436 protein-coding genes, 4 tRNA genes, 6 pseudogenes and 1 CRISPR repeat array (2 of these 447 only partly in view) are annotated in these 448,880 nt (G+C 63.7%); of the genes and pseudogenes, 206 read left to right on the forward strand and 240 right to left on the reverse strand.

All coding sequences use genetic code 11. The features are described 5' to 3' along the window. Together AAFF19_RS07355 and AAFF19_RS07360 are read right to left on the reverse strand one after the other, a co-directional pair. On the reverse strand, nt 1-477 hold the beginning of the coding sequence (locus tag AAFF19_RS07355) for a nucleoside-diphosphate sugar epimerase/dehydratase (protein ID WP_182119440.1). It extends 1,437 nt beyond the left edge of the window; 477 of the gene's 1,914 nt are visible here — the first part of the coding sequence; the start codon lies at nt 475-477; its stop codon lies beyond the left edge, outside the window. 40 nt (nt 478-517) lie between these two features. Then, the gene (locus AAFF19_RS07360; protein ID WP_182119441.1) at nt 518-1,159 is read right to left on the reverse strand and encodes an LON peptidase substrate-binding domain-containing protein; all 642 of its coding nucleotides are present in this window, start codon (nt 1,157-1,159) and stop codon (nt 518-520) included. Nucleotides 1,160-1,238: 79 nt separating this feature from the next. Between AAFF19_RS07360 and AAFF19_RS07365 the strand changes: the two genes are divergently transcribed. Next, nucleotides 1,239-1,787, forward strand: coding sequence for a YggT family protein (locus AAFF19_RS07365; protein ID WP_182119442.1), 549 nt, complete (start codon nt 1,239-1,241; stop codon nt 1,785-1,787). A 107-nt stretch (nt 1,788-1,894) separates the two neighbouring features. On the opposite strand, the gene accD is transcribed toward AAFF19_RS07365, so the two are convergent. From accD to AAFF19_RS07430, 13 genes are all read right to left on the reverse strand, one after another. Then, nucleotides 1,895-2,767 (reverse strand): acetyl-CoA carboxylase, carboxyltransferase subunit beta, encoded by an 873-nt coding sequence (accD, locus tag AAFF19_RS07370; RefSeq protein WP_182119443.1) that lies wholly within the window; start codon nt 2,765-2,767, stop codon nt 1,895-1,897. Between the two features lie 114 nt (nt 2,768-2,881). After that, a complete protein-coding gene (gene trpA, locus AAFF19_RS07375) occupies nt 2,882-3,691 on the reverse strand; it encodes a tryptophan synthase subunit alpha (protein ID WP_008903930.1) in 810 nt (269 codons plus the stop codon). After that, the gene (trpB, locus tag AAFF19_RS07380; protein ID WP_182119444.1) at nt 3,692-4,975 is read right to left on the reverse strand and encodes a tryptophan synthase subunit beta; all 1,284 of its coding nucleotides are present in this window, start codon (nt 4,973-4,975) and stop codon (nt 3,692-3,694) included. It abuts the gene before it with no gap. After that, a complete protein-coding gene (locus AAFF19_RS07385; RefSeq protein WP_182119445.1) occupies nt 4,953-5,711 on the reverse strand; it encodes a phosphoribosylanthranilate isomerase in 759 nt (252 codons plus the stop codon). Before AAFF19_RS07385 ends, trpB begins: the two co-directional genes overlap by 23 nt. Next, entirely contained in the window at nt 5,708-6,529 is an 822-nt protein-coding gene (gene truA / locus AAFF19_RS07390; protein WP_182119446.1) for a tRNA pseudouridine(38-40) synthase TruA, read from the reverse strand. Before truA ends, AAFF19_RS07385 begins: the two co-directional genes overlap by 4 nt. A gap of 49 nt (nt 6,530-6,578) precedes the next feature. Beyond that, the gene (locus tag AAFF19_RS07395) at nt 6,579-9,230 is read right to left on the reverse strand and encodes a FimV/HubP family polar landmark protein (RefSeq protein ID WP_182119447.1); all 2,652 of its coding nucleotides are present in this window, start codon (nt 9,228-9,230) and stop codon (nt 6,579-6,581) included. 286 nt (nt 9,231-9,516) lie between these two features. Next, the gene (gene asd / locus AAFF19_RS07400) at nt 9,517-10,674 is read right to left on the reverse strand and encodes an aspartate-semialdehyde dehydrogenase (RefSeq protein WP_182119448.1); all 1,158 of its coding nucleotides are present in this window, start codon (nt 10,672-10,674) and stop codon (nt 9,517-9,519) included. A gap of 361 nt (nt 10,675-11,035) precedes the next feature. Further along, entirely contained in the window at nt 11,036-12,106 is a 1,071-nt protein-coding gene (gene leuB / locus AAFF19_RS07405; RefSeq protein WP_182119449.1) for a 3-isopropylmalate dehydrogenase, read from the reverse strand. An 88-nt stretch (nt 12,107-12,194) separates the two neighbouring features. Continuing rightward, nucleotides 12,195-12,845 (reverse strand): 3-isopropylmalate dehydratase small subunit, encoded by a 651-nt coding sequence (leuD, locus tag AAFF19_RS07410; protein ID WP_182119450.1) that lies wholly within the window; start codon nt 12,843-12,845, stop codon nt 12,195-12,197. An 11-nt stretch (nt 12,846-12,856) separates the two neighbouring features. Further along, entirely contained in the window at nt 12,857-12,982 is a 126-nt protein-coding gene (locus AAFF19_RS07415; protein WP_008903921.1) for an entericidin A/B family lipoprotein, read from the reverse strand. Between the two features lie 11 nt (nt 12,983-12,993). Beyond that, entirely contained in the window at nt 12,994-14,415 is a 1,422-nt protein-coding gene (gene leuC / locus AAFF19_RS07420) for a 3-isopropylmalate dehydratase large subunit (protein WP_182119451.1), read from the reverse strand. Between the two features lie 22 nt (nt 14,416-14,437). Beyond that, nucleotides 14,438-15,394: a LysR family transcriptional regulator gene (locus AAFF19_RS07425; protein WP_008903919.1), complete on the reverse strand. Its 957-nt coding sequence runs from the start codon at nt 15,392-15,394 to the stop codon at nt 14,438-14,440. Nucleotides 15,395-15,618: 224 nt separating this feature from the next. Then, nucleotides 15,619-16,983, reverse strand: coding sequence for an MBL fold metallo-hydrolase (locus AAFF19_RS07430; protein ID WP_182119452.1), 1,365 nt, complete (start codon nt 16,981-16,983; stop codon nt 15,619-15,621). 22 nt (nt 16,984-17,005) lie between these two features. Here AAFF19_RS07430 and AAFF19_RS07435 point away from each other — a divergent pair, with 22 nt between their 5' ends. Further along, the gene (locus AAFF19_RS07435) at nt 17,006-17,143 is read left to right on the forward strand and encodes a hypothetical protein (RefSeq protein ID WP_342721607.1); all 138 of its coding nucleotides are present in this window, start codon (nt 17,006-17,008) and stop codon (nt 17,141-17,143) included. Here the strand turns inward: AAFF19_RS07435 and dnaJ are convergent. The 3 genes from dnaJ to grpE all read right to left on the reverse strand — a co-directional run bounded on the left by dnaJ (nt 17,136) and on the right by grpE (nt 20,962). Next, nucleotides 17,136-18,278 (reverse strand): molecular chaperone DnaJ, encoded by a 1,143-nt coding sequence (gene dnaJ, locus AAFF19_RS07440; RefSeq protein WP_182119453.1) that lies wholly within the window; start codon nt 18,276-18,278, stop codon nt 17,136-17,138. The genes AAFF19_RS07435 and dnaJ overlap by 8 nt on opposite strands. An 85-nt stretch (nt 18,279-18,363) precedes the next feature. Then, nucleotides 18,364-20,313 (reverse strand): molecular chaperone DnaK, encoded by a 1,950-nt coding sequence (gene dnaK / locus AAFF19_RS07445; protein WP_008903916.1) that lies wholly within the window; start codon nt 20,311-20,313, stop codon nt 18,364-18,366. A 97-nt stretch (nt 20,314-20,410) separates the two neighbouring features. Continuing rightward, complete coding sequence (grpE, locus tag AAFF19_RS07450) at nt 20,411-20,962, reverse strand: nucleotide exchange factor GrpE (RefSeq protein ID WP_008903914.1); 552 nt, start codon at nt 20,960-20,962, stop codon at nt 20,411-20,413. Between the two features lie 358 nt (nt 20,963-21,320). Here grpE and rpsF point away from each other — a divergent pair, with 358 nt between their 5' ends. The 5 genes from rpsF to dnaB all read left to right on the forward strand — a co-directional run bounded on the left by rpsF (nt 21,321) and on the right by dnaB (nt 24,388). Next, nucleotides 21,321-21,737 carry a 30S ribosomal protein S6 gene (gene rpsF / locus AAFF19_RS07455; RefSeq protein ID WP_182119454.1) on the forward strand — a complete coding sequence of 139 codons (417 nt, stop codon included), beginning with the start codon at nt 21,321-21,323 and terminating at the stop codon, nt 21,735-21,737. Nucleotides 21,738-21,752: 15 nt separating this feature from the next. After that, nucleotides 21,753-22,043: a primosomal replication protein N gene (gene priB, locus AAFF19_RS07460; protein ID WP_034693348.1), complete on the forward strand. Its 291-nt coding sequence runs from the start codon at nt 21,753-21,755 to the stop codon at nt 22,041-22,043. Nucleotides 22,044-22,060: 17 nt separating this feature from the next. Continuing rightward, nucleotides 22,061-22,342 (forward strand): 30S ribosomal protein S18, encoded by a 282-nt coding sequence (gene rpsR / locus AAFF19_RS07465; RefSeq protein WP_005795932.1) that lies wholly within the window; start codon nt 22,061-22,063, stop codon nt 22,340-22,342. A 12-nt stretch (nt 22,343-22,354) separates the two neighbouring features. Further along, nucleotides 22,355-22,807 carry a 50S ribosomal protein L9 gene (gene rplI / locus AAFF19_RS07470; protein WP_008903910.1) on the forward strand — a complete coding sequence of 151 codons (453 nt, stop codon included), beginning with the start codon at nt 22,355-22,357 and terminating at the stop codon, nt 22,805-22,807. A 168-nt stretch (nt 22,808-22,975) separates the two neighbouring features. After that, nucleotides 22,976-24,388 carry a replicative DNA helicase gene (dnaB, locus tag AAFF19_RS07475; protein ID WP_008903909.1) on the forward strand — a complete coding sequence of 471 codons (1,413 nt, stop codon included), beginning with the start codon at nt 22,976-22,978 and terminating at the stop codon, nt 24,386-24,388. Between the two features lie 103 nt (nt 24,389-24,491). Here dnaB and AAFF19_RS07480 read toward each other — a convergent pair whose 3' ends face one another. From AAFF19_RS07480 to AAFF19_RS07495, 4 genes are all read right to left on the reverse strand, one after another. Further along, entirely contained in the window at nt 24,492-24,881 is a 390-nt protein-coding gene (locus AAFF19_RS07480; RefSeq protein WP_008906304.1) for a hypothetical protein, read from the reverse strand. A 16-nt stretch (nt 24,882-24,897) separates the two neighbouring features. After that, nucleotides 24,898-26,670 (reverse strand): PhoH family protein, encoded by a 1,773-nt coding sequence (locus AAFF19_RS07485; RefSeq protein WP_182119455.1) that lies wholly within the window; start codon nt 26,668-26,670, stop codon nt 24,898-24,900. Between the two features lie 187 nt (nt 26,671-26,857). Beyond that, on the reverse strand, nt 26,858-27,343 hold the full coding sequence (locus AAFF19_RS07490) for a peroxiredoxin (RefSeq protein ID WP_008906306.1): 486 nt from the start codon (nt 27,341-27,343) through the stop codon (nt 26,858-26,860). A gap of 202 nt (nt 27,344-27,545) precedes the next feature. Beyond that, nucleotides 27,546-27,917 (reverse strand): Mth938-like domain-containing protein, encoded by a 372-nt coding sequence (locus AAFF19_RS07495; RefSeq protein ID WP_342721608.1) that lies wholly within the window; start codon nt 27,915-27,917, stop codon nt 27,546-27,548. A 151-nt stretch (nt 27,918-28,068) separates the two neighbouring features. Between AAFF19_RS07495 and AAFF19_RS07500 the strand changes: the two genes are divergently transcribed. The 6 genes from AAFF19_RS07500 to moaD all read left to right on the forward strand — a co-directional run bounded on the left by AAFF19_RS07500 (nt 28,069) and on the right by moaD (nt 34,367). Next, nucleotides 28,069-29,313 (forward strand): pyridoxal phosphate-dependent aminotransferase, encoded by a 1,245-nt coding sequence (locus tag AAFF19_RS07500; RefSeq protein ID WP_008906308.1) that lies wholly within the window; start codon nt 28,069-28,071, stop codon nt 29,311-29,313. A 71-nt stretch (nt 29,314-29,384) separates the two neighbouring features. Then, entirely contained in the window at nt 29,385-30,719 is a 1,335-nt protein-coding gene (locus tag AAFF19_RS07505) for a homoserine dehydrogenase (RefSeq protein WP_008906309.1), read from the forward strand. 15 nt (nt 30,720-30,734) lie between these two features. Beyond that, nucleotides 30,735-32,180: a threonine synthase gene (gene thrC, locus AAFF19_RS07510; RefSeq protein WP_342721609.1), complete on the forward strand. Its 1,446-nt coding sequence runs from the start codon at nt 30,735-30,737 to the stop codon at nt 32,178-32,180. Between the two features lie 119 nt (nt 32,181-32,299). Continuing rightward, nucleotides 32,300-32,866, forward strand: a complete 567-nt coding sequence (gene mobB, locus AAFF19_RS07515) for a molybdopterin-guanine dinucleotide biosynthesis protein B (RefSeq protein ID WP_182119458.1) — start codon at nt 32,300-32,302, stop codon at nt 32,864-32,866. Next, on the forward strand, nt 32,863-34,119 hold the full coding sequence (glp, locus tag AAFF19_RS07520) for a gephyrin-like molybdotransferase Glp (RefSeq protein WP_342721836.1): 1,257 nt from the start codon (nt 32,863-32,865) through the stop codon (nt 34,117-34,119). The genes mobB and glp overlap by 4 nt, the downstream gene beginning before the upstream one ends. Continuing rightward, nucleotides 34,116-34,367, forward strand: a complete 252-nt coding sequence (gene moaD / locus AAFF19_RS07525) for a molybdopterin converting factor subunit 1 (RefSeq protein WP_008906313.1) — start codon at nt 34,116-34,118, stop codon at nt 34,365-34,367. Before glp ends, moaD begins: the two co-directional genes overlap by 4 nt. On the opposite strand, the gene dapA is transcribed toward moaD, so the two are convergent. From dapA to AAFF19_RS07540, 3 genes are all read right to left on the reverse strand, one after another. Then, entirely contained in the window at nt 34,354-35,241 is an 888-nt protein-coding gene (gene dapA, locus AAFF19_RS07530; RefSeq protein ID WP_342721610.1) for a 4-hydroxy-tetrahydrodipicolinate synthase, read from the reverse strand. The two genes, moaD and dapA, sit on opposite strands and share 14 nt — an antisense overlap. A 265-nt stretch (nt 35,242-35,506) precedes the next feature. Next, nucleotides 35,507-35,884 carry a hypothetical protein gene (locus AAFF19_RS07535; RefSeq protein WP_008906316.1) on the reverse strand — a complete coding sequence of 126 codons (378 nt, stop codon included), beginning with the start codon at nt 35,882-35,884 and terminating at the stop codon, nt 35,507-35,509. A 7-nt stretch (nt 35,885-35,891) separates the two neighbouring features. Beyond that, nucleotides 35,892-36,146: a hypothetical protein gene (locus AAFF19_RS07540; RefSeq protein WP_008906317.1), complete on the reverse strand. Its 255-nt coding sequence runs from the start codon at nt 36,144-36,146 to the stop codon at nt 35,892-35,894. Between the two features lie 87 nt (nt 36,147-36,233). Between AAFF19_RS07540 and AAFF19_RS07545 the strand changes: the two genes are divergently transcribed. The 5 genes from AAFF19_RS07545 to AAFF19_RS07565 all read left to right on the forward strand — a co-directional run bounded on the left by AAFF19_RS07545 (nt 36,234) and on the right by AAFF19_RS07565 (nt 41,743). Further along, the gene (locus AAFF19_RS07545; RefSeq protein ID WP_008906318.1) at nt 36,234-36,464 is read left to right on the forward strand and encodes a hypothetical protein; all 231 of its coding nucleotides are present in this window, start codon (nt 36,234-36,236) and stop codon (nt 36,462-36,464) included. Between the two features lie 46 nt (nt 36,465-36,510). Further along, entirely contained in the window at nt 36,511-36,987 is a 477-nt protein-coding gene (locus AAFF19_RS07550; protein ID WP_008906319.1) for a molybdenum cofactor biosynthesis protein MoaE, read from the forward strand. Between the two features lie 208 nt (nt 36,988-37,195). After that, the gene (clpB, locus tag AAFF19_RS07555; protein WP_342721611.1) at nt 37,196-39,802 is read left to right on the forward strand and encodes an ATP-dependent chaperone ClpB; all 2,607 of its coding nucleotides are present in this window, start codon (nt 37,196-37,198) and stop codon (nt 39,800-39,802) included. 63 nt (nt 39,803-39,865) lie between these two features. Continuing rightward, a complete protein-coding gene (locus AAFF19_RS07560) occupies nt 39,866-40,222 on the forward strand; it encodes a hypothetical protein (protein WP_008906321.1) in 357 nt (118 codons plus the stop codon). 81 nt (nt 40,223-40,303) lie between these two features. Continuing rightward, nucleotides 40,304-41,743 carry a coniferyl aldehyde dehydrogenase gene (locus AAFF19_RS07565; RefSeq protein WP_182119463.1) on the forward strand — a complete coding sequence of 480 codons (1,440 nt, stop codon included), beginning with the start codon at nt 40,304-40,306 and terminating at the stop codon, nt 41,741-41,743. Here AAFF19_RS07565 and AAFF19_RS07570 read toward each other — a convergent pair. Then, entirely contained in the window at nt 41,715-43,559 is a 1,845-nt protein-coding gene (locus AAFF19_RS07570) for a hybrid sensor histidine kinase/response regulator (RefSeq protein WP_342721613.1), read from the reverse strand. The two genes, AAFF19_RS07565 and AAFF19_RS07570, sit on opposite strands and share 29 nt — an antisense overlap. Beyond that, the gene (locus AAFF19_RS07575) at nt 43,546-44,181 is read right to left on the reverse strand and encodes a response regulator transcription factor (protein ID WP_008906324.1); all 636 of its coding nucleotides are present in this window, start codon (nt 44,179-44,181) and stop codon (nt 43,546-43,548) included. The genes AAFF19_RS07570 and AAFF19_RS07575 overlap by 14 nt, the downstream gene beginning before the upstream one ends. A gap of 175 nt (nt 44,182-44,356) precedes the next feature. Here AAFF19_RS07575 and AAFF19_RS07580 point away from each other — a divergent pair, with 175 nt between their 5' ends. The 3 genes from AAFF19_RS07580 (at nt 44,357) to AAFF19_RS07590 (ending at nt 47,013) form a co-directional block, all read left to right on the forward strand. Further along, the gene (locus AAFF19_RS07580) at nt 44,357-44,953 is read left to right on the forward strand and encodes a hypothetical protein (RefSeq protein WP_342721614.1); all 597 of its coding nucleotides are present in this window, start codon (nt 44,357-44,359) and stop codon (nt 44,951-44,953) included. Between the two features lie 176 nt (nt 44,954-45,129). After that, a complete protein-coding gene (locus AAFF19_RS07585) occupies nt 45,130-45,651 on the forward strand; it encodes a GNAT family N-acetyltransferase (protein ID WP_008906326.1) in 522 nt (173 codons plus the stop codon). A 192-nt stretch (nt 45,652-45,843) separates the two neighbouring features. Further along, nucleotides 45,844-47,013 (forward strand): class I SAM-dependent methyltransferase, encoded by a 1,170-nt coding sequence (locus tag AAFF19_RS07590; protein ID WP_182119466.1) that lies wholly within the window; start codon nt 45,844-45,846, stop codon nt 47,011-47,013. Between the two features lie 69 nt (nt 47,014-47,082). Here the strand turns inward: AAFF19_RS07590 and AAFF19_RS07595 are convergent, their stop codons facing one another. Continuing rightward, nucleotides 47,083-47,637 (reverse strand): hypothetical protein, encoded by a 555-nt coding sequence (locus tag AAFF19_RS07595; protein WP_182119467.1) that lies wholly within the window; start codon nt 47,635-47,637, stop codon nt 47,083-47,085. Between the two features lie 245 nt (nt 47,638-47,882). On the opposite strand from AAFF19_RS07595, the gene AAFF19_RS07600 reads away from it, so the two are divergent. Next, nucleotides 47,883-48,836 (forward strand): tRNA-dihydrouridine synthase, encoded by a 954-nt coding sequence (locus AAFF19_RS07600; RefSeq protein WP_182119468.1) that lies wholly within the window; start codon nt 47,883-47,885, stop codon nt 48,834-48,836. Between the two features lie 14 nt (nt 48,837-48,850). Here the strand turns inward: AAFF19_RS07600 and AAFF19_RS07605 are convergent, their stop codons facing one another. The 8 genes from AAFF19_RS07605 to AAFF19_RS07640 form a co-directional block, all read right to left on the reverse strand. Next, nucleotides 48,851-50,737, reverse strand: a complete 1,887-nt coding sequence (locus AAFF19_RS07605) for a phospholipase D-like domain-containing protein (protein ID WP_182119469.1) — start codon at nt 50,735-50,737, stop codon at nt 48,851-48,853. A gap of 115 nt (nt 50,738-50,852) precedes the next feature. Beyond that, nucleotides 50,853-51,941 (reverse strand): bifunctional diaminohydroxyphosphoribosylaminopyrimidine deaminase/5-amino-6-(5-phosphoribosylamino)uracil reductase RibD, encoded by a 1,089-nt coding sequence (gene ribD, locus AAFF19_RS07610; RefSeq protein WP_246330896.1) that lies wholly within the window; start codon nt 51,939-51,941, stop codon nt 50,853-50,855. Nucleotides 51,942-51,990: 49 nt separating this feature from the next. Further along, nucleotides 51,991-52,413: a type IV pilin protein gene (locus AAFF19_RS07615; protein WP_182119471.1), complete on the reverse strand. Its 423-nt coding sequence runs from the start codon at nt 52,411-52,413 to the stop codon at nt 51,991-51,993. Between the two features lie 28 nt (nt 52,414-52,441). Further along, a complete protein-coding gene (locus AAFF19_RS07620) occupies nt 52,442-56,059 on the reverse strand; it encodes a PilC/PilY family type IV pilus protein (RefSeq protein ID WP_182119472.1) in 3,618 nt (1,205 codons plus the stop codon). A gap of 81 nt (nt 56,060-56,140) precedes the next feature. After that, nucleotides 56,141-56,962 carry a PilX N-terminal domain-containing pilus assembly protein gene (locus tag AAFF19_RS07625; protein ID WP_342721615.1) on the reverse strand — a complete coding sequence of 274 codons (822 nt, stop codon included), beginning with the start codon at nt 56,960-56,962 and terminating at the stop codon, nt 56,141-56,143. 34 nt (nt 56,963-56,996) lie between these two features. Further along, entirely contained in the window at nt 56,997-57,875 is an 879-nt protein-coding gene (locus tag AAFF19_RS07630) for a PilW family protein (protein ID WP_182119474.1), read from the reverse strand. A gap of 41 nt (nt 57,876-57,916) precedes the next feature. Continuing rightward, the gene (pilV, locus tag AAFF19_RS07635) at nt 57,917-58,558 is read right to left on the reverse strand and encodes a type IV pilus modification protein PilV (protein ID WP_182119475.1); all 642 of its coding nucleotides are present in this window, start codon (nt 58,556-58,558) and stop codon (nt 57,917-57,919) included. 5 nt (nt 58,559-58,563) lie between these two features. Next, nucleotides 58,564-59,145: a GspH/FimT family pseudopilin gene (locus tag AAFF19_RS07640; RefSeq protein WP_182119476.1), complete on the reverse strand. Its 582-nt coding sequence runs from the start codon at nt 59,143-59,145 to the stop codon at nt 58,564-58,566. Between the two features lie 622 nt (nt 59,146-59,767). Between AAFF19_RS07640 and rpsO the strand changes: the two genes are divergently transcribed. The 22 genes from rpsO to AAFF19_RS07750 all read left to right on the forward strand — a co-directional run bounded on the left by rpsO (nt 59,768) and on the right by AAFF19_RS07750 (nt 80,311). After that, nucleotides 59,768-60,034: a 30S ribosomal protein S15 gene (rpsO, locus tag AAFF19_RS07645; RefSeq protein ID WP_005793232.1), complete on the forward strand. Its 267-nt coding sequence runs from the start codon at nt 59,768-59,770 to the stop codon at nt 60,032-60,034. A 207-nt stretch (nt 60,035-60,241) separates the two neighbouring features. Further along, nucleotides 60,242-62,494 carry a polyribonucleotide nucleotidyltransferase gene (gene pnp, locus AAFF19_RS07650; RefSeq protein WP_182119477.1) on the forward strand — a complete coding sequence of 751 codons (2,253 nt, stop codon included), beginning with the start codon at nt 60,242-60,244 and terminating at the stop codon, nt 62,492-62,494. A gap of 93 nt (nt 62,495-62,587) precedes the next feature. Next, nucleotides 62,588-63,574 (forward strand): NAD(P)H-quinone oxidoreductase, encoded by a 987-nt coding sequence (locus AAFF19_RS07655; RefSeq protein ID WP_342721618.1) that lies wholly within the window; start codon nt 62,588-62,590, stop codon nt 63,572-63,574. Further along, nucleotides 63,568-64,326, forward strand: coding sequence for a triose-phosphate isomerase (tpiA, locus tag AAFF19_RS07660; protein ID WP_182119479.1), 759 nt, complete (start codon nt 63,568-63,570; stop codon nt 64,324-64,326). The genes AAFF19_RS07655 and tpiA overlap by 7 nt, the downstream gene beginning before the upstream one ends. 40 nt (nt 64,327-64,366) lie before the next feature. Next, nucleotides 64,367-64,741 (forward strand): preprotein translocase subunit SecG, encoded by a 375-nt coding sequence (secG, locus tag AAFF19_RS07665; RefSeq protein ID WP_008906342.1) that lies wholly within the window; start codon nt 64,367-64,369, stop codon nt 64,739-64,741. 114 nt (nt 64,742-64,855) lie between these two features. Further along, a tRNA-Leu gene (locus AAFF19_RS07670) sits at nt 64,856-64,940 on the forward strand. 73 nt (nt 64,941-65,013) lie between these two features. Then, nucleotides 65,014-65,373, forward strand: coding sequence for an NADH-quinone oxidoreductase subunit A (locus AAFF19_RS07675; protein ID WP_008906343.1), 360 nt, complete (start codon nt 65,014-65,016; stop codon nt 65,371-65,373). 24 nt (nt 65,374-65,397) lie between these two features. Continuing rightward, nucleotides 65,398-65,877: an NADH-quinone oxidoreductase subunit B gene (locus tag AAFF19_RS07680; protein WP_007849129.1), complete on the forward strand. Its 480-nt coding sequence runs from the start codon at nt 65,398-65,400 to the stop codon at nt 65,875-65,877. Nucleotides 65,878-65,887: 10 nt separating this feature from the next. After that, on the forward strand, nt 65,888-66,496 hold the full coding sequence (locus tag AAFF19_RS07685; RefSeq protein WP_008906344.1) for an NADH-quinone oxidoreductase subunit C: 609 nt from the start codon (nt 65,888-65,890) through the stop codon (nt 66,494-66,496). Between the two features lie 26 nt (nt 66,497-66,522). Next, complete coding sequence (locus AAFF19_RS07690; RefSeq protein WP_182119480.1) at nt 66,523-67,776, forward strand: NADH-quinone oxidoreductase subunit D; 1,254 nt, start codon at nt 66,523-66,525, stop codon at nt 67,774-67,776. Then, nucleotides 67,773-68,261, forward strand: coding sequence for an NADH-quinone oxidoreductase subunit NuoE (nuoE, locus tag AAFF19_RS07695; RefSeq protein WP_008906346.1), 489 nt, complete (start codon nt 67,773-67,775; stop codon nt 68,259-68,261). Before AAFF19_RS07690 ends, nuoE begins: the two co-directional genes overlap by 4 nt. Beyond that, nucleotides 68,261-69,616: an NADH-quinone oxidoreductase subunit NuoF gene (gene nuoF / locus AAFF19_RS07700; RefSeq protein ID WP_182119481.1), complete on the forward strand. Its 1,356-nt coding sequence runs from the start codon at nt 68,261-68,263 to the stop codon at nt 69,614-69,616. The genes nuoE and nuoF overlap by 1 nt, the downstream gene beginning before the upstream one ends. Nucleotides 69,617-69,630: 14 nt before the next feature. Further along, nucleotides 69,631-71,766, forward strand: coding sequence for an NADH-quinone oxidoreductase subunit NuoG (gene nuoG, locus AAFF19_RS07705; RefSeq protein ID WP_182119482.1), 2,136 nt, complete (start codon nt 69,631-69,633; stop codon nt 71,764-71,766). After that, on the forward strand, nt 71,763-72,845 hold the full coding sequence (gene nuoH, locus AAFF19_RS07710; protein ID WP_008906349.1) for an NADH-quinone oxidoreductase subunit NuoH: 1,083 nt from the start codon (nt 71,763-71,765) through the stop codon (nt 72,843-72,845). Before nuoG ends, nuoH begins: the two co-directional genes overlap by 4 nt. Before the next feature lie 12 nt (nt 72,846-72,857). Beyond that, nucleotides 72,858-73,370 carry an NADH-quinone oxidoreductase subunit NuoI gene (gene nuoI, locus AAFF19_RS07715; RefSeq protein ID WP_008906350.1) on the forward strand — a complete coding sequence of 171 codons (513 nt, stop codon included), beginning with the start codon at nt 72,858-72,860 and terminating at the stop codon, nt 73,368-73,370. 51 nt (nt 73,371-73,421) lie between these two features. Then, a complete protein-coding gene (locus AAFF19_RS07720) occupies nt 73,422-74,090 on the forward strand; it encodes an NADH-quinone oxidoreductase subunit J (protein ID WP_182119483.1) in 669 nt (222 codons plus the stop codon). Then, nucleotides 74,087-74,395: an NADH-quinone oxidoreductase subunit NuoK gene (gene nuoK, locus AAFF19_RS07725; RefSeq protein WP_005793248.1), complete on the forward strand. Its 309-nt coding sequence runs from the start codon at nt 74,087-74,089 to the stop codon at nt 74,393-74,395. The genes AAFF19_RS07720 and nuoK overlap by 4 nt, the downstream gene beginning before the upstream one ends. 31 nt (nt 74,396-74,426) lie before the next feature. Beyond that, nucleotides 74,427-76,472 carry an NADH-quinone oxidoreductase subunit L gene (gene nuoL / locus AAFF19_RS07730; protein WP_342721619.1) on the forward strand — a complete coding sequence of 682 codons (2,046 nt, stop codon included), beginning with the start codon at nt 74,427-74,429 and terminating at the stop codon, nt 76,470-76,472. 12 nt (nt 76,473-76,484) lie between these two features. Further along, complete coding sequence (locus AAFF19_RS07735) at nt 76,485-77,960, forward strand: NADH-quinone oxidoreductase subunit M (RefSeq protein WP_008906353.1); 1,476 nt, start codon at nt 76,485-76,487, stop codon at nt 77,958-77,960. A gap of 13 nt (nt 77,961-77,973) precedes the next feature. Then, entirely contained in the window at nt 77,974-79,467 is a 1,494-nt protein-coding gene (gene nuoN / locus AAFF19_RS07740) for an NADH-quinone oxidoreductase subunit NuoN (protein WP_342721620.1), read from the forward strand. A gap of 25 nt (nt 79,468-79,492) precedes the next feature. Further along, complete coding sequence (locus tag AAFF19_RS07745; protein ID WP_034695246.1) at nt 79,493-79,798, forward strand: DUF2818 family protein; 306 nt, start codon at nt 79,493-79,495, stop codon at nt 79,796-79,798. Between the two features lie 27 nt (nt 79,799-79,825). Beyond that, a complete protein-coding gene (locus AAFF19_RS07750; RefSeq protein WP_008906356.1) occupies nt 79,826-80,311 on the forward strand; it encodes a DUF1178 family protein in 486 nt (161 codons plus the stop codon). A gap of 166 nt (nt 80,312-80,477) precedes the next feature. On the opposite strand, the gene AAFF19_RS07755 is transcribed toward AAFF19_RS07750, so the two are convergent. After that, nucleotides 80,478-82,295 carry an ABC transporter transmembrane domain-containing protein gene (locus AAFF19_RS07755; protein ID WP_342721621.1) on the reverse strand — a complete coding sequence of 606 codons (1,818 nt, stop codon included), beginning with the start codon at nt 82,293-82,295 and terminating at the stop codon, nt 80,478-80,480. 331 nt (nt 82,296-82,626) lie between these two features. Between AAFF19_RS07755 and AAFF19_RS07760 the strand changes: the two genes are divergently transcribed. From AAFF19_RS07760 to AAFF19_RS07780, 5 genes are all read left to right on the forward strand, one after another. Further along, a complete protein-coding gene (locus AAFF19_RS07760) occupies nt 82,627-83,397 on the forward strand; it encodes an ABC transporter ATP-binding protein (protein WP_008906358.1) in 771 nt (256 codons plus the stop codon). A 1-nt stretch (nt 83,398) separates the two neighbouring features. Then, entirely contained in the window at nt 83,399-84,124 is a 726-nt protein-coding gene (locus AAFF19_RS07765) for an ABC transporter ATP-binding protein (protein ID WP_008906359.1), read from the forward strand. A gap of 54 nt (nt 84,125-84,178) precedes the next feature. After that, entirely contained in the window at nt 84,179-85,375 is a 1,197-nt protein-coding gene (locus tag AAFF19_RS07770; RefSeq protein WP_008906360.1) for an ABC transporter substrate-binding protein, read from the forward strand. 100 nt (nt 85,376-85,475) lie between these two features. After that, nucleotides 85,476-86,360 carry a branched-chain amino acid ABC transporter permease gene (locus AAFF19_RS07775; protein ID WP_034695228.1) on the forward strand — a complete coding sequence of 295 codons (885 nt, stop codon included), beginning with the start codon at nt 85,476-85,478 and terminating at the stop codon, nt 86,358-86,360. A 12-nt stretch (nt 86,361-86,372) separates the two neighbouring features. After that, the gene (locus AAFF19_RS07780; RefSeq protein WP_008906362.1) at nt 86,373-87,371 is read left to right on the forward strand and encodes a branched-chain amino acid ABC transporter permease; all 999 of its coding nucleotides are present in this window, start codon (nt 86,373-86,375) and stop codon (nt 87,369-87,371) included. A gap of 99 nt (nt 87,372-87,470) precedes the next feature. On the opposite strand, the gene AAFF19_RS07785 is transcribed toward AAFF19_RS07780, so the two are convergent. The 4 genes from AAFF19_RS07785 to AAFF19_RS07800 form a co-directional block, all read right to left on the reverse strand. After that, nucleotides 87,471-88,544 carry a carotenoid 1,2-hydratase gene (locus AAFF19_RS07785; protein ID WP_342721837.1) on the reverse strand — a complete coding sequence of 358 codons (1,074 nt, stop codon included), beginning with the start codon at nt 88,542-88,544 and terminating at the stop codon, nt 87,471-87,473. A gap of 120 nt (nt 88,545-88,664) precedes the next feature. Further along, the gene (locus tag AAFF19_RS07790; protein ID WP_342721622.1) at nt 88,665-89,720 is read right to left on the reverse strand and encodes a PLP-dependent cysteine synthase family protein; all 1,056 of its coding nucleotides are present in this window, start codon (nt 89,718-89,720) and stop codon (nt 88,665-88,667) included. A gap of 139 nt (nt 89,721-89,859) precedes the next feature. Continuing rightward, a complete protein-coding gene (locus AAFF19_RS07795) occupies nt 89,860-90,258 on the reverse strand; it encodes a hypothetical protein (protein WP_008906365.1) in 399 nt (132 codons plus the stop codon). A 275-nt stretch (nt 90,259-90,533) separates the two neighbouring features. After that, entirely contained in the window at nt 90,534-93,206 is a 2,673-nt protein-coding gene (locus AAFF19_RS07800) for an FtsX-like permease family protein (protein WP_342721623.1), read from the reverse strand. A gap of 158 nt (nt 93,207-93,364) precedes the next feature. Between AAFF19_RS07800 and AAFF19_RS07805 the strand changes: the two genes are divergently transcribed. Then, nucleotides 93,365-93,793 carry an Hsp20/alpha crystallin family protein gene (locus AAFF19_RS07805; protein WP_008906367.1) on the forward strand — a complete coding sequence of 143 codons (429 nt, stop codon included), beginning with the start codon at nt 93,365-93,367 and terminating at the stop codon, nt 93,791-93,793. Between the two features lie 37 nt (nt 93,794-93,830). On the opposite strand, the gene AAFF19_RS07810 is transcribed toward AAFF19_RS07805, so the two are convergent. From AAFF19_RS07810 to gdhA, 6 genes are all read right to left on the reverse strand, one after another. Continuing rightward, entirely contained in the window at nt 93,831-94,484 is a 654-nt protein-coding gene (locus AAFF19_RS07810) for an ABC transporter ATP-binding protein (RefSeq protein WP_342721624.1), read from the reverse strand. After that, complete coding sequence (miaA, locus tag AAFF19_RS07815; protein WP_342721838.1) at nt 94,481-95,491, reverse strand: tRNA (adenosine(37)-N6)-dimethylallyltransferase MiaA; 1,011 nt, start codon at nt 95,489-95,491, stop codon at nt 94,481-94,483. Before miaA ends, AAFF19_RS07810 begins: the two co-directional genes overlap by 4 nt. Then, nucleotides 95,484-96,725 carry a multidrug effflux MFS transporter gene (locus AAFF19_RS07820; protein ID WP_182119492.1) on the reverse strand — a complete coding sequence of 414 codons (1,242 nt, stop codon included), beginning with the start codon at nt 96,723-96,725 and terminating at the stop codon, nt 95,484-95,486. Before AAFF19_RS07820 ends, miaA begins: the two co-directional genes overlap by 8 nt. Nucleotides 96,726-96,884: 159 nt before the next feature. Then, nucleotides 96,885-97,718, reverse strand: a complete 834-nt coding sequence (locus AAFF19_RS07825; protein WP_342721625.1) for an alpha/beta fold hydrolase — start codon at nt 97,716-97,718, stop codon at nt 96,885-96,887. A gap of 58 nt (nt 97,719-97,776) precedes the next feature. Beyond that, nucleotides 97,777-98,910 carry a PilT/PilU family type 4a pilus ATPase gene (locus AAFF19_RS07830; protein WP_342721626.1) on the reverse strand — a complete coding sequence of 378 codons (1,134 nt, stop codon included), beginning with the start codon at nt 98,908-98,910 and terminating at the stop codon, nt 97,777-97,779. A gap of 121 nt (nt 98,911-99,031) precedes the next feature. Continuing rightward, entirely contained in the window at nt 99,032-100,375 is a 1,344-nt protein-coding gene (gene gdhA, locus AAFF19_RS07835; protein ID WP_008906373.1) for an NADP-specific glutamate dehydrogenase, read from the reverse strand. Nucleotides 100,376-100,641: 266 nt separating this feature from the next. Between gdhA and AAFF19_RS07840 the strand changes: the two genes are divergently transcribed. Further along, on the forward strand, nt 100,642-101,811 hold the full coding sequence (locus AAFF19_RS07840; protein ID WP_342721627.1) for a glycerophosphodiester phosphodiesterase: 1,170 nt from the start codon (nt 100,642-100,644) through the stop codon (nt 101,809-101,811). Between the two features lie 173 nt (nt 101,812-101,984). On the opposite strand, the gene mutL is transcribed toward AAFF19_RS07840, so the two are convergent. Next, a complete protein-coding gene (gene mutL / locus AAFF19_RS07845) occupies nt 101,985-104,006 on the reverse strand; it encodes a DNA mismatch repair endonuclease MutL (RefSeq protein ID WP_342721628.1) in 2,022 nt (673 codons plus the stop codon). Nucleotides 104,007-104,116: 110 nt separating this feature from the next. Here mutL and AAFF19_RS07850 point away from each other — a divergent pair, with 110 nt between their 5' ends. After that, nucleotides 104,117-104,773, forward strand: coding sequence for a DedA family protein (locus AAFF19_RS07850; protein ID WP_008906376.1), 657 nt, complete (start codon nt 104,117-104,119; stop codon nt 104,771-104,773). Between the two features lie 110 nt (nt 104,774-104,883). Here the strand turns inward: AAFF19_RS07850 and AAFF19_RS07855 are convergent, their stop codons facing one another. From AAFF19_RS07855 to cyoA, 7 genes are all read right to left on the reverse strand, one after another. Beyond that, nucleotides 104,884-105,441, reverse strand: a complete 558-nt coding sequence (locus AAFF19_RS07855; RefSeq protein WP_008906377.1) for a response regulator transcription factor — start codon at nt 105,439-105,441, stop codon at nt 104,884-104,886. A gap of 4 nt (nt 105,442-105,445) precedes the next feature. Further along, the gene (locus AAFF19_RS07860) at nt 105,446-106,774 is read right to left on the reverse strand and encodes an ATP-binding protein (RefSeq protein WP_182119498.1); all 1,329 of its coding nucleotides are present in this window, start codon (nt 106,772-106,774) and stop codon (nt 105,446-105,448) included. Then, on the reverse strand, nt 106,755-107,498 hold the full coding sequence (locus AAFF19_RS07865) for an SURF1 family protein (protein ID WP_342721839.1): 744 nt from the start codon (nt 107,496-107,498) through the stop codon (nt 106,755-106,757). The genes AAFF19_RS07860 and AAFF19_RS07865 overlap by 20 nt, the downstream gene beginning before the upstream one ends. 68 nt (nt 107,499-107,566) lie before the next feature. Then, nucleotides 107,567-107,995: a cytochrome o ubiquinol oxidase subunit IV gene (gene cyoD / locus AAFF19_RS07870; protein WP_342721629.1), complete on the reverse strand. Its 429-nt coding sequence runs from the start codon at nt 107,993-107,995 to the stop codon at nt 107,567-107,569. Next, complete coding sequence (gene cyoC / locus AAFF19_RS07875) at nt 107,996-108,628, reverse strand: cytochrome o ubiquinol oxidase subunit III (protein WP_342721630.1); 633 nt, start codon at nt 108,626-108,628, stop codon at nt 107,996-107,998. Then, nucleotides 108,621-110,624 carry a cytochrome o ubiquinol oxidase subunit I gene (gene cyoB / locus AAFF19_RS07880; protein ID WP_342721631.1) on the reverse strand — a complete coding sequence of 668 codons (2,004 nt, stop codon included), beginning with the start codon at nt 110,622-110,624 and terminating at the stop codon, nt 108,621-108,623. The genes cyoC and cyoB overlap by 8 nt, the downstream gene beginning before the upstream one ends. Nucleotides 110,625-110,691: 67 nt before the next feature. Further along, nucleotides 110,692-111,747: a ubiquinol oxidase subunit II gene (gene cyoA / locus AAFF19_RS07885; RefSeq protein WP_342721632.1), complete on the reverse strand. Its 1,056-nt coding sequence runs from the start codon at nt 111,745-111,747 to the stop codon at nt 110,692-110,694. Between the two features lie 248 nt (nt 111,748-111,995). On the opposite strand from cyoA, the gene AAFF19_RS07890 reads away from it, so the two are divergent. Next, nucleotides 111,996-113,336, forward strand: a complete 1,341-nt coding sequence (locus AAFF19_RS07890) for an MFS transporter (protein ID WP_342721633.1) — start codon at nt 111,996-111,998, stop codon at nt 113,334-113,336. 34 nt (nt 113,337-113,370) lie between these two features. Here AAFF19_RS07890 and AAFF19_RS07895 read toward each other — a convergent pair whose 3' ends face one another. The 3 genes from AAFF19_RS07895 to AAFF19_RS07905 all read right to left on the reverse strand — a co-directional run bounded on the left by AAFF19_RS07895 (nt 113,371) and on the right by AAFF19_RS07905 (nt 115,358). Continuing rightward, nucleotides 113,371-113,586 (reverse strand): hypothetical protein, encoded by a 216-nt coding sequence (locus tag AAFF19_RS07895; protein ID WP_342721634.1) that lies wholly within the window; start codon nt 113,584-113,586, stop codon nt 113,371-113,373. Between the two features lie 126 nt (nt 113,587-113,712). Further along, nucleotides 113,713-114,657, reverse strand: a complete 945-nt coding sequence (locus AAFF19_RS07900; RefSeq protein WP_182119504.1) for a DMT family transporter — start codon at nt 114,655-114,657, stop codon at nt 113,713-113,715. Nucleotides 114,658-114,854: 197 nt separating this feature from the next. Then, nucleotides 114,855-115,358: an MgtC/SapB family protein gene (locus AAFF19_RS07905; RefSeq protein ID WP_008906387.1), complete on the reverse strand. Its 504-nt coding sequence runs from the start codon at nt 115,356-115,358 to the stop codon at nt 114,855-114,857. A 415-nt stretch (nt 115,359-115,773) separates the two neighbouring features. Between AAFF19_RS07905 and AAFF19_RS07910 the strand changes: the two genes are divergently transcribed. Further along, a complete protein-coding gene (locus AAFF19_RS07910) occupies nt 115,774-116,364 on the forward strand; it encodes an NAD(P)H-dependent oxidoreductase (RefSeq protein WP_008906388.1) in 591 nt (196 codons plus the stop codon). Between the two features lie 43 nt (nt 116,365-116,407). Here the strand turns inward: AAFF19_RS07910 and AAFF19_RS07915 are convergent, their stop codons facing one another. Together AAFF19_RS07915 and AAFF19_RS07920 are read right to left on the reverse strand one after the other, a co-directional pair. After that, nucleotides 116,408-117,358 carry a nitronate monooxygenase gene (locus tag AAFF19_RS07915; protein ID WP_008906389.1) on the reverse strand — a complete coding sequence of 317 codons (951 nt, stop codon included), beginning with the start codon at nt 117,356-117,358 and terminating at the stop codon, nt 116,408-116,410. Between the two features lie 69 nt (nt 117,359-117,427). Beyond that, on the reverse strand, nt 117,428-118,219 hold the full coding sequence (locus tag AAFF19_RS07920; protein WP_008906390.1) for a pseudouridine synthase: 792 nt from the start codon (nt 118,217-118,219) through the stop codon (nt 117,428-117,430). A 97-nt stretch (nt 118,220-118,316) separates the two neighbouring features. Between AAFF19_RS07920 and AAFF19_RS07925 the strand changes: the two genes are divergently transcribed. Next, nucleotides 118,317-118,652 (forward strand): ankyrin repeat domain-containing protein, encoded by a 336-nt coding sequence (locus tag AAFF19_RS07925; protein WP_034695233.1) that lies wholly within the window; start codon nt 118,317-118,319, stop codon nt 118,650-118,652. Nucleotides 118,653-118,753: 101 nt separating this feature from the next. On the opposite strand, the gene AAFF19_RS07930 is transcribed toward AAFF19_RS07925, so the two are convergent. Next, nucleotides 118,754-119,233 carry a TerB family tellurite resistance protein gene (locus AAFF19_RS07930; protein WP_008906392.1) on the reverse strand — a complete coding sequence of 160 codons (480 nt, stop codon included), beginning with the start codon at nt 119,231-119,233 and terminating at the stop codon, nt 118,754-118,756. A gap of 92 nt (nt 119,234-119,325) precedes the next feature. Between AAFF19_RS07930 and AAFF19_RS07935 the strand changes: the two genes are divergently transcribed. Beyond that, nucleotides 119,326-120,255, forward strand: coding sequence for a phosphoesterase (locus tag AAFF19_RS07935; RefSeq protein WP_342721635.1), 930 nt, complete (start codon nt 119,326-119,328; stop codon nt 120,253-120,255). Nucleotides 120,256-120,272: 17 nt separating this feature from the next. On the opposite strand, the gene AAFF19_RS07940 is transcribed toward AAFF19_RS07935, so the two are convergent. Continuing rightward, complete coding sequence (locus tag AAFF19_RS07940; RefSeq protein WP_342721636.1) at nt 120,273-120,707, reverse strand: thermonuclease family protein; 435 nt, start codon at nt 120,705-120,707, stop codon at nt 120,273-120,275. Nucleotides 120,708-120,934: 227 nt separating this feature from the next. On the opposite strand from AAFF19_RS07940, the gene AAFF19_RS07945 reads away from it, so the two are divergent. Then, a complete protein-coding gene (locus tag AAFF19_RS07945; RefSeq protein ID WP_008906395.1) occupies nt 120,935-121,504 on the forward strand; it encodes a DUF2242 domain-containing protein in 570 nt (189 codons plus the stop codon). Nucleotides 121,505-121,588: 84 nt separating this feature from the next. Here AAFF19_RS07945 and AAFF19_RS07950 read toward each other — a convergent pair whose 3' ends face one another. From AAFF19_RS07950 to AAFF19_RS07965, 4 genes are read right to left on the reverse strand one after another with little or no spacing between them, the layout of a single operon-like run. Then, nucleotides 121,589-122,512, reverse strand: coding sequence for a dioxygenase (locus AAFF19_RS07950; RefSeq protein ID WP_342721637.1), 924 nt, complete (start codon nt 122,510-122,512; stop codon nt 121,589-121,591). 46 nt (nt 122,513-122,558) lie between these two features. Continuing rightward, nucleotides 122,559-123,539, reverse strand: a complete 981-nt coding sequence (locus tag AAFF19_RS07955; RefSeq protein WP_342721638.1) for a tripartite tricarboxylate transporter substrate binding protein — start codon at nt 123,537-123,539, stop codon at nt 122,559-122,561. A gap of 37 nt (nt 123,540-123,576) precedes the next feature. Then, nucleotides 123,577-123,852, reverse strand: a complete 276-nt coding sequence (gene catC, locus AAFF19_RS07960; protein ID WP_182119510.1) for a muconolactone Delta-isomerase — start codon at nt 123,850-123,852, stop codon at nt 123,577-123,579. 11 nt (nt 123,853-123,863) lie between these two features. Next, nucleotides 123,864-125,045: a muconate cycloisomerase family protein gene (locus tag AAFF19_RS07965; RefSeq protein WP_182119511.1), complete on the reverse strand. Its 1,182-nt coding sequence runs from the start codon at nt 125,043-125,045 to the stop codon at nt 123,864-123,866. Nucleotides 125,046-125,203: 158 nt separating this feature from the next. On the opposite strand from AAFF19_RS07965, the gene AAFF19_RS07970 reads away from it, so the two are divergent. Next, entirely contained in the window at nt 125,204-126,076 is an 873-nt protein-coding gene (locus AAFF19_RS07970) for a LysR substrate-binding domain-containing protein (protein WP_182119512.1), read from the forward strand. 22 nt (nt 126,077-126,098) lie between these two features. Here AAFF19_RS07970 and AAFF19_RS07975 read toward each other — a convergent pair whose 3' ends face one another. Further along, the gene (locus AAFF19_RS07975; protein ID WP_342721639.1) at nt 126,099-126,866 is read right to left on the reverse strand and encodes an alpha/beta fold hydrolase; all 768 of its coding nucleotides are present in this window, start codon (nt 126,864-126,866) and stop codon (nt 126,099-126,101) included. 90 nt (nt 126,867-126,956) lie between these two features. Beyond that, complete coding sequence (locus AAFF19_RS07980; protein ID WP_342721640.1) at nt 126,957-127,508, reverse strand: pseudouridine synthase; 552 nt, start codon at nt 127,506-127,508, stop codon at nt 126,957-126,959. A 220-nt stretch (nt 127,509-127,728) separates the two neighbouring features. Between AAFF19_RS07980 and gltS the strand changes: the two genes are divergently transcribed. After that, complete coding sequence (gene gltS, locus AAFF19_RS07985) at nt 127,729-128,952, forward strand: sodium/glutamate symporter (RefSeq protein ID WP_008906403.1); 1,224 nt, start codon at nt 127,729-127,731, stop codon at nt 128,950-128,952. A 164-nt stretch (nt 128,953-129,116) separates the two neighbouring features. On the opposite strand, the gene AAFF19_RS07990 is transcribed toward gltS, so the two are convergent. Further along, a complete protein-coding gene (locus tag AAFF19_RS07990) occupies nt 129,117-130,049 on the reverse strand; it encodes a peptidoglycan DD-metalloendopeptidase family protein (RefSeq protein WP_008906404.1) in 933 nt (310 codons plus the stop codon). A gap of 177 nt (nt 130,050-130,226) precedes the next feature. On the opposite strand from AAFF19_RS07990, the gene AAFF19_RS07995 reads away from it, so the two are divergent. Next, nucleotides 130,227-131,489 carry a phospholipase D-like domain-containing protein gene (locus AAFF19_RS07995; protein ID WP_008906405.1) on the forward strand — a complete coding sequence of 421 codons (1,263 nt, stop codon included), beginning with the start codon at nt 130,227-130,229 and terminating at the stop codon, nt 131,487-131,489. 24 nt (nt 131,490-131,513) lie between these two features. Here AAFF19_RS07995 and AAFF19_RS08000 read toward each other — a convergent pair whose 3' ends face one another. After that, the gene (locus AAFF19_RS08000) at nt 131,514-131,762 is read right to left on the reverse strand and encodes a hypothetical protein (protein ID WP_008906406.1); all 249 of its coding nucleotides are present in this window, start codon (nt 131,760-131,762) and stop codon (nt 131,514-131,516) included. Between the two features lie 62 nt (nt 131,763-131,824). Beyond that, nucleotides 131,825-132,151: a DUF2322 family protein gene (locus AAFF19_RS08005; protein WP_008906407.1), complete on the reverse strand. Its 327-nt coding sequence runs from the start codon at nt 132,149-132,151 to the stop codon at nt 131,825-131,827. A gap of 122 nt (nt 132,152-132,273) precedes the next feature. On the opposite strand from AAFF19_RS08005, the gene AAFF19_RS08010 reads away from it, so the two are divergent. Beyond that, nucleotides 132,274-133,239: an IS30 family transposase gene (locus AAFF19_RS08010; RefSeq protein WP_342721641.1), complete on the forward strand. Its 966-nt coding sequence runs from the start codon at nt 132,274-132,276 to the stop codon at nt 133,237-133,239. A 117-nt stretch (nt 133,240-133,356) separates the two neighbouring features. On the opposite strand, the gene AAFF19_RS08015 is transcribed toward AAFF19_RS08010, so the two are convergent. From AAFF19_RS08015 to AAFF19_RS08025, 3 genes are read right to left on the reverse strand one after another with little or no spacing between them, the layout of a single operon-like run. Next, entirely contained in the window at nt 133,357-133,686 is a 330-nt protein-coding gene (locus AAFF19_RS08015) for a hypothetical protein (protein ID WP_342721642.1), read from the reverse strand. Between the two features lie 31 nt (nt 133,687-133,717). Next, nucleotides 133,718-134,704, reverse strand: a complete 987-nt coding sequence (locus AAFF19_RS08020; RefSeq protein WP_342721643.1) for an FHA domain-containing protein — start codon at nt 134,702-134,704, stop codon at nt 133,718-133,720. Next, the gene (locus AAFF19_RS08025; RefSeq protein ID WP_008906410.1) at nt 134,701-136,119 is read right to left on the reverse strand and encodes a serine protease; all 1,419 of its coding nucleotides are present in this window, start codon (nt 136,117-136,119) and stop codon (nt 134,701-134,703) included. The genes AAFF19_RS08020 and AAFF19_RS08025 overlap by 4 nt, the downstream gene beginning before the upstream one ends. 71 nt (nt 136,120-136,190) lie before the next feature. On the opposite strand from AAFF19_RS08025, the gene AAFF19_RS08030 reads away from it, so the two are divergent. Beyond that, nucleotides 136,191-137,138 carry a M14 family metallocarboxypeptidase gene (locus AAFF19_RS08030; protein WP_342721644.1) on the forward strand — a complete coding sequence of 316 codons (948 nt, stop codon included), beginning with the start codon at nt 136,191-136,193 and terminating at the stop codon, nt 137,136-137,138. Nucleotides 137,139-137,301: 163 nt separating this feature from the next. Here AAFF19_RS08030 and AAFF19_RS08035 read toward each other — a convergent pair whose 3' ends face one another. From AAFF19_RS08035 to AAFF19_RS08080, 10 genes are all read right to left on the reverse strand, one after another. After that, nucleotides 137,302-137,649 (reverse strand): DUF86 domain-containing protein, encoded by a 348-nt coding sequence (locus AAFF19_RS08035; protein ID WP_182119520.1) that lies wholly within the window; start codon nt 137,647-137,649, stop codon nt 137,302-137,304. After that, nucleotides 137,646-137,936 carry a nucleotidyltransferase family protein gene (locus AAFF19_RS08040; protein ID WP_182119521.1) on the reverse strand — a complete coding sequence of 97 codons (291 nt, stop codon included), beginning with the start codon at nt 137,934-137,936 and terminating at the stop codon, nt 137,646-137,648. The genes AAFF19_RS08035 and AAFF19_RS08040 overlap by 4 nt, the downstream gene beginning before the upstream one ends. Nucleotides 137,937-138,059: 123 nt before the next feature. After that, nucleotides 138,060-138,359, reverse strand: coding sequence for a hypothetical protein (locus tag AAFF19_RS08045; protein ID WP_182119522.1), 300 nt, complete (start codon nt 138,357-138,359; stop codon nt 138,060-138,062). A 265-nt stretch (nt 138,360-138,624) separates the two neighbouring features. Continuing rightward, complete coding sequence (locus tag AAFF19_RS08050; RefSeq protein WP_182119523.1) at nt 138,625-139,032, reverse strand: hypothetical protein; 408 nt, start codon at nt 139,030-139,032, stop codon at nt 138,625-138,627. Continuing rightward, nucleotides 139,013-139,636, reverse strand: a complete 624-nt coding sequence (locus AAFF19_RS08055) for a nucleotidyltransferase domain-containing protein (protein ID WP_342721645.1) — start codon at nt 139,634-139,636, stop codon at nt 139,013-139,015. The genes AAFF19_RS08050 and AAFF19_RS08055 overlap by 20 nt, the downstream gene beginning before the upstream one ends. A 132-nt stretch (nt 139,637-139,768) precedes the next feature. Then, complete coding sequence (locus AAFF19_RS08060; protein ID WP_342721646.1) at nt 139,769-140,059, reverse strand: nucleotidyltransferase family protein; 291 nt, start codon at nt 140,057-140,059, stop codon at nt 139,769-139,771. A 249-nt stretch (nt 140,060-140,308) separates the two neighbouring features. Continuing rightward, complete coding sequence (locus AAFF19_RS08065; protein ID WP_342721647.1) at nt 140,309-140,749, reverse strand: hypothetical protein; 441 nt, start codon at nt 140,747-140,749, stop codon at nt 140,309-140,311. Between the two features lie 83 nt (nt 140,750-140,832). Further along, entirely contained in the window at nt 140,833-141,900 is a 1,068-nt protein-coding gene (locus AAFF19_RS08070) for a DUF262 domain-containing protein (RefSeq protein WP_342721648.1), read from the reverse strand. A 397-nt stretch (nt 141,901-142,297) separates the two neighbouring features. After that, a complete protein-coding gene (locus AAFF19_RS08075) occupies nt 142,298-142,906 on the reverse strand; it encodes a zeta toxin family protein (protein ID WP_342721649.1) in 609 nt (202 codons plus the stop codon). A gap of 3 nt (nt 142,907-142,909) precedes the next feature. Next, the gene (locus AAFF19_RS08080; protein WP_342721650.1) at nt 142,910-144,757 is read right to left on the reverse strand and encodes a glutamine--tRNA ligase/YqeY domain fusion protein; all 1,848 of its coding nucleotides are present in this window, start codon (nt 144,755-144,757) and stop codon (nt 142,910-142,912) included. Between the two features lie 172 nt (nt 144,758-144,929). Here AAFF19_RS08080 and AAFF19_RS08085 point away from each other — a divergent pair, with 172 nt between their 5' ends. The 6 genes from AAFF19_RS08085 to AAFF19_RS08110 all read left to right on the forward strand — a co-directional run bounded on the left by AAFF19_RS08085 (nt 144,930) and on the right by AAFF19_RS08110 (nt 149,186). Further along, complete coding sequence (locus AAFF19_RS08085) at nt 144,930-145,283, forward strand: hypothetical protein (RefSeq protein ID WP_055393575.1); 354 nt, start codon at nt 144,930-144,932, stop codon at nt 145,281-145,283. 235 nt (nt 145,284-145,518) lie between these two features. Beyond that, nucleotides 145,519-145,995, forward strand: coding sequence for a type II 3-dehydroquinate dehydratase (gene aroQ, locus AAFF19_RS08090; RefSeq protein ID WP_010460374.1), 477 nt, complete (start codon nt 145,519-145,521; stop codon nt 145,993-145,995). Nucleotides 145,996-146,025: 30 nt separating this feature from the next. Beyond that, entirely contained in the window at nt 146,026-146,442 is a 417-nt protein-coding gene (gene arfB, locus AAFF19_RS08095; protein WP_228894420.1) for an alternative ribosome rescue aminoacyl-tRNA hydrolase ArfB, read from the forward strand. Nucleotides 146,443-146,587: 145 nt separating this feature from the next. After that, nucleotides 146,588-147,430, forward strand: coding sequence for a class III extradiol ring-cleavage dioxygenase (locus AAFF19_RS08100; protein WP_342721651.1), 843 nt, complete (start codon nt 146,588-146,590; stop codon nt 147,428-147,430). 37 nt (nt 147,431-147,467) lie between these two features. Next, nucleotides 147,468-148,139 (forward strand): dienelactone hydrolase family protein, encoded by a 672-nt coding sequence (locus AAFF19_RS08105; protein ID WP_055393569.1) that lies wholly within the window; start codon nt 147,468-147,470, stop codon nt 148,137-148,139. Nucleotides 148,140-148,289: 150 nt separating this feature from the next. Beyond that, nucleotides 148,290-149,186 carry a DUF3014 domain-containing protein gene (locus AAFF19_RS08110; protein WP_342721652.1) on the forward strand — a complete coding sequence of 299 codons (897 nt, stop codon included), beginning with the start codon at nt 148,290-148,292 and terminating at the stop codon, nt 149,184-149,186. A 27-nt stretch (nt 149,187-149,213) separates the two neighbouring features. On the opposite strand, the gene AAFF19_RS08115 is transcribed toward AAFF19_RS08110, so the two are convergent. After that, nucleotides 149,214-149,681, reverse strand: coding sequence for an Lrp/AsnC family transcriptional regulator (locus tag AAFF19_RS08115; RefSeq protein WP_008903283.1), 468 nt, complete (start codon nt 149,679-149,681; stop codon nt 149,214-149,216). Between the two features lie 127 nt (nt 149,682-149,808). On the opposite strand from AAFF19_RS08115, the gene AAFF19_RS08120 reads away from it, so the two are divergent. After that, nucleotides 149,809-151,080, forward strand: a complete 1,272-nt coding sequence (locus tag AAFF19_RS08120) for a methionine gamma-lyase (protein ID WP_342721653.1) — start codon at nt 149,809-149,811, stop codon at nt 151,078-151,080. Here the strand turns inward: AAFF19_RS08120 and AAFF19_RS08125 are convergent. After that, nucleotides 151,028-151,501, reverse strand: coding sequence for an Lrp/AsnC family transcriptional regulator (locus tag AAFF19_RS08125; RefSeq protein WP_342721654.1), 474 nt, complete (start codon nt 151,499-151,501; stop codon nt 151,028-151,030). The genes AAFF19_RS08120 and AAFF19_RS08125 overlap by 53 nt on opposite strands. A 103-nt stretch (nt 151,502-151,604) precedes the next feature. On the opposite strand from AAFF19_RS08125, the gene mdeB reads away from it, so the two are divergent. Further along, complete coding sequence (mdeB, locus tag AAFF19_RS08130; protein ID WP_342721655.1) at nt 151,605-154,265, forward strand: alpha-ketoglutarate dehydrogenase; 2,661 nt, start codon at nt 151,605-151,607, stop codon at nt 154,263-154,265. A 79-nt stretch (nt 154,266-154,344) separates the two neighbouring features. Here the strand turns inward: mdeB and AAFF19_RS08135 are convergent, their stop codons facing one another. From AAFF19_RS08135 to AAFF19_RS08160, 6 genes are all read right to left on the reverse strand, one after another. Then, on the reverse strand, nt 154,345-155,181 hold the full coding sequence (locus tag AAFF19_RS08135) for a M90 family metallopeptidase (RefSeq protein ID WP_342721656.1): 837 nt from the start codon (nt 155,179-155,181) through the stop codon (nt 154,345-154,347). Between the two features lie 40 nt (nt 155,182-155,221). After that, complete coding sequence (locus AAFF19_RS08140; RefSeq protein ID WP_342721657.1) at nt 155,222-156,007, reverse strand: UDP-2,3-diacylglucosamine diphosphatase; 786 nt, start codon at nt 156,005-156,007, stop codon at nt 155,222-155,224. Nucleotides 156,008-156,192: 185 nt separating this feature from the next. Further along, nucleotides 156,193-156,699, reverse strand: coding sequence for a peptidylprolyl isomerase (locus tag AAFF19_RS08145; RefSeq protein ID WP_121507002.1), 507 nt, complete (start codon nt 156,697-156,699; stop codon nt 156,193-156,195). 29 nt (nt 156,700-156,728) lie between these two features. Then, the gene (locus AAFF19_RS08150) at nt 156,729-157,310 is read right to left on the reverse strand and encodes a peptidylprolyl isomerase (RefSeq protein WP_342721658.1); all 582 of its coding nucleotides are present in this window, start codon (nt 157,308-157,310) and stop codon (nt 156,729-156,731) included. Continuing rightward, complete coding sequence (locus AAFF19_RS08155; protein WP_342721659.1) at nt 157,307-158,581, reverse strand: L,D-transpeptidase family protein; 1,275 nt, start codon at nt 158,579-158,581, stop codon at nt 157,307-157,309. The genes AAFF19_RS08150 and AAFF19_RS08155 overlap by 4 nt, the downstream gene beginning before the upstream one ends. A gap of 78 nt (nt 158,582-158,659) precedes the next feature. After that, nucleotides 158,660-159,745, reverse strand: a complete 1,086-nt coding sequence (locus AAFF19_RS08160; protein ID WP_342721660.1) for a tetratricopeptide repeat protein — start codon at nt 159,743-159,745, stop codon at nt 158,660-158,662. Nucleotides 159,746-159,953: 208 nt separating this feature from the next. On the opposite strand from AAFF19_RS08160, the gene cysS reads away from it, so the two are divergent. From cysS to AAFF19_RS08190, 6 genes are all read left to right on the forward strand, one after another. Next, a complete protein-coding gene (gene cysS / locus AAFF19_RS08165; RefSeq protein ID WP_342721661.1) occupies nt 159,954-161,333 on the forward strand; it encodes a cysteine--tRNA ligase in 1,380 nt (459 codons plus the stop codon). Between the two features lie 65 nt (nt 161,334-161,398). Then, nucleotides 161,399-162,052 carry a DNA-3-methyladenine glycosylase 2 family protein gene (locus AAFF19_RS08170; protein WP_342721840.1) on the forward strand — a complete coding sequence of 218 codons (654 nt, stop codon included), beginning with the start codon at nt 161,399-161,401 and terminating at the stop codon, nt 162,050-162,052. A gap of 98 nt (nt 162,053-162,150) precedes the next feature. Further along, nucleotides 162,151-163,128: an acetyl-CoA carboxylase carboxyltransferase subunit alpha gene (locus tag AAFF19_RS08175; RefSeq protein WP_008903295.1), complete on the forward strand. Its 978-nt coding sequence runs from the start codon at nt 162,151-162,153 to the stop codon at nt 163,126-163,128. 165 nt (nt 163,129-163,293) lie between these two features. Then, nucleotides 163,294-165,144 (forward strand): methyl-accepting chemotaxis protein, encoded by a 1,851-nt coding sequence (locus tag AAFF19_RS08180; RefSeq protein ID WP_342721662.1) that lies wholly within the window; start codon nt 163,294-163,296, stop codon nt 165,142-165,144. Between the two features lie 136 nt (nt 165,145-165,280). Continuing rightward, nucleotides 165,281-166,246, forward strand: coding sequence for a tRNA lysidine(34) synthetase TilS (gene tilS / locus AAFF19_RS08185; protein ID WP_342721663.1), 966 nt, complete (start codon nt 165,281-165,283; stop codon nt 166,244-166,246). Nucleotides 166,247-166,434: 188 nt separating this feature from the next. Continuing rightward, nucleotides 166,435-166,527 (forward strand) — tRNA-Ser (locus AAFF19_RS08190). 757 nt (nt 166,528-167,284) lie between these two features. Here AAFF19_RS08190 and AAFF19_RS08195 read toward each other — a convergent pair. Continuing rightward, entirely contained in the window at nt 167,285-168,364 is a 1,080-nt protein-coding gene (locus AAFF19_RS08195; protein WP_008903298.1) for an IS630 family transposase, read from the reverse strand. Nucleotides 168,365-168,645: 281 nt separating this feature from the next. Between AAFF19_RS08195 and cas3 the strand changes: the two genes are divergently transcribed. Genes cas3 through cas2e form a run of 8 tightly spaced genes read left to right on the forward strand, consistent with a single transcriptional unit; the run spans nt 168,646 to nt 176,947 of the window. Beyond that, nucleotides 168,646-171,288, forward strand: a complete 2,643-nt coding sequence (gene cas3 / locus AAFF19_RS08200) for a CRISPR-associated helicase Cas3' (protein ID WP_034692854.1) — start codon at nt 168,646-168,648, stop codon at nt 171,286-171,288. Nucleotides 171,289-171,311: 23 nt separating this feature from the next. Further along, entirely contained in the window at nt 171,312-172,808 is a 1,497-nt protein-coding gene (casA, locus tag AAFF19_RS08205) for a type I-E CRISPR-associated protein Cse1/CasA (protein WP_008903300.1), read from the forward strand. A gap of 3 nt (nt 172,809-172,811) precedes the next feature. Further along, entirely contained in the window at nt 172,812-173,348 is a 537-nt protein-coding gene (gene casB / locus AAFF19_RS08210; RefSeq protein ID WP_342721664.1) for a type I-E CRISPR-associated protein Cse2/CasB, read from the forward strand. Beyond that, on the forward strand, nt 173,345-173,989 hold the full coding sequence (cas6e, locus tag AAFF19_RS08215) for a type I-E CRISPR-associated protein Cas6/Cse3/CasE (protein WP_008903303.1): 645 nt from the start codon (nt 173,345-173,347) through the stop codon (nt 173,987-173,989). Before casB ends, cas6e begins: the two co-directional genes overlap by 4 nt. 29 nt (nt 173,990-174,018) lie before the next feature. Next, nucleotides 174,019-175,065 (forward strand): type I-E CRISPR-associated protein Cas7/Cse4/CasC, encoded by a 1,047-nt coding sequence (gene cas7e / locus AAFF19_RS08220; protein ID WP_342721665.1) that lies wholly within the window; start codon nt 174,019-174,021, stop codon nt 175,063-175,065. A gap of 8 nt (nt 175,066-175,073) precedes the next feature. After that, nucleotides 175,074-175,802 (forward strand): type I-E CRISPR-associated protein Cas5/CasD, encoded by a 729-nt coding sequence (cas5e, locus tag AAFF19_RS08225; RefSeq protein WP_008903305.1) that lies wholly within the window; start codon nt 175,074-175,076, stop codon nt 175,800-175,802. Nucleotides 175,803-175,806: 4 nt separating this feature from the next. Beyond that, nucleotides 175,807-176,682 carry a type I-E CRISPR-associated endonuclease Cas1e gene (gene cas1e, locus AAFF19_RS08230; protein ID WP_008903306.1) on the forward strand — a complete coding sequence of 292 codons (876 nt, stop codon included), beginning with the start codon at nt 175,807-175,809 and terminating at the stop codon, nt 176,680-176,682. A 25-nt stretch (nt 176,683-176,707) separates the two neighbouring features. Next, entirely contained in the window at nt 176,708-176,947 is a 240-nt protein-coding gene (gene cas2e / locus AAFF19_RS08235; RefSeq protein ID WP_034692855.1) for a type I-E CRISPR-associated endoribonuclease Cas2e, read from the forward strand. Between the two features lie 47 nt (nt 176,948-176,994). Continuing rightward, a CRISPR array of direct repeats spans nt 176,995-178,913; the repeat unit is 28 nt; unit sequence GTCTTCCCCACGCCCGTGGGGGTGTTTC. 56 nt (nt 178,914-178,969) lie between these two features. On the opposite strand, the gene AAFF19_RS08240 is transcribed toward cas2e, so the two are convergent. From AAFF19_RS08240 to AAFF19_RS08255, 4 genes are all read right to left on the reverse strand, one after another. Beyond that, nucleotides 178,970-179,374, reverse strand: coding sequence for a hypothetical protein (locus AAFF19_RS08240; protein ID WP_342721666.1), 405 nt, complete (start codon nt 179,372-179,374; stop codon nt 178,970-178,972). Between the two features lie 46 nt (nt 179,375-179,420). After that, nucleotides 179,421-179,798: a hypothetical protein gene (locus AAFF19_RS08245; RefSeq protein ID WP_342721667.1), complete on the reverse strand. Its 378-nt coding sequence runs from the start codon at nt 179,796-179,798 to the stop codon at nt 179,421-179,423. 128 nt (nt 179,799-179,926) lie between these two features. After that, nucleotides 179,927-180,256 (reverse strand): hypothetical protein, encoded by a 330-nt coding sequence (locus AAFF19_RS08250; RefSeq protein WP_342721668.1) that lies wholly within the window; start codon nt 180,254-180,256, stop codon nt 179,927-179,929. Next, entirely contained in the window at nt 180,240-181,277 is a 1,038-nt protein-coding gene (locus tag AAFF19_RS08255) for a PRTRC system protein D (protein WP_342721669.1), read from the reverse strand. The genes AAFF19_RS08250 and AAFF19_RS08255 overlap by 17 nt, the downstream gene beginning before the upstream one ends. Nucleotides 181,278-182,768: 1,491 nt before the next feature. On the opposite strand from AAFF19_RS08255, the gene AAFF19_RS08260 reads away from it, so the two are divergent. Further along, complete coding sequence (locus AAFF19_RS08260; protein ID WP_342721670.1) at nt 182,769-184,034, forward strand: integrase domain-containing protein; 1,266 nt, start codon at nt 182,769-182,771, stop codon at nt 184,032-184,034. Here AAFF19_RS08260 and AAFF19_RS08265 read toward each other — a convergent pair. From AAFF19_RS08265 to AAFF19_RS08300, 8 genes are all read right to left on the reverse strand, one after another. Next, the gene (locus AAFF19_RS08265; protein ID WP_342721841.1) at nt 183,979-184,197 is read right to left on the reverse strand and encodes a DUF3141 domain-containing protein; all 219 of its coding nucleotides are present in this window, start codon (nt 184,195-184,197) and stop codon (nt 183,979-183,981) included. The genes AAFF19_RS08260 and AAFF19_RS08265 overlap by 56 nt on opposite strands. Before the next feature lie 164 nt (nt 184,198-184,361). Continuing rightward, nucleotides 184,362-185,012, reverse strand: a complete 651-nt coding sequence (locus tag AAFF19_RS08270) for an isoprenylcysteine carboxylmethyltransferase family protein (protein WP_008905336.1) — start codon at nt 185,010-185,012, stop codon at nt 184,362-184,364. Continuing rightward, nucleotides 185,009-185,293, reverse strand: coding sequence for a DUF2933 domain-containing protein (locus AAFF19_RS08275; RefSeq protein WP_008905335.1), 285 nt, complete (start codon nt 185,291-185,293; stop codon nt 185,009-185,011). The genes AAFF19_RS08270 and AAFF19_RS08275 overlap by 4 nt, the downstream gene beginning before the upstream one ends. 23 nt (nt 185,294-185,316) lie before the next feature. Further along, on the reverse strand, nt 185,317-185,577 hold the full coding sequence (locus AAFF19_RS08280) for a DUF5676 family membrane protein (protein ID WP_008905334.1): 261 nt from the start codon (nt 185,575-185,577) through the stop codon (nt 185,317-185,319). 10 nt (nt 185,578-185,587) lie between these two features. Further along, a complete protein-coding gene (locus AAFF19_RS08285; protein WP_034694499.1) occupies nt 185,588-186,022 on the reverse strand; it encodes a hypothetical protein in 435 nt (144 codons plus the stop codon). A 115-nt stretch (nt 186,023-186,137) separates the two neighbouring features. Continuing rightward, complete coding sequence (locus tag AAFF19_RS08290) at nt 186,138-186,551, reverse strand: hypothetical protein (RefSeq protein WP_139019381.1); 414 nt, start codon at nt 186,549-186,551, stop codon at nt 186,138-186,140. A gap of 292 nt (nt 186,552-186,843) precedes the next feature. Further along, the gene (gene cueR, locus AAFF19_RS08295; RefSeq protein ID WP_008905331.1) at nt 186,844-187,323 is read right to left on the reverse strand and encodes a Cu(I)-responsive transcriptional regulator; all 480 of its coding nucleotides are present in this window, start codon (nt 187,321-187,323) and stop codon (nt 186,844-186,846) included. Continuing rightward, complete coding sequence (locus tag AAFF19_RS08300) at nt 187,320-189,767, reverse strand: heavy metal translocating P-type ATPase (RefSeq protein WP_008905330.1); 2,448 nt, start codon at nt 189,765-189,767, stop codon at nt 187,320-187,322. Before AAFF19_RS08300 ends, cueR begins: the two co-directional genes overlap by 4 nt. A 168-nt stretch (nt 189,768-189,935) precedes the next feature. Between AAFF19_RS08300 and AAFF19_RS08305 the strand changes: the two genes are divergently transcribed. Next, complete coding sequence (locus tag AAFF19_RS08305) at nt 189,936-190,130, forward strand: heavy-metal-associated domain-containing protein (RefSeq protein ID WP_008905329.1); 195 nt, start codon at nt 189,936-189,938, stop codon at nt 190,128-190,130. Between the two features lie 366 nt (nt 190,131-190,496). Here the strand turns inward: AAFF19_RS08305 and AAFF19_RS08310 are convergent, their stop codons facing one another. Both AAFF19_RS08310 and AAFF19_RS08315 read right to left on the reverse strand, forming a co-directional pair. Then, nucleotides 190,497-192,875 (reverse strand): heavy metal translocating P-type ATPase, encoded by a 2,379-nt coding sequence (locus tag AAFF19_RS08310; protein WP_182120593.1) that lies wholly within the window; start codon nt 192,873-192,875, stop codon nt 190,497-190,499. A gap of 100 nt (nt 192,876-192,975) precedes the next feature. Beyond that, the gene (locus AAFF19_RS08315; protein WP_342721671.1) at nt 192,976-193,917 is read right to left on the reverse strand and encodes a YncE family protein; all 942 of its coding nucleotides are present in this window, start codon (nt 193,915-193,917) and stop codon (nt 192,976-192,978) included. A 450-nt stretch (nt 193,918-194,367) separates the two neighbouring features. Between AAFF19_RS08315 and AAFF19_RS08320 the strand changes: the two genes are divergently transcribed. The 6 genes from AAFF19_RS08320 to AAFF19_RS08345 all read left to right on the forward strand — a co-directional run bounded on the left by AAFF19_RS08320 (nt 194,368) and on the right by AAFF19_RS08345 (nt 203,062). Beyond that, a complete protein-coding gene (locus tag AAFF19_RS08320; RefSeq protein ID WP_008905325.1) occupies nt 194,368-196,797 on the forward strand; it encodes a hypothetical protein in 2,430 nt (809 codons plus the stop codon). 14 nt (nt 196,798-196,811) lie between these two features. Further along, on the forward strand, nt 196,812-198,170 hold the full coding sequence (locus tag AAFF19_RS08325; protein ID WP_008905324.1) for an MBL fold metallo-hydrolase: 1,359 nt from the start codon (nt 196,812-196,814) through the stop codon (nt 198,168-198,170). Beyond that, entirely contained in the window at nt 198,167-199,696 is a 1,530-nt protein-coding gene (locus AAFF19_RS08330; protein WP_008905323.1) for a thymidine phosphorylase family protein, read from the forward strand. Before AAFF19_RS08325 ends, AAFF19_RS08330 begins: the two co-directional genes overlap by 4 nt. Then, a complete protein-coding gene (locus AAFF19_RS08335; protein ID WP_342721672.1) occupies nt 199,693-200,592 on the forward strand; it encodes a ribose-phosphate pyrophosphokinase in 900 nt (299 codons plus the stop codon). The genes AAFF19_RS08330 and AAFF19_RS08335 overlap by 4 nt, the downstream gene beginning before the upstream one ends. Before the next feature lie 253 nt (nt 200,593-200,845). After that, nucleotides 200,846-202,474 carry a hypothetical protein gene (locus AAFF19_RS08340; RefSeq protein WP_034694480.1) on the forward strand — a complete coding sequence of 543 codons (1,629 nt, stop codon included), beginning with the start codon at nt 200,846-200,848 and terminating at the stop codon, nt 202,472-202,474. Nucleotides 202,475-202,642: 168 nt separating this feature from the next. Further along, complete coding sequence (locus AAFF19_RS08345; protein WP_008905320.1) at nt 202,643-203,062, forward strand: hypothetical protein; 420 nt, start codon at nt 202,643-202,645, stop codon at nt 203,060-203,062. A 47-nt stretch (nt 203,063-203,109) separates the two neighbouring features. On the opposite strand, the gene AAFF19_RS08350 is transcribed toward AAFF19_RS08345, so the two are convergent. Continuing rightward, entirely contained in the window at nt 203,110-204,384 is a 1,275-nt protein-coding gene (locus AAFF19_RS08350; RefSeq protein ID WP_008905319.1) for a DUF4010 domain-containing protein, read from the reverse strand. Between the two features lie 232 nt (nt 204,385-204,616). Here AAFF19_RS08350 and AAFF19_RS08355 point away from each other — a divergent pair, with 232 nt between their 5' ends. Beyond that, nucleotides 204,617-205,276: a DUF6629 family protein gene (locus AAFF19_RS08355; RefSeq protein WP_008905318.1), complete on the forward strand. Its 660-nt coding sequence runs from the start codon at nt 204,617-204,619 to the stop codon at nt 205,274-205,276. After that, nucleotides 205,273-206,463: an MFS transporter gene (locus AAFF19_RS08360; protein ID WP_008905317.1), complete on the forward strand. Its 1,191-nt coding sequence runs from the start codon at nt 205,273-205,275 to the stop codon at nt 206,461-206,463. The genes AAFF19_RS08355 and AAFF19_RS08360 overlap by 4 nt, the downstream gene beginning before the upstream one ends. 22 nt (nt 206,464-206,485) lie before the next feature. Here AAFF19_RS08360 and AAFF19_RS08365 read toward each other — a convergent pair whose 3' ends face one another. Both AAFF19_RS08365 and merR read right to left on the reverse strand, forming a co-directional pair. Beyond that, nucleotides 206,486-206,791, reverse strand: a complete 306-nt coding sequence (locus AAFF19_RS08365; protein WP_008905316.1) for a lactate dehydrogenase — start codon at nt 206,789-206,791, stop codon at nt 206,486-206,488. A 36-nt stretch (nt 206,792-206,827) separates the two neighbouring features. Then, nucleotides 206,828-207,283, reverse strand: a complete 456-nt coding sequence (gene merR, locus AAFF19_RS08370; protein WP_008905315.1) for an Hg(II)-responsive transcriptional regulator — start codon at nt 207,281-207,283, stop codon at nt 206,828-206,830. 74 nt (nt 207,284-207,357) lie between these two features. Between merR and merT the strand changes: the two genes are divergently transcribed. The 4 genes from merT to AAFF19_RS08390 all read left to right on the forward strand — a co-directional run bounded on the left by merT (nt 207,358) and on the right by AAFF19_RS08390 (nt 210,223). Next, a complete protein-coding gene (merT, locus tag AAFF19_RS08375) occupies nt 207,358-207,708 on the forward strand; it encodes a mercuric ion transporter MerT (RefSeq protein ID WP_008905314.1) in 351 nt (116 codons plus the stop codon). Nucleotides 207,709-207,723: 15 nt separating this feature from the next. Beyond that, nucleotides 207,724-208,002, forward strand: a complete 279-nt coding sequence (merP, locus tag AAFF19_RS08380; protein WP_008905313.1) for a mercury resistance system periplasmic binding protein MerP — start codon at nt 207,724-207,726, stop codon at nt 208,000-208,002. A 56-nt stretch (nt 208,003-208,058) separates the two neighbouring features. Next, entirely contained in the window at nt 208,059-209,744 is a 1,686-nt protein-coding gene (gene merA / locus AAFF19_RS08385; protein ID WP_008905312.1) for a mercury(II) reductase, read from the forward strand. Nucleotides 209,745-210,001: 257 nt separating this feature from the next. Next, the gene (locus tag AAFF19_RS08390) at nt 210,002-210,223 is read left to right on the forward strand and encodes a hypothetical protein (RefSeq protein WP_008905311.1); all 222 of its coding nucleotides are present in this window, start codon (nt 210,002-210,004) and stop codon (nt 210,221-210,223) included. Between the two features lie 199 nt (nt 210,224-210,422). Here AAFF19_RS08390 and AAFF19_RS08395 read toward each other — a convergent pair whose 3' ends face one another. The 8 genes from AAFF19_RS08395 to AAFF19_RS08430 form a co-directional block, all read right to left on the reverse strand. After that, a complete protein-coding gene (locus AAFF19_RS08395) occupies nt 210,423-211,487 on the reverse strand; it encodes a type II glyceraldehyde-3-phosphate dehydrogenase (RefSeq protein ID WP_034694474.1) in 1,065 nt (354 codons plus the stop codon). A gap of 20 nt (nt 211,488-211,507) precedes the next feature. Then, on the reverse strand, nt 211,508-213,916 hold the full coding sequence (locus AAFF19_RS08400; protein WP_008905309.1) for a copper-translocating P-type ATPase: 2,409 nt from the start codon (nt 213,914-213,916) through the stop codon (nt 211,508-211,510). A 17-nt stretch (nt 213,917-213,933) separates the two neighbouring features. After that, nucleotides 213,934-215,109 (reverse strand): acetate/propionate family kinase, encoded by a 1,176-nt coding sequence (locus AAFF19_RS08405; RefSeq protein ID WP_008905308.1) that lies wholly within the window; start codon nt 215,107-215,109, stop codon nt 213,934-213,936. A 163-nt stretch (nt 215,110-215,272) separates the two neighbouring features. Continuing rightward, nucleotides 215,273-215,614: a copper-binding protein gene (locus tag AAFF19_RS08410; protein WP_008905307.1), complete on the reverse strand. Its 342-nt coding sequence runs from the start codon at nt 215,612-215,614 to the stop codon at nt 215,273-215,275. 39 nt (nt 215,615-215,653) lie between these two features. Then, the gene (locus tag AAFF19_RS08415) at nt 215,654-216,139 is read right to left on the reverse strand and encodes a cupredoxin family protein (protein ID WP_342721673.1); all 486 of its coding nucleotides are present in this window, start codon (nt 216,137-216,139) and stop codon (nt 215,654-215,656) included. Nucleotides 216,140-216,178: 39 nt separating this feature from the next. Next, nucleotides 216,179-217,591: a copper oxidase gene (locus AAFF19_RS08420; RefSeq protein WP_034693458.1), complete on the reverse strand. Its 1,413-nt coding sequence runs from the start codon at nt 217,589-217,591 to the stop codon at nt 216,179-216,181. Between the two features lie 19 nt (nt 217,592-217,610). After that, nucleotides 217,611-219,044 (reverse strand): TolC family protein, encoded by a 1,434-nt coding sequence (locus AAFF19_RS08425; protein ID WP_342721674.1) that lies wholly within the window; start codon nt 219,042-219,044, stop codon nt 217,611-217,613. Next, nucleotides 219,041-219,358 (reverse strand): hypothetical protein, encoded by a 318-nt coding sequence (locus AAFF19_RS08430; protein ID WP_008904060.1) that lies wholly within the window; start codon nt 219,356-219,358, stop codon nt 219,041-219,043. The genes AAFF19_RS08425 and AAFF19_RS08430 overlap by 4 nt, the downstream gene beginning before the upstream one ends. Nucleotides 219,359-219,504: 146 nt before the next feature. On the opposite strand from AAFF19_RS08430, the gene AAFF19_RS08435 reads away from it, so the two are divergent. From AAFF19_RS08435 to AAFF19_RS08445, 3 genes are all read left to right on the forward strand, one after another. Then, nucleotides 219,505-220,191 carry a heavy metal response regulator transcription factor gene (locus AAFF19_RS08435; protein ID WP_008904059.1) on the forward strand — a complete coding sequence of 229 codons (687 nt, stop codon included), beginning with the start codon at nt 219,505-219,507 and terminating at the stop codon, nt 220,189-220,191. Next, entirely contained in the window at nt 220,188-221,567 is a 1,380-nt protein-coding gene (locus AAFF19_RS08440) for a heavy metal sensor histidine kinase (RefSeq protein ID WP_008904058.1), read from the forward strand. The genes AAFF19_RS08435 and AAFF19_RS08440 overlap by 4 nt, the downstream gene beginning before the upstream one ends. A gap of 220 nt (nt 221,568-221,787) precedes the next feature. Beyond that, on the forward strand, nt 221,788-222,843 hold the full coding sequence (locus AAFF19_RS08445; RefSeq protein ID WP_008904057.1) for a DMT family transporter: 1,056 nt from the start codon (nt 221,788-221,790) through the stop codon (nt 222,841-222,843). A 346-nt stretch (nt 222,844-223,189) separates the two neighbouring features. On the opposite strand, the gene AAFF19_RS08450 is transcribed toward AAFF19_RS08445, so the two are convergent. Continuing rightward, nucleotides 223,190-224,275 (reverse strand): IS630 family transposase, encoded by a 1,086-nt coding sequence (locus AAFF19_RS08450; RefSeq protein WP_342720328.1) that lies wholly within the window; start codon nt 224,273-224,275, stop codon nt 223,190-223,192. 110 nt (nt 224,276-224,385) lie between these two features. After that, on the reverse strand, nt 224,386-224,901 hold the full coding sequence (locus AAFF19_RS08455; protein ID WP_008904056.1) for a DUF4148 domain-containing protein: 516 nt from the start codon (nt 224,899-224,901) through the stop codon (nt 224,386-224,388). Between the two features lie 524 nt (nt 224,902-225,425). On the opposite strand from AAFF19_RS08455, the pseudogene AAFF19_RS08460 reads away from it, so the two are divergent. The 5 genes and pseudogenes from AAFF19_RS08460 to AAFF19_RS08480 form a co-directional block, all read left to right on the forward strand. Next, nucleotides 225,426-225,611 (forward strand): annotated as a pseudogene (locus AAFF19_RS08460) (DNA/RNA non-specific endonuclease); the annotation flags it as partial. Between the two features lie 81 nt (nt 225,612-225,692). After that, the gene (locus AAFF19_RS08465; RefSeq protein WP_008905898.1) at nt 225,693-225,950 is read left to right on the forward strand and encodes a hypothetical protein; all 258 of its coding nucleotides are present in this window, start codon (nt 225,693-225,695) and stop codon (nt 225,948-225,950) included. A gap of 52 nt (nt 225,951-226,002) precedes the next feature. Continuing rightward, the gene (locus AAFF19_RS08470; RefSeq protein ID WP_342721675.1) at nt 226,003-226,443 is read left to right on the forward strand and encodes an HAD domain-containing protein; all 441 of its coding nucleotides are present in this window, start codon (nt 226,003-226,005) and stop codon (nt 226,441-226,443) included. Between the two features lie 171 nt (nt 226,444-226,614). Continuing rightward, nucleotides 226,615-227,277, forward strand: a complete 663-nt coding sequence (locus tag AAFF19_RS08475) for a hypothetical protein (protein WP_050813867.1) — start codon at nt 226,615-226,617, stop codon at nt 227,275-227,277. 61 nt (nt 227,278-227,338) lie between these two features. Further along, nucleotides 227,339-227,710 carry a hypothetical protein gene (locus tag AAFF19_RS08480; RefSeq protein WP_034694852.1) on the forward strand — a complete coding sequence of 124 codons (372 nt, stop codon included), beginning with the start codon at nt 227,339-227,341 and terminating at the stop codon, nt 227,708-227,710. Nucleotides 227,711-227,750: 40 nt separating this feature from the next. Here AAFF19_RS08480 and AAFF19_RS08485 read toward each other — a convergent pair whose 3' ends face one another. The 4 genes and pseudogenes from AAFF19_RS08485 to AAFF19_RS08500 all read right to left on the reverse strand — a co-directional run bounded on the left by AAFF19_RS08485 (nt 227,751) and on the right by AAFF19_RS08500 (nt 230,261). Beyond that, on the reverse strand, nt 227,751-228,116 hold the full coding sequence (locus tag AAFF19_RS08485; protein WP_237707273.1) for an antitoxin Xre/MbcA/ParS toxin-binding domain-containing protein: 366 nt from the start codon (nt 228,114-228,116) through the stop codon (nt 227,751-227,753). 513 nt (nt 228,117-228,629) lie between these two features. Then, nucleotides 228,630-229,076: an HAD domain-containing protein gene (locus AAFF19_RS08490; RefSeq protein ID WP_342721676.1), complete on the reverse strand. Its 447-nt coding sequence runs from the start codon at nt 229,074-229,076 to the stop codon at nt 228,630-228,632. 52 nt (nt 229,077-229,128) lie between these two features. Continuing rightward, on the reverse strand, nt 229,129-229,386 hold the full coding sequence (locus tag AAFF19_RS08495; RefSeq protein WP_008905898.1) for a hypothetical protein: 258 nt from the start codon (nt 229,384-229,386) through the stop codon (nt 229,129-229,131). 81 nt (nt 229,387-229,467) lie between these two features. Continuing rightward, nucleotides 229,468-230,261 (reverse strand): annotated as a pseudogene (locus tag AAFF19_RS08500) (DNA/RNA non-specific endonuclease). Nucleotides 230,262-230,675: 414 nt separating this feature from the next. Here AAFF19_RS08500 and AAFF19_RS08505 point away from each other — a divergent pair. Then, the gene (locus AAFF19_RS08505) at nt 230,676-231,026 is read left to right on the forward strand and encodes a DUF4148 domain-containing protein (RefSeq protein ID WP_008904206.1); all 351 of its coding nucleotides are present in this window, start codon (nt 230,676-230,678) and stop codon (nt 231,024-231,026) included. 407 nt (nt 231,027-231,433) lie between these two features. Here the strand turns inward: AAFF19_RS08505 and AAFF19_RS08510 are convergent. After that, nucleotides 231,434-231,622, reverse strand: a pseudogene (locus AAFF19_RS08510) (ATP-binding protein); the annotation flags it as partial. Nucleotides 231,623-231,693: 71 nt separating this feature from the next. On the opposite strand from AAFF19_RS08510, the gene AAFF19_RS08515 reads away from it, so the two are divergent. Then, entirely contained in the window at nt 231,694-233,232 is a 1,539-nt protein-coding gene (locus AAFF19_RS08515) for an IS3 family transposase (protein WP_342721677.1), read from the forward strand. A 199-nt stretch (nt 233,233-233,431) separates the two neighbouring features. On the opposite strand, the gene istB (AAFF19_RS08520) is transcribed toward AAFF19_RS08515, so the two are convergent. Both istB (AAFF19_RS08520) and istA (AAFF19_RS08525) read right to left on the reverse strand, forming a co-directional pair. Then, nucleotides 233,432-234,217: an IS21-like element helper ATPase IstB gene (gene istB / locus AAFF19_RS08520; RefSeq protein ID WP_006402486.1), complete on the reverse strand. Its 786-nt coding sequence runs from the start codon at nt 234,215-234,217 to the stop codon at nt 233,432-233,434. Then, nucleotides 234,210-235,409, reverse strand: a pseudogene (gene istA, locus AAFF19_RS08525) (IS21 family transposase); the annotation flags it as partial. The pseudogene istA (AAFF19_RS08525) and the gene istB (AAFF19_RS08520), both read right to left, overlap by 8 nt. 254 nt (nt 235,410-235,663) lie before the next feature. On the opposite strand from istA (AAFF19_RS08525), the gene AAFF19_RS08530 reads away from it, so the two are divergent. Continuing rightward, nucleotides 235,664-236,095, forward strand: coding sequence for a MerR family transcriptional regulator (locus AAFF19_RS08530; protein ID WP_008903037.1), 432 nt, complete (start codon nt 235,664-235,666; stop codon nt 236,093-236,095). Here AAFF19_RS08530 and AAFF19_RS08535 read toward each other — a convergent pair. The 6 genes from AAFF19_RS08535 to AAFF19_RS08560 all read right to left on the reverse strand — a co-directional run bounded on the left by AAFF19_RS08535 (nt 236,092) and on the right by AAFF19_RS08560 (nt 246,322). Further along, complete coding sequence (locus AAFF19_RS08535) at nt 236,092-236,328, reverse strand: hypothetical protein (RefSeq protein ID WP_008903036.1); 237 nt, start codon at nt 236,326-236,328, stop codon at nt 236,092-236,094. The genes AAFF19_RS08530 and AAFF19_RS08535 overlap by 4 nt on opposite strands. A gap of 350 nt (nt 236,329-236,678) precedes the next feature. Next, nucleotides 236,679-239,810: an efflux RND transporter permease subunit gene (locus AAFF19_RS08540; protein ID WP_008903035.1), complete on the reverse strand. Its 3,132-nt coding sequence runs from the start codon at nt 239,808-239,810 to the stop codon at nt 236,679-236,681. Nucleotides 239,811-239,825: 15 nt separating this feature from the next. Then, nucleotides 239,826-241,430 (reverse strand): efflux RND transporter periplasmic adaptor subunit, encoded by a 1,605-nt coding sequence (locus AAFF19_RS08545; RefSeq protein ID WP_034692618.1) that lies wholly within the window; start codon nt 241,428-241,430, stop codon nt 239,826-239,828. After that, nucleotides 241,427-242,701, reverse strand: a complete 1,275-nt coding sequence (locus AAFF19_RS08550; RefSeq protein ID WP_342721678.1) for a TolC family protein — start codon at nt 242,699-242,701, stop codon at nt 241,427-241,429. Before AAFF19_RS08550 ends, AAFF19_RS08545 begins: the two co-directional genes overlap by 4 nt. After that, on the reverse strand, nt 242,701-242,946 hold the full coding sequence (locus AAFF19_RS08555; RefSeq protein ID WP_034692621.1) for a DUF2789 family protein: 246 nt from the start codon (nt 242,944-242,946) through the stop codon (nt 242,701-242,703). Before AAFF19_RS08555 ends, AAFF19_RS08550 begins: the two co-directional genes overlap by 1 nt. 679 nt (nt 242,947-243,625) lie before the next feature. Continuing rightward, the gene (locus AAFF19_RS08560; RefSeq protein ID WP_342721679.1) at nt 243,626-246,322 is read right to left on the reverse strand and encodes a heavy metal translocating P-type ATPase; all 2,697 of its coding nucleotides are present in this window, start codon (nt 246,320-246,322) and stop codon (nt 243,626-243,628) included. Nucleotides 246,323-246,539: 217 nt separating this feature from the next. Between AAFF19_RS08560 and AAFF19_RS08565 the strand changes: the two genes are divergently transcribed. Beyond that, nucleotides 246,540-246,842, forward strand: coding sequence for a hypothetical protein (locus AAFF19_RS08565; protein ID WP_008903021.1), 303 nt, complete (start codon nt 246,540-246,542; stop codon nt 246,840-246,842). A gap of 94 nt (nt 246,843-246,936) precedes the next feature. Here AAFF19_RS08565 and AAFF19_RS08570 read toward each other — a convergent pair whose 3' ends face one another. The 15 genes and pseudogenes from AAFF19_RS08570 to AAFF19_RS08640 all read right to left on the reverse strand — a co-directional run bounded on the left by AAFF19_RS08570 (nt 246,937) and on the right by AAFF19_RS08640 (nt 256,402). Further along, a complete protein-coding gene (locus tag AAFF19_RS08570; RefSeq protein WP_008903022.1) occupies nt 246,937-247,443 on the reverse strand; it encodes a cytochrome c in 507 nt (168 codons plus the stop codon). Nucleotide 247,444: 1 nt separating this feature from the next. Then, on the reverse strand, nt 247,445-247,723 hold the full coding sequence (locus tag AAFF19_RS08575; protein WP_008903023.1) for a heavy metal-associated domain-containing protein: 279 nt from the start codon (nt 247,721-247,723) through the stop codon (nt 247,445-247,447). A gap of 41 nt (nt 247,724-247,764) precedes the next feature. After that, entirely contained in the window at nt 247,765-248,397 is a 633-nt protein-coding gene (locus AAFF19_RS08580) for an isoprenylcysteine carboxylmethyltransferase family protein (protein ID WP_008903024.1), read from the reverse strand. Nucleotides 248,398-248,402: 5 nt separating this feature from the next. Then, nucleotides 248,403-248,684: a DUF2933 domain-containing protein gene (locus AAFF19_RS08585; protein ID WP_008903025.1), complete on the reverse strand. Its 282-nt coding sequence runs from the start codon at nt 248,682-248,684 to the stop codon at nt 248,403-248,405. A gap of 9 nt (nt 248,685-248,693) precedes the next feature. Further along, complete coding sequence (locus AAFF19_RS08590) at nt 248,694-249,158, reverse strand: hypothetical protein (RefSeq protein ID WP_008903026.1); 465 nt, start codon at nt 249,156-249,158, stop codon at nt 248,694-248,696. Nucleotides 249,159-249,244: 86 nt separating this feature from the next. Next, the gene (locus AAFF19_RS08595) at nt 249,245-249,592 is read right to left on the reverse strand and encodes a copper-binding protein (protein ID WP_008903027.1); all 348 of its coding nucleotides are present in this window, start codon (nt 249,590-249,592) and stop codon (nt 249,245-249,247) included. Beyond that, a complete protein-coding gene (locus tag AAFF19_RS08600) occupies nt 249,589-250,071 on the reverse strand; it encodes a DUF411 domain-containing protein (RefSeq protein ID WP_034692607.1) in 483 nt (160 codons plus the stop codon). Before AAFF19_RS08600 ends, AAFF19_RS08595 begins: the two co-directional genes overlap by 4 nt. Before the next feature lie 35 nt (nt 250,072-250,106). After that, entirely contained in the window at nt 250,107-250,601 is a 495-nt protein-coding gene (locus AAFF19_RS08605) for a cupredoxin family protein (protein WP_008903029.1), read from the reverse strand. A 27-nt stretch (nt 250,602-250,628) separates the two neighbouring features. After that, nucleotides 250,629-250,919: pseudogene (locus AAFF19_RS08610) on the reverse strand (copper oxidase); the annotation flags it as partial. 204 nt (nt 250,920-251,123) lie between these two features. Beyond that, entirely contained in the window at nt 251,124-252,230 is a 1,107-nt protein-coding gene (locus tag AAFF19_RS08615) for an IS5 family transposase (RefSeq protein WP_342721680.1), read from the reverse strand. Between the two features lie 195 nt (nt 252,231-252,425). Further along, on the reverse strand, nt 252,426-252,764 hold the full coding sequence (locus tag AAFF19_RS08620; protein WP_008904052.1) for a copper-binding protein: 339 nt from the start codon (nt 252,762-252,764) through the stop codon (nt 252,426-252,428). Between the two features lie 41 nt (nt 252,765-252,805). Continuing rightward, nucleotides 252,806-253,291 (reverse strand): cupredoxin family protein, encoded by a 486-nt coding sequence (locus AAFF19_RS08625; protein ID WP_056423453.1) that lies wholly within the window; start codon nt 253,289-253,291, stop codon nt 252,806-252,808. A gap of 39 nt (nt 253,292-253,330) precedes the next feature. Further along, a complete protein-coding gene (locus AAFF19_RS08630; RefSeq protein ID WP_034693458.1) occupies nt 253,331-254,743 on the reverse strand; it encodes a copper oxidase in 1,413 nt (470 codons plus the stop codon). 19 nt (nt 254,744-254,762) lie between these two features. After that, nucleotides 254,763-256,196, reverse strand: coding sequence for a TolC family protein (locus AAFF19_RS08635; protein ID WP_182121107.1), 1,434 nt, complete (start codon nt 256,194-256,196; stop codon nt 254,763-254,765). Continuing rightward, complete coding sequence (locus AAFF19_RS08640) at nt 256,193-256,402, reverse strand: hypothetical protein (protein WP_233559558.1); 210 nt, start codon at nt 256,400-256,402, stop codon at nt 256,193-256,195. The genes AAFF19_RS08635 and AAFF19_RS08640 overlap by 4 nt, the downstream gene beginning before the upstream one ends. Nucleotides 256,403-256,655: 253 nt before the next feature. On the opposite strand from AAFF19_RS08640, the gene AAFF19_RS08645 reads away from it, so the two are divergent. From AAFF19_RS08645 to istB (AAFF19_RS08675), 7 genes are all read left to right on the forward strand, one after another. Further along, entirely contained in the window at nt 256,656-257,342 is a 687-nt protein-coding gene (locus AAFF19_RS08645) for a heavy metal response regulator transcription factor (protein ID WP_008904068.1), read from the forward strand. Continuing rightward, entirely contained in the window at nt 257,339-258,745 is a 1,407-nt protein-coding gene (locus tag AAFF19_RS08650) for a heavy metal sensor histidine kinase (protein WP_008904067.1), read from the forward strand. The genes AAFF19_RS08645 and AAFF19_RS08650 overlap by 4 nt, the downstream gene beginning before the upstream one ends. Then, nucleotides 258,738-260,000 carry a hypothetical protein gene (locus AAFF19_RS08655; RefSeq protein ID WP_008904066.1) on the forward strand — a complete coding sequence of 421 codons (1,263 nt, stop codon included), beginning with the start codon at nt 258,738-258,740 and terminating at the stop codon, nt 259,998-260,000. The genes AAFF19_RS08650 and AAFF19_RS08655 overlap by 8 nt, the downstream gene beginning before the upstream one ends. Nucleotides 260,001-260,244: 244 nt before the next feature. Next, complete coding sequence (locus AAFF19_RS08660) at nt 260,245-260,547, forward strand: flagellar hook-basal body complex protein FliE (RefSeq protein ID WP_008904065.1); 303 nt, start codon at nt 260,245-260,247, stop codon at nt 260,545-260,547. A gap of 120 nt (nt 260,548-260,667) precedes the next feature. Further along, a complete protein-coding gene (locus tag AAFF19_RS08665; RefSeq protein WP_342721681.1) occupies nt 260,668-260,928 on the forward strand; it encodes a hypothetical protein in 261 nt (86 codons plus the stop codon). 77 nt (nt 260,929-261,005) lie between these two features. Next, nucleotides 261,006-262,532 carry an IS21 family transposase gene (istA, locus tag AAFF19_RS08670; protein WP_342721842.1) on the forward strand — a complete coding sequence of 509 codons (1,527 nt, stop codon included), beginning with the start codon at nt 261,006-261,008 and terminating at the stop codon, nt 262,530-262,532. Continuing rightward, nucleotides 262,525-263,310 carry an IS21-like element helper ATPase IstB gene (gene istB, locus AAFF19_RS08675; protein WP_024815605.1) on the forward strand — a complete coding sequence of 262 codons (786 nt, stop codon included), beginning with the start codon at nt 262,525-262,527 and terminating at the stop codon, nt 263,308-263,310. Before istA (AAFF19_RS08670) ends, istB (AAFF19_RS08675) begins: the two co-directional genes overlap by 8 nt. Nucleotides 263,311-263,468: 158 nt before the next feature. Here the strand turns inward: istB (AAFF19_RS08675) and AAFF19_RS08680 are convergent, their stop codons facing one another. Next, nucleotides 263,469-263,636 (reverse strand): hypothetical protein, encoded by a 168-nt coding sequence (locus AAFF19_RS08680; RefSeq protein WP_342721682.1) that lies wholly within the window; start codon nt 263,634-263,636, stop codon nt 263,469-263,471. A 354-nt stretch (nt 263,637-263,990) separates the two neighbouring features. Here AAFF19_RS08680 and AAFF19_RS08685 point away from each other — a divergent pair, with 354 nt between their 5' ends. The 3 genes from AAFF19_RS08685 (at nt 263,991) to AAFF19_RS08695 (ending at nt 265,313) form a co-directional block, all read left to right on the forward strand. Beyond that, complete coding sequence (locus AAFF19_RS08685; RefSeq protein ID WP_342721683.1) at nt 263,991-264,323, forward strand: hypothetical protein; 333 nt, start codon at nt 263,991-263,993, stop codon at nt 264,321-264,323. A 187-nt stretch (nt 264,324-264,510) separates the two neighbouring features. Then, entirely contained in the window at nt 264,511-264,789 is a 279-nt protein-coding gene (locus AAFF19_RS08690) for a hypothetical protein (RefSeq protein ID WP_182121153.1), read from the forward strand. A gap of 257 nt (nt 264,790-265,046) precedes the next feature. Then, nucleotides 265,047-265,313 carry a hypothetical protein gene (locus tag AAFF19_RS08695; RefSeq protein ID WP_342721684.1) on the forward strand — a complete coding sequence of 89 codons (267 nt, stop codon included), beginning with the start codon at nt 265,047-265,049 and terminating at the stop codon, nt 265,311-265,313. A 15-nt stretch (nt 265,314-265,328) separates the two neighbouring features. Here AAFF19_RS08695 and AAFF19_RS08700 read toward each other — a convergent pair whose 3' ends face one another. Continuing rightward, nucleotides 265,329-266,141, reverse strand: coding sequence for a PD-(D/E)XK nuclease-like domain-containing protein (locus AAFF19_RS08700; protein ID WP_182121155.1), 813 nt, complete (start codon nt 266,139-266,141; stop codon nt 265,329-265,331). A gap of 197 nt (nt 266,142-266,338) precedes the next feature. Between AAFF19_RS08700 and AAFF19_RS08705 the strand changes: the two genes are divergently transcribed. After that, a complete protein-coding gene (locus AAFF19_RS08705) occupies nt 266,339-267,268 on the forward strand; it encodes a hypothetical protein (protein ID WP_182121156.1) in 930 nt (309 codons plus the stop codon). Between the two features lie 290 nt (nt 267,269-267,558). On the opposite strand, the gene AAFF19_RS08710 is transcribed toward AAFF19_RS08705, so the two are convergent. From AAFF19_RS08710 to AAFF19_RS08725, 4 genes are all read right to left on the reverse strand, one after another. Continuing rightward, nucleotides 267,559-268,584, reverse strand: coding sequence for a site-specific integrase (locus tag AAFF19_RS08710; protein ID WP_182120858.1), 1,026 nt, complete (start codon nt 268,582-268,584; stop codon nt 267,559-267,561). Nucleotides 268,585-269,331: 747 nt separating this feature from the next. Next, nucleotides 269,332-269,775, reverse strand: a complete 444-nt coding sequence (locus AAFF19_RS08715) for a S4 domain-containing protein (protein ID WP_182120859.1) — start codon at nt 269,773-269,775, stop codon at nt 269,332-269,334. Then, nucleotides 269,772-271,238 carry a sensor histidine kinase gene (locus AAFF19_RS08720; protein WP_182120860.1) on the reverse strand — a complete coding sequence of 489 codons (1,467 nt, stop codon included), beginning with the start codon at nt 271,236-271,238 and terminating at the stop codon, nt 269,772-269,774. Before AAFF19_RS08720 ends, AAFF19_RS08715 begins: the two co-directional genes overlap by 4 nt. Next, nucleotides 271,235-271,921 carry a response regulator transcription factor gene (locus AAFF19_RS08725; RefSeq protein ID WP_342721685.1) on the reverse strand — a complete coding sequence of 229 codons (687 nt, stop codon included), beginning with the start codon at nt 271,919-271,921 and terminating at the stop codon, nt 271,235-271,237. Before AAFF19_RS08725 ends, AAFF19_RS08720 begins: the two co-directional genes overlap by 4 nt. Before the next feature lie 125 nt (nt 271,922-272,046). On the opposite strand from AAFF19_RS08725, the gene AAFF19_RS08730 reads away from it, so the two are divergent. From AAFF19_RS08730 to AAFF19_RS08835, 22 genes are all read left to right on the forward strand, one after another. After that, nucleotides 272,047-273,006, forward strand: a complete 960-nt coding sequence (locus AAFF19_RS08730; protein WP_182120862.1) for a tripartite tricarboxylate transporter substrate-binding protein — start codon at nt 272,047-272,049, stop codon at nt 273,004-273,006. 110 nt (nt 273,007-273,116) lie between these two features. Further along, nucleotides 273,117-273,635 carry a tripartite tricarboxylate transporter TctB family protein gene (locus AAFF19_RS08735; RefSeq protein WP_182120863.1) on the forward strand — a complete coding sequence of 173 codons (519 nt, stop codon included), beginning with the start codon at nt 273,117-273,119 and terminating at the stop codon, nt 273,633-273,635. A 2-nt stretch (nt 273,636-273,637) separates the two neighbouring features. After that, complete coding sequence (locus AAFF19_RS08740) at nt 273,638-275,143, forward strand: tripartite tricarboxylate transporter permease (protein WP_182120864.1); 1,506 nt, start codon at nt 273,638-273,640, stop codon at nt 275,141-275,143. A gap of 192 nt (nt 275,144-275,335) precedes the next feature. After that, a complete protein-coding gene (locus AAFF19_RS08745) occupies nt 275,336-276,847 on the forward strand; it encodes a sigma 54-interacting transcriptional regulator (RefSeq protein WP_182120865.1) in 1,512 nt (503 codons plus the stop codon). Between the two features lie 161 nt (nt 276,848-277,008). Continuing rightward, nucleotides 277,009-278,199 carry a substrate-binding domain-containing protein gene (locus AAFF19_RS08750; protein ID WP_182120866.1) on the forward strand — a complete coding sequence of 397 codons (1,191 nt, stop codon included), beginning with the start codon at nt 277,009-277,011 and terminating at the stop codon, nt 278,197-278,199. A gap of 183 nt (nt 278,200-278,382) precedes the next feature. Beyond that, nucleotides 278,383-279,567, forward strand: a complete 1,185-nt coding sequence (locus AAFF19_RS08755) for a substrate-binding domain-containing protein (protein WP_182120867.1) — start codon at nt 278,383-278,385, stop codon at nt 279,565-279,567. A 159-nt stretch (nt 279,568-279,726) separates the two neighbouring features. Continuing rightward, nucleotides 279,727-281,214, forward strand: a complete 1,488-nt coding sequence (locus tag AAFF19_RS08760; RefSeq protein ID WP_342721686.1) for a PHB depolymerase family esterase — start codon at nt 279,727-279,729, stop codon at nt 281,212-281,214. Nucleotides 281,215-281,311: 97 nt separating this feature from the next. Then, the gene (locus AAFF19_RS08765; RefSeq protein ID WP_342721687.1) at nt 281,312-282,094 is read left to right on the forward strand and encodes an ABC transporter ATP-binding protein; all 783 of its coding nucleotides are present in this window, start codon (nt 281,312-281,314) and stop codon (nt 282,092-282,094) included. Next, on the forward strand, nt 282,091-282,819 hold the full coding sequence (locus tag AAFF19_RS08770) for an ABC transporter ATP-binding protein (RefSeq protein WP_342721688.1): 729 nt from the start codon (nt 282,091-282,093) through the stop codon (nt 282,817-282,819). Before AAFF19_RS08765 ends, AAFF19_RS08770 begins: the two co-directional genes overlap by 4 nt. 115 nt (nt 282,820-282,934) lie before the next feature. After that, complete coding sequence (locus AAFF19_RS08775; RefSeq protein WP_342721689.1) at nt 282,935-283,921, forward strand: branched-chain amino acid ABC transporter permease; 987 nt, start codon at nt 282,935-282,937, stop codon at nt 283,919-283,921. A 13-nt stretch (nt 283,922-283,934) separates the two neighbouring features. After that, nucleotides 283,935-285,008 carry a branched-chain amino acid ABC transporter permease gene (locus AAFF19_RS08780; RefSeq protein ID WP_342721690.1) on the forward strand — a complete coding sequence of 358 codons (1,074 nt, stop codon included), beginning with the start codon at nt 283,935-283,937 and terminating at the stop codon, nt 285,006-285,008. Nucleotides 285,009-285,100: 92 nt separating this feature from the next. Then, nucleotides 285,101-287,245, forward strand: a complete 2,145-nt coding sequence (locus tag AAFF19_RS08785; RefSeq protein WP_342721691.1) for a D-(-)-3-hydroxybutyrate oligomer hydrolase — start codon at nt 285,101-285,103, stop codon at nt 287,243-287,245. A gap of 83 nt (nt 287,246-287,328) precedes the next feature. Further along, complete coding sequence (locus AAFF19_RS08790; protein WP_182120874.1) at nt 287,329-288,504, forward strand: ABC transporter substrate-binding protein; 1,176 nt, start codon at nt 287,329-287,331, stop codon at nt 288,502-288,504. Between the two features lie 77 nt (nt 288,505-288,581). Beyond that, nucleotides 288,582-289,472, forward strand: a complete 891-nt coding sequence (locus tag AAFF19_RS08795) for an alpha/beta hydrolase (RefSeq protein ID WP_342721692.1) — start codon at nt 288,582-288,584, stop codon at nt 289,470-289,472. Nucleotides 289,473-289,495: 23 nt separating this feature from the next. Then, nucleotides 289,496-290,986, forward strand: coding sequence for a methyl-accepting chemotaxis protein (locus tag AAFF19_RS08800; protein ID WP_342721693.1), 1,491 nt, complete (start codon nt 289,496-289,498; stop codon nt 290,984-290,986). 167 nt (nt 290,987-291,153) lie between these two features. Further along, on the forward strand, nt 291,154-291,741 hold the full coding sequence (locus AAFF19_RS08805; RefSeq protein ID WP_342721694.1) for a lipocalin family protein: 588 nt from the start codon (nt 291,154-291,156) through the stop codon (nt 291,739-291,741). Then, nucleotides 291,738-292,754 (forward strand): FAD-dependent oxidoreductase, encoded by a 1,017-nt coding sequence (locus tag AAFF19_RS08810; RefSeq protein WP_342721695.1) that lies wholly within the window; start codon nt 291,738-291,740, stop codon nt 292,752-292,754. Before AAFF19_RS08805 ends, AAFF19_RS08810 begins: the two co-directional genes overlap by 4 nt. An 18-nt stretch (nt 292,755-292,772) precedes the next feature. Continuing rightward, nucleotides 292,773-292,946, forward strand: a complete 174-nt coding sequence (locus AAFF19_RS08815; RefSeq protein WP_008905536.1) for a DUF2256 domain-containing protein — start codon at nt 292,773-292,775, stop codon at nt 292,944-292,946. Next, nucleotides 292,943-294,259 (forward strand): DASH family cryptochrome, encoded by a 1,317-nt coding sequence (locus tag AAFF19_RS08820; RefSeq protein WP_342721696.1) that lies wholly within the window; start codon nt 292,943-292,945, stop codon nt 294,257-294,259. The genes AAFF19_RS08815 and AAFF19_RS08820 overlap by 4 nt, the downstream gene beginning before the upstream one ends. Next, on the forward strand, nt 294,256-295,803 hold the full coding sequence (locus AAFF19_RS08825) for a cryptochrome/photolyase family protein (protein WP_342721697.1): 1,548 nt from the start codon (nt 294,256-294,258) through the stop codon (nt 295,801-295,803). Before AAFF19_RS08820 ends, AAFF19_RS08825 begins: the two co-directional genes overlap by 4 nt. Before the next feature lie 47 nt (nt 295,804-295,850). After that, nucleotides 295,851-296,588, forward strand: a complete 738-nt coding sequence (locus AAFF19_RS08830; protein WP_342721698.1) for an SDR family NAD(P)-dependent oxidoreductase — start codon at nt 295,851-295,853, stop codon at nt 296,586-296,588. A gap of 134 nt (nt 296,589-296,722) precedes the next feature. Continuing rightward, nucleotides 296,723-297,751 (forward strand): phosphotransferase, encoded by a 1,029-nt coding sequence (locus AAFF19_RS08835; protein WP_342721699.1) that lies wholly within the window; start codon nt 296,723-296,725, stop codon nt 297,749-297,751. 33 nt (nt 297,752-297,784) lie between these two features. Here the strand turns inward: AAFF19_RS08835 and map are convergent, their stop codons facing one another. Together map and AAFF19_RS08845 are read right to left on the reverse strand one after the other, a co-directional pair. Beyond that, nucleotides 297,785-298,585 carry a type I methionyl aminopeptidase gene (gene map, locus AAFF19_RS08840; RefSeq protein ID WP_342721700.1) on the reverse strand — a complete coding sequence of 267 codons (801 nt, stop codon included), beginning with the start codon at nt 298,583-298,585 and terminating at the stop codon, nt 297,785-297,787. Continuing rightward, nucleotides 298,585-298,857, reverse strand: a complete 273-nt coding sequence (locus AAFF19_RS08845; RefSeq protein ID WP_008905530.1) for a ParD-like family protein — start codon at nt 298,855-298,857, stop codon at nt 298,585-298,587. The genes map and AAFF19_RS08845 overlap by 1 nt, the downstream gene beginning before the upstream one ends. Before the next feature lie 380 nt (nt 298,858-299,237). Between AAFF19_RS08845 and AAFF19_RS08850 the strand changes: the two genes are divergently transcribed. The 4 genes from AAFF19_RS08850 to AAFF19_RS08865 are packed head-to-tail and all read left to right on the forward strand — an operon-like array spanning nt 299,238 to nt 303,356. Beyond that, nucleotides 299,238-299,651, forward strand: coding sequence for a PepSY domain-containing protein (locus tag AAFF19_RS08850; RefSeq protein WP_182120884.1), 414 nt, complete (start codon nt 299,238-299,240; stop codon nt 299,649-299,651). Between the two features lie 25 nt (nt 299,652-299,676). After that, nucleotides 299,677-300,153 (forward strand): DUF2271 domain-containing protein, encoded by a 477-nt coding sequence (locus AAFF19_RS08855; protein WP_342721701.1) that lies wholly within the window; start codon nt 299,677-299,679, stop codon nt 300,151-300,153. A 10-nt stretch (nt 300,154-300,163) separates the two neighbouring features. Then, nucleotides 300,164-302,371 carry a PepSY domain-containing protein gene (locus tag AAFF19_RS08860; RefSeq protein ID WP_342721702.1) on the forward strand — a complete coding sequence of 736 codons (2,208 nt, stop codon included), beginning with the start codon at nt 300,164-300,166 and terminating at the stop codon, nt 302,369-302,371. After that, complete coding sequence (locus AAFF19_RS08865; RefSeq protein WP_342721703.1) at nt 302,352-303,356, forward strand: FAD:protein FMN transferase; 1,005 nt, start codon at nt 302,352-302,354, stop codon at nt 303,354-303,356. Before AAFF19_RS08860 ends, AAFF19_RS08865 begins: the two co-directional genes overlap by 20 nt. A gap of 237 nt (nt 303,357-303,593) precedes the next feature. Here the strand turns inward: AAFF19_RS08865 and AAFF19_RS08870 are convergent, their stop codons facing one another. Then, a complete protein-coding gene (locus AAFF19_RS08870; RefSeq protein WP_342721704.1) occupies nt 303,594-304,475 on the reverse strand; it encodes a LysR family transcriptional regulator in 882 nt (293 codons plus the stop codon). 119 nt (nt 304,476-304,594) lie between these two features. Between AAFF19_RS08870 and AAFF19_RS08875 the strand changes: the two genes are divergently transcribed. The 5 genes from AAFF19_RS08875 (at nt 304,595) to AAFF19_RS08895 (ending at nt 308,649) form a co-directional block, all read left to right on the forward strand. Then, nucleotides 304,595-305,272 (forward strand): class I SAM-dependent methyltransferase, encoded by a 678-nt coding sequence (locus tag AAFF19_RS08875; RefSeq protein WP_342721705.1) that lies wholly within the window; start codon nt 304,595-304,597, stop codon nt 305,270-305,272. Between the two features lie 114 nt (nt 305,273-305,386). After that, a complete protein-coding gene (locus AAFF19_RS08880; RefSeq protein ID WP_342721706.1) occupies nt 305,387-305,959 on the forward strand; it encodes a hypothetical protein in 573 nt (190 codons plus the stop codon). Between the two features lie 41 nt (nt 305,960-306,000). After that, nucleotides 306,001-306,414 carry a hypothetical protein gene (locus AAFF19_RS08885; RefSeq protein ID WP_237707264.1) on the forward strand — a complete coding sequence of 138 codons (414 nt, stop codon included), beginning with the start codon at nt 306,001-306,003 and terminating at the stop codon, nt 306,412-306,414. Nucleotides 306,415-306,588: 174 nt separating this feature from the next. Further along, nucleotides 306,589-307,464 carry an alpha/beta hydrolase gene (locus tag AAFF19_RS08890; RefSeq protein ID WP_008905520.1) on the forward strand — a complete coding sequence of 292 codons (876 nt, stop codon included), beginning with the start codon at nt 306,589-306,591 and terminating at the stop codon, nt 307,462-307,464. A gap of 300 nt (nt 307,465-307,764) precedes the next feature. Further along, nucleotides 307,765-308,649, forward strand: a complete 885-nt coding sequence (locus AAFF19_RS08895) for an alpha/beta hydrolase (protein ID WP_342721707.1) — start codon at nt 307,765-307,767, stop codon at nt 308,647-308,649. 373 nt (nt 308,650-309,022) lie between these two features. On the opposite strand, the gene AAFF19_RS08900 is transcribed toward AAFF19_RS08895, so the two are convergent. Together AAFF19_RS08900 and AAFF19_RS08905 are read right to left on the reverse strand one after the other, a co-directional pair. After that, a complete protein-coding gene (locus AAFF19_RS08900) occupies nt 309,023-310,087 on the reverse strand; it encodes an alkene reductase (RefSeq protein ID WP_342721708.1) in 1,065 nt (354 codons plus the stop codon). 216 nt (nt 310,088-310,303) lie between these two features. After that, nucleotides 310,304-311,266 (reverse strand): helix-turn-helix domain-containing protein, encoded by a 963-nt coding sequence (locus tag AAFF19_RS08905; protein ID WP_342721843.1) that lies wholly within the window; start codon nt 311,264-311,266, stop codon nt 310,304-310,306. A 117-nt stretch (nt 311,267-311,383) separates the two neighbouring features. Between AAFF19_RS08905 and AAFF19_RS08910 the strand changes: the two genes are divergently transcribed. After that, nucleotides 311,384-311,686: an antibiotic biosynthesis monooxygenase gene (locus tag AAFF19_RS08910; RefSeq protein WP_342721709.1), complete on the forward strand. Its 303-nt coding sequence runs from the start codon at nt 311,384-311,386 to the stop codon at nt 311,684-311,686. A gap of 339 nt (nt 311,687-312,025) precedes the next feature. Here AAFF19_RS08910 and AAFF19_RS08915 read toward each other — a convergent pair whose 3' ends face one another. Together AAFF19_RS08915 and hemH are read right to left on the reverse strand one after the other, a co-directional pair. After that, on the reverse strand, nt 312,026-314,518 hold the full coding sequence (locus AAFF19_RS08915; RefSeq protein WP_342721710.1) for an AAA family ATPase: 2,493 nt from the start codon (nt 314,516-314,518) through the stop codon (nt 312,026-312,028). A gap of 129 nt (nt 314,519-314,647) precedes the next feature. Continuing rightward, complete coding sequence (hemH, locus tag AAFF19_RS08920; RefSeq protein WP_342721711.1) at nt 314,648-315,763, reverse strand: ferrochelatase; 1,116 nt, start codon at nt 315,761-315,763, stop codon at nt 314,648-314,650. A gap of 59 nt (nt 315,764-315,822) precedes the next feature. On the opposite strand from hemH, the gene AAFF19_RS08925 reads away from it, so the two are divergent. The 3 genes from AAFF19_RS08925 (at nt 315,823) to AAFF19_RS08935 (ending at nt 317,741) form a co-directional block, all read left to right on the forward strand. Next, complete coding sequence (locus AAFF19_RS08925) at nt 315,823-316,572, forward strand: HAD-IA family hydrolase (protein WP_008906227.1); 750 nt, start codon at nt 315,823-315,825, stop codon at nt 316,570-316,572. Nucleotides 316,573-316,668: 96 nt separating this feature from the next. Next, the gene (locus AAFF19_RS08930) at nt 316,669-317,532 is read left to right on the forward strand and encodes a DUF2189 domain-containing protein (protein WP_008906226.1); all 864 of its coding nucleotides are present in this window, start codon (nt 316,669-316,671) and stop codon (nt 317,530-317,532) included. Next, nucleotides 317,529-317,741 carry a DUF2788 domain-containing protein gene (locus AAFF19_RS08935; protein WP_008906225.1) on the forward strand — a complete coding sequence of 71 codons (213 nt, stop codon included), beginning with the start codon at nt 317,529-317,531 and terminating at the stop codon, nt 317,739-317,741. Before AAFF19_RS08930 ends, AAFF19_RS08935 begins: the two co-directional genes overlap by 4 nt. A gap of 21 nt (nt 317,742-317,762) precedes the next feature. Here the strand turns inward: AAFF19_RS08935 and AAFF19_RS08940 are convergent, their stop codons facing one another. The 6 genes from AAFF19_RS08940 to msuE all read right to left on the reverse strand — a co-directional run bounded on the left by AAFF19_RS08940 (nt 317,763) and on the right by msuE (nt 325,982). After that, entirely contained in the window at nt 317,763-320,519 is a 2,757-nt protein-coding gene (locus AAFF19_RS08940) for a cation-transporting P-type ATPase (RefSeq protein WP_008906224.1), read from the reverse strand. Nucleotides 320,520-320,815: 296 nt separating this feature from the next. Further along, nucleotides 320,816-322,141, reverse strand: coding sequence for a hydroxysqualene dehydroxylase HpnE (gene hpnE / locus AAFF19_RS08945; protein WP_008906223.1), 1,326 nt, complete (start codon nt 322,139-322,141; stop codon nt 320,816-320,818). Between the two features lie 28 nt (nt 322,142-322,169). Beyond that, on the reverse strand, nt 322,170-323,009 hold the full coding sequence (gene hpnD / locus AAFF19_RS08950) for a presqualene diphosphate synthase HpnD (protein WP_008906222.1): 840 nt from the start codon (nt 323,007-323,009) through the stop codon (nt 322,170-322,172). Nucleotides 323,010-323,231: 222 nt separating this feature from the next. After that, nucleotides 323,232-324,344 (reverse strand): methionine synthase, encoded by a 1,113-nt coding sequence (locus tag AAFF19_RS08955; RefSeq protein WP_236749287.1) that lies wholly within the window; start codon nt 324,342-324,344, stop codon nt 323,232-323,234. 28 nt (nt 324,345-324,372) lie between these two features. Beyond that, nucleotides 324,373-325,356, reverse strand: a complete 984-nt coding sequence (locus AAFF19_RS08960; protein WP_086914294.1) for a DUF1852 domain-containing protein — start codon at nt 325,354-325,356, stop codon at nt 324,373-324,375. Nucleotides 325,357-325,400: 44 nt separating this feature from the next. Continuing rightward, nucleotides 325,401-325,982, reverse strand: a complete 582-nt coding sequence (gene msuE / locus AAFF19_RS08965) for an FMN reductase (protein ID WP_086914295.1) — start codon at nt 325,980-325,982, stop codon at nt 325,401-325,403. Between the two features lie 123 nt (nt 325,983-326,105). On the opposite strand from msuE, the gene AAFF19_RS08970 reads away from it, so the two are divergent. Further along, nucleotides 326,106-327,023, forward strand: a complete 918-nt coding sequence (locus tag AAFF19_RS08970; protein WP_086914296.1) for a LysR family transcriptional regulator — start codon at nt 326,106-326,108, stop codon at nt 327,021-327,023. A 40-nt stretch (nt 327,024-327,063) separates the two neighbouring features. On the opposite strand, the gene AAFF19_RS08975 is transcribed toward AAFF19_RS08970, so the two are convergent. Genes AAFF19_RS08975 through AAFF19_RS08995 form a run of 5 tightly spaced genes read right to left on the reverse strand, consistent with a single transcriptional unit; the run spans nt 327,064 to nt 333,359 of the window. After that, entirely contained in the window at nt 327,064-327,924 is an 861-nt protein-coding gene (locus tag AAFF19_RS08975; RefSeq protein WP_086914297.1) for an isocitrate lyase/PEP mutase family protein, read from the reverse strand. A gap of 14 nt (nt 327,925-327,938) precedes the next feature. Continuing rightward, nucleotides 327,939-329,132 carry a 2-methylaconitate cis-trans isomerase PrpF gene (prpF, locus tag AAFF19_RS08980; RefSeq protein WP_086914298.1) on the reverse strand — a complete coding sequence of 398 codons (1,194 nt, stop codon included), beginning with the start codon at nt 329,130-329,132 and terminating at the stop codon, nt 327,939-327,941. 23 nt (nt 329,133-329,155) lie between these two features. After that, entirely contained in the window at nt 329,156-331,783 is a 2,628-nt protein-coding gene (acnD, locus tag AAFF19_RS08985) for a Fe/S-dependent 2-methylisocitrate dehydratase AcnD (protein ID WP_086914306.1), read from the reverse strand. A gap of 20 nt (nt 331,784-331,803) precedes the next feature. Continuing rightward, complete coding sequence (prpC, locus tag AAFF19_RS08990; protein ID WP_086914299.1) at nt 331,804-332,967, reverse strand: 2-methylcitrate synthase; 1,164 nt, start codon at nt 332,965-332,967, stop codon at nt 331,804-331,806. Further along, on the reverse strand, nt 332,964-333,359 hold the full coding sequence (locus AAFF19_RS08995; RefSeq protein ID WP_086914300.1) for a hotdog domain-containing protein: 396 nt from the start codon (nt 333,357-333,359) through the stop codon (nt 332,964-332,966). Before AAFF19_RS08995 ends, prpC begins: the two co-directional genes overlap by 4 nt. A 120-nt stretch (nt 333,360-333,479) precedes the next feature. On the opposite strand from AAFF19_RS08995, the gene AAFF19_RS09000 reads away from it, so the two are divergent. Beyond that, a complete protein-coding gene (locus AAFF19_RS09000) occupies nt 333,480-334,892 on the forward strand; it encodes a short-chain fatty acyl-CoA regulator family protein (RefSeq protein WP_086928896.1) in 1,413 nt (470 codons plus the stop codon). A 228-nt stretch (nt 334,893-335,120) separates the two neighbouring features. On the opposite strand, the gene AAFF19_RS09005 is transcribed toward AAFF19_RS09000, so the two are convergent. Genes AAFF19_RS09005 through AAFF19_RS09015 form a run of 3 tightly spaced genes read right to left on the reverse strand, consistent with a single transcriptional unit; the run spans nt 335,121 to nt 338,381 of the window. Continuing rightward, nucleotides 335,121-336,140, reverse strand: coding sequence for a tyrosine-type recombinase/integrase (locus AAFF19_RS09005; RefSeq protein WP_008903159.1), 1,020 nt, complete (start codon nt 336,138-336,140; stop codon nt 335,121-335,123). Then, nucleotides 336,133-337,134: a tyrosine-type recombinase/integrase gene (locus AAFF19_RS09010; RefSeq protein ID WP_092699375.1), complete on the reverse strand. Its 1,002-nt coding sequence runs from the start codon at nt 337,132-337,134 to the stop codon at nt 336,133-336,135. Before AAFF19_RS09010 ends, AAFF19_RS09005 begins: the two co-directional genes overlap by 8 nt. Then, nucleotides 337,131-338,381: a site-specific integrase gene (locus tag AAFF19_RS09015; protein WP_235516236.1), complete on the reverse strand. Its 1,251-nt coding sequence runs from the start codon at nt 338,379-338,381 to the stop codon at nt 337,131-337,133. Before AAFF19_RS09015 ends, AAFF19_RS09010 begins: the two co-directional genes overlap by 4 nt. 388 nt (nt 338,382-338,769) lie before the next feature. Here AAFF19_RS09015 and AAFF19_RS09020 point away from each other — a divergent pair, with 388 nt between their 5' ends. Continuing rightward, nucleotides 338,770-340,728, forward strand: coding sequence for an AAA family ATPase (locus AAFF19_RS09020; protein WP_342721712.1), 1,959 nt, complete (start codon nt 338,770-338,772; stop codon nt 340,726-340,728). Between the two features lie 244 nt (nt 340,729-340,972). Here AAFF19_RS09020 and AAFF19_RS09025 read toward each other — a convergent pair whose 3' ends face one another. After that, nucleotides 340,973-342,382 carry an L-serine ammonia-lyase gene (locus AAFF19_RS09025; protein WP_008906218.1) on the reverse strand — a complete coding sequence of 470 codons (1,410 nt, stop codon included), beginning with the start codon at nt 342,380-342,382 and terminating at the stop codon, nt 340,973-340,975. Nucleotides 342,383-342,783: 401 nt separating this feature from the next. Next, entirely contained in the window at nt 342,784-343,701 is a 918-nt protein-coding gene (hpnC, locus tag AAFF19_RS09030) for a squalene synthase HpnC (RefSeq protein ID WP_342721713.1), read from the reverse strand. A 186-nt stretch (nt 343,702-343,887) separates the two neighbouring features. Between hpnC and AAFF19_RS09035 the strand changes: the two genes are divergently transcribed. The 13 genes from AAFF19_RS09035 to AAFF19_RS09095 all read left to right on the forward strand — a co-directional run bounded on the left by AAFF19_RS09035 (nt 343,888) and on the right by AAFF19_RS09095 (nt 362,668). Next, the gene (locus AAFF19_RS09035) at nt 343,888-345,114 is read left to right on the forward strand and encodes an efflux RND transporter periplasmic adaptor subunit (protein WP_342721714.1); all 1,227 of its coding nucleotides are present in this window, start codon (nt 343,888-343,890) and stop codon (nt 345,112-345,114) included. Between the two features lie 8 nt (nt 345,115-345,122). Next, the gene (locus AAFF19_RS09040) at nt 345,123-348,305 is read left to right on the forward strand and encodes an efflux RND transporter permease subunit (protein ID WP_342721715.1); all 3,183 of its coding nucleotides are present in this window, start codon (nt 345,123-345,125) and stop codon (nt 348,303-348,305) included. Nucleotides 348,306-348,395: 90 nt separating this feature from the next. Further along, nucleotides 348,396-348,482, forward strand: a tRNA-Leu gene (locus AAFF19_RS09045). 75 nt (nt 348,483-348,557) lie between these two features. Beyond that, complete coding sequence (tig, locus tag AAFF19_RS09050; RefSeq protein ID WP_182118989.1) at nt 348,558-349,871, forward strand: trigger factor; 1,314 nt, start codon at nt 348,558-348,560, stop codon at nt 349,869-349,871. Nucleotides 349,872-350,003: 132 nt separating this feature from the next. After that, nucleotides 350,004-350,612, forward strand: a complete 609-nt coding sequence (gene clpP / locus AAFF19_RS09055; protein ID WP_034695109.1) for an ATP-dependent Clp endopeptidase proteolytic subunit ClpP — start codon at nt 350,004-350,006, stop codon at nt 350,610-350,612. Between the two features lie 102 nt (nt 350,613-350,714). Then, a complete protein-coding gene (gene clpX / locus AAFF19_RS09060) occupies nt 350,715-351,980 on the forward strand; it encodes an ATP-dependent Clp protease ATP-binding subunit ClpX (protein WP_008906212.1) in 1,266 nt (421 codons plus the stop codon). Between the two features lie 126 nt (nt 351,981-352,106). Then, entirely contained in the window at nt 352,107-354,548 is a 2,442-nt protein-coding gene (lon, locus tag AAFF19_RS09065; protein WP_034695106.1) for an endopeptidase La, read from the forward strand. Nucleotides 354,549-354,633: 85 nt separating this feature from the next. Continuing rightward, nucleotides 354,634-354,709: transfer RNA gene (locus tag AAFF19_RS09070), tRNA-Gly, on the forward strand. 231 nt (nt 354,710-354,940) lie between these two features. After that, complete coding sequence (locus AAFF19_RS09075) at nt 354,941-356,740, forward strand: integrase arm-type DNA-binding domain-containing protein (RefSeq protein WP_051952837.1); 1,800 nt, start codon at nt 354,941-354,943, stop codon at nt 356,738-356,740. Nucleotides 356,741-356,883: 143 nt separating this feature from the next. Beyond that, complete coding sequence (locus AAFF19_RS09080) at nt 356,884-358,422, forward strand: IS3 family transposase (RefSeq protein ID WP_342721716.1); 1,539 nt, start codon at nt 356,884-356,886, stop codon at nt 358,420-358,422. A gap of 122 nt (nt 358,423-358,544) precedes the next feature. Continuing rightward, nucleotides 358,545-360,620 (forward strand): acetate--CoA ligase family protein, encoded by a 2,076-nt coding sequence (locus AAFF19_RS09085; protein WP_342721717.1) that lies wholly within the window; start codon nt 358,545-358,547, stop codon nt 360,618-360,620. A 48-nt stretch (nt 360,621-360,668) separates the two neighbouring features. Then, nucleotides 360,669-361,724, forward strand: a complete 1,056-nt coding sequence (locus AAFF19_RS09090; protein WP_038201307.1) for a cupin domain-containing protein — start codon at nt 360,669-360,671, stop codon at nt 361,722-361,724. Between the two features lie 17 nt (nt 361,725-361,741). Continuing rightward, nucleotides 361,742-362,668: a VOC family protein gene (locus AAFF19_RS09095; RefSeq protein WP_038201310.1), complete on the forward strand. Its 927-nt coding sequence runs from the start codon at nt 361,742-361,744 to the stop codon at nt 362,666-362,668. A 306-nt stretch (nt 362,669-362,974) separates the two neighbouring features. On the opposite strand, the gene AAFF19_RS09100 is transcribed toward AAFF19_RS09095, so the two are convergent. Continuing rightward, the gene (locus AAFF19_RS09100; protein WP_038201314.1) at nt 362,975-363,601 is read right to left on the reverse strand and encodes a LysR substrate-binding domain-containing protein; all 627 of its coding nucleotides are present in this window, start codon (nt 363,599-363,601) and stop codon (nt 362,975-362,977) included. Between the two features lie 339 nt (nt 363,602-363,940). On the opposite strand from AAFF19_RS09100, the gene AAFF19_RS09105 reads away from it, so the two are divergent. After that, the gene (locus AAFF19_RS09105; RefSeq protein ID WP_038201317.1) at nt 363,941-364,246 is read left to right on the forward strand and encodes a helix-turn-helix transcriptional regulator; all 306 of its coding nucleotides are present in this window, start codon (nt 363,941-363,943) and stop codon (nt 364,244-364,246) included. A 29-nt stretch (nt 364,247-364,275) separates the two neighbouring features. On the opposite strand, the gene mobH is transcribed toward AAFF19_RS09105, so the two are convergent. Continuing rightward, nucleotides 364,276-366,132, reverse strand: coding sequence for a MobH family relaxase (gene mobH / locus AAFF19_RS09110; protein ID WP_038201320.1), 1,857 nt, complete (start codon nt 366,130-366,132; stop codon nt 364,276-364,278). A gap of 337 nt (nt 366,133-366,469) precedes the next feature. Between mobH and AAFF19_RS09115 the strand changes: the two genes are divergently transcribed. From AAFF19_RS09115 to AAFF19_RS09125, 3 genes are all read left to right on the forward strand, one after another. Continuing rightward, complete coding sequence (locus tag AAFF19_RS09115; RefSeq protein ID WP_038201807.1) at nt 366,470-367,096, forward strand: hypothetical protein; 627 nt, start codon at nt 366,470-366,472, stop codon at nt 367,094-367,096. Nucleotides 367,097-367,108: 12 nt separating this feature from the next. Beyond that, a complete protein-coding gene (locus AAFF19_RS09120; protein WP_038201323.1) occupies nt 367,109-367,741 on the forward strand; it encodes an RES family NAD+ phosphorylase in 633 nt (210 codons plus the stop codon). An 85-nt stretch (nt 367,742-367,826) separates the two neighbouring features. Continuing rightward, complete coding sequence (locus tag AAFF19_RS09125; RefSeq protein WP_038201325.1) at nt 367,827-368,186, forward strand: DUF3742 family protein; 360 nt, start codon at nt 367,827-367,829, stop codon at nt 368,184-368,186. 18 nt (nt 368,187-368,204) lie between these two features. Here the strand turns inward: AAFF19_RS09125 and AAFF19_RS09130 are convergent, their stop codons facing one another. From AAFF19_RS09130 to AAFF19_RS09150, 5 genes are read right to left on the reverse strand one after another with little or no spacing between them, the layout of a single operon-like run. Next, the gene (locus AAFF19_RS09130; protein ID WP_342721719.1) at nt 368,205-369,752 is read right to left on the reverse strand and encodes a conjugal transfer protein TraG N-terminal domain-containing protein; all 1,548 of its coding nucleotides are present in this window, start codon (nt 369,750-369,752) and stop codon (nt 368,205-368,207) included. 15 nt (nt 369,753-369,767) lie between these two features. Next, nucleotides 369,768-370,124 (reverse strand): hypothetical protein, encoded by a 357-nt coding sequence (locus AAFF19_RS09135; RefSeq protein WP_038201810.1) that lies wholly within the window; start codon nt 370,122-370,124, stop codon nt 369,768-369,770. 5 nt (nt 370,125-370,129) lie between these two features. After that, a complete protein-coding gene (locus AAFF19_RS09140; protein ID WP_038201330.1) occupies nt 370,130-371,524 on the reverse strand; it encodes an integrating conjugative element protein in 1,395 nt (464 codons plus the stop codon). Between the two features lie 10 nt (nt 371,525-371,534). Beyond that, nucleotides 371,535-372,482 carry a TIGR03756 family integrating conjugative element protein gene (locus tag AAFF19_RS09145; protein WP_038201813.1) on the reverse strand — a complete coding sequence of 316 codons (948 nt, stop codon included), beginning with the start codon at nt 372,480-372,482 and terminating at the stop codon, nt 371,535-371,537. Further along, nucleotides 372,482-372,865: a TIGR03757 family integrating conjugative element protein gene (locus AAFF19_RS09150; RefSeq protein WP_342665580.1), complete on the reverse strand. Its 384-nt coding sequence runs from the start codon at nt 372,863-372,865 to the stop codon at nt 372,482-372,484. The genes AAFF19_RS09145 and AAFF19_RS09150 overlap by 1 nt, the downstream gene beginning before the upstream one ends. Nucleotides 372,866-373,103: 238 nt before the next feature. On the opposite strand from AAFF19_RS09150, the gene AAFF19_RS09155 reads away from it, so the two are divergent. Next, on the forward strand, nt 373,104-373,442 hold the full coding sequence (locus AAFF19_RS09155) for an HU family DNA-binding protein (RefSeq protein ID WP_281173388.1): 339 nt from the start codon (nt 373,104-373,106) through the stop codon (nt 373,440-373,442). A gap of 100 nt (nt 373,443-373,542) precedes the next feature. Continuing rightward, nucleotides 373,543-374,025 (forward strand): helix-turn-helix transcriptional regulator, encoded by a 483-nt coding sequence (locus tag AAFF19_RS09160; protein WP_038201338.1) that lies wholly within the window; start codon nt 373,543-373,545, stop codon nt 374,023-374,025. Nucleotides 374,026-374,074: 49 nt separating this feature from the next. Here the strand turns inward: AAFF19_RS09160 and AAFF19_RS09165 are convergent, their stop codons facing one another. From AAFF19_RS09165 to AAFF19_RS09210, 10 genes are read right to left on the reverse strand one after another with little or no spacing between them, the layout of a single operon-like run. After that, nucleotides 374,075-374,851, reverse strand: a complete 777-nt coding sequence (locus AAFF19_RS09165; protein WP_038201341.1) for a DsbA family protein — start codon at nt 374,849-374,851, stop codon at nt 374,075-374,077. A gap of 15 nt (nt 374,852-374,866) precedes the next feature. Continuing rightward, entirely contained in the window at nt 374,867-377,785 is a 2,919-nt protein-coding gene (locus tag AAFF19_RS09170; protein ID WP_038201343.1) for a conjugative transfer ATPase, read from the reverse strand. Next, a complete protein-coding gene (locus AAFF19_RS09175) occupies nt 377,785-378,237 on the reverse strand; it encodes a TIGR03751 family conjugal transfer lipoprotein (RefSeq protein WP_038201346.1) in 453 nt (150 codons plus the stop codon). The genes AAFF19_RS09170 and AAFF19_RS09175 overlap by 1 nt, the downstream gene beginning before the upstream one ends. Continuing rightward, nucleotides 378,218-379,627: a TIGR03752 family integrating conjugative element protein gene (locus AAFF19_RS09180; protein ID WP_038201349.1), complete on the reverse strand. Its 1,410-nt coding sequence runs from the start codon at nt 379,625-379,627 to the stop codon at nt 378,218-378,220. Before AAFF19_RS09180 ends, AAFF19_RS09175 begins: the two co-directional genes overlap by 20 nt. Continuing rightward, the gene (locus AAFF19_RS09185; RefSeq protein ID WP_038201816.1) at nt 379,617-380,534 is read right to left on the reverse strand and encodes a TIGR03749 family integrating conjugative element protein; all 918 of its coding nucleotides are present in this window, start codon (nt 380,532-380,534) and stop codon (nt 379,617-379,619) included. The genes AAFF19_RS09180 and AAFF19_RS09185 overlap by 11 nt, the downstream gene beginning before the upstream one ends. A gap of 5 nt (nt 380,535-380,539) precedes the next feature. Further along, a complete protein-coding gene (locus AAFF19_RS09190) occupies nt 380,540-381,232 on the reverse strand; it encodes a PFL_4703 family integrating conjugative element protein (RefSeq protein WP_038201351.1) in 693 nt (230 codons plus the stop codon). Next, complete coding sequence (locus tag AAFF19_RS09195) at nt 381,229-381,639, reverse strand: TIGR03750 family conjugal transfer protein (protein ID WP_038201354.1); 411 nt, start codon at nt 381,637-381,639, stop codon at nt 381,229-381,231. Before AAFF19_RS09195 ends, AAFF19_RS09190 begins: the two co-directional genes overlap by 4 nt. A 13-nt stretch (nt 381,640-381,652) precedes the next feature. Then, on the reverse strand, nt 381,653-382,012 hold the full coding sequence (locus tag AAFF19_RS09200; protein ID WP_038201357.1) for a TIGR03745 family integrating conjugative element membrane protein: 360 nt from the start codon (nt 382,010-382,012) through the stop codon (nt 381,653-381,655). A gap of 16 nt (nt 382,013-382,028) precedes the next feature. Next, nucleotides 382,029-382,262 (reverse strand): TIGR03758 family integrating conjugative element protein, encoded by a 234-nt coding sequence (locus tag AAFF19_RS09205; protein WP_342721720.1) that lies wholly within the window; start codon nt 382,260-382,262, stop codon nt 382,029-382,031. Then, nucleotides 382,259-382,642 carry an RAQPRD family integrative conjugative element protein gene (locus tag AAFF19_RS09210; protein ID WP_038201362.1) on the reverse strand — a complete coding sequence of 128 codons (384 nt, stop codon included), beginning with the start codon at nt 382,640-382,642 and terminating at the stop codon, nt 382,259-382,261. The genes AAFF19_RS09205 and AAFF19_RS09210 overlap by 4 nt, the downstream gene beginning before the upstream one ends. A 234-nt stretch (nt 382,643-382,876) precedes the next feature. On the opposite strand from AAFF19_RS09210, the gene AAFF19_RS09215 reads away from it, so the two are divergent. After that, nucleotides 382,877-383,230: a hypothetical protein gene (locus AAFF19_RS09215; RefSeq protein ID WP_245610630.1), complete on the forward strand. Its 354-nt coding sequence runs from the start codon at nt 382,877-382,879 to the stop codon at nt 383,228-383,230. A 38-nt stretch (nt 383,231-383,268) separates the two neighbouring features. On the opposite strand, the gene AAFF19_RS09220 is transcribed toward AAFF19_RS09215, so the two are convergent. Genes AAFF19_RS09220 through AAFF19_RS09250 form a run of 7 tightly spaced genes read right to left on the reverse strand, consistent with a single transcriptional unit; the run spans nt 383,269 to nt 389,322 of the window. Next, the gene (locus tag AAFF19_RS09220) at nt 383,269-384,030 is read right to left on the reverse strand and encodes a TIGR03747 family integrating conjugative element membrane protein (RefSeq protein ID WP_038201367.1); all 762 of its coding nucleotides are present in this window, start codon (nt 384,028-384,030) and stop codon (nt 383,269-383,271) included. Continuing rightward, on the reverse strand, nt 384,027-386,219 hold the full coding sequence (traD, locus tag AAFF19_RS09225; protein WP_038201370.1) for a type IV conjugative transfer system coupling protein TraD: 2,193 nt from the start codon (nt 386,217-386,219) through the stop codon (nt 384,027-384,029). The genes AAFF19_RS09220 and traD overlap by 4 nt, the downstream gene beginning before the upstream one ends. Nucleotides 386,220-386,223: 4 nt before the next feature. Next, nucleotides 386,224-386,781, reverse strand: coding sequence for an integrating conjugative element protein (locus AAFF19_RS09230; protein WP_038201373.1), 558 nt, complete (start codon nt 386,779-386,781; stop codon nt 386,224-386,226). Further along, nucleotides 386,778-387,383 carry a transglycosylase SLT domain-containing protein gene (locus AAFF19_RS09235; RefSeq protein WP_082753608.1) on the reverse strand — a complete coding sequence of 202 codons (606 nt, stop codon included), beginning with the start codon at nt 387,381-387,383 and terminating at the stop codon, nt 386,778-386,780. Before AAFF19_RS09235 ends, AAFF19_RS09230 begins: the two co-directional genes overlap by 4 nt. Then, nucleotides 387,365-388,105 carry a TIGR03759 family integrating conjugative element protein gene (locus AAFF19_RS09240; RefSeq protein WP_038201376.1) on the reverse strand — a complete coding sequence of 247 codons (741 nt, stop codon included), beginning with the start codon at nt 388,103-388,105 and terminating at the stop codon, nt 387,365-387,367. Before AAFF19_RS09240 ends, AAFF19_RS09235 begins: the two co-directional genes overlap by 19 nt. A gap of 12 nt (nt 388,106-388,117) precedes the next feature. Next, nucleotides 388,118-388,759: a hypothetical protein gene (locus AAFF19_RS09245; protein ID WP_038201379.1), complete on the reverse strand. Its 642-nt coding sequence runs from the start codon at nt 388,757-388,759 to the stop codon at nt 388,118-388,120. After that, nucleotides 388,756-389,322, reverse strand: a complete 567-nt coding sequence (locus tag AAFF19_RS09250; protein ID WP_038201382.1) for a PilL N-terminal domain-containing protein — start codon at nt 389,320-389,322, stop codon at nt 388,756-388,758. Before AAFF19_RS09250 ends, AAFF19_RS09245 begins: the two co-directional genes overlap by 4 nt. A gap of 254 nt (nt 389,323-389,576) precedes the next feature. Between AAFF19_RS09250 and AAFF19_RS09255 the strand changes: the two genes are divergently transcribed. Then, nucleotides 389,577-390,389 carry a type IV toxin-antitoxin system AbiEi family antitoxin gene (locus AAFF19_RS09255; RefSeq protein ID WP_342721721.1) on the forward strand — a complete coding sequence of 271 codons (813 nt, stop codon included), beginning with the start codon at nt 389,577-389,579 and terminating at the stop codon, nt 390,387-390,389. Continuing rightward, nucleotides 390,389-391,240 (forward strand): nucleotidyl transferase AbiEii/AbiGii toxin family protein, encoded by an 852-nt coding sequence (locus tag AAFF19_RS09260; RefSeq protein WP_051952845.1) that lies wholly within the window; start codon nt 390,389-390,391, stop codon nt 391,238-391,240. Before AAFF19_RS09255 ends, AAFF19_RS09260 begins: the two co-directional genes overlap by 1 nt. Before the next feature lie 58 nt (nt 391,241-391,298). Here AAFF19_RS09260 and AAFF19_RS09265 read toward each other — a convergent pair whose 3' ends face one another. From AAFF19_RS09265 to AAFF19_RS09445, 37 genes and pseudogenes are all read right to left on the reverse strand, one after another. Beyond that, a complete protein-coding gene (locus AAFF19_RS09265; RefSeq protein ID WP_038201384.1) occupies nt 391,299-392,168 on the reverse strand; it encodes a hypothetical protein in 870 nt (289 codons plus the stop codon). A gap of 112 nt (nt 392,169-392,280) precedes the next feature. Then, nucleotides 392,281-394,563 (reverse strand): helicase-related protein, encoded by a 2,283-nt coding sequence (locus tag AAFF19_RS09270; protein ID WP_038201387.1) that lies wholly within the window; start codon nt 394,561-394,563, stop codon nt 392,281-392,283. Nucleotides 394,564-394,675: 112 nt separating this feature from the next. Next, nucleotides 394,676-394,987, reverse strand: coding sequence for a hypothetical protein (locus AAFF19_RS09275; RefSeq protein ID WP_038201390.1), 312 nt, complete (start codon nt 394,985-394,987; stop codon nt 394,676-394,678). Nucleotides 394,988-395,085: 98 nt separating this feature from the next. After that, on the reverse strand, nt 395,086-395,403 hold the full coding sequence (locus tag AAFF19_RS09280) for a methyltransferase (protein WP_342721722.1): 318 nt from the start codon (nt 395,401-395,403) through the stop codon (nt 395,086-395,088). Between the two features lie 52 nt (nt 395,404-395,455). Next, nucleotides 395,456-396,634 (reverse strand): DUF6094 domain-containing protein, encoded by a 1,179-nt coding sequence (locus tag AAFF19_RS09285; protein ID WP_281173386.1) that lies wholly within the window; start codon nt 396,632-396,634, stop codon nt 395,456-395,458. 14 nt (nt 396,635-396,648) lie between these two features. After that, on the reverse strand, nt 396,649-397,305 hold the full coding sequence (locus AAFF19_RS09290; protein ID WP_038201402.1) for a hypothetical protein: 657 nt from the start codon (nt 397,303-397,305) through the stop codon (nt 396,649-396,651). A 114-nt stretch (nt 397,306-397,419) separates the two neighbouring features. Next, nucleotides 397,420-397,761: a hypothetical protein gene (locus AAFF19_RS09295; protein ID WP_038201405.1), complete on the reverse strand. Its 342-nt coding sequence runs from the start codon at nt 397,759-397,761 to the stop codon at nt 397,420-397,422. A 76-nt stretch (nt 397,762-397,837) separates the two neighbouring features. Beyond that, on the reverse strand, nt 397,838-398,245 hold the full coding sequence (locus AAFF19_RS09300; protein WP_038201408.1) for a hypothetical protein: 408 nt from the start codon (nt 398,243-398,245) through the stop codon (nt 397,838-397,840). A 100-nt stretch (nt 398,246-398,345) separates the two neighbouring features. Beyond that, nucleotides 398,346-398,669, reverse strand: coding sequence for a hypothetical protein (locus AAFF19_RS09305; RefSeq protein WP_038201825.1), 324 nt, complete (start codon nt 398,667-398,669; stop codon nt 398,346-398,348). Nucleotides 398,670-398,764: 95 nt separating this feature from the next. Next, a complete protein-coding gene (locus AAFF19_RS09310; protein WP_038201411.1) occupies nt 398,765-399,454 on the reverse strand; it encodes a DUF3275 family protein in 690 nt (229 codons plus the stop codon). A gap of 57 nt (nt 399,455-399,511) precedes the next feature. Then, nucleotides 399,512-400,429: a DUF3577 domain-containing protein gene (locus tag AAFF19_RS09315; protein ID WP_038201414.1), complete on the reverse strand. Its 918-nt coding sequence runs from the start codon at nt 400,427-400,429 to the stop codon at nt 399,512-399,514. A gap of 439 nt (nt 400,430-400,868) precedes the next feature. After that, nucleotides 400,869-401,708, reverse strand: coding sequence for a phosphoadenosine phosphosulfate reductase family protein (locus AAFF19_RS09320; protein WP_038201417.1), 840 nt, complete (start codon nt 401,706-401,708; stop codon nt 400,869-400,871). A gap of 266 nt (nt 401,709-401,974) precedes the next feature. After that, a complete protein-coding gene (locus AAFF19_RS09325; RefSeq protein ID WP_038201420.1) occupies nt 401,975-402,787 on the reverse strand; it encodes a hypothetical protein in 813 nt (270 codons plus the stop codon). 423 nt (nt 402,788-403,210) lie between these two features. After that, on the reverse strand, nt 403,211-403,516 hold the full coding sequence (locus AAFF19_RS09330; RefSeq protein WP_038201423.1) for a hypothetical protein: 306 nt from the start codon (nt 403,514-403,516) through the stop codon (nt 403,211-403,213). Between the two features lie 117 nt (nt 403,517-403,633). Beyond that, nucleotides 403,634-403,912: a hypothetical protein gene (locus tag AAFF19_RS09335; protein WP_038201426.1), complete on the reverse strand. Its 279-nt coding sequence runs from the start codon at nt 403,910-403,912 to the stop codon at nt 403,634-403,636. Between the two features lie 96 nt (nt 403,913-404,008). After that, nucleotides 404,009-404,725 carry a hypothetical protein gene (locus AAFF19_RS09340; RefSeq protein WP_038201429.1) on the reverse strand — a complete coding sequence of 239 codons (717 nt, stop codon included), beginning with the start codon at nt 404,723-404,725 and terminating at the stop codon, nt 404,009-404,011. Nucleotides 404,726-404,806: 81 nt separating this feature from the next. Next, nucleotides 404,807-405,511, reverse strand: a complete 705-nt coding sequence (locus AAFF19_RS09345; protein WP_038201432.1) for a hypothetical protein — start codon at nt 405,509-405,511, stop codon at nt 404,807-404,809. A gap of 109 nt (nt 405,512-405,620) precedes the next feature. Next, the gene (locus AAFF19_RS09350; RefSeq protein ID WP_038201435.1) at nt 405,621-406,088 is read right to left on the reverse strand and encodes a hypothetical protein; all 468 of its coding nucleotides are present in this window, start codon (nt 406,086-406,088) and stop codon (nt 405,621-405,623) included. A 100-nt stretch (nt 406,089-406,188) separates the two neighbouring features. After that, nucleotides 406,189-406,581 (reverse strand): hypothetical protein, encoded by a 393-nt coding sequence (locus tag AAFF19_RS09355; protein ID WP_038201438.1) that lies wholly within the window; start codon nt 406,579-406,581, stop codon nt 406,189-406,191. Between the two features lie 26 nt (nt 406,582-406,607). Next, nucleotides 406,608-406,832 (reverse strand): hypothetical protein, encoded by a 225-nt coding sequence (locus AAFF19_RS09360; protein ID WP_038201441.1) that lies wholly within the window; start codon nt 406,830-406,832, stop codon nt 406,608-406,610. 336 nt (nt 406,833-407,168) lie between these two features. Then, nucleotides 407,169-407,726, reverse strand: a complete 558-nt coding sequence (locus AAFF19_RS09365) for a hypothetical protein (protein ID WP_038201445.1) — start codon at nt 407,724-407,726, stop codon at nt 407,169-407,171. 317 nt (nt 407,727-408,043) lie between these two features. Then, nucleotides 408,044-409,621, reverse strand: coding sequence for an ATP-binding protein (locus AAFF19_RS09370; RefSeq protein ID WP_038201447.1), 1,578 nt, complete (start codon nt 409,619-409,621; stop codon nt 408,044-408,046). Between the two features lie 307 nt (nt 409,622-409,928). Then, nucleotides 409,929-411,428, reverse strand: coding sequence for a DNA cytosine methyltransferase (locus tag AAFF19_RS09375; protein ID WP_038201450.1), 1,500 nt, complete (start codon nt 411,426-411,428; stop codon nt 409,929-409,931). 539 nt (nt 411,429-411,967) lie between these two features. Further along, nucleotides 411,968-414,010 (reverse strand): DNA topoisomerase III, encoded by a 2,043-nt coding sequence (locus tag AAFF19_RS09380; protein WP_038201453.1) that lies wholly within the window; start codon nt 414,008-414,010, stop codon nt 411,968-411,970. A gap of 278 nt (nt 414,011-414,288) precedes the next feature. Further along, nucleotides 414,289-414,729: a single-stranded DNA-binding protein gene (locus AAFF19_RS09385; RefSeq protein ID WP_038201456.1), complete on the reverse strand. Its 441-nt coding sequence runs from the start codon at nt 414,727-414,729 to the stop codon at nt 414,289-414,291. Nucleotides 414,730-414,773: 44 nt separating this feature from the next. Further along, nucleotides 414,774-415,724: a site-specific DNA-methyltransferase gene (locus AAFF19_RS09390; RefSeq protein WP_051952847.1), complete on the reverse strand. Its 951-nt coding sequence runs from the start codon at nt 415,722-415,724 to the stop codon at nt 414,774-414,776. Next, the gene (locus AAFF19_RS09395) at nt 415,724-416,260 is read right to left on the reverse strand and encodes a DUF3158 family protein (RefSeq protein ID WP_038201460.1); all 537 of its coding nucleotides are present in this window, start codon (nt 416,258-416,260) and stop codon (nt 415,724-415,726) included. Before AAFF19_RS09395 ends, AAFF19_RS09390 begins: the two co-directional genes overlap by 1 nt. Continuing rightward, a complete protein-coding gene (locus AAFF19_RS09400) occupies nt 416,257-417,036 on the reverse strand; it encodes a PFL_4669 family integrating conjugative element protein (RefSeq protein ID WP_038201462.1) in 780 nt (259 codons plus the stop codon). Before AAFF19_RS09400 ends, AAFF19_RS09395 begins: the two co-directional genes overlap by 4 nt. A gap of 461 nt (nt 417,037-417,497) precedes the next feature. Then, nucleotides 417,498-418,682: an STY4528 family pathogenicity island replication protein gene (locus AAFF19_RS09405; protein ID WP_038201463.1), complete on the reverse strand. Its 1,185-nt coding sequence runs from the start codon at nt 418,680-418,682 to the stop codon at nt 417,498-417,500. 9 nt (nt 418,683-418,691) lie between these two features. After that, nucleotides 418,692-419,252 (reverse strand): DUF2857 domain-containing protein, encoded by a 561-nt coding sequence (locus AAFF19_RS09410; RefSeq protein WP_038201465.1) that lies wholly within the window; start codon nt 419,250-419,252, stop codon nt 418,692-418,694. 14 nt (nt 419,253-419,266) lie between these two features. Next, nucleotides 419,267-420,904: a ParB family protein gene (locus tag AAFF19_RS09415; RefSeq protein WP_038201467.1), complete on the reverse strand. Its 1,638-nt coding sequence runs from the start codon at nt 420,902-420,904 to the stop codon at nt 419,267-419,269. Continuing rightward, nucleotides 420,897-421,148 (reverse strand): hypothetical protein, encoded by a 252-nt coding sequence (locus tag AAFF19_RS09420; protein ID WP_038201470.1) that lies wholly within the window; start codon nt 421,146-421,148, stop codon nt 420,897-420,899. Before AAFF19_RS09420 ends, AAFF19_RS09415 begins: the two co-directional genes overlap by 8 nt. Continuing rightward, nucleotides 421,132-422,010, reverse strand: a complete 879-nt coding sequence (locus AAFF19_RS09425) for a ParA family protein (RefSeq protein WP_038201473.1) — start codon at nt 422,008-422,010, stop codon at nt 421,132-421,134. The genes AAFF19_RS09420 and AAFF19_RS09425 overlap by 17 nt, the downstream gene beginning before the upstream one ends. Before the next feature lie 43 nt (nt 422,011-422,053). Further along, nucleotides 422,054-422,272: an AlpA family transcriptional regulator gene (locus AAFF19_RS09430; protein WP_060986721.1), complete on the reverse strand. Its 219-nt coding sequence runs from the start codon at nt 422,270-422,272 to the stop codon at nt 422,054-422,056. A 124-nt stretch (nt 422,273-422,396) separates the two neighbouring features. Further along, on the reverse strand, nt 422,397-423,155 hold the full coding sequence (locus tag AAFF19_RS09435; protein ID WP_038201479.1) for a hypothetical protein: 759 nt from the start codon (nt 423,153-423,155) through the stop codon (nt 422,397-422,399). A gap of 537 nt (nt 423,156-423,692) precedes the next feature. Beyond that, nucleotides 423,693-424,604, reverse strand: a complete 912-nt coding sequence (locus AAFF19_RS09440; RefSeq protein ID WP_038201483.1) for a LysR substrate-binding domain-containing protein — start codon at nt 424,602-424,604, stop codon at nt 423,693-423,695. Between the two features lie 581 nt (nt 424,605-425,185). Beyond that, nucleotides 425,186-425,331 (reverse strand): annotated as a pseudogene (locus AAFF19_RS09445) (IS5/IS1182 family transposase); the annotation flags it as partial. Nucleotides 425,332-425,955: 624 nt separating this feature from the next. Here AAFF19_RS09445 and AAFF19_RS09450 point away from each other — a divergent pair. The 10 genes from AAFF19_RS09450 (at nt 425,956) to AAFF19_RS09495 (ending at nt 433,930) form a co-directional block, all read left to right on the forward strand. Continuing rightward, nucleotides 425,956-426,105 (forward strand): hypothetical protein, encoded by a 150-nt coding sequence (locus AAFF19_RS09450; RefSeq protein WP_210436291.1) that lies wholly within the window; start codon nt 425,956-425,958, stop codon nt 426,103-426,105. A 16-nt stretch (nt 426,106-426,121) separates the two neighbouring features. Next, nucleotides 426,122-426,466 (forward strand): 2Fe-2S iron-sulfur cluster binding domain-containing protein, encoded by a 345-nt coding sequence (locus AAFF19_RS09455; RefSeq protein ID WP_060987790.1) that lies wholly within the window; start codon nt 426,122-426,124, stop codon nt 426,464-426,466. 27 nt (nt 426,467-426,493) lie between these two features. After that, on the forward strand, nt 426,494-427,426 hold the full coding sequence (locus AAFF19_RS09460; RefSeq protein ID WP_038201486.1) for a catechol 2,3-dioxygenase: 933 nt from the start codon (nt 426,494-426,496) through the stop codon (nt 427,424-427,426). A 10-nt stretch (nt 427,427-427,436) separates the two neighbouring features. Next, complete coding sequence (locus tag AAFF19_RS09465; RefSeq protein WP_038201489.1) at nt 427,437-428,891, forward strand: 2-hydroxymuconic semialdehyde dehydrogenase; 1,455 nt, start codon at nt 427,437-427,439, stop codon at nt 428,889-428,891. A 49-nt stretch (nt 428,892-428,940) separates the two neighbouring features. Further along, nucleotides 428,941-429,723, forward strand: coding sequence for a 2-oxopent-4-enoate hydratase (gene dmpE, locus AAFF19_RS09470; RefSeq protein WP_038201491.1), 783 nt, complete (start codon nt 428,941-428,943; stop codon nt 429,721-429,723). A gap of 14 nt (nt 429,724-429,737) precedes the next feature. Then, nucleotides 429,738-430,661, forward strand: a complete 924-nt coding sequence (locus tag AAFF19_RS09475) for an acetaldehyde dehydrogenase (acetylating) (RefSeq protein WP_038201493.1) — start codon at nt 429,738-429,740, stop codon at nt 430,659-430,661. 12 nt (nt 430,662-430,673) lie between these two features. Beyond that, complete coding sequence (gene dmpG, locus AAFF19_RS09480) at nt 430,674-431,777, forward strand: 4-hydroxy-2-oxovalerate aldolase (RefSeq protein WP_281173387.1); 1,104 nt, start codon at nt 430,674-430,676, stop codon at nt 431,775-431,777. After that, on the forward strand, nt 431,774-432,562 hold the full coding sequence (dmpH, locus tag AAFF19_RS09485) for a 2-oxo-3-hexenedioate decarboxylase (protein WP_038201495.1): 789 nt from the start codon (nt 431,774-431,776) through the stop codon (nt 432,560-432,562). Before dmpG ends, dmpH begins: the two co-directional genes overlap by 4 nt. 19 nt (nt 432,563-432,581) lie before the next feature. Then, nucleotides 432,582-432,773 carry a 2-hydroxymuconate tautomerase gene (locus tag AAFF19_RS09490; RefSeq protein WP_038201497.1) on the forward strand — a complete coding sequence of 64 codons (192 nt, stop codon included), beginning with the start codon at nt 432,582-432,584 and terminating at the stop codon, nt 432,771-432,773. Nucleotides 432,774-433,147: 374 nt separating this feature from the next. Next, a complete protein-coding gene (locus AAFF19_RS09495) occupies nt 433,148-433,930 on the forward strand; it encodes a helix-turn-helix domain-containing protein (RefSeq protein WP_038201500.1) in 783 nt (260 codons plus the stop codon). 31 nt (nt 433,931-433,961) lie between these two features. Here the strand turns inward: AAFF19_RS09495 and AAFF19_RS09500 are convergent, their stop codons facing one another. Continuing rightward, nucleotides 433,962-434,321, reverse strand: coding sequence for a VOC family protein (locus tag AAFF19_RS09500; protein WP_038201502.1), 360 nt, complete (start codon nt 434,319-434,321; stop codon nt 433,962-433,964). Nucleotides 434,322-434,446: 125 nt separating this feature from the next. Here AAFF19_RS09500 and AAFF19_RS09505 point away from each other — a divergent pair, with 125 nt between their 5' ends. The 5 genes from AAFF19_RS09505 (at nt 434,447) to AAFF19_RS09525 (ending at nt 439,652) form a co-directional block, all read left to right on the forward strand. Next, nucleotides 434,447-435,553: a flavin reductase gene (locus AAFF19_RS09505; protein WP_038201505.1), complete on the forward strand. Its 1,107-nt coding sequence runs from the start codon at nt 434,447-434,449 to the stop codon at nt 435,551-435,553. 92 nt (nt 435,554-435,645) lie between these two features. Then, nucleotides 435,646-436,668 (forward strand): LLM class flavin-dependent oxidoreductase, encoded by a 1,023-nt coding sequence (locus AAFF19_RS09510; RefSeq protein ID WP_038201508.1) that lies wholly within the window; start codon nt 435,646-435,648, stop codon nt 436,666-436,668. Nucleotides 436,669-436,695: 27 nt separating this feature from the next. Further along, nucleotides 436,696-437,505 (forward strand): alpha/beta hydrolase, encoded by an 810-nt coding sequence (locus tag AAFF19_RS09515; protein WP_169748278.1) that lies wholly within the window; start codon nt 436,696-436,698, stop codon nt 437,503-437,505. A gap of 141 nt (nt 437,506-437,646) precedes the next feature. Then, the gene (locus tag AAFF19_RS09520; RefSeq protein ID WP_051952854.1) at nt 437,647-438,627 is read left to right on the forward strand and encodes a tripartite tricarboxylate transporter substrate binding protein; all 981 of its coding nucleotides are present in this window, start codon (nt 437,647-437,649) and stop codon (nt 438,625-438,627) included. A gap of 38 nt (nt 438,628-438,665) precedes the next feature. Continuing rightward, the gene (locus AAFF19_RS09525; RefSeq protein ID WP_038201829.1) at nt 438,666-439,652 is read left to right on the forward strand and encodes an NAD(P)H-quinone oxidoreductase; all 987 of its coding nucleotides are present in this window, start codon (nt 438,666-438,668) and stop codon (nt 439,650-439,652) included. A gap of 243 nt (nt 439,653-439,895) precedes the next feature. On the opposite strand, the gene AAFF19_RS09530 is transcribed toward AAFF19_RS09525, so the two are convergent. Next, nucleotides 439,896-440,801 carry a LysR family transcriptional regulator gene (locus tag AAFF19_RS09530; RefSeq protein WP_038201831.1) on the reverse strand — a complete coding sequence of 302 codons (906 nt, stop codon included), beginning with the start codon at nt 440,799-440,801 and terminating at the stop codon, nt 439,896-439,898. 111 nt (nt 440,802-440,912) lie between these two features. Here AAFF19_RS09530 and AAFF19_RS09535 point away from each other — a divergent pair, with 111 nt between their 5' ends. The 10 genes from AAFF19_RS09535 to AAFF19_RS09580 all read left to right on the forward strand — a co-directional run. Then, the gene (locus AAFF19_RS09535) at nt 440,913-441,899 is read left to right on the forward strand and encodes a 2Fe-2S iron-sulfur cluster-binding protein (RefSeq protein WP_038201514.1); all 987 of its coding nucleotides are present in this window, start codon (nt 440,913-440,915) and stop codon (nt 441,897-441,899) included. 43 nt (nt 441,900-441,942) lie between these two features. Then, complete coding sequence (locus tag AAFF19_RS09540) at nt 441,943-443,205, forward strand: aromatic ring-hydroxylating dioxygenase subunit alpha (protein WP_038201517.1); 1,263 nt, start codon at nt 441,943-441,945, stop codon at nt 443,203-443,205. A gap of 2 nt (nt 443,206-443,207) precedes the next feature. Further along, nucleotides 443,208-443,693 carry an aromatic-ring-hydroxylating dioxygenase subunit beta gene (locus AAFF19_RS09545; protein ID WP_038201520.1) on the forward strand — a complete coding sequence of 162 codons (486 nt, stop codon included), beginning with the start codon at nt 443,208-443,210 and terminating at the stop codon, nt 443,691-443,693. Nucleotides 443,694-443,703: 10 nt separating this feature from the next. Continuing rightward, on the forward strand, nt 443,704-444,018 hold the full coding sequence (locus AAFF19_RS09550; protein WP_038201523.1) for a non-heme iron oxygenase ferredoxin subunit: 315 nt from the start codon (nt 443,704-443,706) through the stop codon (nt 444,016-444,018). 95 nt (nt 444,019-444,113) lie between these two features. Further along, entirely contained in the window at nt 444,114-445,286 is a 1,173-nt protein-coding gene (locus AAFF19_RS09555) for an ABC transporter substrate-binding protein (protein WP_038201526.1), read from the forward strand. A gap of 3 nt (nt 445,287-445,289) precedes the next feature. Beyond that, nucleotides 445,290-446,216, forward strand: a complete 927-nt coding sequence (locus AAFF19_RS09560) for a branched-chain amino acid ABC transporter permease (RefSeq protein ID WP_038201529.1) — start codon at nt 445,290-445,292, stop codon at nt 446,214-446,216. Further along, a complete protein-coding gene (locus tag AAFF19_RS09565; RefSeq protein WP_038201532.1) occupies nt 446,213-447,193 on the forward strand; it encodes a branched-chain amino acid ABC transporter permease in 981 nt (326 codons plus the stop codon). Before AAFF19_RS09560 ends, AAFF19_RS09565 begins: the two co-directional genes overlap by 4 nt. Next, entirely contained in the window at nt 447,190-447,948 is a 759-nt protein-coding gene (locus AAFF19_RS09570) for an ABC transporter ATP-binding protein (protein ID WP_038201535.1), read from the forward strand. Before AAFF19_RS09565 ends, AAFF19_RS09570 begins: the two co-directional genes overlap by 4 nt. Beyond that, entirely contained in the window at nt 447,945-448,658 is a 714-nt protein-coding gene (locus tag AAFF19_RS09575) for an ABC transporter ATP-binding protein (RefSeq protein WP_038201538.1), read from the forward strand. The genes AAFF19_RS09570 and AAFF19_RS09575 overlap by 4 nt, the downstream gene beginning before the upstream one ends. A gap of 36 nt (nt 448,659-448,694) precedes the next feature. Continuing rightward, nucleotides 448,695-448,880: the 5' end (the start) of a hemerythrin domain-containing protein gene (locus AAFF19_RS09580; RefSeq protein ID WP_038201541.1), read on the forward strand. Its footprint extends 399 nt past the window's final position; only the first 186 of its 585 coding nucleotides appear in the window; it begins with the start codon at nt 448,695-448,697; its stop codon lies off the right edge, out of view.

The following is a 448,880-nucleotide window of genomic DNA, read 5'->3' on the forward strand; positions in this document are numbered from 1 at the left end:
CCCCGCCGCAGTCTGCGCACCTGCGCTGCCGGCGCCGTAGATCAGCAGACGGTACGGTGCGTGGCGGCTGCGCCCCGCCAGCGCCAGCCACCCCAGCGCACGGCTGGCACCCACCAGAAGCATGAACAGCAGGGGCTGGAGGATGCCCACGCTGCGGGGCACGCCCTCCCACTGGGCGGCCAGCAGGCAGCCCAGCAACAGGGCGCCGTAGATGGCCACGGCCTTGCCCGTGGTGATGAGCGCCGTGATCCCCGTGTAGCGGAAGATGGCCCGGTACAGCCCCAGCCTGGCAAAAATCGGGAAGGCCAGCGCCGGTGCCAGCGCATATGCCAGCCACTGCAGCCCCTCGGGCCAGTGGGGCGTCTCCAGCCGCAGCGTGAAGGCCAGCCACATTGCGATGAGGCCCAGGCAGATGTCCATGGCCACCACCACCAGACGCTTGGCGGCGCGCGACCAGCCCAGGATGCGGTTCAGCATGGGCAAAGGGGAGAAGTGAGGGTGACGGCAGTCCGGCGGCTCATTGCGTGGGGGCGATTCCGGTCCGTTCCAGCACATCGGCCACCAGTTCCAGCCGCACGAGCGGGTTGTCCAGCTCCATCAGGCGCTGCTTGAGTTCCAGGGGCACTGGCAACAGCTCGCACCAGCGGTTGGCCACCCAGCCGCAGTCGCCCAGCTGGGCTGCCGTGGGTGCCACCACGCCGGGTGCGTGCGGGTCGCGCTGCTTCAGGGTGTGCAGCACCTGGGCGAGCGCCGAAGAAGCCGTTTTGAGGTCGTCCGGTACCGGCACGGCCAGATCCTGGTCAAGGAGATCCACATCGGCAATCCACAGGCCATGGGGCAGGTGGCTGCGCCGGGTGATGCGAAAGCGCTGGCTGCCTCGGCACAGCAGGGTGATCAGGCCGGGCTGGGGCGTGTCGATCTGCTCGATGACGGCCAGGGTGCCCACATCGTTGAACTGTTCTTCGGGGGCGCCTGCCTGGCGCACCTCGCGGCCTTGCGTGAGGGCCACCACGCCAAACGGCGCGCCCGCCTGGTGGCATTTGCGCACCATGTCCAGATAGCGCACCTCGAACACGCGCAGCGCCAGCAGGCCGCCGGGGAACAGCACGGAGCCGAGGGGAAAAAGGGGCAGGGATGACAGGGTGAGGGCTTGTGTCATGGAGAGGGTGACGCCTTGGCCCGCTATCATCCCATGGCACAGCCTGCTTTCGCGGCGGCGCCTTATTTTTGTCTCGCCCATGCTCTACCAGATCGCTTCTTTCCTGCTCGATGTTGTGGGGGGGCTCCTCACCGGGGCCTGCCTGCTCAGGCTGTACATGCAGTGGCAGCGGATACCGTTTTCCAACCCCGTCGGCGGGCTGGTGTTTGCGCTGACGGACTGGCTCATCATGCCGCTGCGCCGTGTGATCCCGCCCGTGGGGCGCTGGGATGTGTCGAGCCTGGTGGCCGCGGCGCTGCTGCAGCTGGCCCAGTATTTCTTGCTGACCCTGCTGCTCGGCGCCGCGTCGGCATGGGCCTGGCTGCCATGGCTGGCGTTGTTCGGGCTGGCGCGGGTGGCGGTGTCGGGGCTGATCGGCCTGTTGATCGTTTACGCCGTGATGTCGTGGGTGCAGGCGCGGTCACCCTTGGCCGATGTGATTGCCCGGCTGTGCGAGCCCGTCCTGCGGCCGTTTCGCCGCATCATCCCGCTGGTGGGCGGCATCGACCTGTCGCCGCTGGCCGTGCTGGTGTTGCTGCAGGTGGCCATGATCGTGCTGGGTCATCTGCAGGCCAGCGTCATGCGCTGATCTGAAAATATCATTCAAATTGGCCTCCAGCGCTTGTCCATCAAGCGCCGGCAGCTACTAAAAATGTAGCATTTGAATGCCGCGGGCCGCGCGGCAAGCCAGGTTTGTTACATCACCGCATCGGCCGGCAAACGCTGCAGAATCGCCAGGCTGCTGGCCACGGTGTTGCGCAGTTCGCGGCGGTCGCAGATGAAGTCGACCGCACCCTTGGTCTGCAGGAACTCGGCACGCTGGAAGCCTTCGGGCAGGGTCACGCGCACCGTGGATTCGATCACGCGCGGGCCGGCAAAGCCGATCAGTGCCTTGGGCTCGGCGATCACGATGTCGCCTACAAATGCAAAACCTGCGCTCACGCCGCCCATGGTGGGGTCGGTCAGCACGCTGATGTAGGGCAGGCCCTTCTTGGCCAGGCGGGTCAGCGCTGCGTTGGTCTTGGCCATTTGCATCAGTGACAGCAAACCTTCCTGCATGCGTGCGCCGCCGGTGGCGGTAAAGCAGATGAAGGGCACCTTCTGCTCGATGGCGGTCTCCACGCCGCGCACAAAACGCTCGCCCACCACGGAGCCCATGGAGCCGCCCATGAAGTCAAACTCGAAGCACGCTGCCACCACGTTGATGCTCTTGACCGCGCCGCCCATGACGATGAGGGCATCGGTCTCGCCGGTGTTCTCCAGGGCTTCTTTCAGGCGCTCGGGGTATTTGCGGCTGTCCTTGAACTTGAGGGCATCCACCGGCAGCACTTCCTGGCCGATCTCGTAGCGGCCCTCGGCATCCAGAAAGGCGTCCAGCCGCGCGCGGGCGCCAATGCGGTGGTGGTGGCTGCAGGTGGGGCACACGTTCTGGTTGTGCTCCAGGTCGGCCTTGTACAGCACGGTTTCGCAGCTCGGGCACTTGATCCACAGCCCTTCCGGCACCTGGCGGCGCTCGGTGGGGTCGGTTTGCTGGATCTTGGAGGGCAGAAGTTTTTCGAGCCAGGACATGGTGTTCTCCTCTTCAGTGGCTCGGCCTGCCTGGGCGCTGGGGGCAAGCCGGATTGAATTTGTGGCGCGCCACGCCCCAGTGGGTGGGCTGGCGCGCCGGGCTGCATTATGCGACTAGGCGTCCAGGGCCTTGCGGATGCCGCGCAGGAAGTCGATGGTCAGGGGCACCACCTTGGCGTGCTCCTGGTCTTCAATCAGCTGGATGATGCGGCTGCCGATGACCACGGCATCGGCCACCTTGCCAATGGCCTGGGCGGTGGCCGCGTCGCGAATGCCAAAGCCCACACCCACGGGGATCGTCACGTGCTGGCGGATGCGGGGCAGCATCTGCTCCACGGCTGCCGTGTCCAGCGCGCCAGAGCCCGTTACGCCCTTGAGCGATACGTAGTACACGTAGCCGCTGGCCACGCGCGCCACCTCGGCCATGCGTTCATCCGTGCTGGTGGGGGCCAGCAGGAAGATCAGGTCCATGCCGTGCGCGCGCAGGCTGGCGGCAAAGGCTTCGCACTCTTCGGGCGGGTAGTCCACGATGAGGACGCCGTCCACGCCCGCTGCCGCGGAGTCGCGCACAAACGCACCTTCACCGTGCTTCTGGTCGTAGCGTTCCACGGGGTTGGCGTAGCCCATCAGCACCACGGGTGTGGTGTTGTTGCGCTTGCGGAACTCGCGCACATGGTCGAGCACCTGCACCATGCCAATGCCCAGGCTGAGGGCTTTTTCGCCCGCCTTTTGAATCACCGGGCCATCGGCCATGGGGTCGGAAAAGGGCACGCCCAGCTCAATCACGTCGGCACCGGCCTCCACCATGCCGTGCATAAGTGCAGGGGTGATGTCGGCGAATGGGAAGCCGGCGGTCACATAAGGAATCAGGGCCTTGCGACCCTGCGCTTGCAGGGCCGAGAAGGTGGATGCGATGCGGCTCATTTATTTCACCACCTTGATGGGTTGCTCGCCGCCCTTGACGGACTGCCCCTGGCAGCTGGGGCGGCAGTAAAAATCGGCGCCGCTCAGGTCGGCCACGGTGCCGATGTCCTTGTCGCCACGGCCCGAGAGGTTGACCAGGATCGATTGGTCAGGGCGCATGGTTTTGGCCAGTTTCATGGCGTAGGCCACGGCATGGCTGGATTCGAGCGCGGGGATGATGCCCTCAGTGCGGCACAGGTAGTGAAAGGCTTCCAGAGCCTCCTTGTCGGTGATGCCGACGTATTCGGCGCGGCCGATTTCCTGCAACCAGGCGTGCTCCGGGCCCACGCCGGGGTAGTCCAGGCCCGCGCTGATGCTGTGGGTTTCGGTGATCTGGCCGTTGTCATCCTGCAGGATGAAGGTGCGGTTGCCGTGCAGCACGCCCGCGCTGCCCTTTTGCAGCGAAGCGGAGTGCCGGCCGGACTCCAGCCCTTCACCCGCAGCCTCCACGCCGATGAGGCGCGTTTTCTCGAACGGAATGTAGGGGTGGAAGATGCCCATGGCATTGCTGCCGCCGCCGACACAGGCGATCACGGCGTCGGGTTGCTGGCCCAGCACCTTCTGCTCGGCCAGCATGGCGGGCATCTGCTCGATGCACTCCTTGCCGATCACGCTCTGGAAGTCGCGCACCATCATGGGGTAGGGGTGCGGGCCTGCCACGGTGCCGATGATGTAAAAGGTGTTGTCCACATTCGCCACCCAGTCGCGCATGGCGTCGTTCAGGGCGTCTTTCAGGGTCTTGCTGCCGGATTCCACAGGCACCACGGTGGCGCCCAGCAGCTTCATGCGGTACACGTTGGGGCTCTGGCGCTTGACGTCCTCTGCACCCATGTACACCACACATTCAAGCCCATACCGGGCGCAGATGGTGGCTGTGGCCACACCGTGCTGCCCAGCGCCCGTTTCGGCAATCACGCGGGGCTTGCCCATGCGCTTGGCGAGCATGGCCTGGCCGATCACGTTGTTGATCTTGTGGGCGCCGGTGTGGTTCAGATCCTCGCGCTTGAGGTAGATCTGCGCGCCACCCATCTCAAAGCTGGTGCGGGCTGCGTGGTAGATGGGCGAAGGGCGGCCCACAAAGTGCTTGAGCTCATAGTGAAACTCGGCCAAAAACTCCGGGTCGTTCTGGTAGCGCGCGTAGGCCTCGCGCAGTTCCTGGATGGCGTGGGTCAGGGTTTCGCTGACGAAGCTGCCGCCGTAGGGGCCGAAGTGGCCCGAGGGATCAGGTTGCTGATAGGAATTCATGGGGGTTCTTTGCAAGTTGTGCATCGGCCGCGCGCACGGCGGCAACGAAGCGTTGGATCTTGTCGGCGTCCTTGATGCCCTTGACGGGCTTGCCATCGGGGCCATCGGCTTCGACGCCGGAACTGACATCAACCGCCAGCGAGAGACCCCGCGGGCGGACTTGCAAAATGCCATCGGTCACGTTTGCAGGCGTGAGTCCACCAGACAAAACGAGGTGAGAGCTGACGCTTGGTGGAAGGAGTGACCAATTGAATGCCTTGCCGCCGCCGCCAAAACCTTCGACATGGGCGTCGAGCAGGATGGCTTGGGCGTGAGAGTAATCGTGGGCGTATTTTACGAGGTCAAACTGCGCCGCTCCGTCGCCCAGGGGAATTCGGGCCGCACGCAGGTAGGGGCGGGCGCCCTGGCCGGTGGCTGCCAGGCAGTCCTGCGGCGACTCATCACCGTGGAATTGGATGGTAGCGCCCGCAATCAAAGCGCTGGCAGCTATCACATTGGTAGCGATTTCGTTCACGAACAGCAACACCGGCGTGACAAAGGGTGGCAGGCGCCGGGCAAGCTGGGCTGCGCGCTCAGGCGTGACCGCGCGCGGACTGCTGGCGTAGAGAACGAATCCCACGGCGTCGGCGCCCGCAGCTACAGCGGCGTCCACGTCCTGTTCGCGTGTCAGTCCACAGATCTTGATGCGGGTGCGCGCGGCAGCGGGCCGTAGCGAGGATGTTTCCGTGGCTTTCATGGCAGCCAATCATACGCAGCCGTGCGCTGGGGCAGGCCCCAGTGGGCTTCGTAGACCGGGCCCTGAAAATACAGCCCATCCGGCGAAAACGTGGGCGCTGCAGCATCGCGCGATTTGGCGGCGAGGACCTGCGCAATCCATTCCGGCGGCTGGTTGCCCTGGCCCACGGCAATCAGGCAGCCCATGATGTTGCGGATCATGTGGTGCAAAAAAGCGTTGGCTTCGAACTCAAAGCGCCAGTAGCAGGGGCTCCAGCCCAGCTCCGGGTGGGGCTCACCCATGCCCCGGCGCGTGATGTCGATGCGCTGCAGGGTCTTGACGGGGGTCTTGGCCTGGCACGCCGACGCACGAAACGAGGTGAAATCATGCTCGCCCAGCAGGTAGTGGGCAGCTTGCCGCATCGCCTGGTGGTCCAGGGGATGGAACACCCAGCCCACCCGCCCGGCGTCCACACTCGGCCGCACGGGGGACTGCAGCAGCACATAGGCGTAGCGGCGCGCCACCGCGCTGGCGCGGGCATGGAAGCCATCCGGCACAGGCTGGGCCCATTGCACGGCGATATCGGCAGGTAGAAAGGTGTTGGTGCCACGCACCCAGGAGGAGGCGGGGCGGTTCAGGTGCGTGTCAAAGTGCACGACCTGCATCAATCCATGGACCCCCGCGTCGGTGCGGCCTGCACACAAGGTACTGACAGGGTGCGTAGCAAAGCGGCCCAGGGCCGCTTCGAGTTTGTCTTGGATGGTGTTGCCAGACAGCTGGCTTTGCCAGCCGCTATAGGCCTGTCCGTTGTAGCTGACTCCCAGCGCCACCCGTGTCATGGGGCGGCCTGGGCGAGGGGCAAATGCAAGGCTGGCGGACGCGGGCGCATCAACCCAGTTCAGCCAGCATGCGCTGGGCCCGGGTCTTGAGGGCGCCGCTGGACTCTGCCACCACTTCTTCGATCAGTGTGCGGGCGCCATCGGTGTCGCCAATGGCGTTGAACTCTTCGGCCAACGCCAGTTTGGTGGCCAAGGGGTCATCCTGGGCCGCTGCAGAGCCGTCATCGACGAACTCCGCCACCGGCGCCGACGCGACGGGCACGGGGGCTGCCATCGGCTTCGACGGGGCGTTCAGGTCCAGCGACAGCTCTCCCAGGTCAAACTCCATGGGCCCGGAGTCCTTGGCATCGGCTGAGAGGGGCATGGGCCCTGAGGGCGCCATGCTCAGATCGTCCGCGCTAGGAAAATCAAGGTCTGCCACTGGCGGTGGAGCCATCATGGGACTTGGGGCCGTGTCCTGGGCATTCCAGGCGGGAGCCGCAGCAGAAGGCAACTCGGGCAGTTCCAGCTCCGGGCGCAAGGTCTGGGGTTCGTCGCGGGCCGCGTCGGCGGCGGGGCGCATTGCGGTCGTGGACGCTGCTGCCGCAGCAGCGGCTGCGAACCCGCCGGGAGGTGGCGTGGTGCCAGGCGCATCACTCAGCGCATCGTCGGGCAGGTCGAGATCCAGGTCCAGGTCGAGATCGGGCGGCAGTGCCGCTGTGGCCGCAGCGCCAGCTGCACCGCTGTAGGTGCTGGGGAAACCGCCTGGGGGCAGCGAAGGAGACTCATCCTCAGCCGAGCCTGGACGGCCGCCTGGCTGGTACATCGGGTTCTCGGGGTCCAGATCGCGACCCAGTTCAGCAATGCGGTTCCAGTCCGGGCCTTCGCCCTGGGTGAGCTTGAACACGTCCCCTGCCACAGCTTCCAGTGCCTTGCGGTCCTGGCGTTTGGCATAGATTTCGCCGAGCTTGACATGAACCGACACACGGGCGGGATTGTGGCGGATCGCCTCCTTGAGGATTTCCTCGGCCTGCAGGTCGCGGCCATAGGCCAGGTACACGTCGGCTTCGGCCACGGGGTCCACGTCGCCACCGGCATCCAGCTGGCTCGGTGAGTAGGCCATGGACGACCCGGTGGTCATTTCACTGTTGGCGGTATCCACACGCTGGCCGCCACTGGCGCCAAAGAATGAGTCGGGCTGGATACGGCTTTCGAGGAACGAGCTGTCTACGCCGGCGTTCTGGCGGCGACGCTGCACCACACGGTATGCGCCATAACCCAGCAACAGGGCCAGAAGCCCGCCACCGGCAAGCGGCAGAATCGGGTCTTCCATGAGCCCTGCCATGAAGCCCGGTTCTTCCACGGGCGCTGGCACGGGTACGGGAACTGGCGTGGGAACCGGGGCAGGTGCCGAGGCAGCAGGCTCCGGTGATGAAGCTGCCTCGGAGGCGGTTTCTGCGGGAATGGCGCTTTCCCCTGGCGCGCTGGCGGGCGACTCGGAGGAAGAGGCTGCAGCGAGGGGTTCAGCAGGCGCCGCAGGGGTCGCCGGCACAGCCGGGACCTGGACAGCCACGCCCGCGGGGGAGCTGGCAGCGCCCCCCGCGGGTGCTGGCGCGGCGGCACCCGCAGCGGCGGATGCGGCGCCGATCTTGTTCAGGTCGGTAATGTTCTTGGAAAGCTCCGCCATCCGCGTTGCCGCCTCGCTGGCCTGCTTTTCCTTGGCAAGCTCATCCTCGGCAGCCTTTTGACCGGTGACCGAGCCTTTGGACAGGGTCAGCTTGTCGGGGGCGGCGGTGGCGGGTCTCTTGTCTTCTACGCGGGTCTGCACGGTGCCAGTTGCAGAGCGTTCTGCCGCAGCCACCGCTGTGGTGGGGGCTGCGCCGGCCAGCTTGCGGCGGAATTCGTTGAAATCCCTGGCTTGCGCTGCAAGGATCTGGCGCGCTTCCGGTGCGGGGGTGGCCTGTGCAGCAGCCTCATCGGGCATCTGGAGCACGGCACCCGCCTTGAGGCGATTCACATTGCCCTGAATGAAAGCATCGGGGTTGGCGCGCATCATCGCCACCAGCATCTGGTCGAGCGACACGCCCGCCGGGCGGTAGGCATTGGCAATGCGGCCTGCGGTGTCTCCGGACTGCACGCGGACACCGTCCGCGGGGGCCGGACGCGCGGCCGCAGGGCTCTGGCGCGGCGCAGAGGGGGTGGCCGCCGGAGCCTCACTGCTGCGCGCGACCGATGGGGCACGCACCGTGGGTGCTGGCGCCGCAGGGGAGGCAGAAATCTGGGGTGAAGCGGTGACCGCTGGGGCGCTGCGGCGCAATGCCGGTGGGTCCAGCAGCATGGTGTAGCTGCGCACGATGCGCCCGGTGCCCCAGTTGGCATCCAGCACCAGGTCCAGGAAGGGTTCATTCACCGGGCGGTCACTGCTCAGTCGCAGCACGGCGGTTCCATCGGGACGACGCTGCAGACGGATCTGCAGGTTGCTCATGGTAGGCGTGTATTCCATCCCCTGGGCGCGAAAGACTTCCGGGGTGGCGGTGGTGGCGCGCAGCGTGTCTGCTTCGGCCGGGGTGATCTGGGGGAGTTCGATTTCTGCGCGCAGAGGTTCGCCCAGGGCAGACTGCACGGTGATGCGGCCCAACGCCAGGGCCGAGGCGTCGCCAGCGTAAAAGCCGGCCGACGCAACGGCCGCAGCCGCCAGGACAGAGAATTTCCAACGATGCATGTTTGCCAACAGCTGATTAGGTTTTTGTGCGGCTCGGTCGAGCGGTGCTTTTTTTCTCATGGTCTGGTCCCGCCCCGGCGCGTGAAAATATGTAAAAAGCACCATAGCATCAATGTTTTGCACTGACAAGCTGAGGTGCTGCCGAAGCTTTGAGTGAGGTCCGGCTGCACCAAATTGGGGCAATTAATTGTTGCCAATTGCCAACGCGGCGTAACCGAGTGTGTCGGAAGCCTGGGCGCAAAAAAGCGCGCGCAACAGGGTTGCGCGCGCTGGCCGGGGGTGAGAATCAGGCGTTGAGCAGGATGCGCAGCATACGGCGCAGGGGCTCCGCAGCCCCCCACAGCAGCTGGTCGCCAATGGTGAAGGCGCCCACATATTCCGGGCCCATGGCCAGCTTGCGGATGCGGCCCACGGGGATGGTCATGGTGCCGGTCACGGCGACAGGTGTCAGGTCTTTAATGGTGGCTTCGCGCGTGTTGGGCACCACCTTCACCCACTCGTTGTCGGCAGCGATCATGGCTTCGATGTCCGCCACGGGCACATCCTTCTTGAGCTTGAAGGTCAGCGCCTGGCTGTGGCAGCGCATGGCGCCCACGCGCACACAGAAGCCGTCCACCGGGATGGCGGCGGTGCTGAAACCTTCGCCCTGGCCCAGGATCTTGTTGGTTTCGGCCATGCCCTTCCATTCTTCCTTGGACATGCCCCAGCCAGGCTCGTCCTGGCTCTTCCCGATTCCCAGGTCCTTGTCGATCCAGGGGATCAGCGAGCCACCCAGGGGCACGCCGAAGTTGGCGGTTTCCGTGGCGCTCAGGCTGCGCTGCTTGGCGATGACCTTGCGGTCGATTTCCAGGATGGCGCTCTTGGGGTCGTCGAGCAGCGCCTTCACTTCGGCGTTCAGCGTGCCGTACTGCGTGAGCAGCTCGCGCATGTGCTGCGCGCCGCCGCCCGAGGCTGCCTGGTAGGTCTGGGTGCTCATCCACTCCACCAGCCCCGCCTTGTACAGCGCGCCCACGCCCATCAGCATGCAGCTCACGGTGCAGTTGCCACCGACCCAGTTCTTGCCGCCATTGGCCAGCGCGTCCTTGATGACGGGCATGTTGACGGGGTCCAGGATGATGACTGCGTCCTTTTCCATGCGCAGGGTGGACGCAGCATCGATCCAGTGGCCGTTCCAGCCCGTGGCGCGCAGCTTGGGGAACACTTCGGATGTGTAGTCGCCACCCTGGGCCGTGATGATGATGTCGCAGCGCTTGAGGGCGTCGATGTTGAACGCGTCCTGCAGGGTCGTTTCGTTCCTGGCCTGCGCAGGGGCCTTGCCGCCTGCATTGGAGGTGGAGAAGAACAATGGCTCGATCAGGTCGAAGTCTTTTTCTTCGACCATGCGGTCCATCAACACCGAGCCGACCATGCCGCGCCAGCCGACCAAACCTACCAACTTGCTCATTTCAACGCCCCTTTCAGATTAAGAAACAGTGCCCGACCGGGACTGACTTCTGCCCCGGCTCGTCTAGGCCAGGGAGGGCGCACGACGATACCGGAGCTGGGTCAGCCCTTAATAATGGTCGTGGTTTTGGTGGTGATTGCGCGCGCGGCCACACCAGCCTGGCAGGCGGATGCATGGTTCAGGGCGAACGGCAGGGCGGCAAACATGGACACGGATTCTACCGGATGGACGCTTTCGCTTGGCTTGCAGATACGCGAGGGGACCCATCTCCCACTGCTCCAGCCCAGCTTGCAGGCCAGAAACGAAAAAAGGCGACTCGCAGGAGTCGCCTCGGGTGCCAGGCGTAACGGCAGGCGATCTGCTATCGCAGCGCCTTCACCACCGCATCGCCCATCTGCGCCGTGCCCACCTTGGTGGTGCCTTCGCTGTAGATGTCGGGCGTGCGCAGGCCCTGCGCCAATACGTTCTGTACGGCGGCTTCGATGCGCTGGGCCGCTTCTTCCTGCTTCAGGCTGAAGCGCAGCATCATGGCCGCAGACAGAATAGTGGCCAGCGGGTTGGCCACGCCCTTGCCCGCGATGTCGGGCGCGCTGCCGTGGCTGGGTTCGTACAGGCCCTGGTTGCTGCTGTTCAGGCTGGCCGAGGGCAGCATGCCGATGGAGCCGGTGAGCATGGAGGCTTCGTCCGAAAGGATGTCGCCGAACATGTTGCCGGTGACCACCACGTCAAACGCCTTGGGGGCCTTGACCAGTTGCATGGCCGCGTTGTCCACGTACATGTGCTGCAGCTCGACGTCGGGGTATTCCTTGTGCACATCGGTGACCACGTCCTTCCAGAACTGGAAGGTTTCGAGCACGTTGGCCTTGTCCACGCTGGTGACCTTCTTGTTGCGCTTGCGGGCGGCCTGGAAGGCCACGTGGGCGATGCGTTCGATCTCGGGGCGGCTGTAGCGCATGGTGTCAAACGCTTCTTCGGCACCGGGGAAGTGGCCGTCAGTGGCCACGCGGCGGCCGCGCGGCTGGCCGAAGTAGATGTCGCCCGTCAGCTCGCGGATGATGAGGATGTCGAGGCCAGCGATCAGCTCAGGCTTTAGGCTCGATGCGCTCACCAGTTGCTCGTAGCAAATGGCGGGGCGAAAGTTGGCGAAGAGCCCCAGGTTCTTGCGCAGGCCCAGGATCGCCTGCTCGGGGCGCAGCGGGCGGTCGAGTTTGTCGTACTTCCAGTCGCCCACGGCGCCGAACAGGATGGCGTCGGACTCCTTGGCGAGCTTGAGCGTGGACTCGGGCAGCGGGTGGCCGTGTGCGTCGTAGGCGGCGCCGCCGACCAAGGCCGATTCCATCTCGAACTTCAGGTCCAGGGCTTCCAGAACCTTGACGGCTTCGGAGACGATTTCGGTACCGATGCCGTCACCCGGCAGAACTGCGATTTTCATGAAGTTTGCTTTGATTTTGATAGCTGCTAGCGCTTATCCAGTAAGCGCTAGAGGCCAATTTGTCTGGTGTTTTGATGCCTGCGGTGCCTTACGACACCATGGTGTGCGCAAGCCAGGGCTTGGTGGCCAGACGCTGGGCTTCAAAGGCCTTGATCTTGTCGGACTGGCGCAGGGTCAGGCCGATGTCGTCAAAACCGTTGAGCAGGCAGTATTTGCGGAAAGCCTGCACCTCGAACGGGATCTCTTCACCCTGCGGGCGAAGAATCACCTGGCGTTCCAAGTCGATGGTGAGCTGGTAGCCGGGGAAGGCGTGCACTTCGTCAAACAGCTGGGCCACCGTGGCCTCGGGCAGCACGATGGGCAAGAGGCCGTTCTTGAAGCAGTTGTTGAAGAAGATGTCGGCAAAACTCGGCGCGATCACGGCGCGAAAGCCGTACTGGTCCAGCGCCCAGGGGGCGTGTTCGCGGCTGGAGCCGCAGCCAAAATTCTTGCGCGCCAGCAGGATGGAGGCGCCTGCATAGCGCGGCTGGTTCAGCACGAAGTCGGGGTTGGGCTTGCGGCTGGCCGGGTCCTGGCCCGGCTCGCCGTGGTCCAGGTAGCGCCACTCATCAAACAGGTTCACGCCGAAGCCGGTCTTCTTGATCGACTTCAGAAACTGCTTGGGGATGATCGCGTCGGTGTCGACGTTCTCGCGGTCCATCGGGGCCACAAGGCCCTGGAGCTTGGTGAATTTCTGCATGACGTTCTTTGTTACTTGGCGGCGCGCTCAAGCGCGCCTCCGGCCCGTTGAACGTCCTGGCCTACGCCCTTGACGGTGTTGCAGCCGGCCAGCACGAAAGCGGCGGACAGGGCGATGAGGGTGGCAATCTTCTTCATGGCGGTCTCCTTTAGGCGAATTGGCGAATGTCCACAAAATGACCGTGCACGGCGGCGGCTGCTGCCATGGCGGGGCTGACGAGATGGGTGCGGCCACCAGCGCCCTGGCGGCCCTCAAAGTTGCGGTTGGAGGTAGAGGCGCAGCGCTCGCCCGGCTCCAGGCGGTCGGCGTTCATGGCCAGGCACATGCTGCAGCCGGGTTCGCGCCACTCAAAACCTGCAGCCACAAAAATCTTATCGAGGCCTTCGCGCTCGGCCTGTTCTTTGACGAGGCCAGAGCCCGGCACCACCATGGCCAGCTTCACGTTGCTGGCCACCTTGCGGCCCAGGTTCTTCACCACAGCGGCGGCTTCGCGCATGTCTTCGATGCGGCTGTTGGTGCAACTGCCGATGAACACCTTGTCGATGGTGATGTCGTTGATCGCCTTGCCGGGCGTGAGGCCCATGTAGGTCAACGCGCGCTCGATGGCGCCGCGCTTGTTGGCGTCCTTTTCCTTGTCGGGGTCGGGCACGCGGGCGTCCACGCCCAGCACCATCTCGGGGCTGGTGCCCCAGGTGACCTGCGGCACGATCTCGGAGGCGTCGAGCTTTACCACGGTGTCGAATTGGGCATCGGGGTCGGAGTGCAGCGTCTTCCAGTACGCCACGGCCTGGTCCCATTCCACGCCCGTGGGCGACAGGGGGCGGCCTTTGACATATTCAATGGTCTTGTCGTCCACCGCCACCAGGCCCGCGCGCGCGCCGCCTTCGATGGCCATGTTGCACACGGTCATGCGGCCTTCCATGCTCATCGCGCGGAAGACGGAGCCTGCAAATTCGATGGTGTAGCCCGTGCCGCCGGCGGTGCCGATCTTGCCGATGATGGCCAGCACCACGTCCTTGGGCGTCACGCCCTTGGCGAGCGTGCCGTCCACCTGCACCAGCATGTTCTTGGCCTTCTTGGCCAGCAGCGTCTGCGTGGCCATCACATGCTCGACCTCGGAGGTGCCGATGCCGTGGGCCAGCGCTCCGAAAGCGCCGTGGGTGGATGTGTGCGAGTCGCCGCACACCACGGTCATGCCCGGAAGCGTGGCGCCGTTTTCAGGGCCGATGACGTGCACGATGCCCTGGCGCTTGTGCATGAAGGGGAAGAACGCGGCGGGCGAGATCTGCGCCATGTTGTCGTTCAGCGTGGTGATCTGTTCCTTGCTGATCGGGTCGGTGATGCCGTCGTAGCCGTTTTCCCAGCCGGTGGTGGGCGTATTGTGGTCGGCGGTGGCCACGATGGAGCTCATGCGCCACACCTTGCGGCCCGCCTCGCGCAGGCCTTCAAACGCCTGGGGGCTGGTCACCTCGTGCACCAGATGCCGGTCGATGTAGAGGATGGACGTGCCGTCCTCTTCGGTGTGGACGACATGCTCGTCCCAGATCTTGTCGTACAGCGTGCGTCCCATGGCGTGGCTTTCTTTCTGCTTTTCAGGTGGGTGATTGGATTTTAGTGTCGGGGTCTGGCCGTGGTGACAGGTGTTCCACCAGCAGCCGCGCCGTGACGGGCAGGGCGTCGAAGTCGCGGGCCACCACACGCAGCTCGCGGTGGGCCCAGGCGTCGGTCAGCGCTATGGCCTGCAGGTTGCCCACGCCGCGCATCAGCGCAAACGCCCGGTCGGGCAGCAGGCCCACGCCCAGGCCGTTGTCGATCATGCGGCACATGGCATCGAGCCCCGTGACCTGGATGCGCTGGCGCAGCGGGCGCCCTGCGGCAGCAGCAGCGGCGCGCATGGCCAGGCTGATGCTGCTGTTGGCGTGCAGGCCCACGATGTCCCAGTCCAGCACTTCTTCAAAATTGATAGCTGTCAGCGCAGACAGGGCGTGCGCCCGGGGCACTACAAGCACCAGATTGTCGGCGCGGTAGGGGCGGCTTTGCAGCGGCAGGGCGCCCCCGCCGCTCGCCATGCCCACGTTGCAGATGCCCAGGTCGGCCGCGCCTTCCTGCACGGCATGCAGCACGTCGCTGGAGAGGTGCTCCTGCAGGTCGATCTTGATCTGGCTGTGTTCGCGCGCAAAGGCGCCCAGGTCTTCGGGCAGAAACTGAAAGATGGCCGAGATGTTGGCGTGCATGCGCACATGGCCGCGCACGCCGTCGGCATATTCGCTGAGCTCGCCCTGCATGCGCTCCAGCCCAAACAGCACGGTGCGCGCGTGGTGCAGCAGGCTCTCGCCCGCGGGGGTGAGCGTCACGCCCCGGCTGTGGCGGTACAGCAGCTGCGTGTCCACGGCCGCTTCCAGGTCAGACAGGCGCTTGCTGACGGCCGATGCGGCAATGAACTCACGCTCGGCCGCGCGCCCAATGCTGCCGAGCTCGCACACCGCTACAAACAGTTGCAGCGAGGTCAGGTCGATGCGGCGCGCAAAGCTGCGCTCGGAGCTTTTCATGGATGGGGTGGGTCTTCTTGTTTCACGAAGACTTTGTATTTTCCACCTATTTATTCGATGTTGTCATCGCCGAATGCGATGGTAATCATCGTGCATGGGGGCAGTTGATTAAAAAAGTGAGCTGCCTGCGCTTGATTCAAAAGGGTTTCAGGCACTTTTCATGCTGAAAACCAATAAATACAGGCGCAAGCAGCTCCTTTTTTTGAAGCAGCAGGCTGGCGTGGCTACGCAGCCAGCGTGCTGCCGTGTTCCGGCACCGCGGCCCGCCAGCGCAGTTCGTGCTCGATCCGCTGGCGCAGCATGTCGGCGGCACCCATTTCGCCATGCACCACATACACCTGGTCGGGCGCGTGGCCCATGCTGCGCAGCCAGGCGATGAGCTGGTTGCCGTCGGCATGGGCGGATGCGGACGACAGCCGCACCACCTCGGCCCGCACGGCCACGTTCTGGCTGTGGATGCGGATGGTCTTTTCTCCATCGGCCAGACGCGCCCCGCGTGTGCCGGGCGCCTGGTGGCCGGTCAGGATGATCATGTTGCGGTGGTCACCCGCATGCAGTGCCAGGTGGTGCAGCACGCGGCCGCCGGTGGCCATGCCGCTGGCCGACAGAATGACCATGGGGCCGTGCAGTTTGGCCAGGCCCTTGGATTGCTCGGTGGTCTGGACCATGGTGGCCCCGTGCTCCAGGGCGTGGACTTCACGGCTGCTCAAACGGTGTTCCTGCATGTGGTGCTGGAACAGGCCGGTGGTGCTGACGGCCATGGGGCTGTCCAGAAACACCTTGAGCGATGCGGGCACCGCCCCCTGCGCCTTGAGCAGGCCGATGGCATGCAGCACGACCTGCGCGCGCCCCACGGCGAACACCGGTACCACGGCAATGCCGCCGCGCGCTGCCAGGCGCTGAAGGGCGGGGCCCAGTTCGTCGAGCAGGCCTTCGGGCGGGTGCTCGCGGTCGCCATAGGTGGATTCGATGAGCACCGTGTCGGCCTGGGGCGGCGCATCGGGAGGGTTCATGAGCAGGTCATCGGGCCGGCCCAGGTCGCCCGAGAACAGAATGCGCCGCCCGCCCACCTCCAGCAGCACGCTGGCGGCGCCCAGGATGTGGCCAGCGGGCGAGAAGGTCACACGCCAGCCGGGCAGGGGCTCGAACGCCTTGTGAAATGGGTGAATCTGGAACTGTTTGAGGCAGTGCAGCGCATCCAGCCGGGTGTAGAGCGGCAGGGCCGGGCTGTGGCTGCTGAGCTTGTGGCGATTGAGAAAGGCCGCGTCTTCTTCTTGCAGGTGCCCGCTGTCGGGCAGCAGGATGGTGCAGAGGTCACGCGTGCCCGGCGTGCAGTGGATGGCGCGGGTGTAGCCGTCACGCGCCAGAAGAGGCAGGTAGCCGCTGTGGTCCAGGTGGGCGTGGGTGAGCACCACGGCGTCGATCTGGTGCGGCGTGACAGGCAGCGGCTGCCAGTTGCGCAGGCGCAGTTGCTTGTAGCCCTGGAACAGGCCGCAATCGACCAGCATGCTCTTGCCGTTGTAGCGCACCAGGTATTTGGAGCCGGTGACGGTGCCGGAGCCACCCAGAAAGGTGATGTTGACGTCCATGTGCCAATGCTCCGGTTGTTCGATGATGGGTTTCATCGTACTGCGCCGGGCGGCGAAAGCCTGCGGCCACTGGTTATTTCTTGCCTTGCATCAAGAAAAAACCGCCTGGGGCGCAAGGCCGCAGGCGGTGATCGCGGTATTGCCGGTCCCGGTCAGCTGAAGAAATTCTTCAGCCGGTCCGTCCAGCTCTCGCCGCTGGGTGAATGGCGCGCGCCGCCCTTCTTGAGGGAATCTTCGAGCTCGCGCAGCAGTTTGCGCTGGTGCTCGGTCAGCTTCACGGGTGTCTCGACTGCAATGTGGCAGTACAGGTCGCCCGGGTAGCTGGCGCGCACGCCCTTGATGCCTTTGCCGCGCAGGCGGAACTGCTTGCCGGCCTGGGTGCCTTCGGGGATGTCGATGGCGGCCTTGCCTTGCAGCGTGGGCACTTCGATCTCGCCGCCCAGCGCCGCTGTGATGAAGCTCACCGGCACCTGGCAGTGCAGGTCGTCACCGTCGCGCTCGAAGATGTCGTGCTTCTTCAGGCGGATCTCGATGTACAGGTCGCCCGGTGGGCCGCCATTCGTGCCCGGCTCGCCGTTGCCGGTGGAGCGGATGCGCATGCCGTCGTCGATGCCCGCAGGGATCTTCACTTCCAGCGTCTTTTGCTTCTTGAGCTTGCCCTGGCCATGGCAGGTGGTGCAGGGCTCGGGAATGATCTTGCCCGTGCCCCGGCAGTGCGGGCAGGTCTGCTGCACGCTGAAGAAGCCCTGGCGCATCTGCACCGTGCCTGCACCCTGGCAGGTGCCGCAGGTCTTGGCGCTGGTGCCGGGTTTGGCGCCGCTGCCGTGGCAGGTGTCGCAGCTCTCCCACGAGGGGATGCGGATCTGCGCATCCTTGCCGCGCGCGGCTTCCTCCAGGGTGATCTCCATGGCGTAGCTGAGGTCGCTGCCCCGGTACACCTGACGCCCACCTGCACCGCGCCGCCCACCTTGCTGGCCGAACATGTCGCCAAAGATGTCGCCGAAAGCCTCGGCAAATCCGCCAAAACCTTCTGCGCCCGGGCCCCCGGGGCCGCGCATGTTGGGGTCCACGCCCGCGTGGCCATACTGGTCGTACGCCGCCCGCTTTTGCGGGTCGGAGAGCATCTCATAGGCCTCCTTGGCCTCCTTGAATTTCTCTTCGGCAGGCTTGGCCGCGTCCCCCTGATTGCGGTCAGGGTGGTGCTTCATCGCCAGCTTGCGATAAGCCTTCTTGATCTCTTCATCCGAGGCGTTCTTGGGAACGCCCAGGATTTCGTAAAAGTCTCGTTTGGACATAGTGATTCAGAACCCGGTTGGAACAGGAACGCCGCGCAGCTCCCTCAAGAGCATTGCGCGGCGGCTCGGGTCAACGGGGGCTCGCTCAGCCCTTCTTGACTTCCTTGACTTCGGCGTCGACGACGTTGTCGTCGTCAGCAGGCTTGGCCGAAGACGCGGACGCCGAGGCGCCTGCGTCGGCAGCACCAGCAGCCTGGGCCGCTTGCGCTGCCTGGGAGTCTGCATACATCTTCTCGCCCAGCTTCTGGCTGGCAGCCATCAGCGCGGTCGTCTTCTCGTCAATCGCGGCCTTGTCTTCGCCTTTCAGAACGTCTTCCAGCGCCTTCACGGCAGCGGTGATCGCGTCTTTTTCGCCCGCGTCGAGCTTGTCGCCGTGTTCGGCCAGGCTCTTGTTCACGCTGTGCACGGCGGCTTCGCCCTGGTTGCGGGCCTGCACCAGCTCAAGCTTCTTCTTGTCGTCGGCGGCGTTGAGCTCGGCGTCCTTCACCATCTGCTGAATCTCTTCTTCCGACAGGCCCGAGTTGGCCTTGATGGTGATCTTGTTTTCCTTGCCCGTGCCCTTGTCCTTGGCGCCTACGTGCAGGATGCCGTTGGCGTCGATGTCGAACGACACTTCGATCTGTGGCACGCCGCGCGCTGCAGGTGGGATGCCCTCGAGATTGAACTCGCCCAGGAGCTTGTTGCCCGACGCCATTTCACGTTCGCCCTGGTAGACCTTGATGGTCACGGCAGGCTGGTTGTCATCGGCCGTCGAGTAGGTTTGTGCGAACTTGGTCGGGATGGTCGTGTTCTTCTGGATCATCTTGGTCATCACGCCACCCAGGGTTTCAATGCCCAGCGACAGCGGAGTCACGTCCAGCAGCAGCACGTCCTTGCGGTCACCCGACAGCACCTGGCCCTGAATGGCGGCGCCCACGGCCACGGCTTCATCGGGGTTCACATCCTTGCGGGGGTCCTTGCCGAAGAATTCCTTGACCTTCTCCTGCACCTTGGGCATGCGGGTCATGCCGCCCACCAGGATCACGTCATGGATGTCGGACACCGACACGCCAGCGTCCTTGATGGCCATGCGGCAAGGAGCGATGGTGCGTTCAATCAGTTCTTCCACCAGGGCTTCGAGCTTGGAACGCGTGAGCTTGATGTTCAGGTGCTTGGGGCCCGATGCATCGGCCGTGACGTAAGGCAGGTTGATGTCGGTCGAGGCCGAGTTCGACAGTTCGATCTTGGCCTTTTCGGCCGCTTCCTTCAGGCGCTGCAGTGCCAGAACGTCGTTCTTGAGGTTGACGCCCGATTCCTTCTTGAACTCGTCAATGATGTAGTCGATGATGCGCTGGTCGAAGTCTTCGCCGCCCAGGAACGTATCGCCGTTGGTGGACAGCACTTCAAACTGCTTTTCGCCGTCCACGTCGGCGATTTCGATGATCGACACGTCGAACGTGCCGCCGCCCAGGTCATATACGGCGATCTTGCGGTCGCCCTTTTCCTGCTTGTCCAGGCCAAAGGCCAGGGCCGCTGCGGTGGGTTCGTTGATGATGCGCTTGACGTCCAGGCCCGCAATGCGGCCGGCGTCCTTGGTGGCCTGGCGCTGTGCGTCGTTGAAGTACGCGGGCACGGTGATGACGGCTTCCGTCACGGGCTCGCCCAGGTAGTCTTCGGCGGTCTTCTTCATCTTGCGCAGGATGTCGGCAGACACCTGTTGGGCCGACAGCTTGTTGCCGCGCACTTCGATCCAGGCGTCGCCGTTGTCGGCGGCCACGATCTTGTAGGGCATCAGGTCGATGTCCTTTTGCACTTCTTTTTCGGTGAACTTGCGGCCGATCAGGCGCTTGACGGCGTACAGCGTGTTCTTGGGATTGGTCACGGCCTGGCGCTTGGCCGAGGCACCGACGAGGATCTCGCCGTCTTCCTGGTAGGCCACGATGGAGGGCGTGGTGCGCGCGCCTTCGCTGTTTTCAATCACGCGGGTCGTGTTGCCCTCCATGATGGAGACGCAGCTGTTGGTCGTACCCAGGTCAATGCCGATGATTTTTCCCATGATTATTCTCCGAATGTTTGAATGGTTTGGATGGCTAGTAACTTGTGGATAACCTGCAGGGGTTCAAGTCGTCCGTGCTGATTTATTTGAGGTTTTCTTACTTGGGAGCCGCGACGGTCACCAGTGCCGGGCGCAGCACGCGGTCAGCAATCACATAACCCTTTTGCAGCACGGCCACGACGGTGTTGGCTTCCTGCTCGGCGGGCACCACGCTGATGGCCTGGTGCTGGTGGGGGTCGAACTTGGCTCCGGCCTCTGGATTGATGGCCAGCACCTTATTGCGCTCCAGAGCCGATGTCAGCTGCCGCAAAGTGGCGTCCGAACCCTCGCGCAATTGCTGGGCGGTGGCCTCCTTGATGGCCAGGGCTGCATCCAGGCTGTCGCAGACCGGCAGCATGCTCTCTGCAAAGCTTTCGATACCGAACTTGCGTGCCTTGGAGACTTCGTCCTCTGCACGGCGGCGGGCGTTTTCGGCCTCCGCCTTGGCGCGCAGGAACTGGTCGGCCAGATCGGCGCTTTTGGCCTTGAGCTCGGCCAGCTCGCCCTGCAGACGCGCCAGCTCATCGGATGTGTGGGCAGCCATGGCGGCCTCGACTTCTTCGGGGGCAGGGTTGTTCTGGGACGCGGTGGTTTGGCTGTTATCTGACATGTCTTGATCTGTAAGAGGTGAATGAATCAGTCGACGCGCAAGCAGTACGCGCGGCATCTGGGGATGCCCCGCCTTAAATCAAGGCCTGCGCCAGGGATATGTCGTGGCTGGCCGTATGGTTCGGAGCATCCAGGTGTAGGGCATGTCGGCCCGCCATCCTGATTTGCAAGAGCCGAACGAGTGTATCGCCCGGTTTTCCGGGTTCGTAGCGCTGCAAAGCCTTCGGTCTCGCCAAGCCCCTGCGTGGATTGGCGCAGCGCGGAGTGTACAAGCGGCAGCGGCCGGGCTATAATCGCAGGCTTTCCCTTGCCACACCACTTCTGGACGCGGTGGGTGGTCTTACCCAAAAGGAGTCTGCATGCGTCATTACGAAATCATTTTGTTGATCCATCCGGATCAAAGCGAACAAGTTCCAGCCATGCTGGAGCGCTACAAGGGCATGATCACCGCTGGCGGTGGCAAGGTGCACCGTGTGGAAGACTGGGGCCGTCGTCAACTGGCGTACCTGATCAACAAGCTGGCCAAGGCCCACTACCTGTGCGTGAACATCGAAGCCGACCAGGCCGTGATGGCTGAACTGGAGCACGCCTTCAAGTTCAACGACGCCGTGCTGCGCCACCTCACCGTTCAAAAGAAGAAGGCCGATACGGGTCCATCTTCCATGATGAAGACCGTTGAGCGCGAAGAAGCCCGCAAGGCCAGCCAGGCTGAATACGCAGCTGCCGGCGGTGAGCGCGGCGAACGCCAGGACCGTGGCGAGCGCGCCGAGCGCTGATCCATCCTCGTTGGAGTGGAGAACCGCGTCGTCTTGACCGCTTGTATCGCAGAGGCTGAACCCCTGCGCTACACACCCGCCGGATTACCTGCCCTTTCGCTGCGCCTCGAACACGAGTCCCGGCAAAACGAAGCAGGCCACCCCCGCGAAGTCAAGGCCGCCATGAAGGCCATTGCTTTTGGAGCGATGGCCGAGCGACTGGCACGGCAGAACATCGGAAGTCTCTGGACTTTTGAGGGATTTCTGGCCAACCCGCGCAATGGCAAGACCGCAGTGCTGCACATCCAGGATATTCAACAAAATTAATTTTCAAGGGGTCCGCAATGGCCACGTTCAAGAAGTTCAACAAAGACAAGCGCCCAAAGCGCAACACCCAGTCCCTGCTGTTCAAGCGCAAGCGCTTTTGCCGCTTCACGGTGACCGGTGTTGAAGAAATCGACTACAAGGATGTCGACACGCTGCGCGATTTCATCGCCGAAAACGGCAAGATCATCCCCGCACGCCTGACCGGCACGCGCGCCATCTTCCAGCGTCAGCTGAACACCGCCATCAAGCGCGCACGCTTCCTGGCCCTGGTGCCTTACAGCGACCAGCACAAGATCTAAGGAGCACAACCCATGCAAATCATCCTGCTCGACAAGGTTGTGAACCTCGGCAACCTCGGTGAAATCGTCAAGGTCAAGGACGGCTACGCCCGCAACTTCCTGATCCCTTCGGGCCGCGCCCGTCGCGCCACCGAAGCCAACAAGGCTGAGTTCGAAGCCAAGCGCGTCGAACTCGAAAAGGCGGCGGCTGCCAAGCTGGCAGAAGCCCAGGCCCAAGGCGAAAAGCTGGCCGGCACCACCGTCAAGCTGACGCAAAAGGCTGGCGTCGATGGCCGTCTGTTTGGTTCCGTGACCAACCACGACATCGCCGAAGAGCTGAACAAGCAAGGCTACAAGGTTGCCAAGTCGCAAGTTCGCCTGCCCAACGGCCCCATCAAGGTTGTGAGCGAAAGCACCGTGTCGGTGGCCCTGCACACCGACGTGGTGGTGGACGTGACCGTGTCGGTCTACGGCGAAACCGCCTGAGATTCACTTCGGTGTTTCACGCAAAGCCGCCTTCGGGCGGCTTTTGTTTTTGTGCTGCACTGGTTTGTACACGCTTGCCCACCGGTTGCCCCAACCTTATCCACAGACTTGTGCCATGACGGCGCGCCGCACGGGCGCTAGCATGCCGGGTTAGCTCCGAGGATTCCCATGTCTGCCGTTTTCCCCCCGCTTGACGATGGCTTCACGCCCGTGCCGGACCGTGAAATTGCCCAGCTGCGTGTGCCACCGCACTCCATCGAGGCCGAATCCAGCGTGCTGGGCGGACTGCTGCTGGACAACAACGCCTGGGACCGTGTGGGCGACCTGCTGGTGGAGAGCCATTTCTACCGCCATGAACACCAGATGATCTACACGGCCATCGGCGCGCTTATCAACGCCAGCAAGCCTGCCGATGTGATCACCGTGTTCGAGCACCTGCAAAACCAGGGCAAGGCGCAGGAGATGGGCGGGCTGACCTATCTGAACAACCTGGCGCAGTACGTGCCCAGCGCCAGCAACATCCGGCGCTATGCCGAGATCGTGCGCGAGCGCGCCATCCTGCGCAAACTGGTCACGGCCAGCGACGAGATTTCCACCAACGCCTTCAACCCGCAGGGCAAGACGGTGGAGCGTATCCTGGATGAAGCCGAGGCCAGGATCTTTGCCATTGGCGAAGAGGGCTCGCGCACCAAGCAAGGCTTCCAGTCGCTCGACACCCTGGTGATCGACCTGCTCGACCGCGTGCAGGAGATGGCGGACAACCCCGTGGACGTCACTGGCGTACCCACCGGCTTTGCCGATCTCGACCGGATGACCAGTGGCCTGCAGGCCGGTGACATGGTGGTGCTGGCGGCGCGCCCGTCCATGGGCAAGACCTCGTTTGCCGTGAACATCGCCGAGCACGTGGCCCTCAACGAAGGTCTGCCGGTCGCCATCTTCTCTATGGAAATGGGCGCCGCACAGCTGGCGGTGCGTATCGTGGGCTCGATTGGCCGGGTGAATCAGGGCAACCTGCGCACCGGCAAGCTCACCGACGACGAATGGCCACGCCTGACCGAAGCCATCGAAAAGCTGCGCACCGTGTCGCTGCACATCGACGAAACCCCGGGCCTCACACCGAGCGAACTGCGCGCCAATGCGCGGCGCCTGGCGCGCCAGTGCGGCAAGCTGGGCCTGATCGTGGTGGACTACCTGCAGCTCATGAGCGGCTCAGGCTCATCGGGCTCGGACAACCGGGCCACGGAGCTGGGCGAAATTTCCCGGGGCCTCAAGATGCTGGCCAAGGAGCTGCAGTGCCCGGTGATCGCGCTGTCGCAGCTCAACCGCTCGGTGGAGCAGCGCACCGACAAGCGCCCCATGATGTCCGACCTGCGCGAATCCGGCGCCATCGAGCAGGATGCGGACATCATCATGTTCATCTACCGCGACGACTACTACAACAAGGACTCCAAGGAGCCCAACGTGGCCGAGGTCATCATCGGCAAGCAGCGGAACGGACCCACCGGCACGATCAAGCTGTTCTTCCAGAAAAACCAGACACGGTTCGAGAACCTGGCGATGGGGTCGGGTGACGATTTTTAAGCACAAAAATAGCCGCTAACGCTTTATCCATAAGCGCCAGCAGCTATCAAATCAGAAGCAATCTCACAGGGCCGCTATGCAGTTGCAAGCGGCGGCATACAGGCTATTGCTGAATCACCCACACCAGAAGGCTCAAGCCCAATGCGCCCAGGGCGAGCGTGGCCAGTGTGAGGCGTTGATTGCGCTGGCGCAGGGCCTCGACGGCTTTGATGACCACCGCGTTCTGCTCGGCCAGGGACTGGATCAGCGCAGCAGAGTCCCGCTGCTCCTGCTCCAGTTGCGCCACACGGTCACGCAACTGCTGAAGCTGCACGGCATGGGGGGCGGGCGAGGTGTTGTCGTCACCCGTGGTCAGTGAACCTGATGCTGCAGGGTCGGCGCGGTCTGCGCCCGTTTTGCCCATCAGCTTCTTGGCAGCCTGCAGGATCTGGGGCGTTGCCTCAATGACATCGCCCCAGGGCACCAGCTTCAGCGCGGTCATCCACAACGCCATGGTCAGATGCCCTTGCTCAAAGCACTTCGCTGGCGAAATCCGCCAGGCGTGAGCGTTCGCCGCGCGCCAGCGTGATGTGCCCGCTGTGTGGCCAGCCCTTGAAGCGATCCACCGCGTAGGTCAGGCCAGAAGAACCTTCGGTGAGGTACGGCGTATCGATCTGCGCCAGGTTGCCCATGCAGATGATCTTGGTGCCGGGGCCCGCACGGGTGATGAGCGTCTTCATCTGCTTGGGCGTGAGGTTCTGTGCCTCGTCGATGATCACGTATTTGTTCAGGAAGGTGCGCCCGCGCATGAAATTCATGCTCTTGATCTTGATGCGGCTGCGGATGAGCTCGTTGGTGGCGGCGCGGCCCCATTCGCCCGCGTTCCCGCCGTCGCCCTTGGCCAGGAATTCGAGGTTGTCGTCCAGTGCGCCCATCCAGGGGCCCATCTTTTCCTCTTCGGTGCCGGGCAAAAAGCCGATGTCCTCGCCCACGCTCACCGTGGCGCGGGTCATGATGATCTCGGTGTAGCGGCGGTCGTCCAGCACCTGGGTCAAGCCTGCGGCCAGGGCCAGCAGGGTCTTGCCGGTGCCGGCCGTGCCAGTCAGGGTCACGAAGTCGATCTCGGGGTCCATGAGCAGGTTCATGGCGTAGTTCTGCTCGCGGTTGCGTGTGGTCACGCCCCACACCGCGTTCTTGGCAGAGCCGTAGTCCTTGAGGGTCTGCAGCACGGCCGTCTTTTCGCGGATCTCGCTCACGCGCGCAAACAGGCTGGGCTCGCCGGGGGCCTCGAAGTACACGAACTGGTTGATCATCAGCTGCGGCACGATGGGGCCGCCGATGCGGTAGTAGGTGTGCGCGCCGCTTTGCCAGCTTTCCACGTTCTTGCCGCTCTTGGCCCAGAAGTCAGGCGGCAGTGCGAGCACGCCGGCGTACAGCAGGTCGCCGTCTTCCAGCGTCTTGTCGTTCTGGTAGTCCTCGGCCGAAAGGCCCAGGGCGCGCGCCTTCACGCGCATGTTGATGTCCTTGGACACCAACACCACCTCGCGGGGCGCATGCAGCTTGGACAAAGCCTCCAGCACTCCCAGGATCTGATTGTCGGCCTTGCCGGGCGGCAGGCTCGTGGGCAGGCTGTAGTTCAGCGGCGCGGTCTGGAAGTACAGGCAGCCGCCCGCCGCCTTCTGGCCGGTGGCATCCAGGCGCAGGCCCCGGGCCATGTCCGCCCCCTGGGTGGCCACGAGCGCGTCCAGCGTGCGGCTCGCCTGGCGGCCGTTGCGGGCGACTTCGGTCATGCCCTTCTTGTGGCCGTCCAGCTCCTCCAGCACGATCATGGGCAGGAAGATGTCGTGCTCTTCAAAGCGGAACAGGCTGGTGGGATCGTGCAGCAGCACGTTGGTGTCCAGCACAAAAAGTTTGGTCGGGCCTTGGGATGCGGTCTTTTTGCTGCGCGTGGTGGACGGGTTGGGGGCTGCCTCGCTCGCTGCCGCAGGGGTGGCACTTTGGGTGCGCGCCTTGCGCGTGCTGGTGCTGCGTGCAGCGGGTGGTGCTACGGGCTCGGGGGTGCGGGCGCGCGTTTCCACCTGAACCAGCGGGGCCGTGCTCGGTGCTGTGGTGGTCGAGGCCACGCTGTCCGCCTTGCGCCCGGCGCGGGCTACGGGCGTTGCCCGCGAAGGAGCAGGTGCCGGTGCAGATGCCACGAGGGGCTCGTTGGCCGAAGGCTGCGCGACCCGGGGGCGGGCCGTGATTTCATAGGCTTCTGGCGCAAGGAGTGCAGCGCGCCGGCTGGGGGCGGGGGGCAGGGGCATGGTGGCAGGCCTCGGTCTGTAGAGGAAAAAAGGGGTCAGAAAGCAAAAAGCCGCCTGGAGGCCAAGGCGGCTTTTGGGAGGAGGGCAGGCATTGCGATAACCAGGGGCATAAAACCATTATGCCTACGACGGATGTCTTGCCCGGGCAAAACAGGCGTCGTGTCGCGCAGATGCCCCAATGTGCAGATCAGGCGGCCTTTTTAAGGGCCTTGATGGATTTGACGGCTTTGAGGACGTCATCCACGTGGCCGGGCACCTTGAGGCCGCGCCACTCCTGCACCAGCAGGCCATCGGGGCCGACGAGGAAGGTGCTGCGCTCAATGCCCTTGACCTTCTTGCCGTACATGATCTTGTTCTTGACCACACCGAACATGTGGCACATTTTTTCTTCGGTGTCTGCGATGAGCTCAAAGGGCAGTTCGAGCTTTTCCTTGAAATCATCGTGCGACTTCATGTTGTCGCGGGACACGCCGAACACGGCGGCACCCGCCTTCACGAAATCCTTGTACTTGTCGCGAAACTGCATGGCCTCCGTGGTGCAGCCCGGCGTGTTGTCCTTGGGATAGAAGTAGAGAACCAGAATTTGGCCAAGGTGGGAGGTGTTGGAGACCTTGAGTCCACCGGTAGCGTTGGCTTCAAATTCAGGGAGGGGTTTGTTGACAACGATCGCCATATCACTTCAATCTCTCAGGATGTAGTCGTTGGTAAGCCGGGGGAGTGGGTGTGTTATTGCTCTTGGTGGTGCCCCCGACCGCAACCGGCGATTTTACCCCGATTTCACCCTTCGGCCAAATGTAAGGCAGTGTGTCCGGCACGGAGAGCCGGGCATTCGGACGGCGTTTTGCCCAGGTTCCGCCACACGGCGGGGCGGCGCGTCAGGCTTCCAGAATCAGCGCAGCCACCACGTTGCGCCCTTCGCTGGCCAGGATGTTGTATGTGCGGCAGGCGGCCGGGGTGTCCATGGTTTCCAGCCCCAGCCGACGGGCAATGAGTGGGGCGAGCCACGCAGGTGGGGGAAACCGGTTGCGGGTGCCACTGCCAAAGATGACCAGCTCTGCCTCCAGGGTGGCCAGTTGCGCGAAGTGTTCGGGCGTCAGGTCTTCAAAGCGCGTGCAGGGCCAGGCCTGGCGCAACCCTGTGGAGCCGATGATGACGCTGTGCGTGATCCTCTCGGCGTCCACACCGATCCATCCGGGGCCATAACCGCTGATGGTTTGCGCGTTCGAACGGTCGGGCTGGAATTTCATGGGTGTTGGCGTGGGTTGCAGCCGCTGGCACTGCGTGGGGGCAGGGGCGCTGGGCCCGGGGGGCGCTTGGGATCTGTGGTCAAATTATAGGTTTCGCCGGGGCGCCAGCCGCTCTGGACGCCATCTGACCCCACAGCACCACCGTCAGCGCATGAAAACCGTCCAAAAATCCGCCAAGCTCGCCAACGTCTGCTACGACATCCGGGGGCCCATCATGGACGCGGCCAAGCAGATGGAGGAAGACGGCCACAAGATCATCAAGCTCAACATCGGCAATCTGGCGGTGTTCGGCTTTGATGCACCCGAAGAGATCCAGCTGGACATGATCCGCAACCTGCCCAACTCGGCCGGTTACTCGGACAGCAAGGGGATCTTCGCTGCACGCAAGGCGGTGATGCACGAGACGCAGAAGCAGGGCATCAAGGGCGTGATGCTGGACGACATCTACCTGGGCAACGGCGCCAGCGAGCTGATCGTGATGGCCACCAACGCGCTGCTGGACAACGGCGACGAGCTGCTCCTGCCCTCGCCCGACTACCCGCTGTGGACGGCCGCCGCCAGCCTGTCGGGCGGCACACCCGTGCATTACATCTGCGATGAAGCCAATGGCTGGATGCCCGATCTGGCCGACATCCGCGCCAAGATCACGCCCCGCACCAAGGGCATCGTGGTCATCAACCCCAACAACCCCACCGGCGCGCTGTATTCCGACGAGCTGCTCAAAGGCATCGTCGCCATTGCGCGCGAGCATGGCCTCGTGATCTTCGCCGACGAGGTATACGACAAGGTGCTGTACGACGGCGCCAAGCACACGGCCATTGCATCCCTGAGCGAGGACGTGCTCACGCTCACCTTCAACTCGCTGTCCAAAAGCTACCGCTCGTGCGGCTACCGCGCAGGCTGGCTGGTGGTGTCGGGCGACAAGAAACCCGCCCGGGACTACATCGAGGGCTTGAACATGCTCTCGAACATGCGCCTGTGTGCCAACGTGCCCGGGCAGTGGGCCGTGCAGACGGCTCTGGGCGGCTACCAGAGCATCAACGAACTGGTGGGTGAGGGCGGCCGCCTGCGCAAGCAGCGCGACCTGGCCTATGAGCTGATCACCGCCATCCCGGGTGTGACCTGCGTGAAGCCGCGTGCGGCCCTCTACATGTTCCCCCGCCTGGACCCGGCCGTGTACCCCATCGAGGACGACCAGCAGTTCTTCCTGCAGCTGCTGCAGGAGACCAAGGTCATGCTGGTGCAGGGCACGGGCTTCAACTGGGCCGCGCCGGATCACTTCCGCATCGTGTTCCTGCCACACGAAGACGACCTGCGCGATGCCATTGGCCGCGTGGCGCGCTTCCTTGAGCAATACCGCAAACGCTGCGGCACGGATGTGCGGCTGGTCGGCTGAAACCCATTTATTGATAGCTGTCAGCGCTTGATGGACAAGCGCTGTAGCCCATTTTGACTGGTAGAAATTCCATGAAACCCATCCAAGTAGGCCTTCTGGGCATTGGCACCGTTGGCAGCGGCGTGTTCAACGTGTTGCAACGCAACCAGGACGAAATCAGCCGCCGCGCCGGTCGTGGCATCGAGATCACCATGGTGGCCGATCTGGACGTTGAACGTGCCAGGTCGGTGGTGGGTGCTGGCATCCAGGTGGTCAATGACGCCCGCGCCATCATTGCCAACCCGGACATCGATATCGTCATCGAGCTCATCGGCGGCTATGGCATTGCGCGAGGCCTGGTGCTGGAGGCGATTGCCGCCGGCAAGCACGTGGTCACTGCGAACAAGGCGCTGCTGGCCGTGCATGGCACCGAAATTTTTGCCGCAGCCTCCGCCAAGGGCGTGATGGTGGCTTTTGAAGCCGCCGTGGCCGGTGGCATCCCCATCATCAAGGCGCTGCGCGAAGGCCTCACGGCCAACCGCATCCAGTGGATCGCCGGCATCATCAACGGCACCACCAACTTCATCCTGTCCGAGATGCGCAGCAAGGGCCTGGACTTTGACGTGGTGCTCAAGGAAGCCCAGCGCCTGGGCTACGCTGAGGCCGACCCGACCTTCGACATCGAAGGCGTGGACGCCGCGCACAAGGTCACCATCATGTCCGCCATTGCCTTCGGCATTCCCGTGCAGTTCGACAAGGCGTATGTGGAGGGCATCACCCAGCTCGGTGCCGCTGACATCAAGTACGCCGAGCAGCTGGGCTACCGCATCAAGCTGCTGGGCATCACCAAGCGCGCTGAAAAGGGGATCGAGCTGCGCGTGCACCCCAGCCTGGTGCCTTCCAAACGCCTGATCGCCAATGTGGAAGGCGCGATGAATGCCGTGGTGGTGCAGGGCGATGCCGTGGGCACCACGCTGTACTACGGCAAGGGCGCGGGCAGCGAGCCCACCGCCAGCGCCGTCATTGCCGACCTGGTGGACATTGCCCGCCTGCACACGGCCGACCCCGAGCATCGCGTGCCGCACCTGGCCTTCCAGCCGAATACGCTGAGCGACGCCATGGATGCCCTGCCTGTGCTGCCCATGAGCGAAGTGGTCACCAGCTACTACCTGCGCCTGCGCGTGGCCGACCAGGCCGGCGTGCTGGCCAAGGTCACGGGCCTGCTGGCCGAGGCCGGCGTGAGCATCGACGCCGTGCTGCAGCGTGAGGCCGATGAAGTAGGGGGTGAAGGATCGACCCAGACCGACCTCATCATCCTGACCCACGACACCCGCGAAGGCACCATGGATACCGTCATCTCCCAGATGCAGGCGCTGCCCACCGTGCTCGCGCCCATCACGCGCATCCGCAAGGAAGAGCTGAACTAGGGAAACGACAAAGCCATGCTGTACCTCTCCACACGCGGCCACGCCGACCGCAAACATTTCTGCGACATCCTGCTCGAAGGCCTGGCGCCCGACGGCGGCCTGTACCTGCCCGAGCACTACCCGCAGGTGAGCGACGCCATGCTGACAAAGCTGCGCAAGGCCTACCACGAGCAAGGCTACGCCGAGCTGGCCTTCCAGATCCTGTCGCTCTACATCGATGACATCCCCGCCGCCGACCTGAAGGCCCTGTGCGCCAAGACGTACACGGCCGAGGTGTTTGGCACCGGCGAGATCGTGCCCCTGCGCCACCTGGAAGACGGCCTGTGGCTCGAAGCCCTGTCCAACGGCCCCACGCTGGCCTTCAAGGACATGGCCATGCAGCTCTTGGGCAACCTGTTTGAGTACGAGCTCAAGCGCCGTGGCGAGCAGCTCAACATTTTGGGTGCCACCAGCGGCGACACCGGCAGCGCGGCCGAATACGCCATGCGTGGCAAAGAAGGCGTGCGCGTCTTCATGACCAGCCCGCACGGTCGCATGAGCGCCTTTCAGCAGGCGCAGATGTTCAGCCTGCAGGACGCCAACATCCACAACATTGCCATCGAAGGTGTGTTCGACGACTGCCAGGACATTGTCAAGGCCGTGAGCAACGACCTGGCCTTCAAGCGCAAGTACAAGATCGGCACCGTCAACTCCATCAACTGGGCGCGCCTGCTGGCCCAGGTGGTGTATTACTTTGCGGGCTACATCCAGGCCACCGAGACCAACGACCAGAAGGTCAGCTTCACGGTGCCCAGCGGCAACTTTGGCAACGTGTGTGCGGGCCATGTGGCGCGCATGATGGGCCTGCCCATTGCCAAGCTGGTGGTGGCCACCAACGAGAACGACGTGCTCGACGAATTTTTCCGCACCGGCGTATACCGCGTGCGCAGCAGCGCTGACACGCACGAAACGTCCAGCCCCTCGATGGACATCAGCAAGGCCAGCAACTTCGAGCGTTTCATATTCGACCTGCTGGGCCGCAACGGCCAGCGCACCAAGGCCTTGTTCAGCGCTGCGCTGCAAACCTATGGCCGTTTCGATCTGAGCGCCGAGCCGCTGTTTGCCGATGCCGCCACCAAATACGGTTTTGAAAGCGGCAAGAGCACCCACGCCGACCGGCTGGCCACCATCCGCGACACGTTCGAGCGCCACGGCGTCACCATCGATACCCACACTGCCGACGGCGTGAAGGTGGCGCGCGAGCACCACAGCGATGCCAAGGTGCCCATGATCGTGCTGGAGACCGCGCTGCCCATCAAGTTCGCCGAGACCATTGTCGAGGCCCTGGGTCATGCGCCCGAGCGGCCTTCCAGGTTTGCCGGCATTGAAGACCTGCCCAAACGCGTGCAGGTGATGCCGGCCGATGCAGCACTGGTCAAGGCCTACATCGAGCGCCACTGCGCCCCGGCTGTACTGGGCTAGTAGCGCCAGGGCCGCCCACCCACCGTGCGGGGCGGCCGGTTTGATATGAAATATGCCCCTGGCGCTTATCTGGTATGCGCTAGCAGCTATAAAAGCAATAGCTACCCAAGGAGCAATGGATGAAAGTTGTAGGTTTTGCCGGCTTTTCCGGCAGTGGCAAGACCACGCTGGTCGAGCAGCTGATCCCCGAGCTGCGGCTGCGCGGGCTGCGTGTGTCGGTGGTCAAGCATGCCCACCACAGCTTTGATGTGGACCACCCCGGCAAGGACACCTACCGCCACCGCGAGGCGGGCGCCTTCGAGGTGGTCGCCGCATCCGACAAGCGCCTGATGCTGGTGCGCGAGTTCGAGCAGCCCGCCACGCTCAGCGTGCACCACCTGCTGGCCGAGCTGTACCAGGGCGTGGACTGGGTGCTGGTGGAGGGGTTCAAGGAGAGCGACCTGCTGAAGGTCGAAGTCTGGCGCGCCCCGGAGCCCGGCCAGATGGCCAGGCCCCTGCGTTACCCTGACGACGATTTTGTGGTGGCCGTGGCCACCGATGCGCCCCAGCAGCTACCGCCCACGCAGTTGCCCATCCTCGATCTGAATGCACCCGCCCAGGTGGTGGACTGGCTGATCCAGTACGAGCACCGCTTTGAATACGACTGGGAGCTTCACGGAGGGCTGTTGCCGTGCGCCCCCCAATGAAGCCGCTCAAGCCGCTGGACGAGGCACTGGCCGACCTGTTGACCCGGGCCGTGCCCTTGGGCGATGCCGAGACCGTGACCAGCTTTGACGCCGATGGCCGCGTGCTGGCGCACGACTGCGTCTCGGCCCTGCAGGTGCCGCCCGAGGACAACAGCTCCATGGACGGCTACGCCGTGCGCTGCGCCGACGTGCCGTCCGCCGGCGTGGTGCTGCCGGTGTCGCAGCGCATTCCCGCCGGCAGTGCGGGCGATGCCCTGGCACCCGGCACGGCCGCGCGCATCTTCACCGGCGCGCCCGTGCCCGCAGGTGCCGATGCCATCCTGATGCAGGAAGACTGCGAGGCCTTGCCCGGCGCGGCCGACGGCCTGGGCCAGGTGCGCATCAACACCGTGCCCAAGTCGGGCCAGTGGATTCGCAGAGCAGGGGAGGACATCACCCGGGGGGCGGTGGTGCTTTCGGCTGGTACACGCCTCACACCGGCCGAGCTGGGCCTGGCCGCCAGCATTGGCCTGCACCAGTTGCAGGTGGCGCGCCGCCCGCGCGTGGCGCTGTTCTCCACGGGCGATGAACTCGTGATGCCCGGCGAGGTGCCGCCCGAGCAGATGCGGCCCGGTGCCATCTACAACAGCAACCGTTTCTTTCTGCGCGCCATGCTGCTGCGCCTGGGTTGCGAGGTGACCGACTTTGGCATCGTGCCCGACCGGCGCGAGGCCACCATCGACGCCCTGCGCACCGCCAGTGCTGCGCACGACCTCATCCTGACCAGTGGCGGCGTGAGCGTGGGCGAGGAAGACCACATCAAGCCCGCCGTGGAGGCGCTGGGTACGCTGGAGTTGTGGCAGCTGGCCATGAAGCCCGGCAAGCCCTTTGCGTACGGCCAGATCCCGCGCAGTGGAAACGATGACAGCGGTGCCGCGCACTTCATGGGCCTGCCCGGTAACCCGGTGTCGAGCTTTCTGACCTTTGCGCTGCTGGTGCGCCCGTTTGTGTTGCGCCTGCAGGGCGTGAAGGACGTTGCTCCTCAATCCATAGCTGCCCGCGCTGATTTCGCCTGGCCAAAAGCCGATAAACGCCGCGAATTTCTGCGCGTGCGCCACAACGCTGCGGGCGGGCTGGACCTGTTCCACAACCAGAGCTCGGGCGTGCTCACCTCGGCCGCCTGGGGCGATGGTGTGGTGGACAACCCGGCCGGCCAGACCATTGCGGCCGACGACACGGTGCGCTTCATCGCTTTTGCGGAGCTGCTGTCATGAAGATATCCGTCCGTTATTTCGCCTCCATCCGCGAGGCCATCGGCACCGGGCACGAGGCAGTGGACACGGCCGCGGCCACGCTGGGCGAGCTGCGCGATGAACTCATCGCCCGCGGTGGTGCGCACGCCAGCAGCCTTGCACGCGGCCGTGCCGTGCGCATGGCGCTCAACCAGACCCTGAGCGATGAATCCGCCGCCCTGGCCGATGGGGCCGAAGTGGCGTTTTTCCCGCCGGTCACAGGCGGCTGACCTCCGCTGCGGCTTGTACGCGCTGCGCCAGTGCGGGTGACGCTGGCAACATCGGCGCGCGCAGCTCGTTGCGCATCCAGCCGGCCCGCGCCAGCACGGCCTTGAGCGGGGCGGGGTTGGGTTCCGCAAAACAGGTTTCTATCCAGGGCTGCAAGGTCTGCCATAGGTGGCGGGCCTCAGGCAAATCGCCCACGCGCAGCTGTTCCACCAGCTCCACGAAACGCTGCGTCTGCCAGTGCGCGCTGGCGGCAATGGCGCCGTGCCCGCCCAGGGCCAGGGTGGTGAACATCTGCGCGTCTTCGCCCGCCAGCACGGCCAGGCGCCCGTCCGCGATCAGCGCCTGGGTCTTGGCGGTGTTGCCGCCACAGTCCTTGATGGCACGGATGTGCGGGTGCCCGGCCAGGGCCAGCAGGGTCTCGGTGGCCAGCGCGGCGCCCGTGCGGTAGGGGATGTCATAGACCACCAGGGGCGCGGCGCTGGCATCGGCCAGGGTGCGGAACCACAGCAACAGGCCCTCTTGCGAGGGGCGGATGTAGTGCGGCGCGGGCACCAGCAGCCCGGCCAGTGGGTATTGCGCCAGAGCGTTCACCCATTCCACCGTCTGGCCCATGTGGTAGCCCGACAGGCCCATCACCACAGGCAGACCCTGCGCGGCGCCGAGCACGGTTTCCAGCACGGCCAGCTGCTCGGTCTTGTCGAGCGCGGCGGCCTCACCCGTGGAGCCACAGGCCACAAAGCCCGCGACGCCTTGCCGAGTCAGCGTGGTGGTTAACGCCGCGAGGGCAGGGTGGTCCACGGCGTCGTCCTTGAACGGCGTGACCAGGGGAATCCAGAGGCCCTGGAACGGGGTGGTGAGAGCGGGTGTTGAAGGCATGCGAGACGTCCTTGAGGTTCGACCGATGGAAGAACCGTCACAGGTGCGCGCACAGATTGCCGGGTGTCAAAAAGGGGGAGTTTTTGCCAAGGGGTTCCGTCGCTCATCCGGGACGGAACCACACAGCTCCGGTCAGATGAGCTGGGGTTTTTTGGCTTTGACCACGCACTGCAATGCCACCGCCGGTGCGGCGGGCATGGCGAAAAGGGTGTGCGTGGGCATGGGGCGCAGTATAGCCAGGCCCTGGCTGGCGCGGCAAACGCGCTCAGCGCCCCGACGCTCCAAGTCCGACAGGCTCCTGGCGGGGTACCTCGTCCACCGGCACAGGTTGCGGGGCCATCAGCAAAGGGCATTGCCACGCCAGCAGCTCGGCCAGCCGGGTGACGACCCACGTTGCTTCGGCCACCGACACGCCCGATTCGGCCGTGCACAGCCCGGCATGGATGCGCTGCAGGATCTCGGTTTCAGACGGCGCCTGCACGTGGTAGAGCGTCTGCGCATGCTCCACCAGGTGGCCTGCCAGGTCTTCGCACAGCTCGTAGCGGGTGCGCACGGTGTCGGCCTTGTCCGTCAGGCGCCCCCGTGTGTCGGTGTACACGGCCATGAAGGAGGGGGGCACGTGGATCTGGTTGTCGTCGTCCATGGGGGGCTCAGTCGGGGGTGAACAGCCGCTCGAACCGGGCCTGGTCGGAGGCCAGCTCAAACGTCACCACCTGCCCCATCTTCATGTCCGACAGGCGGCAGGCGCCAAATAGCGTTGTTTTGCCTGCGAGTTCCATCACCTCCAGGTCAATGATCGCGTAGGGGTGGGGCACAAACACCTGGTGCTCGAAGACGTCGCGCACGGTGTTGCGCGGGGACGGGTAGAGCTTGTAGAGATCGGTCTGAATCGTTTGTGTGGCCATGGATTGAAAGGGCTTGGAAGATCGCGCACCGGATCGCATGCGGGTACAGTGCTGGCGAATCGTACAGACAAACGTTTTTATCCCTCTATGGCACGCAACAAAAGTGAATGGCCCGCCAAGGTACTGGCCCTGGTCAAGGGCGGCAATGTGAATGCTGCCATTGCGCAGATCAAGGTGGCTCCCACCGTGGGTGACGTCACGCGCCTGCAGGCACTGCTGGCGCAATTGCCCCCTTCGCCCGCACTGGCGCAGCTGAACAAGGTGGTGGAAGAAGAGCGCGCCCTGCTGGCGGCGCCGCGGCTGCACCGGTCGCCCTGACCAACTGCCTGTCTGAACACCACATGCCCCGCTGAGAAAACTTGCCATGACCTTGCCCCGCGTTTCCATCCAGACCGAGGACTTTGACCTCTCCACCGAAGTCGCTGCGCTGCGCCGTGAAAACAAAGGTATTGGCGCCGTGTGCAGCTTCATCGGCACGGTGCGTGACCGCAACGAGGGCGACCAGGTGTCCTCGATGGAGCTGGAGCACTACCCCGGCATGACCGAAAAATCCATCGAAGCCATGGTGGACGAGGCCTTCCGCCGTTTTGACATCTTCGGCGCGCGGGTGATTCACCGCGTGGGCCTGCTGCAGCCCCTGGACCAGATCGTGCTGGTGGCCGTCACCAGCGCCCACCGGGGCCAGAGCTTTCAGGCCTGTGAATTTTTGATGGACTACCTCAAGACCCAGGCGCCGTTCTGGAAGAAGGAAGAAACCCCCCAGGGCGCGCGCTGGGTGGATGCCCGCGTGAGCGACGACGCGGCGTTGGCGCGATGGGGCATCACCGCGACCAATGCCTGATGCCGCACCCCCTGGTGTGGGGTGTAAATATCGGTCAAATTGGCCTCTATCGCTTGCTGGTAAAGCGCGAGTAGCTACTAAATTAGTAGTATTCGGGTAAGGCGACGCCGGGAGCGTTTGCTGACGCAGGTCAATCGGTGCGCAGGCGCAGTGTCTTGAAATCAGCCACCCCCCGCCTCAAGTGCTCTGCAATTCGGAGGACATCCACATGCGTCTCGACAAATTCACCACCAAGTTCCAGGAAGCCCTGAGCGATGCACAAAGCATTGCGCTGGGCAATGACCACGCCTACATCGAGCCCGTGCACATGCTCGTGGCCATGCTCAAGCAGGACGACGGACCCAAGGCGCTGCTGCAGCGTGCGGGCGCCAATGTGCCCGGCCTGCTGGCAGCCGCCGAGGCGGCCGTCGAGCGCCTGCCCCAGGTGCAGGGCAACGACCAGGTGCAGGGCGGCCCCGAGCTGGGCCGTGTGCTGCAGGCTACCGAGAAGGAAGCCATCAAGCGCGGCGACCAGTTCATCGCCAGCGAGCTGTTCTTGCTGGCCGTGATCGACAGCAAGGGCGAGGCCGCCAAGATCGCCAAGGACAATGGCCTCACACGCAAGAGCCTGGAGGCCGCCATTGAAGCCGTGCGCGGCGGCCAGAAGATGGACAGCGCAGAGGCCGAAGGCCAGCGCGGTGCCCTGGCCAAATACTGCCTGGACCTGACCGAGCGCGCCCGGCTGGGCAAGCTCGACCCGGTGATCGGCCGCGACGATGAAATCCGCCGCGCCATCCAGGTGCTGCAGCGCCGCACCAAGAACAACCCCGTGCTGATTGGCGAGCCCGGCGTGGGCAAGACCGCCATCGTCGAAGGCCTGGCCCAGCGCATCGTGGCGGGCGAGGTGCCCGAATCGCTCAAGAACAAGCGCGTCCTCTCACTGGACATGGCGGCCTTGCTAGCCGGTGCCAAGTACCGCGGCGAATTTGAAGAGCGCCTGAAAAGCGTGCTGAACGAGCTGGCCAAGGACGAAGGCCAGACCATCGTCTTCATCGACGAGTTGCACACCATGGTGGGCGCGGGCAAGGGCGAGGGCGCGATGGACGCGGGCAACATGCTCAAGCCCGCGCTGGCGCGTGGCGAGCTGCACTGCGTGGGTGCCACCACGCTCGACGAATACCGCAAGTACATCGAAAAAGACGCTGCGCTGGAGCGGCGTTTCCAGAAAATCCTGGTGGGTGAGCCCAGCGTGGAGGCCACCATCGCCATCCTGCGCGGCCTGCAGGAGAAGTACGAAGTGCACCATGGCGTGGACATCACCGACCCGGCCATCGTGGCTGCGGCCGAGCTGAGCCACCGCTACATCACTGACCGCTTTCTGCCCGACAAGGCGATTGACCTCATCGACGAGGCGGCGTCCAAGATCAAGATCGAGATGGACTCCAAGCCCGAGGTGATGGACCGCCTGGACCGCCGCCTGATCCAGCTGCAGATCGAGCGCGAAGCCGTGCGCCGCGAGAAGGACGAGTCCTCACAAAAGCGCTTTGCGCTCATTGAGGAAGAGATCACCAAGCTGCAAAAGGAAATCGCCGACTACGACGAGATCTGGCAGTCCGAAAAAGCCCAGGCGCAGGGCAGCGCCCATGTGCGCGAGGCCATTGACAAGCTCAAGTTCCAGATCGAAGAGTTCACCCGCAAGGGCGAATTCAACAAGGTGGCCGAGCTGCAATACGGCAAGCTGCCGGACCTGGAAAAGCAGCTGAAAGAAGCGCAGGCGCAAGAGGCCGGCAAGGACGGCGCCCCCGCCGCGCGCCGACTGCTGCGTACGCAAGTGGGTGCCGAAGAAATCGCTGAGGTGGTGAGCCGCGCCACGGGCATCCCCGTCGCTAAGATGATGCAGGGCGAAAAAGACAAGCTCCTGCAGATGGAGGCCAAGCTGCACGAGCGCGTGGTGGGCCAGCAAGAGGCGATTGCCGCCGTGGCCAACGCCATCCGCCGCTCGCGCTCGGGCCTGAGTGACCCGAACCGGCCCACGGGCTCGTTCCTGTTCCTCGGCCCCACGGGCGTGGGCAAGACCGAGCTGTGCAAGGCGCTGGCGGGCTTTCTGTTCGACAGCGAAGACCACCTGATCCGCATCGACATGAGCGAGTTCATGGAAAAGCATAGCGTTGCGCGCTTGATTGGCGCGCCTCCGGGCTATGTAGGCTATGAAGAAGGCGGCTACCTCACCGAAGCCGTGCGCCGCAAGCCCTACAGCGTGCTGCTGCTCGACGAGGTGGAAAAGGCCCACCCCGACGTGTTCAATGTACTGCTGCAGGTGCTGGACGATGGCCGTCTGACGGACGGACAGGGCCGCACCGTGGACTTCAAGAACACGGTGATCGTGATGACGAGCAACATTGGCTCGCACCTGATCCAGGCCATGGTGGGGCAGGACTCTGACGACATCAAGGAAGCGGTGTGGGGCGAGCTCAAGAACCACTTCCGGCCCGAGTTTTTGAACCGCATTGACGAAACCGTGGTGTTCCACGCGCTGGATGCGCAGCACATCGCCTCGATCGCCAGGATCCAGCTGCAGCTGCTGCAAACCCGGCTGGCGAAGATGGATTTGGAATTGCAGGTGTCCGATGCTGCCTTGGCAGAATTGGCCAAGGTGGGGTTCGACCCGGTGTTTGGTGCGCGGCCGCTCAAGCGGGCGATCCAGCAGCGCATCGAGAACCCGCTGTCCAAGCTGCTGCTTGAGGGCCAGTTCCCGCCCAAGAGCGTGATCGCTGTGAGCGTGAACCCGGTGCTGGAGCCGGGGGTGTTCCAGTTCAGCGCCGCGCCGCAGGGTTGACCGGGGCCGGGGAAAAGGGTCGAGCCCCTTTTCCCTTGCCCGAATGTGAAGGAGAGGTGTCGTTTGAATGAATTTGTTGCGGGCGTCCTGCGCCTGTTGCTGCGGGTCGTAGTCATTGCCATGGGGCTGGTGTTGTTTGCCAGCCTGCTGGTGGCTGTGATGGTGCTGGCGCTGGTGTGGTCGCTGCGGGCGGCCTGGGCGCGCATCACGGGCCGGCCCGTCACCCCGTGGGTGATGCGCATGGACCCGCGCACGGGCTTTCACACCGTGTTCCGCTCCACCGAACGCTGGACAACTGCCCGCCCGCGCTCGGCTGACGCAGCGCATGACGCCACCGACGAGGCTGCAGCGTCGCGCCGGGGTGGCGTGCTGCCGGGCGCCGCCGAGGTGACTGACGTCGAGGCGCGTGAAGTGCGTTGAGCGCCGACCTCCCCTCACAAACCCCTTCGCTGCACGTTCTGCCCGCGACACGATGCCCGGGGTGTCTTCTATGATCCGGGCATGACACCAGCCGATATCCACGCCCACTTCGATCTCCAGCGCCAGGCCAGCCGCGCCCATGTGGATGTGCCACTGCTCGTGCGCCGCGAGCGTCTCCTGCGCATCTCCAAAATGCTGGACGAGCACGGCGCCGTGCTGGCGGCCGCGGTGCAGGCAGACTTCGGCATGCGGTCGCCGCGCCTCACGGAAGTGGCTGATTTTTTCGTTCTGCGCACGCTGCTCTCGCACACGCTGAGCCATCTGGCGAAGTGGATGAAACCCCGCAAGGTGCGAACGCCCCTTTACCTGCAACCCGCGCATGCGTTCATCCAGCGCCAGCCGCTGGGCGTGGTGGGGGTGATTTCACCGTGGAACTACCCGGTGCAGCTGGCCCTGGCGCCCGCCATCACCGCGCTGGCAGCCGGCAACCGCGTGATGCTCAAGCCCAGCGAGTTGACACCCCACACCTCGGCCCAGCTGGCGTTGCTGGTGGCGCAGTTTTTCTCACCCGACGAGTTCTGCGTGGTGCAGGGCGATGCCAACCTGGCAGCCCTGTTTGCCTCGCTGCCGTTCGATCACCTGGTGTTTACCGGCTCCACCGCCGTGGGCCGCAAGGTGGCGCAGGCGGCAGCGCAGAACCTCACGCCCACCACGCTGGAACTGGGCGGCAAATCCCCCTGCATCATCGACGGCCACTGCGACATGCAGGACGCCGCCCTCAAGATTGCGCACGGCAAGCTGATCAACGCGGGGCAAACCTGCATTGCCCCCGACTACGTGCTGCTGCCGCGTGGCCGCGAGGGCGAGTTTGCGCAGGCCTACCGGGCTGCGGTGTCGCGCCTGTTCCCTACCATCGAGGGCAATGCCGACTACGCCTCCATCATCACGCCGCGCCACCACGCACGGCTGCGCACCATGCTGCAGCAGGCGCAGACGCAGGGCGCGGAGGTGCAGACCATCGACCCGGCTGCAGGCAAGCCCGCAGCCAGCACGGTGGGCACGCTGGGCGACGGCGCCAGCCGCCAGATGCTGCCCACGCTCGTGTTCGGCGCCACGTCGCAAATGCAGCTGATGCAGGAAGAGATCTTTGGTCCCATCCTGCCGGTGATCTCGTACGAGCGGCTGGACGACGCGGTTGCCCACATCAACGCCGAGCCCCGTCCCCTGGCGCTGTACTGGTTCGGCCAGAGCGAGTCGGTGCGCGACGACGTGCTTCGCCGCACCGTGAGCGGGGGTGTCACCGTGAACGACACCCTCATGCACATCGCCCATGACAACCTGCCCTTTGGCGGTGTGGGCGACAGTGGCTGGGGCGCATACCATGGCGAGCAGGGCTTTCTGCGCTTTTGCCACCAGAAGTCGGTGCTGGTGCAATCGCGCTGGGCCATGGGCTCGCTGTTCTACCCCCCCTATGGCGCCCGGTTCGACCAGGTCATGGGGCTGCTGCGGCGCTGGCTGTAGGCGCGGGGTTGCCCAGCGTGGGCTGCGCCATGAGCTGGACCATGGCATTGCGCAATTGCCCGGTGGACACCGGCTTGTGCAGCAGCAGCGCGGAGGTGGATTGCGCATCGCGCAGGCGCTGGGGCGAGGTGTCGCCGGTCAGGATGATGGCAGGTACCGGCGTGCCCAGGTAGGCGCGCAGGGCCTGCAGCACCTGCTTGCCGGTCTCTTCGTGGCGCAGCCGGAAGTCGGTGATGATGATGTCCGGCGTGATGTCGTCCAGGCACTCCAGTGCATCGGCGCTGGATTCTGCGGTGATGCACTGGCAGCCCCAGCTGTGCAGCAGCGACTGCATGCCCGTGCGCACGGCTTCGTCATCGTCGATCGCCAGCACCTTCAGGCCGCTGAGGCTTCTCGCATCGGGTGCCGTGGTGGTGTCGTCCTCCAGCGCGCCCTGCCAGCGGTCAAGCCACAGCCGGAACACCGAGCCCCGGCCTGGCTGGGACAGCACCTCCACTGACGTCTTCATCTCCCGCGCCAGGCGCTGAACAATCGCCAGGCCCAGCCCCAGGCCCTTGCGGCGGTCGCGTTCGGGGTTTCCGAGCTGGTGAAACTCCTTGAAGATGTTGTCCCACTGGCTTTGCGGAATGCCGGCGCCGGTGTCCCACACTTCCAGGGCAAGGCGTTTGCCGCGCGTGCGGCAGGCGATCAGCACGCCGCCCCTGGCGGTGTAGCGCAGCGCGTTGGAGATGAAGTTGTGCATCACCAGCCCGACCAATGAGCGGTCGGCAAACGCGGCGGCCGATGTCTCGCGGGTGCGGTACACGAGGCCAGCGGTGTCGGCCTGCACACCGAATTCCTGCTCCAGCGCCGTCAGCAGGGGCTGCACGGCGAAGGCATCGGGCCGCACCTTCACCACGCCCGCTTCAAGGCGCGAGTAGTCGAGCAGGGTGGTCAGCATTTCGGCGGCCGCGCCCGATGCGGCATGGGCGTGCCCCAGCACCGTGCGCTGGTGGTCGTTCAGGGGGCTGCGCTGCAGTGACTCCAGAAACAGTCCCATCGCATGCAGCGGCTGGCGCAAATCATGGCTGGCAGCTGCCAGAAAGCGGGATTTGTCGCGGTCGGCCTGTTCAGCCGCTTCCTGTGCGGCCAGTGCGCGTTGCGATTCGGCACGCAGCTGGTTGACCAGCCGGTCGTTCTCCAGCTTGAGTGCAATGCTGCGGCGGGTGGCCCGGTCTGCCGTGCGCGCCTGCAGGCCGGTCAGCGCGAAGTACACGCTGGTGAGGAAAAGCGCAGGCCACATCACGGGCCCGCCCGCCAGGGCCACTGCCACCATCACCCCGCCCACTGCACTGCCAAGGTACGTGACGTACGCCCTGTACAGCGGCGCGCCCAGCCCCAGGGCACCCGATGACACGGTGCTCACGATGCCGATGGCGTAAATGACGCTTTCCGGGCTGCCCCAGTAGAGCACCACATAGCCCAGGCTCCCCCAGCTCAGCCCCATGGCGGCCATGCAGGCGATCAGCTTGCGCGCCGCCTGCCGCGCCGGGTCGGCAAAAGGCGCAATGCTGCGCACGGTGAGATACACCCCGGCCACCACCAGCGCGTGTGCCACCAGCCACACGGTGATGGCCTCTGGCTGGGTCACCCGCGCCATGACCCACAGCGTACCCAGCGCAGTGGCCAGCGAGGCCAGCAGCGTCATGGGGAAGTTCTGCCGCAGCAAGGCCACCTGCTCGCGCAGCACCTCGTCGCGCTCCCACACCGGCCATCCCCAGCGCGTGGGGGGCTGCACGGCATCCGACCCTGGCGGCAGTACCTCAGAGGGGGTCATGAAGCTGGGGTGTGGACAGGCCCAGGCGCTGGGCCGCCAGCAAGGCGGCGCTGCGGCTGTTGACGCCCAGTTGCGCAAAGATGGCCGCCACATGCACCCGCACGGTGTTCTCGCTCAGCCCCAGGTCGCGCGCAATGACCTTGTTGGGCTTGCCGGTGCACAGGTGCGACAGCACATCCAGCTGCCGCGCGGTGAGCGACGGGGTGTCCGGCCCGCGCGTGGTGGCGCTGTTGCCGCTGTTGATCGGAAAGCAGGGCTGGCCCGCCAGGGCGCAGCTGATGGCCTCCAGGATGTCTTCGGCGCTCGCGGACTTGGGCAGAAAGCCATCGGCGCCGCGCACGCGTGCCTCATGGATCGCATCCGGTGCCACGCTGGCCGATACCAGCACGATGCGCGCCCGGGGGCAGGCCTGGCGCAACAGGCGCAAGCCGTCCAGGCCACTCATGCCTGGCAGCTGGATGTCCAGCAACACCAGGTCGGCATCGGCCATCTCCAGCGCGCAGGCTTCGGCGATGGAGCCTGCCTCGGCAATCGAGCCCACCCGGGGGTGGTCCTGCACGATCAGGCGAAGCCCGGTACGGAACAGATTGTGGTCGTCCACAAGCAAAAGGCGGGCAGTCATGCACCAAGTATTGCGCACAACGCCGTGTTGCGGACTAGTCCATTTGTGCGATGGACGCAGGTTGGCTCACTTTCTAGACTTTCCGTCAAGCATTGAAATGCACCTGGAACAGGTCCCGGGGCGTGGCAATGCGCAAGCCTTCCGGTTCTGTTTTCTTGCTATTCAAAGGTGTTCCATGACTGCCCATGCTCTGCACTCCCCGTCGCCCACTTCCGATGTGTCCCGTCACCACAGCGAGCGTCGGCCTGGCGCGGGTGTGCAATGCAGTGCGGTGCTGGGGGGAAACACCCTGGCGCACATCGTGGAAGAAAACTGCCCGGGGATGCTGCCCTCGGCCGGGGTGGTGGTCGAGCACCTGGATGCGCAGGCTGGAACCTGGCAGTTTTCGCTGGACGAGGGGCGGACCTGGCGCGCCATCCGCACCGACCTGATCAACCGTGCCGGCAACATGGGCCTGGCGCTGAACCGCGATGCGCGCCTGCGGGTACTGCCGTTTGCGGGCCACCGGGTCAGCGGGGTCCGCGTGGCTTTTCACACCGTGCAGCGCAGCCACGGGATGGGCAATGGCAGCTACCGCCCCTACGCAAGCGACGAGCGGGAAGAGGGGTGCTCCTGCACCGTGACCCTGGTACTGGCGCTCTCTGCGATCAACGGAGCTCCGCCCGTGGTGCACGTGCCGCGGCCGCGCAACAAGCGCGCACTGGTGCAGCGAACCGCACCGGGTGCGGGGCCGGCAGGGGGCTCACTGGGCGACGGCATGGCGCTGGCGTGACGGGGCTTGCGGCCGAGCTGCCGCGTTTTCGTGCGCCCTGAACGTTGGGAAGCCGGATAAGGAGCGGAAGGGGGAGGGAGGGGGACAAAAGGAGGGCGCCACGGGGGCTAAAACCGTTTGCGGCGACAATGCCGGTCCTTTTGTTTTTTCATTCCCCGTTTTCGTTCGGTTTTTCCATGTCCAGTATCCAGGTTCGTCCCGCTACGCTTCGCGATGCCAAAGCCATTGCCCAGATCCACACCGTCTCTGCCCAAGAGGCCTACAAAGGACTGGTGCCCGACGAGCAGTTGAAATCCATGTCGGTCGAGAAGCGCCAGGCCTACTGGCGCGAGGCCATCGAATATTGCGAGCCCCAGGTCCAGGTGGCCGTGGACGGCGAGAAGATCGTCGGTTTTGTCGGCTACGACCGCTCGCGCGATGAAAAATCCCGCCCCACCACGGGCGAAATCTGGGCTATCTACGCGGCGCCCACCCACTGGAACCAGGGCGTGGGCCTGGCCCTGTGGGATGCGGCCCGTGACGGCCTGCAGGAAGAAGGCTGCACCAACGTGACCGCCTGGGTGCCGCTGCGCAACGAACGCGCCCTGCGTTTTCACGAGATGGCCGGCTTCAAGCGCGAGCTGTCCACGGCCAAGACGGCGGTGATCGGCGGCGTGAAGATTGAAGAAGTGCGCCTGAAGCGCCCGATCAACGCGTAAAGTGCGACGACACCCCCCTGTGTCGCTGCGCTCCTTCCCCCCGCTCTCGCTTCGCCGCGCTGCGCGGGCAGGGGGACGATGCCATCGCTGCGGGGCGGCCCTTGCCCGGCATCCCAGGCCTGCCGCGCGCCTGTTTCCACCCTTACGGACTGTGCGCGGCACTGTCAGACACTGATGCCAACAACTCCTTCCATGATCCACTGGACCCACCAGGGCCAACCCCATCAGGCCCACTGGCGCTCCGAAAGCGGTGCCCCGGCGTCGCGCCGGGTCGTCACCGCCGACGACACCCTGGCCGCTGACACGGCCTACCGCATGGCCTGTGAAGGCACGGGCCTGCTGTGGCAGGGCGATTTCCAGAACGCCCGGCTGCTGTTGCAGGCGCTGATGCGCCGCGCTGATGGCAAGTCGGGCAAGGCAGGCAAGCCCCGCAAGTCCGCAGCCAAAGCGGCGGAAAAAAAAGCCGCTGCCGCAACCCCTGCCGAAGCCTTTCACCTGCACCGCCAGGCGCAGGCGCAGCGTGCGCGGGTGCTGGCGTCGGTGCTCATCCCGCTGGAGGGTGACTACGCCATCGACCTTCGCCGCGCGCCCGACTGGCGCCAGGCCTGCAGCGAGGCTTGGGGCCCTGCGACCGGCGAGCGATCGGTGGCTACGCTGCGCGAGTTGCTGGGCCTGGTGGGCGCACACGAGTGGCGCAAGAAGGGGGTGGAAGTGCCCGCCCTGGGCGCGCCGCCGCACAACCGCATCCATCCGCATTACGGCGTGTTTTCGCCGGTGCGCGGCGAATATGTGGGCCTTGTGGCCGATGCAGCGCTGCCCGGAAAGGCCCTCGCCTTCGACATTGGCGTGGGCACCGGCGTGTTGTCGGCCGTGCTCGCACGCCGTGGCGTGCAACGCGTGGTGGCCACGGACCAGGACCCGCGCGCGCTGGCCTGCGCGCGCGAAAACCTGCAGCGCCTGGGCGTGCTGCCCCAGGTCGAGCTGCTGCAGGCAGACCTGTTCCCACCCGGCCGCGCCCCACTGGTGGTGTGCAACCCGCCGTGGGTGCCGGCGCGCGCCAGCTCGCCCATCGAGCGCGCGGTGTACGACGAAGGCAGCCGCATGCTCAAGGGCTTTCTGGCGGGGCTGGCAGACCATCTGGAACCCGGTGGCGAGGGCTGGCTGATCCTTTCGGACCTTGCAGAGCACCTGGGTTTGCGCCCGCGCGCGCAATTGCTGCAGTGGATTGCCGAAGCGGGGCTGGTGGTGCGCGGTCGCACCGATGTGAAACCCCTGCACCCCAAGGCCGCCGACGCGGGCGATGCCCTGCATGCAGCGCGGGCGGCAGAGGTGACATCGCTGTGGCGGCTGGCTGCGGCGTGATGCCGGCCTGAGTGCTTCGCCTCTTTACCGTTTCACCGCGTCACCGCAGCCTGGTCTGAAGGCCGCCTCTCACGCCATGGCCGACGTCTGGGTCGACTCGAAGGGCATCGACTCCGAGGGTGCGAAGGGTAGCAACTTCTCGAACTTTTCCCGCACGCTGGCGGCGCGATCGGCCCCTGCGGTCAGGGCAATTTCTTCGAACATGGCTTCACCCACATCCAGCATGCTGGCGCGGTCTCTGGCGGCGCGCAGCGCCTCGCGGAACTGCACGGCCAGGGTGGGGTCACGCCGCGCGAACAGCCGCTCGCAGAGGTCGAACAGGTACATGCGGGCCCCAGCGAGCGAACGCAGGGTTTCGCCGGGCTCCGGGCGCTGGATGGAGGGCCTGTCGTCGGGGTCGGCGGCCACACTGGCAGCGGCAGGCGGCAGTTCTGCCGGGCCGGCCAGGTAGCCCTGGCGCATGAGGTTCTCCACAATCTGCGCGCCGATGCCGTTGTACATGGCCTGCAGGTCAGACAGCGTCTTGCCGTCCACCAGCAGCAGCAGCGAACGTTCGCGCAGGCTCAGGGTGCGCACGCCGGGTGAGAGTTCCAGGCGGGCTTTTTCGGTTTTTTGCAGCAGCATGGGTGTCTCCGGTCACGGGGTCATCACGGCGATTGCATCGAACCAGGATGACGCTGTGATGACCCCGCTGCCCCACAATGGCGGGTTGCCCGCGCAGCCGCGCGGCGGTGATCGAGGTTTTTGCTATTGTTTTTGTAGCTGCTGGCGCTTATCCATTAAGCGCCAGAGCATGATTTGACTCATATTCTGGCTGCATGCTGCGCCCGCCCGGTGCCGGGTTGCGGTGCGTGGCAGCCGCGCTTGCGATGACCTTGCTGCTTGCCCCCATGGAGGGGCTTCTGGATTTTGTGCTGCGTGATGTGCTCACCCGCGTGGGTGGGGTGAACCGCTGCGTCTCCGAGTTCATTCGCATCACCGGCACGCTGCTGCCAGACAAGGTGTTCCTGCGCTATGTGCCCGAGCTGCGCAACGGCAGCCGCACGCTGGCCGGTGTGCCGGTGCGGGCGCAGCTGCTGGGCTCCGACCCGGTGGCCATGGCGGAGAACGCGGCACGCCTGGCGGCCCTGGGGCCCGAGGGGATTGACCTGAACTTTGGCTGCCCGGCCAAGGTGGTCAACCGCCACGGCGGGGGCGCGGCGCTGCTGCAGGAGCCCGAACGCATCGCCACCGTGGTGGCCGCCGTGCGCCGCGCGGTGCCAGCACACCTGCCGGTATCCGCCAAGATGCGCCTGGGTTTCAACGACACCGGCCTGATGCGCGAATGCGCGCAGGCCATGCAGGCGGGCGGCGCCTGCGAGGTGGTGGTGCATGCCCGCACCAAGGCCGATGGCTACCGGCCCCCCGCGTACTGGGAGCACATCCCCGCCATCCGCGCGGCGGTGCAGATTCCGGTGGTGGCCAATGGCGAGATCTGGTCCGTGGCCGACGCGCAGCGCTGCCGCGAAGTGTCGGGCTGCGACGCGCTGATGCTGGGGCGTGGCATGGTGGCTGACCCCGGCCTGGCGCGGGCCATTCGCGCGGCAGGCGCCGGGCAGCCCGGCGCAGACACGGTGTTGTGGTCAGACCTGCTGCCGCACATCGCCGCCTTCTGGCAACTGGTGTGTGAAGACCTGGAACCCCGCCAGCGCGCAGGGCGCCTCAAGCAGTGGCTCAACCTGTTGCGCAGGCGGTTTCCCGAGGCCGAGGTCGCCTATCAGCACGTGCGGACCCTGACCGATCAGCGCACCATCAGCCAGTGGGTGGCAGCGCAGCAAAACTGAGCCGCCGACCCCACCTACAGCAGGTGATCGGGCGCGAACGGGCCCAGCAGCCGCAGCATCAGGCGCAGCGGCACACTGGCATCGGGTTCCGTCGTGGCATCGGCCAGACCACTGCCTTCGGGCGCACGCCACACCAGGCCACCCGCCTCATTGAGCTGCACATGCCAGGCCGCTTCGCGCAACGCGGTCTCGATGGGGGCCGTGGCCGCCTGGCTGAGGGCCTTGCTGCGGATCAGCAGGGCAATTTCCGTGTTCTGAAGCTGCGACCGCATATCCAGGTTCATCGACCCCGTGGCAAGCAGTCGGCCGTCCATGATGAGCAGCTTGGAGTGCAGCATGGCACGCGAGCTGCCCACCCCGCTGCTGCCAGTGCCGCCTGCCGACGACCCGCCGCCTGAGCTGCCCGTGGAGCCGAGCGAGCCTGTGAGCAACGCTGCCGTGTCGCTGCGCATCTCGTACAACTCCACACCCATGGCCAGCAGCTCGGGGCGGTGGCGCGCGTAGCCGGCATGGGCAATCGGTGCATCGTTGGACGCCAGCGAATTGGTGAGCACCCGTACCCGCACGCCGCGCGCCCGGGCAGCAGCAAACGCCTGCTTCATGTCAGGGCCGGGCACAAAGTAGGGGGAGATGATCAACAGATCGCTCCGCGCCTGTCCCATCAGGTGCAGCAGGCCGTCCACCACTGTATCGGTCTGCGCCTCCAGGGTTGCACGGTCAGCGGAGGAGGGGGCAGCGCTTTGTAGCGCGGCATCCTCGGTCTTGGACGGTGCCGTGCGAACTGCCGGTTGGGCGACCGTGCCCGCTGTGCCCCGGGAAACCACCGCCAAGGGGGTGGCCTTGGCGGGCAGCTTTTCGGGCAGGGTGGGGGGGGACGTACCGTCGGGCGGAATCTTGGCAGGCTTGTCCACCAGCACCGCCGCCGGGGCCCAGACAAACTCGGCACGCGCCAGATCCATGGGCTCCCGGTTCCATATCCGTGCGAGCTGTTCGGGGCTGGCAGGCTGGTCTGCGCCCACCGAGGAGCCCTGCGGCGCATTTATAGGCTCAAGGGGCGCGGGAGATGGTTCGCGCTCGTGTGCAGCACTGCCCGAGGCCTGTGCCCGGGCACGCATGGCGTCCAGTTCCTCCTTCGAGATGAGCGACTGCACGGGGTAGGCGCGTTCGTTGTTCCAGTAGCTGTCAAAGCTGCGGGAGAGTTCCTGCACGATGGGCCCGGCCGCCAGCACATCCAGGTCCACAAAGTTGCCGGAGTCTGCATTGCCGAAATAGGCGTCCCCCAGGTTGCGCCCCCCGGTCACCCCCATGGCGTTGTCCGCAATGAAGAGCTTGTTGTGCATGCGCTGCTGCACGCGAGAGAAGTCCCCCATCGCGCTGAACATGCGTCCCAGGGTCGAACCCCGGGCTCCGGTGAGCGGGTTGAACATGCGCATTTCGATGTTGGGCACAAACGCCAGCCGCATGACCTGGGCATCGCGCCCCGTGCTATGGAAATCGTCCAGAAGCACCCGCACGCGCACACCGCGTTGTGCGGCGTCCACCACGCCCAGCAGCAGTCGCTCGGTGCTGGCGTCGGCATGGATCGCGTAGTACTGCAGGTCCAGCGTTTTCTGCGCAGCGTTCACCAACGCCAGGCGGCTGCTGTACGCCGTCTGGGCGCCGCTCAGCAGCAAAAACCCCGAGGGGTGCCGCCCGCCAGCCGCCGCTCGGCGCTGCTGGACCAGCTGGCCCAGGGCCGTGGATTCAGGCGCAGTGATCGCTGTGGAAACCGGACGGTGCACATCCTTGGGCAGCCCGGCACACCCGGTAGCACCCGCCGTGAAGACGACGGCCAACAGTGCCAGCCAGCCATAACGCGCCGTTCGCGTTAAGACGGCAGAGGGGTATGGCATGTGAAACATGCCGTGATTGTGACGCGCGGTAACTGGGCGCCGTGTCAGACACCACGCTCCGCGAGTTGCTGAAGACCACGGCACCTTCGGGCGACGGTGTCACCGAATTCCCAGATTCACCGGACTAAAACTGATCGCGCCCTTGCACCCTTGCCACCACCCGCAGGTCAGGCCCCACCATCTGGGCCGATGTGAACTCCAGTGCCAGCCCTTCAGCAAGGGACTGGAGCGGGCCAAACTGCGCCATCCCCAACCCTGGCCCCAGCAGGCGGGGTGCCAGGTACACCAGCAACTCGTCCACAAGTCCTTCCCGCACCAGCGAGCCATTGAGCTTGTGGCCCGCCTCCACATGCAATTCATTGATACCCCGGGCTGCCAGGTCCCGCAGCATGGCGGGCAGATCCACCTTGCCGTGCGCATTGGGAAGATAAATCACCGTAGCGCCGCGTGCCGCCAAAGCGGCTTCTTTGGCATCATTTCGGGCTGCAGCGTAGATGTAGCAAGCGCGACCAGCTATCAAAAGATTAGCATCCAGAGGCAACTGCAATTGGCTGTCAACCACCACCACATGGGGCTGGCGGGGCGTTGGAACCTCGCGCACGTCCAGCCGGGGGTTGTCATCCAGCACCGTGCCAATGCCCGTCAACACCGCACAGGCCCGCGCACGCCAGGCATGGCCGTCGGCACGCGCGGTGCGCGAGGTGATCCACTGGCTGGCACCGTTGGTGAGCGCTGTGGCGCCATCCAGCGATGCAGCGGCCTTCAGGCGCACCCACGGCGTGCCGCGCACCATGCGGCTGAAAAACCCGATGTTCAGCGCCCGCGACTCGTCTGCACCCGGCCCCACCACCACCTCCACCCCAGCAGCCCGCAGCCGCTCGAAACCATGGCCCGCCACCAGCGGGTTGGGGTCGGTAATGGACGCTACCACCCTGCCAATACCGGCCTGCACCAGGGCATCACAGCAGGGCCCGGTGCGGCCCTGGTGCGCACAAGGCTCCAGCGTCACATAGGCCGTGGCCCCCCGCACATCGTGCCCGCGCGCCGCCGCATCCCGCAGCGCCATCACCTCGGCATGGGCACCTCCGGCGTGTTGGGTGAAGCCTGTACCCAGCACCTTCAACCCGTCGCCCGCCACGATGACGCACCCCACGCGAGGGTTGGGGTTGGAAAGAAAAAGCGCTTGAGTGGCGAGCTCAAGCGCTTGGGTCATGGGAGGGGGCGCTGAGAATTCCATTGCGCGCCGAATAGTAACTCAGTGATTACTTGTTCCAGCATTCTGCGGCGGTAACTCCGGAACCCATATTGATCGCGCTCCGCATGCCTGTGTTGGTAATCGTGAAATCTCCACATCGATCTGCCGCCTGCGGCCCAGGGGACTTGCGGGCGGCGACCAACGTGAACGCCGCGTTGGTGTTGCCTGCCGCAAAACCAATGGTGTAACGCTTGGTAGTGTCTGCCGACCACGTGAGTGCGGTCGGAAGTGTGGTTGGGTACACGCCCGTGGCTGTGGAGGCCCGTTCCAGGTACTGCTGCGCCTGCAGCAGCCCAGCGCGGGCGTCTGCCCGATGTCCACGTCGGATGTACTCCGCGTAGCTAGGGTAGGCAATGGCCGCGAGGATACCCACGATGGCCACCACAATCATCAGCTCAATGAGAGTAAAACCCCGGTGTTGATGCTTCATAGGTCAATGTTCTCCTGCACCTTCGAGGCTACCGTAACTGGCGCCAACTGGGGCGCATGCTCTGCTCGGGCAACGTAGCTCCGACCAGTTCGTCCGTAGATCCATCCCCCTTCTTACCGGTGATATGTATCTTGTCTCCACGTTGGATCATCGTGTGCGAACCTGCAGTTACCGATACCCGCGAGGCGCCTTTATCCGAAGTCAGGTTGTACTTCCCGTCGCCGTTGGTGTCCAAAATCTGCACGCTGGGGCGCTTGCCATCCATGATATTGATAAGTGTGAGGAATTGCTGTTCCTTAACAACAGTACCCGCCTCGCATGTTTCGATTGTGGTGTCAACCAAGGAGCCTTTGGCAGGAACTTGAGAGAAAACGGCCAGCAGGTTACTGCTGTCATAGAACTCCATGGGCTTGAGTTGGCGCTCGCGGGTCTGAGGTAAATCCATGTACCAGCCCTTCTTTACCTTCCAGTCGAGTACGGTGGTTGCGTCCACGGTCCAATACTGATGGCCATCACGGGTCAATTCAGGCGTAACGGGAATGGAGCGCTGCACCAGATCTCCTTGTGTTACCACCTTTGGCAGATCGTCAGCTGATTTCACCAAATCCTTGCAATCGTCCGAGGGAGAGGGGTCCGCACATACTGCCACGCGGTTTTTCTTTGCGCCGATCAGCTTGTAGCTAGTGTTGTCCAGCACAGAGTACAGACTTTGCTTGTTCGCATTGCTGGCAGTGTTTGGGTCGCTCACGAGGGAGTCCTTCGCAAAGTTGCTTCCGGTGCCGAAGGCCACCATCATGCCGCTGACGGGGACAGTCTTAGTCTTGCCACCGCCGATATCGATTTCCTTCTTGCGGTCGTTGGTACGAACAGTGGGTACAGCCGTGATGGGTTGCGCCAGGGTGCGAGAGTCTGGTGAACCTTCGGTTCCGCCCTTGGCGGTGAAAAGTGGTACGCCACTGGTGGTGTGGTTGGTCGTTGTGTTGGCATCGGTGTCCCATCGTGCCACTCCCCATTTGGTATCGTCGCTATCAGCAATCAGGAACTTCCACAGATTGCCCTTCAGGTCGCCAGCATATACCACGTCGGGCCGCCCATCACTGTTGATGTCCACCAGTCGTGGTGCCGACAGGCCATTGTCCGTAGTGGTTGCTTGGCTTCCGGTCGCAGCATTGCCGGTGGCCACAAGTCGCAGCAATTTCTTGTCACCATCCAGATATTGGACTAGTAGCACGGGGCGCTCGCTCTTGCTGTTGTAGCCATTGCCCATCACCGCAGCCCATCGATTGTTGTTCATGCGCGCGATCTGCGTCGTACGTTGTGGATTGGACTCGTCGATGACCGGTTTGGAAAAAATATGGCCCATATCGGCAGCGGCCAAGCACGCTTCCTTCTCTGAAACCGGTGTGACGGCGGCGTCTTCGCAAACCCCTACCGTGGCGACAGACTCGCTTGCATGCCGAGTTTTGTCCATCACCACCAGTTGTTGGGCATTGGCCTCGCTAAAGTTACCGGCCGCAGGTTCCGTTGTACCGGGCTCGGTTACGTTCAGCACAAAATATCCCTTGCCACCCGCCCCTAAAGTGCCCACCAGAAGAGTGTGCCAATTGGGTACGTACAAAGGATCGGTATCTTGATCGCCTACACCCATGTCCACGTCACCGCTCATGGCCGAGCCGTCGACGTAGTAGCGGTGATTGTCGTTGTAATCGGTGTCAGCTAACCGACCCAAAGCGGGCAGCACCCCCTTGGGAACATAGGCCAGTTTTTCGGTGCCGTCCGCTCCCGAAAAACCATGTAGCATACCGTCGTTGCCGCCCACATAAATCATTGGAAGACGGTTCTTGTGTGCACGGGCGAACGCTGCATAACCCTTCCATGGGTAGTTGCTGGAAGGAGCTCCCACATACCACACTTCTGAATTGACAATGTCCCCCTGGCGGGATTTTCTTTCTCTAAAAGGCTTTGTGACGGTGTAATTTGGCGGGCTTGCTGTGCCCTCCTTGGTACGGTCCCCACGGATGTAATTGAGTCGGTCCTGCCCCAGGGCATCGCTGGAGCCATCCTTCTTTAAATTGAGAAGATTCTTTTGTGCCGTGCTGAGATTAGTTTCGTCAGCAGCCCATTTGAAAGGAACGCCACCTTTCTCTGCACCAGTCGCGGGATTGGTGATCTGGGTGCTGTAGCTGAGGACCAGACGGGTACTGACATTAAAGCCAGCCCCGTCAAGAAGATCTGCAGTGTTCTTGCCTGCCCAGCCCGGCGTAGGAACGGTGGTTCCGTCAGGCTTCACAGTTTCTGAATCCACGTAACCTCGCCAAGCATCTGCGGGCACGTAGTTGGCGACATACTTGGCCACATCGTTGCGCGATGCATTGCTGCCACTTGTAGCGGTAGAGCCCTTGTCGGGCTCGGTGGCGGTGCTGATGTCGCCAATGATCATGCGAAAGGCTTTGGCGAGGTCTTCACCCTTTTCTACGGCAAAGAAGCGGCCCCGACCGTTGATGGCCGCGTGCCACATGTCGTGGCCTCTGTCTTTACTTTGTGCTTTCCAAGCGTAGGTGCCATTCGCATATTCAGCAAAACTACCGTCGAAGTCATAGGGCAACATCGAGGATGGCGCAGTAATGGCGCCTTGATCCGTGCCGGCACTGGTGTAGTTCTTCTTGGGCAGTGCATCGCTGCTGAACCCAATGGTGTAGGTGACCATGTGGGGCCAACTGGCGGGGTCGTAGCGTGGATTCCAGTACTTGGTCAGCGTGGTCTGAACATTTGTCACCAGATTAGTGAACGTTTCACTCGCCGGGGCAGTTTCATAGTCAGCGCGGGGTGTCATCGACCCCGTCAGCCCACTGGTTTGTAGTGGGTCTGCCCAGCTTTTGAAGGACCAGTCGGCAATGGTCGTGTAATTTTCAGTATCGCGATAGATTTTTGTGTTGGGGTTGGTGCTGTTGTACGCCGTGCCGTCATTAAAGGTGGTGTTTTGATTGTCGTAGTTGCGAGGCGTAGTTTGCCGCTCGCTTCCGTTCCATCCGCCGTCCGTGAGCAGAATGTGGAAATTACGTCGGCAACCCAAATAAGGCGTGCTGGTCGTGCCCGGTACGGCAGCCCAAGGGCCATTTTGGTGCAAGGAGGCTCGCATGTACTGGTCGGCCCGTTGCACCATATCGTGGGTAGGGGTGTTCGTGCAGGCCGTATAGTTGCTCATGTATGACAGAAAATTGGTGCGATGGGTCGCGTCCAATTTACGCATGACATTCTTATTAGTGGCAGTGGTTGCTGTGGCCGCCGAAGCGTCCAAATTGGGAGCCCATGCCACGCCTCCGACCTTGGTACAGTTACCCATGGTTTGCCAAGCGAATCGGATTTTCCCGTCTGGCAATACGGTGGTGTCGCTGAAAACTTCGATCAGCGATTCCTTGAGAACCTGAGTACGGGTTTTGGTGTATCCAATCATGTCCTTGGCGTTCATACTCGTCGAGTCATCGAGCGAGATGATCACGTTGGGCGCTACATAAGGCTGTTTGGTACCTGGGGGCGACTGCGCCAGGTCAAGTGCCCAGCTGCCGTGCGGCGCGAGTGCGGCGCCTACGGCTAGGGCAACCAGTGTTTTTCTAAAATGAGTGCGGCGGGGTGTGGAGTGGGGCATGAAATGCTCCTGGCAATTGCTGGAGAAATGGCTGCTAAAACTTGAATCGCAAGCGGAGGTGGCGGTCACTGAATTGCGTTATTAATCCATGAGTTTTTGGCGCGCATAAGTCTGTTGAATTACTGCCTGAGTGACGGGTACATCTACGCCCCCCTCTGATCTCAGCTTGCGCCCATGTGCAACGGCGGTAATGCGATACACGACGTTGGGGGTCATTTTTAGCGGCAAATTGTTGGGCCCTCCTGCGATCAAAGCAGATTTGTCCGCGTTGGTGTCGTACGGCAGTACCTCGATCCAGTACCAGCCGCCGCGGTTATTGGCGGATCTGTCGCGCAAAATTGGATTGCCGCTGGGATCTGCGGCGTCTGCACTCAGCGTAGCGCCACTGTATTCGCCGTAACGCGCCCCTATATTAGGCATCATCATTTCGGTCAAAGTGAAATCGACCAGAGGATCGGTCTTGTCGTTGGTGTTATTCCAGAAGTCCTGCCGGCCCGTCCTTTTCAGACACAGTGCATTGAGACAGCGTGGGCCACTGGTAATGCCTTCCAGGTCGGCCCAGAGTTCGGCAGCACCATCTTTCCCCTCCATTTGCAGCGGAATTTGTGCAATGCCGGATCGACCGCCACGGCAGTCCATGACCGTGGGAATCCGGCAGTCGCTACCGTCAGCCTTTTCGCCTCGGATGTCGAGTTCGGCATCTTGGATCAGCGCTTGCGCGGCTTCAAAGGCGCGTTGATAGTCGGCATCATTGCCCACGACCATCTCGTTGAACATGGATGTGCGCGACGCCCACAGCGCCAGCAGCATCGAGAGCATTACAAAAACAATTACCACAAAAAGTGCGACGCCGCGCTGGTGTCGCAATCGTGGTGACTGGAGCGAGGATGAGGGCAAAGACACGCGAGGCATGGCGGTTCGTTCGGTGGTAGATGGATTAGCCCGCCAGCCCTTGGCTGCGCAGTTGGTAGATATTGCGGAAAACCATGTGCATCCGGCGATTGCGGGGCTGTGCCAATGTCGTGTAATTAACCGCTGTCGCACCATCGCAGTCGGTGTAGGTGCTGCCTGCGGGAAGGTCAATGGCTTCATTTCCATAGAGCACCAAACACACCTCCACCGCAAAAACTTGCGCCCATCCCGGGGTACCAGGAGCGCCGACGGTGGCAGCGTCTACATAGCGCAAGTTAGGGTTGCCTGTACCTGCAGCACTCTGCATTAGATAGCGCACCTGAAAATTGGCAACATTGCGAACTATGGGTTGGACTTGGCCATTGCCATCGCACCGCAGTTCGTTGGTAGCGGTGTTTAGAACAAAACGACTTTGAATCAATGCGGGATTTCCTTGTCCGCCGAGGCAGTTGCGTTGTACGGATTGCGCAGTTGCACTCGTGTAAACAGGTTCGGAGTAATTGCGATAACCCGTGGTGAGCTTGTATTGGCTGGCACCAGGTGAATCAAGGCCGCTTAATGTGTCGGTTGCAACGATGAATGTATTTGTGCCATCGGTATAGTCGGTTTCAAAAGCTACGGCCTCACCTGGAAGTGAGGGAATGTCGTCTTCGATTATTTTTGCGGCTGACAACTTGAGTTTGACGGAGCCGGCTTGGCGCAGTTGCTGTCCAATCACACGGAAGGCGTACGAAGCTTGTTGTTGGATTTCCGTGGAGTCACTTACGGTGCCAGAAACTCCGCGTGACACCATGAGGGCGCCCATCGCGACTGCGATGGTAAGCAGGCCAATGGTGATGCCTACCAGCAACTCGATCAGCGTGACGCCGCGCTGGGCGATTCGCCGTGAAGTGGTGTATGTCATGCCGGTTACCAAATTTTTGGGTGAAGCTATGGGGGAAGACGTCAAGTCTTGGGGCCAGGGCAGAAATACTGAACGGCAGTGTCTGCAAAATAGGGTGCGCAGCGGCTGCTGACGGGGATGTATTGGAGATGGCAGGTAAAACCGGCTCCACAGGCGGGCGCGCCAGTACCGCCCAAAGCTCCGGACGCGGTGTCCAGGCTGTCTTTGTAGTCGTTGCTGGTGTCGCGTTCGTTTTCGCGCCAGCGGATCAAAACACCCACTTGGCGACGGCTACCATCGACCGTTTCGGAGGGGGCAAAGAATATGTTGGCATCGCCCAGAGGAAGTGCGCGCTCCACGGCGCGCTTCCATTCACGCAGGTCATAAGTGGCAAACTCTGTGTGCGTGCAGGTTGTTGCGCCTGTGCAGAGCTTGGCGGCCTGAGGGGTCGGTGCCGCACCCGCGCGCCAACCTGTTGTGTAGCTGGCGATGTTGTTCAGCGCATTAGGATGCGCTTTCATCCGCTCGCTCAAATCTTCAATCAAGCGAATTGCCTGCGCCCGGTACGCTGTGGTTTGTGTGTCGCTCAGCGTGCGCATTTGTACGCCCAGGATGCCCAGGATGCCGAGGGCGGCAACAACGATGGCCACCAAGGATTCGATGAGGGTGATGCCGCGCTCCCGGTTTTGATGTGTGTGTTGCATGAGGGTCATCCTGAACAGGGGATATCAGCTGGGTCTGTGGTTATTCTGATGCGCCCACCAGAGCTCATGCATAGTCCGCGTGAAGCAGAGTTGCTGGTCGATTTGTTTAGAGGAACAAGAGCAAAGCCGAAAGGTGCGTTGGCTCTGCCCCAGCGATCGAATCGTATGTCTGCGATAGAAACTGAACGGGTGATCTGCACATTGGGGGGTGTGGCAAAACGTTGTAGGACTTCCTCGCCCGCGTTCTGCGTGCCATTGTCATTGGTGTCAACAAAGACGAACCAACCGCAGTCCCATTCGCCTGCGCCCGAGGCCAGTGGGCAGCCATTGGCACCGCTAGGCTCTTTGCGTATGGTGATATTGCCGGAACGCTTGATAGCTTCCGAACGTGCGTAGTACAGCGCAGATTGCAGTCCATCCACCGACTGCCGTATGCGCCAACGCTCGATTAGCGGAGTGAAGCTGGGAGCGGCCAGAGCGACAAGAACGGCAAGGATGGACACAACCACCATTAACTCAATAACAGTGAATCCGAGTTGCGGCCGACGCACGCGTGGCTTGATGGATGGAAGTTGCAGTGTCTGCATAGTTTGATCGTAGCGGGGGAGTGAAGGCCTGGTGCGGCTGCTTCTGACAAAAGGCCGTTGCGTAGTGACGAGCGGCTTGCGCGCTACGTGGCCGCCGTAAGCTACCTTGTATACCCCCTGCAGGCCCCCGCGTTGTGCATCCCCTTGCATTCCCGGTACATGCGCCGGTCCCGCTCCGCGCGCGACTCTTCCGACGAGCTGCGCTGGTACGTGACCTTGCTGACGCTTTTCTTTTTGGCGGCAGTGTCCGTTGCCGCGCTCTTGTGCCCCGTGGAGTTTTTGGCCAGTGTGGTGCTGGGTGCCCCAGCCACGCACAGGGCGGCCGCGCAGGCGCAGGCAGTGTGCACAATGCGCTGGCGCAGGAGGCGGGCGCGTGGGGTGGGCACCGCTGATGGGGCGCTGTTGGGGGTGTATGGCATGGTGGTCTTTCGCTGGCTGGCAAGGGGTTTGGTGGGCACAGTGTTCTGGATTGCCGGGGGCTTGGCAAGGCCAAATTCAGTCGAAGGCTATAATCACAGGGTTTTGCATGGTGCAAGACGCACGCCCGCGACCCTTCCAGTTGCTGGCGCAAGTAAAAACCATGGTCTGCCGCCAGTCGGTGAACCACATTCAAGGAAAAAACATGATTGCATCCTCCATCAAGGCCGAAGTCGTCAAGGCGAACGCCCGTGCTGCCAACGACACGGGTAGCCCAGAAGTGCAAGTGGCCCTGCTGACGGCCCGCATCAACGAACTGACCCCCCACTTCAAGACGCATGCCAAGGACCACCATGGTCGCCGTGGCCTGCTGCGCATGGTGAGCCGTCGTCGCAAGCTGCTGGACTACCTCAAGGCCAAGGACGCTGACCGTTACACCGCGCTGATCGCCAAGCTGGGTCTGCGCAAGTAATTTTCATTGCATGCGAAAACGCCTGGGTTAGTCCGCTAGCTCAGGCGTTTTTTACTTCGGAGCCGCAAAACAGAGCGAAGCTGTGTCATTCCAATGAAGTTGTTGCCACGCGAAGGCTTGCAGTTTCACTGGAATGGCATCGTGTTCTGAATTGCCCTCCAGAACAATCTGGCAGTGCGCTGCCAGCTATTAAAACAGGAGCTGAACATGAGCATTTTCAACAAAGTCACCAAGTCTTTCCAATGGGGCGACAAGACCGTCATCATGGAAACGGGCGAGATCGCCCGCCAGGCGTCTGGCGCGGTGCTGGTCAATATCGATGACACCGTGGTATTGGCCACCGTGGTGGCTTCCAAGGGTGCCAAGCCCGGGCAAGACTTTTTCCCCCTGACGGTGGATTACATCGAGAAGACGTACGCAGCTGGCAAGATCCCCGGCAGCTTCTTCAAGCGCGAAGCCAAGCCCAGCGAGCACGAAACGCTGACCAGCCGCCTGATCGACCGTCCGATCCGCCCGCTGTTCCCCGAGGGTTTCTTCAACGAAGTGCATGTGGTGATCCACACCATTTCGCTGAACCCTGAAGTGGACGCCGACATTGCGGCCCTGGTCGCCACCAGTGCAGCCCTAGCCATCTCTGGCATTCCGTTCAACGGCCCCATCGGCGCTGCGCGCGTGGGCTACATCAACGGCGATTACGTGCTCAACCCCGGCCAGACTGCTCGCAAGAACTCGCAGATGGATCTGGTGGTGGCTGGCACTGAAGCCGCCGTGCTGATGGTCGAATCCGAAGCCCAGCAGCTGTCCGAAGAAATCATGCTGGGCGCCGTGGTGTTCGGCCATGAGCAAGGCAATGTGGCCATCAACGCCATCCATGAACTGGTGCGCGATGCTGGCAAGCCTGTGTGGCAGTGGGAAGCGCCTGCCAAGGACGAATCCCTGATTGCCAAGGTGACAGCCCTGGCCGACGATAAGCTGCGCGCTGCCTACCAGATCCGCAACAAGCAGGCCCGCACACAGGCATGCCGTGAGTCGTATGCTGCCGTCATGGCTGCTCTCAAGGCCGATGGCGTGGAGTTCGATTCCGTCAAGGTCGAAGGCATGCTGTTCGACATCGAAGCAGGCATCGTCCGCAGCCAGATCCTGGCCGGTGAGCCCCGCATCGACGGCCGTGATACGCGCACCGTGCGCCCCATCGAAATCCGCAGCAGCGTGCTGCCCCGCGCGCACGGCTCTTCGCTGTTCACCCGCGGTGAAACCCAGGCACTGGTGGTGACCACGCTGGGCACCGAGCGCGATGCTCAGCGCATTGATGCGCTGGCCGGCGAGTACGAAGACCGCTTCATGATGCACTACAACATGCCTCCCTTCGCCACCGGCGAAGTGGGCCGCATGGGCAGCACCAAGCGCCGCGAAATCGGCCACGGCCGTCTGGCCAAGCGTGCTCTGGTGGCTGTGCTGCCGACCAAGGAAGAATTCCCCTACACCATGCGTGTGGTGTCGGAAATCACTGAGTCCAACGGTTCCTCGTCCATGGCTTCGGTGTGCGGCGGCTGCCTGTCGCTGATGGATGCCGGCGTGCCCATGAAGGCGCATGTGGCGGGTATTGCGATGGGTCTGATCAAGGATGCGAATCGTTTTGCCGTGCTGACCGACATCCTGGGTGATGAGGATCACCTGGGTGACATGGATTTCAAGGTGGCGGGTACCACCAACGGTATCACCGCTCTCCAGATGGACATCAAGATCCAGGGCATCACCAAGGAGATCATGCAGGTTGCGCTGGCACAGGCCAAAGAAGCGCGCATGCACATTCTGGGCAAGATGCAGGAGGCCATGAGCACCGCCAATACCGAGGTTTCCAGCTTCGCGCCCAAGCTCTTCACCATGAAGATCAACCCTGAAAAGATCCGTGATGTGATCGGCAAGGGCGGCGCGGTGATTCGTGCCCTGACGGAGGAGACCGGCTGCCAGATCAACATCGAAGAAGACGGCACGATCACCATCGCCGCGACCGATGCGGACAAGGCCGAGATTGCCAAGAAGCGCATCGAGCAGATCACGGCTGAGGTCGAGATTGGCAAGGTCTACGAAGGCCCTGTGACGAAGATCCTGGACTTCGGCGCCTTGATCAACCTGCTCCCGGGCAAGGATGGCCTGCTGCATATCAGCCAGATCGCGCATGAGCGTGTGGAGCGCGTGGGTGACTATCTGACCGAGGGCCAGATCGTCAAGGTCAAGGTCATGGAAACCGATGAAAAAGGCCGCGTCAAGCTGTCGATGAAGGTGCTGGCAGACCGCCCAGCCGGCGGTAGCGACCGTCCGGCACCGGCTGAGCGCGGTGACCGCGAGCCGCGTCGTGACCACGGCCGTGACGGCGGTGGCCGCCCATCCTCCGACCAGCAACAGCAGCAACAACAGTCTCTGCCTTCGGAAGGTGGTTCCGGGCAGGTCGCCGGTTGATGGTTTGCTACTGATTTTATAGCTGCTTGCGCTTATCCATAAAGCGCTGGCGGCCAAAATCATTCAAATTCATCTCCCTCAAAGAATTGCAACATGCGTGCTGTAGAAATCACATCCTTTGGAGGCCCTGGCGTACTGCGTCTGGGTGACCGTCCCGTGCCCCAGCCGGGTGCGGGCGAACTCCTGATCCGCGTTGCCGCCAGTGGCATCAACCGACCCGATGTGCTGCAGAGAATGGGGCACTACGCACCGCCGCCGGGGACTTCGGATCTTCCGGGTCTGGAGGTGGCCGGTGTCGTCGAATCCGGCGATGCCGCGGCCATGGTGGAAGCGGGTATCCGGGTGGGTGACCGTGTGTGTGCCCTGGTGGCGGGGGGCGGCTACGCCGAGTGGTGTGTTGCACCGGTCGCGCAGTGCCTGCCCGTGCCGCAAGGGTTGAGCGACGTCGAGGCGGCTTCGCTGCCTGAAACGTTCTTCACCGTGTGGAGCAATGTTTTCGACCGGGGCCGCCTGCAGGCCGGAGAGACTTTGCTGGTGCAGGGGGGAACCAGTGGCATTGGCGTGACGGCCATCCAGCTGGCACGCGCATTCGGGGTCACCGTGCTGGCCACGGCGGGCAGCGATGAGAAGTGCGCGGCTTGCCTGCGCCTTGGGGCGCACCACGCCATCAACTACAAGTCCCAAGACTTTGTGGCAGAGGGCAAGCGCCTCACGCAGGGCAAGGGGGTGGATGTCGTGCTGGACATGGTTGCGGGCGACTACGTGGAGCGTGAGGTCGAGTGCCTGGCTGAAGATGGCCGCCTGGTCATCATCGCTGTGCAAGGCGGTATCAAGAGCGGTTTCAACGCCGGACTGGTACTGCGCCGAAGGCTCACCATCACCGGCTCCACCCTTCGCCCACGCCCCGTGGCTTTCAAGGGCGCCATTGCGCAAGCACTGCGTGAGCATGTGTGGCCGCTGCTGGCGGCGGGCCAGGTGCGGCCTGTCATCCACAGCACGTTTGCGGCGGCAGACGCCGCAAGCGCACATGCGTTGATGGAGTCGAACCAGCACATTGGCAAGATTGTTCTGACATGGTGATCATGAAAAACAAGAAGAAACTCATCGCAGGTAACTGGAAGATGAACGGCTCGCTGGCCGCCAACGAGGCTTTGCTCAAGGGCATCCTGGCGGGCGTTGCTGACTCAGCCTGCGACGTAGCCGTCGCAGTGCCTGCGCCCTATCTGGCGCAGGTGCAGGCTGCTGCGGCGGGGTCTGTGGTGGCTGTGGCTGCGCAGGATGTATCGCAGCACGAGGCGGGCGCATTCACCGGTGAGGTGTCGGCTGCGATGTTGAAAGATTTTGGCGTGCGCTACACCTTGGTGGGGCATTCTGAACGTCGCCAGTATCACGGTGAGACCGATGCGGCGGTCGCGGAGAAAGCGCAACGCGCGCTGGCTGCGGGCATCACACCCATTGTGTGCGTTGGCGAAACCCTGCAGGAGCGCGAAGCAGGACAGACCGAGGCGGTGGTCAAGCGGCAATTGGCAGCGGTCATTCACCTCAATGGGCATTGCATCAGTGAGGTGGTGGTGGCGTACGAGCCTGTCTGGGCCATCGGTACCGGACGCACTGCCTCGCCAGAGCAGGCGCAGGCCGTGCACGCTGTGCTGCGCGCCCAACTTGCAGCGGCTAGCGAACATGCAGACCGTATCCGCTTGTTGTATGGCGGCAGCATGAATGCGGGCAATGCTGCTCAGCTGCTAGGTCAGCCGGACATTGATGGTGGTCTGGTAGGTGGCGCGTCGCTGAAGGCGCCCGATTTTCTGCAGATCATTGCGGCCGCCCGGTGAGGCGGCGCGTTAAACAAATTCAATCAGGAGTGAACAGAGAATGAACGTGATCGTGAATGTGGTGCTGGCTGTGCAGATGCTTACGGCCCTGGTGATGATTGGCCTGATCCTGATCCAGCATGGCAAGGGTGCTGACATGGGAGCTGCGTTTGGCAGCGGTAGCTCCGGAAGCCTGTTTGGGGCCAGCGGCAGTGCCAACTTCCTGTCGCGCACCACAGCGGTGCTTGCGGCAGTGTTTTTTGTGGCCACGCTGGCGTTGGCTTACTTCGGCAATGCGCGGCCTGCGAGCTCTGGCAGCGTGCTGGAAGCTCCGGGCGCTGCAGTACCCGCAGGGGCGCCTGCGTTGTCTGCATCCGACGCGGTCGTGCCCCCGGCTGTGCCTGCATCGGGTGCAGCGCAGATCCCCACCAAATAATCTGCACTAAATTGGGCTTCGGAAGTCGAAGCAGGGTTTTTCCGGAGTAGAATCCTGGATTGTCTGGAAAGCCAAAACCGCAAGGTTCCTCATGCCATCCAGATGCACAAATCAGCCGTCGTGGTGAAATTGGTAGACACGCTATCTTGAGGGGGTAGTGGCGAAAGCTGTGCGAGTTCGAGTCTCGCCGACGGCACCAAAACAAAGGCCTGCCTGCATGACCCGGCTCGGGTCCTGACGGGCAAGGCTACAGCGGTGAGCACATCCTCAAGATGAACCTCGATCAGTACCTCCCCGTCCTTTTGTTCATCTTGGTCGGCATCGCCGTTGGCGTTGTCCCCCTCGTACTTGGTTACATCCTGGGCCCCAACCGCCCGGATGACGCGAAGAACTCCCCCTACGAATGTGGCTTTGAAGCCTTCGAGGACGCGCGCATGAAATTTGATGTGCGCTACTACCTTGTGGCGATCCTGTTCATATTGTTCGATCTGGAAATCGCTTTCCTCTTCCCTTGGGCCGTGGCGCTGCATGAGGTGGGGGTTGCCGGTTTTGTCGCTGTCGTGATTTTCCTGGCCGTTCTGGTGGTGGGTTTTGCCTACGAGTGGAAAAAGGGCGCGCTGGATTGGGAATGAGCGGGCCTCAACAAGGATGATGCAATGATTGAAGGCGTGATGAAGGAAGGCTTCATCACCACGAGTTACGACTCGGTGGTGAACTGGGCCAAGACCGGCTCTTTGTGGCCCATGACGTTCGGCTTGGCTTGCTGCGCTGTGGAAATGATGCATGCCGCGGCTGCGCGTTACGACATCGGTCGTTTCGGGGCCGAGGTTTTTCGCGCAAGTCCGCGCCAGTCCGACCTGATGATCGTTGCCGGCACGCTGTGCAACAAGATGGCGCCTGCTTTGCGCAAGGTGTATGACCAGATGTCCGAGCCGCGTTGGGTTCTGTCCATGGGCTCTTGTGCCAATGGGGGCGGTTACTACCACTACAGCTATTCGGTGGTGCGTGGGTGCGATCGCATTGTGCCGGTGGATGTCTATGTGCCTGGATGCCCTCCCACTGCGGAAGCGCTGATTTACGGGATCATCCAGTTGCAGCAGAAGATCCGCCGCACCAACACCATTGCTCGCGTCTGAAGGGTTGATGATGACTGCTGTAGCCATTCGGCCTGAAAAACTCAAGGACAACATCGCCGCTGCACTGGGTGAGAAGGTGCGTCAGATCACGGTGGCGCTGGACGAGGTCACGTTGGTGGTGGATGCTGCCGACTACCTCGAAACGATGCGGGTTTTGCGTGACGCAGAAGGTTGCCGCTTTGAGCAGTTGATCGATCTGTGCGGTGTGGACTATTCCGCCTACGCTGATGCGGTGCACGAAGGTGCTCGCTACTGCGTGGTGTCGCACCTCTTGTCTGTGAGTCTGAACCAGCGCGTGCGGGTCAAGGTGTTCTGCGCCGATGATGATTTCCCAGTGGTGGATTCAGTCTCCGACCTTTGGAATTCCGCCAATTGGTACGAGCGCGAAGCGTTTGACCTGTTTGGCATTGTGTTCGACGGCCACAACGATCTGCGGCGCATCCTGACCGATTACGGCTTTATCGGTCATCCCTTTCGTAAGGATTTCCCGCTGTCCGGCCATGTCGAGATGCGCTATGACGCCGAGTTGCGCCGCGTGGTGTATGAGCCGGTATCGATCGAGCCGCGTGAGATCACGCCGCGCATCATTCGCGAAGACAAATACGGAGGCCTGCACTGAGGCGTTCGCGTCCGATGTGAACCACCATGGCTGAAATCAAGAACTATTCCCTGAACTTTGGTCCGCAGCATCCTGCCGCGCACGGTGTGCTGCGCCTGGTGCTGGAGCTCGATGGTGAAGTCGTGCAGCGTGCCGACCCGCACATCGGCCTGTTGCACCGCGCCACCGAAAAGCTGGCCGAGCACAAGACCTACATCCAGTCGCTGCCGTACATGGATCGGCTGGACTACGTCTCGATGATGTGCAACGAGCACGCCTATTGCCTGGCCATCGAGAAGCTGCTGGGTCTGGAAGTGCCCTTGCGGGCGCAGTACATCCGTGTGATGTTCTCCGAGATCACACGGCTGCTCAACCACTTGATGTGGCTCGGTTCGCACGGCAACGACTGCGGCAGCTCTACCATCCTGATCTACACCTTCCGCGAACGTGAAGACCTGTTTGACATGTATGAAGCCGTTTCCGGCGCGCGCATGCATGCGGCGTACTTCCGGCCGGGCGGTGTGTACCGCGACCTGCCGGACAGCATGCCGCAGTACAAGGTCAGCAAGATCAAGAATGCTAAGGCCCTGGAGGCCATGAACCAGAATCGTCAGGGTTCGCTGCTCGATTTCATCGACGACTTCACCAAGCGTTTCCCTGGCTGCGTGGATGAATACGAGACTCTTCTGACCGACAACCGCATCTGGAAGCAGCGCACGGTGGGTATTGGTGTGGTGCCGCCCGAGCGCGCACTGAATCTGGGCATGACCGGCCCCATGATCCGTGGTTCCGGAATCGCCTGGGACCTGCGCAAGACCCAGCCGTACGATGTGTACGACCGTGTGGACTTCGACGTGCCCGTCGGCAAGACTGGCGATTGCTATGACCGCTATCTGGTGCGTGTGCAGGAAATGCGCGAATCCAATCGCATCATCAAGCAGTGTGTGGACTGGCTCAAGGCCAATCCGGGTCCTGTCATTACTGACAATCACAAGGTGGCTGCGCCCGCTCGTGAATCCATGAAGTCCAACATGGAGGAGTTGATCCACCACTTTAAGCTTTTCACTGAAGGGTTTCACGTGCCCGAGGGTGAGGCCTATGCCGCAGTGGAGCACCCCAAGGGCGAGTTTGGCATCTACCTGGTGAGTGACGGTGCCAACAAGCCTTACCGCCTCAAGATCCGTGCGCCGGGTTTCGCGCACCTGGCCACGCTGGACGAAATGGCACGCGGCCACATGATTGCGGACGCCGTAGCCATCATTGGCACCATGGATATCGTGTTCGGAGAGATTGACCGATGATTACCGAAGCGACCCGTGCGCGATTTGCGCGTGAAGTGGCCAAATACCCCGCCGAGCAAAAGCAGTCTGCCGTGATGGCCTGCCTGTCGATCGTGCAGCAGGAGCAGGGTTTTGTAAGTGCTGAGAGCGAAGCGGTGATTGCCGAGTATCTGGGCATGCCCCAGATTGCTGTGCACGAGGTCACGACGTTCTACAACATGTACAACCAGCAGCCGGTGGGCAAGTACAAGCTCAACGTGTGTACGAATCTGCCATGCCAGTTGCGCGACGGGCAGAAGGCATTGCATCACCTGGAAAAGAAGCTGGGTGTGTCGATGGGTGAGACCACACCTGACGGCCTGTTCACCCTGCAGCAATGCGAATGCCTGGGGGCTTGTGCCGATGCGCCGGTGATGTTGGTGAACGATCGCACGATGTGCAGCTTCATGGACAACGACAAGCTCGACCAGCTCGTTGATGGCCTGCGGGCGGCGGAGGGCCAGTGATGACCACGGCAACACAAATACTCTCCCAGTTCCAGGCTACAGGCGTCCAGACCTGCTTCCACGATCGCCATATCAATCCCCAGATCTATGCGAGCCTGAATGGGGGTAACTGGAGCATCAAGGATTACGAAGCGCGTGGTGGCTATCAGGCGCTGCGTCGCATCCTGGGTAAAGATGGTAGCGAGGGCCTGACGCAGGACCAGGTTATTGCCACAGTGAAGGAATCCGGCTTGCGTGGTCGGGGCGGTGCGGGCTTCCCCACGGGCCTGAAGTGGAGCTTCATGCCCCGCTCATTCCCCGGCCAGAAATATCTGGTGTGCAATTCCGACGAAGGCGAGCCGGGGACTTGCAAGGACCGCGACATCCTTCAGTTCAACCCGCACATCGTTATCGAAGGCATGATCATCGCTGCGTACGCGATGGGCATCTCTGTGGGCTACAACTACATCCACGGCGAGATCTTCCAGACCTACGAACGTTTTGAGGCTGCACTGGAAGAAGCACGTGCTGCGGGCTATCTGGGCGACAACATCCTGGGTGGCAGCTTCAGCTTTCAGCTGCACGCAGCCCACGGTTTTGGTGCCTACATTTGCGGTGAAGAAACTGCATTGCTCGAATCGCTGGAAGGCAAAAAGGGGCAGCCCCGTTTCAAGCCGCCGTTTCCGGCCAGCTTTGGCCTGTATGGCAAGCCCACCACGATCAACAATACGGAAACCTTTGCGGCTGTGCCCTGGATCATCCGCAATGGCGGTGCAGCTTATCTGGAGTGCGGCAAGCCCAACAACGGCGGCACCAAGATTTTCTCGGTGTCTGGCGACGTCGAAAAGCCAGGCAACTATGAGGTGCCACTGGGTACCCCGTTTGCCAAGCTGCTGGAACTGGCAGGCGGCGTGCGCAAAGGCCGTCAGCTGAAGGCGGTGATCCCTGGTGGTTCGTCGGCCCCTGTCCTGCCGGCATCCATCATCATGGAATGCACGATGGACTATGACTCCATCGCCAAGGCCGGCTCCATGCTGGGCTCGGGCGCTGTCATCGTCATGGATGACTCCCGCAGCATGGTCGAGAGCCTGTTGCGCCTGTCGTATTTTTATTCGCACGAGTCGTGCGGCCAATGCACGCCTTGCCGCGAAGGCACGGGCTGGATGTGGCGCGTGATCGATCGGATCCAGCATGGCCACGGACGTGAGGGTGACCTGGATCTGCTCAACTCGGTGGCGGACAACATCCAGGGCCGCACCATTTGTGCACTGGGTGATGCGGCCGCCATGCCCGTGCGCGCCATGATCAAACACTTCCGTCCCGAGTTTGAGGCACTGATCCGGAACAAGGCTCCACAAGCCGCGACCTCCGTCTGATCGCGAGAGAACATATGGTTGAAATTGAACTGGACGGTCAGAAAGTGGAAGTCGCCGAAGGCTGCATGGTGATGCATGCAGCCGAGAAGGCAGGCACTTACATTCCGCATTTCTGCTACCACAAGAAACTTTCGATCGCCGCCAATTGCCGCATGTGCCTGGTGGATGTTGAGAAAGCTCCTAAGCCCATGCCTGCCTGTGCCACGCCGGTCACGCAGGGAATGATCGTGCGCACCAAGAGCGACAAAGCCATCAAGGCGCAGCAGTCGGTCATGGAGTTTTTGCTCATCAACCACCCTCTGGATTGCCCTATCTGCGACCAGGGGGGCGAGTGCCAGCTGCAGGATCTGGCTGTGGGCTATGGGGGCTCTTCCTCGCGTTATGAGGAAGAAAAGCGCGTGGTGTTCCACAAGGACGTGGGCCCGCTGATCTCCATGGAGGAGATGAGCCGCTGCATCCACTGCACCCGCTGCGTTCGCTTCGGCCAGGAAGTGGCGGGCGTGATGGAGCTCGGCATGATCCATCGTGGCGAGCATTCTGAAATCACCACGGTCACCGGCGACACGGTGGACTCGGAGCTGTCGGGCAACATGATCGACATCTGCCCGGTCGGTGCGCTGACCAGCAAGCCTTTCCGCTACAGCGCCCGCACCTGGGAGCTGTCGCGCCGTCGCTCGGTAAGCCCACATGACTCCACCGGCGCCAACCTGATTGTTCAGGTCAAGAACCACAAGGTCATGCGTGTTGTGCCGTTCGAGAACGAGGCCGTCAATGAATGCTGGATTGCCGACCGCGACCGTTTTTCCTATGAGGCGCTCAGCAGCGACGAGCGCCTGACCCGGCCCATGCTCAAGCAGGGCGGGGCGTGGAAGGAAGTGGACTGGCAGACCGCGTTGGAGTATGTGGCCAACGGTCTCAAGAACATCAAGCATGACCATGGCGCGAGCAGTATTGGGGCATTGGTCAGTCCGCACAGCACGCTGGAGGAACTGTACCTGGCGGCAGCGCTGGTACGTGGCCTCGGCGGCGACAACATCGACTACCGCCTGCGCAATGCGGAGTTCGCGGCGCCGGAGGGAATCCGCTGGCTGGGTACGTCCATCGCTTCGCTGTCCACGCTGCAACGCGTGCTGGTGGTGGGCTCCAATCTGCGCAAAGACCATCCATTGTTTGCCCAGCGCATCCGTCAGGCTGCCCGCCATGGCTGCCAGGTAAGCGCCATCGCATCGGTGACTCACGATTGGGCCATGCCCGTTCAATCTTTCGTGGCGCAAGGCGCTGCGCAATGGGTGCAAATCTTGGGTGGCATTGCGTCCGCCGTGGCCCAGGAGAAAGGCGTTGCCGCACCTCAAGGCGCGGCTGCTGCCAGCGATGCAACCCAGGCCATCGCCCGCTCCCTGCTCGGTGGTGAGCGCAAGGCTGTGCTGCTGGGCAATGCCGCTGCACACCATGCGCAAGCCAGTCAGCTGCTGGCACTTGCCAACTGGATTGCTGAGAACACCGGCGCGAGCGTGGGTTACCTCACGGAAGCTGCCAACACGGTGGGTGCGCAGTTTGTAGGTGCCCATCCCGTCGGCGGTGGTCTGAATGCGGCTCAAATGCTCTCCGGTGGTTTGAAGGCCGCGGTGCTGCTCAACACCGAGCCAGTTCATGATTCGGCTGCGGGCGCGAAGGCTGCAACCGCCCTGGCTGGTGCAGAGATGGTGGTCACGTTGAGCCCCTTCAAGGCCAACATGGAGTTCAGTGACGTTCTGTTGCCAATTGCCCCGTTCACGGAAACCTCCGGCAGCTTTGTCAACGCCGAAGGCCGACTGCAAAGTTTCCACGCCGTGGTACGTCCTCTGGGTGACACCCGTCCTGCATGGAAGGTTCTGCGTGTTCTGGCCAATCTGCTGGATGTGCCGGGCTTTGACTTTGAAACCTCGCAGGATGTGCTGGCCCGTGCCACAAATGCTCCTGCAGGCACGATCACGCAGCTGTCGGCTGACCAGCTGTCCAATGTGGTGAAGGCGGTCTCCACCACCGGAGCCGCAGCGGTTGGCGAGCCGGTGGTCGCATCCATCTATCAACTGGACAGCCTGGTGCGCCGTTCCGCGTCCTTGCAGCTCACTGCTGACGCCCGCAGCGCTCGTGAAGGAGTGGCCGCATGATCGACGCGATTTACAACGCAGGCCTGAACCTGCTTTCCTTTGGCTGGTGGACTGGCGTGGTGTGGCCGGTACTCTGGATTCTCATCAAGATCGTGTGTATTCTGGCGCCGCTGATGGGTGCGGTGGCCTATCTCACGCTTTGGGAACGCAAGCTCCTGGGCTTCATGCAGGTTCGCCACGGCCCCAATCGCGTGGGCCCCTTGGGATTGCTGCAGCCTATTGCCGATGCGCTGAAATTGCTGACAAAGGAAATCATCCAGCCCACGGCCGCCAGCAAAGGGCTGTTTGTGCTGGGCCCTGTCATGGCTATCATGCCGGCGCTGGCTGCCTGGGTGGCGATCCCGTTCGGCCCGGACGTCGCGCTGGCAAACGTCAACGCAGGCTTGCTGCTGGTGATGGCCATCACCTCGATCGAGGTGTACGGTGTGATCATTGCGGGCTGGGCCTCGAACTCCAAATATGCGTTCCTGGGTGCCCTGCGAGCTTCCGCTCAGATGGTGAGTTACGAAATTGCCATGGGTTTCTGTTTCCTGGTCGTGATCATGGTCTCCGGCAGCATGAATCTCACCGAGATCGTGATGGGGCAGGGTCGTGGCATGGCTGCAGACAAAGGCCTGACTTTCCTGTCCTGGAACTGGCTCCCGTTGTTGCCCATCTTTCTGGTCTACCTGATTTCGGGTGTGGCAGAAACCAACCGCCATCCCTTTGACGTGGTGGAAGGTGAGGCAGAAATTGTGGCCGGGCACATGGTGGAGTATTCCGGCATGGGCTTTGCGATCTTCTTCCTGGCCGAGTACGCCAGCATGTGGCTTGTTTCGATACTGGCTGCACTGATGTTTCTCGGCGGCTGGTTGCCCCCCATCGACAGCGCGCTGTTCAACTGGATTCCAGGGTGGATCTGGTTGGGGATCAAGACCTTCCTAGTGGTCTCGATGTTCATCTGGATCCGGGCTACCTTCCCGCGGTTCCGCTATGACCAGATCATGCGTCTGGGCTGGAAGATCTTTATTCCAGTCACGCTGGTGTATTTGTTGTTTGTCGGCGGGTGGTTGCTCTCGCCTTGGAATATCTGGAAATAAGCGGGGACACAAATGACTGCTGTTGCTGCTGCTGCACCTTTTTCGATCAAGGATTTCTTCAAGAGCTTCATGCTCGTGGAGTTACTCAAGGGCATGGCCCTTACGGGTCGCTACGCTTTTCGCCGCAAGGTGACCGTCCAGTTCCCGGAAGAGAAGACGCCCTTGTCTCCCCGTTTCCGTGGCCTGCACGCGTTGCGCCGTTATGACAACGGTGAAGAGCGGTGCATTGCCTGCAAACTTTGCGAGGCTGTGTGCCCGGCGATGGCCATCACCATTGAGTCGGATGTACGTTCAGATGGATCGCGCCGTACCACACGCTACGACATCGACCTGACCAAGTGCATTTTTTGCGGTTTCTGCGAGGAGAGCTGCCCGGTGGATTCGATTGTGGAGACCCATATCTTCGAATACCACGGCGAAAAGCGCGGCGATCTGTATTTCACGAAGGACATGCTCCTGGCCGTAGGCGACCGGTACGAAGGTGAAATTGCGGCAGCCAAGGCTGCGGACGCCAAGTACCGCTAAGCGGTGCCCGGTGCAGCCTGTTTTGCCAGACTTTCTATAAAGACCCGATTCATGGACGCCAAGACTGGTTTCTTCTACCTCTTCTCGGTCGTGCTGCTGTTTGCGGCCTTCCGGGTGATCACCGCGCGCAATCCGGTGCACGCTGTGCTCTATCTCATTCTCGCGTTTTCGCAAGCTTCGGCCGTATGGCTGTTGCTCAAAGCCGAGTTTTTGGCCATTGCCCTGGTGCTTGTGTACCTGGGCGCGGTGATGGTGCTGTTCCTGTTCGTCGTGATGATGCTGGACATCCATGTGGACACGGTGCGCAAGGGTTTCTGGAAGCATTTTCCCCTGGCAGCCACAGTGGGCGCGCTGATTGCCCTGGAAATGGCTGCGGTGCTGATGGGTGGTTTTCGGGGCATGGACGAACCAAAGGCGGTCGCAACGATGGTGAACGCCGCAGGACAAGTGGTTCCCTATTCGAACACGAAGGCGCTGGGCATCCTGCTGTACACCGAGTATCTCTACCCCGTTGAAATTGCGGCGGTGATCCTGCTGGTGGCGATGATTGCAGCCATTGCGTTGACTCTTCGTCAGCGCAAGGACAGCAAGGCCATCAACCCCGCTGCGCAGATCCGCGTCCGTGCTGCGGACCGGCTGGAAGTGGTGAAGGTCGCCGTTACGCAAAAGCCGGTGGACGAAGCGCCGACCGCGCCTGCCGCTGAGGAGAAAAAAGCATGACGCTGACGCTGGGACACTTTCTCTCGCTGGGTGCGATGCTGTTCGCGCTGGCGGTGATCGGGATTTTCCTGAACCGCAAGAACCTGATCGTGCTGCTGATGGCCATCGAATTGATGCTTTTGGCCGTGAACATGAACTTCGTCGCCTTTTCGCACTATCTGGGCGATATGCACGGCCAGGTGTTCGTGTTCTTCATCCTGACCGTGGCGGCAGCCGAGTCGGCCATTGGCCTGGCCATTCTGGTACTGCTGTTCCGCAACAAGTCCAGCATCAACGCGGAAGACCTCAACACCCTCAAGGGTTGATGGTGTCCCCGTATTCCCAAGGTTCTCAAGAATGAGTCAAACCCTCTCTGCTTCAACGCTCCTGGCCGTGCCGCTGGCACCGCTTGCGGGCGCTTTGCTGGCCGGCATCTTTGGTACGACCTTTGGTGGTAACTGGATTGGCCGCCGCCTGAGCCATACCCTGACGATTCTGGGCGTGTTTGTGGCATTCGTGCTGTCGGCGATGACGCTCAAGAGCGTTGCGGTCGATGGTGCCCGGTTCAACGAGACGCTTTACACCTGGATGGTCGTAGGTGGTCTCAAGATGGAAGTTGGTTTCCTGGTGGACAGCCTCACGGCCATGATGATGGTTGTGGTGACTTTCGTGTCCCTCATGGTGCATATCTACACCATTGGCTACATGGAAGAGGATGACGGCTATAACCGTTTCTTTGCCTACATCTCGTTGTTCACGTTCTCGATGCTCATGCTGGTCATGAGCAATAACCTGCTGCAGCTGTTCTTCGGTTGGGAAGCCGTGGGCTTGGTTTCGTACCTGCTGATTGGCTTCTGGTTCAACAAGCCGTCGGCCATCTTCGCCAACATGAAGGCGTTCCTGGTCAACCGGGTGGGGGACTTCGGTTTTATCCTGGGCATTGGCCTGATTGCCGCCTACGCTGGCACGCTCAACTACGGCGAAGTGTTTGCAAAGACAGGTGAGCTGGGTGGTCTGGCTTTCCCTGGCACTGACTGGATGCTGATCACCGTCATCTGCATTTGCCTTTTCATCGGTGCCATGGGCAAGTCGGCTCAGTTCCCGTTGCACGTGTGGTTGCCCGATTCGATGGAAGGTCCCACCCCCATTTCGGCGCTGATCCACGCGGCCACCATGGTGACGGCGGGCATCTTCATGGTGGCACGCATGTCGCCACTGTTTGAACTGTCTGATACAGCGTTGAACTTCATTCTTGTGATCGGTGCCATCACGGCGCTGTTCATGGGTTTCCTGGGCATCATCCAGAACGACATCAAACGCGTGGTGGCCTATTCCACGCTCTCGCAGCTGGGCTACATGACCGTGGCGCTGGGGGCTTCGGCGTACTCGGTGGCCGTGTTCCACCTGATGACCCACGCGTTCTTCAAGGCGCTGCTGTTTCTCGGGGCCGGCTCGGTCATCATGGGCATGCACCATAACCAGGACATCCGCTGGATGGGTGGCGTGCGCAAGTACATGCCCATCACCTGGATCACCTCGCTGCTGGGCTCGCTGGCATTGATCGGAACACCGCTGTTCTCGGGTTTCTACTCCAAGGACAGCATCATCGAGGCAGTGCATTTCAGCCAGCTGCCCGCGGCCGGGTTTGCGCACTTCGCGGTGCTGGCGGGCGTTTTCATCACGGCGTTCTACTCGTTCCGCATGTACTTCCTGGTCTTCCATGGCAAGGAGCGCTACGACCAGAACCCGGATGCGCACCACCACGACCATCATGGTCATGACGATCACCACGGGCATGATGCCAAGCCGCATGAATCCCCCTGGGTGGTGACGGTGCCGCTGGTGCTTTTGGCCATACCGTCGGTAGTCGTGGGCTTCATGTTCATCCAGCCCATGCTGTTTGGCGACTTTTTCAAGGACGTCATTTTTGTCGACGCAGCCAAGCACCCGGCCATGGCGAAGCTGGCAGAAATCTTCCACGGTCCGGTGGGCATGGCACTGCATGGGCTGCAAACGGCGCCGTTCTGGCTCGCACTGGCAGGTGTGGCAGCCTCGTACTACATGTACATGGTGAATCCTGCGTTGCCGGCCGCGATCAAGGCACGCGTTCAGCCGTTGTATACGCTGCTGGAGAACAAGTACTACATGGACTGGATCAACGAGAACGTCCTTGCCCGTGGGGCACGCATGCTGGGTGTGGGCCTCTGGAAGGTCGGCGACCAGGCCATCATCGACGGCGCTCTCGTGAACGGCTCTTGGAAGTTGGTGCGTGGGGTTTCCGGCATCGTGCGCTGGATGCAGTCGGGTTTTATCTTTCACTACGCGCTGGTGATGATCCTGGGTGTCTTCGCTCTGATGACCTGGTTTGTCTGGGGCGATGCTCTCCTGCAGCTCATCAAATAAGGAAAACAACAAATGGGTCTGTTGAGTCTTGCAATCTGGACGCCGATTGCCTTTGGTGTGCTGCTGCTGGCTGTCGGGCGGGATGAACATGCCCGCGCCGTGCGGTGGCTGGCGCTGGTGGGTGCCATGATTGGCTTTCTGGTGACACTGCCGCTTTACGACGGCTTCCAGCTGGGAACGGCGGCGATGCAGTTTGTCGAGAAGGCTGCCTGGATCGAACGTTTCAACGTGCATTACCACCTGGGGGTGGATGGCATTTCGTTCTGGTTCGTGCCGCTGACGGCGTTTATCACCGTCATCGTGGTGATGGCTTCCTGGGAGTCCATTACCGAGCGCGTCAACCAGTACATGGGCGCGTTCCTGATCCTGTCCGGCCTGATGATTGGCGTGTTCACCGCACTGGACGGCATGCTGTTCTATGTGTTCTTCGAAGCCACGCTGATCCCGATGTACCTGATCATCGGCATCTGGGGTGGCCCCAACAAGATCTACGCGGCGTTCAAGTTCTTCCTGTATACGCTGCTCGGTTCGCTGTTGATGCTGATCGCGCTCATCTTTTTGTACAACCAGTCGGGTGGCAGCTTCGACATCGCAACATGGCACCAGTTGCCGCTGAGCCGTACGGCGCAGACCTTGCTGTTCTTTGCCTTTTTTGCTGCATTTGCCGTGAAGGTGCCCATGTGGCCGGTGCACACGTGGCTGCCCGACGTGCATGTGGAGGCGCCCACCGGCGGCTCCGCCGTGCTGGCCGCCATCATGCTGAAGCTGGGGGCCTATGGCTTCCTGCGTTTTTCCATGCCCATCGCCCCCGATGCATCGCGCGAGTGGGCCTGGCTGATGATTGCCCTGTCGCTGATTGCCGTGATCTATGTGGGCTTGGTGGCCATGGTCCAGAAGGACATGAAGAAGCTGGTGGCGTATTCGTCCGTGGCGCACATGGGCTTCGTGACGCTGGGCTTCTTTATCTTCAACGATCTGGGCGTGTCTGGCGGTCTGGTGCAGATGATTGCCCACGGCTTTGTCTCTGGCGCGATGTTCCTGTCCATTGGCGTGCTGTATGACCGCGTGCATTCGCGTGAAATCGCCGCTTACGGCGGTGTGGTCAACACCATGCCCAACTTCACGGCCTTTGCGCTGCTGTTTGCGATGGCCAACTGCGGCCTGCCAGGAACTGCCGGCTTTGTGGGCGAGTGGATGGTGATCCTCGGCGCCGTCAAGGCCAACTTCTGGATTGGCCTGGCGGCTGCCACCGCGCTGATCTTTGGCGCAGCGTACACGCTGTGGATGTTCAAGCGCGTGTACCTGGGGCCTGTGGGCAACGAGAACGTGAAGGCGCTGACAGATATCGACAGCCGCGAATTCCTGGTGCTGGCCCTGCTGGGCATTGCCGTACTGGCCATGGGCCTGTATCCCCGTCCGTTCACGGACGTGATGGACACCTCGGTGGCGGAACTGCTCAAGCACGTTGCGCTGTCCAAGCTGAACTAAGAGATTCAAGAAGATGATTGACAACATCAGCTGGCTCGCGATTTATCCCGAAATCGTGCTGTTGACCATGGCCTGCGTGATTGCGCTGGTCGATCTGGGTGTGCACAGCGCGCGCCGTACAGGCACCTACGTGTTGACCATGCTCACGCTGGCAGTGGTTGCAGCGCTGCAAGCCATGTATGCCAGCAGCGGCAACACGTTCTACGGCTTTGGCAACATGGTGGTAAGTGATGCCATGGGCAACTGGCTCAAGTGCTTTGCCACGGTGGCCATGATGATCACGCTGGTCTACGGGCGCCCCTATGCGGCAGACCGCGACATGTTGCGCGGCGGTGAGATGTTCACCTTGTCGATGTTTGCGCTCCTGGGCATGTTCATCATGATCTCGGGCAACAACTTCCTGGTGATTTATCTGGGCCTGGAATTGCTGACGCTTTCCAGCTACGCCCTGGTGGCCCTGCGCCGCGATAACGCCACCTCGACCGAAGCTGCCATGAAGTATTTCGTGCTCGGCGCCATGGCCAGCGGCTTCCTGCTGTACGGCTTGTCGATGGTCTATGGCGCGACAGGATCGCTAGACATCGGCCAGGTCTTCAAGGCAGTGAACGCCGGACAAATCCGCCACCAGGTGCTGGTGTTCGGCCTGGTGTTCGTGGTGGCCGGCCTGGCCTTCAAGCTGGGTGTTGTGCCATTTCACATGTGGATTCCGGACGTGTACCAGGGTGCGCCGACGGCCGTGACCTTGATGATCGGTGGCGCTCCGAAGCTGGCTGCCTTTGCCATCACCATCCGGCTTCTGGTGGATGGTCTGCTCCCGTTGGCCATTGACTGGCAGCAGATGCTTGCGGTGCTCGCCATTGGCTCGCTACTGGTGGGCAATCTTGCGGCCATTGCACAGACCAATCTGAAACGCATGCTGGCGTACTCGACGATTTCGCAGATGGGTTTCGTGTTGCTCGGCCTGATGTCCGGCGTGATCAACGGCAATGTCGATGCAACGGCGGTCGAGAATGCCTACAGTGCCTCCATGTTCTATGTGGTCACTTATGTGCTCACCACGCTGGCTGCATTCGGTGTCATCCTCCTGCTGGCACGTGAAGGCTTTGAAAGCGAAGAGATTTCAGACTTCGCGGGCCTCAACCAGCGCAGCCCCCTGTACGCCGGCGTGATGGCGGTCTGCCTGTTCTCGATGGCCGGGATTCCGCCGCTGGTGGGGTTCTACGCAAAGCTGGCGGTACTCCAGGCCCTGGTGGCCTCGGGCCAGACCCTGTACATTGCCATGGCCGTGTTTGCGGTGATCATGTCGCTCATCGGTGCCTTCTACTACCTGCGCGTGGTCAAGGTCATGTACTTTGATGCTCCGCTGACCGCTTCGAGTGTCTCCGCTCCCGTGGATGTGCGTGTGGTGCTCACGCTCAACGCCGCCTTGGTGCTGGTGCTGGGCCTCCTGCCCGGTGGCCTGATGGCACTCTGTGCGGATGCCGTCGTGCGCGCACTGGCAACCTGAACGGCGCTTTGCGTTCGTTGGCTCAGTGTCTATCACGGCGTCCGTCTGGCTGGTCATCGTTGCGGCTTTCATCGCCGCCAACCTGCCGTTTCTGAATCATCGCTGGCTGGTCGTCGGGCCTGAGGCTGCGGGGCGCAAACCCCTGATCGGGCGACTTGCAGAACTCGTGCTGCTGTACTTTCTGGTGGGTGGCCTGGCGCTGCTCCTGGAGCGCAGGGCCGGGCAGATCGCACCCCAGGGGTGGGAGTTCTATGCCGTCACCGGCACGCTGTTTCTCACGCTGGCCTTTCCGGGGTTTGTTTACCGTTACCTGCTGCGGCGCCACGGTTGACGACCGGCTCGGCCGCACTATCCAGCCATGAAGGTGCTTGACCTGCAATGCCGACAGGGCCACGTCTTTGAAGGCTGGTTTGCGTCGGAAGATGATTTTCAGGGCCAACGGAGCCGGGGTCTGGTGCAGTGTCCGCTCTGTGCAGACGACCACATTGAAAAGCGCCTGAGTGCGCCCCGCCTGAACCTCGGCGCCCGGGAGCCGCATGCCCCTGCGGCAGCGCCCGCGCAACCTTCTGATGCGCTCACAGTTGGTCACGCGCCCACGGATGCTACCGTCCTGCCCCCCGCTTTACAGGCTGCGTGGCTGCAGCTGGCGCGCCAGATCATCGCCAAGACCGAGGACGTTGGCGCGCAGTTTGCGCAAGAGGCCAGACGCATCCACCACGGGGAGGTGCAAGAGCGCGCCATACGCGGCCAGGCCACGCCCGATGAGGCGATGGAGTTGGTGGAGGAGGGCATCGCCGTAGTGCCCTTGCCGCTACCTTTGGCGGCCAAAGAGACCCTTCAGTGAGGCTGCTCGCTGGGCAATCGGAATATTGGTGTTTTCCGGCTCTAGCGCTTATGGGATAAGCGCTGGCAGCTATAAGCTCAATAGCATTCTTGAGGGCTTTGAATTGTTTCTCGGCGCTGGTTGGCCGCAGCGGGGCGGTTAGCTGGGCCATCCCTCGCCCACCCGATCAAACCGTGAACTGCAGTGCCGCAAGCCGTGCGTAGACGCCGCCTTGCGCCATCAGCGCCGTGTGAGTGCCTTGCTCCACGATACGTCCGTGTTCCAGCACCACGATGCGGTCGGCGTTTTGCACCGTCGCCAGCCGGTGTGCAATGACCAGCGTGGTGCGGCGGCCCGTATGGCGCTGCATGGCGGTGTCCAGCGCGGCCTGCACCATGCGTTCGCTTTCGGCGTCCAGTGCGCTGGTGGCCTCGTCCAGCAGCAGCAGGGGCGGGTTCTTGAGCATGGCGCGGGCAATGGCAATGCGCTGCCGCTGGCCGCCAGACAACCGCACGCCCCGCTCACCCAGAAACGTGGCATAGCCCTCGGGCAGGGCGGTGATGAAGTCGTGTGCAAACGCGGCCCGGGTGGCCGCGATGACTTCTGCGTCCGTTGCCTCGGGGCGGCCGTAGCGGATGTTGTCCATTGCCGATGCCGAGAAGATCACAGCGTCCTGCGGCACCGTCCCTGTGCACGACCGCAGGGTCTCCAGCCGCAGGTGGCGGATGTCCACGCCGTTGAGCCGGATCACGCCCTGGGCTGGGCCCTGCGCGCCCGCTCCCACGTCGTAGAAGCGCTGCAGCAGCTGGAACACCGTGGTTTTGCCTGCGCCGCTTGCGCCCACCAATGCAACCGTTTCGCCCGGTGCAAGGTGCAGCGAAAAGTTCTGCAGCGCGGGTTGGTCGGGGCGCGAGGGGTAGAAGAACTGGACATTTTCGAACTCCACGTCCAGGCCCCGATCCGACAAGGGCAGATCTTGTGGTGTGGCAGGGTCTGTCACGGGCGACTGCGTGCCCAGCAGTTCCATCAGCCGCTCCGTGGCCCCGGCTGCCCGCAGCAGGTCACCATAGACTTCGCCCAGCACCGCCACAGCGCCGGCCAGCAAAATCACGTAAACCACCGTCTGCCCGAGATGTCCGGCCGTCATCTTGCCCGCGAGTACGGCCTCCGTGCCTTGGTATAGCCCCCAGAGCAACAGGGCAGCGTTGGCGATGATGATGAAGGCCACGAGCAAGGCCCGGGCGCGGGTGCGCTTGACCGCGACCTGGAACGCGTTTTCGGTAGCCTGCCTGAAGCGTGCGGACTCGCGCGTCTCGGCCGTGTAACTTTGCACCACGGGTACGGCATTGAGCACCTCGGCAGCAATGGCGCTGGAGTCCGCCACACGGTCCTGGCTATCGCGAGAAAGGCGCCGCACCCTGCGCCCGATCCACAGCGTTGGCAATACCACCAGCACCACGGCCAGCAACACCACCGACATGACATAAGGATTGGTCCACACCAGCATCGCCAGTGCGCCCACCCCCATCACGGCATTGCGCAATCCCATCGATAGCGACGCCCCCACCACTGACTGCACCAGCGTCGTGTCGGTGGTGAGGCGTGAGAGGACTTCCCCCGTCTGCGTGGTTTCAAAGAACTGCGGGCTTTGCTGCAGCACGTGGGCATATACCGCATGGCGCAGATCGGCAGTGACGCGCTCCCCGAGCCAGCTCACCATGTAAAACCGCGCGGCCGAAAAAACACCCAGGGCGACCGCCACGACGAACAGTGCTTCGAAATGATTGCGCAGCGCCATGGTCTGCGCCCCTTTTTCCGCGTTGAGCAACCCGCCATCCACCAGGTTGCGCAGGGCCAGGGGGAACGCCAGCGTCGCCAGCGCCGCGAGCACCAGAAACAGCAATGACAAAGCGATGCGCACCCGGTAAGGTCGCAAGAAGGGCAGGAGCCCGGTCAGGGAGCTGGGCGCGCCGCGTGCGGGCGTTGTAGTGGGGGTGGGTGCCATGAATGGCAGTGTAGGGCCCGTGCCGGGGTGGAGCACCCACGCCTGCGGGCCCGGTGGCGCTGGCCATGAGGGCACGCCGGAGTTTGCGAGTGCTGGCAACCGTGGATGTCAGCAAAAAGCAAGAGTCTGCAAACATCTCGGCCCGCCTGCCAGCAAGCGCTGTGGGACTGCGGGGGGCACGGGGCGGGGTGTAGGCGTTTATACATAGGCATTAGTCCCAGTATGTGTGCCGGTGTGGCGGCATACCATTCACTGCGATCAAAACGCACGCATGAAGACCTTGCCGAACAAGGCTTCTTTCCTCAGCACCCTACGGAGCGACCCAGGCGCAATGAGCGACGTCATTCTTGAAACCCACAGCCTGACCAAAGAGTTCAAGGGCTTTACCGCCGTCAGCGACGTGAACCTGGCCGTGCGCCGGGGTTCCATCCATGCGCTGATCGGCCCCAACGGTGCAGGCAAGACCACCTGCTTCAACCTGCTGACCAAGTTCCTGGAGCCAACCTCGGGCACCATCCGTTTCAACGGCCACGACATCACACGCGAGCAACCTGCGCAGATTGCCCGCCGTGGTGTGATTCGCTCGTTCCAGATCTCCGCAGTGTTCCCGCACCTCACGCTGATGGAGAACGTACGGCTGGGCCTGCAGCGCAAGCTGGGCACATCGTTTCACTTCTGGCGCAGCGAACGCACCCTGCGCCAGCTGGACGACCGGGCCATGCAGTTGCTCACGGAAGTGGGGCTTGAAGACCTGGCCGACGAGGTCACGGTGAACCTGCCCTACGGCAGAAAGCGTGCCCTGGAAATTGCCACCACGCTCTCCATGGAGCCTGAACTCATGCTGCTGGACGAGCCTACCCAGGGCATGGGCCACGAAGACGTGGACCGCGTCACCCAGCTCATCAAGAAAGTCTCTGCAGGCCGCACCATCCTGATGGTCGAGCACAACATGAAAGTCGTCTCCACCATTGCTGACCGCATCACCGTGCTGCAGCGCGGCGCGGTGCTCGCAGAAGGCCCGTACGCAGAAGTGTCCAACAACCCCCAAGTCATGGAAGCCTACATGGGCACGACCGACGGCCAACTGCAGGGAGCCCACTGAGATGGCGACGACTGCATCCAAGACCCCTGCCCTGGAAATCAGGAACCTCGAAGCCTGGTACGGTGAATCGCACGTGCTCCATGGCGTGGACATCGTCGTGCAGCCCGGCGAAGTGGTCACCCTGCTGGGTCGCAACGGCGCCGGCCGCACCACCACCATGCGCGCCATCATGGGCCTGACCGGCTCGCGCAAAGGCTCGGTCAAGATCAACGGCGTGGAAACCATCAACATGCCCACACACCGCATTGCGCACCTGGGCGTGGGCTACTGCCCGGAAGAGCGGGGCATCTTCTCCAGCCTCTCGTGCGAAGAAAACCTGCTGCTGCCGCCAGCGCTCAAGACCGGCACGGCCGGCATGTCGGTGCAGGAAATCTACGCCATGTTCCCCAACCTGGCAGAACGCAGGAACAGCCAGGGCACGCGCCTGTCCGGCGGCGAGCAGCAGATGCTGGCGGTCGCGCGCATCCTGCGCACGGGGGCCAACCTATTGCTGCTCGACGAGATCTCCGAAGGCCTCGCTCCCGTCATCGTGCAGGCGCTCGCGCGAATGATCATGATGCTGCGCGAAAAAGGCTACACCGTGGTCATGGTGGAGCAGAACTTCCGCTTCGCCGCGCCGCTGGCCGACCGGTTTTACGTGATGGAGCATGGCCGCATCGTCGAGAAGTTCGGGGCCTCCGAGCTTGAAGAAAAGATGTCCGTGCTCAACGAATTGCTGGGTGTGTAAGACACGCCCGCATATTTTTCGCTTTCTTCCACCACACCACCAGGAGACATATCCATGAAGAAACAACTCAAAGTGCTGGCACTGATGCTGGGCGCAGCAGGTCTTGCCACTTCGGCCGTGCACGCGCAGGACAAGGTCAAGATCGGTTTCATCACCGACATGTCCAGCCTCTACTCCGACGTGGAGGGCAAGAACGGCGCACTGGCCATCCAGATGGCGATCGACGACTTTGGCGGCAAGGTGCTGGGCATGCCCATCGAGCTGCTCTCTGCAGACCACCAGAACAAGGCCGATATTGCCGCTTCCAAGGCCCGCGAGTGGGTCGACACCCAGGGCGTGAACATGTTGTTCGGCGGCACCAACTCGGGCACGGCACTGGCGATCGCCAAGGTCGCTGAAGAGAAGAAGCGCGTGTACTTCAACAACGGCGCCGGCAGCTCTGCACTGACCAACGATCAGTGCACGCCTTACACCGTGCACTACGCGTACGACACCGTGGCGCTGGCCAAGGGCACGGGCTCGGCCATCGTGGATGGTGGCGGCAAGAGCTGGTATTTCCTCACCGCCGACTACGCCTTCGGTCATGCGCTGGAAGCCGACACCACCGCCGTGGTGAAGGCCAAGGGCGGCAACGTGGTGGGCGCCGTGCGCCACCCCCTGAACGCCTCTGACTTCTCGTCCTTCCTGCTGCAGGCACAAAACTCCAAGGCGCAGATCCTGGGCCTGGCCAACGCGGGCGGCGACACCATCAACGCCATCAAGGCCGCCAAGGAATTCGGCATTGGCAAGAACATGAAGCTGGCCGGTCTGCTGATCTTCATCAGCGACATCCACAGCATGGGCTTGCGCAACACCGAAGGCCTTCAGTTCACCACCAGCTGGTACTGGGATCTGAACGACGATACGCGCAAGTTTGCCAACCGCTACTTTGAAAAAACCAAGCGCATGCCCGGTGAGATCCAGGCAGCAGACTACTCTGCCACCATGACCTACCTGAAGGCCGTGGAAGCAGCCAAGTCCACCGACGCCGACAAGGTGATGGCCGAGCTCAAGAAGATGAAGATCGATGACTTCTTCGGCAAGGGCCAGATCCGCGCCGACGGCCGCTACGTGCATGACATGTACCTGATGGAAGTGAAGAAGCCTTCCGAATCCACCAAGCCGTGGGACTACTACAAGCTGGTCAAGAAGCTTCCTGGCGAATCGGTGTTCACCACCAAGGCCGAATCCAAGTGCCCGCTCTGGAAGTAAATCCCTGAGAGGTTGCTGATGCGCCTGGCCGCCCTGCGGGTGTGCCAGGCACATTGACGACCTCTGCCTCGCAACTCACCATCACCTGCTGCTGCTTCCCATGGAAATCTTTGGTGTCTCATTGCCCGGCCTGTTGAGCCAGCTCCTTTTGGGGCTGGTCAACGGATCGTTTTACGCAATCCTCAGCCTTGGGCTGGCCGTGATCTTTGGCCTGCTCAACGTCATCAACTTTGCGCACGGCGCGCTGTTCATGACAGGGGCCCTGATTACCTGGATGGCCATGAACTACTTTGGCATCAACTACTGGTTGATGCTGGTATTGGCGCCGCTGGTGGTGGGGCTGTTCGGGGTCGTGATCGAGCGCCTGCTGCTGCGCTGGATCTACAAGCTTGATCACCTGTATGGCCTGTTGCTCACGCTGGGTCTCACCCTGCTGATCGAGGGCGTGTTCCGCTCGATCTACGGTGTCTCGGGCTTGGGCTACGACACGCCCGAGGCGCTGGAGGGCGCAACCAACCTGGGCTTCATGATCATGCCCAACTACCGTGCCTGGGTGGTGGTGGCATCGGTGGTGGTGTGTCTGGCTACCTGGTATGTGATTGAAAAGACCAAGCTGGGTGCCTACCTGCGTGCCGGTACCGAGAACCCGCGCCTGGTGGAAGCATTCGGGATCAACGTTCCCGTCATGGTCACGCTGACCTACGCTTTCGGCGCTGGCCTGGCGGCATTTGCCGGGGTGCTGGCCGCACCGGTGTACCAGGTCTCGCCACTCATGGGCCAGAACCTGATCATCGTCGTGTTTGCTGTCGTGGTGATCGGCGGCATGGGTTCCATCATGGGCTCCATCCTCACCGGACTGGGCCTGGGTGTTGTAGAAGGTTTTACCAAAGTGTTTTATCCGGAGGCCTCTTCCACCGTGGTGTTCGTCATCATGGTCATCGTTCTCCTCATTCGCCCCGCCGGCCTGTTCGGCAAAGAAAAATAAGGAGCCACGAGAATGAACGTCAAGAACACTGCCAACATTGGCTATGTCCTGCTGCTGCTTGCGCTGATTGCAGCTCCTTTTCTGGGCGCCTACCCCATCTTTGTCATGAAGCTGATGTGCTTTGCACTGTTTGCTTCAGCGTTCAACCTGCTGCTGGGCTACACGGGCATGCTGTCCTTCGGGCACGCCGCTTTCCTGGGCGGCTCGGCCTACATGACGGGCCACGCCCTCAAGGTGTGGGCGGTCACGCCGGAGATCGGCCTTTTGCTGGGCACAGCGGGTGGCGCCGTGCTGGGCCTGATCGTCGGGTTCTTCGCCATCCGCCGCCAGGGCATTTACTCCACCATGATCACGCTGGCGCTGGCGCAGATGCTGTTCTTCGTGTGCCTGCAGGCGCCTTTCACGGGTGGCGAGGATGGCTTGCAGGGCGTACCTCGCGGCAAGCTCTTCGGGATGATCGATCTGCAGAACGACCTGGTGATGTATTACGTGGTTCTGGCGGTTGTGGCGGGCGCTTTCATGCTGATTGTGCGCACCATCCATTCGCCTTTTGGCCAGGTGCTCAAGGGCATCAAGGAAAACGAGCCGCGCGCGATCTCGCTGGGGTATGACACCAACCGCTTCAAGCTGCTGGCGTTTGTGCTGTCAGCCGCGCTGGCGGGTCTGGCCGGCTCGCTCAAGACGCTGGTGCTGGGCTTTGCAACGCTGAGCGACGCCCACTGGACGGCGTCGGGCCATGTGGTGCTGATGACGCTGGTCGGTGGTCTGGGCACCTTGTCAGGTCCCATCGTGGGGTCGGCCGTGGTGGTGCTGCTGGAAAACAAGCTCGGTGAAATTGGTGGCTTCCTTGCCTCGGTCACCGGTGTGGAATGGTTCAACACCCTGGGTGAATCGGTCACCATGGTCACAGGCCTGATCTTTGTGATCTGTGTGCTGGCTTTCCGGCGCGGGATCATGGGCGAGATCATTGCGTGGATGGCCCGTCGACGCGGTGCGGGCGCGAGTGCCTGAGCCTCAAGGCCTGAACGCCTGAACGCCTGAACGCCTGAACGCGTTCAAGCGACCCCCGTCGCCTGAAGCGTTCAACCTCCCCCGCAACCGCTGCGGCCTTTACAGGCGCAGCGGTTTTGCGTATCCGGTCATTTCCAGATAACCCCGGCCCACGGATCTTCCGGTGCGGTCCGCAAGGTCCGACAGACCTTCCCAGTAAATCGCGCCGGTCGAGCCGTTGCTGTCCAGCTCCTGGTTGTCCAGCACAGCGCTCACCTCGAAACTGCCCACGTGGGTTTGCACCCGCCACTGCACCGGGTACCGGGCACCACTGGCCGGGCTCACCCACACGCGCAGGGGCGTGAACGCCACGGCCTGCGCGTCGAATATCTGTGCGGGTTGGCCCGGCGCGCGAAACGACCCGCCAGCCCACAGCGCCGTGCCATCGGCCCGGCGCAGTCTGAAGGCGGTAAGCGCGCTGCCGTCGTGCAGGTTCATCCCGATCCAGTCCCAGCCCTGCGCGTCGGGGTGCATCAGCGCCTCGCTCCATTCGTGGTCCATCCAGGCGCGGCCGGTGGCCGGCATGACGGCCATCCGGCGCCCCGCCACCGTGAGGTGGCCTCCCACCTTCAGCTGGGGGTGGCTGTAGTAATAGCTCGCCTGCTCAGCCTCAGGCCCCTTGCGCGACAAGCCTTGCCGCCCCTGCAGCAAGAGGGGTTGGGTACTGTCGAACACCAGGTCCATGTCAAACCCGCTGCCCGCAATATGGGCGGTGTAGCGGCTGGACTCCCGGCCCACTGTGCCGCTCTTGGCGTCACTGCGCTCCAGCGTCCAGTCCTGCAGCCGAATGCGGGTGTCGGCCTCGCTGGCCTGTGCCACGCCAAAGCCTGCACGGGCAATGCGCTGGTCGTGCAGCAGGCGCCGGCCCCGCACGTCGGTGATGGCTGCATGGGCAAACAGCAGCTGCTTGGCGGCAAACGCCGACCGCAGGCCCTGTGTGGCATCCACGCGCGAGCGAAAGAACGTCAACTGAAAACCCCAGGGCTGTCCGTCTGCCTGCACATGGCCCGTGATGTACCACCACTCGGTGCGCAGCTCCGGATGACTGCCGTGGTCGCGCGGAAAAGCGAGCGTGCGCGCGGGCAAGGCCACCGCAGCACCCGGCGCCCAACCGGCTGCCCCCACCAGCGCCATGCCCACTGGAAGCTGCAGGGCCAGCCAATCGCGGCGTGTTCCCTTCGGCCCAAGCGGTGGTGCCATCGGTGCTGCTGGCCAAGTGGTGGACGGCATGGTGTGTGCGGCGCGCGTGGTCCATCAGCCCATCAGGGCGTCGATCTTCTGCTGCGCCGCTGAGCAATCGCCAAAACACCGCTCCACCCAGTCGGTGTCGAAATAAGTGGGCAGATACCGCTCGCCCGCATCGCATAGCAGCGACAGGATCGAGCCGCGCTCGCCCAGCTCGCGCATCTCGCTGGCCAGTGTGAGCATGACCACAAAGTTGGTTCCGGTGGATGGCCCCACGCGCCGCCCCAGCAGTTGCGACAGTGCCCGCATTGCCGCGACCGATTCCACATCCGGCACCTCGACCATTCGGTCCACGAGCGTACGGATAAAGCTCGGCTCCACACGCGGGCGGCCGATGCCCTCGATGCGCGACCCCGGTGCCGTCAGCGCCGCATCGCCCGTGCGGTGGTAGGCGCTGAACACCGAACCCGCCGGGTCGGCCACACACACTTGCGTGGCGTGCCGCTGGTAGCGCACATAGCGCCCAATGGTGGCGCTGGTGCCGCCCGTGCCCGCGCCCACCACAATCCAGCGCGGCACAGGGTGCGGCTCGCGCAGCATTTGCGTGAACATGCTCTCGGCAATGTTGTTGTTGCCCCGCCAGTCGGTGGCGCGCTCGGCATACGTGAACTGGTCCATGTAGTGCCCGCCGGTATCGTGGGCAATGGCGCGCGCAGCGTCGTAAACCGCGCCTGCACTGTCTACAAAGTGGCAACGCCCGCCATGGAACTCGATTTGCGCAATCTTTTCTGGCGACGTGGTGCGCGGCATCACCGCCACAAAAGGAAGCCCCAGCAGCCGCGCAAAGTAGGCCTCGCTCACTGCCGTGGACCCGCTGGACGACTCGACGATGGTCGAGCCCTCATGCACCCAGCCATTGCACAGCGCGTACAAAAACAGCGACCGCGCCAATCGGTGCTTGAGGCTGCCCGTGGGGTGGGTGGATTCGTCCTTGAGGTACAGGTCGATGCCGTGCTTGGAAAAGGCAGGCAGGCGCAGCGGGATGAGGTGGGTGTCAGCGCTGCGCTGGTAGTCGGCTTCGATGCGGGCGATGGCTTCGTGGAGCCAGGGGGAGGGGAGGGTCATGGGGAGAGGTCGAAATGCTAGGGACGGCTGATGGCGAAGACCGGCCGGTGACAAGTTGGACAAAGCGGATGCTCACCGTTCTGCATGATGCCTTCCGAATGTTGTCCGGTCGATGTTTGGGTTGCAGATTCGACTCAACTCACAGGACAGTGTTCGCGAGAACAAGCAAAGCCCCAACCGTGACAAGCGAGAAGAGCCAAGCGGAACGATAAATGCGAAATGCGCTTTCCTCTAGTTGCTGTGACTGGCGAGATGGTTGCCAAGCCCGACTGAAGAGCGTCGGATGTATGAAGGCGAGCCCCGCAAGGAAGCGCTTGCCTTGAAGATACTCATGTTGCTCTGGGCAATGGGCCTTGAGGAAACCCATGAGGCGTCCGAACTCAAAGTGAAAGACATAGGAACTGCCCAGTCCAGTGACCAGAGCGAACCAGCCAAAACTCTCCGACAGCGGCATGCGCAACGAGGATAGAAGCCAGGCAGCAAGCGTCAGGATCCAAGTGATCCAGTAGTACTTGGTGAACGACGGCTGAGTAGGCATTCAGAATATCTTACGTTGAAGACCGACGCAGTAACTACCGCGCAGCGGCCGCCTGCGGTTGAGTTCGTTCGGACCGACCAGCTAGGCGATGTTCGGTTTGCCTCAGACCATACATTTCCATCGACGAAACATCCCAGGCCTCCCGAGGTGCTTCAGTACTCACAGGCCAGTTCTGGCTTTTGGGTCGATATCCGTCCCCAGCACATAAGCCGAAGACTAAGGACGCGGAACCTGCATAGCTGCGGCGTTCGCCGACTGCTACCCGTCACGCCTCGCTACCAATCCTCCTTCACCGCCATCACCGCATCCCGCCCCGCCGCCGCCCGCCCCGCCAGCCACGCGGTCACCGTCCCCGACACGATCACCGCCCAGCACAGCGCCAGCAGCCGCCAGCCGGGCACATTCAGGTCCATCGTCCAGTGAAAACTCTGCGGGTTGACCACGTGCACCAGTACCACCGACACCACCAGGCCCAGCAGCACGCCAGCCATTGCGCCCACTGCCGTCCAGGCGGCGCCTTCGCCCGCCACCACGGCCAAAATCTGGCGGCGGGTGAGGCCCAGGTGGGCGAGCAGGCCGAACTCCTTGCGCCGCGCCAGCACCTGCGCGCTGAAGCTGGCGGCCACGCCGAACAGGCCGATGCCGATGGCCACGGCCTGCAGCCAGTAGGTGACGGCAAAGCTGCGGTCGAAGATGCGCAGCGAGCGTTCGCGGATAGCGCCGGACGAGGCGAATTCCACCAGGGCGTCGTTGTTGCCGCTGCTGCCGCCAGCGCTGGCACCTTGCGGTGTGTTGCTGCCTGATTGGCCCGCCTGCGTAGCGGCCAGTGCGAGTATCGACGCCTGCAGCGCGCCAATGTCTGCGCCCTCGCTGGGCCACAGCGCCAGGTCGCTGGGGCGGGCGTCGCCGGTCAGGCGCAGCCACACGGCGCGGTCCATCACCACGGCGCCTGTCTGGCGGGCATAGTCGCGCCACACGCCTGCTATGTAAAAGATAGCTGGTTGCGCTTGTCCATCAAGCGCTGGAGGCCTAATAGACTCTGAAAGTGCGGGCCACTCCATGCCGGGGCGCAGGTCGTACAGGTCTACCACCGCCTCGCTGATGTACACGCCGGTGCGGCCTGCGGGCACGGGCAGGGCGTTGCCCACCAGGGGCAGGCTTTGCGCGGGGTCGTCGCCCAGCGGGCGGCTCAGCACCGTGAGGGCGGGCAGGGTGGGCGAGAGCTGCAGCGGGCTGGCGCGAAGTGCGTGTACGCGATCCAGGCCCGGCAATTGGCCCACGGCTTCGGCAAATCGGGCGGGCAGCAATGCTGCGTCGGAGCCGCCCGCGCCGAGGGCCGAGCGCACATACAGCGGCGACGGCAGCACGGCGTCCAGCCACTGGGTGACCGATCCGCGAAAGCTCGACACCATCACCGTCAGCGCCACCGCCAGGCTCAGGCTGGCGACCACGCCGCCCACCGCAATGGCGGCGCTGCCGCGCATGCGCCGCGCGCGTTCCAGGGCCAGCAGCGGCAGCGCATGGCGCGCTGCCAGCGGTTGCAGCCACGCCAGCAGTTTGGCCATGGCCCAGGGCAGCAAGGCGATACCGCCTACCAGCAGCATCCCGATGGCGACATAGGCCGCCAGGGGAATGCCGAACACGGGTGGCGCCAGGGTGAGCACTGCGCCACCGACCACCAGCGTGATGCCCACCGTGCCCCTCTCCGCCTGGCTGGCTGCCGTGCCCAGGCCTTTCAGAGTCTGGGCGGGCGGCAGCAATTGCGCCGCGCGTGCGGGCCACCAGCCGCCGACCAGCGCAGCCGCCACGCCCAAGGTGCCGTACACCAGCGCGGCCGGTGCGCTCCACTGCAGCGCGGGCTGCACGCCGGCAAAGTAGCCGCCGCCCAGGTCGCCGCCCAGCAACTGCAAGGCGGTGGCGGCCAGTGCGGTGCCCAGCGCAATGCCCAGTGCGCTGCCCACCAGCCCCAGCGCGGCCGATTCGGCCAGCACCAGCACCAGGCGCTGGCGCGGCGTGGCGCCCAGCACGGCCAGCAGGGCAAACTGCGGCCCGCGCTGCGCCACGCTGAGCGCCAGCACCGAGAACACCAGAAACGCCCCGGTAAAGAGCGCCACCAGCGCCAGCACCGTCAGGTTGACCCGGTAGGCGCGTGAGAGGTTGCTGATGCGCTGCGCCGCGTCGCCCGGGTGCGCCAGCACCACGTTGGCAGGCCAGTCGGGCTGCGCGCGCAGGGCGCGCTCCCACGCGGCGCGGTCGGTGCCGGGCAGCAGTTGCAGGTCGATGCGGCTGAGCTGGCCCGCGCGGCCAAACAGGTCCTGCGCGGCGCCGATGTCCATCACCGCCAGCGGTGCGCCCCCGGCCGCCACCGTGCCAGCCACCTGCACGTTCAGCGGAGCCTGCAGGCCGGCGTACAGCATGATCTGCGGAAGCTGCGCGGGCGCGGCAGTGGACAGCCCCAGCGCCTGCAGCGCTGCGGTGTTGAGAAACACGGTGGCCGGCGCAAACACGGCAAAGCGGTCTGCCGTGTCCCACGCCCTTGGCATCAGCGCGGGGGCCATGGTGGGCAGCAGCAGGGCGTCGGCCCCCAGCACGCGCAGTGATATGCGGGCCGGGCTCGCGACAGTGGTGGTGGTGGCATCACCCGCTTGCGCCAGGGTGGACAGCTCCAGCAACGGGCTGGCGCGGGCCACCTGCGGGTTGGTGGCCAGGCGTTCGTACAGCGCCTCGGGCAGGGGGCCCTGCATGGTGCGAAGCTCCAGGTCGGGCTGGCCGTTGACGGCCCGCACGGCCTGGGAAAACTCGTCCAGCGCCGACGCATTGATCACATGCACCGCAAAGGCCAGCGCCACGCCCAGCATCACCGCCGCCACCGCTGCCGCACTGCGCCAGGGGTGGTGGCGCAGGTCTTGCCAGGAGAAGGTGCGAAGCAGCGCAAACATGGCCAGCATTGTGGCCGCGCGTACGCGGTGCGGGGTTGTTGATGCACATCAACCCCGCGCTCCGGCACCCCTTGAAGCCGGGCGGGGCGGTGCTTATCTTGGAAGGAGGGCTGGCGCTCCTGTGCTGGCCCGGTGGTTTCAACCCCTATTTTTCAGGAGCTCACACCATGAATTCACTTGTATCGCGCGGCAGCCTGTTTGACGACTTCTTCAAGGACATCGCCCCGGGCTTCTACGTGCGCCCGCTGCACGGCGACAACCTGCCCGCACCCAGCCAGATCAAGGTGGATGTGAAGGAAACCGACGAGGGCTACACCGTGCAGGCCGAGGTGCCCGGCGTGGCCAAGGAGGACATCCATGTCTCGCTGGAAGGCAATGTGGTCAGCCTGCGCGCCGAGGTGCGCCAGCACGACGAAAAGCGCGAGGGCGAGAAGGTGCTGCGCTCCGAGCGCTACTTCGGTGCCGTGGCCCGCAGTTTCCAGCTGCCGGCCGACGTGGATGCCGCCTCGGCCAAGGCCAAATACGACAACGGGGTGCTGACGCTGACCCTGCCCAAAAAGGTGAACAAGGCTGCGCAGCGGCTGAACATCGAGTAAGCGCGGCGAAACCGGGGCACTCCGCCCCGGCGTGCCGCTACCCGGCGATGCCGTTGGCTGTGAGGCGCAGCACCCGGTCTGCCCGCGCCGCTGCCGCATCCGAATGCGTGACCAGCACCAGCGATGCGCCATGCTCGCGCGTCTGCGCGAGCAGCAGGTCCATCACGCGGGCGGCGGTGGTGGGGTCGAGGTTGCCGGTGGGCTCGTCGGCCAGCAGCAGGGCGGGGCGGTGCACCAGTGCACGGGCAATGGCCACGCGCTGCAGCTGGCCGCCACTGAGCTGCTGCGGCAGGCGCCCGCCCATCTCGCCCAGGCCCACGGCCGCCAGCATCTGGTGCACGCGGGCCGGGTCGTTTTGTTCCAGCAGCATGAGGGGCAGCGCCACGTTCTGCGCCACATCCAGGTGGGGCAGCACGTGAAACGCCTGGAACACAAACCCGACGTGCGCGCGCCGCCACAGGGCGCGCTGCGTGTCGTCCAGCGTACCCAGGTCGGTGCTGCCGTGCGTGATGTGGCCTGCGTCCCAGTGGTCCAGCCCCGCCAGGCAGTTGAGCAGCGTGGACTTGCCCACGCCCGAGTCGCCCACGATGGCCACAAACTCGCCTGGCGCCACTGTGAAGTGCACACCGGCAAACACCGGCGTGCTGCCGTAGTGCTTGCCCAGGCCCTCGACGCGAAGCGGCTGCGTCATGGCGTGCGCTGCGCCAGGCGCTGGAGCACCGTCTGCACCAGGGCCGCCACGGCATGGGGCTGGTCGCAGGCGATGGTGTGGCGCTGCGGCATGCTGCGCAGCCAGGTGATCTGGCGCTTGGCCAGCTGGCGCGTGGCGGCAATGGCGCGCTCGCGCAGGAAGGCGGTGTTCAACGGCGTGCCTGCCGGGCGGCCGGCCTGGAAGTCGAGTTCTTCCCACACCTGCCGGTAGCCCACGCAACGCATGGAGGGCAGATCGGAGTGCAGGTCGCCGCGCGCCCGCAGGGCCCGCACTTCGTCGATGAAACCTGCGGCCAGCATGGCGTCAAACCGCTGGGCAATGCGCTCGTGCAGCCACACCCGGTTGTCGGGTTCCAAGGAAAAAAGGGCGCTAGCGCTTGCTGGTATTGCGCTAGCAGCTCCTTTTTTTGTAGTGTGAAAGCTCGACAATGGCTGACCGGACACATGCCACACCTCCAGCGCCCGCTGAATGCGCTGGCTGTCGCCGGGTGCAAGGCGTGCAGCCGTGACCGGGTCCACGCGCGCCAGTTCGGCATGCAGTGCGGGCCAGCCCTGCGCGGCCGCCTGGGCCTCCAGCCGTGCGCGCACTTCGGGGTCTGCGGCGGGCATGTCGTCGATGCCGTCAAACAGCGCTTTGAAGTACAGCATGGTGCCGCCGACCAGCAGCGGCAGCGCACCGCGCGCGCGGATCTCGGCCATGAGCCGGGTGGCGTCCTGCACAAACTCGGCGGCGCTGTAGGCCTGCAGCGGGTCGCGGATGTCGATGAGGTGGTGCGGCACGGCAGCCAGTTCGGCGGGCGAGGGCTTGGCGGTGCCGATGTCCATGCCGCGGTACACCAGGGCGGAATCGACGCTGATGATCTCCACCGGCATGCCCTGCTTGCCCAGCACGGCGGCCAGGGCCAGGGCGCCTGCGGTTTTGCCAGACGCCGTGGGGCCCGCCAGGGCAATGGTGGGTAACGTGGAATCAGGCGTGGTTTCAGGCATGTTCACGGGGCGCTCCGAATTTTTGCACCAGCGTCCACGAGATCACGGCCAGCACCACGGACCAGAACCAGATGCCGTTGATCAGCGGCCACACCGTGCCATCGAGCCGCAGGCCCAGCCAGCCGCCAATCGCAAACGCGGCCAGCATCATCATGAAACCGTTCAGGGCCGAAGCCACACCCGCTGCCTTGGGGAAGGGGCCCACCGCGCCGCTTTGCCCGCACGGCTGGTGAATGCCGTGCGCCAGCATGAACAGGTAGAACGGCAGCGTCAACGCCCACGGGTTGTGCCAGCCCATCCACGCCACCAGCGCCATCAGGGTGCCGCCGCTCACGCTCAGCGCGCCCGCGATGGCCACCGTCCGTTGCAGCCCATGGCGCATCAGGAGGCTGCGGCACAGAAAGGTGCCCCCAAAATAGGCAACGCAGGCCGATGCCATGACCCAGCCATACACCGTGCGCGTAAGCCCCAGCACATCGATGTACACGAACGACGAGGCGGCCAGAAAGGTGAACAGCCCGCCATACGTGGCCGTGGTCTGCAGCGAAAAAGCCCAGAAGGTGGGGCTGCGCAGCACATGCTTCCAGGTGGTGACCAGCGCCCGCGGCTGCAGGGCCTGCGGGTTGCGCTGGGCCAGGGTCTCGGGCATGCGCAGCGCCACCAGCGTCAGCGTGACAACGGCATAGGCGGTCAGCGCCAGCAGCGCAGCGCGCCAGCCCAGCCATTCACTCAGCAGCCCGCCCAGTGGTGCGCAGATGCAGGCCACGATGCCCAGACCCGTGAGCGCCTTGGACATGGCGCGTGCCCCTTCCAGCGGTGTGTACAGGTCGCGCACGATGGCCCGCGCGCACATCACCACGGCGCCCATGGCAGCCCCCTGGGCAATGCGCCACACGATCAGCAAGCCCATGGTGGGCGCCAACGCACTGCCGATCGAGGCCACGGTGTAGATGGAAAGCCCTGCCAGCAAGATGGGGCGGCGCCCAAACCGGTCGGACAGCGGCCCCCACACCATCTGCGAGCAGCCAAACGCCAGCAGCAGCCCGCTGAGCGTGAGCTGCGCCGCAGACATGGGCGCACCCAGGCTGCGCGTGAGGGCGGGCAGCGCAGGCAGATACAGGTCGGTGGTGACGGGCTGGATGCTGAGCAGCAAGGCCAGCACCAGGATGGCCAGCCCGGGGTTGATGGAGACGGGGGAGGCCGCAGGTACGGCGGTGGCGGAGGGGGCAGACATATCTGTCTGAGCGTACCAGACGGGGCCTTTGATACCGGCGTGGCCCAGGCCAGGGCCGCCGCGCATGGGCCGCCCCGCAGCGAGGGCGGCGTCCCCCTGCCCGCAGCGCGCAGCGCGGCAAGAGCGGTGGGGGAAGGCGCGCAGCGCCTCAGGGGGGCTCTACCTCAGCCGGAACAGCGATGCAAGGGCTTGCCGATAAGCCGGCTGCCCCACCGAATTGGTGTTGTGGTGCGAGCCGCCTTCCACCAGCACAAACTGCTTGGGTTCTTGCGCGGCCTCGTAAAGCTGGCGCCCCAGGGTGGGGCGTATGAGGCTGTCTTCACTGCCGTGCACCACCAGCAATGGCGAGCCGATCTCGGACACCTTGCGCACAGACTCAAAGCGTTGCGTGATCAGCCCAGACACCGGCAGCCAACCCCATTTGAAGGTGCTCACCACGTCGGGAATGCTGGTGAAGGTGCCTTCCACGATGGTGCCTTGCTCGTCCGCCACCTGGCGGGCCAGGTCAATGGCGATGGCGCCACCGAGCGAATGGCCAAAGATGTAGCGGGGCTTGCCTGGATGCTGCTCGGCCAGCCAGTCCCACGCCGCACGCGCGTCCTCGCCCGCAGTGATTTCCGACGGCAGCCCCGCGCTGCTCTGCCCGAAGCCGCGGTAGTCAATGGCCAGCACCGAAAAGCCCAGCTCCTGCATGCGCCGGATGCGTCCGGACGAGCCCGAAACGTTCCAGCGGGCACCATGCAGATACAGCAGCACGGGCGCGTCGGCATGCTCATGGGCCATCCACAGGCTGTGCAGGCGTTCGGCCTTGCTGGTCGAGCGGGACTGGAACTCGATCCACACATCCTGCATATCGGCGGTGGACTGGGCGCCGCCCCAGCTGCGGTCACTGGGCTGGAAGATCCACTCGCGCTGCTTGGCGTCGAGGGTGGCGCAACCCATGCTGACCGATACGGCAAGGGCCAGCGCCACAATGAGGGAAACACGTTTCATCTGTCTGCAGAGTCGTTTGCCGCTGCAAAGTTCGCCAGTGTGCGAGCTCGGGCGACAGTCAATACAGGCGCGAAGCCGAAGCAACGGGGTTGGACGTGTCGATGGCCAGGTCCCCCGCATCGGCCGTGGAAACCCCCGCTGCCAGGCGCACGCGCAACGCCAGGTCGGTGCGTGAGTCCGCATTGTGAAGCGCCTCTTCCAGAGAAATGCGGCCTTCCGTGTACAGCTGGTAGAGCGCCTGGTCAAACGTGCACATGCCAATCTCGGTGCTGTTGCCCATCGCCTCCTTGATCACCGAGAACTCACCCTTGGCGATGAGATCCGCGATGTAGGGAGAGTTGAGCATCACTTCCACGGCGGGCACCAGTTTCTCGTGCAGGCCCGGAATCAGCCGCTGCGACACGACCCCCGCCAGGTTCAGGCTGAGGTCGATGAGCAGCTGGTGGTGCGCGTCTTCAGGGAAGAAGTTGATGACGCGCTCCATGGCCTGGTTGGCGTTGTTGGCGTGCAGTGTGGACAGGCACAGATGCCCGGTTTCTGCATAGGCGATGGCCTGCTTCATCGTGTTGCGGTCGCGGATCTCGCCGATCATGATCACATCGGGGGCTTCGCGCAGTGCGTTCTTGAGCGCTTCTTCATAGGACAGCGTGTCGATTCCCACCTCTCGCTGGTCCACCACCGAGCGCTTGTGGGCGTGCAGGAACTCCAGGGGGTCTTCGATGGTAAGAATGTGGCCCGTGAGGTTCTCGTTGCGGTAGTTGATCATCGACGCCAGCGTGGTCGATTTGCCCGAGCCCGTGGCGCCGGTGACCAGCACCAGGCCCCGTTTGCGCAGCACCAGCTTTTCAAGGATCGGCGGCAGGCCCAGCGCGGCCAGCGGCGGGATCTTGTTCTTGATGTACCGCACCACCATGCCGGTTTCACCGCGCTGCACAAACACATTCACCCGAAACCGCCCCAGGTTCTCGGCCGAGATGGACAGATTCATCTCCATGCGCGCCTCGAACTCGCTGATCTGCTTTTCGTTCATCACCGAGTAGGCCAGCTGCTTGACCTGCCCGGGAAGCAGCGCCGGCATCTTCAAGGGGTGGGTGACGCCCTCGATCTTGAGGTTGACCGGCGCGCCCACACTGAAGAAAAGGTCCGAGCCGCCCTTTTCGACCATGACATTCAGAAAACTGAAAATTTCCACTCTGGCTCTCCCGTGATTTCTCGTGGCATTGACTGCTGATCAGCATAGCCTGCCGGATGCGCAGGCCAAAAAAAAGGGGCCGAAGCCCCTTGGTGTCAGTGTGCCAAGCACGCAGGCCGGTTTACACCACGCCCTGGGCGATCATCGCGTCGGCCACCTTCACGAAGCCCGCCACGTTGGCACCGTCGATGTAGCTCACGCTGCCATCGGCGCGCTTGCCGTACTTCAGGCATGCGCTGTGGATACCCTGCATGATCTGCAGCAGGCGCGCGTCCACTTCGTCACGCGTCCACGACAGGCGCATGGCGTTCTGGCTCATCTCCAGGCCCGAGGTCGCCACGCCACCGGCGTTGCTGGCCTTGCCCGGTGCGTAGAGCACGCCCGCAGCCTCGAAGGCCTTGGCGGCTTCAATGGTCGAGGGCATGTTGGCCCCTTCGGCGACGCACAGCACGCCGTTCTTGATGAGCGTGGCGGCGTCTTTCTCGTCCAGCTCGTTCTGCGTGGCGCAGGGCAGGGCGATGTCCACAGGCACATGCCAGGGGCGCACACCGGCTTCGAACTTCACACCGGTGCGGGCGGCGTAGTCACTCACGCGGCCGTAGTGGTGGTTCTTCACATCCATCAGGATGGCGAGCTTTTCGGGCGTGAAGCCGTCTTCGTCAACGATGGTGCCGCTGGAGTCGGACACGGTGATGACCTTGGCGCCAAGCTGCATGGCCTTTTCAACCGCGTACTGCGCCACGTTGCCCGAGCCGGAGACCGACACGCGCAGGCCGTCGAACGACTTGCCGCGCGTCTTGAGCATTTCATCAGCAAAGTACACCGTGCCGTAGCCCGTGGCCTCGGGGCGGATCAGCGAGCCGCCAAAGCTCAGGCCCTTGCCCGTGAACACGCTCGCGGCATTGTTGGCCAGCTTCTTGTACATGCCGGCCATGTAGCCCACCTCGCGGCCGCCCACGCCGATGTCGCCCGCGGGCACATCGGTGTCGGGGCCCACGTGGCGGAACAGCTCCATCACAAAGGCCTGGCAGAAACGCATGACTTCCGCAGGGCTCTTGCCCTTGGGGTCAAAGTCGGAGCCGCCCTTGCCGCCGCCCATGGGCAGCGTGGTCAGGGCGTTCTTGAAGGTCTGCTCGAAGGCGAGGAACTTGAGCACCGACAGGTTCACCGAGGGGTGAAAGCGCAGGCCGCCCTTGTACGGGCCGATGGCCATGCTGTGCTGGATTCGGTAGCCGCGGTTGACCTGCACCGTGCCGTGGTCGTCCATCCAGGAGACGCGGAACATCACGATGCGTTCCGGTTCCACCAGGCGCTCCAGCAAACCTTGCTCTGCATAGCGTGGGTGCTTCTCGATGAAGGGCCACAGGCTTTCCATCACTTCGGTGACAGCCTGGAGGAATTCGGGCTGACCGGGATTGCGAAGGGCTACGTGGGACAGGAAGCTTTCGACGGACGCGTATTTCATGTTTCAGAGGGCTTTCAGATCAAAGGCGGTGGGCGGGCAATGGCGCGCTGCAACATCGAATTATGTCGAAAAGTTATACGTTTATGCCGATGCCTACGCACAATGGTGGGGAATGGGGGCAGTGCAGGCCTCATTTTGGTGCGCTCTGCCCCCCGCGCAGCGCACCCGTTCGGGCCCTCCCGCGCGTCACGGTGCGGTCACACAAGGGCCCCACAGTCCGTCGGTTTCGAGAATCCACAGTTTTTTAACGACACGAGGAGAAGAGCATGCATTTGTCCGGTGCAAAGTTGGGTGTGTTGGCGGTAGCGGTGGGCCTGGTGGCCTGCGGCGGCAATGACGATGACAGCAGCCGCTATCCCACACTGAACGGCGACAAGCCCCTGGTGATCGGCCACCGTGGCGCGAGCGGCTACCTGCCCGAGCACACGCTGGAAAGCTACAAGCGCGCCATCGAGCTCGGTGCCGATTTCATCGAGCCCGACCTGGTTGCCACCAAGGACGGTGTGCTCGTTGCACGCCACGAGCCCAACATCACCGGCACCACCGACGTCTCCACGCGCCCGGAGTTCGCTGACCGCAAAACAAAGAAGGTGGTGGACGGTGTGGAGGAAGAAGGCTGGTTTGCCTCGGACTTCACGCTGGCCGAGATCAAGACCCTGCGCGCCATCCAGCCCATGGCGGAGCGCGACCAGTCGTACAACGGCAAGTTCCAGATCCCGACACTCGACGAAGTGCTGGACCTGGCCAAGAGCGAGGGCGCCAAGGCCAACCGCACCGTGGGCGTGTACCCAGAGACCAAGCATCCCACCTACCACGTCAACCTGGGCTTGCAGCTGGAGGACCGCCTGCTCGCCACGCTGGCCAAGTATGGCTACACCAGCAAGGCTTCACCGGTCATCGTGCAGTCGTTCGAGGTGTCCAACCTCAAATACCTGCGTACCAAGACGCAGATCCGCCTGGTGCAACTGGTGGACGCCAACGACGTCAACCCCAACGGCACCATGGACCTGACCGCACCCTACGACAAGCCCTATGACTTTGCCGTGGCCGGTGATGCACGCACCTTTGCCAGCCTGCTCACGCCAGCAGGCCTCAAGGAAGTCAAGACCTACGCCGACGGCATCGGCCCGTGGAAGCCCTACCTGATCCCTTCCAAACAGGTGGATGCCAACAACGACGGCAAGGCCGATGACCTTAACAACGACGGCAAGATCGACGACCGCGACCGCGTGATGATGCCGGCCACCGACGTGGTGAAAAACGCCCACGCCGTGGGCCTGATGGTGCACCCCTACACCTTCCGCAGTGAAGCCAGACGCCTGGCGTCGGACTTCAAGGGCGACCCCAAGGCCGAATACAAGCTGTTCTATGAACTGGGGGTGGATGGCGTGTTCAGTGACTTCCCGGACGCTGCCAAGGCGGCTCGGGACAATTGAATTCCCCCTGAGCGCTGCGCGCCATCCCCCTGAGGGGGACGCACCCGGTGGCCCGGCAAAGCCGGTTCCACGGGTGCACTGGCCTGAGGGCGCGCCGGTTGCTGCAGCCCTTGGGCTTGACTGGAACGTAGTTCATCGGCCCGGGAGGCCGATTTTTTGTGGCTGCGGTTGCCTCACCGCCCACGCAAAAACAACCCGTCCAGTTCCTTCATCGTCAGTTGCCGCCACGTTGGCCGCCCATGGTTGCACTGGTCGCTGCGGTCGGTGGTTTCCATCTGCCGCAGCAGCGCGTTCATCTCGTCGATGGTGAGCTTGCGGTTGGCGCGCACGGCGCCGTGGCAGGCCATGGTGCCCAGGATTTCATTGCGGGCGCGCTGCACCACGGTGGTGGCGTCATGCTGGGCCAGTTCGGCCAGCACGCTGCGGGCCAGCTCCACCGGGTCGCCCTGAGCGAGTGTGGTGGGCACGGCGCGCACGGCCAGGGTCTTGGGGGAGAAGGGCACCACTTCCATGCCCAGCATCGCCAGCACGTCGGTGGATTCTTCGGCCGTGGCCACTTCCTGCGGGGTGGCGGCGAAAGTGGCCGGGATCAGCAGGGGCTGGCTGGCAATGCGGGCGCCGCTGTCCACCTGGGATTTCAGGCGTTCGTAGACGATGCGTTCGTGCGCGGCGTGCATGTCCACGATGACCATGCCCTGGGCGTTTTCGGCCAGGATGTAGACGCCGTGGAGCTGGGCCACGGCCTTGCCCAGCGGCCAGGCGGCGTTGTTGCCGCCCTGACCCTGGGGCCAGGTGGTTTCATTCGCGGTGGTGGTGTTGGCCCAGGCCGCAGCAGGGGCGGTGAATGACGAGGGCGTCACCGGCTGCGGCATGGCGTCCGCCTCGCCGGTGTTGGTCGCAGCGCCCCAGTTCATGAGCGGCGCGTCTTTCCTGGGCCCCCACAGCGCCTGCAGGTCGGCCACATGGTGGCCACGTTCTTCAAATTTGATAGCTGCTTGCGCTTGTCTGTTAAGCGCTAGAGGCTGATTTGGCTTGAAATTCTCAATGGGGGCCTGTGCCGTGGAGCCCGTGTCTGCTGAAGCGGCAGCCCCTGCAGCCGCCGCCAGCGCGGCGGCGCGGGGTGCGGCCAGCGCGTTCTCTACGGCGTGGCGCACGGCCTGGTGCACCTCGCGGCTGTCTCTGAAGCGCACTTCGATCTTGGTGGGGTGCACGTTCACGTCCACGCGCGCCGGGTCGATCTCGACATACAGCGCGTAGATGGGCTGCTTGTGGCCGTGCAGCACGTCTTCGTACGCACTGCGGGCGGCGTGGGTCAGCACCTTGTCGCGCACGAACCGGCCGTTCACATAGCAGTACTGGTGGTCGGGGCGCGAGCGGGCGGCGTCGGGCAGGCCTGCGCGGCCGGTGACGGTGACGGGGCCCACGCGGTGCAATACGGCGACGGATTGCGTGACGAAGTCCTCGCCCAGCACGTCCGACAGGCGGCGGGCCAGCGCGTCCTGCCCATCCTGTGCTTGCTGGCCCTGGCCGGGCATGAAGGTGGCACGCCACTGCTCCACCAGCTTGCCTTCGTGCCAGACGGCAAAGCCCACATCCGGCCGCGCCAGCGCGTGGCGGCGCACGGATTCGATGCAGTGCGCGAGCTCGGTGGCATCGGTCTTCAAGAACTTGCGGCGCGCGGGGGTGGAGAAGAACAGCTCCTTCACCTCTACCGTGGTGCCGGTGCTGCGCGCGGCGGGGCGCAGCTCGCCGCTGCGGGCGTCCAGCAAAAAGGCACTGGTCTGGGCGGCCGGGCGCGAGAGCAGGGCCATCTCCGACACCGACGCAATGGCGGCCAGCGCCTCGCCCCGAAAGCCCATGGTGGCCACGGTTTCCAGGTCCGTGAGGTTGCTGATCTTGCTGGTGGCGTGGCGGCGCAGGGCCACAGGCAGCTCGTCGTGCGGAATACCGCCGCCGTCGTCTTCCACGGTGATAAGGCGCACGCCGCCGGCCGACAGGCGCACGGTGATCTGTGAGGCGCCCGCATCGAGCGCGTTGTCCACCAGCTCGCGCACCACCGAGGCCGGGCGCTCCACCACTTCACCGGCGGCGATCTGGCTGATCAGCTCGTCGGGCAGGTCGCGGATCGGGCGGCGGCCGGGGGTGAGGGAAGGGGCGGGCTGTGCCGCGGCGGGAAGGGGGGTGGCGTCGTTCACCCGGGGCATTTTAGGACCGTGTGCCCGCAGGGGTATCGGCGCGGGGGCGTGAGGCCGACGGGGATAATGCCCGCTGTTTTTTCAACGCCCGGCTTGCCGCCGGCCTCCCCATGGAACTGGTCACCTTTCTGATCGACTTCATCCTGCACATCGACAAGTATCTGGAGATGTTTGTGCAGAACTACGGCGCCTGGGTGTATGCGCTGCTGTTCCTCATCGTGTTTGTGGAGACGGGCGTGGTGGTGATGCCGTTTTTGCCCGGCGACTCGCTGCTGTTCATCGTGGGAGCGCTGTGTGGTGCGGGGATGATGAGCTTTCCGCTGGCCTGCACCATCCTGATCGTGGCGGCCATCCTGGGCGACCAGTGCAATTATTCGATCGGGCGGTACTTCGGGCCCAAGGTGTTCCAGTGGGAGGACTCGCGCTGGTTCAACCGCCGTGCGTTTGACCAGGCGCACAACTTCTACGAGAAGTACGGCGGCATCACCATCGTGCTGGCGCGCTTCATGCCATTTATCCGCACCTTTGCTCCGTTTGTGGCGGGCGTGGCCGAGATGAGCCGGGGCAAGTTCACGGCGTACAACGTGGGGGGCGCACTCATCTGGGTGCTGGGCATTTGCTCGGCGGGGTATTTCTTTGGCAACTTTGCCTGGGTGAAGGAGAACCTGGACAAGATCATCTGGGCCATGATCTTTGTGCCCGGCCTGATTGCCATCTTTGGCGCGTGGCGCGCGGGCCGGCAGGCCAAGGTGCCGGATGCGGCCTGAAGCAAATTGCTACTGAAAATATAGCTGCTGGCGCTTGTTGGATAAGCGCTGGAGGCATATTTGACCAATATTTTCAGGCGGGGCCGCAGCCATGGCAGCCTGCAAGGGGCCTACCGGACCTGCTTCTTCTCCAGCTTGCGGGTGAGGGTGCGCCGGTGCATGCCCAGGCGCCTGGCCGCTTCCGACAGGTTGAAGCCGGTTTCTGCCAGCACTTCGTGGATGCGCTCCCATTCCAGCGTCTTGATGGAGCTTGAGCGGTTGGTCAGTTCCACCTCGGTGTTGCCCGCCTTCAGCCCGAACGCGGCCTCGATGTCGTCGGTGTTGGAGGGCTTGGCGAGGTAGTGGCAGGCGCCCAGCTTCACGGCCTCCACGGCGGTGGCAATGCTGGCAAAGCCGGTCAGCACCACGATCAGCATGGCATCGCTGGCCGCATGCAGTTTTTGCACGCAGGCCAGGCCCGACGCCTCGCCCTTGAGCTTGAGGTCCACCACGGCAAAGCCTGGCGTGTGCTGCAACAGCAGCGCCTCCACGTCGGCCAGGCTGGCAGCCTGCAGCACGCGGTAGCCGCGCCGCTCGAACGAGCGCGCCAGCGTGCGCGCAAAGGCCTCGTCGTCCTCCACGATCAGCAGCAGGGGTGGCGGTGGTTGCGCGTCGTCGGTGTCGGTCATGGTGTCAGGTCTTGGCACCCGCAAGGGCTACTGCAGAAAGCGGCAGGTCAATCGTCACTTCGGCGCCCCCCTCGGGGCGGTTGCGGGCTGCCACGCTGCCACCCAGCGTGCGGGCCACATTGAGCACCAGGTACAGCCCCAGCCCCCCGCCCGGACGGTTTTTGGAAGACTGGTAGGGCGTTCCCAGCTTGGCCAGCATGTCCGGGGAAAACCCGGGGCCCGTGTCGGTGACCGTGATGCGCAGCGCATCGGCATGGCGGCTTACCGCCAGCCGTACCCAGCCCGGAGACGCATCGCGGGCATTGTCCAGCACATTGAAAACCATCTGCTTGAGCGTGGTGTCCGACACCATGGGCGTGTCGGCGCCAAAGTCGTTGTCGTAGATGAACTGCGGCATCGAGCGCGTGCGGCGCCATTCGTCGGCCAGGGCATCCACAAAGGTGCGCACGGTGGTCTGCATCGAGGCTTCGCCGCGTGTCTCCCCGGCCGACAGCAGAATGCCGCTCACGATGCTCTTGCAGCGCTGCACCTGGGTCTGCATCTCGTCCATCTCTTCCTTCAGCGCCGGGTTGGCCGCCAGGCGCTTGTCGTGCTGCCAGTCGCCCAGGATCACCGCCAGGGTCGATAGCGGTGTTCCCAGCTCGTGTGCCGCGCCCGAGGCCAGCAGGCCCATGCGCACGATGTGCTCTTCTTCCACACGGCGCCGGCGCGCTGCCGCCAGGCGCGCGTCGCGCTCGCGCAGGTTCAGGTTGATGCGGGTGATGAAGACCACCACCAGCGTGGCGTTGAGCACAAAGCACACCAGCAGCCCGATCACATACAGGCTGGACAGCCCCTGGTGCAGGTCCTGCGGCAGATCCAGCGGCAGGTGGTGGTTGGCCAGCACGCCAAAACCCAGCAGCGTGATGGCCACCATCGACCAGATGTAGGTGCCGCGCAGCAGCACCGCCCCCAGCGTGATCTGCAGCAGGTACAGGAAGACAAAGGGGTTGCTGGTTCCGCCGCTCAGGTACAGCTGCACGGTCAGCACTGCCACATCGATGAGCAGGGCCAGAAACAGCTCGGTGTTGCGCACCACCACCGCAGTGCGCATCCGCAGCAGGCTCACCACGTTGAATACAGCCAGGCAGCCCACCACCAGCAGCATCTCGCGCAGCGGTAGCGTGAGGCCCAGGGCGTAGTGCGCCATCAGGATGGTGAACACCTGCCCGATGACGGCGATCCAGCGCAGCTCGATCAGCTGCTGCAGGTTCTTGATGCCCGCCGCGGCATCGGCCGAGCGCGCGCTGCGCGGCGGCAGGATGGCAGCAGGGTCAGGAAGAGGGCGATTCATGGGATGGTGTGGCGGGGGCGGCGGGCGCGCGCAGGCGACGTTCGTAGCGTGCCACATACCACCCAGCGCCTACGACCATCAGGGCCATTGCATACCAGGTGAGCGCATACACCAGATGGCTGTTGTGAAACCGCACCACCGTCATGCCGGCACGCGGCCATGCCGCCGCAGGCGCTGCAGCCGCCGCAGGCGCTGCGCCCGGCAGGCCGGCATCCACGAAATAGGGCGCAACGCGGGGCAGCCCGACCGCCTGGGCGATGGCTGCCACGTCGCGCGAATACCACCGCTGCTGCGCCGGGCTGTTGCTGCGCAAAAAGCCGCCATCCGGCTCCGTCATGCGCAGCAAACCCTGCACCGTGGCCGCGGTGGGGGTGCCGGGCGGCAGGGGCGTGGCGATCCATTGCGCGCGCTGGTCCTGGGGCACAAAACCGCGGTTCACCAGCACCTGGGTGCCGTCGTCCTGCTGCAGCGGGGTGACCACCCAGAAGCCTGCACCCAGCTCGGTCACGGCCTGGGTCAGCACGGTCTTGTCGCCCAGCCAGTGGCCTTGCAGGGTGACGGGCAGGTATTCATGGCTGGCGGCATTCACCCCCGGCCATTCGGCCGCAGCAGGTGCGGGCGTGGGGGCCGCGTGCACGCGCTGATCCACCCGCTCCATCACGGCGAGCTTCCATGCGCGCCGCTCCACCTGCCAGGTGCCCAGCGCGAGGAAGCCCACAAACATGGCAATGCCCGCCAGCAGCAGCACCACGTGGCGCAGCCGCCAGCGCTTTGCGGCGGGCAGGCTGGTGGTCAAGGCCGTGGGTGCCCAGGCGCCTCATGCACCGGTGGCATCGGGGTGGGGTGCTCGGGCATCATGTTGGCATTCATGTGGAACATCACCCACAGGGTGCCCGCGATGGCAATCGCCACGAACACCACGGTGAAAATGGTGGACAGCAGGGTCCAGCCGCCTTCCACCTTGCTGTTCATGTGCAGGAAGTAGACCATGTGCACCAGGATCTGCGCCACGGCAAACCCGCCCAGCACCAGCACGGCGGTGTTGCGGTCGGCGATCACCTTGGTCATGACGAGCCAGAACGGAATGGCCGTGAGGATGACCGACAGCACAAAGCCGATCATGTAGCCCGAGAACGTGCTGTGCGGGCCGTCGTCGGCGTGGTGGTGGTCGTCATGCCCGGCGGCGGTATGGTGTGCGTGAGTTGTGTGTTGCGCGCTCATTTACAGCACCCCCATCAGGTACACAAAGGTGAAGACACCGATCCAGACCACGTCCAGAAAGTGCCAGAACATCGACAGGCACATCAGCCGGCGGGTGTTCTCGGGGATCAGGCCGTGTTTCTTGATCTGCAGCATCAGCACCACCAGCCAGATCAGGCCGAAGGTGACGTGCAGGCCGTGCGTGCCCACCAGCGTGAAGAACGCCGACAGGAAGGCGCTGCGCTGCGGCGTGGCGCCCTGCTGGATCAGGTGGGCGAATTCGTAGATTTCCAGTGCCAGAAAGCACAGGCCGAAGAAGCCGGTGACGGCCAGCCACAGCAGCGTGCCGTTGACGTCGCGTTGCTGCTTGCGCAGCATCGCAAAGCCGAAGGTGATGGACGACAGCAGCAGGAAGGCCGTGTTGATGGCTACCAGCGTGAGGTCGAACAGCTGCGCCCCGGTAGGGCCGGCCGCATAGCTGCGGCCCAGCACGCCATAGGTGGCGAACAGGGCGGCAAAGATGAGGCAGTCGCTCATCAGGTACAGCCAGAAGCCCAGGGCGGTGCCGTTTGGGGGGTGCGGTTCCTGCGCGAGGTGGTACGCGCGCGGGGCGAGGGCGCCAGCGGCGCCAGCTTGGAGGCGAAGTTCAGACATGGCGGGCCAGTTGCAAGGTGCGGGCTTCTTCCGTGGCAACCACCTGGGACGCCGGGATGTAGAAGTCACGCTTGTAGTTGAACGTGTGAATGATCGAAGCGAGCAGCAGCGCGGCAAACGACACGCCGGCCAGCAGCCACATGTGCCAGATCAGCGCAAAACCGACCACCAGCGACAGGGCCGAGATGACGGCGCCCGAGGCGGTGTTGGCAGGCATGTGGATGGGCGCAAAGCCGGTGAGCGGGCGCTGGTAGCCGTGCTTTTTCATGTCCCACCAGGCGTCGATCTCGTGCACCACGGGGGTGAAGGCAAAGTTGTAGTCGGGCGGGGGCGACGAGGTGGCCCATTCCAGCGTGCGTCCGTCCCAGGGATCGCCGGTCCAGTCGCGCAGCTGGTCGCGCTTGAGGTAGCTCACCACGATCTGGATCAGGAAGCAGGCGATGCCCAGCGCAATCAGGAAGGCGCCGAACGCCGCGATCTGGAACCAGATCTGCAGGGACTGGTCTTCAAAGTGGTTGGCACGGCGCGTGACGCCCATCAGGCCCAGCACATACAGCGGCCCGAACGCCACCCAGAAGCCCACCACCCACAGCCAGAAAGAGCGCACGCCCCAGGTGCGGTCGAGCTTGTAGCCAAAGGCCTTGGGGTACCAGTAGTTGATGCCGGCAAACAGGCCGAACAGCACGCCGCCGATGATCACGTTGTGGAAGTGCGCAATCAGGAACAGGCTGTTGTGCAGCACGAAGTCGGCCGGGGGCACGGCCAGCAGCACGCCGGTCATGCCGCCAATGGCAAAGGTCACCATGAAGGCCACGGTCCACATCATGGGCAGCTCGAAGCGGATGCGGCCCTTGTACATGGTGAACAGCCAGTTGAAAATCTTCGCGCCCGTGGGGATCGAGATGATCATCGTCGTGATGCCGAAGAACGTGTTCACGCTGGCACCCGAGCCCATGGTGAAGAAGTGGTGCAGCCACACCAGGTACGACAGGATGGTGATCACCACCGTGGCGTACACCATGGAGGTGTAGCCAAACAGGCGTTTTTTGCAGAACGTGGCCACCACTTCGGAGAAGATGCCAAAGCACGGCAAGATCAGGATGTAGACCTCGGGGTGGCCCCAGATCCAGATCAGGTTCACGTACAGCATGGCGTTGCCGCCCAGGTCGTTCGTGAAGAAATTGGTGCCGATATAGCGGTCCAGCGACATCAGCACGAGCGCCGCCGTGAGCACGGGGAACGAGGCCACGATCAGCGCGTTGGTGCACAGGGCAGTCCATGTGAAGACGGGCATCTTCATCAGGTTCATGCCGGGTGCGCGCATCTTGATGATGGTCACGATCAGGTTGATGCCCGAGAGCGTGGTGCCCACCCCCGCAATCTGCAGCGCCCAGATGTAGTAATCGAGCCCCACGCCAGGGTTCTGGTTGCCCAGGTTGGACAGCGCCAGCCAGCCGGCGGTGGAGAACTCGCCCAGGAACAGCGACACCATCACCAGCACCGCGCCCGCCGTGGTCATCCAGAAGCTGAAGTTGTTCAGGAACGGGAACGACACGTCGCGTGCGCCGATCTGCAGCGGCACCAGGTAGTTCATGAGGCCCGTGACCAGCGGCATGGCCACGAAGAAAATCATGATCACGCCGTGGGCGGTGAAGATCTGGTCGTAGTGGTGCGGCGGCAGGTAGCCCATGTTGTCGCCAAAGGCCATGGCCTGCTGCAGGCGCATCATCACGGCATCGGCAAAGCCGCGCAGCAGCATCACCAGGCCCAGGATCATGTACATGATGCCGATGCGCTTGTGGTCGATGCTGCAGATCCAGTCGCGCCAGAGCGTGCCCCAGAGCTTGAACTTGGTGACGGCGGCCATCAGGGCCAGGCCCCCCAGCATGGTGGCGATGAAGGTCCACAGCACGATGGGCTCGTGCGCCATTGGTATGGAATCCCAGGTGACTCGGCCCAGGGCCCAGTGGGTGTCAGGAACAGTGACGGGTGACATAAACACTCTTTGTTGGCAAAGCGCCAGCGCCGCCCGGCGGCTGCTGGCACATCAGGTCAAGGGCGGGTCATTCGGCGCGGGGGGTGCGCGGTGTGGGGCTGGCCTCCAGGCTGGCCACCACCTGCTCGGCGTTTTGGGAGGTGCACACGTCCTGCGGCAGGTTCAGGCCCATGGCGCGCACATAGGCTTCGCCACCGTTCTCGTCGATGGCCATCATGTGGTGCATGCACATCTTGCCGTCCTCGACGCAGCGGTTCAGCACCTTGTCGTACAGGCCCTCTTCCACGCTGGCAAAACGCTGTACCGGGTCGCGTTCGCTGGGCTGGGCCAGGGCGAGGTAGGTGTTGCGGTCCAGCGGTTTGCCTTCGCTGCGGTTCCTGGCCACCCACTGCTCAAATTCCTGCTGGCTGAGTCCGTGGAACCGGAAGGTCATCCCCGAAAAGCCCGAGCCGCTGTAGTGCGTGGACATGCCCTTGTAAACGCCTGGCTTGTTGATCACGGCGTTCAGCTCGGTCTGCATGCCGGGCATGGCGTAGATCATGCCCGCGAGGTCAGGCACGTAAAACGCGTTCATCGTGGACGTGGCCGTGAGCTTGAACAGGATGGGACGGTCCACCGGCGCTGCGAGTTCGTTCACGGTGGCAATGCCCTGCTCGGGGTAGAAGAACAGCCACTTCCAGTCCATGGCCACCACCTGTACCTCCAGCGGGGTGGATTGCGCGTCCAGCGGCTTGGTGGCCGAAATGCGGTCCAGCGGCCGGTACGGGTCGAGCTTGTGGGTGCCGATCCAGGTCAGCGCGCCCAGCGCGATGATGATGAGCAGCGGCACTGTCCAGATCACCAGCTCCAGCGTGGTGGAGTGGTGCCAGTCAGGGTCGTAGTCATCTTCGGTGTTGGCCGCGTTGTTGTGGCGGTATTTCCAGGCAAACCACAGCGTGAGGGCGATCACCGGCACGATGATGATCAGCATCAGCAGCGTGGCCTGGATGACCATGTTCCCTTGCTGGGCGGCAATGTCGCCCGCGGGGTTGAGGACGACCGCCTTGCTGCAGCCAGCCAGACTGCCGACGGCAGCCACGGCGGCGAGCCAGGCGGGTCGGGGAAGTGGAAGTAGTTTGAGCATGTGGGTGCGCTGTCAGAGCGTTTGTTCAGGGTAAACGCGGATAACGGGTTGCCTGGGAATGTACTAGCGCTAGCTTTTTTGTCGATTGGACATTTTGTCCAAGGTCAAACCGCTTCGCCCCAAATTGGTGCATTCGGGGGTTTGCAGGACATTTCTTGCGCTGGGTCTAGTGAAAGCGCACTTGTGGCATGCCGCACTTGCGTGTAGAACGAAGTTGTCTTAGCTACCCCATCTTGAGGAACCCGTTCATGAGCAGCCCCGCTACTGCCACTTACCCCGCGGCCGGATTTGAAGAAAGTGCCGCCTCCCTATCGCGGGCTGATACGCATGAGGACGTGACACCCGGTGAAATCGCGGTCGGCGTGATCATCGGGCGCTCGTCCGAATACTTTGACTTCTTCGTGTTCGGCATTGCCTGCGTACTGGTTTTCCCGTCGTTCCTGTTTCCCTTCCTTTCGCGCCTGGATGGCACGCTGATGGCGTTTGCCCTGCTGGCCGTGGCATTTGTCGTCCGGCCCGTGGGCACCGCCATTTCGATGGCGATCCAGAGGCGATGGGGCCGGGGCACCAAACTCACCATCGCGCTGTTCCTGCTGGGCGTCTGCACGGTGGGCATGGCCTTTTTGCCGGGCTACAAGGACGTGGGGATGACCGCCGTGGTGGCGCTGCTCATCTTGCGCATTGGCCAGGGGCTGGCACTTGGGGGTTCGTGGGATGGCCTGCCATCGCTGCTGGCCATGTCGGCGCCCAAGGAGCGCCGTGGCTGGTACGCCATGATCGGCCAGCTGGGCGCCCCGCTGGGGTTTGTGCTTGCGGCGGGGCTGTTTGCCTATCTGTACAGCAGCTTGAGCCTGCAGGAGTTTCTGGCCTGGGGTTGGCGTTACCCGTTCTTTGTGGCTTTCGCCGTGAACGTGGTCGCGCTGTTTGCCCGCCTGCGTCTGGTGGTGGGCCAATCGTATTCAGAGCTGCTGAAAGAGCGTGAACTGCAGCCGGTGCCCGTGAGCCGTGTGGTGCGCGACGAAGGCAGCAATGTGCTGCTGGGCGCTTTTGCTGCGCTGGCCAGCTTTGCACTGTTCCACCTGGTCACGGTGTTCCCGCTGTCGTGGATCACGCTGTACTCCGACCAGCCCGTCACGCAGATTCTGGGCGTGCAGATCGTGGGAGCGTTTCTGGCTGCAGGCGCCATCATGGTGTCGGGCTGGCTCTCCGATCACCTCGGGCGCCGCAAGCTGCTGGGCGGCATGGCGGTGCTGATCGGTGTGTTCAGCTTCATGGCGCCTGTGCTGCTCAACTCCGGCGAAGTGGGCAGCACCATGTTCCTGCTGCTGGGGTTTGTGCTTCTTGGTCTGTCCTATGGTCAGGCATCCGGCACGGTCACGGCCAACTTTTCGCCAAGGTACCGCTATACCGGCGCCGCCCTGTCGGCAGATCTGGCGTGGATCATCGGCGCCGCATTTGCACCGCTGGTGGCCTTGTACCTGTCAGCCCAGTTCGGGCTGCTGGCGGTCACGGTGTACCTGCTGTCGGGCGTAGCCTGCACACTGGGTGCGCTGAACCTGAACCGGCGCATGGAGCGGCGCTATCGCTAACTGAAGGGAGTGCGGCGGGCCGGTTGCGAGGGAGTTAGTCCGCCAGACGGATTCTCCCGTCGCGGACGTACTGGTTGAATTGGTCTTTGGGGATGGCGGCAGAGCCTGCAGCCTCGTTGTCTGCGGTCCAGCTCAGTGTCATGCTGTCCTTGGAGGCGTCCAGTTCAACCGGGCCCTTGGGGATGGTCAACGGCGCTCCGTCGCCCGGGGTGTAAGTGACGTGGCCTGCGATGGTGGCGTGCTGGGTCATGGGGAAGTCCTTTGCGGCAATGCCGAAGTGGTGGGACTCCATTGCACGGCAACAGCGTGCCTGCGGGTGTAAGAACAGGCCGTGCCGCTGCGCGGGCAGAGGTCGCTACCCGCCGTTTTCGTCATCTCACGGCGGGATGACCGCCTGCGTTCTCTCCTGCCGCACCAGATACAGCCCGCTGCCAATGATGATGGCTCCGCCGAGCAGGGTGGAATAGCCGGGCACCGTTTGCCACAGCACCCAGTCCAGCCCCATGCCCCAGGCCAGCGCGGTGTACTCAAACGGCGCCACCACCGACGCCTGCCCGTGCCGGAACGCTTCGGTGATCGCCAGTTGCCCCAGAAACCCCGTGACGGCCAGGCCCGCCACGAGCGGCCAGTGCACCTGCGCCACCGCCACCCACCGGGGCCACGCCAGCGCGCCCGCACCCAACGCCAGCAGCACCGTGGTCCAGAACACCAGGCTTGCGCTGGAATCCGTACGCGTCAAGACCCGCCCCGTGATGGCAGAAACGGCATAGCCACACGCTGCGCCCAGCACGGCCAGCGCACCCAGGCTGAAGAACGCGTCCTGGCTCGGCCGCAGGGCCACCAGCACGCCCACCATGCCCAGCCCGATCGCCACCCAGTGCGCTGCGCGAACCTTCTCGCGCAGCACCACGGTGGAAAGCGCCGTGATCAACAGCGGCGCGATGAAAAACAGCGTGTACGCCTCGGCCAGCCCCAGCTCCTTGAGGGCATAGGCAAACAGCGCCAGCATGGCCACATTGATCACACCGCGCAGCAGATGCAGCGGCCAGCGCACCTTGAGCAACCCGCCCACTTCGCGGCGCCACAGCACATACAGCACCACCAGCGGAAGCGCCGCCCCGCCGCGCAGCGCCGCCACCTGCATGGCTGGGTAGTTGGCCGACAGGGCTTTCAGCAGGGCATCCATCAGCGAAAAGCATCCCACCGCAGCCACCATGGCGACGATGCCGCGCAGGTTGGCAGAGGCCTGGGTCTCGGCGGTACCAGGGCCGGCAGTGGCAATGGCCGCCGGCTGGAGGGTGGAATCGTCCGTGCGCTTCATCGGCGCCCAGCAGGCGACACGCTGCTGTCGGGGGCGCTGGGAGAAACGCGGCAAGGCGCCGTGCGGAAAAGGCAGCTCGGCTGCAGTGAATGGCTTTGCATGGGGCAAATGGACTGGCCCGCAGCACGTGAAGTGTGCACTGGAGCCCTTGGGGACGATGGTCAAAAAGTGTAGCTCAGCCCGCCCTGATGGCGTGCTCAACCGGATTTGCGAGCCGAGGTGCGGACCCACTTGTCATGCAGCATCGGGATGGCCCACAGCACCAGCAGCGCCAGCGCCGTGGTGAGCACTGCTGTCGCCTCCTGCCCCAGCCCGGCCGCCACGCCAATGGCTGCGGTCAGCCAGATGCCCGCGGCGGTGGTCAGCCCCTTCACCTGGCTTTCGGCATCGCCTTTGAGGATGGTGCCCGCACCCAGGAAGCCAACGCCCGCAATGATGCCCTGCAGCACCCGGCTGTTGTCCGCAGGGCCGATGCCCGCCTGCTGCGACACCAGCACAAACAGCGCCGCGCCCATGGCCACCAGCATGTGGGTGCGCACGCCCGCCGCCTTGCCGGCGTGCTCGCGTTCCCAGCCCAGCAGCCCGCCGAGCAGACCGGCCATCCCCAGGCGCACCACGATGCGCGTGGCCTGCGCGATGTCGGGCACATCCGAAAACTCCGATGCCACCGTGGACGCAATCTGTTGCCACCAGCCGCTCATGGTGCGGCCCCAGGGTGCAGGGCCGTGGCGCAGACGCGCTGGGGGGGATGTGGGAGAACTGTGGCCATAAGTTTCTTGTGGATGGATGTACCGGTAGGGCCGGTGCCGCGGCTTCGCAGCCAATGTCGCCGATGGATGTGCGGGCGTCCACCGGCGCCGGGCGCGGGCAGCGGTAGGACGCTGCCGACGCACAGCCCTACGTTTTTTGCCATTTGATACTGGAAATATCTGGTCAAATTGGCCTCCAGCGCTTATGTGTAAAGCGCTGACAGCTATCAATTTGATACTTTTCTCACCCGGTGCTGCTGCGGCGGCGCGACCTGTGCGTAGCCTGCAAGATTTCGCTGGTTGAACCTGTGACAGCGGCGTAGAGTCTGAATCCGTTTGGGAAGTGGCACGCCCACAAGGAGCTTGAATGGACCCCCAACGTATTGTGCTGATCCAGGGTCACCCGGATGCGACCGCGCCCCACCTGTGCCACGCCCTGGCGCAGGCTTATGCAGACGGCGCCATCGCTGCGGGGCATGAGGTGCGGCAGATCGATATCGCCGCCATCGACTTCCCCTGGCTGCGCAGCCAGCACGAGTGGGAGCTGGGGCTGCTGCCCGCATCGCTCAAGCCTGCGCAGGCCGACATTGGCTGGGCGCAGCACATCGTGCTGTTTTTTCCGCTGTGGCTGGGTGACATGCCGGCGCTGCTCAAGGGCTTTCTGGAGCAGGTGGCGCGGCCCGGCTTTGCGTTCACCGCCGAGGGCAGCAACCCCTTTGGCCACAAAGGCCTCACCGGTCGCAGCGCGCGTGTGGTGGTCACCATGGGCATGCCGGCGCTGGTGTACCGCTGGTACTTTCGCGCGCACAGTGTGAAGTCGCTGGAGCGCAATATCCTGGGCTTTGTGGGCATCGCCCCTGTGAACGAAACGCTGGTGGGCAGCGTGGAGCAGCTGGGGGACGACGGCGTGGCCAAGTGGAAGCGGCGCATGCAGGCATTGGGCGCCAAGGCCGGGTAGGAGTGCGGGCAGGCCGGCAGCAGCCCGCTGCCCCGGATGCGGATCAACCGAACGTGCGTGCAGCGGCCAGCGCGCCCATCCGCTGGCTGATGGCAAAGAACTCCGCCACGGTGTCGTCAATGATCTGCTGCGCGGTGTTGACCGAGTCAATCAGCCCTGCAGTCTGGCCCGCCAGTGCAGGCGCGGCCTCCATGTCGCCGTCGAAGTACACGCGCTGGATGCCCGCAAAGCTGTCGGCGGGCATCAGGCCCGCCTCGTGGATGGCCTGGGTGCGCTGCGACTTGAGCGCGCGGATGCAAGGGCTGGCCTTGGTGTTGAGCATCCAGGTGCCGGTCACGCCCGCATCGACGATGGCGTTCTTGTAGTTGGCGTGCACGGGGCTTTCGGCGCAGCTCACAAAACGCGTGCCCATCTGCACCGCCTCAGCCCCCAGTGCAAAGGCTGCGGCCATGCCGCGCCCGTCGCAGATGCCCCCGGCCGCGACCAGCGGCACATCCACCCGCGCACGGATGGCCTGCAGCAACACCAGGGTGGAGACTTCTTCGGGGTTCTTGAAGCCGCCGCCTTCGCCGCCTTCGACCACCAGGCCGTCAATGCCCGCGTCCACGCATTTGAGCGCGGCGTCCACCGTGGGCACCGCGTGGTACACGGTGATTCCCGCGTCCTTGAGCGGCGCGATGAACTTGGCCGGGCTGCCGGCCGAGGTGGTCACAAACTTCACGCCCGATGCGCACACAAAGCGCAGCATGGCGTCGTCCTTCAAAAAGCGGATGGGCAGGTTCACGCCAAACGGCAGGCCCAGCGCGCTCATCTTGGTGATCTCGGTCTGGCAGTTGGCGGTTTCGCCAGAGGACGTTTCGATGATGCCCAAGCCGCCAGCGCGCGACACCGCCGAGGCCAGCTGCGTGCGCGCAATCCAGCCCATGGGCGCCTGGATGATGGGGTAGCGCGCACCGGTGTGGGCAAGGACGCGGTTGGTGGCGGGTGCGGTCATGGGCGGAGTCTCCTGATTTTTGGGAGTGCCCATTATTTCGATGGGTGTGCCGTCACCGTGTCGCCCGCGTTACGGGGGCGAGATGGGTGTCTCGTGCCAGGGCAGCCGCGCAAACAGGCGTTGCCAGTCGACGCCAGGGGGTGCGGTGGCATCGTCGGCGGGCAGGTGCCCGCAGCGCCATCCAGCAACCCCAGGCCATTGCAGCCCGCTCGCAAACGTCATCGTCGCCCCGGTCAGTGGGTGTGGCACCGTGAGTTGCCAGGCATGCAGCCACAGCCTTTGCAGCCCCAGCCGTTCGGCCCACCAGCGGTTGAGCGGTCCTTTGCCGTGGGTGGCATCGCCAATGATGGGGTGCGCCAGGTGCTTGAGGTGGCGGCGGATCTGGTGGCGACGGCCGGTGGTGGGGATGGCCTCCACCAGTGAGGCCCGCGTGGTGGCAAAACGCGCATCGCTGGCCTCGGGCAGCGTGAGCTGCGCCAGGCGGCGAAAGCGCGTGTGGGCGTCCTGTACGGCGGCGTCGGCGGGCGCATCGTCGGGCTTCAATGCGTGGTCCACCTCGATGGCCTCGGGCGCCCAGCCGCGCACCATGGCCAGGTAGCGCTTGTGTGTGGCCCCATGCTCAAAGGCTTGCGACAGCGCCCGCGCCGCGTCGCTGTGCAGCGCCATCACCAGCACGCCGCAGGTGCCCTTGTCCAGCCGGTGCACGGGGAACACATGCTGGCCCAGCTGGTCGCGCAGGGTCTGCATCACAAACCGTGTTTCGCCCGCGTCCAGCCCCGTGCGGTGCACCAGCCAGCCGGCAGGCTTGTAGACGGCCACCAGGTGCTCGTCGCGCCAGAGGATGTGCAGGGGGGAGGTCAAAGGACGAGGTGGCAACGCATCAGGGAAGCCGCGGATTGTGCCCCACCTGCGCGCCTGCCTACACTGCGCGCTTTCCCATTCAAACAAGGCCTGCGCAATGTCCGCTGGAGACTGGAAAGACATGTACGCCGCCGCCGTGGCGGGCGATCTGGCGCTGGTGCGCCACCACATCGGCGCGGGCGTCAACCCCAATTACCAGCACCCCGAGATCCTGTGCACCCCCCTGGTGGCCGCGCTGATCCACGGCCACGACGACATCGCCCACTACCTGCTGGAGCATGGCGCAGACCCGCAGCTGCGATCCGACTTTGATGACATGACGCCGCTGGAGGCCGCACGCCGCCACGGCCGCACCGGGTTCATCGCGCTGCTGCAGGCGCAAGGCGCGAAGGAAGAGCGCAAACCCTTCTGGTGGCGCTGGCTGCCCATCTAGAAGCCCCCCCTGAGTCGCTTCGCGCCATCCCCCGGAGGGGGACGCCGCCCGTGCGGCGGGGCGGCCCTTGCACGGCGGCACTGGCTTGGGCCACGCCAGTTTCAGCGCGGTGGCTGGAAAGGTTGCGCCGTTTCTTTTGCGCGCATCTTGGCAGCGATGTACTCGCCGTGCGTCACATGCAGCAAGCTCGCCACCTTGCTGATCGTGTGGTTCTCGTTGGCGTCGATGTGCGCGTCGGCATAGGCTACCTGCCACATGGCTTCCACCAGGCGGATTTTCTGCTCCTGGGTGAAGTGCTCGTTCAGGCTGCTGGTAAAGCGCTGGTAGTCGTAGGCCGTTCGGGATGTGGTCACGGCCAGCTCCAGCAGGCGCTGCAGTTCGTCGTCGCTCAGCGCAAACTTGCTGCGCAGGGCGGTGACCATGGCGGTGCGCTCGGCCTCGTCCATGGAGGTTTCGGCCCGCACCACCTCCACCAGCAGCACGGCCGCGGCCAGTTGCACGGCATGGTCGCGCTCTGCGGCTGACTGGGTGGGCTGGGGCTGGGTGAAGCTGTCGAACAGGTCTTTGAGGGTGCGAAGCATCGTGGTGGCGTGTCCGTGGATGAGCGAACTTCGGTGGACGCCCGGCGCCCGTGTTGGTTCCCCGCCGGGCGGCCCGGCGACAATCAGTGGTCATGATGAAGAAAAACATTCTCCCCCTGCAACTGCTGGTTGCCCCCGACAAGAACGACCCTTCTCCCCTGGTGCTGTACCACGGGCGCAATTGCCCCGACGGTTTTGGTGCCGCGCTGGCCGCCTGGCTGTATTACGGCGACGGCGCTGAATACCTGGGACTGGACCACGGCGACATCACAACGGTTGATGACCTGCCGCCCGTTGCGGGCCGCACGGTCTACATACTTGATTTTTCGTTCTCGGCCGACATCCTGCAGGCCATTGACGAGCGTGCGTCCAAGCTGGTCATGCTCGACCACCACAAGAGCGCGGCCGAAAAGCTCACCGGCTTTGCCTGCCGCTGCGGCGTGGTGCACTTTGACATGGACAAATCGGGTGCACGCCTGGCATGGGAGTTCTTTCATCCCCACGTGCCGGTGCCCCCGCTGCTGCAATACGTGGAAGACCGCGACATCTGGAAGTGGGAGTTTGCCGAGAGCGCAGGTTTTCTCTCGGCGCTGGATATGGAAGCGCAGGACTTTGCGCGCTGGCGCGAGATTGCCGCCTTCACGCCCGAGCAGCTCGCGCTGTTCATGGCGCGCGGCGCGGCCATGGACGAAAAGTACCGCAAGCTCGCTGCCGACATCGCAGAAGGCGCGCAGCCGCTGGTGTTCAACGGTATCGAAGGCCTCATGGTCAACGCGCCCGGCATGTTCCACAGCCTGGTGGGCGACATCCTCTCGGCGAAAACCGGCACTTTCGCCCTGATGTGGAGCGCGGGTGCCAAGGGTGTGAAGGCAGGCCTGCGTTCGCAGCGCAACTTTGACTGCATCGCGCTGGCAGAAAGCATGGGCGGCGGTGGCCACGCACAGGCCTGTGGCTTCAAGATGGGTGTGGAGCGCCTGCCCGAGCTGCTGACGGGGTCCTTCAACGCCGCCCCGTCGCAATAGGCGCCGGGCGGGGCGGTTCAGCGGGCGTGGCGCTGCCGGTAGTGCCACGGCGCCATGGGGCGCGGCTGCGACCACAGGCCTGCGCCATCGCTGCGCGCCTGGCGCTGCAACTCCGCCAGCTGCGGGCGGCTGCTGGCATAGGGCGTGTACACCCAGGCCAGCCCGGCTTGCACCTGCGCGGTGGCCGCGTCGGAGTTGCCGCAGCGCACATGGGCCACGGTGCGGCCGTAGCTGTCCTCATCCACCGGCTGCAGCGTGGCACGCTGCCGGAAACACAGGCGCGCCAGGTTTTGCCGCGACTTCTGGCCAAATGCCTGGCGGGATTCCGGCGCATCAATGGCCGCAATGCGCACCTTGACCTGCTGGTAGGCGCCGGGCGTGCCGCAGCGCACGGTCAGGGTGTCGCCGTCGCTGATGGCGACGACCAGGCAGATGAGGGAAGCAAGGGGCACGGCAATATTCTTGAGCGAAATTGGGCTCCAGCGCTTGATGGATAAGCGCTGACAGCTATTATTAGTATAGCTACCAGCGCCGTGCCTCCGCGGCGTGTTGCACGGGGTTACCAGTTGGGTTCGCGCGTGTGCACGTTGGTGATGCGTGCTTTCTAGAATCAGCGGGAACCGCGTGGTGTGCGGTAGCGTTGTGCCCGATGATGATGATTTTCCAGGAGTGCTTCCCGTTGCCCTTTCGTTTTTCTTTCCGCCGCTTCTCATCCCCTGCTGGCGCCGCCGTGGGGGCCCTGGCCCTGGCGCTGCTGACGGGCTGCGTGGCCTCCACACCCAAGACCTTTGGCGTGCAGGAGAACTTTGGTTCGGTGGCAACGCATTCGCGCCTGTTTGATGCCACGCCGCAGCAGACCTGTGAGGCGGCGCGCCGCGCGCTGCTGAGCCAGGGCTACGTGATCGCCACCCAGCAGCCCGAGCTGATCCAGGGCACCAAGAGTTTTCAGCCCGAGCCCGAGTCGCACCTGCAGATGGTGGTGCGGGTGGTGTGTGTGCCGGAGGCCGACGAAGGCAAGGTGAGCCTGGGTTTTGTGACGGCGCTGCAGGATACCTATGCGCTGCGCAAGACCAACAATTCCGCCAGTGTGGGCGTGGGGGCGATTGGCTCGGTGTCATTGCCGGTGTCTGCCAGCAGCGAGTCGATGGTCAAGGTGGGCAGCGAGACCATTTCCAAGGACGCGTTCTACGAGAGTTTTTTCGACCTGGTCAAACGCTTCCTTCTGGCCAGCCAGGCCCCAACCGATTGACCTGACAGCGCCTGCAAACCACCAAGCGCAGCGGCCGCGCCACAGGGTGGGGCGGCCGCTGCGCGGCAGGGCTGGGGCAGGAAATCAGCCAGCGGCGGGCGCCACGCGCTCCATGCGCGTCAGCGGCAGGGCTTCGTCGGCATTGGCCGCCTTTTGCAGCACGAAGTTGAACTTCGAGCGCGTGAAGGGCGCCGCAATACCCAGCGACTCGTAGCCTGCAGCCGGCACGTTTTTCTCCAGCGCAACGATCAGCCCGTCGCGTGTGGCAAACGCAAAGTCGTCGTCGATGAAGCTGTCGCCGGGCACGTTGATCTGCGTGGTCAGTGTGCGCATGCCGGGTGCCACCACCAGGAAGTGGATGTGCGCAGGGCGGTTGCCATGGCGGCCCAGTGCTTCAAAGAGCTCCGAGGTCGGGCTGTTGGGCGGAATGGCGTAGCCCGGTGGCAGGAAGGTGCGAAACCGGTACTGGCCCTGGGCGTCGGTTTCGATGCGGCGGCGCAGCTCGTAGGGCTTCATGCCGGGGAAGAAGTGCGAATACCCGCCCTGTTCGTTGGCGTGCCACACGTCCACCGAGGCATGCGCCACTGGGTTGCCGTCCAGGTCCAGCACCTGGCCTTCCATGACGAACACCTCGCCCTTGGGCTCGCCCTCGTCCAGGCGCGTTTCCACCTTGGACACGGGAGCCCCCGCCACAAACAGCGGGCCCTCGATGGCGCGCGGCGTGCCACCCGTGCGGCCGGCCTTGGCGTCTGCCTCGTCGGCGCGGATGTCCAGCAGGCGGTCAAAACCCAGGCCGGCGGTGATCAGGCCCGTCTGGCCCGTGGCGCCCAGGCGCGAGAGCCAGCCGGTGGCGGCCCAGAACTCGTCTGCCGTCACGTCCAGTTCGTCGATGGTCTTGAACAGGTCGGTGACGATGCGCTGCGTGAGCTGGCGTACACGCGCATTGCCGGGAGCGATCTTCTTGGTGTTGACCAGCTCCAGCAGCTGGGCCTTGGTGAGTTCGGACATGGTGGTCTCCTCGTCGGGATGAAGGGTGGGGCGAAAAACAGGGGGGTCAGTCGAGCTTGATGCCGCGCTCGGTGATGAGCTTCGTCCAGCGCTCGGATTCGAGCGCCAGGTGCTTGGCCAGCTCGTCGGGGGTGGAGCCCACGGGCTCTGCGCCGATGGTGTCAAAACGCTTGGCGACTTCGGGGTCTTTCATCGCGTCCAGCAGCGCCTTGTTGAGCTTGCCGACGATGGCCTTGGGCGTGGATGCCGGCATGAACACCGCAAACCAGGGCGACACCTCATAGCCGGGTACACCGGCCTCGGCCAGCGTGGGCACATCGGGCAGGGTGCTGGAGCGCTTGGCCGTGGTCACCCCCAGTGCGCGCAGCTTGCCCGACTGGATGTGCGGGCGCGCCGATGTGATGCTGTCAAACATGTAGTTGACCTGGCCGCCCAGCAGATCGGACACCGCCGGGCCGCTGCCCTTGTAGGGGATGTGCAGCATGTCCACCTGCGCCAGCGAGGTGAACACCTCGCCCGCCAGGTGGATGGAGGTACCGTTGCCTGCCGACGCATAGGTGAGCTTGCCCGGTGCCTTGCGCGCCGCGGCAATCACATCCTTGATGTTTTTGACATCGGGCTGGGTGGCGTTGGTCACCAGCACATTGGGCACCACGGCCAGCAGGCTGACGGGCGCGAAATCCTTGACCGGGTCGTAGTTGAGCTTGCTGTACAGCGGCTTGTTGGTGGCCATGCCGATGGACGTGATCATCATCGTGTAGCCATCGCCGGGCTGCTTGGCCACATAGTCCGCACCAATGTTGCCACCTGCACCGGGCCGGTTCTCGATCACGAAGGGCTGGCCCAGCGTCTTGCCGGCCTTTTCGCCCAGCGTACGCGCAATCGCGTCCATGGCGCCGCCGGGCGGGAAGGGCACGACCCAGCGGATCGGCTTGTTCGGCCAGTCGGTGGCGGCAGGCTGTGCGTGCGCAGCGAGGCCGAGGCCGGCCAGGGCCAGCAGGGCCAGCAGATGGCGTTTGGATGGCATGGTGTTTGTCTCGCGGGTTTTGTATTGGTGGGGTGGCTCAGATGGCCGAGGGGTGCTGCGCCAGCGGTGTGACGGAGATCTTCATGAACGGGAACAGCGGCAGGCCCTGCAGGAGCTGGTGCAGTTCATCGTTGGATGCCACATCGAAGATGCTGTAGTTGGCGTATTCGCCCACCACGCGCCAGATGCTCTTCCAGCGGCCGTCGCGCTGCAGGTCCTGCGAATAGGCTTTCTCGCGGGCCTTGATCTCGTTGGCTTTCTCTACCGGGAAGTCGTGCGGGATGTTCACATCCATACGTACCAGAAACAGCATCGGTGTTCTCCTTAAAGCGAGGGGGTGTGTGCGGCCATATCGACATGCACGGTGGTGAGGCCCTGGCGGGCGCGGTCAAAGCGTTCGAGCTGGGCCAGCGACACCTCGACGCCAAAGCCCGGGCCGTCGGGCAACTGCAGCTCGAAATCGACGATGGGCATCTGGGATTCGACGATGTCGTCCACCAGCAGCTGCGGGCCGAACAGCTCGCAGCCGTGGTGCGCGCTGCCCAGCGTGGCAAACACATGCGCCGATGCGGCGCTGCCCAGCGAGGTCTCCAGCATGGTGCCGCCGTACCAGCCGATGTCGGCGGCCTCTGCAATGGCGGCCACCTTGCGCGTGCGGATCAGGCCGCCATGCTTGGCCACCTTGAGCGAGAACACATGGCTGGCCTTTTCGCGCGCCAGCATCATGGCGTCCTGCGGCGTGCAGACGGTTTCGTCGGCCATGATGAGCGCGCCATCGAGCGTGGCCGTGAGGCCCTTGAGCGCTTCGACGTTCCACTGCGCCACGGGCTGCTCGATCAGCGTCACACCGGCCTCCACCAGTTGGGGCAGGTAGCGGCGCGCGGTGTTGCCGTCCCAGGCCTGGTTCACATCCACCGTGAGCGTGGCCTGGCCTTGCAGGCCGCGCGCGATCTGCGTCACATGGGCCACATCGTCCTGCGGCGCGCGCGCGCCGATTTTCATCTTGAAGATGTGGTGGCGCTTTTGCGTGAGGCGCAGGTGGGCTTCCTGGAGGTCGCGATCGACATCACCGCTGGCCAGCGTCCAGGCCAGGGGCAGGCTCTGGTGCACCTTGCCGCCCAGCAGTTGCCAGGCGGGTAGGCCCAGTGTGCGGGCTACCGCGTCGATCAGTGCCATCTCCACAGCGCTCTTGGCAAAAGCATTGCCCTTGCAGGCCTTGTCAATGCGCGCCAGGGCTCCTTCAAAGCCGCCCGCGTCCTGGCCGATGAGGGCCGGGGCCAGGTAGTTTTGAATGGCGTGCAGGATGCTCTCGGGCGACTCTTCGTTCCACGAGGGGCCGCCAATGGTGGCCGCCTCGCCAAAGCCGGTGGCGCCGTTTTTGAGCCACACCTGGACGATGACCGGGCTTTGGCGGCTGATGGAGCCGAACGAGAGTTTGTGCGGGCGGATCGTGGGGATGTCCAGGATCCGCGCCTGCATGCGTTCGACGGTGAAGCGGCTTTGCATCGCTGTGTGCCTTTGTGGGTATCTGGAGCCGGAAATCAGGGTGGGCCCGCCGGTGGGGGCTGTTGAGTAGCAAGGTTAGATTCAATCCCCATGACGTTCCAATGATTTATTTGCAACTTATCATTCGATGGCATCGAACGATCAAGGAGCATGCCGCCATGGAAATCCGTCAGCTTCGATACTTTCTGGACATCGCCGAAACCGAGCACCTCACGCAGTCGGCGCAGAACCTGTTTGTCACGCAGTCCACGCTGTCGCACGGCCTGCGGCAGCTGGAGGAAGAGCTGGGTGTGCAGCTGTTTGTGCGGTTGGGGCGGGGGCTCAGGCTGTCGCAGGCGGGGATGGAGTTTCGCGCCTACGCCTCGCGCGCCCTGCAGGAGGTCGAGGCCGGCCGCATGGCGCTGGCCGACCTCACGGGCCTGCGCTCCGGCACGCTCACGGTGGGCGTGATCCCCACGTTCCTCGATACGCTGGTGCCCTCGGCAGTGGCCGCCTTTCACCGCAAGTACCCGGGCGTGAACGTGGTGGTGCGCAACCTGCTTGCCGGCCCGGTGGAGGAGCAACTGGTGGCAGGCCAGATCGACGTGGGGATTTCCTTTCACCCCACCGAACGCCAGGAGATCGAAAACGAGCACCTGTTTTCCGAGCGCATGCAACTGGTGGTACAGCGGGGGCACCCGCTGGCCCGGCGGCGCAGCATGGCGCTGCAGGCCTTGTCCACTGTGCCCCTGGCCATGTTGCCGCGCGCATTTGCCACCCGCCGCCTGATCGACGACGCCTTGCGCGATGCCGGGGCGGTGCCCTCGGTGCGGGTGGAGATGGAGTCGGTCGAGGCGCTCATCGACGCCTGCCGGTGGGGCGACCTCGCCAGCATCGTGCCCGAGCGGGCCGCGCGGCGCGCCACCGATCTGCAGGTGATCGGCCTGCACTCGCAGCAGATCGTGCGGCAGGCCGGCATCTTGTGGCGCCGCGGGGCGTCGCGCAGCACGGCGGCGCTGGAGTTTGCCGCGCTGCTCAAGACCAAGGTCTGAGCGTCTGAGCGCTTGCCTGCTCTCAGAGCTGGCGGATGAAGCCGTGCACCAGCGCGGCAAATTCAGCCGGTTGCTCCACCGCGCTCAGGTGGGCTGCGGGCAGGCTTTGCAGCTGGGCACCGGCAATGCCCTGGGCGATGGCCTCGGACATGGCCAGTGGCGTGGCCTCGTCGCGCGACCCCGCAATCACCAGCGTGGGGCAGGTGATGCGGCGGTTGCCTGCGTCCAGCGAAATGGCGGCCACCGCGGCGCAGGCCTGCACGTAGGGGGCCGCTGCCGTGCCTACCAGCACGGCGCGCAGCGCGGCGACCAGCACACTGCCCTGCGCGTCTGCCCGGAACTCGGGCGTGAACCAGCGCTGCAGCGCGCCATCGGCGATGGCTTCCATGCCCTGGGCGCGCACCGTGTCGATGCGGGTCTGCCAGCCCGCGCGGGCCGCGTCGTCATAGTGGCTGGCAGAGTTGGCCACCGTGATGCTGCGCACCACATCGGGATGGCGGGCGGCCAGGGCCTGGGCGGCCATGCCGCCCATCGAAAGCCCCACAAAGTGCACCGGCCCCTGCGCCTGCTGGCGGATGAGCGCGGCTGCGTCGTCGGCCAGATCGTCCATGCTGAAGGGGCTGGTCAGGGCGGGTGAGCGGCCATGGCCGCGCGCGTCGTAGCGCAGCACGGTATAGCGGTTCTGCAGCGCGGCTGCCACGCCATCCCACATCTGCAGGTCGCAGCCCAGCGCGTGGCTCAGCACGATGACGGGGCCTTGGCCTTGCTGCACAAAGTGAAGGGATGACATGGCTCGGCCTTTCTGTTGGGGTGAAAAGGCCGGTATTGTGCCCACGCGGCGCAGCCGGGTGCTGCGAGGTGTCTTTGTGGCGCCGTGCGATCAGGCTGTGGGTGCGACGGGGCTCCACTGCCCCGGCGCCAGCCCCTGCAGCGAATACGGCCCCACGGCCGCGCGGATGAGCCGCAGTGTGGGGTGGCCCACGGCGGCCGTCGTGCGGCGCACCTGGCGGTTGCGGCCTTCGCGGATGACCAGCTCGATCCAGGCAGTGGGGATGGCCTTGCGTTCGCGGATAGGCGGGGTGCGTTCCCACACCGCAGGGGCGGGCTCCAGCAGCCGGGCACGGGCCGGCAGGGTGGGGCCGTCGTTCAGCACCACGCCGCTGCGCAGCGCCGCCAGCGCAGCTTCATCCGGGATGCCCTCCACCTGCACCCAGTAGGTTTTCTCCATCTTGAAGCGCGGGTCGGCGATGCGCGCCTGCAGCGGGCCGTCGCTGGTCAGCAGCAGCAGGCCCTCGCTGTCGGCATCCAGCCGCCCGGCCACATACACACCGGGCAGGTCGATATAGTCCTTCAGGCCCTGCCATTTGCCTTCGGCGGTGAACTGGCTGAGCACGCCGTAGGGCTTGTTGAAACGGATCAGGCGGGGCGTCATGAAAGCGGGCGTTGCGGTGGTCTGGCGAGCATAGCCGCAGCGTGCAGGGCGGCGTCTGACGGCGGGTTCAGCGTCTGGCTGAGCAGGCAGGCCATGCATTCATTATAAAATCGGCCTCCAGCGCAATACCAGCTTGCGCGGGCAGCTATATAAACAATAGCTTTTTCATCGGGGCAAGTGTTGCCTGATCCTCTCAACAAGGCCTCAAGGAGACACCGCCATGGTCACCATCGAACTCGACATTGCGCAGACCATCGGCATCGCCGCTGTCTTGCTGGTGGTGGGTGAAGCCATCAAAAAGCGCGTGGGCGTGCTGTCGCGCTATTTCATCCCGGGGCCCATCATTGGTGGGCTGGTGTTCTCGCTCATCGCGCTGTTCGGGCACCAGGCGGGGCTGTTTGCCTTCAGTTTTTACGACAACATGCGCGCGTTCCTGCTGCTGGTGTTTTTCACCACCATCGGCTTTTCAGCCAGTTTCGAGCTGCTCAAGAAAGGCGGCGTTGGCGTGGCGCTGTTTCTGGCAGCCGCTGTGGGCCTGGTGGTGCTGCAGAACCTGCTGGGCGCGGGGCTCGCCACGGTGCTGGGCGTTCACCCGCTGATCGGTGTGGCGGCGGGCTCGGTCTCGCTCACGGGCGGCCATGGCACGTCGGCCGCCTTCGGGCCGCTGATGGAGCAGGCGGGGGCGGCAGGCGCGTTGCCAGCGGCCATTGCCGCTGCCACCTATGGGCTGGTGGCCGGCTGCGTGATTGGCGGCCCGCTGGGCACCCTGCTGATGCGTCGCCACGGGCTGTATGCGCCGGGGGTGGACGGTGTAAAACAGACCGCCGTGGGCACCGGCGCCCTCGCCGCGCCGATGCCCAGCACGGCGCCCCTTGCCCGGGCGGGCAGCAACGACACGGTGATGTACGCCAGCATCCTGATTGCCGTGTCGATTGGCGCGGGCACGGTGCTGGTCAACTGGCTCAAGGGGCTGGGCATCACGCTGCCGTCGTACCTGGGGCCCATGCTGGTGGCGGCGCTGGTGCGCAACATCATCGACTGGCGCAACGGCGCGCTGCCCCTGCGCCAGTTCGAGGTGGTGGGCAATGTGTCGCTGGCGTTCTTTCTGGCAATGGCGCTGATGTCGATGAAGCTGTGGGAGCTGGCCGAGGTGGCCGGGCCGCTGCTGGTCATCCTGGTGGCGCAGACGGTGCTGATGTTCGGGTTCGCGTATTTCGTGACCTTCCGCCTCATGGGGCGCGACTATGACGCGGCCGTCATCGCTGCGGGCCACTGCGGCTTTGGCATGGGCGCCACGCCCAACGCCATGGCCAACATGCAGGCCTTCACCGCCGTCAATGGCCCGTCGGTAAAGGCGTTTTTCGTGATCCCGCTGGTGGGTTCGCTGTTCATCGACTTCTTCAACGCCGTGACCATCACCGGGTTCGTCAACTACCTGAAGTAACGCGCCGACGCTTGGCAAGGCTCACCGCGTTGCGATGGCGCAGTGCGGTGCTTCAAACCGAGAGCCGGAATAGTGCGCGGCGCCAGCGAGTGACGCCGAGCAAGGCCCGCCCCGCAGTGAGGGCGTCGTCCCCCTTGGGGGAAGACGCGCAGCGGCTCAGGGGGTTACAAGAACAATGCCGGGTCCACCATGGTGCGGTTGAGCATCACCCCCCAGTGCAGGTGCGGGCCGGTCACGCGGCCGGTGGCGCCCACCTTGCAGAAGGCGTCGCCCGCCTGCAGCACATCGCCCACGCCCACATCCATGCTGCTCAGGTGGCAATACATGCTCAGCAAGCCCTGGCCGTGGTCCAGCCACACCGTGCCGCCGTTGAAGAAATAGTCGCCCACATCAATCACCTTGCCCGGCAGCGGTGCCACGATGGGCGTGCCCGTGGCGGCGGCAATGTCCATGCCGCTGTGCGGATTGCGCGGCTGGCCGTTGAACACGCGGCGCAGCCCGAACGAGCTGGAGCGCCGCCCCGGCACCGGCACACGCATGCGCAGCGATGGCAGGGCCACACCGGCGGGCTGCTCGGTAAATGTGGCCATCACCACCGCCTGGTGGTCGCGCTCGCGCTCGAAGCGGGCCTGGTCTTCGGCAGACAGATCCACCGTGCGGGGTGATACCTTGAGGTGCTGCTCCTGGTACCGCTTGGCTGCCACGGTGTAAGGCAACTCCTGCCGCGTGCCGCCGCTGGCCTGCCCCACCGTGATGTGCGCTGTGCCGGGCACTGCCGCCAGCGGTATGCCCACCACGGCGGTCCACTCGATCATGTCGCCCGTTACCAGCAGCGGCACGTCCGCACCGCCCTGGCGCACATGCGCTGCAGGCCGTGTGGGTGCGGGGCCCAGCGACAGCCGGGCAACGCCGCCCGGCACGGCCAGCGGCTGTGGCCACACGCTGGCGCCCGCGGGCGGTGGGGTGCCGTCGCGAGCGTGTGACGACGGCAGCACCAGCAGGGCGGCTGCGCCCAGCACGGCGGTGCGGCGACTGATGGCGGTGGCGGTGGCGGGGGTGGCGGTGACGCTGGTGGGAGTAGGCGATATAGCAGGCATGAAGGCGAAGTCGTGGAAGTGGCAAAGGCTTGCAGCGCAGGCCCCGCGCCATTGTGCGACGCCCTTGGGCTGGCGGGCCCGCCGGGCACGTGCTGGCGGCGTTTGCCTACATTGCGTTACGCACTGGCCGACCACAATCTCGCCATGAAAAAAGCAGCAGGTCGCCCCCGCTCCACCATGCTCACCATCCTATTGACCGCCTTGGCCACGGGCGCGCTGGTGCTTCTGGCGTTGAACTTCACCGCAGGTGAAAAAAAGGTGCAGCAGCAGCTGCCCCGCCTGTACAGCACGGCCAGCCCGCAGTTTGAACGCGCGCTGGGCAGCCTGCTGGGGCCGGGCATCGTGGGCGGCAACCAGGTGACCGAGCTGCTCAACGGCGACCAGATCTTCCCGCCCATGCTGGCCGCGATCAAGGCGGCCCAGAAAAGCGTCACCTTCGAAACCTATATCTACTGGTCGGGCGACATCGGCAAGGCCTTTGCCGATGCCCTGAGCGAACGCGCCCGCGCGGGTGTGCCTGTGCATGTGCTGCTCGATTGGGTGGGCAGCTCCAAGATGGAGGAAAGCTACCTCACCGAGATGCGCGAAGCGGGCGTGCAGATCGAAAAATTCCACAAACCGCACTGGTACAACCTGGCCCGCATGAACAACCGCACCCACCGCAAGCTGCTGGTGGTGGACGGGCAGGTGGGCTTTACCGGTGGCGTGGGCATCGCGCCCGAATGGACGGGCAACGCCACCGACCCCAAGCACTGGCGCGACTCGCACTACCTGGTGCGCGGCCCCGCCGTGGCGCAGATGCAGGCCACGTTTCTGGACAACTGGCTCAAGGTGACCGGCAAGGTGCTGCACGGCGAGGCCTACTTTCCCGCCATTGCGCCGGCGGGCACGCAAAGGGCACAGATGTTCTCCAGCTCGCCATCGAGCGGCAGCGAGAGCATGCAGCTCATGTACCACCTGGCCATCACGGCGGCCGAGCGCAGCATCGACCTGTCGGTGGCGTACTTTGTGCCCGATGAGCTCACGCTCAAGCTGCTGATGGATGCGCTGGCGCGCGGCGTGCGCGTGCGCATGGTCACGCCCGGCGAGCACACCGACACCGAAACCGTCAAGGCCGCATCGCGTGCCACCTGGGGCGGCCTGCTGCAGGCCGGCGCCGAGATCTACGAGTTTGAACCCACCATGTACCACTGCAAGGTCATGATCGTGGACCAACTCCTGGTGTCGGTGGGCTCCACCAACTTTGACAACCGATCGTTCCGGCTGAACGACGAGGCCAACCTCAACGTCTATGACGCGGCGTTTGCCCAGCGGCAGACCGCCGTATTTGAAGACGACATACAGCGCTCGCGCCGCATGACGTATGAGGCCTGGCTGAACCGCCCCCTGCGCGAGAAGGCGCACGAGAAGCTGACCGGCTGGCTGCGGTCGCAGCTTTGATGACGGAACGGGCCCGCAGCGTGCTTATTGCGTGACGAATTCGTAGGTCACGGCCTCGCTTTCCACCATGTCCAGAATGTCGTCCAGCACATCTTCGTCGTCGGTGCTGCTCCACATGTCTTCCGGGTCGGTGGCGAACAGCGGCTCAATCGCAATGTCCATGAACTTGCCGTCGGGCAGTTTGATGACCGGCGTGCCCTCGGAGGTATCGGCCAGCTCCCAGTCGTCGGGCACGGTCATTTCCAGCTGGATGGTGACATTGAGTTTTTTCATCGCGAAATCCTTGGGTTGCACAGCCGCGCAGGGTAACCGGTTTTGATGGCGCGGCTGCGGCGCTATGCCCCTGCCATGGGCACCGAGCGCACGCCAAAGCTCTCGCTGCCATGCGCCCAGGCCAGCAGCCGGTCGATGTTGGGGTGTTTGCCGGGGAAGGCCCGCGCATCTTCCACATGCTCGGCATACCACTCGAGCCCCAGCGCAGCCGCCGCCGGCGTGATGCTGCCGCCATACAGGGCGGCCAGCGCGGCATACACCACCAGCGATCCCTTCTGCCCCGGCTTGTTCTCGATGGTGGCCAGCACCTGGCCGTCACCGCCCAGCAGGTGCAGGGCGGCAAGGTGGTTGGCGGGGGGAAGCTGCTGAAGCCGGTCTGCGAAGTTCATGGCGTTGCCTTGGTAAAAATTGCATGGCGGATTCAAGTACGAAGTGCAACGCAAGTAAACCGAGTTGGGCCAAGAGTGCATAGGATGCATTTTTGTGACCAGCCAGTCCCAAACGTTGCACCATGACCTATACCCACTTGACCCGAGAAGAACGATACCAAATCCACGCACTGCGTCGTCAAAGCATAAGCCCGGCAGTGATAGCCGCACAGCTCAATCGAAGCCGCTCGACCATCACCCGCGAGCTCAATCGCAACGCTGGAGCCCAAGGCTACAAACCCGCCCGCGCTCATGAGCGAGCCCGTGCCCGCCAAAGGGCACGGCGCAATGCACGCCAGTTCAATGTGCGGCAGTGGAGCCAGGTGCACAGCTATCTGCGCCTGGAGCTTTCTCCCGAGCAGGTCAGCGGACGGCTGCGGCTGGAGGGCGTGCTGACCATCAGCCACGAATGCATCTACCAGCACATCTATGACGACAAACGCAAAGGCGGTGAGCTGATCAAACACCTGCGCTGCCAGAAGGTGCGACGCAAGCGCTACGGCAGCGGACAAGAGCGGCGCGGCACACTCAAAGATCGGCTCTGCATAGAGCAGCGCCCCGCCATCGTTGACGCACGCAGCCGCATGGGTGACTGGGAGGGTGACACCGTGGTCGGCAAGGGCCACCAAGGGGTACTGGTGACCTTGGTGGAGCGCAAGTCCCGCTACACACTGGCGCAGCAACTGGACTCGCGCCACAGCGCAGGGGTGACCGAGGCTGTGATCGCACTGCTGCGACCTCACAAACACTTGTGCGAAACGATCACGTTCGACAATGGCAAGGAGTTTGCTGAGCATGCATTCATCGCCGCCAGTCTGGGGGCAGATGTGTACTTCGCGCATCCCTACCACTCATGGGAGCGTGGGCTCAACGAGAACACCAATGGCCTGTTGCGCCAGTACTTCCCCAAGTGCACCAACCTGCGCCGGGTCTCGCAGCACGAAGTTGACGATGCGCTCTACCGGCTCAACCACCGACCCCGCAAGTGCCTCAACTACCGCACTCCCCACGAGGTGTTCATGGGCTTGGAGATTCGTCCGTTACACTGAAATTCGGTGCACTTTGTAGTTGAATCTGCGCATCAAATTGCCGTCTGGCGCTTGATAGGCAAGCGCCAACAGCTATGAATATAGGAGTAATAACTCCTTGCAGGGTATGTCTGCGCATCACGCCTGCCACACCCCAAACCCTGCCGAGCGCAGGTCGATACCGATCTCGATCTCGCGGTCCACCGCCTCTTCGTAGGGCATGGGGTTGAAGCCCTCGTACAGGTCGGGCAGCAGGCGCAGGCCGTATTGCGTCACAAACCGGTTGGCCTGGATGCCCGCCTTGTGCTTGTCAAACCGCACGTCCGGGTCGAGCCCCGTCATGCCAACGTACACGCAGGGCTTGCCGTCGATGTAGCCGGGGTTGCACCGGCGAAAGCGCGGCTCCAGCAGCACGTCTTTGGAGAGCTCGACCACGTAGACATGGTGGTGGGGCTTGCGGCGCGGCATGGTGGCGGGGCGGGGCTATCCGTGCGTTGGCTCACTCGTCTGCGTCCGCCTGGCCGTCATCGCGCAGGCGGCGGTCGAGCTTGCTGCGCAGCGATTCGGCTTCCTGCAGGAACTGCTCCACCGGCACGGCCGGTGCCACGCGCAGCATTGGCGGGAACATGCTGCTTGAGTACAGCGTCTTGGACAGGCGCATGTTGTTCAGCCACTGCGCGCCCAGCCACGCCGGTACGCCCAATGCCACCACGGCCGCCACCACCCAGGCCAGGCCGATGCGGCGGCGCGGCAGCAGGGTGGCCAGGTGGGCATACAGCGCCCCGGCCAGCACCAGCACGATCAGCAGATAGGCGAACCGGGCAAACACTTCCAGCGAGAAAGCAAATGCCGTCAGGTGCGCCACCAGGTGCACGGCGTCCACCGCCAGGGCCGCAACGCAGGCAATGCGCACATGGCGCCAGAACTGCAGGCGCCCTGCAAACACCTTGTTGGCCGCTGCCCACGCGCCCGACCAGGCCGTCAGCACCACCACCAGCGTGAGCAGCACACCCGGCACGGCCTTCAGGTATTGCAGGGTGTCGCGTGCATCCAGCCACGACTCGCCCAGCCCGGCCAGCAGCACCAGCACCACCAGCGCGGCCGTCGTGCCCAGCGTGCGCCACGGGAACTGCGGCAGCGGCTGCTCCTGGGCAATCGGCGTGTCGGCCAGGCGCAGCGTGATGTGGGTGTGGCCGAGGTCAATGGGCGTGCCATCGGGCCAGTCAAAACGCTCGCCCTGGCCGTGGTGCCTGCGCTGCAGGCGCGCACCGTTGCGGGTCTCCAGCACCTGCACCTGCACCGTGCGCGGGGCCTCCACGGCGCGGTCGATGCGCAGGTGGGTGGGCGCAACACAGGGGTCGTCCAGCACCAGATCGCAGTCCAGCGCCCGCCCCACCGTCACGGGCCAGCGGGTGATGGGCGCACGCGCCAGCAGGGCGCCGTGGCGGTCAAAGGCTTCGATCAGTCCAAGGGTCGACATCGTCATGGCGCGGCCTCCCAGCGGAACGCCTTCAGGTAGTGGCTGGCCAGCTTCATGCCGTTGTCGAACGAGACACCCTGCACATCCAGGCGGCCCAGCATGCCCTGCGTGGGCTGGTTGACCGAGGCGGCCAGCACCGTCATGTTGTACAGGCCGGTCAGCTTGCGGTAGGCCGACAGGCAGACCACCGCACGCAGCGGCAGGCTGCCCGTGTCGATATAGCGCTCGCTGCACTCCACGGCCGTCTGGTGGCGGTTGCCGCGGATCTGCAGCCGCTCATTGGCAAAGCTTTGCGAAAACATCCGCGCAAAGCGCGCAGCGCCCAGGGTGGGGGCGTTGTAGGCCTCATAGCCCAGCCGCACCGCGCCGGTGGTGAAGTCGCCGGCCACCACATCGCTGTCGGCCTGGCACTGCGTGCGCTCCAGGTTCAGCGCGGGGAACGCAGGGTCGCGCCCCGATCCCCAGCACCGCGCCAGCGCATCGTCGGGCACGGGCACGCGGTAGTTGCCATGGCGCTGCTCGCGAAATGGCGCTTTCAGGAACCGGTCGGTCAGCAGTTGCTGGTGCTCCATCAGCTGCCGCGTCATCTCGGCATGCGCGGGCTGGGTGATGGGCTGGGCATTGGCTGCACGCTGCACCAGCGCCTGCGCAAACTCGGCCGGGATCAAAAAGCTCACCTGCTCGCCATCGAGCCGCTTGGCCACGTTCACGCCCAGCACCCGGCCCGCATCGTCCACCGCCGGGCCGCCGCTCATGCCGGGGTTCAGCGTGCCGCCAAAAAATATGCGCGGGTAAAAGCTGCGCTTGACCAGCCCGTTGTAGGTGCCCTCGGTCACCGCAAAGCCAATGTCCAGCGGGTTGCCCAGCGAGTAGATGCGCTCGCCCTGCGCCAGCGTGTCAGCTGCGGGGCGAAAGCCCAGCACCGGCGCGGCAGCCGTGCGGCCCTTGGCGCGCAGCACGGCCAGGTCGCGCTGCACATCAAACGCCAGCAGCTCCACCTCGCCCTCCTGGCCCTCCATCGTCACGTACACGCCCCGGTAGCGCTCGGGCTCCAGCGCCAGCTGGCTGGCCACGTGGAAGTTGGTCACGATCAACCCGTCGGCCGACACAAAAAAGCCCGAGCCAATCGACGCCTGCGTGTTGGCATTGCGCAGCAGCGTGCGGATCTGCACCAGCTTGTCGCGCGACAGCTCGTAGATGCGCCGGGCATCGCGCGACAGCAGCGCCACATCGGGCGCTGCTGCGGGTGCCTGCGGCGGCGCGGCGCCGCCGCCGGGTGCGGCTGGCGCCAGTTCTGCGGGGGGCGCTGCAGGCGATGCAACGGGGGGCTGGGGCGCATTCTGCGCATGCGCCAGGGCGCAGAGCAGCAAAACGAAGGGAAGGGCGGCAAACCGCAACGGCCGGGGCAATGAAAAGGGCATCGCGGTATTCTATGAACGCTCTGCCCCCTCGCCAGGTACGGCCCGGGCATCACCCCAACGCCCCAACACCCATGCAAGAAACCCATCCCTATCCCATCGGCACCCCCGGCCAACCCTGGGGCGCCGCAGAACGCGACCAGTGGCGCGCGCGCCAGTTGCGCCAGCGCAGCTACGCCGACGACGTGCTCGCCGCCGTGGAGGCACTGCGGGGCCGGTGGGATGTAGAGCTGTATGGCGATGTGGTGTATGCCGACGCCCAGCACCCGGCCGAGCGTTTTCCCCTGCGGGCCCTGCGCAGCCGCAACTGGCAGCACGGCCTGCCCAGCGTGCTCATCACCGGCGGCGTCCACGGCTACGAAACCAGCGGCGTGCACGGCGCGCTGCGGTTTGCCGACACGCATGCCGAGCACTTTGCGGGCCGTGCCAACCTGCTGGTGGTGCCCTGCGTCAGCCCATGGGCCTACGAGCGGTTTCAGCGCTGGAACTTCGACGCCATCGACCCCAACCGGTCCTTCAGGGAAGGCTCGCCCGCGCAGGAAGCTCTCGCCCTCATGCGGCTGGTGGCGCAGCACCAGGGCCAATATGGCCCGTTTTCTGCCCACATCGACCTGCACGAAACCACCGACACCGACGAATCCGAGTACCGCCCCGCCGTGGCCGCGCGCGACGGCAAGGTGTTCGAGCCCGGCAGCATCCCCGACGGCTTTTACTTGGTGGACGACACCGAGAACCCGCAGCCCGACTTCCAGCAGGCCATCATCGACGCCGTAAGCCGCGTGACGCACATTGCGCCTGCGGACGACAAGGGCGAAATCATCGGCTCGCCGGTGGTGGCGCCGGGCGTGATCCGCTACGAATTCAAGGCCTGGGGCCTGTGCGCCAGCGTGAGCGGCGCGCGCTACACCACCACGACGGAGGTGTACCCCGACAGCCCCCGTGCCACGCCCGAGCAGTGCATCGAGGCGCAGGTGGCGGCGGTGTGTGCGGCGGTGGAGTTTGTGTGTGGGGAAACGAAGTAGCGCTGTGTGCTGTTCGTTTTAGTGCCAAATTGGCCTCTAGCGCTTGATGGATAAGCGCTAGTAGCTACTATAAAAGTAGCATTTCTTTCGCAAAAAAATGGATAGTTGATCTGCCTCAGGCAACCGTTCTGCAGCCGGGCGTCCCGCCTCGGGAGAGGCTCGTTTAGTTGGATGGCAGTGCGTCGAGCTGTGACTTCAGCGCTGGCAATGCGGTCTGAACCGTGTCCCAGACCACTTCGAGGTTGATGTCAAAGTAGCCATGGGCAATGCGGTTACGCATGCCGCGCATACTGCGCCAAGGTATTTGGCTGTGCTCAGCCGCAAAGGCAGCGTGCTGATCCATCACCTTGGTGGCGGCTTCGCCCAGAACTATCAGGCTCATCACCACTGCTTGCTGGGTGCGCTTGTCCTGCATGAAGTCGGCCTGCGCCATGCCATCCACAAACGATTGCGCATCGGCAATGGCTTGCCGCATGTGATCCAGGTAGTCCGGCAGCCTGCTTGCGCTCATAGAGGTTTGGCTTCGCGAGCTACAGCATCACGGAACTTGGCTGGCAAATCCTTGAGCGTGAGCACATCCACCGACACGCCCAGCAGCTCTTGCAACTCGTCTTGCAGGCCCCCCAAATCCAGCAGCGTCGTGCCGGGCAAGGTCTCCACCAGCAGATCCAGGTCGCTGCCGTCGTGATCATCGCCCCGCGAAGCAGAGCCAAACACCCTCGGGTTGGTCACCCGATAGCGTGCCGCTGCTTGAAAAACAGCATCGCGGTGTTGGCTGAGGGCGAGGGAAGGGCGCATGGCTTGGAGTTTAGCGGTGCTGAATGTTTTTAGGTCAAATCGGCACTAGACGCTCAATGGATAAGCGGGAGAAGCTATTGAAATAATAGCAATCTCAGGTTTGTGTAGATGTGGTTGCACGCCTTACCGGGTGCTTCCCAAAGCGCCTAGCAACCGGGCGCTCACCTCGGCTGGATCAAGCGTGGTGAACTGCATGTTGTGCTGCTCCGTCAGCGGGCCGTGGCCCGGCTCCATGCGCCCGGCGGCGTCGTAGCCCATGGCCTTGAACTTCCACACCCCGCCGACCAGCTTGAGCGAGCCCACTTGCGCGCCGTCGGCTGTGTGCACTGATACCACCCCGGCGTTGATGGGCACCAAGTGCAAGGGGCGTGCCAGTGGGCCGGGCGGCACTTGGGCGAATGTGGGGGTGAACGGGAGCGTCATGGGTTTCGGTGTTACTGCAATTTTTAGATGGAATTGGCCTCTAGGGATGTCCTGCATAACTCCCTGCGGTCTGTGATAGCGCGGCCTCGGGCAGTCCGCTGCGTTGCTTTTCTTGCCAATAGCCCAGCTATTGGCTGCAAAAAGACGCCTTGCGGCCTATCCCGATCCGCACTACCACCGACTCGCGAGGGTTATGCAGGACATCCCTAGCGCTTATTGGATAAGCGCGAGCAGCTATTCTTTAAATAGCAAATGACATCTGCTCCTACCGCTGCATCGCATCCGCCACTGTCTGCGTGGCCGTGATCAGATCGGCGACCAGCCGGGTATCCACATCCAGCAGCCCTTCGTACTCGCCCAGGTTGCGAGTGTTGTGGCACTTGTCCAGCACCCGCCACACCTCGGGCCCCAAGCCCAGCGTGTGGGGCAACACCTGGAACACGATGTAGCGGTTGCCAGCGCGGTAGCCCTTGCGGCGCAGCGCGGCCAGACACAGCGCGTGCGCAGCGTTATAGGCCAGGTCAAACCGGCTTTCCAGCGCCAGGCTGGTGTTGCGTGCGTCTGCCAAGCGCGCCAGGCCGGTGCGCAGCAACCCGGCCAACTCCGCTGCGTCTGGGGCCTCGGCTTTGAGCTGTTTGCCTGGGCCGCTGAGGTTATCCAGTGGTTGGGACATGCAACTGCTCCTGTTTGCCGATGAGCCAAACCGTGGGCTGCCGTAGCACGCGGGTCACGAATGCATTGTCTTGCTCGATGCGCTTGGCAATATCTTGGGGCGTATACAGCGTGGGGTTGATGGTGCGGCCCAGCGTTTGCGTGGCGGCTTCCAGCGCGCCAAACAGCTCGCCATAACCCAGGCTGGGGCTGACCACCATCAGGTCTACATCGCTGCGCGCCGTCTCCTGCTGGCGCGCCACCGAGCCATACACAAACGCCTGCTCGATCTGCCCGGCCAGCGGCGCCAGCGCCGTGCGAAGTACATCGGCCACTCCCATCGTCTTGAGCACCAGGCCGCGGAGCTCGGCAAACACCGGCGCATCGGCATTGGCTTGGTAGTGCTTCTGGTTGCCCTGTTTGCTGACTGTCAGCAAGCCTGCTTCGGACAAGCCCGCCAGCTCGCGCTGCACCGCACCCGTACCCGACTGGGCCAGCGCAATTACCTCGTTGGCGTAAAAGCTGCGGTCGGGCGTGCTGAAGAGCACGGCCAACACGCGTTGGCGCACGCGGGGGAAGAGGGCGTCAGCCAAGCTGGTAGCGGTGGATGCGGGAGATTGATTCATACCCATAATGGGGTTGATGATACCCAATTGGGGTTTGTCAGAGCTTTGTTTGTGGCTCTCGCTCATGAATGTTGCCAATGGCCTCGACGATGTGCTTCAAGTAGTCCGCCACCCGCAGCGGTTGCGCCCGGCTCACACGGCCATCGCCTCGCGCAGCACCTGGTCCCGAAAGGTGGCGGGAAGGCTGTTGGGAGTGAGCACATCGACCTCCATACCCAGCAACTGCTTCAGCTCAAACCGGATCGCGCCAATGTCCATCAGCGTGGTTTGCGCGGTGGGCTCCACCAATAGATCGTGGTCGCTGTCGGCAGTGTCGTCCCCATGCAGCGCCGAGCCAAACACCCGCACGTTGCTCACACGGTGGCGCAGCGCAATCTCGCGGATTTGCGAGCGGTGGAGGGACAGGGCTTCGGAGGGGCGCATGTTTTGGAGTTTAGCGGCGCAGCGGGTTTTTTAGCCAAATTGGCCGATAGCGCTTGTGAAGCCTACGCTGGAAGCTACTAAAAATATAGCTAGGCTCCTGTAGAAAAATGGTTTCGTGCCCGCTGCCGTTGTTCGCTGTCACGCAAGGAGCGCGCACTACGTCCTGCTCCACCAAGTCCGAAGTGAAATAGGCAAAAGACAAGACCTGACCCCATTGCTCGTACAGATAAAAAAGCTGAAGGTATTTAATCAACAACCACTTGCAATTAATTGCGCTTCAATTGCTGCCAAACCTAGATTTGTCGTCATTGCATGATTTTTCATCACTGAGGGATTTGGGATTGTTGAATATCCCTTGGGATAAGGGCTGCTAACGTCGAAGTGTGTGTGCGCGTAGTGGTTTCGGAGTTTTGCAAGATAATCGAGAGTTGACTCTAAGGCGTATACTGGTGCGCCAGCATTGCTTTCAGCTTGTTCCAATATTCTGTAGCCAACGACCGAGATTATCATTTTTTCAAAGTGATTTTTGTATGAAAAACCAGACGTGGGTTTTACATATTTATCTGAAATCTGTGCTATTCGTTGTGGCGAGAGTGCACATCGTTGTGCTGTTTCAAGAACGATGGCGTCCATTGCTTGCTCTACCCAGCCGCAGACCTCAAGTATTGCAGCCTTGGAGCTGAGCAGCATAACTCGCAGATTTTGAGGTGACGATGCGTATATTCCCTCATGGTACGTCAGGCTGAGTTGCAATTCTGCATCGCTAAGCATAGCTAGTTGGCGAATATTTTTTTGGAGATTGCTATTCTTTTGATGACCGACTCTTTTGAGGTTGTGTCGTTGCTTGTTAGCGATACTTCGGTGCTGTTTATGAGACGTGTAAGCAAGCTTCCGAGCATCACGTCATTGGTTCTCTTTAATCGTTCTAGGTTGTGGGCAATACCGATTAAAGCTGCCTCAAATACAATGTAACCAAATTTCGTTTCTTTTGAGTTGTCCGTGGCTTTTACCAACTTTTCTACCGTCTCGTTAAAAAGTTTGGAGAGATCTTCTCTGGTAAATTTATCCGCATTGCGGTTTTCTCGCATGAAAGAGTTCAGGAAAGTTGGCATTGTCCCTGTGTAGTTTGCTTGATTTTGATAAAGTGCGAAAAAACGCAATATTAATTCCAGGGATCTAAACCTGCTGCCCTTTCCTGGGAGTAGATTTTTTATTAATTTCCATTTTGGAGATTTGTCTAAATCTTTTAATAAATCGTTGAAACTCCCGGAGTAAATGCAATTTCTGATCTCTTGGTGATTTAGTCTGGATCCTCCAGAGTTAAGTCTGTGAAATATAGTGAATAGATATTCTGCATGCTCTGTTTTGTTTAGATCGCAGCGAATTACTGTTATTGGAAGACTGAGATTTTGTATTTTTTTGTACAAAATTGCAGTTTCTGTGTCGCCGTCGCGAATGTCAAAATTGGTTCGGCCTGATATTTTTGAGTGAATATCTTTTCGTCGAGAAAGTCGCCACTCTTTTTGTTCGTCTAGAAAATTGACGATACTTGTCATTCGCTGCAGGCCGTCGACGACTTGCCATTTTTGAGTGTTGAAGTCTAGACTAAAACACATACTTGGAATGGGTAGCTGTTTTATTAAAGAGTCAATAAATACGGTCTGCTCTGGGAGCTTCCATACAACATCTCTTTGAAAATCCGGCTGAATATCAAGAGTCCCTTCTTTGTATAGCCGGTATAGGTCTGCGCATGATCGAAGTTCATTAAATGCGACAACATCTTTCGGCGGATGCATGTCAGGCAGGGTACCGCTAAATTCTTCGTCTTTGTCGATGCTCATAAATGATCCGGTTTAAATCGCGATATTAATTGATTTTGATCTGCCATTCAGCTTGGGCGCAAATTGGCATAGGCCTCTCTGTTTTGGATCCACGCCGTCCGCAAAAACTACCCGTATCGCTCGATCATGTATTTTTCAGATGCCTCCACTCTCACCAGCACCCTCAGTGCTATGTCAATGGATTCTTTGCAGCTCAGTGATGGGAGGGCGTCTTGGGTAGGTCGACGCTGTGGCGCTTATGCTGCCGGATTCTTGACAGCAGTTCCCGCCCAACTTTGCGTGGGCAACTTGAGCCCATTGGCGATAAGTTGCTTCTTTGCCTGCTTGGAGGCTTGCTTGAGAGCCTCTTCCACCCGGTCTTGCATGGATGCAGCGGGCTTGCTGGGTGCGGCGCGTACTACTGCCCGAGTCGTTGAAGATTCAGCCATTTGTCCGGGTCCTCTACATAGGTGCGGTGTGCAGTGCCGCGTGCGATGGATGTTAGCGCGCCGGTTGCGTTATTCAGTACGCGCCAGCGGTCTGCCAAGGGTAAATACAGGGCGAACAGGTTGTGCAGGCTGCGCTGAAAGCGGCGGGTAATGTCGACGGGCGGGATGTTGTGCCCGCCCAGTTTCACGCGCAGGGCTACACGTTGGGTGGCCAGCTCTGCGCTGGGCAAGGCCACGTAATAGATATGTACTTGGTAGCCCTGTGCTTTGCAGCGGGCCAGAAACAGCGCAAAGGTGCGGCTGGACAGCGTGGATTCAAAGGCAAAGCTGACTTTGGCTGCTGCCAGCGTGCGCAAGCGCTGCAGCATGATGCGCCCGGCCTCGAACGCCACGGTTTCTGGGGCGTAGGCTGAGAGACCAGCCGCAATCTGGTCTGCATTGACGAACTCCAGAATGCCCAAGGCGTCCTTGAGCAGATAGGGCGCCGCTGTAGATTTGCCCGCGCCGTTCGGCCCGGCAATCACCACCACGGTGGGTTGCTTGGGCCTGGGTTGTGGCTTTGTGGCGCGGGCGGGCATGGCTTACTTGCCCCAGCTGTCCTTCAACCCCACCGCCAAGTTAAACACCGGCTTCCCTACCTTGTGGTCAATACGATCCGCCACAAAGTACCCATGCCGCTCAAACTGGAACTTGTCGTCCGGCTTGGCGTTGGCCAGAGATGGCTCCACGATGGCCGTCACCACCTTCAGGCTGTTCGGGTTCAGGCTTTCAATGAAGTCCTTGCCGCCCGCGTCGGGGTGGGCGTCCAGGAACAGACGGTCGTACATGCGCACTTCGGCGTTCACGCCGTCGGCCACGCCCACCCAGGTGATGGCGGCCTTCACCTTCACACTGTCGGCGCCGGGGGTGCCGCTCTTGGTGTCGGGCACCACGGTGGCCAGCACTTCGGTGATGTTTCCATCCGCATCTTTAGTGCAGCCGGTGCATTCGATGACGTAGCCGCCCTTCAGGCGCACCTTGTTGCCGGGGAAGAGGCGCTTGTAGCCCTTGGGCGGCACTTCTTCAAAGTCTTCGCGTTCAATCCAGACTTCCTTGCCGATGGTGAAGTGGCGCACGGGGATTTCCACGCCTTCCGCTACACCTTGTGTCGCTTCATGGTTCTGGTGGGGCAGGGCGGGCAGGGTGCAGGGCTCCAGGTGGCCTGCGCCCATCACGTCGTCCCAGTTGGTCAGCACCAGCTTGACGGGGTTGAGCACGGCCATGCCACGGTGGGCCTTCAGCTCCAGGTCTTCGCGCAGGCAGCCTTCCAGGGTGCTGTAGTCGATCCAGCTGTCGGATTTGGTGACGCCGATGCGCTCGGCAAAGGTCTGGATGGCAGCGGGCGTGTAGCCACGGCGGCGCAGGCCGACGATGGTGGGCATGCGGGGGTCGTCCCAGCCGCTGACCTTGTGGTCGTACACAAGCTGGGCGAGCTTGCGCTTGCTGGTGATGACGTAGGTGAGGTTCAGGCGCGCAAATTCGTACTGGCGCGGGGGCGGGGCGGTGAGCAGGCCGCCTTCGGTCAAGCGCTCCAGCAGCCAGTCGTAGAAGGGGCGCTGGTCTTCAAATTCCAGCGTGCACAGGCTATGGGTGATCTGCTCCAGCGCGTCCTCGATGGGGTGCGCGTAGGTGTACATGGGGTAGATGCACCAGGTGTCGCCCGTGTTGTGGTGGGTGGCGCGGCGGATGCGGTAGATGGCCGGGTCGCGCATGTTGATGTTGGGGCTGGCCATGTCGATCTTGGCGCGCAGCACCATCGATCCATCTTCGTGCTGGCCGTCGCGCATTTCGCGGAACTTGGCCAGGTTCTCAGACGGCGTGCGGCTGCGGAAGGGGCTGTCCACGCCGGGCTTGCTGAAGTCGCCCCGGTTGATGCGGATCTGCTCCACCGTCTGTTCGTCCACGTAGGCGTGGCCGGCTTCGATCAGGTATTCAGCCGCGCGGTACATGAAGTCGAAGTAGTCGCTGGCCTGGTAGGGAGCGGCGTCGGGTGCGCCGTTCCAGTCAAAGCCCAGCCATTTCACCGCGTCGATGATGCTGTTGACGTATTCGGTGTCTTCTTTTTCGGGGTTGGTGTCGTCAAAGCGCAGGTGGCAGATGCCGCCGTAGTCGCGCGCCAGGCCAAAGTTGATGCATATGCTCTTGGCATGGCCCACGTGCAGGTAGCCGTTGGGCTCGGGCGGGAAGCGGGTGCGGATCTTGGCGGGGTCGGGCTCGCCTTGGGCGTGGTGGGCGGCGTCGCCGGGGGTGCCCGCCCAGCGGCGGGTGGTGTAGGTGCCTTTTTCCAGGTCATGCTCGATGATCTGGCGCAAAAAGTTGCTGGGCTTGACGGTTTCAGGGGCCGCAGAAGTGGCAGTGGCGGCGGTATTGGCGGGGGAGGGGGTGCTCATACAGCCATTTTAGGCGCCGGTTTCGTGATGGTTTACGCATAGAAACAGGCGCGTATACGTCCAGACACAACGTAAAGACGATTTTGTGCCATCCTTTTGCCTACTTGGTGCGTTATGTACCGGTGAGGTGAGTCCATTTGGCTGGCTGCCCTCGCTCAAACAGGAGATTTCCATGACGAAAACCCGTTCTATCTATGCCATGGCCGCTTCGGCTGGCGTGGCGCTGGCATTGCTGGCCGGCACGGGCGCAGCCCAGGCCCGCGACGTAAATTGGTCGGTTGGCATTGGCGTGCCTGGCGTGGTGGTGGGGGCCAGCAATGGCTACTACGCCCCTGCCCCGGTGTATGTGGCACCGCCCCCGCCCGTTTATTACGCGCCCCCTCGGCCCGTGTACTACGCGCCTCCCCCAGCGTATTACGCACCGCCCCCGGTCGTGTACTACGGTGATCGCGGCTACCGCCACCATCGGCACCACCGCCACCACGGATATGGCCATGGGTATGGCCACGGCCGCTGGGATCGTTGATCCCTGGTCTGATCCGCTGGCAGCCTGACCGGGTTGCCGCGTTGTGTAACCAACCTCTTGGGCGCCAGTCGCTCACAGGCAGCGTCTTTGCACAGGCTGCCTTTTACAGCGGCCCTTCGGGGCCGCTTTTCTTTTGACGCGGGAATTTTGGCGCGCGCACGGTGCGCGCGGGGCGCCGCATAATCGCGCACTCTGGCCTGCCAGCGTGGCAGGCGCAACGCCCCCGGAGTGCCGCATGTCTGTGAAGAAAAAAACCGTTTTTGTCCTGAATGGCCCCAACCTAAACCTGCTGGGCACGCGCGAGCCCGCTGTGTATGGCGCGGCCACGCTGGCCGATGTCGAAAAGCTGTGCGCCGATGCGTGCGAGCGCCATGGTTTTGCGCTGCGTTTTCACCAAAGCAACCACGAAGGCGCGCTGGTGGACTGGATTCACGAGGCAGGCCGCCTGCACGCAGCGGGCGAGCTGGCGGGCGTGGTCATCAACGCCGGGGCCTACACCCACACCAGCATTGCGTTGCACGATGCCACCAAGGGTACCGGCATCACGCTGATTGAGCTGCATATCAGCAATGTGCATGCGCGCGAGGCGTTCCGCCACCATTCGTACATGGCGGCAGCCGCCAAGGCGGTGATGTGTGGCTTTGGCGTGCTGGGCTATGGCCTGGCGATTGACGGCCTGGCGCAGTTGCTGGCCCAACAACCTGCGGCCTGACGCGGGGCGGGCAAGGGGGTAGATAGATAAATGAATCCCCCATTGCCCCTGCAGGTGTCTGAGGACGAGGTGGAGATCACCGCCATGCGCGCCCAGGGCGCGGGTGGACAGAACGTCAACAAGGTATCGAGCGCCGTCCACCTGCGCTTTGACGTGGCAGCATCGTCGCTGCCCGAGGACGTCAAAGAGCGCCTGCTGGCCCTGCGCGACACGCGCATCACGCAAGAGGGTGTGGTGGTCATCAAGGCCCAGCAGTACCGCAGCCAGGAGCAAAACCGCACCGATGCGCTCGCGCGGCTGAACGCGCTGGTCAACACTGTGGCCGTGCCGCCCCGGGTGCGCCGCGCCACCAAGCCCACCTACGGGTCGAAACAGCGGCGGCTGGAGGGCAAGACCCAGCGCAGCGAGACCAAGGCACTGCGGGGCAGGGTGCGCGACGGGTCTTGAACCGGGGCTCCCTGTGTGGTGGGTATCTCCACGGCCATCGTCCATGGCGCATTGGTATCACTTGTAGAACAATCTGTCCGGCCAGCAGGGCTTGGTATCAGGTGCTATCAGTCCTACATTCATTGCATTCACGGATGGAATTGCCATGACTGCCTTTGCCCAAGCCCCCCTCACTGCTCCCGCTGTGGTTCCCGCCTTGTTCGTATCGCACGGCGCGCCGCTGTTTGCAATCGATGCTGGCACCACCGGCCCCGCGCTCACGCAGTGGGGTGAAAACCTCAAGGCGCAGTACCCTGGCCTGCGGGGCGTGGTCATCATGTCGCCGCACTGGATGGCGCGTTCTGCCCAGGTCATGACCGGCCCGCAGCCCGCCACGTGGCACGACTTTGGCGGTTTCCCGCCCGCGCTGTACCAGCTGCAATACCCCGCCTCAGGCTCGCCTGCGCTGGCGCAAGAGGTGCTGGGCCTGCTGCAGGCCGCCGGTGTGGCCGCACAGGGCGATGCCGCGCGCCCCTTTGACCATGGCGCCTGGGTGCCGCTGATGCATTTGTTCCCGCAGGCCGACGTGCCCGTGGTGCAGGTGGCTCTGCCCGTGGGCGCAGGCCCGGCCGATGTGTATGCACTGGGTGCCGCGCTACGCGGCCTGCGCAGCCAGGGCGTGCTGGTGGTGGGGTCCGGCAGCATGACACACAACCTGGCCGAATTCTTTGGCGGCGAGCGTGCGCCCGCGCCCTATGTGCTGGAGTTCAGCCGCTGGATCGAGGATGCGCTGGCCCGTGGCGACATGGCCGCGCTGCTCAACTACCGTACCCAGGCCCCCCATGCCAGCCGCGCCCACCCGACCGAAGACCATTTCTTGCCCATCTTCTTCGCGCTGGGCGCGGCGGGCGACGATCTGCACGCAAACTACTTGAGCCGCGAGGTGATGTACAGCATGCTGTCGATGGATGCTTTTGCCCTGGAGCCTGTCGCAGGACGGGCGGGTTAAGTAGTTTTTTAGCTAAAAATGCCGCTGGCGCTTGTCTATGCTCAATCTACCGCTCACATTTTTGCAGCGCCCCGCTGCTTCCACCACCCCCCGCCCCTGGCTGCTGGTGCTGATGCACGGCGTGGGCAGCAACGAGCAGGACCTGTTCAGCCTGGCGCCGCAGATCCCGGATCGGTTCCACGTGCTCAGCCTGCGCGCGCCGTTTCGCATGGGTCCAGGCGCGCATGCGTGGTTTGATTTTTCCATCGAGCCCGGTGGCGAGCGCACCATCAACGAAGAGCAAGAGGCGCAAAGCCGAGCCCTGGTGGCCCAGGCGGTCGAGTCTGCCGCCGAGCAATTGGGCATTCCGCCCGAGCGCGTGGTGGTCGGCGGCTTCAGCCAGGGCGGCATCATGGCGCTGTCGCTGCTGCTGACCCGGCCCGCGCTGATGCAGGCCGCGCTGGTGTGGCACAGCCGGCTGCTGCAGCAGGTGGTGCCTTTGAGTGCGCCCGCCGACGCGCTGCGGGGCAAACGGCTGTGGCTGAGCCACGGCACGCACGACAACGTGATCCCGCTGGCCCACGCGCAGGCCATTGCGCACCACATGGCGCCGCTGCCGGTGACGGTGACGTACCACGAGTTCCCCAGCGCGCACGAGATCCGACCTTCTGAGCTGGCGGCCACGGTGGCGTGGCTGGAGTCATTGTCGACAACGCCAACGGCGTTTTAGTCGCGGGCTTCCGGGGCGCGGTCTACATCGCGTTACCGGCGCCTCTTCCAGCAGGTTTCCAATCCAGCAGATCCCCAGGGGGGATTGGTAGGGAACGCCCTGCGCCGCAGCCGCTCGGACAAGGGTTGTTCCCGTCTTGAAGGAGATCCGATGCCTGACAACGATACCGCCGAGTTCCGCCCCGCGCCACCGCGCGCATCCTCCACACCGTGGATCATTGCCGCCGTGCTGGCCTGTGCGGTCGGCGCCGGAGCCGTCTGGTGGTTCTGGCTGCGCCCGGTGGAGGCCCCGGTGGTGGCGCCCCCCGTGGCCAGCGCACCCGAAGCGACCGTGGCCCCACCGCCCATGCCCGAGGCATCGGGTCCCCAGAACCCTGTGGATGCGCTGGCCCCGGCAGATACCGCCTTGCCCGCATTGGCTGAATCCGACAAGCGAGTGGCGGAGCTGCTGGCCGAATTGCTCGGTAGCGACAAGGTCGCATCGTTCTTGTTGACCGAAGGTTTTGTCCGCCGCGTGGTGGCCACGGTAGACAACCTGGGCCGCGCCCAGGCCCCGTCGCGCATGTGGCCGGTACAGCCCATGCCGCAGCGCTTTGTGGTGGACGGCGAGGGCGATGCCCCCACCACGATTGCCACCACCAATGCGGCCCGCTACAGCGCCTTTTTGACTTTTGCCGAAGCCGTGCCCTTGGAGCCCGCCGTGGCCTTGTATGCGCGGCTGTACCCGCTGTTCCAGCAGGCGTATGAAGAGCTGGGCTACCCCAAGCGCTACTTCAACGACCGCCTGGTGGCCGTGCTGGACCACTTGCTGCTGGCGCCCGAACCCAAAAGCCCGCTGCGCGTGAAGCTCACGCCCGTCAACACCGATGTGCCCAACCTGCGCCCGTGGGTGCGCTATGAGTTTGTGGACCCGGCGCTGGAATCGCTCTCCAGCGGGCAGAAGATTCTGGTGCGCATGGGGCCAGCGAACCAGGCGCGGGCGAAAGCGCTGGTCCGTGATCTGCGCAAGCGCGTGGCAACCAGCGAGTTGCAGCTCCCCCAGCGGTGAAGGATGTGAGGGGCTGCTGCGCGGCGGCTACAGCGGCAGTGCCATGGTGCGCTTGACCTCCTTGAGCGAGAAGCTCGTGGAAATCTCACGCACGCCAGGCAGGCTGCGCACATGGGTGCGCACATAGTCGGCAAACGATGCGAGGTCGGCCGCCACCACCTCCAGCTGGTAGTCGTAGCGGCCCGAAAGGTTGTGGCACGACAACACCTGGGGCATCGCCATGACCTCGCGCTCCAGGGCCGATGTGGTGTCAGCCGTGTGGTCGTGCAGCGCCAGCTGCACAAAGCCCAGTACGCCCCAGCCCACACGCTGGCGGTGCAGATGGGCGTGGTAGCCCGCAATCACGCCCGCATCCTCCAGCGCGCGCACGCGCCTCCAGCACGGGGAGGTGGACAGCGAAACCGCTTCGGCCAGATCGCCCACGGTGGCGCGACCATCGCGTTGCAGGGCGTTGAGGATCGTGCGGTCCACGGGGTCGAGTGGATGAGGGTGCATGGCAGTGTGTCCTACTAATTGGGCAATTGGAGGCAAATTTTGCCTTCTTTGATTGCATTAAGGGCAAATAAGGCGAAAACTTACCCGTTGATGGGTTGAAGAATCTCCCTATTCCAAGGAGACCACCATGACCCGCACATCCGCCACCGGCTTCAGCACACGCGCCATCCACCACGGCTACAACCCGGCCGACCACCAGGGCGCACTGGTGCCGCCCATCCACACCTCGGCCACTTTTGCCTTCCCCGATGTGGCCTATGGTGCGCGCTGCTTTGCAGGCGAGGAGCCCGGCTACTTCTACACCCGCATCGCCAACCCCACGCTGGCGCTGCTGGAGGGGCGCCTGGCCAGCCTGGAGCAGGGCGCAGGCGCCGTGGTGTTCGGCTCGGGCATGGGGGCCATCACGGCCACGCTGTGGTCCACGCTGGAGCCGGGCGATGAAATCCTGGCCGACCTTACGCTGTATGGCTGCACCTTCTCGTTTTTGCACCACGGGCTGGGCCGCTTTGGCGTGAGCGTGCGCCATGTGGACATGACCGACCCTGCCCACGTGGCCGCCGCGCTGAGCCAGAAGACCCGCGTGGTCTACCTGGAAACCCCGGCCAACCCCAACATGCGGCTGGTGGACATTGCCGCCGTTTCGGCCCTGGCCCACGCCCAGGGCGCCAAGGTGGTGGTGGACAACACCTACTGCACGCCTTACCTGCAGCAGCCCCTGCTGCTGGGTGCCGATGTGAGCGTGCATTCCATGACGAAGTACCTCGGCGGCCATGGTGACCTGACCGCAGGCGCGGCCGTGTTTGCCGATGCCGAACTGGCCCAGCGCGTGCGCCTGTACGGCCTGAAAGACATGACGGGTGCTGTGATGTCGGCGCAGGACGCCCACCTGGTGATGCGCGGCCTGAAAACCCTGGCGCTGCGCATGGACCGCCACTGCCAGAGCGCGCAGAAAGTGGCCGAGTTCATCGCCGCCCACCCGGCTGCGGCGGCCGTGCACTACCCCGGCCTGCCCAGCTTTGCCCAGCACACGCTGGCAAAGCAGCAGATGCGCCAGATGGGCGGGATGATCGCTTTTGAGTTGCGCGGCGGCCTGCAGGCGGGCGTGCGCTTCATGGACGCGCTGCAGCTCGTCACCCGCGCCGTGAGCCTGGGCGATGCCGAAACCCTGGCCCAGCACCCGGCCAGCATGACCCATTCCACCTACACGCCCGAGCAGCGTGCCGCCCACGGCATTGCCGAAGGGCTGGTGCGCCTGTCGGTCGGCCTGGAGGACCTGGACGACCTGCTGGCCGATATTGGCCAGGCACTGGACCTGGTGCAGGCGCTGGATTTCAAGGCCGATTCCACTACGGCGAAGGTTGCGGCAGCGGCAGCGCCGTCTTGTAACGCACCTGCTTGAGCGCGAAGCTGGAGCGGATCTTCTCCAGCCCTGGAATGGGGGAAAGCTGTTCGACGATGAAGCGCTCCAGCGCCGCAATGTCGGGCAGCGCCACGCGGATGAGGTAGTCCGAGTCGCCACTCATCAGGTAGCACTCCATCACCTCATCGTGCTCGGCAATGCGCTGTTCAAAGTCGGCCAGCGCCTCCTTGCTCTGGCTTTTCAGGCTGATGCTGATGAACACGTTCAGCCCCAGGCCCAGCGCTGCCGCGTCCGCCAGCGCCACATAGCGCGCGATGACACCCGCAGCCTCCAGCGCCTTCACCCTTGCCAGGCAGGGCGATGGCGAGAGGTGCACGCGCCGGGCCAGCTCCACGTTGGAGAGCGAGCCATCGGCCTGCAGTTCAGCCAGGATGCGCAGGTCGGTGGTGTCAAGCTTCATATGCTGTTGAGTGGATTTTTAGCGGCATATTGTGCTGCTGTGCTGGCGTAGTCTCTGTGAATCGGCATCACATTTCTTGCAAACCCTTCTACAGTCTGCTCCCATGAACGCCCCCTTGCCCTCCCACCTGCTCGACACTGCCAACACCCTGGCCGACACCGACCCCCAGGAGACCGCCGAATGGCGCGATGCCTTTCTGGCCCTGGTCGCCACCGAAGGCCCCGACCGGGCGCGGCACATGCTGCAGGAGCTGGTGCGGCTGGCGCGCGCCCAGCGCATTGGCTGGCAGCCCGACCTGAACACGCCGTATGTGAACACCGTGGCGGTACACGACCAGCCCGTGTTTCCCGGCGACTTGGCCATCGAGGAGCGCGTGGCTTCCATCGTGCGCTGGAACGCGCTGGCCATGGTGGTGCGTGCCAACCAGGCGTATGGCGAGCTGGGCGGTCACATCGCCAGCTACGCCAGCGCGGCCGACTTGTTCGAGAGCGGCTTCAACCATTTCTTCCGCGCGCGGGAAGGCCTGGGCGAAGGGCAGCACCGGGGCGACCTGGTGTTTTTCCAGCCGCACAGCGCGCCCGGCGTGTATGCGCGGGCGTTCCTGGAAGGGCGCCTGTCCGAGCAGGACCTGATGCACTACCGCCAGGAGCTGACAGCGCCGGGTGCAGGCGCGCAAGGCCTGTCGAGCTACCCGCACCCCTGGCTGATGCCGGACTTCTGGCAGTTCCCCACCGGGTCGATGGGCATCGGCCCCATCAGCAGCATCTACCACGCGCGCTTCATGCGCTACCTCACGCACCGCAACCTGCTCGACTGCAGCCAGCGCAAGGTGTGGGGCGTGTTCGGCGATGGCGAGATGGACGAGCCCGAGAGCATGAGCGCACTGACCCTGGCCGCGCGCGAGGGCCTCGACAACCTCGTCTGGGTCGTCAACTGCAACCTGCAGCGGCTCGATGGCCCGGTACGCGGCAACGGCCGCATCATCGACGAGCTGGAGCGCCTGTTCGCCGGCGCGGGCTGGAACGTGGTCAAACTCGTGTGGGGCAGCGACTGGGACGGCCTGTTCGCCCGCGACCTGACCGGCGCGCTGGTGCGCACGCTCGAAGGCACGGTCGATGGGCAGATGCAGACCTTTGCGGCGAAAGACGGCCGCTTCAACCGCGACAACTTCTTCGGCCAAAGCCCCGAGCTGGCCGCGCTGGCCCAGGGCATGACGGACGAGCAGATCGATCGGCTGAAACGCGGCGGGCACGACCTGGTGAAGATCCACGCCGCCTATGCTGCGGCCGCCGCCCACAAGGGTCAGCCCAGCGTGATCCTGGCGCACACTAAAAAGGGCTACGGCATGGGCACCGCCGGGCAGGGCAAGATGACCACGCACAGCCAGAAGAAGCTGGACGAGACCGACCTCATCGAATTCCGCAACCGCTTCAACCTGCCTTTGAGTGACGAGCAGGCCACGAGCCTCGCCTTCTTCAAGCCCGCCGAAGACAGTGCCGAGATGCAGTACCTGCGCCGCCACCGCCAGCATCTGGGCGGCTACCTGCCCCGGCGCGAAACCACCTGCGACGCGCTGCCCGTGCCCGCCATCGAGAGCTACGCGCAGTTCGCGCTGCAGCCGCAGGCCAAGGAGATGAGCACCACCATGGCCTTCGTGCGCATGCTGGGCACCTTGCTGAAGGACGCCACGCTCGGCCCCCGCATCGTACCCATCGTCGCCGACGAGGCGCGCACGTTTGGCATGGCCAACCTGTTCAAGCAAGTCGGCATCTACAGCAGCGTGGGCCAGCGCTACGCGCCCGAAGACATCGGCTCGGTGCTGAGCTACCGCGAGGCGCTGGACGGCCAGATCCTGGAAGAAGGCATCAGCGAGGCGGGCGCCATCGCCAGCTGGACGGCGGCGGCAACGAGCTATAGCGTGCACGGCCTGGCCATGCTGCCGTTCTACATCTACTACTCCATGTTCGGCTTCCAGCGCGTGGGCGATGCCATCTGGGCTGCGGCGGACCAGCGTGCGCGGGGCTTCCTCTTGGGCGCCACCTCGGGCCGCACCACGCTGGGCGGCGAGGGCCTGCAGCACCAGGATGGATCGAGCCACTTGGTGGCGGCCACCATCCCCAACTGCAAGGCCTACGACCCGGCCTACGCGGGCGAGATGGCCGTGATCATCGACGCCGGCATGCGCGAGATGGTGACCGAGCAGCGTGATGTTTTCTACTACGTGACGCTGATGAACGAGAACTACGCTCAGCCCGATCTGCCCGCCGGTGCGGCAGAAGGTGTGTTGCGGGGTTGCTATGTTTTCAAGAGCTGCTCGCGCACGCCAGATCAGCGCGAAAGCCAGATTTCATCCAAATCTGTGACCCTGATGGGCTCGGGCGCGATCCTGACCGAGGTGGTCAAGGCCGCCGAACTGCTGGCCGCTGAAGGTGTGGAGGTCACGGTGCTCAGCGTGACCAGCTGGAGCGAACTGGCGCGCGACGGCGTGGCCTGCGAGCAGCGCGCCCTGGCGGGCCATGCGCAGCCGGGCATACCGTGGTTGACGCAGCAACTTGCAGGAGCGCAAGGGCCGGTGATTGCCGCCACCGACTATGTGCGTGCAGTGCCCGAGACGGTGCGCGCCTTCGTGCCCGACGGGCGTCGCTTCATCACGCTGGGTACCGATGGTTTTGGCCGCAGCGATACGCGGGCGGCGCTGCGGCAGTTCTTTGGGGTGGACGCCCAGGCCGTAGCGCGTGCCGCCCGCAGTGCGCTGAAATTTTAAGTATTTTTGGGCTCCAGCGCTTATGCAGTAAGCGCTGGCAGCTATTGAAAACGGAGCATTCTGCCCGCCTTGCGCACGTTCAATGTGCCTGTGGATGTACCGGCCGGCTGAAGAACGCATCCAGCACCGGCACCAGCGTCGGGAATTCCTCGCCAAACCGGTGCCGGTTCACAAAATACGCCTCGCAGGCCACCGCAAAAAACTCGGACGGCGAGGTGGCGCCATAGGCGTCCAGCCAGGGGCGTTCGGCGCCAAAGCGCTCGGCCAGGATCACGCGCTCGCGGAACTGTTCGTAGGCGGGCTCCCAGGCTGCCCACCATGCCTCGTAGGCCGCGCGGCCGGTGCGGGTGCCCATGAAGCCTGCCGGCAGCGGCGGGCAGCCGTTGGGCTGGCCGTTTTTCATGTCGAGCTTGTGTACGAACTCATGCACCACCACGTTGTGGCCGCGTGCGGTGTTTTCGGTGGCGTTGGCAACATGCTGCCAGCTGAGCATGATGGGGCCGCGGTCCATGGCCTCGCCCAGCAGCACCTGGGAGTGCTCGTGCACCACGCCAGCGTCGTCCACCGTCTGGCGCCGCGCCACGGCTTCGCCGGGGTGCAGCACGATGCCCACAAAGTCGTCATACCAGCCCAGGGCCCTGGCCGGGTCACCCCAGTGCAGCAGGGGCAGGCAGGCCTGTGCGGCGATGTCGATGGCCATGGCATCCGTCACCACCAGGCCGTGCGCGCCGTGGAATTCCTTCTGGTCCAGAAACAGGGCGCTGAGCGCCCTGAGCTTGGCCTGGTCGTGCAGGGGCAGGGCCGCCAGGAACGGGTAGCGCTGCAGGGTCTCAAGCCACAGCGTGGCAGAGATGTCGGGCACCGGAGCCACGGTGGCGCGCACGCGGCGCCAGAGACGGTTGAGCAGGGGAGGCATGCGGATCAGGCTGCGGGGGCACACCCCGTGCGGTTCAGGATCACTTGCACATGGGGGCCAGGGGTAAGCGTTCCAAGCCCGCGCCGGACAAACGCAGTGTTTCCAGCCGGGGGGGCAATGCGGCGGCGTCCCAGTCGCTCAGCACCACGCGCTGCAGCCCGGGAGCCAGTGCGTGGTCTGCAGGGCGGTGGGTATGGCCGTGGATGAGGGTGTGCGCGCCGGCGGCCTGCAGCCACGCGGCGGCCGCAGGCCCGTCCACGTCGGCATACACCGCACCCGATTGCTTGCGCGCCTCGCTCTCCTGGCGGATGCCCCGCGCCTGCGCCCGGCGTGTGGCCAGCGGCTGGGCCAGAAACTGCTGCTGCCAGGGGGCGCTGCGCGCCTGCACGCGAAACTGCTGGTACTCCACGTCCTGAAGGCACAACAGGTCGCCATGGCTCAGCACGAACCGCTCTGTGCCAAACACCAGCACGGTGGGGTCGGCCAGGCCAGTGAGGCCGCAGTGCTGCAGAAATGCCGTGCCCGCCAGAAAGTCGCGGTTGCCGTGCATGAAATACACCGCCCGGCGCTGCGCGGCGGCCTTCAAGGCGGCGCAGGCCCGGGCCTCAAAGCTACCCGATTCCAGCAGGGCGTCATCGCCCACCCAGACCTCGAACAGGTCGCCCAGAATGAAGAGGGCATCGGCCGAGGTGGTGGCCAGGTAGTGCTCGAAAGCGGCCACCGTGGCGGGCTCGCTGGCCTGCAGGTGCAGGTCGGAAATGAAATCGACCGTGCGCCAGTGCGATGGAGCGGCAAGCTCCTCGAACCGGGGCACGGTCGTGGTCATGGAAGTGTTTTTTAACGAAGCGCTTCAGGCACAACGCTTTGAGCCCTGCGCACAAAACCGGCGTGGCCGAGGCCAGCGGCCGCCGCGCAAGGGCCGCCCCGCCGCGCTGGCACCGTCCCTCTTCCCGAATTGCGTAGCAATTCGAGAGAAGGGGGAGGGCGCGCAGCGCCACAGGGGGATGGCGCTCAAAGTGCCACAGCCTTCTCGATCACAACGTCTTCCTTCGGCACGTCGTCATGGAAGCCCTTGCGGCCCGTCTTCACGGCCTTGATCTTGTCCACCACGTCGGTGCCCGAGACGACCTTGCCGAACACGGCATAGCCCCAGCCCTGGGCCGAGGGGGCGGTGTGGTTCAGGAAGCCGTTGTCGGCCACGTTGATGAAGAACTGGGCAGTGGCGGAGTGCGGGTCGCTCGTGCGGGCCATGGCCACGGTGTAGTTGGCGTTCTTCAGGCCGTTGTTGGCTTCGTTTTCGATGGGCGCATCGGTGCCCTTTTGGGTCATGCCGGGCTCAAAGCCGCCGCCTTGCACCATGAAGCCGGGGATCACGCGGTGGAAGATGGTGTTGTTGTAGTGGCCCTTGTTCACGTAGGCCAGGAAGTTCTCGACCGACTTGGGCGCCTTGGCGGCGTCGAGTTCGAGGGTGATGACACCGTAGCCGGTGATGTGCAGTTCGACCTGGGGGTTGCTCATGGCAATGTTTCCTTCAAAAAATGGCGGGCTCACTTCACCAGGGTGGCGGAGTTGATGGTGACGGGGGTGGTGGGCATGTTCTGGTGCGGGCCCTTGTTGCCGGTGGCCACGGCCTTGATCTTGTCCACCACGGCCGTGCCTTCGACCACCTTGCCGAACACGGCGTAGCCGTGGCCGTCAGGCTGGGGGGCGTTGAGCATGGCGTTGTCCTTCACGTTGATGAAGAACTGCGAGGTGGCCGAGTTGGGGTTGCTCGTGCGGGCCATCGCGATGGTGTAGGTGTCGTTCTTCAGGCCATTGTTGGCCTCCAGCGGAATCGGCGCCTTGGTGGGCTTTTGCACCATGTCGGCGGTGAAGCCACCGCCCTGGATCATGAAGCCGTCCATCACCCGGTGGAACACCGTGCCGTCATAGTGCCTGTCGTTCACATAGGCCAGGAAGTTCTCGACCGTCTTGGGGGCCTTGGCCGGGTCGAGCTGCACCACGATGTCGCCCATCGAGGTGGCCAGCTTGACCTTGGGGGCGTCTTGTGCCAGCACAGGTGCTACTGAAAACATAGCTGTCAGCGCAATACTGGCAAGCGCCAGGGTCGAATTTTTTCTGGAAATCATCCAATCACTCCTTCGAAAAAGATCTGCCATTGCTGGCCGCGGCGGGCCCAATACTGTCGCTTGACCGGCCCGGTGCGGGCGCCTTCTGCGACCTCGCCGAACGTTACCACCATGGTGTCGGCCGAGTCGGTCCACCGCAGGTAGGACTTGTCCTTGAGGTGAAGTTCCCGACCGCGCAGCGCACGTGTTTCGGCGTGCAACACCTGGGCCCACTGCTCCAGCGGCTTATTGCGTTGGCCCTGGAAGTCGGGCGCATAAAAAGCCATCAGGCGGCTGAGGTCGCCCTGGGTCTTGGCATCCCGCCAGGCGTTGAGCACCGCGTCAAACGATTTGCGCTCTGACTGGATGGCCTGGGGTGCCACCCACTGCAGCTGGCGCGCAATGACCACTGGCGTGGAGCGTGGCTCCACGGTGCGCAGGATGCGTTCCAGGTCGGGGTTGGCCAGCACCAGGCAGCCATCGGTGGCCAGCGGGGCGCGCGCAAACTGGTTGGACGGGGTGCCGTGCAGCCAGATGCCGCTGCCTGTCTTGCCGCGGCTCAGGTCCAGCGGGTTGGGATAGTTGATGGGCAGGGCGCCCACGCCGTAGAAGTCCTTGAGCGTGGCGGGGTCCAGCCGGCTGGTGATGAAGTACACGCCCAGCGGCGTGCGCTGGTCGCCCTCAAGGGATTTTTCGATACCCATCTTGCCGACCGACGCGTAGTAGTCGGCCACCAGGCGCAGGCCCTTGGCGCTGTTCTCGAACAGGTACAGGCGCGAGCGCGAGGCGTCGATGGCGATGGCGTGGCGCGAGCGGGGCGAGAGCTCCAGAAACTGCGTGGGGATCGTATTGGCCGGCGGGCGGCTGCGTTGGGCATCCACACGCTGGCGCGACTCGGTGCGCAGGTCTTCCAGCGTGGCGGCAGCCTCGATGCTGCGCACGGAATCCGGCTCCGGCAGGTCGCCCAGGCGCCGGATGGGGCGGGTGCGGGCCGTCAGCAGGTCACCCACCGCCAGTTGCGCAAGCTGAAAGTGGGGGTAGTCGCGGGCCAGGGCTTCTGCCGCGCGCAGGGCTTCGCGGCCCCGGCCTTCGGCGGTGAGCCTGTACACGGCCAGCAGGCGGGCTTCTGCCTCGCCGTCGCGCAGGTCCGCGGCCGCTGCGGGCGCCGCCTGGGCAGCGCGCTGCGCCTTGTTGCTGCCCTGCGCCAGTGCAGGGGCTGCCTGCAACAGCACAGCCATGGCGAGGGAGCCCGCCACCACCCGGTGGCTGTGTGCGAAACGGGGCACCAACATGCGCGGTATCGGTATCGGGGTCACGAGAGCAAAAAAAACGCCCGCGCTTCGGGCGCAGGCGCGGCGGTGGAGGTCATGTCAGCCGCCTGTGGCTTCGCGGACGATGGCCCAGCGCCCATTGCTGTTGACGAGGTCGAGCGTCTTGCGGCTGGTGACATTGAGTGCATCGGCACTGTAGGCCTGGCGAAAACGTGCCGTGGCCTTGTCGCCATTGACGGAAACCGCCATGTCCGACAACTGCACGCTGATCCTGGATTTGCCCACGATGCGCGCCTCGCGCTCTTTCTCCCACGCGCTGCGCGACTGGCGGCCAGGCGGGTCGAACGATGCGTCGTACGCGGCCAGATAGGCGGTCATGTCCTTGGCCGCCCAGGCAGCGGCCCAGGCCTGGACCGCCGATGTGACGGCCTGGACGGAGGCATCGCTTGCTGCCGCAGGCGCTGGCGGGGTGGGGGCCGCTGCTGCTGCGGGAGCGGCGGCTGGTGCCGGTGCGGGTGCTGTGGCCGCTGGCGCGACGGCTGGTGCTGGTGGTGCCGTGGGTGCGGGGGGCGCAGGCCGCTGCGTGGCCACGATGCTGGGCGCTGCAGCGGGCGACGGTGCGGGCGCTGCGGCAGCGGCGCGCCCCGGTTTGCCGACGGTGTCTGCCGAAAAGAGTTCGCGGATCAGTGCCAGCTTGGGCTTGACGGAATTGGCGTGGGTGGCATCGAGCTGCAGCGCCTTGTTGTAGGCCTGGCTGGCCAGCTTGGCGTAGATGTCGCCCAGGTTCTCGTGCGCGGTGGCGTAGCTGGGGTTGGTGCGGATCGCCATCTCCAGCGCCGTGCGTGCCTTGTCCAGCTGGTTCTGGTTGGCGTACAGCACGGCCAGGTTGTTGTAGGGCTCGGGCAGCTCCGGATATTCTTCCGTGAGCTTGGTGAAGGTGGTGATGGCATCGGCCGGCTTGCCCGAATCTGCCTGCGCCACGCCACGCAGGAAGCGCAGTTGCGGGTCGCGCGGGTTGGCCGCCAGGCGCTGGTCGGCCTTGGTGAGCGCGTCGGCAGGCTTGCCGGCCTTGATCAGCTGGGTGATTTCCGCGTAGTCGTCGGCCTGGGCCGCGCCGGTGCCCAGCAGCGCAGTCAGTGCCAGCAGGCGCAGGAGGCGTGGAAGTGTGCAGCGGACTTGCTTCATGGGGACTTCAAAGGTGGGGGGCAGCGGGTGTCCCAGGCGGGGGCTTATACTGCGGCGGATTGTAGCTGAGGGGGTTGTCATGACGGTACGCTGTTGCCGCTGGTGATTTCGCAAGATGCCCCTCGCCGGGCCAACCCCGCCCGGGGCCGCCGCCCCCCGCTGCCGGCGCCATGTTCGCCCCCCATCAAGCCTCCGTTACTGAAATCCCATGAGTTTGCGCATCTACAACACGCTGTCGCGTGCTTTGGAAGACTTTTCTCCGCTTGAACCCGGCCATGTGCGCATGTACGTGTGCGGCATGACCATCTATGACCTGTGCCACATCGGCCACGCCCGGATGATGATGGCGTTCGACGTGGTGCAGCGCTGGCTCAAAAGCAGCGGCTACCGCGTCACCTACGTGCGCAACATCACCGACATCGACGACAAGATCATCAAGCGCGCGCTGGAGCGCGGCATCACCATCCGCCAGCTCACCGACGAGATGATTGCCGCCATGCACCAGGACATCGGCCTGCTGGGCATCGAGCCGCCTTCGGCCGAGCCCCGCGCCACCGAATATGTGCCCCAGATGCTGTCGCTGATCGGCCAGCTGGAAGGCAAAGGCCTGGCCTACCGTGCCAGCAACGGCGACGTGAACTATTCCGTGCGCAAATTCGACGGCTACGGCAAGCTCTCTGGCAAGTCGCTCGACGAGCTGCGCGCTGGCGAGCGCGTGGCCGTGCTGGACGGCAAGGAAGACCCGCTCGACTTCGTGCTGTGGAAATCCGCCAAGGCCGACGAGCCGCCCGAGGCCAAGTGGGACAGCACCTTTGGCGCGGGCCGCCCCGGCTGGCACATCGAGTGCTCGGCCATGAGCTGCGCCACGCTGGGTGAAACCTTTGACATCCACGGCGGCGGGGCAGACCTGCAGTTCCCCCACCACGAGAACGAGATCGCCCAGAGCGAAGGCGCCACCGGCAAGCCGCTGGCCAGGTTCTGGGTGCACAACGGATTTGTGCGTGTAGACAACGAGAAGATGTCCAAGAGCTTGGGCAACTTCTTCACCATCCGTGACGTGCTCCGGCAGTACGACGCGGAGACCGTGCGTTTCTTCATCGTGCGCGCCCACTACCGCAGCGCGCTGAACTACAGCGATGCCCATCTGGACGACGCGCGCCAGGCCTTGAAGCGCCTGTACACAGCCCTGAGCCTGGTGGCGCCCGCCGATCGGGCAGGCATTGACTGGGCCGACCCCTACGCCGCCCGCTTCAAGGCCGCCATGGACGAGGACTTCGGCACCCCCGAGGCCGTGGCCGTGCTGTTTGACCTGGCCGGTGAGGTCAACAAGACCCGCTCGGCCGCGCTGGCGGGCCTGCTCAAGGCGCTGGGGGGATGCCTGGGTATCCTGCAGGGTGACCCCAAGGCGTTTCTGCAGGCCGGGGCAGAAGTGAGCGGTGCGGACATCGAGGCGCAGATTGCCGCCCGCGCTGCCGCCAAGGCGGCCAGGAATTTCGCGGAGGCCGATCGCATCCGCCAGGCGCTGCTTGACCAGGGCATCGTGCTCAAGGACTCGCCCACGGGGACGACCTGGGAAGCTGCGCAGTGAAGCAATTTTGCATGTCAAATATGCCTTTGGCGCAGGTGGGGTAAGCGGTGGCAGCTCTCAAAAAGATAGCTGGCGATGTCGCAAGCCCGCCGCTGGAACTGGCCACGCCCGACTACTGGGCCGAGGCCTGCAAACACCTGGTCAAAAAAGACCGGGTGATGAAGCGCCTGATCCCGCAGTTCGGCGACGCCGCGCTGCAGACGCGCGGTGACGCGTTCACCACGCTGGCGCGCTCCATCGTGGGCCAGCAGGTGTCGGTGAAGGCTGCCCAGACGGTATGGGAGCGTTTTGCCGCGCTGCCGCGCAGCATGAAGCCCGCCAGCGTGCTCAAGCTCAAGATCGACGACATGCGCGCCGCCGGCCTGTCTGCCCGCAAGGTGGACTATCTGGTGGACCTGGCCATGCACTTCGAGGGTGGCAAGCTGCACGTGAAGGACTGGGTGGCCATGGATGATGAGGCCATCATTGCCGAGCTGGTGGCCATTCGGGGCATTGGCCGCTGGACCGCCGAGATGTTTCTCATTTTTTACATGATGCGACCCAACGTGCTGCCGCTGGACGACGTGGGGCTGATCAACGGCATCAGCCAGAATTATTTTTCAGGCGACCCCGTCAGCCGCAGCGATGCCCGCGAGGTGGCCGAGGCCTGGAAGCCCTGGTGCAGTGTGGCGACTTGGTATATTTGGCGCTCGCTCGACCCGTTGCCGGTGGCTTACTGACGCACCCTGACGCGCTTTACAAAACTGGCTAACCGTCGGTTACAGTGCGTGCCGTTCGTGGCAACTGCAACCGTCGCGATCCCCCAAGGAGAAAAACGTTGGCGAAAAAGACCTTTCTGGATTTCGAGCAGCCCATAGCCGAACTCGAATCCAAAATTGAAGAACTGCGCTACGTGCAGACCGAGAGTGCCGTCGATATCTCGGAAGAAATCGACCAGCTGAGCAAGAAGAGCCAGCAGCTCACCAAGGACATCTACAGCGAACTGTCGCCCTGGCAGATCACCAAGATCGCCCGCCACCCCGAGCGCCCCTACACGCTCGACTACGTGCGCGATATCTTCACCGACTTTGTCGAGCTGCACGGCGACCGCCACTACGCGGACGACCTGTCCATCGTGGGCGGTCTGGCGCGCTTCAACGGCCATGCCTGCATGGTGCTGGGCCACCAGAAGGGCCGCGACACCAAAGAGCGCGCCATGCGCAACTTCGGCATGAGCAAGCCCGAGGGCTACCGCAAGGCCCTGCGCCTGATGAAGACGGCCGAGAAGTTCAAGCTGCCCGTGTTCACGTTTGTGGACACGCCCGGCGCCTACCCTGGCATCGACGCCGAAGAGCGCGGCCAGTCCGAAGCCATCGGCCGCAACATCTTCGAGATGGCGCAGCTTGAAGTGCCCATCATCACCACCATCATTGGCGAAGGCGGCTCCGGCGGCGCGCTGGCCATCAGCGTGGCCGACCAGGTCGTGATGCTGCAATACGCCATCTACTCCGTGATCAGCCCCGAAGGCTGCGCCTCCATCCTGTGGAAGACCAGCGAGAAGGCGCAGGAAGCCGCCGATGCGCTGGGCATTACCGCCCACCGCCTCAAGGCCCTGGGCCTGGTGGACAAGATCGTGAACGAACCCGTGGGCGGCGGCCACCGCGACCACAAGCAGATGGCCGCTTTCCTCAAGCGCGCGCTGGGCGATGCCTTCCGCCAGGTCGCCGACCTCAAGACCAAAGACCTGCTGGACCGCCGCTATGAGCGCTTGCAGAGCTACGGCCGTTTCAACGATACGAAGGCAGACAGCCGCTGAGCGCCTGCTGGAAACGAACTGGTATCGCTCTGACGGCGGCCTTTGAAGGCCGCCGTTGCTTTTCTGGCGGCACACGGGGCCGGGCAAGCCCTCACTGGCGCACAGGTTGATACCGGATGTAACATGGCTGCAACTGCCCGCTCGGGGTGGTGCAAGGGGTGTTCCATGCAGCTTCTCAAGACGCTCAAGGGCCAGATTCTCCTCGTATCGGTGGGGAGTCTGATGGCCGGGCTGATGGCCCTGACCACTGCCAACTACCTCACTGCGCGATCCCAGGCCTATGCTTCGCTCACCGCGCAGTCGCAGGCCCTGGCCCATAGCCACATCGAGGCCTTGCGCGACTGGGCTCGAAGCAAGGCAAGGGTGGTCGAGTCTGCTGTGACGGCACTGGATGATGCCGACGCTGCCAAGCCGCTCAACATGCTGGCGAAGGCGGGTAACTTCCACACCACCTACTTCGGGTATGCGGACAAGCGCACAGTGTTCTCTGAACCGCAGAACCTGCCGCCCGACTATGACCCCACTTCACGCCCCTGGTACCAGCAGGCCGCCGGCTCCGACGCCCCGGTGCTGACCGCGCCGTATGCAGATGCCGGAGGAGCCGGGCTGGTGGTGACCTTTGCCAAGGCCGTGCGCGAAGGTGGCAACGTGAAGGCCGTGATGGCGGGTGACGTGTCGCTGGCGGACGTGGTGGCCAACGTAGCATCCATCAAGCCCACACCCTCGAGCTATGCCTTTCTGGTGGGAAGCGACGGCACCATCATTGCCCACCCCGAGGTGAAACTGGCGCTCAAGCCCGCCACGGACCTGGCGGCTGCTCTCACAGCTTCCGCGCTGGCTGATATGGCCAAACGCGCTGATCTCAACGCGCTCGATCTGCAAGGCCGCCCCGTATTGCTGACGGTGGCGCCAGTCACCGGGACGCCATGGCTACTGGCCATCGCGCTTGACCGGAGCGAGGCGCTGCGAGCCATCACCACCATGCTGCAGGTGTCTTTGGGTGCGGGCATCGTGGTGCTTCTGGTCGCCCTGGCGGTCCTGGCAGGCATTCTGTCGCAACGCCTGCGGCGGCTCACACAAGTACGTGACGCCATGCACGAAATCGGCGCAGGCGATGGAGATCTGTCGCGGCGCATCGATGCCCAGGGCCAGGACGAGCTCGCACAGATCGCCACCAGCTTCAACAGCTTTGCGGGCAAGCTCTCGGGTGTGCTGGCGCAGATCCGCGATGCCAGCAGCTCGGTGCGCGTGGCGGCCGAAGAGATCGCCACCGGCAACCATGACCTGAGCGGCCGCACCGAACTCACGGCGTCGAGCCTGGAGGAGACCTCCGCGTCCATGCAGCAGCTGACCGAAACCGTGCGCCACAATGCAGACTCTGCGCGCCAGGCGAACCAGCTGGTGGCCCAGGCGTCCAGCGTGGCGCAGCATGGTGGCCGGGTGGTGGGCAACGTGGTGACCACCATGGATCAGATCAACGCCGCGTCGCGCAAGATCAACGACATCATCGGCGTCATTGATGGCATTGCCTTCCAGACCAATATCCTCGCGCTCAATGCGGCGGTGGAGGCGGCCCGGGCCGGTGAGCAAGGTCGCGGCTTTGCGGTGGTGGCCAGTGAAGTGCGCAGTCTTGCCGGGCGCAGTGCGGAGGCTGCCAAGGAAATCAAGCAGCTCATCAGCGCATCTGTGGAACAGGTGGAAAACGGATCGCGTCTGGTGCACGATGCGGGCACCACCATGAACGAAATCGTTACCTCGGTGCAGCGCGTGACGAACATCATGGCCGAGATCACCGCGTCCACCAATGAGCAGAGCACCAGCATCAATGAGGTCGGACAGGCGGTGTCGCACCTCGACCAGATGACCCAGCAAAACGCCGCCCTGGTGGAGCAAAGCGCAGCAGCCGCGCAAAGCCTCAAAGACCAGTCCGTGCGCCTGTCGGAGGTGGTGGGAACCTTCCGCCTGTCTGCCGATGTACCCAGCCCGGGAGCACGTTCACCCGGTGCGGGCGGTTGAGGCGAAGCCGATGCCGACAGGGGCAGGGCGGCAAAGGGGCTCGCTGATAATCCCCGCCCATGCTCTCCTTCCCTGATCCTTGCTTTGGTGCCTTCAATTCGGCCCTGCTGCTGAATGCCGCCAGGGGGGCATGGGCGTGACACAAGCTTTTGACGCTGCCATGCAGGCCTTTGCGCCCGCGCTGCCCCTGGCCGTGGGGCTCAGCGGCGGGGCCGACTCCACGGCGCTGCTGCTGGCTTGCGCGCGCCGGTGGCCGGGGCAGGTGCAGGCCATCCATGTCCACCACGGCCTGCAGGCGGCGGCCGATGGCTTCGAGCAGCACTGCGCCCGCTTGTGCCAGGACCTGGGGGTACCCCTGTGGGTCGAGCGGGTGGATGCCCGCCACGCGCCCGGCCAGAGCCCGGAAGATGCCGCACGGCAGGCGCGGTACAAGGCTTTTGAGGCTGTAGCGCTTGCCAGTAAAGCGCGAGTAGCTATTCAATCAATAGCGTTGGCGCAGCATGCGGACGACCAGGTCGAAACCTTGCTGCTGGCGCTGTCGCGCGGCGCGGGGGTTGCCGGGCTCGCCGCCATGCCCGCCCGGTGGGAACGCGCTGGCGTGGTCTGGCACCGCCCGCTGCTGCGGGTGGCGAGCGCCGACGTCCGCAGCTGGCTGCGCCTGCAAGACCAGTCCTGGGTGGAAGACCCCACCAATGCCGACCAGCGCTACACCCGCAACCGCATCCGCGTGCAGCTGCTGCCCGCACTGGAGGCCACCTTTCCGGCGTTTCGCGAAACTTTTACCCGCTCGGCCGCCCACGCCGCACAGTCGGCCGACCTGCTGCAAGAGATTGCGCAACAAGACCTTGCCCATGTGGGCACACCGCCGCAAATCACAGCATTGCAGGGCCTGAGCCGTGCGCGCCAGGCCAATGTAATGCGCCACTGGCTGCGCAGTGCCCACCACACGACACCCGCAGCCGCCCAGCTGGGGGAGCTGCTGGACCAGCTCGCTGCCTGCACCACACGCGGCCATCGCATTCATATCAAGGTGGGGCGGGGTTTTGTGGTCAGGGCAGGGCAACATCTCGATTGGCGGGACCCCGAGGTTTTGGCCCCCTGATTGCGCGCCGCATGCCGAGCGGGAGGGCCTCCATATCCAGATGATCCCGCTTCGGAAACCAGGAGTCGGTGGTGGATGCAAGTACGTCGAGCTGGCGGTGCGCAGCCTTCAAAAGGCATTCGCGCTGGACGAGCCAGCCGCCTGAACCCTGCGATTTGCCCCTGAAAATGGGGCATAATAGCGGGATTGGAAACGTGACCGAGTGGCCGAAGGTGCTCCCCTGCTAAGGGAGTATGGGGTGTAGAGCCTCATCGAGGGTTCGAATCCCTCCGTTTCCGCCAGGACTAGCTTTCGTGCTATCAAACGAAGAGCCCGACCCCAAAAAGGTCGGGCTTTTTTTTGCCATTTTTGTGGATCATTTGGCATGGAATTGGCATGGAGTTGCATCCGTTCGCAGCGGGTTGCGGAGGCTTGTGGCACGGAATTGGCATGGCGATGCGATCACGATCGTTCGTGGCATTTGTTTGTATCGAAACTACAAGCTCTATAAGATTGCTATACGTAGTTGGACATTTGTGCGGCTATTCGCGGGTTCGACCCGTCCATCATTGCCAAGCTAAGGTTTGGCGCTCCCTTGGAGCGGCTGTATTCCCACTGCCACCGCTCTTTCGCTTCAGTTGGCTTTCTTCTCGCGCTGCGCGCAGGGTTTTAGCCGTGCCTATGCCCAGGTGAAAAGGGCCGCTGCACGCGCGACGCGTGTGGGCGATGGGGTCTTTGGATTAACGATGGAAACGATTGGTGGCAGTGCACAAGGCATGTTGCTGGATGTGCCTGAAGTGGCGCAAGTGTTAGGGTTTTCGGTTCATCAAACCAGACGGTTTTTGGCTGATCCTCCGGCAGGCTTCCCAGCTCCGCTGCGTGTGGGTGCAAGAATTTTCGTAAAACGACCGCTTTTGGCCGCGTGGGTCGCACGGGATGATTTCGCGAGTGGTCCCGCCGCACCTTCTTCGATGCGTTTGGAGTCAGAGCATGCACGTCGTCCTCGGGGGCGACCCAAGAAAAGGCAGGTGCTCTAGTGTGGCGTCTCAGAAATAAGTGTCAAATAATCTCACCAGCAGCGCGAGCGACAGAGGCCAGGATGGTGTCGGCGCTTTTGCGCCACACGAACGGCTTGGGGTCCTCGTTGTGACGGTCGATGTATGCCTGGATGGCTTGCTCCAGCTGAGCGACACTGGTGTGGGCGCTGCGCTTGATCCACTGCTCGCTGAGCTGGCTGAAGAAGCGCTCGACCAGATTGAGCCAGGACGCGGAAGTTGGCGTGAAGTGAACGTGATAGCGGGGATGGGCTGCTAGCCACGCCCGCACGGCCTGCGTCTTGTGCGTGCCGTAGTTGTCCATGATCAGGTGGATGTTTTGGTCGCCCGGCACCTGTGCATCAATGGCTTTGAGGAACTGCAGGAATTCTAGGCTGCGGTGACGGCGCTTGAGCTGTTCGATGACTTTGCCAGTGGCCACATCCAGCGCTGCGAACAGCGACGTTGTGCCGTGACGCTTGTAGTCGTGCGTGCGCGTGCTGGGTTTGCCAAACGTCAGTGGCAACCCTGGCTGGGTGCGATCCAGGGCCTGGATCTGGCTCTTCTCGTCCACGCACAGCACCAAGGCGCGATCAGGTGGTGCCATATACAGCCCCACCACATCGCGCACCTTGTCCATGAAATGAGGATCAGTGGACAGCTTGAAGGTCTCCTGCAAATGCGGCTTCAGACCAAACGCATGCCAGATGCGTTGCACCGTCGCCGGTGATACGCCCGCCTCTCGGCTCATCTGGCGCACGCTCCAGTGCGTGGCGTTGGTAGGCCTGCTGTGACGAACCTTGTCCACGATGTGCTGAACCCGCTCATCTCCCACACTGCGGGGGCGGCCCGTGCGCGGTGCATCGGTCAAACCCGCCAGGCGGTACGCCTGGTAGCGCCGCCGCCACTTGGAGACGGTTTGCACCGTCGTTCCCAAGCGCTGGGCAATCACAGTGCCCGACTCTCCATCCGCGCAGCCCAGCACAATTCGCATGCGCAGCTTCTCGTCTGCTGGCGCCTTGCGTACGCGCAAGCGCGCCTGGAGCTCTTGGCGCTCGGCATCGGTGATCTGCAGCTTCGTGGCGGGGCGTCCAGTGTGGGCCATCGGCGTAGTCTCCTCCAAGGAAACTCCTGGGATCAACACTCGTCGAAATAATTCCAATTACTTCTGAGACGCCACACTAGGGTAGGGCCGAACTACTCCTTTGCGAATCAACCCTTTACATGCCCCCCCCCCCGACTAAACTGCACGTAAGTTCTTACAGATGCCGTTTTGACTCTGAACAGGTGCTTATTCAATCAATCGCCACTGCCGCCAATAGCTTTTTCAGAGTCCAAGCATCTAGTTTCTGAAAAGTAGAGCTCGAACCTTGCGTTGTCAAATCCATGCTGCACAGAAGCTCTCGGACTCAAATATCAACACGTGACCAAGGTTCCGGCGCCGGTTCGATCAGTTTTACCAGTTGCCCTGCAAAGACCTTTCAAACCTCGGATGGCAGCACCACACCGGGGCGTAGCGTGCCCGAGCACTGCCACATCGTCGGGGCCGTCGCACATTGTCTGATTGCGCTCTACCCGCCAGCGTTGCAAAGTGCTCTTTTCCCACCTGATGCAGCCTTTGCCGCAGCCTGCCACGACATTGGCAAGGTCAGCCCCAGCTTTGTGGAAAAGCTGCGCCGCCACTGCACCAGCGGCGCGGAACACATTCCCCAACAAGCGATTGCGCCAGAACTTGAAAAGCAATGGGGTGGCCATGCGGGCGTGAGCCAGGCAGCGGCCAAAGCACTGGGCGCACCAGCGTGGATTCCTGAAATCGTCGGGCAGCATCACGGGTTTTCGCCCCAGTTGGGCGGCAAGCACGCCGATGCCGAGGTGTTTGGCGGCAGTGCCTGGCAGGCGCAACGCGCTGCGCTGGTGCAAGAACTCCAGCAGCGCCTGGGCATGAAATGGCCCCACATTGCCAGTGCAGCGCAGGCGCGCTTGGTGGCGGGCCTGACCAGCGTGGCCGACTGGATAGGCTCGGGGCGCCACTTTGAAGACCCAACCCAGCCTTGGCAGGGCCTGATCGACACCGCCTTGCGCGAAGCCGGATGGATGGCCCCCAGCTACCGGCCAGGGCTGGGGTTTGCCGATGTCTTCGGCTTTGCCCCCCGCGCCGCGCAGCAGCAGTTTCTAGAGGCTGCACAGCGCCCGGGCGTTTATGTGCTGGAGGCGCCCATGGGCCTGGGCAAAACCGAAGCCGCGCTGTATGCGGCCTACCAAATGCTCGATGGTGGGCAGGCCAGCGGCATTTACTTTGCCCTGCCTACGCAACTGACCTCCAACAAAATCCACGAGCGCTTTAACGCATTTTTAAGCCGCATCCTTGCGCCTGAGTGCCCGCACCGCAGCGCCTTGCTGCTGCACGGCAAAGCCTGGCTGCAACAAACGGACATGGGGGAAGAAGGCCGCCCCGGCGGCGCGTGGTTTCACCAGGCCAAACGCGGTCTGCTGGCACCGTTTGCCGTGGGCACCATTGACCAGGCCTTGATGGCGGCCATGAACGTCAAGCACGGCTTTGTGCGCGCCTTTGGCCTGGCGGGCAAAGTGGTGATCTTGGACGAAGTGCATACCTACGACGCCTACACCGGCACCTTGCTCGATGCCTTGGTGGCCTTGCTGCGCAGCCTGCACTGCACCGTCATCATCTTGAGCGCTACCCTCAGCCAAGAGCGGCGATCGCACCTGCTGCAAGCACCCTTGCACAGCCAGGCTTATCCGTTGATCACCGCCCTACAAAACACAGCCGATGTACCCACAGTGCAGGAATACCCCGTGGCGCCGCCACCGTCCACCCAGGTTGAGGTACGACTGCTGGACGACGAGGCCTGCGCACTCCAGGAAGCCCTCGACCGCGCGGCACAAGGCCAGCAGGTGCTGTGGATAGAAAACACCGTTGATGCCGCCCAGCAGCGCTACCTTGACCTCGCCGCCCGTGCGCAAGAGCTGGGTATAGCCTGCGGCCTGCTGCACTCACGCTTTACCGCCTCGGATCGGCAAAACATTGAAGACCGATGGGTGAACCTGTTTGGCAAACCGGGCTGGCCGCAGCGCGCAGCGCAGGGGCGCATTCTGGTGGGCACGCAGGTGCTGGAGCAATCGCTGGACATCGATGCCGACTTTCTCGTCACTGCCTTTGCTCCCACCGATATGCTGCTGCAGCGCCTGGGGCGGCTGTGGCGGCACTTTGAGACCCCGCGCGCCAGCACGGCAACGTGTAGCGCGTGGCTGCTGGCCCCGGCCTTGGAGCCCGCCGTGGCCCAGCCCCTGCAAGCCTTTGGTGCGAGTGCGTTTGTTTATGCACCCTACGTGCTGTGCCGCAGCTTGCAGGTGTGGCAAACACTGCAACACATCGCTTTGCCCGGCGATATTCGCCCGCTGATTGAAGCCACCTACGCCAGCCGTGACGAAGAAGGCGCCATGGCCCGCTGGCTGCATGAGCTGGAGCATGGCACGCCGCGCACCCCGGGCAGGCCCGAGCGCAAAGGCCGTCAAGCCCTGCGCCAACTCGCCCGCGTTGGCGTGGCGCAAGACGGCAAAACCTTGCCCGATGTGGACGCGCAAACCCGCTACAGCGACAGCGAAAGCCACGAAGTGCTGCTGCTGCGCCGCGTGGACTACGACAGCACTAGCCACACCACCCACCTGACCTTGCTCGACGGCAGCACCTTGGCCCTGCCCACCCAGCGCCACCGCCTCGACAAACAGGCGTGGAAAGCCCTCACGGCGCAACTCATGCAGCAGCAGGTGCCCGTGCGCGCCGCCGACGCGCCGCTGCCACTGGCGCGCAGCCAGTGGCAAAAGCTGGGCTTAGGTCACTGCTTTTATTTGGGGGACGACACCTGGCCAGACGATGTAAGCGTCTTGCGCCTGTGCCTGGTGGATGATGCAAGCCAACTGCAGGGCCTGCATGGCGCTACGGTGCATGAGCGCCACCGCCTGGAATACCGCACCGACCTGGGGTATCGCCGGGTCAAAAACGACACCTGAAGTAGAGAAGGAGCACAGACACGATGGAGCGACGATTCAACCTGATTGATGAACCCTGGCTACCCATCGTGGATGTCGGGCGGGTGAGTTTGCGGCAGGTTTTCAGCGAACCCTCTTACCGCGCGCTGGGCGGCAACCCGGTACAAAAAATCGCCTTGATGAAGCTGCTGCTGGCCATTGCCCAGGCCGCCTGCACGCCCGAGGACGAAGCGCAGTGGCAGGCCCTGGGCGCGGCAGGATTGGCACAGCGCTGCCTGGCCTATCTGGAGCAATGGCACGAGCGGTTTTTTCTGTGTGGCGACCAGCCGTTTTTGCAGATGCCAGCGATTGCAGGGGCGCAAAAGCAAAGTTACGGTGCCGTGCAGCCGGAAATATCGACCGGCAACACCACCGTGCTGAACCACAGCCAAGTGAGCCGCCCACCCAGCGACGCCGACAAAGCCCTGCTGCTGGTCGTTTTGATGGGCTTTGCCTTGGGTGGCAAGAAAACGGACAACAGCATCACCCTCACCCCTGGCTACCCAGGGAAAAGCAACGACAAAGGCAAGCCCTCGACCGGCAAACCTGGCCCTGCCGTTGCCCACATGGGGCTGTTGCACAGCTTTCTTTTGAGCAACGACCTGTGGCACAGCCTGTGGCTCAACCTCTTGAGCCAGGAACAAATTGCCGCTGCCAAGGTGTTTCCCGCTGGCGTGGGCACCGCGCCTTGGGAAGTGATGCCCACGGGCGAAGCCTGCACCACCGCCCAGCAGTTACAGCAATCGCTCATGGGGCGGCTGGTGCCGCTGTGCCGCTTTTGCTTGCTTCAAAGCGATGGCCTGCATTATTCCGAAGGGCTGGCACATGCCGACTACAACGGCGGCATGGCCGACCCCACCGCCACGGTGGACCACGCTAGCAAAAAAGCCCGCGCCCTGTGGGCCAACCCAGAAAAGCGCCCATGGCGCGAACTCACGGCCTTGCTGGGCCTGTTTGCACAGCAAAAAAGCCGAGGCTTCCAATGCTGGCAAATCGATGTGGGCTTGCAGCGCACCAGCATCGCCAGCCCAAGCTTTGCCGTGTGGTCGGGCGGCTTGCGCGTCAGCAGCAATGCGGGCGAGCAATACGCCTCGGGCAGCGACGATTTTGTGGAGTCGCAAGTCTGGTTGCACAGCAGCATGTTGGGGGACATCTGGTTTGCCCAATTGCAGGCCGAAATGAACTCATTGGACGACCTGGCCAAGGCCGTGTACGGCTGCGTCATGGGCTATTTCAAGGCGCAATTGGTCGATGGCAAAAAAATGGCCGAACAAGCCAGCCACCATTTCTGGCAATTGTGCGAACGCGACTTCCAAACCCTGCTGGAGCACTGCGAAAGCGGCGAAGCACACGCCGCCATGCGCCGGCGCTTGCGTCTGGGCTTTGCCGGGTATGCCCAGCAAGCCTTTGACCGCCACTGCCCCCAAGACACCGCACGCCAGCTCGACGCCTGGGCACAGCACCGCCCCAAGCTCGGCAAATACTTGAAACAGGAGGATTGAACTGTGCCGCCACCCACCCCCCCCACCAGCAGCCGCGAAGCGCGCTTTGTGGCCTCGGTGCTGCAACGCACCCAGCAGGACAAAGGCCTGGCCGCGCGCCTGCGCCGTGCCGACAACCCCGCCACCGAATATCAAAGCTGGGAGTTTCTGGCCGACTGGGGCATCAACCTGGAGGACGAAGCCCAGCGCCTGCCCTTTACGCTTGTCGCAGCTGCCATGGCCAAAGCCAAGGCGGCGCACAACGGCAACCTGAAACTGGGCCAGGCCATGGCCGCCTGCTACAGCGACGGTGCCAAAAGCGACCAGGCCAAAGCCAAACTGCGCCGCGTTTTGGCCTGCGACGACGTGCCAGAGCTGTGCCGCATCCTGCGCCCCGTGCTGGCGCTGATTGACAGCCGCGTCCCCCAGCCGCTGGACTACATCCGCTTGCTGCAACAACTGCACCGCTTTGCCTGGGATGCGCAAAAAATCAAAAGCCAGTGGGCGCAAGAGTTCTATGGCCGCACCGTGGAAGATGCCCCCGCTGAGGAGGCTGCATGAACCTGACTGCCAGTGTTTTGCAGCTTGACCGCACCGCCGTGCAGGCGCTGCGCGTGACCGACGCCTACTCCCTGCACCGCGTGGTGTACAGCCTGTTTGACGATGTGCGCAGCGACGCTGAAAAAGCCGCCAGCCACGCCAGCGGCATCCTCTACGCCGACCAAGGGGGCGACTTTCAGCACCGCACGATCTTACTGCTCTCTGATAGGCCACCAGCACCACACATTGATGGCCGGTACGGCACGGTGCGCAGCCGCCCCATTGCCGAAGACTTTTTGGCGCACCCGCGCTACCGCTTCAAAGTCATCGTCAACCCCACCCGGCGCGACAGCGCCAGCGGCAAGTTGCTGCCAGTGAAAGGCCGCGAGGCTGTGGCGCAATGGTTTTTGCAGCGCGGCGCGCAAAGCTGGGGCTTTGAAGCCAGCCCCGAGCACCTGCAAATCGACAAGCTGCAAGTGCTGCAATTCAAAGACAAGGCGCAGCGCCCCGTCACCCTGGCCCAAGCCCATGTGCAAGGGCAGCTCATCGTTACCGACCGCGCGCAGTTTCAGCACAGCTTCAGCCACGGCATAGGCCGGGGCCGGGCTTTTGGCTGCGGCCTGCTGCAAATCGTCCCTTTTGTTGACCACCCCTTTGCCTGAATCTTGGCCTGAACCCGGAGACATTGACCATGCCCCACGCTTACCAAAACACCCGCATCGAGTTCCACATCCTGCAATCCTTCCCCGTCACCTGCCTGAACCGCGACGACGTGGGTGCGCCCAAAACTGCCGTGGTCGGCGGCGTGACCCGCGCACGCGTCAGCTCGCAATGCTGGAAGCGCCAGGTGCGCCTGGCCATGCCCGGGTTTGGCGTGAAGCTGGCCACGCGCACCAAGCAGGCCGCCAGCCTCTTTGCCAAGGCCTGCCAGCAAGCTGGTGCCACAGAAAGCCAGGCCCAGGAGTGCGGCACAAAACTGGCAGAACTTATCGTGGACGACACCTTGCTGTTCATCAGCGACAGCGAAGCCAGCGCCTTTGCCGCCTATGCGCAAGACAACGGCTTTGACGCCAGCAAATTCAAAGACAAAGAGCTGGCCAAAATCGCCAAAAAAGCCCTCAACCCTGCGCTGGACGCCCTGGACATTGCCCTGTTTGGCCGCATGGTGGCCAAAGCCGCCGACATGAACGTCGAAGCCGCCGCCTCTTTTGCCCACGCCATCTCCACGCACCGCGTGAGCAACGAAGTGGAATTTTTCACGGCGCTGGACGACCTGCAGGAGGAACCCGGCTCGGCCCACATGGGCAGCTTGGAATTCAACTCGGCCACCTACTACCGCTATGTGAGCCTGGATTTGGGCCAACTGGCGCACAGCCTGGGCATTGCAGACAGCGGCAACACCGACGACCTGAAAAAAGCCATTGCCGCCTTTACCCAGGCGCTGTTTGTCGCCGTGCCCAATGCGCGCCAAACCACCCAGTCGGGCGCATCGCTCTGGGAATTTGCGCGCGTGCTGGTACGCCAAGGCCAGCGCTTGCAAGTGCCGTTTGAAAAGCCCGTCAAGGCCAGCGGCGAAGGCTTTTTGCAGCCCAGCGTGCAAGAGCTGAAAGCCTATCTGGACAAAAAGGAAAAACTCAGCGGCTCGCTGTTTGGCAAGCTGGCTGCCTACGACTGGGGCGAGGACGACCACTTCAGCATCGATGCGCTGATTGCCGCCCTGCAAAGCCATGTGCAGTGAGGCAAGGCATGGCCAACCCTTATCTGTTGCTCTGGCTGGAGGCGCCCTTGCAGGCCTGGGGGCACGACTCCAAGTTTGGGCGCCGCGATAGCCTGGACTTTCCTACCAAATCGGGCGTGCTGGGCCTGCTGTGCTGCGCGCGCGGTGCCCGTGGCCTGCAAACCGAGTGGCTGGCCGCATGGGCCGACCTGGACATGCACACCGTGGCCTATGTGCCGCGCAATGCCCAAGGCCAGCCCTTGCCCCGCCTGCCGCTGCTGCGCGACTTTCAAATGGTGGGCAGCGGCTACGACGACCAAGACCCGTGGCAAACCCTGCTCATCCCGAAAAAAAGCGATGGCGGCAAAGCTGTGGGTGGCGGCACCAAAATGACCTACCGCTACTACCTGCAAGACATGGCCTATGCCGTGGCGCTGCAAGCCCCTGCGGCACTGGCCCCAGAAGCCGCCGCCGCCCTGCAAGCGCCGGTGTGGGACTTGTACCTGGGGCGTAAAAACTGCGTGCCCACCGAGTTCATCTACCAGGGCCTGTTCGACAGTGCCGATGCCGCCTTGCAAGCAGGCGCAGCCTTGGCGCAGGCCAAGGAACGCGCTTTTGCCCTGCGCATCTTGCAAGGCGAGCACGAGGGCGAGGTGCTCACCCTCAACGACGTGCCGCTGCAACTGGGCACACACAAAACCTACCGCGACCGGCGCGTCAGTGTGCAGCGCTGGGATGCCAGCGCGCAGGAGCCGTAACGCCATGGCCACCGGACAGCGCCTGCTGGTGAAAATCACCCGCGAATCCTTGCCACAGGTGAAAGACAAATACCCCTTCATCTACCTGGAGCGCGGGCGGCTGGAGGTGGACGACAGCAGCGTGAAATGGATTGATGCCGACAACCACGTCGTTCCCCTGCCGGTAGCCACCCTCAATGCCCTGCTGCTGGGGCCGGGCACCACCATCACGCACGAGGCCGTCAAGGCGGCCACTGCTGCCAACTGCCCGGTGTGCTGGGTGGGCGAGGACAGCCTGCTGTTTTACGCCGCAGGTTTTTTGCCCACGGCAGACACCCGCAACCTGAAGCTTCAAATCACCTTGTCTGCCGACCCGGTGAAATCTGTGGAAGTAGCGCGGCGCATGTTTGCACGGCGCTTTCCAGATGCCGATCTGGCGGGCAAAACGCTGCCCGAAATGATGGGCATGGAAGGCAACCGGGTGCGCCGCCTGTACGAAGAAAAGGCACTGCACTACCAGGTCGGCTGGAAAGGCCGCAGCTTCACCCCCGGCAAATTTGAAGCCAGCGACCTGACCAACCAAATCCTCACGGCCACCAATGCCGCGCTGTACGGCATCTTGAGTTCTGCCCTGCACAGCATGGGCTATTCGCCGCACATCGGCTTTATCCACTCGGGCAGCCCGCTGCCGTTTGTGTACGACCTGGCCGATTTGTACAAGGAGGAGCTGTGCATTGACCTCGCCTTTGCCCTCACCCGCGATTTGGCGGGCCGCTACGACAAGCACAAAGTGGCGGCACGGTTCAGGCAGCGGGTGATCGACATGGACTTGCTGGCCAAGGTGGGCGAGGACGTGATTGCCATGCTGGGGACGGGCCGTGCTCATCGTTATCGCAAATGATCTGCCACCCGCCGTGCGCGGGCGCATGAAGCTGTGGTTCATTGAACCCAGGCCCAACGTGTTTGTCTCCGGCATCAAAGACTCGGTGGCCACCACGGTGGTGGAGTACCTTTACCAGCATTGCCCGCCAGAGTCTGGCGTGCTGCTGATCAAGTCTATTTCCCACGCCCCGGGATTTGAAATCCGCACCATTGGCCCGCCACGCAAGCCCACCATTCAGATTTCGGGATTGGAGCTGATCATCGAAACCCTTAAATCGGGTTAACACACTACCGGTAGTGTTTTCGGCGTTCCTAGACACTACCTGTCAGGGTCTTCCCCACGCCCGTGGGGGTGTTTCCGCCATCGCCCGCGAGCTGCTGGGCACACATCAGTCTTCCCCACGCCCGTGGGGGTGTTTCTCTCACGCCTTGCGTCCTCTCTCTGCGCTCCACGTCTTCCCCACGCCCGTGGGGGTGTTTCCCCACTCCGGGCGGCGATCCGGTGGATGTACAGGTCTTCCCCACGCCCGTGGGGGTGTTTCCATGCGGGCGGCCGCCTTGGCGGATTCGATGATGTCTTCCCCACGCCCGTGGGGGTGTTTCTAAGTTCATGGTCATACCTCGATGATCTCGATGGTCTTCCCCACGCCCGTGGGGGTGTTTCCTTCGGCGGCTCGCGGCAAGGTGTGATTGAAGCGTCTTCCCCACGCCCGTGGGGGTGTTTCCGTGCCCTTCTTTTCGCCGTAGGTGTGGCGTTCGTCTTCCCCACGCCCGTGGGGGTGTTTCGCCGGGTGGTGACGCAATCGCTACGCGGGAGGGTCTTCCCCACGCCCGTGGGGGTGTTTCCAGTCGGCAGTGCCTGCGCAGCAGCCCCACGGCGTCTTCCCCACGCCCGTGGGGGTGTTTCTACTCGGGTGACTTGTGCAGCCCCAGCTTTGCCGTCTTCCCCACGCCCGTGGGGGTGTTTCCGCGTCTGCGGTGTTCAGCGGCCTGCAGGGCAAGTCTTCCCCACGCCCGTGGGGGTGTTTCCGGGGGCGCTCACGAAGCCTACATGCGCGGCGGGTCTTCCCCACGCCCGTGGGGGTGTTTCTCTCCACCGATTCATCGCGCTCCGGGTACAGCTGTCTTCCCCACGCCCGTGGGGGTGTTTCCAGGGATGCCTTTGTCTGCCTCAGTCAGCAGCGGTCTTCCCCACGCCCGTGGGGGTGTTTCTAACTGTACGGAAGGGGTTTCCAATGGACACCGGTCTTCCCCACGCACGTGGGGGTGTTTCCATGCGGTTGATGACCTCGCCATCCAGCGCGTTGTCTTCCCCACGCACGTGGGGGTGTTTCCAAGGTGCCGCAGTCGTCCACCATGGACAACCTGTCTTCCCCACGCACGTGGGGGTGTTTCCCCCACCCCACACGGGCAAGTGCCCGAAGCGCTGTCTTCCCCACGCACGTGGGGGTGTTTCCTACGCGGGCGGCGTGTACCTGACGCAACGCCGGTCTTCCCCACGCACGTGGGGGTGTTTCCGCCGCCATCGCCCAAAAACTGGGCCGCACGGTGTCTTCCCCACGCACGTGGGGGTGTTTCCAAAAACCAGATTCACAACGGGCTGCAGCGCCTGTCTTCCCCACGCACGTGGGGGTGTTTCCGTGAGCTTCGAGCGCGACGGAACCGACTACGCGGTCTTCCCCACGCACGTGGGGGTGTTTCCACGCTGACCGGCTCTGACGCCACCGTGGCTCCGTCTTCCCCACGCACGTGGGGGTGTTTCCGCCCGCAGCGCGCAAAGCCTGCTGGAACAGCGGTCTTCCCCACGCACGTGGGGGTGTTTCTCCTTCTGTCTCAAACTTGTCGGCCAGCCGCAGGTCTTCCCCACGCACGTGGGGGTGTTTCTCCACCGTGGCCATCGTCGGCAAGTTTGCCGACGTCTTCCCCACGCACGTGGGGGTGTTTCCCACGTCCAAGCCCACCATGAAGCCATCCATGCGTCTTCCCCACGCACGTGGGGGTGTTTCTCAAGGACAAGACATGACAGACAACACACAACCGTCTTCCCCACGCACGTGGGGGTGTTTCCACCGAAGAAGGCCGGGCCGCGTATGTCACGCTGTCTTCCCCACGCACGTGGGGGTGTTTCTTCATGCCGCTTGTGGGACTTCCCGCACGAAATGTCTTCCCCACGCACGTGGGGGTGTTTCCTACTCCGACTGCGAACTTGAGCTGGAAGGCCTGTCTTGCCCACGCACGTGGGGGTGTTTCCACGGGCAAAAAGGGCTGGGTGGCAAAAGGATCGTCTTCCCCACATCTGGACCAATTTACCGCTTTGGAAAGACATCTTCAGCAATTGAGCGTATTCCGCTCCAGAAACACTTAGCCCGCAGCAGGTACAACCCCAGTTTGCCGGAAGGCACTGGCGTGTGGGCGAGCCCAGCCCGGCGGCAGTACCGTTCCACCCACCCTTGAATGCCGACATTGGATTTCATCGGGTCCACGCCCATGCCTTCCAGACACTCCAGTGTGGAGGTGAGGATCACGATCTTGCAGCCGATGTCAGCCAGGATCGGGAGCTCAGGTGTTGGGCACACCATTTCCAAGAGCAGCAACTCTTTATCCGATTCGTCGCTCATCGTTTTCTGGGGATAGATGTCCGTGTAGTTGAGTCGAAAGGCTCCGCGATGGCTCGTGGAGGGCGAGAGGGGAGAGGTGTTTGTGTTGTTCATGTCTTCAAGATCGCACACATTTTCGACCCGTCAACCCCCTTCGCGCTCACTGGGTAATTCCCAGATAAGCATCCAGTCCGCCCTCCCCAAACCGATCGAGGAGGCCCGCAATGTCATCGTCCTCCTGCAAATTCTGGGAGATTGCAACCTGTACTGGACTGGGGGAGGGGAAGGGTGCCGGAACGGGTTCCGCCAAGGGCGCGACCTCGACGGGTTGATTTTTCCCGGATTGGACAGCCGCTGCCTCCGCTTGCTCCCCCCCTTTCTCAAGGGTTTTCAGCCGCGCTAGCATGACCAAAACGGCCTTGTTCCATCGCTCCTTTGGGATGTTGTTGAACGCCTCCCAGAGAGCAGGGCACTCTTCGTAGTGAATTGAGATCCTGGTCCGGAACTCAATAGGGGTTTTTTTACTTTCGAGTTGCATAGATCCCCATCAATTCGAACATATCAAGCTTGTCATCAATCGGGTCCGAGCCACTAGCAGGCTGCTGAAATACTGGTTTGCCCATCGGCAGCCAAGAACATCGACCGCGTAAAACGGCCTACAAGCGATTATTTCGAACCCGGTAAGGGGTGAGGCACCCTCAAAGCCGTCATTTTTTGAGTTCTCCAGCAGTATTTCAGCAGCCTGCTAGGAACCGCGTGATTGCCGCTCGAAGAAGCCCGCCCTAACTCCTCGAAGGATTGCTGGCTTGCGTCAGCTATGACTGGGCCGCCATGCACGTCCATCGTCGCCAGTCGCGTCAGCATGACCATGACCGTGGTGGTACGGCGTTCCTCCGGGATTTTGTTGAAGACATCCCAAAGTTCTGGACACGCCTTATGGTGAATCGAAATCCGCGGTCGGAACTCGATCGGCGGGTTTTTACTTTCGCGTTGCATGGGACACCATCAATCCAAGAATGTGAAAACCCCGAACGTTGGCAAACACCGGGTCCGCTTCGATCTGCATCATGTGCTTGTACTTGGGCAGCATCCGCTCTAGCTCCTCATGGAGCAGCTTGCCGCCGCCGCCAGTTATCAGGATTTGGTCGATCACATCCAGGTTCGACACCGAGCCCAGCATCACGTTGATGCACTCCTGCAGGATTGCTCGCACGCCAGCCATGTGTGGTTCCAGATCCCAATCCTTGCCGGCAACCTTCACGCTCTTGGCCCCTGACCGGATCGCTTTGTCAACGCGGTCGATCATCAGCGGGTCGTTACGAAGTCCCGGTTTGATCTTGTCGCACACATGAAAAACGCAGGCCAGCATTCCTTTGGGATGCGCTCCACTGCGGTCATAGACCGGCTTGGGCCCGTTGCACAGAAACCAGTCGAACGTCCCGCCGCCCAGATCCAGCACCAGGGAGTTGCTGTCCTGCACGGTGATGTCCTTGTTCTTCTTGTTGTAGGCCACCAGCGCGCCTTGGGGTTGCATCACCACCGTTGCCTTCTTGACCTCGATCGTCCGCCCCGCCACTTCATGCTTGCCCTCTAACGACTCGCGCAAGCTCTTGTGAAAATCCTTGTGCGTGTTCAGAGGCAGGCCAGCCACCAGATGCTGAATCTCCACATGGGCGACTTCGCGCTGGTTTCCTACATGGTGGTTGGCGATGTAGTGCAGAGCGCCGAGGGTGAGCGCCCTGTATTCCTCACTCGAGCTGAACTTGTCCATCACCACCAGCGCATCCCTGCCGCTGCTGCGGAACTGGGCGTCCGGGCCCACAAAGTAGTTGTTCCCATTGACGTTGATGGTGACGCCATCGAGCTTGTCCACGCCCAAGGTGGAACCCTGTTCTTGAGTCACCCGTGCGGCGAGAGAGGGGAAACTGGTGCAGGCCTCAGGGCTCCCCCGTGTGAATTTGGTGGTTCGGTAGCCCACATCGATGGCGGCCACAGGCAAGGTCAAGGTCTTGGTCATTGAAGAATCTCGGGTTGTGATAGAGAGATTCTTGTGTCAGACGTCCAGATTTGAGCCCTGAATATCTACCCGATTCGGGCAGATACCACTGCTTCACCGGGTTTTTTTGGCCCGCAGAGGGCCTAGCAGGCTGCTGAAATACTGCTGGAGAACTCAAAAAATGACGGCTTTGAGGGTGCCTCACCCCTTACCGGGTTCGAAATAATCGCTTGTAGGCCGTTTTACGCGGTCGATGTTCTTGGCTGCCGATGGGCAAACCAGTATTTCAGCAGCCTGCTAGCTGCAACACCTATGGGCCACTAAGGTTTTGACAGCTGTCAAAAAGTTAATGGGCGGCCCGCAGAGCGCGCCGCAATGCCCTTTGTGGGCCAGTTAGGTTATGCAAATAATTAAAGACCTATTGCGTGGCCCATAGTGGGCGCAACAAGGCCCTCTACGGGCTAGATGCGGCGGCGACATTACGAAAGAGTGAGCTCTAGGCCCCGGTAAGGGCCGCGCTTGGCCAATTGCGGGCCTCAGACAATCCAGCGATACCTCTCGACCAGCAAAAAAGTTCGCAGATTCCCCTGTCGCTCCCCCATCCATCGCAACCTTTGGCGGTGAGTATCCAGAGAATTCAAGGCCCGAAACCACGCAACCCCTGCAAAATCCCGACCCGCCATACTCCACGTTTTAGAGCTGAGGAACAAAAGGAGAAGGTCAAAAAAAGTGTTTTGAATCAACACTACAGATTTGAAATCAGGGACGTGAAACGAACCGCGAATCAAAACTTCGATTCCAAAAACTTGCACAGACCAACAATTTCATTCTATACTCCACCCCGTCAAGCCCCTGGCTGACTGCTGCAACTTGCAGCCCCATCAAGGCCTCGCGCCACCAAAAAGCGGAACTCCCGCACCTCCAGTCTCTGGAACCCGGCTTCACGCCAACACAGCCAGCCGCAGCTCATGCGGACAGGCCTCACCCCTTGCGTCAGCGAAGGTGAGAAAACAGAAAGTCGCGCCAGAAATGGCATCCCCACCCGAGTAGTGCATCGCACGCCCGGGATTGCTGTTGGCCGTCCAGGTCAACATGGTTTCTTCAGCCGCGTACCGGCTTCTCGACCACACGACCCCTTGAGGGTGCGTGATGGGCCTGCTGCGCTCCTTTCTCCTTGTGCGGATTGGAGACCTTCAGGAATAGGCGAGAAGAACCGCGCACAGACCCGCACAGGGCTGTGTAGTTGGCAGCAAGTGGCGCCCCTAGACGGGCGCCTGGCTGATCCCCTTCAGATCAACCAACCTTCCCTGGCCCCCTTAGACCGGCCTTGGAACTCTGCACAGCAGAGGGCAGCGGACATGAACCCCCCGCGAGCAGGAAGACTTTCTAACAACCAGGTTCACCCCAAACCCCACCCCGATAACCACCGGGAGCAAAGACACCTGCCATCCACCCCAGCCATCAGGCGCGGGCAAGTGGGCAGACGTGTTTGCTCCCTGCATGGAGAAACCCATGAGCGCCTTGCCATCGTTAATTGAGAAAGTGCCATCCGTGGCCATTCCCCCAGTGGACCTGCTGGGGGATGCGCCTGTGCGCTCGAGAGCCGGGCGCAGCCCCGCCAATGGGCCACTGAGGGCGGTACGCACCATCCGTCCCCCCACGATGACCGAGGCGCGGGCGCAGGAAATGCAAACCGCCCAGCGCATCCTCAAGGACGCACTGCAGGCCCACCCTCACGATCTGTGGGGCCAGTTGGGATATTTCTTCGCCAACTTCCGCATCCCGGCAGCACGGGGCCGGGCGCGGTCGGCGTCCAACAAGACACAGGACAAGTATTTCGAAACCATGTCGGCGTTCTTCCAGACGCTCCAGCGCGACAACATCCGCCTGAGGAACCTCACCGAGGTCAACACCAAACACCTCGTGGCATGTGTGCGCGCGTGGGAAGACCAGGGCCTGAGCGCCAGCACCCTGGCCAATCGTTTCACCTGCTCGCGCCGGTTCATGCACTGGGTTGGAAAGGGTGGCGGCATCCCTGAGCTCAAGCAGATACTGAAAGACCCCAGTCGAGCGGTGCGCGAGTACAGCGCCACGGCTCCCAAGGATTGGGAAAACAACGGGCTGATACCCCAGGAGGTTTTTAAGGCCATAGAGCAGCACTGCGCCGTGACGGCCATGCACCTTAGGCTGCAAGACGCCTTCGGACTTCGAGCCACGGAAGCCATCTGCCTTAAACCCCGGGAATCCGACATGGGAGAACTCCTGCTGGTCAACCGTGGGACCAAGGGGGGGCGGGGCAGGGCTGTCCCCATCAAGACCGAGATGCAGCGCGAAGTCCTGGAAGCAGCCAAAGCCATGGCCAGCAACCGGACGGGACTGCTAGGACGCTACGGCCACAACTTGCCAAAAGCCCAGGCGCACTACTACTACATCCTTGGCGTACATGGCATCACCCGCAAGGCCTCGGGTGTCACGGGGCACGGGCTGCGGCATGGCTACGTGGGGGCCCGGTATGAGGAACTCACCGGGTTCAAGCCCCCCGTGACGGGAGGCGCCAGGCCGGACGCGGAAACCGACCTCGCCGCCCGCCGCGCCCTGTCCCTGGAAACAGGCCACACCCGCCCGGAAATCACCACCGCCTACACCGGCAGCGTGGCCCACATGCAAACCGCCAGTCGCCGGCGCCTGGAAGGCCTGCTTTCGCGTCTGGGCAGTGATTGCTTCAGGACCCCCTCCCCCCTCGACAAAGCGCCGCAACACATACAGTACGTCGGCTAGAGTCTGATTCGGACATTGACAGCAGAAAAAACACGACCAAATAGGTTTCGTGGGGTTCATGCAGGGACATGCCCACTTCGGAGTCGTGCTTGAAGCCGCCAGCCCCCGGGCCGTGTCCGGCACGGGGACCGACGATGACCGCCGCAGGCTTGCTGGCGTCCACGCAATCCAAGGCGTCGTCTTCTCGCAGAGGGTGATGGAAAGCAGCGCGTAGTTTGCCGGCCGCTCAAACAGCCCGGAATCGAGAATCATCCGCCGGCAGCATGCTACTCACGCCCTCGGCGCTCAGGTTGGACACCAACTTTGCGACTGCGACAGTGCTGGTCTTCATGTGGCAGCCCCTTTTTTACCGAAAAAGGGAATGAACCGCGGAGTGCGCGCTGCGTAGGCCTCATAGACCGCTCCGAAGCGCTTTCGCATCTCGGTTTCTTCCGTGACTGCCAGCCGTCCATACATCACCAGGAGGATCGGAAACATCGCCAGGGTGAGCAGCGTCGGCCATTGCAGCAGGAAACCCAGCAGGATCAGGACGAAAGCCACATACTGCGGATGGCGGAGGCGGGCATAGGGGCCCGTGGTCGCCAGCGTATCGTGGCGTTGCGCGTGATACAGCACATTCCATGCGGTGGACAACAGGTAGAAGCCGTAGCCCAGGAATACGTAGCTGGCAATATGAAGCGGGCCGAAATGAGCGTCGCCCTTTTCGCCAAGGAGGGTCGACCACAGGTGACCGGAGTTGTGCGAGAGCAGGTCGAGGCCGGGGTACCTTGTCTGTAGCCATCCGGACAAGACATAGAGCGTCAGAGGAAAACCGTACATCTCGACGAAGAGAGCCACGATGAACGCGGCGAAAGCGCCGAAAGTTCGCCAGTCGCGCGCGGTCTGTGGTTTGAAGAAACTGAACGCGAACATGAGAAAGATCGCCGAGTTCAGGACGACCAGTGTCCAGAGGCCGTAGGCCGACGTATCGTGGGTCATGGTTGCTCTCCCGTTGTGGAGGTTGGCCTTGCGGGGGTGGCTTTGGTGTCTTGATGACCCGCATGACCGCCACCGTGGGAATCGTGTCCGTTATGCATAAACACATGCATCAGGGGGCACGCGAGGAGCAGGAGCAGGGGCAGCGCGCCAATGAAGTGCGCACGGTGCTCACTGAGCAGGAAATATGCTGCGATGGCGCCCATCACAACGAGTCCGAGGACGTAGCGCGTGCGAAAAAAGTTAGGCGCTTGTGCCTTCGGTGGGGAATGGTGTTCAGTCATCTTTTTCTCCGAAAGGTTTACGGTCAACGCTCCAGCCGGTTGTGCAGCCAGCTGAAGAACATCCCGGCAAGCAGCGCCCACGTGCTCAGCACGAGCAACGCCTTAAAAAACCCGAATACGCTGAAGGGTCGGGGACTCACCATGGCAGTGAAGTCCATACCGTGGAACAAGTTGTTCATCAGATCCAGGAAGGTCGCTGGAACGAGGATCCACGCCACAGTACACAGGACATAGAAACCGCCTACCGTTGCGGCCAGGGCAACGCCGGTGCGCAGAGGTCTCATGGCGTTCTCCTTATTTCGCGGGCACAGGCGGCAACAGATCCATCATCATCTGCATGGAAGCGCCCATCATTTCCATGCGCTTTTCCATCATTTGATGGTGCGTGGACATGTCGCCCTTCATGGACTTCATGCCCCCCGCCGGCATCCCATTCATCATGGTCATGCCTTCCTGCATCGTCTTCATGTGCTCTGCCATTAGGGCGCTGCGCTCTTCTGGCGTCTTCGCGGCCATCATCTTTTCGTGCATGTCACGCATCGCTTTGGTCTGGGCATCCATTTGTGCCATGTTCGGTCCGGGCTTAACGGGTGCCTGTTTAGATGTGGGTGCGGGGGCGCCTCCGGCGGGATGATGACCGGTGTGCGGGTCGGTCGGAGCCGCCGCCCACGCTGACGTGCCAAGGGTAGAAACTGCAAATGCGAGAGAAAGAAGGTGAACTCGGTTCATGTGGGACTCCAGTGTGTAATAGGTGAAAGCGGGGCGCACTACCATGCTTCTCGGTCCTGCCCCGGGAACCGAAGATCAAACGCCGCAACGAGACTGCGGTCGAGCTAGCAGGAGGCTAGAGCGCCCACCGCGAGTAGGTGATTCGCTTGGGGGGAGCACTCAGCGAAGGCTGAGTTTCAAAACCGCTCAGGTTGCGCGCCAAAAGGATCGTGCCCCCTGTCCAGATGACTCCGGCCAAAGGGGGGGAGCCCGGATCGACAGAGTCCATGCCGCTACTGCTTTGCAAGGCCTGCGATCCGTCGTCGCAGGCTTTCAGGCACGGAGCTTTGGAGCTTCGTTCACTCTCATGCGCAGTCACCGGGACTTGGGCTGTGATGCGAGAGCTCTCCGAGGCAGGCTGGTGCCCGCCGTGATGAGGCGATTCCAGCAGACAAGCATTGGCGAAGCCCGAAGCCAGCACGAACAGCCACACGGCCAGCATCAAGGATGCGGCATTGCGACTGGTGGTGGTGCGGAAGAGGAACTTCATGGCAGAAAAATAGTAAGTTCATGGTAGAAGGTATTTGCCGACGCCAGTTGATCTAAATCAAGGGGTATCGTCCATGAATCCATCTGCCTCCGCTGGGGCGCGAGCGCCCCGTAGACCAAGCGCCTGCCTTAAGAATGCGCCGAGTTCGAAAGCATGTTCAGCTGGAACGTATGCTTGTTACTTTCGGCATCCGGGCGTCTAGCAGTAACTTGTACGCCCCTGAATAGGGTGGTGGCTCTTGGCAGGATCCTGTATGCACGGCTGCTTTCGAAGTCGTATTCGCGCCTACCGTTCACGCTGTTCCCTTGGCCGAGGCTCTCAGTGTCTGCGGCTTCACCTTTGCCTTCGTTGTGGCTGGGGCGACGAAGCTCTCCAAATCTCCAAGGATTGGACAATCCGGGCGGTCATCGCCGTGGCAACAGTGGATCAGGTGTCCCAGCGTCTTTCGCATGGACTCCATCTCCATGATCTTGCGGTCGAGCTCCGCAAGGTGCGCGGATGCCACCTTCTTCACGCTTGCGCTTGACCGCCTGCGGTCTTGCCAAAGCTTCACCAGCTCGCCGATTACGGGGACCGAAAAGCCCAAGTCCCTTGAGCGTTTGATGAAGCGCAGCGTGTGAACCTCCGACTCGCCATACACGCGATAACCCGACTCGGTGCGGTGGACCTTTGGCAGCAGACCCAGCGACTCGTAGTGACGCACCATCTTAGGCGTTACCCCCGCCTTCTCGGCGGCTTCCCCGATGTTCATTCCATCACCGATCGTTTTCATGCGGACCTTCCTTTCCAGTGGCGCAGGGTTAATGCATTGGCGACCACGCTCACTGAGGAGAACGCCATCGCGGCTCCGGCGAGCATGGGGTTGAGCAGTCCGAACGCTGCGAGAGGGATTCCAACCACGTTGTAGACGAAAGCCCAAAACAGGCCTTGGCGAATCTTCGCGTAAGTCTTGCGCGAGATTTCGATTGCGTCGCCCACCAAGCGCGGATCGCCACGCATCAAGGTGACTCCGGCCGCATGCATGGCGACCTCGGTCCCGCTGGACATCGAGAAGCCCACATCGGCCGCCGCCAATGCAGGTGCGTCGTTGATGCCGTCGCCCACCATCGCCACGGCCAGCCCGCTCGCTTTGAGCTCGGAGACGACCCGCGCTTTGTCCGCCGGCAGAACTTCGGCGCGAACCTCGTCGATGCCCAGCTCCTGGGCCGCGACGCGCGCGGCGCCTTTGTTGTCGCCTGTGACCATGACGACTCTGACGCCTTGCTCCCGCAGGCTCGCGACCGCCTCCTTGGCGGTGGCCTTCGCTGCATCGCCAAACGCCAGCAGGCCGACGAGCCGCGCGGGCTGAGCGCCTTCGGCCAACCACGACACGGTTCGGCCCTCGTCTTCGAACTCCTGGGCTCGCGAGGTCAGCGGGGAGAGGTCGACGCCTAGCTCCTGCATCCAGCGGGAGCTCCCAAGGCTGAGAGCTTGCCCCTTCACCTTGGCCGCCATGCCACGGCCCGCGACGGACTGAGCGTCCTGCGCTGGAGCGATGCTGACCAAGTTCTCCTTAGCCGCGTCCAGGACGGCGCGGGCCAGAGGGTGCTCACTCGCCGCTTGCACGCTCGCGGCCAGGCGCAGAAGGCCCGCGTGGTCGCCGTCGGCAGCTTCAAATGCCACCAGGCGCGGCTTGCCTTCGGTAAGGGTGCCAGTCTTATCGAACGCGACGATCTTTACGTTGTGGGCGACTTCCAAGGCCTCCGCATCCTTGATCAGGATGCCTCGGCGGGCGGCCACTCCTGTGCCGGCCATGATGGCGGTGGGCGTGGCAAGCCCCAGTGCGCACGGGCAGGCGATGACCAGAACGGCGACGGCGTTGAGGATCGCGCGCTCCCAGTCACCTGTGGCCAAGCCCCAGGCGATGAGGGTGATGACGGCGATTACCAGTACAACCGGGACGAAGACCTCACTCACCTGGTCGACCAGGCGCTGGATGGGCGCCTTCTTGGCTTGGGCCGACTCGACCATCCGCGCGATGCGCGACAGAGTGGACTCTGCGCCGACTGCGGTGGCGCTGGCCGTGAACAGCCCCTCCGCGTTCACTGAGCCCCCGACGACCTTCGCGCCGGGCACCTTCGCCACTGGCAGGCTTTCGCCCGTAATGAGCGACTCGTCCACGTGCGTGGATCCTTCCAGGATATCGCCGTCAACGGGCACGCGCTCGCCGGGGCGAACCACCACAACGTCGCCGACTTTCACCTGGGCGGCTGGAACCTCAACATCGGTGTCGCCGCGACGCACTCGAGCGGTATCAGGGCGCAGCGCATTAAGAGCCCGAATGGCCTCGGTGGTCTGGCGCTTGGCGCGGCCTTCCAGCCACTTGCCAAGTAGAACCAGGGTGATCACAACCGCGGAGGCCTCGAAGTAGAGGTGAGGCGCCTCGCCGTGACCCTCGTGGCCGATTCCAACGATGAGCAGGTAGAGAGAGAGGCCATAGCCGGCCGACGTGCCCAGCGCGACAAGCAGGTCCATGTTGCCCGCTCGCGCCTTCACGGCCTTCCATGCGGAGCGGTAGAAGCGGGCGCCTAGCCAGAACTGTACGGGAGTGGCAAGCGCCAACTGCCACCACCCGGGGAGAGCCCAGTCAACGTTGAACAGCATGGCGAGCATGGGTAGCACGAGGGGAAGCGAGAGGGCGGCGGCCACAGCGACCGGCCACCAATCTGGCCAACTCGCCTTTGCAGTTTGCGAGGCTCCATCGGTTTCCTGGGGAAGCTTCGCAGCGTATCCCGCCTTCTCGACGGCGGCCACGAGCCTGGGTAGCACTTCGTCGGCGCGGCCCACGAACCGGACTTCCGCTTTCTCTGTCGCGAGGTTCACTTCTGCGGCAGTCACTTCCGGGAGCTTGCGCAGCGCCTTCTCGACACGCGAGACGCAGGAGGCGCAAGTCATTCCCTCGATAGACAGGCTCGCCTCATCGTTGCGCACGGAATAGCCCGCCTTCTCCACCGCGGCGCGAAGCGTGGCGAGGTCGACCTGGCTTGATGCCGAGATGCTCGCGCTCTCGGTCGCCAGGTTCACGCTGGCGCGCTCGACGCCGGGAATTTTGGCCAGCGCCTTCTCAACGCGGGACACGCAAGAGGCGCAGGTCATGCCCTCAATCGGCAACTCGATGCCCAGCTTCTGTAAGTTTAGGTTCGCCAGGCTCGCTGGCATCGTCGTCGTGGTCTGCATGGTTGGCTCCTAGCGTCTGAAATCCAAGCGCTGGTTTGCATGATCAACCTTACTATCATGGCAAGGTCAAGCCCCTCCGACAAGAAAATTTTTAACCACTTCTATTGAGTCTGACACGGTGACAGGCTTGACGATGCTGCCTTCAGCCACTTTTTTGAGGAACTTGCCATGATCGAATTGAATCTCCCGGACATGAGCTGCGGACACTGCGCCAGTACCGTTATGAAGACGTGCAAGCTCGTCGATCCGGTCGCCAAGATCGAGGTCGATTTGCATTCGAGGCTGGTCAAGATCGAATCGGCGGAAGACCGGCAGGACTTCGCCGACGCGCTGGGGGAAGCCGGCTACCCGCCAGCCCAGTGACACGGGCGCCTTGGTGATGCACCTGGGCATCTGCCGCCCTTTCCGATAAGAAGGAGGGGAGGCGAGTAGAAGAAAGAGGGATGGAGGGTCATATCGAGCAAAGTAAGCGGCTGGCCGCATGCCTGCCCGCTTGTCTGCCGGGGTAGACCCAAAAGCCAAACTAGCCAGCTGCCCGAGCACGACAACGGGCGCTGACCACGAAAAGGCACCGCGCTACGCAGGCAGTGCGATGTTGACAAATTGATAGCTGCTAGCGCTTGCTGGATAAGCGCTGGAGGCTAAAAAGAATTGAAACTGTCAACAGGTACTCATCCCGACGTAGCTCGCGGTATTCCACCCACTGGCTCCTCACTTCGACTCCTCGCGTCAGCCTTTCCGTCGAAGGCGCAACGCGTTGAACACCACAGAAGCCGAACTCAGGCTCATTGCCAGTGCGGCAATCAAGGGTGACAGAAGCCAGCCGGTCAGCGGATAGAGAACGCCGGCCGCCACCGGCACGCCCATCGCGTTGTAGAGGAAGGCGAACAGCAGGTTCTGCTTCATGTTGGCGACCGTGTCCTGCGAGAGCCGACGCGCGATCGAGATGCCGCGCAGGTCGCCCTTTACCAGCGTCACCTGCGCGCTGTTCATGGCGACGTCGGTGCCGGTGCCCATCGCGATGCCGACGTCGGCCTTCGCCAGCGCCGGCGCATCGTTGATGCCGTCGCCGGCCATACCGACGACCCTGCCTTCGGCCTGTAACCGCTCAACGAGCGTCAGCTTGTCTGCCGGCTTGACCTCGCCGTGCACTTCGTCGATGCCGAGCCGCTTGGCAACAGCTCGGGCCGTTGTGACACCGTCCCCCGTGGCCATGATCACGCGAATGCCGGCGGCGTGCAGCGCCTGCAGCGCCTCCGGCGTGCTCGCTTTTACAGGGTCAGAAACCGCCAGCAAGCCAGCGAAACGGCCGTCCACCGCGAGATACATGACGCTGGCCCCTTGCCCCCGCAGGTCTTCGGACTCGCGTCTCAGGCTGCTGCTGTCGATGCCGGCCTGCTCCATCAGAGCCGTGTTGCCGAGCCTCAAGGACTGACCTTCGACGCGGCCAGTCACGCCGATGCCGGAGCCTGACTCGAAGTCAGTCACAGCCGAGAGCGTTAGACCCTGCTCCAATGCTGCCTGCACGATCGCTGCGGCCAGTGGATGTTCGCTGCCTTGATCCAGGCTGGCGGCCAGGCGCAGCACGTCTGCGTCGCTAAAGCCTGCGGCTGCTATCGCCTTCTCGAAGGTTGGGCGTCCTTCCGTGAGGGTGCCCGTCTTGTCCACGATCAGCGTGTCGATCTTGCGGAAGTTCTCGATCGCCGCTGCGTCGCGGAACAGCACGCCTTGGGTCGCTCCGCGGCCGGTGGCGACCATGATGGACATCGGAGTGGCCAGGCCGAGGGCGCAAGGGCAGGCGATGATCAGCACCGCAACGGCATTGATGAACCCGTAGACCCAGCTCGGTTGCGGCCCGAAAAAGCCCCAGACAATCAGCGTCGTCACTGCAATGGCGATGACACCGAGCACGAAGTAACCCGCCACCAGGTCGGCCATGCGCTGCATGGGTGCGCGCGAGCGCTGCGCCTGGGCCACCAGCTGTACGATTTGCGACAGCACGGTGGCCGAGCCCACCTTCTCCGCGCGCAGCGTCAGGGCTCCGGCCGTGTTCAGGGTGGCGCCGATCAGCTTGTCGCCCGGCCGTTTCGATACGGGCATGGGTTCGCCTGTCAGCATGGATTCGTCCACCGAGCTGCTGCCATCTACCACCACGCCGTCCACCGGCACCTTCTCGCCGGGCCGCACGCGCAGCAGGTCGCCGAGGTGCACGTTCGAAAGCGGGACATCCTCCTCCGTGCCGTCGGGACGAATGACCCGTGCTGTCTTGGGCGCCAGGCCCAGCAGCGACTTGATGGCCGCTGAGGTCTGCGAGCGCGCTTTTAGCTCCAGCATCTGACCGAGCAGCGTGAGCGAAATGATCACGGCGGCCGCTTCGTAATACACGGCCACGCGCCCCATGTCGGTGAACTCCGGCGGGAACACGCCGGGGGCCACGGTGGCGACCAGGCTGTACAGGAATGCCGCGCCGGTGCCCAGGCCGATAAGCGTCCACATGTTGGGGCTGCGGTTGACAACGGATTGCCAGCCGCGCACGAAGAAGGGCAAGCCCCCCCACAGCACGATGGGCAGGGAGAGAACCAGTTCGATCCAGCTTTGCGTGACCATGTCGAACCAGCCGGCACGGTGTCCGAACATGGCCAGCACGGCGACGATCAATGTGAGGGGCAGCGTCCACCAGAAACGGCGCGAAAAGTCCTTCAGCTCCGGGTTGTCGTCGTCCTCCAGGCTGGGCATGAGCGGCTCGAGCCCCATGCCGCAGATCGGGCAACTGCCGGGATGATCCTGGCGGATCTGGGGGTGCATCGGGCAGGTGTAGATTGTTCCCTCAGCGGCGGGCGGAGAATCAGGCACTGGTACGCTGCCGGGCCCCGCGGCAATGTAGCTCGCTGGTCCCGCATCGAACTTACCCTTGCATCTGGCGCTACAGAAGTAGTACTCCTCGCCCCCATGGTGGGAGTGGTGGGCCGAATTCGCCGTCACCCCCATGCCGCACACGGGGTCCTTCAGTGCGGTACTTGCCGCGTGGGCGGGGCCGTGCTGGTGATGAGCGTGATCGTGCGCATGATCTTCGCCGGGCCGTCCGGGCAAAGTACTTTCCTTCTGCATCGCGTGTTCCTTTATTGGGCTTTCTGTGTGCCGCGGTCATCCCCGCCGGCGCGCCCGCGCACCATCAGGCCAGCAGCAGGCGCGCGGTCTCATGCTGATGCTACTCGAGGTATGTGACTCCGTTCGGCCCAGCGCCCACGCGGTGCGTCGCCACCACTTTATTGCTGGTCGTGTCAATGATCGACAGCGTCCCCGCTTCAATATTAGTGACGAACACATAGCGTCCATCCTTGCTGATGGCGACACCATGGGCGCCCTTGTCGGTCTTGATGGTCGCAACGACCTTGCCAGCCTGCGGGTCGACCACAGACACGGTATCCGCCGGCTTGGTGGCGCTGCCCTGGTTCGCTACGTAGACGTTGCGCGTGTCTGGCGTGGCGTACATCTGGATGGGGGTGGAGCCCACCGGGACCTTCTTCACCAGGCGGCCTTTGGCGGTGTCGATGATGCCCAGGCTGTTCTCCGCGCTCAGCGAGACAAAGGCCATCGTCCCGTCGGTCGAGAAGCCGACCTGGACCGGCCCTTTGCCTACAGAAATTCTTGCTGTTTCCTTGAGCGTGCCAACGTCGATGACGGATACCGTACCGCCGCGCATGTTCGCTACGTAAAGATCCTTGCCGTTGGGGCTCAGTCGCAATCCATGTGGGTACTTGTCGGTGGGTATTTGGCCGACGCTGCGCTTGCTGGCCAGGTCGATCACATGGACAACATTCGACCCGGAGTCGGAAACGAACGCGCGCCCTCCGCTCGCGTCGGTCACTACGTGGGCGGGCTGATCGCCCGCGTCAATGAGTACACGGTCACTGGCACCGGAGGTCTCCATTACCAGCAGTTTTCCCTTGGAGGTTGCTCCTGCGGCACCATGTCCGTCATGACTGGAAACGCCTACTGCCAGCAGGCGCTTGCCGTCGGGGCTGACCTGCACGTTGTGCGGCGTTATCTCAACCTTAGTTGTTTGCTTGACCCCGGTTTCCAGCTGTACTCGGGTGATCGAGCCGTCGCGCTCGTTGGCGGTGTAGACGATTCCCGTGGGCGCGCTCATGGCGGACGCTGCAGCTAAGGCAAGACCGACGCCCAATAGAGGCCTGAGCAGTGAAACTCGAACGTTGATTGGCGAACGCATTTTGAGTCCTTTAAAGTATGTAGTGGGAAGGGCACTTGCTAGCGGGAAGCATATTTACTGCCCCGCGCGGCTGGATTACAAATCTGTCATCTACAGCCCTGCATCGGATTCCGTTTGATGTAGATCAAGTGGATGGGGGTTTACGCCATTAATCTGCACTGACAGCACCAACGAAAGACGGATTCATGATTATTCCGATCGCGAGCAACACGCCGGCGGGCGCTCGCGCAGGGGGCAAACAGCCATGCTCACCCAGATCGGCGAGGGATCAACGCTGTACGTACGTCTCGTTTTTCCTGGCCATGAGCCTTCGCGCACCGGGTGCGCCGACAACGGCCTTGACTGTTAAACGAAAGGAAAGCGACGTATATGCATGATGCCCACCAGAAACACCTGACCACGCACCGAGCCCGCCTCCACCGCGAGGCCGACGCGGAGTTCGCGCAGTGGGCCGCCGGATACGGTGTGATCCAGCACTCACCACAGACACAGTTGCGCATCTTCGAGCTGGCGCAGCTGCTGGTGGCGCAGGGCCGGGCTGCTTCGCCATCCGACGTTTATCGCCTCCTGCGCGCCGCAGACCGCCTCGCATCGGCGGCCATGTGGCTGACAGTGCACATGACCTACGCCCAGCGGGTGCGGTGGGACGGTGCCGCTCTGCAACCCGACGAGTACAAGCAAACGCCTGAGGGTCATACCGGTGGGTCGCTCAACATGGTGCCTGCCTACGCCGGCTACCTGGCGGCGAACTCGTTGACCGGCCATACGCGGGGCTGGATCATGGGGCAGGGCCACAGCGTCGCCGGCGTCGAGGCGGTCAACCTGCTGGTGGGCAACATGCTGCCAATCCAGGCGCAGCGATACGACTTGAGCGATTCCGGCCTGACGCGTTTCGTCGGCGATTTCTATTCCTATTCCATCGGGCCCGATGGGCGGCCGGAATCCCCGCTTGGCAGTCATGTCAACGCCAATACAGCCGGTGGCATCTCCGAGGGCGGGTATCTCGGGTTCGCCGAGCTGCAGTACGTCCACATCCCGCTGCCGGGCGAGCGGCTGGTGGCCTTCCTGAGCGACGGCGCTTTCGAGGAGCAACGGGGCAGCGACTGGGCGCCCCGCTGGTGGCGCGCCGAGGACAGCGGCCATGTGGCGCCGATCATGATCCTCAATGGTCGCCGCATCGAGCAACGCAGCACCCTACAGCAGCAAGGCGGCGTGCAGTGGCTGAAAGACCACCTGCGCCTGAACGGCTTCGACCCGATCGAGATCGATGGCACCGACCCGGCCGCTTTCGCCTGGGCGATCTTCACCATGGAGGATCGACTCGATGCCTGCACCGAGGCCATCCGCACGGGTACCGGCGGCTACCCGGTACCGTTGCACTACACCATTGCGGAAGCCCCGAAAGGCTACGGCTTTCCCGGCGCGGGTTCCAACGATGCGCACAACCTTCCGCTCGGTGCCAACCCCCGCGTTGACGCGGGGGCTCGCGCGCTCTTCGAAGAAGGGTCGAAGGCGTTGTGGGTCTCACGCGAAGACCTAACCTCCGCCGCAGCGGTTCTCAATCGGCATGATGAGCAGCGCCGGGTGCGCGAACGGGATCACGCCTTCGCCACACGCAACGTGCCAGTTCCGTCTCTTCCAGCTCTTGCGTCGCTCGCGCCCGGTGAGCGCGAATACTCGCCGATGGAGGGGATCGACCAGGCGTTCACGGCGCTGGTGGCCGCCAATCCGCAACTGCGGGTGCGGGTTGGGAACCCGGACGAGCTGCGCAGCAACCGCATGGGCCGCACGCTCGATCTGCTCAAGCACCGCGTCGTGACGCCGGAGCAGGGCGTGGCCGAGTCAATCAGCGGCTCCGTGGTCACTGCCCTCAACGAGGAGGCTGTGGTTAGTGCGGCCCTCGCCAACAAGGGGGGGCTCAACCTGATCGTTTCCTATGAAGCCTTCGCCGCCAAGATGCTGGGCGCTCTTCGGCAGGAAATCCTGTTTGCCCGCCAACTTGCGGATGCAGGGCGTCCCCCCGGCTGGTTGTCGGTGGTGACGGTGGCTACTTCCCACACGTGGGAGAACGGCAAGAACGAGCAGTCACACCAGGATCCTTCGTTCGGCGAGACGCTGCAGGGCGAGATGAGCGACGTCTCCCGCGTCCTGTACCCGCCCGACTGGAACACGGCACAGGCGGCCTTGCAAGCCGCGTACCAGACGCGCGGCCAGTTCTGGACGATGGTGGTGCCGAAGAGGGCCTTGCCGGTCTGGTTCTCTGCGCAAGAAGCTGCGCGTTTGGTGCGCGATGGCGCCCTGTGTATCCGACCCGCACCCCAGGCACGCATTCTGTTCACTGCTGTCGGGGCCTACCAGCTGGGTGAGGCTCTCAAGGCCGCCGAAAGGCTTAAGCAGCGCGGCGTCGAGGTTGCCGTGAACTACATCATCGAGCCCGGGCGTTTCCGCGTCGCTCGGGACGCCCGCGAGGCTGCTCACCAGAGTGCAGCGACCGATGCACTTTTCCCTGCGACGCAGGATGTGCGCATCTTCCTCACGCATACGCGTCCGGAAACTCTGGTTGGTTTGCTGCGTCCCCTTGACACCGGCGCGCAAACGACTCGCGTGCTCGGGTACGTGAGCCGCGGCGGGACGCTGGACGTTGCAGGCATGCTGTTCGCGAACCGAACGACATGGGCCCACGCGGTTTCCGCCGCATCGGAAGCGGCTGGTCTCGAAGTGGAACGGCTGCTCGACGCGCCGGAATTGCAGGCTGTCCGAGGTACCGGCGATCCCCGGATCATCATGAGTTCTTACTGATCGAAAGGAACGATATGCGAATTACTTTCCTGGGTGCCGCAGGCACTGTCACGGGATCGAAATACCTGCTGGAGCACGGCGGCAAGCGCGTGCTGGTCGACTGCGGACTGTTCCAGGGCCTCAAGCAGTTGCGGCTGCGCAACTGGGATGTCTTCCCGCTGCAGCCTGAAACGATCGATGCCGTCGTGCTGACCCACGCGCACATCGACCATAGTGGTTACCTGCCCGCACTGGCGCGCCAGGGGTTCAGCGGCTCTGTGTTTTGCACCGAAGCGACGCGCGACCTCTGCGCGTTGCTGCTACCGGATTCGGGGCACCTGCAGGAGGAAGATGCGCTTTATGCCAATCGTCGCGGTTTCTCGAAGCACAGTCCGGCCCTGCCGCTTTACACGGAACAGGACGCGCGCAAGACCCTGCGCCTGTTCCAGCCTCAGCAGTTTGACGCCGAGTTCGAGCCGGTCGAGGGGCTGCGAATGCGTTTTTCGCTCGCCGGCCACATCCTTGGTGCCGCCAGCGTTCATGTGCAGTGGGGTTCAGGGTCGTTGCTGTTTTCGGGCGACCTTGGGCGCGACGAGGACGTTGTCATGCGGCCGCCGCAGGCACCGCCTGCGGCGGACTACGTCGTCATGGAATCGACCTATGGCGACCGATCGCATGAGAAGGAAGATCCCGCTACTGCTTTTGCAGAGGTGATCAACCGCACTGCAGCGCGCGGAGGAGTGGTCATCGTCCCCGCCTTTGCGGTTGGACGAGCGCAGTCACTCATGTACGTGCTCGCCACCCTGAAGCGCGAAGGCCGCATTCCAGACCTGCCGGCCTTCCTTAATAGCCCGATGGCAGCCGATACGACGGAGCTGTACCACAAACACCGTTCGCAGCACCGGCTGACGCCCGACCAGTGCCGGATGATGTGCACCGCAGCCAAGGTGGTGAACTCTGTGGAGGAGTCGCGCAAGCTGAACGATATGCGCTATCCCGCCGTCATCATTTCGGCAAGCGGCATGGCCACCGGCGGGCGCGTGGTGCACCACCTGAAGGCGATGGCACCGAATCCTCGCAACACCATCCTGCTGGCCGGCTACCAAGCTGCTGGGACACGTGGCGCGGCGCTCGTGGGCGGCGCAAAGCAGATCAAGATTCACGGCGACTACGTTCCCGTGCGCGCGGAAGTCGCTAGCCTCGGTGCCTTGTCCGCACATGCCGACCGGGAGGAGCTGCTGCGCTGGGTGGGACGGATGCCGCAGCCGCCCAAGCGGGTGTTTGTCACCCACGGCGAGTCTGTCGCTGCCGACAGCTTGCGCATCGCCATCCAGGAACAGCATGGCTGGGCATGCACTGTCCCGGAGCATATGCAAGCCGTGGAGCTGGGATGAACGCGCTGGCTGCCCATCTGCCGGATTCCGCGGGGCTGATCGCACGCCGCGCGGGGATCCTCACGTACCAATCGCCGGTTGTCTACATGCGGGTCGACTGCGAAATCTGCCGTTCGGAAGGGTTCGAGGCCCAGACGCGCGTTGAGATCGAATGGGAAGGTCGAACGGTCATCGCCACTGTGCACCACGTGGCCGCTGACTGGCTAGGCCACGGAGAGGCTGGCTTGTCGGAGCCTGCCTGGCGGGTTCTCGGCCTTTCAGGGGGCGAAATGCTCGCCATCCGCCATCCCCCGGTACTCGAATCCGAGCGGCATATTCGCGGCAAGACCTATGGTGCGTCGTTGGACTATGAAAAGCTCAAAACCATCATGCACGATGTGGCGGCTGGCCGGTTGTCCGACCTGCACCTGGCGTCCTTTGTCACGGCCACGGCGGGTGGCCGAATGTCGCACGAGGAGACGGTCGCCCTGACCCGCGCCATGATCGATGTCGGCGAGCGGCTGCACTGGCCTTTTTCGCCGGTGATGGACAAGCATTGCGTCGGAGGGTTGCCGGGCAACCGGACGACGCCGCTGGTGGTGGCCATCGTTACCGCCTGCGGTCTGGTCATGCCTAAGACGTCATCCCGGGCGATTACCTCTCCGGCGGGTACCGCGGACACCATGGAGACCCTGGCGCCAGTCAACCTGGATCTGCAGGCCATGCGCCGGGTGGTCGCGAAGGTCGGCGGTTGCATCGTCTGGGGAGGCTCCGTGCAGCTGAGCCCGGCAGACGACGTGTTAATCCGTGTGTCGCGTCCGCTGGACCTGGATGGCACCGCGCAACTGGTCGCCTCTGTGTTGTCAAAAAAGGCAGCGGCGGGGTCGGAGCGGGTGCTGATCGATATTCCGGTCGGCCCGACAGCCAAGGTCCGATCCGAAGAAGCGGCGGATGAACTCGGCGGCCTCCTGGAGCATGTCGGCGAGGCGATAGGCTTGCAACTGCGTGTCGTCCGCACCGACGGTACGCAGCCTGTCGGTCGAGGCGTCGGTCCCGCTCTCGAGGCGCGGGATGTCCTCGCCGTCCTGCAAAGGGACTCTGCGGCCCCTGCGGATCTCCGCGAGCGGGCGTTGCTGCTCGCCGGGCACCTTCTGGAGATGGGCGGAAAAGCCGGCCCCGGTGCGGGCTATGCGCTTGCGCAGCAGGCGCTGGACAGCGGGCTGGCCTGGACCCAGTTTGTTGCCATCTGCGAGGCACAGGGTGGCCTGCGCCAGCCGCCCGTGGCGCCGCACGTGCGACCGTACCTTGCCGGTGCAGCGGGCGTGGTTACCGCCGTCGACAACCGCAAGCTGGCGATGGTTGCCAAGCTGGCAGGAGCGCCAGGGGCGCCGGCCGCAGGCATCACCCTAGAAGTGAAGCTCGGGGATCGGATCGCGCGCGGTCAGCCACTGTTCCACGTTCATGCACAGACCACCGGAGAGCTGGAGTACGCGCAGGCCTATGCAAACCGCCAGCAGGGGCTGGTCACCATCGAGGAAATAGCATGACCATGGTCATCCTTCCCGCACCTGGCGCCGAGCAAGCGGCGGCCGACCTCGCGGTGCACCTGCAGGCCCCGGTCGGCCGAGTGGAGGCGCGCCACTTCCCCGACGGCGAGTCCTACCTGCGGCTGCACGATGATCTCACCGGCAAAGACGTTGTGGTCGTGGCATCCCTGCGCGACCCGGATCCGCAGGCGCTGCGCCTGTGGTACCTGGCGCAGACCGCCCGTGAACTGGGCGCCAGTCGGGTCGGTATTGTTGCTCCCTACCTGCCCTACATGCGCCAGGACAAGCGCTTCCAGCCAGGCGAGGCCGTAACTTCCGTCACCTTCGCGCGCTTCTTGTCGCAGGCGTTCGATTGGCTGGTGACGGTCGATCCGCACCTGCATCGCCGCGCCTCGCTCGACGAGGTGTACTCGATTCCGGCCGAGAACGTGGCCAGTGCACCCGCGATCGCACGCTGGGTGGCCGCCCACGTCCCAGAGCCGGTGGTCGTTGGCCCGGATTCAGAAAGCGAGCAGTGGGCCAGCGACGTCGCTGCTCGCGTCGGCTGTCCATTCATTGTTCTGTCCAAGCGCAGGCTCGGTGACCGTAGTGTCGAAATCAGCGTTCCCCAGGTCGAGACATACGCAGGCCGCCGTCCTGTGCTGATCGACGACATCATCTCCAGTGCACGCACGATGGCAGTGGCTGTGCGGCAGGTGCGATCGGTGTTCAAGACCGATCCAGTGTGCATCGGCGTGCATGCGGTGTTCGCCCCGGATGCAATGCAGCTGCTTGAGGACGCCGGCGCGGCCAGCGTGGTGACCTGCAATACGCTGCCGCACCCGAGCAACGGCATCGACGTAATGGGCGAAGTGGCCCACGCCGTTCGTGCGCGAGTGGGCAACGTGTCGGGATAGCCGGATCAAGACTCTTATTTCAGCCTGCACCGGTCAATTCATCATGCGCGTGGCGCGCATCGCAAGCCCAGGCTGTTTCTTCGTGACGAGTTGGGCTTGGCTGCACGGGGGCTGATGGCTTGGGGGAGCTTGCGGTGCCGCTGACGGCGACCGTCTAGTCGCTCTGGACACCTGGCGCGAACTGCGAGCGTGGGACGAGCTCAATATTGAGGCGTTCTACCCATTTCATCGACTGCTTAGACCCTCTTTCTCAATGCACCACACATCAAACTGTGAACTGACCCCCTTCGAGCGGCTCAACCACGATTGCTTCTGCCTGAGCCTGGATCCAGCGGCGCTGGCGACCGCGCTCGATGCTGAACTCGGTTCCCCGAGCTTGTCGCAGCTGGTGAGGGAGCGATGCCCCTACCTGTTTGCCGCGCAACCAGTCTTTGTGGCGCGGCCCCCGCTGGATCGAATGGCGCACGTCGTGCGAGCCATTGAGGCGGTAGTGGCACTCCCGGCGTACCGGGAACAGGTTCTGGCGGATGCCCCAGCCATTGCGCACATTGGCGCAGGTGGCGCGCAGGGTGTGTTCTTCGGCTATGACTTCCATCTGGATCAGGACCGTCTCGGCCTGATCGAAATCAACACGAACGCGGGTGGCGCGATGCTGAATGCGGTGCTGGCTCGCGCTCAGCGCAGCTGCTGCCAGGCTGTACAGGCAATGGCGCCCGACGGCGCCAGCGTCACAACGTTCGAACAGCGGCTGGTGGATATGTTTCGCCGTGAATGGCGACTGGCGGGCAACTCTCGGCCGCTGGCCTCAATCGCGATCGTGGACGAGGCACCGCAGCAGCAATACCTGTATCCAGAATTCCTGCTATTTCGACAGTTGTTCGAGCGCCATGGACTGCAGGCCGTCATTGCCGATCCGTCCGAACTGGCATGCCGCCACGGCAGGCTCTGGCACGGCGAGCTGGCCATCGACGTGGTTTACAACCGAGTCACGGATTTCTATCTGGATCTGCCTGCGAACGCCGTGTTGCGGCAGGCGTGGCAAGAGCAGGCGGCAGTTCTCACGCCCCATCCCCAGGCACACGCGCTCTACGCCGACAAACGCCGTCTGGCGTTGTTCAGTGACGAAGCTGCGCTGCGGGCGTTGGGCGTTGCCGATGACGACCGCCAGGTGCTGCTGGCGAACGTGCCGCGCACCGAAGTGGTCGATGCAGCGCATGGCGACCGGCTGTGGGCGGCGCGCCGGAGCCTGTTCTTCAAGCCAGCGGCCGGCTTCGGTAGCCGCGCTGCGTACCGGGGCGACAAGGTCACGCGTCGAGTCTGGGAGGAGATCATGACAGGAGCCTACGTGGCACAGGCCTTTGTGCCTCCGGGCGAGCGCGTCATTCCGAATGAGGGAGGATCATCACAGTCTATGAAGTTCGATTTGCGCGCCTATGCCTATGCGGGAGGCGTGCAGTGGGTCGCGGCACGCGTGTACCAAGGGCAAACCACGAACTTCCGCCAGCCGGGCAGCGGGTTTGCTCCCGTTTACACCACCGTGGATGCATCCGGCCGCGGAATGGGCGAAGCGGAGGGCGAATATGCCTCCTACGTGTTCCTGCTGGACGCGGAGGGCGAGGTGCACGCCTTGCCGCATGTGCTGTATGTGGCGCTCGCCCGGGGTCAGGCCTTGGCACCGATGTTGGCGGGCCGGACGCTGCGCCTGGCGGACTGGTATGTCCGGCTCCAGGCCGGCGGGGAACCGGGGGCGGTGGTCAACGAGACCTATGGGCTCGTTCGCTTCGACGGCGAGGGGCGCTTCAATTTGGAGGCTGCCCCAGGGGACACCGCGTGGCCGACTCCTGCGGAGCGTAGACGGATGCAGGAACTGCTGCTGTCGTGAGCAGGCATCGAACGGCGCCCCAAAATAACCGAGCGGAGTTGAAGCCGCTTGACCTTCCCACGGTGGTAAGCCCGAATATGTCGTTTCGGGGGGCGGGCACAGCTGCTGCTCACAAGCCAGCCAAGAATATTTTTCGCAGTATACAAACCGTAATCCAAGGAGCTTTCCATGACTTCCGCCAACATCCTCGCCGTTGCCCTGTTCACATTCTCCGCAAGTGCGTTCGCCCAAGCCACCCTGTCACACGGTGGTCCCGAGCCCCAGCCCAGGCAGCTGCAGGAGTCGGCGGTTTCCGAGCCGCATCAGCACCGCTACGTATATATCGGTAGGGACCGCATCAAGACCCACCTCGACCGCCCGGCCGATAGCTCGGGCTCGCCCGACCTGCAACCGCAAGATCAAGCGTCCCCGGCCGAATCGAAGGAATACGAGTACGTGACGATTGGGCGGGACCGGACCAGGGTCCGTGTGCCCCGTCGGGCTGAGCGGTCTGGCCGCAACGCTGAGGCGATGGGTATCTCGGGAGAAACGCCTGCGCCAGCCGCGCCGCTTACCCGCGATGAGGACCTGAAGGGCGGCCCGAACTAAGCGGCCAAGCAGCAACCATAGTGGCGCAGCCGTTCGGGGAATAGTGGTCAGCGCGCCTGGAAAGCTGCCGCCGCCAAGCCGACAAGAGCTACCACCACATAGCCCGCCGCCACGCGGACACCCACCGCGCGGCCGGCAATGGTCCAGGCGAGGGTCGCCTTGGTGAGCATGTTGGCAGAGACGGCAAGTAGGATGGCGATGGCAGTAGTGGCAGCCGGGAGGTCGCCCTGCGCCAGCATCTGCACGCTGGAAACCAGAATGGCATCCACGTCAGCCAGACCGGAGACGAATGCGACGGCGTACATGCCGGCTGTGCCAAGGGCCTCGCGCGCGGCCCGGGCAGCCACGGCTACCACGCCGAGCACGACGCCGAATCCGAGCGCCGTGGGCAGGTCGAAGAGGCGGCGCGAGGCCTGCTGTGTGGCCGGGCCGCTGGCTTGCCGGCGGCGCCATTGCCATCCCGCAAAGAGGAACGCCGCCGCGGCGAGCAGCACCAGGAACAGGCCCATGCGAGGCACAAGGCTGGGCTGCAGGACGGCGACGACCACGGCCATACGCAGGAACATCACGCCGCAGGCAGCGACGATCGCCGCCGCCACGGGCACATGCCAGCCTGGTTGGTTCCTTGCGGTTCGAGCAAGCGCCAGCGTCGCAGCGGTGGAAGACGCAAGGCCGCCCAGCAGTCCCGTCCAGAGCAGCCCCTGTTGCTCCCCCCTGAGCCGCACCGCCACGTGGCCCAGTAGCGACAGCCCCGCGATCAGGATCACTGCGAACCACAGCTGGTAGGGGTTAAGCGCGGCGTAGGGCCCATAGCCCCGGTCCGGGAGCAGCGGCAGCACCACGGCGGTGAGCACGCCCATTTGCAGGAGGGCATTAAGTTCGGCCGGCTGGATCAGGCGCAGCCAGCGGTGCAGCACTGGTTTCAGATCGAGCAGCAACGCGACGACCACGGCCGCCCCTACGGCGAGAATGGCCTGACCGCTTGCGGCCAAAGCGCCCAGACAGAAGGTGGCCATTGCTGCGACAGCGGTCGTGATGCTGAGGGTGCCGGCGGCCTCCGATGCACGCCGGAAAGAGACTGCGAACAGCAGGACGATGCCGATCAGGCCGGCGGCAAGGAGGAGACCGGGAGTGGAGGAGAGCAGTGCGAGAAGTCCGCCCAGCAAGCCGATGAGGGCGAATGTGCGCAGCCCGGCGACGCGACCACCCTCGGGCAAATCGCGGTCACGCCAGCCGCGCTCCAGCCCCACCAGCAGACCCACGCCGAGCGCGCCGCCCAACGCTTGTGCGGCGCTTCCAAGTTTGATGAGATCCGGGTTCATTGATGGTGAAGTGTCGGCTGCCATTGTCCAGGTTGCGCAGCACAGTCAGTCAATGTCATGCGAACGGGATTCAAGCACTGCCATTATCATCGCTCGCAGCCCCTCGTTTGGCCATGCACGCCTTGTCCCGCCTGTTGAAGATCAATATGGATCTAGAGGGCACTTGGGGTGGCTGGATCAGATCGTTGGCATGGTGTGCATGCTTCCCACGATTTCACGGAGTTCCTGATCGATGTGCTTTTCGGCGACCGCCAGCCTGACAGCCGGCACTTTCCTTATGGGCGTGGGCATAGTGACCACGCACATGGCCCGCACCGGTGGAGAGCGGGCTTACGCAGCGATCCCACTGCTGTTTGCTATCCAGCAGCTTACCGAAGGCGTGGTCTGGCTCAGCTTCGGCTGGGGCATTGACGCGGTGACAGCGGCGGCGACGCAGCTGTATTCCTTCTTCTCGCACGTGCTCTGGCCCGTGTACGTGCCTGTTGCGGCATGGCTGATCGAGCCTGACCGCAACCGCCGACGCTTCCTGGCCGCCGTCTGCCTCGCCGGGCTCGGGGTCGGGGCATATCTGCTGTACGCGATGTTTGCCTACCCCATCGTCGCCACCCCGGTTGGAGGCCACATCGACTACGCATCCCCGCATTTCTACATCGCAGCCTCCATGGGCCTTTATCTGACGGCGACGACCGTAAGCCTGATTCTTTCAAGCCACCGCTGGGTCAGACTGTTCGGGGTGCTTTGCCTAGGGTCGGCCGTAGCGGCGTACGCCTTCTACGCCCACTGGTTCATCTCCGTCTGGTGCTTCTTCGCGGCGGCAATGAGCATCGTTGTTGCACTGCACCTGATCGCCGCGCGAGGCGAAACCTCGGCCTTGGTGGAGAACGCTCGATGACTGTTCGCCGTCCAGCGGCGGCTTCCGCGCGCCAGTTCAGCGATATTCACTTCGTGCTGCTGCTTGTCGCAGGGCTCGCCGTGTCCATGTCGTATGGCGTGACCTTGCCGGTGCTTCCGGAGCTGGTGCCGCGGGTGCGGGGTGGCGGTGCCGACGTGGCCGCCCGCCACACCGGGTGGCTGACTGGCGCCTACACCGTGGCGTTGTTCGCGTGCTCGCCGGTTTGGGGCGCCGTATCCGACTTTCTGGATCGCCGTTGGGTGATTGCCATCGGACTCGCCGGCTCCGCCATCGCCTTGTCACTCCTCGGTACGGTCAGTTCACTTGCAGGTGTCTACGCCGCGCGCATCGGCGCCGGGCTGGTCGCGGCCGCCGTGATGCCGGCAGTGCTAGCCTATGTGGCGGAGACAACGGCACCGGAGCGCCGCCAGCGCCGCTTCGCCTGGGTGGCCTCGGCCACGGCGCTCGGCTTCCTGCTCGGGCCCGTGGCTGGCAGCGCAGCGTCTGCGCTCGGCAACCGGGTTTCAGGGCTTGACCTGGTGGCATCCGTGTGCCTGCTGGCCGCAGTGCTGGCCGCCCGCCTGCCACGAGTACAGGGTGCTGAGGACGCCGCAGGGTTGGGGCCGGCCATCGCGAATTCGAGTGTGTCCTTGGGCCGGATGCGCCGGGCGCTCCTGTTGACCGCAGCAGTGGTGTTCGGAATCACGGTAGCCGAAGTCGGCCTGACACTCCAGGGCGGCCCTGTGGGGCCTTACTTTGCCTTGTGCAGCGTGCTCATGGTCGCAATGCAACTGGTAGGCTACCCAGTGCTGGAACGCTGGATCGGCGAGCACAGGCTCGTGTGGATTTCCCTTGCAGTGATGGCGGTCGGTGTGGGCCTGCTGTCCTGGCGGGCGCCTTGGAGTCCCGCCGTCGCTTTCGTATTGGCGGCCAGTGCCCTCGGTGTGCTGATCCCCGCACTCGCCGTCAGGATTTCCTCCGCAGCAGGGCTTCGACAGGGGCGCGCGATGGGCAGGCAGGCTGCAGCCGGCAACCTGGGTCAGGCAGGCGGTGCCGCGCTGACCGGAGTCCTGTTCTCCGCGGTGGCACCCGCGCCCTTCCTGCTGGCTGGAGCCATGCTTGCCGTCGGCGCCGTAATCGCTTGGGCGAAGCCCGAAGGCGTGGACGGCAGTTCCTCGGCAGGCTGAGGCGAGGCAGCCGCCGAACGGCTCAAGCCATTCCTGCGGCCTGCATGGCGGCACGGATCAAGGTGGCCGCGGACCAGACCACGACTTCGCTGCCGCCATGCTCGCCGAGCACGTAGGTATGGACGTTCCTCGCGACGACGCCGCAGTGCCGCCGACAGTTCGGACCGCAGCCGCGCCGAGTCGAACGGTGCCGGAGCCCATCACTTGGCCCGGAGGCAGGCCCGGACACGTTCAGGGCGAAGAACGTGAGTGCATCCACCGGGTTGGGGCCGGCTAGCAGAAGGCCGCCGGGGTTCACGTGCAGGGCGGCTTCCACCAGCGGGCGCATGATCGGGTCGTCTCAGAATTCGGAAAACGAAGCACGCTAAGGCGCAGCCACCCCGTGACCACCCCGCACTGACATCGCGAGGTTCGTTCCGTCTTGCAGTGACGCAATCAACGGGCAGGAAACGTTGCCGTTTCGCGCATGGCATGCACACACCAAGTCAGACAGCACGGCCTCCATGCGCGCCAGGTCAGCCATTTTCTCGCGCACGTTCTTGAGCTTGTGCTCGGCCAGACTGCTGGCTTCCTCGCAATGGGTCCCATCCTCCAGCCGCAGCAGCTCGGCGATTTCATCCAGACTGAAACCCAGCCGCTGGGCTGATTTCACGAACCGCACGCGCGTTACATCCGCCTCACCATAGCGGCGGATGCTGCCATAGGGCTTGTCGGGCTCCGGCAACAAGCCCTTCCGCTGATAGAAGCGGATGGTCTCCACGTTGACCCCGGCAGCCTTGGCAAAAACGCCGATAGTCAGACACTCCAAATTGTTTGCCATTTCGCTTGACTCCGTACATGACTACGGACCTAAGGTTACGCCCTATCCCATTCAATTCGAAAAGGACAAGACGCATGTCTGAGCCACAAAACGCGCGCGGCGCGCTCTTCGCTGGAGGGCTGGCCGCCAGCCTCGCCTCTGCTTGTTGCCTCGGACCGCTGGTTCTGGTCGCCTTGGGATTTAGCGGGGCATGGATCGGCAACCTAACAGTGCTGGAGCCGTATCGCCCGTTTTTCATCGGCGCAGCGTTGGTGGCGCTGTTCTTCGCTTGGCAGCGCATCTACCGCCCGGCGCAAGCCTGCACACCGGGTGAGGTCTGCGCGATTCCCCAAGTGCGAGCTACTTACAAGCTCATTTTCTGGATCGTGGCCGCGCTGGTCCTGGTCGCGATGGGATTTCCGTACGTCATGCCATTTTTCTATTAATCACAGGAGTTCTTCATGAGAAAAAAACTGTTTGCCGCCCTCGTCCTCGCTGCCGTTGTTGCCCCGGTGTGGGCCGCCACTCAGACTGTCACGCTGTCCGTACCGGGCATGACCTGCTCCGCCTGCCCGATCACCGTCAAGAAGGCGATTTCCAAAGTCGAAGGCGTCAGCAAAATTAACGTGACCTTCGAGACACGCGACGCGGTCGTCACGTTCGATGATGCCAAGACCAGCGTGCAGAAGCTGACAAAGGCAACCGGAGACGCGGGATATCCGTCAAGCGTCAAGCAGTGAGCCACTGAACCTTGAACCTTGAACCTGCGGCGATCATGATAAATAGGAGTTGTTGCATGACCCAACTAAAAATCACCGGCATGACCTGCGACTCGTGCGCGGCGCACCTCAAAGGCGCGCTGGAGAAAGTGCCCGGCGTGCAGTCGGCGCTGGTGTCCTATCCGAAGGGCACAGCGAAACTCGCCACCCTGCCGGGCACGTCATCGGACGCGCTGACTGCCGCTGTGGCAGGACTGGGCTACCAGGCAACGCTTGCCGATGCGCCACCGACAGACAACCGAGCCGGATTGCTCGACAAGGTGCGCGGCTGGAAGGGGGCCGCCGATAAGCACATTGGCAACGAACGTCTGTTGCAAGTAGCTGTGATCGGCAGCGGTGGAGCCGCGATGGCTGCTGCGCTGAAAGCCGTCGAGCAAGGCGCGCACGTCACGCTGATCGAGCGCGGGACCATCGGCGGCACCTGCGTCAATATCGGCTGTGTGCCGTCGAAGATCATGATCCGCGCCGCTCACATCGCCCATCTGCGTCGCGAAAGCCCGTTCGATGGCGGGGTCGAAGCGACCGTGCCTGCGATTGATCGTAGCAAACTACTGGCCCAGCAGCAGGCACGTGTCGATGAACTCCGCCATGCCAAGTACGAAGGCATCCTGGACGGCAATTCAGCCATCACCGTGCTGCACGGTGAAGCGCGTTTCAAGGACGACCAGAGCCTTGTCGTCCGTTTGAACGAGGGTGGCGAGCGCGTCGTGATGTTCGACCGCTGCCTGGTCGCCACGGGGGCCAGTCCGGCCGTGCCGCCGATTCCAGGCTTGAAAGACTCACCCTACTGGACTTCCACCGAGGCGCTGGTCAGCGACGCCATTCCCGAACGCCTGGCCGTGATCGGCTCGTCGGTGGTGGCGCTGGAACTGGCGCAAGCCTTTGCCCGGCTGGGCAGCAAAGTGACGGCCCTGGCGCGCAACACCTTGTGCTTCCGGGAAGACCCGGCCATCGGCGAGGCCGTGACAGCCGCTTTCCGGGCCGAGGGCATCGAGGTGCTGGAAAACACGCAAGCCAGCCAGGTCGCCCATGTGGACGGCGAATTCGTGCTGACCACCGGACACGGTGAATTGCGCGCCGACAAGTTGCTGATCGCCACCGGCCGGGCACCGAACACGCGCAGCCTGGCCTTGGAAGCAGCGGGTGTTGTCGTCAATGCGCAAGGTGCCATCGTTATCGACAAGGGCATGCGTACGAGCAACCCGAACATCTACGCAGCCGGTGACTGCACCGACCAGCCTCAGTTCGTCTATGTGGCGGCAGCGGCCGGCACCCGTGCCGCGATCAACATGACCGGCGGCGATGCGGCGCTCGACCTGACCGCAATGCCGGCCGTGGTGTTCACCGACCCGCAGATTGCCACCGTGGGCTACAGCGAGGCGAAAGCGCATCACGACGGGTTCGAGACCGACAGTCGCACCTTGACCTTGGACAACGTGCCGCGGGCAGTGGTCAATTTCGACGCCCGCGGTTTTATCAAGCTGGTGGCCCAAGCGCGGACCGGGCGCTTGATCGGTGTTCAGGCGGTCGCGCCAGATGCGGGGGAACTGATCCAGAGCGCGGCGTTGGCCATAAGGGCCGGCATGACGGTGCACAATCTGGCCGACCAGCTGTTCCCCTACCTGACGATGGTCGAGGGCCTGAAGCTCGCCGCGCAGACATTCACCAAGGACCTCTCGCAACTGTCCTGCTGCGCGGGATGAAGTTGTACCAGTGACTTATCGTGGAGAATTCGTACACCAGCTCGCCGAAGGCGGCCTCAAGCAATCGGCGGCACGCGTTTCGTCTTTCGACAAGGAGGATTTGCATCGGGTTTCGGCGCGCTGCGACGCCGCATGACAAGTTCGTAATGGTTCGGTCAGTGGCCGGCCGAGGGTGGTCTTCAGAATTGATGTCATCAGAGGTCGCAATCAAAGCCGCGCATGGTGTTCGGCTCGAGCCCCTGGCGAAAGGAACCAACGTGAACAAGCTCGCAGTGACCCTTCTGGGCGCCGCACTCTTCGCGGGCGTTGCGTCCGCCGCCACCGACACTCGCGCCGACCCGGCGTCCAGGAGCGGCACCTACTACGGGCTGCACCCCAAGCTGGGCATGGTCAAGGTCGATCGAGCAACCAACGCCATGGTCGTGACCAAGCGCGACAAGGAACGCGCCGCGGCGTCCGCCGCCACGCCGTCGCGTTAACGAGAAGAAAGCAGTACCAATCCCGACCGGGTACAGGCGGGCAGCGACACGTCAACCGCAATCGCATGCCGGTTGGCAGGAGAAAGCGACAGAAACTGCGCAGGGATGCTGCCTAGCCGCTGGACGATTACCCCGGGTCATGTTCAGCGGTCGCGGCTGCCGCGATTCGGCGCACCCCCGGGGCCAACCGTCTTGAGACTCAGCTCCCCGATCGGACGCTGGCCGGTAGGGGAATGCCCAGGCTGCGGTCCGTTGCCGCGATCGACGTCGCCCCATCGGGCTGCGTGCAGGCCAGCGCGCGGACGGCGTCGATCGTTTCCGGGATGACTATTGCCTGGTTGTCCACCATGTACGTGAAGAACAGCTCATCGCCCTGGAGTGTCACCAGGTCCTCCCACAAGCCGACCTCGTACAGGTCGGCCCGCGGCCGCCCGAGGTCGCCCATCATTTCCTTGACCACGTTGATCGCACCCAGGCCGTCGCTGCTGCGCAAGAGGGCGATGCGGCTGGACGTGCGAAAGGCTGCAAGAACCTCGTCCAGCGAGGCGGCACGCGTCATGCGCACATTCCAGCAATGCACGTGAGCCAGGGTCTGTGGCACCGCTACCGCCATGGTCACCACGTCCAGCGCGGGGTCGACCGTCTTGGCGTCCGGCCCCTGGTGGCTGGGCACCTTTTCCTCCGGCACCAGCGTGTTCATTAGCCCGCCACGGTGACCGTCCACAGGGTCGGTCGCGCGCCGCATCAGCGTGCCGCGCGCCTGCAGCAGCAGGCCGGCCCGGCGCAGCGCACCCAGCGTGCGCACGATGGAGGTGGTGTTGCAGGAGACCACGCGGGTAGCGACATGTCCCAGCGCCTGCGCGTAGTTGCTCTCGGCCACGAAGGAATGGCCCGCCATTTCATGCTTCTCACCGCCCTGCAGGATGAAGCGGATGCCGGCGCTGCGGTAGCGGGGGACGTTGCCCGCCGCCACCTTCTTTGGAGTGCAGTCCACCACCACGTCGGCCTGCTGTAGGAGGTTTTCCAGGGTATCCACCACCGGAAGCCCGACCGAGCGCATAGATGCAAGGGAGGCGGCATCGCCGGCGAAGATCGGCAAACCCAGAGCGGCGGCCACCTGCAGCCGCCAGTCGGTGGCGACGTCTGCCACGCCAGCCAGCTGCATGTCCGTCTGCAATGCGACTGCGTCAGCCACTCGCTTTCCAATGACGCCATAGCCGACTACGGCCACGCGGATACGGGTTTCGGGCGTTCGGATTCTCATGGGTGCCTTTCCTCTCGGGTTCAACCTGCAGCGCCGGGCAGCGCGCCACCAGAGGAGGCATCTTGCTCCGGGCGTGATCTGTGGATGCCGGTCAGGCGGGTGCGCTTGAGCAGCAGCGCATTGATGGCCACGATGGCCGAGCTGCCCGACATGGACAGCGCCGCCACTTCCGGCGACAGGGTGAAGGGGTAGAAGACGCCGGCCGCCAGAGGGAAGGCGACGGTGTTGTAGCCCACCGCCCACCAGAGGTTCTGGTGCATCTTGCGCAGCGTGGCGCGCGACAGCTCGATCGCACCCACCACGTCGAAGGGGTCGCTCTTCATCAGCACCACTTGTGCGCTTTCCATCGCCACGTCAGTGCCGGCGCCGATGGCGAAACCCACGTCCGCCTGCGTCAATGCCGGAGCGTCGTTGATGCCGTCGCCGACCATCGCCACCTTATGTCCCTGCGACTGAAGTTCCCTGATCTTGTCGGCCTTCTGTCCGGGCAGAACATCGGCGAGCACGATGTCGATGCCCAGTTCCTGCCCGATGCGATCGGCGGTGGCCTGGTTGTCCCCCGTCAGCATGGCGACCTTCACGCCACGCTTGTGGAGCGCCTGGATGGTGTCCCGGGAACTCGGTCGCACAGCGTCGGCAATGGCGATCAGGCCCAGCAACCGGCCGGCACGCGCCACGTGTACCACGGTGCGGCCCGCGCCCTGCAGGCGCGCCGCTTCCTGCGACAAGCCAGCCAGATCCACCCCGTGGCTTTCCATCAGCAGCCGGTTGCCCAGCAGCACCGTGTCACCCGCCAGTTCGGCCCGGGCACCCTGACCGTCGATGTTGGTGAACGCCACCGTGTGCTCCACAGGCAGATCGGCCGACTTCTTCAGGATCGCCAATGCCAGCGGATGTTCCGAAAACTTCTCCACGGCCGCCGCGGTTGCCAGCAGGGTGGAGGTATCGGTGCCCGGGGCGCTCACGAGGTCGACCACGTCCGGCTGGCCCACCGTCAAGGTGCCGGTCTTGTCGAACACCACGACGGTCAGCTTGGTGGCGTTCTCTAGGGCCGCAGCGTTCTTAAACAGGATGCCGTTCATGGCTCCGAGGCCGGTACCGACCATCACGGCCATGGGCGTCGCGAGCCCCAGTGCGTCGGGACAGGCTATGACGAATACCGTGATGGTTAGCGTCACTGCGAACAGCAGCGGCTGCCCGAGCACCCAGTACCAGACGATGAAGGTCGCGAGCCCGATGCCGATCGCTGCGAGCACCAGCCACTGCGAAGCCCGATCGGCGAGCAATTGCCCTGGAGCCTTGGAGTTCTGTGCCTCCTGGACCAGCTTGACGATCTGGGCCAGGGCCGTGTCCGCGCCGACTTTGGTCGCCTTGTAGCGGAAGCTACCGCTCTTGTTGATGGTCGCGCCTATCACTTCGTCGCCGGTGCCCTTCTTCACTGGCATGGATTCACCGGTCAGCATGGACTCGTCGACTTGCGAGCCGCCTTCCATGACGACCCCGTCAACCGGCACTCTGTCGCCGGGCTTTACCACGACGATGTCTCCCAGGACCACCTCGGACGTCGGCACCTTCTGTTCCTCACCGTCGCGGAACACGGTGGCCATGGGCGGCGCCAGGTTCATCAGCGAACGGATCGCGTCGGAAGCACCGGCACGCGCGCGCATTTCCAGCCAATGCCCGAGCAGGATGAACACCAGCAGGGTGGCTACTGCCTCGTAGAACACTTCGCCCTCGTAGAAGAAGGTGGCGCCGATGCTGAAGAGGTAGCCTGTGCCAACCGAAAGAACCACCAGCGTCGCCATATTGGTCACGCCATTGCGCAATGCCCGCCAGGCCGACACATAGAACGGCCAGCCGGGATAGATGATCGCCGCCGACGCGACCAGGAACAGGAACACCTTGCGGTCCATGCCAAACGGCACGGTGAAGTCCCCGACCATGGCCCCCATCGGGGAGTAGAGGAACACCGGTACGGCGAACAACAGGGCCACAAAGAACCGGTTGCGCATGTCGCGGACCATGTCGTCCATCGACTGCCCGCTCCCGTGGCCCATCTCGTGCATCATGTCTTGATGCTCTCCGCCGGTTTTGGCGGTCTTCGCATCCGCGGCCGCGTTTCCGCCGTGCTGCGCGTGCGCACCATGGCCGGTATTGGCATGCGCGGCATGGGCTGCTGGGTCCGGAGCTGCTTCGCACACGTGCCTGGGCGTCAGTTCGCCGGCGCAATGGTGGCCGCAGTCCTCGATGGTCGTGCGGATCCGCTCACGGGTGACCCGCGCCGGATCGAACGAGACAGTGGCGCTCGCGGGCACCGGGTTTACGGACACCGACACCACGCCTGGGATCGCGGCGAGCCGCTTCTCGACGCCGCGGGCAGAAAGCGGGGACAGCAGATTGCCGACCTCGAAGGTTGCGGATTGAATCATCTTTATGGTCCCTTCTTTTAATGGCCGCCCGACCCGTCCACGTGGGCAGCGGCCTTGCGGGCAAGGATGGATTCCTCGTCGGTCTCGAGCACGTTCACCTTTATTGCGCTGTGTGAGGTGTGAACGCTAGAGGCGTTGGCCAGGTTGGCTTTGGCATCGAGCTCGACACCCAGGAAGCGCAGGCCGTCGCACACTGCTTGCCGGACGAACGCTGCGTTGGCGCCGATTCCGCCCGTGAAGACGATCCGGTCGACGCCCTCCATAGCGGCTGCCAGCGCACCCATATGCCTGCGTACCTGATAGCAGAAGTAGTCGACCGCCTTGCGAGCCTCGCTCGAGTGTGCCGAAATGTCGAGCAGCAACTTCATGTCGCCTGAGGTGCCGGTCAGGGCCTTGAGCCCCGACTCTTCGTAGAGGGCGGCTTGCAACTGCCGGACATCCGTCTCGCCGGACTGCAGCAGGAACAGCAGCGCACCGGGATCAAGATCGCCGCAGCGCGTGGTCATCGGGACGCCGCTGAGCGGGGTCACGCCCATGCTCGTTTCCACACTACGTCCCTGGGCAATGGCGCACAGTGAGGAACCGCCACCAAGGTGCGCGGCAATGACACGCTCGGAGAAGACCGGCTCGCCGCTGGCCGCCAGTTGTTGCAACACGGACTCGTATGAGAGGCCGTGGAAGCCGTAGCGGCGCACTCCGAGCGATCTAAAGCGCTCCGGCACAGCAACGAGGCTCGCACGCGCAGGGAGAGTCCGGTGAAAACCCGTGTCGAAGCATGCAACATGCAACGCCCCCGGGAATGCCTGCCGTGCTGCATTGATCGCTGCAACGTTCAGGTGCTGATGAAGAGGCGCCAGCGACGACCAGTGAGTGATCGCGGCCAAAGTCGGTGCATCGATCGTTACGCTGTCAACCGGCAGGTCGCCTCCGTGAACCACTCTATGTCCGACAGCCTCTATCTGCAACGTCGGCCAGCGCTGCGCCAGTTCGCCCAACAATAGTTCGGTCGCGGAGCGGAATTGCAGGGGTCCAAGTTCCTGCGTGTCGGCATCCCCGCCAGGTTCGCGGGTCAGCAGTCGCGCATTCGGCGAGGCAAGTCCGGACACACTGGCACTCCAGAGCTGGTGCAGGTCGCGCTCGTACAGTGCCAGTTTAGTGCTGGTCGAGCCGGCGTTCAGTGCAAGCAGGGTCATGTTCTTGTTCTCCAAACCATCTTGACACTACGCGTTCGGTCTCGCTTGATTTAGCTCAAGTGGCGCCCACCTGCTGGGCGCTGCTTGCCTCGGCCTGGCCCGTCGCGTTGCTGAATGCCGAAGAGCGCCTCATTTCAGAAAGACGCTGCACGCAATTTTCGTGCTACTTGGCAGGCTCGATGGACGTCACGAACATCTTTCCTCCCTCGCTGACCACCATGAAACGGATTTTGTCGCCGACCTGTACCTTGTCGAGTAGTAACTTGTCCTTGGCGTTAAACACCATGGTCATCCCCGGCATCTCTAGGTGCTTGATGTCACCGTGCTTGATGGTGATTTTTCCAGCGTCCTTATCGATCTTGCGCACCTCTCCATCCGTCATGGAGGCTGCAGCCAGAGCAGCGGGCTTGCTGGCGTCAACCGTGGCCTGTGCCATGGCCGACAGCGGCAAGAGGGTGGTCAGCGACAACACGGCGCCGATCAAAAGGTTGTTTGCGTTTTTCATGTGAATTCCTTGTCCTAATAGCGTGGAGGTGTTCCGCGTTTACTTTTTGACCACCGTGACCTGGCCCTTCATGCCTGCGTCGAAATGGCCGGGGTAGAGGCAGGCAAACTTCACTTCGCCAGCCTTCGTGAAGTGCCAGATGATCTGGCCTTGCTTGCCCGGCGCGAGCGATACCTTGCTGGGCTCGTCATGCTCCATATCCGGGAATTTTTTCATGGTCTCGTAATGTTCTTTCAACTCGTCGTCGGTGCCCAGGCTGAACTCGTGTTTGACCTGGCCGCTGTTCTTGATCACGAACTTGATGGTCTCGCCCTGCTTGACGGAGATTGCTGCCGGCGTGAAGCGCATGGTGTCAGCCATGTCCACGTTGATCGTGCGGGTCACCTTGGCAGCTTTGCCGGGTTGACCAATGGCTGACTCCTCGCTTGCGTGGCCGTGACCACCGCTGTGAGTGCCACCTGCAAAGCTGTTAAAGGACAGAGCCACCAGGGCGGAGGCTGCGATCAGGGAAAGAGTGCGTTTCATAGTTGCCTTGGGTTGTGAAGGTGATGGGGAACGTGGCAGTTAGTGGCCGCTGTGCGAAGACGGCTTTTTGACCTTGACGACAGTGTCCGAGCTGGACTTCTCTTTGCGAGGCATGGACTGTCCGCCCTCGGCCTTGAAGCGGGCCGGTTCAGCCATCGGACCGGTGTACTCGTAGGCCACCGTGCCCTCCGGGTTCTTGTACCAACCCGGGTTCTTGTAGTCGCCCGGTTTCTGGTCGCGGCGAACCTTTAAGACACTGAACATCCCGCCCATTTCGACCGAGCCGAACGGGCCTTCTCCGGTCATCATGGGAATGGTGTTGTCCGGGATGGGCATCTCCATTTCCGTCATGTCTGCCATGCCCCGCTCGCCCATGACCATGTAGTCGGGGATCAAGTTGTTGATCTTCTTGGCCACGCCCCGGTGGTCCACGCCAATCATGGTGGGAATGTCGTGCCCCATTGCATTCATGGTGTGGTGGCTCTTGTGGCAGTGGAACGCCCAGTCGCCTTCTTCGTCCGCGAGGAACTCGATTTGACGCATCTGTCCAACGGCCACGTCGGTGGTCACTTCATACAGACGGGTGCTCTTGGGTGTGGGTCCGCCATCCGTGCCGGTGACCAAAAACTCATGACCGTGCAAATGCATGGGGTGGTTGGTCATGGTGAGGTTGCCGATGCGAATGCGCACCTTGTCGTTAAGCCGGACATTCAAGGAGTCGATGCCGGGAAAGATGCGGCTGTTCCATGTCCACAGATTGAAGTTCAGCATCTCCGCAACCTTGGGCGTGGCGGCGCCGGGCTCAATGTCGTAGGCACTGAGCAGGAAGCAAAAGTCTCGATTCACTTCATCAATCAGCGGATGCTTGGTCTTCGGATGCGTTATCCAGAAGCCCATCATGCCCATGGCCATCTGGGTCATCTCATCGGCGTGCGGGTGGTACATGAAGGTACCTGGACGGCGCGCCACAAATTCGTAGACAAAGGTTTTGCCCGACTGAATCGCGGGCTGGTTCAGCCCTGCCACACCGTCCATGCCGTTGGGCAAACGCTGTCCGTGCCAGTGGATGCTGGTGTGCTCGGGCAGCTTGTTGGTCACAAAAATGCGAACGCGGTCACCTTCCACCACTTCGATGGTGGGGCCCGGACTCTGGCCGTTGTACCCCCAAAGGTGCGCCTTGAAGCCTGGGGCCATCTCGCGCACCACCGGTTCTGCCACCAAGTGAAACTCCTTGACCCCCTGATTCATGCGCCAGGGCAGCGTCCAGCCGTTCAGCGTGACCACCGGGTTGTAGGGGCGCCCAGAGTTGGGCACCAAAGGCGCCATGGTGTCTGGGCTTGACTGGTACACGGGTTCCGGCAGTGCCGCCATCGCCACTCGGCTCACACTCGCTGCGGCCACGGCCCCTCCGGCAATGCCCGCAAATCGGAAAAAATCTCTTCTTGAATTCATGTTGGTTTCCTTGACGGGATCAGTGGCCTGCACCAGCTTCGGCAGCGGCTGCGCCACCGCCCGAGACGCCAGCACTGGTGGGCTTGCCGATGAGAGAGGCCTGAAGGGCGGCATCGGCCTGCCAGAACTGCTGTTCGGCGTTCAGGGCCGCCATCACCGAGTTCACCTGGTCACGGGAGTCAGCGAGCAACTCGAAAACGCTGATAAGCATCCCGTTGTAGCGAAGCTGGTTTTCTTCTGAAATGGTTTTTCTCAGGGGGATCACTTCGTCGCGATGGTGACGCGCGATGTCATACGCAGTGCGGTACGCGGAGTAGCTCTCCCGAAGGTTGGAGCCCGCCGCGCGGGCAGTCGCCTCAAGGCGATTGGCTGCAGCCAGGGTCTGCGCGTTCATAGCGCTGCGCCGCATGCCACCCCAGTCAAAGATGGGCAGCTGCAGGCTGATCTCGAAACCACGTCGCGTGGAGTGGGTGTTCTCAGCAGCGTCGAAGACCGAGTCGCGCCGGACTCCCAGCTCGATATCCGTGAACGTTGTAATCGTGTTCCAGCCCTGGGCGCGGGCAGCTGCGTCATAGTTTGCCTTCGCGATCTGCAGGTCCAGCCGACCCTTGGACGCCTCGCGGCCTGCGTCCAAGGGCGACAAAGGCTCCTTGGGAAGCGCGGGCAGACGCTCTGGCAACCTGAGTTGTTTGGCTTGAGCGTCGTCCAGGCCCAGCAATCGGACAAGTTCCTCACGGGCCGCCGTGACCTGGTGCTGCGCGCTTGCCAGCTGAGTTGCTGTGTCGGCATAGAACGCTTGCTGGCGTACACGATCGAGCTTGTTGAAATTGCCCACCGCCTGCATGCGCTTGGCCAATTCGGCGCTGGCCTGGGCGCTGGCGAAAACTTGCTGTGTGTAGGTCAGGGTTTGTTGCGCCGCGACGGCGCGTACCCAGGACTGTCGCACCTGTGTGACTTGGTCCACCACATCACTGCTCAGGCGCAATTGAGCCTGCTGGATGCGCCGCTCGGCGACGCCTTTGCGCGTGGGCAAGGTTAGCAGGTCCAGCAGTCCAAAGGAAAGGAGGCGTCCGATCTCCGTCTCGCTGCCCAAGCGCACGCGTTCCAGGCTCAAGATGGGGTTGGCGATGCGTCCAGACTGCGCTGCCGTCGACGCGTCCGCCCAGTTTTGGGCCACGATGGCCTGCATGGACGGGCTGTTGACCAATGCAAGTTGCACAGCTTCCTTCTGCCCCAGTGGCTTGCTCAGCAGATCCGAAGCACGCTGGCGCAAGGCCTCACGCTCGCTCTGATCCCGGGCCACGGTGAGTTGGCCGTCCGTGAAACTGCTTGTCGCTGCATTGGCGCTGGAGAGGCTCTGCTCCAGATTCACGCTGGCGCATCCGGACAACACCGCAACAGCGGCCACGGCGATCACTAACTTGGCGCGGGGCAAATGCAAGAGGCGGCTCATTGTTTGCCCCCGTGGTGTGCGTCATGGCCCTGGGCGGGCAGGTCCTGATCGGTAGCGGGTGCTGTCTGGCGCATTTCCTTGGCATAGGCGCGCCATCCTCCGATCTCCCCCACCTTGTCGTTGGCCGCCTTCCAGGGCTGGACGGACTGCTCCTTGTAGGCTTCGTAGCCCGACAGTGCAGATCGGTACGAAAACTCATAGTCCACCTTCGCGGTTTCACCCTCAGGCATTTGCGCCAGTGACAGCGATGGAACCAATACCGCGGCGGCCAGCCAGAAGCTTGCGGTAGGTCGTGAAAGCCAGCGATTGTTCATAGATTCACCATCCGTTCTTGATGCATCGCATTGTCTGGGCCGATGCCTGCCGCGGACATAACAGTTTCATTACATTTTTGTCATCTAGAAGAAACCCAGCGATCTGCGGGCACACTCGCAACCACGCGCAGTGCCTGGGAGTTCCCGTGAAAATATTGATCGTGGAAGATGAAATCAAAACCGGCGAGTACCTGCGCCAAGGGTTGCGCGAGGCTGGTTTCAATGCCGATCTGGTCCACAACGGAGTGGACGGGCTGCATCTGGCCCAGGATGGCGACTATGACCTGGTGATCCTTGATGTGATGCTTCCGGGGATGGACGGATGGCAGGTTCTCACCAATCTGCGCCGCCTCGGTCTGGAGATGGCCGTCCTGTTCCTCACGGCGAAGGACCAGGTGCAAGACCGGGTGAAGGGACTGGAACTGGGAGCCGATGACTATCTGGTCAAACCTTTTTCTTTCGCCGAACTGCTGGCGCGTGTGCGAACGATCCTGCGGCGTGGGCGCAATGGCACGGAAGTGACCGTGCTGCAGGTGGCCGATCTGGAATTGGACCTGCTGCGAAGACGTGTCAGCCGCGCCGGGAAACGGATCGACCTGACGGCCAAGGAATTTGGACTGCTTGAGTTGCTGATGCGCCGCCACGGGGAAGTTCTTCCGCGCTCGTTGATCGCTTCCCAAGTGTGGGACATGAACTTTGACAGCGACACCAATGTGATCGAGGTGGCCATGCGCAGGCTTCGTGCCAAGATCGATGACGCCTACGACATCAAGCTGATCCAGACGGTGCGGGGGATGGGGTACGTGCTTGAGGCCCCGCAGGTGGGCGCGTGAAAGCCCGGTACTCGCTGACGACACGGTTGACGGTTCTTTTTACCTTGGCATCTGGGCTGGTGCTCATTTGCCTGGGGACCCTTGTCGCCGTTTCCATTGACAGGCATTTCGTAGAACTCGACCGAGATGCCCTGCGCGACAAAATCCACCTGACGCGTGAAGTCATCAGCAAATCCAAGTCGCCACAAGATCTGCAAACACGGCTGGATGATGTCTTGCATAGCCACAAGGGTCTCTACGTCAGTGTGCTTCGCGGCGCGGAATCGCTTTACTCGACCGCAGACTTCCAGTTTCCAAAGGACCTGATCGCCTGGACCCAAACAGCGCGCTTGGGTGTTGCTTCATGGCAAACCAAGTGGGGTGAATATCGAGGGATGTCCGAATCCGTGCCGTTGCCGGGATCCTCTGATCCACCGTTGCAGGTCTGGGTGGCCCTGGACATTGCTCACCACAAGCACTTCATGTATGGCCTGATTCGCGTGCTCGTGGGTTACGTGACTTTGGCAACGCTGGTGGCGGGGTTCCTTGGCTGGTGGGCCGCCAAGAAGGGTCTGGCACCCCTTCGGGCCATGCGGTCCCGGGCAATGGCCATTACGGCTCAGCGGCTGGACGAGCGCATGCCAAGCCAGGAGTTTCCGGTGGAGATGGCAGACCTTGCCACCACCCTGAATGAAATGCTCCGGCGCCTCAAGGAGGAGTTCGACCGCCTGTCGGAGTTTTCGTCGGACCTGGCCCACGAGTTGCGTACGCCTATCAACAATCTGATGACGCAGACACAGGTAACGCTCAGTCAGGCCCGTTCCACGGCGGAGTACCAAGAGATTCTTGCCTCTAACGCCGAGGAGTATCAGCGCCTGGCGCGCATGATCGCCGACATGTTGTTCCTGGCGAAGGCCGATCACGGGCTTATTCTTCCCAGGACGGAAAACATCGCGGTCCATGATGAAACCCGGGCCCTGTTTGATTTCTATGAAGCACTTGCCGAAGAACAGCAGGTGCGGCTGACGCTGGCTGGAGAGGGGGACCTCTCCGGTGACAGGTTGATGCTCCGGCGAGCCTTGAGCAATCTTCTGTCCAACGCTATCCGGTACACGCCGCCAGGCGAGACGGTTGTTGTGAGTATCAAAAGCGACCTGCATGGAACTACGGTGGATGTCATCAACCACGGACCTACCATCGACGAGCAGATGATCCCCCGCCTGTTTGACCGATTTTTCCGGGCCGACAAGTCGCGTAAGCAACTGGACTCTGATGGGGCGGGCCTTGGGCTGTCCATCACCCAGGCCATCGTTCATGCGCACCGCGGCCGCATCGCTGTGAACTCGGCCAACGGCAAGACCTGCTTTTCGATGTACTTTCCCAGTACACCCAGGTAAACAAGTTATGACAGATGCATGTTTTTCCCGGTACCCACGTTGATTGCCGAAAGTTAGACCCGTCCAAATATCAGCCACCAAGAAATTCCGCTCCGTACGTAGTGGCACCGTACAAGTTGTTCTGGGCATACACGCCGAATAGAACGAAGGGGGCTATCAATGCGCTTGATGGACAACAAGACGAGCAACACTGTCCGCTTCACGGTCAAGTAGCGCACCCATGTCGCGCGAGTTTCTGCATCTACCGGCACTGCGAGGCGGTCTGTTGGCCTTGCTGGCGGCAGCGTTGTTTGGCATCAGCACCCCTGTGGTGCAGCGTTTGGGCGCAGGGCTAGGGGCATTCACGACGGCCGCGCTGCTGTACGCGGGAGCCGCTGTAGTGGGAGCCTTGTCATTGCGGACTGCCGCGCACGAAGCACGCCTGAAGAAATCTGACACCCCGCGCCTTATTGCCATGGCGGGGTTTGGCGCTGCGCTGGGGCCGGTAGCCCTGGCCTGGGGCCTTCAGCACACCAGCGGAGCCAGTGCATCGCTCATGCTCACCTTGGAAGCGGTGTTCACAGCTACGCTGGCGTGGTGGCTCTACAGCGAAACCATGGACCGCCGCGTATGGGCCGCCATGCTTTTGCTGCTTGCGGGTGGTATGGCTCTCGTCCTGGACCAGGGCCTGCAAGGCGGAGTACAGCTGCTTGGGCTGCTTGCAGTGCTGGTGGCTACGATGGCCTGGGGTGTGGACAACACCTTGTCGCGAGGACTGGCTGAGCGTGACCCGAGCCAGGTGGTGATGGCCAAGGCAACCCTGGGTGCTACCGCAACCGCAGCGTTGGCCGTGTTGGCAGGGGAGCCCTTGCCTTCTTTAACTGCAACACTGGGGCTGCTTGCCATTGGAGCCACAGGCTACGGGCTAAGCCTGCGCTTTTATCTTCTGGCACAAAGGGCATTCGGCGCGGCGCGTACGGGTTCGGTGTTCGCCTTCGCGCCTTTCATTGGTGCGGCAGTGGCCTTCGGGCTCGGGGAGCGCTCTGCGGGATGGTTGATGCTGCTAGGTGGCTTGTTCATGCTGGCGGGGGTGGTACTTCACTTGGCCGAGAGCCACGGACACGAACACACCCACGAAGCGTTGGAACATGAGCACGCCCACCGCCATGACGACGGGCACCATCTACACGCGCACGAGGTGATGCCTGAAGGTAGCCATAGCCATCGGCATGCGCACGAGCCGATGACACACGCTCACGCGCATGCACCCGATGCGCACCATCAACACAGGCACTAGCAGCACCATTTGTTGGCGGGCATGTTTCGACAATGGCGCGCCTTTCAAACGACCCGTTTCCGTGTACAACAGAGGGTCGGCATCGCGCTGCTGTCGGTGCGGTGGTGCTACGGAGAGAGGAGGTGCTTCGACTCTCGTTGACGATCTGCTCGATGAGGGGTACACGGAGGCCACGGTCCTTGACCTCTCCGAGGCCGCATTGGCAGCGTCATGAGCCCGACTGGGTATGCGTGGGGCCAACGTGACCTGGCTCGACCTAAGGCCACCCCACCCAGCTGCTTCGACACTAACGCGCGCTCCGCTTTGCTGCCCGAAGCCTCCTTCTGAAAGTTTCCGCTGCTGGGCACTAGTGTCCTGAGTTAGAAATTCGTAGACAAAATCTCTCGATGCTCGCCAGGATGTCATCGGCAGACTTGACCCAGACGAACGGTGTGGGATTTGAGTTGTTCAGTTCCAGGTATTGGCGAATCGCCTGCTCAAGCTGTCTTGTCGATCGGTGTGTGCCGCGACGGATGTACTTCTCGGTCAGGGTTGCAAACCAACGTTCCACCTGATTGAGCCAAGACGCGGAGGTTGGCGTGAAGTGCACGTGGAACCTGGGGTGTCTTGCAAACCATGCCTTGACCGCAGGGGTCTTGTGCGTGCCGTAGTTGTCCATCACCAAATGCACATCCAGCTGGGCTGGCACATTCGCTTCAATGGTACGCAGGAACTGCAAAAACTCCGTGCTGCGATGGCGCCGGTGTAACTCTCCAATCACTTGGCCCGTGGCAATGTCCAGTGCCGCAAACAGCGTCGTCGTTCCATGGCGCATGTAATCGTGGGTTCTGCGCTCAGGAATACCCGGTGCCAGCGGCAAGATTGGCTGTGTGCGGTCCAGTGCCTGTATTTGACTCTTCTCATCCACGCACAACACCATCGCCTTGAGTGGCGGGTCCATGTACAGGCCGACAATGTCACGGACTTTGTCGACAAAAAACGGGTCACTGGAGAGTTTGAACGTCTCCTGGCGGTGCGGCTGCAAACCAAAAGCCCGCCAGATTCGGCTCACAGCCGTCTGTGACATGCCCATTGCCCGCGCCATAGAGCGGGTACTCCAGTGAGTTGCGCCAGTCGGCACAGACTCCAGCGTCTTGGCGATCACTGCATCGACGCGCTCATCTTCAATCGTGCGTGGAGCACCAGGGCGCGGGGCATCCAGTAAACCATCCATGCGCAGTTCAACAAAACGGCCCCGCCACTTGGAAACTGTTTGCTGCGTGACCCGCAGGCGCGCTGCCACCACTTTGTTGTCCAAGCCCTCTGCGCAAGCGAGCACGATCCGCGCTCGCAGGGCCAAGGCCTGCGCTGTCTTGCGACGCTTGGTCAGCGCAATCAGTTGCTCTCGCTCCGTCGCGCCCAACACCAATGGAGTCTTTGGTCTTCCGCTCATGGCCACCTCGTCGTACAACACACTACACGACTGATCACCGTCAGGGAAAATAATTCAATGAATTTTTAACTCAGGACACTAGATGGCTTCGGGTTGAGCGGGAGGCAACGTCAGAAGCGGGGAGTCGTAGGGATCTGCCCCGCGTTAGCCGCGGCATGATGCGCTGCATGGTAGCGGTCGGGATAGATCTCGTTGAGCTTGCGGCCGTCTTCGCCAGCGACAATCTCCCCTTCGCGGATAGCGCGCGCCAGTTCACTCTTGACTTGACCGCGGGTCTTTGAAGGAGCGGCAGCCACCGCAGGATAACGACCAGGAGTCAGCTCATTCAGCTTGGCGCTTGATTCACCGCCCGCCAGGATGTCGCCGGTGCGGATCGCTTGCTCCAGCTCCGTGCGCACTTGCTCGCGTGTTTTTGTGACCTGCGCGGAGGCGCCTACTGGATACGCACCGGGGTTGATCTGTTTGTGCGTCAGGCCCGACTCGCCAGAGGCGGGCATGTCACCACTACGCATTGCTTGCGCCAGCTCAGCCCGTACTTGTTCGCGCGTCTTGCTAACACCTTGGTCGGACGCGAATGCGGGGGCGGCGAAGAGAGAGAGAACGATGAGGGTGGACTTGATTTTCATGATGAATTTTCCTTCTTGGGTAAACGGTGGGAGATTGCAAGCGCATGCCGGTCTAGGAGAGGCACTCGGTTGCAGGTGATCGTTGAGGTGCTTCAGGGCAGTTAAGGGCAGCGACCCAATTCGCTTCGCCATCTAGGTCGCGCATGGCTTCGTTGATATCAGGGTTGCGCTTGACCTCCTGCAACACATCCAGGACTTGTCGGCGCGTCTTCGCAGCTTGGGGTACTGACTTGCATGGTGGTCTCCTGTGGCGCCAGATGCCCGATATGGTCCATCCAGGTGGCGTTTTTTATGCACCACGGAGAGGAGTCTAGAAATCACCGCCCCACATGGAGGTGACTTCCGGATTACGCTTTTGACAGCAAGTGGCATCACACGAACCCAAGCGCGGACGCTGTCGCTTGTGGAGCGACTCTCTCAAATGCAGCGGAGCTACAGAGGAACCAGACGCGCAACTGCCGCGACAAAGCAACAGTGCTTTGGCAAGCCGCTAAAAACGGTGATCGGAGGCATGGAATGCTGGTCACGGGGTCGGGGTTCCAGCCTACCTGTTCAAGCTCGTGTACGACCAGCACGACAACAGAGCCTGGGCGCATTGGCAGGAGAACCGGGAGGGGGAGCGGGTCGGCAGGCCCATCACCTACGAAGAGCTGGTGAAGCGCACGGGGGTTGAGTTCTTGCCAAGGCTTGTGGTTTCGCAACTGAACTGAGGAGTGATTTACTCCTCTTGTGAGTCACGCTCACAATGGGGCACCCCGCTCCGCCAACACAATGTCGATTGAAGGTTCAACATGACGGGACCGTCAACTCCTCAGCAGTCGCTGCAGTTTGATTTGCAGGGCACCCCTGCAGGTGTCACGCGATCCAAGTCGCGCGTGCCTCTTGCCAAGCTGGCGAACGAGAAGTTGCCGGCATATTCGCCGGACGACGGGCCGCTCACGACGGCAGAGATCTACGCCATTCAAGCTGATGCCGATGCGTGCATGCCAATAGGACGTGTTCTACGGCGCATGAGCCTGCTCGCATCCATCGAACCGTTAGTGCGATGACCGTCTCACTCGCGTGGACGCCCGCGAGACGGACCCACACAGGCAAGAAACAATGAGGGCTATCTTCATCGACTTTGATGGCGTAGTGCACCCTGCAGGTGGGCCTGTCAGCGCCTGTCTTCCCATTGAATGGCTCTCTGATCTGGATGACATTCTCAGCGCGCATCCCCCAGTTCGCATCGTGGTTCACTCCAGCTGGCGCCTCACGTACCCGCATGAAGAGATTCGGGAATTTTTGAGCGGGCTGAGTGCCCTTGAAATCGATATCGTCGGACCAGGAGAAAAGCTTCAGGCCATCACCGCGTACCTGAGTGCCCACCCTGAGATTGAGAGCGGACTTGTGATTGACGATGAGCCCAGTGAGTTTCCAGCGGGATTCCCTCTTCAGATGGTGGTCTGTGATCCCGCCATTGGCATCACCTGCCCGCGGGTCAAGAGCCAGGTCACTGCGTGGTTGAGCCACAAAAAACCCATCCCTTTAGATGGGGAGTAGCTGTCGGGAAGCGCATGGTGAAAGCGAGTCAGGTCCCAACTACTACCGCCTGTGTCCATTGACTCGGCAAAGCGTTCGTGCCGCTACGGCGCTCAGACCCATGCACCACTCGCACGCTTCGTCTCAGCCACTTGCGCTCAATTTTCGCTTCATTCATTTGGGTGAGTCCACATGAAAAATCCGCACTATGAGTATCTGCGAAGGCGCATGCGCGAGTACCACCGCACGCACCAGTGGCGCCTGTCGGAGGGCGGTCTGTTCATTCCTCACGCCTACTGGAACATGGGGCCTGACAGCCTGTCGACCTGGGATGACGTTGGATTCATTCTCAATGGACGGCGCGTGATCGTCTGGTGGCAACACCCCAGACGGATTTATGGGGAAGCAATTTCCTCCATGGCATGGAAGGAAGCAGGAGATGGCCCTCGCGATGACTGGCTCTTCGAGGGAGGGACCAAGAACTACAAGATGGTTGGAAAGTCGAAAAGGCGTAAAAAGCTGTTCACCACCACCAGTCGCGCTCCCTCTGAAGCCCAGACGGAGCATTACGCAAAGCTTCAGGCAATTGAAGAACGGCTGACGCGGGATGGGATTGACTTGGAGGTCCGCCCATCCTGGAAATGGGAGCGTCTCAATTGGGCGATGGGCGTCAGCCTTGTGGCGCCGCTTGAAGTCCGGAATGAAAAGGAACTGGCGGAAGTGGCGCGGCTGGCCCGAGCGCTCATCTTGCAGAAAACCAGTTTGACCGACGAGTTCCCCGGCCTTGTTTACGACAAAGCAAGCTGGCTTCGTGAGCAGGCGTTATTGACCCACACCCGTGACGCGAAAGCCTGACGAGGCGCTTGAGGTGTCATGGGAGATACCCACTGTACGAGGCAATTTGAAAGGAATTGATATGACGACTGACCGCGCCAGCTATCCAGGCGTACCGGATGATTTTCCGGTGAGTGCAATTACATCTGCCATTGGTGGAGCTCATCCAAAAATGAGCCTTGTTGACGAAGATGGAAAGTTCTATGCACCGGGCACTGCGCCCTCAGAGGTCACTGCTGCTTTCCACATGTGTGACGATCTGGTCTCGCAGATGGTCCCGTACTGTCAACGAAAGCTGGCGACCTTCGAAGGGGACCAGCAAGCAACCGTGAAGGCTGCATTAAAAGGTCTTGTGGCCAAGCGATGGTGCTCTGATGCGCAGTGCGTCTGGATCATGCGCAGAGTTGTTCGAGAACTGCAGTGGCCTGTGGGCGACAGTGCTTTGGAAATTTGAGCCCATGAGCTTGTCATCGTATGCCGTTAACAGGAAACAGCTAAATACCTTTTTGACTTTCTCGCTCTTGAACTGGCAAAGCCTCAATCTCGCTCATGAAGTCCGCACTGGCGCGGCTCCCCGATGACAACAGGATTGACATGACTTTGTCAAATCCAGCGGGGCTTCGCGCCACCTCCTCAGGGCAAGCTCCATCAAGCTGCGAGTTCGGCGCGGTCAGCCAATCCTGCACCTTATTCCACGAGTGGAAGGCCACGAAAGCAGCGTGATCAAGCGCCATCAATCTCTCATAGTCCGGACTTCCAAATTCGCGGCCTACAGGTGGCGCATCCAGCCAAGCATTGTCCTCACTCGAATCAGGGAGCGAAAAATTCCTCCAGTGTTTCCGGGCTTGGTTTTTCGACATGGCCAATGTTACTTGTGGCGACGTTTTTTGTGCAATGCCAGCAGCTCGCTCATGGTGAATCGCCATTTGGGGGACAAGCGAGCCTGGAGGCTGGGCAAGGCCCGAGGCACAGCAGGGCGATCTCAAAACCATGCCCAGATGCGGCGCAACAATGCGGGAGCTGGTCTGGCAGGACGGAATACGTAACGGGCTGGTTTGTACATGGCCATATCTGTGCGGGATTTCACGATACTGTACAAAACATCAGTATTTTGCACAAGCCCGCCACTGTACCCCCAGGCACGTCGCCAAAGGCATCAGAATCTCCGCGCTAGCGTTCCCTGCACCGCCGGATTTAAGCCTGTACGGCCACGAGGTGATGATGCTCAGGAGGACATTCGCCGTGCACCGCTCATAACAGGAAAACTTCGGCTTGGCATCGTGGGCAGTAACTTGCGTCACTTCGGATTCGTCACGAGCGGATTTCGCGGGGAGACTGTCTCAGAGGCCGCCCCACCATCACCGTATGCGTCGTTACAGCCGCTCTGCATCCAGAGGGATGGGTCCTACGTGGTTCAGCCACGCCGTGATCTCGTTCTGCACGGGCTGGCAGGAGATGCCAGTCGTGGGATCACAGGCAACAACCTGAAGCGGGAACTCAGCCAGAAATTCGCTGGGCTCATCGTCAATCACAAGGCCGCTCTCAATCTCAGGGTGGGCACTCAGGTACGCCGTGATGGCTTCACGCTTTTCTCCTGGCCCGACGATATCGATTTCAAGGGCACTCAGCCCGCTCAAAAATTCCCGAATCTCTTCATGCGGGTACGTGAGGCGCCAGCTGGAGTGAACCACGATGCGAACTGGGGGATGCGCGCTGAGAATGTCATCCAGATCAGAGAGCCATTCAATGGGAAGACAGGCGCTGACAGGCCCACCTGCAGGGTGCACTACGCCATCAAAGTCGATGAAGATAGCCCTCATTGTTTCTTGCCTGTGTGGGTCCGTCTCGCGGGCGTCCACGCGAGTGAGACGGTCATCGCACTAACGGTTCGATGGATGCGAGCAGGCTCATGCGCCGTAGAACACGTCCTATTGGCATGCACGCATCGGCATCAGCTTGAATGGCGTAGATCTCTGCCGTCGTGAGCGGCCCGTCGTCCGGCGAATATGCCGGCAACTTCTCGTTCGCCAGCTTGGCAAGAGGCACGCGCGACTTGGATCGCGTGACACCTGCAGGGGTGCCCTGCAAATCAAACTGCAGCGACTGCTGAGGAGTTGACGGTCCCGTCATGTTGAACCTTCAATCGACATTGTGTTGGCGGAGCGGGGTGCCCCATTGTGAGCGTGACTCACAAGAGGAGTAAATCACTCCTCAGTTCAGTTGCGAAACCACAAGCCTTGGCAAGAACTCAACCCCCGTGCGCTTCACCAGCTCTTCGTAGGTGATGGGCCTGCCGACCCGCTCCCCCTCCCGGTTCTCCTGCCAATGCGCCCAGGCTCTGTTGTCGTGCTGGTCGTACACGAGCTTGAACAGGTAGGCTGGAACCCGACCCCGTTGTTACCGATGCGGGGACTCTCCGGGGTGAACACCGGCCCGGTGATCACGAACACATCGCCCTTGGCCCGCCGGATATACCGGCGAGTGTCCTGCTCGATCTTGGCCCAGGCACCACCGTTGTGCTGGATGTCCTGCGGCACCATGTTGGCCAGGCTGAAGCTCTGGGCCATGGCTGTTGGTGTCGGCATGTCTCCTGCAGGGGCCATGTGGCCACGGGAGTAGCCCGAGCGCTTGTAGTCCTCCAGTTCTGCCCGCTCGCCACGGGGGAGGCGCGCGTCGGCAAAGAACTTGGTCGCTCTCTTCTCGTCGGCATCCTCGATGGTTTGGCGGTTCAGGCGCTGCGCCACATAGACCGGCGTCCTGGTCTCCCCGCTGTGCAAGATTGCAAACGCTTCGTAGCACAGCTCGCGCAGCTTGGGACGTGCCGGTATGGCGGGTGGTTTGCCATCCACGAAGAACTGAGGGCATTGCGCAAATCGGGTCGGATGTCCTGACGCACTGTCCAGCGCTTCAAAGACGGAGAGCCGGGCATGGGCTGCGCTGGCAACGGTCAGTGCCAGGATTGTGGTCAGGCGCAGCATGCGCGACCACAGCGCGGTCTGTTTCATTTCAAACGGTTGGTTCATTACTGAGTTGAGAGGGGGACAAGGTACTCCAAAGTCTCTTCAGGATCGCGTGGACCTATCCCGCCCGCAGGCCCCCGGCGGGGAAGGGTCGCAGGAATTCCATGCTGCGGGTCGCGGGTGCTTGCAGCCAGTCTTCGAACTGTTCCGGTTCCAGAATCACCACCATGCGCTTCTCATCCGTGGGTTTGTGGAACCAGCTGACTCGGGCCACTATGTCTTTCCACCTGCGCGCAAGTTCAACAACTCGGCGCCAACTCACGCAGCTCCTTAACAACGATGTCATCGAGCTGTCCTGATTCTGTTGGGGTGCGCTCCCTACGATGAACACATCTCCTCAACGCCTAAGCAAGGCATGAGAGATGCAATTTTCGTCCACTTTGTTAAGGAGCTTCAACCATGATCCAACAACGCCTCTCCCTGTCTTCCATGATCGCAGCCGCAGCCTCAGTGGTTGCCCTGGGCCTCCCAGGGATGGCTTCTGCCGCATACGAACATCCTGCCAACAATGAAAAGGGCGTAATCGTTCACCCGGAACACTTCAAGAGCGAGAAGACGCGAGAGCAGGTTATCGCAGAAACCAAGGCTGCTATGCAGCAAGGACTCCTTTCTTACGGAGAAAGCAACTTCCCGATCCGCACACCTGATGCAGCTGGTCCAGGCAAGACGCGTGCGCAAGTAATCAACGAACTGCGGAATGAGTCCCCTGCCGAACGCGATGCGCGTCTGCGTCTTTACTACCAGGGCTGATTGCCTAAGTTGGTGTCGCAGAAAGCTTTGGAATCCATTCTGTTGGATCGTTGGCGTCGGCCTGACTGACCTCTTGTCAGTCCAGGCCGCCGCCCGAATTTCCCTGACTCTCAACCGCCGACACACTGTCGCGAGAAGAGCTACGGACCGAGTGGGTGGCGCGAGGGCAGTCGGCCGGGGCGCATCGTACCGCGCATGCGAAAGCGACAGTCAAAACCCTATCCTTGGCTGAAGACACCCAGATCCCACGCTCACACCCAGGTCAAGCGCTACGGCCATGATTGGGCGACAAAGTAGGTGCCATTCGCCTGATCAACAAACGAGCGGCAGTCTGGTCTAAATTTCACCGGAGGCAACATGAAAGGGTACTGTTCCGCCGATGGAAGCCCTGTTGGCGTTTGGTATTCTTATAGTATCAGCCTGCTTGGAAATTCGAGGCTGAACTTTGTTCTCCCCGAGCCGGATTCAACCGTCACACGTCCTCCGTGCGCTTGTGCAATGGCCCGGGTAATTGATAGTCCGAGGCCAGCACCATCGGATTGTGGGTGCGACCGAGACGGGTCGGCACGGTAGAAGCGGTCAAACAGACGAGGAATGTTGGCGCCGATTCAAAATTGAGCCACCGTGGGGGGTGCGGACGAAAACTTGGACTACTAGAAGGTAGTTCATGTATTCCTACGAAGACCGAATCCGAGCCGTTGAGCTCTACATCAAGCTCGGCAAACGCACCAGCCCGACCATCCGTCAGCTGGGTTACCCAACCAAGAATGCATTGAAGGGGTGGTACCGCGAGTATCAGCAGCGGCTCGACCTGCCGCTGGGATATGCCCGTCGGGAGCCGAAGTTCTCGCAGGGCCAGAAGGCAGCGGCCATCGAGCACTACCTCACACATGATCGATGCATCGCTGCCACCATGAGGGCGCTGGGCTATCCAGGGCGTGGAACGCTAACCAAGTGGGTCCGCGAGGCATTCCCTGAAGCCAGGATGGCCCTTGTCGGCAGTGTGGGCCAGCGAAGATATCCCGAGAGCTTGAAGCACGCGGGAGTGATGGAGCTTTGCACCCGGCAGGAAAGTGCACAGGCTGTTGCCGACAGGCTCGGCGTGTGCCGGCCAACGTTGTACAACTGGAAGAACCAGCTTCTGGGGCGTGAGACACCCGCATCAATGAAACACACCAATCAATCTCCGCAGGCGCGAGAGCGTGAAGAGCTCGAGCGCCAGGTTGAGATACTGCGCCTCGAAGTCAGGCAACTGCGCCTTGAGCAGGACCTCTTTAACAAGGCCAATGAACTGTTAAAAAAAGGCCTGGGCGTCGATCTACAGCTCCTGTCCAACCGGGAGAAGACACTGCTGATTGACGCCCTCAAGGAGCACTATGACTTGCCTGAGCTCCTTGGACAGTTGGGTCTTGCACGTAGCTCGTACTTCTACCATCGGGCCCGCACAGCGGTCGGCGACAAGTACCTTGGGGTGCGCCAATCCCTCACCGAGATCTTCGAGTCAAACCACCGCTGCTACGGCTACCGCAGGCTGCAGGCCTCGCTGACCAAGCAGGACGTCACCATCTCCGAGAAGGTGGTGCAGCGGCTGATGAAACAAGAAGGCCTGGTCGTTGCAAAGCCAAAGCGGCGCCGTTACGCGTCGTACCTCGGCGAGATCAGCCCCGCACCCGAGAACATCATCAACCGTGACTTCCAGGCTGCAGCCCCCAACGAGAAATGGCTGACCGACATCACAGAGTTCCAGATCCCTGCGGGCAAGGTGTACCTGTCACCGATCATCGATTGCTTCGACGGGATGGTGGTGAGCTGGACCATTGGCACGAGCCCGGACGCTGAACTGGTCAACACCATGCTGGATGCTGCTATCGAGACAGTGGCAGAAACCACCGCTAGGCCGGTAGTTCATTCCGATCGCGGAGGGCACTACCGCTGGCCTGGCTGGCTATCGAGAATGAGCGATGCCAAACTCACCCGCTCCATGTCACGTAAGGCGTGCTCGCCTGACAACGCGGCGTGTGAGGGCTTCTTCGGCCGGCTGAAGAATGAGCTGTTCTATCCTCGGGACTGGAAGGGCACGACCATCGAGCGGTTCATTGAGGTGGTCGACGACTACATCCGCTGGTACAACGAGAAGCGGATCAAGATCTCTCTTGGCTCCCTCAGCCCTATCGAATACCGGGTGAGCCTTGGACTTGCGGCATAAAACCAGTCCAAGTTTTTATCCGCACCCCCACCGTGCCGATTGAATTTTGAGCCAGGGCTATTGGCCAACCTGTGAAGGCTGGCTGTGGATAAGTGTAGTGCCTGGGGCTTGTTTCTTCTCCTTGATGGACCGACTCGGTGGTCGTCGTTGAGGGCAAGCCGCGCAGGGCGAAGCCCGTAGCGGCTTGCCCTTGAACCGATCAGAACGGCTCAGCCTTCTTGGCCTGTTCGCGTGCCTTGATGCGTTTCTTGGCCACGGCCGTGCTGTGCATGAACCGATGTGATTCGTTGCCCGTCTCCACGATGTGGCAGTGGTGCGTGAGCCGGTCCAGCAGCGCCGTCGTCATCTTGGCGTCACCGAATACGCTGGACCATTCCTTGAAGTCGAGGTTGGTTGTGATCATCACGCTGGTGTGCTCGTACAGCTTGCTCAGCAGGTGGAACAGCAAGGCCCCGCCCGCCTGGCTGAAGGGCAGGTAGCCCAGCTCATCGAGGATGACCAGATCCATGCGCTGCAGAGTTGCAGCGATGCGCCCCGCCTTGCCTTGGGCCTTCTCCTGCTCCAGCGCGTTGACCAGATCTACTGTCGAGTAGAACCGCACCCGTGAGCCATGGCGAGTGATGCCCGCCACGCCGATGGCCGTGGCCAGATGCGTCTTGCCTGTGCCGGGGCCACCGACCAATACCACGTTGTGCGCCTGCTCTGCGAACGCCATGTTGGCCAGCTGCTCGATGAGCTTTTTGTCCACAGGCGAGCACTCGAAGTCAAACCCAGCCAGGTCGCGGTGAACAGGGAATTTGGCCGCGTGCATCTGGTAGCTCACGGAGCGCATGGCCCTGTCCGTGACTTCCGCTTGCAGCAGGTGCTCCAGCAGCCAGCGCGAGCTCTCCAGCGTGGCCTGGCCGCCCTGCTTGGCCAGGTCTTCCCAGGCCCCTGCCATGCCGTACAAACGCAGCTCTTTGAGCTCCTTGTCCAACTCACGCATGATCGGCCTCCTGCACACCGCTGGCCGCGCGCAGGCTGTCGTAGCGCGCCGTGTCGGCCAGGGGTGTCTGGCTCACTTGCAAGATGGTATGAACCGTTTCGGGCAGAGGCTGCGCTTGCAGGCGGCCCAGCACGTTGATGACGTGCTCGGTGCTCACCCGCCCTGATGGCGGCGCACTCTCCAGCGCGAGCTCAACGGCCACCAGCACCGCGTCCAGCCCTTGCTTGGGCACCTCGGCCAGCACCTGCGCCATCACCTTGTCGCCGCCCTCCTGATGCACCAAGGCCTTGCGCATGCGCTGTAGCGGCTCAGGCAGGTCAGCAAAGGGCGCGCCGTTGCGCAGCGCGCCTGGCTTGCGCTCAATCAGCGGCACGTAGTGCTGCCAGTCATAGCGGGTCTGGTTGCGATCACTCAGGCGCTCGTGCGTAGCCACGACCGCATCGCCTGCCACCACCACGATCTGCGCCGGGTACAGGCGCGTACTGACCATCTGCCCCGCCCATTCGCAGGGCACCGAGTAGCGGTTGCGCGCCACCGTCACCAGGCAGGTGCTGCTCACCTTGGCCGGGTTCTCAACATAGCCATCAAAGGCCACCGGCATCGGCATCAGGTGGCTTTGCTCCAGCTCCAGCATCTCGGCGATGCTGAACGCTTTGTGCTGCGGGTGGCGCAGCTCTCGCCACAGAGCCCGGCAGCGCTCGCCCAGCCACGCATTGAGCTCGGTAAAGCTGCCAAAGCGCCATTGCCCCGCCTCCACCCAGATGCGACGGCGGCTGTCTTGCACATCCTTCTCCACGCGCCCCTTCTCCCAGCCGCTGGCACGGTTGCAAAAATCAGGGTCGAACAGATAGTGCGCGCACATGGCTGCAAAGCGCGCATTGACCACGGGGCCTTTGCCCTTCTTGACTTTGTCGACCGCCGTCTTCATGTTGTCGTAGATGCCACGGCGTGCCACGCCACCCAGCGCTGCAAAGCTGCGGGTGTGCGCATCGAACAGCATCTCGTGGCCTTGGCTGGGGTAGGCCACCAGCCAGAAGGCCCCACTGGCACACAGCTTCATGTGCGAGACCTGCATGCGGTAGTACACCCCGCCCACCAGCAAGCCGTCTTCGCTCCAGTCGAACTGGAAGGCCTCGCCAAGCTCGAAGGTCAATGGCACGAAGGCCTTGCAGGCCGCCTGTTGGCCTTCACCATCACACCAAAAAGTGGCTCAGTTTTCGGTCGGCGTCAACACTTCAGGCTTCTTGTAGTCGGCCAGCAGGCTGGCCAGCAGTTTTTGCGGTACTTCGTGCTTCTTGGTTGTCATTGTGTTTGCGGACAAGCAGGCTCTCGCCTGCGGTGGATTGTCCGTTTACACAAAATTCTGCACACCCTCCTAACTTGGTTGAGAGAATCAAGTGACATCGCATAAGCTTAGAACCGTACCCCAGTACGGAGTCAAGAACCATGTACAACAACCCTCTGGACGCAGACCCAGGCATGACCATCGGAGATCTGGCCAAGGCGGCCGGTGTCAACGTTGAAACCATTCGGTTCTACCAGCGCAAGAGGCTGATGCTAGAACCCGAACGGCCCTCGGGCAGCATTCGGCGCTACGGCAGGAACGATCAGTCTCGATTGCACTTCATCAAAGCCGCGAAGCGGTTGGGTTTCAGCTTGGACGAGACCGCGCAGCTGCTTCAACTTGAAGATGGGGAGAGTTGTGCTCACGCTCGTGTGAAGGCTGAGACCAAGCTCGTTGAAGTTCGACTCAAGCTTGCGGACTTACAACGGATGGAAGCAGCACTTTCATCGTTGGTTCGTCTCTGCGGTTCGGCAAGGGGCATAGTACGTTGTCCGCTGATCGCAGCAATGGAGGCGCAGTCGAGTCCTATCTAAATGCTTGAAGCCTTAGTGGGCTCACAGCGGTGCGGCAGCAGTTTGCCGACCTGGCTGGCGCGCTGCATCGGCAGGCGTGCCATCACTTCGCGCAGGTAGGCGTAAGGGTCAGCCACTGACGCGCCGGAGACCTGGCATTCGGCCACGATCTGAGCTTTGAGTACCGGGGAGTAATAGCGCCGCTTGGGGCGTTGGGCGATCGTGTCGTTCGCCAAGGTGTGCATGATCTTCATCGTGCACACGATGCCTCGGCGCTGGGTCTATCTCAAGATGGGATTGCCGGACGCATACATTGCCAGTGCCAAAATGACTGATCATCATTTTTGCACTGTGTCGGCTACGGCGGAGGGCTGGTGGCATCAGGCAGTACATCCGCGAGCAGGAAAATGAAGATGAGAGGCTCGAACAGATGGGGCTTTGGAAGTGAGCCCGCCACCAATACGGTGGCTCCAAAACTGAGAGGTCGCGTCAGCGACCGTATGTAGCCGCTTCGAGCGGCTCACAACTTAAAGCCCCCGGTTTTGCCGGGGGATAGTTGCTTTCTTTCCATGTATCGAGGGCGCGCTCGGCCCATCAGGCAGCCTTATCTCGCCATTTTCGGCAGTCGCCACTGCTTGACCAGGCCATAAATGGCCGGGATCACGGCCAGTGTGAGCACAGTCGACGAAATCATCCCTCCCACCATCGGTGCGGCGATGCGGCTCATCACCTCCGAGCCTGTTCCAGTCCCCCACAGGATGGGAAGCAGGCCAGCCATGATGGCGACCACCGTCATCATCTTGGGACGCACGCGCTCCACAGCCCCTTCCATGATGGCTTCATAGAGATCCGCAACGCTAGGCTCTTTGTTTTCAGCGCGGCGTTTGGCCTGGATTTCCTCCCAGGCATGGTCGAGATAGATCAGCATGATCACCCCGGTCTCGGCGGCCACACCCGCCAGGGCGATGAAGCCCACCGCGACGGCCACCGACATGTTGTAGCCCATCCACCACATGAGCCAGATACCTCCGACCAGTGCAAACGGCACCGACAGCATGACGATCAGGGTTTCGGTCAGGCGCTTGAAGTTCAGGTACAGCAGCAGAAAGATGATAAGCAAGGTGACGGGAATGACTACCTTCATCTTCTGCACCGCACGTTCCATCGATTCAAACTGTCCACTCCAGGTCGCGTAGTAGCCTGGCGGGAATTGGACCTGTTCGTTCACGGCTTTGCGGGCGTCTGCCACGTAGCCACCGATATCGCGGTCGCGGATGTCGACGAAGATGTAGGCTGATAGAAGCGCGTTTTCCGTGCGGATGCCAGGCGCGCCCTTGGCGATCTCAACGCGTGCGACCTGCCCCAGCGGCACCATGGCGCCGTCCATGGTCGGGACGAGCACCTCCCGTGCGATCTGCTGTGGGTCAGCGCGCAGTTCGCGCGGATAACGCACCGTGACACCAAAACGCTCTCGGCCTTCAACGGTGGTCGTCACCATCTCGCCGCCCAGCGCCGTGCCGATGACGTCCTGCAGTTCCCCCACCCCCAGTCCGTAGCGCGCCAGTTGCGCCCGGTCGGGCTCGATGTTGAGGTAGAAGCCGCCGGTAATGCGCTCGGCGAACGCGGAGGTCGTTCCAGGCACCTGCTTGACTACAGTTTCAATCTCGCGCGCCAGGCGTTCCATTTCGCCCAGATCCTTGCCGAAAACCTTGATACCGATGGGCGTACGGATGCCGGTTGAGAGCATGTCGATGCGCGCCTTGATGGGCATGGTCCAGGCGTTGGATACGCCTGGGAACTGCAGCGCCTGGTCTAACTCGGCGATCAGCTTGTCCATCGTCATGCCCGAGCGCCATTCGGATTCGGGCTTGAGATTGATGACGGTCTCGAACATCTCGGTAGGCGCCGGATCGGTTGCCGTATTGGCTCGCCCAGCCTTACCGTAGACCGACACCACTTCGGGAAAGCTCTTGATGATCTTGTTTTGCGTTTGCAATAGCTCAGCCGCCTTGGTGATGGACATGCCTGGCAGCGACGCGGGCATGTACAACAGCGTGCCTTCGTTGAGCGTAGGCATGAACTCGGATCCCAACTGGCTGGCGGGATAGATCGAAACACCCAGAACCAGAAGCGACGTAGCAATTGTCAGCTTCTTCCAGCGCATTACAGCGGCAATGATGGGACGGTAGGTCCAGATCAGGAACCGGTTCACCGGATTACGGGACTCAGGCATGATCCGTCCCCGGATGAACAGCATCATCAGTACCGGCACCAACGTCACGGACAGAAGCGCTGCCCCAGCCATTGCGAAGGTCTTGGTGTAGGCCAGTGGCGAGAACAGGCGCCCCTCCTGCGATTCCAGAGTGAACACTGGCAGAAAGGACACGGTGATGATGAGCAGCGAAAAGAACAGCGCTGGTCCCACTTCCTTGCAGGCTGCGATCATGGCCTCCACACGCTCAGCATTGCTGTGGTCGGCGGGCAGGCGTTCCACGTGCTTATGCGCGTTCTCGATCATGACGATTGCAGCATCCACCATGGCCCCGATAGCGATGGCGATGCCGCCCAGGCTCATCAGGTTGGAGTTCATGCCCAGCAATCGCATGGCGATGAAGGCGATCAATACACCGACGGGCAGCATCAAAATGGCCACCAGCGCCGAGCGGACGTGCATGAGAAAAACCATGCAGACAAGCGCGACGATCAGGCTCTCCTCCAGCAAAGTACGTTTGAGCGTGTCAATGGCACGGTGGATGAGGTCGGACCGATCGTAAACCGCCTCGATCGTGACGCCCGGCGGCAAGCCAGTCGAGACCTCGGCAATCTTTTCCTTGAGGTTGTGAATCACCTCCAGCGCGTTTTGGCCATAGCGGGACATGGCGATTCCCGAGACCACTTCGCCCTCACCGTTAAGCTCTGTCAGCCCACGGCGCTCGTCCGGCGCCAGTTCCACCCGGGCAATGTCTCGGATCAAAACCGGAGTACCTTTTTCGGCCTTGACCACGAGGTTTTCAATGTCGGCCACGCCTCGAAGGTAGCCCCTGCCGCGTACCATGTATTCGGTCTCGGCCATCTCCACGAGACGTCCGCCGACATCGCGATTCGACTCGCGCACTACCTGCGAAACCTTAGCCAGAGGAATACCATAGGCCCGCAGTTTCACCGGATCGACAGTGATCTGGTATGTCTGCACAAACCCGCCGATTGATGCAACCTCTGCTACGCCGTGTGCCTTGGTGAGCTGATAGCGCAGATACCAGTCCTGCAGCGTGCGTAGTTCGGCCAGGGTCTTGTCCTTGGCCAGCAGCGCGTACTGGTAGACCCAGCCCACGCCCGTCGCATCCGGGCCGATCTGTGGTGTCACGCCTTTGGGCATGCGCCCCGCCGCAAAGTTGAGGTATTCGAGCACGCGCGAGCGTGCCCAGTAGATGTCGGTGCCGTCCTCGAAGATGATGTAGACGAACGAGGCGCCAAAGAAGGAGAAGCCCCGCACCACCTTGGACTTGGGTACTGACAACATGGACGTGGTCAGCGGATACGTGACCTGATCTTCGACCACCTGCGGGGCCTGTCCTGGATACTCGGTATAGACGATGACCTGAACGTCAGACAGGTCCGGCAACGCGTCCAGCGGGGTTTTGAGCACAGCATAGACGCCGCCAACAATGACGAACAAAGTCGCCAGCAGTACGAGGAAACGGTTTCTTCCCGACCAATCGATGATCTTCGCAAGCATGGTGTCTCCCGAAAATCAGTTGTGACCGGCGTGGGGATTGGCCGTGGCATTGCCCGAGGGCTTGACTGCGGTGATCACCCATTCTCCTTGCCCGCGTTCGACGAACTCGAACGCCACCGCTGCGCCAGGCTTGAGCTGTTTCAGCAAATCGCTGTTCGCAACCTTGAACTCCATGGACATGGCTGGCCATTTGAGGCTGGGCACCGTACCGTGCGCCAGCGTCACCGTGGAGGACTTCGTATCGATGTCCTCTACTGTGCCTTCGGCTTGGTGACCCACGCCTGTGACGGCCTTGGTGCTTGCTGATCCATCAGGAGTGGCTTGAGTCCCGTGTCCTGTATGCCCCAGGCCTCCGATGGCGGCTTTGAGGTTGCTTTCCGCATCGATGAGGAAATTGGCGGCCACTACGACCATCTCACCGTCCTGCACGCCCTCGATAATTTCGATGCGGTCCTCGCTGCGCGCGCCGACCTTGACTTCGCGGGGCTCGAAACGCCCCTCCTTGAGTTGCACCAGAACGATCTGCCGTGTTCCGCTGTCGATAACCGCCGACGTCGGTACCGTCAGCACGGTGCCCTTGGAGGCGGCGGGCAGTTCCACCTGTGCAAACATGCCCGGCTTTAGCAACCCACCTGCATTGGTCAATTCGACCCGCACGGGCACGGTGCGAGTTTCAGCCGTGAGCGTTGGATAGACGTAGGTGATGGAACCGGTGAATACCTTGTCCGGGTAGGCGTTGATGCGAACCGTGGCCTTTGCCCCTGTTTTGACCATGCCGATGTCCTGCTCGAATACATCGGCTATCACCCACACTGAAGACAGGTTAGTGACCTGGTAGAGCGCGTCGCCTGGCATGAAACGCATGCCCTGTACCGCCTTTTTCTCGGTCACGATGCCTGCCACCGGCGAGCGAAATGTGAGGGTGCGGCGCGCCGTGCCCGACTGAGTCAGCGCCTTCACCTGCTCGTCCGAAATATCCCAGTTGCGCAGGCGTGTCAGGCCCGATTCGGCGAGTTCTCGCATTCCTTTCTGTGTTTCCTCGCTGGCGCCCTTCAAGGCGTCGACCCCTTGGGCGGCAATCGCATATTCGCGTTGCGCCGACACCAGCTCTGGGCTGTAGACCTCGAACAACGGCTGGCCCTTGCCCACGGCCTGGCCGGTGGCGTTGACATGCAAGCGTTCGACGTAGCCCTCGAACTTGGGGGTGATGGCGTAGGTCAGGCGCTCGTCGGGTTCGATGCGGCCTGCCGCGCGCACCATCTTGTCCAGGTTGCGCAGGCTGACAGCCTCAACGCGCACCCCGAGCTTCTGAACCTTGTCGGTGCTGATCTTGATCTGGTTGGCGCTTCCGGCTTCCGGTTCCTGATCGCCCTCGTAGACGGGGATGTAATCCATCCCCATCGGGTCCTTCTTGGGCGTGGGGGACGTATCGGGCAAGCCCATCGGATTGCGGTAATAGAGAACCTTGCGCTCCTTCTTATCGTTTGCCGAAGCAACAGTCGATGTCGCCTGCACTGATCCATGTGCAGCGGACTGGCGTTGCCCGTACCAATAGCCGCCTCCCGCAGCCAGTGCCGTGGCGGCCAGCACGAGCGCGCCCACCTTGATAGTTGTTGTCATAGATCTTCTCCCACGATGCGCTCGATGTCCGCCAGACGCATCTGGGCTGCAACTCCTGCTTTGACTTGATTGAGTTTGGCTTGTCGTATCTGTCTCTGTGCATCCAGCAGGGTGGCGAAATCCACCTTGCCCGATTCGTAGCCTGCCAAAGCCGACCGGAACGTCAGCTCCGACTGGGGTAGCAGGCTGTCCGTGGTCAACGCCAGCGTACGGCGAGCCGCATCCAGGCCCGCCAAGTTTTCATACAGATCCGCCAGTACCTGGTTGGTGGCCGCTTCGCGGCGCGAGCGGGCGGCATCCAGCATGGCCTGTGCTTCCTGCTCCTGTGCGCGCCGGGTGTCCTGCTGCAAGGGAATGGTGACCTCGACCATCAACTCCCATTCCCGGATCGACTTACCGTACTGGATGGGTGACACCCCCACCGCAAAGTCCGGATAGCGGTTCTTGTAGGTGAGTTCACGGTTCTTTTCTGCAGCCTGGATTTGTGACTCCTCGGTTCTCAGCAGCGGATTGCTGGACCGTGCACGCTGCTCCAGGACATCGAATCGCATGGTCTCAGGCGCCGGAAGTGTGCGAATGCTCTCTGGCGTAGCCAGCATCTCGCTGGCAGGGCGCCCCACGAGCGCTTTCAGCTTGGCCTGCAACTGACTTCGCTCTGCTTCGAGTGCAATCAATTCGTTGCGCATGGTGGTTTGCTCCAGCTGCGCACGAATGACATCCTGCTGTGCCGCGAGGCCACTGCCATATCGCACTTGGGCCACCTTCTCCAGCCGGGCCATCAGGTCCAAGATCTCCCGGGTCAGCCGCTCGTTCTGCTCCAGGTAGTAAAGCTGGGCATGTGTGGTCTTGATCCTGCTGACCAATTCACTCCAGGTGCCTGCCAACTTCCCCCGCGCCGCCTCGGCCTGCAATGCGGCGGCAGCGCGCTTGAGCTCCCGCTTTCCAAACCAGGGCAGCTCCTGTGTAAAGATGTAGCGAGTACTCCCCACGCGCCCAGGTAGCAACGTCGGGTTGCGCTCTCCCATCCGGGTGATATCGCGCAATTCCATGCTGAACTTGGGGTCGGGCAAGGCGCCGGCAGGAAGAATTCGTTCTGCGGCGGCATTGGCTTCGAACTGCATGCTGGCAAATTCTGGATTACCTTCCCGCGCCGCATTCAAAAGCCCCTCCAGATGGGCGCCAATGCGCCCCTCTTGACTGAAACTTGCCTGGGTAAATACGAGTGCCAGCAATGCTGCGCCGACGGATAGCCTCAACCGTATCTTGGACATCACTTACCTTTCGATCCACGCAAGGCCGCATTCAACTGGTCAACCACCTCTGCCCAATCCGCATCCAGCAATAGCTCATCCCGTAACAGGGCCGATTGGGCCTGACTCCAGAATGGCGCGTTTTCCAGCCGGATGGAAGGATGGAGCGGGCTGTGGTGCTCCAGGAAGTGCTGGATGCTCCGGGCGTCAGCGGCAAGCCCCAGTTGTTGAAATAGCTCGGTGAACCGATGGTAGGTCGAATCCATTGCGTTGATTCCCTCAGTGTTCTTGTAGGCGCGGCGAATGTGGAGCGCCATCCCATGGAGTCATTCTCGACAGGCTGGCCTGATAGAAGGATGAGCCGCAGATTACGTTTATGTAATCAAGTCTCAACAGTGGTCACTCCTGGCATAGGGACTGCGGATGGGTACGCGCCGACTGGCACCGCTCTTGCTCAACTGTGAAAATGGCGCACGGCTTCCTGCGCGATCTGACGAACGCACCAGCGGGCATAGAAGCCGCCGACGATCCGTCCAAGCCAGTGCGGCATCCAACGCGGTGGTGGGTCGAAGTCAATCCAGACCCGTAGATATGCCCCGCCATCCGTTGGTCGTATATCAAACCCCATGCTATAGCGACCGATCATGACTAAAACTGGCTCACCAAGTGTTGCCCAGACTTTCCGCCGCGTTGGGAGACGCTCGACTAGGATTCCTGCAGTGCCAAATCCACGCCCCACATGCGTCCGGACATGTGGATCACAGAACCTACGGCCTGGCCTCGCTGAGCGTCTGTTTGCATACGCATGGATATCCCACCCACAACGGCTGAGCTCCGCCCCATGTGTGCACCCAAGTGGATAGGGTCGTCCATGAACGCGAACACAGCATCGACAGGAGCAGCGATGGTTGTTGTTGCTTCACGATGCCATCGATAGGATGGGCATCATGTGGTGCCACGGCGCAGGCGCAGCGCGTTGAATATCACCGATACCGAACTCAGACTCATGGCAAGCGCCGCAATCAGCGGTGACAGCAACCACCCGGTGAACGGGTAAAGCACCCCTGCCGCGATCGGCACCCCCAGGCCGTTGTAGACAAAGGCGAAGAGCAGGTTCTGGCGCATGTTTCGGACAGTGTCTATGGAGATGTCGCGCGCCGCAGTGATGCCGCGCAAATCGCCTTTCACCAGCGTGATCTGGCCGCTGTTCATGGCCACATCCGTGCCCGTACCCATGGCCACGCCGACATCGGCTTTGGCCAGCGCTGGCGCGTCATTGATGCCATCACCGGCCATGGCAACAATGTGGCCTTCCTTCTGGAGTTTTTCCACCAGCGCGAGCTTGTCGGCAGGCTTGACTTCGCCATGCACTTCGTCGATGCCCAGCCTTGCGCCCACAGCCTTCGCGGTGGTCAGGCCATCACCGGTCGCCATGACGATGCGCAAGCCGCTGGCGTGCAAGGTTCGGATGGCTTCCAGAGTAGTCGCTTTGATCGGGTCGGTCACGGCCAGGATGCCCGCCAGTTGGCCATCCACGGCCAGGTGCATCACACTGGCGCCTTCGCTGCGCAAGCGCTCGCCGTCGCTCCTGAGTGCATCGATGGCGACTCCCTCCTGTTCCATCAACGCGGAGTTGCCCAAAACCAGGCGCTTGCCATCGATCGTGCCGCGTACGCCGATGCCGCTGCCTGATTCAAACGCATCGGGTTTGGTCAGCACCAGCCCTTGTGCGCGAGCGGCATTGACGATGGCATCGGCCAGCGGATGTTCGCTGCCCTGGTCCAGGCTGGCAGCCAGCTGCAACACTTCGTCGGGGGTGTGGCCGGGAGCAGCAACCGCTTTTTCAAAAGCGGGTTTGCCTTCGGTCAGGGTGCCGGTCTTGTCCACAATCAAGGTATCGACTTCGCGCATTTTCTCGATGGCCCCCGCATCTCGGAACAGCACGCCCTGTGTTGCTGCCCGACCCGTAGCCACCATCACCGACATGGGCGTAGCCAGGCCCAGCGCACAGGGGCAGGCAATGATCAACACGGCCACTGCGTTGATCAGCCCAAAAACCCAGCTGGGCTCCGGGCCGAACAGCCCCCAAACCAGGAACGTGGCAACTGCGATGAGAACCACCACGACCACAAACTTTCCGGCCACCACATCGGCCATACGCTGCATGGGCGCCTTCGAGCGCTGCGCATTGGCGACCATCTGAACGATCTGCGACAGCATGGTGGCCGCGCCGACCTTCTCGGAGCGCATCACCAAGGCGCCACTGGTGTTCAGCGTGGCGCCGATCACCTTGTCGCTGATACGTTTGGTCACTGGCACAGGTTCTCCGGTCAGCATCGATTCATCGACAGCGCTGCTGCCCTCGACAACCACACCGTCGACAGGTACTTTCTCGCCGGGTCGGACCCGCAGCAGATCTCCCACATGAACATGGTTCAGCGGCACATCCTCTTCGCTGCCATCCACGTTGATGCGGCGGGCGGTCTTGGGTGCCAAGCCGAGGAGCGCCTTGATCGCCGCAGAGGTTTGCGAACGCGCCTTCAGTTCGATGATCTGGCCCAGCATGGTCAGCGAAATGATGACCACCGCCGCCTCATAGTAGACCGCCACCCGCCCCATGGAGACGAACGAGTCCGGGAATACGCCCGGCGCCAGGGTAGCTACCAGGCTGTAGAGGAAAGCCGCGCCTGTGCCCAGACCGATCAAGGTCCACATGTTGGGACTGCGATGGAGGAGAGACTGCCAGCCCCGCGCGAAGAAAGGCCAGCCCGTCCACAACACGACGGGTAACGACAACGCCAGTTCAACCCATGTCTGCACTTGCATGTCAAACCATCCGAGGCGGTGGCCGAACATCGCAAGAATGGTCACGATGACCGTGAGCGGCAGCGTCCACCAGAAGCGACGCTGGAAGTCCAGCAGTTCGTGGTTGTCTTCCTCGTCGAGGGGAATGATGGGCTCCAGCGTCATGCCGCACTTGGGACAAGAGCCGGGGTGGTCTTGACGCACTTCAGGGTGCATGGGGCAGGTGTAGATCGTGCCGCCCGGCCCCGGCTGTGTGGTGCCTGGTGGGTTTGCAGGCACAGGCACCGAAGGGTGCATGGAATGGCTGCGATGGGCATGCGGGTGCCCATGGGACACCTCGCCCTCGGGCACCAAATGCATGTTGCACTTTGGACAGCGCCCCGGGTGATCCTGACGAACCTCGGGGTGCATGGGGCAGGTGTAGATCGTGCCGCCCGGCCCCGGCTGTGTGGTGCCTGGTGGGTTTGCAGGCACAGGCACCGAAGGGTGCATGGAATGGCTGCGATGGGCATGCGGGTGCCCATGGGACACCTCGCCCTCGGGCACCAGGTGCATCAGGCACTTTGGACAGCGGCCTGGATGATCTTGCCGCACCTCGGGGTGCATCGGGCAGGTGTAGATCGTGTCGCCCGACTCCGGCTGTGTGGTGCCTGGTGCGTTCGCAGGTACAGGCACCGCAGTGCGCATGGAATGGCTGCGATGGTCATGCGGGGGGCCATGGGACACCTCGCCCTCGGGTACCAGATGCATCTGGCACTTTGGACAGCGGCCCGGGTGGTCCTGACGCACCTCGGGGTGCATGGGGCAGGTGTAAACAATGGGGGTGTTCGCTTGCATGGTGGATGGCTCCTGACTCAATTTCATGATGAACCCTGTCAAGGTGGCAAAGTCAAGTCGGACGGTGCGCATCCACCAATTGGAATGCACAGGGTTCGAAATGAACAAAACGTAATGTGGTGGTCAGCGTCTTGTTGGTGGCGGCTTCTTACAGTTAACTCGTGCTCTTCGCACAGGCAAAAAATCCAGTTTCACTTTTCATTGCAAGGACTTCAAAATGACCACCAAAACTGTAAAGCTCTCTCTCGCCATTGCCCTTGTCACTTTGTCTGGCTTGTCTCAGGCCACTTCCGCCTGGCACCAAGGGAACGGCGATATTGTTCATTTCACGCCTGAGCACATTGGCCAAAACGCGGCCAAGAGTCCAGTCGATCCGAAAGTCCATGCCAAGATGCTGCATGGTGATTCGATGACGCCAGAAATCGTGGATAAGACCAATACGGGTGCTCAAACCAGCCAATCTCGCCAGCAGGTGCTGGATGACAAGAACGGACAGCTGAAGAACCTTTACATCAACTAATCGCTTCATTTCCCCTTTCAGCCCGATGCTTGTGCATCGGGCCTATCTTTTTCTGTCGACAGAAAAGTGCTGCGAATGGGCCAGAGGCGCTGGCTCAGCGCTCAAGCGACTTTTGGTACTGCGCATTGACCTGGTCGTGCCGTGCTTGAATCTCCTTGGGCCACTGTGCCTTGATCCATGAAAGCACGGCATTGATTTCAGAGTCACTCAACACACCGTCGTAAATAGGCATGTTGGTCTGGTAGTCAGGCTGTTTGATCAGCTTCGCCAGCCCATATTTGGTGATGGCGAAAAGTTGTGCGTCAGGGTGGTGCCAGGTGTGGCCGCTTTCGTCATGCGGCGGGGCAGGTAGGCGGCCATCGGGGCCATGCTCGCGCCAGTTTGGCTGCCCTTCACCACGGGCTCCGTGGCACGCGGCGCAGTGCTGGGTGTACAGGCCGGCACCCACATTCACGACATGCAGATCATTGGCGCGTAATTGATCCGGCATCGATTGACTCCGCGAACCCAGCACATACGTGCCTGTGGCCATCAGGAGTACCGCCAGGAGTCCGCCCAGACCCAGCTTCCAACCGATTTTTTTCATGAGGGCGCCGGTCATGTCAGCGCTTGCAACAGCATCCAGACTTGACTGCGGCGGTGGGCGGTTGGGGCGCGCCCGGACGCAAGATGCGGGCTGGGTATCCCGCTTCTTCCAGTGCAAGAACCAAAAGATCGCCTGAAAGCGTCTCCATGGTTGCGTCGCCCTTGACGTGTGCAATGCCCGTCTTCCAATCGACGTCGACCGTTTGCACTCCGGCGACGGCACGCAAGGCTTGCGTGACACGCGCCGTGCACATGGGGCAAGTCATGCCCGAAATGACCAGATCGGTGGAAGTCATGGTTTACCTCGACAGTTGAAATAGTCCGCTGCGGTCACTTGTCAGCCCAGCCGGGGAACGAAACGCGGTACGCGGCTCGCATACTCTTGCCAGACCAGACCGAAACGCGCCGCGCTCTCACGCTCTTCGGTCAATGCCAGGCGGCCGTACATGAACAAGAGGACAGGAAACATCAACAAGGTGAGGATGGTCGGCCATTGCAACAGGAAACCGAACATGATCAGCACGAACCCGATGTACTGCGGGTGGCGCACCCTGGCGTAAAGGCCTGACTGCGCCAGCTGGCCTTGGCGCTGGGCCGCATATAGCGTCGGCCAGGCTTCGGCCAGGATCCAGAATCCGCCGCCGATGAACAGGTAGCTCAGTATGTGGAACGGGCCCCAATGGGGATCACCACCCCAGCCAAACAAAAGCTCCAAAAGATGCCCGGCGTCATGACTCAAAAAGTCCACACCAGGAAATTTCTGCCCCAACCAACCTGACATGAAATATATGGTCAGCGGAAAGCCGTACATCTCGACAAACAGCGCGACGATAAATGCCGTGAACGCGCCAAAACTGCGCCAGTCGCGTGCGGTGGTCGGCTTGAAGAAGCTGAAGGCGAACATGGCGAAGACTGCAACATTGATGGCCACCAGCAGCCACAGGCCGTAGGAGGGTGCTGAGTGATCCATGGTTATTAGCTCCTGCGCTGGTCGTCGTCATGCTGCGATGTCTGGCCATTCGCGTTCCCGCCATGCCCGCCATGCCCGCCATGCATGAAAACGTGCATCAACGGACAAAGCAACAAAATCGCGTAGGGCCACCATTGCGTCAGATGGGCGCGATGCTCGGTCCATAGAAAGTAGCCAGCAACAGCCCCGAACACCAGGAGCCCTATGGCATACCTAGAACGCCAAAAGCTCCCATCTTTCTGGGGGCTTTGTCCCGGTATCTGATGAGGGGCATGGTTGTGGTTCATGTTTACCCCTTACTTGGCCGCAGGCGCCATTGGCGACTGCATGCGATCCATCATCATCTGCATCATGGACTCCATCATGTCCATGCGCTTTTCCATCATTTGCTGGCGATCGGTCATGCCGCCCATGCCTTTGCCGCCCTGCATGCCAGCCATCTTGGACATGCCACCCATCTGCTTCATCATGGCCATGCCGTCCTGCATCATCTTCATGTGCTCGGCCATCAGTGCCTGACGCTCTTCGGGAGTTTTGGCGGACATCATTTTTTCGTGCATCGCCTGCATGTCCTTCATGCGCTGGTCCATGGCAGCCATTTTTTCTGCACCCATGGATTGGCCCGGGGCCTTCTTGGCCGCTGCAGCGGGCGCCGCGCCTTCCGGATGGTGTTCCTTGTGTTCTTCGGTGCCTTGGGCGAGAGCGCCCAGCGATGCCGTTGCCACGCAGATGCCGATCAGGGTGTTGCGAATATGGTTCATGGTTCTCTCCTGTCCTGGTTGAAGTTGCCGTGGCCATCCCCGGAGGGCTTGGGCGCGCGGCGGTGGCACGCAATTGCAGCGTGTTCTTAACGGATCGGCTGAATGTCGGTGACGATCAGCTTTCCTCCCTCGCTCACCGCCATGAACTTGATCTTGTCGCCCGGTTTGACCGTAGCCAACAAGTCCTTGTCCCGGGCCGTGAACACCATGGTCATGCCCGGCATGTCCAGATGCTTGATTTCTCCATGCTTAAGCGTGACCTTCGAGGACTCCTGGTCCACCTTCTTGACCTCGCCTTCGGTCAGGGATGCGGCGGAGGCCGCAGACGCATGGCTGTGGTCGTGTTCCGTGGCGGCCTGGGCGAAGCTGCTGATGGGAAGCAATGAGCCTGCAGCGAAGGCCGAGGCAACGAGGAGATGTGTAAAGAGTTTCATGCTTTTCCTGCATACGATGTAAAGACTTGCGCCGAACCGTCCTTCTGGATCAGCAGTACCTGGTAAGCATCCCGGCGCCCGCCGTAGGCCGGCCCATCCATGCCTGGCGAACCGATCGGCATGCCCGGAACGGCCAGACCAAGCGCCTTGGGCTTTTCCTTCAGAAGGCGCAGGATGTCGGCCACGGGCACATGGCCTTCGATGACATAGCCTTGCACCAGCGCGGTATGACAGGACGCGAACTTCTGTGCCACCCCCAGCCGGGCGCGTGCCGCGTTGTTTCCTTCGTCGACCACGCTGGCGCTAAAGCCGCTCTGTTCCATGTGCGCGATCCAGTCTTTGCAGCAGCCGCAGTGGGGGTCCTTCCAGACCTGCATGGCGATCGCCCGGGCGGTGGCAGCAGCAGGCAAGGAGGCAGCGCCCAGGGCCAGCATGCCCAGCAGGAACACGCGGCGCATGGGCCGTGAGGGTGAATTCATCTCTCGCATGGATGATTCCTTATTCTTGGAGCGCATTACTTTCGGGCCACCTTGATCAAGCCCCTCATGCCAGCCTCGTAGTGACCCGGCATCAGGCAGGCGAAGTTCGCAAACCCAGGCCGAGTGAATTGCCAAACGATCTCGCCTTGCTTTCCTGGTGCAAGCGTTACCTTTCCTGGTTCGTCGTGCTCCATGTCGGGGTACTTTTTCATGGCCTCCAGATGTTCCAGCAGATCCTGCTCGGTGCCCAGGCTCAGCTCGTGCTTGACCTGGCCTTGATTCTTGACGATGAAACGCACGGTGTCGTTCTTGTCGACCTGGATTGCGGAAGGCGTGAACCGCATGTCGTCACTCATGTTTACGGTGATCTTGTGGGTGACTTTCGCGGCCGTGCCGGGCCTGCCGAGCGCGGTTTCATTGGCGCGGTGACTGTGTTCGCCGGAATGGCTATCGCTGGCATGGGCGAAACCAGCGGCAGCACACAGCAGCAGCGCGATGAGCTTGGGAGTTGTGTTGCTTGTGTTATTCATCGGATTCATCCATCTAGGGTTGGCTTGTCAGTGGCCATGGTGCGAAGTGGGTTTACGCACCTGGACCTCGGTGGGGTTGCTGGACTCTTGGATTCGGCGCATGGACTGCCCACCCTCAGCCTTGAACCGGGCAGGCTCGGTCAAGGGTCCTTGGTACTCGTGGGCGACCGTGCCTTCCGGGTGTTTGAACCAGTCTGGGTCCGTGTAGTCGCCAGGCTTTTGATCTTGGCGTACCTTCAACACGCTGAACATGCCGCCCATCTCGACCGAGCCATAGGGGCCTTTGCCAGACATCATGGGCACGGTGTTCTCGGGGATCCACAGTGAATCTTGGGTTTCATGGGTGAGATTCTTGAACGATATCCATGACTTAACAGGCTGCTGAAATACTCCCGTGCGTCCGGAACCTGCTCAGCGGCGGCAAGCGCATTTTTCGCAGCAGCTGCTTTCCGTATGCTGGAAGTCAGCCCGAAAACCTGCGTGTTTTCAGCCGTACAGCACGGTTTTCTGATCCTTTTTCCTTTACACCTGCCCCTGCAGACGGATTTGCCCCAAGGTGCGCAGTCGCGTGAGGTTGTAGCCCGCCATCGTCAGCACAAACATCTGATCAACCTTATTGATCCCGCGCACCACCACCTGACGCATGTGCCCCACCGTCTTGGCCCAGCCAAAGCCTTGTTCGATCAGCTTTCTCTTTTGCTGGGAGATGGCGTAGCCTTCGCTATCCGCGATCCTGTCAGGCACCGCCGATTGACGCCCTGATTTGTTCTGCGCCACATGGGGCAGCACGTTCATCTCTTGCAGCGCGTCGATGAACTCCTTGGCGTCGTAACCCTTGTCTGCGCCCAGCGTGATCGTGATGGGGTCATCGCCGGGCAGTGCCTGTCGCGCATCGTTGATCATGGCCTTGGCCGCTTCGCGCTCTGCATATCCGTCGGCCTTGGTGACCACGGCGCTGACCACCAGCCCGTGGCGGTTGTCGGTGAGTGTGTGGCCCATGAAGCGCAACTCACTAGCCGTCTTGCCCTTGCGGTACAGCCTTGCATCCGCGTCCGTTGTGGACTCGTGGGTGTCGTTGCTGCGCTTTTGGTCTTTGAAGTTCCCCGCGTCGGTATCGTCGTCGCCTTGGCGGTCTTTGCGCACAAAGCTCTTGTGGCCCGCCCAGGCCTGGATCAGGGTGCCATCCACGCTGAAGTGCTCGCCCGAGAGCAGTTCCTGTTCCTGGGCTTGTTGCACGATCTGATTGAAGAACTCGATGACCGCATCGTGCTCGATCAGGCGTTCGCGGTTTTTGCTGAAGACGGTGGGCACCCAAACGGCGTCGTCCATGGCCAGGCCAATGAACCAGCGAAACAGAAGGTTGTACTGGGTCTGCTCCATGAGCTGGCGCTCCGAGCGCACGCTGTAGAGCACCTGGATGAGCATGGCGCGCAGCAGCTTCTCGGGAGCAATGCTGGGGCGCCCGCCTTTGATGTCGGCCGCATACATCCGGGCAAACAGCTCGTCCATGTTGGCCAGTGCTTTATTGACCATCACACGGATCACGCGCAAGGGGTGATCGGCGGGCACGAAGTCATCGAGGTGGCGCATGGTGAACAGGCTCTCGGTGAAGGTGTCGGCTCCGCGCATGTCTGGCTTGTCTGTCTGGTCGGTTGGGTTGCCTCAATTGTCCTGGCAAGACGTCAACTGGGAAGTGACGGCGGGGAGTATTTCAGCAGCCTGCTAGAGCAATAACGAGAGTTTTCATGATTTTTCCTTGATGATTAGACGTGCGCAACGGAGGAGCGCTGCCATGTTGTGAGGACGCTATAGGGCGCTTTGGGGTTACTTGGCAGGCTCGATGGCAGTGACGACCATCTTTCCGCCCTCGCTGACCACCATAAAGCTGACCTTGTCGCCGACCTGTACCTTGTCGAGCAGGGACTTGTCTTTGGCGTTGAACACCATGGTCATGCCCGGCATCTCCAAATGCTTGATCTCCCCATGCTTGATGGTGATCTTGCTGCTGTCCTTGTCGATCTTGCGAACCTCGCCATCGGTCATAGAGGCTGCGGCGGGGGACGACTTGGCGGCATCACCTGCAGCCTGCGCCATGGTCGAGACCGGCAGCAGCGTGGCCAGCGACAGCAGCACGGCGGAGATGGCGGTATTGGTTTTCTTCATAAATGTTCCTTGCTCAGTGGGTTGGCACAGCAACCCGGGGTTTACTTCTTGGAGACCTTGACCTGGCCCTTCATGCCAGCGTCGTAGTGGCCTGGGTACAGGCACGCAAAATTCACATCTCCGGCTTTGGTGAATTGCCAGATGATTTCGCCCTGTTTGCCTGGTGCGAGGGAGATCTTGCTGGGCTCGTCATGCTCCATCTCGGGAAACTTCTTCATGGTCTCGTAGTGTTCCTTGAGCTCGGCCTCGGTACCCAGGCTGAACTCGTGCTTGACCTGGCCACTGTTCTTGATCACGAACTTGATGGTTTCGCCCTGCTTGACGGAGATTGCTGCCGGCGTGAAGCGCATGGTGTCAGCCATGTCCACGTTGATCGTGCGGGTCACCTTGGCAGCTTTGCCGGGTTGACCAATGGCTGACTCCTCGCTTGCGTGGCCGTGACCACCGCTGTGAGTGCCACCTGCAAAGCTGTTAAAGGACAGAGCCACCAGGGCGGAGGCTGCGATCAGGGAAAGAGTGCGTTTCATAGTTGCCTTGGGTTGTGAAGGTGATGGGGAACGTGGCAGTTAGTGGCCGCTGTGCGAAGACGGCTTTTTGACCTTGACGACAGTGTCCGAGCTGGACTTCTCTTTGCGAGGCATGGACTGTCCGCCCTCGGCCTTGAAGCGGGCCGGTTCAGCCATCGGACCGGTGTACTCGTAGGCCACCGTGCCCTCCGGGTTCTTGTACCAACCCGGGTTCTTGTAGTCGCCCGGTTTCTGGTCGCGGCGAACCTTTAAGACACTGAACATCCCGCCCATTTCGACCGAGCCGAACGGGCCTTCTCCGGTCATCATGGGAATGGTGTTGTCCGGGATGGGCATCTCCATTTCCGTCATGTCTGCCATGCCCCGCTCGCCCATGACCATGTAGTCGGGGATCAAGTTGTTGATCTTCTTGGCCACGCCCCGGTGGTCCACGCCAATCATGGTGGGAATGTCGTGCCCCATTGCATTCATGGTGTGGTGGCTCTTGTGGCAGTGGAACGCCCAGTCGCCTTCTTCGTCCGCGAGGAACTCGATTTGACGCATCTGTCCAACGGCCACGTCGGTGGTCACTTCATACAGACGGGTGCTCTTGGGTGTGGGTCCGCCATCCGTGCCGGTGACCAAAAACTCATGACCGTGCAAATGCATGGGGTGGTTGGTCATGGTGAGGTTGCCGATGCGAATGCGCACCTTGTCGTTAAGCCGGACATTCAAGGAGTCGATGCCGGGAAAGATGCGGCTGTTCCATGTCCACAGATTGAAGTTCAGCATCTCCGCAACCTTGGGCGTGGCGGCGCCGGGCTCAATGTCGTAGGCACTGAGCAGGAAGCAAAAGTCTCGATTCACTTCATCAATCAGCGGATGCTTGGTCTTCGGATGCGTTATCCAGAAGCCCATCATGCCCATGGCCATCTGGGTCATCTCATCGGCGTGCGGGTGGTACATGAAGGTACCTGGACGGCGCGCCACAAATTCGTAGACAAAGGTTTTGCCCGACTGAATCGCGGGCTGGTTCAGCCCTGCCACACCGTCCATGCCGTTGGGCAAACGCTGTCCGTGCCAGTGGATGCTGGTGTGCTCGGGCAGCTTGTTGGTCACAAAAATGCGAACGCGGTCACCTTCCACCACTTCGATGGTGGGGCCCGGACTCTGGCCGTTGTACCCCCAAAGGTGCGCCTTGAAGCCTGGGGCCATCTCGCGCACCACCGGTTCTGCCACCAAGTGAAACTCCTTGACCCCCTGATTCATGCGCCAGGGCAGCGTCCAGCCGTTCAGCGTGACCACCGGGTTGTAGGGGCGCCCAGAGTTGGGCACCAAAGGCGCCATGGTGTCTGGGCTTGACTGGTACACGGGTTCCGGCAGTGCCGCCATCGCCACTCGGCTCACACTCGCTGCGGCCACGGCCCCTCCGGCAATGCCCGCAAATCGGAAAAAATCTCTTCTTGAATTCATGTTGGTTTCCTTGACGGGATCAGTGGCCTGCACCAGCTTCGGCAGCGGCTGCGCCACCGCCCGAGACGCCAGCACTGGTGGGCTTGCCGATGAGAGAGGCCTGAAGGGCGGCATCGGCCTGCCAGAACTGCTGTTCGGCGTTCAGGGCCGCCATCACCGAGTTCACCTGGTCACGGGAGTCAGCGAGCAACTCGAAAACGCTGATAAGCATCCCGTTGTAGCGAAGCTGGTTTTCTTCTGAAATGGTTTTTCTCAGGGGGATCACTTCGTCGCGATGGTGACGCGCGATGTCATACGCAGTGCGGTACGCGGAGTAGCTCTCCCGAAGGTTGGAGCCCGCCGCGCGGGCAGTCGCCTCAAGGCGATTGGCTGCAGCCAGGGTCTGCGCGTTCATAGCGTCGCGCCGCATGCCACCCCAATCGAAGATCGGCAACTGCAGGCTGATCTCGAAGCCGCGCCGTGTGGAGTGGGTGTTTTCGGCGGCATCAAAGACCGAATCGCGCCTAACTCCCAGCTCGATGTCCGTGAAAGTGGTGAGCGTGTTCCAGCCTTGCGACTGAGCCGCTGCGTCGTAGTCGGCCTTCGCGAGCTGCAGATCCAGGCGCCCCTTTGATGCCTGGCGGGCAGCGTCGGAAGGGGACAACGGCTCCTTGGGCAGTGTGGGCAGGCGCTCGGGCAACTTGAGCTGTTGGGCTTGGCTGTCGTCCAGGCCCAGCAGCCGCACCAGCTCCTCACGGGCTGCGGTGACTTGGTGCTGGGCGGTGGCCAGCTGGGTCGCTGTGTCGGCATAGAACGCTTGCTGGCGTGCCCGGTCAAGCTTGTTGAAATTGCCCACCGACTGCATGCGTTTGGCCAGTTCGGCGCTGGCCTGGGCGCTGGCGACGACCTGTTGGGTGTAAGTCAGGGTCTGTTGCGTCGCAACAGCGCGGACCCAAGCCTGGCGCACCTGCGTCACTTGGTCCACCACGTCGCTACTCAGGCGTAACTGGGTCTGCTTGATCCGCTGCTCGGCAATACCTTTGCGTGTTGGCAAGGTCAGCAGATCCAGCAGGCCGAAGGACAGGAGGCGACCGATCTCCGTCTCGCTACCCAGGCGAACCCGCTCCAGGCTCAAAATGGGGTTGGCGATGCGTCCGGACTGGGCTGCAGTGGAAGAGTCCGCCCAGTTTTGGGCCACGATGGCCTGCAGGGACGGGCTATTGACCAGGGCGAGTTGAACGGCATCCTGTTGACTGAGCGGCTTTGCCAGCAAGTCCGAGGCGCGTTGGCGCAAGGCATCTTGCTCATTCCGGTCCCGGGCCAACGTGAGTTTGCCGTCGGTGAAACTGTTTGCCGCCGCGTTGGCGCTGGAGAGGTTTTGCTCCAGATTCACGCTGGCGCAGCCAGACAATACCGCAACTGCGGCCACGGCGATCACGATCTTGGCGCGGGGCATTTGCACTGGTCGGCTCATTGTTTGCCCCCGTGGTGTGCGTCATGGCCTTGGGCTGGTTGGTCCTGGCCCGCTGCGGGTGCGGACTGGCGCATTTCCTTGGCATAGGCCCGCCATCCTCCGATTTCACCCACCTTGTCGTTGGCGGCCTTCCACGGCTGGACTGATTGCTCCTTGTAGACCTCATAGCCCGCGAGAGCTGATCGGTACGAAAGTTGGTAGTCCACCTTTGGGGGGGCATCGTCCGGCATCTGAGCAAGTGCCAGCGAAGGTGCCAGCAATGCTGCGGCCAGCCAAGGGATTGAGTTAAGTCGTGAAAGCCAAGAATTTCTCATAGATTCACCATGCGTTTTGATGCAACGCATTGTGTGAGTTATTAGCTTCCAAAGACATAACGGATTGGTTACATATTTGTCATGTTCAAGAAAGGCATAAATCTCCGGGCACACTGGCGACCTCTTGTAGCGCCAAGGAGGTCTCGTGAAGATACTGATCGTTGAGGACGAAATCAAAACCGGGGAATACCTGCGCCAAGGCTTGCGTGAAGCGGGATTCAACGCTGATCTGGTTCACAACGGTGTCGATGGCCTGCGTCTGGTTCAAGAGGAGGATTACGATCTCGTGATCCTGGATGTGATGCTTCCTCGGATGGACGGCTGGCAGGTCCTCACCAATATGCGTCGTCGAGGCCTTGAGATGCCCGTGTTATTTCTCACGGCAAAGGACCAGGTTCAGGATCGCGTCAAAGGCCTAGAGTTGGGCGCAGACGACTATCTGGTCAAGCCGTTTTCTTTTGCCGAATTGCTGGCAAGGGCACGGACCATACTGAGGCGCGGCCGCAGTGGCGCCGAGGTGACTATTCTGCAGGTGGCAGATCTTGAACTGGACCTTCTGCGGCGTCGAGTCAGCAGGTCCGGCAAACGCATCGACCTCACACCCAAGGAATTCGGGCTGCTGGAGATGCTGATGCGTCGCCAAGGGGAGGTTTTGCCTCGCTCTCTGATCGCGTCGCAGGTGTGGGACATGAATTTCGACAGCGATTCCAACGTGGTCGAGGTGGCAATGCGCAGGCTTCGGGCCAAAATTGACGATGCCTATGACGCCAAGCTGATTCAGACGGTGCGAGGCATGGGTTATGTGCTTGAGGCACCCCAGGAGAATGTGTGATAGCTCAGTACTCGCTCACGACACGACTGACAGTCTTTTTTACGCTGGCTTCCGGGCTCGTGCTTGTTGGCCTGGGGACACTTGTTGCCATTTCCATTGACCGGCATTTTGTGGAACTCGACCGCGATGCTCTGCGCGACAAAATTCACCTCACACGTGAGGTGATAGGAAAATCCACGTCACCGCAGGACCTCAAAATTCGGCTGGACGACGTTTTGCACAGCCACGAGGGCCTTTTTGTCAGCGTTTTCCGTGACAAGGACCCGCTTTACGCGACCACGGGTTTCCAGTTTCCACAGGACCTCATCGCCCAAACCCAGAAAGCCCGCTTGGGGGTCGCATCCTGGCAGACCAATGACCGCGAGTACCGAGGGATGTCCGAATCCGTATCGATGCCGGGCGCCTCTCAAGCACCGCTCCAGATTTGGGTCGCGTTGGACATCGCACACCACAAGCATTTCATGCAAGGCCTGATTCGGGTGCTCGTGGGTTACGTGGCATTGGCAACGCTGGTGGCTGGGATCCTGGGCTGGTGGGCTGCAAAGAATGGCTTGGCGCCCCTTCGGACAATGCGGTCTCGCGCGATGGCGATCACGGCGCAGCGGCTGGACGATCGGATGCCAACTCAGGAGTTTCCGGTGGAGATGGCAGACTTGGCTACAACCCTCAACGAGATGCTCCGGCGCTTGAAAGAGGAGTTTGATCGCTTGTCCGAGTTTTCTTCGGATCTGGCCCACGAGTTGCGTACGCCGATCAACAACCTGATGACGCAGACACAGGTCACGCTCAGCCAGCCTCGCTCCTGCGGGGAGTATCAGGACATACTGGCCTCTAACGCCGAGGAGTACCAGCGTCTGGCCCGCATGGTGGCGGATATGTTGTTCCTGGCGAAAGCCGACCACGGACTCATTCTTCCCAGTACGGAAAAAATTGCTGTCCACGACGAAGCACAGGCCCTGTTTGACTTCTACGAGGCCCTTGCCGAAGAAAAGCAGGTCGGTCTGCAGCTTATTGGGGCGGCAGAGATCACTGGCGATCGGTTGATGCTGCGCCGGGCGCTGAGCAATCTCCTGTCCAACGCCATTCGCTATACCCCCCCTGGAGAACAGGTGGTCGTTGACATTCAAGGGGACGTTCACGGAACCACCGTGGATGTAGTCAACACTGGACCTTCCATCGACGCGCAGATGATCCCCCGCCTTTTCGACCGCTTCTTTCGGGCAGACAAGTCGCGCAAGCAACTGGACTCCGACGGTGCGGGCTTGGGCTTGTCTATCACCCAGGCGATTGTTCATGCGCACCGAGGCCGCATCTCTGTGAGTTCGGCCGATGGCAGGACTTGTTTTTCGATGTATTTCCCCAGTGCTCAGAACATTGGCAAGCGCCTCACAACAGATGCATGACCCCCTGGCCACCCTCATTGACTGCTGGAAGGCAGATCCCAGCAGCACCTACAACACCTGGTTCCTGTGGGATCAGCGGATCAAAAACTTCCGCTCTATTCGCCGAGGCATTACGCAAGTGGTGGAGGACATCCGAGCGGGAACGTTTGGCAACGCCTACCGAGGATCCTCGTTAGAGACAATCGTTGGCTCCGTGGCGGAGCAGCGCCAGATCTTCAAGGGTGCGGACCACGCGTTCCTCTGGAAACCCAAGCTGCGCATTCCGGACATCTACGAGAACCCGAGCAACCAGCGCGCTTTTGCGGACCTCCTGCACACCTGTGATCACTGCGACTGCGCAGAAGACGTAGTGGCCGCCATACAGCGCATTGATGCGATTGGCATCAAAGGCTTGGGCCCAGCAGTCGCCAACTTGCTGTATTTCATCCACCCAACGCTGGTCTCTCCCTTCAACACGGCCATCGTCAATGGGTTCAACGCGGTGACCGGGGGGCGCTTAAAGCTCGGGCGCTGGGACCACTATCTCTCCATGCGGGAGGGCTTGCTGCGCTTGAACGCGCAGTACCGGCTGAAACTATCGAACGATCTGGGCGCGATTGCAGGACTCATGTTTGACATTGGCAGTGGCCGATATGCAACACCGCTACAAGCAATGGATGCAGCGGCGGCAGCTCTCTGGCAAGAAGACCTTGAGCGTGTGCGGCAGGAATCTACCGCATTGCAACGGGAACTGTCCCAAGCGACCGAGAGCGATGCGACCCACACGGGTGTCCAGGCTTCGCTGCGCGACCTGGGCAAGGCCCTCGGCTTTGAGGTCTGGATAGCGTCCAACGACCGGGGCCGCGCCCATGGCGGGGGGCTGCTGGGAGATGGATGCATGGCGCAGTTGCCCGCCAGCCTGGACCGAGGACTGGAGTCTGTGCGACTGATCGATGTTGTATGGGTTGATCCCCAGACCTCGCAATTCGCCGCTGCATTCGAAGTCGAACACACCACGTCCATCTATTCGGGCATCGTACGCATGCTCGATCTGGCCTTGGGCACGCCGGTTGCAGGCAACTGTGCGCTGTTTCTGGTGGCTCCAGACAATCGCAGAGACAAGGTCGCTGAGCAACTTCAAAGGCCTGCCTTCTCCAGGGTGTCGGAGCTTGGAATCCGGTACTTGCCTTACAGCCAGCTGGAGCAGAACCATGCTTCCATGAGCCGCTTTGGGTCCAGCATCAAGCCGCTGCTAGAGATTTCGCAGCGGCTGTGAGCCACGGTTCATCGGCGCGGCGCGGTCCCTGTGGGTTTGGCTCCTTGGGCCCAGGGGGAGGCAATCCTCGGGGATGTCGGCAAGATGAAGTTCCTGTTATCCCAAACGCAGGGATTGAGGGGCAGAGGCTTGCGTCGCAAAAGTTACAGGTCAGGCGCCATTAGCTACGATGAGCCATCACCTTGGTAGAGATCTCCGAGGCGGCACTTCGCAAATTCTTCGCCAAAACCAAGAAGCTCTCGACATGAACGTCACTACTAAGCCATTAGATGCTCTATCGCCAGTCGGCTTGTTGGGAAACTCTGTGCACAAAGCGCCGAGCATCCAGGAAGGCGGTTTTCTGGACGCGATGAAGCAGGCGCTGACAACCACCAGCCATTTGCAAAGTGAGTCGGGTCGGCTGAGTCGTGAGGTCACACTCGGCAATCCCACGGTCAGCTTGGAAGAAACGATGCTCGCCGGAGTCAAGTCGAACATTGCGTTTCAGGCTACCCTGCAAAGTCGTAACCGAATTGTTCAAGCCTACACCGATGTGATGAATATGTAGGTGTGACTTGCTCTGGGCAAAAGCCACGTAGTCGGAGCACAGATCGGCGCGGACGCTTCCCAGCGAAGTCGGCACATTCCTGCGAGAGCATAGACGCGCGTACTTTCATTGGAGATTTACATGCAGTCCAAAGATCATTGGGAGCAGGTCTACACGGCAAAGCCCACCTCTGGGGTGAGTTGGTTTCAGGAACACGCTCAGCAATCCACCCAGCTCATTCGGCAGACTTCAGTCGCCCGTGATGCGAGCATCATTGATATTGGAGGGGGTGCTTCAACTTTGGTCGATGATTTGCTTGATGAGGGGTACATGAAGGTCGCGGTTCTTGACTTGTCCGAGGCTGTTGACGCCGACCGAAAACTGAGCCACTTTTTGGTGTGATGCCGACCTAAAACTGAGCCAGGTGTTTTACCTACCCTGCTGTTTTGTGCAGCAAGGGAATGAAGAGGGTGATCACCATGGACATGATTGGCAAGATACGGCGGATGCACCGCCGGGACAAGAAGACGAAGCGGGAGATATCGAGGGCCACGGGTCTGTCGCGCAACACGGTGGCCAAGTGGCTGGACGAGGCGCAGCCGGTCGAGCCCAAGTACCGCCGGGAGGCGGCGAAGGCGACCAAGCTGTCGGCGCACGAGGCGGAGCTCAAGCAAGCCTTGAAGGCCGATGCCAAGCGGCCCAAGAAGGAGCGGCGCACGGCCAAGGCCTTGTTCACGCAGATCAAGGCAGCGGGCTACGAAGGTGGCTACACGCGGGTGACGGACTTCATCCGCAAGTGGCGCCAAGGTGAAGGCCAACAGGCGGCCTGCAAGGCCTTCGTGCCATTGACCTTCGAGCTTGGCGAGGCCTTCCAGTTCGACTGGAGCGAAGACGGCTTGCTGGTGGGCGGGGTGTACTACCGCATGCAGGTCTCGCACATGAAGCTGTGTGCCAGTGGGGCCTTCTGGCTGGTGGCCTACCCCAGCCAAGGCCACGAGATGCTGTTCGATGCGCACACCCGCAGCTTTGCAGCGCTGGGTGGCGTGGCACGCCGTGGCATCTACGACAACATGAAGACGGCGGTCGACAAAGTCAAGAAGGGCAAAGGCCCCGTGGTCAATGCGCGCTTTGCAGCCATGTGCGCGCACTATCTGTTCGACCCTGATTTTTGCAACCGTGCCAGCGGCTGGGAGAAGGGGCGCGTGGAGAAGGATGTGCAAGACAGCCGCCGTCGCATCTGGGTGGAGGCGGGGCAATGGCGCTTTGGCAGCTTTACCGAGCTCAATGCGTGGCTGGGCGAGCGCTGCCGGGCTCTGTGGCGAGAGCTGCGCCACCCGCAGCACAAAGCGTTCAGCATCGCCGAGATGCTGGAGCTGGAGCAAAGCCACCTGATGCCGATGCCGGTGGCCTTTGATGGCTATGTTGAGAACCCGGCCAAGGTGAGCAGCACCTGCCTGGTGACGGTGGCGCGCAACCGCTACTCGGTGCCCTGCGAATGGGCGGGGCAAATGGTCAGCACACACCTGTACCCGGCGCAGATCGTGGTGGTGGCCGGCGATGCTATGGTGGCCACGCACGAGCGCCTGAGCGATCGCAACCAGACCCGCTACGACTGGCAGCATTACGTGCCGCTGATCGAGCGCAAGCCGGGCGCGCTGCGCAACGGCGCGCCCTTTGCAGACCTGCCCGAGCCATTGCAGCGCATGCGCAAAGGCTTGCTGCACCAGGAGGGCGGCGACAGGGTGATGGCGCAGGTACTGGCCGAGGTGCCCAAGCAAGGGCTGGACGCCGTGCTGGTGGCGGTGGAGTTGGCCCTGGAGAGTGCGCCGCCATCGGGGCGGGTGAGCACCGAGCACGTCATCAACGTGCTCGGCCGCCTGCAAGCGCAGCCCCTGCCCGAGACGGTTGCGACCAACCTGCAAGTGAGCCAGACACCCCTGGCCGACACGGCGCGCTATGACAGCCTGCGCGCTGGCAGCGACATGCAGGAGGCCGATCATGCGTGAGCTGGACAAGGAGTTCAAAGAGCTGCGCCTGTACGGCATGGCCGGGGCCTGGGAGGACCTGGTCAAGCAAGGCGGCCACGCCACGCTGGAGAGCTCGCGCTGGCTGCTGGAGCACCTGCTGCAAGCGGAAGTCACGGACAGGGCCATGCGCTCAGTGAGCTACCAGATGCACACGGCGAAGTTCCCCGTGCACCGCGACCTGGCGGGCTTCGACTTCGAATGCTCGCCCGTGGACAAAAAGCTCATCGAGCAGTTGGCCAGCATGGCGTTCACCGAGCAGGCGCACAACGTGGTGCTAGTGGGTGGCCCCGGCACGGGCAAGACGCATCTGGCCACGGCCATCGGCGTGGCGGGCATCACGCGCCATGGCTCACGCGTGCGGTTTTACTCCACGGTGGACCTGGTCAACGCACTGGAGCAGGAGAAGGCCCAAGGCAAGGCAGGCCGCATCGCAGCGAGCTTGCAGCGCATGGACCTGGTCATCCTTGATGAGCTGGGCTACCTGCCCTTCAGCCAGGCAGGCGGCGCCTTGCTGTTCCACCTGCTGAGCAAGCTCTACGAGCAGACCAGCGTGATGATCACCACCAACCTGGACTTCAAGGAATGGTCCAGCGTGTTCGGCGATGCCAAGATGACCACGGCACTGCTGGATCGACTCACGCACCACTGCCACATCGTCGAGACGGGCAACGAGTCCCACAGGTTCATGCACAGCACAGCCGTGGCCAAGAAACGCATCAAGGCACGCGAACAGGCCAAGAAGGCTGAGCCGTTCTGAGCGGTTCAAGGGCAAGCCGCTACGGGCTTCGCCCTGCGCGGCTTACCCTCAACGGACGACCACCGAGCTCGATCACCAAGGAGACCAAAACCGACCCAAGGCACTACACTTATCCACAGCCGACCTTCACAGGTTGGCCATTAGCCCTGGCTCAAAATTCAATCGGCACGGTGGCTCAATTTTGAATCGGCGCCAACATGTTGGTCCAGCGCCGCCTGGATTTCAGGGGGGATCAGGTGCGAGAAGAATGTGGCGTCATCGATTGCGCAAAGCGTGGGGAATACGAACGACACGATGACCAACCATCTGAAGGCAGATTTACTCACAGGCTCACTCCCAAGATTTTTAAGGGCTCCATCCTAGTGGCCTACTGTGGCGGCCTGGTCACCTCCATGGGGCGCGGCCATACCTGCTCGACACACGAAGCGATACGCGGGTGTTTCATGCCGTGGTCGGCACTTGATGGTTGCTTGAGGCCGCTGTTGAAGTTACAGCGGTCGGCGACAACATTCCGCGAACTGGAGCGAAAAGTTGCCGTTCAACGTCGCCGTATGTATGTGGCAGAAAATCCTCTGCCTCTGCCTCTGCCTCTGCCTCTGCCTCTGCCTCTGCCTCTGCCTCTGCCTCTGCCTCTGCCTCTGCCTCTGCCTCTGCCTCTGCCTCTACCGGAAACGGATGCTGTGACACTTGAGATTGATTGGATTGGTCATCGGCGTGCTTTGGATGAGCACGAAGCCAAATACCAAGAGTATTTGGAAGAAGAAGCGCGACGGCGTGAGGAAGAGGAAGTGGAAAAGCAATCGGCCAAGGGTCCATCGGGCATGGCCAAGTTCATGGCTACTCAAATATGCAAGGAAAAAGGAAGGGCAGAGTCGTTTGAGATGATCAATCGGACCACGGAGGGCGAACTCACAGTGATCAGCGGCAGGTTCCATTTCAAGAACGGGAAATCCGGGCTGTTCAAGTTCAAGCTGAAAGAGACCCCGGATGGGTGGAAACACCGGAGCAGATAAAAGCGCGCCTGTCTTTCGCCTGTGGCAAGCGACCCATCCCTGCGTTCGCTTCGCGGTATAGAGTCACCGCCTTTCACTCTGTGAACTGCGCGTGCCCTGTGCACGCCCTATCCTTCGACACTCTGTGTCACACCCTTCCGGGCCCATGCGCCCGTGGGGATGCTGGGTCTTGTTTCCCACCAAGTCCATGCAAAAAATCCAGCCCTATGTGCACCTCCAGCCCACGGAGGAAGACGTACCGCAGCCTCTCGATCCGCAAAGCCTGGAGTTCTTCCGGGACATGCGGGTAGAGCAGGGTATACCGGTGCGTTTTGTCCATCGTGGGCGTGCGGTGGACATCGTGAGCGGCCAGGTCCAAGACCCGGCAACTCCTGCGTCCCACCAGATTACGTACTGGAACTTCGACCGCGAAACGGCCCTCGCCGTGGCCGCGGTTACAAGAACCCAGCCAGTGTTTACGCACTGAGCTGACGGTTCAATCAATCAATCTGTTCGCGCTTCACGCGAATGCTCTCCGCAAGGAAACTTCACCTTGACCATACATCATGATGCCACGTTGCGTCCCAAAATCTTGCCCACATCGGCCTGGGTGTGCTGTTGGGGTGTAAGGCATGTCACGCTGCTAGTACAGCAGATGAGCGACTGGGCCAAGCTAGAGCTGAAAGCAGTTTTACCGGCTATATTGCAATGTATACGTCCCTGACGAAGAAGGATGGGTTCACTATGGAAGCATTGGTCATGCCTTCAACTCCTGTCCTGATCTACGGACTCTTTGTATTGCTCTTCATTCTCATCGCAATCCCCGTGGGGCGAATGATTGACGAGGCCAACAAAGAAACCGACGAGTCAATTAAGTTGCTACAACAGCGTCGCAATGAGCAACTGCAAGAACCTTCCGAAAACATTGCCTGCGGGGACGCGCCACCCAGTGAGGTAGCCCATCGGCTGCCAGGGAGTCTCGATAAAAAGGTGGCAGGTCGCAAGCCATAGTGGTTTCGCGGGAGTTTAAGGTTTCCCAACCAGCTCCTGGAAATTTGACTTGTATTGCTGCCATGGCATCAAATCCAGTTCCGCTTCTCCATTGGGTGCGGGCCAGTAGTCTGTGGTCATGCAGGCCTTGTAAATACCCAGTGCCGCCTCGTACTTTGCGCGACCGTTCTCGAGGAAGTTCACCGAGGCGGGCCGAAAGCACGTGCTATAGGGCGCACTGGATTCCACCGGTACGAAGATGAACTCCTTGGGCTTTGAGGTTCCCTCGAAGATGCACCGTGCCAGTGAGTACATGTAGGCCTGCAAGTCGTAGTGCCGCGCAATTGCGTCCGCCTGGAATGAAGGCAGGCTGATGTGACGGGTGGTCTTCAGGTCAAAGGTGAAGTCTGGATGGTGCAGGTCAGGTCGCGTGCGGCAAGCGACGCCTGTGTTCGGGTCTTTATAGAAAACAGAAGGCTCGACCACGCCTTCTTCCACATACCGGTAGAACGGTCGGCCACGGAAGCCGGACTCCATTACTAGGCCCGCACCATGCTGCATCTGCAGGTACTCCTGCAGTGACATAACGATGCGACTGCAGTTGGCTTTTGAGAAGGCCCGCCCATCGACCGTATTCAAAGGGCCTGGATACAGCGCGACGACTGACGCTGCAGTATGAGGCTCCAGAACCAGCATGTGCATTACGGTGCCCAGGTCCATCTGCTTGGAAGACTTTTTGCCCATCAGGTTGGACATGAAGTGCGCAGGTGAGACCAGAAGATCTTTCAGCATGGAGGACGACAACACGTCCCTATGACCGTGGTAAGTGGTGCCGGGCATTTCCTGCATGCAGCAATTCGAATGGGTGCTGGCCACAGATCCATTGTGGTGAAGTGTGTTCGCGAGATTCATGCAACCCAAGATACCGGACGATTTCATCCTGTCCATAGTGGACCCGGGTGTTCGGAACTTGGCAGTGCTACCCCATTGACGGATGGGGGAACACCGGTAGATTGGGATGCATGGACCACCAACATAAAGAGCACATGATCAACACAACCAATGTCAACGCGGAACCCTTGGGGGAACTTCTGCACGTATACGAAGCCCTGCGAGCAGGCGATGAAGCCCGGTTGCGCCGGCTTTGGGAAACAACACCCTCGACTGAAGAGTTCAGCGAAATACTGCGCGTGGCTGTGGCTCACGACAGCTACCCCATTGTTTCCCGCGGCGTCGTGCGCGCTCATGAGCATGGCGCGCTGTGGATGATGCCCGTTGTGGTGGATCCGGTGCACGGCGACGAGCTGGTAGTGGACATGTGGATGCAGCGCTGGCTGCAAGCCCAGGTGTCAGGTCAGAGGCAGAAGGCAACGACCATCGACAAGATCCCGTCGATGGAATCCATCCTCGCGTTGCAGCCGACTCATTTGCAGGGACTTCTGACCATGCTTCTTGGCCACGATACATCGGCTCCAACTTTCGGTTTCAACGCATCCAGCGCTGGCGAACTGCAGAGGCACCTTCCGAGGCTCAGGTTCATTGTCGGCGCGATCAGCAGAATAGACGAAAACCCAGAGTTCCCTTCCATGGACACACTGGAGCTTCAGACATTCGCAAGGCACGCATCGCTCCAGGCCAGCGTACAGGGCAGGGGAGATGTACTGATTCAGGATACTGTTCGCGTCGGGGAAATGCTTCCGTTTCGGGATGCGGTGGTAGCAGGCCTGCTGCTGTGGATCGAAGAGATCAGCCGCAGGTATGAGGTGATGGCCTGGTCGCTCGAACCGCGAATGTCTGTGGTTCATCTGGGCATTGAACTGATCCTGGAGGAATGCAACCATGCCGTTTTGGGCGTCCCATTGCCTTTGTGGGAGGTGGGCCGCGAGGGTATCGCCGCAGTGACAGACCGCTGCTCAGTGTGGAAGTTTTGCCCGGACTTGCTGACGAGTGTTCCTGTCTCGGCCAAGCTGTCTTGACGGCTCTTTGAAGAACTGGCCTTTGCCACATGTCCCGAGTTGTTCGTCGGTATTCAGCCCAAGTTGGCAGATTTTTATCGAGCCTGGACTTTGAAAGAAGCCTGGCTCAAGTCGTTGGGAGAAGCGGTCACACTTGGGAGTCTGCAGGCATTGCGCATATGTCCGCCAGCCCCTGATGACAGCTATACACTGACTAGTTGGTTGTTTGCTGATGGCGTGACGAGTTACTTAGCTCGCCAAAGATAGAACGGCGTTCATGGGCACAGCTTAGTCCAAGGTGGAAGAGGGTGCTAGCCCAGCTTAGCGGCGAGCTCGGAGGCATGCAGCTGGACGTAGAGCTGGAGCAGCCTCAGTGTCCTATGTCCGCTGATGCCGGACAGCTCAAGCACAGACAGATCTCCGCGCTCTGCGAGGCGCGAGAGCGCCTCATGGCGCAGATCGTGCCAGCGGAAATTGTCTATCTTTGCTCGCCTGCAGGCGGTGCGAAAAACCGTGGAGAGGGTTTGTTTTTCGAGGGGAAAGACTCGCCCATCAATGGAGCGGGGCAGACCTTCCAACACGGCTTTCGCCGTGCTGGATAGCGGGACAGCGCGTGCTGTTCCGTTTTTGGTTTGAGGAAGCCACGCTACGCGCTTGGTCAGGTCGATCCGATCCCAGGTCAGGGCGAGCTGCTCGCCTTGGCGCATTGCCGACGCAATGCTGAATTCCACTGCTGGCAGGAGCCAGCGATTTTGCGACTGGCCGCAGGCGGCCAGCAGTGCCGCGGTGTCCTGCGCCGTCAGGCGCCGGTCGCGCGAAGGGCTGTCCTTGGGCTTGCGGATCTGCGCCACGGGGTTGCCCATGGGCAGGGGAATGCCGAATTCCTTGCTAGCCACGTCCAGCACCTTGGACAGCAGATCCAGCTCGGTCTTGACCGTCGCCCCGCTGATCCGGGGCGCGGCCTTCGGGTCTTTGTACCGGGGATCAGGATCGGCGAGGCGCTGATCCCTGTACCAGGCCACCCGTTCCGATGTGATGGCCACGAGCGAGAAGGCCCCTAGCCGGGCCATCAAGTGGCCTAGCTTGGCCTTCCAGGCCTCCCCCCGATAGTGGTGGGGTGCGTAGTCGTTGGCGAAGTCCTGGGCCAGGTCCTTGAACAACTTGGCTTCGGCGCGTGCCGTGGGCACGAAGGCGCCGCGCTCAATCTGTGCCTCGACCTGGCGAGCCCATGACTCGGCCAGGGTTTTGGTGGGGAACGTCTTGGACTGCAGGGGCTGGCCCTTGCGCCGGATGCGCGCTTGCCAGTAGCCAGAGTCAAGCAGTTTGATTGCGGCCATAGGTGAACCTCAATTGGCATGGAATTGGCATGGAATCCCAATTTAATCACATCCAATCGGCCTGTGGGCCTCATGAAATATAGGTTTTTTTAGAAGAAATTTCCCCCCTGCTAAGGGAGTATGGGGTGTAGAGCCTCATCGAGGGTTCGAATCCCTCCGTTTCCGCCAGAGCATAAAGCCCCAAGCGACCCCTCGCTTGGGGCTTTTCTCTTTGAGGATGGTCGTGGCTTGGAGCTTCCCGAAATTCTTGTGGATTGTGAATTCTGGGGCACTGGCTCCAGTAGATTTGCTACGAGCAAATGGCTGGGAGCAGTGATCGCTGTTGGACTCGTGCTCCTCTAACCAGGAGGTCTTATCGGGACATCGGCCCGAACCTTGGCACGGCAGCTTCCGACGCAATCGGGGCGGGCACTTCTACAGCTGATTCAGTTTTGGATTTTGTGACTGGATCCGGACTGGTCTGGCAGCCCATCAACATGGCGGCAAACGGGGCGAACACGTATGCGAGAGTGCGCATCGAACTGTTTCCTTTTTTGTCATGAGTTGAGATCCGGAAAACCGGTGACGGGGATCCGTCGCGCTAACCGAATCACAATCAAGCAAAAAGTTTCAACTGCGACGCAGTTGATGGGCGTTTGGGCCCGGGGTCGGTGCGTACGTCCGCTCGGGCCGCTTCTTCAGGCTTGCATCCGCTTCGACGGGTAAAGGATGAATCCTCTACAACCTCAGTTGCCTCGAGGCTAGTGGCTATTCATCCACCGACGCGCTCCACCGGTCGCCCCAGCTTGGGCTTCGCGTGCCAGACCGGTCATTGATGCGGTCCATCTCCCGGCGATCGCGTTTAGTGGGGCGGCCTTCCTGCAGGGTAGCGGCTGGTTCGGGTGCCAGCCTGCGTTGCTCTGCGGCCTTTTCGCGGGTGGCGATGCTGTCGGGCGTTTCTTCATAAAGTTGCTGCGCTATGGGTGCGGGGCCGCGCGCTCCGCTCAGGCCTTTCACGACAACGGTGCGGGCAAAGGGCCCCTGGCGCAGCGCTACCGTGTCGCCACAGCGCAGGTCTCGGGCGGGCTTGGCCTGCTGGCCGTTGACAGTGACGCGGCCTTTGCCTATTTCTTCGGTGGCCAGGCTGCGGGTTTTGTAAAAGCGCGCGCACCAGAGCCATTTGTCCAGCCGCATTGTCTCCAGGGTGTTCATGCCGCAGATTGTGCCGCGATCGCCCGGCCGTCCCTGTCGTTGGAATGCGCAGCCAGCGGTAGGCGCACAACCGCATCCAGCCCTGAAACGCCGTGGCCCTCCATGCGGTTGGCCAGTGTGATGGTTCCGCCAATGGCTTTCACGATTTCCTGGCAGATCGCCAGGCCCAAACCACTGCCAGTGCGCACGTCGCCCGCCGAAAAGGGCTGGAACAGGCGCGTCGCCAGCTCTTCGTCTATGCCCGGCCCATGGTCGCTGATGGTCAGCACCACGCCGGTGCCGTCGGCGCACAGGTCCACCGCCAGTTCAGTGCCTGCCGGGGCATGGCGCACCGCGTTGTGCAGCAGGTTGCGGCTGAGCTCGCGCACCATCCATTCGTGCGCCTGAACGTGGGCGGGCTCGGTGTGTATGCCGAAGTCCAGGTTGCGCTGGGCGATCAAGGGGGAGATTTCGAGTGCGACGGTACGCAGGATTTCGTCCAGCCGGATGACCGGGGGCGCACTTTGCTGGCGCAGCTGCTCCACCTTGGCCAGGGCCAGCATCTGGTTGGCCAGCTGGGTGGCGCGGTCCACGGTGTCGCTGATCTCGCGCAGCGCCTGCGTGGGCTCGACATCGCCGCGCTGGGCGGATTGCACCTGCGTCTTGAGCACCGCCAACGGCGTGCGCAGCTGGTGCGACGCATCGCGCACAAAACGTTTCTGATCCCGCAGCAGCTGGCTCAGGCGCTGCATCACGCCGTTGGTAGCGTCCACCAGTGGCTGGAGTTCGCGCGGGGTGGACGGCGCTGCGATGGGGCTCAGATCACCTTCCCTGCGCGCCTGAAGCTGCTGGCTCAGCCGGCGCACGGGGTGGATGGCGCGCTGAACCACCAGCACCACGGTCAGTGCGATCACACCGATCAGCAACGCCTGGCGCAGCAGCGTGTTGTAGAGAAGCTGCAGCGCCAGCGTTTCGCGCACCTCCAGGGTTTCGGCCACCTGGATGACGGCCATGGTGCGGCCCTGGGCGCTGGCCACAGGCTGCAGCAGCACCGCCACGCGCACATCACGGCCGCGCAAGCGCTCGTCGTAGAAATCCACCAGCGCCGCATAGGGCGGCTGCGCCGGAATCTGCCCGCGCCATACGGGCAGCTCGTCAAATCCGGAGACCAGTTCGCCCTGCAAGGTGGATACCCGGTAGAACATCTGGCTCTGGTTGTCTGCCTCGAAAGCTTCCAGCGCCGAGTAGGGAACCGTGGCGCGCAGCTGCGCCGCCTCGTCGTAGCCCTGTACATCCAGCTGTTCGCTGATGCTTTTTGCCGAGGCCAGCAAGGTGCGGTCGTACGCCGTGTTCAGCGAGGTCAAGGTTTGCTGGTAGAGGCTGTACGTGTTGAACGCAATGAAGAGCGCGACGGGCAGCAAAATCCCCAGCAACAGGCGCCTGCGCAGCGAGGGGTGGCGCGGCGGCCGGGCAGGTGCGGTCACGTATCGGCCCGCAGCAGGTAGCCGAGCCCCCGCAAGGTCATCAGCGTCAATCCGGTGCCTGCGAGCTTTTTGCGCAGCCGGTACACCACGACTTCAATGGCTTCAAACTGCACGTCCAGCTGACCCGGGAATACCAGCCCGTACAGGCGCTCCTTCGTCACGGCATGGCCGGGCTGGGCCAGCAGCGCGTGCATCAGGGCCAGTTCCCGGGGCGTGAGCTCCATCACCTCGCCGTTGAGGTAGAGCGCGCCGCTTTCCCTGTCGTAGCGCACTGCACCTATCTGTTGGGTGCTGCTGCGGGCATCGGTGGGCGTTGCGGCGCCCGCCTGGCGGCGCTGCAGGGCACGCAGGCGGGCCTCCAGTTCGTCCAGATCAAATGGTTTGGGCAGGTAGTCATCCGCCCCCGCATTCAGCCCGACCACACGATCGCCCACCGTTCCGCGCGCGGTGAGGATCAGCACCGGCGCCCGCAGGCCGCGCGAGCGGGCTTGTTCCAGCACCTGCAGTCCATCAAGCCCCGGCAGCGTGAGGTCCAGGACCACCGCGTCTGGCTGCATCTGTGCCCACCGGTTCAGCGCTGCATGGCCATCGCCGACGGCCGTCACCTGCATGCCTTTGCGGGTCAGGGCGCGGTGCAGGGTGGCCTGCATGGTGGGGTCGTCTTCAACAAGAAGCAGTTGCATGCGCGGCACGATAGCACCGCTGCCATGCTGCAGCCGCATGGGTGTTTTCCCTGCATCCGGGGACAGCCGTTTGACAGGCACGGCGCGCATCATCAGCACGTTCGCACACTTTGCAAGGAGACACCATGCGTCGCGATGCCTTTCTCAGATCCCTGGCCGCCCTCGCCGCTGCAGGCGCGCTGCCTGTAGCGGCCCAGAGCGCACCGGCCGTCAAGATGATGATTCCTGCCAACCCTGGCGGCGGCTGGGATTCGACCGGCCGCGCCCTGGGCAAGGCCATGCAGGAAGCGGGCGCTGCTTCGTCCGTATCCTTTGACAACAAGGGCGGCGCTGCCGGCGCCATTGGCCTGGCCCAGTTCGTCAATGCCAGCAAGGGTGATCCGAATGCGCTGCTGGTGATGGGCGCGGTGATGCTGGGCGGCATCATCACCGGCAAGCCGCCCGTGGGCCTGGACAAGGTCACCCCGCTGGCGCGCCTGACCAGCGAATACAACGTCTTTGTGCTGCCCGCCAATTCGCCATTCAAGACCATGCGGGACGTGATCGACCAGCTCAAGAAAGACCCGGGCAGCGTGAAGTGGGGCGGGGGCTCCCGGGGCTCGACCGAGCACATTGCCGCCGCAATGATCGCCCGGGAGGTGGGAGTCGATCCGTCCAGGATCAACTACGTGGCATTCCGGGGCGGTGGCGAGGCTACCGCCGCCATCCTGGGCGGCAACGTGACCGTGGGCGGCAGTGGCTACAGCGAGTTCGCCGAATACATTGCCGCGGGCAAGATGCTGCCCATTGGCGTCACCTCGGGCCAGCGCCTGAAAGGTGTGAACGTGCCCACGCTCAAGGAGCAGGGCATCAACGTGGAAATTGGCAACTGGCGCGGCGTGTATGGCGCGCCCGGCATCACGCCAGTGCAGCGCAAGGCCCTGATCGATGCGCTGGCCAGGACCTTCAAGCACAAGGCCTGGCAAGACGCGATGGAAAAGAACGGCTGGACCCCCGCATGGATGGCGGGTGACGAGTTCGCCAACTTCGTGGACAGCGAGTTTGCCAGCATGCGCGCCACGATGGCCAAGTCCGGAATGATCTGAGCACACCACCCGGCGCACGCTGCGTACCCCGTCTGCGCGCATTCGTCTTGCCGGCAGGGCAGGTGCGTGCATTGGCCTGGGTGTGTGCGGGCGCGGCGCGAAGGAGCACCATGGCACATCAACATTCCTCACACTCCAGGCCCCTGCAGACCCTCATCGGGGCCGGGCTGGTATTGCTTTCGCTGGGGCTGGCCTGGGGCGCCCGTTCGATCAGTTCGGAGGCCGGCTACGGCGGCGTGGGCCCCAATTTTTTTCCCTGGGTGGTCAGCATTGCCCTGCTGGTGTGTGGCGTGCTGTGCGTGGTGCATGCGCTGACGGGGGGCTTTCGCGACCTCGAAGCGGGTTCGGGTGGCGAGCGTGCCCATTGGCAAGGGTTTGCCTGGGTGTCGGCCGGGCTGCTGCTCAACGCCCTGCTCATCACCACGCTGGGTTTCATCCTGAGCTGCGCGCTGTGTTTTGTGCTCGCCGTGAGGGGCATTAAAAGCTCGGAGGGCGCGCTGGATCTGGGCTGGAAAGCCTGGATCAAGGACCTGCTCCTGGGCATGGCCGTGGCGGCGCCGGTGTACTGGATGTTCACGCAACTGCTGGCCATCAACCTGCCCGGCCTGACCCATACCGGATGGCTGTGACCATGGAAACGTTGAATCTTCTGATGCAGGGGTTTGCCACCGCTGCCACGCCCATCAACCTGGTGTGGGCGCTGGTCGGGTGCATCATTGGCACGGCTGTGGGCGTGTTGCCGGGCATTGGCCCGGCCGTGGCCGTGGCCATGCTGCTGCCCATCACCGTCAAGGTGGAAGCCACCGCGTCGATGATCTTCTTTGCCGGCATCTATTACGGCGCGATGTATGGCGGCTCCACCACGTCGATCCTGCTCAACACGCCGGGAGAGGCGGGCTCCATGGTCACGGCCATGGAGGGCAACAAGATGGCCAAGAGCGGCCGTGCCGGCGCCGCACTGGCCACCGCCGCCATAGGCTCTTTCGTCGCGGGCACCATTGCCACGGTGCTGGTTACGTTCTTTGCGCCGCTGGTGGCCGAGTACGCGGTGCGCCTGGGCCCGCCGGAATACTTCATGCTCATGGTGCTGGCCTTCACCACGGTGAGTGCCGTGCTGGGCAAAAGCACCTTGCGCGGCATGGTGGCCTTGTTTGTGGGGCTGGCCATGGGCCTGATCGGCATCGACCAGATCACCGGTCAGGCGCGCTACACGGGTGGGGTGCCCGAGCTCATGGACGGCATCGAAGTCGTGCTGATTGCCGTTGGCCTGTTTGCCGTGGGGGAGGCGCTGTACAACGTAATGTACGAAGGCCGCACGGAGGCAACGCAAAACCGCCTGACCAGCACCCACATGACCCGGGAGGAGTGGAAGCGCTCCTGGCCGGCATGGATCCGTGCCACTTTCATCGGCTTTCCGTTTGGCACCGTGCCCGCCGGCGGCAGCGAGATTCCGACCTTTCTCAGCTATGCCACCGAAAAGAAGCTGAGCCGGCACCAGGAAGAGTTCGGCACCTCCGGCGCCATCGAAGGTGTGGCGGGGCCCGAGGCAGCCAACAACGCGGCGATCACGGCCACGCTGATTCCGCTGCTGACGCTGGGCATCCCGACGTCGAACACCACCGCCATCCTGCTCGGGGCTTTTCAAAACTATGGCATCCAGCCCGGCCCCCAGCTGTTTGACACCAACGGTGCGCTGGTGTGGGCGCTGATCGCGTCGATGTACATCGGCAACATCATGCTGCTCATCCTCAACCTGCCGCTCATCGGGCTGTGGGTGAAGCTGCTGAAAATTCCTAGGTCGTACCTGTATGCCGGCATCCTGGTGTTTTCCACGCTCGGGGTGTATGGCATGCGCCAGAGCGCCTTCGACCTGGTGCTGCTGTACGCGATCGGCCTGCTGGGCGTGGTGATGCGCCGCTTTGACTTTCCGGCTGCGCCCGTGGTGGTGGGCATGATCCTGGGCCCGCTGGCAGAGGCGCAGATGCGCAATGCCGTGGCCATTGGCGAAGGCCGGTGGACGGTCTTCTTGGAGCGCCCCGGGTCGCTGACGCTGATCATCATTGTGCTGGCGGTGCTCATCGTTCCGCGCCTGCTGCGCCGGTGGGCAAGGCGCAGGCTGGCGGCGCTGGCGCGTTGAGGCGGCTCGCGAGCGCTCGAGCGGTGTCTGGGCAGCACCTTCCGTTCATGGGTTTCTGAATGAAAATGGCCGCCAGCGCTTGATGGATATGCGCTACATGCTATTAATTTAATAGTATTCGAAGTGCATCGCCGATGCAGGGGGCGGGTACCCGAGGTGCCTGGGGCCGCCGTGCCGCGCTACCATCCGCAGATGCCTTTGCTTACCGATGACGCCCCTGCGCTGCCGCTGGATGCCCAGGGCATTCTGGAACTGGCGGCGCGTTCCATGTTCCAGCTGTTTTCCAGCGTCAGCCAGGGCATGTTCCTGGTGGACCGCAGTGGGCGCATCGTGTGGATCAACGAGGGCTACCAGCGCTTTCTGCCGGACCTCGGCTTCTCTTCGGTGGACCAGTTTGTCGGCCGCACGGTGGAGGAGGTCATCCCTAACACGCAGATGCGCCGCGTGCTCGAAACCGGCCAGCCCGTGCTGATCGATCTGCTCACCAACAAGGCGGGCACCTTTGTGGTCAGCCGCATTCCGTTGCGCGACGACGCCGACCGCGTGATCGGCGCCATCGGCATCGTGCTGTTCGACCACCCCGAGACCACGCTGCAGCCGCTGATCAGCAAGTTTGCGCTGCTGCAGCGTGATCTGGACGATGCGCGGCGCGAGCTGGCCAGCCAGCGCAGCCGGTCGCTGGCCGTGGCGGGCGATGGCGAGCGGCGCGCCAAATACACGTTTGCCAGTTTCATTGGCTCCAGCCCCGCAGCGGCCGAGGTCAAGCGCCAGGCACGGCGTGCCGCGCAGTCGAGCAGCCCGGTGCTGCTGCTGGGCGAGACGGGTACCGGCAAGGAGCTGCTGGCCCATGCCATCCATGCGGCATCCAGCCGCGCCAGCGGCCCGTTCGTCAGCGTCAACATCGCCGCCGTGCCCGACACACTACTGGAGGCCGAGTTCTTCGGCGTGGCCCCGGGCGCCTACACCGGCGCCGACCGCAAGGGCCGCGACGGCAAGTTCAAGCTGGCCGATGGCGGCACGCTGTTCCTCGATGAAATCGGCGACATGCCGCAGAGCCTGCAGGCCAAGCTGCTGCGCGCCCTGCAGGAGGGCGAAATCGAGCCCCTGGGCTCCAACAAGCTGGTGCCCTTCAACGTCCGCATCCTGGCGGCCACGTCGCGCGACCTGGCATCGCTGGTGCGCGAAAGCCGGTTTCGCGAAGATCTTTTCTACCGGCTGCACGTGCTGCCGGTGCGCGTGCCGCCGCTGCGCGTGCGGCGCGGCGACATTCCCGCGCTGGTGGAGGCCCTGGGCGAAGACCTGGCGCATCGCAACTGCATACCCCCACCCGAGCTCACGCCCGATGCCATGGCCTTGCTGGCAGGCCAGCCGTGGCGCGGCAACATCCGCGAACTGCGCAACGTGCTGGAGCAGGCCGTGATGCGCAGCGACTCTGCCTACATCGATGCAGCGCAGCTCGAGCGCGTGCTGCGCGATGCCGGGGTGGTGCCTGCCGCGCCCGCGCCGGTGCTGGAGGTAGCGCCAGCCACCGACGCCGAAGACGAAAGCCGCTACCTGCGCCCGCTGGCAGAGCAGGTTGCAGAGCTGGAGCGCCGCGCCATCGCAGCGGCGATGAAAGCGCATGGCGGCAACAAGCTCGCCACCGCGCGCCAGCTGGGTATCTCCCGGGCCACGCTCTATGGCAGGCTGGAAAACCCTGATTAAAAATCAGGCAACTGTCCTGAAATTGGTCAGACTTGCTGGCTGAAAGTCAGGCAGAAACTGGGATTGAGGTCACAAACAAGTCGGTTTTATGGCGGAAGGGTGCATGGGCTGGGTTGGCACGGATGCTGCAACATTTGGTCACAACTCCAGGAGACAACCCCATGCAACGACGCGCCTTGATTGCGCTGGCCGCACTGGCCAGCGCCCTTGCCGCACCGGCCTTCGGCCAGACCGGGGAAATTCGCATCGCCCACGTCTATAGCAAAACAGGGCCGCTGGAGGCCTACGGCAAGCAGACCCAGACCGGACTGATGATGGGGCTGGAGTACGCCACCGGCGGCACCATGACCATCAATGGCAAGAAAATCGTCGTGATCGAGCGGGACGACCAGGGCAAGCCCGACCTGGGCAAGAGCCTGCTGGCGGCGGCCTATGTGGACGACAAGGCGGACATCGCCGTCGGGCCCACGGCGTCTGGTGTGGCGCTGGCCATGCTGCCCGTGGCCGAGGAGCACAAGAAGATCCTGATGGTGGAGCCCGCCGTGGCCGATGCGATCACCGGCGAAAAATGGAACAAGTACATCTTTCGCACCGGGCGCAACAGCAGCCAGGACGCCATCAGCAACGCAGTGGCAGTGGACCGGGAAGGCGCCGTCATCGCCACCCTGGCGCAGGACAACGCCTTTGGACAGGGCGGTGTGAAGGCGTTCAAGGATTCGGTCAAGAAGGCCAAGGTGGTCCATGAGGAATACCTGCCTCCCGCCACCACTGATTTCACGGCCGGGGCCCAGCGGTTGATCGAAAAGCTCAAGGACCAGCCGGGGCGAAAGATTATCTGGATCATCTGGGCGGGCGGCGGGGGCAGCCCGTTCAAGATTGCCGACCTGGACTTGAAGCGCTACGGCATCGAGATCGCCACGGGCGGCAACATTTTGCCCGCCATGGTGTCCTACAACCAGTTCCCGGGCATGGAAGGCGCAACGTACTACTACTACAGCTTCTCCAAGAACAAGCCCAACCTGTGGCTGGTCACGCAGCACTTTGTCCGCTATGAGACGCCGCCAGACTTCTTCACGGCGGGGGGCTTCAGCTCCGCGATGGCCCTGGTCACCGCGCTTCAGAAGACGGGGGGTGATACCAACACCAACAAGCTGATAGCCACCATGGAGGGCATGAGCTTCGACACCCCCAAGGGCACCATGACCTTCCGCAAGGAAGACCACCAGGCCCTGCAAAGCATGTACCACTTCCGCGTGGCCCCCGGTGCACGCCAGGGCACCATGGCCGACCTCTACCTGGTGCGCGAAATCAAGCCGCAGGACATGAACCTGCCCATCCGCAACCGGCGGTGACGGCCGGACGGAATCGGTGCAAACCCTGCATTAAATCCAATCAAATGACCAAAAATCAGACATTTGTTTTGTATTTATTTCAGACATTCCATTTTGGTTGTTTGGAAATATCGTTATAAATCAACCACTTACATATTGGCACGAACTGTGCAATTAGCAGGCATCACAACTGGAGACCTCCCCATGCAACGACGTACCCTGGTAGCTCTGGCCGCATTGGCCGCCACAATCTCTGCACCCGCCTTCGCCCAGACTGGCGAGATCCGCATTGCCCACGTGTACAGCAAGACGGGCCCGCTGGAGGCCTATGGCAAGCAGACGCAGACCGGCCTGATGATGGGTCTGAACTACGCCACCGGCGGCACCATGATGGTGGGCGGCAAGAAGATCGTGGTGATCGAGAAGGACGACCAGGGCAAGCCTGACCTGGGCAAGAGCCTGCTGTCGGCCGCGTATTCGGATGACAAGGCCGACATTGCCGTGGGCCCCACATCGTCGGGCGTGGCGCTGGCAATGCTGCCGGTGGCCGAGGAATACAAGAAGATCCTGCTGGTGGAGCCTGCCGTGGCCGACGCCATCACGGGCGACAAGTGGAACAAGTACATCTTCCGCACGGGCCGCAACAGCAGCCAGGACGCGATCTCCAACGCCGTGGCGGTGGACAAGGATGGCGTGACGATCGCCACCCTGGCACAAGACAACGCCTTCGGTCGCGATGGCGTCAAGGCGTTCAAGGATGCGGTCAAGAAGGCCAAGGTGGCCCACGAGGAGTACCTGCCCGCCGCCACCACCGACTTCACCGCAGGTGCACAACGCTTGATCGAGAAGCTCAAGGACCAACCCGGCCGCAAGATCATCTGGATCGTCTGGGCGGGCGCAGGCAACCCGTTCAAGATTGCCGACATGGACCTGAAGCGCTACGGCATCGAGATCTCCACCGGCGGCAACATCCTGCCCGCCATGGCGTCGTACAAGAACTTCCCCGGCATGGAAGGCGCCACGTACTACTACTTCGGCATCCCCAAGAACCCCGTGAACGAAGCCCTGGTGGCTGCGCACTACAAGGAGTTCAAGACCCCGCCAGACTTCTTCACGGCCGGTGGTTTCAGCTCGGCCATGGCGCTGGTGACGGCGCTCAAGGCCACCAATGGCGACACCAACACCAACAAGCTCATCAAGACCATGGAAGGCATGAGCTTTGACACGCCCAAGGGCAAGATGACCTTCCGCAAGGAAGACCACCAGGCCATGCAGAGCATGTACCACTTCAAGATCAAGGTGGACCCGGCCTTTGCCTGGGGCGTGCCCGAGCTGGTCCGCGAGATCAAGCCTGAAGAAATGAACGTGCCGATTCGCAACCAGCGATAACCTGTTTGCGTGGCCCCGCGCCGGCACGACGGTGCCGCGCGCGGGGATCATCCCGCGGGGGCGGCCGCCCCTCTTTTTCCAGTGAGTTGAAAGCATGAACCCCCGGGTTACACGGGGGCTGGTCAGACTTTTCCCAAAAAATACTTGGAGACAGACAACATGACTTTTGCCTTCATCCGGGCAGCCACCGCCAGCGCGGCGCTGGCCCTGGTATCGCTGGGTTCCGCCACGGCCGCCGTCAACCTTCCCGCACTCAATATCGACAAGACGCAGACCACCATCTCCGGCCTTTCCGCCGGTGGCTTCATGGCGGTGCAGATGCACGTGGCGTACTCGGCCACCTTTGCCAAGGGGGCTGGCATTTTTGCCGCAGGGCCCTATAACTGCGCCGAAGGTTCCATCATCAACGCCACGGGGCGCTGCATGACCAGCACCAGCGCTTCGGGCATTCCCACCAGCACGCTGGTCAATACCACCAACACATGGGCCAGCCAGGGGCTGATCGACCCGGTGGCCAACCTGCAGAACTCCAGGGTTTATCTCTTCTCGGGCACGCTGGACACGGTGGTCAAGCCGGGTGCTGTGGACGCGCTGCGCAACTACTACGGCAGCTTCGTGCCCGCGGCCAACATCGTCTACAAGAAGGACCTGGCGGCCGAACACGCCATGATCACCGACGACTATGGGAGCGGCTGCACGGTCAAGGGGGCGCCCTTCATCAACGACTGCAATTTCGACCTCGCCGGGGCGATGCTGCAGCACCTGTATGGCCCGCTCAATCCGCGCAACAACGCTGCATTGCCCGCGGGCAATTTCATCGAGTTCAACCAGACACAGTTCATCACCAACCACGGCATGGGCACCACGGGCTGGGCCTATGTGCCGCAGGCCTGCCAGGCCGGCAGCAGCACCGCATGCCGCCTGCATGTGGTGCTACACGGCTGCAAGCAGAACCTGACGGACGTGCAGCAGCAATACGTGCGCAACACCGGCTACAACCGCTGGGCAGACACCAACAACATCGTGATGCTCTACCCGCAGACCGGCGTGGGCGCCACCAACAGCTGCTTTGACTGGTGGGGCTATGACAGCGCCAACTACGCCAAGAAGTCCGGCCCGCAGATGGCCGCCATCAAGGCCATGGTGGACCGTGTATCCAGCGGCAGTGGCACGCTGCCGCCCGACCCGGTGGCCCTTCCCGCACCCACGGGCGTCAGCACATCGGGCGCCACCGCCAGCAGCATGGCCATCGGCTGGAACGCCGTCGCCGGTGCCGCCAGCTACAACGTGTACCGCAACGCCAACAAGGTCAACGCGTTGCCCGTGAACGCCACGAGCTACACCGACACGGGTCTCGCCGCATCCACCACCTACAGCTGGACCGTGCGCGCCGCGGACGCCAATGGCGCGGAGGGCGCCACCTCCGCCCCGGTATCAGCCACCACCCAGGCTGCATCGGGCGGCGGCACAGCTGTGTGCACCACGGCCAGCAACTATGCGCACACCCTGGCGGGGCGCGCCTATGCGGCGGGGGGCTATGCCTACGCCCTGGGATCCAACCAGAACATGGGCCTGTGGAACGTGTTCGTGACCAGAACCCTCAAGCAGACCGCGCCCAACCATTACGTGATTGGCACCTGCCCCTGAGCCCGCGCCAGGGGGCTGCGCAGCTGCGCATTCCCCTGCCGGGTGGCCTGGTGCCACGCCCCGAGATGATGACTTTGAAGAAAGAGAAGCTGTACCCATGAGCACCTTGGCCACCAAGGACTTGACCATCCGCTTCGGCGGCCACGTGGCGGTGAATGCCGTGACCTGCTCGTTCGAGCCCGGCACGCTGACCGCCATCGTGGGCCCCAACGGCGCTGGCAAGACCACCTACTTCAACCTTATCTCTGGCCAGCTGCGTGCGAGCAGCGGCACCGTCACGCTGGGCGGGCAGGACATCACCAGCCAGTCCGTGTCGGCCCGCACGCACGCGGGCCTGGGCCGGGCGTTCCAGCTCACCAACCTGTTTCCCAATCTCAGCGTGCTGGAAAACGTGCGCCTGGCCGTCCAGGCCACGAAAGAGGGCAAGCACCGCGGCGGGCTGAACCTGTGGAGCATCTGGAGTGACCACACCGCGCTCACCCAGCGCGCCCGCGCCATCCTGCAGGCGGTGGCGATGAACGACCGCGCCGACACCCCCGTGGCCAGCCTGCCCCACGGCGACCAGCGCAAGCTGGAAGTAGCCCTGCTCATGGCACTGGAGCCGCAGGTCTACATGTTTGACGAGCCCACGGCCGGCATGAGCCACGACGAGGCGCCCGTGATCCTGAACCTGATCCGCGAGCTCAAGAAAGACAAGACCAAGATCATCCTGCTGGTGGAGCACAAGATGGACGTGGTGCGCGAGCTCGCCGACCGCATCATCGTGCTGACCAACGGCACCCTGGTGGCCGATGGCCCGCCGGCGGAGGTGATTGCATCGTCCGTGGTGCAGGAAGCCTACCTGGGCGTCAGCAAGGACGCAGAGAAGGAGGCCGCATGAGCTCGGCCAATCTCCTCGAACTCAAGGGCGTGCACACGCACATCGGCGCGTACCACATCCTGCATGGCGTGGACCTGGCTGTACCCAAAGGGCAGCTCACCATGCTGCTGGGCCGCAACGGCGCGGGCAAGACGACCACGCTGCGCACCATCATGGGCCTGTGGCATGCGTCCAAGGGCAGCATCCACTTTGGCGGCAAAGACATCACCGCGCTCAACACGCCCCAGATCGCGGGCATGAACATCGCCTATGTGCCCGAGAACATGGGCATCTTTGCTGACCTCACCGTCAAGGAAAACATGCTGCTGGCCGCCCGCAGCGCCAGCAACGCCGCGCAGATGGATACCGCGCGGCTTGAGTGGATCTTCAAGCTCTTCCCTGCGGTGGAGAAGTTCTGGAACCACCCGGCCGGCAAGCTCAGCGGCGGGCAAAAACAGATGCTGGCCGTGAGCCGCGCCATCGTGGAGCCGCGCGAGCTGCTCATCGTGGACGAGCCCAGCAAGGGCCTGGCCCCCGCGATCATCAACAACATGATCGAAGCGTTTGACCAGCTCAAAATGAGCGGCGTGACGATCTTGCTGGTGGAGCAGAACATCAATTTCGCCAAGCGGCTCGGGGATACCGTGGCCGTGATGGACAACGGCCAGGTGGTGCATGCAGGCAGCATGGCCGCACTGGCGCAGGACGAAGAGCTGCAGCGCTCGCTGCTGGGGTTGGCACTATGAGTTTCACACCGGATTTCAAGACTTTTTGGCCTCTGGCGCTTGATGGTAAAGCGCAAACAGCTATTAAGAATGTAGCAACATGGCAGGGCGCCATGGCCGCGCAAGGAGGCCGGGCATGAACATCTCCCGCGATTTCGACTGGAAGCCCCTGGCGCTGGTGCCCGCACTTGCGCTGCTGGTGCTGCCCTTCATCGGTTCGCCCAGCACCTGGCTCACGCTCACGGTGGCGGGGCTGGCCATGGGCATGATCATCTTCATCATCGCCTCGGGCCTTACGCTGGTGTTTGGCCTGATGGACGTGCTGAACTTCGGCCACGGCGTGTTCATCGCTTTAGGCGCCTTTGTGGCCACCAGCGTGCTGGGCGCCATGGGCGACTACACGCAAAGCGCCGACCTGTGGCGCAACCTGCTCGCAGTGCTGCCGGCCATGCTGGTGGCCATGGCGGTGGCGGGCTCCGTGGGCCTGGCGTTCGAGCGCTTCATCGTGCGGCCCGTGTACGGCCAGCATCTGAAGCAGATCCTCATCACCATGGGCGGCATGATCATTGGTGAAGAACTCATCAAGGTCATCTGGGGCCCTGCGCAGATCCCGCTGCCGCTGCCCGAGGGCATGCGCGGCTCGCTGCTGGTGGGTGATGCCGCCATCGAAAAATACCGCCTGATCGCCGTGGTGGTGGGCCTGGTGGTCTTCGGCGTGCTGGCCTGGACGCTTTCGCGCACCAAGGTGGGCCTGCTCATCCGCGCCGGCGTGCAGGACCGTGAAATGGTCGAAAGCCTGGGCTACCGCATCCGCCGCCTGTTCGTGGGCGTGTTCGTGGTCGGCTCGGCGCTGGCCGGCCTGGGCGGCGTGATGTGGGGGCTGTACCAGCAGAACGTGATTCCGCAGATGGGTGCGCAGGTCAACGTGCTGATCTTCATCGTGATCATCATCGGCGGGCTAGGCAGCACCGGCGGCGCCCTGATCGGCGCGCTGCTGGTCGGCCTGATGGCCAACTACACCGGCTTCCTGGCGCCCAAGGTGGCGCTGTTCTCGAACATCGCCCTCATGGTCGCCATCCTGCTGTGGCGTCCGCAAGGTGTCTACCCTGTCACGAACCGTTGAAGCGGAGCCCGACATGTTGAATCGACTTCTCTCCAACGACTACCCGCGCAGCAAGGTGCTGGCGGTCATCCTCGCGGCCATCCTGGTGGGCCTGGCGTTCGCGCCCTTCCTGTTCCCCGGCGTCAAGGCGCTCAATGTGGCTGCCAAGGTGCTGATCTTCGTGGTGCTGGTGGCCAGCTTCGACCTGCTGCTGGGCTACACCGGCATCGTGAGTTTTGCGCACACCATGTTCTTCGGCATTGGTGCCTACGGCATTGCCGTGGCTACCACGCGCATGGGGGCTACCTGGGCCGCGCTGGGCGTGGGCATTGGCGGCGCGCTGCTGCTGTCGCTGCTGCTGTCACTGGCGGTGGGGCTGTTCTCGCTGCGGGTGCGCGCCATCTTCTTTGCCATGATCACGCTGGCTGTGGCGGCGGCGTTCCAGACGCTGGCCTCGCAGCTGTCCGACATCACCGGCGGTGAAGACGGCCTGACCTTCAAGGTGCCCGAACTGCTCTCGCCGAGCTTCGAGCCCTTTGAAAACGAAGTGCTGGGTGTGCTGATCGACGGCAAGCTCATCACGTACTACCTGCTGTTCGTCACCGCGGTGGTGCTGGTGCTGGCGCTGCTGCGCATCGTCAACTCGCCCTTCGGCCGGGTGCTGCAGGCCATCCGCGAGAACGAGTTCCGCGCCGAGGCCATTGGCTACCGCGTGGTGGTGTACCGCACCACCTCCAGCGTGCTGTCGGCGCTGTTTGCCACCATGGCGGGCGCGATGCTTGCGCTCTGGCTGCGCTACAACGGGCCCGACACCTCGCTCAGCTTCGAAATCATGATGGACTGCCTGCTCATCGTGGTGATCGGCGGCATGGGCACGATCTATGGCTCGGCCATCGGCGCGGTGCTGTTCCTGCTGGCGCAAAGCTATCTGCAGGACCTGCTGCGCATGGGCAGCGAGGCGGCCAGTGCGCTGCCCTGGCTGTCGGCCCTTTTGTCGCCTGACCGCTGGCTGCTCTGGCTCGGCGTTCTGTTTGTTCTGTCGGTCTATTACTTCCCCACCGGTGTGGTGGGGCGCCTGCGCGCGGCAGCTGCGCGCAAGGCGGGGTGAGGGAAAGCCTTGGCCGCGCAGGGCGACCTGCACGGCCGGGGCTTTGGTGAGCTGTGCATCCAACGCTAAGAAAAACTCCTGGAGACAAACCCATGAAGGTCAGCACCATGAAGACTCGCATTCGCCCGTTTGTGCCTGCAGCACTGGCGGCTGCGGTATTGGCAGCCTGCGGCGGCAGCGACGGCGACAGCGCTCCCGTCAACGCCAAGCCTGCATACCTCGGCGCAATCAGCGCCGTCACGTATGACGGCACCAGCAACGACTTGCTCACCGCAGGCCTGGGAGCCAGCGGCTTGGCCGCGCCGGTGGCGCCCGCCTATGCCGACCCGCTCAACCCCACGGCGGCCGAGCTGCGCCGCACGGCCATCCACACCAACTACCGCGCCATGCTCGACATGACGGCCGCCGGTGGCTACGGCACGCTGTACGGCCCCAACGTCAATGCCCAGGGCCAGGTCACGGCTGGCGACGGCAAGGTGGCGGGTACCGAATACATCGCTTTTGCAGACGACGGCACGGGCCGCAAGAACGTCACGCTCATGGTGCAGGTGCCCGCCAGCTTCGACCCCAAGAAGCCCTGCATGATCACCGCCACCGCCTCGGGCTCGCGCGGCGTGTATGGAGGTATCTCCACGGGCGAGTGGGGCCTCAAGAAGGGCTGCGCGGTGGCCTACTCTGACAAGGGCACAGGCGGCGCGCCACACGACCTGCAAAACGATACCGTGCCGCTGATCGACGGCACCCGCGCCACGGCCGCAGCCGCCGGTGCCAATGCCGCGTTCAATGCGGGCCTCACGCCCACCGAGCTGGCCGCCTTCAACGCGGCCACGCCCAATCGCTTTGCCTTCAAGCACGCACACTCTGGTCAAAACGCGGAAAAGGACTGGGGCACCACCACGCTGCAGGCCGTGGAGTTTGGCTACTACGTGCTCAACCAGCGTTATGGCGAGACCAACGCAGCGGGCCAGCGCCTCAAATCCCTCACCCCCGCCAACACCATTGTCATTGCCTCCAGCATTTCCAACGGCGGTGGCTCCGCCATCGCCGCGGCCGAGCAGGACACGCAAGGCCTCATCAGCGGTGTGGCCGTGTCAGAGCCGGCCATCGAGATGCCGGCCAACCCCGGCGTCACGGTGCGCCGCGGTAGCGCCGACATTGTGGTGACGGGCAAGCCCCTCATCGACTTCACCACCTACGCCAACCTGTACCAGTCCTGCGCTTCGCTGGCGCCGTCCATCGGCTCCACCCCCTACGCCGCGGCGTTTGCGGCCGGGTTTGGCAGTGCGGCCCTGCCCATTGCGCCCAATCGCTGCGCGTCGCTCAAGGCGGCGGGCCTGCTGTCGGCCTCCACCACCGCCACCCAGGCCGAAGAGGCCCTGCAAAAGCTGCGCGACTACGGCTGGGAGCCCGAGTCCAACGACCTTCATGCCTCGCTGGCGGCCTTCGAGGTCGCGCCTGCCGTGGCAGTCACCTTTGCCAACAGCCTCTCGCGTGCCAGCGTGAAGGACAACCTGTGCGGCTTCAGCTACGCGGCCACGGCGGCCACCGGTGCGGTCACGCCCCTGGCCGCGGCTGCGCTGCCCGGCATGTTTGCAACCGGCAACGGCGTTCCTCCGTCGGGTGGCATCAACCTGGTGAACAACCTGGGCAAATTCGGACCGGCGCGGGACTTCCTGTCGTTCTCGGATGCGGGTGTGGCCGACTGGAACACCGCTGGCGCGCTGTGCCTGCGCAACCTGGTCACCGGCACCGACGCCGCAGCCAGGAAGCTGCAGGCCGGTGTGGATGAAACCCGCCGCAACGGCAACCTGCGCGGCAAGCCCGCGATCATCGTGCACGGCCGCGCAGATGCGCTGCTGCCCGTGAGCCACACCTCGCGCCCCTATGCCGCGCTGAACAGGAAGGTCGAGGGCGCCGCCAGCAAGCTCAGCTATGTGGAGGTGGCCAATGCCCAGCACTTTGACAGTTTCATCGGCCTGCCCACGGTGCTGCCGGGCTACGACAGCCGCTATGTGCCGCTGCACGTGTACCTGAACCACGCGCTCGACGCCGTGTACGACCACCTTGCCAGCGGCAAGCCGCTGCCTGCCAGCCAGGTGGTGCGCACCGTGCCGCGCGGCGGCACACCCGGCAGTGCGCCCGCGATCACGGCCGCCAACGTGCCGCCGATCGCTGCCACGCCAGTGGCTGCCAACGCCATTGCCGTGACGGCTGGTTCGATCTCCGTGCCCGACTGAACCCCGCCCGCAAACGCTGCCACGCAACCCACCCCGGCCGTGCACGCCCCGCTGCCACGGCCGGCGACAACCCAAGGATGGACATGAATGCTACGTTGATGACCTGGAGCCGCCGCATGGTCAGGGCCCTGGCCATGCCGGGCCTGCTGGCGGTGGCTGCGGGGTTGTGCGGCGTGGCCGCCGCGCCTGCCCGCGCTGCCGAACTGGTGGTGGGGCAGGTGGCGCCGCTGTCGGGCGTGCTGGCCACCACGGGCGCCCAGATGGTGCTGGGCGGCAAGATCTACTTTGATGCCGTGAACGCCCAGGGCGGTGTGCACGGTGCCACCATCCGGCAGGAGGTGGTGGACGACGGCTACAAGGTGGCCGACACCGTGCGCCTGACGCGTGAAATGCTGGCCAAGCCCGAGGTGGTTGCGCTGTATGGCTTTGCCGGCACGGCCAACATCACGCAGCTGCTGGCCGATGGCGTGCTGGAGCAGGGTGGCGCCGCGCTGGTGGCGCCGTACACCGGCGGTGAATCGCTGCGCAACCCGTTCAACCCCTGGATCTTCCATGTGCGGGCCGGCTATGCCGACGAGGCCGAGCACATGGTGCAGCAGCTCACCACCCTGGGCATGAACCGCATTGCCGTGATGTACCAGGACGACGGCTTTGGCAAGGCGGGCCTGGCGGGTGTCGAGGCAGCCCTGGCCAAGCGCAGTCTCAAGCTGGTGGTGTCTGCGGGCTACGAACGCAACACCGACAAGGTGGAAGATGCCGTCAAAGCCGTCAAGGCGGCCGACGTGCATGCGGTCATCATGATTGCCGTCAACAAGCCTGCGGCAGCGTTCGTCAAGCAGTACCGCGAGCAGGGCGGCGGCGCACAGCTCTACAACATCTCGGTGGTGGACCCGGCAGAACTCGTCAAGCTGGCGGGCCTGAAGAACGCGCATGGCCTGGGCATCAGCCAGGTGGTGCCTTACCCCTACCGCCCCATGCTGCCGGTGGTGCGCGAGTACCAGGCGCTGCTCAAGAAGTACGCGCCCGACGCGGAGATCAACTACACCAGCTTCGAGCAGTTTCTGGGCGCCAAGGTGCTCGTCGAAGCGCTGCGCCGCGCGGGCCCTGCACCCACGCGCGCCAAGGTGGTGAAGGCGCTGGAGTCGCTACAAAACTATGACCTGGGCGGCATCACGCTGAGTTACTCGCCCACCAACCGCATCGGCTCGCGGTATGTCGAGGTCACGGTCATCGGCAGCAATGGCCGCCTCATGAAATGAACGAACACCACGGCGCATCGGCGCATTGCGCTGCATGCAGCCGCCCCTTTTTTAATTGACCCACACGAATGCCCACCATGACCCCGTTATCGCGCTATGTCACCTGTGCAGGTTATGAAATCCACTACATGGAGTGGGGCGCACGCGATGCGCCCGTGGTGATCGCCTGGCACGGCTTGGCACGCACGGGCCGGGACATGGACGAACTGGCGGCCCACCTGGCCCCCCGCTACCGCGTGATCTGCCCCGACACCCTGGGGCGCGGCCTGAGCCAGTGGGCCCGTGCGCCGCACGATGAATACCGCCTCGCGTTTTATGCGCGCATCGCAGCGGGGCTGTTTGACGCGCTGGGCATCGAGCGCGCGCACTGGGTGGGCACGTCGATGGGCGGGGCGATCGGCACCGTGTGTGCGTCGGGGCTTTTCGAGCCGCAGCTCAAGGGTCGCATCCAGAGCCTGCTGCTCAACGACAACGCGCCGCAGCTCGCTGAAGAGGCGCTGGAGCGCATCAAGTCGTATGCGGGCCACCCCCCCGCGTTTGATACGGTGCACGAACTGGAGGTGTTCTTCAGGCAGGTGTACAAGCCCTATGGCTGGCTCAGCGATGCGCAGTGGCGCACCCTGACCGAAACCTCCACGCGCCGTCTGCCCGACGGCCGGGTGACGCCGCATTACGACCCGGCCATGGTGCAGCAGTTCACCCACCACGCCAACGACTACCTGATCTGGGACCACTACGACGCGCTGGACATCCCCGTGCTGTGCCTGCGGGGTGAAGACTCCGACCTGGTGCGCCGCGAGACCACCGTGCAGATGCTGGCGCGGGGCCCCGGCCTGCGCGGGCTGGCGCAGGTGATCGAAGTACCCGGCTGCGGCCATGCCCCGGCACTCAACGTGCCTGCGCAGTACGAGCTGGTGGACCAGTTCCTCGCGCGGGCCGAGCACCACGCGGCCGTGCCCGCGCACTGACGGATGCCCCGGGGATGCCTGCCATGACATTCACAGCCTGGTCGCAGCGCATGGGTGCGGCCGCGGTGGTGCTTCTTGCGGCGGTGGCCGTGGCCATGGCCGGCACCGTGCTGGCCGCGCCATCGCCTTCGCTACGGGTGGGGCTGGGTGGCACCGGCCTGCTGGTGGCGCTGCTGGCTGCTGTCGTGGCGCTGCGCTGCGCGTGGCAGAGGGCGCGCGATCTGCAGTGGGCAGAGGCCCAGGCCCAGCGGCTGGCGCGGGGCGACCTGGGTGAGCCCTTGCTGGCCCACGGCGCGCCCGGGCTGGGGCTGCTGCCTGCCACGCTGGCCGAAGTGGGCGAGCACATGTTCCGCGTGGCCGTGGACGTGCGCGTGGGCACCACGGCCATCGCCACCACGGCGGGCTTTGTGGCAGGAGACAACACCGCGCTGTCGCAGCGCACCGAATCGCAGGCCAGCGCGCTGCAGCAGACGGCCGCGTCGATGGAGCAGCTCACCACCACCGTGCGGCAGAACGCCGACCATGCGCGGCAGGCGCACGCGCTGGTGGCTTCCGCATCGGCGGCAGCGGGGCAGGGTGGTCAGGTGGTGGGCGAGGTGGTGCAGACCATGGGCAGCATCCGCGAGAGTTCGCGCCGCATCGTGGACATCACGGGTGTCATCGACTCCATCGCGTTTCAGACCAACATCCTGGCGCTGAACGCGGCAGTGGAAGCCGCACGCGCTGGCGAGCAGGGGCGTGGCTTTGCCGTGGTGGCGGGTGAGGTGCGTGCGCTGGCGCAGCGCTCGGCCACCGCTGCGCGCGAGATCAAGCAGCTCATTGACGAATCCGTGTCCCGCGTAGAGGCGGGGCACCGCCTGGCCGAACAGGCGGGTTCTTCCATGTCCGGCATGGTGAACAGTGTGCAGAGCGTGGCCCGCATCATGGGCGACATCGTGCAGGCCAGCGAAGAGCAAAGCGCAGGGCTCGAGGAGATCCATCGCGCCATCGCCCACATCGACGACACCACCCAGCGCAACGGCGCACTGGTGGAGGCCGCCGCCCACACCGCCGGCAGCCTGGAGGCCCAGGCGCAACGCCTGGCGCGGGCTGTGGGCGACTGGCACCTGGGCGCCCGCGAGTTCGGCAATGCCGAGCAGGCCCGCGCGCTGGCCGAAGCGGGCGCGCAGTACGTGCGCACCCACGGCGTGGAGCGCGGCAAGCAGGCCATCAGCGACCCGCAGGGCCCGTTTGTGGACCGCGATCTTTACCTCGGCATGTGCGACGCGAGCGGCACCATCGTGGCGAACGGCGGCAACCCCCGCGTCATCGGCGTGGACGGCAACGCGGTGAAGGACGTGCAGGGCCGCTACTTCGTGAAAGAGATCATGCGGCTGGGCCAGAACCCTGGCACCGGATGGGTGGACTACCAGTGGCAGCACCCGCTGACCCGCGAGACCATGACCAAATCGGCCTATGTGCAGGCAGTGGGTGTGGAGGGCCTGGTGATCTCCTGCGGGTTCTATAAAAAGTAGTCAAAATGGTCTCCAGCGCTGATGGGGAAAGCGCTGGAAGCTATCAATTTTGTAGTTTCTGTTCCATCAGCGCAGGCGCCTGCCCGCTTCGCCCGCGCCGGGGTTGGTGGGCGCCCCCGGTTTCGTTGAGTTACCATTCAGTATTATTTGCGACTGATTGGTAATTCATGACCCACCCCCTCACTCCACCATCCTGGCCCCGCAGGCTGGTGCGCCTTGTAGCGGCCCCTGTGTTCGTCGCGGTGGCACTGGCGCTGGCGGGTTGCGCCTCCACCACCCCGCCGGCCGGCATTGCGGCCGTGTCACCGTTTGATCTGACGCGCTACGAGGGCCGCTGGTACGAGGTGGCCCGGCTCGACCATGCGTTCGAGCGCGGCATGACCGACGTGAGCGCCACCTACCAGCGCCAGGCCGACGGCAGCGTGCGCGTGCTGAACCGGGGTTTTGACCCCGGCAGGAACGACTGGCGCCAGGCCGAGGGCAAAGCCAGGTTCACCGGTGATGCGAACACCGCGTCGCTCAAGGTGTCGTTCTTTGGCCCGTTTTACGGCGGCTACCACGTGGCCGCGCTGGATGCGGACTACCAGTGGGCGCTGGTGGTGGGGCCAGACCGGAGCTATTTCTGGATTCTGTCGCGCACCCGGCAGTTGCCGCCCGCCCTGCGCGGGCAGCTCATCGCCCGTGCCGATGCGCTGGGCATTGACACCCGCGCGCTGATCTGGGTGACCCACCACCGCACCGACCCGCAGCCATGAGCAGCGACGCCGACGCTTTGCCGATTGCCGTCATCGGCGCAGGCCTGGCAGGCCTGTCGTGCGCGCAGGCCCTGCTGCGGGCGGGCCACACGGTGCACGTTTTCGACAAGGCCCGAGGCCCCTCGGGCCGCATGAGCACGCGCCGCGCGGAAGACGGCCATGGCGCCTGGCAGTGCGACCACGGTGCGCAGTATTTCACCGCCCGCGACCCCGCCTTTCGCGCGGAGGTGGCCCGCTGGCAGCAGGCCGGTGTGGCGGCGTTGTGGAATGCCAGGCTGGCCAGCTTTGACGGCAGCGCGTGGACCACGCCGCATACACCGCTGGAGCGGTTTGTGGGCACACCGCGCATGACATCACCCGCCGCCTGGCTGGTGCAGCACCTGGGCGAGCGGGCGCGGGCGCAGTGGCAGACCACCGTGCAGCGGCTGGGCTTTGCCGATGGCGGTTGGGCCATCACCTCGGCAGAGCAGGGCCTGCACAGCCAGCGCTACGGCACTGTGCTGCTGGCCGTGCCCGCGCCGCAGGTTGTGCCCTTGCTGGCCCCCGTGGCCCCCGCAGGCGCCGCCGTAGCCGCCAGTGCCCGCATGCGCGGCAGCTGGGCCGTGATGCTGCGCTACGCAAGCCCCGTGGCCCTGCCGTGGGAAGGTGCGTTCATCAACACCGGCCCGCTGCGCTGGGTGGCGCGCGACAGCAGCAAGCCGGGTCGCACGGGCGCAGAAACCTGGTTGCTCCACGCCAGCGCCGAGTGGAGCGAAGCGCATATCGAAGACAGCGCCGAGTCGGTAACGGCAACACTGCTCGCGGCTTTTGCAGACCTTGGCGGCCCTGCGCCCCTGGCCGCCACCGCCCACCGCTGGCGCTATGCCGACACCGAAGTCCCGCTGACACAGGGCAGCTGGTGGGACGCCACGCTGCGCCTGGGCCTGTGCGGCGACTGGTTGAACGGCGGCAAGGTCGAAGGCGCCTGGCTCAGCGGGCAGGCGCTTGCGCAGCAGGTTGTGCAGCCTGCGTAGCAACACCATGGGCCCGCCATGCGCATGCGCAAAAAATCAGACCTCCCGCAGAAAACCTGCCTGCACTGCGGGCTGCCCTTCACCTGGCGAAAGAAGTGGGAGAAGGTGTGGGACGAAGTGAAGTACTGCTCAGACCGCTGCCGCAGCGAACGCAAACGTGCGGGCAAGGCAGCAGAGGAAGGCGCTGCATGAGCACGGTGCTGTTCTGGTTTCGCAACGACCTGCGCCTGCACGACCAGCCCGCGCTGCACGCGGCACTCGCCAGCGGTGCCACGCACTTGCTGCCCGTGGTGTGCCTGCCTGCGGCTGACGAACCCACGCCCTGGGGCTTTGCCCGCGTGGGCGTGCACCGCCGCGCCGTTGCTGCCGCCGCGCTGCGCGGGCTGAGCGCAAGCCTGTCCGCACTGGGCAACCCGCTCCTCATCTGCCAGGCGCCGCCCGTCACCGCCTTGCCGCAACTGGCCCAGGCGGTGGGGGCCACTACTGTGGTGTGCGAAGACATTGCCGCCCCCTACGAACAGGCCGAGGTCGCAGCCCTGCGCGCGGCGGGCCTCCAGGTGCGTACCGTATGGCACAGCAGCCTGCTGCACCCAGCCGACATGCCCTGGCCTGCCTCTGACCTGCCCGGTGTGTTCACCAGCTTCCGCCAGAAGGTCGAGCGCGCAGGCATCACCCCCGCCGCACCATTGCCCGCCCCCACGCGGCTGCTGCCACCACCCGATGTGCCCGCGCCCGTGCTGCAGGCCGTGGGTGCAAAAGAGGGCGCTGTCCGCATCCAGCAGCCCGCACCGTCACAAGGCAGCGATGTGCGCTCGTCCTTCCCCTACGGCACCCCTGCCTGTGATGGCAGCGAGGCCGCCGCGCTGGCCCACCTGGCGCAATACCTGGCCCGCAAGCTGCCCCACAGCTACAAGGCCACGCGCAACGGGCTCACGGGGCTGGACTACTCCAGCAAGTTCTCGCCCTGGCTGGCCACGGGGGCACTCTCGCCACGCCAGATCTATGCCGACTTGAAAACCTTCGAGTGCGACCACGGTGCCAACGATGGCACCTACTGGCTGTGGTTTGAGCTGCTGTGGCGCGACTACTTTCGGCTGCTGCACCTGCAATACGGCGCGGCGCTGTACCGGGCGCGGGGGCTGTCAGGGCTGCCACACGCCCCGCACAACCCGCGCGGTTTTGAGCGCTGGTGCCGGGGTGATACGGGCCAGCCACTGGTTGACGCCGCCATGCGCGAACTGGCCGCCACCGGCTACTTGAGCAACCGCCTGCGCCAGGTGGCCGCCAGTTACCTTGTCTATGACCTGCACAGCGACTGGCGCGCAGGCGCCGCGTGGTTTGAATCGCAACTGGTGGACTACGACGTGTACAGCAACCAGGCCAACTGGCTCTACATTGCCGGGCGCGGCACCGACCCGCGTGGGGGACGCCGCTTCAACCCCATCAAGCAGACGCAAGACCACGATGCCGACGGCAGCTACCGCCGCCTATGGGGCATGGCATGAGCACGCAGCAATCCCGCACCCACACCCTGCGACTGCTGCTGGGCGACCAGCTCAACCCCGGGCATTCGTGGTTCGCCGCGCAGGACGAAGGCGTGGTCTACGTGCTGATGGAAGTGCGGCAAGAGACCGACTATGTGCTGCACCACGCGCAAAAGATCCTTGCCATCTTCGCCGCCATGCGTGACCTGGCCCGCCACCTGCGCGAGGCCGGGCACCGCGTGCGCTACGTGGCGATTGACGATACGAGCAACCGCCAGTCGATGCCCGACAACCTGGCCGCCCTCATGGCCCACTATGGCGCGCATACGCTGCAATACCAGCACCCCGACGAATGGCGGCTCGACGCGCAACTGCGCACCTGGGGTGCAGAGCAAAGCTTTGCCGTGCAGGCCGTCAGCAGCGAGCACTTCTACACCACCCGCACCGAAATGGCCGAGGTGTTCCAAGGCCGCATGGAGCACTTCTACCGCCGCATGCGCCAGCGCCACAGCGTGCTGATCGACGAGGCAGGCGAGCCCGAAGGCGGCCAGTGGAACTACGACCACAACAACCGCAAGCCCTGGCCAGATACCAAGGACGCGCCCGCATTGCCGCCCGACGCCCGCCCCACGCACGACCACAGCGCACTGTGGGCCACCATTGAGGCTGCAGGTGTGCAGAGCTTTGGCAACCCGCAGGCCCACGCCCTGTGCTGGCCGCTGAACCGGGCCGAGGCATTGGAGTGGCTGGATCACTTCGTCACCACCACACTGCCGCACTTTGGCGCGTATGAAGACGCGATGAGCACAAAGAGCGCGCGGCTCTTCCACTCCCTGCTGTCCTTCGCGCTCAACACCAAAATGCTGCGCCCGCAAGAGGTGGTGCAGCGCGCCCAGGCCGCCTACCACGCAGGCGCCGCGCCCCTGCCTGCCGTGGAGGGCTTTGTCCGCCAGATCCTCGGCTGGCGCGAGTACGTGCGCGGCATCTACTGGGCCCACATGCCCGGCTACGACGAGCGCAACGCCCTGGGCCACAGCACACCACTGCCCGAGTGGTTCTGGACGGGCAACACCCGCATGCGTTGCATGCAGCACGCCGTGGGCCAGTCGCTGGATCAGGCCTATGCCCACCACATCCAGCGCCTCATGGTCATCGGCAACTTCGCGCTGCTGGCGGGGCTTGATACTGCCGCCGTGCACCGCTGGTATTTGGGCGTGTACATCGACGCCTTTGAATGGGTGGAAGTGCCCAACACCGTGGGCATGAGCCAGTTTGCCGACGGCGGCCTGCTCGCTACCAAACCCTACGTGAGCAGCGCCGCCTACATCGACCGCATGAGCGACTACTGCAGCGGCTGCCACTACGACAAGAAGCTCAAGGTGGGTGAGCGCGCCTGCCCGTACAACGCGCTGTACTGGGACTTTTTTGCGCGCAACGAGTGCACGCTGGGCAGCAACTTCCGCCTCGGCATGGTGTACCGCCAATTGCAGAAGATGCAGGGCCCGCAACTGGATGCACTGCGCGAGCATGCGGCCAGCCTGCGCACGCGGCTGGATGCGCTATAGACCGCCGGCCGAACCACCCAACGATACCCTCACCGCAGGACCGCGCCATGTCTCAAGTACAACCCGCCGCAACGCCGTTCACTTCTTTGCAGTCGCTGCCTGATGGCTACCGCGCCCTCGTCATCGGCTCCACCGGCGCGATCGGCAGCGCCTTCCTCGCCCATCTGCAGGCCGACCCGCGCTGCGCCCTGGCCGTGGGCCTGGGCCGTCACACCAGCCCGGCGGTCGATTTGGATGACGAAGCCACCATTGCCGCCGCCGCCCACCAGCTCAAGGCCCAGGGCCCGTGGCACTGCATCATCCACGCCGCAGGCCTGCTGCACGGCCCCCACGGCATGCCTGAAAAGCGCCTGGGCCAATTGAACTACACGCAGATGGAAGCCACCTTCCGCACCAACACCTTCGGCCCCGCGCTCGTGCTGGCGCACTTTGCGCCACTGCTGCCCAAGCAGGGGCGCGGCTTGCTGGCCGTGCTCTCGGCCAAGGTGGGCAGCATTGGCGACAACCGCTTGGGCGGCTGGTACAGCTACCGCGCCAGCAAGGCCGCGCTCAACATGCTGGTCAAAACGGCGTCCATCGAAGTGGCCCGAACCCACCCGCTGGCCGCGCTGGTGGCACTGCACCCGGGCACCGTCAACTCGGCGTTGTCGGCCCCGTTCAACGGTGCAGAAATCGGCCGCCCGGCGGCCGATGCAACGGGCGACATGCTGCGGGTGCTGGATGGACTGGCGCCCGAGGAGACGGGCGGCTTCTACGCCTACAGTGGCGCGCCACTCCCCTGGTAAGCGTGGCGCGCGGTGCTATGGTTTTGATACTGCTTGCACGCCAGCAGTAAGCGCTGGCGGGCCTTTTGCTCAAAGGCATGCCATGGGCCACTGCCTGTGCGCCACCGCCGTATTGCTTGCATGCAGAATGCCGCATGCATCCCACCCCATCGCCCGACACGATTCTGGTTGCCTCCCACACCACGGCAGCAGCCGCGTCTGTGGCGCATTGGGTAGAGCGCCACTACGGCCTGCCAGTGCAGCAGTGCTACCTGATCCGCCGCAACCTCAATGACAACTACGCTGTCCGAACAGCGGATGGCAGCCGCTATGTGGCAAGGCTCTGCGCCATCCGACCGCGCGGTCCGTTCAATGTGGATTTTGAGGTGGCACTGCTGGCACATCTGGAAGCGCAGGGCGTGGTTGTGGCCTCTCCGGTGCTGGCTGCGAACGGCATGACCAGCGTGACCCTGCCGTTCCCGGAGGGCCCTCGTGCGCTGGTCCTCCTCCGTCACTGCGATGGCGCTGTGCCCGATACCCCCGAAGACCTGCACCTGACCGGTGCCACGCTGGCGCAGATTCACAGCGCCGCGCAGAGCTACGCAGGCCCCGCAAGCCGCTATGTGCTGGACGGCCACCATCTTGCCGGACGCACGCTGGACTACCTTGCCGCCCATCCCGATCTGGACTCCGCCGTGCTCGATGCCTACCGGCAACTGATTGAGCGGCTTCTGCGCGAGTTGGCGGATGTTGAGGGCACCTTGACCCACGTGATGTGCCACGGCGACACGCATGGCTTCAACAACCATGTGACCACCGATGCCGAGGGTGTGCGGCGCGCAGCCTTCTTTGACTTTGACGACGCCGGGCCTGGGTTCCTGACCTATGACCTGTGCGTTTTTCTGTGGTCAAACCTGCCGCGCAAGGACCCCATGGAGCCCGACGAAGCTTTGCTCAAGCGCTGGCAGCAGTACCTGGCCGGCTACCGCGCAGGGGGCGGCCTTGTCACCGATGCCGACCTCGCCGCTTTGCCCCTGTTCTTGCAGTTGCGGCACCTGTGGAACATGGGGGAGGGCGTGGCGCGCATTCACCACTGGGGCGCCAACATGATGTCTGCCAACTGGATCAAGAAGCAGCCCGACGTGTTGGCAGCCTGGGCCCGCCTGGAGCTGCCACGCGGCTGATGGGCTGATGTCCTTGCACAGCCACCATCGCTGCTAAATAGCTGGGTAGCTGCCCGTGCCCCCCGGCCACGCCGTCAGCACCTCATAGCCGCTGTCCGTCACGGCCACCATGTGCTCCCACTGGGCGGAGAGCGAGCGATCTTTGGTCACCACCGTCCAGCCATCGGCCAGCTCCTTGGTCTCGCGCTGGCCTGCGTTCAGCATGGGCTCGATGGTGAACACCATGCCCGCCTCCAGCCGCAGCCCCTGGCCGCGCCGCCCGTAGTGCACCACCTGGGGCTCATCGTGGTACACGGTGCCAATGCCGTGGCCGCAGTATTCGCGCACCACGCTGAAGTTTTCGCGTTGCGCCACGGTGGCAATCGCGTGGCCCACATCGCCCAGCGTGGCGCCCGGCCTTACCGCGCGGATGCCCGCGCACAGCGCCTCGTACGTGGTGCGCACCAGCCGCTGGGCCAGCACGCTGGGTGTGCCCACGCAGAACATGCGGCTGGTGTCGCCGTACCAGCCGTCTTTTTCCACCGCCACATCAATGTTCACGATGTCGCCCTTCTTCAGCACCTGCTGGGGCGATGGGATGCCGTGGCACACGACATGGTTCACCGAGGTCAGCACCGTCTTGGGGTAACCCAGATAGCCCACATTGGCAGGCCGTGCGCCCTGCACGTTCACGATGTGGTCGTGGCACAGACGGTCCAGCGCGTCGGTGGTCACGCCCGGCACCACATGCGGCTCGATCATGGCCAGCACCTCGGCCGCCAGCTGCGCCGCCCACCGCGCCATCACCAGTTCTTCGGCCGAACGGATCGGCACCCCACGGTCAGCCCGCGCCATCAGTGCGGCTGCTTTCTGGTGCGCGCGGTGGGGGCTGCGGCGCCAGGTTTATCCAGCTCACCCCGCGCCGCCAGCGCCACATCCAGCCCACCTGCCAGCTCGGCCCGCACCAGCATCTGGCAAATCTCGCGGTGGTCCAGATCGGGGTACATCTCGGCCAGCATGCCGACACGCATCCAGTGCTCGGCCTGGGCGTTGATGGAGCGGCTCAGCGCTGTGCTGGCCAGACGCAGGTTTTCGTGCATCTGGTCGGAAATTTTGACTATGCCCATGGGCTACCTATATATGAAACGTATTCGAAGTATATATGTTCGACTGTTGGGCACGTCGCCGTGGGGTGGTGGCACGGGGATCGTTGATCTTGCTTGTGGGTCGTCGCTGTACCTTTGCCCCGGCGATGAACAGAGGATGAATGCGCCATTCAGCAGGCGTTCACGGGGATGCTTCCACAATGCCCTCCAACACGCATGCAGACACCTCATGGATAGCGACGTTGCCGCTAAAAGGAGGCCGATGGGGGCCCACTTTGCATGAGCAACCACACGCTGCGATACGGGTTGGACGGGCCAATCCTGAGCAACCCTGCGCAGCCTCAACCACGAACCGTGTGGGATGTGTTAAGTCATGTATTACCGACTTCAAGGAGCCTTTCATGAAACACCACCCCTCTTTGCGGCGCGGCCTGCTGGTTCTTTCACTGGGCCTGGCTGCATCGCCCACATGGGCCGGTGACGATTGCGACGCGCCGTTGCACCGCTGGCAGAACCGTGAAGCGGTGCTGCAGATGGCAGCCGCGCAGGGCTGGCAGATCCAGCGCCTGAAGATTGACGACGGTTGCTATGAAATTCGTGGCACGGACGTCCAAGGCCGCGCTTTCAAAGCCAAGATCGACCCGGAAACACTGAAGGTGTTGAAGATGAAGCAAGACAACCACCAGCGTGCCCGGGAACGTGGTCGTGGTGACGACGGTGCTGCGCGGCAGCCCCGCCCACCGCAACCGGACGGCGCCGCCGTGCCATCGCCTTTGTTGACGCCTGGCACCGCGCCACGCGGCCAGATCGAGTAACCACCTTTCTCATAGGAGCATCACCATGTCCAAACCTCTTTTGACCCTTTTGGCCACCGCGTGCGCGCTGGCCCTTCCGGCCCTGGCGCACAGCCGCCCACTCACGCTGACCGCCCAGCTCAAAAACTACGGTGGCGACGGCGCCTACCTGGCGGCCTACCTGACCGATGCCAAAGGCGCCTATGTGCGCACGCTGTGGGTCGCCGGCGGCAAGGCCAAGTACCACAAGCACTTGTCTGACTGGAGCCGCCTCTCGGCCGGCGACGCCAAGCGCCTGGATGGCGTCACCGGTGCCAGCGTGGGCGCGGGGCGCACACTCAAGGTCACCGCCGATCTGGCGGATGCACTGATGGATGCGGGTTATGAAATCCGTATCGACGCCGCTGTGGAAGACATGCGGGACAGCCCGTCGGAGGTCCGCATCCCGCTGTCCACCGCTAACGTCGGCAAGCCGCAGGCTGGCAAGCAGTACATCCAATCGGCGACTTTCCAACTTCAGTAAAGGGGCTTGCATGAGCTGGAAAGTCATCCACCGCTGGCTGGGCCTGACCGTTGGCACCCTGGCTGTGGTGCTGGGCATCACCGGCTCTGTCTTGGCGATCGACCCAGTGCAGCAGGCGTGGCAGGCCCCCGTCGCGCCAGGCGACTTGCCCGTGGCCATGCTGGTGGAGCGCGTGACGCGCAGCGTCCCGGGTGTGGAGGAAATTCGCCGTCTGCCTTCGGGTGCCATCGCGGTGTTCAGCTTTGCTGGCGACCAGCCGCAGGCGTCGTACGTGGATCCGGCCGATGGCAAGGTGCTGGGTGCGTGGCAACCCTCGGCGCTTCCGCGCTGGGTGAAGAACCTGCACCGCTCACTGTTGCTGGGCGACGCCGGGCGCTGGGGTGCTGCGGGCATTGCGCTGGCCATGGCCTTGTTGTGCGTCTCTGCCCTGGTGCTGTTGTTGCGGCGCATGGGTGGCTGGCAGCGGCTGGCGGCACGGGTGCGAGGCTCGCTGGCGCAGCGGATCCATGTGGTCACGGGCCGTGTGGTGCTCGCGGTCCTGTGCCTCACATCACTCACGGCGCTGACCATGAGCGCCTCGACCCTGGGGCTGGTGGCGCTGGACACCAGAACCGAGCCGGAAGTGGTCTCCGTGGTCACCGGCAGGCCTGACTTGCCAGGCGCACAGCTGGCCGCGCTGCAAAGCCTTGCGGTGCAGGATTTGCGCAAACTGAATTTTCCCGGCGCCAACGACCCGGAGGACACCTGGAATGTCGCCACCGCCCAGGGTCAAGGTTGGATCGACCGGTACTCTGGCCAGATGCTGGCCTGGCAGGACGCCACCCTGGCTCAGCGCGTCTATGACTGGGCCGTGGTGCTGCACACGGGCGAAGCGGCTTGGCCCTGGGCCGTGGTGCTGGGGCTCTCGGGCGCCAGCGTGCTGCTGTTCTGGCTGTCGGGCGTTGGCATATGGTGGCAAGCACGCCGCGTGGCGCCGCATATCACGGGCAACGCCCCGCTGGCACAGGCCGACGTGCTCATCTTCGTGGCCAGCGAAGGCGGCAGCACCTGGGGGTTTGCCCAAACGCTGCAAGACGCGCTGAGCCAGCGCGGCCACCGCGTTCACACCAGTGCGCTGGAGAACTTCCGAACCACGGCCACCACGCGCCAGGTGTTTGTGCTTGCAGCCACCTATGGCGAAGGCCAGGCCCCGGCCCACGCCAGTCACGCGCTGGAGCACCTCGCCAAGCTCGGCGCCAGCGCTGTGCCAGTGACGGTGCTGGGCTTTGGCGACCGGCAGTTTCCGGCCTTCTGCGCCTTTGCCGAGGCGCTGGATCAGACGCTGCGCGCACGGGGCTGGCCCGCGTTGCTGCCGCTCGAGTGCATCCACCAGCAATCGGGCCAGCAATTCGCGCGCTGGGGCGATGCCCTGGCGCAGGCGCTGAACGAACCCCTGGTTCTGGAGCATGTACCGCGCGTGCCACCCACCGCGACGCTCACACTCATGGCGCGCCAGGATTATTCCGGTGTCACCGGGCAGGCCACGGCGATCCTGCGCTTTGCGTGGCCTGCACAGGGGCCGGGCGCACGCCTGCGTGGGCACGGTCTGGCGCGGTTTGCAGCCGGCGATCTCCTGGGCATCGTGCCGCCGGGTTCGGCCGTGCCGCGCTACTACTCGCTGGCGTCGGGCTGGAAAGACGGGTTCGTGGAAATCTGCGTGCGTCAGATGCCGGGCGGCCTGTGCTCGACGCACTTGCTGGGTCTGCAGATGGGCGACAGCATCACGGCTTTTATCCGGTCCAACCCCGGCTTCGCACTGCCGCGCACGCGGCGGCCTGTGTTGCTGATTGGGGCGGGCACAGGCGTGGCGCCGCTGGCCGGCTTCATCCGCCGCAACGACAGACATCGCCCGATGCACCTGTACTTTGGTGGGCGCGACCCGGCGCGGGACTTCTACTTCGGCGCTGACATTCAGCGCTGGCTCGGTGAAGGGCGCCTGGCCACGCTGCAGACGGTGTTCTCCCGCGTTCCAGGCGGCGGTGGCTATGTGCAGGACGCCCTGCGCCGCGACGCCGAGCACCTGCGCGAGTGGGTGGCGCAGGGCGCCATCGTTCGCGTCTGCGGCAGCCGCGCCATGGCACAGGGAGTGGCCGAGGCGCTGGACGCGGTGCTGGAACCACTGCAGTTGAGCGTCGCGACGTTGAAAGCCAAGGAGCGCTATGCCGAAGATATCTTCTGACACCACTGCGGCCCACAAGCGCACCACCTTGCACGGCCCCGCCATGGGCACACGCTGGTCGGCCACGGTCGACGCCGACCACACCATGGACCTGGCGGCCTTGCGCCAGGACCTTGCCGCTGCGGTCGAGCAGGTGGACGAGCAGATGTCGCCCTGGAAACCGGACAGCGACCTCATGCGCCTGAACCGCGCGCCCGTGGACGCCTGGGTCGACCTGCCCGCTGAAATACTGGAGGTACTCGACTGTGCGCTCGATGTCCAGCTACTGAGCGGGGGTGCTTTCGATCCGTGCGTGGGGGCGCTGGTCGATGCCTGGGGGTTCGGCGCGGTGCGCGACGCACCCGATGCGGATGCAATCCGGGCCGCACGCCAACCCACACCGCGAACTGGGCATGGGGGCCTGGAGCTGGACAGGCCCGCAGGCCGCGCCCGAAAGCGTTTGCCCTTACAACTCGACTTGTGCGGCATTGCCAAGGGCTACGCGGTGGACCGCATGGCCAATGTGCTGCAACGGCACGGAGCGCGGCACGCGCTGGCCGCGCTGGATGGTGAGCTGCGCGCCGTGGGCAGCCAGGCGAGCGGCTCGCCCTGGTCTGTGGCGCTCGAACGGCCCGAGGCAGGGCGCCGCGCGGTGCATGGGGTCATCGAGCTGGAGGATCTGGCTGTGGCCACCTCGGGCGACTACAGGCGCTATCTGGAAGTGGGTGGTGCGCGCCTTGCGCACACCATGGACCCGCGCCGGTGCGCACCCGTGAACAACGCCGTGGCATCGGTCACCGTGCTGGCGCGCACCTGCATGCACGCGGACGCCTGGGCCACAGCATTGCTGGTGGCAGGCCCCGACGAAGGTCTGGCCATGGCACAGCGCATGGGGATGGATGTGCTGTTCCTGTTGCGCCGTGCTGAGGGTTTGGTCAATGTGGGGCTGGGTCGTTTTGGCAGATCCGGTGGCGCTATACCGCAGGGGCATCCCGTCTCCGGATAGCCGTGCTTCGTGCCCCCTTCTGTCATCGAGGGTGGCAGCGAAGCAGGCGGGGTGCCCACATAGTCCTGGGCGTTCAGGTAGAACAGGTCCTGCTCGGGGTCGTCCCACAGCTCGCCCGATTTGCCCACCACGCGGCCGTGCGCTGCGCCGGAGGGGCATCGCTGGAGCAGGCGGGCCGGTTCATCGCCGCTCAGCAGCGCACTGTGCAGATTAAAGCGGTACGCACATAGCCTGTGCTCAGCCCTCGCGCGCCAACCCCTCCGCCAGCGCCTCAAACACCACCCTGATCCGCCGCGAGGTGCGCAGCTCTCGGTGCGATACCAGCCAGACCGGAAAGCGAACCGCAGGCACGTCATCCAGCACGCGGACGATGCCAGGGGTGTCGCGGGCGATCTCGTCCATCATGGCGCCGATGCCCATGCCCTGGCGCACCAGCGCCCAGTGGGCCACTGTGTGCTCGCAGTAGCAGCTGAAGTTCTGCTCGCTCACCGGCAGCCCGTGCTGGCGCAGGTACTGCAGGTATTGGCCGTTGCGGTCGGTGCCCACAAACGGCAGTCCGGCTGCATCCTCTGCGCTGCGCGGGTGGCCGTGGGTTTGCACCCAGGCTTCCGATGCGTAAAAGCTGGCCTGGGCTTCACGCACCAGGCGGGCGATCAGGTCAGGCTGCTCGGGCTTGACGTGGCGGACGGCGATGTCGGCCTCGCGCCGCAGCAGGTCGCTCAGCGCGTTGGAGGAGATCACCTCTACCGCAATCCCCGGCTCCTGCGCGCGCAGGCGCTGCACGATGGGTGGCAACAGGCAGGCGGCCACGGCGTCGGTGGCCGACACCGACACCACCCCCCCCACCGCCTGCGAGCGGCCGCTGGCAGCCAGGCCCAGGGCCTCTGCGGCGGCGCCCATGGCGCGGGCGTGTTCCAGCAGGTCGAGCCCGGTGGGCGTGAGCACCATGGCCTTGCCCACGCGCTCGAACAGCGTCACCCCCATCTGCTGCTCGATGGCGGCGACCTGCCGGCTCAACGTGGGCTGGGTCAGGCCCAGCTTGCGCGCTGCAGCCGACAGGGTGCCGGTCTGGGCGGTTTGCAGGAAGGCTTTTAGCTGGTTCCAGTCGAGGTTATCCATGCATTTGTGTATATGTTTTGTGCAATTTACCGCAATATCCTGCGCTTCAATGCATGGATAGCATCCGGGTGCAGGTCATCGCTGTTTTGCAGTCCGTACTCCACATTGTCTGAACCCCTATGTCATCTCCCGCCATCGCCCCGGTCTCTGACGCACTTGCTGCGGCCTCCAAGGCGCGGTTCTGGGACCGCATCGCGCGCAAGTACGCAGCCGACCCCATTGCCGACATGGAGGGATATGAGGCCACGTTGCAGCGCGTGCAGGGGCTGCTCGCTCCCCAGCAGGATGTGCTGGAGATCGGCTGCGGCACGGGCAGCACGGCGCTGCGACTGGCGCCTTTCACGCGCAGCATGCTGGCCACCGATGTGTCGGCCGGGATGATCGCCATCGCCCGCGAACGGCTCGCAAACCAGCCGTCGCCCCAGCTGCGCTTTGCCGTGGCCGATGCCGAAGCCCCGGTGTTCGGGTGCGGCGTATTCGATGCGGTGCTGGCCTTCAACCTGTTGCACCTCGCCACCGACCTGGACGCTGCGTTGCAGCAGGCGGTGGCGGCCCTGCGACCAGGGGGCCTGCTGATTTCCAAAACCCCCTGCCTGGCCGAGATGAACCCGCTGATTCCCTACCTGGCCGTGCCGTTGATGCGCGCTATTGGCAAAGCCCCGACGGTGCTGTGCTTTGACGAGCACCGGCTGACATCGGCCATGGCGCAGCAGGGCCTGCACATTGTCTGCACCGAGCGGCATGGCAGGCGGGGCAAGGACATTCGCGCCTTTGTCGTAGCCCGCAAGCCGGGCTGATTTCCCCACCCCCCCGCCGATGCGTATGCGGCCCTTTCATGGGCCGCGGGGCATCGCTCGGCCTGTCGCATCTGCGTATGCGTTTTTTTCTACCGTCAACCCAAGGAAACTGCCATGTCTTTCCCCTTCCGCCTCTCCCGGTTCGTCCGTTTCTCCAGTCCGCTGCGCCCGGGCATGGCGCTCATCGCCATCACCACGCTGGCCTTGGGCGCCTGTGGTGGTGGAGGCGGTGATTCCGACCCCCCGGATGACGGCGGCGGCAAAGAGCCGCCTTCGGCGTCCATCAACGTGCTGGAAGGCGACTGGGTGCAGAAAGGGTGTGTCAAGGCGGGCGCGCAGTCGTTCAAGAAGATCCTGCGTGCGCGCATCACGGCCCCAAACACGCTCGACTATTACGAAGGGGTGCTGACGTTTGGCGGAAATGAATGTGCAGGCCCGTCGCAAGTGGCCGGGCCGACCAAGCTCGGAGTGGTGACCTTTGCCCGCTCGGAGGCCAACCAGGCGCTGGCGGCGCACTGGGGCGAGCTGCGCACCGTCACTGGCACCCGCTTTGGCGCCATCTGGACGCTGCGCCCCACCAACCTGCTGTGCCTGCTGGGCGACGGGATTCCCACCAGCCAGCCATCGCTTTCATCGGTGGCGCCCAGTCTGGCCACCATCCCGGCAGACAACTGCTTCACCCGATGAAAAACGCCCCACCCTTCGGAGCAAACCACGCCATGCCTTTCATGAAAACTTCAATGCCCGCCCGGCTCGCCGCCATCATCACCACGGTGCTGATCGTCACCGGATGTGCGTCCACCCTCGACCAGGAGGGCCTGGAGCAGCGCACCGCGCAGGCCATCGGCCGGACCACCGGCCAGTTCACCATCACCGACCGCCAGGAGGAAACCGGCGGCCGCATCAACTACACCGCCACCACCCGCGACGGCGCAAGCTACCGGTGCTATCTGTACGGCGCCACCGGCTTTCAGAAAGCCATGAGCTTTGGGCAAACACCCCATTCCGACGCCATCTGCACCGCCATGGTGGGCAGGCCGGGCAACGGTGGCGCCCAGGCCCCGGCAGCAGCCGCCCAACCGCAGGGGCGAGGTGCAGCCAAGGAATGCAATGCTCTGCTGCGCACGGCAGGCCGCTGCTAAGAGCGTCTAACAAAACTCTTCTGGCGTCGTTGCTGTGTCTTGTCGTACTGCTCGTACTGCCTGCGACACAGCGCCTAGCCAGAACCGCTTCACTGAGTTTTGTTCGCCACTCTAAATGGCACCGCGCTGCTCTGGCCTGCGGGCCATGAACCTGTATGCAAAGGACTTGAGACCATGAACCGATGGCACTGGGCCAGCCTGCTGCTGGCAGTCTGCGTGAGCGGTTGCGCAAGCTTGCCCGGCGCCACCACCGACACGGTGGACGGGCGCACGGTCGAATACGTGCAGGCGGGGCAGGACGCACCCGTGGTGGTGTTCGAGAACGGCCTGGGCGCCACACTCGACTGGTGGGCCAAGGTCTGGCCCGACACCGTGGCAGAAACCCGCGCTCCGGCCTACAACCGTGTGGGCTATGGCCGCAGCGATGCATCCCCCCAGCCGCGTGATGGGGCGCAGGTGGTGCACGAGCTGCGGGCCTTGCTCAGGGCCCGCCAGCTACCGCCGCCCTATGTGCTGGTCGGCCACTCGCTGGGCGGCCTGTACATGCAGCTGTACGCGCGCCAACACCCAGCAGAGGTCGCGGCGCTGGTGCTGGTGGATTCCACGCACCCTGACCAGGTCAAAGGCGCTGGCAACCCAGACCATTGGCCGGCTTGGTTGAAGGTGGTGTTCCAAGCCACGACCTCTGACACGGCCAAACAAGAGCTTGCCGCGATGGATGCGACGGGCGAGCAGGTTTCGCACCTGCCGGTGGACCCGTCGATCCCCGTATGGGTGCTGAGCGCATTGCGCGCCACGGGGGCGCCATCGGCATTGGCGGAAGATGCCGAGCGCAAGCGGGCAGCCATTGCACAGCTGTACCCAGGCTCCACCCAGGTGTGGGTGGACAGCGGGCACGGCATCCCCCTGGAGAAGCCCGAGGCGGTGGCCAGTGCGATTCGCGCCGCACTGCAGGCGGCCCGGGTACCACGCGCTGCAGCGCGACACTACGGGCACGTGCAACTCGCTCCTGCCCCGGAGCGCGCAGGGGGCAGCGCGGCCGCGCAGTGAGGTGCACGGTGGGGTGGCTGGATAACAGCTGCGTGTACGCGCGCCACGCAAACTGGTGGCCAAGCAGTTTGCTATCAATAAAATAGCTAACAGCGCTGGCAGACGTGCGCAAAGCACTGATTTGACTCCAAGGCCTGCGCGTGTTGGCCCTGACAGAAGGCCGCGTGCCCCAAGGCGGTCCACCAGCTTTTACTGGCATCAGCCCGTGTCAGGTTGCGCGCGTCGCTGCAAGTGGTGGAGGCCACTCCCATGGCAATTTCATCGTGGCGTGCCAACCAGACCCCGTGCCAGAATGAACCGATGAGCACCGCCACCACGTCCTCCTTCCAGTCCACCGCCGACGGCACCCGCATCACCACCTACACCTGGGCCGAAACCCCGGGCAAGCCCGCAGGCGTCGTGCAAATCGCCCACGGCCTTGCCGAGCATGGCGAGCGCTACGACCGCTTTGCGCGCGCCCTGAACGCTGCAGGCTTCATCGTCCACGCGGTGGACCATCGCGGCCACGGGCGCACGGCCGGTGGCAAGCTGGGCGACTTTGGCAGCGCTGGCTTCGGCGGCCTCATTGCCGACGTGGCCCAGTTCGGCGCGCAGCTGCGTGCGCAGCACGCCGGCCTGCCGCTCTTTCTGTTCGGCCACTCCATGGGCTCGTTCGCAGCGCAGGCGGCCATCCTGGACCATTCATCCACCTGGTCCGGCGTCATCCTGTCAGGCTCCACCGCCCTCGACCTTTTTGCCGCTGCCATGGCCAACGCGCCTGCCGATGCGCCCGCTGGGCTCGCGGCTTTCAACGCAGGCTTTGAACACCGCACCGGCTACGAATGGCTGTCGCGCGACGCCGCAGAGGTAGACGCCTACGTGGCCGACCCGTGGTGCGGCTGGGACGTGCTTGAGGACGTGATCCCCTCGCTCTTCGCCCCCGCGCCCCGGCTGGCCGACCCCGCGCAACTCGCGCGCATCCGCAGCGACCTGCCCATCCTCATCGCATCCGGCGACGCAGACCCGCTGGCCGCAGGCGGGGTGTTGTTGGAGCAACTGGGGCAGCGGTATCGCGATGCCGGTGTGGCCGATGTGGCGGTCAAGCTGTACCCGGCCGCGCGGCATGAGATCTTGAATGAGACGAATCGGGATGAGGTGACGGGGGATGTTGCGGCGTGGCTGCGGGCGCATACGGGTCTGGCTTAGTCGGTACCCGATCCCTGTGAAATAGGCAGGTTTTGGGCAAGTAACCAGGGGGTAATGGCTGGCTGCTCCCGGCCCAAAGCAGAAGATCACGTTTGCATCTTGAGCCGCCGGTAAGTAGCGGCGGGCTGCCGTTCGCGGCCTAACCGTCACCTCAGGATGGGAGGATAGTGCGGCCTCGATACTGTTTGAACCGGAAACGATGTACGTCGTACGAGTTCGGCGGGCGGCGGAGCAAACCGAGGCAACTTATCTATTAAAGATCGTGATGGCGTACAACACTCGGTAGACGCCATCGATTCACAGCTTCGCAAGATCGAAGGGCAGAGCCTTGGGTATAAAGTGGCTCGTTTCTTCGATCTTTTGGGGCGGTGATTTATGCGACCTGCAGTGCCGGATAGTCTGTATAGCCCTTGGCGCCACCTGTGTAGAACGTGTTGGAGTCAGGCGCGTTCAGCGGTGCCTTGGCTCTGATGCGTGCGGCCAGGTCCGGATTAGCCAGGAAGGCGGTGCCAAAGGCCACAGCGTCAAGCTTACCTTCGGCAATGGCTGCCTCTGCCTCATCAGCGCTGTAACCCATATTGCCCACCAACACACCCTTGAACTTTTCACGCGCTACGGGCATGACATCGGCCTTCTGCACGCCGAAGAAATCGGCGCGCATCACGTGCAGGTAGGCCAGCTTGAAGGCATTGAGCCTATCGGCCAGGAAGCCGATGAGGGCCAGGGGGTCGCTGTCCTTCATGCTGTTGAAGCTGTTGAGGGGCGACAGGCGCAGGCCCACACGTTCGGAACCGATCGCCTGGGTCACGGCAGTGAGTACCTCGAACAGCAAACGTGCACGGTTTTCCAGCGACCCGCCGTAGGCATCGGTACGCTGGTTGGGCGTGTCGCGCAGAAACTGGTCAATCAGGTAGCCGTTGGCGCCGTGTACTTCAACACCATCAAAGCCGGCTGCAATGGCGTTGCGTGCGCCTTGAGCAAATGCAGCCACGATGCCGGGAATCTCTTCGACGGTCAGGGGGTGGGGCACCGCGTGCGGCACCTTGCCTTGGGGCGTGTGGATCTCACCCTCAATGGCGGTGGCGCTGCTGGAGACAATGGGGGCGCCATCGGCAGCGCCAGGGTAGGCTGCGCGGCCAGCGTGCCAGATCTGCATGAAGATGCGTCCGCCCTTGGCGTGCACCGCGTCGGTCACCTGTCTCCAGGCTGCAATCTGCGCGTCGTTGTAGATGCCAGGCTCATTGACGAAGGCTGATGTACCGGGCGCCACCATAGTGCATTCGGAAATCAGCAGGCCACCGGTGGCACGCTGGCTGTAGTACTCGGCCATCAGCGCGTTGGGCATGTGGCCAGCGTCGGCACGGGCGCGTGTCAGTGGTGCCAGAAGGATGCGGTTGGGCAGAGTGACAGAACCTACTTGAAGTGGATTGAATAGCATGCGAATGAAAATCCAGGTTACTGGTTACTGAACGGAAGGCAGTGGTAAAGGTAACAGTTTCCCAATACTCAGACATTCGAAAGGTCACTGAAGACGGCTTTGGCACGGCTGGTGCTTTTGCACCCAACGCACGATGTAGTGGACACGGGTTGGGAAGGATTTGCTACCGACAGTTTCGCGGCGGTCTGCAGCCGTACATGCACCAAACGCCTTTGGTCATCCACCGCGTCGCAACTCCCTGACCCCCCGGCCCAGCTTGCGGCGCAACAGGGTCCGCAGCGTCACCCCATCCGAGTACCCGACCTGTGCGGCGACCTGGTCGACGCTGGCGTTGCCTGTGCGCAAGAGATGGACGGCATGCTCGACGCGCAAGTCCTGGAAATACGACAGTGGTGTCTTGCCCAAAACGCTTTGCAGCCGCCGCGCCAAGGTGCGCTCGCTTGTGCCCGCGGCGCTGGCCGCCTCGGCCAGCGAGAAACCTTGCGCGAGCCGACGTCTGGCCCAGCACTCGAAGCGCTCTACCATCGGGTCGGCATGCGCAAGGTGGTCGGGAATCACGAACTCGGCTTGCGAACTGCGTGTCTCGACCAGCAGATAGCGTGCCACCAGGGCCGCCAGCGCCGGACTGCGCCCTCGGATGATGCGCAAGGCCAAGTCGACGTGGGCCAAAGCGGCACCCGCGGTGGTGAAGCGTGTCGAGTTCACGATCATGCGTGACTCGTCCAGCGTGACGCTCGGATAGCGCTGCCGAAACATCGGCCCCAGCCACCATGACGTCGTCGCACGATGCCCATCAAGCAGACCACTCTCTGCAAGCAAGAAACTACCGGAGCAAGCGGCACCAAGGTGCGCGCCAGCGGTGGACCACTGCTGTAGAGCCGCGACCGCATCGGGCACATCGGGGCGTGTGAGCCGAGCCGAGAGCGTGTCAGGCATCTTGTCGCCAAAAGCGGGCACGAGCACGACGTCTGGTTCGGGCACACCACGCGCAGTGACCACGGGCACCGTCAAGCCTTGCGCTGTTCGGATGCGACGCCGCACACCCACCAGCGTGAGCTCTATGCGAGAGGGGGCCTGTGGCAGCGAGCCCGCCATCGCATTGGCCAAGCCCACTGTGTCAGTGAGCGCCGCAAGCCCCAGATCAAACACGCCATCACAAATAAGGAGGTGGAGTTTCATGGCAACAATGATACCAATGTTGTCATTATTGCCACTGGAGATGTCTGTCATGAGAACTTAGACTGCAGTCTCGTCGATCCCTTCAACCACTTTTCCATTTACCCAAAGGAATACAGCATGACCAAGCTCGCCCTGTTTGTTCGCCTCGAAGCTAAACCCGGCCAGGAGGCTGCGCTTGCCGAGTTCCTGGCCAGCGCACTGCCGCTCGCCAACGCCGAGTCCGGCACCACTGCCTGGTTCGCATTGAAGTTTGGCCCTTCGACCTTCGGTGTGTTCGATGCCTTCGCCGATGAGGCAGGTCGCCAGGCACATCTGAACGGCCAGATCGCCGCGGCCTTGATGGCCAACGCCGCGACTTTGCTCAGTTCTCCGCCCAACATCGAGAAGGTAGAACTGCTTGCAGCCAAACTGCCTGCATGACAACCCGGCCTTGACCCCATCAGGTCACGCTGCAGGATGGGCGTCACACGGCCCTGCGCGGCGCTGCCCCTCGATTGGCCGGTGGGGATCAAGGCATGTGCCCAGGCTGCTCGTGGCGAATGACTCAGCCCGGCGTTCATAGCCGCTAACAAAACCATGGCACCGTCAAACACCTGATCGGCGTTTGACGCTGCATGGGGCGAAACAAGAACAATGACGTCAGCGCCGCGCTGTTCAAAAAAATCGCACCGCCGTTGCCGGTAGTCACACCCTCGGCCCAGGGCGGTCGACCGCGGGTGCCGGACCCCAGCGCTTTTGGTCTTCGGCGCACTGAGCGAGCTAGCGCCCCCGAACGGCGCGCCCCCTCCGCGCGCCCCCCGCCACCTGACAAGCCCTCCGATACCCCCGCAGCGTCACTTCCGCCCGCTGCATCACTGTGTCCTCCACCGTGGCCGCACCTCCGGCCAGCTCATCAGCCTGCGCCTGCAGCAGCTCAGCTGGGCTCATGCCCGAAGCCTCGCCCGTCAGCAACGCAATCCCCTCGCTCACATGCCCCATGGTGTAGACATGGAACAGCCCGCGCTCCACCGCGTCCAGCACGCTGCGGTCCAGCATCAGGTGGCGCTGGTTGCGGGCGGGGATCAGCACGCCCTGCGTGCCGTCCAGCCCCGCCGCTACGCAGGCCTGGAACCAGCCTTCGATCTTTTCGTTGATGCCGCCCACGGGCAGCACCTCGCCGTGCTGGTTGAGTGCGCCGGTCACGGCAATGCCTTGGCGCAGGGGCAGGCCTGACAGGCTGGACAGCAGCGCGTACAGCTCGGCGCACGAGGCCGAATCGCCTTCCACGCCGCTGTATTCCTGCTCGAACACGATGGACGCATTGAGCGCCAGCGGCGCCACGTGGCTGAACAGGGCGGTGAGGTAGCTGTGCAATATCAGCACGCCCTTGTCGTGGATGGGGCCGGACATATCGACCTCGCGCTCGATGTTGAGCAGGCCCTCCTGCCCCGCAAACGTGCGCGCGGTGATGCGCACCGGGAAGCCAAAGCGGTAGTCGCCCAAGTCGATCTGCGTCATGGCGTTGATCTGGCCCGCCACGGAGCCGTGCAGCGTGATCAGGCGCTCGCCTTCGGCGATCGATTCGTGCAGCTGCTGCTCGGGGTAGTTGTGGCGCAGCCTGCGGGCCTGCTGGGCGGCCAGCACATCGGGGGGCTCCACCAGGGCACCGCCGCGCGCCCGGCACAGTGCGGCGCTTTCGATGACCAGCGCCTCGGTGTGGGCAAACAGTGCGCTCTGGCGGCGCTGGTCGTCGGCTTCGCGGTGGGTCTGCTCCAGCAGCAGGGCCACGGCGCTGGCCGAGAAATGCGGCAGGCCACGCTTTTGGCAGCTGCGGGCCACAAAGATGGCGGTGGCCTGCTGCGTGGCGGGCGTGGCCACAAAGTGCTCCACAAAGTCCACCTTCACGCGAAAGCGCCGGGCGGCGTCGGGGTCGGCCTCCTGCAGGGCGTAGTACTCGTCCACCGAGCCGATCAGCACGATCTTCACATCCACATCCACGGGCTCGGGCTGCAGTGCCACAGGCAGGCCTAGGCTGATGCCATGGGCCGCGCCGCCACCGCCGCCGCCTTCCTCGATCTGCAGGCGCCCGCAGCGCAAAAAGCGGCGCAGGCGCTGCCACAGGCCTTCTTCGGCCGCCACGTCGTGCAGGTGCAGCAGGATGAAACCGCCGTGCGCCTTGAGCAGGCTGCCCGCATGGATGCTGGCGTGGTCGGCCTGCATGGTGTCGGCGTCCGAGCCGTGTTCGATGCTGCCAAACAGCGATCGCACGGTGGGGTTGTCTTCCACCACCACAGGGGCGCCGCTGCGGCCGGCGTTGTCCACCGCCAGGTTCACGTGGCAGCGGGCGAGCAGGTCATCGAGCGCGTCCTTGCGGTCGTCTTCGGCGTCGGTGTTCTGGTCGGCATCGCCGGGCTCGAACAGGTCGATGTGCTCCAGCACCGAGCGCTCCACCTGGTCCAGCCACTGGGTGAGTTTGACGGCGTCCTTGATCTGCTTGCGCAGGCCCTGGCGGATGCCCTGCAGGGCGTGCTCCACCAGCGGCTTGATGGCGTTGCGGCGCAGGGCGGCCAGGGCGTCGTCGCGTGCGCGCTCCAGCGGGCGGGTGGTTTCCAGAAACCGTGCAATCTCGGTGCGCAGCGCCTGCTCGGCCAGGTCGATCTCGGCGCGGCGCTCGCGCGGCAGGGCGCGGGCTTCGGCCTCGGTCAGCGGCTGGCCCTTGGGGCCGTTAAGGGTGAACACCATGTGCCCCGCCTCGCGGCTCAGGCGGAACTGGCGCGCTTCGGCAAATGTGTCCAGCACAGCAAAGGCTTCACTCTCGTGCGCCTGCCAGGTTTTCTCGATGCGCCCGGCCTCGGCCCGGAAGTCGGGGCTGCTCAGGCGTTTGGGGATGTCGGCCTGGAGGTTTTTGGCCATGTCGGCCATGCCCTGGCGCAGCTGGCGGCCCTGGCCTGCGGGCAGGCGCAGGGCACGGGGGCGCTCGGGCTGGTCGAAGTTGTGCAGGTAGCACAGGTCGGGTGGCACGGCGCGTTCGGCGGCTGCCGCCTGCATGGCCTGGCGCAGCAGCGACGCGCGCCCGCTGCCCACTTCGCCCAGCACAAACAGGTGGTAGTCGGGCTGCTGCAGCCCCAGGCCAAACTGCGCAGCGGCCTGCGCGCGTTCCTGGCCGATCCACGGCAGGGGCAGGTCGTGCAGCTCGGCCGTGCTGGCAAAGCCCAGCGTGGCGGGGTCAATGGTCAGCCGCAGCTGGTGGGGAGCGAGGGCAGAAACAGACATGGGTGCGGGTCGGTGGGCGGCGGAGGGCAGGGGCATCGTACAGATGCCTGCCTACCCAGAATATGATTAAAACAAGGCTCCAGCGCTTACTGGATAAGCGCTAGCAGCTACAAAAATAATAGTATTCGTTCAGTGTGCCACGGGGCATACGCCCTTGGGCGCGCCACCGGCCAACGCATGGCTGCGCGCATCGGCCAGCGCCGCAGCGCCGGGCACCTCGGTGGGCCAGCCTGCCAGGTGCTGCTGCGCCACGCGGCTGAGCGCAGTGATCCAGTGGTTGTTGTCGTTCAGGCAGGGGATGTAGTGAAACTCCTGACCGCCCGCGTGCAAAAAGGCCTCGCGCACTTCCATGTTGATTTCTTCCAGCGTCTCCAGGCAGTCGCTGGTAAAGCCGGGGCACACCACGTCCACGCGGCGTGTGCCGGCCTTGCCCAGCGCCTCGATGGTGGGCTGGGTATAGGGCTCCAGCCACTTGGCCTTGCCAAAGCGCGACTGGAAGGTGATGCGGTAGCGCTCCTCGCGCAGGCCCAGGCGCTCGGCCAGCAGGCGGCCGGTCTTGCGCGATTCGCAGTGATAGGGGTCGCCCAGGTGCAGCGTGCGCTCGGGCACGCCATGAAAGCTCATCACCAGCTGGTCGGGCTGGCCGTGGGTCTTCCAGTGCGCTTCTATGGTGCGGGCCAGCGCGTCAATGTAGCCGGGCGCGTCGTGGTAGTGGTTGACAAAGCGCAGCTCGGGCACGTTGCGCGTGGCGGCGGCCCAGGTGTAGACAGCGTCAAACACGCTGGCCGTGGTGGTGGCCGAGTACTGCGGGTACAGCGGCAATATCAGGATGCGCGTGGCGCCCTCGGCCTTCAGCGCATCGAGCTGGCTGGCGATGGAGGGGTTGCCGTAGCGCATGGCATGGCGCACCAGCACCGCGTGCCCCGCTTCGCCTAGCCAGCCGCGCAGCAGCGTGGCCTGCCTGGCTGTCCAGTGCGCCAGGGGCGAGCCCTCGGGCGTCCAGATGCTGGCGTATTTGGCGGCCGACTTGGCCGGGCGCGTGCGCAGGATGATGCCGTGCAGGATGGGCATCCACAGCAGCTTGGGAATCTCCACCACGCGGTGGTCGCCCAGAAACTGCGCCAGATAGCGGCGCACGGCCGGGGCCGTGGGTTCGTCGGGCGTGCCCAGGTTGCACAGCAGCACGGCGGTGCGTTCGGCCTGGCCGTGGGTGTAAGGGGGTTCGGGGGAAAAGGGAGAGCGCATGGCCCCATTGTGGCAAATGCCCCGGGCCCCGGGCGGGCGTGGAGTATTCTCGCCAGACCATGCCCGACACTCCCTTCCCCGGTTCGGCCGGCTCCGCCGGGGCCGACGCCGCCTCCCTGCTGGACCTCTCCCGCATCCGCGCCATCTCCATCGATCTGGACGACACGCTGTGGCCCATCTGGCCCACCATTGCGCGCGCCGAGGCGGTGCTGCTGGAGTGGCTCACGCACCATGCGCCGGCCACTGCGGCGCTGTTTTCCAACACCGAGGCGCTGCGCGCCATCCGCAACCAGATGGTGACCTTGCGCCCCGACCTTAAGGCCGACCTGAGCGCGCTGCGGCGCGAGTCGATCCGGCTGGCCCTGACCCAGGCCGGCGATGAACCCGAGCTGGCCGAGCCGGCGTTTGACCTCTTCTTTGCCGAACGCCAGCGCGTGGAGCTGTTTGACGACGCCCACGACACGCTGGCCTTTCTGTCGGCGCGCTACCCGGTGGTGGCCGTCTCCAATGGCAACGCCGACGTGCACCGCATTGGCATCGGCCACTACTTTCGCCACAGCATCAGCGCGTCGGACTTTGGCGTGGCCAAGCCGGACCCGCGCATCTTTCACGCCGCCGCCACCGCCGTTCGGGTGGCACCGCATGAGGTGCTGCATGTGGGCGACGACGCCACGCTGGATGCCCAGGGCGCGCTCAACGCGGGCATGCAGGCCGTGTGGATCAACACCGCCAGCCACCCCTGGCCGCATGGGCAGCCGCCCCACGCCACGGTGCCCAGCCTCACGGCGCTGTGCCGGCTGCTGGCCTGAGGTACTTCTTGCCCCAGATCAATTCCTGACTGCGCAGCGGTTGATGCCGCTGCCCGTTGACGTCACACTCACCCGTCGCCCAGCGACCCTTCCGCCATGCCCCGCAAGCTCCACTTTTTGCCCCCTATTCGCACCATTGGCCTCACGCGGCCCCTGCACTGGCTGGCCCTGGGCTGGCGCGACATGGTGCGTGCAGGCTGGATCAGCGTGGCCCAGGGCCTGGCGCTGGCACTGTTTGGCGCGGCCATCTTTGCGGTGGCGCACCACCGCTTCTGGCTGCTGGCGGGTGCGCTGTCGGGCTTTCTGGTGGTGGCGCCGGTGCTGGCCACCAGCCTCTATGCCCTGAGCCGCGCGCTGGAACGCGGTGAGCCCGCCAACCTGGGCGTGGTGCTCAAGACCTGGCTCAACTGGCAAAACAGCCATGTCAACAAATGGGGCAACGACTACTGGTGCATGGTGCAGTTCGGCGCGCTGCTGGCGCTGGCCGCCACCGGGTGGGTGATGACATCGGCGGCGCTCATCACGCTGCTGGCGCAGGCGCCCGTGCTCACGCCGCTCGATTTTCTGCGCCACGTGGTGCTGGCGCGCGAGGGCTGGCTGTTCGAGATCTGGCTGGGCCTGGGCAGCCTGATGGCGGCGCCCATCTTTGCATCGAGCGTGGTGGCCATGCCGCTGCTGCTGGACCGCCGCGCCACGCTGCTGCAGGCCGTGCTCACCAGCTGGAAGGCGGTGGTGGTGAACCCGCTGCCCATGGCACTGTGGGCCGCGCTGATCCTGGGCCTGACGTTGCTCGGGCTGGGCTCGATGCTGCTGGGGCTGGTGGTGGTGATGCCCGTGCTGGGCCATGCCAGCTGGCACGCCTACCGGGATCTGGTCGATGCCTCTGGCATGCCCGAGCGCGAGCCTGCCAAGGCTGCCAACGTCGCCAATGTCGCTAACGCCAGCGGGGTGGCGCCGTGATCTTTGGATTTACCGAAGCGCAGATATCGGGCTTCTTTCTCACCTACGGGGTGGGCGCGTTCATCCTGTACATGCTGTTCATCATCGGCCAGCTGGCGTGGGAATCCAAAGCCGGGCGGTTTGGCACCTTTGTGCTGTTCCTGGGGCTGGGCGTGGGATTCCTCGGCTATGTGGCCAAGATCGTGATCCAGTGGTGGCTGGAGCGGTAGGCGTGAACGGCTCAGCGGGCGTCATGCCCGCGCCATAGCCCGCCAGCGGCGCTGCCCCCACTTTTCCACCTCGGCCACTACAAACACGGCCGCGCCCGCCAGCAGCACACGCCCCCACTCGGCCAGCGTCAGATCCGTGGAGCCGAACACCTGTTGCAGCCAGGCGGCGTGCACAAACGCCAGCTGCATCGCGGCGCACAGCGCGATGGCGGCCGGCACCTTGAGGTTGCCCAGCAGCCCTTCGCGGTTGAGCATGCTGTGCAGGATGTGGCGGCTGTTGTACAGGTAGAACATTTCGGCCACCACCACGGTGCTCACTGCCATGGTGCGCGCCGTTGCAATGGATGCGCCTTGCCCCAGCTCCCACAGGAACAGGCCGAGCGCGGCGCAGGCCATCAGCACGGACACCATCACCACACGCCACACGAACAGGCCGCTGAGCAAGGGCTCGCCGGGGTTGCGCGGGCTGCGGCGCATCACGTCGTCCTCGGCGGGCTCAAAGGCGAGCGCCAGGCCCAGCGTGCTGGAGGTGACCAGGTTGATCCACAGCACCTGCACCGCCGTGAGCGGCAGTGCCAGGCCGAACGCAATGGCGCAGAACACCACCAGCGCTTCGCCGCCATTGGTGGGCAGCGTGAACAGGATGAACTTGCGCACGTTGTCGTAGATGCCGCGCCCCTCGCGCACGGCGCGGCCCAGCGTGGCGAAGTTGTCGTCGGCCAGCACCACGGCGGCGGCGTCCTTGGCGGCCTCGGTGCCGTTGTGGCCCATGGCCACGCCCACGTCGGCGCGCTTGAGGGCCGGCGCATCGTTCACGCCGTCGCCGGTCATGGCCACCACCTCGCCGTGCGCCTGCAGGGCCTGCACCAGGCGCAGCTTGTGCTCGGGGCTGGCGCGGGCAAACACGTCCACATCGCTCACCACCTGCTGCAGCGCGGTGTCGTCCAGCAGCTCGATCTCGGCGCCCGTGAGGGCGGGCTTGCCGACGCCGATGCCCAGCTGGGCGCCGATGGCGCGGGCGGTTTCGCCATGGTCGCCGGTGATCATCTTCACCCGGATGCCGGCCGCATGGCATTCGGCCACGGCGGCCATGGCCTCGGGGCGGGGCGGGTCCATGCTGCCCAGCAGGGCCAGCAGCGTGAAGCCACCCTCGGCGTCTGAAAAATCCAGCGTCTGCTGGCTGGAGGGCACGGTTTTGGTGGCCAGGGCCAGCACCCGCAGCGCGCGGGCCGCGCAGTCGTTGGCGGCGCGGCGCCAGTGGTCGTGGTCCAGGGGCTCGTCGGTGCCGTCTGCGCGGCGCTGGGCGCTGCACATGTCCAGCACGCGCTCGGGCGCGCCCTTGACCAGCACCATCGCGTGGCCCGCGTGGTCGTGGTGCAGCGTGGCCATGAAGCGGTGCTCGGACTCGAACGGAATCGCGTCGGTGCGCGGGTGTTCGGCGCGTTCGCTGGTGGCGTCGAGCCCCGCCTTGAGCGCCAGCGTGAGCAGGGCGCCTTCGGTGGGGTCGCCGGTCAGCGTCCAGCCGGTGTCGCCATGGGCCAGCGATGCGTCGTTGCACAGCAGCGCGGCCTGGGCCACCGGCAACAGTGCCGGGTGCTCGCCCAGGGGTACGCTCTGCCCGCCCAGGTGAAAGCCGCCCTCGGGCGCGTAGCCCGTGCCGCTCACCTCGTACACCCGGTCGGCGGTGGCCACGCGCTGCACGGTCATGGCATTGCAGGTCAGCGTGCCGGTCTTGTCCGAACAGATCACGGTGACCGAGCCCAGCGTTTCCACGGCGGGCAGGTGCCGGATGATGGCGTTGTGCGTGGCCATGCGCCGCACGCCCAGCGCCAGCGTGATGGTCATGATTGCGGGCAGGCCTTCGGGGATGGCCGATGCGGCCAGCGCCACGGCCATCATGAACATCTCGGCCGGTGCCTGGCCGCGCCACCACACGCCAATGGCAAACGTGGCCACCACAAACACGCCGATCACCGCTGCCAGCCAGTGGCTGAACCGGGCAATCTGGCGCAGCAGCGGGGTTGTGGCCGCCTCCACCGTGGCCAGCAGGGCGCTGATGCGGCCCAGCTCGGTGCGGGCCCCCGTGGCCACCACCACGCCCACCACCGTGCCCGATGCGACCAGCGTGCCCGAATACAGCATCCCGCGCCGGTCGCCCACGGGCGCGTCGGCGGCCACAGCGTCGGGGGTTTTCTCACTCGGCACCGACTCGCCCGTGAGCACGGCCTCGTCTGCACGCAGGTTGCGGGCGTTGACGATGCGCAGGTCGGCCGGCACCTTGTCGCCCGAAGCCAGCATCACGATGTCGCCCGGCACCAGTTGCTCGGCCGCCACCATCTGGCGTTCGCCGCCGCGCAGCACCGAGGCCTGCAGCGACAGCATGCGCCGGATGGCATCCAGCGCCGATTCGGCCTTGCCCTCCTGCAGAAAGCCGATCACCGCGTTGATCACCACGGCCCCCAGCAGCACCCCCGTGTCCAGCCAGTGCCCGAGCGCCGCCGTCACCAGTGCCGACGCAAGCATCACGTAGATGAGCACGTTGTGGAACTGGTGCAGCAGCCGCAGCCACGCGGGCCGCCCGCGCGTCTGCGGCAGGCGGTTGGGGCCGTGCCGGGCCAGGCGCAGGGCGGCTTCCTCCACGGTCAGGCCCCGGTCGGCGCTAGCGCCCAGCTGCTGCAGCGCGGCGCTGGCCTCCAGGCTGTGCCAGACGGTGGCGGTGTCGGCCGGGGCGGCGGGGGGCGGTGTGGCGGGGGAGGGCGGCAGGTTCGTCGGGCTCATGGGTTGCTGGGCGTTCGGCGAAGAAGAACCCGGGGGCAGCGTATACCTGGCCCGGGCGCGGGGCGGTTTTTCAGTCTAGGGGCGTGGGCCTGTGGGGATTTGATGTGTGTCAAGGCGCGGGGCATTGGCGGGCCTGCGCGGCCAGGCATGGGCTGCGATCGAATCCCCAGTGGTGTGACCGTCGGCGAGGGAAATGCCGAGGGGGACAGCCTGTGCATCCCACAGGCAAAATGCTACTGATTAAATAGCTGCTGGCGCTTTATGGATAAGCGCCGGAGGCCAAAAACACTCAAAAATTAGAGTGCGGTTCCCGCGCTGCAAAGCGACGCCACCGCGTGGGCCACGGCCGTGCCGCTCAGCACCGCGCCCTCCAGCGTGGCGGGGTAGGGGCCTTGCGTGTAGTCGCCGCAGGCCCACAGGCGCGGGGCCAGGGCGCAGGCAGGGCGCTGCAGGGCGGGGGTGCAGGCGAAGGTGGCGCGCTTTTCCACCACGGTCTGCACGGGCCGCAGCCCGGCCAGGCCCAGCTGGCGGGCGGCCTGGTGCAGCACGCCCGCTTCGAGCGTGTCGCGCTCGCCATGGGCATCGCTCACCACAAACGCCAGCAGCCCGGCGGGGCCGCCCAGCTGGCCCCGGTCAAACACAAACTGCGCGGGCTGCCCCGGGCCCGGCCGCAGCGCCAGCATCGGCTGCGGCAACACGGCGGGGGCGCCCGGTGCGGCCTGGGCGTACACCGTGCCGATGGCGGTAAAGCGCAGCGCCTCGGCCGTGGTGGCCCAGGCGTCGAGGGTGCGCGCTTCGGGCGCGGGCAGGCTGGCCTGGGCGGCGCGGGCCAGGCGCGCCGCTTCGGTGCTGGAGGTGGCCAGCACCACGGCGTCAAACAGCTCGCCATCCACCCGCCAGCCTTGCGCAGTGCGCGCCAGGGCTTGCACGCGGCGCCCGGTGTGCACGCGTGCGCCGCGGGCCTGCAACCATTGCGCAGCAGTTTCGGGGAAAAGCGTGCCCAGGTCGGTGCGCGGCAGCAGCAGGTTGGAGCCACCCCGGCCGCTGAACAGGCTGTCGCGCAGCACGCGCAAAAACACCTGGCCGCACGCCTCCTGCGAGGGCGTGTTCAGCGCCGATACGCACAGCGGGTCAATGAATTCGGCCATGAGCCGCGGGGGCAGCTTGACGCACAGCTGCTGCACCGTGGTGTCCGGCGCGCAGCGAAAGCCGCGCACACGCCACAGCGCGGCGGTGCGCAGCAGGGCCAGCTTGTCACCCGGCGGCCAGCCCCGCGCACGGGCAATGCCCAGCAGCGCATCCCAGGGCGGGGGCAGATCGGGCAGGCGCAGGCCCGTGCCGTCGGGGAAGACCAGGGCCAGCGGCAGGCGCAGCAGCGCGCTATCCACATCCACGCCCACCTGGCGCATGAGGCGCAGGCTTTCCGCATAGGCACCGATGAGGATGTGCTGGCCGTTGTCCAGCACCAGCGGTTCGCCCTGCACGCCGTGGCCGCTGAAGGCCCGGGCCCGGCCCCCGGTGGCGCGCGCAGTCTCGAACACCGTGGGCATGATGCCGGCCTGCGCCAGGCCCACGGCCGCCGCCATGCCGGCCCAGCCTGCACCGATCACCGCCACGTTCATCGAGGGGACGCCTTGGGTCTGCACGCCGCTACATCCGGCCCAGCGCCTGAACCTTCCACGCCAGCCAGAACTTGCGCAGCGGCGTGAGGCGGATGCGCTGGTGCAGCACCTGGAAGCTCTCGTGCTCGATCTCGCGCAGCAGCGTGCGGTAGATGTTGGCCATCATCAGGCCGGGCTTTTGCGCGCGGCGGTCGGCATCCGGCAGCAGGGCAAAGGCCTCGTCGTACAGCCGGTGCGCGCGCTCGGCCTGAAACCGCATCAGCGCGGTGAAGCGGTCGGAATACGTGCGCTTCAAAATCTCGTGCGCCTTCACGTCAAACTGCTGCAGCTCGCTCACCGGCAGGTAAATGCGGCCCAGCATGGCGTCTTCGCCCACGTCGCGGATGATGTTGGTGAGCTGGAACGCCAGGCCCAGCGTGTGGGCGTATTCGGTGGTGCGCGGCTCGGTCTGGCCAAAGATGCGCGCCGCCACCTCGCCCACCACACCCGCCACCAGGTGGCAGTAGCCCTTGAGCCCCGCAAAGTCGAGGTAACGGGTCTGCTCCAGGTCCATGTGGCAGCCGTCAATGACGGCCTGCAGGTGGCGCTGCTCGATACCGAATTCCGCCGTGTGCGGCATCAGCGCCAGCATCACCGGGTGGGTGGGCTGCCCCGCAAAGGCCTTGGCCACCTCGGCCTGCCACCACGCGAGCTTGGTGCTCGCCACGCCGGGGTCGGTCACTTCATCCACCACATCGTCCACCTCGCGGCAAAACGCATAAAACGCCGTGATGGCCGCACGGCGCTGCGTGGGCAGAAACAGGAAGGCGTAATAGAAGCTGCTGCCCGAGGCGGCGGCCTTTTGCTGTACGTACTGCTGCGGTGTCATGGGGCGCGATTGTCCCATGGCGCACCGTGGCGGGTGGGGTGGATGGATTTGAAGGGTTTTTGGGCTCTGGCGCTTATGGGGTATGCGCTAATAGCTATTGTTTTGGTAGTGCAGCGAGTGCGGACCGCCGGATGTCTGCGTTGCAGCGTCTGCAGTCGTCTAACGAAAATCGGCGGACGCCCGCTTCCGGCCCCACTACGGTCAGTGAACAAGTTGCATCAATCAGGCTATTGTCAGCCGTTCCCGGGCCAACCTTGTTCCCTCTGCGAGCGCCTGCAGCTTGCGCCACGCTACATCCCGTCCCATCGGCGCCAGCCCGCAATTCGTGCATGGGAATAGGCGCTCCTTGGGCACGAATTCCAGCGCCCGACCGATGGTGTCGGCCACCTCCTCTGGGGTTTCCACCACGTCGCTGGCCACATCGATCACGCCCACCATCACGTCCTTGCCGGCCAGCAGCTTCATGAGATCGGGGGGCACGTGGGAGTGGATGCATTCCAGGCTCACTTGGTCGATGCTGCTTTTAGCCAGCGCAGGGAACACCGTCTCGTACTGGCGCCATTCCTCGCCCAGCGTGCTTTTCCAGTCGGTGTTGGCCTTGATGCCGTAGCCGTAGCAGATGTGCACTGCCGTCGTGCAGGTGAGGCCTTGTGCTGCACGCTCGAGCGCCTTCACACCCCAGTCGGCGGCATCCTTCATGTAGACGTTGAAGGCGGGTTCGTCAAATTGAATGATGTCAACACCGTCGGCCTGCAGCGCGAGGGCCTCCTGGTTGAGCAGTTCGGCAAACGCGAAAGCCATCTTGACCTTGTCGCCGTAGAAACGGTCCGCCACGGTGTCGACGATGGTCATCGGTCCGGGCAGGGTGAACTTCAGCTTCTTCCTCGTATGCGCGCGCGCCAGCTGTGCTTCGAAGGCATGCACGCGGCCTTTGAGGCGCAACGCGGAGACGACCTGCGGCACCATCGCGTCGTAGCGGTTGTCGCGGATGCCCATCTTCACCTTGTGCTCGAAATCGATGCCATCGACCTGTTCGAGGAAGCCGTGCACGAAGTGCTGCCGCGATTGCTCGCCGTCGCCCACGATGTCCAGACCCGCGTCTTCCTGCGCCTTGATCCACAGCAAGGTGGCGTCGGCCTTCGCTTGGCGCAGTGCATCGCCTTCGGCCATCCATTGCGGCCAGAGTTTGTTGGTTTCCGCCAGCCAAGCCGGCTTCGGCAGGCTCCCGGCAACAGAGGATTCAAAGAGCTGCGCGACACCGTTTGAACGCGGATGGCTCGACGCAGGGAAGACCGAGCTGGAGGGGAGCTGCGTGGCAGGCAAAGAATTCTTCATGAATGCGATTTGGATGTTGTTGGATTGGTCAGTGCGCGAAATCAGCAGCCCATTCCTCGAGAACGTTCTTGTACGGCTTGATGAAATTTTCCTCCGTGAACTTGCCTTGTTTCACTGCCAGCTGGCCCCGTTCCTCTCGGTCGTAGACGATGCGGGTCAATGAGTAGTCCAAGTTTCTAAGGCTGGGTTGAAAGAAACTTCCTGCTGCGGAATTGGCGTTGTAGATCTCGGGCCGATAGATTTTCTGAAACGTCTCCATGGTGCTGATGGTGCCGATGAGCTCGAGGTCGGTGTAGTCCCCCAGCAGATCGCCGACAAAGTAGAAAGCCAACGGCGCGACGCTGTCTGGCGGCATAAAGAAGCGAACCCGCATACCCATCTTCTCGAAGTACCGGTCGGTCGGGGAAAGCTCGTTCTGCCGGTATTCGGCGCCCAGGACAGGATGCCGATTGCCAGACTGGTGGTAGGTCTTGCTGCTTGAGGCGCTGATGCAGATCACCGGCGGTTTGGCGAACCATTTTTTGTAGGTATCCGAGCCCAGGAAGTGCTTGAAAAGCTTCCCATGCAGGTCGCCGAAATCAGTGGGAGTACCGAACTCGGAGCTGTCGATGTTGTGCGCCGGAAGCACGACGCTGAAGTCGTAGTCGCGGAGGTAGGACGAAAAATTGTTCCCGGCAATTCCGTCAATGCGTCTGCCGGTTTGCTTGTCAACGATGTTCGGTTTCAGTATTTCAATCAGCGGGAACACGTCACTGCCGCTCCCGGCGCCCATGTTCATCTCAACGGAGATGATTTCAAGCTCGACGGCATAGCGATCTCCCGTAGGGTTGTCCCAATGCGCCAAGCTGTTGAAACGGTTGTCGATCATCTTCAGGGTGTTGCGCAAGTTCTCCTGGCGGCTGTTCCCGCGGGCCAGGTTGGCGAAGTTGGTTGTGATGCGCGTGCTGTCCGACGGCTGGTAGTTTTCATCGAACCGGATGCTCTTGATGCTGAAGGTGAAGTGTTTGCTCATGATGGTCAGGTGCGCTGGTTTTGATTCGAAGTCCGATGCTTGTGTCAGGTCGCAACCACATCCTCAGCGTGGACCGATCGTGCAAGTTTTGCCAACCCGAGAAGGGGCAAAGCCCGTTGGACTGCGAGCTGGGCTCTCTGGATCAAAGCCACGTTCTGCAGCCGGTAGTCCGAGAAATCTTGGTCGGTCGCGTAAACACCCAACGGCAACGTGCGCGCTTGAAAAAAGCTGAACAGCGGCCGCAACTGGTGGTCGATCACCAAGGCATGGCGCTCGCTGCCGCCGGTGGCAGCCAGCAAGACCGGCTTGTCGATCAGGGCGTCCTGGTGAATGAAGTCGAAGAAGTGCTTGAACAGTCCCGTGTAGGAGCCACGGTAGACCGGTGTGGCCACCACCAGGACGTCAGCTTGCTCGACCGCGGCAAGTTCGCGCTCCACCACGTCGGGCAACTGGGAGCGCCAGACCGCGCCCGCAAAGTGCGGTGCGAGCTGGCCCAGCTCGACCAAGCGTTGTTCGCACGGAATTGCGTCGGCGATCAGATCCAGCAGATGCTCCGAAAGGGCCACGGCTTTGGAGGGGCGTTGAAGTCCGCCGGAAACTGCTACTGCGCGAAGTGGACGTGTCATTTTGGTGTGGCGATCAAGGTTTCTCAAACGTCCGGCAATCACGGAAAGGTTGAATCGTAGAGTTGACGAACCGTGAAGTAAAATGGTGTTAATTCACGCATCCATGAATCTCACTCATTTGCCATGCTGGAGCGCGCTCATCTTTCCATCGTCCAAGAAGTAGACAAGCAAGGCTCACTTACCGCTGCCGCAGAGGTGCTGCACCTGACGCAGTCGGCGCTGAGCCACTCGATCCGCAAGCTGGAAGCCCAGATGGGCACCGAAATCTGGCAACGCGAAGGGCGCAGCCTGCGGCTGACGCAGGCGGGGCAGTACCTGCTGGCGGTGGCCAACCGGGTGCTCCCGCAGCTGGATCTGGCCGAAGAACGCTTGCGCCAGTTTGCGCAGGGCGAGCGCGGGTCGCTGCGTATCGGCATGGAATGCCACCCCTGCTACCAATGGCTGCTGAAGGTGGTGTCGCCCTACCTGGCGAGCTGGCCCGACGTGGACGTCGACGTGAAGCAGAAATTCCAGTTCGGCGGCATTGGCGCGCTCTTCGGCTACGAGATAGACCTGCTGGTCACCCCCGACCCGCTCTACAAGCCCGGTCTGCGCTACGAACCCGTGTTCGACTACGAGCAGGTGCTCGTGGTGCCGCGCGGCCATCGCCTGGCCAACGTGCCTTACGTGAAGCCCGCACAGCTGACGCAGGAGGTGCTGGTGACGTACCCGGTTGCCACCGACCGGCTGGACATCTACAACATGTTTCTGATGCCCGCCGGCGTGACGCCCAGGCGCCACAAGTCGATCGAAACCACGGACATCATGTTGCAGATGGTCGCGAGCGACCGCGCGGTGGCTGCACTGCCACGCTGGCTGGTCGAGGAGTACGCGCAGAAGATGGACATCGTTCCTGTGCGGCTGGGTCCGCGCGGCATCGCCAAGCAGATCTTCCTGGGCGCGCGGGAAGCGGACACCGACATCGACTACCTGAAGTCCTTTGTCGAGCTCGCACGGCAATCAGGCGGCCTTGTCGACAAGGGGCAGGCCCCGGCCCTGTGACACGGCCGTGCCGCCCCGTGACCTTCCACAGGAGGCCGCATCACGTGTAGCGCTTCTCCAGCGCGTCCCACTCGGGCTTGTTGACCAGGCGTTGGCGCTCGGCAAAGGTCGCAACCAGTCCGCTGGATTCCTGCACTTCCTTCACGTCGCGCAGCACGGTCAGTGCCTTCTGCATGCCGGCCACCGCACCCTGTAGCGCGGCATTGGCATACAGCACGATGCCATAGCCCAGTTCACCCAGGTCCGTGGCATTGAAGATAGGCGTCTTGCCGCCGATCACCATGTTCATTAGTTGCGGCTTGACCAGACGCCGGGGCAGCGCGCGAATCTCATCGGGCGTGGTCACGGCCTCAACGAAGAGGATGTCCGCACCGGCCTCGGCGAATTTCTGCGCCCGTTCGACAGCGGCTTCGAACCCGTGCGTGGCGGCCGCGTCGGTGCGAGCCATGATCAGGAGATCAGGATCTTGGCGCGCATCGACGGCTGCCTTGATCTTGCTGACGGCCTCTTCTGTGGAGATCACTTCCTTGCCCGAGAAATGGCCGCAGCGCTTCGGCGCCACTTGGTCCTCGAACTGGATGCAGTCGGCGCCGGCACGTTCGAGCGTGCGGACGGTGTGCCGCACGTTCAGTGCATTGCCGAAGCCGGTGTCGGCATCGACGATCAGCGGCACGCTGACCGCGTCGCGGATGCGCGCTGTGTGATCGGCGATGTCCGATAGGCCCATGAAGCCCTGATCAGGCATGCCGAACCACATGTTGGTGACACCGGCGCCGGTGATGTAGATCGCCTTGAATCCCAGGTCTTCGACGACCTTTGCAGACAGCGCGTTGAATGCGCCGGGAACGATCAGGCCGCGGCGGGCCTCGACGAGTGACTTGAGCTGCTTGCGGGTGGACATTCGAGTAATTCCGATCAGAAACTGTCGCCGGGAACACGTACCCAGCCTTCCATCAATACGCGGGCGCTGCGGCTCATCAATGCCTTGGTGACCACCCATTCGCCGTCGACCTTGCTCGCCTCGGCGCCCACGCGAAGCGTTCCCGAGGGATGGCCGAAGCGCACGGCCTGGCGCTCGCCGCCGCCGGCCGCGAGGTTTACTAGCGTGCCGGGTATGGCGGCAGCTGTGCCGATGGCCACGGCCGCTGTGCCCATCATGGCGTGGTGCAGCTTGCCCATCGACAGCGCGCGCACCAGTAGGTCGATTTCCGCGGCGGCCACTGCCTTGCCGCTGGACGCCGTGTAGTCCTTGGGCGGCGAAACGAAGGCCACCTTGGGCGTGTGCTGGCGCCTGCCAGCTTCATCGACGTGATTGATCAAGCCCATCTTCACCGCGCCGTGCGCGCGGATGGTCTCGAACATGGCCATGGCCTTGGTGTCGCTGTTGATGGCGTCCTGCAGTTCGGTGCCGGTGTAAGCGATGTCGGCGGCGTTGACGAAGATGGTCGGAATGCCCGCGTTGATCAGCGTGGCGCGCAACGTGCCCACGCCCGGCACGTCGAGGTCTTCGACCACCTTGCCCGTCGGGAACATCGCGCCACCGCCTTCACCGTCGCCTTCGTCGGCCGGCTCGATGAACTCCAGTGGCACTTCGGCCGCTGGGAATGTCACGCCGTCGAGTTCGAAGGTGCCGGTTTCCTGCACCTGGCCAGCGGTGATGGGCACGTGCGCGACGATGGTCTTGCTGATGTTGGCCTGCCAGATGCGCACGGTGCACGTGCCGTTTTCCGGAATGCGCGCCGGATCGACGAGGCCCTGCGCAATCGCGAACGGCCCGACCGCCGCCGACAGGTTGCCGCAGTTGCCCGACCAGTCGACGAACGCGCTGTCGATGGAGACCTGGCCGAAGAGGTAGTCGACATCGTGGTCCGGCCGCGTGGAGCGCGACAGGATGACAGCCTTGGATGTGGACGAGGTGGCCGCGCCCATGCCATCGATCTGCTTGGCGTAGGGATCGGGGCTGCCGATGACGCGCAGCAGCAGCGTGTCGCGCGCGGGACCGGGCTGGCGCGCCGCCGCGGGCAGGTCCTGCAGGCGAAAGAACACGCCCTTGCTGGTGCCGCCACGCATGTAGACGGCGGGAATCTTGATCTGGGGAGTGGATGCCATTGCGATGAGGAGGGTGGTTGTCTTCAAGCGGTCGACTTGTTGGCGGCCAGGAAGTCTTGCGCAAAACGCTGCAGCACGCCGCCGGCTTCGTAGATCGACACTTCTTCCGCAGTGTCCAGGCGGCAGGTCACCGGCACCTGCAAGGTCTCGCCACTGCGGCGGTGAACGACCAACGTCAGGTCGGCGCCCGGCGCGGGTTTGCCGGCGACGTCGAAGGTCTCGGTGCCGTCCAGGACCAGGGTGAGGCGCGTGGTACCGGGCTTGAACTCCAGCGGCAGCACGCCCATGCCCAGAAGGTTGGTTCGGTGGATGCGTTCGAAGCCTTCGGCCACCACGGTTTCCACACCCGCCAGGCGCACGCCTTTGGCAGCCCAGTCGCGAGACGAGCCCTGGCCGTAGTCGGCGCCGGCCACGATGATCAACGGCTGCCTGCGGTTCAAGTAGGTTTCGATGGCTTCCCACATGCGCACGATTTGCCCCTCGGGTTCGATGCGCGCGAAGGAACCCTTCTTCTGCACGCCGTCGACCACCGCCATTTCGTTGACGAGTTGCGGGTTGGCGAAGGTGGCGCGCATGGCCGTCAGGTGATCGCCTCGATGCGTGGCGTAGGAGTTGAAGTCCTCTTCCGGCAGGCCCATCTTGTGAAGGTACTCGCCGGCGGCGCTGTCCATGAGGATGGCGTTGGACGGTGAGAGATGGTCCGTCGTGATGTTGTCGGGCAGGATGGCTAGCGGCCGCATGGCGCGCAGCGTGCGCGGCACGGCCGCCAGTGCTCCCACGCCTTCGCTGTCCCAGTAAGGCGGGCGGCGAATGTAGGTCGACTGCGGCCGCCAGTCGTACTGCGGACTCACTTTTTCTCCGCTGTCGGCATGAATCGCGAACATGGGTTCGTAGACCTTGCGGAACATCTCGGGCCGCACCGACGCCGCGACGATGGCGTCGATCTCCGAGTCGCTCGGCCACAGGTCGCGCAAGCGGATTTCCTTGCCGTCAACGACGTCCAGCACGTCGCGCTCGATGTCGAAGCGCATGGTGCCCGCGATGGCGTAGGCCACCACCAGCGGCGGCGAGGCCAGGAAGGCCTGCTTCGCATAGGGGTGGATGCGGCCGTCGAAGTTGCGGTTGCCAGAGAGCACCGCCGTGGCGTAGAGGTCGCGCTCGATGATCTCGTTCTGGATCTTCGGATCCAGCGCGCCGGACATCCCGTTGCAGGTGGTGCACGCGAAGCCTACGATGCCAAAGCCGAGCTGCTCCAGGTCGTGCAGCAGGTCGGCGTCGCGCAGGTACAGCTCCACCGCCTTGGATCCCGGTGCCAGCGACGACTTGACCCACGGCTTGCGCTTGAGCCCCAGTCGGTTCGCGTTGCGCGCGAGCAGCGCCGCGGCAATCACGTTGCGGGGGTTCGAGGTGTTGGTGCAGGAGGTGATGGCCGCGATGATCACAGCGCCATCGGGCATCAGGCCTGCGGCCTCCTGCTGCCGGACATCGGCCAGGCCCACCGCGATGTTGCGCTCCGCCAGTTGCGATGTCGGCAGCCGGCGGTGCGGATTGGAAGGGCCGGCCATGCTGCGCACCACGCTCGACAGGTCGAAGCTCAGCACGCGCTCGTAGACCGCCGTCTTCAGCGCATCGCCCCAGAAGCCGGCCGTTTTCGCATAGGTCTCGACCAACGCGACCTGCGTGTCTTCACGGCCTGTGAGCCGCAGGTAGGTGAGCGTCTGCTCGTCGATGTAGAAGAGCGCGGCGGTGGCGCCGTACTCTGGACACATGTTGGAGATGGTGGCACGGTCCCCGACCGTCAGGCCCGGCGCGCCTTCGCCGAAGAACTCCAGGTACGCACCGACCACTTTTTCCTTGCGCAGGAACTCGGTGAGCGACAGCACGATGTCGGTGGCGGTGATGCCCGGCTGGCGCCGGCCAGTGAGCTCCACGCCGATGATGTCGGGTAGCCGCATCCACGAGGCGCGGCCCAGCATCACGTTCTCGGCCTCCAGGCCGCCGACGCCCACCGCGATCACCCCCAGCGCATCGACGTGGGGCGTATGACTGTCGGTGCCCACGCAGGTGTCGGGGAAGGCCAGGCCGTCCTGCACGTAGACCACCGGCGACATCTTCTCCAGATTGATCTGATGCATGATCCCGTTCCCCGCCGGGATCACCTCCATGTTGGCGAAGGCGCGTTTCGTCCACTCGATGAAGTGAAAGCGGTCCTCGTTGCGCCGGTCTTCGATGGCCCGGTTCTTCTCGAAGGCCTGCGGATCGAACCCGCCGCACTCCACGGCCAGAGAATGGTCGACGATGAGTTGCACCGGCACCACCGGGTTCACCTGCGCCGGGTCGCCGCCTTCGGCCGCGATGGCGTCGCGCAGGCCGGCCAGGTCCACCAGCGCCGTCTGGCCCAGGATGTCGTGGCACACCACGCGCACGGGAAACCAGGGAAAGTCGCGATCACGCCGGCGTTCGATGAGTTGCAGCAGGCAGTCGTTCAGGATGGCCGGCTCGCAGCGCCGGACCAGGTTCTCGGCATGCACGCGTGCGGTATACGGCAGTCGCGCCCAGGCACCGGCCTGCAGCGCGTCGACGGCGGCGCGGGCGTCGATGTAGTCCAGTGCGGTGCCGGACAGCGGTTTGCGAAATTCTTCGTGGGGCATGAGCATGTGCATTGGATTGCTCAGTGGCGTTCTTCGATCGGCAGGAACTTCAAATCCTCGGGGCCGGTGTAGTTGGCACTGGGGCGAATGATCTTGTTGTCCACGCGCTGTTCGATCACATGCGCGGCCCAACCGCTGGTGCGCGCGATCACGAACAGCGGTGTGAACATGGCCGTCGGCACGCCCATCATGTGATAGCTCACCGCGCTGAACCAGTCCAGGTTCGGGAACATCTTCTTGACTTCCCACATGACCGATTCCAGCCGCTCGGCGATGTCGTACATCTTGGTGGTGCCCGCACCGTCGGACAGGCGCTTTGCCACGCCCTTGATCACCACGTTGCGTGGATCGCTCACCGTATAAACCGGGTGGCCGAAGCCGATCACGACCTCCTTCGCCTCGACGCGGCGGCGGATGTCGACCTCGGCCTCGGCCGGGTTGTCATAGCGTTTCTGGATCTCGAAGGCCACCTCGTTCGCACCGCCATGCTTGGGGCCGCGCAGTGCACCGATGGCGCCGGCGATCGCCGAGTGCATGTCGCTGCCGGTGCCGGCGATCACACGCGCGGCGAAGGTCGATGCGTTGAATTCGTGTTCGGCATAGAGGTTCAGCGAGGTGTGCATGGCGCGCTCCCACTCGGCACTGGGCTTCTTGCCGTGCAGCAGATGCAGGAAATGCGCGCCGATGGAGTCATCGTCGGTCTCCAGCTCGATGCGCTTGCCCAGCGAAGACCAGTGATACCAATACAGAAGCATGGAGCCCAGTGATGCCATCAACCGATCGGCAATGTCGCGCGCGCCGGGCGTGCCGTGGTCGTCCTTCTCGGGCAAGGTGCAGCCCAGAGCAGAGACGCCGGTGCGCATCACGTCCATGGGGTGGGCGTTGGCGGGAATCTGCTCCAGCGCCCGCCTCACGCTGGCCGGCACACCGCGCATGGCCTTCAGCTTGGCCTTGTAGGCGGCGAGTTCGGCGCGCGTCGGCAGCTTGCCGTGCACCAGCAAGTGGGCGATTTCCTCGAACTCGCAGACCTCGGCGACGTCCAGAATGTCGTACCCACGGTAGTGCAGGTCGTTGCCAGTGCGGCCCACGGTGCACAGCGCGGTATTGCCGGCGGTGACGCCGGAGAGAGCGACGGACTTCTTGGGTTTGAAGGCAGGTGCAGTGGTTTCGGTCGTGGTGGTCATGCTGTTTCCTTGTCCAGATAAGAGCGATTGATGGGGGCAGGGCGACCGGTGGCATCGACTGCCACCATCTCGAACACGCCCTTGAGGACTTCTTCCGCCGGGATGCCCGGCTTGTCGGCGATGCCGCTCACACAAACGGTCATCGAGCTGCGGCCGATACGGCTGACCCATCCGCGAAGGGTGAGCTGGTAGCCCACCGCCACCGGCGATAGAAAGTCCACGCTGGTCACGCTTGCCATCACGACCTCTTGCTGCGCCAGTCCTCGTGCTGCCAGAAAAGCCGCCTTGGCCATCAACTGCAGCCCTTGCCCGGCGAACAGCGTGTCGTGGTGATTGGCATGCACCGGCAGCACCAGTTCGCGCAACTCGGCTGTTCCAGTGGGTGTTGTCATGCTTCGCAATTTACGCAGAAAATGCGCTTCACAAAAGGACTGAAAGGGCGAAGACTTGCGAATCAAATTCAGCAAAATTGCAAATCTTGCGAAGATGAGTGAGCTTGGCCTGTCAACACGATGAAAAAAACGTTCATGGGGGTACGACTGCGCAAGCTGCGCGCCGAGCGCGGGATGTCCCAAACCGCTATGGCCAATGCGCTCGGGCTTTCCCCCAGCTACCTGAACCAGTTGGAGCAGAACCAGCGGCCACTCACCGTGGCCGTCTTGTTGAAGATCGACCGAGCGCTTGGGATCAACATCCAGGAGTTTTCGGAGGACGAGGAAGCGCGTCTGATCGCCGGCATGCGTGAAGCCCTGGCCGATGCGACTGAACCGGTATCGCTTCCAGAACTCAAGGAGGTGGCGTCGCAGATGCCCGCGTTGGGACGCGCGCTGATTGCCCTGCATCGGCGCAGCCTCGAGGTGCAGGAGCATCTCGAGACGATCGCGGTGCGCATGGGCGACGACCGTTCGGACATCACTTCAGCACGGGCTATGCCTTTCGAGGCGGTGCGCGACTTCTTCTTTGCGCATCAGAACCACTTCGAAGAAATCGACCGGAACGCCGAGGCATTGGCCGCTGAAGCCGGTGTGCGCGGCGCACTCTTGGCCGACTGGCTGGTGCAGCGCCTGCTTCAGCGTCATAAGGTGCGCGTGATTCAGCTGTCCGACGAATTTGGTGGCAAGCGGCAGTACGACCCCGCGCACCGTACGTTGCGCGTGTCGGCGGCACTTGACCCGGCCCAACAGGTTTTTCAGCTCGCGACGCAACTGGCACTCATTGAGCAGGCAGGCGCGATCGACTCTCTCGTCTCTGGCCACGCGTTGCTGCACGATGCGCCTTCCAAAAAGTTGGCACGCGTTGGTCTGGCCAACTACTTCGCTGGCGCGGTGCTGCTGCCGTACGGACAGTTTCTCGGCGAAGCCGAGCGGCTTCGCTACGACATCGATCTGCTGGGAAAACAGTTCGCCGTCGGCTTCGAGACGGTCTGCCACCGGCTCAGCACCTTGCAGCGTCCGGGCGCCCCGGGCGTCCCGTTCTTTTTCGTTCGGGTCGACCGAGCCGGCAACATCTCCAAACGGCAGTCTGCAACGCACTTCCACTTCAGCCGCACAGGCGGCACCTGCCCGCTTTGGAATGTCTATGAAGCCTTTGCGCAGCCGGGCCGCATCCTGCCCCAGTTGGCCTCCATGCCCGATGGCCGCTGCTACCTTTGGATTGCACGAACCGTGACGAGCAATGAAGGCGCGTACGGCTCGCCACAGCGCATCTTTTCCATCGGTCTGGGGTGTGACGTTCGCAATGCTTCCCGGCTGGTCTACGCTCGCGGACTGGATCTGCGAGATCCGACGGCGGCTACCTCGATCGGCATGGGTTGCAAGGTCTGCGAACGCATCGAATGCCGGCAGCGCGCGTTCCCGTTCGTCGGACGTTCGTTGGACGTGGACGAAAATCAGAGTCACCTAACGCCATACGGCATGACGCGATAAATTTGATCTGGCAAGCACTGACGCCCGTAGTAGTGCGTTGGAAAGCGACCGCTTGGTGGCTAAAAGCGGCCGATCTTTGGACTAGCGCGGCAGGCCGCAACCAGCCTTTATGGAGAGCTCTCCATAAGCAGCGTTATGCACAGCACGCAGTTATGCACAGTTGGTCCGGCAGCGCGGCGTCGCCGCCCTCGCAAGAGGGCTGCGGTCGCGTCTTTGAACTTCACGTAATCACAAGGTCTTGAGGAACTTCAACAGATCGTCTTCTGCCCGGAACCGCTGTGGGACCACATTGGGATCCTGAAGCCTGGCCAGTGCCTTTTCCTTCATGGCGAGATCGGCCTCTATGTACTGATGCGTTGTCGCCGGACTCTCGTGTCCGAGCCACAGAGCGATCACGCTGATGTCCACGCCCGACTGCAGAAGGTGCATAGCGGTCGAGTGACGCAGGCAGTGTGGAGAGATCGTTCTCCCGGCCAGGCTCGGCGTCGTGAGCGCGGCTTTCTTGACGGCCAATGCCAGGCGCTGCGTCACGTTGGACCGCGTCATCGCCTGTCCGCCACGGTTGGGCAGCAGCGCCGACGTGGGAGTCAGGTCCGGGTTGAACTTCAGCCAGGCGCGGATCACCTTGACCGTCGATCGCCAGAGCGGCACCGACCGCTGCTTGCGTCCCTTGCCATGCAGATGCACGCAGGCGGCGGGTGCCAGCACGACGTCGCCCACTTTTACGCCGATTGCCTCCGACACGCGGGCACCGGTGTTGTACAGCAGGGCCAGCAGCAGCTTGTCTCGCTGGCCCATCCAATCCGCTCCTGGCGCGCCGATCACGGCCAGCATCTCCTCGCGTGTCAGGAACTCGAACATCGGCCGCTCGAAGCGCTTCATCGGCACGCCGAGCGCCTGCTCGACGACCTGAAGTGCCGTCACGTCTCGCCGGGCCGCGAACTTCAGGAACGAGCGCAGCGCGGCCAGTCGCGCATTGCGGCTGCGAACGGTGTTGTGCCGATCGCGTTCGAGATGATCGAGGAAGTCCAGGATCAGCGCGGGCGTCAGGTCGGCGAGCGACAGCGTCGTGGGCGTCTTGTGCAGTTGCGCCTGGGCGAAGTCCAGGAACAGCACGAACGCGTCCCGATAGGCCGCAACGGTCTGCGGGCTCAACGCGCGCTGCTGCGTCAGGTGCTCGGCGAAGAAGGACTGGACCAGCGTCGCGAAGCTCGGCGGAGCGGGCTTGCGGTGTTCAGAACTACTCATCGTCGTTCTCCGCGACGTCGGCGAAGCGTTCGAATCGAGCGCCGGCCAACGCCATCAACTCCGGCACGCCGCTCAGGTACCAGTACGTGCTGGAGATATTGATGTGGCCCATGTACGTGGACAGGGCCAGCATTCGTTGGTCAAGGTTCGCTCCCTGCTGGTGCCACAGGATCATCCGTCTCACGGCGAAGCTATGGCGCAGGTCATGCACCCGCGGTCGGCCATGGCCGCCGCGATCGATCCAACCCAATTGCTCGCGCAGCTGACAGAACACTCGATGCACCTGCCGATCTCCCAGCGGTTCACCCCGGTGCACGCCACGCGAGCCCACGAAGAATGTCATCTGCGGCTTCGCAGGCACGTACTGGCGGCGCAAGGCCCGGTAGGCTGCCATCGGACCGATCACGCTGGGGTGCAGCGGCACCATGCGGGACTTGCCAAACTTGGTCTGCTGTATGGTCAGGATGCCGCCGTCCAGATCTGCATCCGAGTCGGCCAGGTTGATCGCTTCAGAGACCCGAAGCCCGGCCGATGCGATCAGACCGAACAGCGTTGCATAGGTGGTGGCACGAAGGCCATCCGAGGGGCCGAGTCGGCGGGCAGCGACGATCAATGCCGCGATCTCGGCTTCGCTGTAGATGTGAGGCGCCACGCGGCGCGGGATCGGACCGAAGCTGGAATCGTCAGGAACTTCGACAGTCGGATCGAACTGCTGGAGCCAGCGCATGAAGGGGCGCAGCGTTGCCAGTCGGCGCGCTGCCGTGTCGACATTGGCCCGGCCGCCCACGAGATACCGAGGCTGTACCTGGTGCGCCCACTGGACCATCACGTCTACCGTCAACGCGATGTCGCGTCCCTCTCCGACCATGAAGCGAGTGAAGCTGCGCACAGCGAGATCAGAGGAGCACGGCTTGAACCCGAGGCGCAGGCGTTCAGCCAGGTATTGCTCCACCTTGGCGGTGAGGTCGATGTTCGCCGATGCTGCGGCGCTCATGATGCACTCCCAGGCCAAGGCAGAGCGACCTCGGCAAGCAGTTGCAAGTCGAGCTTGGCGTAGATCAACGAGGTGTCCAGCGATCGATGCCGAAGCACATCGGCGACCTCCTTGATCGAACTGCCGCTGTTGACCAGGCGACAGGCCAGCGTGTGACGCAACGAATGGCAACCGCGTGAGATGCCGGCACCTCGCAGGGCACGCCCGATTGCCTGGCTCACTGCATCGACGCCGATGGGCTTGTCGTGTGGCGCCAACCGACGGACGAACAGCGATGGCAGCGTGGTTGCGGGCCGCTCGTGTCTCATGTACTCCGCCAGAGCCTGCCCGGTGAGCACCGGCAGCGGTAGGACATCCTGGCGCTGGGACTTTGTTCGCTTCAAGGTCACCGTTCCGGCACGCCAATCGAAGTCGCCGATCTCCAGCTTGGCGATCTCGCCCACGCGCAGTCCGAGATCCAAGGCCAGGCGCACCATGGCCAGCAGGCGCAGCGGAGCCCGCTTGGCCTCGGCGCAATGCGCTTCGAGGCGCTGGACCTCCTCGGTCGTCAGCGCGCGCGGCAACGATGCTTGGCTCCATCGCACCGGCGACGAGATAGCGCCGAGCAGGCTGTTCACTGCGTCACCGCAGGTCCCGCGGTATCGGAAGTAGGCCCGCAGCGCAGCAGTGACCGCGCTGGAATGCGACCCGCTGCTGACCCGCGTGAGCTCGGTTGCGATGAAGCCGCGAACGTCTTCCGGCTGCAACTCGCCGATGGCGATGGCCTTGCCCGCGAACTTGCATTGCAGCAGACGACCTACGAGTACCAGCCGATCCTCGCGCGTGCCTATCGCCAGGCCGCGGGCGTCGCGCATGTGGACGTTGTAACGGTTCAGTTCTTCTGCAATGGGACCGCTGGGGCCTGGCAGTTCCACGATGACATGCTGTTCCCGCAACAAGGCGAGCAGGTGTCCGAGACTGGCGCTCAAGCCGCTGCGTGTACGCAGAGCCGCGGGATGGCAGTCGCAGCGCGGCAGATGCGAATCCAGAAACTGCTCGACGAGGGCTTCGTCGATCTGTTCGGCAGATACCTGGCACTTCGCCATCCAGTGGGCAAAGTGCGACCAGGCACGAAGGGCAGTCTCCGAGCTGCCTTCGGCGTACCGGCCGCGCTCCAGCAATGCCTGGAACGCCCCGACGTATGAAGACAGCGGGCCATCGAGCAGCCATGCCCTGGCCATCGGGTGCATCGAAAGAATCAAGTCCATGGTGATCTCCAGTTGTGAGATCACCATTCATGCGCCGACTGCGAACTTATGTCCAGTTCAACGGCACCGCCTCCTTGCGATCTACCAGGGCGATCACAGCCTCTGGCGCGTTCAGACTGGCCAACTGTCCATAACTGCGTGCTGTGCATAACAGCCTGAAGCAGCCAGATCGTAGAGCCGCTCTGCAGCGACAGCCGTCTTTCGCTCCGAGTGAGCCGATGGATCAAACCTCAGTAGTTTAGGCAGATCAAACAGTGTGCAAAACATCAGTCCTGTTGACAAGCGGGGCCGACCGGAGAAGTGGTTGGGCTACGATCGGTTACGTTCGCCTGTTGGTACGGTCTAACCGCCTCATCGCAGACCATAGCAAACGAAAGGGAGGAACCGAATGCTCAAGCTCGTCCAAGCGCATGTGTGGAAGTACAAATCCATCGAGGACTCTGGCGCAGTAGAAATCTCGGACACCGTGACTGTTCTGGTCGGCAAGAACGAGTCTGGTAAGACCGCCTTTCTCGAGGCCCTGCACAAGGGCCTAGCGCTCGAAGGTACGAAATACAGCTACGTGGCCGACTACCCGCGCAAGGACCTTGTTCGATACCGTCCCCAGCACGATGCAGGGAAGCATCAAAAGGTGCTGCAGCTGAGGTTTCGAATCGAGAAGGCGCTGGCTGACCGGATCAATCGTGAGGTGTTTGGAGGGGCCGAAATCGTGCCCGCGGGGACGACCTTCTCCCGCGAAACCACCATCGCGAACAACAGCACCATAGGCTTCAATGTCGACCAGCAAGCCGCCATCGCAGCGCTTCAGAAGCCACTCGCAGACCTTGAACACAAGCAAGCGGTCTTCGACGGTGCAGAGCGACTTGAGGAGGTTCTAACGAAGATCGAGCAGCTCGAGCTGCCAGCTGACAATCGACTTGCAGCCTTCGCCGTGCAGTGGCGGTCCCGTGCGCTGAAGGCCACAGGGTGGGGTCTGGTCGATGGGCATATCTGGAATGCATACGTTCGCCCAGCGCTTCCGAAGTTCCTCTACTTCGATGACTACAAGCTGCTTGAAGGCAAGATCAACCTGCAGTCGTTGCAGCAGCGCCAATCCGCTGGGAGCCTGACCGACGCCGATGAAACGGCACTGGGGCTACTGCAGCTGGCAGGCACAACGCTCGAAGAGCTGATGGGCGACGAGGGCTATGAAACCGCGAAGGCCAAGCTGGAAGCCATAGGTCTGGACATTACTCGCAAAGTGTTCGATTTCTGGAGGCAGAACCAGGACCTGGACGTGGAGTTCGACCTCAAGGCCGACGCCAAGGACACAGCGCCCTACAACAGCGGCGTCAATTTGTACGTGCGCATCAAGAACAGGCGCCACGGCGTGACTGTTCCGTTCGACCAACGCAGCAAAGGGTTTATCTGGTTCTTCAGCTTCTTGGTGTGGTTCGACGCTGTGCAGTCGCGTACGGAAACAGAGGATGAGCTCATCCTACTCCTTGATGAGCCAGGCTTAAACTTGCACGCGCTTGCTCAGGCCGACTTCCTCGCCTATATCCGTGACTTGTCTGAACGACACCAAATCATCTATTCGACGCACTCGCCGTTCATGGTGGACGGTAGTCGCCTCGATGAAGTAAGGGTCGTAGAAGACCGAGCGAAGGACGGCACCAAGATTTCCGGCGATCTTGCTGGCTCATCCGACGAGGCAGTTTTCCCTCTGCAAGCAGCCCTCGGCTACTCCATCGCTCAGAACCTGTTCATCGCCAAGAAGAACGTGTTGGTTGAAGGCCCTGCAGACTTGCTGCTACTACAACACATGGGTGCCATGCTGGAAGCCCAAGGCAAGCAAGGCCTTGGCGACGCGATCTTGGTGCCCGTGGGCGGTCTCGACAAGCTAGCGACGTTTGTGGCGCTACTGGGCTCCAACAAGCTCAAGTTGATCGTCCTCCACGACCGTGCTGGTTCGCCTCATCAAAAGCTGGAGGACTTGGTTCGCCAAAAGCTCATTGAGCGGAAGCGGGTGCTGGACTTCTCCATGTTCATTGCCCCCCCCCCAAGCGAAGCGGACATTGAGGATTTGCTTCCGGTCGACGCATACGTCGCCGCGTTCAATAGCGCCTACATCAAGGAATTGAATGGCACGGTGCTGGCCGCCGACGACCTAGGGCCGCAGCCTCGCATCATCGAGCGCATCAACCATTGGCTGAAATCGAAGGGGATCACGCTGCTGAAGGACGGCGGGTTCAACCACTACCGAGTCATGCAGGCGATTCTTCCCGCATTGACGGAGGCGTCACTGCAGCAGGAGGAACTGCTTCGATTTGAGCAGTTGTTTGACCGGGTAGCCGCTGCCCTTTGATCGTCAGCGCCGGCGCTCGTTGCGGTGAACAAGGCGCTGGCATTTGGGGTGGCCTCAACACTCAGTGGAAGTCGCGGCTCGTTGTCTCCAACTCACCGAGCAGTGGGGTAGAGACTAGTCCCGGCAATATAAAACTTGGCGTGCGCGAAAGACGGCTCACAGCCTTTTCCAGACCTTGAGAAGCCTAGAGGGCGCGTGCTCTTGGTGGAATACGGACGACTCAGCTCACAAAACGGTAGCCACCTCAACACTCCACCACATTCACCGCCAGCCCCCCGCGCGATGTCTCCTTGTACTTGACCTTCATATCCGCGCCGGTCTGCATCATGGTCTTGATGACCTTGTCGAGCGAGACCACGTGCTGGCCGTCACCGCGCAGGGCCATGCGGGCGGCGTTGATGGCCTTGATGGCGCCCATGGCGTTGCGCTCGATGCAGGGGATCTGCACCAGGCCGCCCACGGGGTCGCAGGTCATACCCAGGTTGTGTTCCATGCCGATCTCGGCGGCGTTTTCGATCTGCTCGGGTGTGCCGCCCATCACGGCGGCCAGCGCACCGGCGGCCATGGAGCAGGCCACGCCCACCTCGCCCTGGCAGCCCACCTCGGCGCCCGAGAGCGAGGCGTTTTCCTTGTAGATGATGCCGATGGCGCCCGCGGTGAGCAAAAACGTGGCGATGCCGTCTTCACAGGCCTTGCCCGCGCCCTGCAGGAAGTTGACGTAGTAGTGCAGCACGGCCGGGATGACGCCCGCCGCGCCGTTGGTGGGGGCGGTGACCACGCGGCCCCCGGCGGCGTTTTCTTCGTTGACGGCCATGGCGTACAGGTTGACCCAGTCGAGCATGGCCAGGGGGTCGCGCAGCGCGGCTTCGGGGTGGCTGCTGAGGCTTTTGTGCAGTTCGGCCGCGCGGCGGCGCACGTGCATGGGGCCGGGCAGGGTGCCGGTGGCGGCGCAGCCGCGTTGCACGGCGCCGGCCATGGTCTTCCAGATGGCCATGAGCTGGCGCTGCACTTCGGCGGCGCTGCGCCAGTGCTGCTCGTTGGCGGCCATGAGCTGCGCTGGCGTGAGGCCCGTGGTGCGGCACTGGGCCAGCAGCTCGGCGCCGGTGTGAAACGGGTGGGGCAGGCCCTGGCCGTGGCCTGCGGCATGGGGCTGGGCGTGCGCTGCGGTGTTGAGCACGCGTTCGCCGGCCGCATCGATCACAAAGCCGCCGCCCACGGAGTAGTACTCGCGCAGGGCAATCTCGGCGCCCTGCGCATCCAGTGCATGGAAGGCCATGCCGTTGGGGTGCAGCGGCAGGCTTTTGCGGCGAAACAGCAGGTGGTCTTTGTCAACAAACCCGATGGTGTGCTCGCCCAGCAGAGCCAGCGTGCGGCTGTTGCGGATGTGGGCGATGGCGGGGGCGATCTGGTCAGGGTCGATGCGGTCGGGTTCGTGGCCGGCCAGGCCCAGCAGCACGGCCTTGTCGGTGCCGTGGCCCACGCCCGTGGCAGACAGCGAGCCAAAAAGCTCCACCACCACGCTGTGCACTGCCGCCAGCCCCACGGTGGCCTGCAGGTGGCAGGCAAACTGCCGCGCCGCAATCATGGGGCCCACGGTGTGCGAGCTGGAGGGGCCGATACCGATCTTGAAGAGGTCGAAAACGCTGACGGACATGGAGGAGGGCTACCGGGTGGATGCGGTGGGGACTGGACGGCGCAGGGCCAGGAAATCAGCGGTGGCGCGGGTGGCGCCACCGCTGGTCTGTTCATGCATCAACATCCTTCGTACTGCCAGCACTCTTGGTGCCAGAGTGGGCGCGAGGCTAACCGTGCGGCCCGACCCAGGGCACACGCGTAATCCCTGATGCGCGCACTGCATTGCGCGCGGGTGCGCACCCACAGGTTTTGAGTGTTATCAAAATAGATAGCAAACTATTGAATGCTGTAAAGCGGTGGAGCCTGATTTGATTCAAATATCTTGTGGCCACACACGGGGCACATGGGCAGGCTTGCGGCCCATGAATCTTTCTTACAGTGGCATTGCCTGCGAATGTTGCCGGGCGATCTCGCGCCTGGCTACATCACCAGCGCACGCGCCAGCATCACGCACCAGTCCCATGCATGCAGGCGCGGGCGGGTGTGCAGGCTGCCGCCTTTGAGTGTGTCCACCTTGTCGAGGATGCGCAGGCCGCCTTGCACCACCAGGCGCAGCTCCCACCCGGCGCGGCCGGGCAGGCGGTGCACCAGTGGCGCGCCGCTTTGCATGGTGGCGCGCGCCCAGCGGGCGCAATCGCTGATGAGGCGTGCGTTCTCACGCGTGCTTTTGAGTTCGAGCAGCTCGGCCTGGCAGGCGCCATGGGCGGCGCAGTCCGCACGCGGCAGGTAGTGGCGGCCGCGGGGGATGTCCACCGAGAGGTCTTGCCAGAAATTGATGAGCTGCAGCGCCGTGCAGATGGCGTCGCTTTCTTGCAGTGCCTGGTCATCCGTCACGCCATACAGGTGCAGCAGCAGGCGGCCCACGGGGTTGGCAGAGCGATCGCAGTAGTCGAGCAGCTCGGCGCGGTCGGCGTAGCCCTCGGCATCGCGGGTTTTCTCCACGTCTTGCATGAAGGCGCTGAGCAGGTCTGCAAGCAGCGGCACGGGCAGCTGGTGGGTGCGCAGCACGGCTTGCAGCGGCAGAAACACCTGGGCCCAGCGGGGCGAGGGCGGCTCGTCGCGGGCGATGGCCATCAGGTCCTGGCGGTAGGCCGCAAGGTCGGCCAGCCTTTGGGAAGGCAGTGCGTCGCCTTCGTCGGCGATGTCGTCGGCGGTGCGGGCGAAGGCGTAGATGGCGGAAATGGGTTGGCGCAGGTGAGGGGGGCACAGCACCGACGCAACCGGGAAGTTCTCGTAATGCGTCACGGGGGCTGCCTGGGCCAGCGCTGGCTCGGGCAGGGCAGTGGAGGGTGCCGGGGTGGGGGCGGCGTCTGAAGGAAGGCGGGTTCGGTCGTTCACACCCCGGATTGTCGCTTGACAAGGGGCAGGGCTTCTCATAGATTACTAACCGGTCAGTCAGTAAAAAACAACAACTCTTGGACAGGGGACAAGGCGACTGGCCGGTATCCCCGTTGCAGCGCAGGCACCCGTGCCTGCGTTTTGCGTGTTACTCCTTGTGGCCCTTTACCCATCACCGGATTTCCCATGCGCACACCCTCCGCCCCGTGGCCTTTTCAACGGCACTCCCGGACCTTGCTGGTGCTGGCCACCGCTGTTTTGCTGGCCGCCTGCTCGCGCCCCGCGCCACCCGAGGAGCCCGTGCGCTCGGTCAAGTTGCTGACCGTGGGGGTGGGGGCGATGCAGTCCAGCCTGGAATATTCGGGCGAGGTGCGTGCGCGGGTGGAGTCGCGCCTGGGCTTTCGCGTGGCGGGCAAGATCGTGCGTCGCCAGGCCGAGCTGGGCCAGCGCGTGAAGGCGGGGCAGGTGCTGGCCCAGCTGGACCCCAGGGACTACCAGCTGGCTGCGGATGCTGCCCGCGCGCAGCTGGCATCGGCCACCACGCAGCGTGACCTGGCAGCCGCCGATTTCAAGCGCTACCAGACCCTGAAAGACCAGAACTTCATCAGCGGCGCCGAGCTGGAGCGGCGCGAGGCGTCGCTCAAGGCCGCCCAGGCCACGCTCGACCAGGCGCGCGCGCAGCTGTCGTCCCAAGGTAACCAGACTGCCTACACCACGCTGCTGGCTGATGTTTCGGGCGTGGTCACGGGCATTGACGCCGAGCCGGGTCAGGTGGTGTCGGCCGGAACGCCCGTGGTACGCATTGCGCAGGACGGCCCCCGTGACGTGGTGTTTGCGGTGCCGGAGGACAAGGTGGGGCAAATCACCCCAGGCTCTGAAGTGGCGGTGCGCGGCTGGTCCGGCGGCGCCAACCTGACGGGCCGCGTGCGCGAAGTGGCCGCCAGTGCCGACGCGGCCACGCGCACCTATCAGATCAAGGTGGCCATCGACGGCGCCGAGGCACCGGCGCTGGGCTCCACCGTGTATGTCACGCCCAAGGCGTTGAGCCACGCGGGCATTCCGGCCATCAAGCTGCCCACGAGCGCGCTGCGCCAGGAGGGGCAGTCCACGGCGGTGTGGGTGTATGACGCGGCCAGCAGCACGGTGAAGTCGCAGGTGGTGCAGATTGCCACGGCCGATGGCAACGAGGCCGTGGTGGCCGCGGGCCTTGCGCCCGGCATGCAGGTGGTGGCCACGGGTGTGCATGTGCTCTCCCCCGGGCAGAAGGTACTGGTTTATCAGCCAAAAACGGCTTCAGCGCATACCAGTAAAGCGCAGACAGCTACTAATTCAGTAGCGATGCCTGCTGTATCTGCTGTACCTGCTGTACCTGCTGCCACGGCAGCGGCCCCTGCAGCATCCAACGCCAACTGAGGCCGGCCATGACGCAAATCCAACCCAAAGAGGGGTTCAACCTCTCCAAGTGGGCGCTCGACCATCCCGCCCTCACGCGCTACCTGATGGTGGTGCTCATGCTGCTGGGCTTTGCCGCTTACTTCCAGCTGGGGCAGGACGAGGACCCGCCGTTCACCTTCCGCGCCATGGTGGTGCGCACGTATTGGCCCGGCGCCACGGCGCAGCAGGTGGCCGAGCAGGTCACCGACAAGATCGAGCGCACGCTTCAAGAGGTGCCCTACGCCGACAAGATCCGCAGTTATTCGAAGCCCGGCGAGTCGCAGATCATTTTCCAGATCAAGGATTCGTCCAAGGCGAGCGAGGTGGCCAACGTCTGGTACAGCGTGCGCAAGAAGGTGGGCGACATGCGCTACACCTTGCCGCAGGGCATCCAGGGCCCGTTCTTTAATGACGACTTTGGCGATGTGTATGGCGTGATCTACGCGCTGGAGTCCGAAGGCTTCAGCTATGCCGAACTCAAGCAATTTGCCGACGACGCACGCCAGCAACTGCTGCGCGTGCCCGATGTCGCCAAGGTTGAGCTGTTTGGCGTGCAGGACGAAAAACTCTTCATCGAGATCTCGCAAAAGCGCCTGTCGCAATTGGGCCTGGACATGAACCAGGTGCTGGCCCAGCTGGGCCAGCAGAACGCTGTGGAAAGCGCGGGCGCCATCCAGACGCCGCAAGACCAGGTGCAGGTGCGGGTGCAGGGTCAGTTCAACGCCATTGAAGACCTGCGTGCCATGCCCATCCGGGGCCCGTCGGGCGCACAAATGCGCCTGGGTGATATCGCCGAGGTCAAGCGCGGCTATGTGGACCCGGCCACCGTGAAGGTGCGCCACCAGGGGCAGGAAGTGATTGCGCTGGGCGTCTCCATGGCCAAGGGCGGCGACATCATTGCGCTGGGCAAGGCGCTGCATGCTGCCACCGACCGCATTGGCGGCACGCTCCCAGCGGGGGTGAAGCTCGTCAACGTGCAAGACCAGCCCAAGGCGGTGTCCACCTCGGTGAACGAGTTCGTGAAGGTGCTGATCGAGGCCGTGGTCATCGTGCTGGCGGTGAGCTTCATTGCGCTGGGGCTGCACAAGCGCCCCGGCAATCAACCGCTGTGGAAGCGCTGGTACATCGACCCGCGCCCGGGACTGGTGGTGGGCATCACCATCCCGCTGGTGCTGGCGGTCACCTTTCTGGCCATGTGGTACTGGGGCATTGGCCTGCACAAGATCTCGCTGGGCTCGCTGATCATTGCGCTCGGTCTGCTGGTGGACGACGCGATCATTGCGGTCGAGATGATGGTGCTCAAGCTCGAAGAGGGCTACGACAAGGTGCGCGCCGCTACCTTTGCCTATGAGATCACCGCGATGCCCATGCTGACGGGCACGTTGATCACCGCTGCGGGCTTCTTGCCCATCGGCCTGGCGAAATCCACCACGGGCGAATACACGTTTGCGATCTTTGCCGTGACGGTGATCGCGCTGGTGCTCAGCTGGATCGTGTCGGTGTACTTTGTGCCGTACCTGGGCACGCTGCTGCTCAAGGTGCCGCCCCATGTGCTGGCGGCCCAGGCCAACAAGGGCATCACCGACGACCCGCACGAAGTGTTTGACAGCCCGTTTTACCGCACTTTCCGCCGCCTGGTGGACTGGTGCGTGCAGCACCGCTGGCTGACCATCGGCGCCACGGTGCTGACCTTTGCGCTCGGCATTGTGGGCATGGGCAAGGTGCAGCAGCAGTTCTTCCCCGATTCGAGCCGGCCAGAAATTCTGGTGGACATCTGGTTCCCGGAAGGCACTTCGTTTGCAGGCAATGAAGAGGTCACCAAGCGGGTGGAGCAGCGCTTGCTGTCCGAGCCGGGCGTGAACACGGTGAGCACCTGGGTGGGCTCTGGCGTGCCGCGGTTCTATTTGCCGCTGGACCAGGTGTTCCCGCAGAGCAACGTGTCGCAGTTCATTGTGGTGCCCAAAGATCTGACGGTGCGCGAATCGCTGCGTGTGAAGCTGCCCGCGCTGCTGGCCGAGGAGTTCCCGGAAGTGCGTGGCCGCGTCAAGCTTCTGCCCAACGGCCCGCCCGTGCCATACCCCGTGCAGTTCCGCGTGGTGGGCCCCGACCCGCTGGTGCTGCGCGAGCGTGCGGACGAGGTGAAGGCACAACTGCGCCAGAACCCCGACATGCGTGGCGTGAACGACAACTGGAACGAGTCCGTGAAGGTGCTGCGCCTGGAGGTCGACCAGGCCAAGGCGCGTGCCCTGGGCGTGACCAGCCAGTCGATTGCGCAAGCCTCCAAGACAATTCTGTCGGGCACGCAGGTGGGGCAATACCGCGAGGGCGATAAGCTCATCGACATCGTGCTGCGCCAGCCGCTGGACGAGCGCAACGCCATCACCGACATTGCCAATGCCTACCTGCCCACGGCCTCGGGCAAGTCGATTCCGCTCACGCAGATTGCCAAGCCCGTGTTCACCTGGGAGCCTGGCGTGATGTGGCGCGAAAACCGCGACTACGCCATCACCGTGCAGGGCGACGTGACCGAGGGCCTGCAGGGCGCCACCGTGACGGCCGCGCTGCTGCCGTCTCTCAAGGCGATGGAAGCCAAGTGGCGCTCGGCAGGGCAGACGGGTTACCGCATCGAGGTGGCGGGTGCCGTGGAGGAAAGCTCCAAGGGCTCGGCCTCGATCGCGGCGGGCATCCCCATCATGCTGTTCATCACGTTCACGCTGCTCATGCTGCAACTGCACAGCTTCAGCCGCGCGATGCTGGTGTTCCTGACCGGGCCCCTGGGGCTGGCGGGTGTGGCGGCGGCGCTGCTGGTGCTGAACCGGCCTTTTGGCTTCGTGGCGCTGCTCGGTGTGATTGCGCTCATGGGCATGATCCAGCGCAACTCCGTGATCCTGATTGACCAGATCGAGCAGGACCGCGCCCGGGGCGTGCCTGCGTGGGACGCGATTGTCGAGTCGGCCGTGCGCCGCCTGCGCCCCATTGTGCTGACGGCGGCCGCCGCCGTGCTGGCGATGATCCCGCTGTCACGCAGCGTGTTCTGGGGCCCCATGGCCGTGGCCATCATGGGCGGGCTGATCGTTGCCACCGTGCTGACCCTGCTGGCGCTGCCCGCGATGTACGCGGCGTGGTTCCGCGTCAAACGCCCGGAGCCCGAACTTCTGGGGGGCGTTTGACAGGCGGCATGTCCGCATCAGGTAAAATAGAAGGTTGACCGATTTCACACAGGCGGCAGCTGAGGTTGCCGCCTGTTTGTTTGTAGAACCGCGCGGGTGGCGAAATTGGTAGACGCACCAGGTTTAGGTCCTGACGCCAGCAATGGTGTGGGGGTTCGAGTCCCCCCCCGCGCACCACCCATGTGAGACTTTGCGGAACACGGCGCTGCTGCGCTGCAGCCAGCACGATCCACATTCATAAGAGGAATAGCCATGGCCGTTACTGTTGAAACCCTTGAGAAGCTCGAGCGCAAGATCACTCTGAGCGTGCCCGTCACCCTGATCCAGTCCGAAGTGGACACGCGCCTGAAGCGCCTGGCCCGCACGGTCAAGATGGACGGCTTCCGTCCTGGCAAGGTGCCCATGAATGTGGTGGCCCAGCGTTACGGCTATTCGGTGCAGTACGAAGTGCTGAACGACAAGGTCGGCGAAGCTTTTGCCGTGGCTGCCAACGAAGCCAACCTGCGCGTTGCCGGCCAGCCCCGCATCACGGAAAAGGAAGGGGCCCCTGAAGGTCAGGTCACTTTTGACGCCATTTTCGAAGTGTTTCCAGAGGTCAAGATCGCTGACCTGTCCGGCGCAGAAATCGAAAAGTTGTCGGCGGAAGTTACCGACGCCGCCATCGACAAGACCATCGACATCCTTCGCAAGCAGCGCCGCAGCTTCGCCCAGCGCGCCCAGGGCGCTGCCGCCGAAGATGGCGATCGCGTGACGGTGGACTTCGCAGGCAAGATCGACGGTGAGCCCTTTGAAGGCGGCAAGGCAGAAGACTTCCAGTTCCTGGTGGGCGAAGGCCAGATGCTCAAGGAATTCGAAGATGCCGTGCGGGGCATGAAGGCGGGCGAAAGCAAGACCTTCCCGCTGGCTTTCCCGGCCGAATACCATGGCAAGGACGTCGCCGGCAAGACTGCCGACTTCCTCGTGACGATCAAGAAGATCGAAGCCGCCCACCTGCCCGAAGTGAACGACGCGCTGGCCAAGTCCCTCGGCATTGCCGACGGCTCGGTAGAAGGCCTGCGCGCCGACATCAAGAAGAACCTGGAGCGCGAAGTCAAGTTCCGCCTGCTGGCCCGCAACAAGGCTGCCGTGATGGATGCCCTGGTCGCCAAGGCCGAGCTGGATCTGCCCAACGCCAGTGTTCAGGCTGAAATCGCACGCCTGCTGGAAGGCGCTCGCGCCGAACTCAAGCAGCGCGGCATCAAGGACGCCGACAAGGCGGAGATCCCTGAAGACGTGTTCCGCCCCCAGGCCGAGCGCCGTGTGCGTCTGGGCCTCGTGGTGGCCGAGCTGGTGCGTGCCAATGAGCTGCAGGCCAAGCCTGAGCAGCTCAAGGCCCACATCGACGAGCTGGCCGCCAGCTACGAAAAGCCCGAAGACGTGGTGCGCTGGTACTTTGGCGACCGCCAACGTCTGGCCGAAGTTGAAGCGGTCGTGATCGAAAACAATGTGACGGAATTTGTGCTGTCCAAGGCCAAGGTGGTCGAGAAGGCCATTTCCTTCGACGATCTGATGGCGCAGCAGGGCTGACAGGCCCTCGCCGTGCGGCTTGCCTTTGGGCAAGCCTCCGGTTTGGCTGTCACGACACGCAAGGGGCTTGTGCTTTCGTGCACAAGCCCCAATTCATTTCTGGGTACAGTACCTGCTTGTCTGGAGAAATACATGAGCGCATTGGAAACACAAGGCTTGGGCATGGTCCCCATGGTCATCGAGCAGTCTGGCCGTGGCGAACGGTCCTATGACATCTACTCGCGCCTGCTCAAGGAGCGGGTGATTTTTCTGGTCGGCCCGGTCAACGACCAGACGGCCAACCTGGTGGTGGCACAACTGCTGTTCCTGGAGAGCGAGAACCCCGACAAGGACATCTCGTTCTATATCAATTCCCCGGGGGGCTCGGTGAGCGCCGGCATGGCGATTTTCGACACCATGAATTTCATCAAGCCTGATGTCTCGACCCTGTGCACGGGCATGGCGGCCAGCATGGGCGCCTTCCTGCTCGCGGCCGGTGCCAAGGGCAAGCGTTTTGCGCTGCCCAACTCCAAGGTCATGATCCACCAGCCCCTGGGCGGAATGCAGGGCCAGGCGACCGAAATCGAGATCCACGCGCGCGAAATCCTCAAGACGCGCGAGCAGCTCAACAAGATCCTCGCCGAGCGTACGGGCCAGCCACTCGAAAAGATCCAGCGTGACACCGAGCGTGACTATTTCCTGTCGGCTGAGGAATCGAAGGAATACGGCCTCGTTGACCAGGTGATCAGCAAGCGCGCCTGACCGCCGCAGGCGGCAAGAACGGCGTTTTCCCGCGCGGAAGACGCCGTTTTTTATTTGGTTATCATCCCGACAACTTTCCGAAACAAGCAAGGCATTGCCCCCATGGCCGAGAAAAAAGGCTCTTCCAGCGAAAAAACCCTGTACTGCTCTTTCTGCGGCAAAAGCCAGCATGAAGTGAAGAAGCTGATCGCTGGCCCGTCGGTCTTTATCTGCGACGAGTGCATTGACCTGTGCAACGAGATCATCCGCGACGAACTTCCGGCTGGTGATCTGGCACGGGAAGGTCGCAGCGACCTGCCGACGCCGGCAGAAATCAAGACCAACCTGGATAACTATGTGATTGGCCAGGATGTCGCCAAGCGCACGCTGGCGGTGGCGGTGTACAACCACTACAAACGTTTGCGCCACAAGGACAAAGCCCACAAGGATGATGTGGAGCTGTCCAAAAGCAATATCTTGCTGATCGGCCCGACGGGCTCCGGCAAGACGTTGCTGGCCCAGACGTTGGCGCGCATGCTGGACGTGCCGTTCGTGATGGCTGATGCCACCACACTGACCGAAGCGGGCTATGTGGGCGAGGACGTGGAAAACATCGTTCAGAAGTTGCTGCAAAGCTGCAACTACGAAGTCGAGCGCGCCCAGCGTGGCATCGTCTACATCGACGAAATCGACAAGATTTCGCGCAAGTCTGACAACCCCAGCATCACGCGCGACGTGTCGGGCGAGGGCGTGCAGCAGGCGCTGCTCAAACTCATCGAAGGCACCATGGCCAGCGTGCCGCCACAAGGCGGTCGCAAGCACCCGAACCAGGATTTCCTGCAGATCGACACGACCAACATCCTGTTCATCTGCGGCGGCGCGTTTGCAGGGCTGGAAAAGGTCATCGAGAACCGTACCGAGGCCTCGGGTATCGGCTTTGGCGCATCGGTCAAAAGCAAGAAGCAACGTTCGTTGACCGAGGTTTTCACTGAAATCGAGCCCGAAGATTTGATCAAGTTCGGCCTGATTCCTGAACTGGTGGGGCGGATGCCTGTAGTGACAGCGCTGGCAGAGCTGAGTGAAGATGCGCTCGTTCAGATTCTGACCGAGCCCAAGAATGCACTCGTCAAGCAGTACAGCAAACTCCTGGCAATGGAAGGTGTGGACCTTGAAATCCGTCCTGCAGCCTTGAAAGCCATTGCTCGCAAGGCCTTGGCCCGCAAGACAGGTGCTCGCGGCCTGCGTTCCATTCTCGAGCAGTCGCTGATCGGCACGATGTTTGATCTGCCCAATACCAGCAACGTTGAGAAGGTGGTGGTGGACGAGTCAACCATCGAAGAAAACAAGCCGCCGCTGCTCGTGTACCGCGAAGCGGCCAAGAAGGCCTGAGAAGACCGGAGCGGGCGCCATGTTGTCGCCCTTTGAACCATCAACCCTTGCGCCAGTACGGCTGCGTGCAAGGGTTGAAAATCCCCACATGTGGACCCACTTCCACAGAGCACTTTGAGGATTTCCATGTCCGGACATACCCCCCTGCCAGCCACCCCTATTGATCTGCCGCTGTTGCCATTGCGCGATGTGGTGGTGTTCCCCCACATGGTGATCCCCCTTTTCGTGGGTCGCCCCAAGAGCATCAAGGCCCTGGAGATGGCCATGGAGGCCGACCGACGCATCATGCTCGTGGCGCAAAAAACCGCCGCCAAGGATGAGCCCTCGGTGGCCGACATGTTCGATGTGGGCTGCGTCTCCACCATCTTGCAGATGCTCAAGCTCCCCGATGGCACCGTGAAGGTACTGGTGGAAGGGCAACAGCGTTCCCAAGTGTCCTCCATTGAGGATGCTGATACCCATTTCATGGCCACGGTGGTGCCTGTCGAGGCGACGCCCCAAGGCAGCAAGCCCAGCGAAATCGAGGCCCTGCGGCGCGCGGTGATGCAGCAGTTTGACCAGTACGTCAAGCTCAACAAGAAAATACCGCCGGAAATCCTGACTTCCATCTCCAGCATTGACGACCCGGGTCGTCTGGCGGACACCATTGCTGCACACCTGCCCCTCAAGCTTGAGAACAAACAGGTGGTGCTGGATCTGTCGGATGTGAAGGCGCGTCTCGAAAACCTGTTTGAGCAGCTCGATCGCGAGGTGGACATCCTCAACGTAGACAAGAAGATCCGTGGCCGCGTCAAGCGCCAGATGGAGAAGAACCAGCGCGACTTCTATCTGAACGAGCAGGTCAAGGCCATCCAGAAGGAACTGGGTGAGGGCGACGAAGGTGCAGACATCGAGGAGATCGAGAAAAAGATCAAGCTCGCCAAGATGCCTGCCGAGGCGCGCAAGAAGGCTGATGCAGAACTCAAGAAGCTCAAGTTGATGTCGCCCATGTCGGCCGAGGCCACCGTGGTGCGCAACTACATTGACGTGCTCACCGCACTCCCTTGGAGCAAGAAGACAAAGATCAAGCACGATCTGGTGAATGCCGAGGGCGTGCTTAACGAAGACCATTTCGGCCTCGACAAGGTCAAGGATCGCATCCTTGAATACCTTGCAGTACAGCAGCGCGTGGACAAGGTCAAGGCGCCTATCCTCTGCCTGGTGGGGCCACCGGGCGTGGGTAAGACCTCGTTGGGGCAATCCATTGCCAAGGCCACGGGCCGCAAGTACGTGCGCATGGCCCTGGGTGGCATGCGCGACGAAGCTGAAATCCGTGGGCACCGCCGCACGTACATCGGCGCGCTGCCTGGCAAGGTGCTGCAGAGCCTGTCGAAGGTGGGTACGCGCAATCCGCTGTTTCTGCTGGACGAAATCGACAAGCTGGGCACGGACTTCCGGGGCGACCCGTCCAGCGCGCTGCTGGAGGTGCTGGACCCCGAGCAGAACCATACGTTTGGGGACCATTACGTCGAGGTGGACTTCGACCTGAGCGATGTGATGTTCGTCGCTACGTCGAACTCCATGAATATCCCCCCGGCGCTGCTGGACCGGATGGAAGTGATCCGTTTGTCGGGCTATACCGAGGACGAGAAGACCAGCATTGCCATGAAGTACCTGCTGCCCAAGCAGCTCAAGAACAATGGCGTGAAGGATGAGGAACTGCTCATCACAGAGCCCGCCGTGCGCGACATGGTGCGCTACTACACGCGGGAAGCAGGCGTGCGATCGCTTGAGCGTGAGTTGTCCAAGATCTGCCGCAAGGTGGTCAAGGGCCTGCAACTCAAGAAGCTCGTGCCCCAGGTGGTCGTCACCGCTGACAACCTGCCCGACTTCCTGGGTGTGCGCAAGTACACGTATGGGCGGGCCGAGGCACAGAATCAGATCGGCCAGGTGGTCGGTCTGGCCTGGACGGAAGTGGGCGGGGATCTGCTCACCATCGAAGCTGCCGCCATGCCCGGTAAGGGCGTCATCACGCGCACCGGTTCGCTGGGAGATGTGATGAAGGAATCGGTGGAAGCTGCCCGCACGGTGGTGCGCAGCCGCTCGCGCATTCTGGGAATCAAGGATGAGGCGTTCGAGAAGCGCGACATCCATATCCACGTGCCAGATGGTGCGACGCCCAAGGACGGCCCGAGCGCAGGGGCTGCAATGACAACGGCCTTTGTTTCCGCCCTGACCGGCATTCCTGTACGCGCAGATGTTGCGATGACGGGCGAGATCACGTTGCGCGGCGAAGTTACCGCCATTGGTGGCCTCAAGGAAAAGCTGCTGGCGGCTTTGCGTGGCGGCATCAAGACGGTGCTGATCCCCGAAGAAAACGTCAAGGATCTCGCAGAGATCCCGGATAACGTGAAGAGTGGTCTCGAGATCGTGCCTGTGCGCTGGATCGACAAGGTTCTTGAAGTCGCGCTGGAAAGCAAGCCTGTGCCCCTCACCGATGAAGAAGTGGCTGCGTCTGCTGCTGCGGTGGCGGTGTCGACGGACAAGGCAGCCGGCTCATCCGCCGCTGCCGATGGATTGAAACATTGACGTTTTTTTTTGAGAAGCTCCAAAAAATGCGCTACAATTCAGTCCATCGTAGCAAACGTTGTACAATGTGAGGCTTCGGTAAAATGCGGGAATAGCTCAGTTGGTAGAGCGCAACCTTGCCAAGGTTGAGGTCGAGAGTTCGAGACTCTTTTCCCGCTCCAATTTGCGATCTATGGAGTTCTACAGAATTCCATAAGTCATTGAAAACAGGGGCTTTTCGCCCCTTTTTTCATCCAGTGAGGTCCACTGGAATCCGTCTTCAGCCACAGGTTTTTAGTACATTTTCTAGTACAGAAATCCGGTGGCTTGGCAGATCGATTTCTTCCAAGTGCCAGCCTTACCGGGATCGTACAAAGCTCCTCAACTCAAACGAGACCGAGGATGTATGTGCGATGGCTCTCACCGATACCGTGGTCCGTCAAGCCAAGGCTGACCGCAAAGACTATGCACTCCATGACAACGATGGCTTGAGCCTCTACGTGACTGCACGTGGTGGAAAGAGTTGGCACTTCCGGTTTTCTTGGGCGGGCAAGCAGCCCCGCATCTCGCTGGGTACCTACCCTGAGATTAGCCTGCGGGAGGCGCGCGAGCGACGCGACGAGTGTCGTGCTCTCGTGGCCAAGGACATTGATCCACGCATGCACCGTCGCACCCAGCGGGCTGCGGCGATCTGTGCTGCAGAGAACACCTTCGAGGTGATGTTTCAGTCGTGGCGTGCTTTCAAGGCGATGAGCCTGAAGACTGGACGCCAAAGCACGCTCTCCCAGATCGATCGCATCTTCGGCAAGGATGTCCTGCCCACACTGCGCAACCTGTCGATCTTCGAGATCAAGCGCCAGGATCTGCTGGAGATCCTGCGCAAAATCGAGCGGCGCAGGGCTCTTACCACGGCCGAGAAGTGCAGAACCTGGTTCAATCAGCTTTTCCGCTTCGCGATGGTCGAGGTGAACTTGCCGGAGAACCCGGCCGCCGACCTGGACATCGTGGCGATGCCGCAGCCTCCGGTCAAACACAACCCGTTCCTGCGCATGCACGAGTTGCCGGCTTTCCTGCGCAAGCTGCGTGCCTACCGCGGCGAAACCAAGACGCAACTGGGGGTGTGGCTGTTATTGCTCACGGGAGTACGAACCGGTGAACTGAGGCTGGCGATGCGAGACCAGTTTGACCTTGAGCGAGGCCTCTGGATCATCCCTGCCGAGGTTGTGAAGCAGCTTCAGCAGCCGCTGCGCACGGAAGACAGGGACATCCCGCCGTACATCGTTCCCCTGCCGCGTCAGGCCATCGAAATCTTCCAGCACCTGTTGGACGACATGGCGCCGGCACAGCGTTATCTGCTTGCACATCGCAGTGACCTCAAGAAGCGCATCAGCGAGAACACCCTCAACGCTGCTCTGAAGCGCATGGGGTACAAGGACCAACTGACTGGGCACGGCATCCGGGGCACCATCTCCACGGCGCTGAACGAACTCGGCTACAACGGGAAATGGGTGGATGCCCAACTCTCGCATACCGATCCCAATCAAATCAGTTCGGCCTACAACCACGCGGAGTACGTTGAGCAGCGCCGGGGGATGATGCAGGACTGGGCCGATCGGCTGGATGCTTGGGCGAACCAGCCGCCGGATGCGGACCTCATGAACGCTTCCAGCACCCAGGTCGCCGGCTCGCACACGATTTCGCCAGCCAACCCTGCACAGGACCATGCCGCAGTTGCCGACAACACGATGGAGAATGCCAATCCGGATGGGCCACTGCCGCCGCCACCGAGCCCGATGACCATCATCGCGCGTCGCGACCAGCGCCCGCAACCGGTGATGACCGATTTCCAGCGTGCCCATGCCGAGATGCTGGCGACCTTCGAAGCGCCGCAAAACCTCTCAGTCCCTGTGTTCGCCAAGCTGGCTGGAAAATCCCGCGACCAGATCAATCGGGAAATCAAGGCCAAGCGGCTATTGTCCATCAGCCTGGGCAACCGTGGTCAGCGCATCCCGGAGTGGCAACTCAATCCGCTGTGCCAGCGCTTCGTGCACAAGGTGATGGAGCGGGCACAGCGGATTGATTCATGGGTGCTCTATCGGACCTTGTCCGAGCCGCGGGACGATCTGGAGGGACTTGCGCCTGTGGTCGCCGTTGCTGCGGGCAAGCTCGCCGCCGCGGAGGAAATGGTATTCGCGCAGTTGGGTCTGGATTGATTGGGTGAACCGATCGTGCAAGACGTTCTTCTACTGGCTCTTGCGAAGCAGATAGGTCGTCAGTGTTGATTTCCACGCAGAAGTGACCCACTGACCCCCAGGAGGGGGTGCGGACGAAAACTTGGACTACTAGAAGGTAGTTCATGTATTCCTACGAAGACCGAATCCGAGCCGTTGAGCTCTACATCAAGCTCGGCAAACGCACCAGCCCGACCATCCGTCAGCTGGGTTACCCAACCAAGAATGCATTGAAGGGGTGGTACCGCGAGTATCAGCAGCGGCTCGACCTGCCGCTGGGATATGCCCGTCGGGAGCCGAAGTTCTCGCAGGGCCAGAAGGCAGCGGCCATCGAGCACTACCTCACACATGATCGATGCATCGCTGCCACCATGAGGGCGCTGGGCTATCCAGGGCGTGGAACGCTAACCAAGTGGGTCCGCGAGGCATTCCCTGAAGCCAGGATGGCCCTTGTCGGCAGTGTGGGCCAGCGAAGATATCCCGAGAGCTTGAAGCACGCGGGAGTGATGGAGCTTTGCACCCGGCAGGAAAGTGCACAGGCTGTTGCCGACAGGCTCGGCGTGTGCCGGCCAACGTTGTACAACTGGAAGAACCAGCTTCTGGGGCGTGAGACACCCGCATCAATGAAACACACCAATCAATCTCCGCAGGCGCGAGAGCGTGAAGAGCTCGAGCGCCAGGTTGAGATACTGCGCCTCGAAGTCAGGCAACTGCGCCTTGAGCAGGACCTCTTGAACAAGGCCAATGAACTGTTAAAAAAAGGCCTGGGCGTCGATCTACAGCTCCTGTCCAACCGGGAGAAGACACTGCTGATTGACGCCCTCAAGGAGCACTATGACTTGCCTGAGCTCCTTGGACAGTTGGGTCTTGCACGTAGCTCGTACTTCTACCATCGGGCCCGCACAGCGGTCGGCGACAAGTACCTTGGGGTGCGCCAATCCCTCACCGAGATCTTCGAGTCAAACCACCGCTGCTACGGCTACCGCAGGCTGCAGGCCTCGCTGACCAAGCAGGACGTCACCATCTCCGAGAAGGTGGTGCAGCGGCTGATGAAACAAGAAGGCCTGGTCGTTGCAAAGCCAAAGCGGCGCCGTTACGCGTCGTACCTCGGCGAGATCAGCCCCGCACCCGAGAACATCATCAACCGTGACTTCCAGGCTGCAGCCCCCAACGAGAAATGGCTGACCGACATCACAGAGTTCCAGATCCCTGCGGGCAAGGTGTACCTGTCACCGATCATCGATTGCTTCGACGGGATGGTGGTGAGCTGGACCATTGGCACGAGCCCGGACGCTGAACTGGTCAACACCATGCTGGATGCTGCTATCGAGACAGTGGCAGAAACCACCGCTAGGCCGGTAGTTCATTCCGATCGCGGAGGGCACTACCGCTGGCCTGGCTGGCTATCGAGAATGAGCGATGCCAAACTCACCCGCTCCATGTCACGTAAGGCGTGCTCGCCTGACAACGCGGCGTGTGAGGGCTTCTTCGGCCGGCTGAAGAATGAGCTGTTCTATCCTCGGGACTGGAAGGGCACGACCATCGAGCGGTTCATTGAGGTGGTCGACGACTACATCCGCTGGTACAACGAGAAGCGGATCAAGATCTCTCTTGGCTCCCTCAGTCCTATCGAATACCGGGTGAGCCTTGGACTTGCGGCATAAAACCAGTCCAAGTTTTTATCCGCACCCCCGGTGGGTCAGGTTTGCATGGAAATCAACAGCATCCTGAACTCGCCGCGAAATGACGCTCGGTACCGCTTCGCATTAAGTTGTTTGGAATCCGTATGGCCACCGACCGCATGATCACAGACATCCGCCGTCGCAATTTGGCGCGGCTTCTCTCACCGACGTCCATCGCGGTCGTCGGTGCTTCGGCAGATCCGACCAAGGCCGGTTCGCAAGCACTGCAGGTGCTGAGCCGGTTTCCTGGGCGACGGGTGGCCGTTCACCCCCGCGAAAAGGAGATCCAGGGCGTCAATTGCTATCCCAGCTTTGCAGCCTTGCCGGAGCCGGTAGACCTTGCGGTGTTGGCCATTCCGGCCGAGCGCTGCGTCGAAGCTGCGCGAGAGGCTGCGGCTCGCGGTGTGGGGGGGGTGCTCATTGTTTCCGGTGGGTTCGGGGAAAGTGGCGAAGCGGGGGCCAGGCTACAAGCGGAACTGCACGCGATTTGCCAGGAAACGGGCCTGCGTGTGTTGGGGCCCAACACATCTGGGTTTATTCATCCAGCAGCGCAATGCGTGGCCAGTTTCGTGCCCGGCGCCGATCGCCTGAAGCCGGGCCGCGTGGCGGTGGTGGCCCAGTCCGGCGGGGTCAATCTGTCGCTGTGCTTCCTGCTCGATCGCTTGGGACAAGGCGTCTCCTTCGCGATGGGCTTGGGCAACGCGGTGGACGTGGATACAGCGGAAGTGCTTGAGTGGCTGGGGGACGAGCCCGGCACGTCGGCCATTGCACTGCACCTGGAAGGCATCCCGAACGGTCGGGAGTTGTTCGACGTGCTGTCCCGTGTCACTGAGAAGAAGCCGGTGGTGGCATTGCCCGCTGGGCGCTCCGATGTGGGTGAATTCGCCGTGTCGCACACCGGCAAGTTGCTCGGCTCGCACCAACGCACCGTGGCCGGACTCGCTCAGGCCGGTGTGGTGGTCGTTGATTCGACGGAGGAACTGGTGCAAGCGGTCGCGGTGTTGAGTTGTTTCCGTCTGCCGCCTATGCCGGAACCGGGCTTTGCGTTGGTGACGGGGCAGGCCGGGCCGGGTTTGCTGGTCGCCGATGGCCTCAAGACCGAGTCTCTCGCGGTGCCTCCTTTGTCGCCAGATACTGTGGCCGGCGTGGCCACTCTGCTGCCGCCCATGACCTATCTGAAGAACCCGATTGACACTGGTCGCCCGGGTCCTGGTTTCGCCGAGTTGCTGCGCACGGTGGGGCGCGATCCTGCCATCGACGCTTTGCTGGTTTTCGGGCTGCACGAGCCCGCGGTGCTGGACCCCGTGCAGGTGCTGCCAGACGTGTCGGCGACGCTGGGCAAGCCGGTGGTGTTCGGTTCGTTGGGACCGATCGGCGACACCACGCCCACGCGTGATGCCTTGGCGTCCGCCGGCATTCCCATGGTGGAAAGTCCGGAGCGTTTGGTGCAGGCGGCGCTGGCTTTGGCCACCGACGCACGTGCCCGCTGGCGCAAAGCCCGCGTCGAACCCGTTGGGGCGGTTGGAACGGCCACCCCCATCACGGGGCATCTGGACGAAGACAGCGCCAAGCGCTTGCTGGCGGGGTATGGCATTGACAGTCCGAGTCGTACTTTGTGCACCACCCGTGAGGAAGCCGTGGGCGCGTTCCGCTCCCTCAAGACGCCCCTTGTGGTGAAAGTCGTGTCGAAAGAGATTCCCCACAAAACCGAAGTCGGTGGCGTGCATTTGGGCATCGACAACGAAACCCGTCTGGGCGTGGCACTCGATGCGATAGACCGCATTCCCACCCTGGGCCCGAAAGCCTATCTGCTCGAGCAAATGGCCACTGCGGGGGTTGAGTTGATTGTTGGCGGTGTGCGTGATCCCTCCTGGGGCCCCTGTGTGGTGGTTGGGCTCGGTGGTGTCATGGCCGAAGCCTTGGCCGACACCACGGTGCGCCTGGTGCCGATCAGCAGACTCGATGTCGAACAAATGTTGAACAGCCTGCGTGGACGCGATTTGCTCGACGGCTTCCGCACGCTGCCCAAGTGCAACAGAGAAGCGATTGCAAACGCCATGCTCGGTATCTCCCGGTTGATGTTCGAGCACCCTGAAATCGCAGAGGTAGAAATCAACCCGCTGCGGGTCAACAGCGAGGGCGCTTTGGCTCTTGACGCGTTGGTTCGATTGAATGGCTGAACCTTCAGTCGTTGGTATTCACTGACTCATCTTTTCAAAGGAGACATCATGAGCACAGAACTCGGTCGCGTTGAAGATCTGCCTCCGGACTACTACAACGGATTGCGCAGCCGGAACATGATGCCCCTGTGGCCATCATTGCGTGCCGCCTTGCCCTTCGACATGCCGTCGCGCCGGACCAAACCTGCACTGTGGCGCTATCGGCAGGAGGTTCGTCCGGATCTGATGCGTGCAGGTGAATTGACCCCCATTGAAAAGGCCGAGCGGCGTGTGCTCGTGCTTTGCAATCCCGGCCTGGGTTTGGACGAGCTCAAAGCCACGCCCACCATCTACATCGGCTTGCAGCTTATCTTGCCGGGTGAATCCGCGCCCAACCACAAGCACACACCTTCGGCCGTGCGTTTTGTGGTGGAGGGCAAGGGCGGGTATACCGTCGTGCGCGGCGAGAAGCTGCCGATGCACCGGGGTGACCTGATCCTGACCCCTCCTGGCATGTGGCACGAGCATGGTCACGACGGCAATGAACCGGTGGTGTGGCTCGATGCGCTGGATCTGCCATTGGTCTATGGAGTCGAGGCCTCTTACTGCGTGGATGGCCACAAATCCCAAGTCATCACTGATCCATTGAACTCATCGGCCGTGCGCTTTGCGCAAGGCGGTGTAGTTCCCTACGCCACCCTGAACCGTCCCCGCGGTGACTACCCGATGTTGCGCTTCGCTTGGAACAACGTGCGCTCCACGTTGGTTGAGTTGGCGCGTGTTACTCCCCTTGGGCAGGCCGTGCACCTGGCCTATGTGAATCCGGAGACCGGTCGCGAGTGCATGCCCACCCTGGGTTTCTCCGCCATCATGCTGCGCCCTGGGGAAGAGGTGCGCTTGCCGCGTCGTTCGTCCTCGGCCGTGTTCCATGTGGTTGAGGGGGGCGGTTCGGCCGCGATCGATGGCGAGGTATTGACCTTCGAAGAGGCCGACACACTGGCCGCACCGACGCACGCGACGATTGTCTTGAGCAATGCGTCGAAGACTGCACCGGCGTTCCTGTTCATGGTGGACGATGCCCCCATGCAGCGCAAGCTCGGTTTCCATGAGGTGTTTGACCGTTAACCCAAGGAGAACGAGACATGATTCGATCCCTGCACCATGTGGGCTTCACGGTGCCCGACCTTGAAGTGGGCCGACAGTTCTACAAAATCTTCGGTCTCAACGACCAGGCCAGTGGCAACGACTTGGTGTTGCGTTGCGCCGACCGCGATCAAGACCAACTGCGCCTTGTTGAAGGGGCCAAGAAGCGTCTGAGCTACATTGCCTTCGGCACCGACGAAGCAGGCATGCGTACCGCCAAGACGCGCTTGGAAGCGGCAGGAGTACCGCTGAACCGGATGCCGTTCAAGGGCGTGGAAGAGGGCATCTGGTGCCAGGACCCCGACGGCTTGTGGGTCAACCTGCGTGTCGCTGAGGACGCGCCGTCCAAACGCGCCCCGGCCCGTGAGGTCAACATGCCCGGGCGTGTCCGTCGTCTCACCGACCGCGCTTTTGGGGCCTGTACCCCGGTCGCTTCCGTGAGCCCCCGCCGTCTGGGGCACCTGATCAAGTTCACGCCCGATGTGCGTCGTTCGGTGGACTTTTATACCCGCGTGCTGGGGATGAAGGAGTCGGACCGTGCGCAGGACATCATTTCCTTCCTTCGCTGCTCAAACGGAGGGGATCACCACACCCTGGCATTCGCCAAGAGTTCTCATGTGGGCTTCCACCACCTGAGTTTCGAGGTGGACAGCGTGGACGACATTGAACTGGGCGCACGCAACCTGATCAATGCAGGCTACCGTGACTGCTTCGGTTTGGGTCGCCATGTGGCGGGGTCGAACTTCTTCCATTACATTCGCGATCCCTGGGGTAGTCTGGTCGAAATGTTCTGGGACATGGACGTCATTCCGGAGGACGATTCCGGCTGGACCGTGATGGATGGCTCGCCCGAAGACGTGACCGCTGTGTGGGCTGCCAAGGTGCCCCCGGAAGATTTCGTCGTCAATTTTGAATCGGCTGACTGACTACGCGGCCATCAACGGTAGAGAGCATTGCTGTGATTTTCTCGATGGTCGAAAGGCCTGCATGAAAATCAACCTGCTCGAGGATGGAAGTCGCAGCGCTGACGTCGGCAAGTCACTGTCAGTGCACATGAGCGCTTGTGTTCATGATGATCGAACTGCGACACCTTGGCTCCACGCCTAGGGCACTCGCTGCGAACATGATGGCGGCCGGCGAGGCCAGAGCGTAGATCACGGAGACCTTTGGCCCGCTATCGAAGCGGCGTGAAGGTCATCGAACGGGAATGAGGCGTCATAAGACTTCGGTGTTCAGAGGGTAACGCGGGCTCGTTGAATGAAACGCGCCTGCGGTGCCGTTAAGCTCGTGCAAGGGCGCAGCAGGTAGGTCACCACGATGGTCGGTCGGTCCTCCAGTGGCCGCAGTGCGATGCCGCGGTGCAAGTGGCCGATCAACCTGGCGGCGGGTGCGATGAAGACCCCATAGCCAGCGGCAACCAGCGTCATCGCGATGTCGAAACTGCGCGCCGTCTGCTCGCGCTCATGCGGTACGTAGCCGAGCAGAGCTCGCGCCGTAGAGCGCCACGGTTCATCGCCGGTCGATTGCGTGTAGATCAGTGACTGCTTGAGCAGTTCTTGGCAAGGCACTTCTCGATAGGCGAGAAGATGAGAGCGCTTGGCGACAGCGACCGCCAGCGTGTCATGCCACAGTGGCTCGCATTCCCAGCCGGACCACTGCTGTGGGGTCGTGGACAAGGCAAGATCGAAGCATGCGTCCGGCGGCCCTTCTGCCTGCTCTGTGGTGGTGCAACCGATCAATTCTGCGGCGGACCCGGGTTCGTCTGCTCGCTGCAGCGCCAACACACTAGCGAGCTGCGGCGGCACCCAGTCGCCAAGCACGGCCACCCGGATTTCTGCGCTGGCGTCACTTGATCTCACATCGGCGCCCCTTAGATGTGTGAAGGTGGTTCTCCGCTAGATCCTGGAAGGGTGCTTCAAATTTTCGCTGAAGCTGGACTGCGCGAACAGCCAACCGAAGAACATGCCAGGGTGTCTCGCATCAATTCTCATGTCGTCACCTGCCGCTCAAAGCCTTGTCCTCAAAGAAAAAAAAGTCCGATCCTCCACTCGAATCCTCTCCGCCAATGCTCCGGCTCGGCTCCACGAGTCCAGCCTTTAGTGGAAATCGACATGGTGAATACACGCAGTGGGATCTGCGAAGATTTTGAGTTAAGTTTACCGTGGTTTAGTTCGCTTCTTTGGTTGACGCTTTTGCCAATGCAGAAGCGTCAGATTCAAATAGGCCGGCCCGTCGGCACGACCACCTACGAGGAAGCGCCCGCCGTCGCGTTCGGCGCGGCCGTGCGTGAGGAACGAGCCAAGCAAGGAATTGGCCAGGAGATGCTGTCCGACCTGTCCGGAATCGATCGCTCGCATATCGGCAAGATCGAGCGCGGCGAGCACATGCCCACGCTCGCCCTGATCCTCAAGATTTCCCGTGCGTTGAAGTGCAGTGCTGCCCACCTGATGACACTGACGGAGTCCAAGCTAGCGAAAGCGGCGACAGCCAAGTCCGAGAGCTAGAGTCGGTCTGGCTAGTGGCCGCGCGTCGACTACTGCGCGCTGTTCCTCTCCCCAGGGGTGGGACTTTCGCGCTTCATGGCTTCGTTGACGAGACTCAGGAAGGGATTGTCTGGGGGCAATTCCTGAAACAGCGCGCCCGGGTCGGCCAGGAGATAGCCATGCAGGCGCCTCGACTTGCGCGGCCCCGTGACTTCGCAAGTCCAGATGTTCAAGCCGCTGGCCTGCTTGCGGTGCCGGCCCAGCCTCTCGAAGCCTTTCTGCACCCACTGCCACGCCTCTAGCTTCTCCTGCTTGGCCAGGGCTGCAGCGTGCAGATGCTCCTGCGCATATCGTTGGAAAACACCGGGGCTGACCAAGTAGGCGGTGCCGGCGACGGTATGTACCAGCGCTTTCGCATCGTTGATGATCAACTTGCGTGCCAGGATGCCCTGACGCAGCCAAGCCATGAAGTGCGCGCCGGAAGGCTCGGGCCGCGCCTCCGTGGCCGCGGTGTTTGCCGCCAGAGGGGGGGCTGGCGTTGGTGCTGGCGCCGAGGTGGGCTCGCGCTCTGTCTCTTGGGTGGGAGAGCCGGGCCGTACTGGCGCAGCCTGCGCCACGCCCAGCACATCGAGTAGCGCCATGACGCCACTGTCCGTCGACGGAGCCGACACTGTGCTCGGCGGCGTTCCCGCCGCGGGCACGACAGGCTGGACATCAGGCGCGACGGGCGTCAGTGGCGGCGACACGCCCTGATCCTCTTGCTCGACCTGCACCTGGCCCGCGAACGGCGCTGGTCGCTCAGCCGCCTCCCAGATCAGCGCGGGCGAGAGCTTCAGAAAAGTGAAGCTGTGCGACCAGCCGGCATCGCTCGTGACGGTCGCCTTCCAGATCGCCTTGCCTTCCGGCGTGGCCAGGGCGATGCCGTGGTCCTGCAGCACATTGAAAACCGCTGTGTTGTTCGCTGGGATGCCGTCGATGCCCTGCGACAGCAGGTGGGCGCGCAGCTTGTCCGAGACGGTCTTGCTCACTAGCCAGAGCGTGTCCTGGGTCAGCCAGCCATCCGAGGCACCGGACTGGTTCAGCTTGAATTCCTCCTTGAGAAGGTAGCGCAGTCCATCGAGCAGCTTGCGTTGAAGGGCATGCTTCGGGGCGGCCATCGCCTTTGCAGGATCTCCGCCGAGTTCCTGGGCGACCGAAGCCTGATCGGCCTGCACGACCAGTTCGCCGAGCGTGCCGGCGTGCTCGTACTGGCCGGCCAGCACATACAGCAGCGCGGCCCACAGATCGGGATAGCCCACCAGCCAGTCGAAGATGTCCTGGTCGAGCACCTGGCGGTACAGCAAGCCTGTTGCCGCGCTGTGCAGTCGGTACTGGCGATCCTCGCGGTAGCGGAAGCGGTACGGCTGTTGCAGCGGGCCGTGCCAAGGGTGCCATATTGAGCCGTCGGCCAACTCGACATGCAGGTCGACGGCGATCTTGCCGATGTCGTGCAGCAGCGCTGCATAGGCGACGGCGGCCGTCCAGGCCTCGGATTGCGCCGCCTGGTCCTCGGGGCTGGAGCCGATGGGCAGCAGATGGGACTGCCGCAGCTTCAGGCTGTAGGCGACGATCTCCAGGCCATGGTCCAGCATGCCGCCCGGGTAGGCGTGGTGGTGGCTCTCGGAGGCGGGAAACTGCTGGACCAGTTCCGCGTAGCGCCCCAGTGGTGCGCGGTACAGGGTGGCGAACTGTCTGCGCGACAGCGACGTGCGCTGCCAGATGTGTTCCAGCAGCTTCTGCCGACGCGGCGTGGCCAGCAGAGATGCGGCCGACTCGGGCCGCAGCAGCCCTTTGGGGGGATCGGCTGCGGGTGTTGGCGACGGAGCGGCTGCGACCGAAGTCCGTTTTCGCTGGAACAGGGAGAGCATGTGGGTGTGCTGGTGGCGGGCCGACCGGGAGGCCTTTTTGCCTTTTCAAGGTAGGGCCTTTCCCCTTGCCATCCATTCCCTTGCCCAGCCTTTTGCCCTTCAACCATTTGGTATAGCGCTGCCCCGCACGCCGCTCCACCGTCAAAGGGAACTGGGTCGACTCGGATTGGACGGCGACCCGGCGCGAGGGCTGGCCCTATGCTGAGCGCATACCGCCGCCCGGCCGGGCGGCAATGGCCTTTGCCGAAGTGAGTCACTCCGCAAGTTGTCAAAGTTGACAAGTGAGACGTAGGAGACTAAAGTGACTCCTGTCTCAATCTGCCTGTGGGAGATGACCATGCCCAAGACCCTCGGATTCATTGCTGACCATCTGCCGCGCGTCACGGTGGAGGACGTGCGCCGTTTCGCCGCGACTGTCGAAATCCGGGATGCAGGGGCTTTCGCGGCCGAACTGCAAGCGTTCGTCCACGAGCGGGTGGAGGCGGTGGAGCTTCCCGCCGGCCTGGAAATGGAAACGGTGGGGCAGACCTTGGCCCGCAAGGCAGCTGCACTGCGCGCCGGTACGCGCTGGGTGCCCGGCGAAACCGACATCCAGCGCGGCCGCGCCGTCTTGCTGGACGCCTTCGAGCAGCCGCACAACCTGCCGCTGGCCGAGTTCGCCAAGTTGGCCGACAAGTCGCGCCAGCAGATTTATAAGGACATCATCGCCCGTCGGCTGCTTGCGCTGAACGTGGGGCCGCGTGGCCAGAAGCTGCCCGACTGGCAACTCGATCCTGTGAAGCAGCAGTTGACGCAGACGGTGCTCCAGGAGGTCGAGGGCATCGACAACTGGACGATCTACCGCGCGCTGTCCGAACCGCTCGAAGGCCTGGGCGGGCGTTCGCCGGTGGAGGCGGTGACGCCCGGTACGATCGACGACGTGGCCAACGCTGTGTTCAATGTGCTGGGCGTGCACGTGCATTGAGATGAGGTTGCCGTGAGCATCAAGTTGCCGTCGCTTCCGATCGATGCAGGTGAACTGCTCCAGCACGTGAGCCGCATCGCGTATCGGGGCAGTCCGCTGTACTACGGCCGCGACGGCACCAATCGCTACGACGACCCCGAGCAAGCCTACGGCGTGCTTTACCTGGGCCGTGACCTTCCCACAGCGCTGATGGAGTCGGTGTTTCACAAGCACCAGTGGCTCGTGGACACGAAGCGCTCCATCGCGCTGAACGAAGTCCAGAGCCGGATGGTGCGCGCCGTAGGCGTCCTGGAAGACCTGCGCTTGGCCGATCTCACGGCACCGGGCGTCATGGCGGGCCGCTTCGGCTTGAATCTGGAGCAGTTGGCCAGTCGGGACTACACGCATACGCAACAGGTGTCTGCTCAGGCGCATGCGATGCTCGGAGATGACGGCCTGCCGCTGTTCGACGGGGTGCTCTATCCCTCGCGCAACAACTATCCGGCCGCGAGCATCGCGCTGTTCGAGCGAGCCAGGGCGAAGATCAGTGTCATCGAGGACATCGACTTGGTTGACCATGTGGACTGGCCGCGTTTCGTTGCCACCTATCGCATCGGCGTGGCACCCGATCCCGGCCCGGTGGAACCTGATGACGAAGCGTCCTGAAGCAGCTAGAAAACACGTTGAAGTCACGAGCAGAATGGATTGGAGCAAACTGGAGTAGGCCTTCCTCATGTAGCAGGAGACGACCATGAACACGACAACCCGCAGCAGTACCGCACAGCGCCTTGGCCGCTGGCTCGGCCATGGATGGCGCGCTTATCTGCGTGGCGAGCGCTGGCTTTCGGGCTGGCTTGTTCGGCAGGGCCTGCCGGCGCGTGTTGCTCAAGTACTGCTGTGGGCGATTAAGCTGAGTGTCCTCGGTGGGCTGCTCTACTACGCTTTCTGGTTGGCGCTATTGCTGGCGTTCCTGGTCGCAGCGACTCACGGTGATTGGGCAGCCGAGCCAGATCTGCCGGAACCCGAGTGGAGGGAGGGCCCGGTCGGCTTTGGCCTCTACACATACGACGGGTATCGGATCGATCCGCACGATTTCAGAGATGAGACTTAGCCTTAGATTCGAGGCGGCTCACTTTTTCTTGGCGGGTGCTCCGGCCATCCTCATGGCGCCACCGAATGCCATGTTGCTCGCCTTCCCGCCAGCGGCTTTGGCGTCGCCTGTACCGTTGATCAAACCCTGTAGCGAACCTCCAGCGTGAATGCCTGCCCAACCCAGAGCCGCCACCCAGAAGGTGGGCAGCACGATGAACATGGTGCCCATGACGAAGTTGAGTAGCAGATCGCCAAAAGCGTTGTTCAGCCCCATCACAGGATCGAAATTGCTGTGCGGCCGATTCCATCCCCAGCCCCATCCGTAGAGCGCGTCGAGGATCGTGGAATCGACCCAGCGAGCCAACTGGAACCAGAAATCGACAAAGAAGAACGAGAACTGGACCACGCTCACGGTTACAAGGGTCTTCAGGTCATAGGTGCCGACGACCAGCAGAAGCGGGATACAGATCACGAGCGCCATCTTGAGGAGTGCCATCACCATCGGCACGGCCTGACGCACGACATCCATAGGAGGAAACGCTCCAATGGCTCCGACCGCAAGCCCCGCATCGCCAGCAGCGCGTGTCACGATGTTCGGCAGTGTCTTGTCGATCTGCCCGCCGTAGTCCGTATAGACCGAACCCCTGTTGAGCTTCTGCTGCCGCGGCGAGGCGATCGTGCGGATCACCGAGTCATCCACCTCGGCGCGGCTCAGGAACCCGGCCCAGCCCGCCAGCCGCGTGAGAAGGCTGGGGTCCACCTGACCCAGCAGCCGCGCCCGCAGGCCGTTGCCACCATCGGCCCACCATTGCCTGCAGGTCGGGTAGCCGCCCCCGCTGGCCACCTGCGCCAGCCCGGCATCGCGGTTGCTGTCGTAGGGCCAATCGTCGCGTGGCGTGCTGGACCGATAGTTGTCGTAGTAGCCGGCCGTGTCCGTGAAGAAGCGCGAGCCGATCCACGTCACGTCGTGCATCTGCGCCTCATCAAGTTGAGGGCGCTGCATGAACAGCTTGGCGCGGGCAGGCCCGTAGCAGTCGTGCGTGAAATCCGCCACATCCTGGGCCAGCACCGGATCGCCGATGCGCGTGGCGTCGATCTCCATGCGCATCTGCCGCAGGTCGGTACCGCACGGGATCGCCGCCACCGAGGCGCCCGTGACCGCACGCGACAGAGCGTGCATGAAGCCCCACCAGACCGGCACCTTCGCCGACTGGTTGTTGAGCGTGCTGAAGGACTGCGACCATCCCGTGTCGGTGGGCTGCGGCACGCTGACCTGGCACTGCGCCGAGCGCGAACTGTCGTACTGGATGGTGTTCAGATCCACGTCGATGAACGGGATGCCCGCAAACATCACGACCACGATGGCGACGAAAACCCGGTTCTCGATGCGCGCGGCCGAGAGCACGCCCTTGTTGCCTTCGTCGGCACCCTCCGAGCGGGCCTTGAGCCATTCCTGCACGATGATCGCCACGAAGGGCAGGGCGAACACGCCGCTGGACACCAGCACTGCCCAGATCCCGTTGTGGACGATCCAGGAGACCAGCGTCAGGTAGTACTCCAGATAGTCGGTCGTGAACAGCGTCATGGCCCGAATCTCCCTTCAGCCCTGCATCAACAGGCTGGCTTCCAGCGCCACGATGGCGGCGACACCAGCGATCTCGCTGCGCCCCATGCGGCGCCGCGCCTGCGCGTCGGTCTCGCGCGCCAGCAGCCGCCGTCGCATCCAGACCCAGCCGTAAGCCGTTGCGCTGTACAGGCACAGCCGCCACACCAGGAAGTAGCCTGACGCGGCCGCCAGCCACCGTTCCCAGCCGGCAACGCTGCCGACCAGGTAGATGCCGGCGACGTTGGCCGCCAATGCAGCGGCGACGATCAGCGCCGTCCACAGCAGCGCCTTCGCCGCGCGCCGGCAGAACAGCCAGCGTGGCCGCAGCCAGGCCGCACGCATCGGGTGCATCAGGTTCATGGCCGGCCTCCCGGATTGCCCTTCTGCAACCGGTCGAGGCGATCGGGCACCGGGTCGCCCTCGTAGATGCCGCGCGAGCCCGCCGCACGCGTGCCGTGGCGCTGGATGATGGCCATGGGCGAGTTGTTCGCCAGCTCGCGGCGCAGCTCCAGCTCGGTCTTGAGGTTCTGGATCTCGCGGTCGAGCGCGTCGCTCTCGTGGTTCACTGCCTCGACCGCGAGTTCATTGGCGGCGACGTTGGGCTCCTTCTTGCCCGTCAATAGCGTGCGCTGCAGCAGCAATGCCTTCTCCAGCACCGACGACAGCGCGACCTCGGATGCCAGGCGGCGCGCCAGCAGGTCCTGGTCCGGCTCGTCGCGCAGCGCCTCGATGACGCCGCGCGTGATGGGCAGCGAGGTGCTGCCAGCTTCGCGCAGGTTCTCGAACGTCGTGTTGCGGGTGCCGGAGACCAACTCCTGCAAGGCTTGCAGCCTGGCCTCGTATTCCTCCTGGATCAGCGGCGTGAGCCCGACGCCAGGCACCGTCTGGGTCTTGGTGCAGGAATCGCAGGTGCGCTGCTCCTTCTCGCCCAGGACCCGCGTGGCCCACTCGACCGCCTGCTGTGGCGACGTCCAGGTCTGGCAGGACAGGCTCGTGCAACTCGCCGGTGCGATGGAGGACGTGTCGGTCACGCCGCGGCCGTTGACGAGGTTGTAGCCCGCGCGGGTGACGTCGCCGACCACCCGGATGGCCGACTGGCCGGCGCCACCGGCATTGCCGCCGCCCACCCAGGGAACGCCGTCGTTGCCCCGGCGTGTCTCGGCCTGCTCGATCGCGGACACGGCATCGGTGCTCGACACGGCCTGGCGCAGCGCCATGCCCTCGGCGAGTTGGCTCCATCCGAGCTGGCCGCCCGCCATGTCGGCCATCTTCTCGGCCATCGCGCGGCACGTCAGCTTCGAGCGGTCGAAATCGAGCCGCGCCTGCAGCACGCCGTTGGTCAGCAGGTTGTAGAGACCGGGATCGGCGCGCTGGATGATCAGCGCCGGCAGGGATGCCACGGCGCTGGTCGCGCTCTGGATCACGTTGCTCATGATCTGCTGGAAGCCCTGAGTGAGGCCGTTGAGCTGGTTGCGCAGCGTGGTCTGGATGCTCATGTCGCCGCAGATCAGGTTGCTGTTCCAGCCCACGCCCACGCCGATCGAGCGCATGCCGGCCGCGCGGCCCATCGACACCGCACTGCCGCCGCCGATCGAGTACATGACCTCATCGCCGATGACCGGGCCGCTGTTCTGGAAGCCGACCTGTGCCCACGCCAGGCCGCAGCCCAGGGCGAGCGCGCCGGCCAGCGCCGTCGAACGCAGCAGGCGGCACGCCTTGGCGGAGAGATTTGCAAGTTCAGGACGTTTCATCGCCGTGCCCTCAGTTGAAATCGACGCTGCCGAGGAACACCTGCCCACGGCGTTCGCAGCACGCGTAGGGCCGCCACAGCGCCCAGGCGTAGTCGCCTTGCTGTGCCTGCGTCAGGAAGCCGCTGCGCGGGAAGACCGTGCAGGACGAGGACAGGACGGGCGTGAGTTCCTGCCACTTGCCGGTCGTGGCATCGCCCTCCATCAGCGCGCCGGCCGGCCAGTAGCCGTCGCGAGAGTTGGCGAGCAGCGGTTGATAGACGTGGATCTGCCCGCGGCGCGTGACGACATCGCCCGCGCGCTGGGCCACCACGGCACCGGCCTTGTGGTCGTCGGTCTGGTGCAGGAACCCACCGCGGGGATACACGTTGCCCCAGAGGTTCAAGGTCGAGCGCGCGCCGACCTCGCGCAGGCCCGGGATCAGCGCTTCCGGATACGCCATCTCGGGCACGTTGTAGCGCCAGGCCAGCGTGTCCAGGGTACTGAGCAGATACGGCATGAATGCTGTGCCTGCGCCCTCGCAGAAGTAGCCCGACGACGAGATGAACTGGTTGAACACCTCGACACCGGGATGGCCGATGACGTCGGCGTTCTTGAATTTCGCGAGATTGTTCTCGTGGTCTTCGTTGGTGGTGCCGTCGCCGCCGGCCTGGGCCGACGGGTTGGGCGTGCTCATGGCACGCACTTCGACCCAGGGGTTCTCGCCGGTGTTGCTGTAGCTGGAGACGACCGCATCGGGCACGTAATGGCGCACCTTGACGGACGTGCGCACCCTGCAGCCGGACCAACTGCAGTAGAGCCAGTAGCAGATGCCCACCACCCGGTACTCCAGGCAGTCCGGCGACATGACGGAGGACACGATGGTGGCGGTGTTCAAGGCGTAGCTGCCCGTGGCGCTGATCAGCAGCAGCGAGGCCACGGCAACGCGCAGGCGGCGCAGCAGGTCGAATGGACGGCGGATCACGGTTGCGCCCTCCGATGCCGCTCGATGCGGGCTACGGCCAGGGCCACGTCCGGCTCGCCATAGACCACATAGCGCTGGTCCACCACGACGGCTGGGATGCTGGTGATACCCAGGCTCCATGCGTCGGTGATGCCCTGGTAGGCCATCTGCAGGCGGCGTTGGAGGGTCGGCCCTCCCGCCTGGAGACGCTGGCGCACGATGGACTGGGCCTCTTGCGGATCACGGGGCAAGCCCGCCGACAGTTCCGCCTCGATGCGCCGGGCGGCATCCAGTTCGATCGTGCGCGTGGGGAGGCGTTTCCCTTGCAGCGGCCGTGTGGAGTCGGTGATGAACCAGACCTCCTGGGCCACGCAAGTGGCCGACCACAGCAGAGTTGCCATGAGCGCCAATGTGGGCCTGCACAAACGCTGGCGCGGGGATGTGGGCGTGGAAAAGGACATGATGGGGGACCCAAAGAGGGATGACCCCGTTAGTCCAAACCAAAGCGCTGCCGCGGGCCACGAACAATGCGCAGCGTGGCGTGCCCCTATTGGTGCAGGTGAGGCCGTGCCACTCGGCAGCGAAACCGGCACATGCGCTGCTGGATGGGCACGGTCGGGCATCGGATATAAACCAGGGATCGCAACCTCAACCCATACCTTCGATATGAATCGCGTCCAACTCGTTGAAATCCTCGCTGCCAAGAACGACCTGTCCAAGGCTGCTGCCAACGCCGTCCTCGAGACCTTGATCGACACTGTCCAGACGGCCGTGAAGAAAGGCGATGCCGTTCAACTGGTTGGCTTCGGCACCTTCAAATCCGCCAAGCGCGCCGCGCGCACGGGCAAGAACCCCGCCACCGGCGCGGCCCTGAAGATCCCCGCATCGACCGTGCCGAAGTTCGTGCCGGGCGCCAAGTTCAAGGCCGTGGTCGATCCCAAGGCGGCCAAGCGCAAGGCGGAAAAGACTGGCAAGTAGTCCTGACTGCCTGGGCAGGTGCCGCTGCTGCAAAGGGCCAGCCCGCATTGGCTTCTTCGACTGATCTCCATCCAATCCACCGGCGACGGTGCCACCGACCATGACTGCGTTTTCTGAATCGTTCCGCTCGGAAGTTGCTCGCATAGCGCGCAAGGAGAACAAAGGGGAGATGAGCTCCCTGCGCAAGACGGCCACGAACCAGCGCTCTGAGATCGCGACACTCAAGCGCGACGTCAAGGACCTGGCCGGGCAGGTGCGCAGCCTGACCAAGGCATTGAAAAAAGCCGTCGCAGCGGCCGCGCGCCAGCAACCCCGCAAGCAGTCCGATGATTCGTCTTCGGGGGCGCAGGCGCCTGCGAAGCCGGGAGGCCGTGCATTCGTCTTCAGTCACGAAGCGCTGGTCGCGAAGCGGCAGGCGTTCCACATGACCCAGAAAGAGATGGCGCACCTGCTCGGCGTCTCGGCGCTGAGCGTCTACAAATGGGAGACCGGCAAGGTCACTCCCCGCGAGGCCCAACTGGTGCGCGTGCGCGAAGTGCTCGGGATGGGCGTGCGCGAAGCCCGCCGGCAGATCGCCGAATGAACCATCGCCGGCGCGGCGCAGGCCGCAGCACAACCATGTGATTCGCCGGCTACCTGGGCACGTCGCCGGCGCCGCTGGCTGGCGTTCCGGCACCATCCGAGGGCTTTGTCTCGGCCAGGTCGTTCGCGGCGAGCATGTCGATCGCCGACAGCAATGCGTCGCCCGGCACGGGGCCGGGCAGCACGATGCTCCTGCCGCTCGTGCGATCGATCAGGCGCAGCGAAGGCGTCGCCGTGATGCCCGACGCGGCGGCTTCTGCGGCCTGCGCATGCACGATGCGCGCGGATGGCTCGCCGCTCAGGCATGCCTTGAGGTCAGCGGACATGCCGGGAAACATCTCCAGGTCCGGCACGCCCTGGCCATCGCTGCGCGTGTTGGCATAGACCCACTGGACCGCGGCCCAGAACGCTTCGTGCCCTCCCGCCTGGCCGGCGCACTCGACCAGGCGTGCCTCCTGGCTTGCGGCGGGTTCATGGATGGACATCGGCACGTGGTGCCACTGCAGGTTCACGTCCTGGTGCGCGTCGATCCACTGTTGCAGCTGCGGTGAGTACGCCTTGCAGTATGGGCACTCGAGATCGGCATAGAAGACGATAGTGAAACGTGCCTCGGGACTGCCCAGCCGCCACGGGCGCGCGGCCACCTCCGTGGCATCGACCTCGCGCGAGGGTTGCGGCCCCGGCTCGCCGGAGGAACTGAACATGAACCAGATCAGCAGCGCCGCGGTCAGGCCCGCCGCCAGTGCCCAGAGCAAGCGAAGCCACCGGCGTGGCCGCCGTCGAAAGGCTTGCATCTCGATCGGAAGGGAAGGGCGTTTCGGCGTCATGGGACTCTCCGGCGATTATTGCGGCAGGTCCAGGGCCGGCGACTCGATGCCGCGCGCCTGGTCGATCTTCTCGGCCACCTTGAACGCGGCCTCCAGTTCGCTGATGCCGTACTGCTGCATGAACTGGTAGCGCTCGGCTTTCTCCTCGGGCTCCGTTTGGGCCAACGCCAGGAAAAGGCTCGGCGGCACGGCCCGGAAAAGCACCTCCATCGACTTCGACAAGATCACCCCCTCGGTGAACTTGCCCGCTTCCTTGCGCGCGGAGAGCATCAATGCCTTCTGCGCGGGCGAAAGTTCGCGAAAGCGCGCGATCTTCTCGACTTCATCGGGCGGCATCGACAGGCACACCCACCACTCGATCATGTTGAGCATGGGCTCGGCCGCACGCGGCAGGTCGTCGATGTTCTGGGTGGCCAACCAGAACCACGCGCCCAGCTTGCGCCACATCTTCGTGATCTTCACGACGTAAGGCGCGAGCAGCGGGTTCTTGGTGATCACATGTCCTTCATCGGTGACGTTGATGATCGGCCTGCCGAGGTATTGGTCGCGCTCGGCGATGTTGTTCACCGTGCTGATGAGGCTGATGTACGCGATGGAGAGCTGCGCGTTGTAGCCCTCGCGGGCATAGGTCGCCAGATCGACCAGGGTGATGTCCGCTTCGGGCCACGGGGTGCCGGGCCGGTCGAACATCTCGCCGTCGGCCCCTTGGCAGAACATGTCCATCGCATCCGCCATCTCCAGCAAGCGCACGCGCCGCATCTCGGGCAGCGTGGTGTCGCTGCCGCGTGTGCGCAACGCATCGCGCACGTCGCGCGTGAGCACCGTGCGCTGCTCGCCGCCCTCGCTACCTTCGCCATAGCAGTGCTCGGCGGCATCGAGGATGCACTGGCGGATCAGCGAGCGGTCGGCTCTCGTCATGCGGGCTTCTTCCTTGTCCTCGCCGCCCGTGATCATCAGCCGTGCGGTGATTTCCAGCTCGCCCAGCACGTCGCGCTGCTCGTCGGCGTGGGCGGCCTCCGGTGGCGTGTCTTCGTCCAACGCATCGGCGTCGAGCGTCTGCACGTCGCTGGGTGTCTCGATCAACCGGCGCGCGTCGGCGAACGGCGCCAGGCTCACGCCCGAGCCGGGTGCCAGCTTTACGCGGTTCACGGTCAGACCCAGGCGCTTGGCGAAGTCACTGAACAAACCAAAGCTGTTGCCGGCTTCCACGATGAACAGGCGCGGCCGGTAGATGGCCGTGACCTGGTTCAGCAAGTTGTTGAGCGTGGCGGACTTGCCCGAGCCCGTCGGCCCGAACAGGAACAGGTGGGCGTTCATCTGCCGGTCCAGCCGGTTGAGCGGGTCGAAGGTGAGCGGTCCACCCCCACGGTTGAACATCGTCACGCCGGGATGCCCTGTGCCCTGGCTGCGCCCCCACACCGGCGACAGGTTCGCCGCGTGCTGGGCGAACATCAGTTGCGTGTACCACTTGCGCCGATCCTGGCCGGGGTTGTAGCAGCACGGCAACCAGCGCAGGTAGCTGTTGAGCGGTGCCACCTCGTCGTCTTCGCGCACCGGCTGCAAGCCTGCGTTGAGCATCACGTTCGCCAGATCCAGGCCGCGCCGGTCCAACTCGGCTTCGTCGCGCCCGCGCAGATAGAACGCCAGCGTGCCCCGGTAGAGCTTGTGTGCGCTGCCGATCAGCGAGCGGGCTTCATGCACGTCCTTGAGGGTCTGTTCCGACGCCAGCGTCTCGCCCACGGCCTTCCTCGCCAGATGGTTGAGATCGGATTCGAGGACATCCTGCGGCGTGGCGACCATCGTCAGGCACATCAAGGTGTCCTCGGGCATCTGGTCGAACAGCGTGTTGATCGCGTCGCCCTTGCGGGTCTCGCCGGTCAGGTGCCCCGTGCCCGGTGGCATGCGCAGCCGGTCGGCGATCAGCACGCGGTGTGGCATCCCATCGAAGTGCCAGGCCCCGTGCGCGACGTCAGAGCGCGGCTGCCCGAAGAACAGCCGCTGGCTGAAATCCCGTCCGCTCGCCAGTTCGATCTCGCCGTCTTCGGTCTCGGCGGGGTACCGTGCCAGCGCATAGAAGCGCTCCCTATCCTCGACTCCAGGCCCGAGCAGGGCAGGGCGGGGGTTGAACCACCGCAGCAGCCAGTCGTGAACGTCTGCCGCAAGCATGCGCCGGGCCTGGATGCCGGCGTTCGCCAGCCCGCCGCACAGGCGGTCGCAGACGATGTTCAGCATCTGCTCGGGCGTCTGGCCCCTGCGCATGATCTGGCTCGCCTGGCCCTGGCCCTGTCCTTGTCCGGTCACGCGGCGATAGACCACCATGCGCACGCGCCGCGTCTGGCCGCGCCAGCGCAGCCGCGTGACCACCGTGTCCTCGAACAGGCCTCCGGGCTTGGCCACCGCGCGCAGGTGGTGGCCGAAGAAGCGCAGGTAGAACTCCGTGAACGCCGTGCCGCGGGCGCGCGGTTGCACGTAGTCGCGCAGGGTTTGCATGTACTGGTCGAAGCTGGGTTCATCCTGGGCATAGAGCTGGAGCACCCAAGGGTTCTCGTCCAGTTCATCGAAGCTGTCCTGCAGCGCGTTCTCCAACGCATCCCTGGCCTGGGCCAGCCAGGCCGGCTCGCGGCCCTCGGTGCCCAGCGGCACCAGCTCGAAGAAGGCGGCCACGGACTGCCCGTCCTCCAGCAGCATGGACTTCGATTCCGGCAGGAACTCTACCCAGGGCAGCAGCTCCACGAACGACGGCGCGACGTCGTACAGCGCCTGCTCGTCGGCCATGGTCGCCGGCCTGCGGCCCTGGACCGCCGCGCCAGGTTCGGGAATACCTGCCTGCCGCAGGGCCTCGACGTGGCGCTGCCAGCCGTCCAGCTGTCCATCGTCGGCCGGGCCTCCGATGCCGCCGGCGGCCAGCTTCGGCCATGGGAGGGTCCAGCGCATCAGTAGTCCTCCACGCGCTCGCCCGGCATCGCGTACTGCACCCGCTGGTACAGGGGGAACACCGTCGTGTAGCCCGGCACAGGCACCGGGTCCGTGCCTGTCAAGTGCGGAAAGACATACATCACCAGGTCGGGGTTGGGCAGGCGCTGGAACTGGCGATGGATCTCGTTGCGAGCCGTGCGCGTGTAGCGCATCTGCTCGGCGGGCGCGGCCTGCACGTCCGCCTCGGTCAGCGGCCGCCGCAGACTCTGGCGCGCATCGAGCAGCTGGCGGCGCGCCACCTGACCTGCGCCACCACCTGCGCTGTCACCAGTCTCCTGCTGCCAGATGTCCATCATGGTGCGGTCGCCATGGGTCAGCAGTTCCTCCTTGCTGGTGGCGCAGCCGCCCAGCACCGCGATGGCGGCGGCCAGCGCGAGGCCTTGGGCCCGGTTAGTCCAATTCGAGAGCATGGCTTTCTCCTGCGCGGTGATCGACCTTGCGGCCTTCGGGATCGAAATCGATGGCGAGCGGCTTTTCGAGGTGAACCGCGACCTTGGCGCCGGGCTGCACATAGACCGCCGCGAAAGCCTGGCCGTACAGCTTGTTGACCCAGTTCGACATCTCCTGGACACCCCCGGCGAGAATCCGGCCGACCGCTTCCTGGCCACTGATGCCCACGGTGCCGATGGAGCCGTCCGAGCCCACGTAGGACACCCGGCCGCTGTCGCTCTTGATGAGCGAGGCCACGCCGGCACCGGCTGCCGTGATCAGGGCTTGCGAGCCGAGGTACTGCTGGGCGTTGCTGCGCCGATCCCCGCTGACACAGGGAATGCCGTGGGGATCGCTGATCCAGCCCAGGCCCCCGCCCTGATGGTTGTTCTGCTGGTTGCCCTCGCGGTCCTCTGGAATCGTGCGGATCGTCCCGTCGTGGAACACGAAGGTGATGCTGCGCACCTGGCCGCGCACGCACGAAAGCGTCCAGTCGCCGGAAGCCGTGCCGCTGAACACGGCACCCGCTACATCGGGAATGTCGATGCCGTTGGCCGTCAGGTTGTCGGGGCCGACGAGCACCTTGAACGGGTACGGATCGTTGACCGTGCCGTCGATCGGCACGCGGCCGATCAGCGCCGTCATCGCGACCGACCCCATGAGCGTTGAGTTCGTCGGGACGGTGTAAACCGGCTTGGCCCCCTTGACCCCGGCGGCGCGGGCGCCGGTGTTCGCCACGCTTTCCGCCGAGGCTTCCTGCGTGCGCTGCGCCGGGCCGAAGCTCGTCGGGAAGCTCATGCCGCCGCTGGACGATCCGCGCCCCTCGGCCTTTTTCGCATCCTGAGGCTCCACCCAGCGCAGGCCGCCTTCCATGCCTGCCTCATCACCATCGCGCAGCCCCAGGCCCACCGGCAGATCGGCATGAGCGCCACCGCGGCTGCCGATGCTGTCCAGGCGCCGTTGCAGGTCGGCGAGCAGCCCCTCCGTCTGCTGGCGTTCACCGGCCGCCTGCTGCTGGTCGCGGCGCAGGTTGGAGCGCTCGGCCTCCAGCGCCGAGTTGATGCGCTGGTCGATCGAGTTCTCGCGCTGGCGCAGGCGCTGGTTCTCTTCGCGCTGGGACTTGTTGTCCGAGAGCGCGGTCTGCAGCTCGGTGCGCAGCTGCTTGACCTGTGCCACCAGCGTCGCCACGGTGTCGCGCGGGGTGTCGCCCGCGATCCCGAGTGCTTTCATCTCTTCGGGCGTGAGCTGGCTGCCCATGCCGGCCGGGGAGGGCGCCGAGGCGCCGCCGCCCGAGAACAGCCGGATGCCGATGAACAGCACCAGGAGGGCCACCGGGATCATCAGCCACTTGAGCAGGCCGTTACTGCGCATGGCGGACCTCCTTGTCGGCCTGGGCCTCGGGAGCCGGCTGCGGAAGATGCACGGCGGGGTCGAAGCGGTGGATGGCGGGCAACAGCGATTGCGCGAGGCCGCGGCCGCGCGTCACCAGGTACAGGACGGTGGTGTCCTCTGGGGTGCCACGCGGGCCCAGTGCCTCGTGCTGGAAGGCCGCCGTGAGGAAATCGCCTTGAAGCATGCGCGGGTCGAGCGTGATCCAGCCAGTGCTGGTGTTGGTGAGGCGCACGGCGGTCACCCACTGGTCCTCCAGGCGCCACGAGGCGAGCGCGACGGCGCGCACCGGCAGCGTCGGCATCAGCGTGCCGAGATCCAGGTCGCGGCGCAGGGTGACCCGCATGACGCCCGGCAGCGGCTCGACCGTGCGCAGCGGCGCGTAGAGGTTCTGCGCGGCAAAGCGCGTCAGCACGACCGGGACCGGGGTTTCGCGCCGCAGCGACCGTGTGCCCGCCTGGTCATTGGGGCGTGCTGGCGCCTCGTCGGAGCTTGCCGCCTGGTCGCCATAGCGCGAGGGGGTGACGTTGCCCTCGACGATGCGCACCGGTTCTAGCGCGGGCTCCTCGTCCTTGGCCGGCTCGGCGGTAATGTCCAGCAGAATCAACGCGCCCGTGTCGGCGTCTTGCAGCTGCAGCCGCGTGGGTTCGATCGGCTCGCTCGCGCGCAGGTACACCGCGCCGCCCGCGCTCTGCACGCGCAACCGCTCGCCCACGCCGACCGGCACGCCCACGCGGACGTTCCGGTCGATGAACACGATGCGCTCCTGGCCGACCCGCAGGGGCACGGCCAGCGGCATGCGCTCCCAGCGCAGAATCTCCACCGCCTGGGCAACAGGCGCCGAAGCCACGGCCAGCAGCCCCAGCAACGCGAGAACAAGGTGCTTGATGGGCTTCATGGGGTGTTTCCTCCTTGAGGCGCTTGCGGAGACAGGCCGCCTGGCGCCGGACGCGCGGGCTCCGGCACGGTGATGCGCTGGGGCGTGCCTTCGTAGCAATCGAGCGCCAGGCCGAACGGATTGCGCGCGGGATTGACGTCCACCCGCGTGACCTTGATGGGGTAGCGCACCAGGGCGCGCTTGACCTGCTCGGCACCGTGGTACTCGTCGGCGCTGATGTCCAGCGTCACGACCCAATCCCGGTCGGAGACCACGCGCACGCGGGCGGTGGGGTCGTCGCCGTAGCCGCGGCCGGGGATTTCGTAGAGGCCGCGCACGCGCTGGCGCAGCTCGCCCGTGCTGCGCCGGTAGTCGTAGTCGGCCCGCAGGAAGGCCTGGCAGGACGGCGTGAGGTACGGCGACAGCGCATGCAGGTTGCGCGGGTAGTCGTCCTCGCCATTGGCCGGCCAGCGGTTGAGCTGCTGGAACACGTAGAACGTGAAGGCGTACACGCTCTCGGGCGGCACTTCCCACCACTTGCGGGTGCTGCCGGAACGCAGGTCGGGCGGAACGTGGATGGTCAGATCGCGCGGCGCGCTCCACCAGCCGCCGCCCATCAGCAGCGCAATGGCCACCAGCGCGCCAGCGCCCAGGCGCAGCGTCTTGATGTGCGCCTGCAAGTGGGTGATCTCGTTCTTGAAACGGCTCATCGAGTCCCCCTTGGCACGCACCTTCGGGTGGTCCAGAAGCCCGAGCGCGAGATCAGCAGATGACCACCCACCCAGCCTGCCGCCAGCGGATGCCGTGTGGCGATGCGCCACTGCAACTGCCGGTACAGCCAGGTGTCGGGCCGTCCGCGCTTGAGCCGGCGCAGGATGCCGCCGCCCACGAACACGCCCAGGGCTACGCCCAGGACGATGAACGTGGGCGCCAGCGCGATCGTGCGGAACACCCAGGACAGCGGTGCGCCGATCAGCAAGCCGGCGGCGCCGGACAGGGCGCAGCAGATCCACAGCTCGTCCGCCGTGAGACCGCGCACGACCACCGGATGGCGGTTGAGCCGGTGCGGAAGGAACGTGACCGTTCCGTCCGCACGGACGTGCTGGTGCTCGGACATGGCCCGCCCCCGCTTACAGGATGCCGGTGGCTTCGGTGAGCAGCCAGATGCCGATCACGAGCAGCACGGCGCCGATGGCGACGGTGAGGCCGAACTGGCCCCAGGTCTTGCGGCCGGTGTGGATCTCTGCGTAGGTGCCGTAGGCGTGGTAGCACACGCCAATGAACATGGAGGCCACCACCAGCAAGGCCACGAGCATGATGATGTCGTAGCCGTAGTTGCGGATGGTCTCCATGATGCCGTTGCCGGTGCCGCGCGTGGGGTTCTCCAGTTGCGGCAGGCCCTGCGCGAACGACAGCGCGGGCAGCGCGGCGGTGCCCAGGGCCACGGCGGCGCGCTGGGCGAGACGGGAATTGAGGATGCGGTTTTGCATGGTCAGGCCTTTCAGGTCAGGAGAGGAGGAAGAAACTCAGGACGAGGTACATCGCGACGAAGCGGATGCAGACGCCCAGGAACTGGCGCTGGTTGAGGCGGCTTTCCGACCACCCCACGTAGGCCGTTCGGATGGCCCACACGCCCCACACGAGCAGCACGGCGAAGACGGCGCCGACCAGCACGGTCGCCATCGCGGAAGGCGCGATGACGCTGTTGGCTTGAAATGCCGAGACCTGGGCGCCGTTCATGGCTTGCCCTCCGCAGACGTCGACGGTGATGGTGGGGCGGCCCGCTCGGCGCGGTAGTCGCCGGTCAGTTCGGTGGGGTCGCGTGGCTGGGCACGCGACGGCGTGAGGTGGGCCTGGATGCCAGCGCGCACACGCGCCAGGTCCACCAGCAGCCGTGGGTAATCGAAGTGGTAGCGCTCGCCCGGCTGGACGGGGGCATGCGCGGCGCTGTCCGTGACGGTGCGCTCCAGCGCGTCGAGCTGGCGCAGCGCGGCGACCAGCTCCTGGCGTTGCGCCGGGGATTCGGCCAACGCCGTCTGGGACTGGCCCAGCAGGAGGGCCGTCACGAAAAAAGTGGGCACGCCGCGATGCGCGGCGCGCAGCCAGGTTGAAGCCACCATCGCGCCATTCCTGTGTGATCAGCAATGGCTTGATCGTGGAGATCGGGGTGGCTTCAGGCCGCAAACAATGGGAACTCGCTGGCGACCGGATTGATGGAATCGCAGGAGGCCTTCGGTGCTGGAAAGTGGCTACATGTGCCAGCACCGAACGCAGAATTGGCCGTTCGAGCGATTGGGTGAAAGAGCGCTCTGGATTATTCTTTCGATATGTCAGATTGGCGTTTTTCGCGTCTCATGCACTACAAGCTCGATGGTCGTCGCGCAGTGCTGTGCGACAGCATGGTGGAGTGGTCCGCGTGGTACGAGGTGGCCGACCGTCGCGTGGCGGAAACATGGATCGACGACGTCCGTATTTCAACGGTCTTCCTCGGCCTGGACCACAATCCCGTACCCGGCGCTGATCCGGCCTTGTTCGAGACGATGGTCTTCGCAGACGACACGACGCACGAGATGCGCCGGTACTTTATCTGGGAAGAAGCCGAGGCCGGTCATGCCGAGATGGCCGAACTGATCCGCGCCGAAATGGAGGCGGCGCAGGTTCAAGCCACGCAGGCGTGGGCGAAGGTGTACGAGCGAATCAAGGCCTGAGCACCGCCTGGTGTCAACGCTGCCCGCTCCACTGAGTCTCACAGGTACTTCTTGAAGCTGCCCGCGGTCAGGCTCACCGCCAGTCCCAGCAAGGCGGCGCTGGGCAGCAGGATCGCGAGCGGATGCACCGAGATGGGCAACGCCAGATACGTGACCCAAGGCAGCAAGGCCAGTGGCATCAGGCTGGCTTTGGCACGGTGGTAGATGAAGCCGGATTCGCGGCCCGCGCCGAACCGGCGCACGTCACGCCGCACCAAGCCGTCGATCAAACCGACGAAGGCTGCCGTGAAGATCAGCGGCAACGTGAGCACCAGGACCAGCAGGCGCACCAGGAAGGTCAACGTCGTGAAGGCCACGGCGATCAGGTAGCTCTCGGCCCAGACATAGACTTGGCTGATGTAGTAGCGGAAGTTGCGCCCCCCGTCCTGGTTTTTCCCATGGCTGGGTGCGCGGGCGCGCTCAGCGGTCTGGCTCATGCGCTCCAGCAGCCCCGAGTGCACGAACACCCACTCATACCCTCTATCCACCAGTTCGTGCGCCGTGCGCCCTGGCTCCTGCACGACCACGCTGCGCGTGAAGTGGCCGGAAAGGTGCCCCAGCTCGTACTGCAGCATCTGCTGGGAGTGGCGCCAGCCCTGGTCCTTCCAGAACAGGTGCATGCCGACGCACTCCACCACGATCGAAAACAGCAACGAGCCGATCAGCACCCCGAGCAGCCGGAACGGCAAGGTGATGGTGCCGACGATCAGGCCCTGGCGCTGGTTCTGCTCGCGCTGCGCAGTCGAGGCGGCGTCCTTCATGGCGAGGCCTCGTCGCCGGTGCCATCGTCAGCGCCGGTGGCTGCGGCAGTAGGCGCGGCCGGAGCGGCATCGTCCAGCAGGTCATCGGGCAAGCCCGCGTCCTGCAAGGCCGGGGAACTGGTGAACTCCCACCACTGCGTAGCCTCGGTATAGCTCTGGCGCATGTAGCCCGCGAGCTGTTGCAGATCCTGCGGCATCACCTCATCGGGGTCAGGTGCGGGCAGCGGCATCCTGATTTTCCAGAGCTGTCCGCCCTGCAGCAGCGCGAAACACTGCCCCTTGGGCAGGCCGACGACGTGCGATGGCTCGATCATCGGCACGCTGGACATGCTGATGCGGTCCTGCGTGTTCGACGTGAAATCCGTCGCGCCGCGGATGTCCGAACTGTCCGTCGCACCCGAGACGATGGTGGTGGTATAGACCTCGACCTTCGGCAATTGCCGGGTCAGCAGTTCGGCGGTGGCCGTCTCCCGGACCCGCAACATGAACAGGTTGTTGAAGTTGCCGATCACCTGGCCAGCCTTCGCGCGGTTGCCGATGCGGGCCTCGATGTCCGAGAGGGTCTGCGTGTACGCGGTGACTTGCAGCCCGGCGCCGCCGCCCTTGTTGATGAGCGGGATGAACTCGTCGCCCATCAGCTCGTTGAACTCATCGGCATGCACATTGATCGGCACGCGCGTACCCGCCGACGCCGCAGGCAGGCCGTCGTCGATCCCATGCTTGTAGATGTGCCCGGCGACCGACACGAGATCGGAGAACATGGAGTTCCCGACCGCCGCGGCGACCTCGGCGTCGGACAGCGCATCCAGGCCCACATAGACGATGGCGCGCTTCCTGATGATCTGCATCCAATCGAAGATCGGACGCGGGTCGGCCAGGTCGGAGTAGTTCGGGGCCAGGAGCTGAGCGATCTTGCCGCTGGTGAGCTTCTCCAGCAGCGGCAGGAGGCTGGCGACGATCTTGTCGAAGTACGTCTTGTCGTACCTGACGGCAGAGCGCAGGCCGTCGAGCACGGGGTCGTAGTTGCGAGCCTGGGAGAGGTACTGCTCCAGCGCCACGACGCGCTTCTCGCGCCCGATCATGTTGCGCGGGATGTTCTTCTCGTTGAGCTTGGCCTCGATCTGGACGATCACCTCCCAGGCCTTGGGCTCGGTCTTGGCGAAGTAATGCTGGGCGTACTCGATGAACAGCGCGTCGATGTTGATGACGTGCCGCTGGATCAGCATGTAGTCCGGGCGCTGCCCCAACTCCACCAATGCCCTCGCGATGATGTTCACGAAGCGCCAGGCGAATTCGCGGAACGCCGCGCTGTTGCCCTCGCCGGAGAGTTGGCCCGCGATGCGGGTGGCCACCTCCGAGATCCGCCCGAAGCGTCCCACGGCGTTGTAGCGCGCGGAAATCTCCGGCCAGCCCAAATGGAAGATGTAGAACTCGCCCTCGCGATCCGCGCGCTTGGCCTCGACATACATCCGCTTCAGGAGATCGGCATCGCCCTTGGGGTCGATGACGATGACGACCTCATGCTCGCCCGCGGCGTTCTTGCGGCGGATGTCCTGGGTCACGAACAACTCGGCGAGCCGGGTCTTGCCCACGCGCGTGGTGCCCAGCACCAGCGAATGGCCGACCCGCTCGCCCAGGGGCAGGCTGACGTCCACCTCCTCGGGCTCTATGCCATGCAGCCGTGGCAGACCGCCCACGGGCGGCAGCGGCCGCACCGGATTGAAGGGAACATCCCAGCCCGTGAGCCTTGGCAGGCGTGAAAGCGGAAACGGTGCGAATTCCAGCCGCTCCTCCAGCCGCCGCGCCAGCCGGTAAGCAGGTGTCGGCTCCACGTAGCGGCGGAACTCCGGCCGGTACGTCTGCATGAGCCTATGGGTGTGCTTCTGCTCCCACAGAAAGCCCCGCCCTATGAAGAGGCGCTGCTGGCTGACCGGCACGTCCCGGCTCGTCATCACGTAGCGCGGCAACCTGCGGATGTTGCGCCGGTAGCGCAGGATGACGCGGGCATCGCGGTAGCGGATCGCGCCGTAGGCGCCGAACGCCAGCGCGCTGCCGACGCCCATGGCCGGGCTCAACGCGAGCGACCACGGGGCCACCAGGGACAGAAACGCGGCGCCCGCACATGCGGCGACGGTGTATAGCTCCACCGCTGGGCGCAGCAGAACCTCGACCGGCTGTTTCCCCGACATGGCTTCATTGCTCGATGCCGGTGGCCGTGATCAGCGCCGGGTAGTGCCGTAGGCCCAGGCGTTCTACCAGGTCGTCACCGGATGCGGGCGCCAGCGGCACGCCGGGCGCCAGTGCGCGCAGCCGCGCCAGGGCCTGTGCGGTCTCGACGTTGACCACCAGGCCGACCGCACCGCGCTCGCGCAACGAGGCCGCATGGCGGCGCAGCCACGCCTGGGACGCCGCGTCGTCTCCGACGACCACGAAGGGCCGCAGACCCGGCGCTTCGATCACCCGCCGCGCCACGGTGCCGGGCGTGAGCTTGGCGCTGCGCACTGGCAGCATCGCTGCCTCATCGGCAGGCGTTGCCGGGACCTGGGGTACAGGGATGGGCGGCCGCGCTGTGCCGTTGCCATCCGATTTGCGAGGCTGAAGGTTCAGGGCTTCGTAGTACGGCAGTGCCGAGGTGCCGCCCCGGTCTTCGACCACGATCAGCGGCTCGGCGGCATGCGAGGCCAGCGGCATCGCCGCCACCAGCACGAGAAGGCCTTTCAACGTGAGATTGGCCAGATGAGATTTCGTCATGGGGAGGTCTCCTGACGCACGGCGAGCGCCGCGACGGTGGGGCGCGTGCCCTGCACGCGGGCGAGATGCCGGGACACGCTGCGCCGATACCGCGCGGCGGGCTCTCCGCCTGCGGGGCGGTGGTAGCGGCCGATCGCGAGCAGCCAGTCCTCGCCGGGGACGTATTGCTCTTTCAGGATCTCGGCGGCGATGGCGAGGTTGCGGTACGGGTCCATCAGGTCGCACGGGCTGGTGAAGCGGTGCTTCTGGTAGCCGAGGTTGATCTGCCCCAGGCCGGCGTCGATGCGTGTGTGCGGCGTGGAGCGCATTGCCTGCTGCAGGCCAGTGCAGGCGTCGGCGCGGGTGGCGAAGCGACGTGTCTGACCGGCGACGTTGAGGGACCACGGCCACGGCACGATCCGCCCGTTGCGCCGAATCCCGCTCTCCTGCAATGCCACGGCGTAGAGCACTGCCGAGGGAATGCCGGCGCGCTGCGCGGCGAGCTGGTAGGCCGGCGGTGGAACCTCCTGGGCATGGGCGGTGCCGGCGTTCGAGCCGGCGGCGAGCAGCAGCGCGAGCAACATGCGCGAGGCAGGCACGGCGATCAGGGTTGACGCTGCCATTGGCCGTTGACCTCGCGCACGACAGCCGGCAGTTCGCCGGGCAGGCCCAGCGACAGCCAGCGGCCGCCATCGTGGTTGAGCGTGATGCTGCCGCTGCGCACCCGTGCCGGGTCGATCTGCGCGCGCTTGGCCCAGTCGCGGATGCGCGCATCGTCCTGGCGGCTGCCGACCATGTACAGGTCGAACGGGGAACCTGATGTCTGCAGGCGCTGCACGAGCTGCCCGCAGGCCGCGCAGCCGTCCTTCACGAAAACCGCCGTCCGGCCGCTGCTGCGCACGGCTGCGGCGCTTGCTGTGGTGCCCGGCATGTCGTCGGGCAGGTTCACGCGCTGCATGCCGGGGTTCAGGCGCTGCCACGCGGCGTCATAGGCGCGCTGGTAGGCGAGCAGCTTCTCCACGCGGCGCGCCTCGGCCTGCACTTGCAATTCGGCATAGCGCCGCCGCTCTTCATCCGAGCGGGCCTCGACGCCCAGCGCGGACAGCGGGTCCAGGTTGGGCGAGTAGATGCCCAGCGGCCCCTCCATGAGTTCCCGGTAGCGGACGAACTCGTCGTCGCGCAGGCCCCATTCCTTCGCCAGCCGCGAGTCCTGGCTGTGCGCGATCTGACTCTGGCTCGTGCGGGCGGGCTGGACGTTGGAGGCTTGCTGGGGTGTCTGCTGTGCTGGCGCCGGCAGGTGCAGCGTTGCCAGCAGAGACAGGATGAGGATGGGATGGCGTTGCATCGCGTGGCCTCCTCAAGGAACCGCCACGCGGCGGATCTGCTCGCCGGCCTGGAACACGGCGGTGCTGCCCTCGATGGCCTGCAAGCGCCATGGGCCGACGGCATCGCCCGGCAGCAGCACCTGCACCTGGTCGGCGGTGAAATCCCCCGCAGCTGGCGCGACGGACACGCTGCGCTGGCCGGCGCGCAACTCGGCGCCCACGACACGGAACGGCAGCGGCGGTGGCACGGGGGTGACGGCGGCGGGCTTGGGTGGGCGCGGTTGTACTGGTGCGGGAGCACGCGCCGCTGTCTGGCGCGCCTTGATCTGCTCGACTTCGGCACGCAGCGCCTGAAGCTCTTCCGCGGCGGCATGGCCTCCCAGCGCTTGCTCGGCCTGCGCGATGCGCGCCTCCAGGGCCTGGCGGGTGTCTTGCAGGCCTGCTGCCGTGGCGGCCGCTGGCCGCTGCTGCAAGGCCTGGGTGGTCTCGGCCAGCCCGGCCACCTGCGCTGCGAGGCGTTGCAGGCCGGCATCGGCCCGCTCTCGGTCGGCCAGTTCGTTCATCGCCTGGGAGCCCAGGAGCACGAAGACGCTGAGACAGAGCAGCCACAGCCAGAGCAGGCTCTGCACGACCACGGCGGCGGTCGCGCGCCGGGGAGGCTGCGCGGCGTTCATGGCTGGCCTCCGTCGATGGGAAATGTCTGCACCGCCTCGGCGGCGGGTGCCTCGGGAACCGGCTCGGCCGCTGCGTCGCCGCCGGGCCGCTCGAAGCAGACCTGGCGCGTGCGGTCATCCGCGTGCAGTTCCCAGGCCGGCCCGGCCAGGGTGAGCAGCGCATCGCGCAGGCTCATGGGACCGAGATGCAGGTGCGCTGCCGGCAGCGGCAGCGCGTACAGTTCGATCGCGGCATGCGCCGTCTGGCACAGGCCGTAGCCGCTGCGCTTGAGCACGTGCCGCAGCCCGTCACCGACCGTGGCGCGGGCGTCCTCGGGCATGGACACGTCGATGGTCTGCAGCAGCAGGTCGCGCTGCGCCGCCAGCGGCGCCAGTTCCACGAGGGTGTAGCGGCCGTAGCGCACGACGGGGATGAGTTCTGACGCCTCGGGTGCGGGCGCGGGCGAGGCTTCCTCGATGGCGTCGGGCGCCGGTGGCGCTGCGGTGGTCGCGCAGCCGCTGGCCAGGACCGCGGCCAGCAGGCCGGCGCCGACCAGACGCCGGGGGAGATGGATTGCGAGCATGGCATCGGCTCTTCTGTTGGGATGCTGATACCTTGGCCGCACGCCGCGGCGCGGTCAGCCAGAAATGCGAACTGCGGGCTGCCCGGTTTTGGCGGGGCGGGGCGTATCGTCTGGGGGCACGCCGACGTTGCAATGGCTGTGGCGCGTAGACGGGCAGCCAGCTTGGCCTACTGCATGGCGATTTGCATTTGATTCGCGATGTGGGACATAAAATGGTACATTGCGCGAATCCATTGCAAAACATCGCCCTGGCCATGCCTCAACACCTGTCGGATGTCCTGAACGCCTGTGAGCGCGCGGGCAAGCTGAACGTGCGCGGCAAGGACTTACACGCCAAGCTGCCCGATGCGAGCCCCGAGGCACTGCGCAAGGCGCTGTACCGCCAGCAGCGGGCCGGGCGGCTGGTGCGCCTGTCCCGCGGCTCGGACCATTGGCTGATCGTGCCGTTGCAGTACGCGGCCACCGGCAGTCCGCCGCTGGAGGCCTGGCTCGACGCCTACCTGCGCAAGACCCTGGAGACGCCTTACTACGTCGGGCTGCTCAGCGCGGCGGAGGCCCACGGCGCCTCGCCCTATGCCGTCATGGTCACGCAGGTGATGGTGGAAACCAAGCGCCGCCCGATCACCGTTGGCCGGCACGAACTCGTTTTCCACACCTGCGCGCGCATCGAAGCGATGCCGACCCGCTGGCACGAGAGTGCCGATGGCCGCTTCAAGGTCAGCACACCCGAGTTGACCGCGCTGGACCTGATCCAGCGCGACAGCGCGCTGGGCGGCATGGGCCGGGTGCGGGAAGTTCTGCGCGCGCTCTGGTCCCACTGCACGCCGGCGGGCCTGACCCAGGCGCTGGACGCCCTGCAGAGCGTGCCGGTGGCGCAACGGCTCGGCGCGCTCCTGACGCTCGACGAGCAGGCCAACCTGCTGGCGCCGCTGTCCCACTGGCTGCGGGGCAGGCCGATGCGGCTGATCGCGCTCGAAGGCCCGCTTCCCCCAGGTGAAGAACGCAGCGACCACACCAATACAGATTTCAAGGTCTGGATGGGACCCCAGCAAGGAGCCAATACGTGATGCAGCAAACCCACCTGACAGCCTGGCAGTCCCATGCCCCCTGGCCCAAGCGCAGCCAGGTCGAACAGGACCTGCGCCTGTCGCGTGGCGTGGCCGCGATCTTTGCCGACGAAGTGCTGCGCGAGCACCTGGCCATGCGCGGCGGCACGGTGCTGCACAAGGCCCACCTGGCGCCGGCGGCGCGCTACTCCGAGGACATCGACCTGGTGCTGGTCAAGGCGATGGACACCGACACGCTGGACCGCCACCTGCGCCGCGTGCTGGCGCCGGTGCTGGGCCGCCCCAGCGATTCGCTGATCGCCGATGCCTGGCTGGCGATCCGCAACGTGTTGCGGCCTTCCAAGATCCTGCGCATGGCCTTCAAGTTCGTGCCGCTGGGCCTGCAGCGCGAGGAGACCATCAAGGTCGAGGTCAACCTCAACGAAAGCGCCTCCCTCTATCCCCTGGTCGACGTGGCGCTGGACGTGCTCGACGACGAGGGCGACCCCCTGCAGGCCGTGGCGCGCTCCTACGACATCAACGAAATGCTGGGCACCAAGACGCGCGCGCTGATGCAGCGCGAGCAAGGGCGCGACCTGTTCGACCTGGCCCACGCCTGGCAGCTCAGCGAGGCCGGCAGCACGCCCTACGCCGTCGATGGGGCCAAGGCCATGCAGGCGTTCGTCTGGTATCTGGAGAAGGAAGGCACGCAGTTCAGCGCCCAGGAAGCCAACGCGCATCTGGACGCGCGCCTGGGCAAGGCGGGCTTCCGCCATGACATGGACACGCTGCTGCGGCCCGGCCTGCCGGCCTTCGATGTGGACCGGGCGGGCGAGATCGTGCGCGAGGCGTATTTCAGGCACTTGCCATAGCGCCCAGGAAAAAGGCCCCGGGTGGGGCCTGTGAAAATGGTTGTCGTACTTCGCCGGATCAATCCCTGGCCAGCTTCAGGCCGGGATCGACCTGCGCCAGCTGGGTATGCGCCCAACAGCGCACGAGCTGGCCGTTTTCGCCGACTGGCCGAACCGCCATCGCTGACGAATACCCGCCCAAGTCGCTGGTGTCGTAGCAGATGACTTTGACCTGGCCGGCGTCGCAGCGGACAGATTGGATTTGGCGGTCGGTCATATCGAGCACGATGACCTGCGGGACAAGACCCAGTTCGCGGGCGGCCGACAGGACGGCTCCGTGTTCGGCTGCGTCGAAGCAGACGAACGGCCCTTCATACCGAGCTTCTTCGGCCAAGTCCTTGGCCTTGCCGTAGTGGATACCCAGGTCGTATTCTTCCTGGGTGATCCAGACCTTGAAGACTGGCATGTCGGGACTGCCAGAGACATCGATGCAGGCAACCGCGACTTGCATCTCGATCTCACCGTCATCGGCAGGTTCGGTCGAGGGGATGATGGCTTGGCCCGAGGGAACTTCGTCGGCCATGCCCATGCGCTCGCGCATTTCGTCGACGAAATCCTCGGGGGCCATCAGGCCATAGCGCGCCAGGCGCAAGGGAATGTCCTCTGCACCGAGGTTGCCGTCCTCGATGCGCTGCTGCATGAAGGCGGCGATCTCGGCTTCGAGCGCATCGCTGTTAGTCGCCGAGGGCAACTCGGTCACCTCGATCGACCAGGCATCCACCTTCGCGGCGGTCTCATCGATTAGCAACCTCTCGCCGATGGCGCGTTCCCACATGCGTTGTAGCCGTGCCAGCATTTCAGGCGCGGCCTCACCGTTGAGCAGATAGGTCACGTCCAGCGTCAGGCGAGCATTGACGGTTTCGGGCGTAGCTTGGGTATGGGTATTCATGGAAATCTCCTTGGGATGGAAAAAGCGCAGCCACGACCACTGAGATCGTGGGCGTGGCTGCAAGGTGGAAACAACGGAAAGCCGGCGGCACTAGGCCGGCGTTGGCATGGGATCAGGCGGCAACAAGCTGCCGGGCCAGTGCGACCTCGACGGAATCACCATCCTGGTTGAGCACATCCAGCCCGGACTCGGGCACGTCTCCCGACGTGCTTTGGGACACGAGGATCTTCTTGGCCATCAGCGCGAGGCATGCCATCTGCGAAGAGGCGGCATACCCCAGGTAGATCACCCTCACGGCCAGCTTCTGGCCGATGCGCCAGGAGCGGCGCGCGGCCTGCTGCAGCGTGTAGACGTTCCACCCCGATTGCAGAAACACGATCGTGGGGAATTCGAGCAAATCCAACCCCGTCTTGACGAGTTCGGGGTTCGTGATGAGAACGTCGATGCCCCGGTCCAGCTGCTCGGCAATCCAGTCCTCGCGCTGGCTGGCATCCACGCTCGCGCGCAGCACCGCCACCCGAAAACCTTCCTGCTCCAGCAGCATCTTCAACCGGCTCGTGGTGTCCCGCGTGCCGGTATAGACCGAATAGACCAAGGTCTTGCGACCCGCTTCCTTCTCCTGGCGGCAGATGTCGATCAGTTCGCGCTCCTTGGGCATCACCTGGAGCTCGTTGAACTGAGCCGGGGTGAAGGCCAGCACCTCGCGCGTGCGCGGATGGCGCACCGTCTCCGCCCTGAAGCAGCAGTCGGGCCACGCCAGCAGCGTGTTGAGGACCACGCCCAGCAAGGTGGTGTCCCGCTTGCGCAGGGCCTCCTTGAGCTGCTGCGTCAGGCTGGAAGCCAGCTTCTGATACGCCTCGCCTTGCTCGGCGCTCATCGCCACGTCCCGGAACTCTTCGTCATACGGCGGCAGAACGCCACCGATGTCGCGCAGCTTCAGGAAGATGGTGTACGGCAGGATGCACCGCAGCACACCCTTGGGGCCGAAGCCCGGAGCCTTGACCGTTCTGACCGTGACCTTGCTGCCCTTGGCCGTCTTGTGCGCCGGGCCGTCGGACTCCGAATAGATATCCCGCAAGACCCCGTGATCCCTCATGAAGGCCATCGCGGCGGCGTTCATGCTGCCGTTGCGGCCGGGGATGTAGCCGTCCTCGATCATGCGGCCCGGAAGCGCGCGGAAGAGCAAATGGAAAAGATCGTCGGCATACCCGCCCATCAGCGTGCCGGTGAGCGAGACCGTTTTGCGGACCTTGGACGCGATGACGCCCATGGCTTGGCCTTGGGCGGAACCCCCGGTCTTGTACTCGTGGGCCTCATCTGCGATGAGTAAGTCGAACGTGCTGCGCGGCAGATAGCGCTTCACATACTCGCTGGGCTGATAGCCGCCTTCGCCAAAGCCGAACTCCATGTTCGCCATGGCCCGCTCCATGCGGTGCGCCTGGCGATCGGAGAACACCAGCTTCCCGCTCGCGTCCATCAGGTTGATGAAGTTGTGCAGGTTGTCGCCGAGCATCGAGGCCAGGAAGCCGTCCCCGAAGGTTTTCATCAGGCGCTGCGCGGTGGCTTCGCCGATGGTCGGGATGCGCTTCAGGGCGCGCAGTACGGCCGAGGACTGATCGCTGCCGGAGAGGGCCCGTGGACGCATCAGCGTCCACAGCGCGCCGCCGCAGCCGCTGCACTTGCGGCGGAACTCTTCTGCCTCCAGTTCTTGAACAGGGATCGGCTCGCCGTCGAGGTTGGTGATGACCTCCCCGCAGTGCGGGCAGACTCCCACGTCGCCGTGGCGGGTGCGCTTGTGCGCAAAGGCGGGTTTCCAATGGAACCCCATCCTCATGCGGACACGACCGAGGACGAAAAACTCCTGCGCCGGCGAAGGCACGCCCAACTGCTCGCGCAGCTTGATGAGCTTGAGCAGCGTGTCCGGGCCATTGAGCACCCAGACCTTCGCGCCCGCGACGGTTTCGAGAATTTCCCGGCGCCACTTGTAGACCAGGTGCGGCGGGCTCAGGACCAGCGTGCGGCGGTAGCCCTCGGCGTGCAGAACCGCCGCCAGCGCAATGCCGATGGTGGTCTTGCCGGTGCCCATCTCGCCATTGACGAAGACAGCCCGCTCGCCCTGGTTGACGAGCAGTTCCGAGGCCGCATGCACGACCTCGGCCTGGGCGGGGAACAACTGGCGTTTCAGCCCGGCCAGCACCAGCTGGCGGTGCGGGCGCGGCGTGCCGCTGTAGACGGGCGGGTTCGCCCGGTTGAGGGATTCCAGCAGCTCGTCCCCGAACTCGGAAACGAAGTCCTGAAGGCTCATGGACAGCTCGGACGATTCCTGTTCGAGCAGATCGTCCACGGGGGACGAGATATCAGCGGCCGGGGCCGCTTCGATGGCTTGCGCGTTCATGGTGATGCTCCAGAAGAACGGGGCATGCACCACTCCCCAAGGGGCGATGGCATGCCCCAGGGTGGGAAGGAAAGGTCGGCCGGATTCGGGACCTGGCCGGTGATGACGACGATCAGTACTCGCTGGGCAGCAGCACTGTGGTGACGCTGCGATCCCATTCGGTGATGACCCAGACCTTCAGGTTCGGGCCGACCTCGTAGGCCGAGAACAGACGGTCCTCGCCCGACCTCAGCGCGGCGTCGTTCTGGCGCCGGTCGCTGTCGTCGAGGTCGCCCCAGTCGCCACCGAGATGGCGGCGCAGATAGACGTTGGGATTGAGACGGCCTTGCTGGACCAGTGCTGACACGCCATTGGTCATGACGATCTGGCCCGGGTCAAAGCGAACATTGGGAACAAGGCTGATGAAGACGGATTCGGGTGCCATGGATGGCTCCTTGGAGATGGAAGGGCCATGGCGCCCCATCGGGGCGCAGACCCCGGTGGGTGGAAAGAAAGAACGCCGCGGCTGCGGACGTTCTGCGATCAGATCAATGCCATTTCTTCGGGCAATTGCACGACCGTGATGCGCTGGTCGTCACCGGTGATGACGACCAGAAACAGCCGTGGCGTGATCTGGAAGCGCGACGTCATCGGCGCGCCTTGTTCCAGCGCGACGTCGTTCGACTGGCGCTCGGCCTCGCTGACCTCGCCCCAGTCGCCGCGCAGATGGCGCTGCACGAAGGGCAAAGGATCGATGAGGCTCTTGCTCGCCAGCCAATGCACCTTCTCGCTCAGCTTGAGCGTGCCCAGTGCGAACAGCGGTTGAACTGGGGGCTTGCGCCCCTGAAAGATGAACAGCATGGGGATACTCCTTGCAAGGGATGAAGACCAGGCGGCAAGCCGCCCTTGGGAATCAATGGATGGTGAGAACCTGGCCCAGCGTGGCCGAGCCGGGCGTGAGGTCCCAGGCCCGAATCACCGGGACGAACTTGTCCGTCAGGATGCGGGTCTCGGCCAAGGAGCCGTCGTCGCGCTCGCGGTACTCCACCGCGGAAGACTTCTGCTTGAACGTGTCGCCCTTGACGGCCAGGATGCGGCCGCCGAGTGACTTCACGACACCCGAGATCGCACCGGCCGCGAGGGCCAGTGCCAGGTGCCATTTGGACAATTCACGTGCCGGAGCGCGCAAGGTCTGCTGGGTCGCGCCGAGGTGGGTCTCGAACGCGGGCCACAGGCCGTTGAGGCGCCGCACTTCATCGGCGAACTGCTCCGGCTCCATGCTGATCCGGTAGAAATGCTCCGGCTCGGCCTGGGCCGTGGGGACCACATACGGCAGCAGCGTCCATTCGGACGGCAATTCATCCGCCTCCTGTTCGCCCAGGCCGATTTGCAGCAGCCGGGCGCGGAACGCTTTCACGTCATCGCCGGCCTGGTCGCGCTGCCGGACACGTCGTCCGAACACCACGACCTGCTTGAACTGCTTGTCCGCCGCCTGGAACACGGACAGGTCCGTGAAATGGCGTGTCAGCCAGCCGACCATCTCCTGATCCAGCACATAGGACGGTAGGATGAAGACAAGGATGCCGCCGTACTGCAACAGGGGCAGCGTGCGCTGGTAGAACAGCTTTTCCAGACGGGCGCGGCCCTTGCCTTCGTAGCCCAGGTTGCCGCTGGTGTCCCTTGCGAGATCGCCATAGGGCGGGTTGAGCCACAGGAGGCCGAAGGCCTGCCGCGAGATCATGGTGTCCATCAGGTCACCGTGGATGCAGTGATCGACCAGCAGCCGGGCATGGCTGGCCCGCTCCTGGTCGAACTCGACCGCATAGGCGCTGGCCAGCTCAGGCCCGAGGGCATGGGCGGCTTCGGCGATGGCAACGCCTTCGCCTGCGCAGGGATCAAGAATGCACATCGACCCGCTGGATGTGGAGTCTGCGGGCGCCAGTGCGCCGAGGGTTCTTTCGAGGGTGGTTGCGTCGGTCGGGTAGTAGCCGTTCTTGGCGAAATTCCGAGCGAGCCTGGGGAACATCAATGCCATGGAAATCTCCTGTCTGGCGGGTATGAAGGAAGTGATGGATGCGCGCAGGGCACGCATCCATCGCGGCAACGTCAGGCGGTGGCCGCCATCTCCAGCGCGGCCGGAGCCGGCTGCTGGGTCGGATGGGCGGCGAGCACGCCTTGGCGGATGAGGTCGCCCAGCGCGTTGGTGAGCGCGGGCACGTCGATGGCGAGCCGGAACCCTTGCAGCGGCCCGAGGGCCACGGGCAGGGAGCACAGCATTTCGCGCTCGCGCAGCAGCGCCAGGACGGGCGATTGCCAGTGGTCCAGCAGCGGCAGCGGGCACGTGTCCTTGACCAGGTGCCACAGGCGTGACGTGGGATCGGCCGCGGAGCGCGGCAGCAGCGCCAAGGCGCTGGCCGAACTCTTGTCGGGCCGGATGCAGCGCCGGTCGAAGAGCCAGAGATTGACCATCGAGCCGAACAGCGTGCGGCGATAGCTGCGGGTCAGGCGCTTTTCCAGCCGCTCGACCGAGCCGACGAACACGGGCAGCGAGCTGCCTTCGCTGGTGATGACGTGGAACTGGTCCAGGCCGTCCTCGCTGCGACCCAGGGTGAGCCGCCCGATGAACTGCTGGATGGCGGTGTCGCGCGCCCAGACCGAGAGAAAGATCAGGTCGCCCTGGTCCCCGCAGACGCAGGCATCGGCCATGAGGTCGCTGCATTCGTCGATGCGGTACAGGGGCTGGTCGGATGAAGTGGCAGGCATGGTGGTTTCCTCGATGTGAGGGGCGCACCGCCCGCAGGGGCAGTGAATGCCCCGTTAAGGATGAAGGAGCGCGCAGTGCTTGGGGCGGATGCCTCGACTGCGCCGCAGGTGACGTCAGGCTCCCAGTTCGGCGAACGAACCGTCGGCCTGGTGCTTGACGACGCGATTGCCGACATTTCCCACGTAGTCCTGCTGGACTTCGGTGAACATGGTGTCGGGCACGTCGATGTGGAAATGGCCCAGGACTGCACGGTAGTAGTCCAGGCCGTGGCCGAACGGGTCTTCCTCGTGCAGGTTGCTGTACAGGAAATCCTCGTCCTTGACCTTCATGGCGCTGTCGATCAACTCGGCAGGCTTGCAAATGGTCAGGAAGAAGTAGCGCAGCGGCCGATCCCAGCCGATCATCACGGTGATGGGAAATCCCTTGTGATGGGTTTCGAAGAGGTGCTGACTCATGGTGGTGTGCATGGATGAGCTGGAACAGCACCGCCCGCAGGGGCAAGTGCCGTCCCAATGGGCGGAGGGAAAATGCTCAGGCCGTCAGTTCCGCGGCGGGAGCCGCGGCTGCCGTGGGTGAGCTCGATTGCGCGTGGTAGGCGCGAACGCCTGCACGCCATTGGGCGGACTGCTCCGGCGCGAGATCCAGATAGGACAGTGGGCACGAGTAGTAGAACGGGTGCATGGACTCGTCCATCGGCTTGTAGCCCCATTGGCGGCCACTGCCTTCCAGCAGGTCGCAGCGGATGTAACGCAGGGATTGGCCCGGCGCGAGATCATGATGCAAGCCTTCGACCTTGGCGGTCATTTCGATCACGGACCACAGCACGTTACCGCGCAGGGTGTGGGCGATGACCTTCGCGCTGCCGCGCTCGGTCTCTTGCGGTGCGATCAGCTCCGCGATCAGTTCAGACCGCGATTGAGGAGAGAAATACCAGCCCATGACAGGCCTCCGTGAAAAGTGGAGCCGGAGGTCTCCCCGCGGGGAGAACCCCCAGCGGGTGATGGAATGCCGCGTGTGCGGCGATGGAACCCAGTGCAGACTAGGAACCGCAGCCGGCCGGGCAGTAACCCAGTTCGATGCCGTGCGTGCAGAAGCCGTTTTCGGCAAGCCAGTCCTGGGTTTCCTGCCGCTCGGCAGGTGTTGCGTAGTCCCATTCCTGGGCCGCGATTTCCAGAGCATGAACGCGCTGGCTTTCCGGCAACCGACTGGCTTGCGCGTCGATCTCCGAACTGAAAAGCGTGACCCAGTGGTCCCAGGACAGGCCGCAGCCGCGCTGGGCGTGTGCGGCAGCCGTCTTGCAGAGAGCCCGCCACGCGGGTTCATCCAGTGCGGAACGGGGCGTATCGCAAGCGATGGTGGACATGATGGAGACCTCCAGAAAAAAAGCCGAGGCCTCCCCCGCATGGGGAAGGAGCCCCGGCGGGTGGATGAAGAACACCGCGGATGCGGCGTCTGCGATCACGCAGGTTGCAGTTCGGCCTCGCGGCTCCACTCCTGCGTCTTGAAGTCCAGTGCGTAGCCCAGTTCGCCCAGGCGGGCGATCTGCGCGCGCAGGGCGCGGCGGTCGATGGTCGAATCAAGTTTCACGGACTCACCCAGCGGCCACAGGATGCCGAACAGTGCAGCATCGCCATCTTCGGCACTGCCGGGGGCCGTGACCGCAGCGGGCGGCGGTGCATCCGCACCGAACGGTGTGGTATCGACCAGCGGGTCCACGGACGCCTGCACGGGTGCGGGCTTGGCGGGCCTGGATGCCTTGGCGGGCTTGACCGGCGATGCCGCAGGCTGCGTCCCTTGCTCTTCATCGAGCGGATCAACCTCCTGCGGAGCGAAGCTGCGGGCCTCGTCGCGGCTCAGTTTGTCGATGCCGTTCAGCGTCATCCCGTCCAGGCTGGCGCGGACTTCAAACCGCGCGCCGCCCGCGACCGGATAGGACTTCGCAAAGATGTAGCGGATGACGAAATCCCCGTCGTACTTGCCTTCGGGGTACTGCTCCAGTTCCGCATCCTTGACGGCGAACTCGCCGATGGGTGTGGCCAGGCGACCGACCGTGAACGGACCGTTCTTGCCGCGGATGGTCCGCAACGTGAGCTGGCCCGGGACGACGATGGGCAGGACTGATCTTGTGGGTGCCGATGTGGCTGCCATGATGGTTCTCCTTGGGGAACAGGAAAAAGGCAAGGCCCCGTGAGGGGCCATGCCGGATCAGAACGAAGCAGCCAATGCCGGCGCCTGCTCCTCGACTTCGCCTGCGGGCTCGCGCTCGGCAAGCTGCTCGGCAGCGGTGTCGGCGGTGTCGGCGGCGTCCCCGGCTTCGGGCGCGGGTGCGTCCTCGGCCGGCGGCGCCTCGGCTTGCGCCTGGCTCGTCGGATAGACCCGGGTGCCGTCGATCTTGATCAGACCGATGTGGACCAGCGTGGATTCCAGGCTCGCGGCCGGTTCCCCAGCGTGCTCGCCCTTTGTACGAATGTACGGATCGATCTTCATGTCGTTCAGACGGAAGGCGATCAGCACCTTGCGGTCCCCCTCGATGGCCTGGACGCACCGGCGAACCAGATGCTCGGCCTCGGGAGCACCGACGATCGTGTCGAAGTACCGATACTCCGGTTCATCGACAGGCCCCACCAGTGCGGCGATGGAGCATGCGAGGAATGGGTCGCCATCCGGGGGACTGACATCCTCGGGACGATTGAGATAGCCGATGCCGCGGGTGATCAGCTCGTGCTGCTGGATCGAAGCCAGTTCGGCCCGGTCGATCAGCTCGGCCTTGAGCAGCCGCGCCTTGATGGACGCGGCAACCTTGCCCTTGTGCTCACCCTTGTCGCGGATGTAGGGATCGCTGCGCAGGTCGCCGACGCGAAACCGCACCAGCGGACGCTGCTTGGGATCGTCAACGCCGATGTGGCGCTCGACCAGTTTCTTGGCCTCGGCACCGGAGACCTTGACATCGATGTAGCGGTAGCTCGGGTCCCGGGCGGGACCGACCAGCGCGGCGATGGTGCATGCCAGGAAGGGCTGGGCACGGCGGCCGCCCTTGACAGGCACTTCACGGGCACGCTGCAGATAGCCGATGCCCGAGGTGTGGAGGTCGAAGTACGATTTCTCGTTGGATGGGGTGTTCATGGTGAATCTCCATTGGGAAGAAGGCGGAGACACACCGGCCCACGCATGCGGGGAAAGGTGCGTAACCCCGCGGTGGGTTGAGAAGGCGAAAGCATCCGCCACCAGAGACTGGTGGCCGCTCGCGGATGGATGCGGTGCGAGCTGGCTCGGTCACGCAGCGGGCGCTGCGCCTCAACCTCGAAGACCGATGGTTGCCGGGCATGTCGCTGAACACGTCAGCAGGCATGGAGGCAGCATGACCAGGCCTCGCGCGCGCGGCAGCAATCAATCGGCATCCGGGTGCTTCCCTTTGTCCACCCCGCCCGGCGCCTGCCAAAGGCATTTGGGGCCGCGCAGGTGCTCGGGGGTGTCGGTGCGGGGGCGGCTCGGACGGCTCCAGACGCCGCCGCCGCGCGTGCCGACCAGCCGCCAGCCGGCGGCGCGCACGCTGGCGCCGCCTTCAATCGCCGCAGAAGCAGGCGATCGGCTCTTCGGCGGCGTCGAACAGATCCCCCTGGTCGGCGGCGAAGCGCGCCAGGTCGGCGTAGCTGGGGCCGTCGGCCCGGAACCGAGCGCCGCTGGGCTTGCTCGCCAGGTTCAGGGACTCCATGCGAATCCACCAGACAGCGGCTTCGGGCCGGGCCTTGATGAGGGCCAGGCGCTGCCCGCGCGGCTTCAGGAAACACAGGTCGCAGTTGCCTTCGAGCGTGCGTCCGTTCACCGTGAGCAGGTCGAGGTCGAACGGCTGCGCTTGCCAGAAGGCGCCCACGTCGCGCACGGTGACGCCGGCGTCCGCCAGCGGCATGCACATGGTCTCGTGCGTCGATTCGGTGGAGTGGCCGCGCGCACGGATCTTGGCGACGCGCCGCTGCTCGTCGGCGCGGATGCCGATCATCTGGTCCCAGTCCGTCCAGCCCAGATGCCGCAGGAAGCGGTGCATCGGGCGAATCTTCAAGCTGGTGCAGCCTCTCGCCACGGGGTTGGGCAAATACTGGCGCTTGCGGATCAGCGCCTCGAACGGTTCGCCCTGCCGGCTGGCCCGGTCGAAGTCGACCAACGCGAAGCCCAGTTCCGAGGGCAGGTATTCGAGCCAGTGGATCGGCACCCGCCAGTGTTCGGCGCAGTCTCGCACGAAGCGCAGGGTCGCTTCTACTTCCTTGCCGGTGTTGGCGAAGCAGACCACGGTGTCGGCAGGAAGGCCGTCGTTGGCTTGCAGCACGCGCCAGAGCATGTAGGCGCTCGTGCGCCCGCCGCTGAAGCTGATGCAGGTCGGTTGGGTGATCTTGAACGGGTCGTGCATGCGGTTGTCTCTGGCGGCATGCCGGCGGGTGGGCCGGCGAGGCAGGCCATGGCGGCCGGAGACGAGCGCGCACGCGCGGTGATGGCCGCGGTGCGGAGAAAAGAGAAAGCCCCCGGTGGGGGCCGCGAGGGACGAGCGGCTGATGCCGCGCTATGCCGGTGCAGCCACCTCCCACGACAGGTGCGTGGCGGTGGCAGACAGCATCAGATCGTCCGCGGTGTGCAGGAGGCGAGTGAAGAAGAGCCGCCTGGCTTCGGTGCGAGGCTTCATGCCGCGGCGGCCTGGCGCTGCCGGGCCGCCTTCGCGTCGATCACGCTCACGCCGATCAGGCGCCAGCGCCCGTCGTCGATGAGCCGCTCCAGCACTTCGCCGAGCATGTCGAAGTACACCTCGTCGTGCCGTTCGACCAATTCGCCGTCGCGGTGCAGTTCCACCACGTAGACGTCGCCCGCGCGGTCGTACAGCACCGTCACCCGGCCCTCGAACTTCGCGGTCGAGACCGTGAAGCTGATCGCCGGAGGCGTTTCGATGATCTTGGACGGCTTCGGATCGACCCAGGTGAAATCCCGGGCGCCCGCATCGACCAGCATGTGGGTGATGCGCCGGAAGCCGTCGGGCGCTGGCATCTCCTCCAACTGCTCGATGAGCTGGCCCAGTTCCATGCACTGCGGCGCGGGAATGGGCAGCTTGGCTGGCGCGGAGCCCAGGATGTGCGTCTTGACGGTGTAGGGAACGCCGTCGGACGTCATCTCCGTGCGCTCTTGAGGAGTGTCCGCGCGCAGTCCATCGAAACGGCGCCGTGCGTAGGGTTGGACATGCACCTTGGCGCCTTCGCTGGGGACGGTGGTCACCAGGTTGGGATCGAGCACCGCGAACTCGCTGGGTTTGAGTTTGACGACGATGGCGTCGTCGTTGGCCGCGACCACTTTTCCGTCGAAGGGTTGGGGGTCGATGGCGAAGCCCAGTGCCGAAGACTGGGGCTGATCGTCGAACACGCGGTACTTGAACGACCGCACGTTGCGAGGCACGTGGCCTGCGACGAGCGAAGGCATCAGGGACTTGATGAAGGAACGGTCCATGGGAATCTCCTTGAGAAAGAACAAGGGACTCCCCGCCCGCAAGGGAAGGGTCCCTTGGGGGTGGCGTGGATGGACGCGGCGCGCCCGTGGAAAGAAACGACCAGCGCGGTTTCCCGCACCTGCAGCCTCGAAGGTCTCGGCTGCCTGGGCATGTGTCGGCAATGCCGACGAACATAGGGGCAAGGATGGCGTGGTACAAGGCGGCCCGCTCACAGGAAACGGCACCGCATCTCGCCCGCTTTCCTGCGCTGCAGCAAGCAGGAAGTCGTCAAGAAATAGCGGTGGGAGGCGACTAAGCGCCCCAGGATCGGAACTGTGCGCGTACTGCGCCGGAAGCAATCGGTGCTGGAACCTGAAGAAAAGGCCGGTACGAGCATCGTGCGGGCCCCAAGCCGAAGGGACCTGCAGACAGAAGCTGCTGCGTCAGTCGGTTGGAGGCGGCACTTCCTCGTGGCCCGGCACAGACTTGATGCCCAAGCCCATCAACACAAGCAGCCCGACCACGAGAAAACCTACGCCCGTCACCATCCCCAACAGCCCGGGCCAGATCCCAAAGTAACGCCGGAAATCGAGAAACGCGAGGATGTTCTCCGGCGAGATCACAGTGGGCAACGGTTCGAAGCCAACGACGTCGCGCGCGCCGAACGCAGCGACGACCGTGCCGAACAGCAGCACGGCCCAGCCGACGTATCGACGGCCCATGTCGTGCTTCTCACTCTCGGGGCTCATGGTGCTGATTGTGCAACTATTCTCCAGATCCAGGCCGGCGCGGTCATCGGCCGACGGTATCGCGCCCCGCGACGAGCCGAGAAAAAGCCCCTCGATTGAAGTGAGGGGCTGGAGGTGTCAGGCGCCGCACACGAAGCAGTGCGTGCGCTGCCGTGGGAAGAACACGTGCTTCCAGCTGTCGCCGCTGAGGGTGCCGCCGTCGAACACCACCATGTCGTAGCGGTCGATGTCGGTGTCCACGAGGTCGTCGATGGCGATGGGGCGCATGTGCAGCATGCCCTTGTCGCGCTCGAACACCAGGGTCTGGCCGATGGCGTCGTCCTGGCACATGGCGCTGACGCAGGCACCGAGTTGCTGCTCGAAGTCCAGGGCAGGTGTGATGAGGTCTGGGAACATGAAATCGCTCCTGTGAAAAAGGGGTCCAGCCCGGCTCCCTGGCGGGAGACGGGCCGGCATGGATGACAAAGAGAAAGTTGGCGCGGTGCGAGCCCGTCAGGGCCCGGCCAGCGGCAGGCCCGGCAGCACAGGCGCGTCGGCGTCGAGGATGAGGATGCGCACATCGGCCTGGCCGGCCAGCGCCAGCACATGGGCCAGGTCTTCGGGCATGCCCCTGGAAAGATGCTCCTGGCGCAATTGCCCGGCGGTGATGCCTTCGGCCTGCATCAGGTTCTCGTCCGTCCACGGCGTGGTGAGCAGCTTGACGCCGACCGCCGGGCTGTACGGGATGCGGAAGGCGATGAACAGGAAGGCCTCGGGCGTGTCGATGTCGGCCCGCTCGGCCAGATAGTGGCCGGATTCCTCGGTGATGTGCGCGCTGCTGACTTCCCAGCACCGGCTGTAGATACCGGTCTCGAAGCTCAGCCGCCGTATCACCTCGCGAGCCGCTTCCTCGGAGTAGGTGTCGCCTACGAGTCCGCGGCGTCCGTCGAAGTCTTCTCCTTCGATGGCATAGACCACCGAACGCACGATACCGTCGGCCTGGCTTTGCGCTTCCAGTTCCTCGGGCACTTCCTGTCCCTCGGTGATCAGCGCGAAGTCCTTTCCGACCAGGCACGGGAACTGCGCCACCTGATCGTCGGGCAGATGTGCCTGGGTGGGATGAAGAGTCCGCCAGACCGGAGGACTGTCGTCCTCGTAGGTGATGAGCAATGTGCGGATGGTGCGCAGATTCCGATAACCGCGGATGAAGGGGTTGTTGGACTCGGACATGGAATGGTTCCTCCGTAGAGAATACCGAGGCCACTCCCCGCCGGGGAGTGAAACCCCGGTGGGTGGAAAACGAAAAGGGCGTCAGGTGCGGGCGGCCGGCGCTCGGGCCAGGCGTTCGGCAACGCGCTGGCGCACGCCCATGCGGAAGTGGTCGTCCTGGATGCCTGCGAACAGGCCCTGCGTCTCCTTGTCGATCAGCGCGGCAGCCGTTTCGGGATCGTGGTCGACGACGGCCTTTCGCAGTGCCTGCCCCAGCGGTATGGCGGTGGATGACCCGCGGAACACCCGGACCTCGCGGCTCAGGAAGCTGGCCGCACCGCCGAACTCGAACAGCAAGGGCTTGCTGCAATACCAACTGCCCTCGAACTCGATGGCCACCAGCCGGTGGCCGTCGTCGAAGGCGGTGGCGAGCAAGAACAGGGCTTCGAGGTCCGCCTCGCCCTTGAATCCGTGGTGCTCGATGAGGTTCAGAAGATCCGTGTCCTCCTGCGCACCGAAGCGGGAGGCGAGCAGGTCGAGGATGACCTGGATCGACACGTCGTCGCTGTCGTCCTGCGCGTCGTCGGATTCTGGTGCGGGAAGGTCGAGTTGCGCAGCCAGCGTGATGAGGTCGAGCAGCACGCCGTCCCACTCGGGAACGTGCGCCTCGGAGAGGCGGGCGATGTAAGCCCTGCCGTTGCCGGGATGGGATCCTTCCAGCCGGAAGCGGCCGAACAGCGCGGAGATGACCGGTGTCACCCGGTCGAGAACGAGAACGCCAGTGGCGTCGTAGTAGTTGTTGGCCATGGTGGCTCCTGCGATGTGAAGGCGGAGCCAGGCCCATGCGGACGATGGCATCCGCAGGGGAAGGCACCGAATCCGGGCGTGGATTCGATGGATGGCTGGCTGGCCGGGATCAGCCGCCGAAGTCCGTGGGATCGCCCATGGCCTTCAGCACCTCCACCAGGCTGTCGTGGACAAGCTGGTACAACTGCTCATAGTCCTCGCCAGTCGGCGACTGGTCTGACTTGATGAGCAGTTCGTCGGCATCGACGATGTATTTGCGCAGTTCGCGCAGCTTGACGACTGGCGGGTCGTCGGCGTCTTCGTCGTCGATGGGCTGGCCGATGGCCGACAGCACCGCGCCGGGTGACAGCACATCCGCCTGGTCCGTGTAGACCAGGGGATCTTCGCCCCGGCAGAAGGCCTCGACGACATCATTGCCGATGTGGAAGCGGGTCAGTTCCTCGCGGTCCGCGCCTTCGGTGTCGTGGTCCACGATGGCGACGCGGGGCAGCGCGAGGTGGGCGGGCCAGTTCTGCACGATAAAGGCCTGTACCAGCCCGCCTTCGAGAACGACCGCGATGGAAGGGGTAGGGGACATGTTCGCTCCTGTGAAGAGAAAGAGGGACATGGCCCCGGACGGGGGCGCATGTCCCTTGTGGGGTGGGATGAAGGAAACAGCGGTGGTGCGCCGGGTGGGCTCACCAGCCGCCGTAGTGCAGCAGCAGGTCGGCAAGCACACCGCGGCGTTCCATGTCGAGCCCACCGAAGTCGGCGAGCCCATGGAAGCCGCAGCGCTTGAGCAGCGTGCCGCCCTTGCGCTCGTTGTAGAAGCTGACCATGGCGGCGAGGAACATGCGTTCCCCGCCGCTCAGGACGCTGAGGGCTTTGCTGATCCTCGGTACATCCGGGCACAGATCCCATTTGTCCCGTGCCTGGTTCAGCCCTTCGGGGGTGCCGTCGCCAAACCATTGCGGTCCGGCGAGCCGCACACCCCGCTTCCAGGCTTGGAGAAACGCCTTGGGCGCAGCAGCGAAATGCCGCTCCTCCCGTGCGATCTGTTCGACGATGTCCGATGGCAGAAGCTGGCGCATGACAGACTCCTTGCAGAGTTGATCCATCAGGGATTGGCGAGCTGGGACCAGCCGCCTCTTTCGAGGGCGCGTTCCGCTGCGGCATGGCTGCGGAAGTACTCGCAGGATTCCCGTGAAACGGGTCCTTCGGTGTCGCGCGTGCCGATGTAGTGGCCCGCGGCACTGTGCAGGACTTCGAGCGGCAGGAACTTGCCGCAGTAGACCAAGGCCAATTGACCGAAAGATCGGCCGAAAGAGGGGTTCTGGGACATGGATGGGCTCCTTGAAGAGGCGGGGCCTTGTCCCTCGCGGGATGGCAGCTCCCGCAGGCGGTTGAAGAACAAGCATCGGCGTCGCAAGGACGCTCGTCCGCAGGATCGATGCATGGCGGACTGGAGGGTGGCGCGGAGAGAACCCCGCGGCAGCCTGGAAACCCTGGCTGCTGGCATGTGCTGACGGATCAGCGACACATGCGGGCAGCTTCGTCCGGGGGCCAGCGCGCGTCAGCCGGAAATCGGCACCCGGCCCGCTCCCGATTGATGGGCGCGCGCAAAAAAGAAAGCCCCGCATCGCGTGCGGGGCTGTGAGGACGGTGCGGTGGCGCAGGATCAGCGGGGCTTGTCGCCCAGGACATGCTGTTTCCACAGCGCGAATGCCTCGTCCGGCGGCAGCTCGGCGAGGATGACGATGGGCTGGGCCTGCCGGGCCCGCAGCGACGCGAAGTACGCCTTGCGGTCCGCGATGGCCTTGAGCTTGATGCCCTTGAGGAACTTCAGCTTGCCGTCCTTGATGAACAGCACCTTGTTGCCGATGTCGCGGCTGAACGCGGTGCGCAGCTTGCGCTCCGCGTGCATCGCGTCGGCCAACTGGTCGACGAGGAAGTCGAGCGTGATGTCGATGCGCAGCGGCTCCTCGTCCTCGCGTTCGAGGTCGAGCGTGGCCGGCGGCAGGCCCTTGGCGAATGCCTCGGCCTGGGCCAGCAGCGCGGCCTGGCCTTGCAGCGCGCGCACGAACGTCGAGCCGCCATGCCCGTCGTTGCGGGCCTCGGCGATGGGAGTGCCGTCGAACACGACGGTGGCGGTGAAGCACAGCGTTTCTTCGCTGGCGAAATCCGCCACCTTGAGGTTCTTCAGCGTGATGCGGTCTTGTTGGGTGATGGTTTCCATGGGAAGTCCTGAAGTCGACCGGGTGGCGACACGCCCCTACGGGATGTGGCGACCATCCCGTGGGTTGGAGAAGAGGAGGCATCGATGCCCCGGTGGGCAGCGTTCGCCGGTGGGATGCCGGGGCGAACTGGCGGGTGGCGTGGGCGGAACCCACGGCAGCCTCGACACCCTGGCTGCGGGCATGGTGCTGCCACGGCAGCGACACATGCGAAGGAGCATCGGCCCAGCACCCGCGTGCGTCATCCGGCAATCTGGATTCATCGCGGCCGGATTGCCGCAGCCCAAGAGAAAGCTCCCCGGAGGGAGCTGAAGGGGGATCACTGCACGCTCGCCAGCTTGCCCTCACCGTCGAAGCCCAGGCACACGGTGGCGCCGGCGAGCTTGGGCTGCTTTGAGAATCGCCAGGACGTGGGCAGCAGTTCCTCGATGGCACGGGCGGGCGAGTCCGAGCAACCGACCGCGATGAACGTGGCGATGGTCTGCGCATCCTCGTCCTCGCGCTCTTCGTCGTAGCGGTCGTCGAAGACGTAATCGGAGATGAGTCTGGTCACGTCGTGCGCGTGGGGTGCCACGTAGAGCATTCCATGCCTGCGGATGGCGGCCACTGCATACTCGCGGGATTCATTTCCCAGGCTGGCGGCCAGCGTTCCGACCAGGGTGACGCCGATGGCGTCACCGTGCAGCGGCAGGCAGTCGTCCGCGTGGAGAACCGCGCCATGGTGGATGCCGATCTGCGCCGGGTCCGCGAAGTTGACGATCTCGATCAGCCAGTGGCCGCCATCGAGGCGGTGCTCCTCCAGCAGGAAAACCTGCCTGGCCGCCAGATAGACCTCGGCGGTCGGCACATCCTCGTCGTCTTCGGCGTCGATGGCCCAGACGCCGACCTCCTGGAGCGCCTCCCGGGCGACGACGCCTTCGGCCTGGTGGCGATCCCAGTACCGGCCCCAATGGGTGCGGAAGCCCGGCGGCTCATGGGCCCAGTCACGGAACCAGCTGCGCGGCACGAAGGGAATATCGTTGAGCAGATCCGCGTTCGATGAGGACAGGCACGTGGATGCGTACTGCATCACGAACTCGGCACCGGACAACCGGTCCTTGGCTTCGGTCAACGCCTGGCGGAAGGCCTCCTCGACCGCCGCCCGAATGCGCTTGTGATCCTCGTCTTCATTGAGCAGATGCCGCCGGTCCGGCGGGCGGGCGATCATGTCGTCGCGCAGCACCACGATCTGGTGGTCCGGCGACGAAGGGACAGACCCGATGGGGAGCCCTTGGAGATAGCAACGGTATTGCGACGGTGCCCCGTTCAAGTCGATGAGAACCTGGCCGACGGCGGTGTCCCGCCAGGGCAGACCAGGCCGTGACAGCGGCCGGTCGAACTCCGTGCCGTTGAAGGTCACGCGGACGGGGAAGGCTTCGCACAGCCGCACCAGTTGCTGCTCGACCCACTCGGTCAGCGTCGGGCCCTGGTAGGGCGGCTCGACACCACATAGGCGGATCTCGGTGCCGATGCGCGCCGGCGCGGTAATCACCTCCACCTCGTCGCCGCCGATGATCGCGGCGGTGGCGGCGCGAAAGGCCTTGTCCAGCGAATGCACGCGCAGGCTGCGCGCGAAGTACAGCGTGGAGAGCACGCCGATGCCGAAGGGATTCTCCCGGGCCTTCAGTTCCTCGTCCCAGCCGGACTCGGCGATGCAGATGAGGGCCTGGAGGTCGGCGATACCCTCGCCGTCGTCGCTGACGGTGAGCGTGTCGCCTTCGGCGGTGATGTGGATGTGGCGGGCCTTGGCGCGCCGGGCGTTCTGCAACAGCTCGCCCAGCATCGAGGCCGGGGTGAACGCATGGCGCAGGGTGGCGATCAGGCGGTTCTGGTTCGTTTGAAGACGGATGGTGGTCATGGCATGGCTCCTTGGATGAGGTCATGCGCCGGTGGGGCGCTGGAAAGAAGCGGCACACGCCGATGCCCGCCGCGATGGCGTGGCGGGCGGGAATGGGCCGGTATGGAGGGGGATGGGCTCGGCGGCCCGTTGAAGAAGCGGCATCAACGCCCTGGTCGGGCGCGTGTCCGCGGCACGATGCGATGCGGACAAGGACGGTCGGCGCGGGGAACCCGCGGCGCAGCCTGAACGACCGTGGCTGCTGGCAGTTGCCGATGCTCGGCTATGCAGGAACGAGGATGGCGCGGCCTGCTGGCTGCGTCGTGCATCAATCCGAAGCGGTCGATCCCGTTTTGTGCAGGCACTGCACCAGCCGCTGGCCCAGCCATGCGACACAAGGCACGGCCATGGAATTGCCGATCGCCTTGTAGCGCGGGGCGTCCGCGGCGGGCTTGCCGCGGTACGGGACCAGGGTGTAGTCGTCGGGCATGCCCTGCAGCCGCTCGCACTCGGTGGGCATCAGCCGCCGCACCCGCCACTGCGACCAATCCCCCGGGCCGGGCTCATTCCAGTCGTAGCGCAAATGCGCCCCGTGGCCTGGCACCACGCCGAGCACCATCGGCCGGCCCTGGCCCGGCTTGCCACCCCCCGTCGAGAGAACCCCTGCGACCTGGCCATGACCGGATTCCAGCCGCAGTTCGCCGCGCGAGTTCTGCGCGAAGGCGATGGCCGGGACCACGCCCGCGTTCGCATGGCTGCCGCGATGCCCGCCTGCACGCAGCGTCGGCGTCCTCCCCACCGTCACATCGGCGCCGCAGCCCTGGGCCGTGAAGGCGATGATCGGGACACCCTTGCCCGTGCCATCTTCGCCGCAGCCCTTGCCGCCGTTGGCGGTGCACAGCGTGTGGCTGATGCCGCCAGCGACCGACTGCACCAGGTATGTCTCGGTGCAGATGTCGTGTTTCGGGCCGGCCGCCAGCAGGCTCGCGGCCACATCGGACGGGCCGCATCCATTGCCGAACCCGAACGTCGTCGTCACCTTGCCGTAGGGCTGCTTCAGTCCCGCATGTCCGCCTGCTGCCGCAGCGCCAGGTCCAGCAGCGCGGGCAGCGTCTTGCCACGGCGCGAAGCCCGCACCAGAATCCCCGCGCAGGCCCGTGCGCTCAAAAAGTACTTCTGCGGGATCGAGATCAGGATTACCACTTGCCACAAGAAACACGCGCTTGCGGCGTTGGGCGACACCGAAATATTGAGCGTCGAGCACGCGCCAGGCGATGCTGCGCCGGGGTCCAGACACACAACCAGCGTGCGCCCATTTTTGCCCTGGCGGTTCGAGCGCACGGCTTTCTCCGGCCAGTGCGCCCAGGAAATGACCGAAGGCATTGCTGCGGTCGTTGAGGACGCCCGGGACGTTTTCCCAGACGAGGGTGGCCGGCGGGCGGCGGTCTTGGCGGCGGGTTTGGTCGATGGCATTGGCTAACTCCACATAGGCAAGGGTCAAGGCGCCGCGCGGGTCGTCCAGGCCCCCGCGTGCGCCGGCGATGCTGAACGACTGGCACGGCGTGCCGCCGACCAGGATGTCGGGCGCCGGCACGGTGCCGGCGCGCACCTGGCGGGCGATCGCGGTCATGTCGCCCAGGTTGGGCACGCGGGGGTAACGGTGGGCGAGCACGGCGCTCGGGAACGGCTCGATCTCGGCGAACCACGCGGCTTCGAGGCCGAGCGGATGCCAGGCGAGGCTCACGGCCTCGATGCCGCTGCACACGCTGCCGTACAGCAGCGGCGCGTTGCGCGGCGCACCGCGAGGGGTGCCAGGTTGCGGGTTCATGTCGGGTCTCCTGTTCGTGTGGCCCAGGCCAGAAGCCGGGCCGGGACGTTGATGGGCAGGAGAAAGGCGCCGAAGGCCCTGCGGCCTTCGGCTCGGGAGGACAGAACCACCCGTGGGCTGTGGCAGGCCCGGTCGTCGCTGGAACCGGCTGCTCATCAAGCAATCACACCCGGCCCATGTCGTGGCTGGGGCCGGCATCGTCTGGCGCACATCCGCGCACAAAGGGAGCCCGTTGTTGCACCGGCGGGCACCGGCACCGAATACCGCTGACCGCAAGGGGTCTCCCGATGGCTTGCGCGGCAGGCAAGCCATCGGAGGACCCTTCGCAATCGGCGGAAGAAACGCAGATCAGCAGAACGCGCGTGGCGCGGTTCGTGGAGAAGCCACCTTCAGATCTCGCCTCGCCCGCGTGGAGGGGGACGGCTGGGCGGGACGCGCACACGGAGCAGGAAGGCGTTGCGCGCTGGGCGTCCCGCGGGGCATGCGGGACACGGGCTGCGCCGCCAACGGCGGGCACGGCCCACGGGGAACGGGGTCGGTCAGGGGCTCTTGCGGCCGCTGCTGTTCCGGCGTGGGGGACGCGAGGCGCCACGCTTGGATGTGCCGGATTCGACCGGCAGCGTGCCATTGCAGTCTGGGTAGCGGCTGCACGACCAGAACGGGCCGCTCTTGCCGCTGCGCTGGCGCGTGGGGGCGCCGCACTGCGGACATGCCGGCCCCTGGGGAACCTTGATGGACAGGGAGGCGCTGCCGTACTGCGCGATCAGCTGCGAAATCCACGCGGCCTGCTTGCCGATGAACACGTCCAGCGTGAGCTGTCCGGCCTCGATCATGTCGAGCGCCTGCTCCCAGGCGGCCGTGGTGCCGGGGTCGGCGATCGCCGCGGGCACAGCGTCGATCAGCATGCAAGCCGCATCCGATGCGCGGATCGAGCGGCCCTTCTTCACGAGATAGCCGCGTGCGATCAGGCCGCTGATGATGTTGGCCCGCGTCGCCTCGGTGCCGATGCCCGTTGTGTCCTTCAGCTTCTGCTTCAGGCGCGGATCGGTCACGAAGCGCGCAACGCCTTTCATAGCCTTGACCAGTTCGCCCTGGGTATAGGGCTTCGGCGGGATCGTCTTGAGCGCCTTGATCTCAGCCTCGGCCACCGGGCATGCCAGGCCTTCATGCAGTTTCGGCAGCGCGGGCAGCCCCTGGCTGCGCACCGCGGTGTCGCCGTCCTCGCCGGCACCACCTTCATGTTCGGGTGCGGCCAGCACCAGGTGCCAACCCTTGACGACGACCTGCTTGCCCGTCGCCGCCAGCGTCTGCTGGCCGCAGGCAAGCTGAGCCACCGTGCGGTCGAACTCGTGATGGGGGAGGAACTGCGCCAGGTAGTGCGCCCGGATGAGCCGGTACACCGCCAGTTCCTTCTCGTTCATGGCCGAGAGGTTCGCCGGTTCGAGCGTCGGGATGATGCCGTGGTGGGCCGTGACCTTGCCGTCGTTCCAGGCGCGCGAGCGCTGCGAGCGGTCGAGCTGGCCCATGATGGAACGCAGCGAGGGATCGGTCTTGAGCAGGCTGTCCAGGACCGTGGGCACCTCGGCGAACATGCTCTCGGGCAGATAGCCGGAATCCGAGCGCGGGTATGTCGTCGCCTTGTGCGTCTCGTACAGGGCCTGGGCGATCTCCAGGGTCTCCTGCACGTCCAGCCCAAGCTGCTTGGAACAGACCTCCTGCAAGGTGCCCAGGTCGAACAGCAATGGCGGGCCTTCGCGCACGCGCTCGGTCTCGACCGACACCACCTGCGCGCTGCCCGCAGCGCGGATCTGCTGGGCGGCCTGCTGTGCGACCGGCTGTTGCACGCAGCGGCCCGCGTCGTCGGTGCAGGCATCGGGCGGAACCCACTGCGCGCTGAAAGCCTGGCCGCCCGTGGACAAGGCCACGTCGATGGCCCAGTACGGCACGGACACGAAGGCCGCGATCTCGCGGTCGCGGTCGACGACGAGCTTGAGCGTCGGGGTCTGGACGCGGCCGACCGACAGCACGCCGTCGTAGCCCGCCCGTCGCCCCAGCACGGTGAACAAGCGGCTGAGGTTCATGCCCGCAAGCCAGTCGGCCCGCGAACGCGCCAGCGCCGAGTAATACATCGGCAGCGTCTCGGCCGAGGGCCGCAGCTTGCCGAGCGCGGCGCGGATGGACGCATCGTTGAGCGCCGACAGCCACAGCCGCTCGATGGGGCCGCGGTAGCCGCACAGTTCGATGATCTCGCGGGCGATCAACTCGCCTTCACGGTCGGCATCGGTGGCGATGACGAGGTGGGTCGCCTTCGCCAGGAGCGCCTTGACGACCTTGAATTGCGCAGCGGTCCTGGGCTTGACCTCGACCCGCCAGCGCTCTGGGATGATGGGCAACTGCTCGATGGACCAGCGCTTGAGCTGCGCGTCGTAGGCTTCGGGCGGCGCTGCTTCCACGAGATGGCCGATGCACCAGGTGACCGTGACGCCGGAGCCATTGAGACAGCCTTCACCGCGCTGCGTGGCGCCGAGAATCCGGCCGATGTCTTTGCCCTGGGAGGGCTTCTCGCACAAGAACAGCCGCATGTCCGTCCATCCGATTCCCGTGGTTCGTTGAGTTGCCGGGATCGAGAATGCCGGGCATCACGAGGGGCGGCAACAAACAAGCGGCATGCGGTCGCGACCGCTTTGGCGAGACGAAATGGCTGGGCGGGGATGGCGTGCGCTCGGCGGTGTGCGGGCCGGGAGCCGCGATTTACGGGAGCGCGTGGAAGCCGGTGGATGTTGATGGAGCTATCCCCTGGGGATAGCTCGCGAGGGCATGGAGGGCGGCGAAGCACTCGGCAACCGCCCGCCATGCCGGATTACTTCCTGCGCTTGGCCTCTTTCGGGGCAGCCGGTTCCTGGGTGGCCTGGGGCTTCGGCTCAGCGTCCTGCGGCTTCGGGCTGAGGGCCACGGACTCGATGCGGTACGGCAGGATGCCGACGCTGCGCGCGTTGATCTGCCAGGTCTCGCGCGGCTGATCTTCGTTGTCCGTCCAGGGTTCGCGCTCCATGCGGCCGACGACCAGCACGCGCATGCCTTTCTGGTAGAGGTCCTTCCAGTGCGCGGCCTCGCGGTGCCAGATCTCCACCGGCGCCCAGAAGCCGCCGCGATCCTCGAAGTCGCCGCCCTTGGTGGGGACGGGGTTGTCGAAGTACACGTTCAGCCGCAGCAGGCGCCGCGGTTCGTCGTTGCCGTTGGGGAACTCCCGGTACTCGGGGGGCGAGCCGATGTTGCCTTCGCCCGAAAAATGCGTGCTCATGTTGCAATCTCCATCAGGGTGGTTGAAACCCGCGCCGACGTGCGTCAGTGCAGGCGCTGCTGGTCGATGAACGACCGGACGAGTTCGCAGCCGATGAAATGCCGCTGAAGTCGCAAGGCCACGGCGCCGGTGGTGCCGCTGCCGATGAAGGGATCCAGCACCGTGTCCCCCGCGCGGGAACCGGCCAGGATGCAGGGGACGATCAGGCGGTCGGGAAACACCGCGAAGTGGCTGTCCCTGAACGGCCGGGTGGCCACGGTCCAGACATCGCGCTTGTTGCGCAGGGCGCGGGCGCCGATCCGGTGCAGGCCGCCCCGCAGGTTGGCGTTGGCGCTGGTGGCGCGTTCGCCGGGCGGCTGGCGCACGGGCCGCAGGTTGCCGGGTCCGCGCGGGTCGGTCGAGGGCTCGCGGATGGCGGCTTGGTCGAAGTAGTAGCGGGGGCGCTTGGACAGCAGGAAGATGTGCTCGTGCGAGCGCGTGCAGCGGTCGGCCACGCTCTCGGGCATGGTGTTGGGCTTGTGCCAGATCAGGTCCTGGCGCAGATACCAGCCGTCGCGCCGCAGTGCGAACGCCAGCATCCACGGGATGCCCAGCATGTCCTTCGCCTTCACGTCGCCCGCAGGCCAGATCGCGCCGGCGGCGGCCTGGGCCGTGCCGTGCTTGGCGCCGCCCTTGCTGCTCGCGGCCTGGTAGGTGCGCGGTGCCGCGTAGCTGTCCCCGATCACGATCCACAGCGTGCCGTCGTCGGCCAGCAGGTCGCGCACCGCCCGGAACACGCGAACCAGGCGCCCGATGTACTGCTCGGGCGTGCGGCACGCGCCGATCTCCAGGTGCTTGTCGGGATGGTCCGGCGGGAGGTAGCTGCGCAGTCCGAAGTACGGCGGGCTGGTGACGCAGGTCTGTATCCGCACGCCGTCCGAGCGCATGCGCTCCAGCAGACCCAGGCAGTCCCCGGCGTGGGTCCGGTCCAGCCAACGGCACGTGGGCGGTTGCATCACGGTTCCCGTGCGCCCGAGCGGCGGCTGGCGACCGCTGTCATCCGGCGCAGATAGGCGTCATCGGCCTGCGCGGCCTTGCTGGCGCATTCCCGGGCCTGCCTGCCCAGGGTGTGCAGCAGGCTGATCTGCAGGTTCAGCACGATGCGCTGCAGTTCGATCGCGTGCAGGTCGGCGAGCAGGTTGACCGGCGTGCTGGTGCTGGCCATCAGCTCCTGCCACAGGGCCACGCCCATGGCTGAACGGTCGTGCCTGCGCCAGCGGAGGAACGTCGTTCCTGCGCCAGTGGTCTGCTGGGCCAGTTCGACGGGCAGCAGGTGGAAGGGGTGCCTGCACGCCTGCGCCAGCACTTGCCGCTGCGCCAGGGCGATCAACTCGTCGCGCAGGGCGAAGCATTGGCTGGCCCAGTCCTCAAGATCCCCCTTACCCTTAAAAGGCTTCAAAAGGCCCTTTAGAGAGGCCGCGTGTTCCAGCTTCATGAAGGCGCCCTGTTCCAGACGACGGAAGTGGCGGGCTTCGTGGTTCGGGTCGCTCATGCCGGATCGTCCTCGCCGGTGCTGGCCTTGGCCGGATCGGCGGCGGTGGCTTCGTCGCTGGAAGGCGCGGTCGCGGCAGAACTGTCGCCGCGCTGCTGCAGGCCACGGCGCACGACAGGCGGCGCGAACTTCGAGCGGCGCGTGCCTTCGAGCACCTCCTGCGGCAACTCGCCGAACTTCTCCAGCGCCGCCCGCGCTGCGGCATTCCTGGAGGCGAAGTCGGCGCGCGTCGTGCCCGAGTAGCGGTACTGCTGGGCCAGCGAGAACAGGCTGCGCAGCGCATGCGCGCCATCGTTGAGCCAGCGCTCCAGCGTGCTGCGGTCGATGAGCGCGGTGTGGTGGGCGAGGATCAGCTTGCGGGCGATGTCGTCGTAGTCGGCCAGGAGATAGACCGCGGCAAAGCCGAGCTGGGCGTTGACGAAGAGCGGGAGCTTGACGGGCTGCACGTTGAGGTTCTCGCCCAGGCTCAATGCCGCGGGCACTCCGGCCAGCGCCTGGTCCACCTGCTCGCGCAGCGATTGCAGCGTTGCCTTGGTCTGGTCGAGCTTGTCTTCGATGCGCAGCATCCACCAGTCGCTGTACGGGTCGTCCTGTTCCGAACCGCGTTTCATCTTGTTCATGACGGCGATGTAGCCGTTCAGGCCGACGATGCCCGGCCGCCCCTCGGCGGCGGCGCGGCCATGCCAGATGCGCGAGGCGTGGTGGGTGTGCAGCGTCAGCGACATCGCGCTGCGCAGCGAACCGAGGTTCAACTGCAAGGGTTCATTGGTGGCCATGGGGACAGCTCGCTCAGGGACAAGGAGCTGCCAGCATCGGCACGCAGCGGAAGGCAGTCAGTCAACAAACCGATATCGGCCAGACCCCGGTTGGGGGCGTGACAGCCGCTCGTGGCAGGAGCTATCCCCAGGGGATAGCTCCATCAAACACCATGGAGCGCTGCTCGCGCCGAGGGCATGGCTATCCGCCGAGATGAGGTCGTTCTGAATCGGCCCGCACGCGCGACGGTCCATGCCTGCGCTTGTTGCACCTTGCACCACATCTATCCCCTGGGGATAGCGCCATGGAGCGCCAGGGAATGCTCTTCGCCGAGGGCAGTTCGGACAGGATCGCACCGGCGCCGGCACCCGATACCTGCTTTGCACCCATTCAGCGTCCAGCGTTTGCGCGCGGCTATCCCCAGGGGATAGCTTTGCTGAAGGCCACGGGTGTCTGCTCCATGGCCTTGCCACCCCCGGCGTCAGGTCTTGCGCAGCAGCTCGCGCAGCCGGTCGATGTGCTGCCGGGCCACCTCGGGTGGAACCACGTTGCGCGGTGGCTCCGGAGGCGCCCGCGCGGCCGCAGGTGTCGTTGGTGCCGTGTCGGTTTGCTTGGTCCAGGCATTGAACTCTCCGCGGATGGCGCGCTGGATGATGCCGAACAGATACCCGGCAGGGTTGCGGACGGTCGCGCCGCGACAGCGCTCGGCCCATTCGTCCAGCACGGCCTGCCGCAATGGCGCGTCGACCTGCTGCAGCGCCACCAGCGCGCCTGCCTGCTGTTCTTCCTTCAAGGCAAGGAAGCGCTCGGGCAGACGCAGGCCATGCGCCGCGCGCGCGGTAGTACGTACTTCATGGATACGACTACTACGTACAGTACGGTCCTGCTTCGGATTCCGAAGAGCGTGGTCTGGCGCGGGTTTCGAGCCTGCTTCGGATTCCGAAGACGGCGCAGCTTCATTCCGAAGAAGGTCCGAAACCCCTTCTTCGGAATCGTGGACGGTACCCTCCTGTGGATAACTTTCGGAAGCGTCGATGCCCTGGCGGGCCAGGCGCTCGGCGAGCAGCTGCAGCCGCGACGGCAGCGTGCGGCCGGACAGCAGCGGGTCTTCCGCGATCTCCTTGAGGGCGTTGAGTCCCACCATCTGGACGGCCTTGGCCGAATGCCCGAGGGCGTGGCTGATGAGCTGCAAATAGTCCGCGTCGAGCTGCATCGCTTCGAAGGGCGTCAGGGGCTCGTCGTGCAGGACGTAGAGGTTGCCGAGGATGCGGCCGGTCTTGGGGTCCCGGCGCCTGCGCACCAGGCTCAGCCAGCGCGTGAGGCGCAGCAGCGTCAGCGCCCGCGCCACGGTCTCGTGGGAGGCCTGTCCCGCGCACGGCATCGACGCCAGCCAGGGGCGCAACTGCTCATAGGTGGGGAACGCGGTGACGCCATCGTCGTTGAGCATCAGCCGGCACACCTGCCAGGCGTTGCGCTCCAGCGGCGTCAGTCGGCGGTCGAGGAAGAGTCGCCTCGGCACACTCTCGTGCCGGTTGCCGCTGAACAGGAAGCCGTCACCGGGCGCAGGTGTGCCGGGTGCGGGCGCGAGTTGCTTCAGGGCACCGTCGAACAGATCGGCGAGGGCGACGGGGCCGTGGCGTGGTGCGCGTGGTGGGGTGTCGTCCACGGCCGCCGCCTATCCCAAGCCCTGATCGACCCAGTTCTTGATCGCGGCCCAGACCACCGACAGCGGCAGCGACATGCCTTCGGCCAGGTCCATCGCCGCGCCGAGAATCGAGGTCTCGTCCTCCAGATCGACGTTTCTGCTGCTGGTCACGGCCTTCCATTGCCGCCACAACGCCGTGTCCTGGGTTTCGTCCAGGACCGGATGGCGTCCCTTGCGCTTGGGCAGACCGAGAATACCGCGGCGCAGGGCGACCTCCTGATGGGTGAGGCCGTAGAAGCGGCTCACCATCTCCGTGCTGGCACCGAGGCGCAACATGCGGTCGACCGTGGCGATCTCCTTCTCCACGTCGTGCGCCTGCTTCAACAGCCGCTTGAGCACCTCGCGGTTCACGGAGACGGAGCACCAGGAGACGCTGGCGTTGGCCAGTACGCTGATGAGGGCGGGATGCTTGAGCGCATCCAGTTCTTCCTCGCCGAACCCCATTGATTTGCACCGGCGCAGTTGCCCGTTGCGCAGGTCATAGAGCGCCTGGGCGATGACGGCCTGGTTGAGCGGGTGTGATGCAGGCATGCGGCGTCTTTCGCTCACGTCCCGGAATCCATGGTCCCGGCCCCCAAGTCCAACAGGCGCCGGGCCAGCCGCAACAGCCGGAACAGCTTGACCAGCGCGGTGTCGCTCAACCGCCGGGCAGCATCGCCCTGGCCATGCAGAAGCGTTGGCAGGTCGATGGCGACTTGCCCGCCGTCCACACCAACGTCTGCAGGCGGCTGGCCGGCCAGGCAGGCCAGCAGCGCGAGCACGGCGCGGCCCAGCGGCGACGGGGCCTGGGTGTAGGCACGGCATGCGAAGCCGATGCCGTCTGGACGGTCATCAATGCACTCGTCCAGATCTGCCTCGCCCGCGATCTCGCGCGCGAACTGCGCGATGTGGATGCGCAAGCGGTCGGGCGTGTCCAGGCCGGGGTCGATGTACCAGACATCGGAGATGGGATAGAGCCCACCGGCCTGCACCGGGATGGACTGCAGCACATTGGCCGAGAAATCGGGCGGCAGCGCATCGCCCAGCTGATCGGCGACCATGCGCTGGATGGACCGCAGTCGCTCGGTCGTCGGCGCCGGCGAGACGATGTGCTCCTGAAGCCGGTCACCAGCCACGGACGCGGAGCTCCCTGGGGACGGATTGCCTGTAACCGAACCGTCCTCGCGATCGCGCGTGGGAGCCGCGGCTGCCGGCGTCGTGGTGGATGGCGCGGGGGCGGCCGGCGGGCGGGCGACGGTTCCAGGCTCTGGCAGTGCGGGCGGCGCCGATGGTGGCGTCGGGTCGCTGACCAAGGCGCGGTGGCGGCTCTCGGATTCGGTGAGATCCAGCGCCAGCACATCGTAGTCGATGCCCAGCAGTTCGGACATCTGGCCGATCAGTTCGTCCTGCACACGCTGCGATGAGAACTCGTCGCCTTGGGCGTCGAAGTGCGACAGCACTTCCTGGAAGAAGTCGTCGAAGTCCTGTACCAGGGAGCGGCCCTTGGCGTAGCGCTCCCAGGTGAGCATGCAGGCTTTGCGCATGACCGACAGGCGTTCGACCTGGTGGCGGCCGAGCCCAGCATAGAGCATGGTCGGAATCGCGGGCAGCAGGTAGCGCACCGCATCGGCCATGCGGCTGACGTGGGACTGCTGCACGGGATAGCCGTCGGCGGCCAGGCGGCGGGCCAGTTCGGACTGGCTTAGGGGGTTGCCGCTCTCCAGTTCGTAGAACTCGCGCGCCTTCTCGACACCGAGGGCGCGCTCGATGAACGTGAGACCGCCGCGCAGTTCGTTTTCGGCGAGGTGCCCGGTCAGCGCGACGATTTCACCGCGCTCGGGCCAAGGCCGGAATAGACAAGATATGCGGAAGAACTGTTCGTCCTTGGTCTCCGACCAGAGTTCGCGCAGGATCGCCAGCCGGGTGTTGCCGCCGTTGCGGATGATGTAGTGCGCATCGCCGGGCCGCCGCGTGATGGCCGGCGCCGCATCCAGGCCGCGTTCGCGGATGGAGGCCTTGATTTCTTCGTAGGCGGGATTGCGCTTGACGCGCGGGTCGTGGTCATAGGGGCGCAACTGGTCCAGGGTGACGACCATGGGCGTGTCGGCAATCGGGTCGCTGAGCACCGTGGCCGATGGGCCGCTGCGCTCGAACCCGGCGGCGAGGAGCTTGCCGGCCATGTCCTGGGGGGTCATGTCAGCCATGGCCGCATCCCTGGGCGTTGGCGGCCCGGGCCTCGCGTTCGGCGCGGCGAAGCTGCGCACGGGCGTTGAGCGCGGCACGGTGGTCGCTCGCCGTCGAGCTGGTGTAGATCGCAGCGCAGCCCGGTTTGGTGAACTTGAGATGGCCACCGGGCGTGCGCTTGACGTGCCAGCCTTCGCCCACGGCGAATTCGATCAGGGCGCGCAGCCGCTTGTGGCCGCGTGCCAGATCATGGGCGCTTGCCATGGCTTGCGCCCCCCGCCGTGGCCCTCGCGTCTGGTCGACCGGTCACGAGTTCGAAGCGCGCGAGCCAGTGAGGGAACAACTCAATGGCGAGTGCACGCATCGTGTCGAGCGCCGCGGGCGCGACTCTGCCCGGTGGCTGGCGATGCTCGACCCGATGCACCGGCAGGCCGCGCGTCGCGGCGCGGGGATACGCTTCGATGGCTGGCACATCGGTAGCCAATACGCGGATGCCCCCGTGTTCCTGGAACAGGTCGCGCAGGGCCTGCTGGATCAGCCGCGCGTTCGACGACACTGGATGCACGCGGTTGATGAGCAAGTGCAGCGGCGGCGGTTCGATCCCGAAGTGCCGGTACGGCGCGATGTCCTCGATCAGTTGCAGCGTGCCCCGTCTCAACTCGCGCGCCGCGAGGATTTCCGGGGTCACGGGAGACAGTGCCAGGTCTGAGGCCAGCACCGCCATCTCCAGCAGGACGGAGCGCGCGCCCTGGGTGTCGATCAGCAGCAGGTCATACAGTGGCTCCAGCGTCGGCAGTAGGTGGCGCAGCCGCAGGCGCCCGTCTGGGGCATGCAGCAGCAGCGTGTTCAGTTCGCCGCGGTCGTCGTTCGACAGCACCAGGTCCAGGCCCGCGATGGCGGTGCGCGAGACCAGTTGCTCGATGCGCCGCTCGTTGAACGCCAGCATCTCGTAGATGCCGGCCGGCGCCTGCGCATCAAGGGTGAAATAGCTTGATAGCGTGGGCTGTACGTCGAGATCCAGCAGCAGCACGCGCAGGCCTGCGTCGGCAGCAAGGCCACCAAGGTTGGCAGCTGTGGTCGTCTTGCCCACGCCGCCTTTCGTCGAGATAACTGAAACCACCTGCATGGTGCGCTCTCCTGGTGGAAGGGGCCATCCGGGCGAGGGCCGATCAGGCCCGCTCCTTGAGTCGCTCGGTGATCCACGAGTCGATCTCGACCGAATCCCAGCCTACCGCGCGCACCCCCAGACGCAGCGCCTTGGGGAACTTACCTTCCTTCATGAGGCTGTAAATGTGTGCGCGTTTGAAGCCGGTCTTGGCCTCGACTTCAGCGCGGCGCAGGATGCGGTGCTCCGCCGGCACAGCCGGCGCGTTGGTCTGCGAAGACATGAGAGACACTCCTTGACGCTCACAGGCGTTGTTCGGAAAGTGCCTCGCATTCAATACACCGCGGCGGCTCAATGCACTGCAACTGCAGAGAGCGCAGCTGCAATTGCAGTACGTCGCAACGCCGTCAGCGGGATGCCTCTAGGTGGCGACGCGCCTGCGCAAGCTTGCTCCACAGCGTTCGCTCGCTGAGTCCGGGTCGGCCTTCGTAGTGCGCAAGCAGCGCGTTGACCACGGCATCCATGTTTCGGAACGACGAGTATGCCGTGCCCGCCGGCGACGTGCCGAGCAGCAGCGTCAGCAAGCCGCCAATGATGTTCAGATAAGTTGACTCGCTGCGCTGGCCGGGTTCGTGTGCCCCCTTGATGTCGGCAATGCGGATGGCGTGGTCCTGCGCCAGTGCTTCGTACGCTGCACGCAGCGTCTCATGAGCCTGGGACAGTTCGGCGAATTGCACCTTGGCCGCTTCGCGCTCGGCCAGCAAGACGCTGAGCGTGGTCAGGGTGATGGCGGGATGCAGGTCGCGCTCGATGCCATCGAACAGAAACGGCGGCCGCTCGCCGGGGTAGTAGTGCGTCATCCATGCCTTCAAATCGACGTGGCGAACTATCAGTTCCGTATCTTCGAGCGAAGGGCGCTGCGATTTCTGCATGGTGCCGGCCTTGCCAAAGGGCAGTTCGCCATGCGCCAACGCATCGAAAATGCGTTCGGCAAACAGGCACAGCATCGGCCAACTTGGGAAGTCGTTCGGTTCTGGCATGGCGCGCTGCCCAAGGGTTTCCAGAATTCTTCGCTCGAAACGCAACAAGTCGGCCCAGCGAATGGCTGCCTCGATCGGGCGGTAGTAGGTTTTGGCGCCAAAGGCAAGGCTGCTCGATTGCGGCATATCGCGCGCTTCCCATCTTCGGATTGAATTCCGGCAGACGCGCGCGGCCACCATCGGGCGCGGCGAATGCCCAAAAACCCGGATGAAGCGCGGGGCCGAATGGCATCGGGGAGGTAAGCGTTGCATCGGCGCTGATCGCCGGCCTGAAGCAGCAACATCTTGCTACGCTTGAAACTTCTCCACCATAATGCGAACGGTTTGGCGGTTGCGAAACCCAGGCGTCAAGCATGGGGGACTGCGCTTTACCCGAAACCAGGTCAAAGTTTTCGCAGGAATTCCATCGGGGTAAAGCGTCAATGCGTCAGACCACTGAGGCGGTTTGCATCCGGCCGGAGTTCATGCGTTCTGTGTCAGTGCAGTGACCTCGACGGTACGCATGCATCTCCGGGCCGCCGCTATTTAGAATGGCAGAGCAGTTTTTCCTCCATAAAGCGGAAGCAGTACTGCTTTTCAGTGGTGCAAATTGGGTCCGGTACAAGACTCAAAAAGTATGGTGCAATCCGGGAAATCGGCCTACGTACCCGCCGATGGGCCGAGTCAAATCCGGCGGAGATCGCCTGTGTCCTGGCGGCCGACGCGCTCGGCCCGGTTGATGAAATGGCGCAGCGGCTCTGTAACATCTCCCTCGGCCCGCAGCACAAAGGTGGTCAGTACTGCGGTTTGACCGGCCAAGGGACGGGAGACCACGTCCGGCTGCTGGCAAGCCGCCAGGTGCGCGGCAGTTGAAAGGCCAACGCCATACCCGGCAGCCACAAACGCAAGCATCAGTCCATGGGTAGCGACGTACTCGACCATAGCCGGTTGCGCATCCACCGTACGGAACAGTCGTTCGCGCTGCAGGCTGCAACCTTGGCACGCTTGTGGGTCGCACAGCACCAGCGGATAGCTCACCGCTTCCTCCAGCGGTACCTCCTTGAAGGCCAACAGCGGATGCCGTGCGGGTAGGGCCACCACGAAGGGGTCATTCCACACTGGCGCAGACACGATCCCAGCCTCCGCTTGGTCAAGCATCGCAAAGCCGGCGTCAAACAAGGTCGCGCCCAGACCATGCACCAGTTGGGTCAGCGGCATCTCGGAAAGTTGGATCTTCACCTGCGGTGCCTCCTCCCGGCACAGCGCAAGCAATGTTGATAGCCGCGTTTGCCCAATGTCGCCCGACAAACCGACACGCAATGTGCAGTGATACCCCACTGCAACAGCCTTTGCCCGTGCCTGTGCTTGCTCGACGGCCAGCAGGATTCGACGGGCATCCTCCAGGAAGAGTTGACCGGCCAAGGTCAGGTGCACGCCGCGGGGCGGGCGATGCAATAGCGTAACGCCCAGATCCGACTCCAGCCTGCGGATGGTGCGCGACAGCGGCGACTGCTCGATGTGCAAGCGCTTCGCGGCCCGGCCAAAGTGCAATTCTTCGGCCACGGTGATGAAAGCTCGAATCTGACGCAGATGCATGTCTATCCTTTCAATAGAGTCACAGCCTGTGACACCATGGAACGACACGAGTTCATGCCAGAGAGAAACCGGATAGCGCCTGCCCAGCACTGCCTCGCCATATAGCGAAGCGACCGTCACTAGAACATTTCGCGAGAGTCCGGTTAACTACACAGACTTTGCGTCATAGCACGGATTCGGCCGTACAAATAAAGAGTCACAACTAAGATGTAACTACTTCTAGCGTTGCCGTCTGCGCTGAGACGCTACGTCGCCGCGTGTGGCCACCCAATGAGCGCAGGGATGCTCGCGCCATCCTCTGGTGCGGTCGGGATGCTTGCCGCCCCCGAATTAGAACGATGGGCGCATCTTTGCGTGAGCCTCCGAATTGCCACAGAACTGCTGCGTCGTCGTAACAGTGCCCTGTGGCAGCGCGCTATGCGGCACGTCGCCGAGGAGTCCTGGGCGGCAGACGGTTCGCAGTTGGACAGTGCGCGGCTTCAATGTAGCTCCAGCAGTGGATTGGCGCGGTGTGAGTGCAAGGAGTCGCAAATTGCGGCGCTGCGACACCTCAGAGGGGTCTGGAGGGCCTATGCAGCAATTTAACCCGCCTGCATCGTCGCCATCCTTCGCAAATTCAGCGCCATGCACACGAGTTTCCGCTCGGCTTGTACTGGGTGTAGTCACGCACGTTGAACTGACGGACGCTCAAAACGTTCCTGATCAAACCGTTCGGTGGTTCGGCCATTCCTGCAGTGTCTCTGGAAGCAGCAGCATCTTCTGCGGCTCGCAGGAAAGGTAGTTTGCGGCCATCGCCATCAACGGACGACACCTTACCCACGACGGCAGCAACTTCGCGTTCGGCCGCCCAGACTCCCAGGCCAGGCTTAGCTGCAAGACCAAACGCGGCGATGTTCCTGTAGAGGCGATGGCCAACCGCCCCGAACCGGAACTTGAAGCGAAGGTACCAACGAATCGACAGCATGATGACCGCGAGACGCTCCAGGTAGCGCGGCCTCTCACAGACGGATCTGCCGAATGCGGAAGCTTCTGTGTCATCGCAGGGGCTTCCAAGCGATGAACCGAGGTGCCTTGCTGGCTTTCCGAGGCCCTTGAGCGGGCAGCTCACTGTTAAAGGCAGGCAAAGGCGGGGGCTGAAACGTAAATTCAATAATATTGAAAAATGATCCAGTGTTGAATTCAGTAGTCATTGCTGATAGAGTTTGCTGCCTGCCGAGACCCAAAGCTAAAGAGGTCATTTTTAGAGCACTGGAGACATATCGTGGACGCAACAGTCGCCTGGGAATCAGTTCGCTCCGACGAGTCGAAAAGCACGGACAGTGCTGCGCCTTGTTGCAAGGGGAATGAGCACTTGCCTGTGCGGACCTCCACGCCCAAGGCCTGCATCGCCGCACTGATGCATGGGCGGCGGTTCGAGCTCGACGTCTACACGGAGAAGCTCTTCAGTTCGGCCGATGCCGCCTCCGCACCACCGCGCATCCTGATGTTCAAGCCGCTTTGATGGGAGGGCTGCATCCATGAGCTTCTCGGTTGCCATTCGCAATACCAGCGAGCGCTATGTCTGCCGCCCTGACCAGACTCTGCTCGGCGGCATGGAGCAACTCGGCCGCAAGGGCATCCCGGTCGGCTGCCGCGGTGGTGGCTGCGGCGTGTGCAAGGTGCGCATCGAGTCCGGTGCAGTACGCAGCGAACGTATGAGCCGCTGCCACGTCAGCGCCGAGGAGGAGGCACAAGGATTCGTGCTCGCCTGCCGCGCCTATCCCCAGAGCGATCTCGCGCTGCGCGCTGTCGAGAGACTGGCGCGCTGCATCGAGCGCCATGCCGCTCGCCCGGCTCCCACCGCTTCCCGCTCCCTCACCTGAATTCTTCCAGCCACAAAGGAAACTCTCATGGCAATCACCGGCATCATCCGCCCAGGACACGTTCAGCTTCGCGTGCTCGACATAGAGGCCGCCGTCCGGCACTACCGCGACGTCATAGGCCTGATCGAGACCGCTCGCGATCCCCAGGGCCGCATCTATCTCAAGGCTTGGGACGAGCACGACCACCACAGCGTGGTGCTGCGTGAGGCCGACACGGCCGGCATGGATTTCATGGGCTTTCGCGTCGATTCGCCAGCCACGCTGGCAAAGCTCGCGGCCGACGTCAAGGCCAGCGGCCTGGCCACGGACATGCAATGGATCGAGGCCGGCGAACACCTGCGCACCGGCCAGCGCTTCCGCTTCACCGTGCCCACCGGTCACGCGATCGAACTCTTCGCCGAAAAGGAAAAAGTCGGCAACGGCATGCCCTACGAGAACCCCGAGGTCTATCCCGACGATCTCAAGGGCATGGCACCCTCGCGCTTCGACCACTGCCTGCTGTACGGCGACGACCTCGATGGCACGATGAAGCTATTCATCGACGTGCTGGGCTTCCAGCTCGCCGAGAGCGTGGTGGCCGGCCCCGAGCGCATGCATATCGCGGCCTTCCTGAGTTGCTCGACCAAGCCACACGACATCGCCTTCATCCGCCATCCGGAGAAGAACAAGTTCCACCACGCCTCCTTCCTGCTGGACAACTGGGGCGAGGTGCTGAAGGCGGCGGACATCATCACCAAGAGGCGCGTATCGCTCGACATCGGCCCTACGCGCCACGGCATCACGCGCGGCGAGACCATCTATTTCTTCGATCCGAGCGGCAACCGCAACGAGGTGTTCTCGGGCGGCTACATCTACTACCCGGACAAGCCGCCGCTGGTGTGGACCGACGACGAACTCGGACGCGCGATCTTCTATCACGACCGCAAACTCAACGAAAACTTCCTGAGTGTTCTGACCTGAGGAGCGGACGATGAAGCAATTCATGAACTTCATCGGTGGCGAATTCGTCGCCACGGGGAAGACTTTCGAGAACCGGGCGCCGGTCGACAACGGGCTGATCGGTCTGGTACACGAGGCAGGCGCAGCCGAGGTGGATGCGGCAGTGAAGGCGGCGCGCGCCGCCCTCACCGGCGAATGGGGTCGCATGAGTGTGGCGAAGCGCGTCGAGCTGCTGCATGCGGTGGCCGACGAGATCAACCGGCGCTTCGACGATTTTCTGGCGGCGGAGATGGCCGACACCGGCAAGCCGCACGCGCTTGCCTCGCACGTCGACATCCCGCGCGGCGCTGCAAACTTCAAGGTGTTTGCCGACATCGTGAAGAACGTGCCCGCCGAGAGCTTCGAGATGGCCACGCCCGACGGCGGACAGGCCATCAACTATGCGGTGCGCTCGCCGCTGGGTGTGATCGGCGTCGTATGCCCCTGGAACCTGCCGCTGCTGCTGATGACCTGGAAGGTCGGCCCCGCGCTGGCCTGTGGCAACACCGTGGTCGTGAAACCGTCGGAGGAAACCCCGGCCACCGCCACGTTGCTTGGCGAAGTGATGAACGCGGTGGGCATTCCGCCCGGTGTTTACAACGTGGTGCACGGCTTCGGCCCCGACTCGGCCGGCGAGTTCCTGACCAGGCACCCCGGCGTGAACGGCATCACCTTCACGGGCGAGACGCGCACCGGCGAGGCCATCATGGCGGCCGCCGCCAAGGGCGTGCGGCCGGTGTCCTTCGAGCTCGGTGGAAAGAACGCTGGCATCGTGTTCGCCGACGCGGATTTCGACAAGGCGGTGGCCGGCATCACGCGCTCGGCGTTCGAGAACTGCGGGCAGGTGTGCCTGGGCACCGAGCGCGTCTACGTGCAGCGGCCGATCTTCGACAGGTTCGTCGCGGCGCTGAAGGTCAGGGCCGAGGCGCTGAAGCCGGGGCCGCCGCAGGAGCCCGGTGTCGGCATCGGCCCGCTGATCTCGCGCGAGCACCAGCAGAAAGTGCTGTCCTACTACCAGAAGGCGAAGGACGAGGGCGCCACCGTCGTTACCGGCGGCGGCGTGCCGTCCATGAAGGGCGCGCTGGCTGAAGGCCATTGGGTGCAGCCCACCATCTGGACCGGCCTGCCAGAGACGGCGGCGGTGATCCGCGAGGAGATCTTCGGCCCGTGCTGCCACATCGCGCCCTTCGACACCGAGGAAGAAGCGATCGTGCTGGCCAACGCCACCGACTACGGCCTGGCCACTACCGTGTGGACCGAGAACCTGGGCACGGCGCACCGCGTGGCCAAGCGGGTCGAGGTGGGCATCTGCTGGGTCAACAGCTGGTTCCTGCGCGACCTGCGCACCGCGTTCGGCGGCGCCAAGACTTCGGGTATCGGCCGCGAGGGTGGCGTGCACTCGCTGGAGTTCTACACCGAGCTGCGCAACGTGTGCATCAAGCTGTGAAGGCTCAGGCCGATCGATTTCATTCACTGATCCACCGCAAAGACTAACTATGGACCCTACGCTTATCCAGAAGCTCGGCGACGAGCTCTACGACGCGCTGCGCGCGCGCAGCGCCGTCGACCCGCTCACCAGCCGCCACGAGGGCATCACCATCGCCGATGCCTACGGCGTGCAGCAGCGCATGATCGCCCGCCGCCTTGATGCCGGGGAGCGCATCGTCGGCAAGAAGATCGGTGTGACGTCGCGCGCGGTGATGAACATGCTCGGCGTCTTCCAACCTGACTTCGGCTACCTGCTCGACCGCATGATCGCCGGCGAGGGCGAGTCCATCGACAGCGGCACGCTGATCCAGCCCAAGGCCGAGGGCGAGATCGCCTTCATCCTCAAGCGCGATCTGATGGGGCCGGGTATCGGCAATGCCGATGTGTTGGCGGCCACCGAGTGCGTGATGCCCTGCTTCGAGATCGTCGACTCGCGCATTCGCGACTGGAAGATCAAGATCGCCGACACCGTCGCCGACAATGCCTCGTGTGGTGTCTTCGTGCTGGGCGACAGCGCGGTCGACCCGCGCCGCATCGATCTTTCCACCTGCGGCATGGTGCTCGAGAAGAACGGGGAAGTCATCGCCACCGGCGCCGGTGCGGCAGCGCTCGGCTCACCGGTCAACGCGGTTGCCTGGCTGGCGAATACGCTCGGCGCGCTTGGCATCGGGCTGAAGGCGGGCGAGGTGATCCTGTCGGGCGCGCTCGCCGCCATGTTCCCGGCCAAGGCCGGCGACAGCTTCCGCGTGTCCATTGGTGGCCTCGGCGGCTGCTCGGTGCGCTTCCATTGAAGGAGAACGACCCCATGACGAAGAAGATCCGATGTGCACTGATCGGGCCGGGCAATATCGGTACCGACTTGCTGGCGAAGCTGCAGCGCAGCCCGTTGCTCGAGCCGGTTTGGATGGTGGGCATCGACCCGGCGTCTGACGGCCTGAAGCGCGCCCGCGAGATGGGCTTGAAGACCACGGCCGAGGGCGTGGACGGCCTGCTGCCGCATGTGGAGGCCGACGGCGTGCAGATCGCCTTCGATGCGACCAGCGCCTACGTGCATGCCGAGAACAGCACCAAGCTCAACGCGCTCGGCGTGCTGATGATCGACCTCACGCCGGCAGCCATCGGCCCGTTCTGCGTGCCGCCGGTCAACCTGAAGACGCTGCTGGCGCAGCCGGGCGAGCGGCCCGCGAACGTCAACATGGTCACCTGCGGCGGGCAGGCCACCATCCCGATGGTGGCGGCGGTGTCGCGCGTGCAGCCCGTGACCTACGGCGAGATCGTCGCAACGGTGTCGAGCCGCTCCGTCGGCCCGGGAACGCGCAGGAACATCGACGAGTTCACCCGCACCACGGCCGGTGCGGTGGAGAAGGTAGGCGGCGCCAGGAGGGGCAAGGCCATCATCATCATCAACCCGGCCGAGCCGCCGTTGATCATGCGCGATACGGTGCACTGCCTGACCGAGGAAGTGCCCGACGAGGCGCGCATCACGGCCTCGGTGATCGAGATGGTGGCCGAGGTCCGCAGGTACGTGCCGGGCTACAGGCTGGTGAACGGGCCGGTGTTCGATGGTCGGCGTGTGTCGATCTACCTCGAGGTCGAAGGCCTGGGCGACTACCTGCCCAAGTACGCCGGCAACCTCGACATCATGACTGCCGCCGCGGCGCGCACGGCGGAGATGTTCGCCGAGTCGATGCTGGCCGGCGCCCCGCAACCCGAACACGCCGAGGCCTAGGAGCACCATCCCGTGACCACAACCACCACGAACCTACAAGGCCGCCGCGTCACAGTGCACGATATGACGCTGCGCGACGGCATGCACCCCAAGCGCCATCGGATGACGCTGGAGCAAATGAAGCACATCGCCACCGGGCTCGACGAGGCGGGCGTGCCGCTGATCGAGGTCACGCACGGGGATGGCCTGGGCGGCAGTTCGGTGAACTACGGCTTTCCGGCTCATTCCGACGAGGAGTACCTGGGTGCGGTGATCCCGCTGATGAAGAAGGCCAAGGTCTCGGCGCTGCTGATCCCCGGCATCGGCACCGTCGATCACCTGCGCATGGCCCACGGCCTGGGCGTGCACACGGTGCGCGTGGCTACGCATTGCACCGAGGCCGACGTATCGGAGCAGCACATCGCGATGGCGCGCAGGCTTGGCATGGACACGGTGGGCTTCCTGATGATGGCCCACATGGCCTCGCCTGAGATGCTGGTAAGCCAAGCCCTGCTGATGGAAGGATACGGCGCCAACTGCATCTACGTGACCGACTCGGCGGGCTACATGTTGCCAGACGACGTGAAGGCGCGGCTGCGCGCCGTGCGTGCGGCGCTGAGGCCCGAGATCGAGTTGGGCTTCCACGGCCACCACAACCTTGCGATGGGTGTCGCGAACTCAATCGCGGCGGTGGAGGCGGGTGCAAACCGCATCGACGCGGCTGCCGCAGGGTTGGGCGCTGGCGCCGGCAACACGCCGATGGAGGTGCTCGTCGCGGTATGCGACCGCATGGGCATCGAAACCGGCGTGGACGTGTTCGGCATCCAGGACGTGGCCGAGGATCGCGTCGTGCCGATCATGGATCACATGATCCGCATCGACCGCGACTCGCTCACCCTCGGCTACGCGGGTGTGTATTCGAGCTTCCTGCTGTTCGCCAAGCGGGCCGAGAAGAAGTACGGCGTGCCGGCGCGCGAGATCCTGGTCGAACTGGGGCGGCGCGGCATGGTCGGCGGGCAGGAGGACATGATCGAGGACACGGCGATCACACTGGCGCGCGAGAAAGAGGCCGAGCAGAATGCGCAGCCCGCGCAGGCCTCGACGGCTATGAATGCGGCGCAGGAGGTGACGGCATGAAGCTCGACGCAAAGATCATCGCCGCACTCGCCGAGCTTCTTGAAACCTGCGAGTTGGAGGCACGCGACACGCCCAAGATCACCGACGAATATCCGCAGATGGACTGGGACGACGCCTATGCCATCCAGAACGAGATCCGTCGCCGCAAACTCGCGCGCGGGCAGCGCATCATCGGCCTGAAGGCGGGCTTGACCTCGCATGCCAAGATGAAGCAGATGGGTGTGACCACGCCCGTGTTCGGCTTCATGGCCGACAATTACGCGGTGCCCGAGGGAGGCGAGTGCAAGGTGAGCGAACTGATCCATCCGAAGGTGGAGCCCGAGATCGCATTCGTCACGAAACGTGCGCTCAAGGGGCCGGGCTGCCACATCGGCGCAGTCCTGGCGGCCACCGACTTCGTGCTGCCAGGCATCGAGGTGATCGATAGCCGCTATCGCGATTTCAAGTTCGACCTCAAGAGCGTGGTGGCCGACAACACCTCGGCCTCGCGCTTCGTGGTTGGCGGCCGCGCTGTGCCGGTCAGCGAGGTCGACTTGCGCACGACAGGCATCGTGCTCGAGAAGAACGGCGAGCCGGTGGCTTTTGGCGCAGGCGCGGCTGTGCTGGGCCATCCGGCTGCAGCCATCGCGATGCTGGCCAACCACCTGGGCGTGCGCGGCGAGGAGATTCCGGCCGGCACGCTGATTCTGTCGGGCGGCATCACCGAGGCGGTGGCCGTGAAGGCAGGGGACGCGGTTACGCTGAAGGTACAGGGTATGGGCAGCGTCGGACTGCGTTTCATCTGATCGATAGGAGCACATCACCATGCCGTTTGCACAGATCTACCTGATCGAGGGCCGCACCGAGGAGCAGAAGCGCGCGCTGATCGAGAAGGTCACCCAGGCGATCGTCGAGGCCGTTAACGCGCCGAAGGAGAACGTGCGGGTGTGGCTGCACGACGTACCGAAGGAGAACTGGGGGATTGCGGATGTCTCGGCGAAAAGCCTAGGTCGATAGATCGCCGTCGCGTGTAACGCCGAGGCGTTTCAGCGCGCCCACGATTGCGTTTGATTCCGTGCTCGCGCGGCGCTCCTGCTTGGCTTGGCATGAGTCCACGCCGGATCGAGCGACTTGGAGACCGCTCCGTAGATGAGCGCCCTTCTGGCTTGGTCTCACGCAAACGCGGACTTTCCAGCAACAACCTGCTGGCGCCACACGCAGTCGGGGGGCATTGTGCTGATCCCATCTTTGGTGCGTCAGTGCCCCCCAACGGCACGGGACATCCAACTCCGTTGGTGACCTGCTTGGTCGACCGGGGCGGGACGTCAACGGTCTGATCAAACCAGCAACCGTCCTCCCCACCAGCGAACGAGCCGTACACTGCTCAGACTATGAGTGTCAGCAACAAAAGCCGCGGGATTCAATCTATCGAGATCGGCTACCGAATACTGGTGGCCCTGCAGGCCGGGCAGCCGGCGTCGCTAAAGGCCATTGCCGAACGTACGGAGATGACCTCAAGCGCAGTTCACAACTACCTGGCCAGCTTCATGAGAATCGGCATGGTGGAAGCAGTCGGCCGGGGACAGTATCAGCTTGGCCCCAGTACGGCGTCGCTTGGGCTTTCAGCCCTTCGACATACCAACTCGTTTGAGGTCGTCCGGGCGGAGGCGGTGGTTCTCTCCGAGCGCACCGAACTCGGCGTCGCAATCCTTACGTGGACCCATGGGGGGACGTCCATTGTGTACTTCAAGGAGGGCAAGCGCCGCGGCCCGTTCGACCTGCGCAACGGCCCGGTTTCGATCCTCCACACGGGTGGCGGAAATGTATTCGTGGGCTACCTTGAGGCCGCAGCGACCTTGCCCGCATTCATCGAGGAAGCCGCCGTGGAGGGTTTGTCCGCGCGGAAGGCGCGAGAGTTGCACTCGCGCATCGCATCATCCGTGCGCGCAGCCGGGTACGCGGTGACGGAGTTAAGTGAACTGCCTGGCTACAAATCGGTGTCGGCGCCCGTATGGTCGTCGGAGGACCAAGTCATCTACGCACTCACCATCACAGGCCCAACGGGTGCCATTGACGCTTCCGCGAAGAGCAAGCAGATCGCCGAACTGGTTGCGACCGCGAGAAAGGTCTCCCGGCAGCTGGGAGCTCCACCTGGCCGGTGGGACTGCAGGTGACGCGCAGCGCCTGCCTTTGTCTGCCTGTTCCTCACTTCGCCGCGAGCTCCAACGCTTGGAAGACCGTCCCGGCGGGGTCCAGGAGCGTCGCGACGCGTCCATGCGTGCCCATGTCGCGCACATCGAGAACCGTGCCTCCAGCGTGAGCAACCTTTTCTAGCAGGACGTCGAGTTCCGTCACTTGGAAGACGCTCACTGCCCCGGAGCGCATACCCGCAGGGGCCTCTTCCGGTGAACCAAGCGCAAACCGGCCGTCCCCCAACTGAAATTCAGCCCAGCGACTGCCGTCGCGAAATTTCAGCTTGAGTCCCATGGCTTCCGTGTAGAAGCTGATCAGCGAATCCAAGTCCTCCCCTATGTGAAATGCGGTGCGAAAACGTATCGTGCTCATGCAAGTCTCCTTTCGTTAATTCAATATTATCAAAATACTAGTTCATGTTGAAATTATAGAGTGTCTCGCACCTATAGTTCTCCCATCGCGTGCACCCCGTGACAACGCGAAGGATGGAGACAACAATGAACACCGCAGAGAACCTGAAGCTCGCCGATCCCGTGGATGCGCGCGAGCTCAGAAGATGCCTTGGCCAGTTCGTGACTGGCGTGACCGTGGTCACCACATGTGCTGTAGACGGCAGTTTGGTCGGCCTGACGGCGAACTCCTTCAGCTCGGTGTCCTTGGACCCTCCGCTGATTCTGTGGAGCCAGCGTGTACAGGCGGCCAGCCATCCGGCGTTTCGCGATGCGGATCGCTTTGCGATCAACATCCTCGCGTCCAACCAGGTTGAGATATCGCACAGGTTTGGCAGCCCTGCCGGAACGCGCTTCGAGGGGCTGCCCATCACAAGCGGGCTGGGAGGCGTGCCATTGATCGATGGTTGTGCCGCCTACCTGGAATGCCGCAAGGAGGCGATGTATCCGGGTGGAGACCACATCATCTTTATCGGCAGGGTCGAGCGGCTGGTTGTCAGTGGATCCGCACCGCTCGCCTTCGGGCAGGGGAAATACATGGTGGTGCAGCCCCACGACCTGGGCTCCCTCACTGGAGATCTGGGACTTCCATTCGCCCCCTCCATCGAAGCGGTCGGATTGGCGCAGCCGCTGCTGGAGGAGTTCAGCGCGGAGCATGAACTCACGGCGTGCCTTGTCGTCTGGGGTAACCACGGTCCCACCATCGTGCGTTGGACGGCACCAAAGAATCCCTTGGACGTTCCATTGCGCACGGGGCTGGTGCTGCCGGTGCTCAGTTCTGCGGGCGGCGTCGCGTTCGCGGCTCATTTGCCGCGTCCGGTCGTCGCCCCCTACATCGACCAGGAACTCGCAACGGCGCATCGAGGACAGCAATACCACACGCCCCGAACAAAGGAAGAGGTCGAGGCGGTCCTGGAACAGGTGCGCAGGACCGGCGTCGCGACGGCGACCGATCTGCGCTCTTCGGCGGCGCAACTCCGAGGCATTGACGCTTTGAGTGCGCCGATTTTCGATGGCCAGGGCCGCATGGTGATGGCGCTGACTGCGATGGGGTACTCGGACGACATCGACTGCAGATCTGACGGAACGCTCGTTCAGCGGCTCCGGGAGCAGGCGGGTCGCATCTCCGCTGCCATGGCCCGCCGGGGCCTGTAGCGGGTACCTGAGCCCATTCGCGGGCGGTCCGTCGCGCCGGCAAGGCAGGACGGGCCACTCCTTCCCCACTCATTTTCGACAGGAGAAAAGCAATGCAGTTTGGAGTTTTTGATCACATGGACCGCGCCGGCAACGACCTGATGGCGCAATACGAAGACCGGCTTTCCCTCATCGAGGCCTACGACCGAGCCGGGTTCCGCGGCTATCACCTGGCGGAGCACCACTCGACGCCGCTCGGGCAAAGCCCTTCGCCCAGTGTCTTCCTGGCCGCCGCATCGCAGCGCACGAAGAAGATCCGTCTCGGGGCGATGGTCTTCACGCTCAGCCTGTATCACCCCCTGCGCCTGATCGAGGAAATCTGCATGCTGGACATGCTCACGCGAGGTCGCCTGGACGTCGGCATCGGACGCGGCATTTCTCCCATCGAGATGGGCTTCTACGGTGTCCACGGGGACAAGGCGCAGGAGGTCTATATCGAGGCGAGCGAAATCATCCTTCAAGGCCTCACGTCCCCGCGCGTCAACTACGAAGGCAAGCACTTCACCTTCCGCGACGTTCCAATGGAACTTGCGCCGGTACAGAAGCCTCTGCCTCCGATGTGGTACGGCGTGGCTCGACCGGAGACGACGGTCTGGGCTGCACAGAACAATTTCAACATCATGTGCAACGGGGCCATCGGCACCGTGGCCGAGATCACCAGCCGCTTCCGCAGTGAATGGGCCACGGCAGGCAATCCGTCCTCGAGCCTGCCCTTGATGGGCATGAGCCGGCATGTCGTGGTCGCGGATACAGATGCCGAAGCGATCGCGATCGCGGCTCCTGCCTACGAACAGTGGCACGGCAACCTGACGTATCTGTGGAAGTTGAACAAACTGCAGGTTCCCCTGAGCTTTCCCGAAAAATTCGAGGACGCAGTCACGATGGGACTGTGCTGCGTCGGCTCGACGAGCACGGTCCGTGCGATGCTGCAAGAGCAGGCCGGCGAAGCCGGCGTGAACTATCTCCTTTGCCGCCTGGCATTCGGCAACCTGAAGCGCGAGCAATCCATGCGCACCGTGGAACTGATGGCGCGCGACATCATGCCGGCGTTCGAGCCGGTGGCGCTTGCTGCCTGAGGTTGAACCGGGCAGGGGATGTCAATCATGCGTCGGCAGATCATTCAGGGCGCACATGGAACCATCGAGGTTCTGTGCCGAGGCGGGACGGGGGAGACGTCCCTGTTCCTTCATGGAATCGGAGCGACGGCGTCCGGCTGGGACGAGTTGATCAAAGGGCTGCCAGGCCGCCGCGTGGCTTGGAACGCACCAGGGTATGGCGCAAGTTCGCCCTTGAACAGCGCTGCTGAACTGCATCAGTATGTAGATTCGCTGGCCACCGTGCTGGACGGCCTCGGAGAGGAGCGAGTCCATGTCGTCGGCCACTCGTGGGGGACCTTGCTCGCCGCGAGCCTCGCGAGCGACTTCCCTCAACGCGTGAGGTCACTGGCATTGTTGAACCCCACCCCGGGGTATGCCAGCCTTCCGCCGGAACAGCGCAACGCGTTGCTTGCCTCCAGGCTGAGCATGCTGGGTGAGCTGGGCCCTGCGGGGGTGGCGCGGCGTTCCGCTCCGAGTCTTGTCAGTCCGCACGCCTCACCGGAACTGCTGGAAGCGGCCAGGGAACTAGCTGCAGGAATCACAGAGCAGGGTATGCGCGATGCCACTCGGGTGCTGTTTGCCACCGACCTGCTGAAGATCCTGCAAAGCGGATGGGAGGGACCGATGCTGGTGCTGACCGGCGACGATGACAGCATTGGAGGCAGCGATCTCGCTCCCGAGATCGAGCGTCGGCTGCGCGGCGTGCGTCACGTTGCCGTCGCCCGGTGCGGGCACCTTGCGCCGCTGGAGTCGCCAGGCCTTACGGCCACGGAACTGTGTCGCCTCTGGAACAGTTGCCCGACCGAATCCTCCTGACGGTAAGACCGTCCACACGTCTCGATCACTTTCACAGGAGCACTCATGACTCGATGAAGATGCCATGGCTGGAAATGCCTTCAACGCATGCCTCAATCATTCGCAACCGCGCAACGGTTCCAGACTAACCAAGGAGACATCATGAGAATATTTCAGACCCTTCAAATTGCCATGCTTGGCATTGCAATGTGCGTCCAGCCTGCGACGGCCCAGGTCGCCAACTCACTGAGCAAGCCGATCAGGCTCATCGTCCCATTTGCAGCTGGAGGACCGACAGACGCTGCGGCGCGTGCAGTCGGCGAGGGCCTCAGCCGCGCTCTTGGGCAGTCGGTCATCGTCGAAAACAAGCCGGGGGCGAACACGATCATTGGCGCCAGCGCCTGCAAGGCGGCCGCCCCTGACGGACAGACGTTCTGCATATTCCTGAACGATACGGTCACGATCAATCCGTCCGTCTATAGCAAGCTTCCGTATGATTCTGATCGCGACTTCGTCGCTGTTGCGAGCCTGGTCGGCATCGAATCCGCGATCGTGGTTACCGCAGACGTTCCGGTATCGAATCTCAAGGAGCTTGCTCAGTTCGATGCGGCCAATCCCGGAAAGCTCAACTGGGGAACATTCGGCATCGGGAGCTCTGCTCACTTGTATCTTGGACAGGCCAACCGCGCGCTGAACACGCGGATCAATCACGTCCCCTACGCCCAAGGAGGCGCTGCAGTGGTGTCCGGACTGATGTCGGGAGACATCCAGTCCACAATGCTGTCCTATGGGCTCGTCAACCAGTGGATTCAGAAGGGGAAACTCAAGGCCATTGCCGTTATCGGAGAGAGCCGGTCGCCGTACTTCCCGAACGTCCACAGCGTGAAGGAACAGGGTTTGGGGATGAGCCCAAGGCTTTGGATTGGCATGTTTGCTCCCAGCGGTATCCCTGCGGCCGCCGTCGAGCAAATGAACAAGGCGGTCAACCGGATCTTGCTGGATCCAGCCTTTCAGAAGCAATACCTCGAGACCCAAGGCCTTACTCCGCTGGTCGGCACGTCCCAAGAGTTTGCGGACCGTATCCGTAGGGATCGCGCCGAATGGGCGGCGGTGGCATCCGCCACGAACGTCAGGTTGGACTGAGCATGGATGGTCACTTGACTGCGGAAGTGGTCACGACGATGCAGTGCGTCGAGATCGCGCATTCAGGCCCTCCTGAAGTGCTGCGCGTCGTGGAAAGACCATGCCCGGTGCCCGGGGCAGGGGAGGTGCTGATCCGAGTCGCTGCGGCAGGCGTCAACCGCGGCGACGTGGCGCAGCGGACGGGGCACTATCCGCCACCTCCTGGTGCCAGCGATGTGCCAGGACTTGAAGTGTCGGGAACCATCGCGCAACTTGGTGAAGGGGTGACGGCCTTCAGAGTTGGTGACAAGGTCTGCGCACTACTCACTGGCGGAGGCTATGCGACCTACTGCACAGTGGCAGCGAGTCAATGCCTGCCGGTGCCCACGGGCGTGTCGCTGCTGGATGCCGCCGGACTCCCGGAAGCGTGCTTCACTGTTTGGAGCACGGTCTGGAGACAGGGTCGACTGAAGGACGGCGAGTCGTTGCTGGTGCACGGCGGCGCAAGCGGCATTGGCACCATGGCGATCCAGATGGCTGCTGCACTGGGCCACCGCGTCATGGTCACGGCCGGGGGACCCGAGCGCTGTGCCGCCTGCATCGAACTGGGCGCAACGCTAGCGATCGACTACCACCGAGAAGACTTCGTGCAGGCCGTGGATGCGGCGACACATGGCAGAGGTGTCGATGTCATCCTGGACATGGTCGCCGGTGACTACGTGGCGCGCGATATCTCCGCGGTGGCAACAGATGGTCGGGTGGTGTTCATCTCGTTTCTAGGTGGACGCCATGTGCAGTTCGATGTCATGGCCGTCATGCAGAAGCGCGTTACGCTAACTGGTTCGACCCTTCGCGCGAGTTCTTCCGCATTCAAGCAGTCGATTGCGCTTGAACTGGCCGAATACATCTGGCCAAAAATTGAAGCAGGTGCCATTTGCCCTGTCACCGATGGTGTCTTCGAACTCTCCGAGGTGGCGGACGCGCACCGACTGATGGAGTCGGGGCGACAGATCGGGAAGATCCTGATTCGCATGCCAATCCACTGAAACGGTGTGAACGCTGTCCGGCGAGTGATGGGCCTCGCGCGAACCAAGCTGTCGCGGCACCGGCTTAGCCAGTTGGACAGCCCCCTGGTTGTGCCACTGGCGAATCCTCGTGCGACTTCACGCCGCTGACGCCGATCCCCCACCTATCTGCGCAGCAGTGCTCGCTTTGCCGGACTGCGCGTGCGCCGATGCCGAGATCAGCTAACTTCCCGCCGCTATGGCGCGAAACTTGTCTTCGTCGCTTCAGTTGTCAGAAAACAATTCGCTGACCAACTGCCTCAGCCACATGTTGTCAGGGTCCCGGTTGTACTTGGCGTGCCAGAACATGTTGATGGAAATCTCCGGCAGTTTGACGGGATGCGGGGATACGATCAGGTCAAAGGGCTCCTTGCTACGGTCGGCATATCGCTCCGGCAAAGTGGCAATCAAGTCTGTGCTCTGCAGGATGTGGCCAACAGCAATGAAGTGGGGCACCACCAGGCGGATGCGGCGCGTCACGCCTGCACGGGCAAGCAAACTGTCGATCTCACCGTGTCCGGTATTCCGAGCAGTAACGCCCACATGCTCAAGCTTGCTGAACTGCGCAAGTGTCATCGGGGACTTGGCGATAGGATGCCCTCGCCTGAACATGCACACATAACGCTGCCGAAACAAGCGCTTCTGAAAAAATCCGGTCTGCAGATGGGGCATCGATCCCAGCGCAAGGTCAATCGACCCTGACTCCATGTCCTCTTTGATGTTTCCAGAGTTGGTGCGATGCGTATGAATCTGTATTTTTGGGGCAATCCGGGAGAGCTCATCCATCAACGGAGGCATGAAGTACATCTCGCCAACGTCGGTCATCGCAAGATTGAAGGTCCGTGCACTGGTCTTCGGGTCGAAGCGTTCGCTGCTGGAAAACGCGGTCTGTAACGCATTAAGCGCGTAGACAACGGGTTCGGCCAGATGAAGCGCATAAGGCGTTGGCTCCATGCCTTTGGATGTCCGGATAAACAGCTCATCGTTGAGAAGCTCACGCATGCGTCGTAGAGCGTTGCTGACGGCTGGCTGCGACATGTCCAGCTTTTCAGCGGCCACCGATGCACTGCGGTCCAACAGCATCTGGTTGAACACCACCAGCAGATTCAGGTCCAGGTCGCGAAGCTTCATGTCACACCCCATTATTCATAGTGGTGATTGTAACTATCAGACTTACTGCATCGACTAATACAGCGTTCGTCCCCAGAATCGCGCCACTCGGAGACAAAGTGAGCGCCCCACATGGAATTGGTTATAGAGCCACTCAAGCTACATCTGCAGACAGAGATCGGTAAGAACCTGCTGGATGTGCTGCGCTCGAACGACGTCCCCATCTCGTACAGTTGCATGTCTGGCCGATGTGGAACATGCCGCTGCAAAGTGACCGAGGGCAGCGTCCTCGATGGCGGACCAGAGACTGGCAGGCCTCACTCGGCCAAGGCCGGAGACGTGCTGGCATGCCAGGCGACTTTGACCGGCGACTGCACGATTGAAGTTCCGGATGTTGACGAGGTGGTGACCCACCCCGCGAAGATCATCAAAGGGACCGTCACATCGATTGAGAAAGCCACCCACGACATTCGTCGAATCAAGGTCAGGCTTTCCAAGCCTCTTGAGTTCAGTCCCGGCCAGTACGCGACCGTGCAGTTCACGCCGGACCACATTCGGCCGTACTCGATGGCAGGCCTCCCGGGCGACGAAGAAATGGAGTTCCAAGTCCGTCAGGTGCATGGCGGACGGGTGACGGACTACATCTTCAGGGAACTGAAGACAGGAGCCAACCTCCGAATCAGCGGTCCTTTGGGAACTGCGTATCTGAGGCGAAAGCACGCCGGCCCGATGCTCTGCGTGGGCGGAGGGACCGGACTGGCTCCTGTTCTATCGATCGTTCGCGGCGCGCTCGCGGAGGGTATGAAGAACCCGATTCACCTCTACTTTGGGGTCCGCAGCCAGGAAGACCTCTACGACGCAGACCGCCTCAGGGTGCTTGCAGACCAGAACTCCAACCTCCAGGTGCACATCGTCGTGGCTACCGGTCCGGCGGGCAACGGCCTGCGCAGTGGACTGGTCACCGATGCCATCCAAAACGACCTTCAGTCGTTGGAAGGATGGCGAGCCTATCTGTGCGGTGCGCCGGCGATGGTCGAGGCACTCAGCCTGCTCGTCGCAAAGCAGGGCATTGCTCCTGAGCATGTCCATGCAGACGCGTTTTATCCCAGTGGTGTCTGACCGCACCGCCATTCCCCACACACTTCATTAAAGGAGACCCACGATGAGTGAAGGCAAGACAGTGTTTCCCCCAAACCCTACTTGGCCAGGCGATGGGACCAGTCGTGTTCCTTTCTGGGCGTACACCCGCGAGGATCTCTACAAGCGCGAGCTTGACCGATTGTTCTATTCCGGCCACTGGTGCTACGTCGGTCTTGAGGCTGAGATTCCCAATCCGGGCGACTTCAGGCGCACCGTGATCGGCGAGCGCTCAGTCATCATGGTGCGGGATACCGACGGTGGAGTGAACGTCGTCGAAAACGTCTGCGCCCACCGCGGCATGCGTTTCTGCCGCGAACGCAATGGCCATGCAAAGGACTTCTTCTGTCCCTATCACCAATGGAACTACAGCCTCAAGGGCGATCTGCAGGGGGTTCCCTTCCGCCGTGGCGTGAAGCAGGATGGAAAGATCAACGGCGGTATGCCCAAGGACTTCAAGCTGGAAGAGCACGGTCTGACCAAGTTGAAGGTGGCCACGCGCGGTGGTGTCGTCTTTGCTTCGTTCGACCATGACGTCGAACCATTCGAAGAGTTTCTCGGCCCGACCATCCTCCAGTACTTCGACCGGGTGTTCAACGGCCGCAAGCTCAAGGTTCTGGGCTACCGCCGCCAGCGCATTCCAGGCAACTGGAAGCTGATGCAGGAGAACATCAAGGATCCATATCACCCTGGTCTCCTGCACACCTGGTTCTCCACCTTCGGGCTCTGGCGCGCCGACAACAAATCCGAGCTGAAGATGGACGAGAAGTTTCGCCATGCAGCCATGATTTCCACGCGTGGCCAGGGCGGCAAGAACGAGGAGGTGGTCACGGGCGTCGACAGCTTCAAGGAGTCGATGAAGGTCAACGACCCGCGCCTGCTGGACATCGTGCCCGAACCCTGGTGGGGCGGGCCCACCGCTGTGATGACCACGATCTTCCCGAGTGTGATCATCCAGCAGCAGGTCAACAGCGTGTCGACCCGCCATATCCAGCCGTCTGGTCACGGCTCATTCGACTTCGTCTGGACTCACTTCGGGTTTGAGGACGATACGCCTGAGATGCATGAGCGTCGTCTGATCCAAGCCAATCTATTCGGACCTGCTGGTTTTGTCTCTGCCGACGATGGCGAAGTCATCGAGTGGTCGCAGGAGGGCTTTGAGCAGAACCCTGGTCACCGCACGGTCATCGAGATGGGCGGTCACGAAATCGGTGACACCGATCACATGGTCACGGAGACCTTGATTCGCGGTATGTACAACTACTGGCGTCAAGTGATGGGGGAATAGCCATGATCGACTTCAAAACCTACTTCGAGCTTCTCAACCTGTACAGCGACTACGCCATGGTCTGCGATTCGGCAGAGTGGGAGAAGTGGCCCGAGTTCTTCGTCGACGCAGGCACCTATCGGCTGCAGCCGCGCGAAAACCACGAACAAGGTCTTCCCCTTTGCCTGCTGGCACTTGAGAGCAAGGCAATGATTCGTGACCGGGTCTACGGCGTCAAAGAGACCATGTATCACGACCCGTACTACCAGCGGCATATCGTCGGCACGCCTCGAATCACCTCCGTGGAGCGTGACATCTACGGCGAACGCATTCTGGCTGAAGCGAACTACACCGTGATCCGGACCAAGCTGGACGGTGAATCCACCGTGTTCAACACCGGGTTCTATCGCGATGCCATCGTGCGGACGCCCGAGGGCCTGAAGTTGCAGTCTCGCTTGTGCGTGTACGACAGCGAGATGATTGCCAACTCCCTCATCTATCCGATCTGAGGTTGGCCGCATGACCGAGAAATGGATCGACGCAGCTGCCCGTGGCGCTGTTCCCGAGGGTGATGTGATTGGTGTCAACGTGGCGGGAAAGGACATCGCGCTCTACGAGGTGGAGGGCGAGGTCTATGCCACAGACAACATCTGCACGCATGGTGCAGCGCGCATGAGTGATGGATTCCTTGAAGGCCGCGAGATCGAGTGCCCCCTGCACCAGGGCCGATTCGATGTCTGCACCGGCAAGGCGATGTGCGCTCCGCTGACCGAGGACATCAAGACGTACCCGGTCAGGATCGAGAACATGCGTGTGATGCTGCGCCTGGACTGACCGGATCCAAGCCGGGATTGCCTGGCTCCGTTTGCGTTTTCCCCCGTTGCTGTACTACAGCGGTATGGCCTCACCCACTTTGTCAGGAGACAACTATGAAATCGACTTATTCCTTCAAGGCAGTTTGTGCAGGTGTATGCGTCGTGGCCCTCCAGTCTGCCTACGCAGACGTGACCGTTGGATTCTCTGGTCCGCTGTCGGGACCGGTCGCGGCCGTGGGGCAGGACCAGTACGACGGCTTTATGTTGGGCATTGAATCCCTCGGCAAGAAGCTCGGTGGCCAGAACGTGAATGTGTTGCGCGAGGATGACCAGCTCAAGCCGGAATTGGGCAACCAGATCACCCGCAAGTTCATTGATAGGGACAAGGTGGACGCCATTGTCGGCCTGGGTTTCTCCAACGTCCTCATGGCCAGTCTGCCCCGAATCGTCGAGTCCGGAACCGTGGCCATCGCGACCAACGCAGGTCCATCCCCGTTGGCTGGCAAGGGATGCCTGCCCAATGTGTTTTCCACTGCCTGGCAAAACGATGGAACCGCTGAAGCCATGGGCAAGTTTGCGCAGGACAGCGGCTACAAGCGGGTGTACCTGATGGCGCCCAACTACCAGGCAGGCAAGGACTACATCGCGGGTTTCAAGCGCTACTACAAGGGCGAAGTCCTCGACGAGGTGTACACCCAAGTCAACCAGCCGGACTACTCCGCAGAAATCGCGCAACTTCAGTCTGCTGGCCCGGATGCCGTCTTCGTTTTCTACCCCGGCGGCATGGGCGTGAACTTCGTCAAGCAGTTCAGCCAGGCAGGTCTTTCCAAACGGATTCCCATGTTGTCTGCCTTCACGGTCGATGGCACCACCATGCCTGCGCTGCGCGATGCGTCGGTAGGGGTCATCAGCGGAGCCATGTGGGATGTTGCCCTTGCAACACCAGGCAATGCGGAGTTCGTTGCTGCCTTCACGAAGAAGTACGGGCGCACGCCCAGCCACTACGCCGCGGTTGGCTATGACACCGCGCGCTTGCTGGACATCGCTGTCGGCAAGGTGAAGGGCAATACCTCCGACAAGGCCGCCTTCGCTGCCGCCGTCAAGGCCGCGGGCAGCGAACTCAAGGCCATTCGGGGCCCGTTCAAGTTCAACGCCAACAACATGCCTGTGCAGAACTACTACGCCTTCCAAGTGGCCAAAGAGGGCTCCCAGGTGGTGATCAAGCAGCTTGGAACCCCGCTGCAGAACCACGAGGACGCCTACGTGTCCCAGTGCAAGGCGAGGTAAGCCATGTCGGCTTCTCTGCTGTTAGCACAATTGCTCAACGGCCTGCAGTACGGCGTCATGCTGTTCCTGTTGGCCGCCGGGTTGACGCTGGTCTTTGGCATCATGAGCTTCGTCAACCTCGCTCACGGCTCCCTCTACATGCTTGGAGCCTATGCCGCAGCCGTGGTGGGCGTGCACACCGGATCGTTCTTTCTCGGTGTTCTGGCTGCTGTGGCGACTGGTTTGATCGTTGGCATGCTGCTGGAATGGGTCGCGGTATCCCGCCTCTACCGGCGAGACCACCTCGATCATGTTCTGGCGACCTTCGGCCTGGTGCTCTTCTTCAACGAAGTCGTCCGGATGATCTGGGGACCGCAGCCCATGTTCGTCTCCCTGCCCGAATCGCTCTCCGGAACGGTTGACCTGTTCGGGTTCACTTATCCCACTTATCGCTTTCTCATCATCGCTGTAGGCCTGCTGGTCGCGGCAGGGAGCCAGTGGCTGATTCACAAAACGCGAGTCGGCATGCTCATTCGGGCTGGGTCGGTGAATCCGCAGATGGTGGGCGCGCTGGGGGTGAACATCCGCATGCTTAACGCCATGCTCTTCGCTTTGGGGGCTGCGCTGGCCGCTCTCGCCGGAGCCATGGCCGGACCGATTTTGTCCGTTCAGAGTGGCATGGGCGAGCCTGTCCTGATCACCACGCTGGTCGTCATTGTCATTGGCGGCATTGGATCTGTGCATGGAGCGCTGTACGCGGGAATCATTGTTGGCTTGGTCGACACACTGGGACGCACATTCTTGCCCATGCTGATCCGTGAGTTCGCGGATCGAGAGGTTGCGAACGCGGCGGGGCCGGCCTTGGCATCGATGTCGATTTACCTGCTCATGGCCATCGTTCTGGCGTGGAAGCCTCAGGGGCTCTTTCCTGCCCACAAAGGACATGCATGAAGACAGCACTTCGCTATCTGAACTATCTGCCCGCATTGCTCTTGGCGGCTCTGGTCTTCGTTCCAGCGTTGTCGAGAGCCATCGACGACAGCTTTCTCGTGGCTTTCAGTGCCCGCGTTCTGATCTATGCCATTGCGGCATGCGCGCTCAACATCGCACTGGGCTTCGGTGGCATGGTCAGCCTGGGGCACGCCTTGTTCATCGGGATCGGGATGTACAGCGTCGCCTTGCCCGTGCACTACGGTATCGACTCCGGCTGGGTCCACCTGGCCGTGTGCGTGGCGGTCTGCATCGTGATTGCCTCTGTCACCGGGCTCATCAGCCTTCGCACATCCGGGATTGCCTTCATCATGATCACCCTGGCCTTTGCTCAGATGGGTTATTTCGTCATCGTCAGTCTCAAGCAGTACGGCGGGGACGACGGATTGGGCGTGGCGCGGGCGAGCAACTTCTTCGGCGTGGCCTTGAACTCGCCCGAGGCGGTCTTCTACTGTGCCTGGGGACTTCTGCTGGCGTTGACCTACTGGGTCATGCGTTTGCGCAAGTCGCCCTTTGGCATGGTCTTGCGAGGAGGGCGGCAGAACTCGCGGCGCATCAACTCCGTGGGCTTGCCTTTACAGCGCTATCAACTCACGGCCTACGTCCTGTCCGCGATTCCCTGTGGCTTCGCAGGGATGCTGTTGGCCAACCTCAATGCCTATGCCTCTCCCAGCAGCATGTCTTGGATGATCTCCGGTGAACTCATCGTGATGGTCGTCATGGGGGGAATGGGCACTGTCATCGGGCCGGTGATCGGCGCCCTGGCTTTTCTGGGTCTTGAAGAGGTCATCAAGGCCTACACCGAGCACTGGATGGCTGTCTTCGGCATCGTGATTCTGGTCATGGCAATGTTCGGAAAAAGTGGCATCGCCGGTTGGGTAAAGGCCGTGGCCGATCGCGCCTTGAGGAAAGCGCCGGCAGGGGGGGCGCCGCGATGACTTCACTGCTGAAAACACATGCCATCACCAAGCGCTATGGCGCGCTGTTGGTCACCGACGAAGTTTCGATCGACGTCAAGGAGGGCGAACTGCACGCCATCATCGGGCCAAACGGGGCAGGGAAAACCACCCTCATCAACCAACTCTCCGGGGAACTTGCACCCGGTTCGGGCCGGATTGAGTTTGCTGGCCAGGACGTGACGCCGCTTGGCATCCATGCCCGTGCACGCCGCGGGCTGGTCCGCTCGTACCAGATCACATCGGTGTTCGATGAATTCACCGTGCTCGAAAATGCAACCCTGGCAGCCCGAGGCGCGCGTCGAAATGCATTTGACTTCTGGAAGGGTCTGCTGGATGACGAGGTTTCACTAGCTGCTGCAAAGCGCGGGATACAGGCTGCTGGACTTGATCCCCGCACGCAAGCATTGGCCTCGGAACTTGGCTACGGCGAGCGCCGGCAACTTGAGTTGGCCATGGCACTTGCTGCCGAACCCAAGTTTCTCCTACTTGATGAGCCTATGGCCGGGATGAGCGTCCAGGAGTCGGCCGCCGTTGTTGAACTGCTCAAGACGCTCAAGAAGCAATACACCATTCTGCTGGTGGAGCATGACATGAACGCGGTGTTCGCGCTCGCTGACCGCATCAGTGTCCTGGTCTATGGGCGCATCCTGGTGACGGGAACGCCCGAGGAAATTCGAGGCAATGAAGAGGTTCGCGCCATCTACCTCGGAGATGAGGAGATCAGCGAATCATGAATACACTGCTCAAAGTCCATGGGCTGAAGGCTGGCTACGGTGCCGCCCAAGTCCTGTTCGGTGTGGATTTCTCCGTCGAGGAAGGGCAGGTGGTGACCTTGCTCGGCCGCAATGGCATGGGACGCTCCACCACCATCAAATGCCTGTTCGGGCTGCTCCCTCCTTCATCGGGGGAGATCTCAATGGATGGTCGCCGCGTGGAACGGCTGGCCTCCCATCAGCTTGCCAAGCTGGGCCTCGGTCTCGTCCCCGAAGGCCGCCAGGTGTTCCCCAACCTGACGGTGGAAGAGAACCTGATTGCCACAGCGCGCATGCGCTCCGGCGGGAAACTCAAGCCCTGGACGCTGGACAGGGTGTATGGCTTCTTTCCCCGGCTGAAGGAACGCCGCTCGAATCTCGGGTCCCAACTCTCGGGGGGCGAGCAGCAGATGCTGGCCATCGGACGCGCGCTGATGACCAACCCGCGACTGGTCGTCCTCGATGAGGCCACTGAAGGGCTGGCACCCATCATTCGTGCCGAGATCTGGCGCTCGCTGGGTGAACTGAAGGCGGAAGGGTTGTCGCTCATCGTCATTGACAAGAACCTGGGACCCCTGCTGGAACTGGCCGACAAGCACTACGTCATGGAAAAGGGCGTCGTGGTCTGGTCGGGCGATTCGGCGGGGCTGCGTGCCAACTCACGCATCGTCCACGAGTACCTTGGGGTGTGACGACTGCGTCGCGCGCCTCCCAAAGGAGTTGAAACCATGAACGATTCACGCACCCAGGCACTCAATACCATTCGTGCCGAACACCGGACGTTGGCGGCGGTCATACACAACCTCAAGGATTTATTGGCCGAGGTGCATGCCCAGCGTATAAGGGCCGACTTTCCGCTGTTGTGGTCGATGGTCTACTACATCGATGCCTTCCCGAATCGGTTGCACCACCCG

Source organism: Acidovorax sp. FHTAMBA, assembly GCF_038958875.1.
Classification (GTDB): Bacteria; Pseudomonadota; Gammaproteobacteria; order Burkholderiales; family Burkholderiaceae_C; genus Acidovorax.

Coding starts and splice junctions, on each gene's coding strand:
- AAFF19_RS07360 (WP_182119441.1), bottom strand. CDS start 1,159: ATGACACAAGCCCTCACCCTGTCATCCCTGCCCCTTTTTCCCCTCGGC.
- AAFF19_RS07365 (WP_182119442.1), top strand. CDS start 1,239: ATGCTCTACCAGATCGCTTCTTTCCTGCTCGATGTTGTGGGGGGGCTC.
- accD (WP_182119443.1), bottom strand. CDS start 2,767: ATGTCCTGGCTCGAAAAACTTCTGCCCTCCAAGATCCAGCAAACCGAC.
- trpA (WP_008903930.1), bottom strand. CDS start 3,691: ATGAGCCGCATCGCATCCACCTTCTCGGCCCTGCAAGCGCAGGGTCGC.
- trpB (WP_182119444.1), bottom strand. CDS start 4,975: ATGAATTCCTATCAGCAACCTGATCCCTCGGGCCACTTCGGCCCCTAC.
- AAFF19_RS07385 (WP_182119445.1), bottom strand. CDS start 5,711: ATGAAAGCCACGGAAACATCCTCGCTACGGCCCGCTGCCGCGCGCACC.
- truA (WP_182119446.1), bottom strand. CDS start 6,529: ATGACACGGGTGGCGCTGGGAGTCAGCTACAACGGACAGGCCTATAGC.
- AAFF19_RS07395 (WP_182119447.1), bottom strand. CDS start 9,230: ATGCATCGTTGGAAATTCTCTGTCCTGGCGGCTGCGGCCGTTGCGTCG.
- asd (WP_182119448.1), bottom strand. CDS start 10,674: ATGAGCAAGTTGGTAGGTTTGGTCGGCTGGCGCGGCATGGTCGGCTCG.
- leuB (WP_182119449.1), bottom strand. CDS start 12,106: ATGAAAATCGCAGTTCTGCCGGGTGACGGCATCGGTACCGAAATCGTC.
- leuD (WP_182119450.1), bottom strand. CDS start 12,845: ATGCAGAAATTCACCAAGCTCCAGGGCCTTGTGGCCCCGATGGACCGC.
- AAFF19_RS07415 (WP_008903921.1), bottom strand. CDS start 12,982: ATGAAGAAGATTGCCACCCTCATCGCCCTGTCCGCCGCTTTCGTGCTG.
- leuC (WP_182119451.1), bottom strand. CDS start 14,415: ATGGGACGCACGCTGTACGACAAGATCTGGGACGAGCATGTCGTCCAC.
- AAFF19_RS07425 (WP_008903919.1), bottom strand. CDS start 15,394: ATGAAAAGCTCCGAGCGCAGCTTTGCGCGCCGCATCGACCTGACCTCG.
- AAFF19_RS07430 (WP_182119452.1), bottom strand. CDS start 16,983: ATGGACGTCAACATCACCTTTCTGGGTGGCTCCGGCACCGTCACCGGC.
- AAFF19_RS07435 (WP_342721607.1), top strand. CDS start 17,006: ATGATGGGTTTCATCGTACTGCGCCGGGCGGCGAAAGCCTGCGGCCAC.
- dnaJ (WP_182119453.1), bottom strand. CDS start 18,278: ATGTCCAAACGAGACTTTTACGAAATCCTGGGCGTTCCCAAGAACGCC.
- dnaK (WP_008903916.1), bottom strand. CDS start 20,313: ATGGGAAAAATCATCGGCATTGACCTGGGTACGACCAACAGCTGCGTC.
- grpE (WP_008903914.1), bottom strand. CDS start 20,962: ATGTCAGATAACAGCCAAACCACCGCGTCCCAGAACAACCCTGCCCCC.
- rpsF (WP_182119454.1), top strand. CDS start 21,321: ATGCGTCATTACGAAATCATTTTGTTGATCCATCCGGATCAAAGCGAA.
- rpsR (WP_005795932.1), top strand. CDS start 22,061: ATGGCCACGTTCAAGAAGTTCAACAAAGACAAGCGCCCAAAGCGCAAC.
- rplI (WP_008903910.1), top strand. CDS start 22,355: ATGCAAATCATCCTGCTCGACAAGGTTGTGAACCTCGGCAACCTCGGT.
- dnaB (WP_008903909.1), top strand. CDS start 22,976: ATGTCTGCCGTTTTCCCCCCGCTTGACGATGGCTTCACGCCCGTGCCG.
- AAFF19_RS07480 (WP_008906304.1), bottom strand. CDS start 24,881: ATGGCGTTGTGGATGACCGCGCTGAAGCTGGTGCCCTGGGGCGATGTC.
- AAFF19_RS07485 (WP_182119455.1), bottom strand. CDS start 26,670: ATGCCCCTGCCCCCCGCCCCCAGCCGGCGCGCTGCACTCCTTGCGCCA.
- AAFF19_RS07490 (WP_008906306.1), bottom strand. CDS start 27,343: ATGGCGATCGTTGTCAACAAACCCCTCCCTGAATTTGAAGCCAACGCT.
- AAFF19_RS07495 (WP_342721608.1), bottom strand. CDS start 27,917: ATGAAATTCCAGCCCGACCGTTCGAACGCGCAAACCATCAGCGGTTAT.
- AAFF19_RS07500 (WP_008906308.1), top strand. CDS start 28,069: ATGAAAACCGTCCAAAAATCCGCCAAGCTCGCCAACGTCTGCTACGAC.
- AAFF19_RS07505 (WP_008906309.1), top strand. CDS start 29,385: ATGAAACCCATCCAAGTAGGCCTTCTGGGCATTGGCACCGTTGGCAGC.
- thrC (WP_342721609.1), top strand. CDS start 30,735: ATGCTGTACCTCTCCACACGCGGCCACGCCGACCGCAAACATTTCTGC.
- mobB (WP_182119458.1), top strand. CDS start 32,300: ATGAAAGTTGTAGGTTTTGCCGGCTTTTCCGGCAGTGGCAAGACCACG.
- glp (WP_342721836.1), top strand. CDS start 32,863: ATGAAGCCGCTCAAGCCGCTGGACGAGGCACTGGCCGACCTGTTGACC.
- moaD (WP_008906313.1), top strand. CDS start 34,116: ATGAAGATATCCGTCCGTTATTTCGCCTCCATCCGCGAGGCCATCGGC.
- dapA (WP_342721610.1), bottom strand. CDS start 35,241: ATGCCTTCAACACCCGCTCTCACCACCCCGTTCCAGGGCCTCTGGATT.
- AAFF19_RS07535 (WP_008906316.1), bottom strand. CDS start 35,884: ATGGACGACGACAACCAGATCCACGTGCCCCCCTCCTTCATGGCCGTG.
- AAFF19_RS07540 (WP_008906317.1), bottom strand. CDS start 36,146: ATGGCCACACAAACGATTCAGACCGATCTCTACAAGCTCTACCCGTCC.
- AAFF19_RS07545 (WP_008906318.1), top strand. CDS start 36,234: ATGGCACGCAACAAAAGTGAATGGCCCGCCAAGGTACTGGCCCTGGTC.
- AAFF19_RS07550 (WP_008906319.1), top strand. CDS start 36,511: ATGACCTTGCCCCGCGTTTCCATCCAGACCGAGGACTTTGACCTCTCC.
- clpB (WP_342721611.1), top strand. CDS start 37,196: ATGCGTCTCGACAAATTCACCACCAAGTTCCAGGAAGCCCTGAGCGAT.
- AAFF19_RS07565 (WP_182119463.1), top strand. CDS start 40,304: ATGACACCAGCCGATATCCACGCCCACTTCGATCTCCAGCGCCAGGCC.
- AAFF19_RS07570 (WP_342721613.1), bottom strand. CDS start 43,559: ATGACCCCCTCTGAGGTACTGCCGCCAGGGTCGGATGCCGTGCAGCCC.
- AAFF19_RS07575 (WP_008906324.1), bottom strand. CDS start 44,181: ATGACTGCCCGCCTTTTGCTTGTGGACGACCACAATCTGTTCCGTACC.
- AAFF19_RS07580 (WP_342721614.1), top strand. CDS start 44,357: ATGACTGCCCATGCTCTGCACTCCCCGTCGCCCACTTCCGATGTGTCC.
- AAFF19_RS07585 (WP_008906326.1), top strand. CDS start 45,130: ATGTCCAGTATCCAGGTTCGTCCCGCTACGCTTCGCGATGCCAAAGCC.
- AAFF19_RS07590 (WP_182119466.1), top strand. CDS start 45,844: ATGATCCACTGGACCCACCAGGGCCAACCCCATCAGGCCCACTGGCGC.
- AAFF19_RS07595 (WP_182119467.1), bottom strand. CDS start 47,637: ATGCTGCTGCAAAAAACCGAAAAAGCCCGCCTGGAACTCTCACCCGGC.
- AAFF19_RS07600 (WP_182119468.1), top strand. CDS start 47,883: ATGACCTTGCTGCTTGCCCCCATGGAGGGGCTTCTGGATTTTGTGCTG.
- AAFF19_RS07605 (WP_182119469.1), bottom strand. CDS start 50,737: ATGTTTCACATGCCATACCCCTCTGCCGTCTTAACGCGAACGGCGCGT.
- ribD (WP_246330896.1), bottom strand. CDS start 51,941: ATGACCCAAGCGCTTGAGCTCGCCACTCAAGCGCTTTTTCTTTCCAAC.
- AAFF19_RS07615 (WP_182119471.1), bottom strand. CDS start 52,413: ATGAAGCATCAACACCGGGGTTTTACTCTCATTGAGCTGATGATTGTG.
- AAFF19_RS07620 (WP_182119472.1), bottom strand. CDS start 56,059: ATGCCCCACTCCACACCCCGCCGCACTCATTTTAGAAAAACACTGGTT.
- AAFF19_RS07630 (WP_182119474.1), bottom strand. CDS start 57,875: ATGACATACACCACTTCACGGCGAATCGCCCAGCGCGGCGTCACGCTG.
- pilV (WP_182119475.1), bottom strand. CDS start 58,558: ATGCAACACACACATCAAAACCGGGAGCGCGGCATCACCCTCATCGAA.
- AAFF19_RS07640 (WP_182119476.1), bottom strand. CDS start 59,145: ATGCAGACACTGCAACTTCCATCCATCAAGCCACGCGTGCGTCGGCCG.
- rpsO (WP_005793232.1), top strand. CDS start 59,768: ATGATTGCATCCTCCATCAAGGCCGAAGTCGTCAAGGCGAACGCCCGT.
- pnp (WP_182119477.1), top strand. CDS start 60,242: ATGAGCATTTTCAACAAAGTCACCAAGTCTTTCCAATGGGGCGACAAG.
- AAFF19_RS07655 (WP_342721618.1), top strand. CDS start 62,588: ATGCGTGCTGTAGAAATCACATCCTTTGGAGGCCCTGGCGTACTGCGT.
- tpiA (WP_182119479.1), top strand. CDS start 63,568: ATGGTGATCATGAAAAACAAGAAGAAACTCATCGCAGGTAACTGGAAG.
- secG (WP_008906342.1), top strand. CDS start 64,367: ATGAACGTGATCGTGAATGTGGTGCTGGCTGTGCAGATGCTTACGGCC.
- AAFF19_RS07675 (WP_008906343.1), top strand. CDS start 65,014: ATGAACCTCGATCAGTACCTCCCCGTCCTTTTGTTCATCTTGGTCGGC.
- AAFF19_RS07680 (WP_007849129.1), top strand. CDS start 65,398: ATGATTGAAGGCGTGATGAAGGAAGGCTTCATCACCACGAGTTACGAC.
- AAFF19_RS07685 (WP_008906344.1), top strand. CDS start 65,888: ATGACTGCTGTAGCCATTCGGCCTGAAAAACTCAAGGACAACATCGCC.
- AAFF19_RS07690 (WP_182119480.1), top strand. CDS start 66,523: ATGGCTGAAATCAAGAACTATTCCCTGAACTTTGGTCCGCAGCATCCT.
- nuoE (WP_008906346.1), top strand. CDS start 67,773: ATGATTACCGAAGCGACCCGTGCGCGATTTGCGCGTGAAGTGGCCAAA.
- nuoF (WP_182119481.1), top strand. CDS start 68,261: ATGACCACGGCAACACAAATACTCTCCCAGTTCCAGGCTACAGGCGTC.
- nuoG (WP_182119482.1), top strand. CDS start 69,631: ATGGTTGAAATTGAACTGGACGGTCAGAAAGTGGAAGTCGCCGAAGGC.
- nuoH (WP_008906349.1), top strand. CDS start 71,763: ATGATCGACGCGATTTACAACGCAGGCCTGAACCTGCTTTCCTTTGGC.
- nuoI (WP_008906350.1), top strand. CDS start 72,858: ATGACTGCTGTTGCTGCTGCTGCACCTTTTTCGATCAAGGATTTCTTC.
- AAFF19_RS07720 (WP_182119483.1), top strand. CDS start 73,422: ATGGACGCCAAGACTGGTTTCTTCTACCTCTTCTCGGTCGTGCTGCTG.
- nuoK (WP_005793248.1), top strand. CDS start 74,087: ATGACGCTGACGCTGGGACACTTTCTCTCGCTGGGTGCGATGCTGTTC.
- nuoL (WP_342721619.1), top strand. CDS start 74,427: ATGAGTCAAACCCTCTCTGCTTCAACGCTCCTGGCCGTGCCGCTGGCA.
- AAFF19_RS07735 (WP_008906353.1), top strand. CDS start 76,485: ATGGGTCTGTTGAGTCTTGCAATCTGGACGCCGATTGCCTTTGGTGTG.
- nuoN (WP_342721620.1), top strand. CDS start 77,974: ATGATTGACAACATCAGCTGGCTCGCGATTTATCCCGAAATCGTGCTG.
- AAFF19_RS07750 (WP_008906356.1), top strand. CDS start 79,826: ATGAAGGTGCTTGACCTGCAATGCCGACAGGGCCACGTCTTTGAAGGC.
- AAFF19_RS07755 (WP_342721621.1), bottom strand. CDS start 82,295: ATGGCACCCACCCCCACTACAACGCCCGCACGCGGCGCGCCCAGCTCC.
- AAFF19_RS07760 (WP_008906358.1), top strand. CDS start 82,627: ATGAGCGACGTCATTCTTGAAACCCACAGCCTGACCAAAGAGTTCAAG.
- AAFF19_RS07765 (WP_008906359.1), top strand. CDS start 83,399: ATGGCGACGACTGCATCCAAGACCCCTGCCCTGGAAATCAGGAACCTC.
- AAFF19_RS07770 (WP_008906360.1), top strand. CDS start 84,179: ATGAAGAAACAACTCAAAGTGCTGGCACTGATGCTGGGCGCAGCAGGT.
- AAFF19_RS07775 (WP_034695228.1), top strand. CDS start 85,476: ATGGAAATCTTTGGTGTCTCATTGCCCGGCCTGTTGAGCCAGCTCCTT.
- AAFF19_RS07780 (WP_008906362.1), top strand. CDS start 86,373: ATGAACGTCAAGAACACTGCCAACATTGGCTATGTCCTGCTGCTGCTT.
- AAFF19_RS07785 (WP_342721837.1), bottom strand. CDS start 88,544: ATGGCGCTGGTGGGGGCAGCCGGTTGGGCGCCGGGTGCTGCGGTGGCC.
- AAFF19_RS07790 (WP_342721622.1), bottom strand. CDS start 89,720: ATGACCCTCCCCTCCCCCTGGCTCCACGAAGCCATCGCCCGCATCGAA.
- AAFF19_RS07795 (WP_008906365.1), bottom strand. CDS start 90,258: ATGCCTACTCAGCCGTCGTTCACCAAGTACTACTGGATCACTTGGATC.
- AAFF19_RS07800 (WP_342721623.1), bottom strand. CDS start 93,206: ATGCTGGCCATGTTTGCGCTGCTTCGCACCTTCTCCTGGCAAGACCTG.
- AAFF19_RS07805 (WP_008906367.1), top strand. CDS start 93,365: ATGAATTCACTTGTATCGCGCGGCAGCCTGTTTGACGACTTCTTCAAG.
- AAFF19_RS07810 (WP_342721624.1), bottom strand. CDS start 94,484: ATGACGCAGCCGCTTCGCGTCGAGGGCCTGGGCAAGCACTACGGCAGC.
- miaA (WP_342721838.1), bottom strand. CDS start 95,491: ATGCCTGAAACCACGCCTGATTCCACGTTACCCACCATTGCCCTGGCG.
- AAFF19_RS07820 (WP_182119492.1), bottom strand. CDS start 96,725: ATGTCTGCCCCCTCCGCCACCGCCGTACCTGCGGCCTCCCCCGTCTCC.
- AAFF19_RS07825 (WP_342721625.1), bottom strand. CDS start 97,718: ATGAAACGTGTTTCCCTCATTGTGGCGCTGGCCCTTGCCGTATCGGTC.
- gdhA (WP_008906373.1), bottom strand. CDS start 100,375: ATGAAATACGCGTCCGTCGAAAGCTTCCTGTCCCACGTAGCCCTTCGC.
- AAFF19_RS07840 (WP_342721627.1), top strand. CDS start 100,642: ATGCATTTGTCCGGTGCAAAGTTGGGTGTGTTGGCGGTAGCGGTGGGC.
- AAFF19_RS07850 (WP_008906376.1), top strand. CDS start 104,117: ATGGAACTGGTCACCTTTCTGATCGACTTCATCCTGCACATCGACAAG.
- AAFF19_RS07855 (WP_008906377.1), bottom strand. CDS start 105,441: ATGACCGACACCGACGACGCGCAACCACCGCCACCCCTGCTGCTGATC.
- AAFF19_RS07860 (WP_182119498.1), bottom strand. CDS start 106,774: ATGAATCGCCCTCTTCCTGACCCTGCTGCCATCCTGCCGCCGCGCAGC.
- AAFF19_RS07865 (WP_342721839.1), bottom strand. CDS start 107,498: ATGTTTGTGGGCTTCCTCGCGCTGGGCACCTGGCAGGTGGAGCGGCGC.
- cyoD (WP_342721629.1), bottom strand. CDS start 107,995: ATGAGCGCGCAACACACAACTCACGCACACCATACCGCCGCCGGGCAT.
- cyoC (WP_342721630.1), bottom strand. CDS start 108,628: ATGTCTGAACTTCGCCTCCAAGCTGGCGCCGCTGGCGCCCTCGCCCCG.
- cyoB (WP_342721631.1), bottom strand. CDS start 110,624: ATGTCACCCGTCACTGTTCCTGACACCCACTGGGCCCTGGGCCGAGTC.
- cyoA (WP_342721632.1), bottom strand. CDS start 111,747: ATGCTCAAACTACTTCCACTTCCCCGACCCGCCTGGCTCGCCGCCGTG.
- AAFF19_RS07890 (WP_342721633.1), top strand. CDS start 111,996: ATGAGCAGCCCCGCTACTGCCACTTACCCCGCGGCCGGATTTGAAGAA.
- AAFF19_RS07895 (WP_342721634.1), bottom strand. CDS start 113,586: ATGACCCAGCACGCCACCATCGCAGGCCACGTCACTTACACCCCGGGC.
- AAFF19_RS07900 (WP_182119504.1), bottom strand. CDS start 114,657: ATGAAGCGCACGGACGATTCCACCCTCCAGCCGGCGGCCATTGCCACT.
- AAFF19_RS07905 (WP_008906387.1), bottom strand. CDS start 115,358: ATGAGCGGCTGGTGGCAACAGATTGCGTCCACGGTGGCATCGGAGTTT.
- AAFF19_RS07910 (WP_008906388.1), top strand. CDS start 115,774: ATGGACCCCCAACGTATTGTGCTGATCCAGGGTCACCCGGATGCGACC.
- AAFF19_RS07915 (WP_008906389.1), bottom strand. CDS start 117,358: ATGACCGCACCCGCCACCAACCGCGTCCTTGCCCACACCGGTGCGCGC.
- AAFF19_RS07925 (WP_034695233.1), top strand. CDS start 118,317: ATGTCCGCTGGAGACTGGAAAGACATGTACGCCGCCGCCGTGGCGGGC.
- AAFF19_RS07930 (WP_008906392.1), bottom strand. CDS start 119,233: ATGCTTCGCACCCTCAAAGACCTGTTCGACAGCTTCACCCAGCCCCAG.
- AAFF19_RS07935 (WP_342721635.1), top strand. CDS start 119,326: ATGATGAAGAAAAACATTCTCCCCCTGCAACTGCTGGTTGCCCCCGAC.
- AAFF19_RS07950 (WP_342721637.1), bottom strand. CDS start 122,512: ATGTCCGAACTCACCAAGGCCCAGCTGCTGGAGCTGGTCAACACCAAG.
- AAFF19_RS07955 (WP_342721638.1), bottom strand. CDS start 123,539: ATGCCATCCAAACGCCATCTGCTGGCCCTGCTGGCCCTGGCCGGCCTC.
- catC (WP_182119510.1), bottom strand. CDS start 123,852: ATGCTGTTTCTGGTACGTATGGATGTGAACATCCCGCACGACTTCCCG.
- AAFF19_RS07965 (WP_182119511.1), bottom strand. CDS start 125,045: ATGCAAAGCCGCTTCACCGTCGAACGCATGCAGGCGCGGATCCTGGAC.
- AAFF19_RS07970 (WP_182119512.1), top strand. CDS start 125,204: ATGGAAATCCGTCAGCTTCGATACTTTCTGGACATCGCCGAAACCGAG.
- AAFF19_RS07975 (WP_342721639.1), bottom strand. CDS start 126,866: ATGTCATCCCTTCACTTTGTGCAGCAAGGCCAAGGCCCCGTCATCGTG.
- AAFF19_RS07980 (WP_342721640.1), bottom strand. CDS start 127,508: ATGACGCCCCGCCTGATCCGTTTCAACAAGCCCTACGGCGTGCTCAGC.
- gltS (WP_008906403.1), top strand. CDS start 127,729: ATGGTCACCATCGAACTCGACATTGCGCAGACCATCGGCATCGCCGCT.
- AAFF19_RS07990 (WP_008906404.1), bottom strand. CDS start 130,049: ATGCCTGCTATATCGCCTACTCCCACCAGCGTCACCGCCACCCCCGCC.
- AAFF19_RS07995 (WP_008906405.1), top strand. CDS start 130,227: ATGCTCACCATCCTATTGACCGCCTTGGCCACGGGCGCGCTGGTGCTT.
- AAFF19_RS08000 (WP_008906406.1), bottom strand. CDS start 131,762: ATGAAAAAACTCAATGTCACCATCCAGCTGGAAATGACCGTGCCCGAC.
- AAFF19_RS08005 (WP_008906407.1), bottom strand. CDS start 132,151: ATGAACTTCGCAGACCGGCTTCAGCAGCTTCCCCCCGCCAACCACCTT.
- AAFF19_RS08010 (WP_342721641.1), top strand. CDS start 132,274: ATGACCTATACCCACTTGACCCGAGAAGAACGATACCAAATCCACGCA.
- AAFF19_RS08015 (WP_342721642.1), bottom strand. CDS start 133,686: ATGCCGCGCCGCAAGCCCCACCACCATGTCTACGTGGTCGAGCTCTCC.
- AAFF19_RS08020 (WP_342721643.1), bottom strand. CDS start 134,704: ATGACGATGTCGACCCTTGGACTGATCGAAGCCTTTGACCGCCACGGC.
- AAFF19_RS08025 (WP_008906410.1), bottom strand. CDS start 136,119: ATGCCCTTTTCATTGCCCCGGCCGTTGCGGTTTGCCGCCCTTCCCTTC.
- AAFF19_RS08030 (WP_342721644.1), top strand. CDS start 136,191: ATGCAAGAAACCCATCCCTATCCCATCGGCACCCCCGGCCAACCCTGG.
- AAFF19_RS08035 (WP_182119520.1), bottom strand. CDS start 137,649: ATGAGCGCAAGCAGGCTGCCGGACTACCTGGATCACATGCGGCAAGCC.
- AAFF19_RS08040 (WP_182119521.1), bottom strand. CDS start 137,936: ATGCGCCCTTCCCTCGCCCTCAGCCAACACCGCGATGCTGTTTTTCAA.
- AAFF19_RS08045 (WP_182119522.1), bottom strand. CDS start 138,359: ATGACGCTCCCGTTCACCCCCACATTCGCCCAAGTGCCGCCCGGCCCA.
- AAFF19_RS08050 (WP_182119523.1), bottom strand. CDS start 139,032: ATGTCCCAACCACTGGATAACCTCAGCGGCCCAGGCAAACAGCTCAAA.
- AAFF19_RS08055 (WP_342721645.1), bottom strand. CDS start 139,636: ATGAATCAATCTCCCGCATCCACCGCTACCAGCTTGGCTGACGCCCTC.
- AAFF19_RS08060 (WP_342721646.1), bottom strand. CDS start 140,059: ATGCGCCCCTCCGAAGCCCTGTCCCTCCACCGCTCGCAAATCCGCGAG.
- AAFF19_RS08065 (WP_342721647.1), bottom strand. CDS start 140,749: ATGCTGCTCAGCTCCAAGGCTGCAATACTTGAGGTCTGCGGCTGGGTA.
- AAFF19_RS08070 (WP_342721648.1), bottom strand. CDS start 141,900: ATGAGCATCGACAAAGACGAAGAATTTAGCGGTACCCTGCCTGACATG.
- AAFF19_RS08075 (WP_342721649.1), bottom strand. CDS start 142,906: ATGCCCGCCCGCGCCACAAAGCCACAACCCAGGCCCAAGCAACCCACC.
- AAFF19_RS08080 (WP_342721650.1), bottom strand. CDS start 144,757: ATGAGCACCCCCTCCCCCGCCAATACCGCCGCCACTGCCACTTCTGCG.
- AAFF19_RS08085 (WP_055393575.1), top strand. CDS start 144,930: ATGACGAAAACCCGTTCTATCTATGCCATGGCCGCTTCGGCTGGCGTG.
- aroQ (WP_010460374.1), top strand. CDS start 145,519: ATGTCTGTGAAGAAAAAAACCGTTTTTGTCCTGAATGGCCCCAACCTA.
- arfB (WP_228894420.1), top strand. CDS start 146,026: ATGAATCCCCCATTGCCCCTGCAGGTGTCTGAGGACGAGGTGGAGATC.
- AAFF19_RS08100 (WP_342721651.1), top strand. CDS start 146,588: ATGACTGCCTTTGCCCAAGCCCCCCTCACTGCTCCCGCTGTGGTTCCC.
- AAFF19_RS08105 (WP_055393569.1), top strand. CDS start 147,468: ATGCTCAATCTACCGCTCACATTTTTGCAGCGCCCCGCTGCTTCCACC.
- AAFF19_RS08110 (WP_342721652.1), top strand. CDS start 148,290: ATGCCTGACAACGATACCGCCGAGTTCCGCCCCGCGCCACCGCGCGCA.
- AAFF19_RS08115 (WP_008903283.1), bottom strand. CDS start 149,681: ATGCACCCTCATCCACTCGACCCCGTGGACCGCACGATCCTCAACGCC.
- AAFF19_RS08120 (WP_342721653.1), top strand. CDS start 149,809: ATGACCCGCACATCCGCCACCGGCTTCAGCACACGCGCCATCCACCAC.
- AAFF19_RS08125 (WP_342721654.1), bottom strand. CDS start 151,501: ATGAAGCTTGACACCACCGACCTGCGCATCCTGGCTGAACTGCAGGCC.
- mdeB (WP_342721655.1), top strand. CDS start 151,605: ATGAACGCCCCCTTGCCCTCCCACCTGCTCGACACTGCCAACACCCTG.
- AAFF19_RS08135 (WP_342721656.1), bottom strand. CDS start 155,181: ATGCCTCCCCTGCTCAACCGTCTCTGGCGCCGCGTGCGCGCCACCGTG.
- AAFF19_RS08140 (WP_342721657.1), bottom strand. CDS start 156,007: ATGACCACGACCGTGCCCCGGTTCGAGGAGCTTGCCGCTCCATCGCAC.
- AAFF19_RS08145 (WP_121507002.1), bottom strand. CDS start 156,699: ATGAGCAACCCCCAGGTCGAACTGCACATCACCGGCTACGGTGTCATC.
- AAFF19_RS08150 (WP_342721658.1), bottom strand. CDS start 157,310: ATGATTTCCAGAAAAAATTCGACCCTGGCGCTTGCCAGTATTGCGCTG.
- AAFF19_RS08155 (WP_342721659.1), bottom strand. CDS start 158,581: ATGTTGGTGCCCCGTTTCGCACACAGCCACCGGGTGGTGGCGGGCTCC.
- AAFF19_RS08160 (WP_342721660.1), bottom strand. CDS start 159,745: ATGAAGCAAGTCCGCTGCACACTTCCACGCCTCCTGCGCCTGCTGGCA.
- cysS (WP_342721661.1), top strand. CDS start 159,954: ATGAGTTTGCGCATCTACAACACGCTGTCGCGTGCTTTGGAAGACTTT.
- AAFF19_RS08180 (WP_342721662.1), top strand. CDS start 163,294: ATGCAGCTTCTCAAGACGCTCAAGGGCCAGATTCTCCTCGTATCGGTG.
- AAFF19_RS08195 (WP_008903298.1), bottom strand. CDS start 168,364: ATGGCCCACACTGGACGCCCCGCCACGAAGCTGCAGATCACCGATGCC.
- cas3 (WP_034692854.1), top strand. CDS start 168,646: ATGCTGCACAGAAGCTCTCGGACTCAAATATCAACACGTGACCAAGGT.
- casA (WP_008903300.1), top strand. CDS start 171,312: ATGGAGCGACGATTCAACCTGATTGATGAACCCTGGCTACCCATCGTG.
- cas6e (WP_008903303.1), top strand. CDS start 173,345: ATGAACCTGACTGCCAGTGTTTTGCAGCTTGACCGCACCGCCGTGCAG.
- cas7e (WP_342721665.1), top strand. CDS start 174,019: ATGCCCCACGCTTACCAAAACACCCGCATCGAGTTCCACATCCTGCAA.
- cas5e (WP_008903305.1), top strand. CDS start 175,074: ATGGCCAACCCTTATCTGTTGCTCTGGCTGGAGGCGCCCTTGCAGGCC.
- cas1e (WP_008903306.1), top strand. CDS start 175,807: ATGGCCACCGGACAGCGCCTGCTGGTGAAAATCACCCGCGAATCCTTG.
- cas2e (WP_034692855.1), top strand. CDS start 176,708: ATGAAGCTGTGGTTCATTGAACCCAGGCCCAACGTGTTTGTCTCCGGC.
- AAFF19_RS08240 (WP_342721666.1), bottom strand. CDS start 179,374: ATGAACAACACAAACACCTCTCCCCTCTCGCCCTCCACGAGCCATCGC.
- AAFF19_RS08245 (WP_342721667.1), bottom strand. CDS start 179,798: ATGCAACTCGAAAGTAAAAAAACCCCTATTGAGTTCCGGACCAGGATC.
- AAFF19_RS08250 (WP_342721668.1), bottom strand. CDS start 180,256: ATGCAACGCGAAAGTAAAAACCCGCCGATCGAGTTCCGACCGCGGATT.
- AAFF19_RS08255 (WP_342721669.1), bottom strand. CDS start 181,277: ATGACCAAGACCTTGACCTTGCCTGTGGCCGCCATCGATGTGGGCTAC.
- AAFF19_RS08260 (WP_342721670.1), top strand. CDS start 182,769: ATGAGCGCCTTGCCATCGTTAATTGAGAAAGTGCCATCCGTGGCCATT.
- AAFF19_RS08270 (WP_008905336.1), bottom strand. CDS start 185,012: ATGACCCACGATACGTCGGCCTACGGCCTCTGGACACTGGTCGTCCTG.
- AAFF19_RS08275 (WP_008905335.1), bottom strand. CDS start 185,293: ATGACTGAACACCATTCCCCACCGAAGGCACAAGCGCCTAACTTTTTT.
- AAFF19_RS08280 (WP_008905334.1), bottom strand. CDS start 185,577: ATGAGACCTCTGCGCACCGGCGTTGCCCTGGCCGCAACGGTAGGCGGT.
- AAFF19_RS08285 (WP_034694499.1), bottom strand. CDS start 186,022: ATGAACCGAGTTCACCTTCTTTCTCTCGCATTTGCAGTTTCTACCCTT.
- AAFF19_RS08290 (WP_139019381.1), bottom strand. CDS start 186,551: ATGAAGTTCCTCTTCCGCACCACCACCAGTCGCAATGCCGCATCCTTG.
- cueR (WP_008905331.1), bottom strand. CDS start 187,323: ATGAAAACGATCGGTGATGGAATGAACATCGGGGAAGCCGCCGAGAAG.
- AAFF19_RS08300 (WP_008905330.1), bottom strand. CDS start 189,767: ATGCAGACCACGACGACGATGCCAGCGAGCCTGGCGAACCTAAACTTA.
- AAFF19_RS08305 (WP_008905329.1), top strand. CDS start 189,936: ATGATCGAATTGAATCTCCCGGACATGAGCTGCGGACACTGCGCCAGT.
- AAFF19_RS08310 (WP_182120593.1), bottom strand. CDS start 192,875: ATGCAGAAGGAAAGTACTTTGCCCGGACGGCCCGGCGAAGATCATGCG.
- AAFF19_RS08315 (WP_342721671.1), bottom strand. CDS start 193,917: ATGAGCGCGCCCACGGGAATCGTCTACACCGCCAACGAGCGCGACGGC.
- AAFF19_RS08320 (WP_008905325.1), top strand. CDS start 194,368: ATGCATGATGCCCACCAGAAACACCTGACCACGCACCGAGCCCGCCTC.
- AAFF19_RS08325 (WP_008905324.1), top strand. CDS start 196,812: ATGCGAATTACTTTCCTGGGTGCCGCAGGCACTGTCACGGGATCGAAA.
- AAFF19_RS08330 (WP_008905323.1), top strand. CDS start 198,167: ATGAACGCGCTGGCTGCCCATCTGCCGGATTCCGCGGGGCTGATCGCA.
- AAFF19_RS08335 (WP_342721672.1), top strand. CDS start 199,693: ATGACCATGGTCATCCTTCCCGCACCTGGCGCCGAGCAAGCGGCGGCC.
- AAFF19_RS08340 (WP_034694480.1), top strand. CDS start 200,846: ATGCACCACACATCAAACTGTGAACTGACCCCCTTCGAGCGGCTCAAC.
- AAFF19_RS08345 (WP_008905320.1), top strand. CDS start 202,643: ATGACTTCCGCCAACATCCTCGCCGTTGCCCTGTTCACATTCTCCGCA.
- AAFF19_RS08350 (WP_008905319.1), bottom strand. CDS start 204,384: ATGAACCCGGATCTCATCAAACTTGGAAGCGCCGCACAAGCGTTGGGC.
- AAFF19_RS08355 (WP_008905318.1), top strand. CDS start 204,617: ATGTGCTTTTCGGCGACCGCCAGCCTGACAGCCGGCACTTTCCTTATG.
- AAFF19_RS08360 (WP_008905317.1), top strand. CDS start 205,273: ATGACTGTTCGCCGTCCAGCGGCGGCTTCCGCGCGCCAGTTCAGCGAT.
- AAFF19_RS08365 (WP_008905316.1), bottom strand. CDS start 206,791: ATGCGCCCGCTGGTGGAAGCCGCCCTGCACGTGAACCCCGGCGGCCTT.
- merR (WP_008905315.1), bottom strand. CDS start 207,283: ATGGCAAACAATTTGGAGTGTCTGACTATCGGCGTTTTTGCCAAGGCT.
- merT (WP_008905314.1), top strand. CDS start 207,358: ATGTCTGAGCCACAAAACGCGCGCGGCGCGCTCTTCGCTGGAGGGCTG.
- merP (WP_008905313.1), top strand. CDS start 207,724: ATGAGAAAAAAACTGTTTGCCGCCCTCGTCCTCGCTGCCGTTGTTGCC.
- merA (WP_008905312.1), top strand. CDS start 208,059: ATGACCCAACTAAAAATCACCGGCATGACCTGCGACTCGTGCGCGGCG.
- AAFF19_RS08395 (WP_034694474.1), bottom strand. CDS start 211,487: ATGAGAATCCGAACGCCCGAAACCCGTATCCGCGTGGCCGTAGTCGGC.
- AAFF19_RS08400 (WP_008905309.1), bottom strand. CDS start 213,916: ATGATTCAATCCGCAACCTTCGAGGTCGGCAATCTGCTGTCCCCGCTT.
- AAFF19_RS08405 (WP_008905308.1), bottom strand. CDS start 215,109: ATGACCCTGCTTGCACTGAACGCCGGCTCGACCAGCACTAAACTGGCA.
- AAFF19_RS08410 (WP_008905307.1), bottom strand. CDS start 215,614: ATGAAAAACGCAAACAACCTTTTGATCGGCGCCGTGTTGTCGCTGACC.
- AAFF19_RS08415 (WP_342721673.1), bottom strand. CDS start 216,139: ATGAAACGCACTCTTTCCCTGATCGCAGCCTCCGCCCTGGTGGCTCTG.
- AAFF19_RS08420 (WP_034693458.1), bottom strand. CDS start 217,591: ATGAATTCAAGAAGAGATTTTTTCCGATTTGCGGGCATTGCCGGAGGG.
- AAFF19_RS08425 (WP_342721674.1), bottom strand. CDS start 219,044: ATGAGCCGCCTCTTGCATTTGCCCCGCGCCAAGTTAGTGATCGCCGTG.
- AAFF19_RS08430 (WP_008904060.1), bottom strand. CDS start 219,358: ATGAACAATCGCTGGCTTTCACGACCTACCGCAAGCTTCTGGCTGGCC.
- AAFF19_RS08445 (WP_008904057.1), top strand. CDS start 221,788: ATGTCGCGCGAGTTTCTGCATCTACCGGCACTGCGAGGCGGTCTGTTG.
- AAFF19_RS08450 (WP_342720328.1), bottom strand. CDS start 224,275: ATGAGCGGAAGACCAAAGACTCCATTGGTGTTGGGCGCGACGGAGCGA.
- AAFF19_RS08455 (WP_008904056.1), bottom strand. CDS start 224,901: ATGAAAATCAAGTCCACCCTCATCGTTCTCTCTCTCTTCGCCGCCCCC.
- AAFF19_RS08465 (WP_008905898.1), top strand. CDS start 225,693: ATGACGGGACCGTCAACTCCTCAGCAGTCGCTGCAGTTTGATTTGCAG.
- AAFF19_RS08470 (WP_342721675.1), top strand. CDS start 226,003: ATGAGGGCTATCTTCATCGACTTTGATGGCGTAGTGCACCCTGCAGGT.
- AAFF19_RS08475 (WP_050813867.1), top strand. CDS start 226,615: ATGAAAAATCCGCACTATGAGTATCTGCGAAGGCGCATGCGCGAGTAC.
- AAFF19_RS08480 (WP_034694852.1), top strand. CDS start 227,339: ATGACGACTGACCGCGCCAGCTATCCAGGCGTACCGGATGATTTTCCG.
- AAFF19_RS08485 (WP_237707273.1), bottom strand. CDS start 228,116: ATGTCGAAAAACCAAGCCCGGAAACACTGGAGGAATTTTTCGCTCCCT.
- AAFF19_RS08490 (WP_342721676.1), bottom strand. CDS start 229,076: ATGAGGGCTATCTTCATCGACTTTGATGGCGTAGTGCACCCTGCAGGT.
- AAFF19_RS08495 (WP_008905898.1), bottom strand. CDS start 229,386: ATGACGGGACCGTCAACTCCTCAGCAGTCGCTGCAGTTTGATTTGCAG.
- AAFF19_RS08505 (WP_008904206.1), top strand. CDS start 230,676: ATGATCCAACAACGCCTCTCCCTGTCTTCCATGATCGCAGCCGCAGCC.
- AAFF19_RS08515 (WP_342721677.1), top strand. CDS start 231,694: ATGTATTCCTACGAAGACCGAATCCGAGCCGTTGAGCTCTACATCAAG.
- istB (WP_006402486.1), bottom strand. CDS start 234,217: ATGCGTGAGTTGGACAAGGAGCTCAAAGAGCTGCGTTTGTACGGCATG.
- AAFF19_RS08530 (WP_008903037.1), top strand. CDS start 235,664: ATGTACAACAACCCTCTGGACGCAGACCCAGGCATGACCATCGGAGAT.
- AAFF19_RS08535 (WP_008903036.1), bottom strand. CDS start 236,328: ATGAAGATCATGCACACCTTGGCGAACGACACGATCGCCCAACGCCCC.
- AAFF19_RS08540 (WP_008903035.1), bottom strand. CDS start 239,810: ATGCTTGCGAAGATCATCGATTGGTCGGGAAGAAACCGTTTCCTCGTA.
- AAFF19_RS08545 (WP_034692618.1), bottom strand. CDS start 241,430: ATGACAACAACTATCAAGGTGGGCGCGCTCGTGCTGGCCGCCACGGCA.
- AAFF19_RS08550 (WP_342721678.1), bottom strand. CDS start 242,701: ATGTCCAAGATACGGTTGAGGCTATCCGTCGGCGCAGCATTGCTGGCA.
- AAFF19_RS08555 (WP_034692621.1), bottom strand. CDS start 242,946: ATGGATTCGACCTACCATCGGTTCACCGAGCTATTTCAACAACTGGGG.
- AAFF19_RS08560 (WP_342721679.1), bottom strand. CDS start 246,322: ATGCAAGCGAACACCCCCATTGTTTACACCTGCCCCATGCACCCCGAG.
- AAFF19_RS08565 (WP_008903021.1), top strand. CDS start 246,540: ATGACCACCAAAACTGTAAAGCTCTCTCTCGCCATTGCCCTTGTCACT.
- AAFF19_RS08570 (WP_008903022.1), bottom strand. CDS start 247,443: ATGACCGGCGCCCTCATGAAAAAAATCGGTTGGAAGCTGGGTCTGGGC.
- AAFF19_RS08575 (WP_008903023.1), bottom strand. CDS start 247,723: ATGACTTCCACCGATCTGGTCATTTCGGGCATGACTTGCCCCATGTGC.
- AAFF19_RS08580 (WP_008903024.1), bottom strand. CDS start 248,397: ATGGATCACTCAGCACCCTCCTACGGCCTGTGGCTGCTGGTGGCCATC.
- AAFF19_RS08585 (WP_008903025.1), bottom strand. CDS start 248,684: ATGAACCACAACCATGCCCCTCATCAGATACCGGGACAAAGCCCCCAG.
- AAFF19_RS08590 (WP_008903026.1), bottom strand. CDS start 249,158: ATGAACCATATTCGCAACACCCTGATCGGCATCTGCGTGGCAACGGCA.
- AAFF19_RS08595 (WP_008903027.1), bottom strand. CDS start 249,592: ATGAAACTCTTTACACATCTCCTCGTTGCCTCGGCCTTCGCTGCAGGC.
- AAFF19_RS08600 (WP_034692607.1), bottom strand. CDS start 250,071: ATGAATTCACCCTCACGGCCCATGCGCCGCGTGTTCCTGCTGGGCATG.
- AAFF19_RS08605 (WP_008903029.1), bottom strand. CDS start 250,601: ATGAATAACACAAGCAACACAACTCCCAAGCTCATCGCGCTGCTGCTG.
- AAFF19_RS08615 (WP_342721680.1), bottom strand. CDS start 252,230: ATGCGCGGAGCCGACACCTTCACCGAGAGCCTGTTCACCATGCGCCAC.
- AAFF19_RS08620 (WP_008904052.1), bottom strand. CDS start 252,764: ATGAAGAAAACCAATACCGCCATCTCCGCCGTGCTGCTGTCGCTGGCC.
- AAFF19_RS08625 (WP_056423453.1), bottom strand. CDS start 253,291: ATGAAACGCACTCTTTCCCTGATCGCAGCCTCCGCCCTGGTGGCTCTG.
- AAFF19_RS08630 (WP_034693458.1), bottom strand. CDS start 254,743: ATGAATTCAAGAAGAGATTTTTTCCGATTTGCGGGCATTGCCGGAGGG.
- AAFF19_RS08635 (WP_182121107.1), bottom strand. CDS start 256,196: ATGAGCCGACCAGTGCAAATGCCCCGCGCCAAGATCGTGATCGCCGTG.
- AAFF19_RS08655 (WP_008904066.1), top strand. CDS start 258,738: ATGCATGACCCCCTGGCCACCCTCATTGACTGCTGGAAGGCAGATCCC.
- AAFF19_RS08660 (WP_008904065.1), top strand. CDS start 260,245: ATGAACGTCACTACTAAGCCATTAGATGCTCTATCGCCAGTCGGCTTG.
- AAFF19_RS08665 (WP_342721681.1), top strand. CDS start 260,668: ATGCAGTCCAAAGATCATTGGGAGCAGGTCTACACGGCAAAGCCCACC.
- istA (WP_342721842.1), top strand. CDS start 261,006: ATGGACATGATTGGCAAGATACGGCGGATGCACCGCCGGGACAAGAAG.
- istB (WP_024815605.1), top strand. CDS start 262,525: ATGCGTGAGCTGGACAAGGAGTTCAAAGAGCTGCGCCTGTACGGCATG.
- AAFF19_RS08690 (WP_182121153.1), top strand. CDS start 264,511: ATGCAAAAAATCCAGCCCTATGTGCACCTCCAGCCCACGGAGGAAGAC.
- AAFF19_RS08695 (WP_342721684.1), top strand. CDS start 265,047: ATGGAAGCATTGGTCATGCCTTCAACTCCTGTCCTGATCTACGGACTC.
- AAFF19_RS08700 (WP_182121155.1), bottom strand. CDS start 266,141: ATGCAGGAAATGCCCGGCACCACTTACCACGGTCATAGGGACGTGTTG.
- AAFF19_RS08705 (WP_182121156.1), top strand. CDS start 266,339: ATGATCAACACAACCAATGTCAACGCGGAACCCTTGGGGGAACTTCTG.
- AAFF19_RS08710 (WP_182120858.1), bottom strand. CDS start 268,584: ATGGCCGCAATCAAACTGCTTGACTCTGGCTACTGGCAAGCGCGCATC.
- AAFF19_RS08715 (WP_182120859.1), bottom strand. CDS start 269,775: ATGAACACCCTGGAGACAATGCGGCTGGACAAATGGCTCTGGTGCGCG.
- AAFF19_RS08725 (WP_342721685.1), bottom strand. CDS start 271,921: ATGCAACTGCTTCTTGTTGAAGACGACCCCACCATGCAGGCCACCCTG.
- AAFF19_RS08730 (WP_182120862.1), top strand. CDS start 272,047: ATGCGTCGCGATGCCTTTCTCAGATCCCTGGCCGCCCTCGCCGCTGCA.
- AAFF19_RS08735 (WP_182120863.1), top strand. CDS start 273,117: ATGGCACATCAACATTCCTCACACTCCAGGCCCCTGCAGACCCTCATC.
- AAFF19_RS08740 (WP_182120864.1), top strand. CDS start 273,638: ATGGAAACGTTGAATCTTCTGATGCAGGGGTTTGCCACCGCTGCCACG.
- AAFF19_RS08745 (WP_182120865.1), top strand. CDS start 275,336: ATGCCTTTGCTTACCGATGACGCCCCTGCGCTGCCGCTGGATGCCCAG.
- AAFF19_RS08750 (WP_182120866.1), top strand. CDS start 277,009: ATGCAACGACGCGCCTTGATTGCGCTGGCCGCACTGGCCAGCGCCCTT.
- AAFF19_RS08755 (WP_182120867.1), top strand. CDS start 278,383: ATGCAACGACGTACCCTGGTAGCTCTGGCCGCATTGGCCGCCACAATC.
- AAFF19_RS08760 (WP_342721686.1), top strand. CDS start 279,727: ATGACTTTTGCCTTCATCCGGGCAGCCACCGCCAGCGCGGCGCTGGCC.
- AAFF19_RS08765 (WP_342721687.1), top strand. CDS start 281,312: ATGAGCACCTTGGCCACCAAGGACTTGACCATCCGCTTCGGCGGCCAC.
- AAFF19_RS08770 (WP_342721688.1), top strand. CDS start 282,091: ATGAGCTCGGCCAATCTCCTCGAACTCAAGGGCGTGCACACGCACATC.
- AAFF19_RS08775 (WP_342721689.1), top strand. CDS start 282,935: ATGAACATCTCCCGCGATTTCGACTGGAAGCCCCTGGCGCTGGTGCCC.
- AAFF19_RS08780 (WP_342721690.1), top strand. CDS start 283,935: ATGTTGAATCGACTTCTCTCCAACGACTACCCGCGCAGCAAGGTGCTG.
- AAFF19_RS08785 (WP_342721691.1), top strand. CDS start 285,101: ATGAAGGTCAGCACCATGAAGACTCGCATTCGCCCGTTTGTGCCTGCA.
- AAFF19_RS08790 (WP_182120874.1), top strand. CDS start 287,329: ATGAATGCTACGTTGATGACCTGGAGCCGCCGCATGGTCAGGGCCCTG.
- AAFF19_RS08795 (WP_342721692.1), top strand. CDS start 288,582: ATGACCCCGTTATCGCGCTATGTCACCTGTGCAGGTTATGAAATCCAC.
- AAFF19_RS08800 (WP_342721693.1), top strand. CDS start 289,496: ATGACATTCACAGCCTGGTCGCAGCGCATGGGTGCGGCCGCGGTGGTG.
- AAFF19_RS08805 (WP_342721694.1), top strand. CDS start 291,154: ATGACCCACCCCCTCACTCCACCATCCTGGCCCCGCAGGCTGGTGCGC.
- AAFF19_RS08810 (WP_342721695.1), top strand. CDS start 291,738: ATGAGCAGCGACGCCGACGCTTTGCCGATTGCCGTCATCGGCGCAGGC.
- AAFF19_RS08815 (WP_008905536.1), top strand. CDS start 292,773: ATGCGCATGCGCAAAAAATCAGACCTCCCGCAGAAAACCTGCCTGCAC.
- AAFF19_RS08820 (WP_342721696.1), top strand. CDS start 292,943: ATGAGCACGGTGCTGTTCTGGTTTCGCAACGACCTGCGCCTGCACGAC.
- AAFF19_RS08825 (WP_342721697.1), top strand. CDS start 294,256: ATGAGCACGCAGCAATCCCGCACCCACACCCTGCGACTGCTGCTGGGC.
- AAFF19_RS08830 (WP_342721698.1), top strand. CDS start 295,851: ATGTCTCAAGTACAACCCGCCGCAACGCCGTTCACTTCTTTGCAGTCG.
- AAFF19_RS08835 (WP_342721699.1), top strand. CDS start 296,723: ATGCATCCCACCCCATCGCCCGACACGATTCTGGTTGCCTCCCACACC.
- map (WP_342721700.1), bottom strand. CDS start 298,585: ATGGCGCGGGCTGACCGTGGGGTGCCGATCCGTTCGGCCGAAGAACTG.
- AAFF19_RS08845 (WP_008905530.1), bottom strand. CDS start 298,857: ATGGGCATAGTCAAAATTTCCGACCAGATGCACGAAAACCTGCGTCTG.
- AAFF19_RS08850 (WP_182120884.1), top strand. CDS start 299,238: ATGAAACACCACCCCTCTTTGCGGCGCGGCCTGCTGGTTCTTTCACTG.
- AAFF19_RS08855 (WP_342721701.1), top strand. CDS start 299,677: ATGTCCAAACCTCTTTTGACCCTTTTGGCCACCGCGTGCGCGCTGGCC.
- AAFF19_RS08860 (WP_342721702.1), top strand. CDS start 300,164: ATGAGCTGGAAAGTCATCCACCGCTGGCTGGGCCTGACCGTTGGCACC.
- AAFF19_RS08865 (WP_342721703.1), top strand. CDS start 302,352: ATGCCGAAGATATCTTCTGACACCACTGCGGCCCACAAGCGCACCACC.
- AAFF19_RS08870 (WP_342721704.1), bottom strand. CDS start 304,475: ATGGATAACCTCGACTGGAACCAGCTAAAAGCCTTCCTGCAAACCGCC.
- AAFF19_RS08875 (WP_342721705.1), top strand. CDS start 304,595: ATGTCATCTCCCGCCATCGCCCCGGTCTCTGACGCACTTGCTGCGGCC.
- AAFF19_RS08880 (WP_342721706.1), top strand. CDS start 305,387: ATGTCTTTCCCCTTCCGCCTCTCCCGGTTCGTCCGTTTCTCCAGTCCG.
- AAFF19_RS08885 (WP_237707264.1), top strand. CDS start 306,001: ATGAAAACTTCAATGCCCGCCCGGCTCGCCGCCATCATCACCACGGTG.
- AAFF19_RS08890 (WP_008905520.1), top strand. CDS start 306,589: ATGAACCGATGGCACTGGGCCAGCCTGCTGCTGGCAGTCTGCGTGAGC.
- AAFF19_RS08895 (WP_342721707.1), top strand. CDS start 307,765: ATGAGCACCGCCACCACGTCCTCCTTCCAGTCCACCGCCGACGGCACC.
- AAFF19_RS08900 (WP_342721708.1), bottom strand. CDS start 310,087: ATGCTATTCAATCCACTTCAAGTAGGTTCTGTCACTCTGCCCAACCGC.
- AAFF19_RS08905 (WP_342721843.1), bottom strand. CDS start 311,266: ATGAAACTCCACCTCCTTATTTGTGATGGCGTGTTTGATCTGGGGCTT.
- AAFF19_RS08910 (WP_342721709.1), top strand. CDS start 311,384: ATGACCAAGCTCGCCCTGTTTGTTCGCCTCGAAGCTAAACCCGGCCAG.
- AAFF19_RS08915 (WP_342721710.1), bottom strand. CDS start 314,518: ATGTCTGTTTCTGCCCTCGCTCCCCACCAGCTGCGGCTGACCATTGAC.
- hemH (WP_342721711.1), bottom strand. CDS start 315,763: ATGCGCTCTCCCTTTTCCCCCGAACCCCCTTACACCCACGGCCAGGCC.
- AAFF19_RS08925 (WP_008906227.1), top strand. CDS start 315,823: ATGCCCGACACTCCCTTCCCCGGTTCGGCCGGCTCCGCCGGGGCCGAC.
- AAFF19_RS08930 (WP_008906226.1), top strand. CDS start 316,669: ATGCCCCGCAAGCTCCACTTTTTGCCCCCTATTCGCACCATTGGCCTC.
- AAFF19_RS08940 (WP_008906224.1), bottom strand. CDS start 320,519: ATGAGCCCGACGAACCTGCCGCCCTCCCCCGCCACACCGCCCCCCGCC.
- hpnE (WP_008906223.1), bottom strand. CDS start 322,141: ATGAACGTGGCGGTGATCGGTGCAGGCTGGGCCGGCATGGCGGCGGCC.
- hpnD (WP_008906222.1), bottom strand. CDS start 323,009: ATGACACCGCAGCAGTACGTACAGCAAAAGGCCGCCGCCTCGGGCAGC.
- AAFF19_RS08955 (WP_236749287.1), bottom strand. CDS start 324,344: ATGAAGAATTCTTTGCCTGCCACGCAGCTCCCCTCCAGCTCGGTCTTC.
- AAFF19_RS08960 (WP_086914294.1), bottom strand. CDS start 325,356: ATGAGCAAACACTTCACCTTCAGCATCAAGAGCATCCGGTTCGATGAA.
- msuE (WP_086914295.1), bottom strand. CDS start 325,982: ATGACACGTCCACTTCGCGCAGTAGCAGTTTCCGGCGGACTTCAACGC.
- AAFF19_RS08970 (WP_086914296.1), top strand. CDS start 326,106: ATGCTGGAGCGCGCTCATCTTTCCATCGTCCAAGAAGTAGACAAGCAA.
- AAFF19_RS08975 (WP_086914297.1), bottom strand. CDS start 327,924: ATGTCCACCCGCAAGCAGCTCAAGTCACTCGTCGAGGCCCGCCGCGGC.
- prpF (WP_086914298.1), bottom strand. CDS start 329,132: ATGGCATCCACTCCCCAGATCAAGATTCCCGCCGTCTACATGCGTGGC.
- acnD (WP_086914306.1), bottom strand. CDS start 331,783: ATGCCCCACGAAGAATTTCGCAAACCGCTGTCCGGCACCGCACTGGAC.
- prpC (WP_086914299.1), bottom strand. CDS start 332,967: ATGACCACCACGACCGAAACCACTGCACCTGCCTTCAAACCCAAGAAG.
- AAFF19_RS08995 (WP_086914300.1), bottom strand. CDS start 333,359: ATGACAACACCCACTGGAACAGCCGAGTTGCGCGAACTGGTGCTGCCG.
- AAFF19_RS09000 (WP_086928896.1), top strand. CDS start 333,480: ATGAAAAAAACGTTCATGGGGGTACGACTGCGCAAGCTGCGCGCCGAG.
- AAFF19_RS09005 (WP_008903159.1), bottom strand. CDS start 336,140: ATGAGTAGTTCTGAACACCGCAAGCCCGCTCCGCCGAGCTTCGCGACG.
- AAFF19_RS09010 (WP_092699375.1), bottom strand. CDS start 337,134: ATGAGCGCCGCAGCATCGGCGAACATCGACCTCACCGCCAAGGTGGAG.
- AAFF19_RS09015 (WP_235516236.1), bottom strand. CDS start 338,381: ATGGACTTGATTCTTTCGATGCACCCGATGGCCAGGGCATGGCTGCTC.
- AAFF19_RS09020 (WP_342721712.1), top strand. CDS start 338,770: ATGCTCAAGCTCGTCCAAGCGCATGTGTGGAAGTACAAATCCATCGAG.
- AAFF19_RS09025 (WP_008906218.1), bottom strand. CDS start 342,382: ATGTCCGTCAGCGTTTTCGACCTCTTCAAGATCGGTATCGGCCCCTCC.
- AAFF19_RS09035 (WP_342721714.1), top strand. CDS start 343,888: ATGCGCACACCCTCCGCCCCGTGGCCTTTTCAACGGCACTCCCGGACC.
- AAFF19_RS09040 (WP_342721715.1), top strand. CDS start 345,123: ATGACGCAAATCCAACCCAAAGAGGGGTTCAACCTCTCCAAGTGGGCG.
- tig (WP_182118989.1), top strand. CDS start 348,558: ATGGCCGTTACTGTTGAAACCCTTGAGAAGCTCGAGCGCAAGATCACT.
- clpP (WP_034695109.1), top strand. CDS start 350,004: ATGAGCGCATTGGAAACACAAGGCTTGGGCATGGTCCCCATGGTCATC.
- clpX (WP_008906212.1), top strand. CDS start 350,715: ATGGCCGAGAAAAAAGGCTCTTCCAGCGAAAAAACCCTGTACTGCTCT.
- lon (WP_034695106.1), top strand. CDS start 352,107: ATGTCCGGACATACCCCCCTGCCAGCCACCCCTATTGATCTGCCGCTG.
- AAFF19_RS09075 (WP_051952837.1), top strand. CDS start 354,941: ATGGCTCTCACCGATACCGTGGTCCGTCAAGCCAAGGCTGACCGCAAA.
- AAFF19_RS09080 (WP_342721716.1), top strand. CDS start 356,884: ATGTATTCCTACGAAGACCGAATCCGAGCCGTTGAGCTCTACATCAAG.
- AAFF19_RS09085 (WP_342721717.1), top strand. CDS start 358,545: ATGGCCACCGACCGCATGATCACAGACATCCGCCGTCGCAATTTGGCG.
- AAFF19_RS09090 (WP_038201307.1), top strand. CDS start 360,669: ATGAGCACAGAACTCGGTCGCGTTGAAGATCTGCCTCCGGACTACTAC.
- AAFF19_RS09095 (WP_038201310.1), top strand. CDS start 361,742: ATGATTCGATCCCTGCACCATGTGGGCTTCACGGTGCCCGACCTTGAA.
- AAFF19_RS09105 (WP_038201317.1), top strand. CDS start 363,941: ATGCAGAAGCGTCAGATTCAAATAGGCCGGCCCGTCGGCACGACCACC.
- mobH (WP_038201320.1), bottom strand. CDS start 366,132: ATGCTCTCCCTGTTCCAGCGAAAACGGACTTCGGTCGCAGCCGCTCCG.
- AAFF19_RS09115 (WP_038201807.1), top strand. CDS start 366,470: ATGCCCAAGACCCTCGGATTCATTGCTGACCATCTGCCGCGCGTCACG.
- AAFF19_RS09125 (WP_038201325.1), top strand. CDS start 367,827: ATGAACACGACAACCCGCAGCAGTACCGCACAGCGCCTTGGCCGCTGG.
- AAFF19_RS09130 (WP_342721719.1), bottom strand. CDS start 369,752: ATGACGCTGTTCACGACCGACTATCTGGAGTACTACCTGACGCTGGTC.
- AAFF19_RS09135 (WP_038201810.1), bottom strand. CDS start 370,124: ATGCACCCGATGCGTGCGGCCTGGCTGCGGCCACGCTGGCTGTTCTGC.
- AAFF19_RS09140 (WP_038201330.1), bottom strand. CDS start 371,524: ATGAAACGTCCTGAACTTGCAAATCTCTCCGCCAAGGCGTGCCGCCTG.
- AAFF19_RS09150 (WP_342665580.1), bottom strand. CDS start 372,865: ATGGCAACTCTGCTGTGGTCGGCCACTTGCGTGGCCCAGGAGGTCTGG.
- AAFF19_RS09160 (WP_038201338.1), top strand. CDS start 373,543: ATGACTGCGTTTTCTGAATCGTTCCGCTCGGAAGTTGCTCGCATAGCG.
- AAFF19_RS09165 (WP_038201341.1), bottom strand. CDS start 374,851: ATGACGCCGAAACGCCCTTCCCTTCCGATCGAGATGCAAGCCTTTCGA.
- AAFF19_RS09170 (WP_038201343.1), bottom strand. CDS start 377,785: ATGCGCTGGACCCTCCCATGGCCGAAGCTGGCCGCCGGCGGCATCGGA.
- AAFF19_RS09175 (WP_038201346.1), bottom strand. CDS start 378,237: ATGCTCTCGAATTGGACTAACCGGGCCCAAGGCCTCGCGCTGGCCGCC.
- AAFF19_RS09180 (WP_038201349.1), bottom strand. CDS start 379,627: ATGCGCAGTAACGGCCTGCTCAAGTGGCTGATGATCCCGGTGGCCCTC.
- AAFF19_RS09190 (WP_038201351.1), bottom strand. CDS start 381,232: ATGAGCCGTTTCAAGAACGAGATCACCCACTTGCAGGCGCACATCAAG.
- AAFF19_RS09195 (WP_038201354.1), bottom strand. CDS start 381,639: ATGTCCGAGCACCAGCACGTCCGTGCGGACGGAACGGTCACGTTCCTT.
- AAFF19_RS09200 (WP_038201357.1), bottom strand. CDS start 382,012: ATGCAAAACCGCATCCTCAATTCCCGTCTCGCCCAGCGCGCCGCCGTG.
- AAFF19_RS09205 (WP_342721720.1), bottom strand. CDS start 382,262: ATGAACGGCGCCCAGGTCTCGGCATTTCAAGCCAACAGCGTCATCGCG.
- AAFF19_RS09210 (WP_038201362.1), bottom strand. CDS start 382,642: ATGGTGGCTTCAACCTGGCTGCGCGCCGCGCATCGCGGCGTGCCCACT.
- AAFF19_RS09215 (WP_245610630.1), top strand. CDS start 382,877: ATGCACTACAAGCTCGATGGTCGTCGCGCAGTGCTGTGCGACAGCATG.
- AAFF19_RS09220 (WP_038201367.1), bottom strand. CDS start 384,030: ATGAAGGACGCCGCCTCGACTGCGCAGCGCGAGCAGAACCAGCGCCAG.
- traD (WP_038201370.1), bottom strand. CDS start 386,219: ATGTCGGGGAAACAGCCGGTCGAGGTTCTGCTGCGCCCAGCGGTGGAG.
- AAFF19_RS09230 (WP_038201373.1), bottom strand. CDS start 386,781: ATGACGAAATCTCATCTGGCCAATCTCACGTTGAAAGGCCTTCTCGTG.
- AAFF19_RS09235 (WP_082753608.1), bottom strand. CDS start 387,383: ATGGCAGCGTCAACCCTGATCGCCGTGCCTGCCTCGCGCATGTTGCTC.
- AAFF19_RS09240 (WP_038201376.1), bottom strand. CDS start 388,105: ATGCAACGCCATCCCATCCTCATCCTGTCTCTGCTGGCAACGCTGCAC.
- AAFF19_RS09245 (WP_038201379.1), bottom strand. CDS start 388,759: ATGAACGCCGCGCAGCCTCCCCGGCGCGCGACCGCCGCCGTGGTCGTG.
- AAFF19_RS09250 (WP_038201382.1), bottom strand. CDS start 389,322: ATGCTCGCAATCCATCTCCCCCGGCGTCTGGTCGGCGCCGGCCTGCTG.
- AAFF19_RS09255 (WP_342721721.1), top strand. CDS start 389,577: ATGCCTCAACACCTGTCGGATGTCCTGAACGCCTGTGAGCGCGCGGGC.
- AAFF19_RS09260 (WP_051952845.1), top strand. CDS start 390,389: ATGCAGCAAACCCACCTGACAGCCTGGCAGTCCCATGCCCCCTGGCCC.
- AAFF19_RS09265 (WP_038201384.1), bottom strand. CDS start 392,168: ATGAATACCCATACCCAAGCTACGCCCGAAACCGTCAATGCTCGCCTG.
- AAFF19_RS09270 (WP_038201387.1), bottom strand. CDS start 394,563: ATGAACGCGCAAGCCATCGAAGCGGCCCCGGCCGCTGATATCTCGTCC.
- AAFF19_RS09275 (WP_038201390.1), bottom strand. CDS start 394,987: ATGGCACCCGAATCCGTCTTCATCAGCCTTGTTCCCAATGTTCGCTTT.
- AAFF19_RS09280 (WP_342721722.1), bottom strand. CDS start 395,403: ATGCTGTTCATCTTTCAGGGGCGCAAGCCCCCAGTTCAACCGCTGTTC.
- AAFF19_RS09285 (WP_281173386.1), bottom strand. CDS start 396,634: ATGCGTGCCCTGCGCGCATCCATCACTTCCTTCATACCCGCCAGACAG.
- AAFF19_RS09290 (WP_038201402.1), bottom strand. CDS start 397,305: ATGCCTGCCACTTCATCCGACCAGCCCCTGTACCGCATCGACGAATGC.
- AAFF19_RS09295 (WP_038201405.1), bottom strand. CDS start 397,761: ATGAGTCAGCACCTCTTCGAAACCCATCACAAGGGATTTCCCATCACC.
- AAFF19_RS09300 (WP_038201408.1), bottom strand. CDS start 398,245: ATGGGCTGGTATTTCTCTCCTCAATCGCGGTCTGAACTGATCGCGGAG.
- AAFF19_RS09305 (WP_038201825.1), bottom strand. CDS start 398,669: ATGTCCACCATCGCTTGCGATACGCCCCGTTCCGCACTGGATGAACCC.
- AAFF19_RS09310 (WP_038201411.1), bottom strand. CDS start 399,454: ATGGCAGCCACATCGGCACCCACAAGATCAGTCCTGCCCATCGTCGTC.
- AAFF19_RS09315 (WP_038201414.1), bottom strand. CDS start 400,429: ATGAACACCCCATCCAACGAGAAATCGTACTTCGACCTCCACACCTCG.
- AAFF19_RS09320 (WP_038201417.1), bottom strand. CDS start 401,708: ATGCACGACCCGTTCAAGATCACCCAACCGACCTGCATCAGCTTCAGC.
- AAFF19_RS09325 (WP_038201420.1), bottom strand. CDS start 402,787: ATGGACCGTTCCTTCATCAAGTCCCTGATGCCTTCGCTCGTCGCAGGC.
- AAFF19_RS09330 (WP_038201423.1), bottom strand. CDS start 403,516: ATGAGCCCCGAGAGTGAGAAGCACGACATGGGCCGTCGATACGTCGGC.
- AAFF19_RS09335 (WP_038201426.1), bottom strand. CDS start 403,912: ATGTTCCCAGACCTCATCACACCTGCCCTGGACTTCGAGCAGCAACTC.
- AAFF19_RS09340 (WP_038201429.1), bottom strand. CDS start 404,725: ATGTCCGAGTCCAACAACCCCTTCATCCGCGGTTATCGGAATCTGCGC.
- AAFF19_RS09345 (WP_038201432.1), bottom strand. CDS start 405,511: ATGGCCAACAACTACTACGACGCCACTGGCGTTCTCGTTCTCGACCGG.
- AAFF19_RS09350 (WP_038201435.1), bottom strand. CDS start 406,088: ATGTCCCCTACCCCTTCCATCGCGGTCGTTCTCGAAGGCGGGCTGGTA.
- AAFF19_RS09355 (WP_038201438.1), bottom strand. CDS start 406,581: ATGCGCCAGCTTCTGCCATCGGACATCGTCGAACAGATCGCACGGGAG.
- AAFF19_RS09360 (WP_038201441.1), bottom strand. CDS start 406,832: ATGTCCCAGAACCCCTCTTTCGGCCGATCTTTCGGTCAATTGGCCTTG.
- AAFF19_RS09365 (WP_038201445.1), bottom strand. CDS start 407,726: ATGGAAACCATCACCCAACAAGACCGCATCACGCTGAAGAACCTCAAG.
- AAFF19_RS09370 (WP_038201447.1), bottom strand. CDS start 409,621: ATGACCACCATCCGTCTTCAAACGAACCAGAACCGCCTGATCGCCACC.
- AAFF19_RS09375 (WP_038201450.1), bottom strand. CDS start 411,428: ATGAACCCGCAACCTGGCACCCCTCGCGGTGCGCCGCGCAACGCGCCG.
- AAFF19_RS09380 (WP_038201453.1), bottom strand. CDS start 414,010: ATGCGGCTGTTCTTGTGCGAGAAGCCCTCCCAGGGCAAAGACATCGGC.
- AAFF19_RS09385 (WP_038201456.1), bottom strand. CDS start 414,729: ATGAGCACGCATTTTTCGGGCGAAGGCAACATCGGCTCGCCCCCCGAG.
- AAFF19_RS09390 (WP_051952847.1), bottom strand. CDS start 415,724: ATGCAACCGCCCACGTGCCGTTGGCTGGACCGGACCCACGCCGGGGAC.
- AAFF19_RS09395 (WP_038201460.1), bottom strand. CDS start 416,260: ATGAGCGACCCGAACCACGAAGCCCGCCACTTCCGTCGTCTGGAACAG.
- AAFF19_RS09400 (WP_038201462.1), bottom strand. CDS start 417,036: ATGGCCACCAATGAACCCTTGCAGTTGAACCTCGGTTCGCTGCGCAGC.
- AAFF19_RS09410 (WP_038201465.1), bottom strand. CDS start 419,252: ATGCCTGCATCACACCCGCTCAACCAGGCCGTCATCGCCCAGGCGCTC.
- AAFF19_RS09415 (WP_038201467.1), bottom strand. CDS start 420,904: ATGGCTGACATGACCCCCCAGGACATGGCCGGCAAGCTCCTCGCCGCC.
- AAFF19_RS09420 (WP_038201470.1), bottom strand. CDS start 421,148: ATGGCAAGCGCCCATGATCTGGCACGCGGCCACAAGCGGCTGCGCGCC.
- AAFF19_RS09425 (WP_038201473.1), bottom strand. CDS start 422,010: ATGCAGGTGGTTTCAGTTATCTCGACGAAAGGCGGCGTGGGCAAGACG.
- AAFF19_RS09430 (WP_060986721.1), bottom strand. CDS start 422,272: ATGTCTTCGCAGACCAACGCGCCGGCTGTGCCGGCGGAGCACCGCATC.
- AAFF19_RS09435 (WP_038201479.1), bottom strand. CDS start 423,155: ATGCCGCAATCGAGCAGCCTTGCCTTTGGCGCCAAAACCTACTACCGC.
- AAFF19_RS09440 (WP_038201483.1), bottom strand. CDS start 424,604: ATGCATCTGCGTCAGATTCGAGCTTTCATCACCGTGGCCGAAGAATTG.
- AAFF19_RS09455 (WP_060987790.1), top strand. CDS start 426,122: ATGAGCTTCTCGGTTGCCATTCGCAATACCAGCGAGCGCTATGTCTGC.
- AAFF19_RS09460 (WP_038201486.1), top strand. CDS start 426,494: ATGGCAATCACCGGCATCATCCGCCCAGGACACGTTCAGCTTCGCGTG.
- AAFF19_RS09465 (WP_038201489.1), top strand. CDS start 427,437: ATGAAGCAATTCATGAACTTCATCGGTGGCGAATTCGTCGCCACGGGG.
- dmpE (WP_038201491.1), top strand. CDS start 428,941: ATGGACCCTACGCTTATCCAGAAGCTCGGCGACGAGCTCTACGACGCG.
- AAFF19_RS09475 (WP_038201493.1), top strand. CDS start 429,738: ATGACGAAGAAGATCCGATGTGCACTGATCGGGCCGGGCAATATCGGT.
- dmpH (WP_038201495.1), top strand. CDS start 431,774: ATGAAGCTCGACGCAAAGATCATCGCCGCACTCGCCGAGCTTCTTGAA.
- AAFF19_RS09490 (WP_038201497.1), top strand. CDS start 432,582: ATGCCGTTTGCACAGATCTACCTGATCGAGGGCCGCACCGAGGAGCAG.
- AAFF19_RS09495 (WP_038201500.1), top strand. CDS start 433,148: ATGAGTGTCAGCAACAAAAGCCGCGGGATTCAATCTATCGAGATCGGC.
- AAFF19_RS09500 (WP_038201502.1), bottom strand. CDS start 434,321: ATGAGCACGATACGTTTTCGCACCGCATTTCACATAGGGGAGGACTTG.
- AAFF19_RS09505 (WP_038201505.1), top strand. CDS start 434,447: ATGAACACCGCAGAGAACCTGAAGCTCGCCGATCCCGTGGATGCGCGC.
- AAFF19_RS09510 (WP_038201508.1), top strand. CDS start 435,646: ATGCAGTTTGGAGTTTTTGATCACATGGACCGCGCCGGCAACGACCTG.
- AAFF19_RS09515 (WP_169748278.1), top strand. CDS start 436,696: ATGCGTCGGCAGATCATTCAGGGCGCACATGGAACCATCGAGGTTCTG.
- AAFF19_RS09520 (WP_051952854.1), top strand. CDS start 437,647: ATGAGAATATTTCAGACCCTTCAAATTGCCATGCTTGGCATTGCAATG.
- AAFF19_RS09525 (WP_038201829.1), top strand. CDS start 438,666: ATGCAGTGCGTCGAGATCGCGCATTCAGGCCCTCCTGAAGTGCTGCGC.
- AAFF19_RS09530 (WP_038201831.1), bottom strand. CDS start 440,801: ATGAAGCTTCGCGACCTGGACCTGAATCTGCTGGTGGTGTTCAACCAG.
- AAFF19_RS09535 (WP_038201514.1), top strand. CDS start 440,913: ATGGAATTGGTTATAGAGCCACTCAAGCTACATCTGCAGACAGAGATC.
- AAFF19_RS09540 (WP_038201517.1), top strand. CDS start 441,943: ATGAGTGAAGGCAAGACAGTGTTTCCCCCAAACCCTACTTGGCCAGGC.
- AAFF19_RS09545 (WP_038201520.1), top strand. CDS start 443,208: ATGATCGACTTCAAAACCTACTTCGAGCTTCTCAACCTGTACAGCGAC.
- AAFF19_RS09550 (WP_038201523.1), top strand. CDS start 443,704: ATGACCGAGAAATGGATCGACGCAGCTGCCCGTGGCGCTGTTCCCGAG.
- AAFF19_RS09555 (WP_038201526.1), top strand. CDS start 444,114: ATGAAATCGACTTATTCCTTCAAGGCAGTTTGTGCAGGTGTATGCGTC.
- AAFF19_RS09560 (WP_038201529.1), top strand. CDS start 445,290: ATGTCGGCTTCTCTGCTGTTAGCACAATTGCTCAACGGCCTGCAGTAC.
- AAFF19_RS09565 (WP_038201532.1), top strand. CDS start 446,213: ATGAAGACAGCACTTCGCTATCTGAACTATCTGCCCGCATTGCTCTTG.
- AAFF19_RS09570 (WP_038201535.1), top strand. CDS start 447,190: ATGACTTCACTGCTGAAAACACATGCCATCACCAAGCGCTATGGCGCG.
- AAFF19_RS09575 (WP_038201538.1), top strand. CDS start 447,945: ATGAATACACTGCTCAAAGTCCATGGGCTGAAGGCTGGCTACGGTGCC.